This window comes from Lachnoanaerobaculum gingivalis (assembly GCF_003862475.1).
GTDB classification, from domain to species: Bacteria; Bacillota; Clostridia; order Lachnospirales; family Lachnospiraceae; genus Lachnoanaerobaculum; species Lachnoanaerobaculum gingivalis.
This window is the reverse complement of the sequence record NZ_RRCO01000002.1, coordinates 230,687-562,500: the sequence shown is the minus strand read 5'-3', so window position 1 is coordinate 562,500 and position 331,814 is coordinate 230,687. Positions and strand designations below refer to the sequence as shown.

Sequence of the window (331,814 nt, the reverse complement as noted above, 5' to 3'; positions counted from 1 at the left end):
CAGCAGTAAGATGGGCACTCTGACGAGACAGCCGGAGATAATCCGGAGGAAGGTGGGGATGACGTCAAATCATCATGCCCTTTATGATTTGGGCTACACACGTGCTACAATGGCGTAAACAAAGTGAAGCAAAGCCGCGAGGTCAAGCAAATCACAAAAATAACGTCTCAGTTCGGATTGTAGTCTGCAACTCGACTATATGAAGCTGGAATCGCTAGTAATCGCAGATCAGAATGCTGCGGTGAATACGTTCCCGGGTCTTGTACACACCGCCCGTCACACCATGGGAGTCATCAATGCCCGAAGTCAGTGACCTAACCCACACTGGTAAACATAAAGCTGGGATAAGAATACGAGGGAATAAGCCGTAAGGCTTATGAGTGAGTATTCTTATATGATATAAAGAATAGCAGTAGTTATGTTTAGCAGTGTGGGAAGGAGCTGCCGAAGGCAGGGAGGATAACTGGGGTGAAGTCGTAACAAGGTAGCCGTATCGGAAGGTGCGGCTGGATCACCTCCTTTCTAAGGATAAAAGTAGGGGTTGTGAGTACTGTTTAGTTTTACATTATCAAGGGTAAAACTAAAAACATAACATTATTGGTGTCGATGCGTCTAGGGGACACACCCGTTCCCATTCCGAACACGATGGTTAAGACCTAGTCGGCCGATGGTACTATACTGGAGACGGTATGGGAGAGTAGGTGGATGCCAATTTATGGGGGTGTAGCTCAGTTGGGAGAGCACCTGCCTTGCAAGCAGGGGGTCAAGAGTTCGAATCTCTCCATCTCCACTGTTAAAGCAAATGCTTTAACTACAAATGTACCTTGAAAACTGCATACCAAACGAGAAATTATATAAATATTTTATAATTAGACATCCGAGGTATCAATTACATAATGTAGTTGATATTTAATAACAAAAATAAATTTTTAAACATAGTGTATGATACACGCTAGTGTCATACAAAACACTAAATCTAAATGATTTAAGAGGTTAAACATAAAGAGCGTAGGGTGGATGCCTAGGCACTGACAGCCGAAGAAAGACGTGACAAGCTGCGAAAAGCTGCGGGGAGAAGCACATATTCAGTGATCCGCAGATGTCTGAATGGGGAAACCCACTTGGAAGAACTCCAAGTATCTGTACGCCAATACATAACGTACAGAGGGGAACCCGGTGAACTGAAACATCTAAGTAGCCGGAGGAAAAGAAAACAACAGTGATTGCGAAAGTAGCGGCGAGCGAAATCGTAAGAGCCCAAACCGTGGTGCGTGCACTGCGGGGTAGAGGACTGCAACACGAGTAAGATATATTACCTGAACCGTTTTGGAAAAGCGGGCCAAAGAGCGTGAGAGCCGTGTAAGGGAAAATATATTGAATCCAGCAGTATCCGGAGTACCACGAGACACGAGAAACCTTGTGGGAAGCAGGGGGGACCACCCCCCAAGGCTAAATACTAGTCAGTGACCGATAGCGTATAGTACTGTGAAGGAAAGGTGAAAAGAACCCCGGGAGGGGAGTGAAAAAGAACCTGAAACCCTATGTTTACAAACTGTGGAACACCGAAAGGTGAACCGCGTACTTTTTGTAGAACGGTCCGGCGAGTTACATGTACAGGCGAGGTTAAGTATTAAAGATACGGAGCCGAAGGGAAACCAAGTCTTAATAGGGCGAGTTTAGTCAGTATGTGTAGACCCGAAACCGGGTGATCTATCCATGTCCAGGTTGAAGTTCGCGTAAAAGTGAATGGAGGACCGAACGCACATCCGTTGAAAAGGGTGGCGATGAGGTGTGGATAGGGGAGAAATTCCAATCGAACCCGGAGATAGCTGGTTCTCCTCGAAATAGTTTTAGGACTAGCCTCGTTATTAGTCTACCGGAGGTAGAGCACTGAATTTTTGCGGGGGCGTCAAAGCCTACCAAGAGATATCAAACTCCGAATGCCGGCTAGATGATTGACGGGAGTCAGACTACACGAGATAAGTTGGGTAGTCAAAAGGGAAAGAGCCCAGACCTACGGCTAAGGTCCCAAAGTGTGTGTTAAGTGGAAAAGGATGTGGGATTTCGAAGACAGCTAGGATGTTGGCTTAGAAGCAGCCATACATTAAAAGAGTGCGTAACAGCTCACTAGTCGAGAGGTCCTGCGCCGAAAATGTCCGGGGCTAAACACAACACCGAAGCCTAGGAATGTATATTATACATTGGTAGAGGAGCATTCTTAGATGCGTAGAAGCCATACCGGAAGGAGTGGTGGAGTAATAAGAAGAGAGAATGCCGGAATGAGTAGCGAGAAAGAGGTGAGAATCCTCTTGGCCGAATATCTAAGGTTTCCTGAGTAAAGCTGATCTACTCAGGGTAAGTCGGGGCCTAAGGCAAGGTCGAAAGACGTAGTCGATGGATAACAGGTACAGATTCCTGTACTACATATAATCAGAACTGTGGGGACACGGAGACTAAAAACCGAACCCGGGAGGACAAAAACCGGGGCAAGCGAAGTACCTGTATGGGAGGAAAAACCACCATGCAAGGGGAAAACGTGATGCGTACCGAAGTTTAGTAGGGAAGTCGGTTAGGGAGCCGTCAAGAAAAGCCGCTATTGTGTTATATGTACCCGTACCGCAAACCGACACAGGTAGATGAGGAGAGAATCCTAAGGCCGGCGGGAGAAGCATTGTTAAGGAACTCGGCAAAATGACCCCGTAACTTCGGGAGAAGGGGTGCCACTAGAAATAGTGGTCGCAGAAAAAAGGCTCAAGCAACTGTTTAGCAAAAACACAGGTCTATGCGAAACCGCAAGGTGAAGTATATGGGCTGACGCCTGCCCGGTGCCGGAAGGTTAAGAGGAGAAGTCAGGAAACGAAGCTTTGAATTGAAGCCCCGGTAAACGGCGGCCGTAACTATAACGGTCCTAAGGTAGCGAAATTCCTTGTCGGGTAAGTTCCGACCCGCACGAAAGGCGTAATGATTTGAGCGCTGTCTCAACAATGCACCCGGTGAAATTGAAGTACCAGTGAAGATGCTGGTTACCCGCGCCAGGACGGAAAGACCCCATGGAGCTTTACTCCAGTTTGGTACTGGGATTCGGTAATACTCGTACAGGATAGGTGGGAGACGTAGAAGCATGGACGCCAGTTTATGCAGAGTCGCCGTTGGGATACCACCCCTGTATTGCTGGATTTCTAACCTGCGGCCGTAATCCGGCCGGGGGACAATGCCAGACGGGGAGTTTGACTGGGGCGGTCGCCTCCGAAAGAGTATCGGAGGCGCTCGAAGGTTCCCTCAGAATGGTCGGAAACCATTCAAAGAGTGCAAAGGCAGAAGGGAGCTTGACTGCGACACCGACGGGTGGAGCAGGTACGAAAGTAGGACTTAGTGATCCGGTGGCATAAAGTGGGATTGCCATCGCTCAACGGATAAAAGCTACCCTGGGGATAACAGGCTTATCACTCCCAAGAGTTCACATCGACGGAGTGGTTTGGCACCTCGATGTCGGCTCATCGCATCCTGGGGCTGTAGCAGGTCCCAAGGGTTGGGCTGTTCGCCCATTAAAGCGGTACGCGAGCTGGGTTCAGAACGTCGTGAGACAGTTCGGTCCCTATCCGGCGTGGGCGTAAGATATTTGAGAGGAGCCGTCCTTAGTACGAGAGGACCGGGACGGACTGACCGCTGGTGTACCTGTTGGAGAGTAACTCCATGGCAGGGTAGCTATGTCGGGACGGGATAAACGCTGAAGGCATCTAAGCGTGAAGCCCCCCTCAAGATGGGATATCTCATGTGAAAACAGTAAGACCCCTTGAAGACTACGAGGTAGATAGGGCCAAGATGTAAGTACAGTAATGTATTAAGTTGATGGTTACTAATAGGTCGAGGGTTTAACCAAAAGATAGGAAAATTTATGTATATAATCGGAATTTGGTAGGCAGTTTTGAAGGTGCATTTTCTTCTTAACGAAAACAAACGAAGTGCAGTTTGAGTTTTAGAAGAAAAGTACTTGCATAATCAGTGATTATCTGATATAATACACGAGTATTTGCCCTGATAGCTCAGTAGGTAGAGCATGCGGCTGTTAACCGCAGTGTCACAGGTTCGAGCCCTGTTCGGGGCGCTTGTTTAGGCAACTAGACACGGCGACATAGCCAAGCGGTAAGGCGTGGGTCTGCAACACCCTGATCACCAGTTCAAATCTGGTTGTCGCCTTGATTAGAAAATCTAATCCTATGCGGGAATGCTGGAATTGGCAGACAGGCAAGACTAAGGATCTTGTGTCTGTATAGACGTGAGGGTTCAAGTCCCTTTTCCCGCACTTAAAGAACAACTACGGTTGTTCTTTTTTTGTAACACTTTTTTAACAGATTTATAACGATAAACGTAATCAAAAGTTTAAAATATTGTAATAAATATACTAGTGTAAAGTAATTGTTCAATCTTACAAATTTTGGTATAATTTAAACACTCTAAAATAAAGCAAGGAGTGCTCATGAAAAGGAAAATTCTAACATTGGCATCCGCTCTAACCCTTGTTTCATTATGTAGTTTCAACGCCTATGCAGATATGGATTTGGAGACAAGTAATGCAGTCTCCGGTATGGCCGTAGCCTTAAACAATTATAAGGCAAGCTCTATATCTCCACAGACGGCTCTTGGTGAGTCATTAAAAGAAGCAACCACCAATACTATAGAGATAACGGGAGCTGACGATGCACGAACAAAACTTGTAAATGATACGGTAAAATATGAAGCGCCGTCAATACAAGACAAACTCAAAGAGGATATCATAAAAGATGATATCGTTGTAGCCAATCGAAAAAAAGACACGGTTGTTCATTCAAGCGCAAAAGAGACCGGTGAGGCTGTAGGAAGTATTTCATACAGTTCGGTTGCGACAGTTGTAGGAACTGAGGTGAATGAAAGCGGAGAGTGGTTAAAAATCAACTCCGGAAGTGTTGAAGGTTATGTAAAGGCTTCAGAAGTGGCTACAGGAGAAAAAGCCAAAAAATTGGCGAAAGATGCAATCGTCACATATGCAACTGTTGTAGACATTGATAATGTAAGACTTAGAACAACACCTAATATAACTTCAAATACCCTCACTATGCTTGGAGGCGGAGAGAAGTTTGTAGTCGTAGGACAGGATAACAACTTTGTAAAGGTTCAGGTAGATGACGATCTTACAGGGTATGTTTATAAGGACTTTATAAAGACGGACATATCTTATAAAACAGCCAAGACCACACAAGAGAGTACTATTGAGGCTCTTGAAAAGGCTAAGCTTGAAACGGAAGCTAAAGAGGCTATGGATATTTATCAAAATCTGGTAGATGCGGACGGCGATAAAACTGTAGCGGCAAATAAAGACACAGTAGTTGCAGATACTACAAAAGCCAAAGAGACAAAGAAGTCTACAGAGGCGACCGAGAAGACAACTTCAGAAAAAACAGGCACTGAACCTAAGACCATAAAATCTCCGGCAGCCGAAAAAAGAGAAACACCTGCAAGTAAAGAGGTGAATATCAATGTTCCGGATACAATAAAAGGAACAACAAAGGCTAATGAAGAAAAATCGGAGGCTCCAAAAGAGACGACAAAACAGCCTGAAACAACGCTAAAGCCTACATCAAAGCCTACGGAAGATGCCACAAAGCAGTCAACTAAGGCGGAAACAAATGCTGATACGGTTGAAGCTACAAAAAATTCCGAGGAGAAAAAAGTTTCGGAAACTATAAAGGCGATAGAAGATACTAAAAAAGAAACGGAATCGTCTAAAGTCACCATAGAAACTGTTAAAGAGCCTGAGGCAACAAGTATTCCGGAAACAACCAAGCAAACTGAAACGGTTCAGGAAAAGATAGATGCCGTACAGGCACCGGGAACTATCAGTGCTGTAGAAGATACAACAAAGCAGACTGAGGCTACAACGGTAGCTGAGGCGCCACAGACTAAGCCTGCAGAATCCAAGGTTGAAATCACTACGCAAGCTACAACTGCGGCAGGATATGGACCGGGTGGAAATACTGAAAAGCCTAAGGAAACAGAGACCAAGGCAAAGACGGTTCAGAAAGAAAGCTCAGTCGTAACAGGTGAGAACGGTGGACCGGGAGTAAGTAAATCAAAGGCTACCACAACCGCTACAACGGAAAGCACAAAGGCGGCAGTCAAGGAAAATGCTTCAAGATCCGCAATAGTTGCTTATGCTAAGCAGTATGTGGGAAATCCATATGTTTATGGCGGTACATCTTTGACAAACGGTGCAGACTGCTCAGGATTTGTTATGAGAGTTTATGAACAATTCGGAATCAGTACCGGAAGAAATACAAGACAGCAGGCTAATAACGGAAGAGAAATAAGTTTATCCGAAGTTCAGCCGGGAGATCTGCTCTTTTACGGAAGCGGCGGAGAGATAAGCCATGTAGGTATATATATGGGCGACGGAAAGATAGTTCATGCTGCAAATAAGAATCTTGGAATTACAATAGGAAGAAGTGATTACAGAACTCCTATAAAAGCGGTTACATTCCTAAGATAGATTTTATAAAAAAGTTGGGTTGCGATTATTTTGCCCGACTTTTTTATATATTGGATGTAAAAATTATTTGGCATTGATTATAAAAAGTATTATAATGTCATGTAGTAATAAGAAACGGGAGAGGAAAATGAAAAAAAGATTTATATTGTTAGGTGCTGTTTTAGCATTAACTCTAAGTGCATGCGTTTCTAAGAAAACGGAAACAGGCTCCTCACAGGAGAGCAAAGCAACAACAAATATTGATACTACAGGATTTCTTGTAACTTCAATTAATGCGGATATTCAGACTGCAGATCCGCATAAGACATCAAAGGATTATATGGTACCTTTAAATATCTTTGACAGATTGGTAGAAGCAAAGATAAAGAGCGACGGTTCAAGTGAGCTTGTACCTTCATTGGCAAAGAGTTGGGACATATCTGAGGACGGAAAAGTTTACACTTTGCATTTACAGGAAGGTGTAAAATATTCAAACGGTGCCGATTTTAAAGCTGACGATGTGGTGTATTCACTAACAAGAATTCTGGGAGTTACAGGTGCTGTAAACGGTGACTTTGTAAGCCAGATTGAAGGTGCTGATAAAGTTATGGACGGAAGCAGTAAAGAACTTACAGGTGTAAAAGCTTTGGACGATTATACTGTAGAAATCACTTTATCTGAGCCTTATTCGGGATTTTTAGCTTGCCTGTCATCATCACCTGTATGTATGCTTGATAAGGAGACTACAGAGGCTGCAGGCGACAAGTTCGGTATCGATCCTTCAGTAACTGTAGGAACAGGCGCATTCAAGATGGCGGAGTGGACAGTGAATGATTCTATTGTACTTACAAAGAATGACATATATTGGGGTGGAGATGTATCTCTTCCCGGCGTCCTTATAAGAGTTATACCTGATTCCGAAACAAGGAATATGATGTTCAAGAACGGTGAGCTTGATATACTTGATTTTGATTACATGCTTGACTATATTGATACATATAAGAAAGAGATGCCTGATGTACTTTACCATACTCCAAGAGTAGGTATTACATACTTTACATTCAATGAGAATACTGAGCCTTTAAACAATGTAAATGTGAGAAAAGCAATTTCTATGGCAATCAATCGTCAGGAAATCATTGATTCATTACTTGGCGGTGTAGCAACAATTGAAAACGGTATTTTCCCAAGAGGACTTATAGGATATAATTCTTCATTACCTGAACTTAAGTATGATCCGGACGGAGCGAAAGCTTTACTTGCAGAGGCAGGTTATCCGAACGGATTTGATATGGAGATTTCAGTTGATTCATCATCATCAGATACTACAAAGACTATACTTGAAGTAATATCATCACAGCTAAGTGAAGTCGGTATAAATGCAGAGATAAAGAATTATGACGAGTCTACATGGCTTGCAACAAGAAAAGACGGAACACTCGGCTCATTTATGTCAACATGGACTGCAGATTACAATGACCCTGACAACTTTATTTACACATTCTTCGGAAATGAGAATAATACAAAGCAAAGATCATTGAATTATCCTGACAAGGCTGTAATGGACAGAGTAAGTGCGGCAAGAACTATAGTAAACAATGAGGAGAGATTATCAGAGTATAATGATCTTGAAAAGAAAATTGTTACAGAGGATTTTGCATGGTTACCTATGTTCTCAAAAGAACACTATTATGGTGTAAGCAAGAATATCGAGGGATTTGAGCCTAACTGGGCAGGAATTTCAGATATGAGATTTGTAGGCTTTTCAAAAAAATAGCTATAGCGCTTAAAATAGATAATTGGTATAATGGAGCGAGATATCGCTCCATTTTTAATTTTATGACGGAGCTTTTTGGAGGCAGTTTTGTTGAAAAATATATTAAAAAGAATTTTGATTTCCATACCTGTTTTGATAGGCGTGGTTTTGATAATATTTATAATGTTAAGAGTAGTACCGGGAGACCCTGTAACCACAATGCTTGGTGAACATGTAAATCAGGTTGTAATAGATAAGATAAGTAAAGAGATGGGACTTGATAAACCGCTGTATATGCAATTCTTTACATATATTTCACATGCTGTAAGAGGAGATTTCGGGACAAGCTACAGACTGAACAGGAATGTTACAGGTATAATACTTGATGCATTTCCGAATACGGTAAGACTTGCAGTATGTGCAGCAATAGTTTCATGGATAGTCGGCATTTTAAGCGGAATATTTGCGGCAGTAAATAAAAATAATATTTTAGACAGGTTGTTTATGGGCACTGCACTTCTTGGTGTATCTATGCCTGTATTTATGATAGCGCTGGTATTGCAATATCTTTTTGCCTACAAGCTGAAAATATTTCCTGTATCGGGATATGAGACAGCGGCTTCAATGGTATTACCTTCTATAGTGCTTGGATGGAATTCCGCCGGAAGTATCGCAAGAATGACAAGATCAAATATTTTGGAAGTAATGCAGGAGGACTATATCAGAACTGCCAGAGCCAAGGGACTTTTGGAATTTGCGGTTATGAAATCACATGCTTTAAAGAATGCCATGCTTCCTGTTGTTACAATGATGGCACTCCAGATATCATCAATGCTTTCAGGTGCGGTTATTACCGAGAATATTTTCGGTATACCGGGAATAGGCAGACTTGCAGTAAATGCAATAGAGACCAGAGATATGCCACTTTTACAGGGAACGGTTATATTTACTACGATACTGGTTATATTAGGAAATTTGATAGCGGATTCATTGTACTCTATTCTAGATCCGAGAATTAGAAAGGAGATATAGAAAGAGTGGTGAAGAAAAACGATAATATGAGTAAAAATATTGATAGAAAGTCAGTTGCTGACACGGAAATTCTAATGGAAGAGCGCTTTATTGAAAAGCTGAACACTGTAATTAAACAAAACAAGTTGGCATTCTTTTCTCTTATAGTTATTTTTATAATTATACTTTGCGCCATATTCGCAAATGTGATATGCGCATACGGACCTAATGCGCAGAGTTTAAAGGACAGACTTTTGGCACCTTCATTTGCACATCCTCTCGGTACAGATGAACTTGGAAGAGATACATTGACGAGAGTTATTTACGGAGCAAGAATATCACTTACCATAGGACTTTTACCGACATTTATTTCAATGACAATAGGTACAATACTTGGACTTATTGCAGGTTACTTCGGCGGAAAGATAGATTTTGCGATAATGAGACTTGCAGATATAATGCTGGCATTTCCGTCACTTTTACTTGCGATGGTTGTAATGTATACAATGGGCGGGGGACTTATAAATATATTTATAGCATTATCTTTGGTAAACTGGGCATCCACATCCAGAGTAATACGTTCAGAAACATTGTCACTTTCAAAAAAAGAATATGTTGAGGCTGCAAAAAGCATGGGTGTAAGTAATGCAATAATTATTTTCAGACATATATTACCGAACTGTATACCTACATTGGTGGTATTATTTACCTTAAGTATACCTTCAGCCATACTTTCGGAGAGTTCTTTAAGCTTCCTTGGCGTGGGTGCACAGCCACCTACAGCAAGCTGGGGACTTATGGTCGTGAGTGCAAAAAAATATCTGTTTACACAGCCTGTACTTGTATTGGCACCGGCTATGGCTATAATGATTGTAGTTTTAGCATTCAATTTTTTAGGTGATGGACTAAGAGATATATTAGATCCATATCTTAAGGAGCAGTAATATGGACAATATTTTGACTATAAGAGATTTAAAAGTTGCTTTTCAAGTAAAGGGTAAGCTTGCCTATGCACTTGACGGCATAAATATAGATATACCTAAAGGCAAGATAGTTGGAATAGTAGGTGAAAGCGGATGCGGAAAGTCTATGACTGCCATGAGCATTATGGGACTTATAAAAAATCCCGGAAAAATAGTAGGAGGAAGTATAGACTTTTGCAGCACTGAACTTACAAAAATAAGTGTTAGAGATTATGCAAAAATCAGAGGAAAGGATATTTCCATGATCTTTCAGGAGCCGATGACATCGCTTAATCCTGTTGTAAAAGTGGGAAAGCAGGTAATGGAAGCCATTATTTTGCATGAAAAGATTTCAAAAGAAGAAGCAAAGATGCGTGTCATTGAAATATTTAATGAGGTCGGAATTCCGGAAGCGGAAAAAAGATTTAACTCATACCCTCATGAACTTTCAGGCGGTCTAAGGCAGAGAGTAATGATAGGTATGGCAATGATATGTAAACCTAAACTTTTAATTGCCGATGAGCCTACGACAGCTTTGGATGTTACCATAGAAGCACAGATTTTAAAGCTGATGAAAAAACTGTGTGAATCTGTCGGAACATCAATTATAATGATCACCCACAATATGGGAGTTGTTGCCGAAATATGTGACTATGTATATGTAATGTATGCAGGCAGAGTGGTGGAGTCAACTCTGACAAAAACGCTTTTTAATGAGACTGCACATCCATATACAAACGGACTTTTAAAGTCAATTCCCACTATCGGAAAAAAGCAGGACAGATTGTATACTATAAAGGGAAATGTACCGAATATCTTAAATTTGCCGGAGGGATGCAGATTTGTAGACAGATGTGATTATGCACAGGATATCTGTTTTTCTTCAAGACCGGCAGACGAGTACATAAAGGATAATCATATGGTTTCATGTTTCCTATATAAAAGGATAGAAGATGAAAAATGTAGTATTAAGTTTAAAAAACATAGTTAAGGAATTTCCTACATCAAAGAAAAATAAAAAAGTACATGCAATAAGTAATGTCAGTCTTGATATATATGAGAATGAGACCTTGGCTTTGGTTGGCGAGAGTGGATGTGGAAAATCAACTCTCGGTAAATGTGCTATAGGACTTATAAGTCCAAACAGCGGTAAGAGTATATTTCTTAATGAAAATATTTATGAAAAAAAGGGCGAAGAATTAAAACAGATTAAGAAAAATCTTCAAATAATTTTTCAAGATCCGTATGCTTCTTTAAACCCAAGAATGACTGTAGGCGAGATTATTGCAGAGCCTATTATCACACATAATAAGGGAATGAAAAAAGAAGATATAAAGTTAAAAGTCCTTGATTTAATGGAAGATGTAGGTATCAGAAAGGAATACTATAACAGATATCCGCATCAGTTTTCAGGAGGCCAGAGACAAAGGATCGGAATTGCCAGAGCAATAGCCCTAAATCCTAAGCTTATAGTATGTGACGAGCCTGTATCTGCGTTGGATGTATCAATACAGTCACAGGTTTTAAACTTACTTAAGGATTTACAGGAGAAGAGAAAAGCATCGTATCTATTTATATCACATGATTTATCCGTGGTAAATTTTATTGCCGACAGGGTTTGTGTAATGTTTTTGGGTAAAATATGTGAAATCGGGAATACTGATGATATTTTTGAAAATCCTCTACATCCATATACAAAGCTTTTACTTGATGCCATTCCAAGTATTGAAAATGCAGGAAGGCAAAAGGAAATGCTTAAGGGGGAAATACCAAGTCCTATAGATGTTCCAAGCGGTTGCAGATTTCATACCAGATGCCCGTATTGCATGGAAGTTTGCAGAACGGATGAGCCTGTTTTGAGCGAAAAAAACGGCAGAAGTGTAGCCTGTCATAGGGTAAAATAAGTTTTGTGAGATAGTTTAATGGAAGAAAGTATAAAAAACAATAAAAATAACATTATAAAAAATGATATAAAAAGATTTGTCGTTATATCTTTAGCGGCTATTTTGATGGCCGTTAATATCAAGACCTTTGTAAGAACCGGAGATTTATTCCCGGGAGGTGCGACAGGTATTACTTTGCTTATTACCAGATCTGCACGAATATTTTTTAATGTGCAATTGCCATATACACTGGTAAATATTATATTAAATGCGATACCTGTATATATAGGTTTCAGATTTATAGGAAAGAAATTTACACTTTTTTCCTGCTGGGTTATATTGCTGGCAGGATTTTTGGTAGATATTATTCCGGGATATGTAATAACGGAGGATATATTGCTTATAACAATTTTCGGAGGAATTATAAACGGCCTTGTTATAAGTATTTGTCTTCTTATGAATGCCACTACAGGAGGAACCGACTTTATTTCCATTTACTTATCTGAAAAAAAGGGAATGGATGCATTTAATATCATCCTTGTAGGAAATGCGGTAGTACTTTTGATTGCAGGACTTTTATTCGGCTGGGACAGAGCGCTGTATTCGATTATTTTTCAATACGTTACCACAACTGTTATACATGTATTGTACAGAAAGTACCAACAGATTACACTGTTCATTGTTACAGATCATCCAAATGAAGTCTGTGAGATAATTTCAAAAATCAGCCACCATGGTGCCACAACATGGAAGGGAGAAGGACATTACAATCATTGTGAGAGAACGCTTGTATACTCAATAGTATCAAGTGCCGAGGCTGATAAAGTGGTAAAGGCAATCAAAGAAATAGATAAGGCCGCATTTATAAATCTTATAAAGACACAACAGCTCCTTGGAAGATTTTACAGAAGAAGAGCGGATTAGAAAAAATAGTTATTTAAAAGCGGTCAAATTCTTATAAGTAGAGGAATTTGGCCGCTTTTTGTATTTAAGAAAGAGGTATAGAAATGAAATTGTTAGATGCCGGCAGTATATATAAAGGATTTGAATATCCGAAAGAATTTTTGAAAATTGTACATTTAGGTTTGACGGATTTTGATTTTTGGTATTTGATGGATTATGAGCATGCTGCCTGTAGAATAAAGGGACTGCAAGAAAGATATCCTGAGAGAAAGTTGGTTCCCTTTGCAAGAAGAGATGACAATGATGATATAGTTTGCTTTGATATCGACAAAGGCGGAAGGGTACAAAAAATCCACGATTTTGCAAGTTCAGGATGGGAACAGAGAAAGGATTATGAAAGCTTTTGGGACTGGTTTAGAGAAGCTATAGATGAGATGATAGAAGAAGGGGAATATGATGAAATATGAAGAATTAAGCAAGGAAGTTTGGTTAAATAATATAGTTAAAGTTTAATAGTTATATTAATTGACACTAATGTATTATTTGTGGTATAAAATTGATTAAATAAAAAAAATAGAAAAAGATGGGTGAATAGGATGAAAAACAGAATATTTTGTAAAAGTCTTGTTGCAGGTATTGTTTCTTTCAGCTTAATGCTGGGGCATATTCTGCCGACCTTTGGGGCGGTACAGGATAAGGAATCGGTAAGAAAATACTATTACTATCAAGATGTACTTAGAGATGCGAAGAGCAAAGTATCTAAGGTGGCAAAAAAAGATACAACTCATGAAAAAATACCAAGTGAGTTGGCAGAAGAGTATACCGATGAGTATGGTGCCGTTACTAAGGATACTTATGATGAAGCCGGGAATCTGATTAGGAGAAATGTTAACGGTAAAGATGTTGTACAGTTTTCATATGATAGTGCCGGTAATATAACGAGTATCAAGGACGTACTCGGGTTTGAAACAAAGTATGAGTATGATGAGAGCAATAGGCTTATTGTCAATATAGATGCATTGGGGAATAAGACAAATTATACTTATGATGGTGAAAATCTATCAAAAGTTATATTGCCGGATAATAGTGAAACAAGCTATAAGTATGACTCACAGGGTAGAGTTATTACTCAAACAGAAGCTAACGGTCTTATTACAAATATACAATATGATGAAGCCGGAAATATCATAAGACTTTATGATAATAAGGATTTAGATGAAAACTATACTTATGACAGTGCTAATAATCTACTGACGGAAACAAACAGCTTGGGAGAAAAGACAAGCTATACATATGATTCAGAGGGTAGAGTAACAAAGATAGACTATGCAGATAAAACTTCTGAGAGTTTTTCATATGATGAAGCAGGTAATCTGATAAAAAGTGTAGATATATATGGAGTGGGTACAGAATACACTTATGACACATCAGGTAATCTGATAAAAGAAGCAAGCGGAGAAGATGTCATTGAGTATACATACGATAATGCCGGCAATCTGTTGACTGAAAAAGAAGCTGACGGAAGTAAGAGTGAGTATAAGTATGATGCTAAAGGGAATATAGTAGAAACAAAGGACGCACTGGGTAATATACAAAAGTTTTCATATGACATCAATGACAATCTGATATTGTATGTGGATGGTAAAAATCAGCCGATAGTATATAGATATGATGCACTTGGACAAAATACGGAAATAGTATATCCTGACGGCAGTAGTGAAAAGTATAAGTATGATGCACTTGGAAATATAATTGAATTTATAGATATAGACGGCAGTAAAACAACATACACTTACGATTCACTAAGTAGATTGGTAGAAAAGAAAGATACGTTGGGAAACTATGAAAAATACAGCTATGATACTCTTGGTGATATAACTTCTATTACAGATAATAAAGGTAATGAAAAAAAGTACTCCTATGACTTGTATGGACAGCTTACAGAGGAGAGTGACCAAAGCGGAAAAAGATATACATACACCTATGATAAAATAGGTCAGGTGATTTCAGAAAGCATTGATGGTGAAGATTTCTCATATACTTATGACACTTTTGGAAATACTTTAGAAGAGAAGAGCAGCAGCGGATATAATGCACAGTATAAGTATGATAAACTTGGTCAGCTGATAGAAGAAAATAACAGCACCGGAGAAGCCAACAGCTATAATTACAACAATGTAGGAAACTTAATAAATGAGGTATATAAGAATATAAATACCGGAGCATCTGAAAATATTTCATATACACTTGATAATAAGAGTCAAGTAACAGGTATGAAAACAGATGCGGATGATATCAGGTTATATTATAATGCCAAGGGGCAGATAACACAAAAAGACAGTAAAGCAGGGAGTGAAAAATTCTCATATGATGCTAACGGCAATCTTACAAAAATAACCGGAGGAGGCAAAGAGGATACCAATTTTACATATAGTGTAAGAAATCGTCTGCTTTCTATAAACCCTAATAAGAAACAAGAAAATAATGATATACAAAAAGAGCTTATAGAGACCAAGCTTGGAGATATTTTCTACAAATCTGATGATAATGGAATAGTAGAGTACAGTGACGGAAATTCACATACCACATATTTAAAAAGAGATAGTCAGGGGCGAGTGGTAGAGAGAAAAAATCCAAGTGGTGATGTGGAGTATTATGAATATGGCAACAGTGATACTCCAATCAAGATAGTAAAGGCTGACGGAAAGCAATTAACTTATGAGCTTGACAGTGAGGGCAGAATACTATCTCAAAGTGAAGTGTCAGATGGTGAAAGTAAGAAACTTTTAGAATACCGCTATGATGAGAATGGGAATATATCAGAAGCTACAGGGAATACCGGAACTTCTACCTACAAGTATGATAACAGTGGAAATATTTTAAATTATACAGATATATTCGGAAAGACAATAAATTATACTTATGATGAAAGAGGAAATTTAAGTAAGCTTGAAGTAGCCGGTGAGCCGCCAACTGTATATACATATGACAGTGAAGATAGAATTATATCTGTAATATACGGTGATAATAAAACTGTCAGCTATGAGTATGTGGAAAATACTACAATTACACATCTGCCGGATAACAAGACTATCGTAGAAAAATATAATGATAGCGGTGAATTAGTAGAAAAGACATATACTGATGATGCAGGAAATATCATATATAAGATCTCATTGGAGTATGACGGTGAAGACAGAATATCTAAAAGATATGTTGTGTTGAGTAAGGATAATAAGGAATCTAATACTAAAGAAAGTGCATTAACAGATCAGGATACGCTGACAGCCACAAGTGAGAATGTATTATCAGTGGAGGATACTGTATCAGATAATTCAGGTAATAATACAGATTTTATAAAGTTAGAATACCGATACAGTTATACTGATAATTCACAGCTAAAAAGTGAGAGTATCACAGGTGATATAGGTACAAAAGATATAAGCTATACATATGATAATGCAGGCAATAGAACAAGTGAAACCATAAAAACAGGTGATAAAGAAGAAGTAACTACATTTACATATGATGAAAGCAACAGGCTTATAAAAAAACAATCACCTAAGAAAACTACCATATATTCTTATGATAAAAACGGCAATCGTATATCAGCTACAAGTGATGGAGAGAAGTTTAGCTACACATATGATATCAATGATAACTTGACAGGAATAAAGAAAAATAATGTAACAATATTTGAAGCAATCTATGATGCAATGGGAGAGCGAGTTCTTACCAAAGAACTGAATTCCGACGGTACCTTGGAAAGTAAATACAGATTAAATGATGTAAGCTTTGAAGATACACAGGTGCTATCTGTTTATAATGACAGTTCAAAATCGAATTTAATATACGGAAATGAAAGGACAGTTGAACTTTCAACCGGTACTGAGAGTATATTTATAACAGATGAAAAAGAAAGTGTATTAGGTAGAATCGGAGAAGAAAATGTATTCTATACACCATTTGGAGATAATGAAGATACAAATTTTATTGATACTCAAAAAGCTTTAATAACCGGCTTTGGATTTGATGGAGAATGGAAAGATAGTACAGGATTATATTATCTAAGAGCCAGATATTATGATCCGAATGCAGGGGTGTTCTTATCAGAAGACAGTGTAAGTGGAGATATAGAGTCAGCGATCAGCTTAAACGGGTACAGCTTTGTAGAAAATGACCCTGTCAATTATACCGACCCAAGCGGAAATACAAGAAACAGGGGAAAATCCACAGGCAGAGGTAATGGTGCAAATGGAAAGCAAGTAAGCAAAAAGACAACCACAAGTGCTAAGGGAAAAGCTTCAAATAAATCCAAATCTCCAAAGCTGAAGATGCCGAAAATATCGCCAAAGACAAAAGCACAATCAAAGAGACAGGCTAAACCAAATAATTCAGGCAGAAGATTAGGTAAGCAAAATATAAGACAAAGTACAAACCTGTCAAGAAGCTTTGGAAGAAGAACTGCCAACAGCTATTCTAAAAACCATTCAAAGAATGTTAACGCAAATGCAAGTAGGTCAGGGAGAAATACCGCCAACAGATTTGCATCAAGTATACGACCAAGACCTGTGGTTGCTAAGGGTGTAAATGAAAAGTCAAGAAAAAGTTATAGGAGTAATATAAATATAACGATACCGCCTACAATAATTAACCCTAATGCCGATACAGCAAAGGCTAAAAAGGCTTTTCAAGATATAAACAAGAATAATGATGACTTTGCAAAAAGGGCAAAGAAAGATCCGATACTTTATTTTTATACAGCTTATGGAGCAATAGATTCCTTAAATACAAATACAAAAAACCTTAAAGCACTTGTAGAAGCAGGGGTTATAAAATTACCGAACATAGGTATACACTATGATAATCTAAGGAATATCGTTATAAGGGAGACTACAAAAGCAGGAAATTCTGTATATGCTGCAAAGATACCTATAATATCAAATGGACTAGGAAGATTCCTAGGAGCTACAAATATGCCGAAGAATGCCGGCTTAATGTCTACAATAGGGGCATACTATAGAGGAGTGTATATAAAGGGACTTTTCGGTACTGCAGACGGTATTTATAGTACAGTGGTACATCCTATAAAAACTGTAGAGGGATTAACAGATATAATAGTGAACCCCGGGATGTTAGTGAAAGCTGTAAAAAACTATACAAACGAAAAGATAATTCATGGAAGTAGTGAGGATAGAGCAGAGCTTTTAGGACATGTAGTATTTGAAATAGGCTTGGCTGCAGTTACAAATGGTTTTGCGAAATCCGGACAAGGGGCTAAAAAAGCAATTGGATCATCAAAAGTCGCTGATATAGCAGATGATGTTGGTGATATATCAAATGGATCAAAAATCTCATCAAAAATATCCGGGATTGGAGATGAAATTGCGGGAGGTTCAAATATAAAGCAGCCGTCAAAGATAGTTTATTCATCTAAGGCTGCAGAAATTGGAGAACAAGCAGGTGATATAGCAGGTATTGATAAGAAAGTAAGTCTTATCAAACAACCATCAGAAATAGCTAAGCCAAATAAGGCACCTATAGAATTGCCGGGAAATAATAAGTCGCTGATAGAGATACCTGACTCTAAAAATCCTACGAAGCTTCCTGATATAACAGACCCACCAAAGATGCCTGAACCCCAAAAGCAGGTAGATAAAGCTGATAATATAGCCAAAGAAAAGCCTTTATCTAAAGAAGATGTAAAGCACGAGGATAAGAAGGAAGTACCAAATGCTATAGAAGGTGCTACAGCGGCAGGGAAACCGGGAACTACATTCTTAAGTACGAATGGTAATAAGACAAAGTATGAAAATAATTCAAAAACAGTATTCGAAATTGCTGAACAAAATAGTAAAAATATAAATAATTCTATACAATCAAGGCTATCTAATAAGAAGGAAATCGGAAAAATTCTTGAAGGAAAAGTTGCAGAGTATATAATGAATAATACAAGTGAAACTGTAAAAAAGATAGGCGCAAAAGTAAAGGCACTTTCAGGTAAAAAGCTCGAACCGAAAAAGATAGGAGCAGATATAGGAGACTTGGATATAATGACGGATAACTATCTTATAGAGGTAAAGAGCGATGTACAAAATGTGAGTTTTTCTCAGATGAAGAAGTATTTGGATATAAATAATCCTGAATACATTAATGTAGGGGATAAAAAGGTTATTTTATATATAGACAGTGGACTGGAGGGAGCAAGTGTAAAAGAACTTGAAGAGATAGAAAAGTCAAGAGAGCTTGGGGCTATAATAGTTACAGATTTAGAAGAATTAGGGAGGATATTAAGGTAATGGGAGCATCAGCGTCAATGTTTAGAAAAGGCAAATATGTAACAGAAAAAGACTTGGATATAATAATTGATATATTTACTGAAATGGGATTTTATTCAAGTAATAAAGTGGATATGAGTTCAGGTGAAAGAGTGTGTTTAAGTGTGAGTTTTTTTAATGATGAGTGGGTAAGAAAGTGGGATGAGGACGAACTTGATTCATTAGATGATAATGACCATATTATAATTTACTTCTTTCCTAATTTGGAAATAGAGCTCGGAGAATATATTCCAAGTATGGGAGAAGAAGTACCGTATTATCTTAACTTTGAAGATGTTTCAGGTAGAGGCAGATTATTACTGGAATTTTTGCATAGATATTTTAAATTGTTTCCGGAAGATGTATTTAGGCGAAGTCACTTTTATATAAAGGATGATATAGATAAGTTATATGCGAAGGTACCATGGAATGAGACTTGGATGTATGAGGATCCTAAAACATTCTAAATTATACTATTGATATTTTTTTAAGAGGAGCTGTGAGCTGTTTTATATCTAACAGCTCTTCTTCATTAAAATAATATTAATAGGGAAATAGTTGTAAGAAAGTGGTCACAAATTTCTGTACAAGTTGAAGATAGGCTGGAATAAAATTATTCCGAGGTAATAGGTGTTAGGGAGGATACTAAGATAATGGGGGTGCCAGCATCGTTATTTAGAAAAGGTGAATATCCAACAGAAAAAGACTTGGATATAATAATTGATATATTTACAAAGATGAAGTTTTATCCAAGTGGTAAAGAAAAAGATAAATTAATTACAGGCGAAAGTTTCAGTATCAGTTTTATCAATGATCATTGGAAAAGAAAATGGGATGATGACGATTATCAATGGGATTCGTTTGATTATAATGATAATATTATAATTTATTTTTATCCGAAGCCAAAAGAATCACTTGAATACTATATTCCAAGTATGGGAGAAACAGTGCCAAGTTATATTATTTTTGATGATATATCAGGTAGAGAAAGACTTTTGTTGGAATTTTTTCGTAGATATTTTAAGCTTTTTCCTGAGGATGTATTTATGGAGGAGTACTTTTATACAAAGGATGATATAGATAAGTTATATGCAAAACTACCTTGGAATGAATTATGGGCGTATGAGGATCCTAAAACATTCTAAATTATACTATTGATATTTTTTTAAGAGGAGCTGTTTTATATTTAACAGCTCTTCTTTACTAAAAAAGTTGATAAACTTATAGATTGGTTTAGAGAGGTTATAGACGAGATGATAGAGGAAGGGGAATACGATGAAATATGAAGAATTAAGTAAGGAAGTTTCATACGCACTTCGACATGCGCCGTGGGAGTATGAACTTGAAATGGATGAAGAAGGTTGGGTAAGTATTGAACAGCTTTTGAGTGCTCTAAATACAGAAGGTAAGTTTGGAAATATAACAAGGAATGATTTGGCTGTTATGATTGACAAGTCTGAAAAGAAAAGACATGAAATAAAGGCAGGAAAAATAAGAGCTATGTACGGGCATTCCATACCGATGCATATAGTAAAGGAAGAGAAGATTCCACCTGATAAATTATATCATGGTACTGCAAGGAGATTTATTGAGAGCATAAAAAAGAACGGACTTTTACCTATGAGCAGACAATATGTACACCTGTCAGCTGATATAGATACAGCGAAGAAAGTAGGGCTTAGGCGTGACAAGAGTCCATGTATATTGGAAATTGATTCTAAGAGAGCGTATGAGGACGGAGTGGCATTCTATCATGGAAATGAAAAAGTGTGGCTGGCAGACATAATACCGCCTTGCTATGTAAGGAAATTAAATTGATAAATAGATTTGAGTAGATAAAGGAGTTTTTTAAATAATGTTAGATACAGGTATATTAAGGAAAAAAGTAACAGCTAATAAAGAAGACATGGAAAAAGTCATAAACATTTTAATGTCAATAGGATATACACATTGTTCAATTAGTGACTCAAATGATTATTACAGTTTGTCTGCAAGTATACTTGAAGAGGATGATGAAAGTAATATAAGAAAAAGAGTTTACAATATGTACTTAAATATGTTCCTGGTGGAGAGAGATAGAGAAGGGGTGTATAAGTTTTTTTATCCAAGAGAAAATTGCTATTATTATGCATATATTTACTTTGATGACATTAAAGGAAGAGAATTGATAATATCGGAGTTTTTATATAGATATTTTAAACTCTTTCCTGAGGATATTTTCTTAAGTGCGTCAGGATATGTATATACAAAAGAAGACATTGAAAAAGTATACTCTAGTAAAGACTCAAATTGGATATATTACAGTCCGGATGCTTTGTAAAAAAGATCTCTTGTGGCAGCAGTATAAGAAGGGGATGTACATATGATATGTGAGGGAAGAATATTAGAAAAATTTGAGAGAAAAAGTATAACTGTTGATTGCAGGATGCTAAAGATACTTGATGCTATGAACTACCATAGAATAGTGACAATAGATAAAAGTGATGGTAGTCTTATACTGTTTAAGGAAGATAATGAATACGATTTTTTTGATGAAAAAGATCCTGCGCCAATTATTCAAATTTATGCTTATTTAGGTATAAAGGAGGTTTTCACAAGAAAATCAAGAAAAAATGAGCTTGTTACCTTTTTTCGCTTTCCGGATATGATTGGAAAAGAACTTATCATATTGGAAATAGTACACAGATATATGGAAGAATACCCAAATACCGCATTCTATGTTGATAACGGTTATACATTCAGAAAACATCATATTGATGCAATATATAAAATGCCTGAACCGGATGCGGAGTGGATTTATAAAAGCCCGGATACGTATATAAAAGGATAATGTAGATAAGTTATATGCTTAACAGGACTATTTTGTGGCAGCAGTATAAAAGGGAGAATTATATATGATATGTGAGGGAAGAATATTACAAAAATCTGAGGGCAGAAAAACATCTATCGGTGTCAGCATGTGGAAAATACTTGATGCTATGAACTACAATAGAAGATTGATGATAGGTAAAAGAGATTATGATATTATACTGTCTAAAGAAGACAGTGAATATGATTTTTTTGATAAAAAGGATCCTGCACCATTGATTCAGATTTATTCTTATGTAGATATAAAAGAGATTTTCATAAGAAAGTCAAGGAAACAGGGACTTGAGACCTTCTTTCGCTTTCCTGATATGATTGGAAAAGAACTGGTTATATTGGAAATAGTATACAGATATATGGAGGAATATCCAAATACCGCATTCTATGTTGATAACGGTTATACATTCAGGAAACATAATATTGATGCAATATATAATATGCCTGAGCCTGATGTAGGGTGGATTTACAAAAATCCTGATAAATATGATAAGAGTAAACACTAAAAAATAATTTTGGGAGGATATTAAGGTAATGGGAGCATCAGCGTCAATGTTTAGAAAAGGTAAATATGTAACAGAAAAAGACTTGGATATAATAATTGATATATTTACTGAAATGGGATTTTATTCAAGTAATAAGTTGAATATTACTTCAGGTGAAAGAGTATATTCAACTGTGAGTTTTTTTAATGATGAGTCGATAAGAAAGTGGGATGAGAACGAATTTGATTCATTAGATGATAATGACAATATTAGAATTTACTTCTTTCCTAATGTGGAAATAGAGCTTGGAGAATATATTCCAAGTATGGGAGAAGAAGTACCTGATTTTCTTTACTTTGAAGATATTTCAGGTAGAGGCAGATTATTACTGGAATTTTTGCATAGATATTTTAAATTGTTTCCGGAAGATGTATTTATGGAAATGCACTTTTATACAAAGGATGATATAGATAAGTTATATGCGAAGGTACCATGGAATGAGACTTGGATGTATGAGGATCCCGGTACATTTTAACAAATATTTTTGAAGAACTTGAGGAGATATTAAAGTGATGGCAACAGCAATGAGACTTTTAAGAAGTGAAATTCACCCTGATTATACAAGAATAGAAGAGATAATAAATATTTTTGTATCATTAGGTTATACAAGATTTAGTATGGATGATAAAATAGATGTTTATATATTAACAATAGCTATGCCGATTACTGATGATGAGTTAGTTAATTCAGAGAACCTTAAAAAGAGTACAATTATTTATATCGATTTAATAGAGAACGATGAGGAAATGTATTATTGTCCCAAAACTTGTAAAAAATATTACTCTTATTTATTTTTTGAAAATGTTAGCTCTAGAGAAATAATAATATTGGAATTTTTACATAGATATTTTGAACTTTATCCGGATGATATATTTTGGGACTGTGATAAGTTTTTTTCAAAGAAAAATAGCATAAAAATCTAGTTATCCGCATAAAAACTGGACTTATCACACTTTATCAAGGTCAAAACCACTCAATTTACTACTAATTTACTACTTATGAATGAGCTTTGATACGACGATTTATCCTTGAAAAGTGAAGATATAAAGATACTTCCAATAAAATTTGAATATTTAATAGGTAGACACTTCAAAAAATGAGGTGTCTATTTTTTTACCCGATTTTGAAAGGAAGTGAACTTATGAAAACAAAAAATCAAGAATCAAAAGGTCGTTCCCCACTCTTTAAGACCATCAAACATTCATTCAGCCAATAAAAAAGAAAGGATAGGTAAAAATATGGAACTTAAATTTGTGATTCCCAACATGGAAAAAACATTCGGCAATTTAGAATTTGCTGGCGAGGATAAAGTCGTTCAGCGAAGAATCAACGGACGGCTAACTGTCTTATCAAGAAGCTATAATCTCTATTCTGATGTTCAAAGAGCAGATGATATTGTGGTGGTGCTTCCTGCTGAAGCTGGCGAAAAACATTTCGGCTTTGAGGAACGTGTGAAGTTAGTCAATCCACGTATTACCGCAGAGGGCTACAAAATCGGCACTCGTGGTTTTACAAATTACCTTTTACATGCTGACGACATGATAAAAGAATAAAGAAAGAGAGGAAAAATGATGAGATTAGCAAATGGCATTGTATTAGATAAAGACACGACTTTTGGAGAATTGAAATTCTCTGCTCTACGTCGTGAAGTGAGAATCCAAAATGAAGACGGGTCGGTTTCAGATGAAATCAAGGAACGTACCTATGACTTAAAATCCAAAGGACAAGGACGCATGATTCAAGTAAGTATTCCTGCCAGCGTGCCTTTGAAAGAGTTTGATTATAACGCACGGGTGGAACTTATCAATCCCATTGCGGACACCGTTGCTACTGCCACCTATCAAGGAGCAGATGTTGACTGGTATATCAAGGCAGACGATATTGTGCTGACAAAGGATTCTAGTTCATTCAAAGCTCAACCACAAGCAAAGAAAGAACCGACACAAGACAAATAGTCGCTAGGTAGAAAGGAGACTTTTTCGCATGAAACAGCGTGGTAAAAGGATTCGCCCATCTGGTAAAGATTTAGTCTTTCATTTTACGATAGCGTCACTCCTGCCTGTTTTCCTGCTGGTTGTCGGACTGTTTCATGTGAAGACAATCCAGCAGATCAACTGGCAGGATTTTAACCTATCACAAGCAGATAAGATTGACATTCCCTATTTAATTATCAGTTTCAGTGTCGCAATTCTTATCTGCTTGCTGGTAGCGTTTGTATTCAAACGGGTTCGCTATGATACGGTTAAACAACTTTACCACCGTCAAAAACTGGCAAAGATGATACTTGAAAACAAGTGGTATGAATCTGAACAGGTCAAAACAGAGGGTTTCTTTAAAGATAGTGCTGGTCGTACAAAGGAAAAGATAACCTACTTCCCTAAAATGTATTATCGACTTAAAAATGGCTTGATACAGATACGGGTGGAAATCACGCTGGGAAAATATCAAGACCAACTCTTACACTTGGAAAAGAAATTAGAGAGTGGCTTGTACTGTGAGCTGACGGATAAAGAGTTAAAGGATTCCTATGTGGAATATACTTTGCTCTATGACACCATAGCCAGTCGTATTTCTATTGATGAAGTAGAAGCTAAAGATGGTAAACTTCGCTTAATGAAAAACGTATGGTGGGAATATGATAAGCTCCCTCATATGTTGATTGCTGGTGGTACAGGTGGCGGTAAAACTTACTTTATACTGACACTGATTGAAGCCTTGCTTCATACAGATTCAAAACTGTATATTCTTGACCCGAAAAATGCTGACCTTGCGGACTTAGGTTCTGTGATGGCAAATGTCTACTATAGAAAAGAAGACTTGCTTTCTTGCATTGAAACATTCTATGAAGAAATGATGAAACGTAGTGAGGAAATGAAGCAGATGAAGAACTATAAGACTGGCAAAAATTATGCTTACTTAGGTCTCCCGGCACACTTCTTAATCTTTGATGAATACGTCGCTTTCATGGAAATGCTGGGAACAAAAGAAAACACCGCAGTTATGAATAAGCTGAAACAGATTGTCATGTTAGGTCGTCAAGCTGGCTTCTTTCTAATACTGGCTTGTCAACGTCCAGACGCAAAATATTTAGGCGACGGAATCCGTGATCAGTTTAATTTCAGAGTGGCTTTAGGTCGTATGTCTGAAATGGGCTATGGCATGATGTTTGGCAGTGACGTACAAAAGGATTTCTTCTTAAAGCGAATCAAAGGTCGTGGCTATGTTGATGTAGGAACAAGTGTCATATCAGAGTTTTATACTCCCCTTGTACCAAAAGGATATGATTTCTTGGAGGAAATTAAAAAGTTATCCAACAGCAGACAGTCCACGCAGGCGACGTGCGAAGCGGAAGTCGCAGGTGTGGACTGATCTTGCTGGCTGGTGTGGCAATAGCCACGCCAGCACTTAACCCCCCGTATCTAACAGGGGGGTACAAATCGACAGGAAACAGTCAAAAAAACATTAGAAAATCCTTTGGTTACAAGGGATTTACAAAATTTCAGCGTATGTCAAATGGGCTTTAAAAGTTGACATACGCCTTTTTGATTGGAGGGATTTTTACTGAATGAACAAACTTGGTTACAGCATTTAAAAGAAAAACGCTTGGCTTATGGACTATCTCAAAACCGTTTAGCTGTTGCGACTGGTATTACAAGGCAGTATCTAAGCGATATTGAAACAGGAAAAGTCAAGCCATCAGAGGATTTACAGCAGTCCCTTTGGGAAGCTCTGGAACGCTTCAATCCCGACGCTCCCCTTGAAATGCTGTTTGATTATGTAAGGATTCGCTTTCCGACAACAGACGTACAGCAGGTGGTCGAAAACATCTTACAACTGAAACTGTCCTATTTTCTTCATGAGGACTATGGTTTCTATTCTTATTCAGAGCATTATGCTTTAGGCGACATATTCGTCCTTTGCTCCCATGAACTGGACAAAGGAGTTCTGGTGGAATTGAAAGGTCGTGGGTGCAGACAATTTGAAAGCTATCTTCTGGCACAACAAAGAAGCTGGTATGAGTTCTTTATGGACGTTTTGGTGGCTGGCGGTGTGATGAAACGCCTTGACCTTGCCATTAACGATAAGACAGGGATTTTGAATATCCCTGTACTCACTGAAAAGTGCCAACAGGAAGAATGTATCTCCGTCTTCCGCAGTTTTAAAAGCTATCGCAGTGGCGAACTGGTACGCAAAGAGGAAAAGGAATGTATGGGAAACACCCTCTATATCGGTTCATTACAAAGTGAAGTTTATTTCTGTATCTATGAAAAGGACTACGAGCAGTACAAGAAAAATGATATTCCCATTGAAGACGCAGAAGTAAAAAACCGTTTTGAGATTCGATTGAAAAATGAGCGTGCCTATTATGCAGTCCGTGATTTACTCGTCTATGACAATCCAGAGCATACCGCCTTTAAAATTATCAATCGGTATATCCGTTTTGTAGATAAAGACGATTCCAAACCTCGTTCTGATTGGAAACTGAATGAAGAATGGGCTTGGTTTATTGGGAACAATCGTGAACGATTAAAACTAACCACAAAACCAGAGCCTTACTCCTTCCAAAGGACGCTGAACTGGCTATCTCATCAAGTTGCCCCGACCTTAAAGGTTGCGATTAAACTTGATGAAATCAACCAGACGCAGGTTGTAAAAGACATTCTCGACCATGCGAAACTGACAGACCGACACAAGCAGATTTTGAAGCAACAGTCAGTAAAAGAACAGGACGTGATAACAACAAAAAAATAACTCAAATACAAATTCATTGAATATAGAGAGGAGAACATTTTTATGAATTTTGGACAAAACCTTTATAACTGGTTTCTATCAAACGCTCAATCACTGGTGCTTTTAGCAATCGTTGTGATTGGCTTGTATCTTGGCTTCAAGCGTGAGTTTAGCAAACTGATTGGCTTTTTAATTATTGCGATTATTGCGGTTGGCTTAGTCTTCAACGCTGCTGGAGTAAAAGACATTTTACTAGAGCTATTCAATCGCATTATTGGTGCTTAAATAAAACCGTTCTTTTGTGGAATATAAGTGGTTTTCTTATGTTCCGCAAAGGAATGGTACACCAAACGAAGTGCGGTAGGGATTTTTGAATCTCTACAAAGAAAGGACGTGAATATATGGACGATATGCAAGTCTATATTGCGAATTTAGGCAAATACAATGAGGGCGAATTGGTCGGTGCGTGGTTTACCTTTCCCATTGACTTTGAGGAAGTCAAAGAGAAAATCGGCTTGAATGATGAATATGAGGAATACGCCATTCATGACTACGAGTTACCCTTTACGGTTGACGAATACACTTCCATTGGCGAACTCAATCGACTATGGGAAATGGTATCGGAATTACCCGAAGAATTACAATCGGAGCTATCTGCTCTGCTCACTCATTTTTCAAGCATTGAAGAACTAAGCGAACATCAAGAGGATATTATCATTCATTCCGATTGTGATGATATGTATGACGTGGCACGCTACTACATTGAAGAAACGGGTGCTTTAGGCGAAGTACCAGCTAGTCTTCAAAACTATATTGATTATCAAGCCTATGGTCGGGATTTAGACCTTTCAGGAACGTTTATCTCAACCAATCATGGGATTTTTGAAATCGTCTATTAAATCTGTCGGTACATTACTACTGGCAGATTTTCTATTTTACGGGGTGGCTCAATCAGCTACCCCTATTTTTTATGAAAGGATTGATTACATGAAGAAAATACGAAGCTATACCAGTATCTGGTCTGTGGAAAAGGTACTGTATTCTATCAATGATTTTAGACTTCCGTTTCCCATAACCTTTACGCAAATGACATGGTTTGTCGTGTCACTCTTTGCAGTGATGATACTTGGCAACTTGCCCCCTCTTTCCATGATAGAGGGAGCATTTCTCAAATACTTTGGGATTCCTGTGGCTTTCACATGGTTTATGTCTACAAAAACTTTTGATGGTAAAAAGCCTTATGGATTTTTGAAGTCTGTCATTGCTTATGCACTGCGACCAAAGCTGACCTATGCAGGAAAAAAAGTAACGCTTGGCAGAAACCAGCCACAAGAAGCCATTACAGCAGTTAGGAGTGAATTTTATGGCATATCCAATTAAATACATTGAAAACAATCTCGTCTGGAATAAAGACGGGGAATGTTATGCTTACTATGAGCTTGTTCCTTACAATTACTCATTTCTAAGTCCAGAACAGAAAATACAAGTGCATGATTCTTTCAGACAGCTTATCGCACAAAATCGTGATGGCAAAATTCATGCTTTACAAATCAGTACAGAATCCAGCATACGTTCTGCACAAGAGCGTTCCAAAAATGAAGTCACTGGCAAGCTCAAAGCGGTTGCCTATGACAAAATCGACCAACAGACAGACGCTTTAATATCCATGATTGGCGAAAATCAAGTGAACTACCGTTTCTTTATCGGCTTTAAGTTGCTTCTCAACGATCAGGAGTTTTCTATGAAAAGTCTTACCGTTGAAGCAAAAAATGCTTTGTCTGATTTTGTCTATGATGTGAACCATAAGCTGATGGGCGATTTTGTTAGTATGAGTAATGATGAAATCCTGCGTTTTCAGAAGGTGGAAAAGCTCTTAGAAAATAAAATCTCTCGTCGTTTCAAAATCCGCAGGTTAGATAAGGACGACTTCGGCTATCTGATTGAACACCTTTACGGACAGACAGGCACTGCCTATGAAGAGTATGAGTACCATCTATCAAAGAAAAAGCTGGATAATGAAACGCTGATTAAATACTATGACTTGATTAAGCCTACTCGCTGTTTGGTGGAAGAAAAACAGCGATATTTGAAAATCCAGCAGGAAGATGAAACCGTCTATGTAGCTTACTTTACCATTAACAGCATTGTCGGAGAACTGGACTTCCCGTCCTCTGAAATCTTCTACTACCAGCAACAGCAATTTACATTCCCGATTGATACGTCAATGAATGTGGAAATTGTAGCGAATCGTAAAGCCCTATCTACTGTCCGCAATAAAAAGAAAGAACTGAAAGACTTGGATAACCACGCTTGGCAAAGTGATAATGAAACCAGCTCCAATGTGGCGGAAGCTCTGGAAAGTGTGAATGAGCTGGAAACCAATTTAGACCAAAGCAAGGAATCTATGTACAAGCTGTCTTATGTGGTAAGGGTATCAGCAAATGATCTTGACGAACTCAAACGTCGTTGTAATGAAGTGAAAGATTTTTATGACGATTTAAGCGTAAAACTGGTACGACCATTTGGGGATATGCTCGGCTTACATGAAGAATTTTTACCTGCCAGCAAGCGTTATATGAATGATTATATTCAATACGTGACCTCTGATTTCCTCGCTGGTTTAGGTTTTGGTGCTACTCAAATGCTGGGGGAAAATGAGGGGATTTATGTTGGCTACAGCTTAGATACTGGACGCAATGTCTATCTGAAACCTGCTCTTGCCAGTCAAGGGGTTAAGGGTTCAGTAACCAATGCGTTAGCGTCGGCTTTTGTTGGTTCGCTGGGTGGTGGTAAATCCTTTGCGAATAACCTTATCGTCTATTATGCGGTGCTTTATGGGGCACAAGCAGTGATTGTAGACCCAAAAGCAGAACGTGGCAGATGGAAAGAAACCTTGCCAGAGATTTCCCATGAAATCAATATCGTCACTCTGACTTCTGATGAGAAAAACAAAGGCTTACTTGACCCTTATGTGATTATGAAAAATCCCAAAGATTCTGAATCACTGGCTATTGATATTCTGACATTCCTTACGGGGATTTCCTCTCGTGATGGGGAACGCTTCCCAATCCTTAGAAAAGCCATTCGTGCAGTAACCAATAGTGAAGTACGAGGGTTGATGAAAGTGATTGAGGAATTACGGGTTGAGAATACGCCACTAAGTACCAGTATAGCCGACCATATCGAAAGTTTTACAGACTATGACTTTGCACATTTATTATTCAGTAATGGTTATGTGGAGCAGTCTATCAGCTTAGAAAAACAACTGAACATTATACAGGTTGCGGACTTGGTACTTCCCGACAAGGAAACTTCCTTTGAGGAATATACCACTATGGAGCTTTTATCCGTTGCTATGCTGATTGTCATTAGTACCTTTGCTTTAGACTTTATCCATACAGACCGAAGCATTTTCAAGATTGTAGATTTAGACGAAGCATGGAGCTTTTTACAGGTAGCACAAGGAAAAACACTATCTATGAAGCTGGTTCGGGCTGGTCGTGCTATGAACGCTGGGGTATATTTCGTGACCCAAAATACAGACGACCTCTTAGATGAAAAACTGAAAAATAACCTCGGCTTAAAATTTGCATTTCGTTCCACTGACCTTAACGAGATTAAAAAGACCTTAGCCTTTTTTGGTGTAGACCCAGAGGACGAAAACAATCAGAAGCGATTGCGTGATTTGGAAAACGGGCAATGCCTTATCAGTGATTTATATGGTCGTGTCGGTGTGATACAGTTCCACCCTGTATTTGAAGAACTGCTCCATGCCTTTGATACCAGACCACCTGTGCGAAAAGAGGTGTAAATGTGAAACCATCAATAGTAAACAGAATAAAATCAAACTGGACGCTGAAACGTCTAGGTAAAGTGGCAATGACAGTGGCTTTCACACTTGTGATTGCCATTTTTCTTTTAGCCATGCTGGGAACGGTGGTTCAAGCTGCGGGCTTGGTAGATGATACGGTCAATGTGGCAAATGAATACAGCCGATACCCACTTGAAAACTATCAACTGGATTTTTATGTGGATAATAGCTGGGGCTGGCTTCCGTGGAACTGGTCGGACGGGATTGGAAAACAGGTCATGTATGGACTATATGCCATTACCAATTTTATTTGGACAATCAGTTTGTATGTTTCCAATGCGACAGGTTACTTAGTACAGGAAGCCTATTCCTTAGACTTCATTTCCGCTACAGCAGATTCCATTGGTAAGAATATGCAGACCTTAGCTGGTGTGAGTGCAAACGGATTTTCAACAGAGGGTTTCTATGTTGGATTCCTCTTACTCTTGATTTTGGTTCTTGGGGTTTATGTTGCCTATACGGGACTGATAAAGAGAGAAACCACAAAGGCAATTCATGCCATTATGAATTTTGTGCTGGTGTTTATCCTATCGGCTTCCTTTATTGCCTACGCTCCCGACTACATTAAAAAAATCAATGACTTTTCATCAGACATCAGTAATGCCAGTTTATCACTTGGCACGAAGATTGTCATGCCCCATTCCGATAGTCAAGGCAAGGACAGCGTGGACTTAATCAGAGATAGCCTGTTTTCCATACAGGTTCAGCAACCGTGGCTACTGCTTCAATACAACAGTTCAGACATTGAAAGTATCGGTATTGACCGTGTGGAAAGCCTGCTCTCCACCAGCCCAGATTCCAACAATGGCGAAGACAGAGAAAAAATTGTTGCGGAAGAAATTGAAGACAGAAGCAATACCAATCTAACCATTACAAAGACCATTAACCGTTTAGGTACAGTCTTCTTCCTATTTGTCTTCAATATTGGGATTTCCATATTTGTATTCCTATTAACAGGAATCATGATTTTCTCGCAGGTACTTTTTATCATCTATGCTATGTTTCTGCCTGTGAGCTTTATTTTAAGCATGATTCCATCATTTGATGGTATGTCAAAACGAGCCATAACAAAGCTCTTTAATACCATTTTGACACGAGCTGGAATCACATTGATTATTACGACAGCATTTAGTATTTCAACCATGCTCTATACCTTATCGGCTGGTTATCCGTTCTTTTTGATTGCTTTTCTACAGATTGTGACCTTTGCAGGAATCTACTTCAAGCTGGGCGATTTAATGAGTATGTTTTCTCTACAGAGTAACGATTCTCAAAGTGTGGGAAGTCGTGTGATGAGAAAACCTCGTATGCTTATGCACGCTCACATGCACCGTCTACAGCGGAAACTTGGAAGTTCCATGACTACTCTAGGGGCTGGGTCTGCCATTGTTACAGGTAAAAAAGGACAGTCGGGTTCGGGGAGTTCTGCAAGGACACAAGCAGATCACTCCCGACCAGACGGAAAGGAAAAATCAACACTTGGAAAACGTATCGGTCAAACCATCGGTACAGTAGCTGATACCAAAGACAGAATGGTAGACACTGCTAGTGGTTTGAAAGAACAGGTTAAAGATTTGCCGACCAATGCAAGATATGCAGTATATCAAGGAAAATCCAAAGTAAAAGAGAATGTCCGTGATTTAACCAGTAGTATTTCTCAAACCAAAGCGGACAGAGCCAGTGGACGCAAGGAACAGCAGGAACAAAGGCGAAAAACCATTGCGAAGCGTCGCTCTGAAATGGAACAGGTCAAACAGAAAAAACAGCCTGCTTCTTCTGTTCATGAAAGACCGACTACAAGACAAGAACAATATCATGATGAACAGACCTCAAAACAGTCTAATATTCAGACTTCATATAAGGAATCTCAACAAGCCAAACAAGAGCGTCCAGCAGTTAAGTCCGATTTTTCAAGTCCAAAAGTGGAACGCCAAGGCAATACCGTTCAAGAAAAAACCGTTCAAAAGCCAGCAACTTCAACCACTACAGCAGATAGAACTTCACAACGTCCAATCACAAAAGAACGTCCGTCTACTGTTCAAAGAGTACCACTACAAAATACAAGAAGTAGACCACCAATCAAAACCGCCACCATTAAGAAAGTCGGTAAGAAACCATGAAGTTGAAAACTTTAGTGATTGGTGGTTCTGGATTATTCTTGATGGTCTTCTCACTGCTTCTGTTTGTTGCCATTTTATTTTCAGATGAACAGGACAGCGGAATTTCCAATATTCATTATGGAGGTGTGAATGTTTCCGCAGAAGTGCTGGCTCATAAGCCTATGGTAGAAAAATATGCCAAAGAATATGGCGTTGAAGAATATGTCAACATACTTCTTGCGATTATACAGGTGGAATCGGGCGGTACTGCGGAAGATGTTATGCAGTCCTCGGAATCCCTCGGTCTTCCACCTAATTCATTGAGTACAGAAGAATCCATTAAGCAAGGTGTGAAGTATTTCAGTGAATTATTAGCCAGTAGCGAAAGGCTCAGTGTAGATTTAGAATCGGTTATCCAGTCCTACAATTATGGTGGTGGTTTCTTAGGGTATGTGGCTAATCGTGGAAATAAATATACCTTTGAACTGGCTCAAAGTTTCTCAAAAGAGTATTCAGGTGGCGAAAAAGTGTCTTACCCCAATCCCATAGCCATACCTATCAATGGGGGCTGGCGATACAACTATGGCAATATGTTTTATGTGCAACTGGTAACGCAGTATCTTGTCACAACAGAGTTTGATGATGATACGGTACAAGCCATCATGGACGAAGCACTGAAATATGAGGGCTGGCGATACGTTTACGGTGGAGCTTCCCCGACTACTTCTTTTGATTGTAGCGGACTGACACAATGGACGTATGGAAAAGCTGGAATTAACTTACCACGAACCGCACAACAGCAATATGATGTGACCCAGCATATCCCACTATCGGAAGCACAAGCTGGCGATTTGGTTTTCTTTCATTCTACCTATAACGCTGGCTCTTATATTACTCATGTTGGGATATACCTTGGCAATAACCGTATGTTTCATGCAGGCGACCCAATCGGTTATGCCGACTTAACAAGCCCCTACTGGCAACAGCATTTAGTGGGAGCAGGACGAATCAAACAATGAGAAAGGAAGATTTAATGATGAAATTTAGAAAAAATCAGAATAAAGAAAAACAGATACCAAAGGAAAAGAAACCTCGTGTCTACTATAAGGTCAATCCTCATAAAAAGGTTGTGATTGCCTTGTGGGTACTTTTAGGGCTTAGTTTCAGCTTTGCGATATTCAAGCACTTTACAGCTATAGATACTCATACTATTCACGAAACAACTATCATAGAAAAGGAATACGTTGATACTCATCATGTAGAAAATTTTGTAGAGAACTTTGCGAAAGTCTACTATTCATGGGAGCAATCCGATAAGTCCATTGATAATCGAATGGAAAGTCTAAAAGGCTATCTGACAGATGAACTTCAAGCTCTCAATGTTGATACAGTACGCAAAGATATTCCTGTATCGTCTTCTGTAAGAGGATTTCAGATATGGACGGTAGAGCCAACTGGCGACAATGAGTTTAATGTAACCTACAGTGTAGACCAGCTCATTACAGAGGGAGAAAATACAAAGACCGTCCACTCTGCTTATATAGTGAGTGTCTATGTAGATGGTTCTGGAAATATGGTACTGGTTAAGAATCCGACCATTACCAACATACCTAAGAAATCAAGTTATAAACCAAAAGCCATTGAAAGTGAGGGGACGGTTGATTCCATTACAACCAATGAAATCAATGAGTTTTTAACGACGTTCTTCAAGCTCTATCCTACAGCGACAGCCAGTGAACTTTCCTACTATGTGAATGACGGGATATTAAAACCAATCGGAAAAGAGTACATCTTTCAAGAACTGGTAAATCCTATTCACAATCGTAAGGATAATCAAGTCACGGTATCGCTGACAGTGGAGTATATCGACCAGCAGACCAAAGCAACGCAGGTATCTCAATTTGATTTGGTACTTGAAAAGAACGGGAGTAATTGGAAGATTATAGAATAACAAATATTGGTACATTATTACAGCTATTTTGTAATCACGTACTCTCTTTGATAAAAAATTGGAGATTCCTTTACAAATATGCTCTTACGTGCTATTATTTAAGTATCTATTTAAAAGGAGTTAATAAATATGCGGCAAGGTATTCTTAAATAAACTGTCAATTTGATAGTGGGAACAAATAATTGGATGTCCTTTTTTAGGAGGGCTTAGTTTTTTGTACCCAGTTTAAGAATACCTTTATCATGTGATTCTAAAGTATCCGGAGAATATCTGTATGCTTTGTATGCCTATGGTTATGCATAAAAATCCCAGTGATAAGAGTATTTATCACTGGGATTTTTATGCCCTTTTGGGCTTTTGAATGGAGGAAAATCACATGAAAATTATTAATATTGGAGTTTTAGCTCATGTTGATGCGGGAAAAACTACCTTAACAGAAAGCTTATTATATAACAGTGGAGCGATTACAGAATTAGGAAGCGTGGACAGAGGTACAACGAAAACGGATAATACGCTTTTAGAACGTCAGAGAGGAATTACAATTCAGACGGCGATAACCTCTTTTCAGTGGAAAAATACTAAGATAAACATCATAGACACGCCAGGACATATGGATTTTTTAGCAGAAGTATATCGTTCATTATCAGTATTAGATGGGGCAATTCTACTGATTTCTGCAAAAGATGGCGTACAAGCACAAACTCGTATATTGTTTCATGCACTTAGGAAAATAGGTATTCCCACAATCTTTTTTATCAATAAGATTGACCAAAATGGAATTGATTTATCAACGGTTTATCAGGATATTAAAGAGAAACTTTCTGCGGAAATTGTAATCAAACAGAAGGTAGAACTGCATCCTAATATGCGTGTAATGAACTTTACCGAATCTGAACAATGGGATATGGTAATAGAAGGAAATGATTACCTTTTGGAGAAATATACGTCTGGGAAATTATTGGAAGCATTAGAACTCGAACAAGAGGAAAGCATAAGATTTCATAATTGTTCCCTGTTCCCTGTTTATCACGGAAGTGCAAAAAACAATATAGGGATTGATAACCTTATAGAAGTGATTACGAATAAATTTTATTCATCAACACATCGAGGTCAGTCTGAACTTTGCGGAAAAGTTTTCAAAATTGAGTATTCGGAAAAAAGACAGCGTCTTGCATATATACGTCTTTATAGTGGCGTACTGCATTTGCGAGATTCGGTTAGAATATCGGAAAAGGAAAAAATAAAAATTACAGAAATGTATACTTCAATAAATGGTGAATTATGTAAAATCGATAAGGCTTATTCCGGGGAAATTGTTATTTTGCAGAATGAGTTTTTGAAGTTAAATAGTGTTCTTGGAGATACAAAGCTATTGCCACAGAGAGAGAGAATTGAAAATCCCCTCCCTCTGCTGCAAACGACTGTTGAACCGAGCAAACCTCAACAAAGGGAAATGTTACTTGATGCACTTTTAGAAATCTCCGACAGTGACCCGCTTCTGCGATATTATGTGGATTCTGCGACACATGAAATCATACTTTCTTTCTTAGGGAAAGTACAAATGGAAGTGACTTGTGCTCTGCTGCAAGAAAAGTATCATGTGGAGATAGAAATAAAAGAGCCTACAGTCATTTATATGGAAAGACCGTTAAAAAAAGCAGAGTATACCATTCACATCGAAGTTCCACCGAATCCTTTCTGGGCTTCCATTGGTCTATCTGTAGCACCGCTTCCATTAGGGAGCGGAGTACAGTATGAGAGCTCGGTTTCTCTTGGATACTTAAATCAATCGTTTCAAAATGCAGTTATGGAGGGGATACGCTATGGCTGTGAACAAGGATTGTATGGTTGGAATGTGACGGACTGTAAAATCTGTTTTAAGTATGGCTTATACTATAGCCCTGTTAGTACCCCAGCAGATTTTCGGATGCTTGCTCCTATTGTATTGGAACAAGTCTTAAAAAAAGCTGGAACAGAATTGTTAGAGCCATATCTTAGTTTTAAAATTTATGCGCCACAGGAATATCTTTCACGAGCATACAACGATGCTCCTAAATATTGTGCGAACATCGTAGACACTCAATTGAAAAATAATGAGGTCATTCTTAGTGGAGAAATCCCTGCTCGGTGTATTCAAGAATATCGTAGTGATTTAACTTTCTTTACAAATGGACGTAGTGTTTGTTTAACAGAGTTAAAAGGGTACCATGTTACTACCGGTGAACCTGTTTGCCAGCCCCGTCGTCCAAATAGTCGGATAGATAAAGTACGATATATGTTCAATAAAATAACTTAGTGTATTTTATGTTGTTATATAAATATGGTTTCTTGTTAAATAAGATGAAATATTTTTTAATAAAGATTTGAATTAAAGTGTAAAGGAGGAGATAGTTATTATAAACTACAAGTGGATATTGTGTCCTGTATGTGGAAATAAAACACGATTAAAGATAAGGGAAGATACTGAATTAAAAAAATTCCCCCTCTATTGTCCGAAATGCAGACAAGAAAATTTAATTGAAATAAAGCAGTTCAAAGTAACTGTGATTACAGAGCCAGACGCAAAGACGCAGAGCCGATAAAATGAGATTAATACAATCTCATTTTATCGGCTCTTTCCGTTATGTATGGATTCTTTTAATTAGTCTTCGATGTTTCTTGCTTCGTTGATACCGCTGGCTAAAGATTCCATTAAGGATAGTTCTTTGTCTGTAAAGCTATCCATGTATTTCTCTATCTGTAATCGTCGGGTGCTTTTTACCAAGTTATTAGCAGGTAAGAAAAATTCATCAACGGAAACATGAAGTAACGATACAAGGTCATAAAGAACTTGTATGCTGGGGTGTTGCCCTTTATTTTCAATATTAGTTAAGTACCGTGGGTCAATTTCAATCAATGCTCCCACTTGTTCACGAGTTAAACCTCGTTTCAATCGAGCTTCTTTAATGGCTAAACCAAAGGCTCTAAAATCATATTTATCTTCTTTTTTACGCATAGTAGACCACCTCTATACATTTTATTGTTCCTACTGAATTAAAAACAGGTATAGAAAAACGTGTTATATGGTTTATAGGTTTATATTTAATAAAAAGCACTACTAAACGCCAATAAAAAAAACCGTTATATGGTAGTGCTATTTACGCTGTTAAAATATTGTATATTACTTCCAAATGGCGGTTTGTTGGAGGTCAACGTCGCCATGAAGTACATCATATACAATAAATTTCCTTACATTGGGTTCTTGTCAAAAAAAGTCGTCTATCTGCAATAGATAAGTACGTCCACCAATGTGGTTTTATAAATCATATAGATAGAATAACAGAAGCATGTAAACAGAGAAATAAATCTGTTTATATGCTTTTTTGGCTATTCAGAACTTTTTTACAAAGTTTATTTATCAGTAATGCAACAAATCCCCCTTTCACATTGGGACTAAGAGTGAAAGGAGATAAACGAGCAAGGCTCACTTCCTTTCCTAGACAGAAAGGGGGTGAGAAACATGAAACCATCTTCTTTTCAGACCACAATAGAAAATCAGTTTGACTATATCTGTAAACGTGCTATGGAAGACGAGCGAAAGAATTATATGCTTTATCTTTCAAGGATTGCAAAGCGTGAGGTGTCCTTTTCGGATGTTGGCGATTATCTTGTTAGCCAGTTTGCGACAACAGATAACTATTCAACTGACTTTCAGATTTTTACACTCAATGGGTTATCAGTAGGCGTTGAAAATGATTTGTTGAGTGAAGCATTACGTGAGTTGCCAGACAAGAAACGTGAAATTCTACTGCTGTTTTACTTTATGGACATGAGCGATTCAGAAATTGCAGACCTGTTGAAATTGAACCGTTCTACTGTCTATCGGCATAGAACCAGTGGACTAGCCTTAATTAAAAAGTTTATGGAGGAATTTGAAGAATGAAAACACAATATCCTATGATTCCCTTTCCTCTCATTGTAAAGGCAACAGATGGCGATACCGAAGCGATTAACCAGATTCTACATCATTACAGAGGGTACATAACGAAGCGTTCCCTACGACTTATGAAAGATGAATATGGCAATCAAAGTATGGTCGTTGATGAAGTCTTACGTGGAAGAATGGAAACCAGACTGATTACAAAGATTTTGTCATTTGAAATTAAGTAATATCCTCTCTCCTTTCGTGGAAGCGTGCTAAACCATTCCACGCTTCCCGAACAGGGAGGTTTGTTATTCCACCAAAGCATATTGAGCTTTCAATGTGTTTTGATAGGCTAACGAGCCATTGTTCTTTGAAAACTGAATAAAAGTAATCGAATACGTTTCGATAAGAAAAGAGCCAACGGAACTAACCGCCATGACCTATCTTATAAAGATAGCGAGCGATTCATGTTAGTGATCCGAGAAGCAATCTTTAGCAGGATTGCCTGCAACGACATTCTTATCGTGATAATGATACTCCCATACAGTCAATAGTCCGAGCGTGATAAAACCGTCGCAGGCAATGAGTATGGCTACATGAGAACCATGCAGGGGTGGAACTCCCGTGAGCTTTGCTAAAGCTGTTCGATTGCTGGTAAAACAACTTTTATGAAATCCAAATAAGTGATTTGGAAAGGAGGATTTTATGAAGCAGACTGACATTCCTATTTGGGAACGTTATACCCTAACCATTGAAGAAGCGTCAAAATATTTTCGTATTGGCGAAAACAAGCTACGACGCTTGGCAGAGGAAAATAAAAATGCAAATTGGCTGATTATGAATGGCAATCGTATTCAGATTAAACGAAAACAATTTGAAAAAATTATAGATACATTGGACGCAATCTAGCGTCGCCAAAGGGTCTTGTATATGATAAAATAGTATTAAGTCGTATCAAGGCTCTTTCCATAAAGGAAAGGAGCAAATGCCATGTCAGAAAAAAGACGTGACAATAAAGGTCGAATCTTAAAGACTGGAGAGAGCCAACGAAAAGACGGAAGATACTTATACAAATATATAGATTCATTTGGAGAACCGCAATTTGTTTACTCGTGGAAACTTGTGGCTACAGACCGAGTACCAGCAGGAAAGCGTGATTGTATCTCACTTAGAGAGAAAATCGCAGAGTTACAGAAAGACATTCATGATGGTATTGATGTTGTAGGAAAGAAAATGACACTCTGCCAGCTTTACGCAAAACAGAACGCTCAAAGACCAAAGGTTAGAAAAAACACTGAAACTGGACGCAAATATCTTATGGATATTTTGAAGAAAGACAAGTTAGGTGTAAGAAGTATTGACAGTATTAAGCCATCAGACGCTAAAGAATGGGCTATTAGAATGAGTGAAAATGGTTATGCTTATCAAACCATCAATAACTACAAACGTTCTTTAAAGGCTTCATTCTATATTGCTATACAAGATGATTGTGTTCGGAAGAATCCATTTGACTTTCAACTGAAAGCAGTTCTTGATGATGATACTGTCCCTAAGACCGTACTAACAGAAGAACAGGAAGAAAAACTGTTAGCCTTTGCAAAAGCTGATAAAACCTACAGCAAAAATTATGATGAAATTCTGATACTCTTAAAAACAGGTCTTCGTATTTCAGAGTTTGGTGGTTTGACACTTCCAGATTTAGATTTTGAGAATCGTCTTGTCAATATAGACCATCAGCTATTGAGAGATACTGAAATTGGGTACTACATTGAAACACCAAAGACCAAAAGTGGCGAACGTCAAGTTCCTATGGTTGAAGAAGCCTATCAAGCATTTAAGCGAGTGTTAGCGAATCGAAAGAATGATAAGCGTGTTGAGATTGATGGATATAGTGATTTCCTCTTTCTTAATAGAAAGAACTATCCAAAAGTGGCAAGTGATTACAACGGCATGATGAAAGGTCTTGTTAAGAAATACAATAAGTATAACGAGGATAAATTGCCACACATCACTCCACATAGTTTGCGACATACATTCTGTACCAACTATGCAAATGCAGGAATGAATCCAAAGGCATTACAGTACATTATGGGACATGCTAATATAGCCATGACGCTGAACTATTACGCACATGCAACATTCGATTCTGCAATGGCAGAAATGAAACGCTTGAATAAAGAGAAGCAACAGGAGCGTCTTGTTGCTTAGTAGTACAAATGAATTTACTACTTATTTACCACTTCTGACAGCTAAGACATGAGGAAATATGCAAAGAAACGTGAAGTATCTTCCTACAGTAAAAATACTCGAAAGCACATAGAATAAGGCTTTACGAGCATTTAAGAAAATATAAAAAGATAATTAGAAATTTATACTTTGTTTATACTAAAAAATACATAGATAAAATATATTCAAAAACTTATGATCCTAATTGGTTATATATTAGTCCGGATAGTTTTTAAGTTAGAGGGATCAGATAATGATATATGAGGGTAGGATATTAAATAAAGGCTGTATAGAGAAGAGATTTATTGCGTTTAAATTTGTAGATATATTGAGAGAACTTGGATATATTAAATATATAGTTCTTGAAAAGGAAACTACAGACCTAATATATATAAAGAAAGGAAACGATAAATTTTTTTTAAATAAGAATGATACTTCATCTTTATTAAACGTATATGCATACAAAGAATGTAAAGAGTTTCCGACTAAAAAAGCAGAGAGTGCAGGACTTGAAACTTTTTTCAGATTTACAGATATACTTGGCAGAGAGCTGGTTATACTTGAAATATTACATAAATATATGGAAAAGTATAGCGATTCTATATTTTATATAGATAATGGACTTTATTTTACAAAGCAAGATGTAGATAGAATTTATAATTTAAAAGAACCGGATGCAGAGTGGATTTATAAAAATCCTGATAAATATAAAAAGAAGAGTAAATAATAAAAATATTAATTTAGGGAGTACAGTAAGATAATGGGAGCATCGGCATCGCTGTTTAGAAAAGGTGAATATCCAACAGAAAAAGACTTGGATATAATAATTGATATATTTAGAAAGATGAAGTTTTATGCAGGTGGTAAAGATAAAGAAAAATTAAGTACAGGCGAAAGTTTCGGTATCAGTTTTATCAATGATCATTGGAGCAGAAAATGGGATGATGACGAGTATCAATGGGATTCACTGGATGATAATGATAACATTATAATTTATTTTTATCCGAAGCCAAAAGAATCACATGAATACTATATTCCAAGTATGGGAGAAATAGTGCCAAGTTATATTATTTTCGAGGATATATCAGGTAGAGAAAGACTTTTGTTGGAATTTTTTCGTAGATATTTTAAGCTTTTTCCTGAGGATGTATTTATGGAGGAGTACCTTTATACGAAGGATGATATAGATAAGTTATATGCAAAACTACCTTGGAATGAATTATGGGCGTATGAAGACCCTAAAACATTCTAAATTATACTATTGATGTTTTTAAGAGGAGCTGTTTTATATCTAACAGCTCTTCTTTACTAAAAAGTTGATAAACTTATAGATTGGTTTAGAGAAGCTATAGACAAGATGATAGAAGAAGGGGAATACATGGAAATGAAAAAGTATGGCCGGCAGACAAAATAACGCCTTGCTATATCAGGGAATTAAATTGATAAATAGATTTGAGGAGATAAAGGAGATTTTTTATAATGTGGCGCACAGGTATATTAAGAAAAAAAGTAACAGCTGATAAAGAAGACATGGAAAAAGTCATAAACATTTTAATGTCAATAGGATATACACATTGTTCGATTTATGACTCAAAGGATTATTACAGTTTGTCTGCAAGTATACTTGAAGAAGATGATGAAAGTAATATAAAAAAAAGAGTTTATTATCTGGATGTAAGTATGTTTCTGGTGGAGATAGATATAGAAGGGCGTTATAAGTTTTTTTATCCAAGAGAAAATTGCTATTATTATGCATATATTCACTTTGATGACATTAAAGGAAGAGAATTGATAATATCGGAGTTTTTATATAGATATTTTAAACTCTTTACTGAGGATATTTTCTTAAATGAGTCAGGATATGTTTATAGAAAAGAAGACATTGAAAAAGTATACTGTAATAAAGACTCAAATTGGATATATAGCAGTCCGGATGCTTTGTAAAAAAGCTCTCTTGTGGCAGCAGTATAAGAAGGGGATGTATATATGATATGTGAGGGAAGAATATTAGAAAAATTTGAGGAAAGAAATATATTTGTTGATGACAGGATGCAAGAAATACTTGATGCTATGAACTACCATAGAATAGTGAATATACGTAAAAGAGATTGTATTATTATACTGTCTAAGGAAGATAATGAATACGATTTTTTTGATGAAGAAGATCCCGCACCAATGATTCAAATTTATGCTTATGTAGGTATAAAGGAGCTTCCTGTATAATTTAAATGGTGGACGTTGAAAATTGAAAATACCTCAGAGTAAAATAAGACTACTGACTGGCAGGTTGGTAAATCTTATCAAACAGAGAGGTATCTACAATGAAGTCTAACACACAAAATACAAAAATTGAAGCAATTACAGAAACTACTTTGGTGCTCGGAATCGATGTCGGAAGTGAAACGCATTATGCAAGAGCTTTTGATTACCGAGGAATCGAGTATTCTAAGAAACCGTTTAAGTTTAGTAATGATGAGGCCGGATTCGTGATGTTTAAGGCATGGATTCTGGACATCAAAGAAAAGCATGGTAAGGACAAGGTGGTTCCGGGAATGGAGCCTACCGGCCACTACTGGTTCAATCTTGGTAAGTTCCTTCAGGACAACGAGATGAAGCCGGTTCTTGTGAATCCTCATCATGTAAAGAAATCAAAAGAACTCGACGATAACAATCCGACAAAGAACGATCGTAAAGATCCGAAAGTCATAGCAGGACTAGTTAGAGGGGGACGTTACATGATCCCATACCTGCCTGAGGGTGTTTATGCAGATCTTAGAACTGCATCTAACATGAGATTTCAGCTACAAGCGGAGCTTACAAGAATTCAGAATAGGATCAGTCGTTGGTTCAATATATATTTTCCTGAATACAAAACAGTGTACGGGCAGCCGGATGCTAAAAGCGGAATGCTGATTCTCAAGGTGGCGCCACTTCCGGAAGATATCCTGACGTTGGGTATCGATGGTGTGAACCAAATCTGGCGAGATGCGAAGGTGAGAGCAGTTGGGAAAGCGAGGGCAAAGACCCTGATAGAAGCTGCTGAGCACAGTGTTGGAAGCAAAGAAGGTGAAATATCTGCAAGGATGGAAATCCGTATGCTGCTGGAGGATTATGAGTCCGGAAATACTCGTCTTCAGGAAGTAGTAGCTCTGATTGAAGAGCTGGTAAAAAAGATTCCAATGGCTGAAAAGCTGTTGGAAATTAAGGGAGTAGGAATCAAGACGGTGTCGGGATTCCTGGCTGAAGTGGGCGATATAAGCCGCTTCAATAACCCCAAAGAACTGCAGAAACTTGCAGGTTTAGCATTGGTTGAGAATAGTTCGGGTAAACATAAGGGTGAGACAACAATAAGCAGACGAGGTCGAAAGAGACTAAGATATCTGCTCTTCGAGGTTGCAATGTCTCTTGTGTCAAAGAATCCGGAATTCAGGGAACTCCACTCATACTATACAACCAGAAAGCTGAATCCATTAAAGAAGATGCAGTCGCTGATGGCTGTGGCGGCAAAGCTGCTCCGTGTCTTCTTTGCAATGCTGACCAAGGGTGTGGACTATGATCCCAAAAAGCTGGTTGGTGATATAAAGAGACCGGCAGTATATCTGCAGGTAGCATAAGCGTACAATGTAATCAATACAGCGGCCGTCCTATGGGAGGTCACTAAACAAAGCAGAATGTAGCAGATAACGTCCACTGATCAAAGTGCTGGTACAGGAAGCGAGTCAGTAATCAACAATACAAAGAATGAGCCGGTAGTCGGCAGGAATTGTAACCATGGGGCATGACCCCGTAAAGGAGCATAGCTGACACCCTGGTTATGGGCAGGCAGGACGAAGGAAGTTAGGACCTCTGGAGACAGAGATGATCCTGGTGGATATAGGAGGTTAGCTGCCATAGAGGGATGGGTATACACAAGGCCAGTAAAGCGAAAAACAATGACGTTTTATTTCGTGTACCCTTTTACCGCTATTTCAGTACCAGATACACCGAAATGTTCATAACTCTGGCTTATTTACTGAGACAGACAAGGTCAAAAAACCTTGAATTTTCAACAAAAAATACTTGATTATATGAGGAGGTTTTCACAAGAAAATCAAGAAAAAATGAGCTTGTTACCTTCTTTCGCTTTCCGGATATGATTGGAATAGAACTTACCATATTGGAGATAGTACACAGATATATGGAAGAATACCCAAATAGCGCATTCTATGTTGATAACGGTTACACATTCAGAAAACATCATATTGACGCAATATATAATATGCTTGAGCCTGATGTAGGGTGGATTTATAAAAGCCCGGATATGTATAAAAAAGGATGATTCTGGTCAGGACAAACAGATAGTATTGGAGGAATGGATGTTGCGAAAAAAATAGCAAAAAATAAAGGAGGAGTTACATTAGAATCTACGATTGATGATACGAATATTGTAATGCCTGAATGGGATTTTAATGCTCCTTCAAGTGTAACAGCTTGGGAGGAAGCTTCGAATGTTTACGCAGAGCAAGTATCTGGTGAAATAAGAGCTGTAGTTGGTAGCGAACTAAGACCAGGAAATATTTGGGAAAATATCGAATTACCAAGATTGAAGGCCAATCCAAATGTTACTAAGATTACAACAATAGATCCTAAAACAGGGGTAGAAAAAATTATATTCGAGAGGTAGAAATGAAAATTACAGGAACAAGATCAACAATTACTTTTGATTTAGAGAATGGTTTCCTCTTAAAAGCACAAGGAGAATTGTTGATTAATAAAAAATTTGTTGTTTATAAAGATAGTATGACACATTGGGAACCCCCTCATGAAAATCTTCCGATAACTCCAAGAGAAATAGACAATATTATTAACATGGCTAAAAAAATGGAGAGCGATCAAACTATTCGATTGGACTTTATATAATTATGTTGAACTCTATATATTCTAAGTAAACCTGTGGCAATAGATATCCCTTATGATTCAATTAAGAATTTGAAAGTTACATGGGGAGAATTTACAATTAGAAAATTAGGAGGCAATTAAAATGAGTTTAACTAAAATAACTTGGGAGGAGTTTGATACCTTTGAAAAGATTGAATCACCAAAAGGATATGATTTTCGAACACATGAAGGAAAATACTACACTTTTGGTGAGTTTGGAGTAGCTTCAGTTCGTCGTATCTTTGAGATTAATCCTTCTGATTTTAACGAATATTTATTAGGTAGGAGAACGGCACGTGAAATTGATTTTAAAGCGGAGAACGATCGTTGGCCACCAACGGAAGAAGGAAAGAAAGCTAGTGAGAAACGATTCATAGAAGAGAGTCCTACATCATTAATTGATTTACCTGAAACTACAGAGTTATTTACTAAGGAAGAGCTTGAAAGATTAATTCCAATTGCTGAGCAAATGTGGATTGACTGGAGAGGCAAACTTCCAGATGATTATGTATCACCACTTAAGTAACAGATATATACAATGATACCAACGAGATCTTCACTCTTAAACGAGTGGTGAAGAGGATGGTAGATGATTTTGAAAAAGATAACCCAGGATTTTTTTATAATCCATCTAAGACGTTTATTGATTTGTACATGAAATCAGGCTTCTATATCGCAGAACTCGTTAAGCGATTATATAATAGCAAATGTCTGAAAAATACATTTCCAAATTTTGAAGAACGTTTAAAACGTATCCTAGAAAATCAAGTTTGTGGATTTGTGCCTTCACCATTTATCTATAATATTTCCACTAATTTTATCTTTGGAAATCTTTCTCGAGATATTAGTAGAAAGAACTTTGTTCTAGAAGATACCATCCCTGCGGCTAAAGAAGGGAAACTACAAAAATTGGTAGATAAATATTTTGAGTAGAAGAGTAATTGTTCATCAAGTATGTTTGTAAGTTCAGTACTGAAATCAGAGTCTCTGGTAGTGGTAGTAAAAGGCTTAATCCATTGGGCTTTAATACCCATTTCACGCATATATTTGCCTACAGTGCGCTCAGTAATAGTTTCACCTGACTTACGAAGTTCTTTGGTTATTTTAGGAGCACCATAGTTTTGTTTTGAAGCATCATAAATAAGCCGGATATTCTTCTTAATAGCTTCCTTCCTCTGAATAGCAGAAGATATTTTTCTATTAAGAAAAGAACGATATCCGGATCGAGACACACCCAAAAATTTAAGCATTCCGGAAGTAGAGACACGGTGCCCATTTACTTTAGCTGCCTCTACCTTTGCAGAAACCTCTGTATAGATAGCAATAGTTAACTTTTCCCCAGAATGCTTATGGCTTTTTTTAGTACATCAAGAGCATCCTGAGCATCACGTAGCTCACGTTTGAGGAGAGCTATTTCTTTTGCATCATCAGATTGATAGTTACCTGAGCCACGAACGGGAATGTCACCATCATTATTACGAAATTGACTTTCCCATTTGGCAAGTGTACTAACACCAATGCCAAGATTCTTGGCACATTCAACTTGAGTAAGATCCGGATGTTCATTTCGATAGTTGATAGCATCCAGCTTAAACTGTTTTGAGTGATGATTTCTTTTACTTGACATAATGAGTTCCTCCTAAGGTTTATTATATAACAAATAAGGAAATATCTCATTTTGTTTTGTACTAAATATATTCTAACACCAACATCATCTGAATGTGGATAAGCTAAGAGAAGAGGTAGCAAAAGGAGGACTTGTTTTAGACTGGATAAACGAAGTCATAGACAAAATCTATGTTTATGATAAGAATACGGTTGAGATTGTTTGGAGATTTGAGGAAGGTGATGAAAAAGATGGATAAAAAAGACGAGATGATGCTTGTAAATCATGAATCCCTTGTAAAAAAGATTTATATTATTAGGGGACAGAAAGTTATGCTTGATTTTGAACTGGCAGAGATTTATGGGTATGAAACAAAAGCTTTTAATCAGCAAGTAAAAAGGAATATTGAAAAATTTGATGAAGATTTTATGTTCCGATTAACTGACGAGGAAGTATCTGAACTTTCAAGGTCACAAAATGTGACCTTGAATAAGAGTGCAGGAAGAGGTAGTAATATTAAGTACAATCCTCATGCTTTTACCGAGCAGGGAATCTATATGCTGATGACAGTTCTCAAAGGAGAGCTTGCGGTCAAGCAGAGTAAAGCTCTTATTCGTACCTTTAAGAAGATGAAAGACTATATCGTAGAAAATCAAGGGTTGATTGGGAAAAGAGAGTTTTTACAGCATAGCGAAAAAGAGTATTTATATCGTCGGTAACTACATCGGAGTGAAAACCTTGGTCTTGTTAAAAGATGTCCCTTCATCGGTAGAGGTCATTATATTCAGTGATAACATCGGCAAAGGACTTCATACCCTTGAATATCAGGATTTTTGTAAGGAGTATCCGTTTAGAAAGATAACATTCCAAAAATCCTGTGGAGAGTTTCATGACAGATACATTATTATCGACTGGAATACCGAACATCAGAGAATCTATCATTGTGGAGCATCTTCCAAAGATGCAGGGCAAAGAATCACAAGCATAACGGAAGTGGTCAATCAGATGATTTATACAGACCTTATCAATAACCTATTGAAAAATCCGGTGTTGAAGTTAAGATAGAAGTGAAGCAGATTGGAAATTTAATAAAATGTATCCAATACTTGACACAAGGGCAGTAAAGAAAAAGATAAATTAAGTACAGGCGAAAGTTTTAGTATTAGTTTTATTAATGATCATTGGAAAAGAAAATGGGATGATGACGATTATCAATGGGATTCGTTTGATTATAATGATAATATTATAATTTATTTTTATCCGAAGCCAAAAGAATCACATGAATACTACATTCCAAGTATGGGAGAAACAGTGCCAAGTTATATTATTTTCGAGGATATATCAGGTAGAGAAAGACTTTTGTTGGAATTTTTTCGTAGATATTTTAAGCTTTTTTCTGAGGATGTATTTATGGAGGAGTACTTTTATACAAAGGATGATATAGATAAGTTATATGCAAAACTACCTTGGAATGAATTATGGGTATTTGAGGATCCTAAAACTTTTTAATTTATAAAAGGTATGAGAAAAAGAAAGTATTATGAATTTGAAAATTATTAATATCTGTACATTCGGTTATGATAGATTTGTTGATGCTGAAATGGAGGACAAAAATAAGATTATAGTACATTTTACGGAATATGATGAATATATAGATAACGACAAGAAATCTGAACGGAAGTTTGTTGGAAGTATAATAAAAGGTAAATTAAGAATAGATTTAGTAACAGGCTCTTATATTAAAAACGGTGAACTTATGTTTGAACAGCCACATAGACATTCCTCACATATAATAGCGACAGTAGAAGTAAAAAGAATTGTAGACGAATTTTCACTTTATGCCAAAACAAGTATATGTGATGAGGAAATATTGGTCGAGTTTGAAAGTAAAGTAAAATATGGTATTAATGATAGGATATACGTTGTCGGATCTTTGGAGTTTGATATCATATCTTAAATCAAAGAGTAAAGAGTAAATTATACTCTTGCAATTTATCTTCATTTATGCTATCCTAAGATGTACTTTGTAACGAGTCTACTTTATGTAACCGTTAAATTTTTAAAAGAGGTGAATTATGAAACAGGGAATACATCCAAATTATTATCAGGCAACAGTAACTTGCAACTGTGGTAACACATTTGTAACGGGTTCAACAAAGGAAGATATCCACGTAGAAATTTGTTCTAAGTGCCATTCTTTCTATACAGGTCAGCAGAAATCAGCTCAGGCACGTGGTCGTATCGAGCAGTTTAACCGTAGATATGGTGTTAAGGCTGAATAATAAGATAAAGAAATACTATTTATTAGGGGGAGTCAGGCAGGTGTCTGGCTCTTTTTAAATAGATTACGGAGTAAATATGAAATATTCAGGAATAGGTGGACAGGCTGTTATAGAAGGCATCATGATGAAAAACGGTGACAGATATTCTACAGCTGTAAGAAAGCCGGATAAAACAATTGCGGTAATGGAAGATAAATATGAGAGCTTAACTACAAGAATGCCGATATTGGGACTTCCGTTCCTTAGAGGTATATTTTCATTTATAGACTCATTGGTTTTGGGAATGAAAACACTGTCATATTCAGCAAGCTTTTTTGAAGATGATGAGGATTCAAAGCCTTCAAAGTTTGAAGAAAAGCTGATAGCAATTTTTGGAGATAAGCTGGATAAAGTGATAATGGGTGTTACGATGTTTATTTCAGTAATAGCATCCATAGCTATTTTTATGGTCCTGCCGATGCTTCTCAGTAATATTATTAAATTGAAAGTTGATAATTACTATGTAATTGCAATTTTTGAGGGAATAATAAGAATTGCAATATTTATCTTCTATATAAAAATGATATCAAGAATGGAAGATATTAAAAGAACATTTATGTACCATGGAGCGGAGCATAAATGTATAAACTGTATTGAACATGGTCTTGAGCTTAATGTGGAAAATGTTATGAAGAGCTCAAAAGAGCATAAGAGATGCGGTACAAGCTTTATTATCATTGTAATGATGATAAGTATACTTTTCTTTATGGTAATCAGAGTTGATACCATATGGCTTAGAGCGGTATCCAGAATTGTTCTTGTACCTGTTATAGCCGGAGTAAGCTATGAGTTTTTAAGAATTGCAGGAAGAAGTGATTTCTGGCTTGTAAATCTTATAAGTAAACCGGGACTTTGGATGCAGGGACTTACCACTAAAGAACCTACACCTGATATGGTTGAGGTAGCTATCGCGGCAGTTGAAAGGGTATTTGACTGGAGAGTGTACCTGGAGGAAAACTTCTGATATGAAATATATTGAAGTTTTTGATAAATATGTAAAGCTGTTGGAAGAAAAAAACTTCAAGGATGCGAAAAGTGATATACTCCTGCTTATATATGAGATATTCGATTTTGATTTTTCAAAATGGACGATGTATAAGTATGAAGAGATAGAGGATATATCAAAGCTTGATAGATTGAATGAATATGTGGAAAAAAGGCTTGGTCATATGCCTATACAGTATATTTTAAATAAGGCATATTTTTGCGGACTTCCACTCTATGTCAATGAGAATGTACTTATTCCGAGATTTGATACGGAAGTACTGGTTGAAGAAGTTTTAGCGCTTTCAAAAAAAGATAAGAGTAAAAGAATACTTGATATGTGTACCGGTTCGGGAGCTATAGCCATTGCATTAAAAAAGCTTGGAGGATTTGACAGAGTTGATGCTCTGGATATATCGGATAAGGCACTTGAAGTTGCAAAAAGAAATGCAAAAGAGCTGGATTTGGATATCAATTTTTTAAAGAGCGATATGTTTTCAAGCTTAACATCTGAAATTAAATATGATATCATAGTATCCAATCCGCCGTACATACAGAGCGATGTTGTAGATACTTTAGAAAATGAAGTAAAGGATTTTGAGCCTAGGCTTGCGCTTGACGGAGATGCTGACGGCATGAAATTTTATAAAATAATTGCCGAAAACTATGAGGACTATTTGGCAGACAACGGAGTAATGGCTCTTGAAATAGGCTATGATGAAGCGGATGATATAAGAGCTTTGTTTGAAGGCAAAAATGTAGTGATAAAAAAGGACCTGGCAAATTTAGACAGGGTAGCGATAATATACAGTTAAATAAAATAAATCATAAGAGGAAAAGATGTTTGATAATTTAGAAGATATAGTAGTACATTATGATGAAATCATGGCGGAGCTTGCAAGCGGCGATGTGGCAAATGATCAGAACAGATTCAGAAAGCTGATGAAGGAGCAATCGGATCTTGCACCATTAGTGGAAACTTACGGAGAATATAAAAAAGCAAAGCAATTACAGGTGGATGCACTTGAAATGCTTGAGATGAATGATGAAGAAATGAAGGAGATGGCAAAGGAAGAGCTTGCCGAGGGTAAGAGACTGGAAGAGGAACTTTCCGAAAAGTTAAAGATTTTGCTTTTGCCAAAAGATCCTAATGATGATAAGAATATAATGCTGGAAGTCAGAGCCGGAGCAGGCGGTGACGAGGCGGCATTGTTTGCTATGCAGCTGTATCGTATGTACACTCATTATGCGGAGTCCCAAAACTGGAAGGTCGAGATGATTGATGTTAATGAGAACGGTATAGGCGGATATAAAGAAGTAGTGGCAATGGTAAGCGGTAAGGGTGCTTATTCAAAGCTTAAGTATGAGTCGGGAGTTCACAGAGTACAAAGAGTACCTGAGACAGAGTCGGGCGGAAGAATTCATACTTCTACAGCATCTGTTGCGGTAATGCCTGAGGCTGAGGAAGTTGATGTACAGATTGATATGAATGATGTCAGAATAGACGTTATGAGAGCCAGCGGAAACGGTGGGCAGTGTGTCAATACTACAGACTCTGCAGTTCGTCTTACTCACTATCCTACAGGTATTGTTATCTACTCTCAGACAGAAAAGAGCCAGTTGCAAAACAAGGAAAAGGCATTTGCACTTCTTAGATCAAAGCTTTATGAGATAGAGCTTGAGAAAAAGCAAAGTGCGGAAGCGGCTGACAGAAGAAGCCAGATCGGTACAGGTGACAGATCTGAAAAAATCAGAACTTACAACTTCCCACAGGGAAGAGTAACAGATCACAGAATAAATCTTACCTTATATAAACTTGATAAGATAATGAATGGTGACATTCAGGAACTTATAGACGGCTGTATTGCGGCGGATCAGGCTGCAAAACTTGCCAAACTTAATGAACAATAGGAGGCTATCATGGAAATAAAGGATTTAGATTGGGGAAATATAGGTTTCAACTACAGAATTACTGATTACAGATATGTCAGCAATTTTAAAGACGGAAAATGGGATGATGGAGAGCTTCTGGCAGACTCAAATGTTACGATAAATGAGTCGGCAGGTATTTTACAGTATTGTCAGGAAGTTTTTGAAGGCTTAAAGGCATACAGAACAAAGGAAGGACATATAGTTACATTCAGACCTGATCTAAATGCAAAGAGAATGCATGATTCAGCTAAAAGACTTGAGATGCCGCCGTTTGATGAGGAGAGATTCCTTGAAGCGGTAGATAAGGTAGTACTTGCAAATGAAGCATGGGTACCTCCTTTCGGTTCGGGAGCAACACTTTATATAAGACCTTATATGTTTGCTTCATCACCTGTAATCGGAGTTAAGCCGGCTGCAGAGTATCAGTTCAGAATGTTTGTAACACCTGTAGGCCCTTATTTTAAGGGTGGTGCAAAGCCTATTACAATCACTGTAAGTGAATTTGACAGAGCAGCACCGAGAGGTACAGGACATATAAAGGCAGGACTTAATTATGCCATGAGTATTCATCCTCTTATGGAAGCTCACAGAAACGGATTTGATGAAAATATGTATCTGGATGCGGCTACAAGAACCTATGTCGAAGAGACAGGAGGCGCAAACTTTATCTTTATTACAAAAGATAATACTGTAGTTACACCTAAATCAAATTCAATATTGCCTTCAATTACAAGAAGATCACTTCTTTATGTTGCAGAGCATTATCTTGGACTTAAGACAGAGGAAAGACCGGTTGCATTTGATGAAATAAAGGAATTCAAAGAAGCGGGACTTTGCGGTACTGCAGCAGTTATTTCACCGGTAGGCAGAATATACAGAGGTGAAGAAGTAATAAGCTTACCTGCAGGTATGGAAGGTATGGGTGAGATTACAAAGAAACTTTATGATACACTTACCGGAATACAGATGGGTGAAATAGAAGCACCACAGGGATGGATCAGAAAAATAAAATAATGAAAAAGTTTAAAGTAAATATAAACAACGAAGTATTTGAATACGAAGAGAATACAAGTTACTTTGATATTGTAACGGAGCATAAGAAAAAGGCACTTTTAGTAAAGGTAGACTCTAAATTGCAGGAGCTGCATAAGACTTTAAAATCTGATATAAAACTTGAATTTATTACTTTAAGTGATGTTATCGGGCGTTCCACATATGAAAGAAGTGCCGTACTTATACTTTTAAAGTCTATTAAAGATATATATGGTGAGAATATAAAACCTATTGTGGAATTTTCCACCGGAAACGGACTGTTTATCAGAATGAACGGTGAATCTGAGTTTGATATTGATAAAATAGACGGCAGGATGAGAGAAATTGTCGATGAAAATATCAGAATAGAGAAGATGAGTGTTCATACCGATACTGCGATAAAGATGTTTCATGATGCAGGCTTTTTTGAAAAGGAAAAACTTTTTAAGTTCAGAAGAGTATCCAGAGTGAATATATATAAGCTTGAGGACTATATAGACTATAATTACGGTTATATTGTGTATTCAACAGGATTTGTAGATAAATTCAGCCTGACAAAATATAAGGACGGACTTGTTCTTATTATACCTAAGAAGGATAACCCTGAAGTGGTGGAAGAGTTTGTACCTGAAGAAAAAATATTTAATGAGCTTAACAATGCGAGCAAAAATGCCGAAGACATGGGAGTTGCCGATGTCGGTTCTCTAAATGAGATGATTGCAAACGGTATGACTAATGAAATGATCCTTATTTCTGAAGCATATATGGAAAAGAAGATTGGAGATATTGCGGATGATATTGTAAAAAGAGGCAATGTAAAACTTGTTATGATTGCAGGTCCGTCTTCATCAGGAAAGACTTCATTTTCACACAGACTCAGTATACAATTAAGATCTCACGGATTGAAACCTCATCCTCTTGAGGTGGACAATTACTTTAAGAACAGGGAAGATACACCGAGAGATGAACATGGTGAGCTTGACTTTGAATGTCTAGGTGCAATGGATATTGAAAAGTTTAATGAAGATATGTTGGCCCTTTTGAACGGGGAAGAAGTGGAGATTCCAAGCTTTAATTTCAAAATCGGGCAGAGAGAATACAATGGAAACTTCTTAAGACTTGGTAAGGATGATATTCTTGTTATAGAGGGTATACATTGTTTAAACGATGAACTTTCATACAGATTGCCTAAGGACAGCAGGTATAAGATATATATAAGTGCACTGACTCAATTAAATATAGACGAGCACAATCGTATACCTACTACAGACGGCAGATTACTCAGAAGAATGATAAGAGATGTCAGAAAGAGAGGCACTTCACCTACAAAGACAATTTCAATGTGGGATTCTGTAAGAAGAGGGGAAGAAAAGTATATATTCCCATATCAAAGCAGTGCGGATGCCACTTTCAATTCGGCTCTCAACTACGAGATTGCAGTTATAAAGCAATATGTTGAGCCGGTATTATTCAGTGTACAAAAAGACAGTAAGGAATATCCCGAGGCAAAGAGACTGTTAAAGTTCCTTGACTATTTCCTCGGTATACCGAGTGATAATGTACCTTCCAATTCTATTTTAAGAGAATTTATAGGTGGAAGCACATTTAATGTATAAGCCTTAATAATCTCCCGACATATCTTTAATAAAGTTATGTCGGAATTTTTTTATTGATAAAGTTGACTGCTTAATAACTTTTAAGTATAATTGATTTAAGGAGGGGGGAACTTGTACAATATATATTTTTATAAAGATAAAGATGGGAATGGATTATGAATAGTGCGATTGGGCAGAATGCTTTAGAATTTATAGATTCGCTTTTAACACCTGAAGAAATATTGGAAAGTGACTTAAGAGTTGCTTTGATAGGAGAACTTATTAAAACCAGACAAGAAAAGGGATTGAGTCAAAAGAAATTAGAAGAATTAAGTGGTGTAAAACAGCCTGTAATAGCAAGGATGGAAAAAGGACAAACAAGTCCACAACTTGATACAATATTAAAAGTCTTGGCACCATTGGGAAAAACACTTGCGATTGTACCATTAAATGGCAAATAAGAGTTGTGAAAAAGTCTTATTATATGGATATCTATAATTGAGTGCAGACTTTTGATAGAAATATGTATCTAATGGAGCATAGAAATCCATTTTAAATCAATAACGTCATTAAGAGATGCTTAACGTGCAAGATGTCAAAAGGGTAAAATATCATGTTTAGAGTATCGATACCTATTTCAACCATATCAGAAAATTTAAAAATGAACTTATTAAAGAGATAGAGCAGACAGAACAATAAATACTAGTAATATTTCTTCATTGATGTTATAATACTAAGTAGTTAGCAGAAGCTAACTAAATTGGAGGTTGTATTAAAGAACTAAGGGAAGAGCTTGTTTTTGTAATAAGCGAGCTGGGAGAAAGTAAAATATGAAGGAGTTTTTGAAACAGGAGATATTATGGGCGCTATTTATTCTAGTAGTGCAAATAATAGCCGGCTTTTTGGTTACGCATTTTATACTCCATACTACGTGGGACTTGAAAAGCACTATATCTGGTTATTCGTTTATAGTATTTTGGGGACTTTATTTAATCATTAAAATATGTATTGCAATTTTCAAGAGAGTTAAATCTCAAAAAGGTAGAAATATTTAGCTTGAATGATTATTTGTGAAAAGCATATTTTTATTAACAAACACTTTTGGATATGAGCAAGTGAATTAAAAAAAGGGGATGTCGGGAAGTAAAATCACTTATTTCCGAGCATCCCTTTATTCTTATTTAAATCTTGATACAAAGTTTTGGATTTTAAGTGTCGGTGAGAGGCTCTTACCTATTGAAACATCATGGTTATATGAGTTTATAATAGCGGCAAGATACTTTGTCATATCTGCTTCAAGATACCATGGCTTTGTAAGAAGTTCAGGGTTTCTGTAATGTACATTTGTAGTACAAACATAGTCTATAAGTCCAAGATTATGGAATTCATCAAACTTATCAAGACCGTTTGTGAAAAGTCCGAATGTAGCACAGATAATTATTCTCTTTGCATTTCTCTTTTTAAGCTCTTTTGCAGTATCAAGCATACTTTCACCGGAAGAAATCATATCATCCATGATAATGACATCCTTGCCGTCCACACTGCTTCCAAGGAATTCGTGAGCAACTATAGGATTTCTGCCGTCAATTACCTTTGAATAATCACGTCTCTTATAGAACATACCCATATCCACACCAAGGTTGTTTGCAAGATAAACCGCTCTGTTCATAGCACCTTCATCAGGGCTTATAATCATCATATCATCTTTGCTTACCTTCAAATCCGGTACATTTTCAAATAATGCCTTTACAAACTGATATGTAGGCATGAAATTGTCAAATCCTGTAAGAGGAATGGAGTTTTGTACTCTCGGGTCATGTGCATCAAAAGTGATAATATTGCTTACACCCATATCCGCAAGTTCAGCAAGTGCCAGAGCACAATCAAGAGATTCTCTCTTGGTCTTTTTATGCTGTCTGCTCTCGTATAAGAAAGGCATGATAACATTTACTCTTTTTGCATTGGCAATACTTGCGCTGATAATTCTTTTAAGATCCTGATAGTGATCGTCAGGTGACATATAGTTTGTAAAACCGTTCAGCTTATAGCTGAGAGAGTGGTTTAATACATCCACCATTACAAATATATCTGTACCACGAACTGATTCTTTTATTATTCCCTTGGCTTCACCGGAACCGAATCTGGGACAGGCAATATCAAGAAGATAATTATCACAGTCATAGCCTCTGTAATGCAAGTCCATTTTACTGTTCATAAGCTCAGTAGTATCATTTCTTCTGAACTCAACAATATAATCATTGACTTTCTTGGCAAAATCATAGCAGCTTTCAAGAGCGGCAATCTTTAGAGGCGCTATAGGCAATTGATCTCTAAAAACAAAATCGTTTGGCATTTCTTTCTCCTAGGTACTTAAGATTTGTAAGAGTTATAAAAAATAAACTATTACAAATATTATTATTCATTTACGAAGATACTATACACTATTAAAAATATGAAGTCAACAATATAACTTTCAATCTCTTGACTATAAAAATTTGATTTTTAAATAGAAATTGTTTAAAAACTAACAATGTTATGTATACAATTTATTTCAAAAATTGAAAGATTGATTTCTTGCTGAAAGACAGTATTTTTTAATGAATTTTCTTGTTATAATTCATCTATAAAATAATGATACTATAATTAGGAGGGAAATATATGAGAGTCATAGATGATTTAAATAAGGACTGGCTTTTCAAAAAGAATATTGAAGTCACCGACAAACTTATAATAGATGAGAGCTTTGATATGATCAATGTTCCCCATACCTATAACGGTTTTGACGGTCAGGACGGCGGAAATGACTATTATAAAGGTAAAGCAGTATATGTAAAGAAGCTTATCAGACCGCTTGTATCACCTGAGAGTGATTTTATCTTAAATTTTGAAGGCGTAAATTCTATAGCAAGAGTATATATTGACGGTGAGTTTGTACAGGAGCATAGAGGCGGATACTCAAGATTCAGAGTTAATATCACAAGATTTTTTGAGAAAAAAGACGCTCTTATGCTGGCTGTAGAAGTGGATAATGCCAATCATTCCGATGTATATCCTCAGATGGCTGATTTTACATTCTATGGCGGTATATACAGAAATGTAAGTCTTATATCGGTGCCTAAGACAAGATTTGATATAGAGTATTATGCTGGCAGTGGTGTTGCTGTTACTTCTAAGATTGAAGGAGAAGATGCAATAATTGACATTACCGCCTATGTAAAAGATCCAAACGAATCAGACATGGTAATGGTTGAAGTAAAAGATGGTGACAGCTATGAGGATGTAGGTTTTGTTGTTGCACCTGCAAAGAAGATAACAAAGCTGAGCCTGAAAATAGATGATGCCCATCTTTGGAACGGTGTAAAAGATCCATTCTTATATAAATTGAGTGTAAAGCTTGTAAGACATAATGAAGTACTTGACAATGTAGAGGTAAATCATGGTATCAGAGAATATTATATAGACCCGGACAAGGGATTTTTCTTAAATGGAAAGAGCCTACCTCTTAGAGGTGTGAGCAGACATCAGGACAGGCTTGGAAAGGGTAATGCACTTGCAGAGCTTGACCATTTTGACGATTATGACTTGATAATGGACGTAGGTGCCAACAGTGTAAGGCTGGCACATTATCAGCAGGATGATTATTTCTATGAGCTTTGTGACAGATATGGACTTGTAGTATGGGCTGAGATTCCTTTTATATCGAGAATGAATAAGAATCCAAAAGCACATGAGAATGCTATGGAGCAGATGAAAGAGCTTATTTATCAAAACTATAATCATAGCAGTATATGCTTTTGGGGAATTTCAAACGAAATAACGATTGCGGGAGATATTCCGGGACTTACAGATAATTTAAGAGAGCTGGATGAGCTTGTAAAGAGTATTGATAAAACAAGACTTACAACAATGGCTCAGGTGTCAATGCTTCCTATGGATTCTGATCACAATCAGATCACAGATATACTTGCATACAATCTATACTTTGGATGGTATGGCGGACAGTATACAGATAACGAAGTATGGTTTGATAAGTTTAGAGCCATGCATCCAAACAGAGCTGTAGGACTTTCAGAGTATGGTTGTGAGGGTATTATAAGTTGGCATTCAAATACACCTGCCTGCAAGGATTATACAGAGGAGTATCAGGCTGAGTATCATGAGCATATGGCAAAACTTCTTGCTGAAAGACCTGAGATATGGGGCTCATATGTTTGGAATATGTTTGACTTTGGCTGTGATATGAGAGATGAAGGCGGTGTTAAGGGTAGAAACAACAAAGGTCTTGTAACGATAGACAGAAAAATAAAGAAAGACGCTTTCTATGTATATAAGGCATATTGGTCAGATGAGGAATTTGTTCACATCGCAAGTAAGAGATTTGCAATCAGAAGTGACGAAAAGATAAATATAAAAATCTATTCAAATATGGAAAAGGTAAAGTTGTTTGTAAACGGTACGGACCTTGGCGAAAAGAAAGGTGGAAAGATTTTTATATTTGAGAATGTAAGTCTTGATATGGGAGCAAATTATATAAAGGCTGTAGGCATAAGTGATGATGAGGAAATAGCTGACAGAACCACATTTATCAGAGAAGAGAAACCTTTTGCCGGATATATAAGACCTACGGATGAAGAAGAAGAGAGCGGCGTTAAGAACCGGTTTGATGATATAGACAAGGAAAGTTTTGATGTAAAAAAGCTTGAGTTTAATCCTGAATACTTCAGTATAAAAGATACAGTGGAAGATGTAATCAGAAATGATAAAGCGGGAGATATATTAGTATCTATTGTAAATCAATTCGGCTCAATGAAGGTTAAAAAGAGTATGCTTGGAATAATGGGTGGCATGCTTGTAGAAGAAATGTCTTCATTCTTCAGCTCTGATAAGGCGGATCCTGAAAAGGTGCTTGCACTTATAAATAAGAATTTGCAGGAAATTAAGAAATAAGATATTAAGTAAAATTATGATTATTTAAAAGATAATCCATTTAAAAGCCTCAAACCGGGGCTTTTTTTATTTGCATTATATTCGAATGAAGTGTTGGTTTTATAGCTGTAGATTAATAAGCTTATTAAGGACGCATAAGTGAATATTATAATGTTTTTATAGAAGTAAAAAAAATATTGACACGTTTCAATTTAAACGTTATAATAAAATTACTAAAAAGAGAACCTTGATTTTATAGGAGGAAAATTATGAGAAAAGTGTTGGCAGCTGCATTATCGGTAGCAATGGGAATGTCACTGGTAGCTTGTGGTGGTGGATCATCTAAGCCTGCAGAGGAGACTACAAAGTCTGCAGAATCCGTTGCAGATAATGCAAAGAGTGGTGATGCAAATCTAAGTGCAGACATTGAGTATTGGTCAAGTTGGAGTGAAACTGAAGCTCAGGCAGATGCATTAAGGGAAGCAGCAGATGAATTTATGAAGGCTAATCCGGGTGTCAAAATTAATTTTACATTTAACGGTCGTGATAACAGAAACCTGGTTGGCTCAGCAGTATCAGCAGGAACAAAGGTTACAATGATGGATGCTAATGCTGATAATATTAAATCAATGTGGTCAGAATTGACATTGGATCTTACACCATATTTTGAAGAGTCATACGAATCAACCGGTGGAGAGAAATATGTTGATAAAATTATGCCAAGTATGTCGGGGTTGTCTGCTAAGCTTTTTGATGGAAAGTATTCATATTTTCCTTACGCACCGCAGGCATTTATGATTTTTTGCAATAAAAACATATTTGATGATTGCGGGATAACAAAATATCCTGAAACCTGGACAGAATTTATGGATGCTTGCGAAAAAATCAAAGCAAAAGGATATACTCCGGTTACTACAGACAGCAATTATGCTACAAGCTGGGTTGGATATTATATGAGCCGCTTAATGGGTAATGATGAGGTCACAAAATTGAGCAATGATCCGTCAGCATGGAGTAATCCGAAGGTGTTAGAGGCGGCTAAAGCTATTGAGGATATGGCAAAGAAGGGATACTTTGATCCGGTTATAGAAACCAATACATATCCGAATGCACAGCAAAGTATGGTTATAAATGAAAAAATAGCAATGTACATCAATGGAACATGGCTTCCTAACGAAGTAAAAGAGTCAACACCGGATGATTTCAAATGGGGTTCTTTCGCATTTCCAACTGTGGAAGGCGGAGTTGATGATCAGACATCAGGATGCTACAGCAGCTATGGAATAGCAATTAATAAGGATGCAACAGAGGAAGAAGCTAAGGCGGCAGCAGCTTTTGGAGTTTATGTAACTACAGCATTCGATCAGAAGTTTTCTGATATGGCAAATGCTATTCCTGTCGGTGTTGACGGTGTATGGCCGGATAGTTTAAAAGATGCACAACAGGTTATGTCAAAGTATACAAACAGATATCCGTCACAGACGGCGCTTATCTTAAATGGTAACAGTAAGCAGATTATTGCAGATGCTTGTTTAAAGCTGATGGGTGGAAGTATCACCGCAGAAGAATTTGTTGAAATGGCATCTAAGTTCTAGTATATATCAGTGATAAAATCATTGCTAAAATGTAAAGGCATCTTGCCTTTACATTTTTTCATAAGGAGGATTTTATGAAACAGACGAAAAGGTCGATTATTACGTTTATGCTACCGGCTGTAGTACTTATGGTAGTTATATTTTTATATCCGACATTAAGAACTATTGCCATGAGTTTGTTTAAGGTAAAGAGTGTAACTACTCCGCTAATGGACTGGAAATTTGTCGGTTTTGGAAATTTTTTTAAGTTATTTAAAACACCTTTATTTGTTAGATCCATGGTAAATATTCTAAAAATATGGATTTACAACGGTATTGCTACAATGGTTTTATCTATGTTGTTTGCACTGGCTTTCACAAAGGATATTCGATTCAAAAAGTTTTTTAGAACTATAGTTTACCTTCCAAATGTAATTGCAGCTATTGCAGTAGGTTATATGTGGTTACTTTACGTATACAATAGCAGATTTGGACTTCTTACAACTATGTTTGCAAGACTTGGATTAAAAGCTTTAGCAGATTATCAATGGCTAAATTCAGATCATATGTTTTTCTCAATGTGTATTGCAAATGTATTCGGTAATGTAGGATACTTTATGATGATGTTCATAGCAGGAATTGAAAAGATACCACAAGATTACTTTGAAGCGGCATCATTAGAGGGAATCACAGGATTTCAACGCTTTAGACATATTATTTTCCCTTTGACAAAAGGTGTTTTGAGGACTGCAATAGTATTGTGGACAACAAGAACTATGGGATTTTTTGCCTTATCACAAGTTTTCTCAGGTGTAAATACATATACACCTATGCTATTTACATATCAGACTTTGTTTGGAACGGAAGTAGCCTCAGAGTCGGTAAATGCAGGAATGGCCGCCGCTGCGGCAGTGCTAATGACAGTTATCGTAGTTATTGTGTCAATGATTCTAAATCATGCAATTAAAGATGATAACTATGAGATGTAGGAGGTGAAGTGATGAAGAACAATAAAAGAAAGTCCGATTTCAGATGGAGAAAAGAAGTTACTTTATTACCTAGTTACATTATTGGAATTATTTGGGCATTTTTTACAATATTTATGATTGGCTGGATTATTGCAGCTTCACTGTCATCAACAAAAGAGGTATTTACGGGTAATGTATTATCTACAGGATTACATTTTGAAAATTATACTAAAGCTTTCTTTAGAAATAAGGCATTGATGAATCTTTTAAATTCAGTGATTTATACAGTACCTTCATGTTTTCTCACTATTATAGTGAGCGCACCTGCAGCATATTGCCTTACCAGATTTAAGTTTAAATTTAACGGTTTGATTAAAAAGAGTATTATTACAGCTCTTGGAATTCCCGGTATTATGATTGTTATGCCGCTATTTTCAATTGTCAGTACATTAAAATTGAGTGGAACACATTTGACTTTGATCTTTATATATACGGCAACTTCAGTACCATACACAACTTTCTTTCTAATGGCATTTTTCCAGGGGATATCTGATGTGTATGAAGAAGCGGCGGCAATAGACGGATGTGGTCCGATACAATGCTTTTGGAGAATCATGTTTCCGTTGGCACAACCTGCTATTATGACAGTAACAATTTTTAACTTTATAAGCAGATGGAATGAATATTTTATGGCATTGATTTTTGCCAATAAATCTGAACTTCGCCCTGTAGGTGTAGGTCTTTATCAGACTGTACAATCAATGATGCAATCAGGTGATTGGGCCGGAATGTTTGCATCTGTAGTAATTGTATTTATGCCAACTGTAATTATATACCTATTCCTTTCCGATAAAATTGTGGCGGGGGTGACATCAGGTGGTGTTAAGGGTTAATTTAATAATAATTGAGGTGGCAAAATGCATTATAGTAATGTGAAATTTGGGATTTTTACTGATTTACATCTGGATATTATGCATGATGGAAGAATACGACTGGATACATTCATAGAACAAATGAAGAAAGAAGATGTTGACTTTATCATTCAACTGGGAGATTTTTGTTACCCGGAGGATACAAGTAAATGCCTATGTTCAGAAAAGAATATGCCTATAAATCTTAAAAATGCGATGAGAGTACCGGTTGATGTACCGAAAATTGAACTCTTGGAGAAATTTAATAAATTTTACAAACCACATTATCATGTACTTGGAAATCATGAGTTTGATTTTTGCTCAAAGGAACAGGCGATGAAGCTCTATGGAATGGATAAGAGATATTACTCTTTCATATGTAAAGGTTGGAAATTCTTAGTGCTTGATGGTAATAATTTTAAAACGAAGACCGGAGAACTTAAAGATTATTATTATGGGGATTATTTTGATTCTGATGATTTACCATATATTGATTCTGAACAAATGGAATGGATTGAAAAAGAACTGTTGGAATCTGATATGCCTAAAATAATATTTTCACATCAACCTCTAAATGAAGGCCCCAGAGGTATAAAAAATGCTGATGAACTTTCAAATTTATTCATAAAGGCAAATAGAAGCGGTAAAAAAGTTAGACTTTGTATAAACGGACATACACATGTAGATAGATTGGAATGTGATAAAGGAGTGTATTACTATACTCTAAACAGTATGTCAAATCATTGGATCGGAACAAAGTTTGCAAAACATAGATTTTCAGATGAAATAGAAGAGGCTTTTCCAAATCTTCAATATACATTTCCATATAAGAGCCCGTTGTATGCAATAGTAGAATTAAATAGTAAAGGGGCTTATATTAAAGGAAAATCGGGAGAGTTTATAAAGCCAAGTCCGTTGGATATGGGGTGTGATGAAGATTTGAGTGCATCTATACAAGATAGAGAAATCTTATGGTGATTTATATAAAAATTTTATTATAGGAAAATAAGGAGATAAAATGGAATTAAAATTCACCGGAATAGGAGCGGCATATTATCCGGTACTGGGAAGTAATTGTGCATTTTTTGAGCATGATAACTGTCTATACTTAATAGACTGTGGAGAGAGTACTTTTAGAGCTATGTTTTCACGTAATGAAATATATGATTATGATAATATAGTTGTACTGCTTACACACCTTCATGCTGATCATATCGGTAGTCTGGGATCTTTTCTTTCTTTTTGTAAAAATGTACTTGATAAAAAAGTATTATTGGCAGCTGAGGAAGATACCATTGTAAATATATTGGATCAAAGTGGAGTTCACACTGATAAATATAATTTCACAAAAGACTTCAAAGAATGCGAAGCGGACGGATTATCTATTTATGTGAAGAGAGAAAGCCATGCTACAGATATGTTATGTTGCGGATTTATTTTTGAATGTAATGGAGAAAAGATATACTACAGTGGTGATACAAGCAATGTTCCGTCTGATATTTTAAACGCCTTTCTATCAAGAGAAATAAAGACTATGTATCAAGAATGTACATTCCTAGATACAGACAGTACATCACATTTTTCTCTTAAGAAATTATGTGAGATTATTCCGTATGAAGAAAGACAACGTGTTTATTGCATGCATTTAGGAGATGATATTGAAGATGATATTGTTAAAGCAGGATTTCGTGTTCCGAAGATAGTATAAATTGGAATGCCGGAGGTAAGTTAGAATGAAAAATACACTTCATTTATACAATAATGATAATGTACAGATTGTGGCTCATCGTGGAGCGGCAGGTTCCAATATTCCTTGTAATACAATACCTGCATTTGATATCGCTCTAAAAGGCGGTGCTTCAATTTTAGAGATGGATCTTTTTAAAAGTACTGATGGTAAAATATTTATTTTTCATACAGGTAAAGAACCGTATCAACTTAATAAAAACATTGATCTTACAAAACTGGACAGTGAAGAGATAAAAAAACTTCGCCTTATCAATGTTGATTTTAATCCTACACAATGGGGAATAAATTCTTTTGACGATATATTAGAGCATTTTAAGGGACGTTGTATTTTAAATCTTGATCGCATTGGGGATTGTATCCCCGATGTCATAAAAGTAGTTGAAAGACATAACATGAGAGATCAGGTTTTACTTAAGCATGCCCCGATTCCAAGTGTTTTAAAGATAATTGAAGATGTGGCACCTGATTATATGTTTATGCCGATATATATGGAAGAAGATAATGCTTCAGAAATAATTGAAAAAATGAATATAAATTATATCGGTGCTGAACTTGTGTTTAAAACAGAAGAGTCCCCTGTGATACAACCTGAATATATAGAGAGTATGAAGAAGAGGGGCAAGACTTTATGGGGGAATGCAGTATTATACAATTATAAAGTACCTCTTTCAGCCGGGCATACGGATGATGTCTCAATGATTGATGATCTGGATAAAGGATGGGGGTGGTTAGTTGACCATGGCTTTGATATAATTCAAACTGATTGGACATATCAATGCTGTAAGTATTTAAAGGATAGAGGAATAAACCATTAATACTTACAAATCAGATTGGAGTATAGAAAATGGCAACTATAAAAGATATAGCCAAGGTGGCAAAAGTATCGCAGGCAACCGTTTCAAATGTTTTAAACGGGAAAGATAATGTAAGCAGTGATAAAATACGTAGAGTAATGAAAGCAGTTGAGGATATGGGCTATGTTATAAATGAAAAGGCTCAAAACCTCAGAAAGGGTACTGCAAAGATTTTAGCAGTTGTAGTTCCAAATTTATATGATAAAACATACATAGATTTTTTTTCCAGTTTTAAAGATTATGCGGAAAGAAAAGAATATACAGTAGATTTATACATTACAAATGACGATGATGATTATGAGAGGAAGCAGATTCAGAAAATAAAATCCAGAATGACGGAGGGAGTAGCTGTTTTTACATCTATATCAGATGGAAGTGAGGCTTACTATGAAGCAGGATTTTCAAATGAAGATGTTGTTTTTATATCTAATAAACAGCCATATAATTGTAAGTTTATCGGATATGATAATATAGAGGCCGGAAAAGAAATCGCAAAAAAAATATTGCAAGGCAATTATGAAAAAGTCGCTCTTTTAACAGGACCTCTTACATATTCAGGGAAAATGGACTTTCGTAATTCATTTTTAGAGAGTATTGTAAAATCAGATAAGATCTCAGAAGTATATGAGAGAGTTACTACTGAGCAGTGCAAATATCAGAATGTAGTGAGAGTTTTTACTCATATGCAACCTGATGCAGTCGTTACTGACAGTATATCATTGGCTCAAACAGTAAAAAGTGTATATCAAAACTTCTATAGAAATAGGCCGGTAGATATCGTTTCACTTTCTCCTGTATATACTATTCCTGAAAGAGATATTATTAGATATGAAATAGACTATAGAAAAATGGGTATAGATGCCGCTTCATATCTAATAAACCGTAACTGGGAAAATAGAAATGAACTGATTATAGAATCAAAAGGATTTTCAGATTGGCCAAAAATAAATTCAAAAAATGAAGAAAATGTATTGAATATTTTATCTATTGCAAGCCCTACTACACGAGCACTTAAGACAGTGGTAAATTTGTATGAATTTAATACCGGAATAAAGATACGAATAACAGAATCAGACTATGAAAGTATGTATAAACTGGTAAAAAACCGAGGGGCGGAACTTCCATATGATATAGTTCGTATGGATAAGGATTGGTTTCCGGTTTTAGCTAAATCGGTATTTGAGCCACTTACAAATATAGAATCCAATATCGGTAACAGCTTAGACGGTTTTTTGCCTAATGCATTAAAAAATTATTCTTATCTTGATGGTGATATTTATGCATTACCGGGAACACCAAGTATTCAATTACTGTTTTATAGAAAGGATTTGTTTGAAGATACAAGATTAAAAAGATTATATTATGAGATGTACAAGAAATCATTAGAGGTTCCAAAGACCTTTGAAGAGTATAATCGTATTGCGTATTTTTTTACAAATGAATTTAACAATGAATCTCCGATTAAGTATGGTTGTAGCTTTACATCAGGAGAACACGGAACTGTCGGTGTTGAATTTTTGATGCGATATTTTAGTCATTCAAAAAGATTATTTGATGAAAATGGAAATATTCTTTTAAATACTGAGGCAGCAAGAGATGCATTAAGAGAAACTAAAGACTCTTGGAATTGTTCCTCAAAAATAGAGCACAATTGGTGGACAGATTCAGCTCAGGAGTTTGCGGAAGGTGATACGGCAATGGGTATTTATATGATAAACCATGTTAGTGGATTTGTCGGACCCGACTCAAAGATTAGAGGGAAAATAGGGTGGTCTATTGTACCCGGAGATAATCCTATGCTTGGTGGTAGTGTTCTTGGTATTTCTAAATATTCAAAAAATAAGGATATTGCTTTAGACTTTTTGAAATGGATTAGTCGAGATGATATAGGTACAGCTACTGTATTACTTGGCGGTATGTCTGCAAAAAAAACGGCATATGATGATGCTGAAGTAAATGATGCTTATCCATGGCTTGATTATGCAAAAAAATGTTTTAAAAATGCTCAGACCAACTACTATCCTATAGTAGATGGAGATAATATTGGATTAAAAGAGTTGCAGAATTTACTAGGTGTGGCAATAAAAAAAGGTATAATGGAGCATTTAGATATTGATGAAATACTTGAAACTGCTATGACCGATTATGAAAATTTGAAAAAGAAAAAACTTTAATATGCAGAGGGAGGCTTTAAATGTCTGATTTTCCTTATAAATCAAGTAAATATAGATATACAGCAATAAGATTTATTAAAAGTAAAAAAGGTATATTTGGAATACCGAAGATTAATATAAGTGCAGATTTTGAATGTGAGATTACAAAAGAAAACGGTTTATATTATGAAACAGATGGAGAAATTGTAATTTATATAAAGCATTTTATCTTAAAGGATGCTTGCTTGATTTCTATAGACGTAGAAGACAGTGAAGAATATGAAATAAAGTATATATTATGTGAAGGCAAATATATAGCATTTGATCACAGTAATAACGAATATATATTTCAAATTGAAATTAGTGGACTTCTTGGTCCGACTAGAACATTATATGCACATAGTATTTTAAGAGAAGACGGCATTACTCTTAGAGTTGAAGAGAACGATATTGGAAGGTGTGCGGGAAAATATGATAAAGATACATATCCGCAAACTCAAATCGATGCTTCGGTTCACTATACATTTGCGGCAAGAGAAGTCTTAAGGCATATGGGTATAGGAAAATATTTACATGATAATAATCTCGGATACATATTGCTTCTTGGATTTGAAACTTGTAATGAGTTACACCCTGATTATCCACCGCATTGGCATTTGATATTCAGATGGCCATATTTTTGTGGCTCACAGGCACCTCATATATACATTGATAAAGAAGGCAAGATGGAGTCGAATGTAACTTATATTGACGGCATAAGTGGAGTATGCAGAAAGTATCAGACTTTAGAATGGTGCAAGATGGTTGATATGTACGGTGCGGATGTAATTGCTTTTAGACTGGTAGAAGATGGAGGTATGGAGCTTACTTCTCCCGGTGGAAATACCTATAAAATTGCCCCTTATAGTATGGAAGACGGTGTAAAAGTATATTGTGATGAAAGGTATATTGGTAATATTACCGTAAAAAATGACACTGATAACGGACAGATTAAGTTATTATGGAATAACAGCGATTGTATTCAAGATTCTTATAAAGAGATTATCGAATATGATCAATATACGGGAAACATCAAAAAAGTTGAATGTGTCGATAGTATATAAATATAAGGAGATGCTAAATGGAAAAATATGTAATTAATGATAGTATTTTTTTATTTCAGCTTATATGTGCCGGACTTTGTGGTACAGCTTTAGGAGTGGAACGACAGAGCAGAATGAAGTCTGCCGGAGTAAGAACACATTTCATAGTATCCGTAGCATCTGCGCTTATGATGATTGTATCAAAATACGGTTTTTTAGATGTTATCTCGATTGAAGGTGCAAGTGTAGATATATCCAGAGTTGCAGCAGGAATTATATCAGGCATAGGCATACTTGGAGGAGGATTGATTTTCATCAGCAAACAAGGGCTTGTTCGAGGTATGACAACAGCTGCCGGAATATGGATGACAGTAGGCATTGGTATGGCTATAGGTGCAAGAATGTATGTACTGGGTTTTGAAGGTACAATTCTTATACTTCTTATGCAGTGCTTATTCCATAGAAAACTCGAAATACTAAAAGATCCGTTAAGAGCAAAGGTAATGTTTTCAATTGGAGACAGAAAAGAAGATGTAGAAACAGTAGTTCATAAGCTTGAGGCTATGGGTATTGAAGTAAGTATGATAAAGGTTGAAAGAAAGGGAGATAAAAACTTTCAAATGAAATGTGAAACTGTACTTCCAAGAAATATGGAAAGAGGCAATTTTACAAAAAGAATTGTGGGAATAGAAAATTTGTTGTCATATGAGGTTTAGAAACAAAAATCTTTAATGATGTAATAGATGTTATAGGATAACAGAAAATGAAAAAATAAGATGTGTCAAGCATAAATGATTATGTCCCAAAAAAATTAATTTATAAGCCCCATAAAAGGGGCTTTTATCATGCACTTTTTATGTCTTCTTCAATTCTGTGTGGCTGTGAGTGTACGAATTTATAAAAGGCACCTAATCTCCAAGGATGGTTCATTGGTGGAATATAAGGTTTTCTAGGCTCGGGTTGTTTGTAATCAGCATCCAAGTCCTTAGATTTATGCTCATGGGGCGGTATTTCTTCCAGAGCGTAAATATCTTTGTCATTTACGCACGCAAACAGAGACCTATCAAATGCTTTGATAAGCATAACCTTGGTACCTTTTCGGTAATGGGTCTGCATTCCTTTATTATCTACCATCTTATAAAATTTCTTCTCGAATTGAATCGCATGTCCGGCATCAACAGTTCTCTCGGTTAAAACCGCCAAAGTAAGATTTATTTTTTCTTTAGACGGTTGCTTTTCAAAGACAGATTTGATACCATTACATGGAAGTGAGAACTTCTCATTGAATTCTTTTATGTAGTGGTAAAGGAATTCATTGGCATTATTGATGTCGGTTACGCCTGCGAGTCTAAACTCAATAGGCAGGCGTGACTGTAAGGTTTGATTCAATCGTTCTATGCGTCCTTTAGCTTGTGGTATGCTGCTTGATTCAAGTTGTATACCAAGTTGCTTGCAGGCGTAAGCGAACTGTGTATAGGTGTCTTTGTCGTCAGATAAGGCACCTTTTTTCTTGTAGGTAAATACAGTTCGTTTATCAGTAAGAAACTTATAGGGAATACCATAATCAGTAAGAATCTGTTCAAACACATGGTAGTAGCCGTTAAGAGTCTCTTGAGTATCAAACCATGCACCCGTAACAACACCTGAGGCATCATCAATGGCCAAATGTAGATGCCATATCTGTCCGGGCACCCATTCATAAGGTGTAGCATCCATTTGAAGCAATTCGCCGAAATAAGCACATCTTGGACGACGACTGTGAGCATCTTCAACTGCTACTAAGTTAGCCTGTATCTGTGATAATTCTTTTTTTGATGTTGCAGCTTGCTTCTTGGCTCTGAGAGCCTGCTTAATGCGTCTACGTTTAGCTTTTGTAGCCTTTGGAGATAGAATGTACTCTGACTCCAAAATACTCATTACAGAGGAAGAAGAGATGCTTATACCCTCATGCTTTTTAAGAAGCTCCGTATAGTGTTCAAAGTTAGCCTTGTAGTATTTAGTTCTGTATAGATCAATAACCTGACTTCTGACATCAGGACGTATAGTGGTGGCAGGCTTCTTACCTCTGTTACCATGGATAAAGAATGCCTTACCATCTTTAATATAACCTTGTATCATACGGTTTATATGCCTCTTGGTGCATCCTAGGATAAGAGCATCTCTATCCTTATTAGCTGTATCCGGGTGATCTACCAGCCCTTTAATAACCTCATATTTTCTTTGTTCATTCATTGATAAAATAACCTTTCTGATAAGTCAGTCCCTCCTAGTGTTAGAATATACAAAATACTATTCTACCATAAGTGGGACATTTTTATTTGTGGTATACCAGGACTTTATCATTTATGGCTTATAGATAACAGAAAATGAAAAAATAAGATGTTGAAATCTAAAATTTAATATGTTAGACTGAAAGAGGCAAATGAAGTTAAGATATGTAGTCGGATAGTGCTACAATAAGAAAGCCACGAGCTCGTATCTCGTGGCTTTTTCCGTTATAGTAGTAGATGTCATTTGCTATTTACAAATGAATGGAGTAAAATGAATTTTCATATAATAAAAAGCATTGCTAAAGGGTCTATTGCTGAAGAACTGGAAATAGAGCCTGGAGATAAGCTTATATCTATCGACGGCAATGAAATAAAAGATGTATTGGATTACAGATATTATATAAATGCTGAAGAGTTCACCATGGTGATTGAAAAGGCAAACGGTGAAGAGTGGGAGCTGGATATTGAAAATGACTATGAAGATATAGGACTTGAGTTTGAAGAGGGACTTATGAGTGATTATAAATCCTGCACAAACAACTGTATATTCTGCTTTATAGACCAGATGCCGGAGGGAATGAGAGAGACACTTTATTTTAAAGATGATGATTCCAGGCTTTCTTTTTTACAGGGTAATTATGTAACACTCACAAATATGAAGGATGCGGATATTGACAGAATAATAAGATTTAATCTGGCACCTATCAATATATCTGTACATACCACAAATCCCGAACTCAGAAAAAAGATGCTTCACAATCGCTTTGCCGGAGAGTCACTTAAGTATATAGATAAACTTTATGAGAAAAATGTACCTATGAACGGACAGGTGGTTATGTGTCCGGGGTATAATGACGGTGAAGAGTTAAAGCGCACATTAAATGATTTATTAAAATACGCACCTACAATGGAGAGTGTATCTGTGGTACCTGTAGGTATTACAAAATTTAGAGAAGATTTGCCAAGGCTGACGCTTGTCAATAAAGCAAAAGCAATTGAAACTATAGAGATAATAGAGGATATTCAAAGAAAGGCTATGGAAAAATGCAATATGCATTTTGCACAGGCCAGTGATGAGTTTTATCTGATTGCAGAAAGAGAGATGCCAAAGGAAGAAACCTATGACGGATATATTCAGCTTGAAAACGGTGTAGGAATGCTTAGACTTCTGAGTGAGGAAGTACAAGATGCGATAGAAACCTTGCAAATAGATAAAGAGGATATTAGAAAAGAAGAAGTTATAAGTATTGCAACAGCTATTTTGCCAGCACATTCCATGAAGGAGCTTGTAAAAAAGGTTGAGGAAAGATTTCCTTCAAAGAAGATTAATTTCTATACAATAAGAAATAATTTCTTTGGAGAAAGAATAACTGTAGCCGGGCTTTTGACCGGAGTTGATATAATAAATCAGCTAAGGGGTAAGGAGCTTGGTGACAGATTATTATTGTCGGTAAATATGTTTAGAAGTGGAGAAGAGGTATTACTGGATGATTTGACCAGAAGTGATATTGAAAGAGAGCTGAATATCAAAACAGTTATTGTAGGTCAGTCAGGTTATGATCTGGTAAATGCTATTATTTCTGATAAATATATAGAAGAAAATGCCTATAAGGCATATGAAAAAGGAGTTAATAATGAGTAAACCTGTAGTTGCCATTATAGGCAGGCCGAATGTAGGAAAGTCTACATTGTTTAACGCCATAGCAGGGGAGCCTATTTCGATAGTAAAGGATACCCCGGGAGTGACAAGAGACAGAATATATGCCGATTGTACATGGCTAAATATGAATTTTACACTTATAGATACAGGAGGTATAGAGCCGGACAGCAGCGATATTATACTTTCACAGATGAGAGAACAGGCTGAGATAGCTATAGAGACAGCTGATGTTATAGTCTTTATTACTGATGTACGTCAAGGACTGGTGGATTCTGATTCCAAAGTTTGTGATATGCTAAGAAAATCAAGAAAGCCGGTTGTACTTGCCGTAAATAAGGTTGACTCAATGGCTAAATTTGGAAATGATGTATATGAGTTTTATAATCTTGGAATAGGAGATCCTATACCGGTATCAGCCGCATCAAGACTTGGAATAGGTGATTTACTTGAGGCTGTAGCGGCACATTTTAAGAATGTGAACACTGAAGATGATGAGGATGATGACAGACCGAGAATTGCCATAGTCGGAAAGCCAAATGTAGGTAAATCATCTATTATAAACAGGCTTACAGGTCAAAACAGAGTTATTGTATCTGATATTGCAGGTACTACAAGAGATGCTATAGATACTGTGGTTGTAAATAATAAACAGGAGTATGTTTTTATTGATACTGCAGGTCTTAGAAGAAAATCAAAGGTAAAAGAGGATATTGAAAGATATTCTATAATCAGAACCGTAACAGCTGTAGACAGAGCGGATGTTGTAATACTTGTCATTGATGCCAATGAGGGTGTTACAGAACAGGATGCAAAGATTGCAGGTATTGCACATGACAAGGGTAAGGGCATTATTGTTGCTGTAAATAAATGGGATCTTATTGAAAAGGATAATAAGACTATTTATGAGTACACAAATGATATAAAGAGAATACTTTCTTTTATGCCGTATGCGGAGTTTGTATTTATATCTGCATTAAGCGGTCAGAGACTTCAAAAGCTCTTTGAGATGATAGATATTGTCAGAGAGAATCAGACTCTCAGAATACAGACAGGTGTTTTAAATGAGATAATCTCAGAAGCTACGGTAATGCAGCAGCCGCCGTCAGATAAGGGTAAGAGACTTAAGATATTCTATGCCACACAGGTAGCGGTAAAGCCTCCTACATTTGTTATTTTCGTTAATATAAAACAACTTATGCATTTCTCATATCAAAGATATTTGGAGAATAAGATTAGAGAGGCCTTTGGATTTAAGGGTACATCTATAAGATTTATTATCAGAGAAAGAGGAGAGGATGCCAAATAATGCTTAGAATTCTTCTTTTAATAATAGGTTATGCTATCGGAAATATAGAGACCGGATATATATTCGGAAAACTCAATAAGATGGATATAAGAAATTACGGTTCGGGAAATGCCGGTGCAACAAATACTCTTAGAGTACTTGGTCCAAAGGCAGGACTTATAGTTTTTTTAGGAGATTTTTGTAAATCTTTGATACCATGTTTGGTAGTAAGATTTATTTTCAGGGATAATGTAAGCCTCAGCTATGTATATATGCTTTATATAGGGCTTGGTGTGGTACTTGGTCACAACTTCCCGTTCTATCTAGGATTTAAGGGCGGAAAGGGAGTTGCTTCAACAGCAGGTATAATAATGGCTCTTGATTATAGAATTGCTTTTGTTTGTCTGGCTGTATTTATCTTGATAGTTGCTGTAACAAGATATGTATCACTTGCATCTATGGTTGTAATGATTATTTTTATCGGTATGTCACATATGTTCGTAAAGACTGATTATGGTTTTACAGACGGAAGCTCAACGATGGAGTTTAGGCTTTTGGTGGTGATTATAGGATTTTTATCAATATTTATGCATAGGGCAAATATAAAGAGACTTTTAAACGGTACTGAGAATAAAATAGGGAAAAAGGTGTGAAAATGAATATTTCAGTTATTGGTTCAGGTACTTGGGGTATGGCACTTGCAAGACTCCTATTTGATAACGGGCATAGTATAAAGGTATGGTCCGCAATTGAAAGCGAGATAAAGGAACTTAGAGAAAAACGTACACATAAAAATCTTCCGGGTGTTGTATTTGATGAAGCTATCAGATTTGAAACGGATTTGGAAGTTGCCATGGAAGGCTCCAAGATTTGTGTGCTTTCAGTACCTTCAATTTTTACAAGAAGTACTGCAAAAAGAATGGCACCGTTTTATGAAGAAGGACAAATTATTGTAAATGTTGCAAAGGGTATTGAAGAAAATACTCTTGAAATACTTACAGAGCAGATTTTGGATGAAATAAAGAATGCAAATGTTGCGGTACTCTCAGGCCCGAGTCATGCGGAAGAGGTGGTAAGACTTCTGCCTACTACATGTGTAGCCGGAGCCAATGATTTAAAGACTGCCGAGCTGATTCAGTCGGTATTTATGAGTCCGGTATTCAGAGTATATACTTCTACAGATATGCTTGGTATTGAGCTTGGCGGTTCGCTAAAAAATGTTATAGCTTTGGCGGCAGGTATCTCAGACGGACTTGGCTATGGGGACAATGCCAAGGCTGCTCTTATTACCAGAGGAATTGTTGAAATAAGCAGACTCGGTACAGCTATGGGAGCAAGAATAGAGACATTTTACGGTCTTTCGGGTATCGGTGATTTGATAGTTACCTGTGCAAGTAAGCACAGCAGAAACAGAAAAGCCGGTATGCTCATGGGACAGGGAATGACTATGGAAGAAGCTATGAAAGAAGTGGCAATGGTGGTGGAAGGTGTATATTCTGCCAAAGCCGCCAAGGCTTTGGCAGATAAATACAATATCTGTATGCCTATTGTTGATGAGGTAAATGCCGTACTTTTTGAAAATAAGGATCCTAAGCAGGCGGTGGATGCACTGATGCTTAGAGACAGGATATCGGAGAGTATCACGGGGATGTAAGATGAATAAAAATATAGATTACATGGCAACCAACTCGCTTGAGGATATAAAATCCTACCTTGGTATGGATTTAACAGGACTAAGTGAAGAAGCTGTTCAAAAAAACAGGGAGAAGTATGGAGCAAATAAGGTAAAAAAGGAAAAGAAAAAGTCACTTGCAAAAAAGCTTGAGGAAGCTTTTATAAATCCTTTTACAGTCGTACTTATTTGTTTAGCTGTTGTATCTACAGTAACGGATATTATATTTCCGATACTGCATATGTTCGGAAATACAAAAAAGGATTTTAACCCTATTACCGTAATTATTATTTTAACAATGGTATTTGTGTCAGGTGTACTCAGGTTTATTCAGGAGGGCAGAAGCGGTGATGCCGCAGAGAAGCTGCTTGCTATGATTAAAACTACATGTACCGTGACAAGAAAGAATAAAAATCATATAGAAATTCCTTTGGATGAAGCTGTAGTAGGTGATATAGTTTATCTTTCGGCAGGAGACATGATTCCTGCCGATGTAAGGATAATAGAGGCAAAGGACCTTTTTGTCAGTCAATCAAGCTTAAGCGGTGAGAGCGAACCTATAGAAAAGCTTGCCACGGTCTGTGAAAAGAAGGACAATATCACAGAATATACAAATATAGCTTTTATGGGAAGCAGTGTTATATCGGGAAGTGCCACTGCAGTTGTTATAGCGGTAGGAGACAATACGCTTTTCGGATCAATGACTTTGGCAATATCCGGTGAGTCTGTGGAAACAAACTTTACAAAGGGAGTTAATGCTGTTTCATGGGTGCTTATCAGGTTTATGCTTGTAATGGTACCCTTAGTCTTTGTTATCAACGGAGTAACAAAGGGAAATTGGATATCGGCATTTTTATTTGCCATATCGGTTGCAGTAGGATTGACACCTGAAATGCTTCCTATGATTGTAACAAGTTGCCTTGCAAAAGGTGCTGTATCAATGAGTAAAAAGAAGACTATTGTAAAGAATCTGAATTCTATACAAAACTTCGGAGCTATGGATATACTGTGTACAGACAAAACAGGAACATTGACTCAGGACAGAGTAGTACTTGAGTATCATTTGAATATAAAGGGAGATGAGGATTCAAGAGTACTCAGATACGGATATCTTAACAGCTATTTTCAGACAGGTTATAAGAATCTTATGGACCTTGCCATAATTCAAAAGACTGAGGAAGAAGAGGAAAAAGACTCACAACTTCTTGATTTATCGGAAAACTATAAAAAAATCGATGAGATACCTTTTGACTTTAATAGAAGAAGATTAACTACAGTAGTACAAAATAATGCAGGTACTATAAAAATGGTTACAAAGGGAGCATTTGAAGAAATGCTTTCTATATGTTCTTTTGTGGAATACAACGGAAACGTTCAGCCTATAACAAATGACTTCAGACAAAGAATTCTGGAAACAGCAGATATACTTAATGAAAAAGGATTCAGAGTGCTTGCAATTGCCAGAAAAGATATAAAAAAGCAAAGTTGTAATGTTGAAGATGAATCTGAAATGATTCTTATGGGATATCTGGCATTTCTTGATCCGCCTAAGGAGTCGGCCGCAAATGCCATAAAAGCACTGAAAGAACATGGTGTCAGAACGAAAATCCTTACAGGTGATAATGAAAAAGTTACAAAAACAATATGTAAGCAGGTCGGTCTTGAGGTAAGAAACATGCTGCTTGGCAGTGATATTGAAAAGATGGACGATGAAGAACTTAAGAAAACGGCAGAGATAACAGATGTATTTGCCAAGCTTACTCCAAGCCAGAAATCAAGAGTGGTATCGGTACTTAGAGAAATCGGACATACTGTAGGCTTTATGGGTGACGGAATAAATGACGCGGCGGCAATGAAGGCTGCTGATATCGGAATTTCTGTGGATACGGCTGTGGATGTGGCAAAGGAGTCTGCAGATATTATACTTCTTGAAAAGGATCTTATGGTTTTAGAGTCCGGAATCATAGAGGGACGAAAGACATTTGCAAACATGATAAAGTACATTAAGATGACGGCATCATCAAACTTCGGAAATATGTTCTCGGTTTTGGGTGCCAGTGCACTTTTGCCTTTCTTGCCTATGGAAAGTATGCATCTTATTTTGTTGAATTTGATTTATGACTCATGTTGCAGTGCTATTCCATGGGATAATGTTGATGAAGAATTTATTAAGTTACCGAAAAAATGGGACGCTTCAAGTATAGGTAAATTCATGGTATGGATAGGGCCTACAAGCTCAATCTTTGACTTTGCGACATTTGCATTTATGTATTTTGTTTTCTGTCCGCATTTTGTAAGCCATGGAGTAACATATAATAATCTTGCAAGTCATTTTACCGGTGATGAACTTAATATGATAAGAGCCTCTTATGTTGCAATGTTTCAGGCAGGATGGTTTGTAGAGTCTATGTGGAGTCAGTCATTGGTTATACATATGATTCGTACAATGAAGTTGCCTTTTATACAAAGTCGAGCCTCCACACAGCTTACATTACTGAATTTCTTCGGAATAATTTTTATTACAATTATTCCGTTTACACTGCTTGGAAAAGTACTGGGATTTTCATCATTGCCTTTATCATTCTTTTTATTCCTTTTACCATGTGTATTGGTATACATGATACTTGTAACAGCAGTAAAAAAGGCTTATATTCACTATCACAAAGAGTGGTTGTAACAGTGAACAAAGCCCTTATAAATTATTTTTGTTGTAGATCCGCCCTTGGTGTAGCTACCATTGACCAGTTGGAATGGTAGATAACAAAGCCGGGAGCGGCACCTGCAACTTTTTTTATGTTTTTCTTTTGTATGTAGTCAACTTCAACCTTCTCGGAATCTTTTGCCTTTGAATAGAAGGCAGCCAGTGCGGCGGCTTCTTCATATGCTCTGTCAGGCAAATCTTCTTCATTGTTTGCTTTTAAAATGACATGTGAACCCGGTATTCCCTTGGCATGAAACCACCAGTCATTTCCGGTAGCGACTTTAAAGGTAAGCTCCTCATTCTGATAATTATTTTTACCCACATATATATCATAACCGTCAGTCGAAATATAGTGATATGGATGAGATGTACTCTTTTTTTGTTTACCCGAAGAATGTTTTTTAATATATCCGAAGTCCACAAGCTCCTGACGAATCTGAGAAAGACTCTCATCATCACTTGAAACGTCAAGTGCAGTCTGTATGGAGAGTAAATGCTCAATATCATTTTTTGTATTTAAAATCTCTTCGCTGAGTGCCTTTGTAGTTCTGCTAAGTTTTGCATATTTATCATAATATTTCTTTGCATTTTCTTTTGCGGATTTGTTCTTATCAAGAGGTATGGTTATTTCCTTATTATCATCATAGAAGTTCTCTGTGGTAAAGGAACTCTCTCCTCCTTTAAGGCTGTACCCGTAAGTATTTAAAAGGTCTCCGTATACTCTGTAAATATCCTTTTTATCAGCATCTTGAAGTTGCTTTTCCTGTAAATCATACTTTTTACTTGCTCTTTCAAGTGCGGTATTTACAATACGGCGCAGATCCGAACTCTTTTGCCTGTTAAGTACAAAGGCTTCTCTGGAAGAGTAGAAATCATATAACATCTTGCTTACAGAATCATAGGATTCTTTTTTATATTCCTCACTGTTATACGAGAAAAGTTCAACAGAAGAAAACTCAAGAGCTTCTTCTTTTCTGTATACAATATTAGGTGAGAAGTTGTGAGAACTTATATCTTCAAGTAAATTCTTTATTGTATGAAAAAGATGAGTATACTCAAGTTCACTAAGAGATGTTGAAGGAGCTTGAGAGGAAAGGGAAGCTCTTAAAACTATTTCCTCAGCTATAAGCGGACTGATACCTGCAAAGTTCATATATATTGACTTTGACAGGGCATACTCCTTTGATTTTAAAATCTCTGTAAACTCCTCAAGTTCCGTATTTAATAAATCTTTTTTCTTTAATTCATCAGGCAGGAAATATTCCCTTCCCGGAAGTACTTCTCTTAAAGAACTCATATTTGCGGAGATTCGCTTGATAGAATCAATTATTTTATTATTTTCATCGGTAAATATTATGTTTGAGTGCTTTCCCATTATCTCCACATACATTTTTTTGTGACTGATATCGCCAAGTTCATTTAAATGCTCAAGTTCAAAACATAATATTCTTTCCAGGTCCATTTGGAATATATCGGTTATTTTTGCCGTTCCAATGTATTTTCTAAGAAGCATTAAAAATGCCGGAGCAACTTTGGGAGCGGGTTTATTTACATCCGTAAGGTATACAAGTGGAAGTGAAGCACTTGCAGATACCAAAAGTCTATAAGTTTTTGCATTATTTTTAACTGTAAAAATAAGTTCGTTTTCTTCAGGCATGGAAATTTTTGAAATTCTGCCGCCTACAAGCTTTGTATTTAGTTCATATGATAAATTTGATATTACTATGCCGTCAAAAGCCATTTTATTACCTCTATCCTAAACTTAAATCTTAATAGTAATTTTAAAAATACATTATACCACAGTATATCTATATATACTGCATTATTTAGAGAAATAAATGAAACTAAAATTTATAGATATTATGTTTTAATAATAATTATGCAACAAAATATTGAATGTAATTTTCATCACTTTGTTAAAAACTTGAACAAAGTTATTTTAGGATATTACAGAATTTATACTGATGTAGAAATATTGCATGTATTAATAAAAAACACAAAATTCCTTTATTATTTATATGCACTATGATAGAATAACAAACATAATGGATGAAAAAATACACATATCAATATATATTCTTATTTATTATTGTCTGAAAATATAAGCGAAATGCCAAATAAGTCTGTACTAAGAGTTTGAAAGCTCTTTTTTTACATCTTTGGGTTAGGTTATACTTACTAATTTAAGTAATTATCATCAATGCATAAATTTACAGAAAATAATTTGGAAACGAATATCAAATTGATTGTCTTTAGAAAGGAGGCATTAAAAGTATAGTTTACTAAGATTATTTTTCATTCCATATAATATTAGATGTTACTACACTTATACTAGAGGGGGTACTTATTTTGTGAAAAGAACATTCAATAGAATAGCTACATTGATGTTTGCTTCTACATTAGCATTTGTGAATACATTTCCAAGCCAAGGGGATGTTACAAAGGGGAAGTGGGAATTATCAGGTGATACCTGGAAATTTTATAATGAAAAGAATGAAGTCCATAAGGGCTGGGTTGAAACTTCTTCAGGATGGTATTATCTTGATCCTGAAACGGGAGATATGAAGACCGGATGGCAAAATATAAATGGAGTAGATTATTATTTTGACTCTGACAAGGATGGTGTATCCGGACATATGCATACCGGATGGTATAAAAATCCGGAAGGCAAATGGTATTTTTTCAATCCTGATCCTGCAACAGGTGGAGGAATGCTTACCGGATGGCAGTGGGTAGACGGATATTGCTATTATTTTGATCCTACACCGGGAAAAGATGGTGGCGGAATGGTTGTCGGTAAGACCACACCTGACGGATTTAAAATTAATGAAAACGGTCAATGGACTGATGACTCAGGGAAAGTACAGTATATTGCAGGAAAGGGGTTCTCAACAAGTAACTCCGGAACTACCGGAGGCGGTTCCAATACTTCTACCGATACATCAAAAGCTTCCAAATCAAGAAGAGAAAAATCATCAGGACAGAGACGAAGCCATGGTGGAAGCGGTTCGGGCGGATCATCAGGAGGAGCAGGGCAGTCAAGCAATCCAAATGAGAAGCCGAAAACACCTGAAAATAAGGAAGAGAGTAAGCCAAGCGAAAAGCCGAAGGCACCTGAAAATAAGGAAGAGAGTAAGCCAAGCGAGAAGCCGAAATCACCTGAAAATAAGGAAGAAAGCAAGCCAAGCGAGAAGCCAAAGGCACCTGAAAATAAGGAAGAAAGCAAGCCAAGCGAAAAGCCAAAGGCACCTGAAAATAAGGAAGAGAGTAAGCCAAGCGAGAGCAAAAATGCTCTTACAGACGGTGAATGGTATGGAACAGCTACCTGGAGCAGATATAAGCTTCAAAGAGGTTCAAATATAGTTAAGGTTACTATAAAGGACGGAAAAATCGAGAAGGTAGATTCGGTAGTATATACAGATGATGATAAGATAGCGGGAAGCTATGAAAGAAAGAGAGATTACCTTCTTGAGAAATTTAAGGGACTTGAAAATGTTGACGGAATCAAAAAGCAGCTAAGTGAGAGAAAGGGCGAGATTTTTGATGCAGTCAGCGGAGCAACAGAAACAGCACAGGGACATGTAAGTGCGGTTGAGAATGCCCTTGAGAGATCAAAGAAGTTTAAAAAAGACCAAAAAGTTCAAAGAATTGACTATATTGAGTTTAAAACAAGACCTGACAGTGTTGCAACAGGTCAGAGCCTTGATCTTTCAAAAACAGTGCTTAAGCTTCATTTAAAGGGTGGAGAGGTAAAGGAGATAACACCTGCAGAGTTTGAAGAGTATGGAATAGTTACCGATCCTCTACATGGAAGCGCATTGCCGTCATTGCTTGAGTTTGTGCATGTACATTTTAAGAATGCGGATTCTCTTATAGATATACAAAGTGAGATTCAGGTAAGAAAGAAGCTTGGTAAAAAATATCCTGATAAGATAGTTATCTCATATGAGAGCGGAGAAACAAAGGATATTACATTAAGTAAGGATGAGTATCGCTATACAGTTGAAGCTAAGGGAAAGATAAAAGAAATGACAATCTACTCCGGAGAAGAGGAGCTTGGAAAGGCAAAGTATGACAGAGATCTTTCACAGTGGCGCTTCAATATGAAAGAGATAGCTCATCCGGGATATGATGCATGGGGATATGATGTATATGCGGTAATAGTGGATGTATCAAAAGATACCTCGGAGATAGCATCATTTGCGCTTGAGACAAAGCTTATAAAGAAAAACTACTATGTAGGAGACAGCCTTGAAATCGGAGGACTTGAGATAAATGCCGTTACAAAGAACGGAAACAATAAGGCATATGTAGGCTGGGAAGCATGTAAGACAGGAGGATTCACCTCAGATCCTGATAACGGATATGTATTTACAAGTGCTGATATAGGTGAGAAAACAATCACTATCAAAAAGAGCATAGGCGGACAGACTGTAGAAAAGACATTTACGGTAAATGTATCCGATCCAAAGAAACAGGCACCTGCAAAGATTGAGCTTTATGCGGGCGAAAAGAAGCTTACAACAGTAAATGTAGACTTTAATAAATTTAGAGAGGCTCAAGGTTATTTAAAGATATTTAATGTTGAGATACCTAAAGAGTATGAAAATTGGACTAAGGATACCTTCAGCGTAAAAGCCTATAATGAGGACGGAGTATTACTTGAGAGCAAGGTAGGAAAGAAATACAGCGTACTTACAGTGGACTTTGCCAACTACAGAGCATTCCATGAAAGCGGAGGTTATGTATGGCTAGGCTTTAAGTTTGTGGAAACAGCTGCAAGCCAAAGCGAATATGTGGACGGTGAATGGTATGGAACAGCTACATGGAGCAGATATAAGCTTCAAAGAGGTTCAAATATAGTTAAGGTTACTATAAAGGACGGAAAAATCGAGAAGGTGGATTCGGTAGTATATACAGATGATGATAAGATAGCGGGAAGCTATGAAAGAAAGAGAGATTACCTTCTTGAGAAATTTAAGGGACTTGAAAATGTTGACGGAATCAAAAAGCAGCTAAGTGAGAGAAAAGGAGAGATTTTTGATGCGGTCAGCGGAGCAACAGAAACAGCACAGGGACATGTAAGTGCGGTTGAGAATGCCCTTGAGAGATCAAAGAAGTTTAAAAAAGATCAAAAAGTTCAAAGAATTGACTATATTGAGTTTAAAACAAGACCTGACAGTGTTGCAACAGGTCAGAGCCTTGATCTTTCAAAAACAGTGCTTAAGCTTCATTTAAAGGGTGGAGAGGTAAAAGAGATAACACCTGCAGAGTTTGAAGAGTATGGAATAGTTACCGATCCTCTACATGGAAGCGCATTGCCGTCATTGCTTGAGTTTGTGCATGTACATTTTAAGAATGCGGATTCTCTGATAGATATACAAAGTGAGATTCAGGTAAGAAAGAAGCTTGGTAAAAAATATCCTGATAAGATAGTTATCTCATATGAGAGCGGAGAAACAAAGGATATTACATTAAGTAAGGATGAATATCGCTATACAGTTGAGGCTAAGGGAAAGATAAAAGAAATGACAATCTACTCCGGAGAAGAGGAGCTTGGAAAGGCAAAGTATGACAGAGATCTTTCACAGTGGCGCTTCAATATGAAAGAGATAGCTCATCCGGGATATGATGCATGGGGATATGATGTATATGCGGTAATAGTGGATGTATCAAAGGATACCTCGGAGATAGCATCATTTGCGCTTGAGACAAAGCTTATAAAGAAAAACTACTATGTAGGAGACAGCCTTGAAATCGGAGGGCTTGAGATAAATGCCGTAACAAAGAACGGAAACAATAAGGCATTTGTAGGCTGGGAAGCATGTAAGACAGGAGGATTCACCTCAGATCCTGATAACGGATATGTATTTACAAGTGCTGATATAGGTGAGAAAACAATCACTATCAAAAAGAGCATAGGCGGACAGACTGTAGAAAAGACATTTACGGTAAATGTATCCGATCCAAAGAAACAGGCACCTGCAAAGATTGAGCTTTATGCGGGCGATAAGAAGCTTACAACGGTAAATGTAGACTTTAATAAGTTTAGAGAAGCGCAGGGGTATTTAAAGATATTTAATGTTGAGATACCTAAAGAGTATGAGAACTGGAATAAGGATACCTTCACTGTAAAAGCCTATAATGAGGACGGAGTACTGCTTGGAACAAAGGTAGGAAAGAAATACAGTGTACTTACAGTGGACTTTGCCAACTACAGAGCATTCCATGAAAGCGGAGGCTATGTATGGATAGGCTTTAAGTTTGTGGAAACACCACAGAAAGAGCAGGTATTACCGGCTGCAGTTGAATTATATGATAAGCAGGAACTTATTTACAATAAAACAGGCATTACAAAGCAGGAGTTTGAAGGAAGTAATGCACATTTAGTGCTGGATGTCACAATACCTAAAAAGTATGAGAATAAATGGAATGAAGATACATTTACAGTAAAAGTACTTGATTCAAATGGCATACAGCTTAATTACAGCCTTACAAAGAGCGACAATATTTTAAATATCAAACTTGTAGATTATCACAGCCCGCAGTTTGGAAACGGAAGTATAGGACTCAGGTTTAAATACGAAGGTGGTGAAAGTGAAGCCGAAACTATAAAGACTGCAAAGGGAGAGGCTCAGATGGAGACTTTCTTCTATAAGGCAAAAGTTTTGGTAACATATAATGAAAAAACCGGGAAAATTATAAAAGTTGAAGATGACGGTACAGATCCTGGAAATACCCATAACAGAGTTTTCTGGAATATGTCGCTTGGAATGTTTGATAAACTTGTAGGTAAAACAAAGGACAGCGTGGATACCGTTGATGCTGTTACAGGGGCAACACTTTCATCAAATGCTATTAAAAATGCCGTAAAGGACGCATTCCCTAAGCCACCCGTATCCGAAGAAACCAATATGGATAAATTGGATCTGGTAGTGGACGGAGAGACACATACTTATTATTACAAAAAGTATGATCCTAAAAATACGAATATGACATTTATTGTAAATGGCAAGGATGTAACCAATAAGGCTAATCTGGTAAGGAACCCATATGTACCTAAGGTATACTACTATGTAGAGGATGATCAAAAACTTACAGGAAATCTATACGGTACTGCTGATTTCCCATATTCATACTTCTATTTAAGAGAGCTTTTAGCTATAAGAAGCGCACCTACATTCGGAGGTGATCCTACAATAGGTCAGGAGCCTACTCCATTGCAGACGATGAGCTTTGGGGGAAGATATGATTCGGTAAGTTCTTCAAATATAGAAAATTATGGCAAATTTGCCACAGCGGCTTACACTGATAAGACTAAGACAGGATATAAAATTAAAGGGGTTAAAACACCGGTTCAGGTAGATGCCGATTTGTATGCAAAGGTAAAACTTTTGGCGGCAGTAGGTGCGGAAAATCATACAGCACTTATTCCGGCAATTACAAGCATGACTGCTCCGGATTCCGTTACCGGAATAAGCAGAGAAGTTACAAAAACAGAATTACCTACTTATAAGGTTATTAATTATGATTCTACAATCTCCGAAATGAAAGCAAGTGAGAATACTCCTGAAATAAATGCCAACCCTTCAGATGTAAGAGTTTCACTCACAGATCAAAGTGAGTATGGAAATTATCAAATCAACCTTGAAGGTTTGCCTGAAGAAATAAAGGCTGATAAGAATGTACTCGGTGTAACATTTGAGGCAGGAAGCAGTAAGAGAAATGCTAAAGTTTTCGGATTGTCACATGTTGACAATATTATCGCTGACGGTGAGCTGGCATTCTCAGTGGAGATGGGCAAATATGGCGGTAATTTAGCACATAAGCGTTTTGCTTCATTACCGGGTGATAAGATTTACAAAATTACATATTTACTAAGTGATCACAAGAAGTTTGAGATAGACGGATTGGAATTATATATTCCTAAGAGACTTCGCAGCAGTCATATACCTGCTATTGCATCAAAAACAGAGTTTAGTGCGGAAAATGGGGCAGATGTAACATTTGATATGAGAAAGATGCCTTATGAGGGATATGAGATTGGTGATCTATACTTCGGTTCAAAAGATAATACTAAGAAACTTGTTGAAGGAAGCGATTATATATTTGATAAAACAAATGAAACTCTTTCAATAAAGAGCACAGAAAACACAGGTATGGGAGAGTATACAGTTATCTTAAAAGATGCAAATAAGAAAGACGGATACTGCTCCACAAGCTTTAAGTTTGAACTTGGTGAAGCTAAAGAAAAAGAAGAAGGACAGGACAATATAGTAAAAGATGTTGTAGAGAATGTTACAATGTTCGGATACTATGCAAGCCTCAGAGTGACCTTCAATAAAAAGACCAGAGTTATCGTAAGCGTAGAGGACAATGAAACAAGCCCGGGAGCTAATGCCGGCTTCTGGTCAAATGCATTAAGAATGTTGCCTAATTTTGCAGGAAAGAAGGCATCTGAAATTGATTCGGTAGACAGTATAAGCGGTGCAACAGTATCATCAGTTGCTATAAAAAAGGCTGTTAAAAAAGCATTTGCTGACCAAAGCGGCTTTAGAATGGCAAATAAAGATATGGCGGCACAGCAGAGACTTGCTACAGACAGTAATGCCACAAAGCCTGTAGAACATCAAAAAAATGATGCAGAAAATGATAGGGAAGACTTAACAATTTCTCCAAATCATGCAGGAAGAAAAGGCATTATGAAAAATAAAATCTTGGGACTATATGATCCTAAAAAACTGATTGTTAAATAGTAAATATTTACTTTCAAAAAGGCGATGCTTTATATGGGCATCGCTTTTTTATTAGTTTATCATTACAATATTTTACCATTACAATATGGACATTGAGTTTTAACAATGATTGTGATATTATAAAAACAGTTTTGTCTATAAAAATAGAAGGCATTGCCTAAGAATAAGTGAGGTGTATTATGGCTGTTTTTTTATCATCATTTATAGGAAGTTTAATTAAGGCTATCATTTTTGGAATATTAGCTTTTATAGGTATAAAGCTGGGCAAAAAAGCAAGAGATATGAGAAAAGGAAAATAACAGATATATGAGTAACAAAAATTTTAACAGTGAAAACGGGGTAAACAAAATAAGGAAGAAATTCCTTGATTTTTTTGAGAGTAAGGGTCATTTGGTAATGAAGAGCTTCTCTTTGGTTCCTCACAATGATAATTCACTATTACTGATAAATTCAGGTATGGCACCGCTTAAGCCATATTTTACAGGTCAGGAGATACCGCCAAGAAGAAGAGTATGTACATGTCAGAAATGTATTCGTACAGGAGATATTGAGAATGTAGGAAAGACAGCAAGACATGGTACATTCTTTGAAATGCTTGGAAACTTCTCGTTTGGAGATTATTTTAAGCATGAGGCTATCGCATGGACATGGGAATTTTTAACAGAGGTGGCAGGTCTTGATGTAAACAGACTTTATCCTTCAGTATATTTAGAGGATGATGAAGCATTTGAGATTTGGAATAAAGAGATAGGTATTCCGGCTGATAGAATATTTAAGTTCGGAAAAGAAGACAACTTTTGGGAGCATGGAGAGGGGCCTTGTGGACCTTGTTCGGAAGTATATTATGACAGAGGTGAAAAGTACGGTTGCGGTAAGGAAAGCTGTACTGTAGGTTGTGACTGTGACAGATATATGGAAGTATGGAATAATGTATTCTCACAGTTTAACTCGGACGGTAAGGGCAATTACACAGAGCTTATCCAAAAGAATATAGATACAGGTATGGGACTTGAAAGACTTGCGGTAGCGCTTCAGGATGTAGAGTCCATATTTGAGGTTGATACTATAAAGAATCTTCTTGACAGAGTTGCAGACTTGGCAAAAACTTCATACAAAGAAGATGCAAAAAAGGATATATCACTCCGTCTTATTACAGACCATATAAGATCATGCACATTTATGATCTCTGACGGTATTATGCCAAGTAATGAAGGTAGAGGATATGTACTCAGAAGACTTTTAAGAAGAGCTGCAAGACATGGAAGAATGCTTGGAATAAAGGATACTTTCTTAGCTTCACTTGCAAATACAGCAATAGAGCTTTCAAAGGACGGTTATCCTGAGCTTGAAGAAAAGAAGGAGATGATCCTTAAGGTTCTTACTGAGGAAGAGAACAAGTTTGATAAGACAATAGACCAGGGACTTTCAATCCTTGCAGAGATAGAAGAGAACCTCACAAAGAGCGGTGAAAAGGTGATCTCAGGTGAGGATGCATTCAGACTGTATGATACATACGGTTTCCCTCTTGACCTTACAAAAGAGATAATTGAAGAAAAGGGATTCAGTGTAGATGAGGCAGGCTTTAATAAGGCTATGGAGGCTCAGAGAAATCAGGCAAGAGCAGCAAGAAAAGCTACAAACTATATGGGAGCCGATGTTACTATATATCAGTCACTTGATCCGAAGCTTACTACAGTGTTTGAAGGCTATGACAGCCTTCTTGATACAGGTAAGATAACCGCACTTACTACAGAGGATGAAATAGTTGAGGCTATTGCAGAGGGTGATCATGGAACAATTATTCTTGATAAGACTTCATTCTATGCTACCATGGGTGGTCAGAATGCGGATATCGGTGTGATAAAGAAAGATGATGCCGTATTTAATGTAGTGGATGTTATCAAGCTTGCAGGTGATAAGATAGGTCATGTAGGATTTGTAAGTCAGGGAATGTTTAGGCTTGGAGATAAGGTAGAAACTGTTGTAGATTCTGAGAACAGAAAGAAAACAGCGGCAAACCACTCTGCAACTCACCTTTTACATAAGGCACTCAGAGAGGTGCTTGGAAACCATGTCGAGCAGGCAGGAAGCTATGTGGCTGCAGACAGACTTAGATTTGACTTTACACATTTTAAGAGCCTTTCAAGAGAAGAGATTGCAGAGGTAGAGGCACTTGTAAATTTAGAGATAAATAAAGCTCTTCCGGTAGTTACAGATATAATGAATGTGGAAGATGCTAAAAAGAGCGGTGCTATGGCACTCTTCGGTGAAAAATATCAGGGCGATGTAAGAGTTGTAAGCATGGGAGATTTCTCAAAGGAGCTTTGCGGAGGTACTCATGTACATAACACATCGGATATCAAGCTTTTCAAGATTCTTTCAGAAAACGGTATTGCTGCAGGTGTAAGAAGAATAGAAGCTCTTACAGGTGACGGCGTTATAGAATTCTATCAGGATATAGAAAACAGAATGCAAAAGGTTGCTGAGCTTTTAAAAACAGGTGAATCTGAACTTATTACAAAGGCTGAGAACTTACTTGATGAGATGAAAGCCCTTAAGTCTGAGAATGAGAAGCTTAAAGCAAAACTTGCAAGTGAAGCACTGGGATACAGCACCGAAAATATTGAAATCATAAACGGCATCAAGTTTATTGCAATGCAGGTAAGCGGTGTTGAAATGAATGAGCTTAGAAATCTTGGTGACAAGCTTAAGAATGATGTTGATGAGGGTATGGTTGTACTTGCATCAGATGTTGACGGTAAGGTAAATCTTTTATGTATGGCAGGTGATAATGCACTTAAAGCAGGAGCGCATGCCGGAAATATCATCAAAGCAATTGCTACACTTGTAGGTGGCGGCGGCGGTGGTAGACCGAATATCGCTCAGGCAGGAGGAAAGAATCCTGCAGGTATCAAGGATGCGCTTGATAAGGCAAAGGAAGAGTTTAAATCACAGTTAGCATAGGGGGACGGCAATATGCGTATTATATGTGCAAAAGATTATAAAGAAATGAGTGAAATGGCGGCAGACATAATAGGTGCACAGGTACTTTTAAAACCTGATGCCGTACTTGGACTTGCAACAGGTTCAACGCCTATAGGGACATATGAAGAATTGGTAAGAAGATATGAGGCAGGCAGACTTGATTTTGGTAAAATCAAAACTGTAAATCTTGATGAGTACAGAGGGCTGACAAGGGATAATGATCAAAGCTATTATTATTTTATGCATTCACATCTTTTCGATCATATAAATATAAATAAAAATAATACAAATGTACCTGACGGTATGGAGCCCGATGCACTTAAGGCAGGTCAGGACTATGAAAATATTATAAAAAATTACGGTGGAATAGATCTACAGCTTCTTGGACTTGGCAATAACGGACATATCGGTTTTAATGAGCCGGGTGATGAATTTATTGACAAGACTCATGTGGTAGATTTGACAGAGAGTACAATAGAGGCCAATAAGAGATTCTTTGCAAGTGTAGATGATGTCCCTAAGCAGGCATATACTATGGGTATCGGAAGTATTATGAGAGCAAAGCGTGTACTTATGGTAGTAAACGGTAAGGGAAAGGCTGAAATTGTAAAAGAAGCATTCTTTGGGCCTATTACACCTAAGGTACCTGCATCTATATTGCAGTTACATAATGATTTTATTCTGATAGGAGATGTGGAGGCTTTGTCATGCTTATAAAAAATGCGATAGTGTTTGATCCGGACAGAGTGTTCAGAAACAGAGAGATACATATCTCAGGAGAGAAGTTTTCAGAAAGCTCATTCATGAACCTCGGGTTTACACAGGAAGATGACAGGAAGCAGGTGGATGCTACAGGACTTTATGCCATACCGGGACTTGTAGATATACATTTCCACGGATGCATGGGTGATGATTTTTGTGATGCAAAGGAAGATACAATAAAGAATATAGCGGAATACGAGGCTAAAGTAGGTGTGACAAGTATTTGTCCTGCCACCATGACTATTTCTAAAGATGAACTTAAAGAAATTATGAAAAAAGCTGCCGCGTATGACGGTGATACAGGTGCTAAGCTTGTGGGTATAAATATGGAAGGACCTTTTATAAGTGAGGCAAAAAAAGGTGCTCAGTCATCAAAGTATATATTAAATACGGATGTGGATTTCTTTAATGAATTAAATGAGTTGTCAGGAAATCTTATTAAGCTTGTAGATATCGCTCCTGAGGGTGAGGGTGCTATGGATTTCATAGCAGGTGTAAAGGATAAAGTTGTAGTATCTATTGCACATACTATGGCAAATTATGATATAGCGGTAAAGGCATTTGAAGAGGGAGCATCTCATGTTACTCATCTTTACAATGCTATGCCACCTTTTACACATAGAGAACCGGGAGTAATCGGTGCCGCTATTGACAATGATAGGGTATGTGTAGAGCTTATCTGTGACGGTATACATATTCATCCGGCTGTAGTGAGAGCTACATTTAAGATGTTTGGAGATGAGAGAGTTATACTTATAAGTGACAGTATGAGAGCATGCGGACTTAGTGACGGTGAGTATACACTTGGAGGACAGAAGGTATTTGTTACCGGAAGGAAGGCAGTACTTGATGACGGAACTATAGCAGGTTCTGTTACAAATCTTTTTGAATGTATGAAGAGAGCGGTACAGGATATGCATATCAGACTTGAGGATGCTATAGCAGCCGCTACTATAAATCCGGCAAAACAAATCGGCATATATGATAAAGTAGGAAGTATTGAAGACGGAAAATACGCTGATTTGGTTTTAATGGACAAGTCATTAAATATAAAAGCTGTTTATGTACATGGCAAGGAAATATATAGTGAATTATAAATTGTGTGAGGCGAGGTGAAAACTTCGCCTTTTTGAATATTATTATCAGATTACATATAAAATTGATAACTTTATTCAGTTATTTTAAATAAAGTGTTATATTGAAATAATATATTATTTGAATTACATAAGTTTAGATAAGTAAATAATATGAATTATAATATAAAAAAGTTGTACATTTATTCAAATTGTGCTAAAATTCAAGTGTGAGCTTTATTGAAAATACGTTGTTTTCTAAGGGGAGGTTTTCTTGAATGAGTGTACAATTATTGGATAAGACTAGAAAGATTAACAAGTTATTACACAATAATAATTCACAGAAAGTAGTATTTAATGATATATGTGATGTATTATCAGAAATACTCGAGGCAAATAGTCTTGTTATTAGTAAAAAGGGAAAGGTATTAGGAGTTGGAACACATAATGGTACATCTGAGATCAAAGAGCTGATTGCTGATAAAGTAGGCGGCTTTATAGATGAAATGCTGAATGAAAGACTGCTCTCAATATTGTCCACAAAAGAAAATGTTAATCTTGCAACACTGGGGTTTGACGAGAAAAATGTCAATAGATTTCAGGCTATTATAAGCCCGATTGATATTGCAGGTTCAAGACTTGGTACTGTATTCATTTACAAAGAGGAGAATGGCTTTGATATAGATGACATAATATTAAGTGAGTACGGTACAACAGTAGTAGGACTTGAAATGATGAGAAGTGTAAATGAGGAGAATGCAGAGGAGAACAGAAAGATTGCAATTGTAAAATCCGCAATATCAACACTTAGCTTTTCAGAACTGGAAGCTATAATACATATCTTCGATGAATTAAACGGAAATGAGGGTGTGCTTGTAGCAAGTAAGATAGCTGACAGAGTAGGAATTACCAGATCGGTGATAGTAAATGCACTAAGAAAATTTGAAAGTGCAGGAGTAATAGAAAGCAGGTCATCCGGCATGAAGGGTACTTACATCAAAGTAATAAATGATGTGGTATTTGCAGAGCTGGAAGAGGTAAAGAAGGATCAGGGTATCAAATAAAGTTAACATACTAAGGACCGGCAAAGCCGGTTCTTTTTTTATAAAAACTATAGTAGATACAGATTATATGTTAATGATATAGTAGAGTAGATATGTGTGAGGTAAATGTTTATGAAATATGATGAACTTGATTTTTTTGAATTTTTTGAAAGTGAGCCTTCCTATCTTTTTGAAAAAGAAGCCGGTATTTGCAGGTATTCATATGAAAAAGATAATCTTAAAATAATGGCGTTTTTATCATGCTATGAGGACTATATGAGTATAGATATTTCATATAAAAAGAGTACAGTTTACAGCGGTGAGATAACAAATATAGAAGAAATAAAGAAGTTTGATACAGATATACTTAAAGTAGTAACAGATAAAAATTGGATATTTCTAAAAAAATGGCCATGTATCGGGGTTAGTTTTGAGGAAAGGTTAGAATAGAAATTATATAATAAATCTAAAGGGAGTATAAAATGCTGAAGATAGGTGAAAAGTACTGTTTTGAAGATGATTTAAGTGACAGACAGAGTTGCCTTTTGTTTGATAAAGAAGACGGCTCATGGTCCGTAGATATAGTTTTTAAAGAGGGCGATTTTAGAGGTGAAATCATAGCACCGTCTATTTGTATAAACAGTATAGATTCAAACAAAAGTAGTGTAAAAGATCTTGTAGGAGAAACTTTTAGTGTAAATACATTAGAAGAGTGCGATGAGAGAGAAGATACATTTTATATTTATGAATCGGAACCTATGATTTTTTATAAGCTTGAAATTGTAGAAATTAAAGATGATAATGCACATATAAAATGTTGTGGAATATTAATAGTAGACGGATACGAAGAGCCATATGAAGAGGAGAACTTTGAAATTGACAGTGTATTGCCGGTTATAGAATCTGTTAATGATTGGAAAAAGTTTGGATTATAATATTTTTGAGGTACTGTAATGAATAATATTAATTTTAATCTTCCCCAAATGTATGAAAAGTTTTTAATGGAAATAAAAGGAAGTGACGGATTTTCAATAGAAAATACAGGTGTGATACTTTATGAAGAAGAAGATTTGCCGGAAAGAAATCTGACATATGAAGTTTTCGAATATGAGCCTGAATTTTTTATGGTAGGTCAAGATGGAGATTTGGCTTTCTTCATAAAAAAGGACTCGGACGATACCATATATAAAAATGATTTAGGAGCACTTGGATCATCTGAAATGGAAGAGGTATCTAAAGATATATATGAGTTTATAGAGTATGTAAAAAGACATTATAACATGCTCTGATTATAGAAAGGTAGAAATTATTAATGAACGAATTTCTAAAAGAATATATAAATTTAAAAGAAAACTTCATAAAACAAAATGAGAGTAGTGAAAGTGTATCGGCACTATATGAATTTGCAGACAGATTGTCAAAGCATACGGAAAAAGAAGCCATAGAAGTGCTGGTAGATGTCTATCAACAGCTCTATATGATGGAGAGTGCATATAAACTGTATGAGAATATATATGATAAAACGGACAGAAAACAGATTAAAAAGTTCTTGGGGTTAAAAGATTTAAATGAGAGCCATGGTGACAGATTTGCAATACCAAGGCCGCTAAATAAAAAGGAAAGGCTAAAAAGGGAAGAACGTAAAAAATTATTGCCAAAATTCCGATATCATCCGGATCCTTTGGAGACAGGTTCATTTATAGAAGGTGAAGCAAAGGTATGCCCTTGCTGCGGTAAAGAAAGTAACACCTACTATGCAAAAAGACCATATGCTGTAGATGATGTGGATTATCTTTGCCCTGTATGTATTTCAAACGGAGAAGCCGCAAAGAAATATGATGCCGATTTTATTCAGGATGTTGATGATGACTTTGAACCTGATAGGGAAAAGATGGATGAGCTGTTCCACAGAACACCGGGGTATTTAAGTTGGCAGGGTGAATATTGGCTTTATTGTTGTAATGATTACTGTGCATTTCTTGGTAGTGTAGGTACAAAAGAATTAAAGGAAATGGGAATTGCAGATGAAGTCTTTGAAGAGTACAATAAACGAAAAGAGTTTGATGATATAGAAGAATATCTGGTAAAAGACGGATCTGTTTGCGGATACTTATTCAGATGTTTACACTGTAAAAAATATCATCTTTATGTGGATGCGGACTGATATTTTTGATCGTGAAATTAGAGCGTATTTAATACCATATAAGGAATAGTCAAAATGGAAAATTTAGAAATTTTTGAAAAAGCTTGTAAATATTTTTCTGACAATATATTTGAGTTTAAGGAAACACTGTCTGAAAAGATACCGATACTAAAGGATAAGGATTGGGAATTTGATAAGGGCAGTACAAAAGTATTTAAGGCTGATGAAAAAGGAAGAAAGAAAAGATGCAAATGTAGTATCGGATATCGTATTAAAATAGAGCTTACAGAAGCCGATGCAGAAACTGTATGGGATAATTTTAATACATTTTTTGAAAAAACATATACTGCAGATATTGAAAAAATTTCAAATAATGAAGAACTGGGAAGATATGAGTTTATTGCAAAAAATACTTTAGGTGATGAAATCAGATGCAGCATCTATCTTGCAAATGAATGGAATATAGCTCAGATTTTTATTTTAGGATATGTTTCCGGAAGATATAAAAAAAGTGATTTAGAATAGGAGTATGGAATGAAATATATTAATTGCGGTAATATGCGAAGCGGACTTGAAGCATTATATTTTCTTGACAATGCCTTGACTGACCCTTCGGAGGAATACCTTAGAATAATAACAAAAGAAGAAAGTGAAACAGATTTAAGATATCTTATAGATAACGGCTCCGGCGATACCCTCTATGTTATTTTTACAGAAGATATAGTCTTAATAAAGGGATTTGCACATGAAAGCAGCCTCAGTCAATTTGCTAAGGAAAAGTTTGATAGAAGTATTATTGAAAAGATATATGAAGGCGTCGATGAAAAATACAGAAAACTTTTTGCTGACCGGGAAATAGACGAAACAACATTTTTTATTTGGTATGATGGAAAATTTCATCAAAACAAGCTTGCAGATGATGACGGAAGCAACTGGATGATAGGATATATATGTGAAACATATGAGGATTTCAAAGAATTTGTCTCGGATTATTACGAAATGGATTTTGATGAAAAATTGCTTGAAAAGTTATATACTGACGGTGAGCTTAGTGAGAATAAATTATCACAACTTATAGGGGGTTAACCTTAATGGAACTCATAGATTATATGAGAAAAAGAAACCAAATGACTAAGAACGAATGGGAAAGTTCTTTTGAAACAGAGGAGCAGGAAATTCTCGTACTTAGACATGAGGGAGATATAACAAGCAAGAGAAACGGATTTTGGGAAGTAGCGGTTTGCTGCCTAGCTTATAAGAGTTTGAAAACAGGAGAGCTTTATAAAGAAGAGTGCTGTTTTGTATTTGCAGCAAGCGAGGAAGAGTATGACAACCGCTTGATACCGGAATTTGATGAGGAAACAATTTATCATTTGAAGGTACGTAAGAAGTTGCCTGAGGAATTACCTAAGATTATGATAAAAAGACTTGATTTTCTTCTTGTGGATGTAATAGAAAAAGATGTAAAAAATCCGGAGCTTGAAGAAATCCTAACTGAGTACAAAAAGCCGATAATCATAGAGGATGATATACTAGGTGAACTAATATATAATAAAACTGTAAACAGCTTTGAAGGGGAAATTTTTTGGCTTGATAAAAATATTGATATTTCCTTGGATGTTGATAAAGACAATAAATCGGGAATCACAAAGGCAAGGAAAGCTATAAAAGAAATGTTCGGTGACAGTAAAAGATGGGATACTGATATGAGAACATTTGCAGCCGTAAAGCTACTGGATCTTGCAAGAGATTGGTGTGAATCTGAGGAAGAAGCTGCAAAAATTACAGAAGAAAGTTTTGCAAAGAGAATTACTATAGAGTCGATTTCTATGACATCGGGAGGTTTATTTAGTGCATATTTTAATGACAATGATATTTTTGCAGGACATTGTATTATTGTGAACGGAAGCTTGAAAAAGGGTATTCAGTATACAAGAATGGGCGGTTGAGAGGATATTTTAACATATATGATAAGAGAAATTAATATATCAGATGCAGAAGAAATACAAAAAATATGTAAAGTTGCCTTGGGTTATGATGTTGATATAAGCACAGTAAGGAATCAGATAAATAAATTATCTTGCGATAATAAACATCATATTATTGCGGTATATGAAGATGATAATATACATAAAGTTATAGGATTTGTTCACGCCCAAGTATATGAAAGTGTGTATAGTGATCCAGGTCTTAATATATTGGGTTTGGCTGTTGATCCACAATTTCAGGGCAGGGGAGTCGGCAAAAAATTAATGTTCTGTATTGAAAAATATGCTGTGGATAATAATATGGCTTTTATTAGATTGAATTCAGCAAATTATCGTTTGGAAGCACATAAATTTTATGAGAATATAGGATATACATCGGATAAACTACAAAAAAGATTTATAAAAATATTTTAATTTTAAGGAGAGAAAAATGGGACTTAGAGCAAACTATCAATATTTAAGTGACGAAGAGTTGGAAACACTTAAAAATTTAGACAATGAGGAAGATATTTTTGAAAAGGTGGAAGATTGGAATGAGGAGGCTGAAATACTTCTTGATATAGATAAGAACTGGGATCTTCTTCACTATATGCTGACAGGAGTAAGTGCGTCAGATCCTATATGGGAAGATCCTCTCAGTGAAGCTGTAGTAGGTGTGACTTCTATAGAAAAAATAGAAGATTTTATAGCTTATATTGAAAAGGATAGAGTTTCCGATATATTAAAAGTACTTGAGGATTTTGATATGGAAAGTGCCTTAGAAAGCTTTAGCATGGAAGAAGGTAAAGAAGCAGAGCTTTATCCAGATATTTGGGACTATGATGATGAAGAAGAAGAAATAAAAGAAGATCTTCTTGATTGTTTTGAAAGGATGAAAGATTTTTATAAGGAAGTGTTGGAGGCGGACGGAAATGTCTTGGTTACAATCTATTAAGGATTTGAGATATTTATTGTTTTTTCTTGTACCTGTGGGAATATATCTGATGGTTATCAGCATTAAAAAGATAACCGCATTTGCCAAGGCTAAGATGATATATGAAATTCCTGTCAGTTCCATAGACGGAAGCTTTACACTTGAGGATGGCGGTAAATATGATATATGGCTTTCAGGAAAAAAGTATTCAGTATCTCCTATATATAATTTAGATATTAAACTTAAAAATAATGCTACAGGAAAGTCTGTAATATTATATCCTGATTTTTTTAGAACTACAGCAAACAGTTTTAAGGATGCCAGAATCAAACTGTATACATTTAGTGTGGAGAGCGGAAGTTATAATATCTCATTAACGGACAGTGTAGAAGAAAGAGAAAATATTATAAATAACAGGGGTATTGATTATAAAAAGTTCTCCATACAGATTCGAGAAAATGTTCAGGGGCTAACCATATTCTTGGGTGTTTTGGGTATTATACTGGGATTTATGGCTATTGATGTGGGATTGGTATTCCCTCTTTTATATAAATTTTAAGGTTTTTGATTTTTTAAGGAGAGAGTATGCAAATAAAAGTCTATATGGGCAGGAGCAGTATGTGCATGGGAGATGATGTTAATGCACCTAATCCTGATACATTTATTTTGCCGGACACATTGGCAGAGTTTGTAAGTATTGTAGATCTTAAGTTACCGTTTTATTACTGGGATTGCTATTTGGGAAAATATATAAAGACTGATTCACCTGATTCAGGGCTTGAGGACGGAATATTGGTTTGGAAAATAGAATCCGGAGAGAGAGCACCGATAGTTGCAAGGTGTTATGATGAAAATGGAAAGGTTATAATAAAGCATGATGATAACTGGCATGAAGAGATTGTAAACTATCCATATTTATATTTTTATAAGAAGGACTAGCATGGAGACAGGTAAGGCTTATATTGTCAGAAAGAATATTTTTAACTTTAAGGTCGGTCAGATATTGACTCTAACAAGATACGGCTACCAAGCTTACTTTGGTGAATATAATTTTGTGTTTACAGATTTGGAAAATAAAAATATTTGTGTGGTTTTAAGAGGCGATGATGAAGAGGATATAAAAATATATCATCATTTAAATGAATATTTTGAGGAGTCGGATGATAACACGAATTTATAGTTTGGAGGAAATATATGGATTTTATAATAGCCGAAGAATGTGTACCTGTAAGTGTAGGTTGTTACGGAGCAACAGTTGCTTATTTTGGAAGTGAGATTGAATTAAACTATGAAACGGAGCCACCGATGGGGGATTTTATTTTTTCGGCTAAGCTTCCCCTATTAGATAAAGAACTTCCATTTTGGATGTATGGAAGAAATCTTGTGTTTTTAGACGCATATTATGTGATTGTAGAGAGTGTTAAAAAGAAAACTTGGGATCCTATAACGAACATAATCGTTGATATTCACACAGGAAAATATGCAAGTCTTAATCATTGGTATACCGATATATCAGTGGAGGATGAAGTTGTACTTAAAAACAGGTATGACAAAAGTGTACTTACATTAAAGAGCGTGGACGGATTGGAATGGACACAATTATAGTTATAAGGGGCGATTTTCGCCCCTTATTTTAAAAATCTCTTGTAATGTTTTTCAGCCATTTATAGCTCTTATAATGCTTATATACAAATGGAATTTTTACAAACTCATCAGTACAAATAAGGAAGTATACCCACGTTGGAGGAAGTTTAAGAACGAAGGCGGATATAAAGCCAAGTGGAACCGAATAGCACCACATATCTATTATATCACAGAAAAATCCCCATTTGGAATCTCCACCTGACCTGAATACACCACAAATCATTGCAGTATTGAATGCCTGACCTACTATATAATACATATTTATAAAAAGCATTATACTAAGATAACTCTGTGCAGTAGGAGTTAAATCAGCCATAGTGAAAAATACAGGTCGTAACAGAAAAATAACTATTCCACCTACAACTGCAGACATACTTGTTATTTTAACAAAGTGTGAAGAATCGGACTTTATAGTATCGGTATTTCCGGAACCTATTGATTTTCCAAGGATGATTGCACCTGCATCAGCTATACCGAAACAAGCCACAGTACCAAGGTTTCTTGCTACTACAACCACTGCATTTGCCGCCACTATATCACTGTCAAGATGTCCCATTATAACAGAGTACATGGAAAAAGCCACACCCCAAACTATCTCATTTCCGAAGGCGGGAAGAGAATATTTCATAAAATCAAAAAACAATATTTTATTTACTTCCAAAACATTCTTTATATGGAAATGAATGGCTTTCGGTATAAAATTATCTATAACACATATTGTAAACTCAATTCCTCTTGCAATTACGGTTGCCAGTGCAACACCAAGTATTCCAAGCTTTGGTGCGCCGAAGAGACCGAAAATAAAAACTGCATTAAAGATAATATTTAAGATCAGTGCAACGGCATTTGTAACAGTCGAGAAATGGACTCTTTCTATACTTCTCATAGCACACAGGTATACTTGAGAAAAACTCATAAAAAGGTATGAGAAACTTACCATTCTAAGATAAGGTATACCTGCTGTTATTAAGTTGACATCATTTGTAAAAATTCCCATCAAAACATGTGGAAAAAAGAATGCCATAATAAAAAACATACTTGATATAAATATGGATAGCTGCATACCTATCCCCATTATATGTTCGATTGTCTTTGTATCCTTTTTTCCCCAGTATTGTGCGGCAAGCATTATGACACCGGATGAAATACCTGTATATACAAGGTTTAATATAAACATAACCTGGTTTGCCAGTGATCCGGCTGAAAGCGCGTCTTGTCCTACAAAGCCAAGCATTATTACGTCAGCTGAATTTACAGCGGTTGTAACAATATTTTGTAAAACTATCGGTACGGCAAGCCTTAAAATATCTTTATTAAAAGATGAGCTGCCTTTTGTAGCGGTGTACATAATAATCCTCCATACGTTAAAACTCTAATACACGGCAAATAATGCACAGGTGTACTAAGAGTGTGATTTTACCATTATAGGTGCAGTGCAGATACAAGTCAAATAATAAAATCAAGTTAAGACTCAATTTACAAAATATTCATCTTGATATGATATAATAAAAATTTATTAAGTATAATTTGTTTTATAAATATATAAAAATTTGAGGAAAGCTATGGAATTAAAAAGAATTCAAATTTTTTCAGGAGCACAGTTAAAATATATAGCATTCATTTCAATGCTTATTGATCATGTAAATAATGCGCTTATAACACCGATGCTGGATGGCAGCGGATTTTTATTGTATTTGTCAAATATATTTTCGATATTGGGAAGAATTGCTTTCCCTATTTTTGTGTTTTTTATAGTGGAGGGATTTTTTAAAACAAAAAGCAGGAAGAAATATCTGCTTACATTGATAGTATTCGGTATAATATCGGAAGTGCCTTTTGATATGTTTACATCAAAAACATTCTTCAATCCGTATTGGAATAATATGATGTTTACTCTGGCTTTATGCCTTATAACTATATGGATAATCGATGCTTTAAAAAAGAAGATTAAGAGTAAAGCCTTATGGTATACAGTTTCAATTATAATAGTTATATTTTCAGGACTGTCGGCAATGGGACTTAGCCTTGACTATGATTACCACGCAGTAGTAGCGGCTTACATCTTTTATATTTTTTACGATAAGCCTCTGATTGGAGCAGGATTAGGTTATCTTTCAATTATAAAGGAGATATACTCTGTTTTCGGGTTTGGCCTTACTTTAACTTATAACGGAAAAAGAGGTAAACAATATAAGTGGATTAATTATCTTTTTTATCCGGTACACATACTTATTTTGGGTATTTTACGTTTTTATTTAAATATCTAAATCCTATTGACAAACACACATCACTAATGTAGAATATGTACTTGCAATGTGTGTGTAGCTCAGCTGGATAGAGCACTTGGCTACGGACCAAGGTGTCGGGAGTTCGAATCTTCTCACGCACGTTATTAGAACCTCAGCAACCTTGCTGAGGTTTTTGTTTTATTAAGAGTAAGTAAAAGGAAAATATGGGAATAGTAAAAGCAACAAAGCTTATATTTGATTATATAACCAGAGATGAAGAAGATAATGTAGAAGAAGTAAAAAGAGCTATCAATAATTTAAATATTGATATAACTCAAGGTGATTTTGTAGCTGTTTTGGGACATAACGGCTCGGGAAAATCTACATTTGCAAAACATTTAAACGGTATATTATTACCTACAGAAGGTACTGTATTTATCTCGGATTTGGATACGGCAAATGATGAAACACTTCTTGATTTGAGAAAGATGGTAGGAATGGTATTCCAAAACCCTGACAATCAGATTATAGGAAATGTGGTAGAGGAGGATGTGGCATTCGGGCCTGAAAATATCGGTATTCCGACAGATGATATGTGGAAGAGAGTGGATGCCGCATTGGAAGCTGTAGGTATGACTGCTTACAGATATAAATCTCCAAACAAACTTTCAGGCGGACAAAAGCAAAGAGTGGCTATAGCAGGCATTATGGCGATGAAGCCCAAATGCATTGTGCTTGATGAGCCTACAGCGATGCTTGATCCGAACGGAAGAAAAGAAGTTATAAAGACGGTTCTTGAATTAAATAAAAAAGAAAATATCACGGTAATATTAATTACTCACTATATGGAAGAGGTTATAGAAGCCGACAGAGTTATAGTTATGGATGAGGGTAAGATAGTAATGGACGGAACACCGAAAGAGGTTTTCTCACATGTGGAGGAATTAAAGAAACTCAGATTGGATGTACCAAGTACTACAGAGCTTGCATTTGAGCTTAAACAATCAGGGCTTAATTTACCTGACGGCATACTTACATTGGATGAGCTTGTAGACAGCCTTTTACCGATATTAAAATAAACACATTTGGAGATAATAATGCAAGATAGTGTGCAAATAGAAGCAAAGAAATTAAACTTTATATATGGAGAGGGTACTGCCTTTGAACAGTATGCAATAAAGGATGTATCATTTTCCATCAAAAAAGGAGAGTTTGTAGGTATTATCGGACATACAGGCTCCGGAAAATCCACTTTGATACAGCATTTGAACGGGCTGATAAAGGCAACTTCAGGTGAACTTTATTTTAACGGTGAAAATATATATGCAGCTAAGTATGATATGAAACTTTTAAGGCAGAAGGTGGGTTTGGTTTTCCAATATCCCGAACATCAGCTTTTTGAGGTGGATGTACTTTCAGATGTTGAATTCGGTCCAAGAAATCAAAAGTTACCGGAAGAAGTGGTGAAAGAAAGGGCAAAGGAAAGTCTTGCTCTGGTAGGGCTTGATGAAAGCTATTATAAAAAATCGCCTTTTGAACTTTCCGGAGGACAAAAAAGAAGAGTAGCAATAGCCGGAGTTTTGGCTATGAATCCGGAAGTACTTATATTGGATGAGCCTACAGCAGGGCTTGATCCGAAGGGAAGAGATGAACTTTTTGACGAAATCATTGAATTGAAAAAATCAAGGGATATGACAGTCATTTTAGTTTCTCACAGCATGGAAGACGTAGCAAAGTATGTTGACAGATTGCTTGTTATGAATGCCGGTGAGCTTGTTTTGGACGGCACACCTAAGGACGTTTTCAAGAAGTATAAATATCTTGAGAGCATAGGACTTAGTGCGCCCGGAATAACTTATATAGTGGAAAGACTTAAAAAAGAAAGTATAGACCTGGGAGACGATATTACCACAATAGAAGAAGCCAGGGATGCGATACTTAAATATATTAAGAGGAAGGATAAAAATGCTTAGAGATATTACATTGGGACAGTATTACCCAATAGATTCTGTAATACATAGACTTGACCCAAGAACCAAGCTTTTTGGAACGATGATTTTTATTATTTCTCTGTTTATAGCAAACTCATGGCCGGGATACACTTTGGCAACACTATTTTTGGTGGTTGCTATTTCGCTTTCAAAGGTACCGGTAAAATTTATGGTAAAGGGGCTGAAAGCTGTCCTTATACTGTTGATTATCAGTGTCAGTTTTAATCTGTTTTTGACTGACGGAGAAGTAGTATTCAAACTATGGATAATTAAGATAACAAAAGAAGGTATCAGAGTTTCAATATTCATGGGACTGAGATTGATTTTCCTTATAGTGGGATCGTCTGTAATGACCTTGACTACGACTCCGAATGCACTTACAGACGGTCTTGAAAAAAGTATGGGCTTTTTGAAAGTTATAAAGATACCGGTACATGAGATATCAATGATGATGTCAATTGCACTTAGATTTATCCCCATATTGATAGAGGAAACAGATAAAATAATGAAGGCTCAGATGGCAAGAGGTGCCGATTTTGAGTCGGGAAATATAATACAAAAAGCAAGGGCAATGGTACCTCTGCTTGTACCGCTTTTTATTTCAGCAATGAGAAGAGCTACAGATTTGGCTATGGCGATGGAAGCCAGATGTTATCACGGCGGTGAGGGTAGAACCAAGCTAAAACCTTTAAAATATAAGAAGATTGATATAATTGCATATTTATATTATTTGATATATATGCTTATATGTATTGCTTTGGTTTTTGTGTTTAGGAAGTAGGGTAATGAGAAGAATAAGACTTATAGTATCCTATGACGGTACGAATTACTGCGGCTGGCAAAAGCAGCCTAACGGAATAACTATAGAAGAAGTATTAAATAATACTATTTCAAAATTGACAGGTGAAGAAATAGAGATAATAGGTGCCTCCAGAACGGACTCCGGAGTCCATGCCTACAGAAATGTAGCTGTATTTGATACGAATGCAAGAATGGCGGCAGATAAGTTTGCATTTGCCATAAATCAAAGACTTCCGGATGATATAAGGATACAATATTCCGATGAGGTGGAAGCAGGCTGGCATCCGAGAAAGAACGACTGTATAAAAACTTATACATATAGAATATTAAATCGAAAGATCGATATACCTACAGAAAGACTTTATGCACATTTTTGCTATTTCAATCTGGATGTTGATAAGATGAGAGAAGCAAGCGGGTACTTTATCGGCACACATGATTTTACAAGTTTTTGCTCGCAAAAATCTCAGGCGTCATCACCTGTAAGAACTATATTTTCTCTAGAAGTATTACAGGATGAAGATATGATTACTGTTGTGATAAGAGGTGACGGTTTCCTCTACAATATGATTCGTATTATAGCAGGTACTCTGATAAAGGTAGGCATGGGAGTTTATCCTCCAAGTCATATTTTGGAGATAATGAAAGCAAAAAACAGAAAACTTGCAGGACAGACAATGCCTGCAAAGGGACTTACTTTAGTTGAAATTGAATATATTTAAGCAGGATGCGAGGTGATCGCATCCTTTTTTATTAAGAATATTGTATGGGGATGTATATTATCTATTTTAGTTTATAAAACACAGGTAAATATAAGAAGACAATATAGTTTAATTTTTAGTGTAAAATAATTGATAATAATAGGAATTATTATTAGTTAAAACGACGAAATTACAAAATACTATTGTGTATACAATTATTTTATGTTAAATATAATAGTAACAGGTTAGGGGAACCTATTGTTTACCTTTAGGATATAGTTTTTCCTATACTGATTTAGTACAAAAATATTTTATTTATATGAGGAGGCAATTATGTCATTAATTAACAAGGAAGTTGGAGAGTTTAGTGTACAGGGATTTCATAAGGGAGATTTCGTTGAGGTATCTAAGAAGGATATCTTAGGAAAGTGGAGTGTATTTTTCTTCTATCCTGCAGATTTCACATTTGTATGTCCTACAGAGTTAGAGGATTTACAGAAGAACTATAAGGAGTTCGCAGAGGCTGGATGTGAGATTTATTCAGTTTCAACAGATACACATTTCACACATAAGGCATGGCATGATCATTCAGAGCGTATCTCAAAGATTGAGTATCCGATGCTTGCAGATCCTACACATGTACTTTCAAGAGATTTCGAAGTATATATCGAGGAGAACGGTTTGGCAGAGAGAGGTTCTTTCATCATCAATCCTGACGGAAAGATCGTTTCTTATGAAGTAAATGCAGGCGGAGTAGGAAGAAATGCAGAAGAGCTTTTAAGAAAACTTCGTGCTTGCCAGTTCGTTCATGAGCATGGTGATCAGGTTTGTCCTGCTAAGTGGCAGCCGGGTGCTGAGACATTAAAGCCAAGTCTTGATCTTGTAGGTCAGTTATAATATTAGGGGACATTATGAGCAAAAACATGTATGATGCAGTCATTGTGGGCGGCGGTCCTGCAGGTTTGACAGCTGCTATTTACTTAGCCAGAGCATATTATCGTGTACTTGTTATAGAAAAAGAAAAATTTGGCGGTCAGATAACTCTGACCGCTGAAGTTGTAAATTATCCGGGTATAGAGCATATCTCAGGAGCTAAACTTGGAGAGCAGATGAGAAAGCAGGCGGAAAACTTCGGTGCCGAATTCTTACTTGCTACGGTTGACTCTATTGATATGGACGGCGATATTAAGAAGGTCCATACATCAAAGGGAGATATTGAGTGCTTCGGAGTAATACTTGCTACAGGTGCATCACCTAGAATGATAGGATTTGAAGGTGAGGCAAAGTTCAAAGGCCATGGAGTTGCATATTGTGCAACATGTGACGGAGAATTCTTTAAAGGTAAGGAAGTTTTTGTCGTAGGCGGAGGTTTTGCTGCGGCTGAAGAAAGCGTATTCTTAACAAAGTATGCAAGACATGTAACTATCCTTATAAGAGAGCCTGACTTTACTTGTGCAAAGACAACAGCACAACATGCCTATGATAATGAAAAAATTACCGTACTTACACATACCGAGGTGGTGAAAGTTGAAGGTAATGATGTTTTGGAGAGAATTGTTTATAAGAACAATGAAACAGGTAAAGAGGAAGTCTTTGAAGATAAGGAAGGTTTCGGTGTATTCGTATTTGCAGGGTATGAGCCGGCAACATCTTTGGTAAAGGACTTCGGAATACTTGATGAAAGAGGATATGTAATTACAGATGCCTCAAAGAAAACTGCAATTGACGGATTATATGCGGCCGGAGATGTTTGTATAAAGCCGCTCAGACAAGTTGTAACAACAGTCGGAGATGCAGGTATAGCAGCAACAGAACTTGAAAAGTATATTTCTGTAATGCATAAAAAGACAGGTATTAAGCCTGTAGTCCCTATAAGGCAATCAGGTGCAGGAAAGGGAAGCTTGCCTAAAGAAGAAGTCAAGGAAGAAGGATTATTTTCATCCGATATGCTTGCACAGTTAAATACTGTGTTCGGCAAGATGGAAAAAGATATTTTACTTAAGGTATATGTGAAGGATGATGATGTATCAAAAGAACTTCTTTCATATATGACAGAGCTTGGTAAACTTACAGATAAGATTTCTGTTGAAGAGGTGCATGATGAAGTGAAAGCCCCTGTTGTAGAAATATATAGAGATGGAGAATACAGCGGTTTAGCCTTCCACGGTGTTCCGGGAGGACATGAATTTACTTCATTTATTCTTGGTATATACAATGTATCAGGTCCGGGGCAGGGCTTAAGTGATGATATAAGAGAGAAGATACTTGGAATAAAGGATAAAGTGTCATTTAAAATTTTAGTATCACTCAGTTGTACGATGTGTCCGGATCTTGTTGTAGCGGTACAAAGAATTGCTTCATTAAATCCGAATATTGATGCGCAAGTTTATGATATAAATCATTTCGGGGACCTCAGAGAGAAGTATCATGTAATGAGTGTGCCATGTCTGGTAATGAATGAAGATAAGGTTTTCTTCGGTAAGAAGAGTATAGAAGAAGTTCTTGAGTATATAAACAATTAAATATTAAAACTATGGAATTCAGTAGGCTGAACCGTGTTATAAAAGTGAGGTTTTGTAACGGTTCAGCCTTGCTTTTTATATGGAAAAAATGATAAAATATTGAATGTTTGACAACGTAAATTGTAATATATTTTATGTTCGAAGTTGTGGCTTATAAATATAGTTTTTAAGCTTTTCAGGTCAAAATGAGGAGAAAAATAATGAAACTCAATCAAAGAAGTATTTTAGAAAATGCAGCAGCATGGGAAAAACTCGGATACTCTCTACCAAAGTATGACAGAGAGCAGGTAAAAAAGAATACACTTGCAAATCCGAACTGGATACATTTCGGTGCCGGAAACATTTTCAGAGCATTCCAGGCAAATGTTTTAAACAATCTTTTAAATGAAAAGAAAACCGATATAGGTCTTGTTGTTGCTGAAGGTTTTGATTATGAAATAATAGATAAGGCATTCAAGTCATTTGATAATCTTACAATATATGTGAAACTTTGCTGTAACGGAACGGTTGAGAAGAATATTGTAGGATCTGTCGTAGAGTCTTTAAGAGTGGATCTGGAAAATGCGGACTATGAAACTTTAAAGGAGTTATTCAGAAAGCCTTCACTTCAAATGGTGAGTTTTACAATAACCGAAAAAGGTTATGCAGTAGTTGACGGAAACGGAAACACTCCTGCAGGCATAGAGGCGGACTTTAAAGCAGGACCTGGGAAAGCTACAAGCTACCTGGGTAAGGTTTGTGCCATGCTTTATGAGAGATTTAAGGCAGGGGCCCTTCCTGTAGCTATGGTAAGTATGGATAACTGCTCACATAACGGTGATAAGCTTAAGGCGGCCGTGGTGGCATTTGCAAGGAACTGGGTTGACAATGGTGTTTGTGATTCCGGATTCTTGGGATATGTGAATGATGTGAGTAAGGTAAGTTTCCCATGGTCTATGATTGATAAAATAACACCGAGACCTGCCGACTCTGTAATGGATATGCTGGTTAAAGACGGTATAGAGGATGTAGACTTTGTAAAGACAAGCAAGAACACATTTGTAGCACCTTTTGTAAATGCGGAAGAGGCTGAATATCTTGTAATAGAGGACAGCTTCCCAAACGGCAGACCTAAGCTTGAAGAAGGTGGAGTAATGTTTACAAAGCGTGAAGTTGTAGACATGGTGGAAAGAATGAAGGTGTGTACCTGCCTTAATCCTCTTCATACGGCACTTGCAATATACGGTTGTATATTGGGATATGAAAAAATCAGCGATGAGATGAAAGATGGCGAGCTTACAAAACTTATAAAGACAATAGGATATAAAGAAGGTCTTCCTGTAGTTACAGATCCGGGAATTATTAATCCTAAAGATTTCATAGATACCGTAGTGGAAGTAAGACTCCCAAATCCGTTTATGCCTGATACACCGCAAAGAATTGCCTGTGATACATCACAAAAGCTTGCAATAAGATTCGGTGAGACAATAAAGGCATATGAAAAGAACGAAAACTTAAAAGTATCGGACCTTAAGCTTATACCTCTTGTATTTGCAGGATGGGCAAGATATCTGATGGGAATAGATGACAATTTAAATAAATTTGAGCTCAGTCCGGATCCTTTACTTGAAAAGGTAGTTCCGATGGTGGCAGATATTAAGATAGGTGATACTGATGTACATTCAAGACTGGAAAAGCTCTTTAGCGATGCTTCCATATTCGGAGTAAACTTATATGAGGTAGGGCTTGGTGAGTTATCTGAGAAATATTTTGTTGAACTTATAGCAGGAAATGGAGCTGTAAGAGAGACGTTGAAGAAATATGTGAGATAATATCGGTAACTTTAGTTACTTTTATTGTATAGATATTATAGAAGGAGAAAACTATGCAAATGACTTGGCGCTGGTACGGAGAAGGAAATGATTCCGTTACCTTAAAGCAAATCAAGCAGATTCCGGGTGTAGAGGGCATCGTTTGGGCATTGCATAATAAGGCTGCAGGAGAAGTTTGGGAAGTGGCCGAAATCGAAGAGGTAAGAAAGCAACTAATGCCTTATGGTTTCAATATGGATGTTGTTGAGTCGGTAAATGTTCATGATGATATAAAGATAGGTTTACCAAGTAGAGATGCACTTATAGAGAACTATAAAACAACTCTAAAAAATCTTGCAAAATTTGGCGTAAAAGTTGTATGTTACAATTTTATGCCTGTATTTGACTGGACCAGAACTGATTTACATCATGAGTTGCCTGACGGTTCAAATGCACTTTTTTATGAGAAGAAAGTTATAAGAGAAGACCCTATTGAGATGGCAAAATATATCATAGAAGGGTCAAAAGGATACACAATGCCGGGTTGGGAACCTGAGAGACTTGAGCATTTGAAGGAGCTTTTTGAGGCATATAAGCCTGTTACCAAAGAAAAACTTTGGGAAAACTTAAAGTATTTCTTGGAGGCAATAATGCCTACTTGTGAGGAATGTAATATCAAGATGGCTATTCACCAGGATGATCCGCCATGGGATATTTTCGGACTTCCAAGACTTTTGGTTGATGAAGCCGCAATTGACAAGTTCTTAAAACTTGTAGATAATCCTTATTCAGGACTTACACTTTGTTCAGGCTCACTTGGTGCAAATGAGAAAAACAGAGTTGCAAATATAGTAAGAAAACACTGTGACAGAATCTACTTCGCACATATAAGAAATGTAAAACATTATGAGGGAGGTGATTTCTCTGAAGTTTCACATAGAGATTGTGACGGAGATGTAGGTATCTTAGATATAATCAAGGCATATCATGACTGTGGATATACAGGATATATTCGTCCTGACCATGGAAGACATATCTGGGATGAGAAGTGTAGACCGGGATACGGTCTGTATGACAGAGCACTTGGTGTAATGTATATTCTTGGTGTATGGGATGCACTTGAAAAATTCGATAAGAAATAAAAATTTTTAAAATAAATTAATTAACATACGTTAAGTAATTGTATCGATTAATATATGTGTTTCATAGATTACATTTAATTATGTAAGAAAGTTGTAATTTTTTAGAAAGGTAATTTACATTGCATTATTTGTTGAATGGTGCTATTATCCTAAATGTTTCGTTAAGGAATATTAAATTAATTTGATATATGGAGGGATATATGAAACGTTTAATAGCGACACTTACATTAGGATTAGGTTTAACATTTGGAGCAGTTTTCGCAGCTAATGCAGCTCCATCAACAATTATTATACCGTCAAGAAGTACTGTTACAACACCGGCAACGCCATCAACAGCAACTTCTTCAACAGCTACAGCATCAGTAGCAACACCTTCAAGTTCAGGAAGAGGAAGAGGCGGTTCTTCATCATCAGGTGGTTCAGGTTCAAGTAACAGAAGAAGCAGCTCAGTATCAACTTTAAGCTCTTCAGCAGGTACATGGGTGAAGGATGCTCATGGCTGGTGGTTAAACTATGGTGCAGGAAATTATGCAAAGAATACTTGGGTATTCAAGGATTCTAAATGGTATTATTTCAATGCAGACGGTTATATGTATACTTCATGGTTACATATCAATAACAACTGGTACTACTTACATGACGACGGACATATGAACATCGGTTGGTTACTCACAGAGAATACACATCTTTGGTACTATTTCGATGCCAACGGTGCTATGTGGTACAATGCAACAACTCCTGACGGTTACTATGTAAATAACGACGGAGTTTATGTAGCAAAATAATTTAAGAAAAAGAATTAAGCAGATAGGTTGGAGCCTATCTGCTTTTTTATAGTATTTCTAAAGTCAATATAAGAAATACACAAACTTTACACTTGAAGCACACATTTTGAACATATCTTTAGTGGATAATACAGAGCATAAACAAAAACCCCATTTTAGAAACGAGGTAAAATATGAAGAAGAATAAAAAGAAAATGTGTGCTTGGCTTATAACCATGGTACTTGGACTAGCAATAGTAGGTTGCTCAAATAACAAGACGACAACTACTACAGAGAGAATAACACAGCAGACTGAGACTACAGCAACAAATACTTCAAATACAACAACAGTAGGTGAATATTCAGATGAAGATCTTAATACTTCATACTCAGATTCAGATACAAAGATTGAACTCAGTGCAGGAAGTGCAAATATCACAGGTGAAGGTGCTACATTTGAAGATGGAAATATTAAAATAACAAAAGCAGGTACATATGTTCTTAGCGGAGATTTTGACGGACAGATAATAACTGAAGTAGGTGATGAGGATGTAGTACACTTGGTATTCAACGGTGTTAATATTACAAATACCACATCGTCAGCTATCAATGCAGCTACAGGAAAGAAAGTTGTAATCACACTTGTAGACGGTACAACAAATACATTAACGGACGGAACAAGCTATGAGTATGCAGACGGTGAAGATGAGCCTGATGCAACACTCTTTGTTAAAAATAATCTAACTATTAATGGAAACGGAAGTCTAAATATTGATTCAAATTATGCGGCAGCTATAAAGTCCAAAGATAATCTTATTATACTTGGTGGTAATATTACTATCGATTCAGTAGATAAGGCAATAAAGGGTAAGGATTCTGTTACTATTGAAAATGCAAATATAACTATAAATGCGGAAGATGACGGAATTACAACAGATGGTGTGTTGGTAATAAACAGCGGAAATATTAATATAGAGAAAGCCGGAGAAGGTCTTGAGGCTGTTACCATTGATATTAACGGTGGAAATATTGATATTGTTGCAGCAGATGACGGTCTGAATGCAAGAGGTCTTATAGATGACAGTGCCACAGACGCAGAGAAGGAAGCGTATGGAGAGGAAAACCAGGCTGATACATACTTAAAGATTACAGGTGGTGTTGTGAATGTAGATGCAGGGGCAGACGGTATTGATTCAAACGGTCAGGTATATATTGAAGGAGGAACTGTATATATATCAGGAGCTACTTCAGGTCCGGACGTTGCACTTGATTACAACGGCGATGCTACTATTAAAGGCGGTACGTTTGTAAGTACAGGTGTTCAGGAGATGTCGCAGACATTTTCAAGCAATTCAACACAGAACTTTATAACCGCTTACTATTCAAGTACTCTTGAAGCAGGAACGGAGATAAAGGTAACCGATAAGAGCGGTAACATTGTAGTGAGCTATACAGCTGCTAAGTCCTTCAGTTTTGCAATTATATCTTCAGATAAGTTAACTACCGGAGAAACATATACAGTAACTACAGGAGATAATAGTGATGAGGTAACTATAACAGCGGGAGGAAATACTATCGGCGAAAGGACCGCCAGAGGCATGGGAGGTCAAGGAGGTATGGCTGCCACTGACGGAAACGGCGGTCCGGGTGGAAATCCTCCTACAGGAGAGCCACCACAAAAGCCTACCGATGCAAACGGTAATTAGCTTGAAATACCGCAGTCACCAAGCAGTGACTCATCACAGACAGAAAAAAATTAAAAAATATATTTGATAAATGCATATAAAATGATAAACTTAGATAGAGGGTTGTTTGCCCTCTATTTTTTGATTTGAGGAGATTTATGCAGATATACATGGCACCTATGGAAGGTGTAACAAATTATGTTTTCAGAAAGGTATATATAAAGCATTTTAGCGGAGTGGACAAATTCTTTACACCTTTCATTACACCACATATGAAAAAAGGGTTTTCCAAATCCGAATTGATGGAATTAAATAAAGAGTACAATAAGGGACAATATTTGATACCGCAAATACTTACAAACAGTGCAGAAGATTTTTTAAAGCTTGCAGATGAAATAGAGGAGATGGGTTATAGTGAATTCAATATAAACCTTGGTTGTCCTTCAGGCACTGTAACATCAAAGGGTCGTGGCTCAGGTTTTTTACAGGACCATGAAGCGTTAGACAGATTCTTTTATGAAATATTTGAGAAGAAAGATAATATAACAATTTCTGTAAAAACAAGAATAGGTTTTTCGGATTATGGAGAGTGGGATGATTTACTAAAAGTATATGAAAAATATGATTTTAATGAAATAATAATTCATCCGAGACTACGAAGTGATTTTTATAAAAATAATATACACTTGCCTTCATTTGCAGAGGCCTGTAATACTTTTAAACAGAATATTATATATAACGGTGATATAAAGACATTAGACGATGTCAATGCTTTTAAAACAAAAATATTTGATGAGAAAGTTACAGGAATTATGATTGGAAGAGGTTTGGTAAGAAATCCTCTACTAGCCGAGTCCATAAAGGAAAACAGAGAAACTGTCTGCATTAAAAGAACGATAGAATTTTTGGATGATATAGTTGAAGAGTATATGTCTTTGAATTTTGGAGAAAGAAATACGCTGTTTAAACTTAAGGAAATTTGGGGAATGATAATAGGTGATGATGACAGATATGCAAGAATACTGAAAAAGATAAGAAAATCCGGTGGACTGAAAGAATATAAAACGGCTATAAATGAATTGTATTAAAGTAAAGCCGGAATTCAAGATAAAATTATTTATGAATAAGAATAATGTTATAAAAAAGTAAGAAAATTTAGAATATAAATTTGTTGCGGAATAATGAAAATTACTATATACTTTAAAAAGTATTGATAAAAATTTAATGCGTTTTATCACTACAAGAAACCGTTTTAGGAGGCAAAATTATGGGTGTATTGCAGTTCTTTGTTAATTGTTTTTCGTTTATTCTCTACGTACTTGCAGTTGTAGGAATGTTCAAGGTCTTTGAGAAGATGAATATTGAAGGATGGAAATCAATTATTCCATTTTATAATGATTATCTTTACGCAGGAAAGACATGGGATCAGAAGTATATTATTTACTTATGGTGTGCATTCATTCTTTCAAGAATAGTAGCATTGATAGCAGAAATTGGTGGATTTATCGGTTTCCTATTCGGTCTGGTAAGCTTTGCATTCTTTGTACTCTTCATTGTTGCAAGAGCAAGATTCTGCTATTGGAAAGCAAAAGCTTTCGGATATGATGTAGGATTTGCAGTAGGCTTATTCTTTGCACCGTTCGTGTTTGAGATTATTCTCGGTTTCGGTGATGCACAGTATCAGGGAAATGTGTTCGCAGAGAGCGGATCACAGTATTAAAGTTAAATATTTACTACTATATATAAAAGAGGGTTATATCCCTCTTTTTTTATTTATATTTTACACATAAAAGTATATAAAAACTTTGAATTAGGTATCAAAACACTTAAATATATAGACTAATAATTAAAATATAATATATGCAAATTCATAATAAACAATGCAAAAAAGAAAAAGAGTTCTTTGTAAAAATATATATTTTTAATCTAACTATTGAATAAAATTTTACAAAAATAGTAAAATATAGATTATATTATATCAATTTAGATATTACTTGACTATAATTATTTTTGTATATATAATAAATTTAAGTACAATTTTCACATATTTATATAAGGAGGATTTGAAATATGGGTAAAAGAAAGTTGTTAGAAGGCATACGAGTCATTGAATATGCGAATTTTGTTGCAGCACCTATAAGTGGCAGAGTTTTAGCAGATTGGGGTGCAGAAGTAATAAAAATTGAACCTGCATTTGGAGATATGACTAGAGCCGTAGGAATGCAATGGAATTTTCCCACCGGAGAAGATGAATGTCCACTATTTGAGATGGAAAACTCCGGAAAGAAGGGTATTGTAGTTGACACAGGAACACCTGAGGGAGTAGAGATAATATTTAAATTACTCGAATCTGCTGATATTTTCTTGACGAATACTAGAGAAAAAGCTTTGGTTAAAAGTGGCTTAGACTATGAAAGTGTTCACAAGAGACTTCCACATGTTATATATGCTCATTTGTTGGGATATGGTGAAAAAGGTCCTGCAAAGGATAATCCGGCATTTGATTATACAGCATATTTTGCGAGAGGTGGAGTAGCAGCAAGTCTTATGGAGAAAGATACATCTCCATGTAATTCAGCGGCAGCATTAGGTGATCATTATGCCGGAATGAACCTCACAGCAGGTATACTGGCTGCTCTGTATAATAAAGGCCAGACAGGAGAAGGCGAAAAAGTAACAGTATCTTTATTCCATACAGCCGTATTTGGATTAGGATTATATGTTAATGCGGCACAGTATGGATATAATATGCCGATAACACGTAAGAATCCTCCAAATCCACTTAATACTACATATAAGTGTTCTGATGGAAATTGGTTGCAATTGGCGTTTTTCCAATACGACAAGTGGTTCCCGGGATTTTGCGATATAGTAATAGAACGTCCTGATTTAAAGGGTTCTAAATATAGCACAATGAAAAGCGTTGTAAATTATATTGAAGAATTTGTAGACATGATGGAAGTTGAATTTGCAAAACGTCCTATAAATGAATGGTGTGAGAGATTACAAAAAGCAGGTATTCCATTTGAAAAGTTACAAACCCCTGTTGATATTGCAAATGATATGCAGTGCTGGGATAATGACTTCTTAATTAAAATAAAATACAGAAATGGAAATGAAAGAACTATGTTCACAAATCCTGTACAATTCCCAAAGAGAGAAAAGGAAGAGTACAAGCTTTCACCTTTACTTGGAGAACATACAGTAGAAGTATTAAAAGAAGCAGGATACAGTGATGATGAGCTTAACAAACTCAGAGAAAACAAAGTTATAAATTAATCATAATTAATGAGGTAGAAAAGTGTATACAATGGGATTGGATTTCGGATCTACTGCGTCAAAGGGAGTTGTGCTAAAGGATGGTAAAGAAATCGTTTGTACGGCAATTATTACCTCAGGCACAGGTACCAGTGGACCGGAACGTGTAAAGGAAAAATTGTTAAAAGAAAGTAATCTTTTAGAAAGTGATATGGAGGCTGTTGTTGTAACCGGTTATGGAAGGATGACATATCAGGGAGCAAAAAAGCAGATTAGTGAGTTAAGTTGTCATGCTAAAGGAGTACATTTTCTTGTTCCGGATGTGGGAACAGTTATTGATATTGGCGGACAGGATATAAAAGCACTTTTATTGGATAAAAATGGAAATTTATCTAATTTTGTCATGAATGATAAATGTGCGGCAGGTACAGGCAGATTCTTAGATGTTATGGCAGGAGTATTGGAAACAGAGGTTTCAATGTTGGGTGAAATTTCAATGATGTCAAAAGCTCCTGTTAATATAAGTAGTACATGTACAGTATTTGCAGAGTCGGAAGTTATTTCACATTTGTCTGCAGGTGTTAATAAAGAAGATATAATAGCCGGAATCCATATTTCTGTAGCAGGTAGAGTGGCAGCACTTGCAAAAAGAGTTGGTATAAAGGATAAAGTTGTCATGGTTGGTGGAGTGGCAAAAAACATAGGTGTCGTGAAGGCTATGGAAGATGCACTTGGAAAGAATATAGAAGTTCCTAAACTCGCTCAGTTGACAGGAGCTTTAGGTGCAGCTCTTTTTGCATTCGAAGCATTGAATAAGTGATTATAAGTAAAGGAGGAAAAATGGCAGAAGAAAATAAAATCACTGCGATGAAGATGATTAACGGTCTTTTAGCCAAGTCTTACAAAGAGGCATGGGAGGCTAAAGAAAAAGGAATTCCGGTAGGTTGGTCTACATCTGTATTTCCGCAGGAAATTGTAGAGTGTTTTGGATTACCTTTATTATATCCGGAAAACCAGGCGGCCGGTGTTGCAGCCAAAAAGGAATCATTGTCATTACAGGAAAAGGCTGAATCAAGAGGATATTCTATTGATTTATGTGCATATGCAAGAACAAATTTCGGATTACTTGAAAACGGAGGATCTGAAAATCTTAATATGCCGAAGCCGGATTTTGTGTGTTGTTGTAATAATATTTGTAATGAAGTTATAAAATGGTATGAGAGTCTTGCAAGAGAACTTAATATACCTTTAATAATGATTGATGCAGCATATAATAATTCGGGTGAAGTTAGTCAGAGTCGTATTGACTATTTTGTAGAGCAATTTAAAGAAGCTGCAAATCAATTGGAAAAAATTTCAGGAAAGAAGTTCGATCCTAAAAAATTAGAAGAGGTTATGGCTATTTCATCCGAAAACGGAAAGTTGTGGAAAGAGTCAATGTCATTATCAAAAGATGTATATCCTGCTCCAATGAACGGCTTCGACTTATTTTCATATATGGCAGTTATAGTTTGTTATAGAGGAAAGAAAGAAACTACAGAGGCCTTTAAGCTACTTATTTCTGAACTTAAAGAACATATAAAAAATGGTACAACTTCTAACAGATGTGAAGAAAAGTACAGAATAATGATGGAAGGAATACCTTGTTGGCCATATATCGGATACAAGATGAAGTCTTTTGGAAAATATGGCGTAAACATGACAGGAAGCGTTTATCCTCATGCATGGGCTTTAGTATATGAGAAGAATGATCTTGACGGATTAGCAAGAGCATACTGTAGTATGTTCAATAATGTTGATTTGAATAAGATGACAGATTACAGAGTAAACGCTCTTAAAGACGGAAACTGTGAGGGAGTATTCTACCACATGAATCGTAGCTGTAAGCTCATGAGCTTTATACAATATCAAATGGCTAGAGAAGTACATGAAAAAACAGGTTTACCATATGCTTCATTTGATGGAGATCAAGCCGATCCGAGAGCTTTTTCAGACGCACAATTTGAGACCAGACTTCAAGGCTTAGTAGAAGTTATGGAACATCAAAAAGAAAATGGAGGTAAGGCAGATGACAACAATTGATAAATTAATAAGTGAATTGGAACATATTGCTGAAAATCCAAGATATGCGGTTGCTGATTATTTGAGTAAAACAGGAAGTAAGGTGGTTGGAGTTGCACCTGTATATACACCTGAAGAGTTGGTCCATGCAGCAGGAATGTTGCCGGTAGGAATTTGGGGTGGACAAAATGTTACATTAGATCTTGCAAAACAATATTTTCCTGCATTCTGCAATTCTGTAGTTTTTACTTGTATGGAATTAGCATTAAAAGGCACCTATAATCAATTGTCCGCAGCTATTATTCCGGGTATGGATGATACATTGATATGTTTGGGACAAAACTGGAAAGCAGCTATTAAGGATATTCCTTTTATTACACTTGTATACCCACAGAATAGAAAATTATCTGCAGGTGTAAAGTACCTTGTTTCTGAACTTGAGAACGTGAAAAAAGAATTAGAGAAAGTTTGTGGAAAAGAAATATCTGAGGAAGCTATTTTTAACAGTATAGATATTTACAATGAACATAGAAAGACTATGAGAGAGTTTGTTGAGTTGGCAGCAATACATCCTAATTCTATAAATAATGTACAAAGAAGCCATATAATAAAGTCAGCTTATTTTATGTTAAAGGAAGAACATACACAAAAGGTAAAACTCATCAATGATGAGTTGAAAAAATTACCTGAAGAAAAGTATGAAGGTCATAAGATAGTAACAACAGGATTTATTCTGGATTCCAAAGAAATCCTTGAAATTATGGAGTCTAATGCGTTAAGGATTGTTGGTGATGATATTGCTCATGAGACAAGACAGTTCAGAACCGATGTACCAAGAAAAGAAAATGCACTCTTAAGCATAGCAACACAGTGGTCAGAAATAGAAGGATGCTCTTTTGCATATGATCCTTTTAGAATTAGAGGAAAGATGGTTGCAAAGCTTGCAAAGGACAGAGGTGCGGAAGGTGTTGTATTTGCACTTTTAAAATTCTGTGATACAGAAGAGTATGACGCTCCTATTTTGTTGGATGATATTCATGATGCAGGATTAAAGGCTGTTACAATTGAAATTGATCAGGAGTCAGGTAGTATTGAACAAATAAGGACAAGATTACAGACATTTGCTGAAATGCTTTAAAAAAGCGGGGGTAATATGATTTTAAAAAAAGAACACGAATTGCTAAGAAAAACTATCAGAGATTTTGTAGAAAGAGAGATGTCTACTTATCCTGATGAGGTTGATAAAACCGGAAAAATACCGGAGGAAGTTATTGATAAACTGGTAAAGTATAAGTTTATTTCATCAATAATTCCAAAGGAATATGGTGGTGCAGGAGCGGATTATGTTTCTTATGCCATAATTATGGAAGAAATCAGTAGGAGATGTGCGTCTACCGGAACATATATCACAGCCGGATCATCTCTTGTTGCACTTCCTTTGGTAAACTTTGGAACACCTGAACAAAAAGAAAAGTATTTACGACCACTTGCAGAAGGAAAATACGTTGGAAGTTTTGGATTAACAGAACCGGGAGCAGGATCAGATGCAGGAGCAGGACAGACAATTGCTATTGATAAGGGTGAATATTATGAATTAAGCGGAAGAAAATGTTTTATAACTAACGCCCCTATTTGTGATTTTGCAATAATTTCCGCAATGACGGATAAAAGTAAGGGAACTAAGGGAATAAGTACTTTTATAGTTGAATCTAAATGGGATGGCTTTTCAGTCGGTGCGCATGAAGATAAGATGGGAATTCGTGGTACAGAAACTTCAGATATTATATTAGATAAAGTAAAGGTGCCTAAGTCTAATTTGCTTGGAGGAGAAGGCCGTGGTTTTAAGATAATGCTGAATACATTGGATTACGGACGAATTGGAGTCGCAGCACAGGCTCTTGGAGTTGCACAAGGAGCATTGGATGAAGCGATAAAATACACTCAAGAAAGAATTCAGTTTAATAGACCTTTAGCAAAATTCCAAAATACACAGTTTACTATTGCAGATATGGCTACAAAGGTTCAGGCCGCAAGATTGCTTGTGTATGATGCAGCTATGAAAAAAGATAGTGGCGGAGTACCAGGACTTGAGTCAGCTATGGCAAAATATTATGCAGCAGAAACAGCAAACGAGGTTGCATATAAAGCACTACAACTCCATGGAGGATACGGATATATCAAGGATTATCCTATTGAGAGAATATATAGAGATGCAAGGATTTTGTCAATTTATGAAGGAACATCACAGGTACAACAAATGGTTATTGCAGGCCATGTGATAAAAAAGTAATAAAATAACAAGCTTATAGTTTATTTTAATTAACATGGAGGATTTATTTTGAGAATTATAGTATGTGCAAAACAGGTACCTGATACTACAGAAGTGCGTATAGATCCTAAGACAAATACGCTTATAAGAGACGGTGTACCTAGTATTTTAAACCCGGATGATGCAAACGCCTTAGAGGCGGCATTAACAATAAAAGATAAGTTACCGGATACAATAGTAAGTGTTATTTCTATGGGACCACCACAGGCTGAAAACATGCTCAGAGAGTGCTTGGCTATGGGTGCGGATGAAGCATATTTGATTTCAGACAGAGCATTCGGCGGATCGGATACATGGGCTACATCAAATGCATTGGCATCAGCATGTCGCAAGTTGAAAGATTATGATTTTATATTTGGTGGAAGACAGGCAATAGATGGAGATACAGCTCAAGTAGGGCCGCAGACAGCAGAAAAACTTGGAATTCCACAGATAACATATGTGCAGGATATTGTATTAAATGACGATAATACTGTAACAGTACAAAGACAGTTGGAAGATGGGTATGAAGTAATAAAGGTGAAGTCACCGGCGATGTTGACTGCTGTTAAAGAATTAAACAGTCCGAGATACATGAGTGTTGATAGAATATTTGAAGCTATGAAGATGGATATAACACGTTGGAATATTGACGATTTGGATGTATCACCAACAGATGTAGGTCTTAAGGCTTCTCCTACAAGAGTATATAAGTCCTTTACTCCACCGGCTAAGGGAAATTCTGTTATGCTTGAAGGAAGCGTAAAAGATATGGTTGAACAATTGGCTATCAAGTTTAAACATCATCACATTATCTGATAGGAGGAAGGCATGGATAACAGAGATATAAAATCATTTAAAGGAGTGTGGGTATTTGCCGAACAGCGTCAGGGGGTACTTACACCTGTAGTTATTGAACTTTTGGGAGAAGGAAAGAAACTGGCAAGTAAGATTGGCGTTGAGCTATGTGCATTTCTTTCAGGAGATAATGTTGATGATTTGATACCTGAGCTTATACAGCATGGAGCTGATAAAGTATATTATGTAAATAACAAGTTATTACATAATTATACAACAGATGGTTATGCAAAGGTGTTGGAAAAGGCAGTAGAAGAATATAAGCCTGAGATAATTCTTATTGGAGCAACCCATATAGGTAGAGATTTGGCGCCAAGAATTGCTTCAAAACTTAATACAGGACTTACTGCAGATTGTACAAAGCTTGAAATAGATGAAGAAGATGGAAAGCTTCTGCAGACAAGACCTGCATTTGGTGGTAATTTGATGGCAACTATTATTTGTCCTGAAACAAGACCTCAAATGTGTACAGTTCGTCCGGGAGTTATGGATAAAGCTATAAAAGATACATCAAGAACAGGAGATATTATTGACTTAAAGGTTGATTTATCCGGGGAAGATATAAGAACGGAAGTATTAGATATAATAAAAATAAAAAAGGATATGATTCCTTTAACTGATGCGGATATTATAGTATCAGGTGGAATGGGAATAAAGAATGCGGACGGCTTCAAACTATTAAAGGAACTAGCAGATATTTTAGGAGGCACTATAGGTGCTTCAAGAGCTACAGTTGACGCCGGATGGATTGACAGATCTAGACAAGTTGGACAAACAGGAACAACTGTACGTCCGAAAGTATATATTGCATGTGGTATTTCAGGTGCTATACAGCATTTGGCCGGTATGCAAGATTCGGGAATTATTGTTGCTATTAATACAAATCCTAATGCACCTATATTTGATGTAGCTGATTATGGTATTGTGGGAGATATATACGAAGTAGTTCCACAACTAATAGAGCTTTTAAAGGATGGTGCTCGTTTAGAAGAATTACTTAATAAAGGTTAAGGAGGAAGTATATGGATAAGAATACTTCTCAAAAATCAGCTTTAGGGGCGATGTTTTCAGTTGCTGCAGTTTGGTTTGGTACACATGTAGGTGGAGGATTTGCAACAGGTAATCAAACTGTACAGTATTTTGTAAAGTATAGATTTACAGCCCTGTTTATGCCGGCATTGGTAATAATACTTTTGGGATGGTGCTATTATAATGGTGCAGTAATGGCTAAGAATCACAAAGCTTTCCGTTATGATGAATTGGCACATCATTTGTATGCTCCATTTTCATCTGCAGGTAAATTGTTTTTTGACATTGCTTTCTTCGTATTGGTTGTAGTAGGTGCCGGTATTGCAATTGCAGGTGGAGGAAAGTTGTTTGCAAGCCTTTGGGGATTGAACTTTTACATCGGTTGTATAATAACAGGAGCTATTTTCTTTGTTCTGACTATATTTGGAGCAGGGCTTGTTAGAAAGGCATCCACCATTATAACAATTATGATTTTGGTTTGCCTTATTGCACTATTGATCCCGGGATTATCACTTGGACAGGCAGGAATAAGTGAAGTTGCTGCAACAAAGCATGTAGAAGGATCATTAGGAACTGCAATATGGAACGGATTGTTGTATGCCGGATTCCAAAGCTTGGTAGTTGCATCTATCATCAGTACATCTCAGCTTCTTGATACAACAAAAAAATGCATGGGATTTGCTATAATCGGAACTGTTATAAATGGTCTTATGACAGCACTTTGTGCAATAATGATATTAGGAAATATGAATGCGCTCACACAACTTGAAGATGGTATGAGTCTTCCGATTTTCAATATAGCTAAATTTATAAATGCACCAATTTTGTTATATGCATATTCAGTTATATTGTTCTGCGCCTTTGTATCAACAGGTGTAGGAGTAGTCTTTGGCCTTGTAACAAGATTTGAGAAAGTTGGATTTAAATCATTAAATATCGAGCAAAGAAGAATAATTATATCACTCATTTCAATTGTAATAGCTACATTGTTATCATTTGCAGGACTTACAAAGCTTATAGCTGTAGGTTATGGATGGATTGGTAGAGTTTGTGTATTTTTGCTTGTAATTCCTTTGGCAGTTGTGGCTCCTATAAAGAACGCAAAGTTTAAAAAGGAACACCCTGAAGTGGAATAAAATTTATAACTTAGGTTTATTATATAAGAGATATGGTAAACCTAAGTTTTTTTATAATTAAAAGTTATTTGGATATGAATAGTAAAATTTATCTTATTACTTTTGATAAGGTTGTGGTTATAAATTGTATGATGTTGAATAAATAATGTAAAACAAATACAATTAAGAATATAAAAAATATATAGGAGAAATGACAATATATGAGTGACAATCAAAAATTATCTTCACTGACTACGGAGCAAACAGAATTTAAGCGTGAAATCGGTGTGTTTGGTGGAATAAGCATTATTGGTGGTATCATGATTGGCTCAGGTATATTTTATCTTGGGTCATATGTATTACAAAGAACGGGAATGAATAGTGGATTAGCATTGATTTGTTGGATACTTGCAGGTATTGTATCTTTAGTAGCAGGACTATGCTATGCGGAGCTTGGAACTGCAATGCCAAAAGCCGGTGGAAGAGTAATATATCTTAATGAGGCTTTTCATCCCGTAGTTGGATTTATGGCAGGTTTTACCGATTGGTTACTTGGTGGACCGGGTTCTATTGCTGCAGTTGCTATTGCTCTTATGAATGTTGCAAAATCTTTCTTTCATATTAGTGATTTCGGTATAAAGGTTGCAGCTATTATACTTATTGTTGGCGCTACCATCTATAATTTAGTTGGTGTTAAAGTTGCCTCTGCCGTACAAAGCCTTTCAATGGTGGCAAAACTTGTGCCTATTGCAATGGTTATGTTTGTTGCATTATTTGTTGGAAAAGTAAGTCCGGATCTTTCGCTTGGATCGGCAAGTACTTATGCAATAGAACATAATACAAATGTTATATCAATGTTAGCTATTGCAATTGTAGCTGCACTTTGGGCATATGAGGGGTGGAGTAATCTAAATACTGTTGCTGAAGAGATAAAAAATCCCAAAAAAAATTTACCATTGGCGATCATTATAGGGATAGGTGGAGTGACTGTTTTATATGCATTATTTAATTTTGCAATTATGAAAGTATTGCCACATGAAAAGATTGTAGAAATGATAAATAATGATGATTTGTATCTTGGAACAGCAGTTGCAAAAACAGTTTTAGGAAATGCAGGTGGAATAATTGTTTCAATAGGAATGATATTCGCCATGTTTGGTACCATGAATGGAATGGTTCTTGCACAACCTAGAATGTATTATGCAATGGCAGAAGAAGGGCATTTTTTCAAGAGTTTTAAAAAACTTCATCCAAAGTATAAAGTCCCAACTGTACCAATTATTGTTCAATGTATTTTCTCTGTAGTATTAGTATTACTTAGAAATTTGGATCAGTTGACAAATCTTGTGGTAATAAGTGGAATGATATTTAATGTGTTGGTTATACTGGCACTTCCTATATTGAGACACAAGTATCCCGATATAGATAGACCTTACAAAGTGTGGTTGTATCCTATATCTGTTATTGTGGTTGCATTGGTATTCGTAGGGCTTTTGATTCAAGGTATTATAGAAGATCCAATAAACGGTTCATTGGGGCTTTTAGTTCCTGCAGCAGGTGCTGTTGTTTACTTTGTTTTTGATAAAAGAATAAAGAGTGAGGCGAAGTAATATGAGAAAATTACTGTTTAATGCAAAGGTTTATGTTGAAAAAGGTAAGTTTGCAGAAGCTGTTCTGGTAGAAAATGATAAAATTGTTGCTGTGGGTAGTAATGATGAGATTAAAAAAATTTTAGATGATAAGCAAAAGATAGAAGTAATTGATTGCAAGGGGAAAACTCTTATTCCGGGGTTGAATGACTCACATTTACATTTTATGCAATTTGGGGAGACAAGAAATCAAGCTATGATAGAGAGTGTTACTTCAATAGATGAAATGATTGAAATTTGTAAAGAATTTGCAAGTTCACACCCGAATTATGTGAAAGAAGGGCTTCATGCTATAGGTTGGAATCAAGATAATTTTATAGAAAGTAATAGATTACCTGATAAAAATGATTTAGATAAGATAAGCACTGAATTCCCTGTTGTTTTAGAGAGAGTATGTGGTCATATAATATCTACTAATTCAAAACTTTTAGAAATATTAGATATAGAAAATAATAAGGACCTGTTTAAAGATGGAGACTTTCTTGTAGGAGAGGATGGAAAGCCTAACGGCATTTTTACAGGGAACGGTTGCAATATTGCAAAACGCTTGATTCCTGATTTTTCATTGGAAGAACGTAGAAAAATCTTGATTGAAACTATGGAATATGCAGTAGCACATGGACTTACAAGTGTGCAGAGTAATGATGTTGGAACAACATTTATGGATGGACCGGGCGCTTTTAAACTTTTTCATGATATATATGATAAAGGAGAAGGGCTGCTTAGATATAGGCATCAAGTATGTTTTAACAATGTAGAAGACTTTAAAGAGTACTTAGAAAATGGTGAATATGTACATGGGGTTTACCCAAAAGATTCTTGGCTGACTCTTGGACCTTTAAAATTGTTTAAAGATGGAAGTCTTGGTGCCAGAACGGCTTTTATGACAGATGGATATGTGGGTAGACCTAATGACCATGGACTTGAATGGATTAGTGTTGAGGATATGGATAGGTACTGCAAGTTAGCTAAAGAAAAAGGACTTCAAGTTGTCGCTCATGTTATTGGTGACGAGGCTGTAAAACGTACAATTGATAGTTATGAAAAAGCATTTGTGGATGGTGAAAATAAATTAAGACATGCTTTGATACATTGTCAAATTACAAGTGGTGAGTTAATAGATAGAATCGCTAAACTCAATATACTTGTTTTTGCACAGCCCATATTCTTGGATTACGATATGAAGATTGCTGATAAACTTGTAGGCTCTAAGCTTGCCTCAACTTCATATGCATTTGGAAGTCTAGCCAGAAAAGGAGCACATGTGGCATATGGCACAGATTGTCCTGTAGAAGATTGTAATCCGTTTCCCAATATATATATGGCCGTAACCAGAAAGGATAAAAATGGAAATCCTAAGGAAGGTTATTATCCTAATGAATGTGTCGATGTTGAAACTGCTATTGATGCTTATACATTAGAAAGTGCATACGGAGAGTTTATGGAAGATGTTAAAGGACGTATAAAACCTGGATTTTTGGCGGATATGGTGCTACTGGACAAAGATATTTTTACTGTAGAACATGATGATATAAAAAATATATTGCCTGTATTGACTATGGTCGGTGGTAAAGTTGTATATAAGAAAAATTGAGAAAATATACAGTTTGTCGTGAAATGCCGGAGACACTAAGTTTTATAAGTAACTATAAAACTTCTTATTGGAGCCGTTTAATAAATTAGCAAGATAAAGCATGCCGAAGCTTATCAAGATAAATTCTCAAATTCGTGTTTTATTGGTATATTATCAATAAAAGAATACACATATATTTATATAAGTTCCATATAAGAAAAAATATTATGAGGACAATATTCACAAAGTTATAAAGGAGATATTGACATAAAATTAGTTGCTATTTATAATTGAGTTATTAAAAGATTGTTGAAGAGACTATGAATATATCGGTGGTATTTGATATATTTAAATATTGATATAAAGATATTTTATCTTTATATATAAAGGGCTATCATAAATTCTACAGGAAAGACTTGATTTGAATGACTTATAATGAATCCTGCAGCATATGATAGCCTTTATTTTATGTCCATCCGCCATCCAGAGTGATTATTTGTCCGGTAAGATATTTGGATGTTGCAATTTTGTAGACGAACTCGGCGACCTCATCAGCTTCGCCGCCTCTTCCAAGCGGTATTTCATCAAATATAGTGTTTAATTCATCACTATCAAAATGTTTATTCATTTCAGTATTAATAAATCCCGGAGAAACTGCATTTACTAAAATATTGCTTGGTGCAAGTTCTTTTGCCAGTGCTTTTGTAAAACTGTTTAGACCGCCCTTAGATGCTGAATATGCCACTTCCATAGATGCACCTACATTTCCCCAAACGGATGAAATGTTTATAATATGCCCTTTTTGTTTCTTTAGCATATAAGGAATTATATGCTTTGACATTAAAAAAGCGGATGTGAGATTGGTATTGATTACATTGTTCCACTCATCTATTGACATATCCTGTATCAAGCCGATAAAGGATATACCTGCGTTATTTACCAGTATGTCTACAGATCCTATTTCTTTTGTTGAGGATGATATAAAATCTATTACGGCATTTTCGTTTGTGATATCACAAATGTCTGTATAACATTTTACACCTGTATTTTCAATTGTTTTCTTTGTTTCTGCAAGTCCTTCGGCATCTGTTTTTGCACATCCGATTATATTATATTTATGTTTTGCAAACTCTATTGCAACGGCTCTGCCGATACCGCCGGAAGCACCTGTTATAAGTACATTCATAGTTTTCCTCTTTTTGTGTATTATATTTTATATTAAGGTAAAGAAAAAGATATAATTGAAGTGAATAATGCAGTTCATACCTGAAAAACTGTATTCTATACCTTTTATATAGATTATATAGAAATTCGTGTATAATGGCAATTGTTAGAGAAAGCAGATGTTAAAGAGTGATATAGGAGTTTCATCCAGGTCTTGAGTGAATTTGTTTGGAGTATATAGGAGATTACGATTACAGTAAAAAGCTATCATTTAGATAGCTTTTTTACGTTAAAAATTAAAACAGATAAATAAACTGCAGTTTATACCTCAAAAACCGCAGTTTATACTTTTTTTATAAAAAATCTATATTTACTGCTATAATCATAATTGTCAAAGCCAAGAAATGTTTGAGGAGTCAAACTTTTCATAATATCAATGTTTTATTTTAGAGTGATTGTTACAGTGATATAGTAAAGGCTAAGTGATATTTTGGAGTGTTTTAAGGGTGATTGTAGAGTGTGTTATATAGTTAGAGTGATATAACATAGTTAGAGTGATTTTTAGAGTGATATACCGACGCAAAGATTAGAGTTTTTTAGAGTGATATTAAAATGTTAGAGTAAAATAAAAGGCATGGTGATGCAAGGCGCCATGCCTTTTATTTTTAAACAGTATCTTTTTATTACAAATGTCCTATAGTAACAAATGTGGAAGATGAAACGGTTGCCATATATCACTTTTATGTGATTTTATGACAACCGTTTTTATCATTTAACTCAAGTTCTTTTTCTCTTTTTCGTATATCAAGCTCATCGTCTACCAGATCCTGAAGAGATATATTGTCCACTACATTGTTTATGGCATCTTCAACTTTTTTGAAAAGGTTCTGTGTTACACAAAAGTCTGAATGCACGCAGTAACCGTTGCCGTCAAGACAGTCAACCGGAGAGAGTGAGCCCTCTGTAAGTCTAAGTATTTCGCCAACTGTATATTCTTCTACAGGTTTAATGAGTAAATATCCGCCTTGAGCACCACGAATACTTTTTACAAGCTTAGCCTTTGAAAGAATGGAAACTATCTGCTCCAAGTATTTTTCGGAAATTCCATAGGATTTGGAAACCTGATTTATTTTTGTAGGTGTATCGGAGTTTATTGCAAACTCGACCATCATTTTTAAAGCGTATCTACCTCTAGTAGAAATTTTCATTTGATTCCTCTTTTCTATATAATCTGATGATTTATTTAAGCTGAAAGCTTTTGAAGTTTGAGCGAAATCATCAGTTTAATTTAATTTAATACCTAGTGCATAACTAGGAATTGATACTATCATATCAAATATGAAAATAAATGTAAACTAAGTATGGTGATATTATTATAAATATGTGGTATAATGAAGACTTTAAGAGAGTCTATAAATTTACATATATTATGTTTTACGATAGAAAGGGCAAAGATGGAGAAGAACAGTCGATTTTTTGATAATGCCGAAGCTATATTTAACGGTATGAATACTTTTCTTACAACAAAGACTGTAGTGGGAGAGCCTATTGTTGTAGGTGATACTACAATAATACCATTGGTGGATGTAAGTTGCGGAATGGCAACGGGGACGTTTGAAGAAACCTCAAAGTCAAAGGGGGGTGGCGGAATGAGTGCCAAGATAACACCAAGTGCAATGCTTATTATTCAAGACGGAAGAACAAAGGTTGTGAATATAAAAAATCAGGATGCATTCACTAAAATCCTTGATATGATTCCTGAGCTTATAAATAAGGTTACAAATAAGTCTGATGTAGATAAGGATGCTACAAAGCAGGCAGAGACAATATTAAATGAAAGTGAAAGTAAATATATTGATTGACAATCACTATATTTTTAGTGTATACTAGATAGGTATGCCGCTCAATGTTGGTTTCAAGCCTGTTTCAGGCACCAATTTTGGCGAGTAATGATAATAGGAGGTATCCTTATGTACGCAATTATTGCTACAGGTGGTAAGCAGTATAAGGTTTCTGAAGGAGATATCATTAGAGTAGAGAAACTTGGAAAAGCAGACGGTGAGGCTGTTACATTTGATCAGGTTCTTGCACTAAACGATGGAGAACTTAAAGTTGGAACACCTACTGTAACAGGAGCAAGTGTCAGTGCATCTGTTCTTAAAGAGGGCAAGGCTAAGAAGGTTATTGTATACAAGTACAAGCCTAAAAAAGGTCACCACAAGAAGAACGGCCACAGACAGCAGTTTACAGAAGTTAAGATTGAAAAGATTAATGCATAATCTTTATGATTGATGTTATTGCATTTGCCAAAGACGGCAAATACACCGGTTTGAAAGTTTCAGGACATGCAAACTTTGATGAAGAAGGCAAGGATATAGTATGCGCGGCGGTTTCGGTGCTTACACTGAATTTGGCGAATTCTATTGAACATTTTTGTGATGACGATTTTACGGTCGATTCTGATGACGGCTTCTTTTCTTTGACTTTGCATGATAGAAGTGAAAAATCGGGACTATTACTGGATTCATGTATTCTTGGTCTTATGGATATAGGAGAAGAGTACGGAGATTTTATCAAGATTAATTTACAGGAGGTCAAGTAAATGTTAAAAATGAACCTTCAGCTTTTCGCTCATAAAAAGGGAGTTGGATCTACAAAGAACGGTCGTGACTCTGAGTCAAAAAGACTTGGTGCTAAGAGAGCAGACGGACAGTTTGTTTTAGCTGGAAATATACTATATAGACAGAGAGGTACAAAGATTCATCCAGGACTTAATGTAGGTCGTGGTGGTGATGATACTTTGTTCGCTACAGTTGATGGTGTAGTTCGTTTTGAAAGAAAGGGCAGAGACAAAAAGCAGGTTTCTGTTTACCCAAGAGCTATTGCTGAATAAGAGTTGAGACGGGAGGCTTCATACAGATGTATGAGGCCTTCTTTAATACAAAGAGGTATTTATGTTTGCTGATAGTGCAAAAATTTTTATAAAGTCCGGTAAGGGCGGAGACGGTCATGTAAGCTTTAGAAGAGAGCTTTTTGTGGCTGCCGGCGGTCCTGACGGTGGTGACGGTGGAAAAGGCGGAGATATCATTTTTGAAGTAGATGAAGGTTTGAACACGCTCACCGATTTTAGAATGAAGAGAAAATATGTGGCAGGAGACGGTGAACCGGGTGGTAAGAGAAAATGCCATGGTGCGGATGCCAAGAGTCTGACGCTTAAGGTACCCGAAGGTACTGTAATAAAAGACTTTGAAACCGGCAAGGTTATTGCCGATATGTCAGGCGAAAATAAAAGAGAGGTAATCCTTAGAGGCGGTAAAGGTGGATTCGGAAATATGAATTTTGCTACCGCAACTATGCAGGTACCTAAGTTTGCAAAGCCGGGGCAGCCCGGAAAAGAGATGTTTGTTCTCTTGGAGTTAAAGGTTATAGCTGATGTAGGTCTTGTAGGATTCCCTAATGTAGGTAAGTCTACACTTCTCTCAAGAGTAAGTAATGCAAAGCCTAAGATTGCTAATTACCACTTTACAACACTTGATCCACACCTTGGTGTAGTGGATGTAAAGGGTGCGGGAGGTTTTGTTATGGCGGATATTCCGGGACTTATAGAGGGTGCCAGTGAAGGTGTGGGCCTTGGACATGATTTCCTCAGGCATATTGAAAGAACCAAGGTACTTGTACATGTGGTGGATGCGGCTTCTACTGAAGGCAGAGATCCTGTAGAGGATATAAAAACCATCATGAATGAGCTGAAGAGTTATGATGAGAGTCTGCTTGAAAGACCGCAGCTCATTGCCGCAAATAAAATAGATGCAATCTATGACGAAGAAAACAGTCAAATAGAGAGAATAAAGGAGGCTTTCCCTGATATTAAAGTATTTCCTATATCAGGAGTAAGCGGTAAGGGTATACAGGAGCTTCTCTATGAACTGGTAAATATTTTAAGTACAATCGACAGAACTGTTAAAGTTTTTGAGAAAGAGTTTGAAGTAGATTATTCAAGCGATAAGAATCTTCCGTTTACAGTTGAAATCGATGAGGACGGAGTGTTCGTGGTAGAAGGTCCAAGAATTGAGAAGATGCTTGGATATACAAACCTTGATTCTGAAAAGGGATTTGATTTCTTCCAGAAATTCTTAAAGACATCAGGTGTTTTGGAAAAACTGGAAGAGGCAGGAATAGTTGATGGAAATACTGTTCGTATGTATGGCCATGAGTTTGACTATTATAAGTAAATAGGAGAAAAATGAATAGTAGACAAAGAGCATATTTAAAGGGACTGGCTATGAACCTTGACCCTATAATGCAAATAGGTAAAGCTTCTCTTACAGAGGAGAATGTTGCAGCTGTTGCAGAGGCTATGGAGCCCAGAGAGTTAATAAAGATATCTGTTTTGAAAAACTGTGCCGACGATCCTAAGATAATTGCAGCAGAAATTGCAAAGCTTACAAGAAGTGAAGTGGTACAGGTTATAGGAAAGAAGATAGTGCTTTATAAACAGGCTGATGAGCCTAAGAACAGAAAGATAAACCTTCCGAAATAATATGAAGAAGATTGGTATTCTTGGCGGTACATTCGATCCGATACATTCGGGACATTTGATATTGGCAGAGGAAGCAAAAGAGTTATGTAATCTTGATGAAGTATGGTTTATGCCTGCAAAGACGCCTCCACATAAGCTCGGAAAAAAGATCAGTGAATTTTCGCGGAGAAAATCCATGATTGAATTGGCGATACAGGGGCATAGCGGACTTTGCTGTTCAGATTTTGAAAATACTTTAGAAGGTAATTCCTACACTTTTAATACTCTGGAAAAACTTCAGGGTAAGTATATTGATGACGAGTTTTACTTTATTATGGGGGCGGATTCTTTTTATGAGATTGAGACTTGGAAAAATCCTGATATCATATTGAAGATAGTAAAATTGATAGTGGCATCAAGGGATTACAGCAATGAAAATCTTACTTTGAAAAAGCATTTTGAGTATCTGAAAAGTAAATATGAAATTAAAGGTATTTACTTTTTGGATACTATGGATATTGATATTTCTTCAACTCGGATAAGGGAATTGGCCGGAGGCGGAGAAAGTATTTCAAAGTATGTTCCTGAGAGTGTTTGCAGATATATAGAAGAGAATAAATTATATGTTTGATTTTAGTCGAGAAAATATAGACCTTATAAAGGCTGATGTGAAGGAAAAATTGCCGAAAAAAAGATATGAGCATACTCTTGGTGTGGCTTATACATCGGCTGCCTTGGCTATGCGTTATGGAGAGGATATTGTAAAGGCGGAACTTGCAGGTATTTTGCATGATGTTGCAAAGGGAGAGAAGGTTTCGAAGCTTAAAGATGATATGGATGGGTTTGTTGATCCTTATACCGATAAATCTTATGTTGCTTTGGTGTCAGATAAAGCGCCGCAAATCCTTCATGCAATATATGCACCTTTTTTGGCAAGGAAAAACTATAATATAGAAGATAAAGATATCTTGTCGGCAATAAGATGGCATACAACAGGCAAAAAAGATATGAGTATGTTGGAAAAAATTGTATTTGTTGCAGACTATATAGAGCCTAACAGAAAACAATTACCTGGTCTTGATGAGATAAGAAAACTGGCATTTGAGGATATAACAAAAGCGATAGGAAGAATTGCAAATTCAACCATTGAGTATTTGAGCAGTCAGGATATGTATATAGATAAATTTACATATGAATTGAGAGATGAAGAGGTGTAGATGGAAATAAAAGAAATTGTAAAAAAGATTTATAATATAATTGATGACAAAAAAGGCGAAGATATCAAGGTTATTGATATAACAAAAGTAAGTTCTGTAGCGGACTATTTTATAATAGCCAGTGCAAATAATGTAAATCAGGTTCAGGCTATATCTGATGAAATCGATTTTATTTTGGGTAGAGAAGGAATTGTTCCGCATGCTATAGAAGGAAATAAGAATGCAACATGGATGTTGATTGATTACAGGGATATTGTTGTTCATATTTTCCTTAGAGAAGACAGAGCTTTCTATGATCTTGACAGAATCTGGAGAGACGGAATAGAAGTGGAAATGTAAACAAAGCTGCCTTTTGGCAGCTTTGTTTAAGCTCGCGATCGGACTCGAACCGACGACCTACTCATTACGAATGAGTTGCACTACCAACTGTGCTACACAAGCATGTATATGAATAAAGGAAGAGTTTCACTCTTCCTTTAATGACCAATCCGGGAATCGAACCCGGGTTTGCGCCGTGAGAGGGCGCCGTCTTAGCCGCTTGACCAATTGGCCCTATAACGGGATATTTACTTTTTGATGACCAATCCGGGAATCGAACCCGGGTTTGCGCCGTGAGAGGGCGCCGTCTTAGCCGCTTGACCAATTGGCCTTATAAATCGAGGTGACAAGATTCGAACTTGCGACCTCAGCGTCCCGAACGCTGCACTCCACCAAACTGAGCCACACCTCGAGATTTAAAGCAGGGGAAGAGGGGCTCGAACCCCCATTTACGGTTTTGGAGACCGTTGCTCTACCATTGAACTATTCCCCTCTGTAAGGTACTTTGATACTATACCAGTTAAGCTTAAATCTGTCAACTAAAAGTTTTTATTTTTCAAAAAAAATTTGATTGAAATTTTTCGGATTCGTATTATAATCAAAGTAAATATTTGAAGGGGTGCTGATACGGCTGAGAGAGGTTTTTACCTTAACCCATAACCTGATCCGGGTAATGCCGGCGTAGGAAAAAAAGACTGCCGTAGAGCAGTCTTTTTTTGGAGGTAAATATGAATGCGAGTGTAGCTATACAGACATTACCTGAAGTATATGACAATGAAGAAATAGTGAGAATTGTAGACGAGGTAATAGCATATATAAAGAGCACAGGTTTAAAATATTATGTCGGTCCTTTTGAAACTACCATTGAGGGTGATTATGACAAACTTATGGATATAGTAAAGGAATGTCAACATGTGGCTATAAGGGCAGGTGCACCGGGTGTAATGGCTTATATTAAAGTAAGCTTCAGACCTGACGGAGACTTGCTTACAATAGACAGAAAGGTGACAAAGCACCATACAGATGAAAAATAAAAGAGACAGTATATACCCGATCGGATTTGGTGTTTTATTTTTGCTAATATGGCAGATGCTTTGCAGCCTACAGGTAATACCGGCATATCTTATGCCTTCGCCGGCACAGATAGTAAGGGCGTTGACAGGAGACTTTTCATTGCTTATGTATCATCTTTTATATACATTGCTTGAAAGTATGCTTGGACTGACAGCAGGAGTGATACTGGGGCTTTTATTTGCATTGTTGATGGACAGATTTTCAAAACTTTATAAAACATTTTATCCGATTATTATTATCAGCCAAACAATTCCTACAATAGCTATAGCACCGCTTTTGGTATTATGGTTCGGATATGATCTTTTGCCTAAAATTATACTGATAGTACTTGTGACTTTTTTTCCTATTACAATAGGTGTACTTGAAAGTTTTAAAAGTACGGACAAAGATGAGATAAACCTCTTAAAATCAATGGGCGCAAGTGAATTTGATATTTATAAATTTATAAAGCTGCCTTCATCCATGGGAAAGTTTTTTGCAGCTTTGAAAATTTCAGCATCATACTCGGTGGTAGGAGGCGTGATATCGGAATGGCTTGGAGGATTTAGAGGGCTTGGCGTCTATATGACAAGGGTAAGAAAGGCATATGCCTTTGATAAGATGTTTGCAGTGATAATTATTATATCAATATTAAGTTTATTATTATTAAAGGCAGTGGATATTTTACAGAAAATATCCATGCCATGGGAGGAGAAACATGAAAAAAGTAATTAAGAATTTATTTGTTGCATTAAGCGTAGGTGCTTTGGCTTTGGGAAGTACTGCCTGCGGGAGTAAAAAACCTACGGAAACCGGCAGTAAAAAGCTGACTTTGGTACTTGATTGGACGCCGAATACCAATCATACAGGATTTTATGTTGCAATGGAAAAGGGATATTATAAGGATGCGGGAATTGAGCTTGAAATAGTTCAGCCACCTGAGGACGGTGCGGAAGTACTTGTTGCAAGTGGAAAGGCAAACTTCGGAGTATCCTTTCAGGATACTATGGCAGGAGCACTTTCAGGAGACAATGCGCTTCCTATAAAGGCGGTTGCAGCTATAACACAGCACAATACTTCAGGAATAATGTCAAGAAAAGATGACGGAATTACATCACCTAAGGGACTTGAAGGTAAAAATTATGCGACATGGGATATGCCGATAGAAAAAGCTATATTAAAAAATGTAGTTGAAAAGGATGGGGGAGATTTCAGTAAGGTAAATCTTATACCTTCAACGGTTACTGATGAGGTATCTGCACTTAGCAGCAAACAGGTAGACGCTATTTGGGTATATTATGGATGGGCAGGTATTGCAGCCAATGTCAAAGGCTTTGAATTTGATTATTTTGCTTTCAAAGATATCAATCCTACATTTGACTATTATACACCTGTAATTTTCACAAATGATGATATGATAAAAAATGATAAGGATACGGTTAAGAGCTTTCTTGAGGCTACAAAAAAAGGATACGAGTTTGCTGCAGGAAATCCGAAGGAGTCTGCGGAAATACTGTTAAAGTATGCACCTGAAATAGATAAGAATCTTGCAATGGCATCTCAAGAGTATTTATCAGCTCAATACATCGACGAAGGTACACCATGGGGATATATTGATGCCGACAGATGGGGAGAATTTTACAAATGGCTTAATGATAACAATCTTTTAGAAAACCCTATATATGAGGGAGCGGGACTTGATAATGAATTTATCACAAAATAGTGAGGTTATTTTAGAAGTAAGGAATGTAAGCTTCGGATATGATGAAAGGGATATTATTTCAAATATAAATCTTGAGCTGAGGGATAATGAACTGATTTCACTTCTTGGAGTAAGCGGAAGCGGAAAGAGTACTTTATTTAATATAATAGCAGGGCTCTTAAAGCCCGATGTAGGAAATGTAATATACAGAGGAGAGGACATTACAGGCAAGTCCGGACTTATAAGCTATTCATTTCAAAAAGATCTTCTGCTGCCTTATATGACAATAGAAGAGAATGTGGCACTTCCTCTTTTTATAAAAAAACAAAAGAAATCGAATGCATTGGTAAAGGCAAATGAGATGTTAAAAGAGTTTAAGCTGGATGCCTATGCAAAGAAATACCCCAAAGAACTCTCAGGAGGTATGAGACAAAGAATCGCACTTATAAGAACATATCTTTTTTCAAAAGATGTCTCTTTACTCGATGAGCCTTTTTCTGCGCTGGATGCCATTACCAAGGATGAGATGCATGACTGGTATATGAATATGAGAAGAAAATATAATACTTCGACTATATTTATAACCCATGATGTGGACGAGGCTATACTTCTGTCTGACAGAATATATATTCTTGGAGACGGAGGTATAAAAGCCGAGATTAAAATAGAAACTTCTGTAAGAGATAATTCTTTTAAGCTCACAAAAGAGTTTTTGGAATATAAGAAGTCTGTAATAGACTGCCTTGAAAGCACCGGTATATAATAGCAAACACCCCGAACAAATAAATTGTCGGGGTGTATTTTTTTATACTTTTTTTAATTCATAAAGATTCATAACTTCAAATGTTTCAAAGTTCGGAATGGCGGCAAATGAACAGTCAAGATATGTTTTAGAGTCTTTTGCGTCCATACTGAAAATATAATTGAAACCTGATTCAAAGAGATAGTCAGGTGACAGTTCACTGCTTGGACCGTATATTCCTTTTATTTTTGCATTGGTGCAGGCACTTAATATATCAAGATAAGAGTTATTTACAAGAGTGGAACCGGACATAATAATTATATCGAGATCTTTAAGCACTTCTTTGTAGTTTAGAGCATCTTCTCCAAGATGGAAATGAATATTTTGGGGATAAACTTCCGTACTGTCCTTTGATATATGATAGCTTAGAATCTGTTTTTCAGGCAGTAGATCAAAGGCGTGAAATTCACTACATTTGTTAAGGAAAAATCTGATATAAACACCATATCCTATAAGCCCTACCTTCATATCTTTTACATCATACTTGAAATTAAGACCTTCGCTACGTTCAATACCTCTGTCTTTTAAAAGCTTGACAGTGTTTAAAGGCTTACTCATCAAATTACTGAGTACAACAAGCAAAGTGCGAAGTGTATCATCTTCTTTAAGCAAAAGCTCAATTATACATTGATCCAAAGGTTTGCCTATAAGTTCTCTTATAACAGCTTCATATTCATTTATAGGCTTTTCTTTTCCTATTCTAAGTGCAAAACTTATTTTTTTGTTATTATCAATAGCCATTGCCCATTTGAAACCGAAAACAAATTCTTCCAAATTTGCTATAGGTATATTATATTTCTTATACAGAGCGAGATTAAGCTCCAGTATTCTTTTAATATCCTCCATAATTCTCCTTTATTAAAATACACCGACATTAAAGAGTGTACAATTTACCGTTACAAAATAATTATAAGACAAAGTATATTGCTTGTAAAGAGACTTGTATAATATCTTTAAGCTGATAAGTGTTAATTTTATAATATTAAATTAGCATAAATGACATAATTTAAAACCTTGTATAGGACAATTAGCTATGATAGAATAAGTTATGTACTTTTGTATATAAATTGTTTTTATAAAGCAGGTATATACTTTAGTATAATCTTTCAATAAAACAAAATTATCGGGGGATTCTATATGAGTGAATTGACCGGAGAGTGGAAAGAAGTACTTAGTGGAGAGTTTAGAAAACCATACTACAGGAGTTTGTACGAATTTGTGAAAGAGGAGTACAGTACACATACGGTATTTCCACCGGCAGATAAGATATTTGAGGCCTTGCATCTTACACCTTTATCAAATATTAAAGTAGTGATTTTGGGACAGGACCCTTATCATGGAGAGAATCAGGCACATGGTTTATCTTTCTCAGTGCCTAAGTCACAAAAGAAAATTCCACCTTCTCTTATAAATATATATAAAGAGCTTCATGATGACGTAGGTACATATGTACCTAATAACGGGAATTTGTTAAAATGGGCTAATCAGGGAGTACTTTTACTTAATACCATACTTACAGTAAGAGCGCATAAAGCTTTTTCACATCAGGGAAAGGGATGGGAGAATTTTACGGATGCGATAATAAATATTATAAATGATACCGACAGACCTATTGTGTTTATGCTATGGGGAAGTGCCGCAATATCAAAGGCAAAAATGTTAAATAACCCTAAGCACCTGGTATTAAAGACCGTGCATCCAAGTCCGCTTTCTGCATATAGAGGCTTTTTCGGATGTAAGCATTTTTCAAAAGCAAATGAATTTTTGATAAAAAATAATATATCGCCTATCGATTGGCAGATAGAGAATATTTAGAAGATAAATATGGAAAGGATTAGTATGAATATACTGGAGATACTCAAGGTCATAATTATCGGTATTGTAGAGGGTATAACTGAATGGCTGCCTATAAGTTCCACAGGTCATATGATTTTAATTGATGAAATTATAAGACTTAATGCAAGCGCCGAGTTCAAATCAATGTTTATGGTGGTTATACAGCTTGGTGCCATTTTGGCGGTTGTAGTTTTATATTTTAAAAAGCTGAATCCGTTTAGCAGGGGTAAAAGTTCAAAGATGAGAAGACTTACTATCGAACTGTGGAAGAAGATTATTATTGCATGTTTGCCGGCCGCTATGTTGGGATTTTTAATTGATGATTGGCTGGATGCACATCTCTATAACGGATTTGTGGTATCTATGGCGCTGATTATATATGGTATTTTATTTATTATGATAGAAAATTCCAATAAGAAGAGAGTGGACAGCATCAGAAGCGTTCATGCAATAGATTATCAGACAGCTTTATTTATCGGATTCTTTCAGGTGCTTGCACTTATACCGGGAACATCAAGGTCGGGTGCGACTATTATAGGCGGTATGATTTTAGGAGCTTCAAGAGCTGTATCGGCTGAGTTTTCTTTCTTCTTAAGCATACCGATAATGTTCGGTGCAAGCCTTTTGAAATTGGTTAAATTCGGTTTTCACTATACTGCAGCGGAAGTCGTATATCTTTTACTTGGAATGGTAGTTGCATTTTTGGTATCTGTTTTCTCTATAAGTTTCTTATTGAACTGGATAAAGAAAAATGATTTTAAATTCTTCGGTTACTACAGAATCGGTCTTGGACTTGTAGTGCTTGTATGGTATTTTGTATCATCTTTGATGGGATAAATTTCAGGCATATATTTATAATGTGTTTTTCATTATAAATATATGCCTTTTACTTTGACAATCTGTTAAAAAAGCATTATCATAAAGAAATTGTATGCAAACAGATAGGAGGATTATGCTTAGACTGGTTAGATATTTAAAAGATTATAAAGTAGAGTCTGTTCTTGCACCATTATTTAAATTTTTGGAGGCGGCTTTTGAACTTTTGGTACCGCTTGTTATAGCAAAGATTATTGATATCGGAATAGGAAATAAAGATTCGGATTATATCATAAAGATGGGAATCCTACTTGTGACATTAGCTGTAATAGGGCTTACATCAGCAATAGTTGCACAGTATTTCAGTGCAAAGGCTGCAACCGGCTTCGGAACAAAGCTTAGAGATGATTTGTTTGCTCATATTTTAAAGTTTTCACATGCCGAGACTGATATACTTGGAAGAGAAACTCTTGTTACAAGAATTACAAATGACAGTGACCAGGTACAAAACGGTGTAAACAGATTTTTCAGACTGGTTCTTAGGTCACCATTTATAGTTGCAGGTGCATTTATAATGTCTTTTAATATAGATGCCAAGATGTCATTGATTGCATTTGTTGTAATATTAATATTATCAATAATTGTTGCGCTCATAATGTCCAAGAGCATAGGCCTCTATAGAAATGTTCAAAGAAAACTTGATAAGGTACTTGGAAAAACAGGAGAAAATCTTACAGGTATCAGAGTGATTCGTGCCTTTTCAAAAGAAAAAAGTGAAATAAGTGAGTATGATACTGCTACAGAGGATCTGTACAAAGATCAAGTAAGAGTAGGAAATATATCCGCACTTTTAAACCCTCTTACATATGTTGTAGTTAACTTAGGAATAGTAGCAATACTTCAGGCAGGAGGAATACAGGTAAATATAGGTAATCTTACTACCGGTCAGGTAGTGGCTCTTATAAATTACATGTCACAGATCCTTGTTGAGCTTGTAAAGTTTGCAAATCTTATAATACTTTTAGCAAAGGCCAGCGCCTGTGCAAAGAGAATAAATGAAATATTTGATATTAAATCGTCGATAAAAGGCGGTAACAGTGAGCTTGTCTTAAATGATTTTGAAGGAGATATAATAACTTTTGAAAATGTGGGTTTTGCATATCCCAAGTCAAAAGAAGAGGCTATTTCAGATATAACATTCTCAGTAAGAAAGGGAGAAACTATAGGTATCATCGGTGGTACAGGTTCAGGAAAGAGCTCTCTTATAAATTTGATTCCAAGATTTTATGATATAAGCAGAGGTAGTATAAAAATTGCGGGTAGAGATATAAAGGAATACACTTTAGAGTCTATAAGAAAGAATGTGGCTTTGGTTGAGCAAAAGTCAAGGCTGTTTAGAGGAAATATAAGAAACAATCTGCTTTGGGGAGATGAGAGTGCAACTGATGAAGAATTGTATAAAGCCGCAGATATCGCTCAGGCTACAGATGTAATCAATTCCAAAGAAGGTAAACTTGATTCTGAGGTTGCAATGTATGGAAATAATTTTTCCGGAGGCCAAAAACAGAGGCTTTCCATTGCAAGAAGTCTTGTGAAAAGAGCCGGAATACTTATACTTGACGATTCATCTTCAGCGCTTGACTATGCTACTGACTCAAGGCTTAGAAAGGCAATAAGAGAGATTGGAAACATTACCACTCTTATAGTCAGCCAAAGAATAGTCTCAATAAAAAGTGCCGACAGAATAATTGTACTGGATGACGGAAAAATTGTGGGAATAGGCACTCATGAGGAACTTTTGGAGAATAATCCTATTTACAAGGAAATATACAGTTCACAGATAATGACTGAGGAGGATTAAAATGAAGAAAAATAAAAATACTTTAAAAAGAATTTTAAACCTGCTTCATCCATACAGATTCAGGATGTTTGTCAGTCTGATACTTGCTGTGGTTATTGTACTTACAACTTTATATTTACCGATACTTACAGGTAGAGCTGTGGATACAATTGTTTCAAAGGGAAATGTAGACTTTGAAAAGCTCATAAAAGTGATTTTATTGATGATTATTATGATGTGTATTACAGCTATAGCACAATGGTGTATGACTGCAATAAATAACGGAGTCGCATATCATATGGTAAGGGATATCAGAAATCGGGCATTTGCAAAGATAATGAAACTGCCTATATCATATGTGGATTCTACAAGTCATGGTGAGATAATAAACAGAGTTATAAATGATGTGGATCAGTTTTCTGAAGGACTTTTGATGGGATTCGCTCAGTTCTTTACAGGAATACTGACTATTATACTTACTATTATCATACTGTTTACAATAAATGTATATGTTACATTGGTAGTTCTACTTGTTACACCGATTGCAATGCTTGTTGCAGGACTTATTGCTAAGAATACTTACAAACACTTTAAGGCCCAATCGGAAAGAAGAGCAAGGATGACCGGTATAGTGGATGAGATGATTGCAGGTCTTGGAACTGTGAAGAACTTCAACATGGAAAATCAGATAGAAAACGAGTTTAAAGAATCTGATGAGGCACTTAGGGTTGCAAGTCAAAATGCGATATTTATTTCAGCTATAGCATTCCCGTCCACAAGATTTGTAAACTCTTTAGTATATGCAGGTGTTGCCATTTCAGGAGCATTGCTTGCAATTACCGGAAAAATGAGTGTGGGACAACTCACTTCAGTACTCAGTTATGCAACTCAGTATACAAAGCCTTTTAATGAGATATCGGGAGTTGTTACTGAACTGCAAAATTCATTTGCATGTGCTGCGAGGGTATTTGCACTTATAGATGAAGAAGAGATACTTCCGGATAAGGATGTAAATAATAAGATTGAGAATGTAGACGGAAATGTGGAATTATCACATGTTTACTTCTCTTATGATAAATCAAAGAAGCTTATAGAAAATTTGAATTTGGATGTAAAAGCCGGACAGAGAATTGCAATAGTGGGACCGACAGGTAGCGGAAAGTCCACTATAATAAATCTTTTGATGCGTTTTTATGATATAGACAGCGGCTCTATTAAGATAGAGGGCAAGAATATAAATGATATTACAAGAAAATCCATCAGAGAAAACTTCGGTATGGTTTTGCAGGAGACATGGTTAAAGAATGCGTCAATAAGAGATAATATTGCATTCGGAAAACCTGATGCTACATTTGAAGAGATAGAGGCGGCAGCTAAGGAAGCCTATGCCGACAGCTTTATAAAAAGATTACCTGACGGATATGATACAATAGTAACCGAAGGCGGTGAAAATCTTTCGGCAGGACAAAGACAGCTTCTATGTATTGCAAGAATAATGCTTGTATTGCCACCTATGCTTATACTTGATGAGGCTACCTCAAGTATAGATACAATGACTGAAGCAAGAATAAGTAAGGCATTTGATAAGATGATGACAGGTAGAACAAGTTTTGTAGTTGCTCACAGACTTTCAACCATCAAAAATGCCGATATGATACTGGTACTTAAAGACGGCCATATTATAGAACAGGGAAATCATAATGAGCTTATGGAGATGAAGGGCTTCTATTATGAATTAAATAATGCAGTTTAAAATTAGAAAGAGGAATATATGAGAAAATTGGCACTAAGCGATGATATACTGCTTAGCGTAGACAAGCCGGCAAGATATATCGGCGGTGAGTTAAATTCAAGAGATAAAAGATTAGAAGATGTTGATATCAGATTTGTTATGTGTTTTCCTGATGTCTATGAAATAGGAATGAGTCATATAGGAATGCAGATCATATATGATATGCTCAATAAAAGAGAAGACATATTCTGTGAGAGATTATTTTCTCCATGGGTAGACCTTGATAAGATACTTAGAGAAAAGAATATTCCGCTATTTTCTTTGGAAAGTCAGGAAAATGTAAAGGATGCCGATATTTTAGGTATTACATTACAGTATGAGATGTGCTATACAAATATTTTGCAGATTTTAGAGCTTTCACAGATTCCGATGTATTCAAAAGACAGAGGAGAGGAATACCCTATAGTAATAGGTGGTGGTCCATGTTCTTATAATCCGGAGCCTTTGGCACCTTTCTTTGACATATTCTACATAGGTGAGGGTGAAGTTGTTTATGACAAGTTGCTTGACCTTTATAAGGAATGCAAAAAGAATAATCTTTCAAAACATGAGTTTTTAAGAAAAGCGGCAAAACTTGAAGGTATGTATGTACCTGAGTTCTATGAAGTGAGCTATAAGGAAGACGGTACTATAGCTTCATTTACACCTAAGTATGAAGATGTTCCAAGTGTTGTACATAGAGTAGTTGTTCAAAATATGGATACTGTATCATATCTTTCAAAGCCTGTAGTTCCTTTTATTAAGGTTACACAAGACAGAGTGGTACTTGAGATAATGAGAGGATGTATCAGAGGATGCAGATTCTGTCAGGCGGGAAATGTATACAGACCTCAAAGAGAACATTCACTTGAATATCTTATAAATTATGCAAAAACAATGCTTGATATTACCGGAGCGGAAGAGATTTCACTCAGTTCACTAAGTTCAAGTGATTACAGTCAGCTTGATAAACTTCTTGATTTCCTTTTGGAATACACAAAGGATAGAGGGATAAACATATCTCTGCCTTCTTTACGTATTGATGCGTTTTCACTGGATGTAATGAGCAAGGTCCAGGATGTAAAAAAGAGTTCTTTGACATTTGCACCTGAAGCCGGAACACAAAGACTAAGGGATGTAATAAATAAGGGAATTACAGAGGAAGATATATTAAGCGGCTCAATGGAGGCATTTAAAGGTGGCTGGAATAAGGTAAAACTTTATTTTATGCTTGGACTTCCTACAGAGACTGAGGAGGATATTAAAGGTATACCTTTGCTTTGTGAAAAAATAGCTGAAAATTATTACTCTATTCCAAAGGATCAAAGAATCGGTAAGGTATCTATTACCGCAAGTTCATCATTCTTTGTGCCGAAGCCTTTTACACCTTTCCAGTGGGCAAAGATGGAAACCGAAGAAGAGTATCTTAGAAGAGCGCATCTTGTAAAGGATACTTTCAGAGAACAGCTTAATCAAAAGAGTATGAAGTATCAGTACCATGATGCGGAGGTAACATTGCTTGAGGGACTTATGGCCAGAGGTGACAGAAAAATTGCGGATGTCATAGTTAATGCTTATAAAAACGGTGCAATGTATGATTCATGGTCGGATCAGTTCAATATGGAATATTGGCTTAAGGCATACGAGCAAACCGGTATAGATCCCGGCTTTTATACATTAAGGCAAAGAGATTTGGATGAGATATTCCCTTGGGATTTTATAGATTCCGGAGTTACAAAGGAATTTCTTATCAGAGAGTGGAAAACAGCGCATGAAGATAAGATCTCACCAAACTGCAGACAGCAGTGCTTAGGTTGCGGTGCAAGAAAATATAATGGAGGTGTTTGCTTTGAAGGTAAGAATTAAGTTTGAAAAAACCGAGCAAATGCGTTTTATAGGCCATTTGGATATAATGAGATATTTTCAAAAAGCTATGAGAAGGGCAGATATTCCTATAAAATACAGTGAAGGATTTTCACCTCATCAGATAATGTCATTTGGCGCTCCTCTGAGTATGGGAGTATCGGGGCTTGGTGAATATATGGATATAGAGTTAAAGGAAGGGAGTCATATTTCATCTAAAGAAGCAATAAAAAGACTTAATGAGATGATGTGCACCGGAATGAAGGTTACTAAGTTTTTACAGATTCCCGATAATTCCAAACCTGCTATGGCTTTGATGGATACAGCCGATTTTAAGGCTGAATTTAAAACTGAAGTAAATGAATCAGAAATTAATGCCGCTATAGAGAAGCTCATGTCCAAAGAGTCTATATTACTGACAAAGGTATCAAAAAAGAAAAAGAAAAATCAGTACGGCAAGTTTGTAGAGGTGGAGACAACTTCAGTTGTGGATATAAAGCCTTTTATATATAAGCTTGAAGCCATAAAAAACGGTGTATACATGCATCTCTCACAGGGAAGTACAAATAATATAAAGCCTGCGGCCGTTATGGAATTTTTATATGAAGAAGGATTAGCTGCAGCTAAAAAGAATGAATATTATTTATACAGATTAGATATGTATACAGATGAAGGAAAGGCCCTTGATGAGTATGGGTGTGAAATTATCTAAGCTTTTAATTACAAGTTATAAGAATAAAAATTTTGTAATATCATATGATGATAATAGGGCAAATGAGATAGAGTATATCGAGGATACATCTTTACTTGGCAGTATTCATATAGGAAAAGTGAAAAAAATAGCTCAAAATATAAATGCCGCCTTTGTTGAGATTGAGTACAATTTAAAACGTCAAATGGTATATTTTGATATGGCTGAACTTAAGCATCTTATATTTGCCGATGAAAAAGAGCATACGGTTTTACACGAGGGTGATGATATTGTAATAAAGATTTCAAAGCTTCCTATTAAAAATAAGCTGCCGGGTACTACTGCAAATCTTTCGGATTGTGAAGTGCTTGATCAAATTCTTGAAAAGAAAAACTATATAAAGGCACCTGCAATGCTTTATGTCGGCTCTAAAGACTATATAGATATCGTTAAAGACAGATTAAAATATGCCGAGTTCGATATAGTAACGGATATCAAGGATATATACGAAGGAATAGTTGAATTTTTTAAAGAAGAGCGCGAAGATCTGCTTGGCAGAGTCAGATTCTATGAAGATAATATGATAAGTCTAAATAAGCTTTATTCCATAGATACTCTTTTTAGCGATTCATTAAGCAAAAAGGTGTGGTTAAAGGATGGAGGCTATCTTTATATAGAATCCACTGAAGCTCTTACAGTGGTTGATGTAAATACCGGAAAAAACGTCAGAAAAAAAGAAGCCGGAATAATTAAATTAAATACAAATATTGAAGCAATAAAAGAGACTGCAAGGCAGCTGAGACTTAGAAATATTTCGGGTATTATAATTATAGATTTAATAAATACCACGGATAAATCGGAAATAGATTTGATATATCATACGATGAAAGAACATCTTAAAGAGGACAGATTAAATACAGTGGCAATAGACATAACAAAGTTATGCCTATTTGAGATAACCAGAAGAAAAAGAAAGCCGAGTCTTGAAGAAGTTATGAAATTATAAATATATACCCGTTCTATAAAACATAGGATGGGTATATTTTATATTTTGTAGAATATAATTCAATATTATTATATAATAATTTTAAGTTGACGAAAAATATTTTGTGTAGTTATAATAGAGTTAGGCTCTAATAACTTACATGCTCAGTTGTTTGATTAAAAAGGGGAAAATATGAAACTGGAATTTATAGGCGCAGATCACGAGGTTACAGGAAGTTGCCATTATGTTGAAGTCGGGGAGAAAAAGTTTTTAGTGGATTATGGTATGGAGCAGGGAATAAATGTGTATGAAAATGCACCTCTGCCTGTCTCACCTGCAGAAATTGACTATCTTTTTGTTACACATGCTCATATCGACCATACAGGTATGATTCCACAGCTTGTAGCAAGAGGCTTTAAGGGAGAAATATATTCATCAAATGCCACACTGGAGCTTTGCACCATAATGCTTCGAGACTGTGCGCATATACAGGCTGAAGAGATAAAGTGGAAAAACAGAAAAGCTGAAAGAGCCGGCAGACAAAAGGAAGCAGCGGTATATGAACTTTCAGATGTTGAAGCAAGTATTAAACTCTTTAGAGGTGTTGAATATAATAAAAAAATAGATATTGATGAAAATATCAGTATCAGATTTATAGATGCAGGACATATTCTGGGTTCAGCATCAATAGAAGTTTGGCTTAAAGAAGGAAATGAGAACAGAAAAATAGTATTTTCAGGTGATATCGGTAATTTCAATAAGCCATTGATCAGAGATCCGGAGTATATAAAGGATGCCGACTATGTTTTGATGGAATCAACCTACGGTGACAGATATCATGAGGAAGGCGCAGATCATGTGTCGGATCTGGCAAGAATTCTTGAAGAAACATTTGAAAGAGGTGGAAATGTTGTAATACCTGCATTTGCAGTCGGAAGAACACAGGAACTGCTTTATTTTATGAGGCAGATAAAGCAGAATAATCTTGTAAAAAATCTTCCGAACTTTCCTGTATATGTAGACAGTCCTCTGGCAATAGAGGCGACCAATGTATTTAAAGATAACTTGCTTGAATGTTATGATGAGGAAACTAAGGCGCTTGTTGAAAACGGAATAAACCCGATTGCTTTTCCAAATCTTAAGATGACGGTAAGCTCTGATGAGTCGATGGCTATAAATATTGACAAATCACCAAAAGTTATAATATCAGCTTCCGGAATGTGTGATGCAGGAAGAATCAGACATCATTTGAAGCATAATTTATGGAGAAGTGAATGCAGCGTAGTATTTGCAGGATATCAGGCTTTTGGAACTTTGGGAAGAACTCTTCAGGACAATGTTTCAGAGGTCAGACTGTTTGGAGAAAATATTTCTGTAAATGCGCATATTGAAACTTTAAAGAGTATAAGTTCACATGCCGATAAAAACGGACTTATAAAATGGGTAACATCTTTTGAAGAAAAGCCGAAGGAAGTATTTATAGTACATGGTGATGATAAAGTATGCGAAAGCTTTTCAAATGAACTTAAGAGTAAATACGGAATAAATTCATCCGCACCTTTTTCAGGCTCTGTTTTTGATTTGATAAGCGGAGAGTGGATAAAGCAGACCAAGGGAGTTGCCGTTGCAGTTAAGGAAGTAAAGGAGCCGGAAAGCAGCGTTTACTTAAGACTTCTTGGAGCAGGTGAGAGACTCTTAAAAATTATAAAAGAAAATAAACACGGAGCCAACAAGGATTTGGCTAAATTTGCAGATCAGATAAATGATCTGGCAAAAAAATGGGAAATTTAGTAGGAGTATATTTTGAAACAATTTAATAAAAAAAATATAATAGCTGTTGCAATAGTATTGTTTGTGCTACTGATAATTGCAATTTTAGGGAAACATACAAATCACAAGTCGATAGCCAATAATTTTGATTTTTCTATAGATAAGAACAAAAATAACGAGCCTTTGACAGATACAACATTTGCTCTTGATACATTTATCACTGTATCCATATATAATGGAGGAGATGAGAATGTATTAAAAGAGTCAATGCAGTTTATAAGAAACTATGAGAATATCTTTTCGGCAACAAGCGAATCTGCGGAATTGTATAAATTAAACCATAGAGAAAAAGGTACTATGAGTGTGGAAGTAAGTGATGAACTTGCTTATCTTATAGATAAGGCATTGTATTACAGTAAAATCTCACATGGTGCGTTTGATATTACCACAGAACCTTTAAAAGAACTCTGGGATTTTAATGCAGAGGAGCCGGAGCTTCCGAGTGATGAAAGTATTAAGGAAGCATTGCCGAAAGTAGATTATAATAAGGTAAGTGTGGAAGGAAATACAGTAAAGTTTACTTCAGATGATACAAGAATAGATCTAGGTGCTATTGCAAAGGGATATATAGCGGATAAGACAAAGGAATATCTTCTGAGTAAGGGTGTTGACAGTGCTATTATAAATCTTGGAGGCAATGTTTTATGCATAGGTAAAAAGCCGAATGGAGACAACTTTACAATAGGGCTTCAAAAACCTTATGCAGACAGAAATGAAACAGTAGCATTACTTACGGTAGATGATGAATCGGTTGTTTCATCAGGTGTTTATGAGAGACATTTTGTTATAGACGGTAAAAACTATCATCATATTCTGGATCCGAAAACAGGTTATCCGTATGATAACGGGCTTGTGGAAGTAAGTATACTGACAAAATCATCAACAGAAGCGGATGCTCTTTCAACTACGTGCTTTTCACTGGGGGTGGAAGAGGGTGTAAAGCTTCTTGACAGTATACCTGATACATATGGTTACTTTATCCTTTCGGATTACTCCATAGTTTATTCTGAAGGTGCAAAAGAGCATCTTGTGCAACCATAAATTTTTGTAAAGATATTTTAATATGTATTCCTGAAAATTTTTGATATAATAGTATAGGTTTACAAATCAGGATTTGTAATATATATGACACTATGTATTTGACTTTGATAGTCAAAGAGTATATAGTAGTTTCAAGACAAATAAAATTTTTGGAGATAAAAATGGAGAAAAGAGAAGTACTTGCAAGTATTCCAAAGGCAGTAAATCTATATTTAATTCAGTCGGATTTTACCAGGCTGCCATTTGTTTATTGTGATGATGAGAGTTTTGATGATGTGGCGTTTTTATTTGATGAAAAAGAAAATGCTTTGAAGAAATCGGCAGAGTTGGCAGCCAATAAGCAGAAGAATACTGTATTGGAACTTAATCAGGAGGGTATTTTGAGAGCCTTCACACATATGGCAATAGCCGGTGTGAATGCTGTTAAGTACAATTATCAGGGTAATGAATTTATAATTCAGCTTGACGAAATAGTGAAACTCTCGGATTTTAGCGAGTTACCACCTGAAAAAAGACCTGTAGAGAACAGATCGTTACAGCTTACAATGCTTTATTTCGGACAGGAGATAAGAGCAAACCTTGATAATCCGAATACACCTGAGATTCGTGAATTGGAAGAGGAGATGCTTGTAAATATTTTAAAGGCAAGATTCCTTGTACCGGTTAGAGAGACACAGGTAGACGGGGAAACACAGATGCAGATGCTTATGTTAAAGATAAGTGATAACGGCGGAAATATGATACCTATATTTACAGACAATATAGAGTTTGATAAAATGCCGGGTGATGCAAATGTAAAGAAGATTGTTGTAGAGGCAAAGAATCTTATCAACTTCCCTATGACACCTGAATGTGACGGATTCCTTATAAATCCTATGGGTGTAAGTATTCCTTTGAATGCCACTATATTAAATAATCTCAGAAATATGGAGATAACACCTGCAAACAAAGAATAAAAATAAAGTGTGAAAAGTGATTATTCATTTTTCACACTTTTTTTATAGATATATTATCTGTCCTTCATTTTAATATAGTTTTCGTGCTCTTTAACAGCCATATAAGCAGGTCTTATAATCTTATCTGTATTAATCAGTTCTTCGATTCTGTGAGCACTCCATCCGACTATTCTGGAACAGGCAAATATCGGGGTATAAAGTTCGGTAGGTAAATCAAGCATTCCGTAAACGAAACCGCTGTAGAAGTCAATATTTGCACTTACACCTTTATATATATGTCTTTCAGCTCCTATTACTTTTGGTGCAAGTCTTTCAACTGCACTATAGAGTTTGAAATCATTATTTTTATGTTTTGCATTTGCAAGCTGTTCAACATATTTTTTGAAAATGTTGGCACGTGGATCTGAAAGCGAATATACAGCATGCCCCATACCATATATTAATCCGGATTTATCAAAGGCCTCTTTTCTTAAAAGCTTTAAAAGATAAGCTTTTATTTCATCGTCATCACTTATATCCTTTATATTTCTCCTCATATCTTTAAACATTTCAACAACTTTTATATTGGCTCCACCATGTTTTGGGCCTTTCAAAGAACCTAGAGCTGCCGCTATAGCCGAATAAGTATCTGTACCTGAGGAAGTGACCACATGAGTTGTAAAAGTAGAATTGTTACCACCACCATGTTCCATATGTAAGACCATGGCAAGGTCAAGCACTTTGGCTTCAAGATCCAAGTATTTCTTATCCTCTCTAAGCATAAGTAAAATATTCTCAGCAGTAGATAATTCGTTAGAAGGACGATGAATATACATACTTTTATCTCTTATATAGTGATTATAGGCATGATAACCATATACGCACATCATAGGGAAGGTAGCTATAAGATTGATACACTGGCGTAATACATTTGGAAGAGAGATATCATCAGCCTTTGAGTCATAGGCATACAATGTAAGTACCGATCTTGAAAGCGTGTTCATCATATCCTTACTTGGTGCTTTCATAATGATATCTCTTGTAAAGTTTTTAGGCAGAGATCTCTGCTCGCCAAGTAAACGATTGAAATCTTTAAGCTCATTTGAAGTAGGCAGATTGCCGAAAAGCATTAGATACGCGACTTCCTCAAATCCAAATCTGTTTTCCTTTAAAAATCCGTCTGTCAGTTCGTGTATATCAATGCCCTGGTATCTAAGTTCACCGTCACAAGGTATCTTCTCACCGTTTTCCCTTTTAAATGAGGTTATCTCGGAAATGCGGGTAAGTCCGGCTCTTACACCTTCACCTTGAAGATTGCGCAAGCCCCTTTGCACATCAAATTCTTTATACAAGGATTGGTTTATAGTTAAATTTGTAAGGCATTTTGAGGTCAGATCCTCTATTTCTTTTGTAATCTTTTGGTTGTAGCTCATATATTCCTCCTTTAAAAAATTATACATGTACAAAGTTACTTATATTTATTAATTATATAGTTATAATAATTATACATTATTTTATAACATAGTTTAATTAAGAAATTATGTATAGTTATTGAATAAATAATGACTATGGGTGATGTAACATAAGATAAAGTGGATTAATCTACACATTTAATTATTATTATGCATTTAAATATAGAAAAACATATGAAAAAAATCAGATGTTATAAATTTTTTTCTGTTTATATTATTGAAAAAAATTCAATAAAAAGAGTAAAAATATTCTCTGTAAAATAATCGTAAGTAATATTAAAATAAGCTTACAAATAAACGAACAAACCTAAGGGAGGAAAAACAATGAAATTGTTCAAAAAAGTTTTAGCAGTATCAGTAGCATCTGTGTGTGCTCTTTCATTAGCAGCATGTGGAGGTGGAAGCAAGCCGGCAGAGACAACTGCAGCAGCTACAGAGTCAAAGGAAGAAAGCAAGGCGGCTGAGAGTGTTTCAGAGGCTGTTGCATCTACAGGTAAGGATGTAAAGGATATCAAAGTAGGTATCTCAATTTATAAGTTTGATGATAACTTCATGACATTATATCGTAACGAGCTTGTTAGATATCTTACAGAGGAAGTTGGTATTCCAAAAGAGAACGTAGTAGTTCAGGACGGTAAGAACGATCAGGCAGAGCAGACAAACCAGATCAACAACTTTATCGCAACTAAGGTTGACGTTATGATTCTTAACCTTGTTCAGTCATCTTCAGCTCCAACAGTTACAGATCTTGCTAAGGAAGCAGGAATCCCTGTAGTGTACATCAACCGTGAGCCTGATGAGACAGAGGAGTCAAGATGGGCAGCAGACGGTATCAGCGCAACATATGTAGGTGCGGATGCTCGTCAGTCAGGAACATTCCAGGGTGAGGAAATCGCAGAACTTGAGAATAAGGGTGACATCAACGGTGACGGAACAGTTAAGTACATCATGATCCAGGGCGATCCTGAGAATATTGACGCACAGTACAGAACAGAGTATTCAGTTAAGGCTCTTACAGAGAAGAGCGGATTAAAGGCTGAGCAGCTCTTAATTCAGAGAGGTGACTGGGATCAGGCTAAGGGACAGCAGATTGCACAGGATGCTCTTACACAGTATGGAAACGACATCGAAGTTATCTTCTGTAACAATGACGCTATGGCACTTGGTGCACTTCAGGCTATCAATGCTGCAGGAAGAAAAGTTGGTGAAGATATCTATATCGTAGGTGTTGATGCGCTTGCAGAGGCAGTTCAGGATGTATCAGAAGGCAAGATGACAGGTACAGTATTTAACGATTTCATAAGCCAGGCACAGGCAGCAGCAAAGGCAGCTGTATCATTTGCAGGCGGTGAGAAGGTGGATACAAAGATTCCTGTAGACTATGTAAAGGTTACAAAGGATAACGCAGCAGAGATCTTAGAGCTTGTAAAATAATCAAAAATTAACTTAAGTAAACATCTTTCGGGTGTGCCGGTGCACACCCGATTTTTGAAAGGAGCAATGGATGTCAGAGTACAGATTGGAAATGAAAGGGGTCTCTAAAAGTTTCCCCGGTGTAAAAGCACTGGACAATATCCATCTTAATGTCAGACCGGGCAGCGTACATGCTCTTATGGGTGAAAACGGAGCAGGCAAGTCTACACTTATGAAATGTCTGTTTGGAATATATACAATGGATACCGGTGAGGTCTATGTAGATGGAGAAAAAATGAATATATTAAACCCTGATGATGCACTTCATAAGGGATTGGCAATGGTTCATCAGGAGTTACAGCCTGTACCTGCAAGATCTATTGCTGAAAATATGTTTTTGGGCAGATATCCTACAATAAATATAGGCCCTCTAAAAGTAATAGACCATAAGAAGATGGAAAATGAAGCTACTAAATGGCTTAAAGAAGTAAAACTTAATGTAAATCCCAATGCATTATTGCAGACATTATCTATATCACAGATGCAGTCTGTAGAAATAGCAAAAGCTGTTTCAATGGGAGCAAAGATCATCATATTGGATGAGCCTACATCATCACTTACTGAAAATGAAGTAAGCGGATTATTTAAAATAATAAGAGAATTAAAAGAAAAAGGCGTATCTCTTATATATATCTCACATAAGATGGCGGAGATAAGAGAGATTGCCGATGATATCACCATAATGAGAGACGGAACCTATGTGGGTACATGGGAAGTAAAAGACATCAGTGACGGTGAAATCATAAGACAAATGGTTGGTAGAGAACTTTCAAATATCTATCCGCCAAAAGATAACGTAGAAAAAGGTGAAGTTATACTTAAGGTCGATGGCCTTACAAGTATACATGAAAATATATTCAGAAACTGCTCATTTGAACTTAGAAAAGGTGAGATACTCGGATTTGGCGGACTTGTGGGTGCAGGTAGAAGTGAACTTATGGAAGCTATATTTGGACTTAGAAGTGTAAAATCCGGAAAAGTATACATGAAGGGTAAAGAGCAGAATATAGCAAGACCAAGAGATGCTATAAAAGACGGACTTGGAATGATTACAGAGGACAGAAGAGGTACAGGAATTCTCGGATGCCTTTCAATAGCCGACAATGTTGCTATTTCTTCACTCAATAATTATCTTGTGGCAGGTATTGCATTGGATGACGGTAAAATTAAACAGGTCGTAGATGAAAATGTAAGCAAGCTAAGTATAAAGACTCCAAGTAATAAGACATTGATTCAGTCTTTGTCAGGAGGTAATCAGCAAAAGGTTATTATAGCAAGATGGCTTGCAAACAATCCGGATGTGCTGATAATGGATGAGCCTACAAGAGGAATTGACGTAGGTGCGAAATATGAAATATACCAGATAATGATAAACCTGGCAAAGCAGGGAAAGGGCATCATAATGATTTCTTCCGAGATGCCTGAACTTATTGGAATGTCTGACAGAATAATCGTTATGTGCAATGGTGAGATCACCGGTGAAGTATCAAAAGACGATGCTACACAGGAGAGTATCATGGCATTGGCTACTAAATTTTAGGAGGAATACTTATGAATACAAAATCTTTAGATATAAAGAAGTTGTTACTGGATAACGGTATCATAATAGTTTTACTTTTGCTTGTACTGTTTACAGGTATAATGAAGGACAATTTCTTTTCAGCAAGTAACTTAAGAAATGTTTTGGTAAATGTGGCACCAAGAGTAATTATTGCCTTCGGTGTATCAGCCTGTCTTATAACAAAGGGTACTGATCTTTCAGCAGGTCGTCTGGTAGGCCTTTCGGCTTGTGTAGCAGGTACACTTTTACAGAATAAAGACTATGCAAATAAAATGTTTCCAAACCTTGGTGACATGAATATCCTTGTAGTACTTTTAATAGCTATAGCTATTTGTGCTGTATTTGGATGTATCAACGGTATTGTTATAGCTCATTTGAACGTTCCTGCATTCATCGGAACACTGGGAATGCAGCTTATAGTATATGGTGTATGTCTTGTTTATACAAAGGCTGAGCCAATCGGTGGATACAGAACGGCATATACAACAGTTGCTACAGGAAACTTCTTAAAGATTCCGTATCTTTTCATTTATGCACTTGTTATCGGACTCATTATGTGGTTTGTTTTCAATAAAACAAGACATGGTAAGTATATGTATGCAATCGGTGGAAATGAGGCGGCAGCAGAGGTTTCAGGTGTTAATGTAAAGAAGGCAAAAATATTAATTTATACATCGGCAGCAGTACTTTATGCAATCGCAGGTTTTCTTTTGGGAGCAAAATCAGGCGGTTCATCTGTAAACATGGGTGCTTCATACGAACTTGAGGCAATCGCAGCATGTACCATAGGCGGTGTATCTGTAAACGGAGGTATCGGTAGAATATCAGGTTGTGTAATCGGTGTTTTGGTTTTTGAGTTATTGAAATCTTCAATGCAGTTCCTCGGAATCAAGCCGGACTTCCAGTTTATAGTACAGGGTGTTATCATCGTTGTTGCTATTGCACTTGATATCAGAAAGTATATACAGAAGAAGTAATTGATTAAATATAAAAACTATTGACACCTCTTATATGTACGCTATAATGTACATATAGGAGGTGCTTTTATGATTAATACAAATATAACAAATTTTAGAAAAGAAATTTTTGGACTATTGGAGCAAACTATAAAATATAATGAGCCGATAAATGTAAACACTAAGGACGGAAATGCTGTAATTATAAGTGAAGAAGACTATAACGGATTGATGGAAACATTATACTTGTCATCAATTCCGGGTATGAAAGAAAAAATTGTTGAAGGATTGAAGACTCCCTTAGAGGATTGTATACCGGAAGATCAGGTGGAGTGGTAATGTACTCTATTGTTTACACTAAAAAAGCGGTAGGTGATATTGCTAATTTAAAGTCTGCAAAACTTGATAATAAGGCGAAGATTTTGATAGAGCTGATAAGAAATGATCCATATAAAACTCCACCTTCGTATGAGAAATTACAAGGAAATTTGAAAGGGGCTTATTCACGTAGGATAAACATAAAGCATAGGCTTGTTTACGAAGTTTATGAGGAAGATAAAATTATTAAAATTATTAGTTTATGGAGTCATTATGATTTTTAATTAGTCTACTTTTATAAAGTGTATTTATATTGAATAAAATAATGACAATATATTTATATTATTTAGATTTTTTGAAAGCTGTGATTTGTAGTATACCGAGTTCCCTACAAGAAAAATTATAAATAAAAAGGTTCAAGGAAATATTTTTATAATGTTTTGTGCCTTGAGCAAAGCGAAAGGCATGGAAATAAGTATGGACATAAATCCGGTTGATAAAAAGAATGAAATATGTAAATTATTAGATGACTTAGAAGCTGAATATGAAATTCATGCTTTTGGTGAAATGAATAAAGAGTATGAATATTTAGAAGAAGGTAATATCTGCATAACTGTACTTAACCCTACTTGTCAGTATAAATTATATATAGATTTAGAGTATTACGGTGAGTTTACATTGAGCTATTATAGGTGGCATTCGCATTATTTTCCGGATGATATGGATTATGAAGTGTTTTACAATGATTTGACGGCTATACTAAATAATACTAAATGTACCGAAAATGTAAGTAGCAAAAAAAGATGGATATATAATACTTTAAAGGAGATAAAAGATACTGAATCTTACAATTTTAAAGTTGCTGAAAGTCTTCCGGGTGAATTTGTTAAGGAGTTAAAGAAAGTCGGAGGAAGTGTAGAGTTGTTCTTTTGGGATTGTAATAAGAATATAACAATAGATATATAGATATAAAAACATAAGAAAGCCACCGATGATATACTGCATTGATGGCTTTTTGTATACAGGGACTTATTTTAAATTAAAAAAATAGCATTCTTTAAAATTCTCTTCATAATATTTTTCAAGCTCAGACATAAATTTGCTCTGAGATATATGATTTTGTACAGTCATATAGGGCTGGTCTGTTAGCGGCAGTTCTATTTTATCTATGTTCTTTCGGTATGATTGTATATCTATTCCCATTTTTTGTTTAAATATCCTATTTAAGTATCTGCTGTCTGAAAAGCCTGCCTCACAGCAAATATCGCTTATCCTTAAATTGGTCTTGTTTAGAAGCGAAAATGCATGGTCAAATCTTATATTATTTAAATATTCAGTAAATGTAGTGCCGGTCATTTTCTTTATAAAGTGAGATATATAATAGGTAGATAGGGACTCGAGATTTGCAATATCTTCCAAAGTTATATTCTCAGAATGATGTTCAGACATGTAATCGGTTATTCTTTGCAAACGCTTACCCTTGGAGCGACTTTGTTTTGTACTCTGTTCATCGATGAAAGGATCGGCTATTTTACTGAGCTTATAAATCAAGTCAAGAGCCTTTGCACCGGCTCCGAGCTCAGTAAAAGCGATTTCACTGGCATAACACATAGCACATTCAAATATTGTTGTATACAAATCAGAATTCTTTTCGTCATACACTATATGATTTTTCTTATATATAATATCAGGTCCTATATTTTTATACAGTGCATGATTTATCAAAAATATAACTATCTTATTATGATGTTTATTGCTGTAGAAAGAGTGTGGCTGATATCTGTTTACTATGTAGATATCATTTTTATTCAGCTTGAAAACCTCATTGTCAATAACAAGGTCTATATTACCTTCCAGTATCATACCTATTTCAAGATCCGAATGACAGTGCACACTTCTTGAAAGTATCTCAATCATAAGCATAGCAAGGGAGTTTGTTTTTGTATGTCTTATTATCTCATATTCGGTTTTATTAGTTTTTATTGAGTTCAAGTCCATAGCATACATTCCTTTATATAAATAGAATAAATTGGGTCATAAAATGGTTAAAAAATAGACGAATAAATGTATAATTGGCATCTATTTTATTTTCAAATTCAGTATATTCTATAATATATTATATTTCAATACAGGAATAGCAATATTAACATCTATTAATAACAAGATTACCGACATTTGGCCTAATATATCAGTTATTATAATAAACAAATGGAAAGTCGTTTATAAACTATATAGCAATAATATCCTTATTATTGCAAATTTGAAAGGAGAAGTATTTATGAAAGAATTTTTTCCAAGCATTTCACCTATTAAATTTGAAGGAAGTGAGAGCAAAAATCCGCTAAGCTTCAAATACTATGATGCCAAAAGAGTGATAATGGGCAAGACAATGGAAGAACATTTATCATTTGCTATGGCATGGTGGCATAATCTTTGTGCAAGCGGTGTGGATATGTTCGGACAGGGTACTGCCGATAAAGGTTTTGGTGAAAAGCAGGGAACAATGGAGCATGCAAAGGCAAAAGTTGATGCAGGTATTGAATTTATGCAAAAGCTTGGTATCAAATATTATTGCTTCCATGATACAGATATCGTACCTGAAGATCAGGAAGACATAAATGTTACAAATGCACGTTTGGATGAAATAACAGATTATATCCTTGAAAAGACAAAGGGAACAGATATTAAATGCCTTTGGACAACCTGCAATATGTTCAGTAATCCAAGGTTTATGAACGGTGCGGGAAGTTCAAACAGTGCGGACGTTTTCTGCTTTGCAGCCGCACAGGCTAAGAAAGGTCTTGAAAATGCTGTAAAGCTTGGAGCAAAGGGATTTGTATTTTGGGGCGGACGTGAAGGATATGAGACTCTTTTAAATACAGATATGAAACTTGAAGAAGAGAATATTGCTACATTATTTACAATGTGCAGAGATTATGGACGCAGCATAGGATTTAAGGGTGATTTCTATATCGAGCCGAAGCCGAAGGAGCCAATGAAACATCAGTATGATTTTGATGCGGCAACAGCAATAGGATTCTTGAGAAAATATGGACTTGATAAGGACTTTAAGATGAATATTGAGGCAAATCATGCTACATTGGCAGGACATACATTCCAGCATGAACTCAGAGTATCTGCAATTAACGGTATGCTAGGCTCTGTAGATGCAAACCAGGGTGATACATTGCTTGGTTGGGATACAGATCAGTTCCCTACAAATGTATATGATACCACTCTTGCTATGTATGAAATATTAAAGGCAGGCGGTTTAAGCGGAGGATTAAACTTTGATTCAAAGAACCGTAGACCAAGTAATACAGCTGAAGATATGTTCTATGGATTTATTGCAGGTATGGACACATTTGCACTGGGACTTATCAAAGCCGCACAAATAATTGAAGATGGTAGAATAGATGAGTTTATTAAGGAAAGATATTCAAGCTATAACTCAGGAATCGGTGAGAAGATAAGAAACAGATCTGTGACATTGGTAGAATGTGCTGAATATGCATTAAAGATGAAAAAGCCTGAGTTACCTGAGTCAGGAAGACAGGAATATTTGGAGACTATAGTAAATAATATATTTTTTAATTCAAAATTATAAAAACACCTGATTGGGGACGTTAAAATCGGGTTTATATAAGGAGGATAATATGAAAATGAAGAAATTATGTGCGTTTGTAGCAGCCGGTATGTTAGCTTTATCACTGGTGGCATGTACCGATGGAAATGAGCCTGCAAAGACAGCAACAGAGCAGACACAGGCGGAGAGTACAAAGGCGGAAGGAAGCTCTGAGAATACAGATTCAAAGGGTGGGAAAATAGGTATATCAATGCCTACTAAGTCTCTGGAGAGATGGAACCGTGACGGTTCTTACCTTGAAAAAGAGTTTGAAAAAGCAGGCTATGAGGTTTCGCTTACATACTCTGACAACAAAATCGATCAACAGGTAAAGGATATCGAGGGTCTTATTGCTGATAAGGTTAATTTATTGGTAGTTGCCGCAATAGACGGTGAGTCACTTGCACAGGTTCTTGCCGAGGCAAAGAGCCAAAACATTCCGGTTATTGCATATGACAGACTTATAATGAACACAGATGCAATATCATACTATGTTTCATTTGATAACTATACTGTAGGTAAACTGCAGGGTGAATTTGTGGCACAAAAACTTGACCTTGCAAACGCAGGTGATAAGAAGTTTAATATTGAGTTTACAGGTGGAGATCCTGCCGACAATAATGCAAAGTTTTTCTTTAACGGTGCAATGGATGTTATAAAGCCATATATTGAAAAAGGAACAGTTGTAGTTCCTTCAGGACAGACAACATTTGAGCAGGTCGGTACTGCACAGTGGGATACGTCAAAGGCATTATCAAGATTCCAGAATATTCTCGGATCATATTATTCAGACGGTACACAGCTTGATGCGGCTGTATGTTCAAATGACTCTACAGCTTTAGGTGTAACACAGGCTATTCAGTCAGATTATGCAGGAAGTAATGAGATAATAATTACAGGTCAGGACGGAGATGAGGCAAACCTTGCAAATATCATTGACGGAAAGCAAACAATGACAGTTTATAAGGCTGTTGCAAACGAGGCAGTTGCTACACTTAACCTTGGTGAGGCTATATTAAATAATGAAAAACCTGATGCATCACTTATTGAAAAATCAGGCTGGAGCTTTGATTGTACATATGATACATCATCATATGACAATGGAGCGGCTGTAATACCTTCATACCTTTTGGTTCCTGTTACCGTAACAAAGGACAATATCCAAAAGGAACTTGTTGATACAGGATATTACACAATGGGAAGTGATGGTTATCCACATCCTGTACAGTAAATTACCGCAGGCTCCGGGGAATCTTTGCGGAATATTATCGTAGATAACGATATAAGACTATAATATTGCCTTATATGGCGGAAAGGCGGATGTATTGAAAGATTATATTTTAGAAATGAAAAATATTACAAAGGAATACCCCGGAGTAAAAGCTTTAAATAATGTAAATCTGAAGATTGAAAGAGCAAGTATTCATGCATTGGTAGGAGAGAATGGAGCCGGAAAATCCACTCTGATGAATATTCTCTCCGGAACCATTGCACATAATGAGTATACAGGTCAGATTCTCTACAACAATAATGAATGTAAATTTCAAAAGATACATGACAGTGAAAAGCTTGGTATAGTGATAATACATCAGGAATTGGCTCTTATACCCGAGCTTACAATTGCTGAAAATATGTTTCTTGGAAATGAAAGAAAAAACAGATTCGGTGTGATAGATTGGAATGAGACTTTTCATCAGGCCGACACAGCAATGAAAGCTGTAGGCTTAAATGAAAATACACAATCTCTTATAAAGGATATCGGAACAGGAAAACAGCAACTTGTAGAGATAGCCAAAGCTATATCAAAAGATGTAAAGCTTTTAATTCTTGATGAGCCGACATCTTCACTCAATGATGAGGATTCAAGAATGCTTCTTGATATGCTGATACGTTTTAAAAAAGAAAAAGGAATTACATCAATTATTATTACACATAAATTGCAGGAAGTTGCATATGTGGCTGATGAAATAACAGTAATAAGAGATGGAATGACAATTGAAACTATTGATAACTCGGATCATCTTATAAATGAAGAACGCATTATAAAAGGTATGGTTGGACGTGAGCTTGAGGACAGATTTCCGGCAAGAGAACATGTAATAAGTGATGAAATAATGTTTGAAGCAAGAGATTGGTCTGTATATCATCCGATATACACTGAAAAATGTGTTGTAAATAATATAAGCTTTCATGTTAAAAAAGGTGAAGTAGTAGGTTTTTCAGGATTACAGGGTGCAGGAAGAACGGAACTTGCCAAATCACTTTTTGGAAAGAGCTATGGCAGTCGTATTTCGGGTCGTGAATTTATTGCAGGTAAAGAGGTCTTTCTCAACAGTTCAAGGGAGGCAATTGTTAACGGTCTGGCATATGTGACAGAGGATAGAAAAACTGACGGATTGATACTTTCTGAAACAATTGCAAGAAATACAACTCTCGCAAGAATGGAAAAAATTGCGGATAAAAGAGGTGTTGTAGATGTTTCAAAGGAAAACATGGTTGCAAAAGATTATGTAAAAGCAATGAAAACTAAAACGCCTTCTGTTTTACAAAAGGTTGGAAATCTTTCAGGCGGTAATCAGCAAAAAGTTCTTTTATCAAAGTGGATGTTTGCGGGACCTGAAGTTTTATTCCTTGATGAGCCTACCAGAGGAATAGATGTCGGTGCAAAATATGAGATCTATTCCATTATCAATGATATGGTAAGACAGGGTAAGTCGGTTGTAATGATTTCATCAGATCTTACAGAGCTTTTAGGTATGTGCGATAGAATTTATGTTATGAACGAAGGTAAGATAACCGGAGAGTTTAGTGCCGAGGAAGCTACACAGGAAAAAATAATGAGTACGATCCTAAAATCCGATCGTGCTGCAGTTAATTAGGAGGTAAAAATGAATGCAAATAAATTTGTAAAAAAATATACAATGGTACTTGCTTTGCTTGTAGTTTTTGTATTCTTTACATATCTTACAGGTGGTAGACTTCTCCTTGCACAGAATATTTCGAATCTATTGTTACAGAATGCATATGTTCTTATAATGGCCTGCGGTATGCTTTTATGTATACTTACCGGCGGTAATGTCGATCTGTCTATAGGATCCACATTATGTCTGTCTGCCGCACTCTCAGCCAAATTGCTAAGCATGGGAATAAGCCCTTTTGTTGCTATATTGGCTTCAATTGCAGTTGCATGTGTTATAGGTGTATGGCAGGGATGGCTTATAGGGTATATTCATATTCCGCCTTTTATCTGTACACTTGCAGGTATGTTCCTTTTTAGAGGTATTGCAAGAGTTATTTTGGATTCAAAGACTGTTCCTATAATGGACAAGAAATTCCTAAGTCTGTTTACATCATATATCCAAATTCCTGGACTTGATGTAAATCAGCGAGTTATTTCATCAATGGTTGTGGGAATAATAGTTGCTGTAATAATAACAGCCTATACCTTTATTGCAGAGAGAAAAAAGGTAAAAAAAGGCTATGAAACAAGCGGGTTTGGTCTTACCGCAGCAAGAGTTTGTATATTTGACCTTGTAATACTATTCTATGCATATAAGCTTATGAGCTACAAGGGTATTCCTATAATGCTTATTTGGATCTTGATTGTAGTTGCCATATTTGCATTTATTACAAGCTCAACAGTATTCGGAAGATATTTCTATGCTGTGGGCGGTAATGAAAAGGCTACCAGGCTTTCAGGTATAGATCCTAGAAGAGTATATTTTTGGGCATATTTTCTTATGAGCCTTTTGGCAGGACTTTCAGGACTTTTAGTAGTGGCCCGTATAGGTTCAGTAGACGGAAATATGGGTAGTTCATATGAGATGGATGCTATTGCATCATGTTTCATAGGTGGAGCATCCGCTTATGGTGGTTCAGGAACCGTACAGGGAATAATGATCGGTGCAATACTCCTGGGTGTAATAAATCAGGGTATGTCAATACTTGGACTTCCGGATCAGTATCAATACATCGTAAAAGGTGCTGTTCTTTTGGGCGCTGTAGTATTTGATGTAGTATCAAATCATAAAACAGGAAAATCATAAAATATATTGGGCTATTATACAGTTTTGTATGTAGCCCGTATTAGTATGTGTAAATTTGGAAAGGGGGATTAGGTGTTTGACAATATAGTTTCCAGAAAAAATACAAATTGTGCTAAATGGGATGAAATAATAGCAGATTGCGGAGTGGATGATTTGATTCCTCTTACAGTTGCCGACATGGATTACAGAGTAGCACCTGAAATTATGACAGCTGTTATAGAAGCTGCAAATCATGGAATATACGGATATACAAATGTAAGTGATAAATATATAGAACTGTCAAAAAAATGGGCAAAAAATAATTACGGCTTTAATCCTGAAAATGAGTGGATAGTTTATTGTCCCAGAATAATTCAGGCAATATCTTTGATAATACAAAACTATACAAAAAAAGATGATAAAGTTTTGGTATTTACACCACTTTATGATCCTATTCAAAATGCCGTACGCATCAATGACAGAGAATTGGTAGAATGTTCATTGAGCTTAAAAGACGGACATTATGATATAGACTTCAAGGATTTTGAAGATAAGATAAAGAGTGGAGTAAAAATATTTATTACAGTATCACCTCATAATCCTGTGGGGAGAGTGTGGACTGAAGATGAAATAAAACAGACTGTGGAAATATGTAAGCGCCACAATGTACTTATAATATCCGATGAAACACATGCCGACTTTATTTGGAAGGGAAAATTCATATCTTATGCATCTTATTATGATATGTATGAGAATATAATAATAGGATTATCAACATCAAAGAATTTTAATATTGCAGGACTTGAGGCCAGCAATATAATTATAAAAAACGAAAAATTGAGAAACTTCTTTAAAAAACTGCTTAGACAGGGCGGAATACATAATCCGAGTTATTTTTGTATACCGGCTGTTATAGCAGCTTATGAATACGGTGAAGAATGGCTTAATATTGCAAAAGAAAAGATAAAAGAGAACATGGATATCATAAAGAGCTTCTTTGAAAATGATATGAAGGGCTTTAAGGTAATTGATTCCGAAGGAACTTTCCTGTCATGGGTTGATTACAGAGCATTAAATATTACAGAAGATAAATTTAAAGAGCTTATGATAGAAAAGGCTCATATAGCATTTTCACTTGGTAGCGGATATGGGGAGGACGGAAGAGGATTTTTCAGAGTAAATGCCGCTTTACCTAAAAAATTACTGGAAGAAGCTTTATTAAGATTTAAAAACAATATAAATTGGGAGAATTTTTATGAGTAAGACAAAAAGAAAACCTACAGTACTTCAAGCATTGTTCCCTATACTTGCAATGCTTATAATTCTGGGAGTTGGAATTGCATTTTTATCATTGCCTGCTGAGCCTTTGATTGTTTTGGCGGCCGTGGTATCAGGTATACAGGCGATATTCCTTGGATATTCATATGATGATATAATGAATGAGATAGCAACCAAAATCTCAAAGGTTTGGGGAGCATTGTTAATTCTTATAATCGTTGGATTTATGATAGGTTCATGGATGCTTGGCGGTACTATACCTATGCTTATTTATTATGGACTAAAGCTGATAAGCCCTAAATATCTTGCACTTACAGCATTTATACTCACAGCTATAGTATCTGTTCTTACCGGTACATCATGGGGTTCAGCAGGAACTATAGGTGTAGCATTTATGGGTGTAGCTATAGGAATGGATGCTAACCTCGCATTGGTTGCAGGTGCAGTGGTTTCAGGAGCATATTTTGGGGACAAGCTTTCACCTCTTTCAGATACTACAAACCTTTCATCTGCAGTTTGTGGAGTGGATCTTTATGAGCATGTATACAATCAGATGTGGACAACGGGAAGTGCAGCAGTTTTATCTGTAATATTCTACTTTATAATGGGACAGGTAGGTGCAGGAAAAAATGTTGTTGTACCTGAAACCATAAATATACTTACGGGTACACTTGATCAAATGTTTAACTGGAATATTTTGTTGCTTGTTCCTCTTGTAATAGTACTTGTAGGGTCGATTACAAAGAAACCTACGATTCCTGTTATGCTTTTGGCATCAGCTATTGCTCTTATAAATGCTGCAGTATTTCAAGGTGCAGATTTAAAGAGTATTGTTGATGTTACATTAAACGGATTTAATGTAGAGATGATTGGAATGACTAAGGATGAGGTTGCACCGGAGCTTATAAGACTTCTTCACAGAGGCGGAATGATGTCGATGATGAATACACTTCTCATTGCAGTTTGTGCTATTTCTTTTGCAGGTACTATGAGTGTAACAGGTGCATTGGAAGTTGTAATTTCAAAGATGCTTGAAAAGATCAACTCAACATTTAAACTTGTTGCTTCCACAATAGTTACATGCCTTATAATTACAGGTGTTACAAGTAACGGGCAGGTATCTATTTTGATGCCCGGAGAAGCTTTTAAGGATGCTTATATTAAGATGGGCTTGCATCCGAAGGTATTATCAAGAACACTTGAGGATTCTGTTACATGTACGGAATGTCTGATTCCATGGACAGCAGCAGGTGCCTATATGGCAAGTACACTTGGTGTAGATACATTACATTATTTGCCATATGCAATATTGAATTATTCGGGTATGATTTTTGCACTTGTATTGGCACTTACAGGAATCGGAATCACGAGATTAGATAAGAATAAATAGTTTACATATATAAATAATCTAAAAAGGTCGTACAGTTATATAGTGTCCGACCTTTTGCTATTTTTCCCTCCTCTCTTTTAATTTTACACAATATTTGATATAATCAATAATTATAGAAAATAAGGAGGCTTTTATGGCTGATACGATTAATATAAAAGATAATTACGAAGAAGAGACAAATGAAAACGTAAGACTTGGTGAAGTAAAGATTGCCGATGAAGTTGTTGCCGTTATTGCAGGTATTGCCGCTACAGAAGTAGAAGGTGTAGACTCAATGGCAGGAAATCCTACTAAAGAAATAGTAGGTAAACTTTCAGGAAGTAAGACTGCAAAGAGTATGAGAGGGGTTAAGGTAGAGGTAAATGATGATAAGGTTTGTGTTGATCTTGCAATCAATGTAAGTTACAACTACAATATTCCTGAAGTAAGTGAGAAAGTACAGGAGAGAGTTAAGAATGCTATTGAAAATATGACAGGACTTACAGTGCTTGAAGTTAATATTAAGATAGCATATGTTGTAGCAAACTAATGAGACCCTTTTCAAGTACTTACATAAGAAAGATAGCAACTGTTGGAATGCTGACGGCTTTGGCAATGGTACTTGGTTTTGTTGAAACATTGATACCTATAAATTTAGGTATACCCGGCATGAAGTTAGGCCTTGCAAATCTGATTGTGATTATTGCTTTTTATTTGTTTGATATAAAAACAGGAGTAATAGTTTCACTACTTAGAATTGTCTTGATAGCTATGACTTTTGGAAATATTTCAATGATGTTTTATTCTATATCAGGAGCCACACTAAGTTTACTTTGTATGATTTTGGCAAAACAAATCAAAGGTTTTTCCATGGTTGGTATAAGTATCATTGGGGGTATAATGCACAATGTCGGACAGATAATCTGTGCGGCTTTTGTGGTAAGAACAAACGGAGTATTCACATACCTGCCTTTACTTATGATTGCAGGTGTGGTAAGTGGTATGCTTATAGGAATAGCGGCATCACTTGTTATAGTCAGAGTAAAACCGTATATACACAAATAGCTTATTATAAGCAGATGTAAAGCATTCATAATTTAAATATATTATTAAACAAAGTTATGTTGCAAGTTTGATTTTATAATCAGGCTTGCTTTTTAGAGATTTTAGAATGGAGATAAAATGGCAAATACAAAGATTGATGTAGTATCAGGTTTTTTAGGTGCAGGAAAAACCACTTTTATAAAGAGACTTGTTGAAGGAAATAAGGACAAGGGTAAAACAATAATAATAGAAAATGAGTTCGGTGAAATAGGTATAGACGGAGGATTTTTAAAGAATTCAGGTATTGAAATCAGAGAGATGAACTCAGGATGCATTTGTTGTTCTTTGGCAGGAGATTTTGAGGCATCTTTAAGAGAGCTCTTATCAACTTATGAGCCGAATAGAGTTATTATAGAGCCGAGTGGCGTAGGCAAGCTTTCAGATGTATTGAAGGCTGTTTCGGATGTTGAAAAAGATTTGCCTGTAGAGTCAAATTCTGCCGTAACGGTTGTTGATGTTAAAAAGTGCAAGATGTATATGAAGAATTTTGGTGAGTTCTTTAACAACCAGATTCAGTTTGCAAATACTATAATCTTATCAAGAACAGATTTGGTAGATAACACTAAAATTGAGGAAGCCGTTGCACTTATAAAAAATGTAAATCCTGAAGCTACAATAGTTACAACACCTCTTGATAAGTTAAGCAATGAAAAGATAGAAGAACTCTTATCAAGTCCTGTTGATTTAAAGAGCGAATTGCTTGAGGAAATGGCAAGAGAGCATGAACATCACCACGAGCACGACCATCACCATGAACATGATGAACACCATCATGAGCATGACGAACACTGCGGATGCCATGAGCATGAACATGAGCACGAGCACGAACATCATCATGATCACGAGCATGACGAGCACTGCGGATGCCATGAGCATGAACATGAGCATAATCACGAGCACGAACATCATCATGATCACGAGCATGACGAGCACTGCGGATGCCATGAGCATGAACATGAGCATAATCACGAACACGAACATCACCATGATCATTGCGGATGCGGGCATGACCATCATGATCACCATCATGCAGATGATGTGTTTGACAGTTGGGGAATGGAGCAAGTACCTGCAATAAGCGAGGAGAAGCTAAAGGATATACTTGAGAGCTTTGCGGATGAAGAAAAATTCGGTGCTGTTCTCAGAGCTAAGGGAATGTTAAAGGACGCAAACAGTGATGATTGGTTCTATTTTGACTTGGTTCCGGGAGAGAGCGACATCAGAAGAGGTGATGCGGAGTATACAGGTAAGGTATGTGTTATCGGAGCAGGATTAAAGACTGAAGAAATAGAAAAGTGTTTTAGAGCTTAAAGCTTATTGATTGGAGAAGTTATGGAAAGATTACCTATTTTTGTCATCAATGGTTTTTTAGAAGCCGGTAAAACACAGTTTATGAAATTTACAATGCAGCAGGAGTATTTTCAGACTGACGGTAATACATTATTGATTGTATGTGAAGAGGGTGAAGAGGAATATGATAAAGATTTATTGGAGTCCACTCACACAACCTTAAAGTACATAGATGATATATCGGATTTTACAAAAGAAAAGATGATAGAGTTTACCAAAGAGGTGAATCCTGAAAGAATTCTTATAGAGTGGAACGGACTATGGGAACAGGACAAGATACAAATACCTGATATCTGGTATGTTAATCAGATGATTACCATATATGATACATCTATATTGGATCTCTATATAAAGAACAAGGACCTGAAGGCATACATGGGTAAGATGCTTAAGGATTCCGAGCTTGTTATATGCAATAGAGCGGATGATATTGATGAGGAAATTTTAAGCACATATCATCTTCAAATAAAGGCCATGGCACCTAATGCGGAAATTATTTTTGAAGGAGAAGAGGGAGAGATTACAGGAGATTTCAGCATAAATCTTCCATATGATCTTGAAGCTTCAAAACTTATTATCAAACCTGAGGAATATGGTATTTTCTATGTTGATGCTATGGACAGAACTGAAAAATATGACGGAAAAGAAGTTGAGTTTGTTGCTCAGGTGGTGAGACCTGACGGAATCGGTGATGATATATTGATTCCCGGAAGAAGAGCAATGACATGTTGTGAGGCCGACATTCAGTTTTTGGGTTTTGTATGTCACTATAAGGGTGCAAAGAATTTTAAAAACAAGGACTGGGTAAAGGTAAAGGGCAAAATAAAGTATGAAATGAGCCCTCAATATCGCGCTAAAGGACCTGTAATATATGCAAATGATATTTTACTTACAGGACCTATAGACGGATTAGTACAGTTTTAGGAGAATTATGTCTGATTTAGAATTACTGGAAGAAGCAAAAAAGGCAAGAAAGATGGCCTATGTTCCATATTCAAAATATAAAGTAGGTGCTGCACTTATGACCAAATCTGGAAAGATTATACATGGTTGTAATATAGAGAATGCGGCATATACTCCGTGTAATTGTGCGGAGAGAACAGCTTTTTTTAAAGCGGTATCTGAAGGAATATATGATTTTTGTAAGATAGCCGTTGTCGGAGGCTTTGAAGACAAAGATGCGGATGCTTTATGTACTCCATGTGGAGTTTGCAGACAGGTCATGCAGGAGTTTTGTAACCCTAAGAAATTTGAAATCGTAATGTCTGACGGTGCAAAGATAAAAACTATGAAATTGGAAGAATTGCTACCATTCGGATTTGGACCTGATAATCTAAAATGACAGTTAAAATGTACATATAAAAAACAGATATAGGAAGGTTTGATGAAGAAAACATTATTAAATAAATTTATTCTGGTAACGACAATGGGTACGATACTTGTCACAGGTGTCGGAAGAAATATTTTTATAAAAGATATCAATGCATTTACTACAAAGAAGGGTAGTGTAGATGTAAGTGTACTTAATGTAAGATCAAATGCCGGTACAGGAAATAATACTATTGCCACACTTGAAAGAGATACAAGTGTTACAGTACTTGATGAAGTCAACAGTGACGGAATGTATTGGTATAAAATAAGCTTTAACACCGGTTCAGGTGACAAAGAAGGCTATGTGGCAAAGAATTATATAAAAACGGAAAGTACTGCAAAGTATACAACCGATAAGAATTTCGAGTCTGAGATAGCAGGTTTTCCGGAGAGCTATAAGAACAGGCTAAGAGCCTTACATGCCGAATATCCAAACTGGAAATTTGTTGTACAAAATGTAGATATTTCATGGGATGAAGTAATAAGAAATGAATCGGTAGTAGGAGTTAATCTTGTAAAAAAGGATGCAAAGTCGTCTTGGAAATCAACTGCGAGAGGTGCGTATAACTGGAGTAACGGCACATGGCCCGGATTTGATTCAAATGAATGGGTTGCCGCAAGTGAAAGTATTATAAGATATTATATGGATCCAAGGAACTTTTTGGATTCAACCAATATATTTCAGTTTTTAAACCATGGATATACTACAGGTGAACAGACCGAAGAAGGTGTTGAGAAGATGCTTAAAGGTACTTTCATGGAAAGTACATCAAGTGTCAAGAGTACTGCACCGTCTGCAACAGCGGCACCGACAACTACAGCTACAACAGCGGAAACTACAACAGCAGCAACTTCTACAACACAAGCAAAGACTTCCGGAACGAATAAGAACAGTACAGTTAGTTACTCAAGTGTAAAGGCTCCGGAAAGTGTACAAAGTGCTGAAAGTAAAGTATATTCGACCAATACAAACGGTCCTGTGGCAGATTCTAATGAAAACGCAGAACTTGTAGGTCCGGGTGTAGAAAATGTAACTCTTGCAACAACAGCGAAAGAAGAACTTCCGACGGTAGAAGATAAAGATAACGGTCCGGGATATACAGAACCTGCACCTGCGCCGGTTTTTGAATCAACTACGGAGTTTAATGATACGGAGCATGGACCGGGAGTGGTAAACAGTGACAGTATTAAAGAGAGTGTAAGCGCTTCAAACAGTACATATGCATCAACTGCAGCAAGTTCAGTCACTGAAAATGCAAATACACTTTCAAACGGTACTACATATGTTGATATGATTATGGATGCTGCCAAAAGTTCCGGTGTTAATCCCTATGTTATAGCCGCAATGCTTATACAGGAACAGGGAGTTAAAGGTACATCAGGGCTTATAAGCGGAGCAACAGGTGTTTATAATTTCTTCAATATAGAGGCTTATCAGTCGGGAAACCAGAGCGCAACAAGCAGAGGGCTGGCGTGGGCAGGAAGCGGAAATACATACCTTCGTCCATGGAATACAAAGGCTAAAGCAATAATAGGCGGCGCCATGTTCTATGGAAGCACTTATTCAAAAGCAGGACAGAATACATTCTACTTAAAGAAATTTAACGTTCTTGGTGAAAACAAATATAAACATCAATATATGACAAATATTGAAGGTGCAAAGAATGAGGGAGCTATGCTCTCGAGAGCATATTCGGAAGAGGATAAAAAGGGAGTTTTCACATTCCATATACCTGTCTATAGAGATATGCCTGAAGTACCTGAGGCAATGCCGACAGGAGACGGTAGTCCGAATAACAGGTTATCTTCACTAAGTATAAGCGGATATAATATTACACCAAGCTTTAGTAGTGACAATTATTCTTATAAGGTTGAATTGCCGTCAAATGTAAATAATGTTAATATTAAAGCAAATGTAGCCGATGCAAGTGCAACTGTATCAGGAATCGGTGATATTGAACTGAACTCTTCAAACTCCACAGTTGACATAATTGTTACAGCTCAAAACGGAACTAAAGAGAAGTACAGCATAAATATAAAGAGAGGAAATTAATACTGTATCTACATTTTATGTAGGGTTAATGTCAGAGGATCAAGATGAAATATTTAAAAAAGCATAATATAAATATCGTCATACCTTCATTTATACTTACATTGATATTTTCAGTTGTAATAGCTTTTAATGCTTTTGCTATGGGTATCAGTATAAGCTTTGCAGATGTCAATGCAACAGTGGGTGATGAAGTAAATTTGGTAATGAGTTTATCGTCAACAGACGGAAACATTGACAGCGCAAATATAATGCTAAGTTATGATGACAGCATTTTGGATTTTGTCGGAGGAACAAATGCACAGGGTGGGGCAGGAAGTATAAAAGTCACATCCAATACAGGAAGCAGCAGTAACAATCAAAACTATTCCTTGAAATTTAAAGCCAAGACAGCCGGGGAAACCACAGTTGTTGTAAGTACATGGGAAGTATATGATACAAACTCAAAAATGGCTACAATGCAGTCTCAAGGCAGCGGTAGAATAAAGATAAAATCTGCAGATCAGACTACTGCAGAAGAGTCTACTGTAGAAAAGAATAAGGAAGCGGCAACTACTGTTGCGGTAGATAAAAAGGATGCAATGCTTTCTTCTTTGAAAGTCAGTCCGGGTAAGCTTTCACCTGATTTCAGCAGTACTGTGAAAAATTATGACATGAATGTAGCAGGAAATATATCCAACATTGCGGTAAACGCAAAGGCAAGACAGGACGGAGCAAAAGTAGTTATAACGGGAAATGATAATCTTGTAGTCGGAGTGAATGCTATTAATGTAAAGGTAACATCTCCTGACGGTTCAGCCGTAGAAAGTTATATTATAAATGTAAATAAAAGTGCGGTAAAAAAAGAGGAAACATCAGAGTCTTCTTCTGAAACTTCAGCAGAAGAAGTTAAGGAAGAAACGCAGAGCAGTGCGGACGTTCCTGATTTGGTTTCCACAGATAACGGACTTACCTTAGGAGGAATTGATTATCAGGTATCGGATTCATTTGATAAAAATATTCTGCCGGAAGGTTTTGAAGAGTCTACATTCACATATAAAGGTAGAGATGTTAAGGCTGGAAAGATGAAGGGGCAGGATGTGTATATACTTTATCTTGTAGGCAATGACGGATCCGGAGATTTTTATATTTATGATGACGCTGCAGATACATGGGCTGTATATACGCAACTTACCACAAATACTAAGAGTATCACTATAATGCCTATTGATAAAGGTGTAGAGGTACCTAAGGGATTTATTGAAAGCATAATAAATATAAACGGTAAAAAGATTCGAGGATGGATTTGGGGCAGTGACAATGAAAAGAGATATTGTGTTGTTTATGCCATGAATTCAGAAGGCAAGAAAGACTTCTACAGATATGATATGGAGGAGCACACAATACAAAGGTACTTTGCCGATCCTAATGTAGATACAGGAGTATCAACCGAAGAATATAATGCACTTGAAAAGAAATACGAGAAGAGTAATGAGTGGGTAAGAAATTTGATTGCACTTGCAGTTATATTGATTATCTTTATAATAATTTTACTTTTGTCAAGGGCTTCAAATAAAAAGAAGGCTGCAAAGGCGGCACCAAAGCCTACAAAAAAGAAAAACAAGAGCAACATTACTTCAAAAGTGGATTTGATACCTGAAGAAGAGATGAATGATGAAACAACTCTTGAATATATGCCTTTAAGTAAGAAGAAGGAAGAAGAGCCTGTAAAGTCGGAGGATGAATCGGACGATTTTGATGTAATAGATCTCTCAAACGGTGAAGTTGTAGAAGAAAAGGATTTTGAAGAAGTAGAAGAGCTTAAAAGCGATTCTGATGATGAAGATGATGATTTTGAAGATTTAGATATTTAAAAAATAACCACCCGATAAGTCGGGTGGTATTTTTATGGATTATAATTTAAAATTTCTTTTTCTTACCGTATTTCGGCTCGGCAGTAAGTCCTATTCCAAGTTTGTTTAGAGTCTTTATATCCGCTTCTGAAAGCATTACAGAAGAATGCATTTGTAAACCTTTAAGTTTCGGTATGGCATTTAAAGCTTTTCTCGCATTTTCATCTGTAGCCGCTGAAATAGAGAGAGCTATAAGAGCTTCATCTGTATGAAGCCTCGGATTGTTAGCGCCAAGATATGTAGTTTTTAATTCCTGCACAGGTGCAATAACTGTAGGTGAAATAAGTTTTATATCATCATCCACACCACTAAGGGCTTTTAATGCATTCAAAATAAGTGCGGCACTTGCACCAAGAAGTTCGGAAGTCTTACCTGTAATGAGTTCTCCGGTTTCAAGTTCAATAGCTGCTGCAGGGGTATTTGTGGCTTCAGCTTTTAAAAGTGCTGCAGAAACAGCTTTTCTATCATTAATACTTGTTTTTGCCTGCTGCATTATAAGCTCAAGTTTATAAACTTCATCAGCTTTGCATTCTCCTTTAACAAATCTGGCAAGAGAATTATAGTATCTTCTTATGATTTCCTGTTTACTTGCCTCTCTGCACACCTCATCATCAATAATACAGTTACCGGCCATATTTACTCCCATATCTGTAGGAGATTTATATGGGCATTCTCCAAATATTCCCTCAAAAATTGCCATCAAAACAGGATATATCTCTATATCTCTATTGTAGTTTACAGTGGTTTTTCCATATGCTTCCAAATGGAAAGGATCAATCATATTTACATCGTTTAAGTCTGCTGTAGCGGCCTCGTAGGCAAGGTTTACAGGGTGCTTTAACGGCAAATTCCAAATAGGGAATGTCTCAAACTTTGCATATCCTGCTTTTATTCCTCTTTTATTCTCATGGTAGAGCTGAGAAAGACATGTAGCCATCTTTCCGGATCCCGGTCCCGGAGCGGTAACTATTACAAGAGGTCTTGAAGTGGCGATATAATCATTTTTTCCATAACCATCTTCACTGACAATATGTGCCACATTGCTTGGATACCCGTCAATCAAATAAAGTTTGTATACTTTTATACCGAGATTTTCAAGCCTTTCCTTAAACTTGTCCGCACTCTTTTGTCCTGAATACTGTGTAATACATACACTGCCTACAAACAGCCCTTTTCTGCGAAATTCATCTATAAGTCTGATTACATCGGCATCATAGGTAATACCATGATCTTCTCTAATCTTGTTTTTTTCAATATCCGATGCAGAGATTGAAATAATTATTTCGGCCTGATCTTTTAGTTGAAGAAGCATTCTAAGCTTTGAATCAGGTTCAAAGCCCGGAAGTACTCTGGATGCATGGTAATCATCAAAGAGCTTTCCGCCAAATTCAAGATAAAGTTTATCACCAAAACTTGCTATTCTTTCTCTTATATGCTCAGATTGTGTTTTTAAATACATCTGATTATCGAAACCGATTTTCATAATACGCCTTCCTTCTTTAGTATTGAACTATTATATAAAATCAAAATAGAATTATATCACTTTTTAAAACCGTATTAAAGGGGAAACAACATAGTTTAGTAATTAAATTAATTTTCAAATATTTGAACACGATTATAATATTTTTTCATTTATTATTAAAAAAGAAATCTGCAAACTTATATATTATAAGTGTAATTAAAGTGATATACTAAAGCGACTAAAAAAGAAAGCAGGTTTTTATATGAAAAAGCAATTTTTAATGACAGTTATGGGTGCAGCTATTGTTTTGGCGGCATGTGGAAGTAAAGGAACAAGCAAAAATGAAGACACTACAGTGACGATAGAACACAATGAACAAAGCGTTGAAGAGGGTTCAGGTAATGAAAGTGTGGCAGATGAGCCAAGCACAGCTGTAAGTAATGCGGATATAAAATTAAAGTATTCAAATCTTGTAGATGAAGAGACAAGAGAAAGAGTAAAAAATGCTCTAAAGAACTCAGGTCTTAGTGACGAAAAGATAAAGAACTTTTTTGATGCTGTAGATGAGTATAATAATGCAGTAGGCAGCAAGAATCTGGTTCAGAGTATGACAACCATAGATGCCGCTTTCCCTACATTCGATCAGGACAAGCTTATAGATGCATGGCTTGCAAAGGGAGGATATGTAGGCAGAAACTGTAGAATTACATCATATTCTTTGATGGGAGATTTTATAAAAGTCGGAAATCCTACACCGGGTGATACAACAATGCTTTTTAACGATTTTGATTCCATAAAAGACAAAAATATTTTTGAAGGTGAGGATAAGAAAAAATTTGATACATTATTTTCGTATATTGATGTAACAAATACACATGATACAAATGTTTTGTCGGATGAAATAGTAAAATCATGGGAAGATAAGCAGATTTCGTTTAACAATGATAAGATGCATATGATTTCAGTATTTATGACCATGGACGACGGCATGAATAAGGTACAGGAGTTTATAGGGCATACAGGTATTTTGGTAGAAGACGGTGATAAATATCTCTTTATTGAGAAGCTGGCATTTGAGTTACCGTATCAGGTAGAAGAATTTGACAATTTACAGGATGTAAATGATTATCTGATGGGATACTACGACAATGAAGCTGATGGACTGACTGCAAAGCCTGTTATTTTTGAAGACGGAAAAGTAATGAATGAGTACAGAGTCTTAAAATAGTACTTGCATTTTCGCTTATTTTTGGTTGAATTATATTCCTGTCTTTGACAGCTAAAAGGTCTGAACCCCGCATATATCAAGGGTTTCAGACCTTTTTTAATTCACAAAAGTGTAGCTAGGACTACCTACTTTTTTTGCTTTCCCGAAAGACTTTCTTCATACTCAAATCGGTTAAGATTTCATAATCGGTACGAAATCCAAATGCTTCATGAAGTGCATCTGTTATAGCTGTTCTTGTGTAAGTGGGTAGATATCCTAACTTTTCTCCCGGACGATACATCATCATAGAGCGTAATACGTTAATAATCTCATCGCATGTATATTGTTCGCCAAGTTTTTTCTCAAGTATCCTAAAGACTACCAATGAAGCAAAACAAGTTATAAAATGTGCCTTTATGCGATCCTCTCTTTGAAGATAAATAGGGCGTGCACTGAACTCGGTTTTCATGATTCTGAAACATTCTTCAATTTCCCATCTCTTCTTGTTTATATGAACGATTTCTTCCGCCCCGGTTGTCTCCAGATTAGTACAAACGGCATAGAAGCCGTCATATTTTTCTTCTTCAGCTATGAGGTTCGAATCTATATAAGGGATTTCTCTGTCACAGACTTCTCCTGAAGATGTCATTGCTTCAGTAGCAATAAAACGGCGTGGATCATTTTGATTTTTTTGATTTCTTTTATATTCCCCTTTTTCAATAAGCTTATTAGCACGGTCAATCCGGTTTTGCCTGATTTTTTGGTGATATTTTTTGTACTTTAAGGAGAATGATACAATAAGATGTTGCTCTAACGCTTTATCACCTTCTTTGACCTTTTTATTGGATAAATCTTCTTTAATCCATCTTTCCTTATAAAAGACTTTATTATAGTCTGTTTGTTCATCTAGGTTATTCAGATTAAATAATCCTGCTTCACCTTGTACTGACCATCCTACAGGGTCTAGGGCAAACTCCTTTAAATATTTTGGGAGTTGTTTTATAGATTGTGTTGTTATAAAACTTCTCATTCTTTCACCAAATAAAGTTTTGTCGTTAAACTTTCTATTGGCATTTGAAGAAAGACCTGCGTCTGTACAGATAATAATACTATCAACACCATAATCATCGATTACCTTTTGTTCAAGAGGCTTTAGTGTTGGCTGCTCATTCTTATTTCCGGGGAAAATATCAAAAGCAAGAGGAATACCGTCATGATCCATAAACATTCCCATTCCGACAATAGGTAGTGGTTGATGTTGTTTTGATTTTCCATATTTCCTAAGTTCGTCTTCCTGCTCGATTTCAAAGTAATAGTTTGTGCAATCATAGTAAAGAATGTCATTCCTGCGAGGAAGTATTCTTTGGCTATTTTTATAAAGTTCAGATTGAATAAAGTCACTTTCTTTAGATAAAACAGAAAGTGAACGATATATATCATGTAAATTAAAGGTTGGCTGTTCAACAAACATTTTGGAAGAACGATTTGATGCCAACTTAGAAGATGGATAAAGAATACGAGTAAAAATTAGTCGAGATAAAATATCGTTCAAATCATATTCAAAGCTATACTTTTTTGAAATTTTAGAACAGATTTTATCCAGCTTAAGTGAATAGTAAATACTCTGAAGAAATAGATATCCACAGTTAAACAAATGTTTTTCATCAGGCTTCAGGAGTTTTGAAGGAGAACATTTTATCAATATCTCTTTTTGTTCCTCATATTCCTTGCGATTAAGTTCATCAACATATTCCTTAGCCCAAACGTAAGGGTCTTTTCCATTGGCTCTAGTCTTAACCATATCAAGATTTCCAAGTTTTTCAATAGTAACTGTAGTGACAGAACCATTAGATTTGCGTATGGATTTCTGAACATAAAATGTAGCAGAGTTTTTTGATTTACTTACAGTAAGCTTCATAGTATTCCACCTCCATGCTCATATTATACCATATAACTATAAATAGCTACAAAAAAATAACATAAAATTTGACAAAAAATAAGACTGAAATCCGGTCTTTATAAGGGCTTGAGGTTTATAAAGGGAGTAGTTAGCTGTCAAACTCCCGAATCGAGCTACGGCGGAGATGATGGCGAGGGAGTTTTTTTGGTATGAGAGTTAATTGTAATGGCTATTTTTTGTTAGATATTGTATAATATAAACAAATATCAGTATATAAAATGATATCTGTAATTGTATATATGGAGTTAAGGAGGGATTTCTATGATTGATATAACACAATATTTGCAAGGAATATATGAAGATTTGCAAAGTTATGTTGATAATGATGTATGCTTATGTAAATTTAAAGAATTAAATTTTGAAGCAGGAGCACTTCCTGATTATACAGATATAAATATTCAGCAGTTAACTTATTAAGATATGCATTTGCTTATGCATTTGAATATAGTGGAATGTATCTGGATGTATTATCTCAGATGGATGATGCTAATCATATTTCGGTAACATCGGTGGGATGCGGATCGATGATAGATTATTGGTCATTGATACATACATTAGAAATGAAGAGTAAGATGGATTGTAGTATAAGATATGTTGGAATAGATATAATTGACTGGAACTACAAAATTCCCCAAAGGCAAAATGATGAAGTACATTATTTAATTGGAAATGCAGCTGATATTTTCACAAATAATAGTCAATTTATCTCCGATGTGTATTTTTTTCCAAAGTCAATTAGCGAGTTCACTGATAGTGAACCGAATGCTATGGCAAATAGCTTTTCGTCAAAGAAGATACAAAAAAATAGGTTTTTTGTTTGTATATCTCTTAGGGAAGATCAAGGGAGTATGGATAGAGATATGCAAAAAACAAAATGCTTAATTGAAGCAATAAGTAAAAATGGTTTCTATACCAAATGGCCATATAATCAATATACATATTATGATTGCAATGATGGCATTGTATCATTAGATAATGATTTTAAGTATCCGCAAGGTGCATTAAAGTTTGTGACAAATCTAAATATGGAATGTGTGAATTATAAGATTCAAGAAATGAATTGTCAATCTGATTGTCAGAAATATTTAAGCAGATGGCCTATTTTAAGAGTAAAGCATATTAGATATCAAGTAATTATGTTTGAAAGGATGAGCTAGATGATATTAAGTGTGAGTAGAAGAACAGATATTCCTAATTATTATTCGGAATGGTTCTATAATAGAATAAAAGAGGGATTTCTATATGTTCGTAATCCGATGAATGCTCATCAGATAAGCGAAATAAAAATAACTCCAGATATTGTAGATTGTATTGTGTTTTGGACAAAGAACCCTTTGCCAATGATGAAAAGATTAGATGAGATAAAAGACTATAGTTATTATTTTCAATTTACATTAACTGGGTATGGAAATGATGTTGAGGTAAATTTACCTAATAAAAAAACTACCATGATTACAATATTTCAAGAGTTGTCTGATAAAATAGGTAAGCAAAGAGTTGTTTGGAGATATGATCCTATATTCTTTTCGGATAAATATACGAAAGAATATCACATAAAAGCATTTAAGAGTATTGCAGAGGCATTAAGCGGATATACAGAAAAATGTGTGATTAGCTTTGTGGATATTTATCCTAAGAATAAGAAAAATATGGATTGGCTGTTAAGTCATGAATTAAGCGATTATGAGTTGAGAGAATTTGCTAAGGAATTAAGCAAGATAGCAGCAGATAATAATATAAAGCTTGGAAGTTGCGCAGAAAAAATAGACTTAGATGAATGTGGTATAGTTCATAATTCCTGCATAGATAGAGAATTGATTGAAAAGATTATTGGATGCAAATTAAATGTCGAAAAAGATAAGAATCAGCGTATAGAATGTGGATGTGTTGAAAGTGTTGAAATAGGTACTTATAATACATGTAAAAATGGATGTGCATATTGTTATGCAAACTATAGTTCGAAAAGTGTAGAAACAAATGCTGCTGAATATGATCCTTTATCGCCACTTCTATGTGGTCAAGTCCAAGAAGATGACAAAATTACTATCAGAAAAGTTGGTTCATTAAAAGAAACACAGCTAAGCATTTTTGATATGTGAATGTATAATTACATCATGTATTTGTTGGATTATAATTGGCTCCATTTTGGCTCTAAAAATATTAGACGAGGTACACAAAAATGCGAAATAAGATGAAGATGAAGAATAAACCTGAATTATTCACGGCATAATATTTAAGTTAATTACCGTGCTATAAATCTTTAAACTTAAGCAATGACGCTATAACTGACTTAATACACCTAAAAATGGGCAGACTTCCCCTAGGTAAGGTTTACAAGTAGTTATCAAGCTGTCAAGGTTCATTATTAGTTGTTATTCAAGCTGTATACATAGCTTGCTGATATTGGATAGGGTCTTATAGAACTCATCCTTATATGGGCAACTGCTACACAGCTTGAATGTTGTATACCTTGCTGTACGAATTACTCTTGCAGCAATCTTTAGTAGTTTTAGATGGACAGTATCAATACGTTGTTTTCTCATATTTGTAGATAACGCCAATCGTCTAAACCAATTGAATATGTTATAAGCAAGTGCATGTATTTGAAGCCTGTTGGCATTTACAATTCTTGTATGACTGCTGACAGAAGCAAAATCAAAACCTGTTTTACTTTCCTTTATGAAGTTTTCCATCAATCCTCTTTTACAATAGAACTTGATTAGATATTCAGGGGATGACTCCATGTTTGTAACAATGAATGTATACATGTAAGTCATTTGGTTTTCAGGTTTTTCAACTTTACAGACAACACGTCTTTTATGAGGCCAAGGACCTGCCTGATACATGAATTCACCATAAACTACAGCATAATCTACTTTGTTGTTTTTTGTGATTTCATCAAGTTCATCTACAAGATATAATGCCTTATCACGAAGTATAGCATTTTCTTTCAAACGAATTACATAGCCGGTACCGTTTTCTTCACACTGTTTATAAAACTTAGTGTTGCAAAGCCACTATCTCCACGAAGGAGAAGTTTAATTTCCGGAAAATCTTCAAGATATTCATAAAGTATAGGCTGCAGAAAGTCCACAACTCCTGTGCTTGAATACTGAGTCCCATCGCGAAGCTGAATTTTAATCAAATCTGTAAGCGTCAATTCAAGTACGCCTCCCCATAAATACACTTCCACTATAAAATAATCTTATACTAAATATGTGGAGGTGCCTATGGCTAAATATCCTAAAGAAGAAAAAGAGCAATTTATTGAGGAGTTTAAAAATAGTGGATTAAGTATCGCAAGCTGGGCTAGGAAGAATGGATTACCTATTTCAACAGTCACAAGATGGGTGAGTAAACATGATAAGAAATCAAAGCACTCTAAGGATGTTGAATTTATTGAAATCAAGACAACACAATCCGGCAAGACCCTAAAGATGGAGATAGGTGCTGTCAACATCGTAGTGGATAGATATACTGATCTTGAACTACTTGCAAAGGTGATCAAGGTGGTGAATGAAATAAATGTTTAACTATGACAATTATCGTGTAATTATTTCTTGTGGTGCCACTGATATGAGGAAAAATATAAACGGATTAGCTGAAATTGTTTATAGCAATTTCAACCTTGATCCAAGAGATAAGGTAATATTTGCTTTTTGTAATAATGCAAGGGATAGGATAAAGCTTCTTGTATGGGAAGATAATGGATTTTGGATTCATTTTAAAAGAATTGAAAAAGGACATGTGGTTTGGCCGTCACAAAGTGATACAGAAATCACTATGGATTTATTAATAGACGACTTGAAAAATATAATCATGGCACCGGGAATAAAACAAAAAATTAAGCGTAGTGAAGTCTTCAAAAAGTGTTGATTTTGCTGGATTCATCATAGATTTTATAGTATAATCCTGTCTTTGACAGCTAAAAGGTCTGAATCCCGCACATATCAAGGGTTTCAGACCTTTTTTAATTCATAAAAGTGTAGCTAGGACTACCTACTTTTTTTGCTTTCCCGAAAGACTTTCTTCATACTCAAATCGGTTAAGATTTCATAATCGGTACGAAATCCAAATGCTTCATGAAGTGCATCTGTTATAGCTGTTCTTGTGTAAGTGGGTAGATATCCTAACTTTTCTCCCGGACGATACATCATCATAGAGCGTAATACGTTAATAATCTCATCGCATGTATATTGTTCGCCAAGTTTTTTCTCAAGTATCCTAAAGACTACCAATGAAGCAAAACAAGTTATGAAATGTGCCTTTATGCGATCCTCTCTTTGAAGATAAATAGGGCGTGCACTGAACTCGGTTTTCATGATTCTGAAACATTCTTCGATTTCCCATCTCTTCTTGTTTATACGAACGATTTCTTCCGCCCCGGTTGTCTCCAGATTAGTACAAACGGCGTAGAAGCCGTCATATTTTTCTTCTTCAGCTATGAGGTTCGAATCTATATAAGGGATTTCTCTGTCACAGACTTCTCCTGAAGATGTCATTGCTTCAGTAGCAATAAAACGGCGTGGATCATTTTGGTTTTTTTGATTTCTTTTATATTCCCCTTTTTCAATAAGCTTATTAGCACGGTCAATCCGGTTTTGCCTGATTTTTTGGTGATATTTTTTGTACTTTAAGGAGAATGATACAATAAGATGTTGCTCTAACGCTTTATCACCTTCTTTGACCTTTTTATTGGATAAATCTTCTTTAATCCATCTTTCCTTATAAAAGACTTTATTATAGTCTGTTTGTTCATCTAGGTTATTCAGATTAAATAATCCTGCTTCACCTTGTACTGACCATCCTACAGGGTCTAGGGCAAACTCCTTTAAATATTTTGGGAGTTGTTTTATAGATTGTGTTGTTATAAAACTTCTCATTCTTTCACCAAATAAAGTTTTGTCGTTAAACTTTCTATTGGCATTTGAAGAAAGACCTGCGTCTGTACAGATAATAATACTATCAACACCATAATCATCGATTACCTTTTGTTCAAGAGGCTTTAGTGTTGGCTGCTCATTCTTATTTCCGGGGAAAATATCAAAAGCAAGAGGAATACCGTCATGATCCATAAACATTCCCATTCCGACAATAGGTAGTGGTTGATGTTGTTTTGATTTTCCATATTTCCTAAGTTCGTCTTCCTGCTCGATTTCAAAGTAATAGTTTGTGCAATCATAGTAAAGAATGTCATTCCTGCGAGGAAGTATCCTTTGGCTATTTTTATAAAGTTCAGATTGAATAAAGTCACTTTCTTTAGATAAAACAGAAAGTGAACGATATATATCATGTAAATTAAAGGTTGGCTGTTCAATAAACATTTTGGAAGAACGATTTGATGCCAACTTAGAAGATGGATAAAGGATATGAGTAAAAATTAGTCGAGATAAAATATCGTTCAAATCATATTCAAAGCTATACTTCTTTGAAATTTTAGAACAGATTTTATCCAGCTTAAGTGAATAGTAAATACTCTGAAGAAATAGATATCCACAGTTAAACAAATGTTTTTCATCAGGCTTCAGGAGTTTTGAAGGAGAACATTTTATCAATATCTCTTTTTGTTCCTCATATTCCTTACGATTAAGTTCATCAACATATTCCTTAGCCCAAACGTAAGGGTCTTTTCCATTAGCTCTAGTCTTAACCATATCAAGATTTCCAAGTTTTTCAATAGTAACTGTAGTGACAGAACCATTGGATTTGCGTATAGATTTCTGAACATAAAATGTAGCAGAGTTTTTTGATTTACTTACAGTAAGCTTCATAGCATTCCACCTCCATGCTCATATTATAACATATAACTATAAATAGCTACAAAAAAAATAACATAAAATTTGACAAAAAAATAAGACTGAAATCCAGTCTTTATAAGGGGTTGAGGTTTATAAAGGGAGTAGTTAGCTGTCAAACTCCCGTTTTAAAATAATGCTTGCATTTTTTGATTATTTTTGATTGAATTATATTATCAAAAACAGGAAAGAAGTATTATGGCAGAGAGAGTTAATATATTAAAAATAGATTATGAAATGAATCGTACAGACTGGACTGAGGTAGTATCGGCAGTATTTGGTGGTATGCTCCGCGTACAGGAAGCTATTGAGATGTATGTAGCTAAAGGACAGGCTTGGAATGTTGATTTTCATACAAAGAAAATCAACATCGGTAAGAGCACATATCCGATACAATACATAGGAAGTGAAGCAATCGAATCAAATGACTGGCTTTGGGGCTGGGAGAATATAAACGGATTTGATGAGAGCTTACTTGAACTTGTTGGAGAAGCAAGAGAATTTGGAGAAAAGGTAGGCTTTGCAGCCTTAACAAATCCAAATTTGCCTTTAACAGAGAAAGTTACCGGATATATACTTTCAATGATTTCATGTGGCATAAGTGAAAAGAATTACGGATATTATCCATGCAAACATCCGGGCGGTATTGCATTTGTGGCACTTTACGATTTACCTGAGAAGTTCTTTGCACCTGTAGATACAAAGCTATTTATCAAAACTATAATGAGTGCGATTAGTAATTATGAGCTGGATCATAAAATTTTAGTAGAAGGTTTCCTTGCATGGAACGGTACAGATTATCATTGGGAAAACAATAATATTTATGCTAAATTTGCAGAAAATGACGGACAACTCCTGATAAGATTTGAGGATATCGGAGATAAAAAAAGAATACAGTCAATCGACGGATTGAAATAGAGATAAGGACTCCAAAAATGGGAGTCCTTTTTCTTTATAGATGCTTTACACTCTGTCTTCTTAAGAGCTGATAAGGCATTTTAAATGCACTCCCTTTGAAAGAATTTGAAGAGAAGTATTCCAGCAAAAGTTGGGCAGATTTTACTCCTGTATCAAAAGTGGCATGACGTATTGTAGTAAGTGACGGTCTGATAGCAGTTGCCAGATTACTGTCGTCTACACCTGTAACTGAAATATGCCCCGGTACTTGTATATTATTATCATACATAAAATCTATGGCTCCTACAGCAATATTGTCACAGGCACAAAGAACTGCGGTAGGAAGTATAGATGCTTTTTCATATATTTGATTCATTCCTGTATAGCCGTCTTCTATGGTAAAGGAATCCTGAAGGCTTATTAGGTCTTGGGAAGTATTTAAAGAACATTCCCTAATACCTTTCATATACCCATCATATCTTTTCTTTCCGGCTGATAAATCATGAAGCGGTCCTCCAATAAATGCGATATTACGATGTCCCATATTATAAAGAAAATGCACCATGTCACAAATTGCCTGCTGATTATCCATATTTACAGAACTGACAGGGATTTTTAGCTCAAAATCCGGAATATCCTGACATACATATATTACAGGCTTATTGTTTCTATGTATCCACATCATATGTTCTTTAGGTATATGAACATTTGCCATAATAATACCTTCAACTTGCTTATTTTTTAAGACATCCAAAAAATGTATTTCTTTATCAAGTTCACCATTAGTCTCACATATTACAGTATTATAACCAAGAGGTGTAACAACACTGTTAATACCCTGTAATATTCTGCCGAAAACATTATTAGATATGTCAGGAAAAAGAACACCGATTAATTTATTTGATTTACGATTTTCTTTTTTTAATGCCGGACTGGGTGAATAACCAAGTTCTCTTATTACTTCCATAACTTTGTTTTTTGTAGCAACAGATACAGTATTACTTTGATTTATAACTCTTGAAACCGTTGAAATTGATACACCGGCTGCATTTGCAACATCATTAATATTAACCATATAAGACCTCCTTTATGAAAATGATTATGAAAAGACAAGAGTATATCTTGAAAAACCATGAAAACAATAGCATATTTGCATGAAAAATGCAAGAAAACATATACTTGCATAATCATTTATAAAAACTTTGGAGCATTTGCGAATAGGATATTTATATAAAATAGTTTAGTATAAAAACAAGATTTTAAAAGCATTCATAAAAAATACTTATACTAGATAAGAGGTTATATATGAAAAATTTTTTTTATAAACCGAAAGACGGTTGGGTTGGAGATACTATTCCATTTGCACATGATGGTAAATTTTATATTTATTATCTTCATGATGAAAGAAAAGGAAACACACAGGATGAGTATGGATATCGTACAAGCTGGAATCTGTTGATAACAAAAGACGGGGTTAATATAAAAGATTGTAAGGTTGTATTACCTGTTGGTGAGTATGACGATGCGGACTATGCCTGTTATACAGGGTCTGTAATAGAAGGCAATGACGGCAATTTTCATATGTTTTATACCGCACAAAATAATTATAATCCCAAATATCATAGGGACGGAAAACCTTTACAATATGTTGCACATGCAATAAGTAAGGATCTTATAAATTGGGAAAAACTGCCTGAGCTTACATTCGGCGCTGATGAAAGGATATACGAGCCTTTTGACTGGCGTGATCCTTTTGTTTTTTATAATGAAGAAGAAAAATGCTTTGATATGCTTTTAGCTGCAAGATTGCGTGGAGCAAGTGAAAAGAACGGAGGATGTGTAGGCTTATGCAGATCTTATGATTTACTTCACTGGGAGGCAAAAGAGCCGTTTTACAATCCGGAATCTTATATGACACATGAATGTCCGGATTTGTTTAAACTTGGTAACAAATGGTATCTTGTGTATTCAACCTTTTCAGAAAAATTTGTAACACATTATAGGATGTCTGATAAGCTGAGCGGACCGTGGACCTCTCCTATAGAAGATACTTTTGACGGAAGAGCGTTTTATGCTGCAAAAACAGCACAGGTTGGTGATAAAAGAATGGCGTTTGCTTGGGTGCCTACTAAGCGTGGTGAAAGTGATTTCGGACAGTATGAATGGGGAGGAAATTTTATCGCACATGAAATTAATCAAACAACTGATAATAAGCTTACTGTAAAACCTGCAGAAGGATTGATCAATATGTTTAATAAGGAATCCGTAAATAAAAAAATAAATAAAGTTGAAATAGAAAATTATGAGGGGGAGAAGTCATATGTAATCGATGGAATGAAAGATACATGTATGATAGAAGCGGTAATAGAATTCGGTGAAGGAGTTAGATCTTTCGGAATAGGTTTGAGACAGGATTCAGCTCTTGCAAACGGGTATTATCTTAGATTTGAGCCGTTTTATAACAGGATTGTGGCGGATATGTGGCCAAGACGTATACGTGGCGTAAATCAATGGTATGTTGACGGTGATAAGCCCTTTATGGTGGAACTTGAAAGACCTTTTGATTATAAAAGTTTAAAGGATAATAAAGTACATATAAGGGTTGTGGCAGATGGAAGTATAATATGTCTTTATGTGAACGATATTACTGCTCTGACAATGAGAGCCTATAATCTGAACAGAACAAATTGGGGATTTTTTGTAAAAGATGGAAGTATCAGAGTTTCTGATATTCATATGTATGAAGTTTAAAAGGAGATTAGTATGTACAAGAAGATAGGAACAATATGCCTTATAGCAGGAATGGTATTAATGGGTTGCGGAAATAAAGCACAAACTGCCGCAAATTCTACAGAGGCTGAAAACACAGACGGTAATGTAAGAGAGATTCATTATTTCTCTTCAAGGTCCGCATCAGATGATACAATGGTAACATTGCAGGAGATAACGGATAAATATAATGAGCAGGGTGGGAATATAAAGCTTGTTATTGACAGTAATGCAGACAGAACATCGTATGATCAAAAACTTAGAACGATGATTGCAGGCGGGCAGATGCCGGATATGTTTGATCTTGATGCTACACCATATGCTACAGAACTTGGAGAACAGGGAATGCTCACAGATATGGATGCCTTTCTTGATGAAATAGGTGAAAAAGACAGCTATATTCCATTGGCATTAAACTATGGAAGAACTTCTGACGGTAAATTGTATACATTACCTTTAGAGCTTTCAACAGAAATGATTTGGTACAATGTCGATATGTTTAAAGATGCCGGAATTGAAGCACCAAAAACATTGGATGAGCTTTTAGAAGACTGCAAGGTTTTAAAAGAAAAAGGGTATACTGCATTTGGAATCGGTGGAGGAGACGGATGGCCTTTACTTCGCCTTCTTGCAACATATCCGTTCAGAATGACAGGAAATGAGTATTTAAACAAACTATCTTTAGGAGAAGCTAAGATGTCTGATGAACCTGGCATTAAGGCGGCAACTTTTATGTCTGAAATAGGACAGTATTTCCAACCGGGATTTTCAACGACCGATGTAGCTACAGGATTAAATTTATTTCTTAGTGGAAAGAGCGCAATGTATCCTACAGGTACTTGGGAGTTAAATTATTTTACAGATAAGAACAGACCGGAAGGATTGAATGTGGATTATTTTTATATGCCTACAATAAAGGACGGAAAAACAAATGCAAATGACTACTGGGCGTTTGGTGGAATAGGTTTGGCAGTTAATCCTAAGTCTTTTGATGATCAGTACAAAGATTATCTGACATTTATAGTTAAAAACTACAGTCCTGCATATTTTGCACATGAGCATTTGGCACCACAGAAAGTGGATATGAGCGATAGCAGCGGCTTTGATCCATTGTTTTTAAAGGTAATGGAAGATACAAATAATATAGGATCAACTGCGGCAAGACCTTGGGATGTAGTATTGAATGAAGACGTAATAGCAACAATAAATGATAATCTGCCGGGACTTTGTATGGGTGAAGAAACAACCGATGACTTTATAAAGGCAGTGGATGAAGCCTTGGAGGCAAATAAATAGAATTTTATGAAAATTTTGAGAGATAAGAAAGCGATTGCTGTATTTTTGCTACCTGCTTTTATTGTCTATTCTGTTATAGTTATGGTTCCTATACTCGTTTCAATTTATTACAGCTGTTTAGATTGGAACGGTATAGGGAAAAAGAGTTTTGTAGGTTTTAATAACTACATAAAACTTTTCGGAGACAGTGTATTCAGACAGGCATTCGGAAACAATATAATATATATACTTATTGTAATGGTATTTCAGCTCGGATTCGGTTTTAGCATTGCAGTTTTACTTACATATCTAAAAAAAGGAAGAGGATTCATACAAACTGTATATTACATACCTTCTGTTATTACGGTTATTGCAATTTCACAATTGTTTACAGGATTTTATTCGTATGAGCCTTTGGGTTTATTCAATATCTTCAGAAGAATGCTTTGTATGGAGCCTATTGCTTTTTTAAGTGAATATAAAACTGTTTTATGGGCGGTTGCTTCTGTGGAAGGCTGGCAATATATAGGTATTTATATGATCATTTTCTATTCTGCATTGGTTTCGGTGTCACCTGATATATTGGAAGCGGCAAGAATAGACGGAGCTACAGAATTGCAGATTCTGGTAAAAATCAGAATACCGGCTATAGCAAATGTAATTATGCTTTCATGTATATTGAGTCTGGTGGGTGCGCTTAGAGGTTTTGCGGCACCTATGAATATGACTAAAGGAGGTCCGAATCACAGATCTGAAATACTTGCGACATATATGTATAAAAAAGCTTTTACCAGCAGAGACTACGGATATGGAAGCGCAATTGCTGTAATAATTGTAATACTCAGTATTATTGGAGTTTTATTAATCAGTAAATATATGGATGGCGAAAAAGAATAGGAGTATATATGAAAAGAAATATCAGAAAAATAATATATTGGTCTGTTATGATTCTGTTCCTTATAATTCAGGGCTATCCTGTTATATGGCTTATCGTAGCCGGGTTTAGACCGAATATAGAGTTATTGACAGAACCGTTCAGCTTTCCAAAGAGATTTACTTTAGAGAACTTTATTAAAATATTCACTGAAAGCAATATAATAACCTATATAAAAAACAGTGCTATAATTTCTGTAGTATCATTGGTATTTATTGTATTAATCAGTTCAATGGCATCATTTGCTATTGCCAAGATGAAATTTACGGGAAGGAAGAAGATATACCGATATTTTCTTATAGGCCTTACAATTCCATATGCAGTTACATTGATACCCTTATTTACAATGTTTGTAAAAATTGGACTTATAAATACAAGAATAAGTGTCATATTGCCTCTGTTGGCATTTCAATTACCTGTATCGATAATGTTGTTTGTAAATTTTTATTCATTTATTCCTGATGAAATTATAGAGGCTGCGGTAATTGACGGAGCAAGTATCTACGGTATTTATACAAAAGTAATCATACCGTTGTCTTTAAATACAATAATGACGGTGCTTGCTATGAATTTTATAACTGTGTGGAATGACTATACATTCAGTCTTGTATTTATAAACAGTACAGAACTGAAAACGATATCTATAGGTCTTGCTGACTTTATAGGGCCAAGAGGGTTAAAAGACTGGGGGGCAACCTATGCGGCTATCACGATGTCTGTATTACCTACATTGGTTATATATTTTTCATTAAATAAAAAGATGACAGCCGGAATGACGTTGGGGGCAGTAAAGTCATGAGTATGAAGCAAAATATTTTCAGGCCGAAATATCATTTTGCCTTAAAAAGAGGCTGGATAAATGATCCGAACGGTCTTGTGTGGTTTCAGGGTAAATATCATATGTACTTCCAATGTAATCCATACAGCAATAACTGGGATAAAATGCATTGGGGTCATGCCGTGAGTCCTGATTTAATACATTGGGAAGAGTGTAAGCCTGTTCTTATTCCGAATGAGTTATATGAGGATTATGACAGAGGTGGATGCTTTTCAGGCTCTGTAGTTGTTAATGAAGATAAAATATATGCTTTTTATACGGCTGTTTCATTGGTTGATGGTGAAGTTTGTCAAAGACAATGCATGGCATATTCTTTTGACGGTTATAATTTTATAAAATATGAGAAAAATCCCATTATTGAATCTATTGGAAAAGACTTTAGAGACCCTAAAGTAATATTTCATGATGGAGCATGGCAAATGGTGATTGGAGGATCCGACAAAAATGCGTCGGATCTTGAAAGCCATGGGAGAATATATCTTTTTTATTCTAAGAATTTGTTTGAATGGATCTATAGTGGAATATTGTATGAGGCAAAAGCCGGTGAAGGGACAATGTTTGAATGTCCGGATATATTTGAAATAGATGGAAAGTGGGTTATAACAGCATCACCTATGAATCGTACCGATTTTCTACCTACTGTATATATGGTTGGAAATATTAATTTTAAAAATTGTATTTTCTTTCATGAATATAGTGGGACATTGGATTTTGGTCCTCACTATTACGCATCTCAAACATATAAGGATAAGTATGGACAAATTATTTCGATGGCGTGGCTTGGAGGTTGGGAATGGATGCCGTGGATCAATGACCATGGCCCATCAGAAGAAAGCGGATATCGCGGAATAATGTCATATCCAAGACTGATTGATATGGAAGAAAATGTTTTGAAAATGCCACCTTACAGTAATGACTTTGAACTTAAAAATGACTTTGAATACAGCCAGAAGAGTAAAAGAAGTGACAAAAATACATATAATATATTGGATAATATGTGTGAAAGGATTTATATATCCGGTACAATATCAAGAGATAAAAACAGCACAGAATTAGAGCTTGAATTTTTTGACATTGAAGAGCAAAAAATAATAATAAAACTTGATTTTCTCTTTGGTAATATAATTACAGATTTTACTGAAGCTGATGAGTATATACGAAGCGGAATAAGGATATATAAAGCAGATATACAAAATGAAACTGATATAGATTTCAGTATAATAAAAGACGGAAATGTTCTGGAAGTCTATTTGCTTGGAGGTAAGTACAACTTTACATCCATGATTTATCCACATAAGGGAAAAATCGGTATTGGAATAAGATTAAAAGATACCTTTATCAGGTATAGAAAAATAAATATTGAATGATAATAAAACAGACGTGTGAAATAGTAATAAAATTTCCCACGTCTAACATATTTAATTGGTTTAGACGACCCTCATTACCTGCAAATATGAGAAAACAACGCATTGATACTGTCCGTCTAAAACTGCTAAAGATTGCTGCAAAAGTAATTCATTCAGCAAGGTATATAACATTCAAGCTGTGTAGCAGCTGCCCATTTTTAGGTGTATTAAGTCAGTTATAGCGTCATATATTAAACTTAAAGATTAATAGCATGGTACTTAATTTAAATATTGCACCGTGAATAATTCAGTTTAATTTAATATATTTAATCCTTTCAAGAATTGATTTTTTAACCGTGTCTGTCAAATATACGGAGTTTAAATTTTTTTTCGTGTATGCCAGATAGCTATCTTTTGTCATATCAATTAAAATAGCGGTGAAAAATCTCTCCCAACTGAAACACTCCTTGGATTCTATATAATCTGCCGGCCTCTCCAATATACTATATAGCATGGAGTTTTTCACAACACCGGATAATAATACTAACCATTCAAATGACTCCGGTAAATAAATTGCTATTTCTTTTTTATCCCTTATTAACTCTGTTACTCTATGCATTTCCGAACCAAATGCTGCACCATCTACTATTACAAGAATGTTTTCATTGTCATTTGAATTCAAATACTGAAAGATATTTGATTTACCGTTTAAACTTTCACATTTTATATGTGAGTCATTACATATACTTTTAAAAAACTGATACCCTGAATTGCTGTCTTCCGTTAAAACAGTATCAGGATGTATAGATTCTTTATATATATCAGAGCCATATATCCTGTAAAACTCATTAAATTTTTGCTCCAACTTTCCATACTTTCCTGAAGTCTTAATACCATATATCTCTTCTACACTATAAGGTAGAGTAGGTAAGGATTCCCTGGTCACAATAACATAATAATTATCTGTAGTTTGAATAAACTTGGAAAACTCAATTGTTTTAATGAATTCATTTCCTTCGTCGATAAATACAATACTATTTGAAACAGCTGCCAGCTGTTCCTTCCAAAGTGTACCGTCAAGTACAAAACACTTTTTATCACATACCAGATCAACAGATGCTCCGGAAGTATTGTTCACAGCTTCCCTAATCATATCAACTAAAGTAGTTTTACCGGTTGCGCTGTTCCCTTGAATGATTGTTATATTTCTACGTATCACAAAGTCATATTTTAGACGCTTTGTAGATACAACAACTCTGTGCGTTCCTTTCATAATATCACGTCTTTTCTATAAAAATTCACCGGCTATACTTACAAGTTCCATTCTTGTATGTACTATTTGGTTAGTGTTCATTATCAATATTTCAAATCCTTCTTTACCAAAGTCCATCAAATGATGTAAGTTAATTATTCTATCTTCTTTTTCCGCAATCTTTAAAAACCATTTAGCACAATTATCACCACAAGTAGAAGCATTAAATATCTTATCTTTTTCAAATTTGACCAAGATTAGCGTCTTTACACCACCTGATAAACCTGTTGGAGGTATTTTACCTAAGACAGGACTGTCTATAACTCCACTGTCTAAGACAATTGACTTATCTACATCATAAATCATATCCATTACAAACGGATCCACTATCCAATCATCTTCATAATCATACTTAAAATAAGATGCCGTATTGTAAATAGAATCTTTCATATCTCCATAAAAAATTTTCAGCATAATCAACCTTTCAATTATCAAATAATTCTGAAACTAATTTTAGTATACAAATTATAGCGTCGAAATACAATATTTAAAATTTAAAAAGAACTGTCATCTACAATTCAATGTGATATAATAAAAATCAATACTAACGAAAATAAAAGAAGGTAAAATAAATGGGTATGACAATCAAAGAAAAGCTAAAAGAAGCTGAAAAATATATCTGTGAGAACTTTGAGGAATTGGGAATAGATGATCCTATAGAAGAAGGGTACTTTGAAGAGTATGAACAAATAGGTGGCGCAAGTGAAGTGGAGTTTGAAGATTTTGAAAAAACTTTCGGAATAAAATTGCCTGAGGATTTTAAAGAGCTTTATTCATACAAAAACGGTAGCGGATATTTTGAATTGTTACAATGTGATATAGAGGGTAGAGAAATCAATTTTACATTATTCAGTCTTGAAGAGATGAAAAAGGTAAAGAGCTATTTTCAAGACAGAGATGCTCTTTTAACAGATTATCCTGACTATTTTACCGATGAAGTTATAGAACAAATGAGAGACAGCAGAATAAAGCCATATCTTTTCCATAAAGATTGGTTTGCCTTTGCGACATACCTTAATTGCGGATATCTTATGCTTGACTTTGATCCGGATAAGGAAGGAAAAGTCGGACAGGTTATTTTCTATATACATGATCCGGATGAGATAATCTATACCGCATCAAGTGTAGAGGAACTTATAGATAATGTATGGGTATTTTTAAAAGAAAATTTTGATTAAAAAGAGGGTGATATAATGAGAGAGAATCCAAGACCGGGAGAGTTCTACAGACATTTTAAAAATAAGCTTTATCAGATAATTGCTGTTGCCACACATTCTGAAAGTAAGGAACAACTTGTAATATATCAGGCCCTTTACGGAGATTTCGGAGTATATGCAAGACCTCTTGATATGTTCTTAAGTGAAGTTGACAGAGAAAAATATCCCGATATAGAACAAAAATATCGATTTGAAAAGTTGGAAAATATATCTGAAGCATCTAAAAAAATTACAGATAGAAATAGTGAAATTAATATAGAAATAAATAAAAAAACACATCAGGAAGAAAGTAAAGATGAGCAAAAAAATTTCTTTATAGACTTTCTGGATGCGGATGATTATTATACAAAAAAGAAAATACTCTTAGCCAACAAGGAAAATATAACAGATAAGCAGTTGGATGCTATATTTGATATTTACGGATTAAAGAGAAACGGTATTGATAAGACAATAGATATTGCAGATTTTATTGCATATCTTGATATGCAAATACATTTTGAGGGAAAAAGATTAAGGTAACAGATGGCATTTGTAATAGAAGATGAATTAAAGAAGTTGCCACGTCAGCCGGGTGTTTATATAATGCATGACAAAAAAGATGATATTATATATGTCGGCAAGGCTATTTCGTTAAAAAACAGAGTAAGGCAATATTTTCAATCAAGTAAGGATAAGAGTCCTAAGATAAAACAAATGGTCTCAAAGATTGAAAGATTTGAATATATTGTAACCGATTCCGAGCTGGAGGCATTGGTACTTGAGAATAATCTGATAAAAGAACATAGACCAAGGTATAATACAATGCTTAGGGATGATAAAACCTATCCCTATATAAAACTTACAGTAAAAGAGGAATACCCCAGACTGCAGATGGTAAGGCAGATAAAGAAGGACAAAAACAGATATTTCGGTCCTTTTTCAAGCGGAAATGCAGTACGAGATACAATAAATCTTTTAAACAGAGTGTATAAGCTAAGGACTTGCAGTAGAAATCTCCCAAAGGATATAGGAGCGGAGCGTCCATGTCTTGACTATTTTATACATCAGTGTGATGCTCCATGCCAAAATTATATATCAAAAGATGAATATAATAAAAATGCTGCCGAAGCACTTAAATTTTTGAGTGGTGATTTTGACCCTATTATAAATAAAATAAGAACCGAGATGGAAAGGCTTTCAGCCGAACTTAAATTTGAAGATGCGGCAAAACAAAGAGATTTATTAAACTCCGTACTTCATATTACACAAAAACAGAAAATCACTTCAGATGATTCAAAAGACAGGGATATTATTGCAATGGCAAGAGATGAGAGGGATGCTGTTGTACAGGTGTTCTTTATCAGGGAGGGAAAGATGGTTGGTAGAGAACATCATTATATACAAGTTGCAATGGATGATGAAAAAGTTGATATACTGGAGAGTTTTATAAAACAGTTCTATGCGGGAACTCCTTTTGTACCAAGCCAAATAATGTCACAGTATGAATTAAAGGATGAAAACCTCATTTCGGAATGGCTTTCTGCTAAAAGAGGTTCAAAGGTAAATATAATTGTTCCAAAGAAAGGCTCAAAGGAAAAACTGGTAGAACTTGCAAAGAAAAATGCTGAAATCGTTCTCACCAAAGACAGGGAAAAGCTTCAAAGACAGGAAGCAAGAAGTGTGGGAGCTGTAAAGGAAATTGAAGAACTTTTATCATTGCCTAATTTAAAAAGAATGGAAGCCTATGATATTTCCAATATTTCAGGTGTTCAATCTGTAGGTTCTATGGTGGTTTATGAGAACGGAATGCCTAAAAAAAGTGATTACAGAAAATTCAAAATAAAAACAGTAATAGGTCCAAACGACTATGCTTCGATGAAGGAAGTTCTTACGAGGAGATTTGATCGCGGTGTTGATGAAAAAGATACCGGATTTAATAAACTGCCTGATATAATTCTTATGGACGGTGGAAGAGGTCAGGTAAACATCTGTTTGCAGGTTTTGGAAGAATTTGGACTTAATATTCCGGTATGCGGAATGGTAAAGGATGATAATCACAGGACCAGAGGGCTGTATTACAACAATGTTGAAATTCCTATAGATACTCATTCTCAAGGATTTTTGCTTATAACTAGAATACAGGATGAAGCGCACAGATTTGCTATAGAGTATCACAGAAGTCTAAGATCTAAAACTCAGGTAAAGTCGATACTTGATGATATAGAAGGAATAGGAGTTGTAAGGCGAAAAGCACTAATGAAGCATTTTAAAGAAATTGAAAATATTAAAAATGCAAGTCTTGAGGAACTTATGTCAGTGGAAGGAATGAATAAAAAGGCCGCTACTGCAGTATGTAATTTTTTTCAAATTAAAAAAGATTAATAGGTTGGACTTAAAAGTTTGACACCACTAATATATGAAAAGAGGAGAATTTATGTTAAGACATATCGTAATGTGGAAGTTTAATGAGGGTGTGGAAAAGCAAAGTATAGGTGAAGAGATAAAAAGCAGTCTGATTGATTTATGTAAAAGTATGGATGAAGTAATCATGGCGGATATTGTTTATAATGTTTTACCTACGAGTACACATGATATTATTTTGATATTGGATGTAAAGGATGAGGATGCTCTTAATAAGTATGCAACATCAAAAGAACATGTGGCAATTGTTGAAAACTTGATTAAACCTAATACAAATTCAAGAGTAGCGATTGACATTTTATCCTAGAGTGATATACTTTTGGTAATTAAATATTATTAACTTGGGAGCTTATATATAGGCTGAGAGGGAAGTGTGACTTTCGACCGATTACCTGATTTGGATAATGCCAACGTAGGGAAATGTTTTTTACTTTCTTTTCAGGAGATACAGGTTCTTGTATCTCATTTTTTATTGCAAAAATTCTAACTGAATATATGATCCTATAAGTTTTATAGTTTAAGAATATATTTTAGGAGGATTACTATGAAAGAAAGTGGCAGGTATTCTGCTTTATTCCATTATGAAAACAAATACTCTTACACAATTTAATAGAAAATAGCAAAGATAGGAGATAAAAAATATGTTAAAAGAAATGCTTGAAAATGTCAAAAGTAAATCACCTCTGGTACATAATATAACAAATTATGTTACTGTAAATGACTGTGCCAATATACTTCTTGCATGCGGTGCCAGCCCTATAATGGCTGACGAGTTGGATGAAGTTGAAGAGATAACATCAATATGTTCAGGACTTAATATAAATATAGGTACATTAAATAAAAGAACTATTCCTTCAATGATTGCTGCAGGTAAAAAGGCAAACGAATTGAATCATCCAATAGTACTTGATCCTGTAGGAGCCGGAGCATCCGGATTAAGAACGGAGACTGCAAAAACACTGCTTGAAAAGGTGAAATTCAGCGTAGTACGTGGAAATTTATCAGAGATAAAATGTCTTGCCGTAGGAATAGGTAATACAAGGGGAGTTGATTCCGTTGATTTTATCAATGAAAAAAATATTGATACTGTGGTTGAGTTCGCAAAGGATTTCGCATTGAAAAACTCCTGTGTAACAGTTATAACATCTGCCGTTGATATAATTACGGACGGTAAAATAGCATATTGTGTATATAACGGTGACAGTATAATGAGTAAAATTACAGGAAGCGGATGTCAGCTTTCAGCTATGATGGCGGCATATATAAGTGCAAATCCTGACAATATTTTAGAAGCCGCTTTTGCCTGTGTTTGTGCAATGGGATTATGTGGAGAAACAGCAAAAAAACGTATGTCAGATAAAGACGGTAACAGCAGCTATAGAAATTATTTGATAGATGCAGTCTACAATCTCACTCCTGCTGAACTTGAAAAAGGAGCAAGATATGAGATTAGATAAGAAATATATGCAACTTTATGCTGTCACCGACAGAACATGGACAGGGAATAAAACTTTATATGAGCAGGTAAATGAAGCTCTTGAAAGCGGTGTAACCTGTGTGCAGCTTAGAGAAAAAAGTTTGGATGAAGGAAGCTTTATAGAGGAAGCAAAAAAAATATCGCAGCTGTGTAAACAGTATAATATTCCATTTATTGTAAACGACAATCTAAACGTGGCAATTGCCACCAATGCAGACGGAATACATATAGGGCAAGATGATATGGAACTTAAAGATGTCCGTAAGATTGTCGGAGAAGATATGATAATAGGGGTTTCCGTACATACGGTAGAGGAGGCTGTCTTGGCAGAGAGAAACGGTGCAGATTATATAGGGATAGGTGCGGTATTTGAAACTTCTACCAAAAATGATGTAGGTATTGTCTCATATGAAACATTAAAATCTATATGTGAAGCTGTAAGTATACCTAAGGTGGCAATAGGAGGAATAAATTCACAAAATATATTAAAGCTTAAGGGAAGTAAAATAGATGGAGTTGCAGTAGTCTCTGCGATATTCGGAGCTGCTGATATAAAAAAAGCGACAAAGGAACTTTACAATTTGTCAAATGATTTAATTAAGGGGACATGATATGAAAAAAGTATTAACAATAGCCGGAAGTGATTGTAGTGGTGGAGCAGGTATACAGGCGGATATAAAGACAATGACTGCAAACAATGTATATGCAATGAGTGCCATAACCGCACTTACAGCACAGAATACTACAGGGGTAACAGGAATAGTAAATATTGCTCCTGAATTTGTAAAGAGTCAGCTTGAGATGATTTTTGAAGATATTTTTCCTGATGCTATAAAAATAGGAATGGTATCTTCGCCGGAAATAGTGGAAGCTATTGAATACGAGCTTGTAAAATATAAGTCGAAAAATATAGTACTTGACCCGGTAATGGTAGCTACAAGCGGATCTAATTTAGTTGAAAACAGTGCAATAAAAATAATGCAGGAAAAGCTTTTTCCATTGGCAAAGTTAATAACTCCAAATATACCTGAAGCAGAGGTTCTTTCAGGTATAAAAATAAAAGATGAAAAGGACATGGAAAGAGCTGCCAAAATAATATATGAAAATCATGGTTGTGCGGTACTGTTAAAAGGGGGACACAGTATAAATGATGCCAATGATTTATTGTATGAGAATGGGAAAGCAAAGTGGTTTTTTGGAAAACGTATAGATAATAAAAATACTCACGGTACCGGATGTACTCTTTCATCAGCAATAGCATCAAATCTTGCAAAGGGTTATACAACGGAAGAATCCGTACAAAGGGCAAAGAACTATATATCCGATGCCCTACTTGCAATGCTTGATATAGGAAAGGGTAGCGGCCCTCTAAATCATTCATTTAATATAAACGGAGAGTATGCAAAGGAGGCGGATAATGAATAAGAAAACATCAGTATTTGAAAACAGTCTGATCTGGTTTGGAGCGGCTGTTTCTATAGCGGAAATTTTGACAGGTACATATTTTGCATCATTAGGATTTCTTAACGGAATGCTTGCAATAGTTTTAGGGCATATTATAGGATGTATCTTACTGTTTTTGGCCGGAATAATAGGAGCTAAGACTGAAAAAAGTGCAATGGATACTGTTAAGTTAAGCTTTGGGGGAAAGGGAAGTATTTTCTTTGCCATACTGAATATTATGCAGCTGGTAGGATGGACCGGTATAATGATTTATGATGGAGCCTTGGCTACACAGGGAATAATGGCTGTGGGACATATCATATGGTGTCTTGTTATAGGCGGACTGATACTGGTTTGGATACTTATAGGTGTAAAAAACCTTGGCAAGGTAAATATAATAGCTATGTCAGCCTTGTTCATTATGACTATAATACTTAGCTTTATTATTTTTAGAGGTGGAATAGCTTTTGGCAGCGGTGACAGAAGTATGAGCTTCGGTGCAGCTCTTGAATTATCGGTTGCAATGCCGCTTTCCTGGCTTCCGCTTATAAGTGATTATACAAAAGAAGCCAAGGAACCTGTGAAGGCAACTGCAGCAAGTACTGTAACATATGGTCTTGTCAGTGTTTGGATGTATGTTATAGGAATGAGTGCCGCATTATTTACAATGGAGTCTGATATAGCACAGATTTTATTAAAGGCAGGACTTGGTATAATGGGACTTTTTATAGTTGTGCTTTCTACTGTAACCACTACATTTTTGGATGTGTATTCCGCAGGAGTATCTACAGAGTCTATATTTGCAAATATATCATCAAAGTGGATTGCTGTAGCTGTTACAATAATAGGAACTCTGGGAGCAATAATATTACCTATGGATGATATTACAGGATTTTTATATCTTATAGGTTCAGTTTTTGCCCCAATGATAGCAATACAAATATCGGATTTCTTTATATTAAAAATAAGACATGATGAAAAATGTTTTTCGGTGATAAATATTATCATATGGATAATAGGATTTATAATATATAGGCTATTAATAAAGCTGGATACTCCAATTGGAAGTACAGTACCAAGTATGATAATCACAATATGCATTTCTATTATAGTAAATAAAATATTTATAAAAAGAAAAGTAGTTTAATAAAAAGCTTGTATAAGAGCATAAATACTGTATAAATATCAGAACAATTCCTAGTAAAAAGCTAGGAATTGTTTTTTATTGAAAACATGAGAAAAAATTAACAAATATCGCTTGAATAATAAATTTAATGGTGATATTATCAGGACATAAGAGAGTTAGCAAAACCTAACTACTTTGTTTATTTTAAAAGGAGGTACTTATGTGCTGGGATGGTTTTAAGGGAAGAAAATGGCGTGACGATATAGATGTACGTGATTTTATACAAAATAATTATACAATATACGATGGAGACGAGAGTTTTTTGGAAGGTCCTACAGAAGCTACAAACAAGCTTTGGGGTGAACTTTCAAGACTTCAGAAAGAGGAAAGAGCTAAAGGCGGAGTTCTTGATATGGAGACTGAAGTTGTTTCAACTATTAGAGCCTATGGACCGGGATATATAAACGAAGATATGAAAGATCTTGAAAAGGTTGTGGGACTTCAAACAGATAAACCTCTAAAAAGAGCTTTTATGCCTTTTGGTGGAATAAAGATGGCTGAGCAGGCTGCAAGTACCTACGGCTATCAGACCAATGAGAAGTTCCACAAGATTTTTACAGAATATCACAGGACTCATAATCAGGCTGTATTCGAGGCTTATACACCTGAAATGCATGCGGCAAGGCATAATAAAATAATTACAGGACTTCCTGATACATACGGTAGGGGAAGAATTGTAGGAGATTACAGAAGAGTTGCACTCTATGGAATAGACTTTCTTATAGAAAAGAAACAGGAAGATTTGGAAAATTGTGGCGACGGTACAATGTTTGATGAAATAATCCGTCAAAGAGATGAACTTGGAATGCAGATAGAGGCTCTTAAACAGATAAAGGAAATGGCTGCAGCATATGGATTCGATATTTCAAAACCTGCAAAGGATGCAAGAGAGGCTGTACAGTGGTTATACTTCGGATACCTTGCGGCTATAAAGACACAAAACGGTGCGGCAATGAGTGTAGGACGAATTTCAACATTTCTTGATATTTATATTGAAAGAGATTTAAAGGCAGGAAAACTGACAGAAATCGAAGCACAGGAGTTGATAGACCACCTTGTAATGAAATTCAGAATGGTAAAATTTGCCAGAATACCTTCTTACAATCAGCTCTTTTCAGGCGATCCGGTTTGGGCTACCCTTGAGATGGCGGGACTTGGTATGGACGGAAGGTCGATGGTTACAAAGTCCGATTTCAGGTTCTTGCATACACTTGAGAATATGGGACCTTCACCGGAGCCGAACCTTACCGTACTTTATTCAAGCAGGCTTCCAAAGGCGTTTAAAGAGTATTCATCTGCTGTTTCTATAAGAACAAGTTCTGTACAATATGAAAATGATGATGTAATGCGTCCGGTATGGGGTGATGATTATTCTATATGCTGTTGTGTATCAGCTACGGAAACAGGAAAGGAAATGCAGTTCTTCGGAGCAAGAGCAAATCTTGCAAAATGCCTTCTTTATGCTATAAACGGAGGTGTGGATGCAAAGTCAAAAGAGCAGGTCGGACCGGCTTACAGACCTATAACATCTGAATACCTTGATTATGATGAGGTAATGGAGAAATATGATGTAATGATGGACTGGTTGGCAGGACTTTATGTAAATACACTGAATTTGATTCAATATATGCATGATAAGTATTATTATGAGGCTGCAGAGATGGCACTTATAGATACTGATGTCAGAAGAACATTTGCAACAGGTATTGCAGGATTTTCACATGTAGTAGATTCACTCTGTGCAATAAAATATGCAAAGGTAAAGACTGTTCGTGATGAAAACGGAATTGTGGTTGACTATGAGACAACAGGTGATTTTCCAAGATACGGAAATGATGATGACAGAGCAGATGATATTGCGGTATGGCTTTTAAAGACTTTCCTAAAAAAGGTTAAGAAAAGACATACATACAGAAATTCAGAAGCAACAACATCCATCCTTACAATTACTTCAAATGTAGTATACGGTAAGGCGACAGGAAGTATGCCTGACGGAAGAAAAGCCGGAGAGCCTCTGGCACCGGGAGCAAATCCAAGCTACGGCGCAGAAAAAAACGGACTTTTGGCTTCACTTAATTCACTTACAAAGCTTCCATATGAGTATGCACTTGACGGTATTTCAAATACTCAGACTATTAATCCGTCAGCACTCGGACATGGTGAGGATGAGCAAAAGAAGAACCTCACTCAGGTAATGGACGGATATTTTGATCAGGGTGCACATCACTTAAATGTAAATGTTTTCGGTACGGAAAAGCTTATAGATGCTATGGAACATCCTGAGAAGGAAGAGTATGCAAACTTCACAATAAGAGTTTCAGGATATGCTGTTAAGTTTATAGACCTTACAAGAGAACAGCAGCTGGATGTTATTGCCAGAACATGCCATGACAGGCTGTAATATTCATTCGTTTGAGACATTCGGACTTGTGGACGGTCCGGGAGTAAGATTTGTTGTATTTGTACAAGGCTGTCCGATGAGGTGTCAGTTTTGTCACAATCCGGACACATGGTCTACAAAAGAAAATCAGATATTTAGTGCCAAGGAAGTATTTGAAAAGGCAATAAGATATAAGCCGTATTGGAAAGACAACGGAGGGATTACCGTAAGTGGCGGAGAACCGTTATTACAGATAGATTTTGTGACGGAGCTTTTTAAATTGTGCAAAGAAAACGGTGTAAATACCTGTCTTGATACCGCCGGAGGAGTGTTCAGTAAAGAATCAAAGTTTTTTGAAAAGTTTAAAATCTTGATGCAATATACGGACCTTATTATGCTTGATATAAAAGAAATAAATAATACAAGACATGAAATTATAACAGGCATGAAAAACGATCATATACTTGAAATGGCAAAAACAATGGATGAAATGGGAAAAAGAATGTGGATTCGTCATGTTTTGGTACCTGAAAGAAGTGATTATGATGAGGATCTTATTAAGCTTAGAGAATTTATTTCTTCGTTAAAAAATGTGGAGAAGGTGGAAGTATTACCATATCATACATTGGGAAGACATAAATGGGATAATCTGGGAATTGAATATAAGCTTGAAGGTATAGATCCTCCTACAAAGGAAAGAGTAGATAATGCCAACAGGATACTTTCCGGTAATATTTAAAAAATAATCAAGAAACTAAAAAAGCAGCTTTCCGTATTGTTACGGATTGCCGCTTTTTTGGCTTATACAAACTTTTGACGTTGTTTTTCTTTCAATAAGCTTTGCATGAAGTAAAAAAGTACTGATTGGTATATTGTTTAAAAGACTTGAAAGGGCAAAGAATCCGCTTTTGCCAAGCTCTGTTCTGTCCTGTCTGACAGTAGTAAGTGGCGGTGATGTGTAGGCCGCCATAGGCAAATCATCAAATCCGATAATACTTATATCTTCAGGCACTTTGTAGCCAAGCTGTCGGCACTGAGTTATCGATGCAGCTGCAATATTATCATGGCTACAGATTATCGCTGTCATTCCGGCTTCTAAAAATCTTGGAAGATGCTTTTCTATACATTCGGACAGATAGTAGGAACAGCCTATGTTCTCAGCTGTCGTTTTGTAGCCATGACTACGCATAGCATGTAAAAAAGCCGCATGTCTCATTTGAAGTACATATGATCCAAGTGAACCGCTAAGATAAGCTATTTTTTTATGCCCGAGATTTGTAAGATGATTAAGAATCAGCTCCATTCCTTCATTATTGTCAATGCCTACGTAGGCTGTAGACGGATTTCCCGTAACATAGTTGTCAAAAAGCACTGCAGGAGTATGGCTGTTTTTAAAATCATTGATCCAAGGATTATTAAGTGAAAATCCAAGTACAAATGAACCTGTATAATCATGTTCAAGCATAAATATATCATATGACGTATTTTTTTGAAAATCGGTATCAACAGGTACTGTTTCCACTTCAAAGCCTGCAGGCTCTGCAAGCTGGCGAAAACCTATGATAATATCATAAGCAAAGTGATGTGATTCCAAGTATTCTATATTTTCTTTTTCTATTAGAATACATATTTTTTTAACCGGCTTTTTATATCGCCTCAACTTTGTATAATCCAATGCAACTGCAGTTTCAAGAACTTGTTTACGTAAAGTTTCGCTAACATCAGGTGCATCATTTAATGCCTTTGACACAGTACTCTTGGAAATGCCTAATTTATCGGCAATATCCTGTATTGTGGTCATAGTTTAATATCCTTTCATATAAAAGAAAATCATTTTTATATTATTATATAGAATAAAATGTTAAAAAGCAACAAAGAACAAAATATGGTATTTTTCAAGAATTTTGGAAACAAAACGAAAATTTTAGAATACTGTATACAGTATTATTTCCATGTTTTAAAAACATAAAGAAAATATGAAAATTTATTGACTGGGAATTAAAAAAGATATATATTTACATTAACGAAACAATGCGAAAATTTAATCAGGAGGTAGTAAGATTATGGTAGGAAGTCTTAAAAGATTTCTAACAGGAATCATGGCTTTGACTCTGGGAGTGGGGCTGACTGCATGTGCCGGCAGTAAAGGATCCGGCACAGCCGAGAAAGTCAGACTGATGGTTTGGTCACCGTCTGAAGATCAGTCAAAAGACAGTGGTGAGTGGCTTCAAACAATGTGTAAAAATTTTGCGAATGAACATCCCGAATGGGATATCACATTTGTATATGGAGTTGCGGATGAAGCGACTGCTGCAGATCAGGTATCACAGGATCCGGAAGCGAGCGCCGACGTATTTATGTATGCAAACGATAAAATAAGTAATCTTATCGATGCAAAGGCAATAGCAAAGTTTGGAGGCAAGTATAAGGAGGCTATTGAATCGACCAACTCAAAAGAGCTTCTGGATTCACTTACTGTAAATAATGAGCTTTACGGTGTACCCTTTACAACAAATACCTGGTATATGTTTTATGACAAGTCTGTATTTTCAGATGATGACATAAAAAACCTTGATACAATGTTAAAGAAAGGTATCGTGTCTTTCCCGCTTGCCAATTCCTGGTATCTGCCTGCATTTTATCTTGGAAACGGATGTACCTTGTTCGGAAATGATAACGATGAATCAAAGGGTGTTGACTTTGGCGGGGAAAAGGCTGTAGATGCTACAAATTATGTTATAGACCTTGCAGCCAATTCTAATTTCAAAATTGATGCTGACGGTTCGGCACTTGCAGGGCTTCGTGACGGCAGTGTAAATGCAATGTTTACAGGTTCATGGGATGCAAATGCAATTAAGGAAGCACTTGGAGAAAATATGGGTGCCGCTTCACTTCCCACATTTAGCATTAAAGGTGAGGAAAAGCAGATGCTTGCATATGCAGGTTCAAAGGCAATCGGAGTAAATTCACACAGTGAGCATATGGAACAGGCGGTTGCACTTGCAGTATACCTTGGAGGTATGGAAGCACAAAAAGCACACTATGAGTTGAGAAATGTTATACCTTGTAATACGGAACTTTTAAAGGATCCTGAGATAGCATCTGATGCACTTGTTTTGGCACAAAACAATACCTTTAACAATACTTCAATTCTTCAGCCTTTCGTATCGGCTATGAGTAATTGTTGGAGTCCTGTTGAAAATATGGGCAAGGCAATCAGAAATAAGAGCGTGACACATGCTAATGCCAAAGAGCAGACAGAAGCAATGAATGCGGCAATGAACAGTAACGGATTAAATTAAGGGGTAAATGTTATGGGTTTATTAAAAAAAAGAGTTAATGAATTTCCGACGCCATACACTTGCACCAATGCAATAAAAGAGGGCGGATTGTCAACAAAACTTTCCATGATCCTGATGGGATTTGGAAATATAGTAAACGGACAGGTTATAAAAGGTCTTATATATCTTCTGATAGAGATTGCATATCTTGTCTTTATGTTTGTAAACGGAATAGGATTTATAGCAGGACTTCGTACACTTGGAAGTGTAGAACAACAGGAAGTATGGGATGAGGCTAAGCAGATTTATACCTACACCAAGGGTGATCAGTCTATTCTTATATTACTTTACGGTGTTGCCGCAATTTTAATTACCGTTCTTATGATAGTTATTTGGAGAGGTACATTAAAGAGCGCATACAAGGCTGAATGTCTTCGTAAAGAAGGTAAACATGTAAACAACTTTGTAGAAGATTTGAAAACACTTTTAAATGAAAATTTATATCGTCTGTTTATGACACCGCCTACAGCATTTGTATTTATATTTACAATACTTCCTTTAGTATTTATGATCTGTATGGCATTTACAAATTACAGCCGTATAGATAATCATTTAATGCTTTTTGATTGGGTGGGACTTGATAATTTCAAGACATTGTTTGATTCAAAAAGTATCCTTGGAAGTACATTTTGGTCAGTGCTTGCATGGACAGTTATCTGGGCGTTTTTTGCAACATTCAGTAACTATATTTTCGGTATGATCTTATCGCTTCTTATTAACAGAAAGGGAACGAGAGCAAAGGGATTTTGGAGATTTTGCTTTGTACTTTCATGTGCAGTACCTATGTTCGTATCACTTCTTATAATGCGTACAATGTTGCAGCCTGAAGGTGCTGTAAATGTACTTCTTAGAAACCTTGGACTTATAGCAAGTGATAAAAGTCTTCCTTTCTTTACCAATCCGACATGGGCAAGAGTTACCGTTATCATAATAAATATCTGGGTAGGTGTACCTTATACATTACTTCAGCTTACAGGTGTATTACAAAATATTCCTGAAGATCTTTATGAGGCGGCAAGAGTTGACGGAGCAAATGCGATACAGACATTTACCAAGATTACATTACCGTACATGCTCTATGTTACAACACCTTATTTGATAGTTACATTTACAGGTAATATAAACAACTTCAATGTTATATACCTCTTGTCGGGAGGAGACCCTGTTACAGACCTCTCTTCAACAGCAGGTAAGACAGACCTTTTGGTTACATGGCTTTATAAATTGACAATTGACAAGCAGTATTACAATATCGGTGCGGTTATCGGTATTATGACCTTTGTTATTTTGGCAATAGGTGCACTGTTTACATACAGAAACAGTAAATCATATAAGGAAGAGGGAGGATTCTAATTATGGCAAATCAATTTCAGTCTGCAAAGAAAAAGAGAATGATAAATAATACTGTTGTACATATCATTCTTGCCATATTGGCCGTTATTTGGCTTTTCCCGATATTTTGGGTAATACTTACAAGCTTCAGAGCGGAAAAGGGATCTTATGTATCAACCTTCCTACCGAAGGCTTTTACACTTGACAACTATGCTAAGTTGTTCAGTGATACAACTATTTTGAACTTCCCGCAGATGTTTATGAATACATTGTTTATAGCTGTATGTTCATGTATATTGTCGGCATTTTACGTACTTGCAGTTTCATACTGCCTTTCAAGAATAAAGTTTAAACTTAGAAAGCCCTATATGAATATGGCAATGGTACTCGGACTCTTCCCGGGATTCATGTCAATGATTGCCGTATACTTTATATTAAAGGCAATGGGACTTACTGAAGGAAATTTGATTAAGCTGGCACTTATTTTATGTTACTCAGGAGGTGCAGGGCTTGGATTCCAGATTGCAAAGGGATTTTTTGATACAATTCCTGCAGCGATAGATGAGGCGGCACTTTTGGACGGATGTACCAGATGGCAGATTTTTTATAAGATTACTTTACCGCTTAGTAAACCTATTATTGTATATACTGTTTTAACATCATTTATGGGACCATGGCTTGACTTTATTTTTGCTAGAGTTATATGTAGAGCAAACTCTGACCAGTATACAATTGCTATCGGACTTTGGAAGATGCTTGAAAAAGAATATATCGACAGCTGGTACACAAGCTTTGCTGCCGGCGCAGTTCTTATTTCTATTCCGATTGCACTCTTATTCTTATTCATGCAGAAATACTATGTAGACGGTTTATCAGGTGCTGTTAAGGGATAGTAATGGAAAATATAATTGAACTTAAAAAATATTACTCTTCAAAGGAGTTTCTTGAAAACTACATTTATGAAGGAAACGACCTCGGCGTGGAATGTAATGAAAACGGGACCACATTTAAACTGTGGTCACCGGGTGCAGAGAGTGTAGTACTAAACCTTTATGAAGCAGGAGACGGCTGTAAGGCTTATGAGCAGATTCCTATGGAAAAAGCTGATAAGGGAGTATGGTGCTTTCACTCTTACAAAGATCTTCATAAAGTGTACTATGACTATTTGATAAAAAGAGACTCTAAAGAAGTTTTAACTGCCGACCCGTATGCAAAAGCAGCCGGAGTCAACGGTATCAGAAGTATGGCGGTAAACTTAAAAAAAACCGATCCTAAGGGATGGGAAAATGATAAGGCGCCACAAAAGGATAAAGAAAGAGTTGTGTATGAGCTTCATGTAAAAGAATTTTCCTTTTCTGTGTCGGGCGGTTTCCCTCCGGAGTATCGCCAGAAGTATAAAGCTTTTACCTGTAAGCACACAACGTTAAATAATGACGGTATTCATCCTACAGGACTTGATTATCTGAAAGAACTCGGTGTTACGCATATTCAAATAATGCCGATGTATGATTACGGTTCTGTGGATGAAACAAAAGACTATGAGTTCAACTGGGGATATGACCCGGTCAACTACAATGTACCTGAAGGTTCATATGCCACAGATGCATTTCATGGAGAGGTTCGTATCACTGAAATGAAGGAGATGATACAATCAATTCATGAAGCCGGATTTGGAGTAATTATGGATGTGGTATACAATCATACTTACTCACTTGATTCATGGTTTCAAAGAACTCTGCCTTGGTATTTTTACAGAGTATTTAGTGACGGTAAGGTATCTGACGGTTCCGCCTGCGGAAATGATGTGGCAAGTGAAAGAGTCATGTGTTCAAAATATATTTTGGAGTCTGTACTTTACTGGGCAAGGGAATATCATATTGACGGATTTCGCTTTGATTTGATGGGACTTCTTGATACCGATTTGATGAACAATATCAGAAAAGAACTTGATATCATATACGGTAAGGGCGAAAAGATAATCTATGGTGAGCCTTGGTCTGCAACAGATACCGCAATAGAGTATAATAAAAAACTTGCAAACAAAGACAATATAGCTCTTTTAGATGAAAACATAGGAGTATTTTGTGACAACACCAGAGATGCTATAAAAGGTTCGGCTCTCAGAATAAGAGAAGCAGGATTTATAAACGGCGGCAAGGATAAAGAGGATTATATACTTGCAAGTGTAAGTGCATGGTGTGATCCTAAATACAATAAAGAGTTTAAAGGTGTGAAAGCACCGTCACAGATAGTCACATATGTTTCGGCACATGACAATCAGACACTTTGGGATAAATTGGATTATACAACCACAGAAGAAGAGGCAATGAGATTAAACAAGCTGGCAGCAGCAATTTATATGACTTGTCAGGGTACTTTGTTTTTCTTATCGGGTGAGGAGTTCGGCAGAACAAAGGCCGGACATGATAACACCTACAATATGCCTATTTCTGTAAACAGGCTTAACTGGAAACTTGCATGGAAAAATAAGGAACTTGTAGATTACTATAAAGGTCTGATTGCACTTAGAAAACAAATTTCAGGGCTTTGCGATAAATCCGAAAACAGCTATAAACATATCACCGATATGTGGAAAGAAAGCCGAGTAGTCGGATTCACCGTAAATAATGATAAGAATTCTTTGTGGAGTCAGGTTAAAGTAATTTATAATGCTTCAAAAAAAGACATTGAAGCCAAGCTTTTAGGCGGAGACTTTGAATTACTTTGTGACGGAAATGACAGTATGCTTTGGAAAAAGAATATAAGTGTCAAGGCTCCTATAAAGGTTGGAAAACAAAGTGTATTAATACTTGGTAAGAAAAGAATAGAGGAGATATAATGGAATTTACCGGTGTATACCATAGGACATCAGAACAAATGAGCTATCCTATAGATGAGGACAGACTCATTATAAATTTAAAAACAGGATATGATGTGAAGCAGGTCTTTATCCACTATGGTGACCCGTTCGAAGCCGGAATACTTGGTGGAAACGAGAAGTGGACAGGAAAAAGAGAAGAGATAGTCTATAAAAAACGATTGTCAAATCAGTTATGGTGGACTACAACTTTACTTCCGATATATAAAAGGTGTAAGTATTTCTTTGAACTGCATACGAATGACAGTGTCTGGTATTACTTTGAAGACGGATTTTTAACTGAGGAACAGTTCCATATGGACGGCAGAATGCTGCAATGCTTCATTATACCATGGATGAATCCTTCCGATATAAACATTACTCCTACATGGGTAAATGACACCATATGGTATCAGATATTTCCCGACAGATTTTGTAACGGTACTCCACAAAATAATACAGAGGATATCATGCCTTGGAGAGATCATGGAAGTGTTACCAATTATGAGAAATTCGGCGGGAATCTGGAAGGAATCAGAAGCAAACTTAATTACCTGCAAAACCTTGGAATAACAGGTATTTATCTGAATCCTATAATGGAGGCCGAATCAAATCATAAGTATGATACAACCGATTACACAAAAATTGATTCTTCTTTTGGAGACATTGATATAATGAAATCACTCTGTAAAGAGGCGCATGACAAGGGTATTCGTATTATGGTGGATGCGGTGTTTAATCATTGCGGAAGAAAATTTGAGCCTTGGCTTGATGTAATTGAAAAAGGTAAATCCTCAAAGTATGCGGACTGGTTTATGGTGGAAAACTGGGAAGACATTGCAAAAAGAGGAGATACGAGGGATAAAAGGTATTATACTTTCGCTTTTACAGACGGTATGCCGAAACTGAACACCAACAATAATGAGGTTATAGACTATTTTTGCAAAATCTGTGAAGCTTGGATAAGAGAATTTGACATAGACGGTATTCGTTTTGATGTGGGCAATGAGGTGTCACACAGGTTTTTAAAAAAGATAAGAGAACATCTAAAGACAATAAAGCCTGATATATATCTGCTTGGAGAAATCTGGCATGATGCAATACAGTGGCTTCAGGGAGATGAATACGATTCTGTGATGAATTATCCTCTGCTAAGCGGAATTCATGACTTTTTCCTTGATAAGACAATGAAAAAGCATGAGTTTGAGTATATGGTAAACCGCTGTTATACAATGTATATGCAACAGAGTAACAATGTATTATTCAATCTGCTTGATTCACATGATACCGAAAGACTTATGAACCGATTCCACGATTTGGATAAGTTCTATCAACAGCTTGCAATTCTTTTTACACTTCCGGGAAGTCCATGTATTTATTACGGTACGGAGATAGCAATGGAGGGGGCTCATGATCCGGATTGCAGGAGATGTATGCCATGGAGTGAGATTGACAGTAGCGAAAATGTAGAAAAAATTTCTACTATGAAAAGTCTTATAATGTTAAGGCACAATGAGAAAATGTGTAGAAGTCCGTATTTCCACTTTCCGGATAATTATGAAAATGAAAGATGTGTGGAATATATCAAAATTGATGAAGACGGAAACAGTATGGAAGTTTTAATAAACGCTTCAAATAATCCGATCAAAATAAATTCTGGGAAAGAAATTTTATTTTCACGAAAGTTTGACGGAGAAGTACTTGGAGCAAACGGAACTCTAATCCGTAGGATTTAAAAAAAGGAGAAAAAGATATGTCATTAGAAGAGATTTTAAAGAACAAGCTTGGTAAGGAAATTTCATCAGCTTCAGATGCGGAAATTTATACAGCACTCTTGAACATTACAAAAGAGAAGATGGAAGGCATGGAGCATAATACAGGAAACAGAAAGCTGTACTATATTTCAGCAGAGTTCCTTATCGGAAAGCTTCTCTCAAACAATCTGATAAACCTTGGAATGTTTGATGAAGTAAGAGAGATACTTGCTAAGAACGGCCATAGTATAACAGCGGTTGAAGAGGTTGAGCCTGAGCCTTCTCTTGGAAACGGTGGTCTTGGACGTTTGGCGGCATGCTTCCTTGACTCTATCGCAACACTTGGATTAAACGGTGACGGTGTAGGATTAAATTATCATGACGGACTTTTCTTGCAAAAGTTTGTAGACAACAAGCAGTACGAGGAAAAGAACCCATGGATTACCGACAACAGCTGGCTTACAAGAACGGATGTAAGTTTTGAAGTTCCTTTCAAAGATTTTACTTTAAAATCAACAATGCATGATATAGATGTTCCGGGATATCATCAGAGCAAATGTAATAAATTACATCTTTTTGATATCGACAGTGTGGATGAGTCTATTATCAGAGACGGAATAAACTTTGATAAACACGATATCGGAAAGAACCTTACATTGTTCTTATATCCGGATGACAGTGATGAGGCAGGACATTTACTTAGAATTTATCAGCAGTACTTTATGGTAAGCAATGCGGCACAGTTAATTATAAGAGAGGCTGAAAGTAGAGGTGTAGATCTTTACAGACTTCATGAACATGTATGCATTCAGATTAATGATACTCACCCTACTATGGTTATTCCTGAACTTATCCGTATATTGACACAGCAAAAGGGCTTCAACATGGATACAGCTATTGATGTTGTAAGAAAGACCTGTGCTTACACCAATCATACAATACTTGCCGAAGCACTTGAGAAGTGGCCAATCAGCTATTTGGAGAAGGTAGTTCCACAGTTATTGCCTATTATTTATGAGCTTGATGCAAGAATAAGAAGAGAGTTTAGTGATGAAAGAGTGTATATCATAGACAATCAGAACCGTGTACATATGGCACATATTGATATTCACTTCGGATATGCGGTAAACGGTGTTGCAGCTCTTCATACAGAGATTTTGAAAAACTCGGAGCTTAGGCCTTTCTATGATATCTATCCTGAGAAGTTTAATAACAAGACAAATGGTATTACATTCCGTAGATGGCTTGTTCATTGCAATCATGAGCTTTCAGAGTATTTAAATGAGCTTATCGGGCCTGAGTATATGGATAATGCCGAAAATCTTGAAAAGCTTCTTGCTTACAAGGACGATGAGAAGGTGTTAAAGAAGCTTAGAGAAATCAAAAAGGATGCTAAGATCGAGCTTAAGAAGTACTTAAAGCATACTCAGAACATTGATATTGATGAGAACTCGGTATTTGATATTCAGATAAAGCGTCTGCATGAGTATAAGAGACAGCAGATGAATGCTCTCTATGCTATTTACAAGTATAAAGAGATCAAGAAAGGAAATTTACCGAAGCGTCCGATAACTATGATCTTCGGAGCAAAGGCCGCACCTGCATATACTATTGCAAAGGACATCATTCATTTGATTTTGTGCCTGCAGCAGTTGGTAGAGAACGATCCGTCTGTAAGTCCATATCTTAAGATAGTTATGGTGGAAAACTACAATGTTACAAAGGCTGAAAAGCTTATCCCTGCTTGTGATATCTCAGAGCAGATCTCACTTGCATCAAAGGAAGCTTCCGGAACAGGAAATATGAAGTTTATGTTAAACGGTGCTGTAACACTTGGTACGGAAGACGGTGCCAATGTAGAGATTCATGAGCTTGTAGGTGATGACAATATCTATATCTTCGGTAAGAAGTCGGAAGATGTAATAAAGCTTTATGAAACAGGTTCATACTGTTCTGCAGATATCTATAACAACGACCCTGAGGTAGAGGAGTTGGTGGACTTTATTATCAGCAAAGAACTTATCCGTATCGGAGATCCGATGAATCTGTGCAGACTTTATAAGGAAATTGTAAATAAAGACTGGTTTATGGCACTCCTTGATGTAAAGGATTATATAAAGACAAAAGAGCAGATGTTAAATGACTATGAGGATGAGTTAGCTTGGTCAAAGAAGGCACTTGTAAATATAGCAAAAGCAGGATTCTTCTCATCAGACAGAACCATTGCAGAATACAATAATGATATCTGGCATTTATAAGGAGAATTTAATGAAAAAAACAGGAATTTTAATGCCGGTTTCAGCTCTCCCTTCCACCACAGGTGTAGGAGAGCTTGGCCGGGCTTCCTATCAGTGGATTGATATAATGAAGGAGAATGGCGTAAAGATTTGGCAAATTTTACCGCTAAATCCCGTAGGATACGGAAACTCTCCTTATCAACCATATTCTTCATGTGCAGGTGACGAGATTTATATCAGTCTTGACTTGCTTTTTGAAGCAGGATTACTTGATAAGAAACCTGATAAATTTAGAGAAAATGCCAAAAGAGTTGATTATACGGCAGTAAGAGCTTTTAAAGAGAGCTACCTAAGAGAAGCTTTTGAAAAGTTTAAGGCCAAAGACGGACAAAATGATCCTGCGTATAAAGACTTTATTTCACAGGAGTGGGTATATACCTATGGTGTATTTCGTGCTCTAAAGCTTGAAAACAACGGCGATTGTTGGAATGATTGGAAGCCTGAGTACAAGAATTGGTCAGGAGATAAAAGTGCTCTTTCAAAAAATGTAGAAAAAGAAGCCGAATACCAATGCTTTCTTCAGTATATTTTCTATACTCAGTGGATGGATGTAAAGAAATATGCTAATGAAGCAGGCATTGAAGTCATGGGCGATGTGCCGTTTTATGTCGGACTTGATTCTGTAGACGTATGGTCAGGTAAAGATAATTTCTTACTTGATACTGACGGAAGACCTATATTTATTGCAGGAGTTCCGCCTGATTATTTCAGTGCTACAGGCCAGAGATGGGGAAATCCTATCTATGACTGGGACTATTTAAAGAAAAATAAATATAAGTTCTGGGTAGACAGAATAGGATATAGTAATAAGTTATTTGATATTATTCGTATCGACCACTTCCGTGCATTTGATACTTTCTGGAAGATTCCGGCTTCATGTCCTACAGCTATTGACGGAGAGTGGATAGAAGCACCGGGCTATGAAGTAATAGATACCCTAAATAAGGAACTTCCGGGTGTAAATCTTGTAGCAGAAGATTTGGGAGAATTGCGTCCTGAGGTATTGGAGCTAAAGGATCACTATCACTTAAAGGGCATGAGAATACTTTTATTCTCTATCGATACAAAAGGGAAATATGCAAGGGATATATCAAATGATATAGAGAATGTTATTTTCTATACAGGAACTCACGACAATGATACTTTGATGCAGTGGTATGACGGATTAACAGTTGCTGCAAAGAGAAAGGTTAGAGAGTTTTTAAAGAAACAGGGTATAAAAGCAGGCAATATAAAGGACAGACTTTTGACCTATGTGTTAAAGAGTAAGGCTGAGTATGCCATTATACCTTTGGCAGATATTATAGGACTTGGTAAAGAAGGTCATATCAATACACCGGGAACAGTCGGAAGCCCGAACTGGGAATGGCATATGGTAGACTTCAAAAAGGCAAAGGAAGAACTGGGAAGATATAAAAATTTGATAATGAACAGATAATAGAAAGTGTCAAGACTCTTTGAAGTAAAAGGGTTTTGACACTTTTTTTGATTAAAAAAATAAAATAAATGTAATATGAAATTAAAATCGTATGATATAATCCTGTCTTTGACAGTTTCAAAAGTTAAAATACCCTTGAAATCCAGTGTTTTACCGGCTTTCAGGGCATTTTTATTTCGTTTTGAAACTTAAAAAATAGTATTTTATTTTCCTTTACTTTGTTTTTGTATTGTCCTCATTTGACTTTTTGTTATAAATTCAAAATCTGTATTAAAATGACAAATCTCATGTAGTTTATCTGTGAGCTCTGTTCGTTTATATAGAGGTATAAGAGAACGAGATGTTTTCCATAGATATCTTGACAAATATCGAATTTTGATTTATTATTAAATATAAATTCAGTATTGGAATGGAAAGAGGTGTGCTATGGCACAAGTATTAAAAGAAGAAGTTAGAAGTAGAATACTCGAAGCAGCAGAAAAAGTATTTTATAAAAAGGATTATAGAGGTGCCAAATTAACAGAAATTGCAAAAGAAGCAGATATTCCTGTGGCACTAATTTATACCTATTTCAAAAATAAGGAAGTTTTGTTTGATGCAGTAGTAAGTTCAGTTTATATAAATTTCGAGTCAGCCTTTGATGAGGAAGAGTCTTTGGAAAAAGGTTCCGCTTCTGAAAGGTTTGATGAAGTTGGAGAAAACTATATTAATGAACTTTTAAAAGAGCGTAAAAAGTTAATTATTTTAATGGATAAAAGCTCAGGAACGAAACATACAGAAGCAAAATACAAACTTATTTCACAAATGCAGGTTCATATTGAAGTAAGTTTAAAAAGACAATCAAAAGAGGAATATGATCCAATGCTTGCCCATATTTTAGCCAGTAACTTTACAGAAGGGCTTCTTGAAATAGCAAGGCACTATCAAAGTGAAAAGTGGGCAAAAGATATGCTAAAACTTATTGCGAGGTGTTATTACAAGGGAGTGGAATCCTTATAATCAGCACTAAAAAATAGACTTTGTGTAATCAGCAAAGTCTTACTTTAAACCTTAATATTGAATTATAATTCAATATTATTCAATTTTGAAAAGGAGAGTTGTTCATGCCGGAAAAAGAATTAAGAAAAAAAGTGATTGGGAAAAACGGCTTAGCTGGTTCACTTCTTGCTTTAAAAATAGTATTTGATTTGATACCACAAATCTTACTTGTATATTTGATTAGTTCCTTAATTACAAACAATATTAGCGAAGATAATTTGAAATATATCTTCTTAGGAATCTTTACTTCATTTGTATTAAAGGGAGTGTTTTACTATTTTGCGACAAAGGTTGCTCATGAGAAAGCATACGAGAAATTGACAGAACTTAGGTTAGATATTATCGGTCATCTAAAAAAACTAAGTTTAGGATTTTTCAAAAAACATAATACCGGAGAGCTTACCAACATCGTTCAACATGATGTAGAACAAGTGGAAGTATACCTTGCCCATGGTCTTCCTGAAATAATGTCAGTTACACTTCTACCTACCATTATTTTTGTAGCTATGATTTTTGTAGATTGGCGTCTTGCTCTTGGAATGATTGCCGGAGTTCCACTCATGTATTTGGTAAAAGTTCTTTCACAGAAAACAATGGATAAAAACTTTTCGATTTACTTTAACCATGAAAACAAGATGAGACAAGAATTGATGGAGTATGTAAAAAATATTTCTGTGATTAAGGCTTTTGCTAAAGAAGAGGAAATTAGTGAAAGAACATTAAAAACGGCAAGAGAATATATTTACTGGGTTAAAAAGAGCATGGGAGCAATTACAATTCCAATGGGACTTATTGACATATTTATGGAAATTGGAGTGGTAATTGTCATGATTTTGGGAAGTATCTTTCTTTATTATGGGAATATTACAACTCCTAATTTTATTCTTGCAATAATTTTATCGTCTGCTTTTACTGCATCTATAAGTAAGACAGCTACATTGCAACATTTTTCTATTGTGTTTAGGGAGGCATTAAAGGCGATTGGAAAAGTTTTAACAGTTCCGCTTCCAAACAAAAAGACAGAACAAGGTTTAGAATTTGGAAACATAGAATTTAAAGATGTGAATTTTGCATACGGAAAAGATTGCTTTGAGCTAAAAAATATCAATTTAACTTTTAAGAAAAATAGCTTGAATGCCTTTGTAGGTGCAAGCGGTTGTGGGAAAAGTACCGTATCTAATTTGCTTATGGGATTTTGGGATGCAGATGAAGGACAAATACTGATAAATGGGAAAGACATAAAAGAATATAGCCAAGAAAATATCTCAATGTTGATTGGTAGTGTGCAACAGGAGGTTATCCTTTTTGATTTAAGCATTTTTGAAAATATAGCAATCGGAAAACTAAATGCAACAAAAGAAGAAGTCATAGAAGCTGCTAAAAAAGCAAGATGCCATGACTTTATTTCAGCATTGCCAAATGGATATGAAACACGAGTAGGTGAAATGGGAGTTAAGTTATCCGGTGGAGAAAAACAAAGAATCTCCATAGCAAGAATGATACTTAAAAATGCACCGATTTTAATATTAGATGAGGCAATGGCAGCTGTTGATAGTGAAAATGAAAGACTAATCGGTGAAGCGATTGATGATTTAAGTAAGAATAAAACCATTATTACAATTGCTCATCATCTAAATACGATTAGAGATTCAGACCAAATTATAGTTATGGATAAGGGTGCTGTTCTTGATGCAGGAAGCCATGAAGAGCTGATGAAAAGATGTGAGTTCTATAAGGATATGGTTGAAGCACAGAACAAGGTAGATAGATGGAATTTGAAAGACGGAGGTGGTAACAGAAAATGTTTAGAGAAATGTTAAAACTACTTACAAAAACCGGGAAGAGAGATTTGATTATATCAAGTGTATTCTTTGCCCTTTATGGACTAAGCTCCATAGCCATGATTGTTATCGTATTTTCTATACTGTTTCAGATATTTGATGGGACGAGTTTAGCAAGCCTATATAAATATTTTATTGCGATTGGATTACTTGTAGTCTTCAAAGGTATTTGTAATATGGTCGCAGATATGAAAAAGCATAGTGCAGGTTTTGATATTGTTCAGCAAATCAGAGAACGCATGATTATCAAATTAAAGAAATTCAGTTTGGGATTTTATACCAATGAACGACTTGGGGAAATAAATACAATTTTACACAAAGATGTTGATAATATGTCCCTTGTTGTAGGACATATGTGGTCAAGAATGTTTGGTGATTTTTTGATAGGTGCAGTCGTATTTGTTGGTCTTGCAAATATGGATATAAAGTTGGCACTGATAATGGCAGTATCCGTTCCGATTGCACTTGCCTTTCTATATATGACAATTAAGCAATCTGAAAAAATAGAAAATCAGAACAACTTAAGCCTTCTTGATATGGTTAGCCTATTTGTTGAATATGTGAGAGGAATACCTGTATTAAAGAGTTTTGGGGAGAATAAGAGCTTGGACAATGAGCTTATGAATAAGACAAAGAAGTTTGGAGAAACAAGTAAATCAGCTTCAAGATTTAAGGCAAAACAATTATCTATATTTGGGTTTTTACTGGATATTGGATATTTGGTTCTTTTAACCTCTGGAACAATATTTGTTGTAAAGGGAAATCTTGATGTACTTAATTTTATTATCTTTGTGGTAATTTCAAAAGAGTTTTATAAGCCATTCGCTTCTATGGAACAACACTATATGTACTATGTTTCGGCGGTAGATAGTTACGAAAGACTTTCAAGAATTTTATATGCAGATGTAATACCGGATAAAGTAGATGGGATTGTTCCTAAAGATAATGATATAGCTTTTGAGACCATTGGTTTTTCCTATGAAAAAGATGAGTTCAAAATGGAAAATTTGAGCTTTTCTGTTGCTGAAAAAACAATGACAGCCTTAGTTGGAGAATCAGGTAGTGGAAAGACTACTATAACTAACTTGCTTTTAAGATTTTATGATGTGCATAAAGGGAAAATTACACTCGGAGGAATTGATATAAGGGATATTCCTTATGATGAGCTTTTAGATCGTATCAGTATTGTCATGCAGAATGTTCAACTGTTTGATAACACGATTGAAGAAAATATCAGAGTAGGTAAAAAAGGAGCTACAAAAGAAGAAATCATCAAAGCTGCAAAGAAAGCAAGAATCCATGATTTTATTATGAGTTTGCCAGAAGGTTATGAAACGGATATTGGCGAAAACGGCGGAATATTGTCAGGTGGACAAAGACAAAGAATATCTATTGCAAGAGCCTTTCTGAAAAATGCACCGATTTTAATTCTTGATGAAATGACAAGTAATGTTGATCCTGTAAATGAATCTTTGATACAAGATGCTATTACAGAACTTGCAAAGAATAGAACTGTACTTGTAGTGGCTCATCATTTAAAAACAATTCAAAAAGCTGACCAAATTCTCGTATTTCAAAAAGGAAATTTACTTGAAAAAGGAAAGCATGGCGAACTTCTTGCGAAAAATGGTTACTACGCAAAATTATGGAAAGCTCAGTACGGGGTATAACCATGATTTTGTTAAAAGATGTTTCTTATGAGTGGGAAGATGGACGAACTGCTTTAAAAAATATCAATCTTGAAATTAAAAAAGGTGAATTTGTTTTAATTTCAGGGAAAAGTGGAAGTGGTAAAAGCACTCTTGGAAGTGTGATGAACGGTCTTATTCCACATTATTACAAAGGCAAAATGCAAGGAGAAGCCTTTGCCTCCGGAAAAGATATAAGTAAATTATCGCTTCATGAAATAGGGCGTATTGTAGGTACTGTATTTCAAGATCCAAGAAGTCAGTTTTTCACGACAACGACAGATGAAGAAATAGCTTTTGGGCTTCAAACTATCTGCAAATCAAGAGATGAAATCAAACAGAGGGTAGATGAAGTATATGCAGAACTGGATACCCCGGAACTGAAAGGAAAATCTGTTTTTGAATTATCAAGTGGGCAGAAACAAAAGATAGCTATTGCAAGCATCTATGCAATGAATCCCAAAATTTTAATTTTAGATGAGCCTTCAGCAAATTTGGATATGAAAGCAACATTTGACCTATTTTTAATTTTGGAGAAATTAAAGAAAAAAGGAACAACGGTTGTTCTAATTGAACATCGTTTGTACTATGTAAAGTCTTTATTTGACCGTTTTCTTTTGATGAAAGATGGAGAAATTGCACAGGACTTGAGTCGTGAAGAAGTTATTTCTCTTAACCAAGAGTTTTGGGATGAGAATGGACTAAGAACTCTTGAATTAGAAGAATACAGGATAAGCGAAAAGAAAGATTCATATCAATTAAATGATGAAAGTATCAGTGGAAAAGGCTTGAAATTTTGTTACCCAAGTACAACTAAGGTTGGAAATAAGCAAAACCAGTACATCTTAAATCATCTTGATTTCAATATGGAGTGCGGAAAAGCCATTGGTCTTATCGGCTTAAATGGTACCGGAAAGACTACATTTGCAAGAGTGATTTCAGGACTTGAGAAGATAAAAGAGGGGAAAATATGGACGGAAAAAGATAAAGAGTTGAATCATAAAGATTTAATGGATATGTCATATTTTGTCTTTCAAGATTCAGACTATCAGTTGTTTTCGGAAAGTGTAATTAATGAAATGCTGCTTGGTATTTCAAATAAAGCTAAAAAAGAAAATACCCAAAAGGCAAAGTCTATTTTGAATGTTCTTGGCTTAGATAAATACATTGATAAGCATCCGTTTGCTTTATCAAGAGGAGAAAAACAAAGACTGACAATAGCTTGTGGAATGATGAAACAGGCAAAAGTTTTTATTTATGATGAACCAACATCGGGTTGTGATAAGGACTCAATGCTTTCAGTTGCAAAACTGATTGAAGAACAATTAAAAAATGGGACAACAGTTTTGGTGATAAGTCATGATTTTGAGTTTTTAGCAAACACGGTGAGTGAGGTTGCGGTAATGGAAGATGGAAAAATAGAAAAAGTTTTGAATATGAGTGAAAGTAATAAATTTCTCATATTAGACAAGATGAGAGGAGGTAGAGAGCTTGATAGATAGAAAAACAGTCGATCCGAGAATAAAACTTACTCTACTTCCAATTGCCTCCTTTACGAGCTTTTTTATAAGCGATACGATTCTACTTTTCGGACTGGTTGTCTTTGTCTTTTTTCTATATGTATATAGCAGTATGTGGAAAAGAGCATTACGCTTTATTTTGTTTTTTGTGATTTTATACTGCATAGAGTTAGGGCTTGGAAAGTTCCGGGAAGCAAGCATTGTATTTGCAATATATATGTTTATTTACTTTGCGTCAAGAATGACCTTAATTGCTATGTTTGGTGGATATATAACAAAGACTACAAGTGTAAGTGAAATGCTGGAAGCGTTAAATAGAATGAAAGTACCAAGGAGCATTGGCATACCTTTTAGTGTTTTGCTTAGGTTTGTACCAACTATAAAAATAGAATTTAAGGCTTTAAAAGAGAATATGAAGATTCGAGGAATCATAACAAGCAGATTTTTCCCGTTGCTACATCCAATTAAATATATTGAATATACGCTTGTTCCACTTTTAATGAGAATGATTAAGATTTCAGATGAACTGTCAGCTTCAGCACTCATTAGAGGACTTGATAGTGATGAAAACAGGGTTACATTAACAGAATTGCGGTTTAGAACAACGGATTTATTGATTGGACTATTAGGGGCTTTGATGATTGCTCTTGTGATAGTAATACAGAAAATTTATTAGGAGACTTTTATGAAAAACAAATTAAATGGTCGTGATTTTATTACAATCGGAATCTTTAATGCAATTGGAATTGTCATATACATGGCAGCCAGCTTTGCAATGGCAACAACAGTTATAGGAGGATTTATTGCTTCAGGAGTTAGTTTCATGGTAGCTGCTACCGTTTATATCCTTATGGCTGTGAAGGTTAAAAAGAAAGGAGTATTTACAATATCAGGAACGCTTCTTGGTTTAATTGCGTTGTCAGGAGGACATCTGCCTCATGCAGTCTTTGCTGTAATCGGTGGAATTATATGTGATTTGATTATAGGAAATTATGAGAGCAAGGGACGAATGATTATTGGATATGGAACATTTGCATTAGCAGATTTTTTAGGAACAGTAATTCCTGTGATTTTGTTCGGAACAGCTTCTTTTGTGGAAAGAGCATCAAAATGGAAAATGAGTGAAGCGAGGATAAATGAAGCACTATCTTATTTCAAAGTTTCGTGGGCAGTAGGTTTTGGACTTGCCACTTTTGTTCTTGCTTGCGTAGGAGCATTTGTTGCAACAAGGATACTTAAAAAGCATTTTGAAAAAGCAGGAGTGATTTGAATCAATTTTCATCTGAAGAAGTTTTTCTTTATCAGTGTGATAACGGAATAATGCAGAATTATTGGTCTTAAATGATTTACTGAAAAGTTTATCAATGCCAAGTTTACTTACGAAATCTTTTATAAGAAGTAAGTCTGCATCGGAAGATAAATCGCCTCCATTGAAATTAATTTTAATTTTCCTATTGCTTTCAAGTGATAAGGTGTTTACAATACTCATAAAGGGCTCCTTCGTGTGATTTTATTGATTTTTAGCACCTTAATTTACCCACAAATGGACGCTCTTTTTTTATTCACTTAATAGGTGAGAGCAGTATTTTGTTAAAATATAGTAATTGTATGGCTTTCAGTCACTTTCATGGTGTTACCATGAATAATCTAGGTTAAAGATATATTGACTAATGACAATTGGGAAAACGCACTGATCGTCATTTTTATGAGAGTATTGTGTATAATAACTGATAATAGGTGAGAAAAATGAACATAAGATCTTTTCATAATCCGGATGAACAAAATGGGTATTTAAGTAACCGGCATCTTTCAGACTTTAAAATAGATTCGATACGGTTTTCATCAATGGAACAGTATATGATGTATAAAAAGGCTATTATCTTTGAAGATACGGAAATTGCAAAGAAAATTTTAAAAACTAAGGATGTTTCAGGAATAAAGGCACTTGGAAGGCAGGTTTCAAATTATAATGATACATATTAGAACGGAGTAAGGCGGATTATTGTATACAAGGGTTTGCTTGCAAAGTTTGCTCAGAATGATGATTTAAAGAAAAGACTTCTTAATACAGGTAATGATATACTTGCGGAATGTGCTGTACAGGATAAAATCCGGGGAATAGGACTTTCAATGAAAGATACAAACAGATGTGATATGGCAAAGTGGAGAGGTGAAATATGTATATTACAAAATATTGGGGAGATTTTATCGGCGGTTCTGATGACAGCCTGAGTCTTGTTGAGTTTTTGGATGACCTGAATAAAGAAGAAATTACTCTTAAAGAAATATTTACAGGTATAGGACTTGATAGGCAGAATATGGATTTTAGGCAAACAGTCGAGAATCTCGGGGTTATTAATTCGACCGGTCTTGAAATGGACTTTTATTATGCGATAGATGTTGTTACAGACCTTGCAGCTATTTTGTTGGAATGTAAAATTAGCGGACATGTAAATCTTAGAGAGTTGGATGACAATGAAGATGCCAAAAATCGATGTATACGAGTTGTAGCCACAGAAGAAGAATATACGGGTATAAAAGCTGCTTTGGAAGACTTTGTAAAAGATCCGAAGTCATATGATTTATATGAAATGATAGGTGATGATATCATAGAGATGGCGGAAATTGTAAAAAAACTTAGAAAAGATCTGCTGCAATATGAGCTATAATATGTTTTGGAGATTGCTATGAGCATTAAATTTACAAAAGGTATCGATAAAGACAATATTTTACTTTTATGTAAGTGGTCAAATGAAAGAGGAGCGATATTTCAAGAGCAATGGATGGGATCTGAAGTTTCATTTCCGTTAACTTATGAAAAAATAGAAAAGCTTGACAACAAATTTTCTATCTTTAATGAAGAAGAGTTTATAGGAATGATACAAGAGGTGAAAATCGAAAAAGATAATATTCATATAGGTAGATTTGTATTAAATCATATAAAAACAGGAGCCGGTCTTGGAACAAAGGCATTGAAAGAATTTATAGATTTTATCTTTAAAGATGAGAATATTCGAAGTATCTCCTTAACTGTATTTGACTTTAATAAAAGTGCAAGGAGAGTATATGATAAGCTGGGTTTTGAAATTTATGAAGTGATTGAAACACAAAAGCTGAAGTATATTATGAAAAAGTTCAGATAATTAGAGGAACTTATCAAAGATAAGATGGAGGCAGTAACGCAAGTATTTAAAAGATAGCAAATTTCAGTTTGTATAAACAGGAAATTTATAAATTAAAATTTACGGAGATAAAATTGAAAGGTATAGATGTTATATACAAGCAGCATATCTTAACACTCACAAGATTTTGGGGTGACAACAGATTATGTTTGTTTGCGAAAAATCCAAGTCAAATTAATATTCCAAAAATGGAATTTGTGGGTGGATACCCTAATGAATGGTGTATTTTTATTGATAATCTTACTGAAGATGAAAAGGCTGAGATTAAAGATATCAATGGAAGACATATCAGCTTACAGGAAATAGGCATTTAAATCCCGGAGTTGCAAATATTGTAAAATTACAATTCACAATATTTGTAAAACTACATACTGAAAAAGTCGGAATGAGTAGTCATTTTAAATAATGAGAAAGTCACAGAACCGGAATGCCAGATTCCTGTTTTGTGACTATTTTTAACTCATATTTATTTTGATGCCTATATAACCTCAGCCAGTTTCTCCGCAAAGGTTACAGCATATTTTATATTTCTTGCCGCTTTTTCTATAATCCATGAGCGAATACCATATTTGTCTTTTGGTTCTGAAAAAAGACGCTTGTTATTATAAGCTGCAATATAGATGCGAGATTCATTGCTGTATAGGGAAAGTCCACAGTCAGAAGTATTGTTGTTAAACAACTCGATAACAGCAGGGGTTAAGAACATTCTTGCTGATTGTTCGTCAGTACAGTAGATGTTGTAGTGATTGTTTTGCCATATATCATCTACATCTATTTTCTTTCCGCCTGACATGGCGCTAAGATAGCCTCCTTGGGTTTTGATATTAAGGAAATGTTTTGTAGGAACAATTCGCAAATTCCCTTTTAAAGAGTGAATATTCTTTATCGAATAGGCTTGTCCGATAAAATTGGTAATATCATCAATATATTCTCTTTCTTTTTTTTTTCATGGTGATATCTTCTTGGTATAGTGTGTGCATATAAATCCACTATTTCAAGATCCTTTTCATTGTTAAGCTTAAGTATTCCGGATTGGATATAGTATTTTGAGGCGGGAACTACCTCTTCTACATTGTTTGGAGAAATATCATGTTCTATGTCAATTTTTGCTGAAGGATAAATGATTTGCAGGATTGGTACAAGAATTTCACTCTCGTAAAGTCTACGCAGTTTGTCTTTTTGATTCGATTCCCAACCCGGACCGATAAATGCAAAAATCAATACACTTAGGATTTGAAGCACTAAAAGGAATAGAATCAGCCTGGCAATGAACATCATAAGTTTATCCACAAAAATACTGTCCGAAAGGAGACCCATATCTTTTAATAAGAATAGACCGCCACCGACAATAAAGCTAAAAAATAGCAGAATAATATTTCGAACAAAATAATTTTTAACCTTTTGACTACAATTGACAGTATTTTTGACAGCTCTCCAACTACGCTTAAATCGTGATGTTTTCCATAGATTATTTAGTTTATTTGTTTCTTCAGCGGTTAAATTTATTTCCACGATTGTCTCCCTTCTTTTTATAAAATAATTTAAGCTTTTTCAAGACCTTATACCGGGACAAGAAGACTATTTTCTGATTTTTTAAGTATAACATAACTGAGCTATAATTTGTAATAGTACTATTATTGTATGGACTATTATTTTTGAAAATAATACCTGTTGTGGTATATTTAAAATTGTAAACAACAATATATAATAGAATAATGTATAATAATTATAAGACATTGCAGATTCAAGATAAGTAGACAGTAGCATTAAAAAGGTCTACTGCTACAGATTCACTCAGGAGTAAATCATGAATAAAAACTTTAACAAATTTATATACGACAGGCACAGAAATATTATTTTCAGCCTTCAAAACAGCAGGGTAAAGGAAATTAAATTCCATAATAAAATACTTACGCTAAAGCCCGATATATTATTTAGATATATCGACAATGAAGAAAAAGAATATACAGGTGAAGTCTTTTTTAAAGATTGCGATTTGGACCTATGCAGTGTATTGATTTTTAATAAAACATTAGGTAAAGGTCGCTTCATGGGAAAGTCTGTCACTTTAGAGGAATTTATGGATAGTTATAAAGATTCAGAATTTGAAATTATTACAGAAGGATATTTTGCAAATTCAACTACTTACTCAGGATGGCTTTGGAAGGATGGGAAGAATCCGGTATCAGCCATTATGTATATTTGGAACAGTGGAAATATGGAGTATTGTGTTGATGATGAAGACATACTTTGAGTATAGACAATATAAGGTAAATATAATATCCCATCTTCAACAGTTTGGGAATAGAAAAGTGGCTTGAAACCCTGTATTTACAAGGCTTTAGCCACTTTTTTAAGTATCTAAAAAATGTTGTATGGAAAGTTCAAGTTGAAATCTTTTTTATTTTTTTATTTAAATCTTTTGGCTGATAGTATTTCTTGTCCAATTCAAGATTAAAGATAGCATTTAATGACGTTAGTACTTGTGAATTATCATATGTTGACATATAGCATACATCTTCTAAATTAGCTACCTGCATGTTATTCAAAGTTTCTATAACATTCTCTACAGTGAAATGCGTTCCATACATATCCAGCTTCTTTTCCAGAATCCTATATATTAAAAGAGCTGTGTAACAGACCATAAAGTGTGCTACTATTCGCTCTCTATTTTGATGAAATACAGGTCTGGCTGAAAAATTGGTTTTCATTATTCTAAAGCAATCTTCTATCTTGTATCTGTTTGAGCTAATTTCTAAGATATACTTAGCTGAATCTTCAAGATTTGTTGCCACTGCATAGAATCCATCATACTTTTCTTCTTCATTTATGGCTTCTTGGTTAAGTTCGTAGGTATCTACAGCTTTTTCACCGGAGGATGTTGATGTGGTTCGTTTTATAAAACGAGTTATATCATTTGCCCCTTTTTTATAGGTTTCGGGGTCCAGCTTAGTAAGGAGCTTCTTAGCCCTTTCTATCTGGCGATTTCGTATAAATCTTTGATATTCCATCATTTTTCTTGAGAATGAGACAATGATTTTTTGTGGAACTACGGCCTTTGACTTAACTTTCTTAATAGTACCATTCTTACATGCCTTTTCTTCATAAAGTCCAAGGTCAAATGCCTTATCAGCAGGGATTATCTTGTATATCCTATCATCGTACAGTTCTGCATTAACTTTATCAAACCTATCAAAATCTTTCATTTGCTGAATAGTTGCAGGTTTATCATTAGATAATAGGCGATAATCAATATCACTAAAAATAGCTTCTTTTAACGTATTAGAAAGCATCTTTATGGATTGAGTAACAATAAAAGCTCTGCCACCCATAGAATTAAAATTTCTGATATTTAAAGACCCAAGACCGGCATCAGCACAATAAATAAACTTTTTGCCCTTAAACATAGTTATTAGCTTTTGTTCTAAAGGAATAGCAGTAGTTTGCTCATTATCAGAACCGGAAGTAATGCACATAGATAGTGGTATACCGTCTTTGTCCATAAATAGTCCCATTTGTACAATAGGATTTGGTCTATGTTCTTTACTCACACCATATTTTCGTAGACCTTTAGTCACTTCACCGGTTACAGGATCAATATAATCTTCGTCATTTGATTCTATTTCAAAGTAATAGTTTGAGCAGTCAAAAAAACATACCGAGGTATCTCTCTTTATTAATTTCGTACTTGCATCATATAGATGAGAAATATACTCATCATAATGATCATACATAATGTCAAGTGTACGAAGAATGTGTTCGTAACCAAATGTGGGTTGCTCATAAAAGCTAACAAGATTCTGATGAGTACCTAGCTTGGAGTCAGGATTAAGTATACGAGAATAAGTGAGGAATCTATTTACCAGATTTGGGTCAAACTGTATTCTAGTATCTTTTATTATATTTTTGAAGAAGGCTCCAATCTTGAGATCATGGTAAATTTGCTGAAGGAAAAAATATCCTATGTTTAAAAGTTTAGACTTAGATACTAAATCATCTTGATAGGTGATTTTTTCATTAAAGTCAAACTTAAAATCTAAAGCTACCGATTTATTGTTTTTTAACTCCTCATTATATCTTTTGACCTCATCAAGAGCGTAAGCCAGAGGGTCAGCGGTAGTTTTTAGAAGTTCGGAATGTTTTCCTATGCGAACCACATTTTTAGTAGTAGTCTTTTTTCCGTTTCGGATTCCTCTTTGAATAAAATAAGTAGGATCCTTCGATTTTTTGTCATACCAAAGTTTCATACTTCATTATATCATATAATACAACAAAATACAACAATAAAATAAAAGAAATTTGACACAGAAAACCCTTTATTTATAAGGCTTTAGAGGCTGTTTGCATGTAACAAACTGTTGAAGACCCGATATTTTGCAAATTCAACTACTTACTCAGGATGGCTTTGGAAGGATGGGAAGAATCCGGTATCAGCCATTATGTATATTTGGAACAGTGGAAATATGGAGTATTGTGTTGATGATGAAGACATACTTTGAGTATAGACAATATAAGGTAAATATAATATAATTATTTTATAAAAGGGAGTGAAGCAATGTATTCATTTGAATGGGATGATAATAAAAACATTATAAATAAAGCAAAACATGGTGTCGGTTTTGAAGAGGCGAAAACAGTATTCTATGATGAAGAGGCACTGGTGGAATATGATGACCTACATTCTGATGTTGAAGAAAGATTTCGTATTCTAGGATGTAGTAGTATAGGAAATATTTTAGTTGTTGTTCATTGTATTCGAAAAGAGTCTATTATAAGAATAATATCTTCAAGAAAAGCGACTTCAAATGAAAGAAAAAACTATGAGAGGGAGTATTTTATCATGAGTGAATCTATGAGAGATGAATTTCTTGAAAAGGAGTTTGATTTTAGTAAAGCTATAAAAAATCCATACATTAAAGAACTTAAGAAGCAGGTAACTATAAAGATATCGCCAACGGTTATAGACTATTTTAAAGAAGAAGCTGTAGAAACAGGTATTCCGTATCAAACCTTGATTAATCTATATTTGACGGAGTGCGTGAGAGAGAAGAAGAAACTTGATATCAGTTGGAAATAATTATTTAATTTTAAGTATTTCAATTGTATAAAATCAGGTGTATAATAAACTAAAATTATAAATGAAAGGAAGTAAAGCTTATGAAAGCTAATTATGATATAGTTGTTATCGGTTTCGGTAAGGCAGGTAAGACACTTGCCGCAAAGTTCAGTAAATCCGGTAAGAGTGTTGCTTTAGTGGAGAAAGATAAAAATATGTATGGAGGTACCTGCATTAATGTAGGTTGTATTCCTTCAAAGCGTCTTATAACGGATGCATCAAAATCTCCAAACGGAGAGTTTGAAAAAAAAGCACAGCATTACAAGGAGGCGGTTGCTGAAAAGAAGAAACTTACAGCAGCTCTTAATAAGGCTAATTATGATAAGGTAGCAAGCACAGGTGCTGACATCATCGACGGAACGGCATCATTTAAGGACAATCACCATATAGTTGTTTCAACTAAAGACGGAAACATAGAAATAGAAGCTGATAAGTTTATTATCAATACCGGTTCTGTTACTGTAATACCGAAGATTGAAGGAGCCGACAGTAAAGGTGTATATACATCGGAGTCTATTATGAATCTTGAGGAATTACCAAAAAGACTTACTATTGTAGGTGGTGGTTATATCGGACTTGAGTTTGCTTCTATGTATGCTGATTTTGGTAGTAAGGTAACTGTAGTTCAGGACGGCGATGTATTCTTGCCTAGAGAAGATGAGGATATTGCAAAAGCTATACATGAAGTACTGGAAGCGAAAGCTGTAGAGATAGTTACCGGTGCAAAGGTAACTAAGGCCGAAGAAGGTAAATTATATTATGAGGTAGCAGGAGAGACAAAGACTTTGGACTCTGATGCAATTTTACTTGCTGTAGGTCGTAGACCGAATACTGACGGTCTTGGATGTGAGAATGCAGGAGTTAAGCTCAATGATAGAGGTGGCGTAGTGACGGATGAGCATTTGAAGACAAGTGCAGATAATATCTGGGCAGCAGGTGATGTTTGCGGTAAGCTTCAGTTTACATATATTTCACTTGATGACAGCAGAATCATTTGGGATGAAATTACGGGAGAGGATAAGAGAACTACTGAAAACAGAGGGGCTTTCTCTTATTCGGTATTTATAAATCCACCGTTCTCAAGGGTCGGAATGAGTGAAAAAGATGCAAAGGCGGCAGGCATGGAATACAAAGTTTTAAGCCTTAGTGCCAATGCTATTCCAAAGGCTAAGGTTTTAAGAAAGACAGACGGTTTGTTAAAGGCTTTGGTTAAAGCAGACGGAACTATTCTGGGTGCAGAACTTTTCTGTGAAGAGTCATATGAAATGATTAACTTTATAAAGCTTGCAATGGATCATGGTATCAAAGCAAAGGATATAGCAAACTTTATATTTACACATCCTACGATGTCTGAGAGTCTAAACGACTTATTTGCAATGTAATATACTAAAACGGTATCAAGTAGACAATTTTGTTACTTGCTACCGTTTTTTATTTATAAATCTTGATTTTAATAAAATATTATGATAACCTTTAACAAGTACATAGATTTTATGCTTTGCATAGGAAGTCGGGTGAAAATCCCGCACAGGGACGCTACTGTAATAATTAACAGACTCGTTTTACCACTGTTTTATAAATGGGAAGGTTGGGTCTTCTAATAAAATTTATTAGAATTTAAGTCAGGATACATCTATGTATATCTGCTTATTTTTATAAGCAAAGACCGGTTTTACGATCCCAAAAGCCTTTATTTATGATGATTTATTATTTTAGGACACCATTTTACATGTTTTAGGACTTTTTATGTTTGCTTGTATTTTGATTTTCTAAAAATGTGGTTAATTTATTAATATTAGCTGCTTGCAAGGGATCAACAGGTTTATTTAGAGCGGAACCTGTTATACCTTGTAGGCAGTTATTTTTTTGAGGAAATTTATATGGCACATCAACATGGCGGATATTTCTCAATAGATTTATATGCTTTTAAGTCTAAGCTTAAAAGTATCAATCCGGAGTTTAAACTTATATCTGCTTTATTAACTCTTATTTTAACAATAATATTTAACAATATTTTTGTATCTGTATATGTACTTTTTTTAATGTTTTTTATAAGTGTAAATATTGGAGGGATGGATTTTAAAGAATATATTTCCATTCTTCTTACACCTCTTAGCTTCATCGTCTTGGCAAGTATAGGAATAGCTTTGGGGATTTCAGCTGAATATATGGGAGAATTTCATATAAAGGTCGGTTTTTTCTATATTTATACTTCAAAGGATCAATTGATTGAAACTGCCAAGCTGATTATTAAAGTTTTAGCATGTGTAAGTGTTATGCAAGGATTGATTCTTTCAACCATGCCATATGAAATAATTAATGCTCTAAGAAAGCTTCATGTTCCAAAGCTTATAATTGAACTTATGAATCTTATATACAGATTTATTTTTATACTTATTGAAAGCTATTCCAATATGAAAAACTCCGCAATGTCCAGGATGGGATATCATAATTTTAAGACCTCAATCTCTACATTCGGAAATATAGCAAGTAATATTTTGGTAGTATCGTTAAAAAAGGCCAATGCTTACTACACCGCAATGGAAGCCAGATGCTTTGACGGTGATTTGAATTTTCTTGAAGATAAGAAGATTTTGAATAAAAATCATATTTTATTTGTTTTTATAAGCATTTTATTTATGTTTGTTATATGGCTTTTTACATTAGGATTCAATATTTAACAGAATATATCAGAATTGGGGAATATTATATGAATAAAGTTATTTTAAGGGCCGAAAACCTCCACTATTCATACACAGGAGAACATGAGGTTTTAAAAGGTGTTTCTTTAGATGTATATGAAGGTGAAAGACTTGCAATTCTTGGAGCCAACGGGTCGGGAAAGTCTACTTTCTTTTTAAATATAAACGGTGTTTTGAAACCTGAAAGCGGTGCACTGTATTACAGAGATAAGCTTATAAATAAATCTTTGGTAAAAGAGCTTAGAAAAAATGTGGGAATTGTTTTTCAAGATGCCGATAATCAAATAATTGCCTCAACTGTAAGAGCTGAGGTAAGCTTTGGACCTATGAATCTTGGCTTAAGCAGGAATGAAGTGGAAAAAAGAGTTAACAATTCTTTGAATTATATGGATATTTTGCATCTTATAGACAGGCCGCCACATTATTTAAGCGGCGGTGAGAAAAAAAGAGTAAGCATAGCGGATATTATAGCAATGGATTCTGAAATAATAATATTTGATGAACCTACAGCTTCGCTTGATCCGCAAAATATATCTATTTTTGAAGGAGTCTTGGACAAATTAAGTGGAGACGGCAAAACTTTGGTGATTTCAACTCATGATTTGGAGTTTGCTTTTCGATGGGCGGACAGAATAGTAGTATTTTGTGACGGAAATATAATTGCCGATTCGGATCCTGTCAGAGTACTCAGTGATGAAGCGGTTTTAAGAAAAGCTAATCTTAAAAAGCCTATACTTTTGGAAGTTTTTGAATCACTTGTAGAAAACAAGGTTCTAAAGTCAGGTGATAAACCTGCAAGAAATATAGATGAGTTTAAAAAGTTGTTTATTCCTCAAGTTTAAAGCTTGAGTAAATAAAAAATATTTTTAGGAGGATTTCATGAGAAAACAAGAGAAAATTTTAATGACATTGGCAATAATGTTTGCGTTCAGTTTTGCACTGCCGTTTACAGCCAATGCCATGCACATTATGGAGGGGTATTTACCTGTAGGACATGTAATAGCCTGGAGCCTTATTTCGTTGCCGTTTTTAATTGCAGGTTATATGTCAATTAAAAAGACGGTGGCTAAGGACAGGAAGGCAATTACACTTTTGGCAATGTCGGGTGCGTTTGTATTTGTACTTTCATCACTTAAGATTCCTTCAGTAACGGGATCTTGCTCACATATGACAGGTACAGGTCTTGCGGCTATTTTATTCAGACCAAGTGCTGTAAGTATACTTGGTATTATAGTACTTATATTCCAGGCACTGCTTTTGGCACATGGCGGCTTTACTACACTTGGCGCAAATACTTTTTCAATGGCAATTGCCGGACCTTTTGTATCATTTATAGTTTATAAGATTTGTAAAAAAACTAAGGTAAATGACAATGTTTCTATTTTTCTTGCCGCATTTATAGGAGATTTGCTTACCTATGTTGTTACAGCATTCCAGCTTGCATTTGCTTATCCTATGAAAGACGGTGGAGTTATGGCTTCTGCGGGTAAGTTCTTGTTGGTATTTGCGCCTACACAGGTACCGCTTGCGATAATAGAAGGTATGCTTACAGTTATTATAGTAATCGGACTTAAGACATATGCACAACCGGAGCTTAAGGAAATCGGATTTATTGAAGGAGGTAATAATTAATGTCAAAGAATAAGAAAATTGTTATAAGTTTGCTTGTAATAGTTGTATTGATGGCTGTTGTACCTTTGTTTATGTTAAAGAATGCCGAGTTCGGAGGTTCTGATGATGCCGGAAGTGAAGTTGTATCGGAGATACAGGGCGGAGAATATGAGCCTTGGTTTAATCCTATTATAGAAACGGCACTGGGAAAGGAGCTTCCGGGTGAGGTTGAAAGCCTTCTTTTCTGTGTTCAGACAGGTATAGGTGTAGGAATAATTGCATTTTATATGGGAAGGCTTGTGGAAAGGAAAAAGCAAGAAGATAAAAGAAAAGAATGATACGGATAACAGAAAGATTTGAAAAAGTTCTTGCAATTTTTAAAAAAAGTATTATTATATATACAGCAAATGACATAGTTCGTTGTGAATGAGTTACATATTTAGGATAGAATGCTCAAAGTGGAGTCTTGGAGTAGTTCTATCCTTTTTCGTTACGATCTATGTATATTAAAGCAATAAAGAAAGGATTTGCCCGGTTGATTAATTTAGCTGATGGCTGGTGAGAAAATGATAAGAATTGGTATTTTGGGATATGGTAACCTTGGAAGAGGAATTGAGTGTGCTATCAAACATACAAAGGACATGAAGCTTGTCGCAGTATTTACAAGAAGGGACCCTTCAACTGTAAAGATTCTTACATCTGATGCTAAAGTTGAAAATATTGAAAATGTTTTGGAGTACAAAGATGATATTGATGTAATGATACTTTGCGGAGGAAGTGCTACAGATTTGCCGAAGCAAACTCCTGAGTATGCGAAGTATTTTAATGTTGTTGACAGCTTTGATACTCATGCAAATATTCCTGAGCATTTTGAGAAGGTTGATGATGCGGCAAAGGCAAGTCATCACTTCGGACTTATATCTGCAGGATGGGATCCGGGTATGTTTTCATTAAACAGAGTTTATGCAAATGCGGTACTTCCTACAGGTGCAGATTATACTTTCTGGGGAAAAGGAGTAAGTCAGGGACATTCAGATGCTATAAGAAGAATTGAAGGTGTTGTTGATGCAAGACAGTATACAGTTCCGGTTGAAGCCGCACTTGAAGCTGTAAGAAGCGGAAGCAATCCTGAACTTACTACAAGACAGAAGCATACAAGAGAATGCTATGTAGTTGCAAAGGAAGGTGCGGATAAGGCAAGGATTGAAAATGAAATAAATACAATGCCGAATTATTTCGCAGATTATGATACAACCGTACACTTTATTTCTATGGAAGAAATGAAGAAAAATCATTCAAAACTTCCACATGGAGGATTTGTTATAAGAACAGGTAAGACAGGTTGGGATAATGAGAACAATCATGTGATTGAGTACAGTTTAAAACTTGATTCAAATCCTGAGTTCACAGCTTCCGTAATTGTTGCATATTCAAGAGCTGTATATCGTATGCGTAAAGAAGGTAAAATAGGAGCTCATACAGTATTTGATGTTCCACCTGCATATCTTCTTGATATGTCTGCTGAAGAAATGAGAGCACATTTATTATAAAAACATATAGATAAAAAGGGCTGTTTTTCAGCTCTTTTTTTATTGTGAAAAACACTGTTGAAAGATATTTACTGTAATGTGGTTAAGTTTAAATAGTTATATGGTATGTGGTATAAATACATTAATATAATAATATGCAAAGGTATTTTTCATTGCGGGTAGCTGTTTTGTGGCTGCTGAATATGGTTGTTTTCGGAGCTCAATCCCTTGGATTTGTCGGTATATATTTTGTGATAAGCTTAGTCGGGCAGTGCATAGGTGCATGGTTTAAAGATAAAAATAGTGTTTTACTTTAAATTTTCTTTTTTATTATAAAAAATATAAGACTGAGTAAAATAATCCTAGATTATTCATTGTTAACTCCATGAAAGTGGCTGAAAGCCACATAATTACTATATTTTAACAAAATATTGCTTTCACTTATTAAGTGAAGAAAAAAAGAGCGTCCATTTGTGGTAAAATTAAGGTGCTTAAACTCAAAAAAAATACACAAAGGAGCCCTTTATGAGTATTGTAAACACCTTATCACTTGAAAGCAATAGAAAAATTAAAATTAATTTCGATGGAGGAGATTTATCCTCTGATGCAGGCTTACTTCTTATAAAAGAATTCGTAAGTAAACTTGGCATTGATAAACTTTTCAGTCAATCATTTAAGACCAATGATTCTGCATTATTCCGTTATCACACTGATAAAGAAAATCTTCTTCAGATGATATATATGATCATTGCAGGTTATTTTGAAGATGACGCTTCAGATGAACTTACAAATGATCCTGTGTTTAAAGCAGTGCTAAATAAAGACACTTTAGCATCACAACCAACCATTTCAAGATTTCATAATCGAATGGATGAGGATTCGCTGAATCAGTTCCTTTCAATAAATCAAATTCTTCGAAAGAAAGTTTATAGCATTCAGATGCCGGAAGCTATCATTTTAGATTTGGACTCAACACTCCTTAATGCCTATGGCAAACAGGAAGGTAGAGCATTTAACTTCCACTATCAAAGTAACGGTTACCATCCACTTGTTTGCTATGATGGAATCACAGGAGATTTGATTAAAATTCAGCTTCGCGATGGGACTAAGTATTCAAGCACAGGAGTTGTGGAATTTCTTCAGCCTATACTTGATGAATATCTTGAAGATTTTCCGGAAATTAAACTTCTCCTTCGTGGAGATAGTGGCTTTGCAACACCCGGTTTATATAAACAGTGTGAAGAAAACGGCACCGGCTATGTAATTCGTTTGAAAGAGAATGCTATACTTCGTGATAAAGCATCATATCTTGTAGATGAACTTGATGAAATCACAAAAAACAACAAAGTAGATTATGCTGTAGTTTATGGTGAATTCATGTATCAGGCAGGTCCTTGGCCTTATGAAAGACGTGTTGTCTGTAAAGTTGAAAAACCTGAAAACCAAATTACTTACATGTATACATTCATTGTTACAAACATGGAATCATCCCCTGAATATCTTATCAAGTTCTATTGCAAAAGAGGCTTGATGGAAAACTTCATAAAGGAAAGTAAAACAGGTTTTGACTTTGCTTCTGTCAGCAGTCATACAAGAATTGTAAATGCCAACAGGCTTCAAATACATGCACTTGCTTATAACATATTTAATTGGTTTAGACGATTGGCGTTATCTGCAAATATGAGAAAACAACGCATTGATACTGTCCGTCTAAAACTGCTAAAGATTGCTGCAAAAGTAATTCGTTCAGCAAGGTATATAACATTCAAGCTGTGTAGCAGTTGCCCATATAAGGATGAGTTCTATGATACTCTATCAAATATCAGCAAGCTATGTATACAGCTTGAATAACAACTAATAATGAACCTTGACAGCTTGATAACTACTTGTAAACTCTACCTAGGGGAAGTCTGCCCATTTTTAGGTGTATCAAGTCAGTTATAGCGTCATGGATTAGGTTTAAAGATTTATAGCACGGTAATTAACTTAAATATCGTACCGTGAATAATGCAGGATAATTATAATGCCTATAAGAAAATTCAAATGGACTTTTCTTTTATCGGTATCATGGGTTTTATTGACAATACTATTTACTTCAGCTTGAGTGGAGATGACGGACTCTTTAGTTTCAACTATCTTAGACTCTGAGTTTGCAAAGCTTCCGTTATGAATGTATTCTGCCATTCTCTCAGCCATATTGGAATCGTCTTTAATAATTAGAGTATCGATTTCGATACCGTTCACCTCAAGTATCCAAGGAGAAATACCACCTTTAATATCATAGGATACCAAGTAGAGTTTGCCAATCTTTAAACTATCTTTATAATTAATGTCAGATAAAACCGCATCCTCACTGTTTTCACTAAAATTTCCTTTTATGCTTGTCTTTTGAATAAAGGTAAAATTTGCATCGTCTTTGGCTTTCAATTCCCCGATATATACTGTGGCGGTGGGAGAGCTTAAAAGCCCCTCGGGAATATCACCTGCATAAATATTTATCGGCATAGCTGTAAAAATAAACAATAAAAATAAGAAAAATAATTTACGATAAATAATATCAGTCACCCCTTTCAAAATAATGTTGTAAAGATATTATACTATATATAAGCCTATGTGAGAATACAACATCTTTTATAAGATTTTTTCATTGACATTGCCTGCCTGTTTTGGTATTATTTTGGAGTAGTAACGCCTATACATGAGATTTGGATACTCCAACCTTACCTTATGTATACGGTAAGATTTTTTAAAGGAGAAATAATATGATTACAAAAGAGAAAAAGACAGCTATCATGGAAGAGTATGCAAGAAAAGCAGGCGATACAGGTTCACCTGAGGTTCAGATAGCAGTTCTTACAGCAAGAATCACTGAGTTAACAGAGCATTTAAAGGCAAATCCTAAGGATCATCACTCAAGAAGAGGCCTTTTAAAGATGGTTGGTAAGAGAAGAAATCTTTTACAGTATCTTAAGAATAAGGATCTTGAGGGTTATCGTGCACTTATAGAGAAGCTTGGACTTAGAAAATAATAAAAGTCTTTGGTGGAGAGTTTTTCTCCACCTTTTTTATAATTAATAATATGGCTTGTGGCCGAAGCTAGTGATAAGCACTAAAGTTTTGCTTTAGTTTTTATCACTAGTTCATAATTTTATGTTTCAAGAAGATATCTTCTCGAATATCGGCAAGCCAAAAGGAGATTAAATGAGTAAGGAATTTAAAAGTTATTCAATGGAACTCGCAGGTCGTACTCTCAGAGTTGATATCGGTAGAGTGGCTGCACAGGCAAATGGTGCCGCATTTATGCACTATGGTGATACAACGGTTTTATCTACAGCTACAGCATCAGATAAACCAAGAGACGGTATTGATTTCTTCCCTCTTTCAGTAGAATATGAGGAGAAGATGTATGCAGTAGGTAAAATGCCGGGCGGATTTAATAAGAGAGAAGGAAAGGCGAGTGAGAATGCTATACTTACATCCAGAGTTATAGACAGACCAATGAGACCGCTTTTCCCTAAGGATTATAGAAATGATGTTACATTGAACAATCTTGTAATGTCGGTAGATCCTGATTGTTCACCTGAGCTTACAGCCATGCTTGGTTCTGCAATAGCAACAGCTATTTCAGATATACCTTTTGACGGACCATGTGCTACTACACAGATCGGTATGGTAGGCGGTTTCTTTGTGGTAAACCCTAATGAAGAGCAGATGGCCGTATCAGATCTTAAGCTTACAGTAGCATCTACAAGAGATAAGGTAATAATGATCGAGGCGGGTGCAAATGAGATACCTGATGAGAAGATGATCGAGGCTATATATAAGGCCGACTCTGTAAATAAGGAGATTATTGCATTTATCGATAAGATTGTAGCGGAAGTAGGTAAGGAAAAGCATGCTTATACAGCATTTGTTATTCCTGAGGAGCTTACAGCAGCTATTAAGGAAATTGTGCCTCCACAGGAGATGGAAGTAGCGGTTTTCACAGATGAAAAGCAGGTTAGAGAAGAAAATATAAAGGCAATCACACAAAGACTTGAAGAGGCTTTCGCAGACAAGGAAGAGTGGTTACCTCTACTTGGTGAGGCTATTTATCAATATCAGAAAAAGACTGTAAGAAAGATGATTCTTAAGGATCAGAAAAGACCTGACGGTAGAGCTATGAATCAGATTCGTAAACTTGCGGCTGAGACGGATATTATTCCGAGAGTACACGGTTCAGCTATGTTTACAAGAGGACAGACTCAGATATGTAATATTGTTACACTTGCACCTTTGGCAGAGGCACAAAAGATTGACGGACTTAATCTTTTGGAAACTACAAAGAGATATATTCATCAGTACAATTTCCCTTCATATTCAGTAGGCGAGACAAGACCTTCAAGAGGTCCGGGAAGAAGAGAGATAGGACATGGTGCATTGGCTGAGCGTGCACTTATTCCTGTACTACCCACTCCTGAGGAGTTCCCATATGCTATAAGATCCGTGTCCGAAACTTTTGAGTCAAACGGTTCTACTTCTATGGCATCCACATGTTCTTCATGTATGGCGCTTATGGCTGCCGGAGTTCCGATAAAGAAGATGGTAGCAGGAATCTCATGCGGACTTGTAACAGGTGATTCTGATGATGACTATGTTCTTCTTACAGACATTCAGGGACTTGAGGATTTCTTCGGAGATATGGACTTTAAGGTAACAGGAACCGATTCGGGTATTACAGCTATTCAGATGGATATCAAGATTCATGGACTTACAAAGGACATTGTAAAGGGCGCTATTGCAAGATGTCATGAAGCAAGAGATTTCATCATGGATACATGTATGAAGCCATGTATATCAGAGCCTAGAAAAGAACTCAGTCCGTATGCACCTAAGATTTCACAGATTCAGATTAATCCTTCTAAAATCGGTGATGTTGTAGGTAAGCAGGGTAAGACTATCAATAAGATTATTGAGGATACAGGAGTAAAAATCGACATAAGCGAAGAAGGACTTGTTTCTGTTGCAGGTACCGATCAGGCTATGATCAATAAAGCTATTGATATAATCAGAGGAATAACAATAGAAATTGAAACCGGAATGATTATGAGAGGTACAGTTGTTCGTATACTCGAGTTCGGTGCTTTTGTAGAGCTTGCACCGGGTAAGGACGGTATGGTTCATATATCAAAGCTTTCAGATAAGAGAGTGGAGAAAGTTGAAGATGTTGTGAAAATAGGAGATGAGGTTACTGTTAAGGTAGTTAAGGTTGATCCTATAAAGGGTAGAATCGATCTTTCTATGAAGACTTCAGATCTTGAGTAAAAGTAATTTTTTGCAGAGAAAGGTGGGACTATGGAAGAGAATGTAAAAGAAGTATTATTTGATCTTGTGTCAAGAAAACAGTTCCGACAATTAAAAGATGAGCTCTGCGAGATGAATGAGTTTGATATTGCATCCTTCTTAGAGGAGCTTGATTCTGACAAGCAGATCATTATTTTCAGAATGCTCCCTAAAGAGCTTGCAAGTGATGTGTTCGCTTGTTTAGAAGTAGAGACTCAGGAACATATAATAAACAGTATTACAGATAAAGAGTTGTCATATATTATTGAAGAATTATATGTTGATGACGCTGTAGATATGCTTGAGGAGCTCCCGGCAACGGTTGTAAAGAGAGTTTTACAAAATGCCGCTCCCAGTACAAGGTTACAGATAAATGAATTCCTTAAGTATCCTGAAAATTCCGCAGGATCTATAATGACTGCAGAGTATATTGGTTTAAAGAAGAATATGACCGTGCAGGAGGCCTTTGCCTATATCAGAAAGCATGGTTATGACAAGGAAACCATATATACCTGCTATGTAATGGATGCCAAGCGAATGCTTGAAGGAGTTGTTACGGTTAAGGATCTTTTAATGAATGACTATGAAGTCAAAATTGAAGATATAATGGATACAAATGTTATTAAAGCCGTAACTACAGACGATAAAGAAGAGATTGCGGATTTATTCAATAAATACGATTTGTTATCTTTGCCGGTTGTTGACCATGAAAACAGACTTGTAGGTATTGTTACAATTGACGATGCTGTGGATGTTATGGAAGAAGAGGCGACAGAGGACTTTGAGAAGATGGCGGCTATGCTTCCGTCTGAGAAGCCTTATCTAAAAACAAGTGTATTGGAACTTGCAAAGAACAGAATCACATGGCTGTTGGTACTTATGATAAGTTCAATGCTTACAGGTGGAATACTTACAAGGTATGAGGATGCATTCCAGGTAATGCCTTTGCTTGTTTCATTTGTACCTATGCTTACAGATACAGGCGGTAATGCAGGTTCACAGTCATCTACCATGATTATCCGAGGTATGACTATTGGTGAAGTTGCAAGTTCGGATATATTTAAAGTTATTTGGAAAGAGGCAAGGGTATCCGTTATTGTCGGTTTGATACTTGGTCTTGTAAACTTTGTAAGATTGGTTATTCAGTATCCGGGACAGCCGCTTGTAGCACTTACAGTAGTTTTGGCATTGTTTGCCACTGTTTTTGTAGCAAAGGTTATAGGTGGAATACTTCCGATACTTGCAAAAAGATTGAAGCTTGACCCTGCTATTATGGCGGCTCCGCTTATTACAACAATAGTTGATGCGGTATCTTTGGTTATTTACTTCCAAATAGCTGTAGAGCTTTTACATATCAAATAAATATGAATATTTTCTTAGGGCTGAACATGAAAAGTTTAGCCTTTTTTCATTCTTTATACACTTATTTATGCTAAACTATATATAAAAGATAAAAGGACTTTACTTGATGAATATATATGGTGACTATGAAAAATACCTTGAGTTGATTTTGGAAACATTATCAAAAGAGGTGTATAAATTGAATGATGAGTATAAGAATAAAACGGGATACAAACTCTTTGAGCATTTTATTTCAAGGATAAAGACAAATGAAAGTATGATTGAAAAATGTAAGAGAAGAGAGTTTGAACCTACAACATATAATGCTTTAAAGGAGATAAAAGATGCCATAGGTGTAAGGATAGTATGTGGATTCGTGGATGATATATATGCTTTGGCAGGTATGTTTAAAAAGATGCCTAATATTAATGTGGTTGAAGAAAAGGACTATATTCTTAATGTGAAGCCTAACGGATACCGCTCTTATCATATGATACTTGAAATTATTACAAATTTTCCCGATTGTGAGGGAAATGAAAACGGAAAGTATTATATAGAGGTTCAGTTAAGAACTATAGCTATGGATTCGTGGGCATCACTTGAGCATCAAATGAAGTATAAGAAATATATAAGAAATCATGAAAGAATCACAAAGGAGCTTAAAAGATGTGCGGACGAGTTGGCATCCTGTGATTTAAATATGCAAACTATAAAGAATTTGATTGAGGAGTCGGACAATAATGAGAATATTATTAGCTGAAGATGAAATAGCGCTTTCAAGAGCATATGCCACAGCACTGGAAATGCAGGGATATGAAGTGAAACAGGCATTTGACGGAGAAAGAGCGCTTGAACTTGCAAATAGTGAAATATTTGATATGATAATTCTTGATATAATGATGCCGAAAAGATCCGGGTTGGAAGTTTTAAAAGAGCTTAGAGCATCAGGTAATACCACTTATGTTATTATGCTTACAGCAATGAGTGAAGTAGACGACAAGATTTCAGGACTTGATATGGGTGCGGATGAATATCTTACAAAGCCTATTTTATTAAAAGAACTTGTAGCCAGAATTCGTTCTTTGGAAAGAAGAATTGATACAAGTTTCAATGAAAATGTACTTACATTCGGAAGTGTTAAGTTAAATGTTGCGGAGCAGGAGCTTTCAGCAAAGAATTCTATTATTCTTGCGGGTAAGGAAACAAAACTTATGGAAGTCCTTATGAAAAATAAGAATAAAAAGTTGTCAACCGAGTATATATACAATCATGTATGGTCAAAGGATGATGAATGTGATGCCGGTTATGTATGGATTTATATATCATATTTAAAGCAAAAGCTGAAAGCAATCAATGCCAATATTGAAATAATGGGAGAAGAAAATCGTGAGTTTGAATTAGTTGAGGTGTGATTTGTTTAGGAGACTTCGTATACAATTTATTGTAGTTGCTACCGTTGCAGTCGTTGTAATGCTTATTACAATAATCGGTATTTTGAATGCATCAAAATATGCAACAAGTGAAAACAGAATAAATAAGATATTGGATTTATTATCTGATAATAACGGAGTCCTTCCGGATGAAGATATTGTAGAGAAAATTCTCGGCAGAAAAACTAATTCAGATATTATAATTCAATACAGATATTTCAGTGCTCAGGTGGACAGCAGTAATAAAGTAATTACTATGAATACCGAGCATATTGCAAATTTATCCGATACAGATGTGGTCTTTTATGTAAAGAAAATCCTTTCGGGCGGTAAAATATATGGAAGCTTCACTACAACGGACGGGCAAAAGTTTGCATATAAGTTTAATGTTAATGAGACGGATAACAGTAAGCTTATAGTGGTTTTGGATATTACAAGATATTCCGAAGACAGAGCGGATTTGATAGAGACATCGGTTTTTATTTTCTTTTCAAATCTTGTTTTCTTTATAATAATATTTGTTATATTCTCGGGTAAGGTAATGATGCCTTTTATGGAAAACTATAGAAATCAGAGGGCATTTATCACAAATGCAGGGCATGAGCTAAAAACACCCATAGCTATCATATCGGCAAATAATGAGCTTTGCGAGATGCTTTATGGTGAAAATGAATGGACTCAGAGCACCAAAGATCAGATACAGCGTCTGACTGAACTTATAAACAGACTTGTAGTATTGGCAAGATTCGAGGAGCAGTCAAATGTTGTTGCGGTAAATATTAATTTTTCAAATATTGTTGAAAAATCTTCAAAGTCTTTTAAATCGCTTGCAATAAAGGGAGGAAAAAACTTTGAATCGGATATACAAAAAGATATATTTATATCCGGAGATGAAGGTGCATTGTATGAGCTTATAAACATACTTATAGATAATGCAAATAAGTACTGTGATGAAGGTGGGACTATAGGCGTTAGGTTATCACAGCATGGTATTACATTTAAAAAGGCGAAACTGGTTATATATAATACCTATAAAGAAGGAAAAAATATAGACTATTCAAAGTTTTTTGAAAGGTTTTACAGAGAAGATAAGTCACATAACAGCAGTGTTTCAGGGTATGGTGTGGGACTTTCCATTGCAAGAAATATTATAAACAGGCACAAGGGTAAGATCCATGTCACATATAAGAATGACTTCATTTATTTTAATGTATATTTTAATATGGTGGCAAATATTGAAGAAAAATAAATTTTCCTATTGACAAGCATTGCTTTATTTGGTATCCTAGGCAAGGTAAAATGACCGTAGACAGTAGGTGCCGTATGGCTTAAAGTAATACCTACCGAGGAAGTGACTAAGTACGTTGATGTATTCTCACTCTCTGTCTGCATGTCAGAGAGTTTTTTAGATTTACACTTATTGCTTTTACGGGTTTTACTGAAACTATAAAGGAGGTTAGAAATGGCAAAAATCGAATTAAAACAGCCTATAGTTAAGGAAATTGCTGAGCTTTTAGATGGCGCACAGGCAGCTGTAGTAGTTGACTACCGTGGTCTTACTGCCGATCAGGATACAAAGCTTCGTAAGGAACTTAGAGAAGCAGGTGTAACTTATAAAGTTTATAAGAACACAATGATTCGTTTGGCAGCAAAGGGAACTCCGTTTGAGACTCTTGACAGCTCACTTGAGGGACCTACAGCAATTGCAGTTTCAAAAGAAGATGCAACTGCACCTGCCAGAATATTACACAATTTCTCTAAGACTGCTCCAAAGCTTGAGTTAAAGGCAGGAGTAGTAGACGGTGTAACATATGACCAGGATGGAATCAAGCTTATAGCTACAATACCATCAAGAGACGAGTTGATTGGAAAGCTCCTTGGAAGCATTCAGTCACCAATTACAAACTTCGCTCGTGTGCTTAATCAGATCGCTGAAAGCAAAGAAGCGTAAATAAAACAAATAATGGAGGATTATTAAATGGCAAAGTTAACAACTGCAGAGTTTATCGATGCAATTAAGGAATTATCAGTTCTTGAATTAAATGAGCTTGTAAAGGCTTGTGAGGAAGAGTTTGGCGTTTCAGCAGCAGCCGGCGTTGTAGTAGCAGCAGCAGGTGCAGGTGCGGCAGCAGCTGAGGAGAAGACAGAGTTTGACGTAGAGCTTACAGCAGCAGGTGACCAGAAGGTTAAGGTTATCAAGGTTGTTCGTGAGGTTACAGGACTTGGACTTAAGGAAGCAAAGGATCTCGTCGACGGAGCACCTAAGGTTCTTAAGGCAGAAGTTTCTAAGGACGAGGCTGAGGGTATCAAGAAGCAGCTTGAAGAAGTTGGAGCACAGGTTACTCTTAAGTAATTTAATTAAACTTTTCGGAGGTGATTGCGAAAGCAGTCACCTTTTTTAGTACCTTTTTTTATATATATTTCCATCAAAATCCTTTATATGATATAATATATCCCGATATAAGTATTTTAGAAAGGGATATATTTATATGATAATGTTAAAAAATGTTAGATTATTAGATCCTTGTACAAGGACTGATGATATAAGAGATATACTCATATCAGAGGGAAGAATTACAAAGATAGATAAAGATTTATACCTGGATGCAACTCTTATGGCAAGAGCAAACGGAGAAAGGCTTAAGGTATATGATTGTACGGGACTTTGTGCAGCACCGGGATTTGTAGATGTACATGTTCATTTAAGAGAACCGGGATTTGAATATAAAGAAGATATAGCAAGTGGAGCAAGAGCTGCTGCTAAGGGCGGTTTTACTACAATCGTTGCAATGGCAAATACAAAGCCTGCAATCGACAGTCCTGAACTTATATTTGAAGTGATGAAAAAAGGTAGAAATACACCGATAAATGTCAAAACCTGTGCCTGCATCACAAAGGGTATGAAGGGTGAAGAGCTTGCAGATTTAAAGGAACTTAGAGAGGCCGGTGCTGTGGGCTTTACAGATGACGGAAGACCTTTACTTGATGAAAATCTGGCACGAGAAGCTATGAAGCTTGCACGAAATATTAAAATGCCGCTTTCGTTCCATGAAGAGGATCCGAAGTTTATCAAAGAAAACGGAATCAATCATGGTTCATCATCCGATGAGTTACATATTTACGGATCGGACAGACAGGCTGAGATTTCAATGGTCGAAAGGGACTGCAGACTTGCAAGAGAAACCGGTGCAACTATAAGTATACAGCATATCAGTGCAAAGGAAAGCGTAGAGCTTGTCAGAAAGGCAAAAAAGGCAGGACTTCGTGTATTTGCCGAGGCTACCCCACATCATTTCACACTTACAGATAAGGATGTAATAAAATACGGTACACTTGCAAAGATGAATCCACCATTGAGAGAAGAAGCAGACAGACTTGCAATAATTGAAGGACTAAAGGACGGTTCAATAGATATCATTGCCACAGATCATGCACCTCACAGTATTGAAGAGAAAAATAAGGACTTTGTTGATGCACCAAGCGGTATAATCGGGCTTGAAACCAGCTTTTCTCTTGGATATATGTATCTTGTTAAACCGGGACATCTTACTTTAATGGAGCTTATGAACAGAATGAGCTATCAACCTGCAAGGCTTTACAATATGGACAGAGGAGTATTGCGAGAGGATGAAATTGCAGACATTGTAGTATTTGATATAAATAAAGAATGGAAATATGATAAGAGTGAGAGCAAATCAAGTAACTCACCATGGCTTGGAGATACATTACAGGGTAAGATAGTATATACTATTTGTGAAGGAAATGTAGTGTATGAGAATGTTGATTAGAAACATTAATTAAGGAGAGAAAATGAAAGACAATAATTGTGCTTACTGTGTACAGGGAGATTCACTTGATAAATTCGGATATCCTGTAGGACAGATGGAGAGCGGATATTTATATATATTTAAAGAGCAGTCAAAGATGGGCAGAGTAATACTTGCTTATAAAGATCATGTAAGTGAAATAGTAGATATTTCCGATGAAGAAAGAAATCAGTTCTTTGCAGATGTAAACAAAATCGCAAAGGTAGTACACAAGGTTTTTGCACCAAGCAAAGTAAATTATGGAATGTATGGAGATACAGGCTGCCACTTACATATGCATATAGTTCCAAAATATGAGGGAGGAGATGAATGGGGTTCCACATTTACTATGAATCCTGATAAGAAGTATTTGAAAGAAAGCGACTATGAGGAGATGGCTAAGATCTTAAGAAGAGATTTAAATATAGAAAAATAAATATTGATACAACGAGAAACAGCAGCCTCGCGGCTGCTGTTTCCCTGTTAGAGTGATATAGGAGTGCATAATGCACATTTTGTAGTGAGAGGTCAACGCAAGAAAACTCTCAACTACAGAGAATATAATAACATAATAGGAGTATATATGCAATAGGAAAAAAGTTAATAAATTATGAACTTTAGTAACGATAAGCACATAAATACAAATATTATAGCAGAAATTTTATGCAATTCAACTTGACTTAATACAATTTGAAAGTAATATTCAGCTTTTAGTATGAAGTGTGTCGAATAAGGGTATATCCATTCAAACTATAAAATATTGTTTTTCATATAGTATTGTGTTATACTATCACTATAACATTTATAACTTACTTAAATAGCAAGCCTATATTCTTATCAATATAGGATGCCTAAAACATAAATTAGACAAATTTTTATATTATATTGGAGTGTGGGTATGGATGTAATAATAGATTTTCATAGTGAAGAAGCTATATATGTACAACTTTGTAATCAAATAATATTTGGAATTGCAACAAACAAATACCACGAAGGAGACATTTTACCTTCTGTAAGACAATTGGCCGAAGAAATAGGTATCAATATGCATACGGTAAACAAGGCTTATGCTACATTAAAAAGAGAAGGCTTTGTACAGCTTGACAGAAGAAAGGGTGCAGTCATAAAAGTGGATGCCGACAAACTGCGGGTACTTGATAATATGCGAAAAGAGTTCGGAGTAGTTGTGGCAAGGGGAATATGCAACGGTGTTACGAGGAGAGAAGCGCATGAACTGATAGATGAACTTTATAATGAGTTTGAAGTACAAGAATTTGAGGAGATGTAATAACAAAGATGTTATGTGAAAAATGTAAAATTAGAGAAGCAAATGTCTTTTACACTGAAATAATAGACGGAGATCAAAAAAATGAACATCATTTATGTTCTAAATGTGCCGGAGAGATAGATCAATATTCAAGCCTTTTTGATAAAGACTTCAGTTTTTCAAAGCTGCTTTCAGGAATACTGGGTGATGTATTTGCAAAGGAAGAGAACAGTGAATATAGACAGATTGTATGTCCGACATGTAATACGAGCTATGATGATTTTATTAAAAACTCAATGTTCGGATGTAAAGACTGCTTTGAAGTTTTTAATCTTTTGATAAATGACAATATAAAGCAAATTCATGGAAATGATACTCATGTAGGTAAAATTCCTAAGAACTATCATAAAAACGACAAGATACTTCCAAAATCAATAGTTACAGACAGTATTGATAATATCTTCAATAATGAGGACAAAAAAATTGAAAACTTGAAACATAAACTTGAAGATGCGATTAAAAAAGAGGATTTTGCACAGGCGGCTATACTTAGAGACAAAATAAAGACTATCAAAGAGGACAATGAAGATGTGGTATGATAATGTATCTTTGAATACAGATTATAATTATATAAGTAGTAGAATAAGACTTGCAAGAAACTTTGACAATGCATTGTTTCCGGGTAAACTCTCAGATACAGAAGCAAAAAAACTTATTGATAATACCATAGGAGAATTGTCAAATATATCTACAGACTTAGGGATACATACAAATGCCGATATACTTGACAGAATTTCAGAAATAGAAAGAATGTCAATGTATGACAGAAAAGTTTTGAATTTGACATTGGCAAAGAAAAAGACACCTACAGGTATTATATTAAATGATAATGAAGATATAAGCATTGTAATAAACGGTGATGATCATATAAGATTACAAACACTTTCGGTAGGTATATCTTTATACGAACTACTTGAAAAGGCAAACAGAATCGATGATTATATAAATGAGCATTTTGAGTATGCATTTAATGAAAAGTACGGGTATTTGACAACTTATCCGACAAATATCGGTACAGGGATGCGTGCTGCAATAGTACTTCATTTGCCTGCATCCACACAGAGTAAAGGCTTTTCAAAACTGATTTCAAGTGTAGGAAGATTTGGAGTGGCTATAAAGGGCTTACATGGTGAAGGCAGAGAAAATCATGGTGCATTGTTTGAAATAAGTAACCCTAAAACTCTGGGGATTTCGGAAAGAGAAATCTTAGACACTGTAATAAAGGTGGCAAATCAACTAAATGCAAATGAAAGGAAACTCAGGGAATCACTAATCATTGAAAAAAGGCTTGAGAAGCAGGATGAAGCATATAAATCATTTGGTGTTTTAAAATATGCAAGAAAGCTTTCTTTAAAGGACTCACTAAGCTTTTTAAGTTCACTTATGGCAGGCAGTGCCGACGGATTGATTGAGCTGACTACATCAAGTAAGTTATATTCAATGATGATAGGTGCTCAGTCATCAAATCTTTTGAAGATGGCAGGAAGACCTTTAAGTGAAGATGAAATAGATGAAATAAGAGCAAAATATATAAGGGACAATATAGGAGAATTACTATAGAAAGGGAAATAAATGGCTGAAAGATATACATCTCAAGCAAAGGAGGCGATTAAGTATGCCGAAACGGCTGCTAAAGAATTATCGCAAAATTATGTCGGCACCGAACATCTCCTTCTTGGTCTGGTACAAGAAGGAAGCGGTGTTGCAGCTAAGATACTTGAGAAAAACGGAATAACGGAAGAAAAAATATTAAATTTAATAGATCAACTTATAGTTTCAAATTATAATGTGGCGATAGAAAGCAGACAAAATTATTCACCGCTTGCAATCGGTGTATTACAAAATGCATACAGAGAAGCCACAAGATATAAATCCGCACTTATAGGTACGGAACATATTTTGATTGCAATAATAAAGGACAGTGCATGTATCGCTCATAAGCTCCTTTTGACAATGAATATAAATATTCAAAAACTATATATGGAGATTTTATCTGCAATGGGTGAAGAGACTGAGCGAAAAGAAAACTATGAGAAGACGAGCAATAAGTCAAATTCACTTGCAACTCCTACACTTGATAAATATTCCAGAGATCTTACGGAATTTGCAAGAATAGGAAAGCTTGATCCGGTTATAGGAAGAGATAATGAGACAAATAGGGTTATGCAGATTTTATCAAGAAGAACCAAGAACAATCCTGTGCTTATAGGTGAGCCGGGAGTCGGTAAGACTGCAGTAGTTGAAGGACTGGCATCACGTATCATATCAAAGGAAGTGCCTGATACATTGCTTGATAAAAGACTTGTGACACTTGATCTTCCTGCTATGATTGCAGGTTCAAAATATCGTGGTGAATTTGAAGAAAGAATAAAGAAAGTAATAAATGAAGTTGTAAGTGCCGGAAATGTATTACTTTTCCTTGATGAGCTCCATACTATTATCGGTGCAGGAGGTGCCGAAGGGGCGGTGGATGCCTCAAATATTTTAAAGCCTTTACTTGCCAGAGGTGAGCTGCAGCTTATAGGTGCAACCACAATAGATGAGTACAGAAAGCATATAGAAAAGGACTCCGCACTGGAGAGAAGATTCCAACCTATAATAGTTGAAGAGCCTTCTTTGGAAGATGCGACCAAGATACTACTGGGTCTTAAGCATAAGTATGAAGAACATCATGCGGTATCTATTACAGACAAAGCAATAGAGAGTGCCGTAAAGTTGTCAAAGAGATATATCTCAGACAGATTTTTGCCGGATAAGGCAATAGATCTTGTAGACGAGGCGGCTTCCAAGACAAGAATCAGCAATTATATGGAGCCTGAAAAGATTAAAGAAATAAAGGCTGAAATTGAAAAGATGGAAAAAGAAAAAGAGGATGCCGTAAGTGCCGAAGAGTTTGAGAGAGCCGGAGAGATAAAAGAAAAGCAGGAAAAACTTAGAGAAAAGCAAAATAAACTGCGTGATAAATGGATTGAAGACAAGAGAAATAAAAAGCTTGTTGTAGATGAGGATGAGATTGCGGATGTAGTAGCACTCTGGACAAAAATCCCTGTAAAGAAAATTACGGAAAATGATTCTCAAAGACTTAATAATCTTGAGAAGGTTTTACATGACAGGGTTGTCGGACAGGAAGAAGCGGTTAATGCGGTAGCAAGAGCCATAAGAAGAGGTAGAGTAGGTCTTAAAGATCCAAAAAGACCTATAGGTTCATTTTTATTTCTAGGACCTACAGGTGTCGGTAAGACTGAACTTTCAAAAGCGCTTGCATACAGCATGTTCGGATCTGAAAGTGCACTTATTCGTGTAGATATGAGTGAGTACATGGAAAAGCATTCGGTTTCAAAGATGGTAGGATCACCTCCGGGATATGTAGGATATGATGAGGGAGGACAGCTCTCCGAGAAGGTGAGAAGAAATCCATATTCTGTAATACTCTTTGATGAGATTGAAAAGGCTCATCCGGATGTATTCAATATACTTTTACAGGTGCTTGATGACGGACATATTACAGATTCAAGCGGAAGAATTGTTGATTTTAAGAATACGGTTATTATTCTTACTTCAAATGCCGGTGCGCAGAGAATAGTTGAGCCGAAACATCTTGGTTTTGCTTCAAGTACTGATGATGAAAAAGACTATTCAGCAATGAAGAGTAATGTTATGGATGAAGTAAAGCAAATGTTTAAACCTGAGTTTTTAAACAGAATTGATGAAACAATTGTATTCCATCAGCTTACACGTGATAACTTAAAGGAGATTTTAGATATTTTACTTAAGGAGATCAATAACAGACTCTCTGAGCAGATGCAAATGAATCTGAAACTTACTGATAAGGCTAAGGAATTCCTGATTGACAAGGGATATGACAAAAAATACGGTGCAAGACCGTTAAAGAGAGCTTTGCAAAACGAGATAGAGGATAAGATGGCTGAGCAGATACTTCTTGGAAATGTAAAGCAGGGAGACTCTCTTAAGGTGGATTGCAAGGGTGAGGACAAAGACAGAGAACTTATATTTAAACCTATTGTTAAAAAAACCAAAGTAAAAGAGCTTGTAACACAATAATTTTAGAGCCGACTGATATTTGTATAACATTTATCAGTCGGCTTTTTTATTTTTAATAAAAATATAAAAAATTTAAAAATAAAAAGATAAATATACAAAATATATGCTATGATAGAATATACATAGAATATTATCGTATTATTAAAGGTGAGTGTGATGGCTGAGAAAATAATAGAGGTAAAAGAGCTTTATAAGTTCTATAAAGCAGGAGAAAACATAGTACATGCTTTGGACGGTTTGGACTTTACTATAAACAAAGGAGAGTTCGTGGCGATAGTAGGTCCGTCCGGTTCCGGAAAATCCACACTACTTAATATGCTGGCAGGGCTGGAGAAACCGACTAAGGGTGAAATAATAATCGCCGGAACTCACCTTGAAAAGCTTAAAGAAAATCAACTGGTGGCATTCAGGCGAAACAATGTAGGCTTTATTTTTCAATCATATAATCTGTTACCGACTATGAATGCGCTTGATAATGTGGCTTTACCGCTGGTATTCAGAGGTGTTGATGTAAAGAAAAGGGTTGAAACGGCTAAGAAATATCTGACTTTGGTAGGACTGCAAAAGCAGATATATCAAAACGGAAATGCGATGAGTGGAGGTCAGCAACAAAGAGTCGGCATAGCAAGAGCACTTGCCATGCAGCCGAAAATCATATTTGCAGATGAGCCTACAGGTAACCTGGATACAAAGACTACGGCAGAAGTACTTGAACTGATGAAGCAGATTGTAAAAGAGGAGAATCAGACTCTTATTATGGTAACACATGATAATGATATAGCTAAGGTTGCTGACAGACAAATCAGAATTGTAGATGGAAAGGCGGTATAGTTAAGATGAATGGCGTAAAGAAAGTTTTGGGAATTTTTATGATTCTTTTAATGGTCATTTTCCCACAGATGGAATCATTTGCAAAGTTAAGAAATATAGAAAGCAATAATGTATTTCATCAGGATAAGATACCTGTCGGAAAAACAGGTAAAATGATGAGTGTGACATTTTATGTTGAGACGGGTTCAGACTATGCCGATGCGTGGGCGGGTATAGCCTATGATGATGAAGAAGATGAAAACATCGAATTTCCTTTTGAACTTACATCCGAAACTACAGACAGAAAGCATGTAGGAAAAATAAGTAAGGGTAAGAAAAAAAGTATCACTATTTCAGCAAGAGTAAGAAGAGATATTCCGGAAGGTTACTACGGTATTCCGGTTTATCTGGCAGATGACAAAGAAGGTGGAAGAGGAATACAGGAATATATAAATGTTTATATTCAAAAATCAGCCACAACCGACAGCAGTGAATCTGAAGCTGTAAAGGATGTGGAGTTTACTTTGGGTGAAGGACAGTCTACACCTAGGGGCAAGTATCCTGATGTGTTAAACTTCGGTCTCAATCTTGCAAATACGGGTAAGCTTACAGCCTTTGATGTTACGGCTCATATGGTAATGGATAAGGACAGTACGGTTTTTCCGTTTGAAATAAATGATGCCAACTATGACAGACATTTTGATAAGATTGAGAGCGGAGGAGTTACAAGCCTCGATTACAGTTTTGCAATACAAAAAAATACTTATACAGGTTATTATCCGATAAAACTTGAAATTACATATCGTGACTCTACCGAAGGTGAAATAAAAAAGACTGAAGAGCAATTCTTTGTACATATACAAAATAAAGATAAGGATGAAACTACTACTTCTCCGGGAGAATTTAATCCGAATGACAGAACAAAGGCAAGAATAGTAGTTGACAGTTACAGAACAGAGCCGAAGGATGTATATGCCGGAGAAACTTTTGATTTGATTATTGTAATGAAGAATGCTTCTGCAAGTGTAGCCGCCAGCAATATTTTATTCACTTTGGAATCGGAGAAGGCAAATGACAGCGCGGTATTCAGTATGGAGGAGGGATCAAGCTCTCATGCAGTGAATTCTCTACCTGCAAATCAAACTACGGAGCTCAGACTTAAGATGAGTGCAAGGGCTGGTGTGGATCAAAGGTCATATTCCATTACAATAAATGAGCAGTATGATTCACCTGAGTATAAAAATGCAACAGATAAGGTCAGTGTAGATATACCTGTAAGACAGGTAGCAAGGATGAATATCGGAAGCTTTGAAATCAACCCTGACAGTATAAGCGTCGGTGATGATGCGAATATTACATTTCAGATAAATAATACCGGAAAGGTAGTTCTTTATAATCTTATGGCAAAGTTTAACGCGGATTCAATAAAGGAAAATGAAGCCTATATAGGAAATGTAAAGCCCGGTGAGAGCGGAAATGTGGATGTAAATTTGACAGGTAAAGCCGTAACTGCAGATGACGGTAAGATAAACCTTACTATAAGCTATGAAGATGAAAACGGAAATATTACAGAGGAGACAAGAGATTTTATCCTGAATGTAAATGAAGAGGCGGAAACTGATATTGATATAACAGATCAGCCGATGCCTGAAGAAGAAAACAAGGGATTTAATCCTCTACTTGTTATTATCGGAGGAGGTTTATCGTCTGTTATTATAGCAAGTGCTGTTATATTGAAGAAAAGAAAAGCAAAAAAGGAGCAGATGTAAATGAAACTGCTTGATTTACTTAAATTAAGTATTTCAAATCTGAAAAGAAGAAAGCTTAGAACTGTACTTACCGTACTGGGGGTACTTATAGGTACGGCTTCCGTTGTAACTATGCTCTCGCTTGGTATCGGACTTGATGAATTAAATAAAGAGAGCATAGCGCAGTCGGGATCACTAAAAGCTATAGATGTTACTGTTCCGTACAACAGACAAGATGATTCATCAAATAAAAAGACGGAACCTTTGCGTATAAAGGATGATACTATTGAAACATTTTCAAAAATAGAGCATGTTGAGGGAGTATCTCCGGTACTGTCAACTTATGTAATTATAATGCAGGGGCCATATATACAAAACACTCAAATAAACGGAGTAAATGAAGAATATATGGCTGAAATAAAACTTGAGAGCGGTCATATTCCTACAGATAAGAAAAATCTTGAATTTGTATATGGAAATTTTGTTATTAAAGATTTTCAGAATCCTAAAAAGCCGAATGAATCATTTTACGAGACAAATAAGCTTCCGAATGTGGACTACAACAAGCCCATGTTTGTTATCTTTGACACTGAAAGCTATGAGAAGGCAAATGCCGGAGGAGAGAATGCACCGAAGCCGCCAAAGAAGTATATCATAGATACTGCAGGTGTGGTAAAGGGAGGCGCTTTAATGGATGATTATGACAGTTACAATAATTTCAGCTTCGGAATATATTGTAATATAGACGCTCTTAAAGTCATGCTTAAGAAAGTCTATAAAAACAAACCCATTCCGGGTCAACCTACAACAAAAAAAGGCAAGCCTTTAAAGTATATGGTATATGATTCTGCAAAGATATATGTGGATGATATGAAAAATGTTTTGACAGTTCAGAAGCAAATCACAGATATGGGTTTTCAAGCCGAGTCACAGATGGAGTGGATTGAACAAAGTAAAGCCTCTACAAATATGATTCAGATGGTACTTGGAGGTATAGGTGCAGTTTCATTGTTTGTTGCCTCTATAGGTATTGCAAATACTATGATGATGAGTATATATGAAAGAACCAAAGAAATCGGAATTATGAAGGTTTTAGGCTGTGATATGAATCGAATAAGAGATATGTTCCTTATAGAATCAGGTGCTATCGGACTTATCGGAGGCTTGACCGGAGTTATTTTTAGTTTTATTATTTCAATTGTAATCAATGCTCTTGGAGTAGCGGTGGCTGTTTCCGGAGTAGACGGAAATATATCAAGAATACCGCCATGGCTTGTAATATCCGCAATTATTTTTGCAGTTATTATAGGTATGCTGGCAGGCTTTTTCCCCTCTTTAAGAGCAATGAAGTTAAGTCCGCTAACTGCACTTAGAAACGATTAGGAGGTTTTATGTTTGAGTATCTGTCAAAATTAGAGTACCCTGGTAGAGGAATTATACTTGGAAAGTCTGACGACGATAAGAATGCCGTTTTCGCCTACTTTATCATGGGGAGAAGTGTAAATTCAAGAAACAGAATATTTGATGTGCATGGTGATGATATAAGGACAAAGGCTTTTGATGAAAGCCGGCTCAGTGATCCGTCTTTAATTATCTATTCTCCTGTAAGAGTATTCGGAGATAATGTAATAGTAACAAACGGTGATCAAACGGATACGGTTTATGAATATTTAAAGTCCGGTAAAAGCTTTGAAGATGCACTGTATACAAGAACTTTTGAACCTGATGCACCGAATTTTACACCGAGAATATCAGGACTTATTGAACTCAAAGACAGACTTAAACTTAAACTTTCTATATTAAAAAGTGATGAAGGTGATGAAAATCAGACTTTAAGATTTTTCTATGATTATGACAATGTAAAAGCAGGCGAGGGATTTTTAATCCACACCTATAAAGAAAATACGGATCCTCTAAAAAGTTTTGAAGGTGAACCGAAAAAGATACAGATAACCGGAGATATAGATGAATTCAGTGACAAACTTTGGTACTCTCTTGATTCAGAAAATAAAATATCTTTGGCAGTCAGGTATATAAATTTGAAAACCGCTGAATATGTACAGGTTATAAAAAATAAGTTGGAGGGTATGTAATGAAAGAGTTGATTTTAAAGTATGGCTGTAACCCTAATCAAAAACCGGCAAAAATTTTTATGAAAAACGGTGAGGAACTTCCAATAAAAGTACTTAGCGGAAATCCGGGTTATATAAATTTATTGGATGCCTTAAACGGGTGGCAACTGGTTTCAGAACTGAAAAGAGTAAGCTCTTTACCTTGTGCAACAAGTTTTAAACATGTATCACCTGCAGGTGCGGCAATAGGACTTCCGCTTGATGATGTTTTAAAGAAAATATATTGGGTGGAGGATGAAAAACTTTCACCTCTCGCCTGTGCATATGCAAGAGCCAGAGGAGCGGACAGAATGTCATCATTCGGTGATTTTATAGCCCTCAGTGATATTTGTGATAAAGAAACCGCTTTACTTATAAAGAGAGAAGTATCTGACGGCGTTATAGCACCGGGATACAGTGATGAAGCACTTGAAATACTTCAGTCAAAGAAAAACGGAAAATATAATGTTATTCAAATAGATGAAAACTATATTCCTGAGAAATCGGAAAAGAAGCAGGTCTTCGGCATTACATTTGAACAGGGACATAATGATTTGGATATAAACATGAGTCTGCTTGAAAATATTGTGACTGAAAACAAAGATTTGCCTGAGAGTGCAAAACTTGATCTGCTTATATCTTTAATAATTTTAAAGTATACTCAGTCAAATTCCGTTTGCTATGTAAAAGACGGACAGGCGATAGGTATAGGAGCCGGACAGCAGTCAAGAATACATTGTACAAGACTTGCCGGAAATAAGGCGGACAACTGGTTTTTAAGGCAGGCTGAATGTGTGCTTAATCTTCCTTTTAAAGAAGGAATAAAAAGAGCGGACAGAGATAATGCTATTGATGTTTATATAGGAGATAACAGTGTAGAGGAACTTTTAACCTACGGAATGTGGGAGCACATCTTTACACAAAAACCAGGTGAATTTACAAGAGAAGAAAAAAAAGATTGGTTAAAGAATCTAAAGGGTGTAAGCCTTGGTTCGGATGCATTCTTCCCATTCAGTGATAATATTGAAAGGGCCAAAAGAAGCGGTGTGGAATTTATAGCCCAACCCGGTGGTTCTTTAAGAGATGATGCGGTTATAGAATGTTGTAATAAATACAAAATCACCATGGCATTCACAGGTATTAGGCTTTTCCATCATTAAGCATATTATTGAAAAAATTTGTTGATTTAATATATATTTTATTATAAAATTTAAATAATCAATAGGTTTATAACAGTTTTTATTGATATTCCTGATATTATGGAGGGGTTATGGCAATATTAGTTACCGGTGGTGCCGGTTATATCGGAAGTCATACCTGTGTTGAATTGTTGAATGCAGGTTATGAAGTGGTTGTAGTAGACAATTTGGTAAATTCTTCAAAGGAATCACTTAAGAGAGTTGAAGAGATTACCGGAAAGTCTTTACGTTTCTATGAGGTTGATTTGTTGAACCGAAAGACTCTTACAAATGTATTTAAAGAAAATAATATAGATGCAGTTATACATTTTGCAGGATTAAAGGCGGTTGGAGAGTCTGTATATAAGCCGCTTGAGTATTATCACAATAATATTACGGGAACTCTTATTTTATGTGAAGTAATGAGAGAGTTCGGAGTGGAAAAGATAGTATTTTCATCCAGTGCCACAGTATACGGAGATCCGAAAGTAGTTCCTATTACAGAGGATGCACCTCTTGGTGTTATAACAAATCCATATGGAAGAACAAAGGGAATGCTTGAACAAATCCTTACAGATTTACATACTGCAAATGAAAAGTTCTCAGTAATGCTTTTAAGATATTTCAATCCGATAGGAGCACATGAGTCAGGTAGAATCGGTGAAAATCCGAAGGGTATTCCAAACAATCTCTTACCTTATATTACACAGGTTGCTGTAGGCAAACTTGTATGCCTTGGAGTATTCGGAAATGACTACGATACTAAGGACGGTACTTGTGTAAGAGACTACATCCATGTTGTCGATCTTGCAAAGGGACATGTTAAGGCTCTTGAAAAGATGATGAGAGATCCGGGAAAGGTGGATATCTACAATCTTGGAACAGGTATCGGATACAGTGTACTTGATGTAATAAATGCATTTGAGAAAGTAAATGATTTAAAGATCAATTATGTATTCAAAGACAGAAGAGCCGGAGATGTACCTGCATGTTATGCAGATCCTTCACTTGCACTTAAAGAGCTTGGCTGGAAGGCTGAGAAAAATATTGAAGATATGTGCAGAGACTCTTTCAGATGGCAAAAAGCAAATCCGAACGGATTTGAAGAGGAGAACTCTGATATAGTAGTCAGAAAAGACGGTTCAGTTATTAAAAAATAAATATTTTATCTGCCTTACGGAGTTTTCCGTAAGGCGGTTTATAAAGGAGATTATGCTTAGTAAAATACATACAGCAGGTCTTTTAGGTATTAATGCATTTCATGTCTGCTGCGAAACCGATATTGGTGACGGTCTACCGGGAATTATTCTAATAGGTTCTCTATCCGGTGAAGTCAAAGAGGCTGCAGACAGAGTAAAGACCGCAATAAAAAATTCTAAATATTCTTTCTATCCCAGAAAAATCGTTATAAATCTTTCCCCCGCAGAAATTAAAAAAGAAGGTTGTGGCTATGATTTACCTATTGCCATATCAATACTTGAGGCACTTGGAACTGTAAAATCAAATATATTAAACAAATCTCTCTTTGTAGGTGAGCTTTCACTCAGCGGTGAATTACTTCCTATAAGAGGCATACTTCCGATTGTTATGTTTGCAAAAGAAAACGGCTTTGAAAATGTATTCCTTCCATATGATAATCTGGCGGAGGCAAATATAGTTACAGGCATTAAAAATTTCGGAATAAAAAATTTAAAAGATCTTATTGAAATTCTAAACGGTGAAAAAACCTATTCGGAAAATATTCAAATACAAATCCCGGAGACAAAAGAATACAGTGATTTTTCAGATGTAAACGGACAGATATTATTAAAAAGAGCCGTACAGATTGCTGTTGCAGGAAGGCATAACATATTGTTTATAGGACCTGCAGGTACAGGAAAAAGTATGATTGCAAAAAGAATACCGGGAATAATGCCTAATATGAGTGATGAAGAGGCTTTGGAAGTTTCAAAGATATACAGCGTATGCGGACTTCTTAACTCAAACGAGCCCGTATTAAAGATAAGACCTTACAGGGATCCTCATCACAGTGTTTCTCCACAGGCACTCTCAGGAGGCGGCAGGATACCTAAGCCAGGTGAAATTTCCTTGGCACATAAGGGAGTGTTATTTTTAGATGAGCTGGCTGAGTTTAAGACAAATACTATAGAGGTGCTCAGGCAGCCTATGGAAAATAAAACAGTTAGAATTGCAAGAGTAAATGCAAGTATTGAATACCCTGCCGATTTTATGCTGGTGGCCGCTACAAATCCCTGTAAATGCGGATACTATCCTGACAGAAGTAAATGCAGTTGTAATGAGGCGCAAGTAAGAAAATATCTGTCAAGAATATCAAAACCTTTACTTGACAGGATAGATATTACAGTTGAAACTTCTTTGATAAGGTATGAGGAACTTAAGGGTGATTTTAAAAATATCAGCAGTGAGGAAATAAAAAATTATATTGAAAAAGTAAGGCAGATACAGTTAAACAGATATAAAGATTATGGATTTTCTTATAATTCTGAAATTCCGGCAGGTCTTATAAATAAATTTTGTAATTTAAAAAAGAGTGATGATATTTTCCTTTCTGATTTATATGAGATGAAAAAGATGAGTGTAAGGGGACTTCATAAAATATTAAAAGTTGCAAGAACAGTTGCAGATTTTAATGAGCATAAAGAAATTGAGCATGATGATATATGCGAGGCAATATCATATCGCTCTTTAGAAGATAAATATTGGTAAGGAGGAAATATGCAGATAAATAATATTTCGGACAGAGAAGCAATGTTTTTTCTTTCAAGTTTACCTGAACTGGGCTATGCTTCAAAGCGTGCTGTATATGAGAATATAAAGCCTTTGTACAGTATTTTTGAAATGAACTTTGAAAATTTAAAAATGAAAGTAAAACTAAGTGAAAAGCAAATTAAGGCTGTTTTAGGATTAAAAAATAAACTAAATGAACTACATGAAAAATATCTGTCTTTGGATGAAAGAAAAATTAAATTTATACTTCCTTTTGAAGATGACTATCCAAAAAAGCTTTTGGACTTGAGAGATTATCCTTTCGGCATATTTGTAAAAGGTGATATTCCAAGGCAGAAAAAGAGTGTGGCAATAGTGGGCAGTAGAGGTGCAAGTGAATATGGACTTGGAATGGCAAAGTTCATCGCACAGGAATTGGCGGCAAATGATGTGGATATAATAAGCGGTATGGCACTTGGAGTTGACAGCATGGCACATGAAGGTGCTGTTATTTCTAAAGGAAAAACCTATGCAGTACTTGGCACAGGAGTAAATGTATGTTATCCTGACAGCAATTTTACTCTATACAATAAGTTATGTGTTGAAGGCTTTGGAGGTGTTATATCTGAATTTCCTTTGGGGACAAATCCCTTAAAGTTTAATTTTCCTATTAGAAATCGTATTATTTCAGGATTGGCGGATATTACTGTAGTAATTGAAGCGAGATTGAAGTCAGGTTCGCTTATTACAGCCACACATGCCATAGAACAGGGCAGAGAAGTATTTGCACTTCCCGGCAGAATAACGGATTGTATGAGTCTTGGATGTAATAAATTAATCTCTGACGGTGCCGGTATTATAACCTCACCTACGGATATTTTGGAAGCACTTGATCTTAATGTTGATAAAAAAATTCAAGTATATAATGAAAAAAACGCTAATATACTTGCAAAGAATGATAAAAAGGTTTATAGTTGCCTTGATTTAAAACCGAAATATATAGATGACATAATCAAAGAAAGCGCTTTAGATATCTCTCAAGTGCTTAGCTCACTTTTATTACTTGAATTGGAAGGTTTTATCGTACAAGTATCATCAAATTATTATTGTAAGAGATTAAGTTAGTAAGGGGTTAAAATGGCTGGAAGTTTAGTGATAGTGGAGTCGCCTGCAAAGGTAAAGACTATTAAAAAATATTTGGGTTCGGGGTATGAAGTTACGGCTTCAAACGGGCATGTGCGAGATTTGCCGAAATCCACAATGGGTATTGATGTTGAAAATGACTTTGAACCGAAATATATTACCATAAGAGGCAAGGGCGAGTTACTTGCTAAACTGAAAAAAGACGTTAAAAAAGCTGATAAAATATATCTTGCAACTGACCCTGACCGTGAAGGTGAGGCAATCAGTTGGCATCTGTCAAAGGCTTTAAAGCTTGAAGACAGTGAAAAGAAGGTGTATCGTATCAGTTTTAATGAGATTACAAAAAATGCTATAAAAGAGGCTATCAAGCATCCGAGAAATCTGGATATGAATCTTGTGGATGCGCAACAGGCAAGAAGAGTATTGGATAGAATAGTGGGTTATTCTATCAGTCCATTGCTCTGGGCAAAGGTAAAAAGAGGATTGTCTGCAGGTAGAGTGCAGTCTGTAGCTCTTCGAATGATATGTGACAGAGAAGCACAGATAGATGAGTTTATTCCGGAAGAGTATTGGACTCTTGAAGCCGAGCTTTTGACCGAACACTCAAAAAAGACTGTAAATGCTAAATTCTATGGTAAAAAGAGTAAGCTTGCCATAAACAATAAAGCAGAGATGGATAAAATATTAAAGGCATTAAAAGGTGCTTCGTATATAGTTTCGGAGATAAATGAGGGCGAAAGAGTAAAGAAAGCTCCTATTCCGTTTACTACATCCACATTGCAACAGGAAGCCAGTAAAAAGCTGAATTATTCAACACAAAAAACAATGAGGCTTGCGCAGCAATTATATGAAGGTGTGGAAGTAAAAGGTAAGGGAACAATTGCTCTTATTACATATTTGCGTACAGATTCAACCAGAATAGCTGCCGAGGCCGATGCGGCAGCAAGAGAGTTTGTAGATAAAAGCTACGGATCTGAATATGTTTCAAAAAATGTTGTTACAAAGACAAATAATAATAATGTTCAGGATGCACACGAGGCGATTAGACCTACAGATGTTAATCTTACTCCGGCAATGGTTAAAGAATCTTTGCCAAGAGAGCTTTTCAGATTGTATCAGCTGATATGGAAGAGATTTGTTGCCAGCAGAATGGAAAATGCAAAGTATAAGACTACTTCAGTGAAACTTAATGCAGGGGATTACATCTTTACAATGTCAGGCTCAAAAATAGTTTTTGACGGATTTATGAGTGTGTATACTGATGACGATGATGAAGAAAAGGTTAGTCCGGATGCTATTATAGGAAAGCTTAAGGTAGGAGATGAGCTCAAACTTGAAAAACTTTTGGATGTACAGCATTTTACACAACCACCTGCACATTTTACGGAAGCAAGTCTTGTAAAGGCGTTGGAAGAGCAGGGAATAGGGCGTCCGTCAACATATGCACCTACTATCACTACAATTCTTGCAAGACACTATATTGTAAAAGAACAGAAAAATCTCTATGTTACCGAGCTTGGACAGATTGTAAATTCTATGATGGTTAACTATTTCGGAAGTATAGTGGATAAGGAGTTTACAGCAAATCTTGAGCAACTACTGGATTCTGTAGGTGACGGAAGTGTAAACTGGAAGACTGTAGTATCAAACTTTTATCCGGATTTGGAGTCAGCGGTTGAGCAGGCTTCAAAAGAACTTGAAAATGTAAAGATTGCCGATGAAGTTACAGATGTGATATGTGAAAACTGTGGAAGAAATATGGTTATAAAATACGGTCCACACGGAAAGTTTTTAGCATGTCCGGGATTCCCTGAATGTAAGAATACAAAGCCGTATCTTGAAAAGATAGGAGTTAAATGTCCTAAATGTGATGGTGAAGTGGTAATAAGGAAGACTAAGAAGGGCAGAATATACTATGGCTGCAGCAACGCACCTGAATGTGATTTTATGTCATGGAATAAGCCTTCTTCAATCGCCTGTCCAAAATGCGGTTCATATATGGTTGAAAAAGGAAATAAGCTTCTTTGTATGAATGAAGAATGCGGATATTCTGAGAATAAACCCAAAGAAGAATAAAAAGAATAAATAAAAAATCCTGCGAAGCGTGTACTTTCACAGGATTTTTTGTTATTCCTTATCATCCTCTTTTTTATCAAGATTTCGTATTTGTTTTATTATTACCAGATATGCATATATTATTACCGGCATTACAATATCTATAAATAAGAACACAAAAAGTAATCTGATATTATCTGAGAATATTGCAACAAAAACAGTTGAGATTAAACTGAATATAAGTAAAAGTAAGATTATTATCGCAAAAAACTTTTTCATTTTCATATTAATTTTCCTCCAAACTTAAAGTCAGTTCTTCCCACTCATTCATAAGCTTTTCAAGTTTTTCTTCCAAAGCTGTTTTTTCTTTTTGTAATTCCATAAGCTTGCCTACATTTGAGGAAATCTCAGGATTGGCAAATTCTTCATCAATAAGCGAAAGTTTTTCTTCAATCTTTTCTATTTCTTTTTCACATTTGTTCAATGCATTTGAGATTTTTTTCTTTTGAGCCTGTGCAGTCTTATTTTCAATCCACTCCTGCTTGGAATCAGAAATTTCTGCAGGTTTTTCTTCTATATTATTATTTGAAAGATTGGCGGCACCTTCTACAGCCTCTCTTTTTTCAATATAATAATCATAATTTCCTATATAGTTAAGCAATCTGTTGCCGGTAAGGTCAAGAATTCTTGTTGCGGTTTTGTTGATAAAGTATCTGTCATGTGATACATAGCAAATAGTACCGGGGAAACTGTTTAAGGCACTTTCAAGGACATCCTTACTGAGAATATCCAAATGGTTTGTAGGCTCATCCAAAAGAAGGAAATTTGCTTTTGATAACATTAGCTTTACCAAAGACACTCTACCTCTTTCTCCACCGGATAAATCACCGATTTTTTTAAATACATCCTCACCTGTAAAAAGAAATGCCGCAAGTATATTTCTTATTTGAGTATTGCTCATATCAGGGTAAGTATCTGATATTTCATCAAACAAAGTCTTATCCATATGAAGTACCTGATGTTCCTGATCATAGTATGCAATGAAAACATTTGACCCGTAGATTACTTCACCTGCATCCGGAGATAAAAGTCCGTTTATAATTTTTAGTAGAGTAGTCTTTCCGGTACCGTTATCACCTATAATAGCAACTCTTTCTCCTCTTTTGATTTCAAAGTTTATATCTGAAAACAGATGCTTTTCATCAAAGCTCTTTGCCAGATCATGCACTGTAAGTACATCCTTACCGCTTTCTTTTGAAATATCCAATGAGAGTTTCATATTTTCTATATGGGTCACCGGAGCTTCAACTCTATCTATCTTTTCAAGTTGTTTTTGACGGCTCTCGGCTCTTTTTATCGACTTTTCTCTGTTGAATTGCTTAAGCTTTGTAATAACTGCTTCCTGATGTTTTATTTCCTGTTGCTGATTCAAATATTCCTTCACTTTGGCATCTAAAAGCATCTTCTTTTTTGCCGAGAAGTCTGAATAATTTCCGGAATACATCTGAACTTCGGAGTTTTCTATATCTATAACCTTACTTACTATCTTATCAAGAAAATATCTGTCATGTGAAACTATAATAACAGCACCCTTATAGTTTAAGAGATATGATTCAAGCCATTCTATACTGTGAAGATCCAAATGGTTTGTAGGCTCATCAAGTAATATAATATCCGGTTCCTCTAAAAGTAACTTCGCAAGGAAAACTCTTGTTTTTTGACCTCCTGACAATGTATTTATCTTTCTTTCAAAGTCATTTTCATCAAATCCAAGTCCTTTTAAAATACCGATGACTTTACTTTTTGCAGCATACCCGTCCATCAGCTCATAGCTATGTGTCAGTGCTGTATATGAAGAATATAATGCTTCAAGCGCCTCGCCTGAGAGGTGTTGCATCTGTTCCTGCATCTCCAACATTCTTTTTTCCATGTTAAGGATATGTTCTATAACTGTATATAATTCATCTATAATACTTAGAGTAGAATCAACATTATTTATCTGTCTTAGATATCCGAGTTTTGCATCCTTTGCAAGTATAACATTACCGCTGTCGGCATGTTCCTCACCTGTAAGTATTTTTAGCAGTGTGGTTTTTCCGGCACCGTTTACACCTACAATGGCAACTTTTTCATGTTCATTGACTAAAAAATTTGCATCTTTTATTATCTCATTGCTTCCGAAAGACTTTGAGATATTTGTAGCATTTAAAATCAAAATTTGCCTCCTTAGTCATATAATCCACATAAGTATAGCTTAAATACATGCTCAAATGCAAGACAATTCATGATACAAATGAAGCCTTTATATACTCAAAAACTTAATAGAATATATAAAATTCACCATATATATCTGTATTGACATTTATATTAATAGATAATATACTAATTGTAGAATTCTTAACAAAGAGAATTGCTGAGAATAATTTATAAATTAATATTTAGAACGGAATAAATATGGAAGAAAGAAAAATATCCAGAGCGGTCATTTCAAGACTGCCAAGATACTATAGATACTTAGGTGAGCTGTCGGAAGAGGGTGTCGAGAGAATATCCTCAAAAGAACTTAGTGAGAGAATGAAGGTTACAGCTTCTCAAATCAGACAGGATTTAAACAACTTTGGAGGTTTCGGACAGCAGGGATACGGATACAATGTAAGATATCTGTATAATGAGATTGCAAAAATCTTGGGAATAGACCGTCAGCATAATATTATAATAATAGGTGCAGGTCACTTGGGACAGGCTATTGCAAATTATGCTAACTTTGAGAGAAGAGGTTTTTTAATCAAAGGAATGTTTGATGTAGATCCTAATCTTTTCGGAAAAACAATTAGAGGTGCAAGAGTTTATTCGCTTGATAACCTCGAAAAGTTTGTATCTGAAAATGATATACAGATAGCTGCACTTACAATACCAAAGACCAGAGCAATGGAAGTTGCGGACAGACTTATAAAGTCTGGCATAAAGGCAATTTGGAATTTTGCACACACAGATTTGGTTGTACCTGATGATGTGGTGGTTGAGAATGTGCATCTTTCAGAATCTCTTATGAGACTTTCATATAGAGTGAGTAATATTGATGCCGTTCCTTTTGAAGGAAAGTATGATTAGAGGAATCGGCACTGATATAGTCGAAATAGACAGAATATCAAATGCAATTAAAAAGGATTTTTTTTTAAAGAAGGCTTTCAATGATAGTGAGATAGATATGGCCGGATGCAGAAACAAAGACAGCTTTCTTGCCGGAAATTTTGCTACAAAGGAAGCCTTTGTAAAAGCATTGGGAACAGGTTTCAGAGGTGTTGAACTTAAGGACTTGGCTGTACTCAGAGACGAACTTGGAAAGCCTTTTATAAAAATTTGTAATAATTTAAACAGGCATTTACAAGGAATTGATGAGAATAAAATCCATGTGTCCATAAGCAATACCGACTCATTGGCAATTGCAATGGTAGTAATAGAAACAGACTGATAGGTGGAGATGGGGATATGAGAATTCTTGATGAAACTGCATTAAAATACATACCTGAAAGAATTAAGAATGCAAATAAAGGCAGCTATGGACATGTTCTGGTTATTGCCGGAAGTAACGGAATGAGCGGTGCCGCATTTTTGAGTGCAATGGCGGCATATCGTTCAGGAGCAGGTTTGGTTAGAATACTTACAGTAAGTAAAAATCGTACGATTTTGCAAACACTTTTACCTGAAGCAATAATAACAACTTATGATGAGAGAGAAGCATATGAGAATAAGGAATGCTTTATAAATAAGATTAAGTCATGTCTTGACTGGTCAAGCGTAGTGGTACTTGGACCGGGACTTTCTACTGATTATTATGCTAAAATTATTGTAGAATATGTTTTGGCAGAATGTTATGTACCGATGATAATAGATGCTGATGCTTTGAATATTATTGCCGCTGATACTACACTTACAAAGTATTATACTGACAATATCATCATAACACCTCATATAGGAGAGATGTCCAGACTGATAGATGTATCTATAGATGATATATTATCGGATCCGGTAAAGTATGCAGAGGAATATGCAAATAAATACGGTATTACAGTAGTTTTGAAATCTCATCAAAGTGTTATCGCCGCAAAGGAGGATACATTTATAAATGAATCCGGAAGTGCCGCCATGGCAAAGGCCGGAAGCGGAGATGTTCTATGCGGTATAATTGCAGGCATGTTTTGTCTGGGTATAGACGATGATATGGCTGTGGCACTTGGAGTTTTCATACACGGTATGGCCGGCAGTGTTGCCGGTAAAAAATATGGAGAGCACAGTATTTTGGCAAGAGAAATTATAGATAATATAGGTGAAGTGCTGAATAGAAGGAAGAGAAATGGACTCATATAGACGTGCTTATGCGAAAGTTGATCTGGACGCAATAAAGCATAATTTAACAGTTACAAAAAAAGCTTTAAAAGAAAATATGAAACTGGCGGCAATTGTAAAGGCTGACGGTTATGGACATGGAAGTGTTCCGGTATCATTATATATAAAAGATATTGTGGACTTTTTCTGTGTGGCTACACTTGAAGAAGGTGTTAATCTTAGATACCATGGTATTACAAATCCTATTTTGATACTGGCATGCATTCCAAGAAACAGCTACAAAGAATCAATAGTATTTGATATAAGGGAATCGGTTTTTACTCTGGATCAGGCAAAAAAAATAAATGATGAAGCCGGAGAACTTGGGAAAAAGATTTCTATTCATATCGCAATAGATACAGGTATGAACAGAATCGGTTTTAAGCCTACAAAAGAGAGTGCAGACATTATAAAAGAAATAAGTGAAATGGAAAATATCGATATTGAAGGCATTTTCACACATTTTCACAGTGCTGATGAAAGTGATCTTACGTCTGCAAAAGAACAGGAGAGTTTATTCAGACAATTTTTGGATTTACTAAAGAGTATGGGTATTAAACCTGCTATAGTACATGCTTCAAATTCAGCAGCTATAGTAAACGGTATCGGTACAGACTTTGATATGGTGCGCTTGGGAATTACAATGTATGGTGTTGCACCTTCAAATGAAGTGAATTTAACGAACTTCAATTACAAACCTGCATTAAGTATTTATTCCACAATCACATATATTAAAAGAATAAAAGCAGGTGAATCTGTAAGTTACGGCGCCACTTTTAAAGCTGAAAAAGATATGGACATTGCTACAATTTCCTTCGGATATGCAGACGGCTATCCCAGAGATTTGAGTAATAAAGGATATGTATTGATTAATGGTGTAAAATGTAATCTTATCGGCAGAATATGCATGGATCAGACAATAGTAGATGTCAGCGATGTTCCAAATGTTAATATAGGAGATATGGTAGTTATTTTAGGAAAAAGTGCGGGAAACAGTATAACTGTAGACGAGCTCACAAAAGATTCAAACACTTTTTCCTATGAATTTATCTGCGGTATTAATAAAAGAGTACCGAGACTTTACTATTCGAATGGTGAATATGTTGGTAAAAAGGACTATATAAGAGATTTATACACCATGATATAGTCTTTAAAAGTTTTATATATAAGATAAGTAGGAGTTTTTCATGGACGATGCTCATTCGGCATTATTAATTATAATTTGTGTAATTGTATTATTTATTAATTTTTCAATTCATTCGTTTAATTCAGCTATAAATGAGCTGAACAGTTCGGATATTGATGAGGATAAAAACGGGGAAAGACTGAAGTTTCATATAGAAAATATCGGTAAAGTACTTTACTGTATGTATATAATAAATGTTCTTTCCGGAATATTTTTCGGATGGATTTTTGTCAGATCGTTTTCATCCGGTATAAAATCAATATTGTCAAATATTTTACCTTTGTCGGTATCAACAGTTTTTTCTACATTTATTGTGTTATTATTGTTTTGTATATTCTTTGTTGTGTTCGGTATATCAATACCGAACAAACTTGCAAGAAAAGCACCTAAAAAAAGCGTTTATACATTTATGAACATTTCAAGTGTTTTGATTTTACTTTTTTCGCCGGTTATTTATATTGTTGACAGTATTTCATATGTTATTTTGAAAGTGTTAGGACTTGACATAAAGGCACAGCCGGAAACTGTAAGTGAAGAAGATATTGTGAGTATGGTAAATGAAGGACATGAGCAGGGTATCTTTGAAGGTTCTGAAGCTGAAATGATTACAAATATCTTTGAGCTTAATGACAAGCAGGCAAGAGATGTTATGACTCACAGAAAAAATGTTGTATTCATAAACGGTGAAGACAGCTTACAGACTGTAATTGATTTTATGCTTACTTCAGGTATCAATTCCAGGTATCCGGTATATGATGATAATATAGACAGCATAATGGGTATTTTAAATATGAAGGATGCGCTTATATGTGAGAATACGTCAGATTATCAAAATACTTCAATTAAGGATATACCTAATATTTTGAGACCGATTACATTTGTTCCGGAAAATAAAAATCTTGTTACTTTGTTCAAGGATATGCAATCTCAGAAAAATCATATGGTAATTGTAGTGGATGAATATGGACAGACCTCAGGTATAGTTACTATGGAAGATATACTTGAAGAGATTGTAGGAAATATAATGGATGAATACGATGAAGATGAGGAGCTTATAAAAGAGCTTTCTGACGGTTCATTTATAATGAAGGGAATGACTCCGCTGTCTGATATAGAAGATATTTTGAATATAAAATTTGATGAAGAGGAGTTGGAGAATTTTGATACTATAAATGGTCTTATGATATCCAGACTGGACAGGATACCGGAGGATAATGAGAAATTCGATATTATAATGTATGGCCACGAGTTTAAGGCATTACATGTATTAAACAGAATGATCAATACCATTAAAGTAACAAAATCACAAGAGGATGAAGAGCTTAACGAAGAATAAATTGTTTCTACCTTTAAAGATGTTTGAGGACAGGGAATACATCAGAAGAGTATTATATATAGCACTTCCGGTATCGTTCCAAACATTTTTAAAAATGATAGTAAATTTTGTAGACACTGTAATGATAGGAAAGTTGGGGGAGACTGCCATTGCAGGTGTAGGGTTGGCAAATAAATATTTCTTTGTTTTTATATTGTTGATATTCGGAATAGAAAGTGGTACCGGAGTATTGGCATCACAATACTGGGGGAACAATGATATAAAAAACATAAGAAAAGTACTTGGAATAGGACTGTTATTATCAATTACCGGCAGTATTATTTTTTCATCCGTAGCATTTATTATGCCGGATAAATTGATGATGATATTTACAGAATCTGATAATGCGATTACTATAGGTGCCGCTTATCTGGGAGTTGTATGTATTTCATATCCGTTTACTGCGGCAACCGATATATATGTATCTATAATGCGCGCGGTAGGAGAAGTAAAGGTACCGGTTATATCAAGTATTTTTGCAATTATAGTTAATATTATATTGAATTATATTTTGATATTCGGTAAATTCGGCATGCCTGTACTTGGAGTTGTAGGCGCAGCTGTTGCTACAGTAGCGGCAAGAATATTTGAGTTTTTATTGACAATTATACTTATATCAATAAAGAAATCACCTATCATATGTTCCATAGCAAAGTTAAATCCGTTTTCAAGAGAGTTGATATCACAGTTTGGGAAAACGGCATTACCTGTAATAATCAATGAATTTTTCTGGGGAGTAGGAACAACACTTTTTTCTGTAGCATATGGAAGAATGGGAGATGCCGCTATAGCTTCGATAACCATTTCAACTGCATTACAGGATTTGCTCGTAGTATCTTTTCAGGGAATTGCCATAGCAACAGTAATTATACTTGGAAATGAGATGGGTGCTAATAATCTTAAAAAAGCTAAACTATATGGCTCATATTCTTATGTTTTAACTTTTTTAGTAGGAGTTTTTGCATCAATACTTATTATGATACTCAGGATACCTTTTGTATCACTCTATAAGGTATCCGATAATGTAATAGCAAATGTAAAGTTATGCCTTATGGTGTTTGCTTTTTTCTTTCCGTTTAAGGCGATTGCTACTGTAAATATTGTAGGAATACTTAGAAGCGGAGGAGATACATTGGCATGTCTTTTCTTAGATTTATCTGCAGTTTGGCTTATAGGTGTACCCATGGCATTTGTTGGAGGATTATATTTTAAATTTCCAATTTATACAGTTTATGCAATGGTACTTTCATCTGAAGTTTATAAAACATTGGTAGGATACATCAGATACAAACAGGGGAAATGGCTTAAAAACCTTGCCATAGAATTGACAGCAAATTAATTTCAGTATAAAATAGTTTTTTGGATTAGTAAATAAAGGAGATATTATGTCAGGACATTCAAAATTTGCAAATATTAAACATAAAAAAGAGAAAAACGATGCGGCGAAGGGTAAAATCTTTACTGTAATCGGAAGAGAGATAGCAGTAGCGGTAAAAGAGGGTGGACCGGATCCAAACAATAACTCAAGACTTAGAGATGTTATTGCAAAGGCAAAGGCAAACAATGTACCAAATGATACAATTGAAAGAGGTATTAAAAAAGCTGCCGGTGATGTAAACTCTGTAAACTATGAGCAAAACACTTATGAGGGATATGGTCCTAACGGTGTTGCAATTATTGTTGAGACATTGACAGATAATAAAAACAGAACTGCAGCCAATGTAAGAGCCGCTTTTACAAAGGGTGGCGGAAATATCGGAACACCGGGCTGTGTATCATTTATGTTCGATAAAAGAGGACAGATCCTTATAGATAAGGAAGAATGTGATATGGATGCGGATGAGCTTATGATGGCCGCACTTGACCTTGGTGCGGAGGATTTCAATGACGAGGAAGACAGCTACGAAATCCTTACAGACCCTGAGAATTTCTCAGCAGTCAGAGAAGGACTTGAAAAGCTTGGTATACCAATGGCTGATGCCGAAGTTACCATGATTCCTCAAAACTGGGTTACACTTTCAGATGAAGAAGATATTAAGAAGATGAACCGTATCTTGGATCTTCTGGATGCAGAAGATGATGTACAAAATGTATATCATAGCTGGGATGAGTAATATGACATTACCAAAGGATCCGGTGATGTTATTATCACTTATAAATACAAAGCTTAGAGATTATAATTCATCATTGGATGATTTTTGTAAAGAGTATAATTTGGATAAAGAGTATATTACAGAAAAGCTTTCAATGATTGATTATCATTACAATGAAGAAAGAAATCAATTTATATAATTCTATTTGTTAATATTTTATATTGCTTATATTATAATTATAAAGTAGTATTTAAATAGTTAGTAATTGCTAATTGTTTAAATACTATTTTTATTTGAAGGAGGATAAGAATGATAGTTTGTCAGGTGAAAGAAATCTTAAAAAAGTATAGTATATTTATTGTTGCCATACTTAATTTGTTAATGTTTATTATAACTTGTATAGTATTTTATTGGTCCGGATATATGCGTGATCAATATAATATAATGAACGATGGAGAATACATTGAGACTTTTTATTTAATTTGTATTGTTATAAGTGAGATATTTGTATTTTCTTTAATATATTTTTTAAGACAATATAAATTGGGAATATATAAAGTATTTTATTTATTGTATATAGTTTTACTTATATTGTTTGTATCTAAAACTGTAAATTGCATTATATACTATAACAATTATATAGTAGGTAAGTACATATAAATAACTATTCGCAAAACTCAAGTTTAACGAATAGTTAATACAATAAAATATAGAGAGTTAAATACCTGTAACTCTCTATATTACTTTAATGATTTAGAGCCTATAACTCTCTATTATCATCAAATATATGCTATTACATACTATTTTGCCAATTGCAATAAAACTGCATTTATTATAGCTGCACATACATTGCTTCCGCCCTTATTACCGTCACATATTATTGCAGGTATATTACTTTGTTTTACAAGTTCCTTGGCTTCTATTACATTTACAAAGCCTACAGGCGCTGCAATTATAAAATCAGGCTTATATTTATCTAACAGTTCATTGATTCTTATAAGGGCTGTCGGTGCATTTCCTACAGCAAACACTATAGGAATTTTTTTTCCTGTTAAAGCTTCCTTTTCTTTATGCATCTGATATGCCAGATCTATTGCCGCATTTGCTCTTGTTGTTTCATTTTTCTTTGCAAACTCAATGGTTTTTTCATCAGCTATAAGGCATAATGGCTCAATACCGAATTTTCCGGTCAATATACGCTTATTTATACCGCTAAGTGCCATATTCGTATCTGTAAATATCATTGCATCAGATTGTATACAATCCTTTAATGTCTGCAATGCATTATTTTGAAAAATAACATTATATTGATAATCAAAATCCGCTGTGGTATGTATTGTTCTTTTTACAACCAAAAGTTCGTCTTCTGTATAGAATTTTAATCTGTTTTCATCCATTTTTGAAGTTAGGATCTCAAAACTTTTCTTTTCTATATCTTCAGGTTTTATTTCTAACATAAAACTCCTTTTCACTGTTTATTTTTCAGATTTAACAAGTATATCCATTATCGCATCTATATCTAAGGATTCCTCGATCAAATCTGCAAGTAAATCATATTGTGACTCTTTGTAGGTGTTAAAATCATTGATTTTAGTATCAGATGTAACTTTTTTGGAATTCTTCTTGGATAATCCTCTGATAATTGCATCTACAAAATTGTCATTTTCAAATATACCATGTATATAGGTACCCATTATATTCTTATTTACAAAACCGCCGTTATCGGTGATATCTGACTTTGTAAAAGGTATTTCATTGTGCGATATTGTACTTCCCATATGTATTTCATATCCGATTATACCTGAATCGTACAAAGTATCTATAAAATCCGGATAATTTATTATTTCGGTCTCGGTTTGCCTTGTGGTCTTATTTTTAGAAAATACAGTGCTGAAGTGTAAAAGTTTCAAACCTATTTCACTTCCGCCTTCTTCCACACCATATTTATCTATAAGATCATTTCCAAGCATTTGAAATCCGCCACAAATTCCAATCAGATTCTTCATTTCAAGATTATCGTGATTAAATCCCATACTCTTCAACCATCTAAGATCGTATAAGGTATTTTTTGTACCCGGAATTATGATAAGGTCTGCATCTTCCATCTCCTTTGGAGAGGTAATATATTTCATTACAATTTCTTTTCTTCTGCTAAGAGGATTAAAATCTGTAAAATTTGAAATATGAGGCAGTTTAATAACAGCAATATTTATCTTATTCGTATCAAATATTACATTTTCGGTATCCAGTCTTTCAGATAGAGAATCCTCATCATCTATATCTATTTTTCTCATCGGAATAACACCTAAAACAGGTATATTTGCATCTATCTTTTTAAAATGTTCGTCAAGCATTTCAAATCCCGGCGTAAGCAGATTCTTATCACCTCTGAACTTATTAATCACTATACCTTTTATCCTGTTTTTAGCATCATCATCCATCAAAGCTACTGTACCGTAAATAGAGGCAAATACACCACCTCTGTCTATATCAGCTACCAACAGCACGGGAGAATTTACAAGCTTTGCAAGTCCCATATTTACTATATCATTTTCGTTCAGATTTATCTCGGCAGGTGAACCTGCACCTTCAATAACTATGATATCATATTCTTCACAAAGCTTATTATATGCTTCGAGAATATATGGTATAAATGCACGTTTATTCTTATAATAATCCGAAGCGCTCATATTGGAATGCACCTTACCGTTTAATATAACCTGACTTCCTGTATTTGATGTGGGCTTTAAAAGAATCGGATTCATTTCCACTGTAGGACTGATTCCTGCCGCTTCGGCCTGCATTACCTGGGCCCTTCCCATTTCCATTCCTTCTTTTGTTATATAGGAATTCAGAGCCATATTTTGTGATTTAAAAGGTGCTACTTTAAATCCTTTTCTTTTTAATACTCTGCAAAGTCCGGCGACCAAGAAACTTTTACCGGAGTTTGACATAGTACCTTGAACCATTATAACTTTTGCCATATATTACCTCCCGATAAGTTTTCTTATTGTGTCTACCAATATCTTATTCTCAGAGTTTGTTTTGACAGCAACTCTAAAATAGCTATCATCCATTTCTATAAAGTCTGAACAGTCTCTGACTATAATACCTGACTCAAGCAAATCTCTTGAGAGATTATTTTTATATCTGCAAAGAAGAAAATTAGCTCTTGACGGAAAGATCTCTATTCCAATCGAATTGAGTTTTTTTTCTAAAATACTCTTTTCACTTTGTATTTTTAAAATAATCCGGCTCATATCCTGTTTTAGAGAAAACTTTGCGGCTTCAAGAGCCAAAGTATTTATATCCCATGCAGGAGTGAGTCTGTTTAATTCTTTTATTAAACCCTTACTCTCAGTTAAAAGATAACCGAATCTAAGTCCGGGGAAAGCAAAAAGCTTTGTAAGGGATCTTAGTACAGCCATGTTTTTATATTTTGAAAGCATCGATATTTGTGAATACTTATCTCCATTTTCTACAAATTCTAAAAAGCATTCATCAAGTAAAACAAATATATTTTTTGCTTCACAAAATTCAAGTAATATTTGCAACAAATCATCTTCTATCAAATATCCGGTTGGGTTATTTGGATTTGTAAGTACTAAAATATCCGTATTATCTGATAATGTATTAAATATACTGTTACTTATATTAAGTTTTTCCATATTGTAATAGGTAATATTACCCGATACAGCTTCAGCCGCCAATCTGTAAGACTCAAAGCTCGGTACAGGTATGCAGATATCAGACTTCTTATCAAAGGCTTGAAAAAGTCTAAATATAATACTGTTTGCACCATTTCCAAGATAAATATTCTCTTCACTTACATTATGCTTTTTACCTATCAAAGCCTTTATTTCGGAGTAATCCTGATTTGGATAATTATCTAAAATATCTATTGAGTCTTTTAAAACTTTTTTTAACTCCGGATCAAGGCCGTAGGGATTTATACTTGCAGAAAAATCTATATATTTTTTTCCTGTTTTTGCAAACTCTAAAAGCCTACCACCGTGCATCTTTTGCCTCTCTGTACTCATGGCTGAAATGCTTGTCATAAAGCTTACTGAGTTCAAATTCATCGGCTAAGAATCTTCCTACATAAACAAGAGCTGTTTTATTAATATCTGCATTCTTAACTTCCACGGCAATATTTTCAAGAGTTGACATTATTATCTTTTGATCAGGCCAACTTGCCTTATATACTACTGCCGCAGGTGTATCCTTTGGATATGAGGTCATAAGTTTATTTGCCAGCTCTTCAATACTTGCAATACTTAAAAATATTGCCATACTGGCCTGTATTTTTGCAAGATTTTCAATGCTCTCAGCCTCAGGCACAGGTGTCCTTCCTGCCATTCTTGTAAGTATCATAGTTTGTGTAATACCGGGCAAAGTAAACTCACGTTTCAGTGCAGCAGCACCTGCAAAAACAGAGCTTACACCGGGAACAACTTCATATTCTATTCCTTTTTTATCAAGAGCCACCATTTGTTCCCTAATAGCCCCATACATAGCAGGATCACCTGTATGAACTCTGGCTACACTTAGTCCTTTATCATATGAGTCAAATATGATCTCCAGCACATCATCAAGACTGAGTGATGCTGAATTTATCAATTTTGCCCCTTCTTTAATATCTGTAAATAATTCCTTATTAACAAGAGAACCCGTATAAATAATAATATCTGAATTATCTATTATTCTCTTTCCCTTAATTGTCAAAAGCTCAGGATCTCCTGCGCCCGCACCTATAAAATAAAGCATGCTATGCCCCCAATTATCAAATTTATTATCAGTAAAACCATATAAGAAAGATATGTAATATTATTTAATATTACAATATCATCTGCACTTACATGTTCATTGCCGTCACCGATACTTCTTTTTTTTACTAATTTACCGAAATAATATGCATCACCAAGCAGTTTAGTATTAAAAAAACCGGCAATTACACTTTCAGTTTGTCCTGCATTAGGACTTGAATGAATATATCTGTATTTAAAAAATGCATGTACTGAATTTCTAAATATTTGAGTATTATTTTTAACTGATGATACAAAAAATATAACTATTAAAAGTATAAAAGCGGAAAATCTTGCCGGTAAAAAATTAACTACATCATCAAGTTTGGCCGCCGCTTTACCTATATAAAAATATTTTTCATCCTTATAGCCGATCATTGAATCCATTGTATTTACAGCCTTGTACACAACAGGAAGCACAAAAATCAGCCATGAAAATTTCATATCGGAGCATATAGCAACCACAGCACCTAATGTGGCATAAAACCATGGAGCAACAATTCCGTCCGACATATTTTCTGCCACTGTCTCTATAACCGCTTTAGTTATCTGTTCAAAATCAAGACAGTCTGTATCTCTTCCTACTATCATGGAAAGAAACTTCCTCGACTCATCTATATTACCTGATCTTATTGCATGATAGACCTTCATACTCTCATATCTCAAAGATGCCTTGGCAAATATTTGAAAGAATAAAAAGCACTCTAATAAAAAGCCTAAATAGAAATTTATTCTATAAATAACTATATCAATAAAATATGCCAAAAACCCCCAAAACAGTATATTAAAGAGAACAATAAGAAATCCGGCAAATAATAAAGCGGATTTCGACTTGAATTTTTTTCTGAAAAACTTCTCAAGTACTGAAATGCTGCTTCCAATAAATCTAACTATATGTGGCAATTCATGAAAATCTCTAATAAAGAAATCCGCTATAAAACCGGAAATAAATGCCAAATAATGAATCATTTTTATTTAAGGTGCAAGTGCCAGTACCAAAACTACAACCAGCTCGGCCAGTTGCAGAAAATACCCTGCCAGATCACCTGTAATACCCCCAAACTCTTCAAAAGATTTCACTCTGTAATACATAAAAACTAAAAATACGGAAATTGCACATAATAATCCGTAATTAATATTTATTATTATCATGGCTACACTTCCAAGTAAAATAAATCCTATCAATACCGTTCTGTTGGTATATATCAGACTTTTATCAGCAAACTCAAATGCAAGTCCGCTACCCCTGGCATTTTTAAAAACTATTAAAGAAAGCGCACTATATGCTCTGATAAGCATATATGAAACAGCCAATATATATATTCTTATGAATCCTTGAAATGTAAGCAAGGATGCAAAATATAATAATATATATACCAACCCTCCTATTATGGCAAATGCACCTGAGTTGGAATCCTTTAAAATATTCAGCTTCTTTTGTTTATCCTGATTTGATCCAAGAGCATCCATAGTGTCTAAAAATCCATCCATATGAATACCGCCTGTATACAAAATAGGTAAGACCGTAAGTACAGCTGCAATCAGAATAGGATTTACATTAAGTTTATTTAAAAATATAGAAAATGCGATCAAAAAAACCCCCTCTACAATACCTACAACAGGTAAAAATAAAAGGCAGTATTTCATATTTTCTTTTTCCCAGTTAAAATTCCTAACAGGAATTTTAGAATACATGGCAAAGGTAATTGCCATTGATTTGAATAAATTACTCATATTAACTTTTTATCATAGGGTAGACCGTAGACTACCTCTATTACCCTATCTGCTACCTCAATTATTTTAGTATGCAAAGAATAAAGACAATCAATAAAGATGTCCAGCTCTTTGCTTTGATTTCTTTCGGTAGAAAATATATCATTTCCTACAATAAAAACAGAATTACACCTATCTTTAAGAGTAATTATATCAGAAAAAATCTCTTCTGTAATCTCTTTAAAGTTATTTTTAAGTCCAGCTTCATTAAAAAGATTATTGGATAAAAGATTAGTCAAATCTTCAAGTAAAATATTATCATCCTCATCTATATTCAAATCTTTTATATGCCTCGGTTCCTCAATAGTAAAAAATCCTTTTCCTTCTCTTTGTAAAAGGTGCTTCTCTACTCTTTTGCCTGCATATTCACCGGTATTTTCCATTGTAGCAAGATATATCTTTTTATTAAATTCCCTTGATATCAGTTCCTCGGCATATTCAGATTTTCCGCTTGATACACCTCCATAAATATAAGTTATCATACAAATCTCTTATACTCTTCTATCTTAATATCCGAAAATGAAGCATTCTTTGTATAAATCTGTGATATAAGATCAAGAAGAGGAAAAAGCATGGCGCAACCGCTTCCCTCACCTAGAGCCAAAGAAGCATCAATTACAGGTTTTAATTCAAGAATATCAAATATAGCATTTGCTACAGGCTCACGGCTTAGATGTGATGCTATCATATATTCTTTGCAAAGCGGATTTAAATAATAAGCCAAAAGAGCTGAAACCTCAGAAATCACGCCATCTATTACAACAGGTATTTTGTATATAGCGCCTCCTACAAATATCCCTGTAAGAGCGGCTATATCAAGTCCACCGATAGATGAAAGCAGATCAATTGTAGCCAATACTCTTGTATCTACACTTTCTGAATTAATGGAATCAATAAAAGTCTTATCTCTAAAGCCATATTTATTTATTCCGGCTTCTATTATCTCCATTTTTCTTTGCAGCTTAATATCATTTAGTCCCGCACCACGACCTGTAACATTTGCAACGGGTAGGTTTAAAAGGGCTGATGACAGAGCCGATGAAGTGGTAGTATTTCCTATACCCATTTCACCTGTGCCTATAATATTTATACCTTTATTTTTGAGGTTTTCAACTATTTCTATACCGGAAAGTACTGCTCTTAAACTTATATCTATAGGCATTGCTTTTTCTTTTACAAAATTATTGGTACCATGCATAAGTTTATGATTTATAACACCCATCGAATAGATATCGGTATCAAAGCTGTCAATACCCATATCTATCACCATTAAATCGGAAGCGCAAGATCTGCATAAAACTGATATGCTTGAAGTTCCAAGAACCATACTCTTTGCCACGGCTAAAGTTACTTCCTTACCTGACTGTGATATACCTTCCTCCACCACTCCGTTGTCGGCACACATAACAGTAATACATTTTTTATCAATAACCGGAATTTCACTTTCAGATATAGCTGAAAGTTTTTGAAATATCCTTTCAAATTCTCCCAGACTGTCAAGCGGCTTTGCAATGGAATCCCAATGCTTTTTAGCTAATTGTTTGTATTGTGTTGAAGTATTTGTAATGCCCGATGACAAAAATTTTAATTTATCCATCAGTTCATTTTGTATTTCAGTCAAAACCGGTAGTCTATACATTGCTTTTCCTCTCTAAATATTCTATCAAGTTTTCTATCAGAAATTCATAGCCACGCAAATATATATGCGGAAATCCGGCAAATATATTTTTATATGCATTTATACAATCCCATTCTTTGCTCTTATTTGCTTTTAGGGCATGAGCATATTCACCATTATTTGTAGAATCAAAGTAGTGGAATTCATGGCTTCGTATCTTTTGATTCTTTTTCATAAGTACACTGTCAGATTTTGCTTCTATTTCTATATAACCGAATCTCACAAGCTTTTTAGTTTTAAATGCTTTGCCGTCTATAAGTCCTACACCTCTAAAGCTTTCACCGTTATTATCTTCAAAATTTTTATGAAGATAAATAAAACCTCCGCATTCGGCGATAATCGGTATATCTTTTGCCTTTGCTATACTTTCAAGCATTGAGAAATTTGATGAGAGCTCATTTGTGTAAAGCTCAGGATAACCTCCTGAAAGCCATATGGCTGAGATGTTTTTGGGAAGATTCTTATCATGTAAGGGACTGAATTTCACTATTTCAAAACCATATTCTTCTAATACCTTTATATTTTCATTATAAGTAAATGAAAATGCCTCATCAAATGCAAATGCAAGACGGTACTTTGACATTATATTATTCAGTGTAACATCCTTTGCTTTATATGACGGTATATTACAGTCAATATTTAAAGTAAACTTTTCAAACAGCTTAAAATCTAATGTTTTAGAAAGCTCATCAGAGAGTTTATCAACTATTTTAAATATATCCTTTCCAGGCTCATTTAGTCCCAGATGTCTGCTCTCCATATGATAATTTTCATTATAATACAAAAATCCCATTAGAGTTAGATCCGACTCGCTTAATCTCTCACGAATCACACTTATATCATAATCAATCGGTACTTTATTTACTATTACAGTCTTTACACGATGAGAAAACTTTTTAAGGTATTCACCTACAGTATCAATCTCATCTATATCTACTACAAGAATAGCATCTATCCCTATTTCCTCAGATACAATACAGGCACTGCATCTTTTTCCTTCTCCATATACCCCGTCAAACAGTCCCATGGCACCTTCTATAATGGCCATATCACCTGTAAAGTTCCTAAAAAAGAGATTTTTAAGTTCACCGGGTCTATATTCCGGTTCCAAAAAGAAAGGATCTAGATTTGTAGAAGGACTTCCTGCAATCTTTTCATGATACATTGTATCTATGTAGTCAGGTCCTGTTTTATATATGGAAACAGTTTTTCCCTTTCTTTTAAATATATTTATAAGCCCCAATGTGATCAATGTTTTACCGCTTCCGGACTTCATTGCAGAAACCATAAAGGCTTTTTTATCTTTTGGTAATATCATAAGTTTAACTTCTCAAATACTGAATGTACTCTTTTATCATTTCCTCGAGTTTATCTCTGTTTTCAACTAAATGCGGATAAAAGCCTGTTACTCCATAGGAGATCATATTGGATAGTCCTGAAAATCTGTAGGCTGTTTCAGAAGATTTATTTCTACTTTGTATTGCACTTTCAATTTTATCCACATAGGATACTGATTCTAAAGTCTGTCTACCGGCAATCCTTGTATAAAACTTCCAGGTACTTTCTTCAGTATCTTCTTTGGTTCGAGGTACTGAATATACTTTTTTCATATTGGCAACGATCTCATCTTTTTTAGATATCTCACCCTCTGATTCATAAATATATGCCTGTAATCCCCATATAGATAAAATCCATGTCCAAATATTAAAATCAATCTTTTCAGGTATATCTATATTTACAAGATTATATATATTTAAGATCTCATCTTTATAATCATAAATATATAACCAAAAAGCAAGATCATGTAGATTTGTCATGTCTTTGCTTCTTGTCAGAGCAAAACTATTTGCTAGTTTTTTAGATAATTTAACAATATTTTTTTCTTTGTATTTTAAGCTAAGTTCATCAAAATTCATCTTCATTATTCCAATCATAATCTTCTTCATTAAAGTCATCCTCAAGGAAACCTTCAATAATTCTCTCACTATGACTTCCGTCAGCTTTTGTTTCTAACAGTGCCCAGTTTAAATCATCATCTTCCGACCTTGGATTTCCTTCTTCAAGAAAAGAATAAAACTTTGATATAACAGCTTTTGTATAAATCTTTAAAAATCTTTCAGCTTCACTTTCACTGAAGCAATCATTAAATCTGTCAAGTAACTCTTTATCATCTTCATAAAATTCATCAGCCAACTCGAGATTTCCTTCAATATCTCTTACTATCTTTTGCATTTCCTTAAATACCGACATCCTGGCAAATTGTGGAATATTTTCTGTAACTTCACTGTATGCGGCAGGTATATTATTTCTAAAACCTGCATTATTCATCTTTACTACAAGGTCAAGTATTGCCTTCTGTTTTTCTTTGTCCAAAGATGAAATATTGGATAAATAGAATTCTTTAGCTCTATTATCTAATTTTTCGCTTTTAATAATCTTTTTCAATTCTTCTAATGTGTCCATAAAGACCTCCGATATGTTTATATAAATACTTTATCACATCTTTTTTATAAGTAAAGCAAACCTTTACAGTAAATATATTCTTATATAAAAAAGCCGTCACATATTGTGACAGCCTTTTAGCATCATATTCTATCATTCTTTACTGTAAACAATATACATTACAACTCCTATAAAGAGCATACCGCCTATTATATTACCGATAGTTACAGGAAGTTCATTTGTAAGTAAAAAGTTTTTCCAATTCAATGTTGCAATTTTTTCAGCAGTTATTCCATACTTGGTCATAGCAACTTCCACATATTTACTGTTGCCTGCAGCAAATATACCTGCAGGAATATAGAACATATTTGCAACACAGTGCTCAAACCCGCCTGTTACAAAAGTCATAATAGGCAAAAAGCTTGCCAATACTTTTCCTGATATGTCTTTAGACAGACCGGCCATAACAACTCCAAGACATACAAAGAAGTTACATAATATACCTGATATAAGTGCTGAACTGAAAGGTATATTTGCCTTTGACAATGCAAGTTTTATTGTAAATGCACCCATAAGACCGTCGCTGTATTTGAACTGACCGCTGAAAGCTACCAGTATTGCAAATAAAATTCCACCTATAAGATTAGAGATGAATACAACAATTAGCACTCTAATCATATCGGAAACCTTATATTTTCCCTTTAAAACACCGATTATCATAAGACAGGCACCTGTAAAAAGTTCTCCGCCAAATAACACCATCATTACAAAACCTATAGGGAATACCAACCCTGCTACAAGTCTTGCAATTCCTGTATTTGAAATATCGTGTATAGCTACACTGCTTGCCATTGCTCCTGCTCCGATAAGCATACCTGCAAGGATACCCAATAAAATCATTTTGTGTAGCGGACGTTTAACTTTGCCTTCACCGGCCTCTATGAGATTTTGTGTAACCTCAGCTGTAGTATTTGAAAAATTCATAAATACATTTCTCTCCTATTCCTGTTAAAAAAATAACCTTATATATTTTACAAAAAATAGAATATATGTCAAGGTAAAATGAATTTGCTTTACTTAATACCCCAAACTATAGTAACATTATCACTGACTTTAATATCTTCAGGTTCTATATCTACATTATATCTTGCTTTATCCTTAAGTTCACTTTTATGTAAGAAATTTGGATTGCTTCTCATTGGAATAACTTCAAAATTAATATCCAGCCATGAGTAGTCTATACTTATAATGTCTAATAATTCAACTCCTGCAGCTTTAGATAAAATTTCCGCTTTTTCTCTTGCATCTGTGACGGCATTTGCAAGTAATATATTTTTAGATTTTTCAGGTTCATTTAGAAAAAAAGTAAATCTAAATTCAGGTTGTAATGAAGTGCAATCCGCTAATAGATTAAGAATATCTCCAAGTCTTTTTTTATCATTTGGAAATTCAACCTTTAGTGTATGTCGATATCTATAACCTAAAAATCTTGTTTTCCACTCATCATCATTGTCTTTGTATTATTCTCTTTCTATGTCCACATTAAAATCTATTGTTTTTATATCTTCCGCTTCAAAGTGTTCTTTTTTCAATAAGCTTTTTAAAGCTATTGTGTCCTCGGCAGATACTTTAAGAGCTTCTGAATATTCATACTTTACTCCTGTAAGTTCTATTGTAACTCTTGTCATATCAGGCTTGACTTTAAGATTACCATTTCCTGTAACTCTAATTGTTCTACTACTCATACTCTTCCTCTTTATTTTACATTTTAATTACTCCAATAAACACCATATTCTGTGCCATCATCATATTATAAGGTCCCACTTCTTTTGACTTTGACACATTAATGGCTGTAATTTCGGTATCATAGCCTTTTTCCTTTGCAATTTTTACAATATCCGTTATCTGCGCAATGGTTTCCATGGTTATAGCTGAAATTACAATTGTATGGTTCTTTTTTGATGTAAATATCATTTCAATTATACTGCTAAGCTCACCGCCGCTACCGCCGATAAATATCTTATCCGCATCAAGTATATTATCCAGTCCATCAGGTGCTTTGGCATGTATCAGCTCTATATTTTCAGCGCTGAAATTATGTATATTCTTTTTTATAAGCTCTACAGCAAGAGGATTTTTCTCTATGGCATAGACTTTTCCCTCATAGGCAAGTCTTGCCATTTCAATACTTACTGAACCGCTACCGGCACCGATATCGTAGCATATACTATCTGGACGAATATCAAGTTTGCTCATAATAACAGCTCGAACTTCTGATTTTGTTATCGGCACTTTATCCCTTGCAAATACTTCATCAGAAAGTCCAAAGCCGATGGATTTATCAGCATCAGGATTTGATATGATCATACAGTTTAAATCGGATATCTCCATATCAAGTAAATCAGATGCTTTAGCCGTCGTGATTCTTTCATTTTCATATGATAGATTTTCCCCAAGTGTAATATCAAGATCAAAAAAACCAAAAGAAATAAGCTTTCTACATATTTCTTTTACCCCTTCAGCTTTCGAAGTGATTATAAAGGTATATTCATTTGAGTCAATATTGTGATACAAAAGTTCTTCCCTACCATGAAATGATAATATCTTCACCTTTGAAATATCAGTATTTGTTTTTGCACATAAATAACTTAAGCTGGATATTCCGGGATATGTATTTATAACACAATTTTTAAAAGCTTTTTCATCTTGTATTGCGACATTTAGTCTTTCAACCAGCTTAATACTCCCACTAAAAAGTGAAATATCTCCACTAAATACTATGGCTATTTCGTTACCCATATTTTCTTTTATAATTTCCAGAATTTTCTCTGTATTATATTCTATAAAAAAAATCTTATCCGGAAAGTCTTCCTTTACACTTTCCACTATTCTTTTTGCACCTATAATTACACCGGATCTGTCTATTGCATCAATAGCTGACTTTGTCAAAAGATCAGGATTTCCCAGTCCTATTCCGACAAGATTTATATTTCTGGCTTTTACCATACTTATACCTACTCATTATATATTTTCTCTAAATTTAATTTACACTCTTCTACAGATATACCTGTGATCTCAGTTTTCGGCATAATAATCACAGGGATACAAGCTGTATTTTTTGCAGCCTCAATCTTCTCATCAAAGCCACCGCTTCTTCCGGATAATTTACTTACAAGATATTTGCAATCAAATTCCTTTATAACAGCTTCATTTAAATTTTTTGAAAAAGGTCCCTGCATTGCTATAATATTTCTTGACGGTATACCGGCAGATATACAGGCATTGATAGAGTCTATACTTGGCAATACTCTTGGAAATAAACGATTTGAAAGTTCACTGAATTGGGCAATTTCCTTACTGCCTGTTGTAAGTAAGATATTTCCCTCTGTATTTAAAAGATAATCAACCGCTTCTTTGTTACTTGAAAATTCAAGTACATCATTTAAAATCACATCCATAGAATCTCTTTTTATCTTAAAAAATGTAATACTTTTGTCCAAGACCTTTATTGCAGCTTCAATATTTTTTGATATCTCATATGCATATGGATGTGTGGAATCTATAATACAGGATATATTATTTTCCTCTATAAGTGCAGCTATTTCTTCTATGTTCAGTCTCTTATTGCTCACCGTAACAGTTTCAAATTCCGGAAGCACTTCTTTTCCATACTCTGTTGCTACACAAAGTATAGTCGATATTTTAAGTTTATCACAAAAAGCGGCCAGTTCTCTTCCTTCTGTAGTACCTCCAAAAATAAGTACCTTACTCATTGGAATATCCTCTTGGTGTAACAAGTTTGCCGTCTATAACCTTTGTCATTGAGTTTCCTATAAATACGGTTTCAAACATTCCTACCTGTACGTCTTTTAATTCAGAAAGAGTGTATACAGTATAACCTTCACCATCTCTTCCTATATTCTTTGCTATAGCACATGGTATTTCTTCGCTCTTATATTTTAATAATATTTCACATGCTTTTTTTAGATAATCCACTCTCTTTTTACTTCCGGGATTATATATTGAAATACAAAAATCTCCTATTGCGGCACATTCAAGTCTTTTTTCTATCTTCTCCCATGGTGTTAAAAGATCGCTTAAACTTATTACAGCAAAATCATGTATCAAAGGTGCACCTATAATGGCTGCACCTGAAAGAGCTGCTGTGACTCCGGCTACAGTCTTTACATTCACATCTTTATAGTCAGGTGCTATACCGAGCATAAGTCCTGTGAGTCCGTATACACCGGCATCCCCTGAGCAAACCATTGCTACAGTCTTTCCTTTATCTGCCTCTTCAAATGCCATTACACATCTTTCATATTCCTTTGTCATAGGTGTGGAAAGACATTCCTTATCAGGCCATATTTCCTTTATAAGATCTGTATATACCGTATAGCCTATAACTATATCGCTCTCTTCTATTTTCTTTATGGCTTCAACGGTCATCTGATCATATTTACCCGGTCCCATACCTATTATATAAATTTGTTTCATTTCAAACCTCTTACTATAATTATTGTAAAATATCCGCTTGTTTCAGGAAGATTTTTTGCTCCGACAAATAATCTTTCATTTGTCATACCGCAATTTTCCACCATATAAATATCATAATCAAACTTTTCTTTCTTGATATATGAAGCCAGTTTCTCATAGCTTCTTCCAGATTTCATAAATACCAAAGTACCTTTAAGTTTAAATGCCTCTTCAAACGAGTATGATGAAGGAATTACATGAAGCTCTTCATCAGCCAATGTAAGTGGAATACCAAGTGTCGCCGCACCGGCACTAAATGAAGTAATTCCCGGTATAGTAATTACTTCTATCCCTTCTTCTTTCAGTCTTTGTGCAATATATGAATAAGTCGCATATACTCCCGGATCTCCAAGTGTCAGAAGTGCTACATCTCCTTCTTTTAAAAGTTCTTTTATCTCATTGGTGATTTTTGAATGTGCTTGCTCCAATACATCGGAATCCTTTGTCATAGGAAAATCTATGCATAATTTTTCTTTTTCATTTATCTCCGGAAGTATTTGCTTTACAATGTTAAAAGCAATGGAAGTATCATCGCTTTTTCCGGGATAACATATTGTTTTGGATTTTTTTATAGCATTTAACGCCTTTATTGTCATAAGCTCCGGATCTCCCGGACCTACTCCGACACCATATAATTTATTCATTATTTTCTCCTGTATCTATAATCATTATATTATCACTGAATACAATAATTCTGATTGCTAAATTATTTTTAAATTCTTCGATATTTGCATATCTGTTTTTATGATAAAATATCTCAGCCTTAAATGCACGGTTATATGCATAGTAAAGCATCTGATTTGCAAGTATATTAAAGCAATTATCAAAGTTATTATCTTTTATTATATTTACAGCACCTGTAGTGGTCTTTTGTTCGAATATATTTGAAATAACCTGAATCGGTAATTGTATATTTTCCTTTATACAAAGTTTCAGTACTGATGATACAAGCAATTCAAGTCTGGAATCCGAATCATTTGAGTGTGTATTCATTATTCCGCCTGACAGCTTTATAAGCTTACCCAAGTCTCCACATAGTACAATTTCTCTTGCATCATTTGAGATTGAATAATCAATACTTTCACCTATAAAATTGCTTATGATAGCGACTGTAGTGCTGTTTATATTAAAATTTTTTTCTAAGAATTTTGCACCTATATTTCCCGGTGCCAAATATACGCGTCTTTCTTTTGAATTATTTAATCTGAATTTTATATCAGCTTCTATTGTTTCTAAAAGAGCTGTTTTACTCATAGGCAGTACCAGTCCTGAGGTACCGAGTATTGAGATTCCACCTATAATTCCAAGTCTTTCATTAAAGGTCTTTTTTGCTATCTCCACTCCGTTTTCCACCATAACAGTTATATTAACTGTTCCTTTAAATCCGGCTTCTTTTAATATACGTGAAAGATTGTCAATCATCATTTGTCTTGGCACCGGGTTTATAGCCGCCTCACCTTTTGGCAGAGCCAGTCCGTCTTTTGTAAATATTCCGACGCCTTCACCCGCAAAAAAATTAAATTCAAGATCATTTTCTTTTTTTATAAATTCAAGCTTTGCACTGATTAAAATTCCGTCAGTAACATCAGGGTCATCACCGGCATTCTTTTTTACACCACAGATAAAAAAATTATTTTGTTCTTTGTAATATTCTATAGGAATACTTAGAGTAATCCCTGCCGGTAACTCAACATCAACAATATCCTTTTTATCATCCAGATACATATATGCAGCAGCTATTGCCGCAGCAGTTGCTGTAGTTCCTGTGGTAAAGCCATACCTCTGAGTATGGCCGTTTTTTATATTAAATTCATCAATTGTCATATTTACGCCTTTGGTATCTTGAATGAAAATTCGACACCGTCAAGTATATTTCTTACAGCAACAGTACCGTTATGAGCTTCTACTATCGCCTTCACTATAGAGAGTCCTATACCGCTTCCTCCGTATGCTCTGGAATGAGCCTTATCCACCTTAAAGAACTTTTCCCAAATATTGTTTAAATCTTTTTCAGGAATAGGATTACCTGTATTATAAACACTAAAAGTTATATTTTCTCCATCATCGGAAACATTTATTTTTATTTCTCCTGAGTCACGTACATGATGAATAGAATTACTGATATAGTTTGTAACTACCTCTTCTATCTTAAATTCATCAGCATTAAGAAATATTTCTTTGTCGGAATCAAATTCAATATTTACATTCTTTTCACCTATAAGTATTGATATTGAACCCAGCACGGACTCAATGAGAGAAGTCAGATTAAAGTTCTCCTTATGTAAAATACTGTTTCCTGACTCAAGCGAAGAAAGTGTAAGTAATTGTTTTACCATTTTATTCATCTTTTCACTTTCATCAAGTATGACTTCGGTATAGTATTTTCTGCTCTCTTCGTCTTCACAAAGACCTTCATTCAGGCCTTCAGCATAGCCTTGAATAAGTGCAATAGGTGTCTTAAGCTCATGAGAAACATTGGCAATAAAGTCTTTTCTCATCTCATCAATAGCTTCTTTTCTCTTAATGTCTTCTTTTAACAGTTCATTAGCTTCCTGTAATTCGTAAATAGCTTTTTCAAGTCTGTCGGACATATAATTCATATTTTGTCCAAGCGTCTGTATCTCATCACTTCTATTGCCTGCATATTTGGCAGTAAAATCAAGCTTACCCATTTTATTTGATATATCAGCCAGCTCAAGTATCGGATTTGTAATCATTTTGGCAATAATAAATGTAAGTATGACAGTTATAATAAATCCTATAATTGCCATATATATAAGGAATCTGTTTGAAATACTTACACTTTCCTTTAAACTTGCAACAGGAGTAGACATAATAACTATCGTTTGATTATCACTGCAGTATCCGAATCCTTCTATAAAAGAAGTTTTTTGCATTGTTTGATGTAGTATTATTGTGTAATTTCCATTGCTGTACAATATATTTTGTTTTTGATTTCCAATAAATCCGTCTTGTATTCTACTTATAAGTCCGTCGCCTTCTCTTGCAGATGAGTATATTGCTTTATTTGTAAGGGAATCTACCAAAGCAATTGTTATATTATATTTATTTGAGTAATCCATAATAATATTTTTGAGACTTTCATTAATGACAGATTCCTTACTACTTTCATCAATTATAGGCTGACCCAAGGAGCCGATTTTCATTACCTCATTATCTATTTTTAGGTATGCCTTTTTTATTTCGCTTACCTTTTCATTTTGATAAAACCATCTCAATCCGAAATTATTTAAAATCCCTATGGACAGCAATAATAATGATATAATTAAAAGTATTATCAAAGTGATTTTCATACGCAGTGAATGGCTGAATTTTTGTATCATATATACCTCACTATGGATTGGCCTTGGAAGAAAGTTCCACTATAAAATCCGACTTACCGATGGACTTTCCAAAATTCTCCTTACAATAGCAAATAAAAAGTTTATGTCTTGCTCTTGTCATTGCAACATAAAACATTCTTCTCTCTTCCTCTATCTCATCCGCACCTTTAGCCTTTTTATAAGGTACGCTCCCCTCATTTACATCAATAATATAGACAATATCAAATTCCAGTCCTTTAGAGGAATGAAAGGTCATGAGCCTTACACCGGTGTCCTCTTCATTTGACTTTTTCCTTGCCTCTATCAGCTCCTCCTTATAATCTTCCATATGAACAAACCAGTCATTGAAAGTGTTAAATTCAGATGCACTGTTTTCAAGATCCCCTAAAACAGTATAGCATTCATCACTTTCTACACCGTTCATATCACAGTATTCTTCTATGTACTCATCATATCCGACAACATTTCTTATATATCTTAGAGCCGTTGCAGGCTTTAAATTCTTTATTGTTCTTAAATGTTCTCTAAGCTCTATGATTCTTTTTATCATATAACTTTTATCATCATAATAATCAAAGAGAGTTTCAATATTTGCCTTTGATGATACAAGAGAATCCCTGCTTATATATCTGTTCGGCTTATTTGAGATGCGAAGCAGGTCATTTTTATTTCCCATATCGGTAGCCAGTTTTATGTAGGATATAATGTCCTTCGCTACCCAATGCTCAAAAAGGTTTGGAATAGAATCTCTTATGGTAAATGGAATATTATTCTTCATCATTCTCTCAATTAAAAGTCTGGGAGAAAGGTTTGTACGATAAAGCACAGCGATATTGTTTATATCCTGACCTGATTTTATGTATTCTTTTACATCTTTTACTATTGTATTTACCTCTGCAAAAGGATTTTTAAATTCAATAACCGATACCGGTGCTCCGCTTCCGTTATTTGCCTTAAATGTCTTTGGAAATCTCTTACTGTTAAACGATATAAGTTTGGTTGAAGCATCCACTATTTGAGTAGTGGATCTGAAATTTATATCCAAAAAAACTTTTGAAACATTTCTAAAATCTCGCTCAAATCCAAGCATTATTTCAGGCCTTGCACCTCTGAATCTATAAATAGACTGGTCGTCATCCCCTACAACAGTAATATTTTGCTCCTTACCCGCCATGAGTTTTATGATATTATATTGCAAAAAATTTATATCTTGAAACTCATCCACCAAAATATATTGATATCTTTCCTGTACAGCTTTTAAAATATCTTTTCTTTCACTTAAAAGTTCATATGTAAGTAAAAGCATATCCTCAAAATCAAGCTTATTTCTTGACTCAAGTTCGGCTTCATACTCTCTGTATAATTTTTTGAAAGTATCACTTGCAATACTGTTTGAATAGTAATTTTTTATATTTATATTGTCCTGCTTAATAAGAGCAATTTCATTTAAAAGATTTCCGGAAAGTGTATTGATATCTTCATTCACTATTTCATTTTTCTTTATCAACTCTTTTATAAGAGTATATCTTAATTCATCCGATGCAATCTGTTCCGCACTGAATCCGTAAGCTGTTTTTAGTATACTGAAAAATACAGAATGAAATGTTCCAAAGGTAACATAGCTTTTACCGTAAAGCTTTTCAAATCTGTCTCTCATTTCTTTGGCTGCAGCTCTTGAAAATGTGACAACCAAAATATGGGCCGGGTTTATACCCGACCCCTTTATAAGATATTTTATTCTATGTGTGATCACAAAGGTTTTTCCGGAGCCGGGTCCTGCCAATACCATCAAGGGACCTGCCCCATGTTCTATGGCTTTCTTTTGATTACTGCTGTAATTTATCAATTCCAATCTTAATCCTTCTTATTGATTCATCTTTTCCAAGAACTTCCATTATCTCGGTAGCACCTGCAGGAGTCATTTGCTTTCCTGAAAGCGCTGTTCTGATAGGCCACATAATAAATCCTGTCTTATACTCATGTTCCTTACCGAATTCCTGCAAAACAGCAAACAGATTATCATTTGTGTAATCGTCTGTATTTTCAAGCAGTGGCAATACTTCATTCAAAAGAGCCAATGAATTCTCAGAATTTGTCTTCATCTTCTTATGAGTATACATTTCGATATCATATTCAGGTAATTCCTCAAAGAAATCAATATGTGAAGCAATTTGAGGCAATACTTCTATTCTTGTCTTTACCATATTTGATATTTTCTTTAAATCAAGCGGCTTTTTAATAACCTGTTTGATATATGGCTCTGATAATTTGAAGAATTCCTCTTCACTCATATTCTTTAGATACTCGCCATTCATCCATGAAAGCTTAACCATATCAAAAACTGCAGGTGATTTTGAGATATGCTTATAGTCAAAGGCCTTTACAAGCTCTTCCAATGAAAATATTTCCTTATCATCTTCAGGTGACCATCCAAGTAATGCTACAAAGTTTACTATGGCCTCCGATACATAGCCCTGCTCAATAAGGTCCTCAAATGAAGAATGTCCGCTTCTCTTTGAAAGCTTCTTATGCTCTTCATTTGTTATAAGTGGGCAATGTACATATGTAGGCACTTCCCAGCCGAATGCTTCATATAATCTGTTGTACTTAGGTGATGATGAGAGATACTCATTTCCTCTTACAACATGTGTGATTCCCATAAGATGATCATCCACAACATTGGCAAAATTATAAGTAGGATAGCCGTCAGATTTTATAAGCACCATATCATCAAGCTCTGAGTTATCTACTGTAATATCGCCATAAATATCATCATGGAATGATGTTGTACCTGTAGTTGGATTATTTTGACGTATTACATATGGCATACCGTTTTCAAGATTTTTCTTAATCTCTTCCTCAGACAGTGAAAGACAGTGCTTGTCATATTTCATGATTTCCTCACCATTTACACTTGATCTGAGTGAATTCAGTCTTTCAGGAGTACAGAAACAATAGTATGCCTGTTTACTTTCTATAAGCTTTTTAGCATACTCAAGATAAAGTCCCTGCTTTTGTCTCTCACTTTGTACATATGGACCGCAACCGCCATCCTTATCAGGACCTTCATCATGAATAAGTCCTGTTTCTGCAAGTGTTCTGTAGATAATTTCTGTAGCACCTTCCACATATCTTTCCTGATCTGTGTCTTCTATTCTAAGCAGGAAATCTCCACCCTCATGTTTTGCAATCAAGTATGCATACAATGCCGTTCTAAGATTTCCTACATGCATTCTTCCGGTAGGACTTGGTGCATATCTTGTCCTTATCTTTGTCATAAATGCTCCTTATCTATACTTATATAATTATTATTTATGGTGTTATCTCAAACTTATAGCCCATGCCCCATATTGTCTTTATATAATCACCTCGCTCACCCATCTTGGCACGAAGTTTTTTTACATGTGTATCAATGGTTCTGGCATCTCCGAAATAATCGTAATTCCATACTGAATTAAGAATCTTTTCTCTGGATAATGCAATCCCTTTATTTTCAATAAAGTATGTCAAAAGCTCATATTCTTTAAAACTTAAGTCAACAGGCTTTTCATCTATAAAAACACTGCGGGCAACCTTATCTATTTCAATAGCACCTGCAACCAGTTTTTCTTCTGATTCGCCCATAGTTCTTCTTAGTACCGCCTCTACTCTGGCTACAAGTATCTTAGGAGAGAACGGCTTTGTGATATATTCATCAACGCCAAGCTTATAGCCTTTAAGCTCGTCTCTTTCTTCACTTCTTGCAGTCAACATCATAACAGGTACCTTGGAATACTGTCTTATAACTTCCAATGTCTCAAAGCCGTCAAGTTTGGGCATCATTACATCTAAAAGGATTAGTTTTATATCCTTATTGGAATCAAAGATTTTAAGAGCTTCCTCACCGTCCTCGGCTTCCAAAACTATAAACCCCTTTATAATAAGAAAATCTTTTACAAGTTTTCTCATTCTGGCTTCATCATCAACCACCAGTATCTTTACATCTTCCATATAATCCCCACAACAGCATAAATATTAGTTTACTGTTCGCTCTTTATTATAAGTCCCAGTTCCTTAAGCTGTGCATCATCCACTCTGTCAGGAGCGTTTGTCATAAGGTCTGAAGCATCCTTTACCTTAGGGAATGCAATAACATCTCTTATAGAGTCAGCCTCAACCATAAGCATTACAACTCTGTCAAGACCATATGCAAGTCCTGCATGTGGCGGTACACCATACTTAAATGCATCAAGAAGATAACCGAATCTCTCCTGTGCAACCTCTTTTGAAAGGCCAAGCACATCAAACATCTTTGCCTGAACATCACCCTGATGAATTCTTACAGAGCCTCCACCTATTTCAGTTCCGTTAAGTACAATATCATATGCCTTTGCTCTTACTCTGCCCGGATCCGAGTCAATATACTGCCAATCCTCATCCATAGGTGCAGTAAACGGATGGTGCATTGCCTTAAATCTGTTTTCCTCCTCTGACCACTCAAGAAGCGGGAATTCTGTAACCCAAAGGAATCTGTAATCATCCTTCTTTAAAAGACCAAGCTGGCTTGCAAGCTCAACTCTTAGAGCACCGAGAGTATCCCAAACAACTTTATTTGTGTCGGCAGCAAAGAAGAGCATATCTCCCGGCTTTGCATCCATAGCTGCCTTAAGTCCCTCTATCTCAGCCTCAGTCATAAACTTCGCAAATGAAGACTTGATATTTCCGTCAGCCTCGATCGCCATATATGCAAGTCCCTTTGCTCTATAGCTCTTAACAAACTCTACAAGAGCATCTATTTTCTTTCTTGGCATACCTGCCTGCCCTGTAGCATTGATACCTCTTACACTGCCTCCTGCTGCCAAAGCATTCTTAAATACTGCAAATTCAGAGTTTGCAACAACACTTGAAACATCCTTTAATTCCATACCGAATCTAAGGTCGGGCTTATCAGAACCGAATCGATCCATTGCCTCCTGCCATGTCATTCTTTGTATCGGAAGCTTTACATCAACATTAAGTACATCCTTGAAAAGTCTCTGTAAAAGTCTCTCATTAACATCCAAAACATCATCCACATCTACAAATGAGAGCTCCATATCTATCTGAGTAAACTCAGGCTGACGATCTGCTCTAAGGTCCTCATCTCTGTAGCATCTTGCAAGCTGGAAATATCTGTCATATCCCGATACCATCAAAAGCTGCTTAAAAAGCTGTGGTGACTGTGGAAGCGCATAAAAACTTCCGGGATATACACGGCTTGGTACAAGATAGTCTCTGGCTCCCTCAGGTGAACTCTTTATAAGTGTAGGTGTTTCAATCTCTAAAAATCCGTTCTCAGCAAGGAAGTTTCTTGTAGTGGTAGCCACCTTGCTTCTTACCATAAGATTTCTTTGAAGATCAGGTCTTCTAAGATCAAGGAATCTGTACTTTAATCTAAGTTCTTCCTTTGTCTTTGAATCTTCCTCAATATGGAACGGAGGAGTCTCAGACTCTGAAAGTATTCTAAGCCCTGTTGCTCTTACCTCAAGTTCTCCTGTCTCAAGTGATTCATTAAAAGCTCCGCTTCTTTTTTTAAGAAGTCCTGTAACAGCAATGCAAAACTCCTGCTTAAGCTTCATTGCCTTATTAAATACTTCGCTTCCGCATTCATCCTCTTCAAAAATAATCTGTAAGATACCTGAACGGTCTCTCAAATCACAAAATATGATTCCACCTTTGTTACGGTTCTTTTGAACCCAACCCATTACTGTAACTTCACTCTCAAGCGGTGCATTGACCACCTCTGCACATCTGTGACTTCTCTTTAAGCCAAGCATTGATTCTGCCATTTTTATCTCCTAACTATTTTAAAGCTTCTCTATAAAATTCTTTAAATTCAATATATCCTTGTTTTTCAAGCCCCTCTTTTTGGAACTTCTTATTCTTATTCATCTTGGAAACCAAAACAATATTTCCGGCCTCTCTTAAAGTTGCAGCCTCTTTTAATATAGATGTTAAAACATTTGAATCTATATTTTTCTCATAGAGGAATGCGATTTTTTTACTTTCATCAGGAATCTTAAATTCAGAATCCATAAGTATGGTAATGATTCTTTCAAATCCGATGGAAAAACCACATGCAGGAGTATCACTTCCTGTAAACTTTCCTATCATTTTGTCATATCTTCCGCCACCGGCTACCGAACCTGAGAATCCTTCCATACTTACTTCAAAAATAGTTCCTGTATAATATCCCATACCACGAACTAAAGTGGGATCAAATTCCAGTGAAAAATCGTTTTCCTTTACATCAAGCACTGTATTCATTATCTCAGATAAGCCCTCTAAAACTCCCTCTTCAATAAATCCTGCCAGACTATCCTTTAAAGAAGTAAGAGCCTTTGTATCATTTGATAAGCCGTCAAAAAGATTTAGATATTTCTCACACTTTTCTTCGCCGTCAAGCTCTGTCAATTCTTTTCTGACTCCGTCAAGTCCTATTTTATCCATCTTATCAAGGATAATAAATACATTACTTATATTATCTTCAGAGTAACCTGCATAACGAGCCATTGCCAGAAGAATTCTTCTGTCATTTATTCTTACTGTAAATTTCTTTCCCTTTGCAATCTCACTAAGTGCCTTGGTAGTTGCAAGTATCAGCTCTATTTCTGCAAGATTTGAAGCCTCACCAAGGATGTCTATATCACATTGTGTAAACTGTCTGAATCTACCTTTTTGTGGTCTGTCAGCTCTATATACATTACCTATTTGCAATGCTTTAAACGGATTTGGAAGACTTGCCTGATTATTTGAATAGTATCTGGCAAGCGGCAATGTAAGATCATATCTGAGTCCTGCATCTACCAGGTCATTCTCATCCTTAACATTATCAAGTTTTAATTTTTCACCTCTTTTTAAAACCTTAAAAATAAGCTTTTCATTGTCACCACCCTGCTTACTTAAAAGATTTTCAATATGTTCCATAGCAGGAGTCTCTATTGATGTAAAGCCGAAGCTTCCATAGGTCTTTTTTATTATATTTATCAAATAGTCCCTGATAATCATCTCCTCAGGGAGAATGTCCTTCATTCCGGTGACACCTTTTTTAATCAATGCCATGCATACTTTCCTTTCTCATTATCATTTCATCAAGTCTTTCTATATAAAGCTTCGGATCCTTTACTGTTTCGATTCTCTCTATTCTTCCGTCTCCAAATACTATCTTACTTGATGTACCTGCTCCACAGGCTATGATAGTCTGTTTTTCTTCCATAATCAATATATTGTAAAGACATTCTTTACCAAGTTTTGAAAATCCAATATTTTCAAGATTTCCTGCCATATTTTTTTGCCTATACAAGTAATAAGGCTCCAATCCCAAATCGGTACATGTATCGGTTGCTGTATTTATCATTGATAAAATCAGATCATTGTCCATAATCTCTCTTTTATTTTCTGTATTTAATCTGGCTGCTCTCTTTAGTGCAAGAGAATGTATGGTAATAGATTCAGGAGCAAAAGATCTCACCTTGGTAAAGCTGTCAGAAACATCTTCCAAAGTCTCACCGTTTAATCCGATTATAAAATCCATATTTATATTCTCAAAACCCACCTCTCTTGCCAGCTGATAGCTTTCATAGATATCTTCTATAGTATGATGTCTGCCGATAAGATCCAAAGTTTTTTGTTGCATTGTTTGTGGATTTATTGATATTCTGTCAACTCCTGCAGTCTTTAGGTCCTCAAGTTTTTCTCTTGTTATACTGTCAGGTCTTCCTGCCTCTACCGTTAATTCTAAAAGGTTTGAAAGATCAAAATTTTTCTTTACAACATTTAAAATTTTTGACAGTTGATATCCTTCAAGCGAAGTAGGCGTTCCTCCGCCCATGTAAATAGTTTGAAGCTTTTTGCCTTTATACATCTTTGATACTGCTAAAAGCTCTTTGCAAAGTGCTTCTACATATGTATCGGTATCTTTCTTCCACTGTGTAATAGAATAAGATGTAAAAGAACAGTATAAACATCTTGTAGGGCAAAAAGGTATACCTATATAAAGACTGTAACCGTTCTTATAATCAATTTTCTTTAATATATTGAATTCATTTTTTGCCGTATCGGTACAAAGTTTAATTCTTTTATCACTTACAAGATATACTTCCTTTAAATGTTTTTTTATATCTTCTAAAGACATATCATTTTCAAGCATTTCCATTACTATCTTTGTAGGTCTTATTCCGGTGAGAGTTCCCCAAGGAAGTTCCTTATTACCAAGCTTTAAAAGATTTGTGTATATATTTCTTTTTAAATCATTTTTTGTATCAAACTTGGTTTCTCTAAGCGGTGAACTAAACTCGAGTAGATTACCTTCATCTTTTATTTTGATATGATAATTTGTCTCATCCTTTGATAAAAGCAGTGAAAGAGATACATCTTCATTTGTGTAAATATATTTTTCATCCGGATAAAAAGCCATCAAAAGCTCTCTGATATCCTGCTCGAAGGTCATATCTTCCAATAGTAATGAAATCATCTGTCTATCCCATGCTTTTCTACATAGATTGCAACAGGATTATATTTCTTTTCATGTCCTACTGTAGTCATATCCATATGCCCCGGCAATATATTTACATCTTCCGGCAAAGTAAGTACCTTATCATATATAGATCTGATTATAGCAGGATTATCTCCTCCGTAAAGATCCGTTCTTCCACAGTCCTCTCTAAAAACCGTATCACCTGAGAATAAAATCTTTTCAGATTCTATATAATAACAACCTGATCCCTTTGTATGTCCCGGTGTGGCAATAAATTTTATATCTTCATCAAGCAAACGAATAACATCACCGTCATTCAGCAAGAAATCCGCCTTAGTAACATATCCATGTCCTATAAATGATCTTCCGCCTGATTTATAACTGTCACCAAGCATCTCATCATCATTTTTGGATATATATACTTTTAGATGATATTTCTCCACCAAATCATTTACCGCCATTATATGATCAAAATGTCCATGTGTAAGAAGTATTGCACTTGGTTTTAGCTTATTCTCATCTATAACTTTGATAATAGCCTTTGCTTCTGCAGAAGGATCCACTATCAAACATTCCAAAGTTTCTTTATTGTATGTAACATACACATTGGTCTGCACCGGACCGAGTGTAAGCACATATATTCCTAATTTATCCATCAGCCTGTAGCCCTTTCAATATCTATTACTCCGGTAATCTGTCTTAGTTTACCGATTAAAGAGTTCAACTCTTCTCTTCCCTTTATATCAAACACAAGATTTATGGTTGAGATATCCTGCTTGTTTGTACGGGCATTCACATTGTTGATTGTAATGTTGTTTTCACTGTAAATTCTTATAATATCGAATATAAGTCCCTGACGATTGTGAGCAAATATCTGCAATTCTGTTTGATACTTTTCTTCAAGTTTTGCATCTTCAAACTCCTGCCACTCGGCAGGTATAAGTCTTGTCCTGTCATCAGAAGGAAGGTTCATCACATTTATACAGTCTGTTCTGTGTATTGAAACACCTCTGCCCCTTGTGATAAAGCCAACTATCTCATCACCGGGAACAGGATTACAGCATTTTGAAAATCTGACCGCTATATCCTCTATACCCTTTACGGTAATACCGTTTTTTGATTTCTTATGTACAGCTGTATTATTATCACTTAGGCTTTCCAAAAGAGCCGACTCTGAAATTTCTTTCTTTGCAATCTTCTTTTGTTCTTCAATCATCTTATTGATGACCTGACCTTCTTTTAAGCCACCATGACCTAAAGATGCCAAAATTGAATCCCAGTCCTTGATTGCATAGCGCTTCATTACCTTCTCTTGGAATTGAGGCTTGTTTATCTCATTCCAGTTTATACCCTTAGCCTTGCAATATTTTTCTAAAAGATCTTTGCCTCTTAGTATATTGTCTTCTTTAAGCTCAGTCTTAAACCATTGTTGTATCTTAGACTTGGCCTGATTTGACTTGACTATGTTTAACCAATCTCTACTTGGTCCTTTCGAGTTTTGAGAGGTTATGATTTCGACTCTGTCGCCGCTCTTTAATTCATAGTCGATATTTACAAGGCGACCATTAACTCTTGCACCGACCATCTTATTTCCGACCGCTGAATGTATCGAATAAGCAAAGTCTATAGGGTTTGAACCTGCAGGTAGATTCTTAACGTCACCATTCGGTGTAAAGCAATATACACTGTCCGAGAAAAGGTCTAAGTCACTCTTTATAACCTTTAAAAATTCCGCATTGTCAGAGGTATCCTTTTGCCACTCAAGTATTTGTCTGAGCCAATTCATTTTGGCATCCTCTGAACCTTGGGCAGATGTACCGCTTCCGCTCTCTTTATATTTCCAGTGAGCGGCAATACCGAACTCTGCAGTTTTGTGCATCTCAAAAGTTCTTATCTGTACCTCAAACGGTTGTCCCGTATCGGATATCAACGTGGTATGAAGCGACTGATACATGTTCGGTTTCGGCATTGCTATATAGTCTTTAAATCTTCCGGGTATAGGCTTATAAATCTCATGTGCCGTACCCAGAGCCAGATAACATGCGGCCACATCCTCAACAATAATTCTAATGGCAAAAACATCATAGATCTGATCCAGAGTCTTATTTTGATTTACCATCTTTTTATATATTGAGAATAAATGCTTAACTCTTCCGCTTATCTGATATTTCATTCCTGTATCCGATAAATGCTCATTGAACTTCTTTATTATCTCATCAACAAATTGCTGTCTCTGCTCTTTTCTGAATGCCAGTTTTTCTGAAAGATCATAGTAAACATCAGGATGCAGATACTTTAATGATAAATCATCAAGCTCTACCTTTATCTTTGAAATACCCAGTCTTTGTGCAATAGGAGAATATATGTCCATAGTCTCCCTTGCCTTTTCCTTTTGCTTCTCAGGCTTCATATATTGCAGTGTACGCATATTGTGAAGTCTGTCAGCAAGTTTTATAAGAATAACCCTGATATCCTTTGCCATAGCCAAAAACATTTTTCTAAGGTTTTCAGCCTGCATCTCTATTTTATCATTCTTTAATGAAAGCTGTGTAAGCTTTGTAACACCGTCTACAAGATTTGCTACATCAATACCGAATATATCGGCCAGCTCATCAAATGATATGACTGTATCTTCTATTACATCATGTAAAAGGCCTGCCGCTATAGTCTCTTTATCAAGCTCAAGCTCGGCAAGAATTATAGCAACACAAATAGGGTGAATTATATACGGTTCACCCGACTTTCTCTTTTGATCATTATGTGCTTTTTTTGCCAATTCATAAGCTTTTGCTATCATAGTGATATCATCTGAAGGATGATAATGTAATATGATATCAACAAGTTTTTTATATAAGCTTTCCGGTGATGTAAAATCTGCCGGCTTATCAATTTGAGTTTCTATATTTTCATCTAGAAAGTTAAACTTATCCTCTTTCATCAAAATCCTCATTATCAGGTTAAAATATTGCAAAGCTATAGTTTGGGTTATATATGTCTAAGCTTTTATTATACGAATATAATGTGAAAAAAGCAAGAAAACCTAAGAAAAAACCGGCACATTAGTGCCGGTAAAAGTCTATTTTGCTGTATTTACTTCTCTAAATGAATTGCTCTGCTTTAGTATTGGTGAAAACTTCTTATAAAGAGCAATTGTAAGCACTGAAATCATACAACCCTTTAGTAAATTTAAAGGTGCAACTATCATAAGTGCAAATGTTTGAATGCTTGTTACTGCAGGGTTTATTGCACTTCCCATTCCTACAAGTGCACCGAGATCCATTCCATACATCTGTGCAAACTTAGGTAAAAGATACAATGCATTGAAAAGTGAGCCGAATACTGTCATTGTAAGTGTTCCCGCTATACTTCCAAGTAAAGCTCCTTTTCTTGTTTTGTTGAATATATAAATAATACTTGAAGGAAGTATCAAAGATGCTCCTACACAGAAGTTTGCAAGCTCACCTACAAATGCTGTAGTGGTGGATCTGAACATTACTTTTAAAAGTATCTTTATAAACTCTGTAAGTATTCCGGCAACCGGACCGAAAGCAAAGGTTACTATCATTACAGGTAATTCGGAAAAGTCAAGTTTGTAAAATGTAGGAGCAAAGGGTACAGGGAACTCAAACATCATGAGTATTGTACTTATAGCACCGAATAAACCTACCATTGCAATCTTTTGAGTTGTAATAATCGGACCGGTATAACCCGATTTCCTGTTTGCTATCTTCTCAAAAAGATATGCGACTACAAATGTAGCAAATACGATTCCTAAGAATTCTGCTACAAAAACCAAATTTTCAACTACTGTTTTTAACATAACTACCTCCATAGCTTATGCTTCGGAGTGGTTTTCTACAATTCAAAAACCCCTATATTATCTATAGGGGGTATAAGAAAATGAATCTGAAAACACTCTTCTCTCATCCAGACTATACTGTCGGTTTTGGAATTTCACCAAATCAACTGCTCATGCAGGTCGCAGACTATACTGCCGGTGGGGAATCACACCCCGCCCCGAAGAAATATTTATTTTGTTAGTTTAATTCTAAGACTTTTTATACAAAATGTCAATAGTATTATATACTCTTTACAGACATAGTATTATATACTCTTTACAGGCATTCCGTTAACTTCCACATCATCTTCTATAGGCACAAGGATATACTCGGGAGTTTGACAGCTAACTACTCCCTTTATAAACCTCAACCCCTTATAAAGACTGGATTTCAGTCTTATTTTTTTGTCAATTCTTATGTTATTTTTTGTAGCTATTTATAGTTAAATATGGTATAATATGAGCATGGAGGTGGAATGCTATGAAGCTTACTGTAAGTAAATCAAAAAACTCTGCTACATTTTATGTTCAGAAATCTATACGCAAATCCAATGGTTCTGTCACTACAGTTACTATTGAAAAACTTGGAAATCTTGATATGGTTAGGACTAGAGCTAATGGAAAAGACCCTTACGTTTGGGCTAAGGAATATGTTGATGAACTTAATCGTAAGGAATATGAGGAACAAAAAGAGATATTGATAAAATGTTCTCCTTCAAAACTCCTGAAGCCTGATGAAAAACATTTGTTTAACTGTGGATATCTATTTCTTCAGAGTATTTACTATTCACTTAAGCTGGATAAAATCTGTTCTAAAATTTCAAAGAAGTATAGCTTTGAATATGATTTGAACGATATTTTATCTCGACTAATTTTTACTCGTATCCTTTATCCATCTTCTAAGTTGGCATCAAATCGTTCTTCCAAAATGTTTATTGAACAGCCAACCTTTAATTTACATGATATATATCGTTCACTTTCTGTTTTATCTAAAGAAAGTGACTTTATTCAATCTGAACTTTATAAAAATAGCCAAAGGATACTTCCTCGCAGGAATGACATTCTTTACTATGATTGCACAAACTATTACTTTGAAATCGAGCAGGAAGACGAACTTAGGAAATATGGAAAATCAAAACAACATCAACCACTACCTATTGTCGGAATGGGAATGTTTATGGATCATGACGGTATTCCTCTTGCTTTTGATATTTTCCCCGGAAATAAGAATGAGCAGCCAACACTAAAGCCTCTTGAACAAAAGGTAATCGATGATTATGGTGTTGATAGTATTATTATCTGTACAGACGCAGGTCTTTCTTCAAATGCCAATAGAAAGTTTAACGACAAAACTTTATTTGGTGAAAGAATGAGAAGTTTTATAACAACACAATCTATAAAACAACTTCCAAAATATTTAAAGGAGTTTGCCCTAGACCCTGAAGGCTGGTCAGTACAAGGTGAAACAGGATTATTTAATCTGAATAACCTAGATGAACAAACAGACTATAATAAAGTCTTTTATAAGGAAAGATGGATTAAAGAAGATTTATCCAATAAAAAGGTCAAAGAAGGTGATAAAGCGTTAGAGCAACATCTTATTGTATCATTCTCCTTAAAGTACAAAAAATATCACCAAAAAATCAGGCAAAACCAGATTGACCGTGCTAATAAGCTTATTGAAAAAGGGGAATATAAAAGAAATCAAAAAAACCAAAATGATCCACGCCGTTTTATTGCTACTGAAGCAGTGACATCTTCAGGAGAAGTCTGTGACAGAGAAATCCCTTATATAGATTCGAACCTCATAGCTGAAGAAGAAAAATATGACGGCTTCTACGCCGTTTGTACTAATCTGGAGACAACCGGAGCCGAAGAAATCGTTCGTATAAACAAGAAGAGATGGGAAATTGAAGAATGTTTCAGAATCATGAAAACCGAGTTCAGTGCACGCCCTATTTATCTTCAAAGAGAAGATCGCATAAAGGCACATTTCATAACTTGTTTTGCTTCATTGGTAGTCTTTAGGATACTTGAGAAAAAACTTGGCGAACAATATACATGCGATGAGATTATTAACGTATTACGCTCTATGATGATGTATCGTCCGGGAGAAAAGTTAGGATATCTACCCACTTACACAAGAACAGCTATAACAGATGCACTTCATGAAGCATTTGGATTTCGTACCGATTATGAAATCTTAACCGATTTGAGTATGAAGAAAGTCTTTCGAGACAGCAAAAAAAGTAGGTAGTCCTAGCTACACTTTTGTGAATTAAAAAAGGTCTGAAACCCTTGATATATACGGGGTTCAGACCTTTTAGCTGTCAAAGACAGGTTTATACAAAATGTCAATAGTATTATATACTCTTTACAGACATAGTATTATATACTCTTTACAGGCATTCCGTTAACTTCCACATCATCTTCTATAGGCACAAGGATATACTTTCTGCCGTCTATGATTCTTGTCTCAAGCTTTTCAATAGAATCCGTGTCGGTTTTTACAGTAATACCCGGTGTTTTAACTTCAAATTTCTTTGTATCTATTACATTATCGGCCAAAACCTCAATATCGGCATCTTTACTTTTCTCATATGATTCCACTGCTTCATCAGATACACCGCTCTTTGAAATAAGCTTTACCATATCATTTTTTGTAAGTACCAAAGGCTCGGGGTTATCAGAGTTTTCTGCAATCAAATCAAGCATATTTGAGCTTAAAGAGGACATAACAGGCATTGTAAGCTCATCTCTTAAAATATCATAAAGCACAGCTTCAAAAGTTTCTTTTTGCATAACTGATGACATAGGAGGCTCTACACCTATTATTTCGTTTATAAAACTCTCATTAAGTGCATCATTTTTCTTACTGAAGTATAATGCCGCATGTATATCTGTAGTTCTGTCTGTAAATGCAGGGAATAAAAATCCATGCATCGGCATACCTACTATCCAATCTCTTACTCTGTTTGCAATTACACCTTCATTTGCAAAATAACTGAGCGCCGGCTTTGAAAGGCTTACAGGGCAAATACTGCAAAGCAACGCATGATAAACTTCATTTGAAGCATCATCCATTGCAATCTTATCGCTTGCCTTACCCGGGATATCATACATAATATCAATAAGTATTATGTAATAATTTTCCGCATGCTCATAGGATTCTATTACTTTTCTGAAAAACTCATCTAAAAGCAGTTCATCATCAAGTCTGCTCTCCCTTAGCTTCATTAAAAATGCATGTGGGCTGTCTTCACCTTCATCATCCAAAGAAAAGTCCAAGGTAAGTAATGACTTTCCAATTGCCCCGGATAAGGTCTTTCTGAATATTTCCTCATATTTGAAAGCATCCTCCTCGGGTAATGAATAGAAAGCATCCTTATTCATAAATTTTATATTCTTTTCAGCATCAACATAGCAACCGGCATACTTTGTGATAACATTAGTATCCCTGTTAAACTGCTTTTTGATCTCATTTATTTCTTCTCTAATCATCTAATTCACCACTTTCCTGCTTCAATTGCTCCAGATAAATTAAATCTTTTTTTGAAAGATTGGCATTCTCAAGTAAATCAGGTCTGTTAAAATAAGTTCTCTTTATAGACTCTTTTCTTCGCCACTCTTCTATATTTTTGTGATGTCCTGAAAGAAGCATATCAGGTACCCTAAGTCCCTCATATTCTACAGGTCTTGTATACTGAGGATATTCCAGTAAATTATCTTCAAATGACTCAAAATCCGCACTTTCATTATTGGTAAGCACACCGTCTACCATCCTTGCTATTGCATCCATCATTACAAGCGCCGGAAGCTCACCACCTGTAAGTACATAATCTCCTATCGAATAACACTGCGCATTTGTAAGTTCAAGTGCTCTCTCGTCCACACCCTCATAATGACCGCAAAGAAAGACTATTTCATCAAGTTTAGCAAGTTCTTTGGCATCATTTTGATCAAATACCTTGCCCTGAGGTGAAAGATATATAAGCTTAGCTCTTTTATTTAGTCTGTCACAGATACTCTCATATGCTTTATGAATAGGCTCTGCCTGCATTACCATACCTGCACCGCCACCATATGGATAGTCATCCACTCTTCTATGTTTATCAAGTGTATAATCACGTATATTTATGGCTTCCATTGATATAAAATCATTTTTTATGGCTCTACCAACTATACTTGTGTTCATACACATTTCTATCATTTCAGGAAATAATGTTAAACAAAAAAACTTCATATCTATAAATCCAAAAGTCCGTCCAAAACATGGACTTTAATTTTTTCTTCCTCAAGATCCACATCCAGTATACATTGGCTGATATATGGGAATAATACCTTCTTTTCTCCCATGTCCACTTCCATTACATGATTTGCCCCTGTGGGGAATACATCTGTAACTTTACCAAGCAGTGTACCATCTTCATCAACTACATTAAGACCTATAAGATCTGCAATATAGTTTTCATTCTTTTTTAAAGGTGTGGCATTTTCTCTGTTTACAAACAAATCGGTATTCCTAAGTGCCTGTATTTCTTCAGGAGTGTTAAACTGCTTAAACTTTACAAGCGCCATATTTTTTTGAAATCTGACAGTTTCAATATCAAGTGCAGTCTCTACTCCCTTAATATTTGCATATACTTTCTTTATTTTCTTCAGTCTGTTTTGGTCATCAGATGTAGGATATACCTTTGCCTCACCCTTTATTCCATGAGAGCTTGTGATTACTCCCACTCTAAATCTATCAATCATTTTATTCTCTTTCAAAACTTACTTAATATAGTCTTTAAATAGCAATAAAGCCACTACAAATGTAGCAGCTTGTTTTGTTATTTTATTTCTAATACTACCTTTTTTTCAGCTCTTATAGATGCTGATTTTATGATAGAACGGATAGCTTTTGCTATCTTTCCTGACTTACCTATAACCTTGCCCATATCAGCTTCGGCTACAGACAATGTACAGATAGTAGTATCACCATCGATTGTCTCTTCAACTTTTACTTGAGCCGGGTCATCTACCAAAGCTTTTGCTATAACCTCAATGACTTCTTTCATAATCAGTCCTTATTATACTAATCCGGCACTCTTTAAAAGCTTAGCAACTCTGTCAGTTGGCTGTGCACCGTTAGCAAGCCACTTCTTTGTGTTCTCCTCATCAAACTTGATTACGCTTGGCTCAACTGTTGGATCATAGTAACCAACCTCGTCGATAAATCTACCGTCTCTTGGTGAACGAGCATCAGCAACAACTACTCTATAGAAAGGTGCCTTCTTCTGTCCCATTCTCTTTAATCTCATCTTAACTGCCATTTTATTATCCTCCTAATAGCTATAAAAATCTATATATGATCAATTCTAATTATTTAGAATAAAATCCGTTAAAAACCTAATTTTCCTCCGAAGAGTCCGCCAAGGGCTCCTCTCTTTTTACCATTCTTCATCATACCCGGGAATTGCTTCATCATCTTTTTCATCTGTTCAAATTGCTTTACAAGTCTGTTGACATCAGCAATATTTACACCTGAACCCTTTGCAATTCTGTTTTTTCTTGAAGGGTTCAAAAGACTTGGATCAAGCCTTTCTTTTTCAGACATACTCTGAATAATAGCTTTTATTTTTATCATCTGACTGTCATCAACCTCAGGTAATGCAGCCTTACCACCGATTCCCGGTAACATGCTGAGTATACTTGCCATACCACCCATCTTCTCAAGCTGTTCCAGCTGATCAAGGAAATCGTTGAAATCAAAATCCGCTTTGGCAATCTTTTGTGAGAGCTTCTTAGCTTTCTCACTATCCATATCCATCTCGGCCTTTTCAATAAGAGAAAGGATATCTCCCATACCGAGAATTCTGCTTGCCATTCTGTCAGGATAAAACTGCTCCAAATCAGAGAGTTTTTCTCCCATACCTACATAAAGTATCGGCTTACCTGTAACGGCACGTACTGAAAGAGCCGCACCACCTCTGGTATCACCGTCAAGCTTTGTAAGTATTACTCCTGTAATATCAAGCTTTTCATTGAAGGTCTCGGCTACATTTACCGCATCCTGACCTGTCATGGCATCAACCACCAAAATGATATCGTCAACATTTACAGTTTCTTTTATCTCTATCAACTCATCCATCATATCTTCATCGATATGCAGACGACCTGCAGTATCAAGAAATATAATGTTGTGATGATTCTCCTTGGCAAACTCCACAGCTCTTTTAGCAATCTCTGCAGGTTTGTGATCGGTTCCCACCTCAAAGACAGGCACATCCACCTTTTCACCATTTCTTTTTAACTGCTCTATGGCGGCAGGTCTGTAGATATCACATCCTACAAGAAGTGGAGAATTTCCCTTTTTCTTTAATTTTGCGGCAAGCTTTGCGGTAGTTGTTGTTTTACCTGCACCCTGAAGACCTGCCATCATTATAATAGTTATTTCTCCTGACGGTTTAATCTTTATTTCTGTAGTCTCACTACCCATCAAAGAAACCATCTCATCATTAACTATTTTAATAACCTGCTGAGCCGGTGTAAGTGAATTGAGTACATCAGTACCTGTTGCCTTCTCCTGAATACTCTTTATAAAATCTTTTACAACCTTAAAACTTACATCAGCCTCAAGAAGTGCCAGCCTTACTTCTTTTAATCCGGTTCTTACATCATCCTCAGTAAGTCTGCCCTTGCCACGAAGATTTTTGAAAACATTTTGAAGTTTTTCGGATAAGCTTTCAAAAGCCATTCAAACCTCCTATACATCCAGTATCTTGAATGAAAGCTCTTCTATCTTTGATATAAGTTCTTCATTCTTTGTGTCCTGATATATCTTAACAATCCTTTGTATCTCTTTTACATAAGATTTTGTTTCATCAAACTTTTTTATCAAACCAAGCTTTTCCTCATAAGAAATCAGAGATTTATTGCATCTTTTTATAAGATCGCTCACACCCTGTCTACTTATTCCCTCATTTTCAGCAATCTCACTTAGTGAGAGATCATTGAAAACCACATCCTCATAAATTCTTTGCTGATGCTCTGTTAAAAGCTTTCCATAGAAATCATAAAGAATCCCTTGATTGATATATTTCTCTATATCATTATTTTCCATACTGAGAGATTATAACAATATAAAAAGAAGCTGTCAAGTGTTTTTACTTGACAGCTTGAAAAAGTTGGATCGAATTATTGGTCCGGATCATTTAGTTCAATTTCTTTCCAAAGTTCCTCTATTGGACGTGTTTTTAAAGTCCCTGCCTCTTTTTCCGCCTCATACTCTTCAAATATTTGGGTATCATATTCATATTTATCAAACTTAACACTTACATTATTTCCATCAAGTATATAGTCTACAAAAATATACATATCATCCCATCTATTATCCGCCCATATTTCTTTATCTTTTCTACCTAAATAAAGAGCTTCAAATTCATCTACCTGATCAAATGGAACCAGCCATCCGCCTAAATCACATACTTCAATATCTTCAAGGTCTAAATCTCTTCCTTCACCTGTTTCAGAAAAGAAAACTCCTCCGAGTTTTCTTGCCTCCTCTTCTATAATGGCAAAATATTTTTCAAATTTAGCTCCTTCATTTGTTCTCAATCCTCTCATAGGTTACTTCCTCATAAAAAATATAATATCGTTTGATTTGATATTTATTTACTAACCGGTTACCTTATAAACTTCACTCAAGAAAACTTTTTCGTCTGATATACATTTTTCCAATATACCGACTTTTTTTAATCCGACTGCAATTGCAACAGATCTGGCCTGGCAGTTGATAGATTTATTCGGATTGAATTCAATACCTTTACTTTATTTAAATTTCTCCTGTATTATAACCATAGCTCATAAAAACACACTAAATATATGTGTTAGTGGTTTTATAAAGAATCTTTAGAAGTTTTTCTTAAAAGATTTTATATTTTTACGGTAGTAATATATTGTTTTATTTTTTATATCTGAAATTTCAATAAATTGTAATTTAATCTTTTTATCCATTCTGATAAAGATTTTTTTTATGTCTTCTAAATTTTTATCCAAGCTTGTTATTGTATTTAAAACAACTTCACCCTTGACCACCTTGTCTAAAATTTTAAACAAATGAATCATGTCATTATCATATTTATCCAAATATTTAATATAGTAAAATATATCTTCAATTAGATCATAATATAGCTTCTTATATTTTTTTTCATTCAATTTATCATTTACAAAAAAAACACTCTTTAATACTTTTCTTTTAAAATTGTATATTTTCTCAATTCGATCCTTTTGTTCAATATTGCTACACTCAATATAGTCTTTTTCGTTACACAAAAAATAATCATCTAGTTTCCCATATATATATACTTTTTTATTATTTTTAGTTTTTGCATAAAAATACGCCAAAGCTTGCCTTCTTGAAATGTTTGAATTTATTTTCTTATGTAAATACATAAAATTTAAAATAAAAAAAAGCAATGTAATTATACAAGAAATTATAAAAATTCCTTTAATTATATCATTTAGATTCTCTGTTTTTTTAATATAATAATAATAAATTGAACTAGGAATTTGAATCATTACTATAATCAAGCATATATTACCAAATATTTTTATGAAAATAACATCTTCTTCATCGTGTACAATAGCTACAAATACAGATACTGCATAAAAACTATAAATAAGGCTAGACAAAATGGTGTATATGATACTATCAAATGAGCATATACCTCCCAAAATAAAAATTGGAATAAGAGCTATAATAAGCATTATAAAATATACTATAATAAGAAGTATTTTAGCAAAAGCAGATAATAAAAAATTACAATTTTTTGTTTTTTCTTTATAAAAATAATATGGAGCCCTCAAAAACTTATACGGAAATCTTTTGAAAAAATATGTGAATACAATGAACATAAGTAAAAAAAAAGTTCCAGATAAAATATAAGTAGATAAAACATCATTGTAATTTAAATTTGGAATTAACTGAATAGATGCTATAAACAAACCCAAAAATAAGCCAAATAAAGTAGTAATAATAGTAATTATAGCAGGCTTTAATATCATATATCGATCTTTTTCGCTAACATCTTTAAAAGTATATTTAGTATGGTCTTCTAAACCAATGCTTCTAATAATATAAAATAGAGAAAAAATAGATGCTAAAACAGCCCCGATAGAAACTATAAATGACAACATCTTATTCCAATCATCTACTACATCAAAAATAGACTTACTTGAATCAACCAAGGAAAATATTATAACCATAGTAATCACTCCTCTCTCCATATAATCAAGTGTTTTTTTAATAAATTCAATACTTTTTGATACCTGTCATTGAATAGAACTAAGGTTATGGAGTGATCTTTACCTCATACAGGGCAGATATATAGTAATAATGGGTGCACCAAATAAAACGTCATCACTATTCGTTCTAAATGGCCTCGATGTGTACCCATCCCTATATGGCAGCTCACCTCTCATGTCCAACAGGATTATCCTCCTTACGGTGGGTCCTCACTTCCTTCGTTCTGCCTGTCCATAACCAGGGTGCCAGCTTAGCTATTCATCAGGGTCATGCCCTTTGGAGAAAATTCCTGCCGGCTACCAGCTCATTCTTTGTACTTTCATCACTGATCCAAACACTACGATTACAGCACCTTTCGGTGGACGCTTCCTATAATCATTATGGTTGTTCTTTATTGCTCGGTTATGCAGCCTTTAACTGCTCTCCCGGACGTCGAATATCTTTCAACATCTTTGATGCATCATAACTGATTCCCTTGGTAAGGATCACATGGAATACTCTTATCAGCTTACATGCTACTGCTATCAGCGACTGCATCTTTTTCAATGGATTCTTTTCCCTGGTAGTATAATATCTGTGGATTTCTTTGAATTCTTCATTCTTTCCCACCACCGATATCGCTGCCTCAAAAAGTAGATATCTGAGACGCTTGCGTCCTCTTTTGCTTATCTTTGTTTTTCCGTCGTGCTTACCGGAACTATCTGCCACCAGTTCCAATCCTGCAAGTTTCTGAAGTTCTTTCGTGCTATCAAAGCGCGTGATATCACCAACTTCTGCTATGAAACCAGCTACGGTTGTTATTCCTATACCTTTTATTTCAAGCAGCTTATCCGCATACCTGACCTGTTGGCACAGTTCTTTGATCAGGTCATTGACCCGTTCAAGGCGTTTTGTCTGGAGTTCATAATCCTCTATCAGATCCTGTATCTCCATCCGAGCTTCTGTAAGACCTGCTTTTAATCCTATGCTTTTCATGGCTGCATTCAGGATCAGCATAGCCTTCTTATGCCCATTTCCTCGGAGTTTAGCGTCTTTCCATATCTTTATGATACCTTCCACTCCTAGTCTTACTATCTCCTCAAGAGTTGGTGCCTGCTTTAACACCAGCAGCCCTCCCTTGGCATCTATGTGTGTATAAATCCCCTTATATTCCGGGAAATACACTGCAACCCACTTCTGCAGACGGTTCTTCGCCCTTGTCTGTTCTTCTACAAGCACAAACCGGCGGTTTGACGCATTCCGCAGTTCTGCATATACACCTGTCGGCATATATGAATAAAAATATCGTCCATCCCTTACAAGCCCTGCAATAACACGAGGATCTTTTCTGTCATTTTTAGATGGACTATTGTCATCTAATTCTTTGGTCTTATGCACATGGTGCGGATTTACCATCACAAACTTTATGTTCTTTTCACCCATGAACTGCCCAAGATCAAACCAGTAGTGACCGGTTGGCTCTATTCCTACCAGTGCATCTTTAAGTTCATTTTTCTGCATCAGTTCCACAACCGAATTGTAAAAGCTGTTGAATCCCTCCATAGAGTTTGAAAACGCTACAGGCTTTCTGGTAAGTTCTATGCCTCTCCAGTTAAAAGCTCTGAAATAATGCTTTTCACTGCCAACATCAATGCCGACAATCATTGTTGTTTCTTTTACTTGTTCAATCTTCTTATTTTGTGTAGAATTCATTTGTAGATACCTTCCTTATTCCGCTCATTTGCTAACTGGCCGGTCAGCAATGACAGTTTAACTTAGGTATCTATTTTTGTAAAATCATTTACTTTCTACACTTTGAATTATACAGGAAGCTATTTAAATTAATATTAATCCTAGATTATTCATTGTTAACTCCATGAAAGTGGCTGAAAGCCACATAATTACTATATTTTAACAAAATATTGCTTTCACTTATTAAGTGAAGAAAAAAAGAGCGTCCATTTGTGGTAAAATTAAGGTGCTTAAACTCAAAAAAAATACACAAAGGAGCCCTTTATGAGTATTGTAAACACCTTATCACTTGAAAGCAATAGAAAAATTAAAATTAATTTCGATGGAGGAGATTTATCCTCTGATGCAGGCTTACTTCTTATAAAAGAATTCGTAAGTAAACTTGGCATTGATAAACTTTTCAGTCAATCATTTAAGACCAATGATTCTGCATTATTCCGTTATCACACTGATAAAGAAAATCTTCTTCAGATGATATATATGATCATTGCAGGTTATTTTGAAGATGACGCTTCAGATGAACTTACAAATGATCCTGTGTTTAAAGCAGTGCTAAATAAAGACACTTTAGCATCACAACCAACCATTTCAAGATTTCATAATCGAATGGATGAGGATTCGCTGAATCAGTTCCTTTCAATAAATCAAATTCTTCGAAAGAAAGTTTATAGCATTCAGATGCCGGAAGCTATCATTTTAGATTTGGACTCAACACTCCTTAATGCCTATGGCAAACAGGAAGGTAGAGCATTTAACTTCCACTATCAAAGTAACGGTTACCATCCACTTGTTTGCTATGATGGAATCACAGGAGATTTGATTAAAATTCAGCTTCGCGATGGGACTAAGTATTCAAGCACAGGAGTTGTGGAATTTCTTCAGCCTATACTTGATGAATATCTTGAAGATTTTCCGGAAATTAAACTTCTCCTTCGTGGAGATAGTGGCTTTGCAACACCCGGTTTATATAAACAGTGTGAAGAAAACGGCACCGGCTATGTAATTCGTTTGAAAGAGAATGCTATACTTCGTGATAAAGCATCATATCTTGTAGATGAACTTGATGAAATCACAAAAAACAACAAAGTAGATTATGCTGTAGTTTATGGTGAATTCATGTATCAGGCAGGTCCTTGGCCTTATGAAAGACGTGTTGTCTGTAAAGTTGAAAAACCTGAAAACCAAATTACTTACATGTATACATTCATTGTTACAAACATGGAATCATCCCCTGAATATCTTATCAAGTTCTATTGCAAAAGAGGCTTGATGGAAAACTTCATAAAGGAAAGTAAAACAGGTTTTGACTTTGCTTCTGTCAGCAGTCATACAAGAATTGTAAATGCCAACAGGCTTCAAATACATGCACTTGCTTATAACATATTTAATTGGTTTAGACGATTGGCGTTATCTGCAAATATGAGAAAACAACGCATTGATACTGTCCGTCTAAAACTGCTAAAGATTGCTGCAAAAGTAATTCGTTCAGCAAGGTATATAACATTCAAGCTGTGTAGCAGTTGCCCATATAAGGATGAGTTCTATGATACTCTATCAAATATCAGCAAGCTATGTATACAGCTTGAATAACAACTAATAATGAACCTTGACAGCTTGATAACTACTTGTAAACTCTACCTAGGGGAAGTCTGCCCATTTTTAGGTGTATCAAGTCAGTTATAGCGTCATGGATTAGGTTTAAAGATTTATAGCACGGTAATTAACTTAAATATCGTACCGTGAATAATGCAGGTTAATTTTATTTATACTAACATATACAAAATAAGTTGTAAATATATTAATAATATCGTAAGAAACATTGCGCTAAATAGATACATAAAATATTTTATATCGTAACAAATAAGTATTGTTTACAATAGTAGATCCTATATAGTGTTTAGTATGTATATTTTGACACATACACACATCTAATTAAAGTGTTTGTGAGAAATATAAAATTTCTATATATTAATTACCCATAAATAATAAGATGAAATCCAAGTATACATTCTGATATAAAATGCATTATTAAAAAATGAACTACTTTTCTTTGATTGCATCTTCAGTCATTATAATCTTGTGTATCGGTTTCTTCTCTCTTTTTGCTATAATAAAAAGTCTTCTATGATTTTTATATTTTGTCATAGAAGACCTTTGGCTTAATAGCTATTTACAGAAAAAGCTTAACATATTGGTTCGGTTTCTTTAAAGAACTTTTTTAATTAAATCTTAAATAACTATAAATAAATCACTCCACCAAATTGCCCTTTTTATCAACATAAAAATAAATCACTTTATTAGTAGTCCTTGTACTACCACATTTAGGGCATTGATTTCTATCCTTTAAATTACTTGCTATATAGATACTATTTCCTAAATTTCCCAAACTAGAAAGACCCGCAGCTGCTAAAGAGAAATTTTCTATATCATCCATCAAACTAACATAATAAATATTACCACATGCCTTACAGGTAAATTCTGTTTATTGCATTTTTTTACAATTTTTATATTTACGTTTTTCTTCTGCATCATATTTTATCTTATCAATATAGCCTTTTATCTTATCACCGTATCCTTTTATTTGTTCTATTTCTCTTGAATTTGCTTCAAGTTTTCCTTGTATGTGTAAATCAAGTCTTTCTTGTGCTTCAGGATGAGTCTTTACATATTTTTTTAACAGGTTAGTATTTGTATGAATTCCAACAGAAAAAATTATTATATCCAAGTTCAGCCGCACATTCCTTACAAATGTACTTCAAACCCACTCTACCGGTAACCTCATAAAATTCTTTTTTATTATCTGTTATCTTTCCACATGTTAAACATTCCATACTACATTTCTCCTTAATTAAAATGACTTTAGAAATAACTCTAGAACAAATTATTCTTTAACGTAATTAGTTCATCTATATTTTTACCCCATCAAATCAAAAAACGATATCTGATTGCTCTCAGGCAGATCTCCCAGTAAGTTCAAGCTGTCAAGAAGTTCGCATGTACTCTTTCCGACCTTTGCTCTGGACATAAAATCATCTTTTGAAATGAAAGGTCCTGCCTTTGTGGCATTGACTATTGATGTGGCGGCAGTTTCGCCAAGTCCTTCAATACTTGAAAGCGAAGGCATTATCTTGCCGTCATCCATTATCTGAAACTTTGTAGGATGCACTTTGAAAAGATCAATCTTTGCAAACTCAAAACCTCTTGCATACATCTCCTGTGCTATTCTCATATCTCGAAGAGTATCCGCATATTTGGCTGTGGTATCCGGATTTTTCTTATATTGAGCAATATTAAACTCAAGCTTATCCTTTCCCATACACATAAGAGAATAGTTAAATCCTGTAGCTCTTATAGTAAAGTATGCCGTATAATATGCCAATGGATAAAATATCTTACAGTAAGCAATTCTCCATGCCATCATAACATATGCGGCAGCATGAGCTTTAGGAAACATATACTTTATTTTCTTACAGGACCAGATATACCAGTCAGGCACACCCTTTTCCTCCATATGTTCGACCCATTCATCTGTAAGTCCCTTACCCTTTCTTACACTCTCCATTATCTTAAAGGATTCACCTTCATCAAGTCCCTGTTCTATAAGATAAATCATGATATCATCTCTGGTACAGATAGCTGTTCTTATGGTTGCCTTACCTTCAAGTATCAAAGTCTGTGCATTTCCAAGCCAAACATCGGTACCATGTGCAAGTCCGGCAATTCTTACAAGGTCTGAAAGTCCCTGAGGTTTTGTATCAATTAACATTTGCATAGCAAAATCGGTACCAAACTCAGGTACTCCTAAAGCACCCAGCGGACAGTCAAGTATATCTTTCGGCTCAATTCCAAGGGCCGAGGTGTTTTGGAAAAGACTCATTGTCTCTTTTGAATCCAGTGGAATATCTTTTACCGGGTCAATACCTGTAAGATCTTGAAGCATTCTTATCATTGTAGGATCCTGATGTCCAAGTATATCAAGTTTTAGAAGATTGTGATCGATAGCGTGATAATCAAAATGTGTGGTAATAGTCTTTGTGGTCATATCATTTGCAGGTCTTTGTACCGGTGTAAATGTATATATCTCTTCACCATGAGGAAGCACTATGATACCTCCCGGGTGCTGACCCGTAGTTCTTCTTACACCTTCACAGCCTACAGCCAGTCTGTTTATCTCACATTTTCTTTTACTCTCATTTTTATCATCAAAATAATGCTTTACATAACCGTATGCCGTCTTATTTGCCAGAGTACCTACTGTTCCGGCTCTGTAAGTATAACCCTTACCAAATATCACCTCGGTATACTCATGGGCATTTGGCTGATATTCTCCTGAGAAGTTCAAGTCTATATCAGGCTCTTTATCTCCTTTAAATCCAAGGAAAGTCTCAAATGGAATATCAAAACCGTCTTTTTTAAGTTTCTTACCACATTTTGGACAAATCTTATCAGGCATATCACAACCTGCCATACCTGCAAACGCTTTTACTTCAGGTGAGTCAAAGTCAACATATTTACAGTCACAGTAATAATGTGCCGGAAGTGGATTAACTTCAGTTATTCCCGAAGTATATGCGGCAAAAGAAGAACCTACAGATCCTCTTGAGCCTACAAGATAACCGTCCTCATTGCTCTTTTCCACCAGCTTTTTTGCAATAATGTACATAACCGCAAACCCGTTTGAGATAATAGAATTCAGCTCTTTTTTCAGTCTGTCCTCAACTATTTTTGGTAATACTTCACCATACTGCTCATGTGCTTTCTTATAGCAGGCATTGGTCAAATCTTCATCCGAATTTTCTATAACAGGCGGACATTTATCAGGTCTTACCGGTGATATCACCTCCACCATATCTGAAATCATTCTTGTGTTTGTAACAACCACTTCATAAGCTTTCTCACTGCCAAGATACTCAAACTCATCAAGCATTTCTCTCGTTGTACGAAGATATAGTGGCGGCTGTGTATCCGCATCCTTATATCCCTTTCCATAGAATATAATCCTTCTGTATATCTCATCCTCAGGATTTAAAAAATGCACATCACAGGTGGCAACTACAGGCTTTTCATATACATTTCCAAGCTCAATAATCCTTCTGTTTATATCCTGCAAGTCTTCTATGGAATGAATATCATTTTGCTCATCTTCCAAAAGGAACATATTGTTGCCTATAGGTTGAATCTCCAGGTAATCATAGAATGATACAATTCTGTTTAATTCATCATCTGTAGCATCATCTAAAATAGCCTTATAAACCTCTCCCTGTTCGCAGGCACTTCCTATAATAAGCCCCTCTCTCATCTTTGCTAAAATAGATTTCGGGATTCTGGGTCTTTTATTAAAGAAATCAATATGCGATAATGAAATTAATTTATAAAGATTTATTCTTCCGATATCATTTTTTGCAAGTATTATTACATGATTGTATTTGGTTTTCTTTACGATATCCGCATTGGTCTCACCTAAGCTTGCCACCTCCGATAATTTGGACAATCCTCTGCTTTTAAGTCTTTTTATAAATTCCACCCAGATCTGTGCTGTTGCTTCGGCATCATTTACAGCTCTGTGGTGACCTTCCAAAGATATATTTAAAGCTTTACATACCGTATCCAGCTTAAATCTGTTAAGATCCGGCAAAAGAAGTCTTGCCATTGCAACAGTATCTATTATTGAAGGATTATACTCTCTGTTTATTCTCTTTGCATTCTCACGTATAAATCCCGTATCAAAACCCGCATTATGTGCGACTATAATATAATCCTCACAAAAATCCAAAAACTCAGGAAGTATATCTTCGATAACAGGTGCATTCATTACCATTGCATCACTGATATGTGTAAGTTCTTCTATCTTAAAAGGAATAGGTCTTCTTGGATTTACAAATGTTGAGAACCTGTCTACAATCTCTCCTTTTACGACCTTAACCGCACCTATCTCAGTGATTGCATCGTTTTTGGCAGAGAATCCTGTGGTCTCTATATCAAATACTATAAAACCGTCATCCAAAGTCTTATCCATAGGATTGGTTACAAGTTCCTTTAAATCATCTACCAGATAACCCTCTACACCGTATATTATCTTAGGTGGATTCTTCACATGGCTGGCTTCTGTAAAACCTTGAATATTTCCATGATCTGTAATTGCAATTGCATCCATTCCCCAGTTTTTAGCCTGATTTATTATATCTGAAGCTGAAGAAACACCGTCAAAATCGCTCATTTTCGTATGGCAATGAAGCTCAACTCTTTTTACAGGCTCATTGTCCATTCTGATATTCTCTTCAAACTTCTCACATTTTTTTATTCCCTTTATAGATGAAATTGTAAGCTCACTGTCAAATTTATCAATCAGAGCCATACCGTTTACTTTTATGTAATTTCCTTTGACTATGTTTGTCTTAACCGAATCCAACTGCTCGCCACGAACAAACATCTTTACATAAATGGAATCGCTGAAGTCTGTAATTGCAAAAATATAAAGTGTGGAATCACTTCTTTCAAGATATCTGCTTTCAACTTCTATGATCTTTCCTCTGACAGTTACTTCTCCAATCTCTCCGATAAGGTCTGATAGTTTTATAAAATTGTCATCAAAATCTCTTCCATAAATAACATCCGGATTATCCGACTTTTGCTTTGTATACTTAGGAGTATATCCTTTTTTATCAAAGCCCTTATTTCCAAACTTTTTACCTGTATCCTTTTTGGGATTTGAATTAGCTGCTATCTCATTTGATTTTGCGGATTCATTATTTTCACCGCCTTCCCATGCCGCATTTGCACTTCCGGTAACAAAATCACTGTTATCGCTTTTCTTTGTAACGGTTCGCTCGGCATACTCTATTTCTTCATTTCTTTCTTTTCTTGCAACAAACTTATGCCTTACCGTACAAAGTATTCCACATCTTTCATTAAAGATTTTTTCAAGTATTCTTACAAGCTCATCAATTACACTTTCATTTAAAGGATTTTTCTCAACCGTCATGTCCATGTATGAACCGTCAAATGTAATGCAGGCATTGTTTAAAATAACATACTGGGATATCTTATAGTTTTTTATTTCCAGAAGTATGCTGTCTCTATAGGTCTCAAAAAGATTTTGGGCAGTATATTGACTTGACAGTTTGAACTTTTCAAATATTTTAATTTTAACATTCTTTTTTGGAAACATCTTATCCTTTATAAGCTTTTCCAAATCAAGAATTGTTTTCTTCTCTATTATTCTCTCGGCAATGATATTTATCTTTATCAAAGACATATCATTGCTTGCACTCACTTTTTCCACAAAAACAAAGTTTAAAAGTTCGTCAATATGACCCGAACATTCTAAACTTTGAAAAACGTCTTTGAATTTTTTTAACATTCTATGCCTCTTTTGACAATATATCAAGTTCCTCTTTAAGAGCTGCTAAAAGTTCATTCTCAGGCAATTTCTTTACCACCTTGCCCTTCTTTATTAAAAGTCCCTCGCCTATTCCGCCGGCAATTCCTATGTCGGCTTCCTTAGCTTCTCCCGGTCCGTTTACCACACATCCCATTACTGCAACCTTTATATTAAGATCATAACCTTCTACAAGCTTTTCAACCTTACCTGCCAGACTTATAAGATCAATATTTGTTCTGCCGCATGTAGGGCAGGATACAACCTCTATACCGCCTTTTCTAAGTCCAAGATTATTTAATATAAGCTTTGCGGCAAAAATTTCTTCTATAGGATCACCGGTAAGAGATACTCTGATAGTATCACCTATACCCTGATATAATATAATACCAAGTCCGAGTGATGACTTTATCATACCCCTTTTTACCGTGCCGGACTCTGTTATACCTATATGAAGCGGATAATCTGTTCTTTCGGAAATCAGTTCATGTGCCTTTACACACATCATCACATCTGAAGATTTAATACTTATAACAAGATTATTATAGTCCATATCTTCTATAATTTTCACCTTATCAAGTGCAGACTCAACAATACCTTCAGCTGTAACACCGCCATATTTTTCAATAAGATTTTTCTCCAAAGAGCCTGAGTTTACACCGACTCTAATGGGAAGATTTCTTTCTTTACAAGCATCCACTACAGCCTTTATTCTTTCACTGCTTCCGATATTTCCGGGATTAATCCTTATCTTATCACAACCTGACTTTATAGCCTCAAGTGCCAGTCTGTAATCAAAATGAATATCGGCAACAAGCGGTATATGTATTTGCTTTTTGATCTCTGCGATTGCTTTTGCAGCCTCTGAATTCGGCACTGCAACTCTTATTATGTCACAACCTGCATCCTCAAGTCTTAAAATCTGATCTACAGTTGCTTTGACATCCTCAGTCTTTGTATTACACATCGACTGTATAAGAATAGGCATATCACCGCCTATATATTTATCTCCTATTTGTACTAATCTTGTTTTCTTTCTCATTATTTACTCCTATAATGCAAGCATTATATAATTTTTCTTATATCATTAAACATTACAAAAACCATCAAAAGCATCAAGAGAGCAAAACCTGCAAAATGAATATATCCTTCCACTTTTCTGTTTAAAGGTCGTCTAAATATCGCCTCAAGGAATAAAAAGATAAGTCTTCCGCCGTCAAGTGCCGGTAGTGGAAGTAAATTCATTACTCCGAGGTTTGCACTTAAAAGTAACACCATCTGTGACAATGAAAGCAGTACAACAAATATTCCATATGGTTTTGATTCATTCACCGTAGTTCCTATCATATTTACAATACCTACAGGTCCGCTTATCTCGCTTGCTTTTGCTCTGCCTCTTAGCAGATAGATAAGTGAATCAACAGTCATTGAAATAGTATATTTTACTTCCAATACTGAATACTTAAGTATTGAGAGCGGGTTATTCAGCTTTTCATATCCGGAGCTTTTTATACCTATCATATATTGAGAGTATTCCTCATTATACATAGGTGTAACTGTTATTGTTTGTTTTTCATTATTTCTTTTTACCGTAAGTGTAATAGCTTTACCCTGATTCATAAACAGGTATGTGGAAACACTTCTGTAAAAGAAAATTTCTCTTCCGTTAATTTTTTCTATCTCATCGCCTACCATAAGTCCTGAGCTCTCAGCCGGAAGGCCTGATACAAATCCGCTTATCACAGGTTTATCCACGCCCACATTTGCAACTATAAATATGGCAACTAAAAATGCCAAAATAAAGTTAAAAATAGGTCCTGCCGCAATAGTGGCAATTCTTCCCAAAAGCGGTGCGCTGTTAAAGCTTCCCGGTGCGTCTTCATCCTCATCTTCTCCATACATAGCGCAGGAACCGCCAAGCGGTAAGAGCTTCAGTGAGTACCTGGTTTCTTTCCCCTTTACAGAGAAAATTCTGGGTCCCATTCCTACAGAAAACTCTACAACTTTTACTCCTGAGAGTTTGGCAAATAGAAAATGTCCAAACTCATGTATTAATACTATTATTCCAAAAATAATTAATGCAATAACTATATTCAAATTTTTATCCTTTCCAAATACTCTTCGGTCCACTGTTTCAATGATAGGATATCCTCAAGAGACGGATTTTCCTTGAACTGATGATTTTCTATGGCAAGACCTATAAGACGCGGTATATCTGTAAATCCAATCTTTTTATTTAAGAATTTATCTACAGCCCATTCATTGGCGGCATTTAAAACTGTAGGTGCACTTCCACCCTTTTTGCCTGCCGATATAGCCATCTTAAGTCCTTCAAATACATCCAAATCAGGTTTTAAAAAGTTCAAAGTTGACAGTTTTGAAAAGTCCACTCTTTCCTCAGATATATATCTTCTCTCAGGATAAAAAATAGCATAGGAAATAGGCAGCTTCATATCAGGTGTACCAAGCTGTGCTATAATCCCGTTATCTTTAAACTCTACCATAGAATGAATGATGGATTCTTTTTGTATGACAACCTCAATATCATCAATATCCACATCAAATAAATGCGACGCCTCTATTATCTCCAATCCCTTGTTTATCATTGTAGCAGAATCGATGGTGATTTTTTTTCCCATACTCCAGTTCGGATGCTTTAGAGCATCTTCTAGAGTAACATTTTCTAATTCTTTCTTACTAAAACCTCTAAAAGGCCCGCCTGAAGCGGTAAGTAAGATCTTCTTGATAGGATTATTCTTATCAAGACATTGAAAAATAGCACTGTGCTCAGAGTCAACAGGATATATATTTATACCCATATCCTTTGCAAGCGGCATAATAATATGCCCCGCGCAAACAAGTGTCTCCTTATTTGCAAGTGCAATATCCTTCTTCGCTTTTATTGCCGCAATAGTAGGCTCTATACCTATCATACCTACAACAGCTGTTACCACTATATCGGCAGCACAAACAGAGGCAACCTCTATCAGTCCGTCCATACCGAAGCACACTTTTACATCCAAATCCTTTACTTTATCTGAAAGAATTTTTGCGTCAGCTTCCTCCCATATGGCAACCACCTTAGGCTTGAACTCTCGTATCTGTTTTTCCAATAAATCTATATTTTTATGTGCTGAAAGTGCCACCACTTCCACGTCATTATTTATTCTAACTATATCAAGTGTTTGTGTTCCTATGGATCCTGTGGATCCCAAAATAGATATTTTTTTCATTTATTTATCCCAAAAAATATATTGCAAAAAAGATCGCAGGAGCGGTAAATATCATACTGTCAAATCTGTCAAGTATGCCACCATGTCCCGGAATCAAATTTCCATAGTCTTTTATATTATGATTTCTCTTTATAGCTGAAGCAAGCGCATCACCAACCTGTGATATTACAGAACCTATAGCGCATGAAGCGGCACAGGTAAATACCGGTGATAAGGTACTTATAAAATGTCCCGACAATATAGCGCCGAATATTCCTCCTATAAGAGCGGCTCCCAAAACTCCGCCTATACTACCTTCTACAGACTTTTTAGGGCTTAGTACGGGAGCTATTTTATGCTTACCAAAAAGTGAACCTACCGCATATGCACATGTATCCGAGCCCCAACTGGATATAAGTATTAACCATGCCAGATAGTGTCCGTCATCAAATGTTCTGGTATTGTAAACATATGAAAACAGTATCGGAATATACATTACTCCCATAAATATAAGTGATATCTCCTCGGTCTTATACTTAGGAAATGTGAATACATATATTGCAAAAATAACCAGAAGAAATGCTATCACCGAAAAGAATATATATTGATTTAATTTAAAATAAATCAAACAATAATATATCAGTGAGTACGCATATCCAAGATATGCAATATTTTTCTTATCAAGGCCCAAAGCTCTGTAAAACTCAAATAAACCTATTACGGAAATTAATGCGGATAATATTATAAGCGGTAAATTACCTATATAAAAAGCCAAGATAGCCACTATCAAAAGTCCTATTCCGCTTATCAGTCTGGTAAAAAACATTAACGACCTCCAAATCTCCTCTGTCTTTTGCTATAGCTCTCCACAGCCTTCAAAAGCTCATCCTTATCAAAATCCGGCCACAAAGTATCTGTAATATAAAACTCACTGTATGCTATCTGCCAAAGTAAAAAGTTTGAAACTCTAAGCTCACCGCTTGTACGAATAAGCAAATCCGGATCCGGTAAATTCTTTGTATCTAAATATGAGGAAATAAGCTCCTCATTTATATTCTCTTTTGAAATAACTCCGGCGGCGGCATCATCCACTATATGTTCTATAGCTCTTTTTATCTCATCTCTTCCACCATAATTTATAGCAAATGCAAAAGTCATACCTGTGTTTTTACTTGTTGCATCCACAAGCTTTTGAATTCCTTTTCTAATATCCGGATCGAATCTGCTCTCATCGCCGATCATAACAGCTTTTACATTGTTTTTATTTGCAACATCAATAAGCTTCACCATGTAAAATCTGAGAAGCTTCATCAAAGCACTTACTTC

At 35.5% G+C, this 331,814-nt stretch carries 300 protein-coding genes, 10 tRNA genes, 3 rRNA genes, 10 pseudogenes, 4 riboswitches and 1 other annotated feature (2 of these 328 running past the window's edge); of the genes and pseudogenes, 244 read left to right on the top strand and 79 right to left on the bottom strand.

The genetic code is table 11. The features are described 5' to 3' along the window. The 38 genes from EHV10_RS06895 to EHV10_RS06700 all read left to right on the top strand — a co-directional run. Window positions 1-522, top strand: a 16S ribosomal RNA gene (locus EHV10_RS06895); it begins 1,119 nt to the left of the window's first position. A 74-nt stretch (window positions 523-596) separates the two neighbouring features. Further along, window positions 597-714: ribosomal RNA gene (gene rrf / locus EHV10_RS06890) — 5S ribosomal RNA — on the top strand. Window positions 715-717: 3 nt separating this feature from the next. Continuing rightward, window positions 718-790, top strand: a tRNA-Ala gene (locus EHV10_RS06885). 201 nt (window positions 791-991) lie between these two features. After that, a 23S ribosomal RNA gene (locus EHV10_RS06880) occupies window positions 992-3,880 on the top strand. The 16S, 23S and 5S rRNA genes sit together here with 4 tRNA genes alongside, the layout of an rRNA operon. 152 nt (window positions 3,881-4,032) lie before the next feature. Beyond that, window positions 4,033-4,105: transfer RNA gene (locus EHV10_RS06875), tRNA-Asn, on the top strand. Window positions 4,106-4,126: 21 nt separating this feature from the next. Continuing rightward, window positions 4,127-4,197 (top strand) — tRNA-Cys (locus tag EHV10_RS06870). Between the two features lie 22 nt (window positions 4,198-4,219). Then, a tRNA-Leu gene (locus EHV10_RS06865) sits at window positions 4,220-4,303 on the top strand. Between the two features lie 174 nt (window positions 4,304-4,477). Then, the gene (locus tag EHV10_RS06860) at window positions 4,478-6,523 is read left to right on the top strand and encodes a C40 family peptidase (RefSeq protein ID WP_128673998.1); all 2,046 of its coding nucleotides are present in this window, start codon (window positions 4,478-4,480) and stop codon (window positions 6,521-6,523) included. A gap of 127 nt (window positions 6,524-6,650) precedes the next feature. Further along, window positions 6,651-8,279 (top strand): ABC transporter substrate-binding protein, encoded by a 1,629-nt coding sequence (locus tag EHV10_RS06855; RefSeq protein ID WP_128673997.1) that lies wholly within the window; start codon window positions 6,651-6,653, stop codon window positions 8,277-8,279. Between the two features lie 87 nt (window positions 8,280-8,366). Then, window positions 8,367-9,290, top strand: coding sequence for an ABC transporter permease (locus EHV10_RS06850; protein ID WP_128673996.1), 924 nt, complete (start codon window positions 8,367-8,369; stop codon window positions 9,288-9,290). 5 nt (window positions 9,291-9,295) lie between these two features. Next, complete coding sequence (locus EHV10_RS06845) at window positions 9,296-10,213, top strand: ABC transporter permease (protein ID WP_243116087.1); 918 nt, start codon at window positions 9,296-9,298, stop codon at window positions 10,211-10,213. 1 nt (window position 10,214) lies between these two features. Then, entirely contained in the window at window positions 10,215-11,222 is a 1,008-nt protein-coding gene (locus EHV10_RS06840) for an ABC transporter ATP-binding protein (protein ID WP_128673995.1), read from the top strand. Further along, the gene (locus tag EHV10_RS06835) at window positions 11,185-12,135 is read left to right on the top strand and encodes an ABC transporter ATP-binding protein (RefSeq protein ID WP_128673994.1); all 951 of its coding nucleotides are present in this window, start codon (window positions 11,185-11,187) and stop codon (window positions 12,133-12,135) included. Before EHV10_RS06840 ends, EHV10_RS06835 begins: the two co-directional genes overlap by 38 nt. Window positions 12,136-12,153: 18 nt before the next feature. Beyond that, window positions 12,154-13,038, top strand: coding sequence for a YitT family protein (locus EHV10_RS06830; protein ID WP_128673993.1), 885 nt, complete (start codon window positions 12,154-12,156; stop codon window positions 13,036-13,038). A gap of 83 nt (window positions 13,039-13,121) precedes the next feature. Further along, a complete protein-coding gene (locus EHV10_RS06825) occupies window positions 13,122-13,484 on the top strand; it encodes an SMI1/KNR4 family protein (protein ID WP_128673992.1) in 363 nt (120 codons plus the stop codon). 129 nt (window positions 13,485-13,613) lie between these two features. After that, a complete protein-coding gene (locus EHV10_RS06820; RefSeq protein ID WP_128673991.1) occupies window positions 13,614-19,316 on the top strand; it encodes an RHS repeat-associated core domain-containing protein in 5,703 nt (1,900 codons plus the stop codon). Further along, window positions 19,316-19,801 carry a hypothetical protein gene (locus tag EHV10_RS06815; protein ID WP_128673990.1) on the top strand — a complete coding sequence of 162 codons (486 nt, stop codon included), beginning with the start codon at window positions 19,316-19,318 and terminating at the stop codon, window positions 19,799-19,801. The genes EHV10_RS06820 and EHV10_RS06815 overlap by 1 nt, the downstream gene beginning before the upstream one ends. A 186-nt stretch (window positions 19,802-19,987) precedes the next feature. Beyond that, entirely contained in the window at window positions 19,988-20,479 is a 492-nt protein-coding gene (locus EHV10_RS06810) for a hypothetical protein (RefSeq protein WP_128673989.1), read from the top strand. 130 nt (window positions 20,480-20,609) lie between these two features. Then, the gene (locus tag EHV10_RS06805; protein ID WP_128673988.1) at window positions 20,610-21,152 is read left to right on the top strand and encodes an RNA 2'-phosphotransferase; all 543 of its coding nucleotides are present in this window, start codon (window positions 20,610-20,612) and stop codon (window positions 21,150-21,152) included. Window positions 21,153-21,189: 37 nt separating this feature from the next. Next, window positions 21,190-21,654: a hypothetical protein gene (locus tag EHV10_RS06800; RefSeq protein ID WP_128673987.1), complete on the top strand. Its 465-nt coding sequence runs from the start codon at window positions 21,190-21,192 to the stop codon at window positions 21,652-21,654. A 42-nt stretch (window positions 21,655-21,696) separates the two neighbouring features. Then, the gene (locus EHV10_RS06795) at window positions 21,697-22,164 is read left to right on the top strand and encodes a hypothetical protein (RefSeq protein ID WP_009447091.1); all 468 of its coding nucleotides are present in this window, start codon (window positions 21,697-21,699) and stop codon (window positions 22,162-22,164) included. Window positions 22,165-22,228: 64 nt separating this feature from the next. After that, the gene (locus EHV10_RS06790) at window positions 22,229-22,702 is read left to right on the top strand and encodes a hypothetical protein (RefSeq protein ID WP_128673986.1); all 474 of its coding nucleotides are present in this window, start codon (window positions 22,229-22,231) and stop codon (window positions 22,700-22,702) included. A 28-nt stretch (window positions 22,703-22,730) separates the two neighbouring features. Further along, a complete protein-coding gene (locus EHV10_RS06785) occupies window positions 22,731-23,216 on the top strand; it encodes a hypothetical protein (RefSeq protein ID WP_128673985.1) in 486 nt (161 codons plus the stop codon). Between the two features lie 37 nt (window positions 23,217-23,253). Beyond that, the gene (locus tag EHV10_RS06780) at window positions 23,254-23,664 is read left to right on the top strand and encodes a hypothetical protein (protein ID WP_128673984.1); all 411 of its coding nucleotides are present in this window, start codon (window positions 23,254-23,256) and stop codon (window positions 23,662-23,664) included. A gap of 315 nt (window positions 23,665-23,979) precedes the next feature. Beyond that, window positions 23,980-24,294: a YdcP family protein gene (locus EHV10_RS06770; RefSeq protein WP_000420682.1), complete on the top strand. Its 315-nt coding sequence runs from the start codon at window positions 23,980-23,982 to the stop codon at window positions 24,292-24,294. An 18-nt stretch (window positions 24,295-24,312) separates the two neighbouring features. Then, entirely contained in the window at window positions 24,313-24,696 is a 384-nt protein-coding gene (locus EHV10_RS06765; RefSeq protein WP_001234286.1) for a YdcP family protein, read from the top strand. Between the two features lie 28 nt (window positions 24,697-24,724). Next, a complete protein-coding gene (locus EHV10_RS06760) occupies window positions 24,725-26,110 on the top strand; it encodes an FtsK/SpoIIIE domain-containing protein (protein WP_000813488.1) in 1,386 nt (461 codons plus the stop codon). A gap of 177 nt (window positions 26,111-26,287) precedes the next feature. Further along, window positions 26,288-27,493 carry a MobT family relaxase gene (gene mobT / locus EHV10_RS06750; protein WP_000398284.1) on the top strand — a complete coding sequence of 402 codons (1,206 nt, stop codon included), beginning with the start codon at window positions 26,288-26,290 and terminating at the stop codon, window positions 27,491-27,493. A gap of 42 nt (window positions 27,494-27,535) precedes the next feature. Next, complete coding sequence (locus EHV10_RS06745; protein ID WP_001009056.1) at window positions 27,536-27,757, top strand: hypothetical protein; 222 nt, start codon at window positions 27,536-27,538, stop codon at window positions 27,755-27,757. A gap of 116 nt (window positions 27,758-27,873) precedes the next feature. Further along, window positions 27,874-28,371, top strand: coding sequence for an antirestriction protein ArdA (locus EHV10_RS06740; protein ID WP_000342539.1), 498 nt, complete (start codon window positions 27,874-27,876; stop codon window positions 28,369-28,371). An 88-nt stretch (window positions 28,372-28,459) separates the two neighbouring features. Then, entirely contained in the window at window positions 28,460-28,852 is a 393-nt protein-coding gene (locus tag EHV10_RS06735) for a conjugal transfer protein (RefSeq protein WP_000723888.1), read from the top strand. Then, window positions 28,836-31,283 carry a conjugal transfer ATPase TcpF gene (gene tcpF / locus EHV10_RS06730; protein ID WP_128673983.1) on the top strand — a complete coding sequence of 816 codons (2,448 nt, stop codon included), beginning with the start codon at window positions 28,836-28,838 and terminating at the stop codon, window positions 31,281-31,283. The genes EHV10_RS06735 and tcpF overlap by 17 nt, the downstream gene beginning before the upstream one ends. A 2-nt stretch (window positions 31,284-31,285) precedes the next feature. After that, window positions 31,286-33,463, top strand: a complete 2,178-nt coding sequence (locus tag EHV10_RS06725) for a CD3337/EF1877 family mobilome membrane protein (protein ID WP_128673982.1) — start codon at window positions 31,286-31,288, stop codon at window positions 33,461-33,463. Beyond that, the gene (locus EHV10_RS06720; protein ID WP_000769868.1) at window positions 33,460-34,461 is read left to right on the top strand and encodes a bifunctional lytic transglycosylase/C40 family peptidase; all 1,002 of its coding nucleotides are present in this window, start codon (window positions 33,460-33,462) and stop codon (window positions 34,459-34,461) included. The genes EHV10_RS06725 and EHV10_RS06720 overlap by 4 nt, the downstream gene beginning before the upstream one ends. A gap of 14 nt (window positions 34,462-34,475) precedes the next feature. After that, window positions 34,476-35,393 (top strand): conjugal transfer protein, encoded by a 918-nt coding sequence (locus EHV10_RS06715; protein ID WP_000975335.1) that lies wholly within the window; start codon window positions 34,476-34,478, stop codon window positions 35,391-35,393. 274 nt (window positions 35,394-35,667) lie between these two features. Further along, window positions 35,668-35,754, top strand: coding sequence for a tetracycline resistance determinant leader peptide (locus EHV10_RS06710; protein ID WP_012386611.1), 87 nt, complete (start codon window positions 35,668-35,670; stop codon window positions 35,752-35,754). A gap of 15 nt (window positions 35,755-35,769) precedes the next feature. Next, on the top strand, window positions 35,770-37,689 hold the full coding sequence (gene tet(M), locus EHV10_RS06705; RefSeq protein ID WP_002414694.1) for a tetracycline resistance ribosomal protection protein Tet(M): 1,920 nt from the start codon (window positions 35,770-35,772) through the stop codon (window positions 37,687-37,689). A 97-nt stretch (window positions 37,690-37,786) separates the two neighbouring features. Then, a complete protein-coding gene (locus EHV10_RS06700; protein ID WP_012962334.1) occupies window positions 37,787-37,975 on the top strand; it encodes a cysteine-rich KTR domain-containing protein in 189 nt (62 codons plus the stop codon). Between the two features lie 59 nt (window positions 37,976-38,034). Here the strand turns inward: EHV10_RS06700 and EHV10_RS06695 are convergent, their stop codons facing one another. Then, window positions 38,035-38,388, bottom strand: coding sequence for a helix-turn-helix transcriptional regulator (locus tag EHV10_RS06695; protein WP_001227347.1), 354 nt, complete (start codon window positions 38,386-38,388; stop codon window positions 38,035-38,037). A 504-nt stretch (window positions 38,389-38,892) separates the two neighbouring features. Here EHV10_RS06695 and EHV10_RS06685 point away from each other — a divergent pair. The 14 genes and pseudogenes from EHV10_RS06685 to EHV10_RS06615 all read left to right on the top strand — a co-directional run bounded on the left by EHV10_RS06685 (window position 38,893) and on the right by EHV10_RS06615 (window position 47,373). Further along, complete coding sequence (locus EHV10_RS06685) at window positions 38,893-39,315, top strand: sigma-70 family RNA polymerase sigma factor (RefSeq protein ID WP_000804885.1); 423 nt, start codon at window positions 38,893-38,895, stop codon at window positions 39,313-39,315. Next, a complete protein-coding gene (locus tag EHV10_RS06680) occupies window positions 39,312-39,542 on the top strand; it encodes a helix-turn-helix domain-containing protein (RefSeq protein WP_000857133.1) in 231 nt (76 codons plus the stop codon). The genes EHV10_RS06685 and EHV10_RS06680 overlap by 4 nt, the downstream gene beginning before the upstream one ends. A 460-nt stretch (window positions 39,543-40,002) precedes the next feature. Continuing rightward, entirely contained in the window at window positions 40,003-40,206 is a 204-nt protein-coding gene (locus tag EHV10_RS06670; protein WP_000814511.1) for an excisionase, read from the top strand. Window positions 40,207-40,287: 81 nt separating this feature from the next. Beyond that, window positions 40,288-41,505, top strand: a complete 1,218-nt coding sequence (locus EHV10_RS06665; RefSeq protein WP_001291561.1) for a tyrosine-type recombinase/integrase — start codon at window positions 40,288-40,290, stop codon at window positions 41,503-41,505. A gap of 271 nt (window positions 41,506-41,776) precedes the next feature. Continuing rightward, window positions 41,777-42,250, top strand: coding sequence for a hypothetical protein (locus EHV10_RS06660; RefSeq protein ID WP_128673981.1), 474 nt, complete (start codon window positions 41,777-41,779; stop codon window positions 42,248-42,250). 33 nt (window positions 42,251-42,283) lie between these two features. Then, the gene (locus EHV10_RS06655) at window positions 42,284-42,775 is read left to right on the top strand and encodes a hypothetical protein (protein WP_128673980.1); all 492 of its coding nucleotides are present in this window, start codon (window positions 42,284-42,286) and stop codon (window positions 42,773-42,775) included. 227 nt (window positions 42,776-43,002) lie between these two features. Next, window positions 43,003-43,467, top strand: a complete 465-nt coding sequence (locus tag EHV10_RS06650) for a hypothetical protein (protein ID WP_128673979.1) — start codon at window positions 43,003-43,005, stop codon at window positions 43,465-43,467. Window positions 43,468-43,509: 42 nt separating this feature from the next. Then, window positions 43,510-43,737, top strand: a pseudogene (locus tag EHV10_RS06645) (hypothetical protein); the annotation flags it as partial. Between the two features lie 107 nt (window positions 43,738-43,844). Beyond that, a complete protein-coding gene (locus EHV10_RS06640; protein ID WP_128672989.1) occupies window positions 43,845-45,137 on the top strand; it encodes an IS110 family RNA-guided transposase in 1,293 nt (430 codons plus the stop codon). Between the two features lie 455 nt (window positions 45,138-45,592). Beyond that, window positions 45,593-45,841, top strand: a pseudogene (locus tag EHV10_RS15390) (hypothetical protein); the annotation flags it as partial. Window positions 45,842-45,874: 33 nt separating this feature from the next. Continuing rightward, window positions 45,875-46,186: a hypothetical protein gene (locus EHV10_RS06630; protein WP_007592494.1), complete on the top strand. Its 312-nt coding sequence runs from the start codon at window positions 45,875-45,877 to the stop codon at window positions 46,184-46,186. Window positions 46,187-46,188: 2 nt separating this feature from the next. Next, window positions 46,189-46,422: an Imm74 family immunity protein gene (locus EHV10_RS06625; RefSeq protein ID WP_007592492.1), complete on the top strand. Its 234-nt coding sequence runs from the start codon at window positions 46,189-46,191 to the stop codon at window positions 46,420-46,422. Window positions 46,423-46,543: 121 nt separating this feature from the next. Continuing rightward, window positions 46,544-46,966, top strand: coding sequence for a hypothetical protein (locus tag EHV10_RS06620; protein ID WP_128673978.1), 423 nt, complete (start codon window positions 46,544-46,546; stop codon window positions 46,964-46,966). Window positions 46,967-47,022: 56 nt separating this feature from the next. Further along, window positions 47,023-47,373 (top strand): hypothetical protein, encoded by a 351-nt coding sequence (locus EHV10_RS06615; protein ID WP_009221250.1) that lies wholly within the window; start codon window positions 47,023-47,025, stop codon window positions 47,371-47,373. 83 nt (window positions 47,374-47,456) lie between these two features. On the opposite strand, the pseudogene EHV10_RS15385 reads toward EHV10_RS06615, so the two are convergent. Together EHV10_RS15385 and EHV10_RS06605 are read right to left on the bottom strand one after the other, a co-directional pair. Then, a pseudogene (locus EHV10_RS15385) lies at window positions 47,457-47,690 on the bottom strand (IS3 family transposase); the annotation flags it as partial. Between the two features lie 77 nt (window positions 47,691-47,767). Next, window positions 47,768-48,067 (bottom strand): transposase, encoded by a 300-nt coding sequence (locus EHV10_RS06605; protein WP_060930492.1) that lies wholly within the window; start codon window positions 48,065-48,067, stop codon window positions 47,768-47,770. 94 nt (window positions 48,068-48,161) lie between these two features. On the opposite strand from EHV10_RS06605, the gene EHV10_RS14525 reads away from it, so the two are divergent. The 11 genes and pseudogenes from EHV10_RS14525 (at window position 48,162) to EHV10_RS06555 (ending at window position 56,371) form a co-directional block, all read left to right on the top strand. After that, window positions 48,162-48,305 (top strand): hypothetical protein, encoded by a 144-nt coding sequence (locus EHV10_RS14525; RefSeq protein ID WP_158609907.1) that lies wholly within the window; start codon window positions 48,162-48,164, stop codon window positions 48,303-48,305. Then, a pseudogene (locus tag EHV10_RS06600) lies at window positions 48,298-49,111 on the top strand (ORF6N domain-containing protein). The gene EHV10_RS14525 and the pseudogene EHV10_RS06600 overlap by 8 nt, the downstream one beginning before the upstream one ends. Before the next feature lie 45 nt (window positions 49,112-49,156). Beyond that, a pseudogene (locus tag EHV10_RS15380) lies at window positions 49,157-49,555 on the top strand (hypothetical protein); the annotation flags it as partial. A gap of 31 nt (window positions 49,556-49,586) precedes the next feature. Then, the gene (locus EHV10_RS06590; protein WP_128673977.1) at window positions 49,587-50,003 is read left to right on the top strand and encodes a hypothetical protein; all 417 of its coding nucleotides are present in this window, start codon (window positions 49,587-49,589) and stop codon (window positions 50,001-50,003) included. Window positions 50,004-50,121: 118 nt separating this feature from the next. Next, the gene (gene rpmE, locus EHV10_RS06585; RefSeq protein ID WP_007592480.1) at window positions 50,122-50,328 is read left to right on the top strand and encodes a 50S ribosomal protein L31; all 207 of its coding nucleotides are present in this window, start codon (window positions 50,122-50,124) and stop codon (window positions 50,326-50,328) included. Window positions 50,329-50,404: 76 nt separating this feature from the next. Further along, window positions 50,405-51,331: a DUF1385 domain-containing protein gene (locus EHV10_RS06580; protein ID WP_128673976.1), complete on the top strand. Its 927-nt coding sequence runs from the start codon at window positions 50,405-50,407 to the stop codon at window positions 51,329-51,331. A 1-nt stretch (window position 51,332) separates the two neighbouring features. After that, entirely contained in the window at window positions 51,333-52,166 is an 834-nt protein-coding gene (gene prmC / locus EHV10_RS06575; RefSeq protein ID WP_128673975.1) for a peptide chain release factor N(5)-glutamine methyltransferase, read from the top strand. A gap of 25 nt (window positions 52,167-52,191) precedes the next feature. Next, on the top strand, window positions 52,192-53,262 hold the full coding sequence (gene prfA / locus EHV10_RS06570) for a peptide chain release factor 1 (RefSeq protein ID WP_034211643.1): 1,071 nt from the start codon (window positions 52,192-52,194) through the stop codon (window positions 53,260-53,262). A gap of 9 nt (window positions 53,263-53,271) precedes the next feature. Continuing rightward, window positions 53,272-54,297 carry a branched-chain amino acid aminotransferase gene (locus tag EHV10_RS06565; protein ID WP_128673974.1) on the top strand — a complete coding sequence of 342 codons (1,026 nt, stop codon included), beginning with the start codon at window positions 53,272-53,274 and terminating at the stop codon, window positions 54,295-54,297. Next, window positions 54,276-55,931, top strand: coding sequence for a nucleoside kinase (locus tag EHV10_RS06560; protein WP_243116085.1), 1,656 nt, complete (start codon window positions 54,276-54,278; stop codon window positions 55,929-55,931). Before EHV10_RS06565 ends, EHV10_RS06560 begins: the two co-directional genes overlap by 22 nt. 155 nt (window positions 55,932-56,086) lie before the next feature. Then, window positions 56,087-56,371, top strand: a complete 285-nt coding sequence (locus EHV10_RS06555) for a helix-turn-helix domain-containing protein (RefSeq protein ID WP_128673973.1) — start codon at window positions 56,087-56,089, stop codon at window positions 56,369-56,371. Between the two features lie 716 nt (window positions 56,372-57,087). Here EHV10_RS06555 and EHV10_RS06545 read toward each other — a convergent pair. Beyond that, window positions 57,088-58,263 (bottom strand): ribose-phosphate pyrophosphokinase, encoded by a 1,176-nt coding sequence (locus EHV10_RS06545; protein WP_128673971.1) that lies wholly within the window; start codon window positions 58,261-58,263, stop codon window positions 57,088-57,090. Between the two features lie 305 nt (window positions 58,264-58,568). Here EHV10_RS06545 and EHV10_RS06540 point away from each other — a divergent pair, with 305 nt between their 5' ends. From EHV10_RS06540 to EHV10_RS06495, 10 genes are all read left to right on the top strand, one after another. Then, the gene (locus tag EHV10_RS06540) at window positions 58,569-60,857 is read left to right on the top strand and encodes a glycoside hydrolase family 2 protein (protein WP_128673970.1); all 2,289 of its coding nucleotides are present in this window, start codon (window positions 58,569-58,571) and stop codon (window positions 60,855-60,857) included. Between the two features lie 248 nt (window positions 60,858-61,105). After that, on the top strand, window positions 61,106-62,431 hold the full coding sequence (locus tag EHV10_RS06535; protein WP_128673969.1) for an ABC transporter substrate-binding protein: 1,326 nt from the start codon (window positions 61,106-61,108) through the stop codon (window positions 62,429-62,431). Window positions 62,432-62,505: 74 nt separating this feature from the next. Then, a complete protein-coding gene (locus EHV10_RS06530; protein WP_128673968.1) occupies window positions 62,506-63,399 on the top strand; it encodes a carbohydrate ABC transporter permease in 894 nt (297 codons plus the stop codon). Window positions 63,400-63,410: 11 nt separating this feature from the next. Next, entirely contained in the window at window positions 63,411-64,271 is an 861-nt protein-coding gene (locus tag EHV10_RS06525) for a carbohydrate ABC transporter permease (RefSeq protein ID WP_128673967.1), read from the top strand. Window positions 64,272-64,295: 24 nt separating this feature from the next. Further along, window positions 64,296-65,267 carry a metallophosphoesterase family protein gene (locus tag EHV10_RS06520; RefSeq protein ID WP_128673966.1) on the top strand — a complete coding sequence of 324 codons (972 nt, stop codon included), beginning with the start codon at window positions 64,296-64,298 and terminating at the stop codon, window positions 65,265-65,267. A gap of 40 nt (window positions 65,268-65,307) precedes the next feature. Next, window positions 65,308-65,997 carry an MBL fold metallo-hydrolase gene (locus tag EHV10_RS06515; RefSeq protein WP_128673965.1) on the top strand — a complete coding sequence of 230 codons (690 nt, stop codon included), beginning with the start codon at window positions 65,308-65,310 and terminating at the stop codon, window positions 65,995-65,997. Between the two features lie 25 nt (window positions 65,998-66,022). Next, on the top strand, window positions 66,023-66,853 hold the full coding sequence (locus EHV10_RS06510; protein WP_128673964.1) for a glycerophosphodiester phosphodiesterase family protein: 831 nt from the start codon (window positions 66,023-66,025) through the stop codon (window positions 66,851-66,853). A gap of 29 nt (window positions 66,854-66,882) precedes the next feature. Then, entirely contained in the window at window positions 66,883-69,066 is a 2,184-nt protein-coding gene (locus EHV10_RS06505; RefSeq protein WP_128673963.1) for an extracellular solute-binding protein, read from the top strand. Window positions 69,067-69,086: 20 nt separating this feature from the next. Then, on the top strand, window positions 69,087-70,148 hold the full coding sequence (locus EHV10_RS06500; RefSeq protein ID WP_128673962.1) for a hypothetical protein: 1,062 nt from the start codon (window positions 69,087-69,089) through the stop codon (window positions 70,146-70,148). A 17-nt stretch (window positions 70,149-70,165) separates the two neighbouring features. Continuing rightward, window positions 70,166-70,843 carry an MgtC/SapB family protein gene (locus EHV10_RS06495; RefSeq protein WP_128673961.1) on the top strand — a complete coding sequence of 226 codons (678 nt, stop codon included), beginning with the start codon at window positions 70,166-70,168 and terminating at the stop codon, window positions 70,841-70,843. Window positions 70,844-70,970: 127 nt separating this feature from the next. Here EHV10_RS06495 and EHV10_RS06490 read toward each other — a convergent pair whose 3' ends face one another. Then, the gene (locus EHV10_RS06490; protein WP_128673960.1) at window positions 70,971-72,359 is read right to left on the bottom strand and encodes an ISNCY family transposase; all 1,389 of its coding nucleotides are present in this window, start codon (window positions 72,357-72,359) and stop codon (window positions 70,971-70,973) included. A gap of 309 nt (window positions 72,360-72,668) precedes the next feature. Here EHV10_RS06490 and EHV10_RS06485 point away from each other — a divergent pair, with 309 nt between their 5' ends. Genes EHV10_RS06485 through mgtA form a run of 5 tightly spaced genes read left to right on the top strand, consistent with a single transcriptional unit; the run spans window position 72,669 to window position 79,691 of the window. Further along, the gene (locus EHV10_RS06485) at window positions 72,669-74,039 is read left to right on the top strand and encodes a DUF512 domain-containing protein (RefSeq protein WP_128673959.1); all 1,371 of its coding nucleotides are present in this window, start codon (window positions 72,669-72,671) and stop codon (window positions 74,037-74,039) included. Continuing rightward, window positions 74,032-75,363 (top strand): ribosome biogenesis GTPase Der, encoded by a 1,332-nt coding sequence (gene der / locus EHV10_RS06480; protein WP_128673958.1) that lies wholly within the window; start codon window positions 74,032-74,034, stop codon window positions 75,361-75,363. The genes EHV10_RS06485 and der overlap by 8 nt, the downstream gene beginning before the upstream one ends. After that, window positions 75,363-75,995, top strand: a complete 633-nt coding sequence (plsY, locus tag EHV10_RS06475; RefSeq protein ID WP_128673957.1) for a glycerol-3-phosphate 1-O-acyltransferase PlsY — start codon at window positions 75,363-75,365, stop codon at window positions 75,993-75,995. The genes der and plsY overlap by 1 nt, the downstream gene beginning before the upstream one ends. A 2-nt stretch (window positions 75,996-75,997) precedes the next feature. Further along, window positions 75,998-76,996, top strand: coding sequence for an NAD(P)H-dependent glycerol-3-phosphate dehydrogenase (locus tag EHV10_RS06470; RefSeq protein ID WP_128673956.1), 999 nt, complete (start codon window positions 75,998-76,000; stop codon window positions 76,994-76,996). A gap of 1 nt (window position 76,997) precedes the next feature. After that, window positions 76,998-79,691 (top strand): magnesium-translocating P-type ATPase, encoded by a 2,694-nt coding sequence (gene mgtA, locus EHV10_RS06465; protein WP_128673955.1) that lies wholly within the window; start codon window positions 76,998-77,000, stop codon window positions 79,689-79,691. A gap of 22 nt (window positions 79,692-79,713) precedes the next feature. Here mgtA and EHV10_RS06460 read toward each other — a convergent pair whose 3' ends face one another. Beyond that, window positions 79,714-81,456, bottom strand: a complete 1,743-nt coding sequence (locus EHV10_RS06460) for an Rqc2 family fibronectin-binding protein (protein ID WP_128673954.1) — start codon at window positions 81,454-81,456, stop codon at window positions 79,714-79,716. A 610-nt stretch (window positions 81,457-82,066) separates the two neighbouring features. Here EHV10_RS06460 and EHV10_RS14925 point away from each other — a divergent pair. From EHV10_RS14925 to EHV10_RS06365, 18 genes are all read left to right on the top strand, one after another. Continuing rightward, on the top strand, window positions 82,067-88,471 hold the full coding sequence (locus EHV10_RS14925; protein ID WP_243116084.1) for an FMN-binding protein: 6,405 nt from the start codon (window positions 82,067-82,069) through the stop codon (window positions 88,469-88,471). Window positions 88,472-88,777: 306 nt separating this feature from the next. Continuing rightward, window positions 88,778-91,435 carry an alanine--tRNA ligase gene (gene alaS, locus EHV10_RS06445; protein WP_128673953.1) on the top strand — a complete coding sequence of 886 codons (2,658 nt, stop codon included), beginning with the start codon at window positions 88,778-88,780 and terminating at the stop codon, window positions 91,433-91,435. Between the two features lie 12 nt (window positions 91,436-91,447). After that, window positions 91,448-92,173, top strand: coding sequence for a glucosamine-6-phosphate deaminase (gene nagB / locus EHV10_RS06440; protein WP_128673952.1), 726 nt, complete (start codon window positions 91,448-91,450; stop codon window positions 92,171-92,173). Next, on the top strand, window positions 92,164-93,315 hold the full coding sequence (gene nagA / locus EHV10_RS06435) for an N-acetylglucosamine-6-phosphate deacetylase (protein ID WP_128673951.1): 1,152 nt from the start codon (window positions 92,164-92,166) through the stop codon (window positions 93,313-93,315). Before nagB ends, nagA begins: the two co-directional genes overlap by 10 nt. A gap of 254 nt (window positions 93,316-93,569) precedes the next feature. Continuing rightward, the gene (gene codY, locus EHV10_RS06430; RefSeq protein WP_128673950.1) at window positions 93,570-94,355 is read left to right on the top strand and encodes a GTP-sensing pleiotropic transcriptional regulator CodY; all 786 of its coding nucleotides are present in this window, start codon (window positions 93,570-93,572) and stop codon (window positions 94,353-94,355) included. Between the two features lie 111 nt (window positions 94,356-94,466). After that, a complete protein-coding gene (locus EHV10_RS06425; RefSeq protein ID WP_128673949.1) occupies window positions 94,467-94,784 on the top strand; it encodes a hypothetical protein in 318 nt (105 codons plus the stop codon). Window positions 94,785-94,816: 32 nt separating this feature from the next. Next, entirely contained in the window at window positions 94,817-95,269 is a 453-nt protein-coding gene (locus EHV10_RS06420) for a hypothetical protein (protein WP_128673948.1), read from the top strand. 18 nt (window positions 95,270-95,287) lie between these two features. Beyond that, window positions 95,288-95,623, top strand: a complete 336-nt coding sequence (locus EHV10_RS06415; protein ID WP_128673947.1) for a hypothetical protein — start codon at window positions 95,288-95,290, stop codon at window positions 95,621-95,623. A gap of 23 nt (window positions 95,624-95,646) precedes the next feature. Next, entirely contained in the window at window positions 95,647-96,498 is an 852-nt protein-coding gene (locus EHV10_RS06410; protein ID WP_128673946.1) for a CbrC family protein, read from the top strand. 54 nt (window positions 96,499-96,552) lie between these two features. Next, window positions 96,553-97,002 carry a hypothetical protein gene (locus EHV10_RS06405; RefSeq protein ID WP_128673945.1) on the top strand — a complete coding sequence of 150 codons (450 nt, stop codon included), beginning with the start codon at window positions 96,553-96,555 and terminating at the stop codon, window positions 97,000-97,002. Between the two features lie 9 nt (window positions 97,003-97,011). Continuing rightward, window positions 97,012-97,563, top strand: coding sequence for a hypothetical protein (locus tag EHV10_RS06400; protein WP_128673944.1), 552 nt, complete (start codon window positions 97,012-97,014; stop codon window positions 97,561-97,563). Between the two features lie 5 nt (window positions 97,564-97,568). Next, complete coding sequence (locus EHV10_RS06395) at window positions 97,569-98,426, top strand: DUF2262 domain-containing protein (protein WP_128673943.1); 858 nt, start codon at window positions 97,569-97,571, stop codon at window positions 98,424-98,426. A gap of 18 nt (window positions 98,427-98,444) precedes the next feature. Continuing rightward, on the top strand, window positions 98,445-98,879 hold the full coding sequence (locus tag EHV10_RS06390) for a GNAT family N-acetyltransferase (RefSeq protein ID WP_128673942.1): 435 nt from the start codon (window positions 98,445-98,447) through the stop codon (window positions 98,877-98,879). Between the two features lie 16 nt (window positions 98,880-98,895). Continuing rightward, window positions 98,896-99,399, top strand: coding sequence for a YfbM family protein (locus EHV10_RS06385; protein WP_128673941.1), 504 nt, complete (start codon window positions 98,896-98,898; stop codon window positions 99,397-99,399). Continuing rightward, window positions 99,377-99,937: a hypothetical protein gene (locus EHV10_RS06380; RefSeq protein ID WP_128673940.1), complete on the top strand. Its 561-nt coding sequence runs from the start codon at window positions 99,377-99,379 to the stop codon at window positions 99,935-99,937. The genes EHV10_RS06385 and EHV10_RS06380 overlap by 23 nt, the downstream gene beginning before the upstream one ends. A gap of 26 nt (window positions 99,938-99,963) precedes the next feature. Further along, window positions 99,964-100,317, top strand: coding sequence for a hypothetical protein (locus EHV10_RS06375; protein WP_128673939.1), 354 nt, complete (start codon window positions 99,964-99,966; stop codon window positions 100,315-100,317). A gap of 1 nt (window position 100,318) precedes the next feature. Then, window positions 100,319-100,558, top strand: a complete 240-nt coding sequence (locus EHV10_RS06370; RefSeq protein ID WP_128673938.1) for a phosphohydrolase — start codon at window positions 100,319-100,321, stop codon at window positions 100,556-100,558. A 14-nt stretch (window positions 100,559-100,572) separates the two neighbouring features. After that, window positions 100,573-100,983 carry a hypothetical protein gene (locus EHV10_RS06365; RefSeq protein WP_128673937.1) on the top strand — a complete coding sequence of 137 codons (411 nt, stop codon included), beginning with the start codon at window positions 100,573-100,575 and terminating at the stop codon, window positions 100,981-100,983. A gap of 28 nt (window positions 100,984-101,011) precedes the next feature. Here the strand turns inward: EHV10_RS06365 and EHV10_RS06360 are convergent, their stop codons facing one another. After that, a complete protein-coding gene (locus tag EHV10_RS06360; protein ID WP_128673936.1) occupies window positions 101,012-102,370 on the bottom strand; it encodes an MATE family efflux transporter in 1,359 nt (452 codons plus the stop codon). Window positions 102,371-102,584: 214 nt separating this feature from the next. Between EHV10_RS06360 and EHV10_RS06355 the strand changes: the two genes are divergently transcribed. The 24 genes from EHV10_RS06355 to EHV10_RS06240 all read left to right on the top strand — a co-directional run bounded on the left by EHV10_RS06355 (window position 102,585) and on the right by EHV10_RS06240 (window position 128,518). After that, window positions 102,585-103,289 carry a TraX family protein gene (locus EHV10_RS06355; RefSeq protein ID WP_128673935.1) on the top strand — a complete coding sequence of 235 codons (705 nt, stop codon included), beginning with the start codon at window positions 102,585-102,587 and terminating at the stop codon, window positions 103,287-103,289. Between the two features lie 48 nt (window positions 103,290-103,337). Beyond that, a tRNA-Arg gene (locus EHV10_RS06350) sits at window positions 103,338-103,411 on the top strand. A 63-nt stretch (window positions 103,412-103,474) separates the two neighbouring features. Continuing rightward, the gene (locus EHV10_RS06345; RefSeq protein WP_128673934.1) at window positions 103,475-104,329 is read left to right on the top strand and encodes an energy-coupling factor transporter ATPase; all 855 of its coding nucleotides are present in this window, start codon (window positions 103,475-103,477) and stop codon (window positions 104,327-104,329) included. Between the two features lie 18 nt (window positions 104,330-104,347). Then, entirely contained in the window at window positions 104,348-105,223 is an 876-nt protein-coding gene (locus EHV10_RS06340; RefSeq protein ID WP_128673933.1) for an energy-coupling factor transporter ATPase, read from the top strand. After that, on the top strand, window positions 105,216-106,022 hold the full coding sequence (locus tag EHV10_RS06335; protein WP_128673932.1) for an energy-coupling factor transporter transmembrane component T family protein: 807 nt from the start codon (window positions 105,216-105,218) through the stop codon (window positions 106,020-106,022). Before EHV10_RS06340 ends, EHV10_RS06335 begins: the two co-directional genes overlap by 8 nt. 4 nt (window positions 106,023-106,026) lie before the next feature. Further along, entirely contained in the window at window positions 106,027-106,764 is a 738-nt protein-coding gene (gene truA, locus EHV10_RS06330) for a tRNA pseudouridine(38-40) synthase TruA (protein ID WP_128673931.1), read from the top strand. A 312-nt stretch (window positions 106,765-107,076) separates the two neighbouring features. Further along, on the top strand, window positions 107,077-107,640 hold the full coding sequence (ahpC, locus tag EHV10_RS06325; protein WP_009663512.1) for an alkyl hydroperoxide reductase subunit C: 564 nt from the start codon (window positions 107,077-107,079) through the stop codon (window positions 107,638-107,640). Window positions 107,641-107,654: 14 nt separating this feature from the next. Further along, window positions 107,655-109,265 carry an FAD-dependent oxidoreductase gene (locus tag EHV10_RS06320; protein ID WP_128673930.1) on the top strand — a complete coding sequence of 537 codons (1,611 nt, stop codon included), beginning with the start codon at window positions 107,655-107,657 and terminating at the stop codon, window positions 109,263-109,265. A 200-nt stretch (window positions 109,266-109,465) separates the two neighbouring features. After that, window positions 109,466-111,076, top strand: coding sequence for a mannitol dehydrogenase family protein (locus EHV10_RS06315; protein ID WP_128673929.1), 1,611 nt, complete (start codon window positions 109,466-109,468; stop codon window positions 111,074-111,076). A gap of 53 nt (window positions 111,077-111,129) precedes the next feature. Next, window positions 111,130-112,197 (top strand): mannonate dehydratase, encoded by a 1,068-nt coding sequence (gene uxuA / locus EHV10_RS06310; RefSeq protein ID WP_128673928.1) that lies wholly within the window; start codon window positions 111,130-111,132, stop codon window positions 112,195-112,197. A gap of 200 nt (window positions 112,198-112,397) precedes the next feature. Beyond that, window positions 112,398-112,982, top strand: coding sequence for a cell wall-binding protein (locus tag EHV10_RS06305; protein WP_128673927.1), 585 nt, complete (start codon window positions 112,398-112,400; stop codon window positions 112,980-112,982). A gap of 173 nt (window positions 112,983-113,155) precedes the next feature. Further along, the gene (locus EHV10_RS06300; RefSeq protein ID WP_128673926.1) at window positions 113,156-114,667 is read left to right on the top strand and encodes a carbohydrate-binding domain-containing protein; all 1,512 of its coding nucleotides are present in this window, start codon (window positions 113,156-113,158) and stop codon (window positions 114,665-114,667) included. 137 nt (window positions 114,668-114,804) lie between these two features. After that, window positions 114,805-115,734: a tRNA dihydrouridine synthase gene (locus EHV10_RS06295; RefSeq protein WP_128673925.1), complete on the top strand. Its 930-nt coding sequence runs from the start codon at window positions 114,805-114,807 to the stop codon at window positions 115,732-115,734. A 179-nt stretch (window positions 115,735-115,913) separates the two neighbouring features. Next, the gene (locus EHV10_RS06290; RefSeq protein WP_128673924.1) at window positions 115,914-116,366 is read left to right on the top strand and encodes a DUF5684 domain-containing protein; all 453 of its coding nucleotides are present in this window, start codon (window positions 115,914-115,916) and stop codon (window positions 116,364-116,366) included. Window positions 116,367-116,716: 350 nt separating this feature from the next. After that, a complete protein-coding gene (locus EHV10_RS06285) occupies window positions 116,717-117,925 on the top strand; it encodes a CaiB/BaiF CoA transferase family protein (protein WP_128673923.1) in 1,209 nt (402 codons plus the stop codon). 22 nt (window positions 117,926-117,947) lie between these two features. Further along, complete coding sequence (locus EHV10_RS06280) at window positions 117,948-118,724, top strand: acyl-CoA dehydratase activase (RefSeq protein WP_207667132.1); 777 nt, start codon at window positions 117,948-117,950, stop codon at window positions 118,722-118,724. Between the two features lie 20 nt (window positions 118,725-118,744). Further along, window positions 118,745-119,986 carry a (R)-2-hydroxyisocaproyl-CoA dehydratase subunit alpha gene (gene hadB / locus EHV10_RS06275; RefSeq protein ID WP_009663532.1) on the top strand — a complete coding sequence of 414 codons (1,242 nt, stop codon included), beginning with the start codon at window positions 118,745-118,747 and terminating at the stop codon, window positions 119,984-119,986. Further along, a complete protein-coding gene (locus EHV10_RS06270; RefSeq protein WP_128673922.1) occupies window positions 119,973-121,103 on the top strand; it encodes a 2-hydroxyacyl-CoA dehydratase subunit D in 1,131 nt (376 codons plus the stop codon). The genes hadB and EHV10_RS06270 overlap by 14 nt, the downstream gene beginning before the upstream one ends. Window positions 121,104-121,118: 15 nt before the next feature. Next, window positions 121,119-122,255, top strand: coding sequence for a putative isocaproyl-CoA dehydrogenase AcdB (acdB, locus tag EHV10_RS06265; RefSeq protein WP_060930109.1), 1,137 nt, complete (start codon window positions 121,119-121,121; stop codon window positions 122,253-122,255). A 48-nt stretch (window positions 122,256-122,303) separates the two neighbouring features. Continuing rightward, entirely contained in the window at window positions 122,304-123,092 is a 789-nt protein-coding gene (etfB, locus tag EHV10_RS06260; protein WP_128673921.1) for an electron transfer flavoprotein subunit beta, read from the top strand. A gap of 12 nt (window positions 123,093-123,104) precedes the next feature. Then, window positions 123,105-124,142: an electron transfer flavoprotein subunit alpha/FixB family protein gene (locus EHV10_RS06255; protein WP_128673920.1), complete on the top strand. Its 1,038-nt coding sequence runs from the start codon at window positions 123,105-123,107 to the stop codon at window positions 124,140-124,142. Between the two features lie 11 nt (window positions 124,143-124,153). Next, a complete protein-coding gene (locus EHV10_RS06250) occupies window positions 124,154-125,296 on the top strand; it encodes a YkvI family membrane protein (RefSeq protein ID WP_060930107.1) in 1,143 nt (380 codons plus the stop codon). 200 nt (window positions 125,297-125,496) lie between these two features. Then, window positions 125,497-126,885 (top strand): APC family permease, encoded by a 1,389-nt coding sequence (locus tag EHV10_RS06245; protein WP_128673919.1) that lies wholly within the window; start codon window positions 125,497-125,499, stop codon window positions 126,883-126,885. A 1-nt stretch (window position 126,886) separates the two neighbouring features. Further along, window positions 126,887-128,518, top strand: a complete 1,632-nt coding sequence (locus tag EHV10_RS06240; RefSeq protein WP_128673918.1) for an amidohydrolase — start codon at window positions 126,887-126,889, stop codon at window positions 128,516-128,518. A 445-nt stretch (window positions 128,519-128,963) separates the two neighbouring features. Here EHV10_RS06240 and ymfI read toward each other — a convergent pair whose 3' ends face one another. After that, complete coding sequence (ymfI, locus tag EHV10_RS06235; RefSeq protein ID WP_128673917.1) at window positions 128,964-129,683, bottom strand: elongation factor P 5-aminopentanone reductase; 720 nt, start codon at window positions 129,681-129,683, stop codon at window positions 128,964-128,966. Window positions 129,684-130,401: 718 nt separating this feature from the next. Beyond that, window positions 130,402-130,869 (bottom strand): RrF2 family transcriptional regulator, encoded by a 468-nt coding sequence (locus tag EHV10_RS06230; protein WP_128673916.1) that lies wholly within the window; start codon window positions 130,867-130,869, stop codon window positions 130,402-130,404. Between the two features lie 246 nt (window positions 130,870-131,115). Here EHV10_RS06230 and EHV10_RS06225 point away from each other — a divergent pair, with 246 nt between their 5' ends. The 9 genes from EHV10_RS06225 to rsfS all read left to right on the top strand — a co-directional run bounded on the left by EHV10_RS06225 (window position 131,116) and on the right by rsfS (window position 135,736). Then, the gene (locus tag EHV10_RS06225) at window positions 131,116-131,523 is read left to right on the top strand and encodes a GerW family sporulation protein (RefSeq protein ID WP_034213615.1); all 408 of its coding nucleotides are present in this window, start codon (window positions 131,116-131,118) and stop codon (window positions 131,521-131,523) included. A 108-nt stretch (window positions 131,524-131,631) separates the two neighbouring features. Next, complete coding sequence (gene rplU, locus EHV10_RS06220; protein WP_007592302.1) at window positions 131,632-131,940, top strand: 50S ribosomal protein L21; 309 nt, start codon at window positions 131,632-131,634, stop codon at window positions 131,938-131,940. 5 nt (window positions 131,941-131,945) lie between these two features. Then, window positions 131,946-132,263, top strand: a complete 318-nt coding sequence (locus EHV10_RS06215) for a ribosomal-processing cysteine protease Prp (protein ID WP_128673914.1) — start codon at window positions 131,946-131,948, stop codon at window positions 132,261-132,263. Then, window positions 132,264-132,554, top strand: a complete 291-nt coding sequence (rpmA, locus tag EHV10_RS06210) for a 50S ribosomal protein L27 (protein ID WP_007592297.1) — start codon at window positions 132,264-132,266, stop codon at window positions 132,552-132,554. Between the two features lie 61 nt (window positions 132,555-132,615). Next, the gene (gene obgE, locus EHV10_RS06205) at window positions 132,616-133,893 is read left to right on the top strand and encodes a GTPase ObgE (RefSeq protein WP_128673913.1); all 1,278 of its coding nucleotides are present in this window, start codon (window positions 132,616-132,618) and stop codon (window positions 133,891-133,893) included. An 11-nt stretch (window positions 133,894-133,904) separates the two neighbouring features. Further along, window positions 133,905-134,201, top strand: coding sequence for a ribosome assembly RNA-binding protein YhbY (gene yhbY, locus EHV10_RS06200; RefSeq protein ID WP_128673912.1), 297 nt, complete (start codon window positions 133,905-133,907; stop codon window positions 134,199-134,201). Window position 134,202: 1 nt separating this feature from the next. Then, the gene (gene nadD / locus EHV10_RS06195) at window positions 134,203-134,811 is read left to right on the top strand and encodes a nicotinate-nucleotide adenylyltransferase (RefSeq protein WP_128673911.1); all 609 of its coding nucleotides are present in this window, start codon (window positions 134,203-134,205) and stop codon (window positions 134,809-134,811) included. After that, window positions 134,804-135,397: a bis(5'-nucleosyl)-tetraphosphatase (symmetrical) YqeK gene (gene yqeK, locus EHV10_RS06190; protein WP_128673910.1), complete on the top strand. Its 594-nt coding sequence runs from the start codon at window positions 134,804-134,806 to the stop codon at window positions 135,395-135,397. Before nadD ends, yqeK begins: the two co-directional genes overlap by 8 nt. After that, the gene (gene rsfS / locus EHV10_RS06185; RefSeq protein WP_128673909.1) at window positions 135,398-135,736 is read left to right on the top strand and encodes a ribosome silencing factor; all 339 of its coding nucleotides are present in this window, start codon (window positions 135,398-135,400) and stop codon (window positions 135,734-135,736) included. It abuts the gene before it with no gap. A 29-nt stretch (window positions 135,737-135,765) separates the two neighbouring features. Here rsfS and EHV10_RS06180 read toward each other — a convergent pair. From EHV10_RS06180 to EHV10_RS06160, 5 genes are all read right to left on the bottom strand, one after another. Then, window positions 135,766-135,838, bottom strand: a tRNA-Thr gene (locus EHV10_RS06180). Between the two features lie 39 nt (window positions 135,839-135,877). Beyond that, window positions 135,878-135,949: transfer RNA gene (locus tag EHV10_RS06175), tRNA-Glu, on the bottom strand. A gap of 25 nt (window positions 135,950-135,974) precedes the next feature. Next, window positions 135,975-136,046, bottom strand: a tRNA-Glu gene (locus tag EHV10_RS06170). A 7-nt stretch (window positions 136,047-136,053) separates the two neighbouring features. Then, window positions 136,054-136,127 (bottom strand) — tRNA-Pro (locus EHV10_RS06165). A gap of 10 nt (window positions 136,128-136,137) precedes the next feature. Then, a tRNA-Trp gene (locus EHV10_RS06160) sits at window positions 136,138-136,208 on the bottom strand. A gap of 112 nt (window positions 136,209-136,320) precedes the next feature. Next, a riboswitch (TPP riboswitch) is annotated at window positions 136,321-136,420 on the top strand. 23 nt (window positions 136,421-136,443) lie between these two features. Here EHV10_RS06160 and EHV10_RS06155 point away from each other — a divergent pair. The 4 genes from EHV10_RS06155 to EHV10_RS06140 are packed head-to-tail and all read left to right on the top strand — an operon-like array spanning window position 136,444 to window position 139,233. Beyond that, window positions 136,444-136,749 carry a thiamine-binding protein gene (locus tag EHV10_RS06155; protein ID WP_128673908.1) on the top strand — a complete coding sequence of 102 codons (306 nt, stop codon included), beginning with the start codon at window positions 136,444-136,446 and terminating at the stop codon, window positions 136,747-136,749. After that, window positions 136,739-137,503: an ABC transporter permease gene (locus EHV10_RS06150; RefSeq protein WP_128673907.1), complete on the top strand. Its 765-nt coding sequence runs from the start codon at window positions 136,739-136,741 to the stop codon at window positions 137,501-137,503. Before EHV10_RS06155 ends, EHV10_RS06150 begins: the two co-directional genes overlap by 11 nt. Further along, window positions 137,487-138,491, top strand: coding sequence for an ABC transporter substrate-binding protein (locus tag EHV10_RS06145; RefSeq protein WP_128673906.1), 1,005 nt, complete (start codon window positions 137,487-137,489; stop codon window positions 138,489-138,491). Before EHV10_RS06150 ends, EHV10_RS06145 begins: the two co-directional genes overlap by 17 nt. Next, entirely contained in the window at window positions 138,472-139,233 is a 762-nt protein-coding gene (locus EHV10_RS06140; protein WP_128673905.1) for an ABC transporter ATP-binding protein, read from the top strand. Before EHV10_RS06145 ends, EHV10_RS06140 begins: the two co-directional genes overlap by 20 nt. Before the next feature lie 42 nt (window positions 139,234-139,275). Here EHV10_RS06140 and EHV10_RS06135 read toward each other — a convergent pair whose 3' ends face one another. Then, complete coding sequence (locus tag EHV10_RS06135; RefSeq protein WP_128673904.1) at window positions 139,276-140,118, bottom strand: Rossmann-like domain-containing protein; 843 nt, start codon at window positions 140,116-140,118, stop codon at window positions 139,276-139,278. Window positions 140,119-140,409: 291 nt separating this feature from the next. Here EHV10_RS06135 and ung point away from each other — a divergent pair, with 291 nt between their 5' ends. The 10 genes from ung to EHV10_RS06085 all read left to right on the top strand — a co-directional run bounded on the left by ung (window position 140,410) and on the right by EHV10_RS06085 (window position 152,901). Next, window positions 140,410-141,087, top strand: coding sequence for a uracil-DNA glycosylase (gene ung, locus EHV10_RS06130; protein WP_128673903.1), 678 nt, complete (start codon window positions 140,410-140,412; stop codon window positions 141,085-141,087). A gap of 24 nt (window positions 141,088-141,111) precedes the next feature. Next, the gene (locus tag EHV10_RS06125; RefSeq protein ID WP_128674012.1) at window positions 141,112-141,945 is read left to right on the top strand and encodes an undecaprenyl-diphosphate phosphatase; all 834 of its coding nucleotides are present in this window, start codon (window positions 141,112-141,114) and stop codon (window positions 141,943-141,945) included. Window positions 141,946-142,060: 115 nt separating this feature from the next. Beyond that, the gene (locus tag EHV10_RS06120) at window positions 142,061-143,785 is read left to right on the top strand and encodes an ABC transporter ATP-binding protein (protein ID WP_128673902.1); all 1,725 of its coding nucleotides are present in this window, start codon (window positions 142,061-142,063) and stop codon (window positions 143,783-143,785) included. A 1-nt stretch (window position 143,786) separates the two neighbouring features. Further along, window positions 143,787-145,517 carry an ABC transporter ATP-binding protein gene (locus EHV10_RS06115; protein ID WP_128673901.1) on the top strand — a complete coding sequence of 577 codons (1,731 nt, stop codon included), beginning with the start codon at window positions 143,787-143,789 and terminating at the stop codon, window positions 145,515-145,517. Between the two features lie 18 nt (window positions 145,518-145,535). Next, a complete protein-coding gene (locus tag EHV10_RS06110; protein ID WP_128673900.1) occupies window positions 145,536-147,401 on the top strand; it encodes a TIGR03960 family B12-binding radical SAM protein in 1,866 nt (621 codons plus the stop codon). Next, complete coding sequence (locus EHV10_RS06105) at window positions 147,385-148,110, top strand: TIGR03936 family radical SAM-associated protein (protein ID WP_330508481.1); 726 nt, start codon at window positions 147,385-147,387, stop codon at window positions 148,108-148,110. Before EHV10_RS06110 ends, EHV10_RS06105 begins: the two co-directional genes overlap by 17 nt. After that, the gene (locus tag EHV10_RS06100) at window positions 148,085-149,095 is read left to right on the top strand and encodes a ribonuclease E/G (RefSeq protein WP_128673899.1); all 1,011 of its coding nucleotides are present in this window, start codon (window positions 148,085-148,087) and stop codon (window positions 149,093-149,095) included. Before EHV10_RS06105 ends, EHV10_RS06100 begins: the two co-directional genes overlap by 26 nt. 171 nt (window positions 149,096-149,266) lie before the next feature. Further along, window positions 149,267-150,865: an MBL fold metallo-hydrolase RNA specificity domain-containing protein gene (locus EHV10_RS06095; RefSeq protein WP_128673898.1), complete on the top strand. Its 1,599-nt coding sequence runs from the start codon at window positions 149,267-149,269 to the stop codon at window positions 150,863-150,865. A gap of 12 nt (window positions 150,866-150,877) precedes the next feature. Then, window positions 150,878-151,945, top strand: a complete 1,068-nt coding sequence (locus EHV10_RS06090) for an FAD:protein FMN transferase (RefSeq protein ID WP_128673897.1) — start codon at window positions 150,878-150,880, stop codon at window positions 151,943-151,945. A 161-nt stretch (window positions 151,946-152,106) separates the two neighbouring features. Beyond that, window positions 152,107-152,901, top strand: coding sequence for an SseB family protein (locus tag EHV10_RS06085; protein WP_128673896.1), 795 nt, complete (start codon window positions 152,107-152,109; stop codon window positions 152,899-152,901). A 53-nt stretch (window positions 152,902-152,954) separates the two neighbouring features. Here EHV10_RS06085 and EHV10_RS06080 read toward each other — a convergent pair whose 3' ends face one another. Then, window positions 152,955-154,313 (bottom strand): citrate/2-methylcitrate synthase, encoded by a 1,359-nt coding sequence (locus EHV10_RS06080; protein ID WP_128673895.1) that lies wholly within the window; start codon window positions 154,311-154,313, stop codon window positions 152,955-152,957. A gap of 363 nt (window positions 154,314-154,676) precedes the next feature. Here EHV10_RS06080 and EHV10_RS06075 point away from each other — a divergent pair, with 363 nt between their 5' ends. From EHV10_RS06075 to EHV10_RS06050, 6 genes are all read left to right on the top strand, one after another. Further along, complete coding sequence (locus tag EHV10_RS06075) at window positions 154,677-155,786, top strand: galactose ABC transporter substrate-binding protein (RefSeq protein WP_128673894.1); 1,110 nt, start codon at window positions 154,677-154,679, stop codon at window positions 155,784-155,786. A gap of 70 nt (window positions 155,787-155,856) precedes the next feature. Next, the gene (locus tag EHV10_RS06070; protein WP_128673893.1) at window positions 155,857-157,365 is read left to right on the top strand and encodes a sugar ABC transporter ATP-binding protein; all 1,509 of its coding nucleotides are present in this window, start codon (window positions 155,857-155,859) and stop codon (window positions 157,363-157,365) included. An 11-nt stretch (window positions 157,366-157,376) separates the two neighbouring features. Next, window positions 157,377-158,363 (top strand): galactose/methyl galactoside ABC transporter permease MglC, encoded by a 987-nt coding sequence (locus EHV10_RS06065; RefSeq protein ID WP_128673892.1) that lies wholly within the window; start codon window positions 157,377-157,379, stop codon window positions 158,361-158,363. Between the two features lie 69 nt (window positions 158,364-158,432). Beyond that, entirely contained in the window at window positions 158,433-158,681 is a 249-nt protein-coding gene (locus tag EHV10_RS06060; protein ID WP_009663508.1) for a type II toxin-antitoxin system Phd/YefM family antitoxin, read from the top strand. Further along, entirely contained in the window at window positions 158,681-158,944 is a 264-nt protein-coding gene (locus tag EHV10_RS06055) for a Txe/YoeB family addiction module toxin (RefSeq protein ID WP_009663421.1), read from the top strand. The genes EHV10_RS06060 and EHV10_RS06055 overlap by 1 nt, the downstream gene beginning before the upstream one ends. Before the next feature lie 193 nt (window positions 158,945-159,137). After that, window positions 159,138-159,626 (top strand): hypothetical protein, encoded by a 489-nt coding sequence (locus tag EHV10_RS06050; RefSeq protein ID WP_128673891.1) that lies wholly within the window; start codon window positions 159,138-159,140, stop codon window positions 159,624-159,626. Window positions 159,627-159,689: 63 nt separating this feature from the next. Here the strand turns inward: EHV10_RS06050 and EHV10_RS06045 are convergent, their stop codons facing one another. Next, window positions 159,690-160,658, bottom strand: coding sequence for an AraC family transcriptional regulator (locus EHV10_RS06045; RefSeq protein WP_128673890.1), 969 nt, complete (start codon window positions 160,656-160,658; stop codon window positions 159,690-159,692). Window positions 160,659-160,938: 280 nt separating this feature from the next. Here EHV10_RS06045 and xylA point away from each other — a divergent pair, with 280 nt between their 5' ends. From xylA to EHV10_RS05980, 13 genes are all read left to right on the top strand, one after another. Further along, a complete protein-coding gene (gene xylA / locus EHV10_RS06040) occupies window positions 160,939-162,267 on the top strand; it encodes a xylose isomerase (RefSeq protein WP_128673889.1) in 1,329 nt (442 codons plus the stop codon). 49 nt (window positions 162,268-162,316) lie between these two features. After that, window positions 162,317-163,516, top strand: a complete 1,200-nt coding sequence (locus EHV10_RS06035) for a substrate-binding domain-containing protein (protein WP_128673888.1) — start codon at window positions 162,317-162,319, stop codon at window positions 163,514-163,516. 94 nt (window positions 163,517-163,610) lie between these two features. Then, the gene (locus tag EHV10_RS06030) at window positions 163,611-165,164 is read left to right on the top strand and encodes a sugar ABC transporter ATP-binding protein (protein WP_128673887.1); all 1,554 of its coding nucleotides are present in this window, start codon (window positions 163,611-163,613) and stop codon (window positions 165,162-165,164) included. Window positions 165,165-165,173: 9 nt separating this feature from the next. Next, entirely contained in the window at window positions 165,174-166,331 is a 1,158-nt protein-coding gene (locus EHV10_RS06025) for a sugar ABC transporter permease (protein WP_128673886.1), read from the top strand. A 72-nt stretch (window positions 166,332-166,403) separates the two neighbouring features. Beyond that, the gene (locus EHV10_RS06020; RefSeq protein WP_128673885.1) at window positions 166,404-167,573 is read left to right on the top strand and encodes a MalY/PatB family protein; all 1,170 of its coding nucleotides are present in this window, start codon (window positions 166,404-166,406) and stop codon (window positions 167,571-167,573) included. Next, the gene (gene nhaC / locus EHV10_RS06015; RefSeq protein ID WP_128673884.1) at window positions 167,566-168,978 is read left to right on the top strand and encodes a Na+/H+ antiporter NhaC; all 1,413 of its coding nucleotides are present in this window, start codon (window positions 167,566-167,568) and stop codon (window positions 168,976-168,978) included. Before EHV10_RS06020 ends, nhaC begins: the two co-directional genes overlap by 8 nt. 133 nt (window positions 168,979-169,111) lie before the next feature. Further along, the gene (locus tag EHV10_RS06010; RefSeq protein WP_128673883.1) at window positions 169,112-169,507 is read left to right on the top strand and encodes an Asp23/Gls24 family envelope stress response protein; all 396 of its coding nucleotides are present in this window, start codon (window positions 169,112-169,114) and stop codon (window positions 169,505-169,507) included. Beyond that, complete coding sequence (locus tag EHV10_RS06005; protein ID WP_128673882.1) at window positions 169,507-170,022, top strand: Gx transporter family protein; 516 nt, start codon at window positions 169,507-169,509, stop codon at window positions 170,020-170,022. The genes EHV10_RS06010 and EHV10_RS06005 overlap by 1 nt, the downstream gene beginning before the upstream one ends. A 117-nt stretch (window positions 170,023-170,139) precedes the next feature. After that, window positions 170,140-171,372, top strand: a complete 1,233-nt coding sequence (locus EHV10_RS06000; protein WP_128673881.1) for a CobW family GTP-binding protein — start codon at window positions 170,140-170,142, stop codon at window positions 171,370-171,372. 21 nt (window positions 171,373-171,393) lie between these two features. After that, a complete protein-coding gene (locus EHV10_RS05995; protein ID WP_128673880.1) occupies window positions 171,394-172,335 on the top strand; it encodes a TIGR03943 family putative permease subunit in 942 nt (313 codons plus the stop codon). Window positions 172,336-172,342: 7 nt separating this feature from the next. Further along, window positions 172,343-172,753 carry a cytidine deaminase gene (gene cdd / locus EHV10_RS05990; protein ID WP_128673879.1) on the top strand — a complete coding sequence of 137 codons (411 nt, stop codon included), beginning with the start codon at window positions 172,343-172,345 and terminating at the stop codon, window positions 172,751-172,753. Between the two features lie 42 nt (window positions 172,754-172,795). Continuing rightward, the gene (locus tag EHV10_RS05985) at window positions 172,796-174,835 is read left to right on the top strand and encodes an SH3 domain-containing protein (protein WP_128673878.1); all 2,040 of its coding nucleotides are present in this window, start codon (window positions 172,796-172,798) and stop codon (window positions 174,833-174,835) included. Window positions 174,836-174,879: 44 nt separating this feature from the next. Beyond that, window positions 174,880-176,685, top strand: a complete 1,806-nt coding sequence (locus EHV10_RS05980; protein WP_128673877.1) for a cadherin-like beta sandwich domain-containing protein — start codon at window positions 174,880-174,882, stop codon at window positions 176,683-176,685. A gap of 46 nt (window positions 176,686-176,731) precedes the next feature. Here EHV10_RS05980 and EHV10_RS05975 read toward each other — a convergent pair whose 3' ends face one another. Next, the gene (locus EHV10_RS05975; protein WP_128673876.1) at window positions 176,732-178,207 is read right to left on the bottom strand and encodes a DUF1846 domain-containing protein; all 1,476 of its coding nucleotides are present in this window, start codon (window positions 178,205-178,207) and stop codon (window positions 176,732-176,734) included. Between the two features lie 241 nt (window positions 178,208-178,448). Here EHV10_RS05975 and EHV10_RS05970 point away from each other — a divergent pair, with 241 nt between their 5' ends. Beyond that, the gene (locus tag EHV10_RS05970; RefSeq protein ID WP_128673875.1) at window positions 178,449-179,414 is read left to right on the top strand and encodes a DUF4300 family protein; all 966 of its coding nucleotides are present in this window, start codon (window positions 178,449-178,451) and stop codon (window positions 179,412-179,414) included. A gap of 121 nt (window positions 179,415-179,535) precedes the next feature. Here the strand turns inward: EHV10_RS05970 and EHV10_RS05965 are convergent, their stop codons facing one another. After that, window positions 179,536-181,311: an IS1634 family transposase gene (locus tag EHV10_RS05965; protein WP_128673874.1), complete on the bottom strand. Its 1,776-nt coding sequence runs from the start codon at window positions 181,309-181,311 to the stop codon at window positions 179,536-179,538. Between the two features lie 303 nt (window positions 181,312-181,614). Between EHV10_RS05965 and EHV10_RS14520 the strand changes: the two genes are divergently transcribed. The 3 genes from EHV10_RS14520 to EHV10_RS05955 all read left to right on the top strand — a co-directional run bounded on the left by EHV10_RS14520 (window position 181,615) and on the right by EHV10_RS05955 (window position 183,452). Next, window positions 181,615-181,770, top strand: a complete 156-nt coding sequence (locus tag EHV10_RS14520) for a hypothetical protein (protein ID WP_158609906.1) — start codon at window positions 181,615-181,617, stop codon at window positions 181,768-181,770. A 107-nt stretch (window positions 181,771-181,877) separates the two neighbouring features. After that, the gene (locus tag EHV10_RS05960) at window positions 181,878-182,510 is read left to right on the top strand and encodes a hypothetical protein (protein WP_207667130.1); all 633 of its coding nucleotides are present in this window, start codon (window positions 181,878-181,880) and stop codon (window positions 182,508-182,510) included. Further along, a complete protein-coding gene (locus EHV10_RS05955) occupies window positions 182,511-183,452 on the top strand; it encodes a DUF1848 domain-containing protein (protein WP_128673872.1) in 942 nt (313 codons plus the stop codon). A 273-nt stretch (window positions 183,453-183,725) separates the two neighbouring features. On the opposite strand, the pseudogene EHV10_RS05950 reads toward EHV10_RS05955, so the two are convergent. After that, window positions 183,726-184,501, bottom strand: a pseudogene (locus EHV10_RS05950) (IS1380 family transposase); the annotation flags it as partial. A gap of 82 nt (window positions 184,502-184,583) precedes the next feature. Between EHV10_RS05950 and tnpA the strand changes: the two are divergent. Beyond that, window positions 184,584-184,886, top strand: coding sequence for an IS66 family insertion sequence element accessory protein TnpA (tnpA, locus tag EHV10_RS05945; RefSeq protein WP_128673871.1), 303 nt, complete (start codon window positions 184,584-184,586; stop codon window positions 184,884-184,886). Beyond that, window positions 184,879-185,229: an IS66 family insertion sequence element accessory protein TnpB gene (gene tnpB, locus EHV10_RS05940; RefSeq protein WP_128673870.1), complete on the top strand. Its 351-nt coding sequence runs from the start codon at window positions 184,879-184,881 to the stop codon at window positions 185,227-185,229. The genes tnpA and tnpB overlap by 8 nt, the downstream gene beginning before the upstream one ends. A 119-nt stretch (window positions 185,230-185,348) precedes the next feature. On the opposite strand, the gene EHV10_RS05935 is transcribed toward tnpB, so the two are convergent. Beyond that, complete coding sequence (locus EHV10_RS05935) at window positions 185,349-187,124, bottom strand: IS1634 family transposase (RefSeq protein WP_128673869.1); 1,776 nt, start codon at window positions 187,122-187,124, stop codon at window positions 185,349-185,351. Window positions 187,125-187,346: 222 nt separating this feature from the next. On the opposite strand from EHV10_RS05935, the gene EHV10_RS05930 reads away from it, so the two are divergent. Beyond that, window positions 187,347-188,066 (top strand): DUF6882 domain-containing protein, encoded by a 720-nt coding sequence (locus tag EHV10_RS05930; RefSeq protein ID WP_128673868.1) that lies wholly within the window; start codon window positions 187,347-187,349, stop codon window positions 188,064-188,066. Window positions 188,067-188,100: 34 nt separating this feature from the next. Here EHV10_RS05930 and EHV10_RS05925 read toward each other — a convergent pair whose 3' ends face one another. Beyond that, on the bottom strand, window positions 188,101-189,120 hold the full coding sequence (locus EHV10_RS05925; RefSeq protein ID WP_128673867.1) for a LacI family DNA-binding transcriptional regulator: 1,020 nt from the start codon (window positions 189,118-189,120) through the stop codon (window positions 188,101-188,103). Window positions 189,121-189,350: 230 nt separating this feature from the next. Between EHV10_RS05925 and EHV10_RS05920 the strand changes: the two genes are divergently transcribed. From EHV10_RS05920 to EHV10_RS05895, 6 genes and pseudogenes are all read left to right on the top strand, one after another. Next, window positions 189,351-190,796, top strand: coding sequence for a glycoside hydrolase family 32 protein (locus tag EHV10_RS05920; RefSeq protein ID WP_128673866.1), 1,446 nt, complete (start codon window positions 189,351-189,353; stop codon window positions 190,794-190,796). A gap of 12 nt (window positions 190,797-190,808) precedes the next feature. Next, window positions 190,809-192,110, top strand: a complete 1,302-nt coding sequence (locus EHV10_RS05915; RefSeq protein WP_128673865.1) for an ABC transporter substrate-binding protein — start codon at window positions 190,809-190,811, stop codon at window positions 192,108-192,110. A 6-nt stretch (window positions 192,111-192,116) separates the two neighbouring features. Then, on the top strand, window positions 192,117-192,986 hold the full coding sequence (locus tag EHV10_RS05910) for a carbohydrate ABC transporter permease (protein WP_128673864.1): 870 nt from the start codon (window positions 192,117-192,119) through the stop codon (window positions 192,984-192,986). An 8-nt stretch (window positions 192,987-192,994) separates the two neighbouring features. Continuing rightward, window positions 192,995-193,822, top strand: a complete 828-nt coding sequence (locus EHV10_RS05905; RefSeq protein WP_128673863.1) for a carbohydrate ABC transporter permease — start codon at window positions 192,995-192,997, stop codon at window positions 193,820-193,822. Further along, window positions 193,819-195,228 (top strand): glycoside hydrolase family 32 protein, encoded by a 1,410-nt coding sequence (locus EHV10_RS05900; protein ID WP_128673862.1) that lies wholly within the window; start codon window positions 193,819-193,821, stop codon window positions 195,226-195,228. Before EHV10_RS05905 ends, EHV10_RS05900 begins: the two co-directional genes overlap by 4 nt. Before the next feature lie 44 nt (window positions 195,229-195,272). Further along, a pseudogene (locus tag EHV10_RS05895) lies at window positions 195,273-195,449 on the top strand (transposase); the annotation flags it as partial. A gap of 65 nt (window positions 195,450-195,514) precedes the next feature. On the opposite strand, the gene EHV10_RS05890 reads toward EHV10_RS05895, so the two are convergent. Together EHV10_RS05890 and EHV10_RS05885 are read right to left on the bottom strand one after the other, a co-directional pair. Then, on the bottom strand, window positions 195,515-196,480 hold the full coding sequence (locus tag EHV10_RS05890; RefSeq protein WP_128673861.1) for a translation initiation factor 2: 966 nt from the start codon (window positions 196,478-196,480) through the stop codon (window positions 195,515-195,517). 15 nt (window positions 196,481-196,495) lie between these two features. Next, entirely contained in the window at window positions 196,496-196,933 is a 438-nt protein-coding gene (locus tag EHV10_RS05885) for a DUF4869 domain-containing protein (protein ID WP_128673860.1), read from the bottom strand. Window positions 196,934-197,091: 158 nt separating this feature from the next. Between EHV10_RS05885 and EHV10_RS05880 the strand changes: the two genes are divergently transcribed. The 10 genes from EHV10_RS05880 to pflA all read left to right on the top strand — a co-directional run bounded on the left by EHV10_RS05880 (window position 197,092) and on the right by pflA (window position 207,361). Continuing rightward, the gene (locus EHV10_RS05880) at window positions 197,092-197,697 is read left to right on the top strand and encodes an SMI1/KNR4 family protein (RefSeq protein WP_330508478.1); all 606 of its coding nucleotides are present in this window, start codon (window positions 197,092-197,094) and stop codon (window positions 197,695-197,697) included. Between the two features lie 15 nt (window positions 197,698-197,712). After that, entirely contained in the window at window positions 197,713-198,255 is a 543-nt protein-coding gene (locus EHV10_RS05875; RefSeq protein WP_128673859.1) for a DUF1653 domain-containing protein, read from the top strand. Window positions 198,256-198,258: 3 nt separating this feature from the next. Then, a complete protein-coding gene (gene uvrC, locus EHV10_RS05870) occupies window positions 198,259-200,097 on the top strand; it encodes an excinuclease ABC subunit UvrC (RefSeq protein WP_128673858.1) in 1,839 nt (612 codons plus the stop codon). A gap of 52 nt (window positions 200,098-200,149) precedes the next feature. Beyond that, window positions 200,150-200,443, top strand: a complete 294-nt coding sequence (locus tag EHV10_RS05865; protein WP_128673857.1) for a Dabb family protein — start codon at window positions 200,150-200,152, stop codon at window positions 200,441-200,443. Between the two features lie 24 nt (window positions 200,444-200,467). Further along, a riboswitch (TPP riboswitch) is annotated at window positions 200,468-200,572 on the top strand. Window positions 200,573-200,777: 205 nt separating this feature from the next. Next, window positions 200,778-201,593 (top strand): hydroxyethylthiazole kinase, encoded by an 816-nt coding sequence (gene thiM / locus EHV10_RS05860; protein ID WP_128673856.1) that lies wholly within the window; start codon window positions 200,778-200,780, stop codon window positions 201,591-201,593. Next, the gene (gene thiE, locus EHV10_RS05855; RefSeq protein ID WP_128673855.1) at window positions 201,580-202,224 is read left to right on the top strand and encodes a thiamine phosphate synthase; all 645 of its coding nucleotides are present in this window, start codon (window positions 201,580-201,582) and stop codon (window positions 202,222-202,224) included. The genes thiM and thiE overlap by 14 nt, the downstream gene beginning before the upstream one ends. Before the next feature lies 1 nt (window position 202,225). Then, window positions 202,226-203,038 (top strand): bifunctional hydroxymethylpyrimidine kinase/phosphomethylpyrimidine kinase, encoded by an 813-nt coding sequence (thiD, locus tag EHV10_RS05850; RefSeq protein WP_128673854.1) that lies wholly within the window; start codon window positions 202,226-202,228, stop codon window positions 203,036-203,038. Then, the gene (gene cytX / locus EHV10_RS05845) at window positions 203,031-204,203 is read left to right on the top strand and encodes a putative hydroxymethylpyrimidine transporter CytX (RefSeq protein WP_128673853.1); all 1,173 of its coding nucleotides are present in this window, start codon (window positions 203,031-203,033) and stop codon (window positions 204,201-204,203) included. The genes thiD and cytX overlap by 8 nt, the downstream gene beginning before the upstream one ends. Before the next feature lie 199 nt (window positions 204,204-204,402). Beyond that, a complete protein-coding gene (gene pflB / locus EHV10_RS05840; protein ID WP_128673852.1) occupies window positions 204,403-206,643 on the top strand; it encodes a formate C-acetyltransferase in 2,241 nt (746 codons plus the stop codon). After that, a complete protein-coding gene (gene pflA, locus EHV10_RS05835; RefSeq protein WP_243116083.1) occupies window positions 206,609-207,361 on the top strand; it encodes a pyruvate formate-lyase-activating protein in 753 nt (250 codons plus the stop codon). Before pflB ends, pflA begins: the two co-directional genes overlap by 35 nt. 39 nt (window positions 207,362-207,400) lie before the next feature. Here pflA and EHV10_RS05830 read toward each other — a convergent pair whose 3' ends face one another. Beyond that, window positions 207,401-208,423: a LacI family DNA-binding transcriptional regulator gene (locus EHV10_RS05830; protein WP_128673851.1), complete on the bottom strand. Its 1,023-nt coding sequence runs from the start codon at window positions 208,421-208,423 to the stop codon at window positions 207,401-207,403. Window positions 208,424-208,685: 262 nt separating this feature from the next. Between EHV10_RS05830 and EHV10_RS05825 the strand changes: the two genes are divergently transcribed. The 13 genes from EHV10_RS05825 to EHV10_RS05765 all read left to right on the top strand — a co-directional run bounded on the left by EHV10_RS05825 (window position 208,686) and on the right by EHV10_RS05765 (window position 226,998). Beyond that, a complete protein-coding gene (locus EHV10_RS05825) occupies window positions 208,686-209,924 on the top strand; it encodes an extracellular solute-binding protein (RefSeq protein ID WP_128673850.1) in 1,239 nt (412 codons plus the stop codon). Between the two features lie 12 nt (window positions 209,925-209,936). Beyond that, window positions 209,937-211,316: a carbohydrate ABC transporter permease gene (locus tag EHV10_RS05820; protein WP_128673849.1), complete on the top strand. Its 1,380-nt coding sequence runs from the start codon at window positions 209,937-209,939 to the stop codon at window positions 211,314-211,316. A gap of 2 nt (window positions 211,317-211,318) precedes the next feature. Further along, window positions 211,319-212,188: a sugar ABC transporter permease gene (locus EHV10_RS05815; protein WP_128673848.1), complete on the top strand. Its 870-nt coding sequence runs from the start codon at window positions 211,319-211,321 to the stop codon at window positions 212,186-212,188. A gap of 2 nt (window positions 212,189-212,190) precedes the next feature. Next, window positions 212,191-214,134: a type I pullulanase gene (pulA, locus tag EHV10_RS05810; protein WP_128673847.1), complete on the top strand. Its 1,944-nt coding sequence runs from the start codon at window positions 212,191-212,193 to the stop codon at window positions 214,132-214,134. Next, a complete protein-coding gene (locus EHV10_RS05805) occupies window positions 214,134-215,888 on the top strand; it encodes a glycoside hydrolase family 13 protein (RefSeq protein WP_128673846.1) in 1,755 nt (584 codons plus the stop codon). Before pulA ends, EHV10_RS05805 begins: the two co-directional genes overlap by 1 nt. A gap of 17 nt (window positions 215,889-215,905) precedes the next feature. After that, entirely contained in the window at window positions 215,906-218,164 is a 2,259-nt protein-coding gene (locus EHV10_RS05800; RefSeq protein ID WP_128673845.1) for a glycogen/starch/alpha-glucan phosphorylase, read from the top strand. A 10-nt stretch (window positions 218,165-218,174) separates the two neighbouring features. Beyond that, the gene (gene malQ / locus EHV10_RS05795; protein WP_128673844.1) at window positions 218,175-219,641 is read left to right on the top strand and encodes a 4-alpha-glucanotransferase; all 1,467 of its coding nucleotides are present in this window, start codon (window positions 218,175-218,177) and stop codon (window positions 219,639-219,641) included. Window positions 219,642-220,067: 426 nt separating this feature from the next. Further along, window positions 220,068-220,640 (top strand): TetR/AcrR family transcriptional regulator, encoded by a 573-nt coding sequence (locus EHV10_RS05790; protein ID WP_128673843.1) that lies wholly within the window; start codon window positions 220,068-220,070, stop codon window positions 220,638-220,640. Window positions 220,641-220,744: 104 nt separating this feature from the next. Next, the gene (locus EHV10_RS05785) at window positions 220,745-222,499 is read left to right on the top strand and encodes an ABC transporter ATP-binding protein (RefSeq protein WP_128673842.1); all 1,755 of its coding nucleotides are present in this window, start codon (window positions 220,745-220,747) and stop codon (window positions 222,497-222,499) included. After that, complete coding sequence (locus tag EHV10_RS05780; RefSeq protein WP_128673841.1) at window positions 222,481-224,190, top strand: ABC transporter ATP-binding protein; 1,710 nt, start codon at window positions 222,481-222,483, stop codon at window positions 224,188-224,190. The genes EHV10_RS05785 and EHV10_RS05780 overlap by 19 nt, the downstream gene beginning before the upstream one ends. A gap of 2 nt (window positions 224,191-224,192) precedes the next feature. Continuing rightward, window positions 224,193-225,710: an ABC transporter ATP-binding protein gene (locus EHV10_RS05775; RefSeq protein WP_128673840.1), complete on the top strand. Its 1,518-nt coding sequence runs from the start codon at window positions 224,193-224,195 to the stop codon at window positions 225,708-225,710. Continuing rightward, window positions 225,700-226,404, top strand: a complete 705-nt coding sequence (locus tag EHV10_RS05770) for an energy-coupling factor transporter transmembrane component T (protein ID WP_128673839.1) — start codon at window positions 225,700-225,702, stop codon at window positions 226,402-226,404. Before EHV10_RS05775 ends, EHV10_RS05770 begins: the two co-directional genes overlap by 11 nt. 9 nt (window positions 226,405-226,413) lie before the next feature. Further along, complete coding sequence (locus EHV10_RS05765) at window positions 226,414-226,998, top strand: MptD family putative ECF transporter S component (protein ID WP_128673838.1); 585 nt, start codon at window positions 226,414-226,416, stop codon at window positions 226,996-226,998. A gap of 9 nt (window positions 226,999-227,007) precedes the next feature. Here the strand turns inward: EHV10_RS05765 and EHV10_RS05760 are convergent. Continuing rightward, a pseudogene (locus tag EHV10_RS05760) lies at window positions 227,008-227,217 on the bottom strand (transposase); the annotation flags it as partial. A gap of 257 nt (window positions 227,218-227,474) precedes the next feature. On the opposite strand from EHV10_RS05760, the pseudogene EHV10_RS05755 reads away from it, so the two are divergent. The 4 genes and pseudogenes from EHV10_RS05755 (at window position 227,475) to EHV10_RS05740 (ending at window position 229,224) form a co-directional block, all read left to right on the top strand. Beyond that, window positions 227,475-227,960, top strand: a pseudogene (locus EHV10_RS05755) (NADAR family protein). Beyond that, complete coding sequence (locus EHV10_RS05750) at window positions 227,906-228,397, top strand: imm68 putative immunity domain-containing protein (RefSeq protein ID WP_128673837.1); 492 nt, start codon at window positions 227,906-227,908, stop codon at window positions 228,395-228,397. Before EHV10_RS05755 ends, EHV10_RS05750 begins: the two are co-directional and overlap by 55 nt. Window positions 228,398-228,415: 18 nt before the next feature. Further along, window positions 228,416-228,871, top strand: coding sequence for a GNAT family N-acetyltransferase (locus EHV10_RS05745; RefSeq protein WP_128673836.1), 456 nt, complete (start codon window positions 228,416-228,418; stop codon window positions 228,869-228,871). A gap of 113 nt (window positions 228,872-228,984) precedes the next feature. Continuing rightward, the gene (locus tag EHV10_RS05740; protein WP_128673835.1) at window positions 228,985-229,224 is read left to right on the top strand and encodes a hypothetical protein; all 240 of its coding nucleotides are present in this window, start codon (window positions 228,985-228,987) and stop codon (window positions 229,222-229,224) included. A gap of 164 nt (window positions 229,225-229,388) precedes the next feature. Here EHV10_RS05740 and EHV10_RS14920 read toward each other — a convergent pair whose 3' ends face one another. Continuing rightward, a complete protein-coding gene (locus EHV10_RS14920; RefSeq protein ID WP_243116082.1) occupies window positions 229,389-229,766 on the bottom strand; it encodes a DUF3137 domain-containing protein in 378 nt (125 codons plus the stop codon). Between the two features lie 26 nt (window positions 229,767-229,792). Beyond that, the gene (locus EHV10_RS14915) at window positions 229,793-230,422 is read right to left on the bottom strand and encodes a DUF2207 domain-containing protein (protein ID WP_243116081.1); all 630 of its coding nucleotides are present in this window, start codon (window positions 230,420-230,422) and stop codon (window positions 229,793-229,795) included. A 295-nt stretch (window positions 230,423-230,717) separates the two neighbouring features. Between EHV10_RS14915 and EHV10_RS05730 the strand changes: the two genes are divergently transcribed. Next, window positions 230,718-231,164 carry a hypothetical protein gene (locus EHV10_RS05730; protein WP_128673834.1) on the top strand — a complete coding sequence of 149 codons (447 nt, stop codon included), beginning with the start codon at window positions 230,718-230,720 and terminating at the stop codon, window positions 231,162-231,164. A gap of 130 nt (window positions 231,165-231,294) precedes the next feature. Here the strand turns inward: EHV10_RS05730 and EHV10_RS05725 are convergent, their stop codons facing one another. Continuing rightward, on the bottom strand, window positions 231,295-233,157 hold the full coding sequence (locus tag EHV10_RS05725) for an IS1634 family transposase (RefSeq protein ID WP_128673213.1): 1,863 nt from the start codon (window positions 233,155-233,157) through the stop codon (window positions 231,295-231,297). A gap of 308 nt (window positions 233,158-233,465) precedes the next feature. On the opposite strand from EHV10_RS05725, the gene EHV10_RS15210 reads away from it, so the two are divergent. From EHV10_RS15210 to EHV10_RS05685, 8 genes are all read left to right on the top strand, one after another. After that, window positions 233,466-233,987: a BrnT family toxin gene (locus tag EHV10_RS15210; RefSeq protein WP_128673833.1), complete on the top strand. Its 522-nt coding sequence runs from the start codon at window positions 233,466-233,468 to the stop codon at window positions 233,985-233,987. 80 nt (window positions 233,988-234,067) lie between these two features. Then, window positions 234,068-235,408 (top strand): FAD-dependent oxidoreductase, encoded by a 1,341-nt coding sequence (locus EHV10_RS05715; protein ID WP_128673832.1) that lies wholly within the window; start codon window positions 234,068-234,070, stop codon window positions 235,406-235,408. Window positions 235,409-235,494: 86 nt separating this feature from the next. Beyond that, a riboswitch (cobalamin riboswitch) is annotated at window positions 235,495-235,678 on the top strand. A 228-nt stretch (window positions 235,679-235,906) separates the two neighbouring features. Next, window positions 235,907-236,707, top strand: coding sequence for a cobalt ECF transporter T component CbiQ (gene cbiQ, locus EHV10_RS05710; protein ID WP_128673831.1), 801 nt, complete (start codon window positions 235,907-235,909; stop codon window positions 236,705-236,707). Window positions 236,708-236,736: 29 nt separating this feature from the next. Beyond that, on the top strand, window positions 236,737-237,570 hold the full coding sequence (locus EHV10_RS05705; protein WP_128673830.1) for an energy-coupling factor ABC transporter ATP-binding protein: 834 nt from the start codon (window positions 236,737-236,739) through the stop codon (window positions 237,568-237,570). Window positions 237,571-237,607: 37 nt separating this feature from the next. Beyond that, window positions 237,608-238,360 (top strand): energy-coupling factor ABC transporter permease, encoded by a 753-nt coding sequence (locus tag EHV10_RS05700; protein WP_128673829.1) that lies wholly within the window; start codon window positions 237,608-237,610, stop codon window positions 238,358-238,360. Then, window positions 238,360-238,677 (top strand): energy-coupling factor ABC transporter substrate-binding protein, encoded by a 318-nt coding sequence (locus EHV10_RS05695; protein WP_128673828.1) that lies wholly within the window; start codon window positions 238,360-238,362, stop codon window positions 238,675-238,677. Before EHV10_RS05700 ends, EHV10_RS05695 begins: the two co-directional genes overlap by 1 nt. A 228-nt stretch (window positions 238,678-238,905) precedes the next feature. Next, a complete protein-coding gene (locus EHV10_RS05690) occupies window positions 238,906-239,889 on the top strand; it encodes a diaminopimelate dehydrogenase (RefSeq protein ID WP_128673827.1) in 984 nt (327 codons plus the stop codon). Window positions 239,890-240,393: 504 nt separating this feature from the next. Beyond that, the gene (locus EHV10_RS05685; protein WP_128672997.1) at window positions 240,394-241,719 is read left to right on the top strand and encodes an IS1380 family transposase; all 1,326 of its coding nucleotides are present in this window, start codon (window positions 240,394-240,396) and stop codon (window positions 241,717-241,719) included. Window positions 241,720-241,854: 135 nt separating this feature from the next. Here the strand turns inward: EHV10_RS05685 and EHV10_RS05680 are convergent, their stop codons facing one another. After that, window positions 241,855-242,433, bottom strand: coding sequence for a hypothetical protein (locus tag EHV10_RS05680; RefSeq protein ID WP_128673826.1), 579 nt, complete (start codon window positions 242,431-242,433; stop codon window positions 241,855-241,857). 197 nt (window positions 242,434-242,630) lie between these two features. On the opposite strand from EHV10_RS05680, the gene rpsO reads away from it, so the two are divergent. The 23 genes from rpsO to topA all read left to right on the top strand — a co-directional run bounded on the left by rpsO (window position 242,631) and on the right by topA (window position 268,949). Continuing rightward, window positions 242,631-242,897 (top strand): 30S ribosomal protein S15, encoded by a 267-nt coding sequence (rpsO, locus tag EHV10_RS05675; protein WP_009444716.1) that lies wholly within the window; start codon window positions 242,631-242,633, stop codon window positions 242,895-242,897. A 172-nt stretch (window positions 242,898-243,069) separates the two neighbouring features. Beyond that, window positions 243,070-245,172: a polyribonucleotide nucleotidyltransferase gene (locus tag EHV10_RS05670; RefSeq protein WP_128673825.1), complete on the top strand. Its 2,103-nt coding sequence runs from the start codon at window positions 243,070-243,072 to the stop codon at window positions 245,170-245,172. Window positions 245,173-245,202: 30 nt separating this feature from the next. Then, window positions 245,203-246,552 (top strand): magnesium transporter, encoded by a 1,350-nt coding sequence (gene mgtE / locus EHV10_RS05665; protein WP_128673824.1) that lies wholly within the window; start codon window positions 245,203-245,205, stop codon window positions 246,550-246,552. Window positions 246,553-246,658: 106 nt separating this feature from the next. Continuing rightward, window positions 246,659-247,291, top strand: coding sequence for a GTP pyrophosphokinase (locus EHV10_RS05660; RefSeq protein WP_128673823.1), 633 nt, complete (start codon window positions 246,659-246,661; stop codon window positions 247,289-247,291). Beyond that, window positions 247,272-247,943 carry a response regulator transcription factor gene (locus EHV10_RS05655; RefSeq protein ID WP_128673822.1) on the top strand — a complete coding sequence of 224 codons (672 nt, stop codon included), beginning with the start codon at window positions 247,272-247,274 and terminating at the stop codon, window positions 247,941-247,943. The genes EHV10_RS05660 and EHV10_RS05655 overlap by 20 nt, the downstream gene beginning before the upstream one ends. Before the next feature lies 1 nt (window position 247,944). Continuing rightward, window positions 247,945-249,210: a sensor histidine kinase gene (locus tag EHV10_RS05650; protein ID WP_128673821.1), complete on the top strand. Its 1,266-nt coding sequence runs from the start codon at window positions 247,945-247,947 to the stop codon at window positions 249,208-249,210. Window positions 249,211-249,246: 36 nt separating this feature from the next. Further along, window positions 249,247-249,378: a sequence feature (ribosomal protein L10 leader region), on the top strand. Window positions 249,379-249,423: 45 nt separating this feature from the next. Further along, window positions 249,424-249,912, top strand: a complete 489-nt coding sequence (rplJ, locus tag EHV10_RS05645) for a 50S ribosomal protein L10 (protein ID WP_128673820.1) — start codon at window positions 249,424-249,426, stop codon at window positions 249,910-249,912. A 27-nt stretch (window positions 249,913-249,939) separates the two neighbouring features. Then, window positions 249,940-250,314 carry a 50S ribosomal protein L7/L12 gene (rplL, locus tag EHV10_RS05640; RefSeq protein ID WP_128673819.1) on the top strand — a complete coding sequence of 125 codons (375 nt, stop codon included), beginning with the start codon at window positions 249,940-249,942 and terminating at the stop codon, window positions 250,312-250,314. A 136-nt stretch (window positions 250,315-250,450) separates the two neighbouring features. After that, the gene (locus EHV10_RS05635) at window positions 250,451-251,749 is read left to right on the top strand and encodes a dihydroorotase (RefSeq protein ID WP_128673818.1); all 1,299 of its coding nucleotides are present in this window, start codon (window positions 250,451-250,453) and stop codon (window positions 251,747-251,749) included. A gap of 22 nt (window positions 251,750-251,771) precedes the next feature. Further along, entirely contained in the window at window positions 251,772-252,203 is a 432-nt protein-coding gene (locus tag EHV10_RS05630) for an HIT family protein (RefSeq protein WP_128673817.1), read from the top strand. 462 nt (window positions 252,204-252,665) lie between these two features. Then, on the top strand, window positions 252,666-253,055 hold the full coding sequence (locus tag EHV10_RS05625; RefSeq protein ID WP_007592050.1) for a GntR family transcriptional regulator: 390 nt from the start codon (window positions 252,666-252,668) through the stop codon (window positions 253,053-253,055). Window positions 253,056-253,063: 8 nt separating this feature from the next. Further along, the gene (locus tag EHV10_RS05620) at window positions 253,064-253,633 is read left to right on the top strand and encodes a UvrB/UvrC motif-containing protein (protein ID WP_128673816.1); all 570 of its coding nucleotides are present in this window, start codon (window positions 253,064-253,066) and stop codon (window positions 253,631-253,633) included. Further along, a complete protein-coding gene (locus tag EHV10_RS05615) occupies window positions 253,623-254,654 on the top strand; it encodes an ATP--guanido phosphotransferase (RefSeq protein WP_128674008.1) in 1,032 nt (343 codons plus the stop codon). The genes EHV10_RS05620 and EHV10_RS05615 overlap by 11 nt, the downstream gene beginning before the upstream one ends. Before the next feature lie 12 nt (window positions 254,655-254,666). Continuing rightward, window positions 254,667-257,156, top strand: coding sequence for an ATP-dependent Clp protease ATP-binding subunit (locus EHV10_RS05610; protein ID WP_128673815.1), 2,490 nt, complete (start codon window positions 254,667-254,669; stop codon window positions 257,154-257,156). Window positions 257,157-257,312: 156 nt separating this feature from the next. After that, window positions 257,313-257,987 carry an ABC transporter ATP-binding protein gene (locus EHV10_RS05605; protein ID WP_207667129.1) on the top strand — a complete coding sequence of 225 codons (675 nt, stop codon included), beginning with the start codon at window positions 257,313-257,315 and terminating at the stop codon, window positions 257,985-257,987. Between the two features lie 5 nt (window positions 257,988-257,992). Continuing rightward, window positions 257,993-259,735 carry a COG1361 S-layer family protein gene (locus EHV10_RS05600; protein WP_128673813.1) on the top strand — a complete coding sequence of 581 codons (1,743 nt, stop codon included), beginning with the start codon at window positions 257,993-257,995 and terminating at the stop codon, window positions 259,733-259,735. Further along, complete coding sequence (locus EHV10_RS05595; RefSeq protein WP_128673812.1) at window positions 259,736-261,097, top strand: ABC transporter permease; 1,362 nt, start codon at window positions 259,736-259,738, stop codon at window positions 261,095-261,097. Window positions 261,098-261,105: 8 nt separating this feature from the next. Continuing rightward, window positions 261,106-261,807 (top strand): IMP cyclohydrolase, encoded by a 702-nt coding sequence (locus EHV10_RS05590; RefSeq protein ID WP_128673811.1) that lies wholly within the window; start codon window positions 261,106-261,108, stop codon window positions 261,805-261,807. Continuing rightward, entirely contained in the window at window positions 261,807-262,985 is a 1,179-nt protein-coding gene (locus EHV10_RS05585; RefSeq protein WP_128673810.1) for a phosphoribosylaminoimidazolecarboxamide formyltransferase, read from the top strand. The genes EHV10_RS05590 and EHV10_RS05585 overlap by 1 nt, the downstream gene beginning before the upstream one ends. Before the next feature lie 110 nt (window positions 262,986-263,095). Further along, window positions 263,096-264,163 carry a UDP-glucose 4-epimerase GalE gene (galE, locus tag EHV10_RS05580; RefSeq protein WP_128673809.1) on the top strand — a complete coding sequence of 356 codons (1,068 nt, stop codon included), beginning with the start codon at window positions 263,096-263,098 and terminating at the stop codon, window positions 264,161-264,163. Between the two features lie 52 nt (window positions 264,164-264,215). Continuing rightward, a complete protein-coding gene (locus EHV10_RS05575; RefSeq protein WP_128673808.1) occupies window positions 264,216-265,730 on the top strand; it encodes a YifB family Mg chelatase-like AAA ATPase in 1,515 nt (504 codons plus the stop codon). 9 nt (window positions 265,731-265,739) lie between these two features. Next, window positions 265,740-266,855 carry a DNA-processing protein DprA gene (dprA, locus tag EHV10_RS05570; protein ID WP_128673807.1) on the top strand — a complete coding sequence of 372 codons (1,116 nt, stop codon included), beginning with the start codon at window positions 265,740-265,742 and terminating at the stop codon, window positions 266,853-266,855. 12 nt (window positions 266,856-266,867) lie between these two features. Continuing rightward, window positions 266,868-268,949, top strand: a complete 2,082-nt coding sequence (gene topA, locus EHV10_RS05565) for a type I DNA topoisomerase (RefSeq protein ID WP_128673806.1) — start codon at window positions 266,868-266,870, stop codon at window positions 268,947-268,949. Window positions 268,950-269,000: 51 nt separating this feature from the next. Here the strand turns inward: topA and EHV10_RS05560 are convergent, their stop codons facing one another. Beyond that, window positions 269,001-269,213, bottom strand: coding sequence for a cell division protein DIVIC (locus tag EHV10_RS05560; RefSeq protein WP_207667128.1), 213 nt, complete (start codon window positions 269,211-269,213; stop codon window positions 269,001-269,003). Window position 269,214: 1 nt separating this feature from the next. Then, on the bottom strand, window positions 269,215-271,143 hold the full coding sequence (gene abc-f, locus EHV10_RS05555) for a ribosomal protection-like ABC-F family protein (RefSeq protein WP_128673805.1): 1,929 nt from the start codon (window positions 271,141-271,143) through the stop codon (window positions 269,215-269,217). A 239-nt stretch (window positions 271,144-271,382) separates the two neighbouring features. Between abc-f and EHV10_RS05550 the strand changes: the two genes are divergently transcribed. The 8 genes from EHV10_RS05550 to EHV10_RS05515 are packed head-to-tail and all read left to right on the top strand — an operon-like array spanning window position 271,383 to window position 278,167. Further along, entirely contained in the window at window positions 271,383-272,039 is a 657-nt protein-coding gene (locus tag EHV10_RS05550; RefSeq protein ID WP_128673804.1) for a redox-sensing transcriptional repressor Rex, read from the top strand. Next, on the top strand, window positions 272,032-272,400 hold the full coding sequence (gene acpS, locus EHV10_RS05545) for a holo-ACP synthase (RefSeq protein ID WP_128673803.1): 369 nt from the start codon (window positions 272,032-272,034) through the stop codon (window positions 272,398-272,400). The genes EHV10_RS05550 and acpS overlap by 8 nt, the downstream gene beginning before the upstream one ends. 17 nt (window positions 272,401-272,417) lie before the next feature. Beyond that, window positions 272,418-273,296, top strand: a complete 879-nt coding sequence (locus tag EHV10_RS05540; RefSeq protein WP_128673802.1) for an NAD(P)H-hydrate dehydratase — start codon at window positions 272,418-272,420, stop codon at window positions 273,294-273,296. After that, window positions 273,283-274,461 carry an alanine racemase gene (gene alr, locus EHV10_RS05535; protein WP_128673801.1) on the top strand — a complete coding sequence of 393 codons (1,179 nt, stop codon included), beginning with the start codon at window positions 273,283-273,285 and terminating at the stop codon, window positions 274,459-274,461. The genes EHV10_RS05540 and alr overlap by 14 nt, the downstream gene beginning before the upstream one ends. A gap of 40 nt (window positions 274,462-274,501) precedes the next feature. Then, window positions 274,502-275,836, top strand: coding sequence for a hemolysin family protein (locus EHV10_RS05530; RefSeq protein ID WP_128673800.1), 1,335 nt, complete (start codon window positions 274,502-274,504; stop codon window positions 275,834-275,836). 19 nt (window positions 275,837-275,855) lie between these two features. Further along, the gene (locus tag EHV10_RS05525) at window positions 275,856-277,214 is read left to right on the top strand and encodes an MATE family efflux transporter (RefSeq protein WP_128674006.1); all 1,359 of its coding nucleotides are present in this window, start codon (window positions 275,856-275,858) and stop codon (window positions 277,212-277,214) included. A gap of 46 nt (window positions 277,215-277,260) precedes the next feature. Continuing rightward, window positions 277,261-277,989 carry a YebC/PmpR family DNA-binding transcriptional regulator gene (locus tag EHV10_RS05520; RefSeq protein ID WP_128673799.1) on the top strand — a complete coding sequence of 243 codons (729 nt, stop codon included), beginning with the start codon at window positions 277,261-277,263 and terminating at the stop codon, window positions 277,987-277,989. A gap of 1 nt (window position 277,990) precedes the next feature. After that, window positions 277,991-278,167, top strand: coding sequence for a DUF4250 domain-containing protein (locus EHV10_RS05515; RefSeq protein WP_128673798.1), 177 nt, complete (start codon window positions 277,991-277,993; stop codon window positions 278,165-278,167). Between the two features lie 601 nt (window positions 278,168-278,768). On the opposite strand, the gene EHV10_RS05505 is transcribed toward EHV10_RS05515, so the two are convergent. From EHV10_RS05505 to EHV10_RS05365, 28 genes and pseudogenes are all read right to left on the bottom strand, one after another. Next, window positions 278,769-279,425: a precorrin-8X methylmutase gene (locus EHV10_RS05505; protein ID WP_128673796.1), complete on the bottom strand. Its 657-nt coding sequence runs from the start codon at window positions 279,423-279,425 to the stop codon at window positions 278,769-278,771. A gap of 18 nt (window positions 279,426-279,443) precedes the next feature. Beyond that, a complete protein-coding gene (locus tag EHV10_RS05500; protein ID WP_128673795.1) occupies window positions 279,444-280,952 on the bottom strand; it encodes a cobyric acid synthase in 1,509 nt (502 codons plus the stop codon). Window positions 280,953-280,955: 3 nt separating this feature from the next. Further along, the gene (locus tag EHV10_RS05495; protein WP_330508473.1) at window positions 280,956-282,050 is read right to left on the bottom strand and encodes a pyridoxal phosphate-dependent aminotransferase; all 1,095 of its coding nucleotides are present in this window, start codon (window positions 282,048-282,050) and stop codon (window positions 280,956-280,958) included. Beyond that, the gene (gene cobM / locus EHV10_RS05490; RefSeq protein WP_128673794.1) at window positions 281,974-282,735 is read right to left on the bottom strand and encodes a precorrin-4 C(11)-methyltransferase; all 762 of its coding nucleotides are present in this window, start codon (window positions 282,733-282,735) and stop codon (window positions 281,974-281,976) included. Before cobM ends, EHV10_RS05495 begins: the two co-directional genes overlap by 77 nt. After that, window positions 282,720-283,730, bottom strand: a complete 1,011-nt coding sequence (gene cbiB / locus EHV10_RS05485; protein ID WP_243116078.1) for an adenosylcobinamide-phosphate synthase CbiB — start codon at window positions 283,728-283,730, stop codon at window positions 282,720-282,722. The genes cobM and cbiB overlap by 16 nt, the downstream gene beginning before the upstream one ends. Before the next feature lie 18 nt (window positions 283,731-283,748). Beyond that, window positions 283,749-284,507, bottom strand: a complete 759-nt coding sequence (locus EHV10_RS05480; protein WP_007591984.1) for an adenosylcobinamide-GDP ribazoletransferase — start codon at window positions 284,505-284,507, stop codon at window positions 283,749-283,751. Next, window positions 284,504-285,028, bottom strand: coding sequence for a bifunctional adenosylcobinamide kinase/adenosylcobinamide-phosphate guanylyltransferase (locus tag EHV10_RS05475; RefSeq protein WP_128673792.1), 525 nt, complete (start codon window positions 285,026-285,028; stop codon window positions 284,504-284,506). Before EHV10_RS05475 ends, EHV10_RS05480 begins: the two co-directional genes overlap by 4 nt. Continuing rightward, the gene (locus tag EHV10_RS05470; RefSeq protein ID WP_128673791.1) at window positions 285,025-286,185 is read right to left on the bottom strand and encodes a nicotinate-nucleotide--dimethylbenzimidazole phosphoribosyltransferase; all 1,161 of its coding nucleotides are present in this window, start codon (window positions 286,183-286,185) and stop codon (window positions 285,025-285,027) included. Before EHV10_RS05470 ends, EHV10_RS05475 begins: the two co-directional genes overlap by 4 nt. Beyond that, on the bottom strand, window positions 286,178-287,542 hold the full coding sequence (locus EHV10_RS05465; RefSeq protein ID WP_128673790.1) for a cobyrinate a,c-diamide synthase: 1,365 nt from the start codon (window positions 287,540-287,542) through the stop codon (window positions 286,178-286,180). The genes EHV10_RS05470 and EHV10_RS05465 overlap by 8 nt, the downstream gene beginning before the upstream one ends. A gap of 4 nt (window positions 287,543-287,546) precedes the next feature. Next, entirely contained in the window at window positions 287,547-288,170 is a 624-nt protein-coding gene (locus EHV10_RS05460; protein ID WP_243116077.1) for a DUF6707 family protein, read from the bottom strand. Further along, window positions 288,130-288,687: a peroxidase gene (locus tag EHV10_RS05455; RefSeq protein WP_128673789.1), complete on the bottom strand. Its 558-nt coding sequence runs from the start codon at window positions 288,685-288,687 to the stop codon at window positions 288,130-288,132. Before EHV10_RS05455 ends, EHV10_RS05460 begins: the two co-directional genes overlap by 41 nt. A gap of 132 nt (window positions 288,688-288,819) precedes the next feature. After that, window positions 288,820-289,650, bottom strand: coding sequence for a formate/nitrite transporter family protein (locus tag EHV10_RS05450; protein WP_128673788.1), 831 nt, complete (start codon window positions 289,648-289,650; stop codon window positions 288,820-288,822). Between the two features lie 89 nt (window positions 289,651-289,739). Then, a pseudogene (locus EHV10_RS14510) lies at window positions 289,740-290,411 on the bottom strand (SIMPL domain-containing protein). A gap of 16 nt (window positions 290,412-290,427) precedes the next feature. Beyond that, on the bottom strand, window positions 290,428-291,672 hold the full coding sequence (cbiE, locus tag EHV10_RS05435; protein ID WP_128673785.1) for a precorrin-6y C5,15-methyltransferase (decarboxylating) subunit CbiE: 1,245 nt from the start codon (window positions 291,670-291,672) through the stop codon (window positions 290,428-290,430). An 8-nt stretch (window positions 291,673-291,680) separates the two neighbouring features. Next, window positions 291,681-292,439 (bottom strand): precorrin-6A reductase, encoded by a 759-nt coding sequence (gene cobK, locus EHV10_RS05430; protein WP_128673784.1) that lies wholly within the window; start codon window positions 292,437-292,439, stop codon window positions 291,681-291,683. Continuing rightward, window positions 292,432-293,163 carry a precorrin-3B C(17)-methyltransferase gene (gene cobJ / locus EHV10_RS05425; RefSeq protein WP_128673783.1) on the bottom strand — a complete coding sequence of 244 codons (732 nt, stop codon included), beginning with the start codon at window positions 293,161-293,163 and terminating at the stop codon, window positions 292,432-292,434. The genes cobK and cobJ overlap by 8 nt, the downstream gene beginning before the upstream one ends. After that, window positions 293,160-293,846: a precorrin-2 C(20)-methyltransferase gene (cobI, locus tag EHV10_RS05420; RefSeq protein ID WP_128673782.1), complete on the bottom strand. Its 687-nt coding sequence runs from the start codon at window positions 293,844-293,846 to the stop codon at window positions 293,160-293,162. Before cobI ends, cobJ begins: the two co-directional genes overlap by 4 nt. Beyond that, on the bottom strand, window positions 293,839-295,026 hold the full coding sequence (cbiD, locus tag EHV10_RS05415) for a cobalt-precorrin-5B (C(1))-methyltransferase CbiD (RefSeq protein ID WP_128673781.1): 1,188 nt from the start codon (window positions 295,024-295,026) through the stop codon (window positions 293,839-293,841). Before cbiD ends, cobI begins: the two co-directional genes overlap by 8 nt. Window positions 295,027-295,028: 2 nt before the next feature. After that, on the bottom strand, window positions 295,029-296,546 hold the full coding sequence (locus EHV10_RS05410; RefSeq protein WP_128673780.1) for a sensor histidine kinase: 1,518 nt from the start codon (window positions 296,544-296,546) through the stop codon (window positions 295,029-295,031). A gap of 10 nt (window positions 296,547-296,556) precedes the next feature. Then, window positions 296,557-298,398, bottom strand: coding sequence for an ATP-dependent helicase (locus EHV10_RS05405; protein ID WP_128673779.1), 1,842 nt, complete (start codon window positions 298,396-298,398; stop codon window positions 296,557-296,559). Beyond that, window positions 298,373-299,824 carry a glutamate--tRNA ligase gene (gltX, locus tag EHV10_RS05400; protein ID WP_128673778.1) on the bottom strand — a complete coding sequence of 484 codons (1,452 nt, stop codon included), beginning with the start codon at window positions 299,822-299,824 and terminating at the stop codon, window positions 298,373-298,375. Before gltX ends, EHV10_RS05405 begins: the two co-directional genes overlap by 26 nt. A gap of 34 nt (window positions 299,825-299,858) precedes the next feature. Then, the gene (locus tag EHV10_RS05395) at window positions 299,859-300,536 is read right to left on the bottom strand and encodes a response regulator transcription factor (RefSeq protein ID WP_128673777.1); all 678 of its coding nucleotides are present in this window, start codon (window positions 300,534-300,536) and stop codon (window positions 299,859-299,861) included. A gap of 29 nt (window positions 300,537-300,565) precedes the next feature. Further along, the gene (gene aspS, locus EHV10_RS05390; protein ID WP_128673776.1) at window positions 300,566-302,353 is read right to left on the bottom strand and encodes an aspartate--tRNA ligase; all 1,788 of its coding nucleotides are present in this window, start codon (window positions 302,351-302,353) and stop codon (window positions 300,566-300,568) included. A gap of 13 nt (window positions 302,354-302,366) precedes the next feature. Then, complete coding sequence (gene hisS, locus EHV10_RS05385) at window positions 302,367-303,626, bottom strand: histidine--tRNA ligase (RefSeq protein ID WP_128673775.1); 1,260 nt, start codon at window positions 303,624-303,626, stop codon at window positions 302,367-302,369. Next, complete coding sequence (hemZ, locus tag EHV10_RS05380; RefSeq protein ID WP_128673774.1) at window positions 303,613-305,037, bottom strand: coproporphyrinogen dehydrogenase HemZ; 1,425 nt, start codon at window positions 305,035-305,037, stop codon at window positions 303,613-303,615. Before hemZ ends, hisS begins: the two co-directional genes overlap by 14 nt. Continuing rightward, on the bottom strand, window positions 305,034-305,696 hold the full coding sequence (locus EHV10_RS05375) for an MBL fold metallo-hydrolase (protein WP_128673773.1): 663 nt from the start codon (window positions 305,694-305,696) through the stop codon (window positions 305,034-305,036). The genes hemZ and EHV10_RS05375 overlap by 4 nt, the downstream gene beginning before the upstream one ends. After that, entirely contained in the window at window positions 305,696-307,978 is a 2,283-nt protein-coding gene (locus EHV10_RS05370) for a RelA/SpoT family protein (RefSeq protein WP_128673772.1), read from the bottom strand. The genes EHV10_RS05375 and EHV10_RS05370 overlap by 1 nt, the downstream gene beginning before the upstream one ends. Before the next feature lie 138 nt (window positions 307,979-308,116). Beyond that, the gene (locus tag EHV10_RS05365) at window positions 308,117-308,860 is read right to left on the bottom strand and encodes an ECF transporter S component (protein WP_128673771.1); all 744 of its coding nucleotides are present in this window, start codon (window positions 308,858-308,860) and stop codon (window positions 308,117-308,119) included. Between the two features lie 91 nt (window positions 308,861-308,951). Further along, a riboswitch (FMN riboswitch) is annotated at window positions 308,952-309,069 on the bottom strand. Between the two features lie 290 nt (window positions 309,070-309,359). Here EHV10_RS05365 and EHV10_RS05360 point away from each other — a divergent pair. Beyond that, window positions 309,360-311,135 carry an IS1634 family transposase gene (locus EHV10_RS05360; protein ID WP_128673770.1) on the top strand — a complete coding sequence of 592 codons (1,776 nt, stop codon included), beginning with the start codon at window positions 309,360-309,362 and terminating at the stop codon, window positions 311,133-311,135. Window positions 311,136-311,266: 131 nt separating this feature from the next. On the opposite strand, the gene EHV10_RS05355 is transcribed toward EHV10_RS05360, so the two are convergent. The 11 genes from EHV10_RS05355 to EHV10_RS05310 form a co-directional block, all read right to left on the bottom strand. Then, window positions 311,267-312,379, bottom strand: a complete 1,113-nt coding sequence (locus tag EHV10_RS05355) for a DUF4317 domain-containing protein (protein ID WP_128673769.1) — start codon at window positions 312,377-312,379, stop codon at window positions 311,267-311,269. Beyond that, entirely contained in the window at window positions 312,372-313,121 is a 750-nt protein-coding gene (trmD, locus tag EHV10_RS05350) for a tRNA (guanosine(37)-N1)-methyltransferase TrmD (protein WP_128673768.1), read from the bottom strand. The genes EHV10_RS05355 and trmD overlap by 8 nt, the downstream gene beginning before the upstream one ends. A 2-nt stretch (window positions 313,122-313,123) precedes the next feature. After that, window positions 313,124-313,633: a ribosome maturation factor RimM gene (gene rimM, locus EHV10_RS05345; protein WP_128673767.1), complete on the bottom strand. Its 510-nt coding sequence runs from the start codon at window positions 313,631-313,633 to the stop codon at window positions 313,124-313,126. A 77-nt stretch (window positions 313,634-313,710) separates the two neighbouring features. Beyond that, complete coding sequence (locus tag EHV10_RS05340) at window positions 313,711-313,938, bottom strand: KH domain-containing protein (RefSeq protein WP_009218659.1); 228 nt, start codon at window positions 313,936-313,938, stop codon at window positions 313,711-313,713. Between the two features lie 12 nt (window positions 313,939-313,950). Beyond that, on the bottom strand, window positions 313,951-314,193 hold the full coding sequence (gene rpsP / locus EHV10_RS05335; protein ID WP_007591924.1) for a 30S ribosomal protein S16: 243 nt from the start codon (window positions 314,191-314,193) through the stop codon (window positions 313,951-313,953). A 68-nt stretch (window positions 314,194-314,261) separates the two neighbouring features. Further along, a complete protein-coding gene (gene ffh, locus EHV10_RS05330; RefSeq protein WP_128673766.1) occupies window positions 314,262-315,617 on the bottom strand; it encodes a signal recognition particle protein in 1,356 nt (451 codons plus the stop codon). Window positions 315,618-315,626: 9 nt separating this feature from the next. Further along, window positions 315,627-315,968: a YlxM family DNA-binding protein gene (ylxM, locus tag EHV10_RS05325; protein WP_334295162.1), complete on the bottom strand. Its 342-nt coding sequence runs from the start codon at window positions 315,966-315,968 to the stop codon at window positions 315,627-315,629. Window positions 315,969-316,057: 89 nt separating this feature from the next. Beyond that, window positions 316,058-316,486: a DUF6290 family protein gene (locus EHV10_RS05320; RefSeq protein WP_128673764.1), complete on the bottom strand. Its 429-nt coding sequence runs from the start codon at window positions 316,484-316,486 to the stop codon at window positions 316,058-316,060. Between the two features lie 51 nt (window positions 316,487-316,537). Further along, a complete protein-coding gene (locus EHV10_RS15515) occupies window positions 316,538-316,681 on the bottom strand; it encodes a DarT1-associated NADAR antitoxin family protein (protein ID WP_408610085.1) in 144 nt (47 codons plus the stop codon). Window positions 316,682-316,771: 90 nt separating this feature from the next. Beyond that, the gene (locus EHV10_RS05315; protein ID WP_128673763.1) at window positions 316,772-318,127 is read right to left on the bottom strand and encodes a hypothetical protein; all 1,356 of its coding nucleotides are present in this window, start codon (window positions 318,125-318,127) and stop codon (window positions 316,772-316,774) included. Window positions 318,128-318,569: 442 nt separating this feature from the next. Next, on the bottom strand, window positions 318,570-319,859 hold the full coding sequence (locus EHV10_RS05310) for an IS110 family RNA-guided transposase (RefSeq protein WP_128673762.1): 1,290 nt from the start codon (window positions 319,857-319,859) through the stop codon (window positions 318,570-318,572). A gap of 303 nt (window positions 319,860-320,162) precedes the next feature. On the opposite strand from EHV10_RS05310, the gene EHV10_RS05305 reads away from it, so the two are divergent. Then, on the top strand, window positions 320,163-321,488 hold the full coding sequence (locus tag EHV10_RS05305) for an IS1380 family transposase (protein ID WP_128672997.1): 1,326 nt from the start codon (window positions 320,163-320,165) through the stop codon (window positions 321,486-321,488). An 892-nt stretch (window positions 321,489-322,380) separates the two neighbouring features. Here the strand turns inward: EHV10_RS05305 and EHV10_RS05300 are convergent. From EHV10_RS05300 to EHV10_RS05270, 8 genes are all read right to left on the bottom strand, one after another. Beyond that, window positions 322,381-322,623, bottom strand: coding sequence for a hypothetical protein (locus EHV10_RS05300; RefSeq protein ID WP_128673761.1), 243 nt, complete (start codon window positions 322,621-322,623; stop codon window positions 322,381-322,383). Further along, window positions 322,580-322,729 carry a hypothetical protein gene (locus EHV10_RS14505; protein ID WP_158609904.1) on the bottom strand — a complete coding sequence of 50 codons (150 nt, stop codon included), beginning with the start codon at window positions 322,727-322,729 and terminating at the stop codon, window positions 322,580-322,582. The genes EHV10_RS05300 and EHV10_RS14505 overlap by 44 nt, the downstream gene beginning before the upstream one ends. Before the next feature lie 83 nt (window positions 322,730-322,812). Further along, complete coding sequence (locus tag EHV10_RS05295) at window positions 322,813-327,258, bottom strand: PolC-type DNA polymerase III (protein ID WP_128673760.1); 4,446 nt, start codon at window positions 327,256-327,258, stop codon at window positions 322,813-322,815. 1 nt (window position 327,259) lies between these two features. Then, on the bottom strand, window positions 327,260-328,318 hold the full coding sequence (gene ispG / locus EHV10_RS05290; protein WP_128673759.1) for a flavodoxin-dependent (E)-4-hydroxy-3-methylbut-2-enyl-diphosphate synthase: 1,059 nt from the start codon (window positions 328,316-328,318) through the stop codon (window positions 327,260-327,262). 23 nt (window positions 328,319-328,341) lie between these two features. Continuing rightward, window positions 328,342-329,373 (bottom strand): RIP metalloprotease RseP, encoded by a 1,032-nt coding sequence (gene rseP / locus EHV10_RS05285; protein WP_128673758.1) that lies wholly within the window; start codon window positions 329,371-329,373, stop codon window positions 328,342-328,344. Beyond that, on the bottom strand, window positions 329,370-330,509 hold the full coding sequence (gene dxr, locus EHV10_RS05280) for a 1-deoxy-D-xylulose-5-phosphate reductoisomerase (protein WP_128673757.1): 1,140 nt from the start codon (window positions 330,507-330,509) through the stop codon (window positions 329,370-329,372). Before dxr ends, rseP begins: the two co-directional genes overlap by 4 nt. Before the next feature lie 4 nt (window positions 330,510-330,513). Continuing rightward, window positions 330,514-331,314, bottom strand: coding sequence for a phosphatidate cytidylyltransferase (locus EHV10_RS05275; RefSeq protein ID WP_128673756.1), 801 nt, complete (start codon window positions 331,312-331,314; stop codon window positions 330,514-330,516). Further along, window positions 331,314-331,814 carry the 3' portion of an isoprenyl transferase gene (locus EHV10_RS05270; RefSeq protein WP_128673755.1) on the bottom strand. Its footprint extends 207 nt past the window's final position, so the window shows 501 of its 708 coding nt (coding positions 208-708); its start codon lies off the right edge, out of view; it ends in the stop codon at window positions 331,314-331,316. Before EHV10_RS05270 ends, EHV10_RS05275 begins: the two co-directional genes overlap by 1 nt.

Coding starts and splice junctions, on each gene's coding strand:
- EHV10_RS06860 (WP_128673998.1), top strand. CDS start 4,478: ATGAAAAGGAAAATTCTAACATTGGCATCCGCTCTAACCCTTGTTTCA.
- EHV10_RS06855 (WP_128673997.1), top strand. CDS start 6,651: ATGAAAAAAAGATTTATATTGTTAGGTGCTGTTTTAGCATTAACTCTA.
- EHV10_RS06840 (WP_128673995.1), top strand. CDS start 10,215: ATGGACAATATTTTGACTATAAGAGATTTAAAAGTTGCTTTTCAAGTA.
- EHV10_RS06835 (WP_128673994.1), top strand. CDS start 11,185: ATGAAAAATGTAGTATTAAGTTTAAAAAACATAGTTAAGGAATTTCCT.
- EHV10_RS06830 (WP_128673993.1), top strand. CDS start 12,154: ATGGAAGAAAGTATAAAAAACAATAAAAATAACATTATAAAAAATGAT.
- EHV10_RS06825 (WP_128673992.1), top strand. CDS start 13,122: ATGAAATTGTTAGATGCCGGCAGTATATATAAAGGATTTGAATATCCG.
- EHV10_RS06820 (WP_128673991.1), top strand. CDS start 13,614: ATGAAAAACAGAATATTTTGTAAAAGTCTTGTTGCAGGTATTGTTTCT.
- EHV10_RS06815 (WP_128673990.1), top strand. CDS start 19,316: ATGGGAGCATCAGCGTCAATGTTTAGAAAAGGCAAATATGTAACAGAA.
- EHV10_RS06810 (WP_128673989.1), top strand. CDS start 19,988: ATGGGGGTGCCAGCATCGTTATTTAGAAAAGGTGAATATCCAACAGAA.
- EHV10_RS06805 (WP_128673988.1), top strand. CDS start 20,610: ATGAAATATGAAGAATTAAGTAAGGAAGTTTCATACGCACTTCGACAT.
- EHV10_RS06800 (WP_128673987.1), top strand. CDS start 21,190: ATGTTAGATACAGGTATATTAAGGAAAAAAGTAACAGCTAATAAAGAA.
- EHV10_RS06795 (WP_009447091.1), top strand. CDS start 21,697: ATGATATGTGAGGGAAGAATATTAGAAAAATTTGAGAGAAAAAGTATA.
- EHV10_RS06790 (WP_128673986.1), top strand. CDS start 22,229: ATGATATGTGAGGGAAGAATATTACAAAAATCTGAGGGCAGAAAAACA.
- EHV10_RS06785 (WP_128673985.1), top strand. CDS start 22,731: ATGGGAGCATCAGCGTCAATGTTTAGAAAAGGTAAATATGTAACAGAA.
- EHV10_RS06780 (WP_128673984.1), top strand. CDS start 23,254: ATGGCAACAGCAATGAGACTTTTAAGAAGTGAAATTCACCCTGATTAT.
- EHV10_RS06770 (WP_000420682.1), top strand. CDS start 23,980: ATGGAACTTAAATTTGTGATTCCCAACATGGAAAAAACATTCGGCAAT.
- EHV10_RS06765 (WP_001234286.1), top strand. CDS start 24,313: ATGAGATTAGCAAATGGCATTGTATTAGATAAAGACACGACTTTTGGA.
- EHV10_RS06760 (WP_000813488.1), top strand. CDS start 24,725: ATGAAACAGCGTGGTAAAAGGATTCGCCCATCTGGTAAAGATTTAGTC.
- EHV10_RS06745 (WP_001009056.1), top strand. CDS start 27,536: ATGAATTTTGGACAAAACCTTTATAACTGGTTTCTATCAAACGCTCAA.
- EHV10_RS06740 (WP_000342539.1), top strand. CDS start 27,874: ATGGACGATATGCAAGTCTATATTGCGAATTTAGGCAAATACAATGAG.
- EHV10_RS06735 (WP_000723888.1), top strand. CDS start 28,460: ATGAAGAAAATACGAAGCTATACCAGTATCTGGTCTGTGGAAAAGGTA.
- tcpF (WP_128673983.1), top strand. CDS start 28,836: ATGGCATATCCAATTAAATACATTGAAAACAATCTCGTCTGGAATAAA.
- EHV10_RS06720 (WP_000769868.1), top strand. CDS start 33,460: ATGAAGTTGAAAACTTTAGTGATTGGTGGTTCTGGATTATTCTTGATG.
- EHV10_RS06715 (WP_000975335.1), top strand. CDS start 34,476: ATGATGAAATTTAGAAAAAATCAGAATAAAGAAAAACAGATACCAAAG.
- EHV10_RS06710 (WP_012386611.1), top strand. CDS start 35,668: ATGCTTTGTATGCCTATGGTTATGCATAAAAATCCCAGTGATAAGAGT.
- EHV10_RS06695 (WP_001227347.1), bottom strand. CDS start 38,388: ATGCGTAAAAAAGAAGATAAATATGATTTTAGAGCCTTTGGTTTAGCC.
- EHV10_RS06685 (WP_000804885.1), top strand. CDS start 38,893: ATGAAACCATCTTCTTTTCAGACCACAATAGAAAATCAGTTTGACTAT.
- EHV10_RS06680 (WP_000857133.1), top strand. CDS start 39,312: ATGAAAACACAATATCCTATGATTCCCTTTCCTCTCATTGTAAAGGCA.
- EHV10_RS06670 (WP_000814511.1), top strand. CDS start 40,003: ATGAAGCAGACTGACATTCCTATTTGGGAACGTTATACCCTAACCATT.
- EHV10_RS06665 (WP_001291561.1), top strand. CDS start 40,288: ATGTCAGAAAAAAGACGTGACAATAAAGGTCGAATCTTAAAGACTGGA.
- EHV10_RS06660 (WP_128673981.1), top strand. CDS start 41,777: ATGATATATGAGGGTAGGATATTAAATAAAGGCTGTATAGAGAAGAGA.
- EHV10_RS06655 (WP_128673980.1), top strand. CDS start 42,284: ATGGGAGCATCGGCATCGCTGTTTAGAAAAGGTGAATATCCAACAGAA.
- EHV10_RS06650 (WP_128673979.1), top strand. CDS start 43,003: ATGTGGCGCACAGGTATATTAAGAAAAAAAGTAACAGCTGATAAAGAA.
- EHV10_RS06640 (WP_128672989.1), top strand. CDS start 43,845: ATGAAGTCTAACACACAAAATACAAAAATTGAAGCAATTACAGAAACT.
- EHV10_RS06630 (WP_007592494.1), top strand. CDS start 45,875: ATGGATGTTGCGAAAAAAATAGCAAAAAATAAAGGAGGAGTTACATTA.
- EHV10_RS06625 (WP_007592492.1), top strand. CDS start 46,189: ATGAAAATTACAGGAACAAGATCAACAATTACTTTTGATTTAGAGAAT.
- EHV10_RS06620 (WP_128673978.1), top strand. CDS start 46,544: ATGAGTTTAACTAAAATAACTTGGGAGGAGTTTGATACCTTTGAAAAG.
- EHV10_RS06615 (WP_009221250.1), top strand. CDS start 47,023: ATGGTAGATGATTTTGAAAAAGATAACCCAGGATTTTTTTATAATCCA.
- EHV10_RS06605 (WP_060930492.1), bottom strand. CDS start 48,067: ATGTCAAGTAAAAGAAATCATCACTCAAAACAGTTTAAGCTGGATGCT.
- EHV10_RS06590 (WP_128673977.1), top strand. CDS start 49,587: ATGAATTTGAAAATTATTAATATCTGTACATTCGGTTATGATAGATTT.
- rpmE (WP_007592480.1), top strand. CDS start 50,122: ATGAAACAGGGAATACATCCAAATTATTATCAGGCAACAGTAACTTGC.
- EHV10_RS06580 (WP_128673976.1), top strand. CDS start 50,405: ATGAAATATTCAGGAATAGGTGGACAGGCTGTTATAGAAGGCATCATG.
- prmC (WP_128673975.1), top strand. CDS start 51,333: ATGAAATATATTGAAGTTTTTGATAAATATGTAAAGCTGTTGGAAGAA.
- prfA (WP_034211643.1), top strand. CDS start 52,192: ATGTTTGATAATTTAGAAGATATAGTAGTACATTATGATGAAATCATG.
- EHV10_RS06565 (WP_128673974.1), top strand. CDS start 53,272: ATGGAAATAAAGGATTTAGATTGGGGAAATATAGGTTTCAACTACAGA.
- EHV10_RS06560 (WP_243116085.1), top strand. CDS start 54,276: ATGGATCAGAAAAATAAAATAATGAAAAAGTTTAAAGTAAATATAAAC.
- EHV10_RS06555 (WP_128673973.1), top strand. CDS start 56,087: ATGAATAGTGCGATTGGGCAGAATGCTTTAGAATTTATAGATTCGCTT.
- EHV10_RS06545 (WP_128673971.1), bottom strand. CDS start 58,263: ATGCCAAACGATTTTGTTTTTAGAGATCAATTGCCTATAGCGCCTCTA.
- EHV10_RS06540 (WP_128673970.1), top strand. CDS start 58,569: ATGAGAGTCATAGATGATTTAAATAAGGACTGGCTTTTCAAAAAGAAT.
- EHV10_RS06535 (WP_128673969.1), top strand. CDS start 61,106: ATGAGAAAAGTGTTGGCAGCTGCATTATCGGTAGCAATGGGAATGTCA.
- EHV10_RS06530 (WP_128673968.1), top strand. CDS start 62,506: ATGAAACAGACGAAAAGGTCGATTATTACGTTTATGCTACCGGCTGTA.
- EHV10_RS06525 (WP_128673967.1), top strand. CDS start 63,411: ATGAAGAACAATAAAAGAAAGTCCGATTTCAGATGGAGAAAAGAAGTT.
- EHV10_RS06520 (WP_128673966.1), top strand. CDS start 64,296: ATGCATTATAGTAATGTGAAATTTGGGATTTTTACTGATTTACATCTG.
- EHV10_RS06515 (WP_128673965.1), top strand. CDS start 65,308: ATGGAATTAAAATTCACCGGAATAGGAGCGGCATATTATCCGGTACTG.
- EHV10_RS06510 (WP_128673964.1), top strand. CDS start 66,023: ATGAAAAATACACTTCATTTATACAATAATGATAATGTACAGATTGTG.
- EHV10_RS06505 (WP_128673963.1), top strand. CDS start 66,883: ATGGCAACTATAAAAGATATAGCCAAGGTGGCAAAAGTATCGCAGGCA.
- EHV10_RS06500 (WP_128673962.1), top strand. CDS start 69,087: ATGTCTGATTTTCCTTATAAATCAAGTAAATATAGATATACAGCAATA.
- EHV10_RS06495 (WP_128673961.1), top strand. CDS start 70,166: ATGGAAAAATATGTAATTAATGATAGTATTTTTTTATTTCAGCTTATA.
- EHV10_RS06490 (WP_128673960.1), bottom strand. CDS start 72,359: ATGAATGAACAAAGAAAATATGAGGTTATTAAAGGGCTGGTAGATCAC.
- EHV10_RS06485 (WP_128673959.1), top strand. CDS start 72,669: ATGAATTTTCATATAATAAAAAGCATTGCTAAAGGGTCTATTGCTGAA.
- der (WP_128673958.1), top strand. CDS start 74,032: ATGAGTAAACCTGTAGTTGCCATTATAGGCAGGCCGAATGTAGGAAAG.
- plsY (WP_128673957.1), top strand. CDS start 75,363: ATGCTTAGAATTCTTCTTTTAATAATAGGTTATGCTATCGGAAATATA.
- EHV10_RS06470 (WP_128673956.1), top strand. CDS start 75,998: ATGAATATTTCAGTTATTGGTTCAGGTACTTGGGGTATGGCACTTGCA.
- mgtA (WP_128673955.1), top strand. CDS start 76,998: ATGAATAAAAATATAGATTACATGGCAACCAACTCGCTTGAGGATATA.
- EHV10_RS06460 (WP_128673954.1), bottom strand. CDS start 81,456: ATGGCTTTTGACGGCATAGTAATATCAAATTTATCATATGAACTAAAT.
- alaS (WP_128673953.1), top strand. CDS start 88,778: ATGAGTAACAAAAATTTTAACAGTGAAAACGGGGTAAACAAAATAAGG.
- nagB (WP_128673952.1), top strand. CDS start 91,448: ATGCGTATTATATGTGCAAAAGATTATAAAGAAATGAGTGAAATGGCG.
- nagA (WP_128673951.1), top strand. CDS start 92,164: ATGCTTATAAAAAATGCGATAGTGTTTGATCCGGACAGAGTGTTCAGA.
- codY (WP_128673950.1), top strand. CDS start 93,570: ATGAGTGTACAATTATTGGATAAGACTAGAAAGATTAACAAGTTATTA.
- EHV10_RS06425 (WP_128673949.1), top strand. CDS start 94,467: ATGAAATATGATGAACTTGATTTTTTTGAATTTTTTGAAAGTGAGCCT.
- EHV10_RS06420 (WP_128673948.1), top strand. CDS start 94,817: ATGCTGAAGATAGGTGAAAAGTACTGTTTTGAAGATGATTTAAGTGAC.
- EHV10_RS06415 (WP_128673947.1), top strand. CDS start 95,288: ATGAATAATATTAATTTTAATCTTCCCCAAATGTATGAAAAGTTTTTA.
- EHV10_RS06410 (WP_128673946.1), top strand. CDS start 95,647: ATGAACGAATTTCTAAAAGAATATATAAATTTAAAAGAAAACTTCATA.
- EHV10_RS06405 (WP_128673945.1), top strand. CDS start 96,553: ATGGAAAATTTAGAAATTTTTGAAAAAGCTTGTAAATATTTTTCTGAC.
- EHV10_RS06400 (WP_128673944.1), top strand. CDS start 97,012: ATGAAATATATTAATTGCGGTAATATGCGAAGCGGACTTGAAGCATTA.
- EHV10_RS06395 (WP_128673943.1), top strand. CDS start 97,569: ATGGAACTCATAGATTATATGAGAAAAAGAAACCAAATGACTAAGAAC.
- EHV10_RS06390 (WP_128673942.1), top strand. CDS start 98,445: ATGATAAGAGAAATTAATATATCAGATGCAGAAGAAATACAAAAAATA.
- EHV10_RS06385 (WP_128673941.1), top strand. CDS start 98,896: ATGGGACTTAGAGCAAACTATCAATATTTAAGTGACGAAGAGTTGGAA.
- EHV10_RS06380 (WP_128673940.1), top strand. CDS start 99,377: ATGTCTTGGTTACAATCTATTAAGGATTTGAGATATTTATTGTTTTTT.
- EHV10_RS06375 (WP_128673939.1), top strand. CDS start 99,964: ATGCAAATAAAAGTCTATATGGGCAGGAGCAGTATGTGCATGGGAGAT.
- EHV10_RS06370 (WP_128673938.1), top strand. CDS start 100,319: ATGGAGACAGGTAAGGCTTATATTGTCAGAAAGAATATTTTTAACTTT.
- EHV10_RS06365 (WP_128673937.1), top strand. CDS start 100,573: ATGGATTTTATAATAGCCGAAGAATGTGTACCTGTAAGTGTAGGTTGT.
- EHV10_RS06360 (WP_128673936.1), bottom strand. CDS start 102,370: ATGTACACCGCTACAAAAGGCAGCTCATCTTTTAATAAAGATATTTTA.
- EHV10_RS06355 (WP_128673935.1), top strand. CDS start 102,585: ATGGAATTAAAAAGAATTCAAATTTTTTCAGGAGCACAGTTAAAATAT.
- EHV10_RS06345 (WP_128673934.1), top strand. CDS start 103,475: ATGGGAATAGTAAAAGCAACAAAGCTTATATTTGATTATATAACCAGA.
- EHV10_RS06340 (WP_128673933.1), top strand. CDS start 104,348: ATGCAAGATAGTGTGCAAATAGAAGCAAAGAAATTAAACTTTATATAT.
- EHV10_RS06335 (WP_128673932.1), top strand. CDS start 105,216: ATGCTTAGAGATATTACATTGGGACAGTATTACCCAATAGATTCTGTA.
- truA (WP_128673931.1), top strand. CDS start 106,027: ATGAGAAGAATAAGACTTATAGTATCCTATGACGGTACGAATTACTGC.
- ahpC (WP_009663512.1), top strand. CDS start 107,077: ATGTCATTAATTAACAAGGAAGTTGGAGAGTTTAGTGTACAGGGATTT.
- EHV10_RS06320 (WP_128673930.1), top strand. CDS start 107,655: ATGAGCAAAAACATGTATGATGCAGTCATTGTGGGCGGCGGTCCTGCA.
- EHV10_RS06315 (WP_128673929.1), top strand. CDS start 109,466: ATGAAACTCAATCAAAGAAGTATTTTAGAAAATGCAGCAGCATGGGAA.
- uxuA (WP_128673928.1), top strand. CDS start 111,130: ATGCAAATGACTTGGCGCTGGTACGGAGAAGGAAATGATTCCGTTACC.
- EHV10_RS06305 (WP_128673927.1), top strand. CDS start 112,398: ATGAAACGTTTAATAGCGACACTTACATTAGGATTAGGTTTAACATTT.
- EHV10_RS06300 (WP_128673926.1), top strand. CDS start 113,156: ATGAAGAAGAATAAAAAGAAAATGTGTGCTTGGCTTATAACCATGGTA.
- EHV10_RS06295 (WP_128673925.1), top strand. CDS start 114,805: ATGCAGATATACATGGCACCTATGGAAGGTGTAACAAATTATGTTTTC.
- EHV10_RS06290 (WP_128673924.1), top strand. CDS start 115,914: ATGGGTGTATTGCAGTTCTTTGTTAATTGTTTTTCGTTTATTCTCTAC.
- EHV10_RS06285 (WP_128673923.1), top strand. CDS start 116,717: ATGGGTAAAAGAAAGTTGTTAGAAGGCATACGAGTCATTGAATATGCG.
- hadB (WP_009663532.1), top strand. CDS start 118,745: ATGGCAGAAGAAAATAAAATCACTGCGATGAAGATGATTAACGGTCTT.
- EHV10_RS06270 (WP_128673922.1), top strand. CDS start 119,973: ATGACAACAATTGATAAATTAATAAGTGAATTGGAACATATTGCTGAA.
- acdB (WP_060930109.1), top strand. CDS start 121,119: ATGATTTTAAAAAAAGAACACGAATTGCTAAGAAAAACTATCAGAGAT.
- EHV10_RS06255 (WP_128673920.1), top strand. CDS start 123,105: ATGGATAACAGAGATATAAAATCATTTAAAGGAGTGTGGGTATTTGCC.
- EHV10_RS06250 (WP_060930107.1), top strand. CDS start 124,154: ATGGATAAGAATACTTCTCAAAAATCAGCTTTAGGGGCGATGTTTTCA.
- EHV10_RS06245 (WP_128673919.1), top strand. CDS start 125,497: ATGAGTGACAATCAAAAATTATCTTCACTGACTACGGAGCAAACAGAA.
- EHV10_RS06240 (WP_128673918.1), top strand. CDS start 126,887: ATGAGAAAATTACTGTTTAATGCAAAGGTTTATGTTGAAAAAGGTAAG.
- ymfI (WP_128673917.1), bottom strand. CDS start 129,683: ATGAATGTACTTATAACAGGTGCTTCCGGCGGTATCGGCAGAGCCGTT.
- EHV10_RS06230 (WP_128673916.1), bottom strand. CDS start 130,869: ATGAAAATTTCTACTAGAGGTAGATACGCTTTAAAAATGATGGTCGAG.
- EHV10_RS06225 (WP_034213615.1), top strand. CDS start 131,116: ATGGAGAAGAACAGTCGATTTTTTGATAATGCCGAAGCTATATTTAAC.
- rplU (WP_007592302.1), top strand. CDS start 131,632: ATGTACGCAATTATTGCTACAGGTGGTAAGCAGTATAAGGTTTCTGAA.
- EHV10_RS06215 (WP_128673914.1), top strand. CDS start 131,946: ATGATTGATGTTATTGCATTTGCCAAAGACGGCAAATACACCGGTTTG.
- rpmA (WP_007592297.1), top strand. CDS start 132,264: ATGTTAAAAATGAACCTTCAGCTTTTCGCTCATAAAAAGGGAGTTGGA.
- obgE (WP_128673913.1), top strand. CDS start 132,616: ATGTTTGCTGATAGTGCAAAAATTTTTATAAAGTCCGGTAAGGGCGGA.
- yhbY (WP_128673912.1), top strand. CDS start 133,905: ATGAATAGTAGACAAAGAGCATATTTAAAGGGACTGGCTATGAACCTT.
- nadD (WP_128673911.1), top strand. CDS start 134,203: ATGAAGAAGATTGGTATTCTTGGCGGTACATTCGATCCGATACATTCG.
- yqeK (WP_128673910.1), top strand. CDS start 134,804: ATGTTTGATTTTAGTCGAGAAAATATAGACCTTATAAAGGCTGATGTG.
- rsfS (WP_128673909.1), top strand. CDS start 135,398: ATGGAAATAAAAGAAATTGTAAAAAAGATTTATAATATAATTGATGAC.
- EHV10_RS06155 (WP_128673908.1), top strand. CDS start 136,444: ATGAATGCGAGTGTAGCTATACAGACATTACCTGAAGTATATGACAAT.
- EHV10_RS06150 (WP_128673907.1), top strand. CDS start 136,739: ATGAAAAATAAAAGAGACAGTATATACCCGATCGGATTTGGTGTTTTA.
- EHV10_RS06145 (WP_128673906.1), top strand. CDS start 137,487: ATGAAAAAAGTAATTAAGAATTTATTTGTTGCATTAAGCGTAGGTGCT.
- EHV10_RS06140 (WP_128673905.1), top strand. CDS start 138,472: ATGAATTTATCACAAAATAGTGAGGTTATTTTAGAAGTAAGGAATGTA.
- EHV10_RS06135 (WP_128673904.1), bottom strand. CDS start 140,118: ATGGAGGATATTAAAAGAATACTGGAGCTTAATCTCGCTCTGTATAAG.
- ung (WP_128673903.1), top strand. CDS start 140,410: ATGAGTGAATTGACCGGAGAGTGGAAAGAAGTACTTAGTGGAGAGTTT.
- EHV10_RS06125 (WP_128674012.1), top strand. CDS start 141,112: ATGAATATACTGGAGATACTCAAGGTCATAATTATCGGTATTGTAGAG.
- EHV10_RS06120 (WP_128673902.1), top strand. CDS start 142,061: ATGCTTAGACTGGTTAGATATTTAAAAGATTATAAAGTAGAGTCTGTT.
- EHV10_RS06115 (WP_128673901.1), top strand. CDS start 143,787: ATGAAGAAAAATAAAAATACTTTAAAAAGAATTTTAAACCTGCTTCAT.
- EHV10_RS06110 (WP_128673900.1), top strand. CDS start 145,536: ATGAGAAAATTGGCACTAAGCGATGATATACTGCTTAGCGTAGACAAG.
- EHV10_RS06100 (WP_128673899.1), top strand. CDS start 148,085: ATGAGTATGGGTGTGAAATTATCTAAGCTTTTAATTACAAGTTATAAG.
- EHV10_RS06095 (WP_128673898.1), top strand. CDS start 149,267: ATGAAACTGGAATTTATAGGCGCAGATCACGAGGTTACAGGAAGTTGC.
- EHV10_RS06085 (WP_128673896.1), top strand. CDS start 152,107: ATGGAGAAAAGAGAAGTACTTGCAAGTATTCCAAAGGCAGTAAATCTA.
- EHV10_RS06080 (WP_128673895.1), bottom strand. CDS start 154,313: ATGAGCTACAACCAAAAGATTACAAAAGAAATAGAGGATCTGACCTCA.
- EHV10_RS06075 (WP_128673894.1), top strand. CDS start 154,677: ATGAAATTGTTCAAAAAAGTTTTAGCAGTATCAGTAGCATCTGTGTGT.
- EHV10_RS06070 (WP_128673893.1), top strand. CDS start 155,857: ATGTCAGAGTACAGATTGGAAATGAAAGGGGTCTCTAAAAGTTTCCCC.
- EHV10_RS06065 (WP_128673892.1), top strand. CDS start 157,377: ATGAATACAAAATCTTTAGATATAAAGAAGTTGTTACTGGATAACGGT.
- EHV10_RS06060 (WP_009663508.1), top strand. CDS start 158,433: ATGATTAATACAAATATAACAAATTTTAGAAAAGAAATTTTTGGACTA.
- EHV10_RS06055 (WP_009663421.1), top strand. CDS start 158,681: ATGTACTCTATTGTTTACACTAAAAAAGCGGTAGGTGATATTGCTAAT.
- EHV10_RS06050 (WP_128673891.1), top strand. CDS start 159,138: ATGGACATAAATCCGGTTGATAAAAAGAATGAAATATGTAAATTATTA.
- EHV10_RS06045 (WP_128673890.1), bottom strand. CDS start 160,658: ATGGACTTGAACTCAATAAAAACTAATAAAACCGAATATGAGATAATA.
- xylA (WP_128673889.1), top strand. CDS start 160,939: ATGAAAGAATTTTTTCCAAGCATTTCACCTATTAAATTTGAAGGAAGT.
- EHV10_RS06035 (WP_128673888.1), top strand. CDS start 162,317: ATGAAAATGAAGAAATTATGTGCGTTTGTAGCAGCCGGTATGTTAGCT.
- EHV10_RS06025 (WP_128673886.1), top strand. CDS start 165,174: ATGAATGCAAATAAATTTGTAAAAAAATATACAATGGTACTTGCTTTG.
- nhaC (WP_128673884.1), top strand. CDS start 167,566: ATGAGTAAGACAAAAAGAAAACCTACAGTACTTCAAGCATTGTTCCCT.
- EHV10_RS06010 (WP_128673883.1), top strand. CDS start 169,112: ATGGCTGATACGATTAATATAAAAGATAATTACGAAGAAGAGACAAAT.
- EHV10_RS06005 (WP_128673882.1), top strand. CDS start 169,507: ATGAGACCCTTTTCAAGTACTTACATAAGAAAGATAGCAACTGTTGGA.
- EHV10_RS06000 (WP_128673881.1), top strand. CDS start 170,140: ATGGCAAATACAAAGATTGATGTAGTATCAGGTTTTTTAGGTGCAGGA.
- EHV10_RS05995 (WP_128673880.1), top strand. CDS start 171,394: ATGGAAAGATTACCTATTTTTGTCATCAATGGTTTTTTAGAAGCCGGT.
- cdd (WP_128673879.1), top strand. CDS start 172,343: ATGTCTGATTTAGAATTACTGGAAGAAGCAAAAAAGGCAAGAAAGATG.
- EHV10_RS05985 (WP_128673878.1), top strand. CDS start 172,796: ATGAAGAAAACATTATTAAATAAATTTATTCTGGTAACGACAATGGGT.
- EHV10_RS05980 (WP_128673877.1), top strand. CDS start 174,880: ATGAAATATTTAAAAAAGCATAATATAAATATCGTCATACCTTCATTT.
- EHV10_RS05975 (WP_128673876.1), bottom strand. CDS start 178,207: ATGAAAATCGGTTTCGATAATCAGATGTATTTAAAAACACAATCTGAG.
- EHV10_RS05970 (WP_128673875.1), top strand. CDS start 178,449: ATGAAAAAGCAATTTTTAATGACAGTTATGGGTGCAGCTATTGTTTTG.
- EHV10_RS05965 (WP_128673874.1), bottom strand. CDS start 181,311: ATGAAGCTTACTGTAAGTAAATCAAAAAACTCTGCTACATTTTATGTT.
- EHV10_RS14520 (WP_158609906.1), top strand. CDS start 181,615: ATGATTGATATAACACAATATTTGCAAGGAATATATGAAGATTTGCAA.
- EHV10_RS05960 (WP_207667130.1), top strand. CDS start 181,878: ATGATAGATTATTGGTCATTGATACATACATTAGAAATGAAGAGTAAG.
- EHV10_RS05955 (WP_128673872.1), top strand. CDS start 182,511: ATGATATTAAGTGTGAGTAGAAGAACAGATATTCCTAATTATTATTCG.
- tnpA (WP_128673871.1), top strand. CDS start 184,584: ATGGCTAAATATCCTAAAGAAGAAAAAGAGCAATTTATTGAGGAGTTT.
- tnpB (WP_128673870.1), top strand. CDS start 184,879: ATGTTTAACTATGACAATTATCGTGTAATTATTTCTTGTGGTGCCACT.
- EHV10_RS05935 (WP_128673869.1), bottom strand. CDS start 187,124: ATGAAGCTTACTGTAAGTAAATCAAAAAACTCTGCTACATTTTATGTT.
- EHV10_RS05930 (WP_128673868.1), top strand. CDS start 187,347: ATGGCAGAGAGAGTTAATATATTAAAAATAGATTATGAAATGAATCGT.
- EHV10_RS05925 (WP_128673867.1), bottom strand. CDS start 189,120: ATGGTTAATATTAATGATGTTGCAAATGCAGCCGGTGTATCAATTTCA.
- EHV10_RS05920 (WP_128673866.1), top strand. CDS start 189,351: ATGAAAAATTTTTTTTATAAACCGAAAGACGGTTGGGTTGGAGATACT.
- EHV10_RS05915 (WP_128673865.1), top strand. CDS start 190,809: ATGTACAAGAAGATAGGAACAATATGCCTTATAGCAGGAATGGTATTA.
- EHV10_RS05910 (WP_128673864.1), top strand. CDS start 192,117: ATGAAAATTTTGAGAGATAAGAAAGCGATTGCTGTATTTTTGCTACCT.
- EHV10_RS05905 (WP_128673863.1), top strand. CDS start 192,995: ATGAAAAGAAATATCAGAAAAATAATATATTGGTCTGTTATGATTCTG.
- EHV10_RS05900 (WP_128673862.1), top strand. CDS start 193,819: ATGAGTATGAAGCAAAATATTTTCAGGCCGAAATATCATTTTGCCTTA.
- EHV10_RS05890 (WP_128673861.1), bottom strand. CDS start 196,480: ATGAAAGGAACGCACAGAGTTGTTGTATCTACAAAGCGTCTAAAATAT.
- EHV10_RS05885 (WP_128673860.1), bottom strand. CDS start 196,933: ATGCTGAAAATTTTTTATGGAGATATGAAAGATTCTATTTACAATACG.
- EHV10_RS05880 (WP_330508478.1), top strand. CDS start 197,092: ATGGGTATGACAATCAAAGAAAAGCTAAAAGAAGCTGAAAAATATATC.
- EHV10_RS05875 (WP_128673859.1), top strand. CDS start 197,713: ATGAGAGAGAATCCAAGACCGGGAGAGTTCTACAGACATTTTAAAAAT.
- uvrC (WP_128673858.1), top strand. CDS start 198,259: ATGGCATTTGTAATAGAAGATGAATTAAAGAAGTTGCCACGTCAGCCG.
- EHV10_RS05865 (WP_128673857.1), top strand. CDS start 200,150: ATGTTAAGACATATCGTAATGTGGAAGTTTAATGAGGGTGTGGAAAAG.
- thiM (WP_128673856.1), top strand. CDS start 200,778: ATGTTAAAAGAAATGCTTGAAAATGTCAAAAGTAAATCACCTCTGGTA.
- thiE (WP_128673855.1), top strand. CDS start 201,580: ATGAGATTAGATAAGAAATATATGCAACTTTATGCTGTCACCGACAGA.
- thiD (WP_128673854.1), top strand. CDS start 202,226: ATGAAAAAAGTATTAACAATAGCCGGAAGTGATTGTAGTGGTGGAGCA.
- cytX (WP_128673853.1), top strand. CDS start 203,031: ATGAATAAGAAAACATCAGTATTTGAAAACAGTCTGATCTGGTTTGGA.
- pflB (WP_128673852.1), top strand. CDS start 204,403: ATGTGCTGGGATGGTTTTAAGGGAAGAAAATGGCGTGACGATATAGAT.
- pflA (WP_243116083.1), top strand. CDS start 206,609: ATGTTATTGCCAGAACATGCCATGACAGGCTGTAATATTCATTCGTTT.
- EHV10_RS05830 (WP_128673851.1), bottom strand. CDS start 208,423: ATGACCACAATACAGGATATTGCCGATAAATTAGGCATTTCCAAGAGT.
- EHV10_RS05825 (WP_128673850.1), top strand. CDS start 208,686: ATGGTAGGAAGTCTTAAAAGATTTCTAACAGGAATCATGGCTTTGACT.
- EHV10_RS05820 (WP_128673849.1), top strand. CDS start 209,937: ATGGGTTTATTAAAAAAAAGAGTTAATGAATTTCCGACGCCATACACT.
- EHV10_RS05815 (WP_128673848.1), top strand. CDS start 211,319: ATGGCAAATCAATTTCAGTCTGCAAAGAAAAAGAGAATGATAAATAAT.
- pulA (WP_128673847.1), top strand. CDS start 212,191: ATGGAAAATATAATTGAACTTAAAAAATATTACTCTTCAAAGGAGTTT.
- EHV10_RS05805 (WP_128673846.1), top strand. CDS start 214,134: ATGGAATTTACCGGTGTATACCATAGGACATCAGAACAAATGAGCTAT.
- EHV10_RS05800 (WP_128673845.1), top strand. CDS start 215,906: ATGTCATTAGAAGAGATTTTAAAGAACAAGCTTGGTAAGGAAATTTCA.
- malQ (WP_128673844.1), top strand. CDS start 218,175: ATGAAAAAAACAGGAATTTTAATGCCGGTTTCAGCTCTCCCTTCCACC.
- EHV10_RS05790 (WP_128673843.1), top strand. CDS start 220,068: ATGGCACAAGTATTAAAAGAAGAAGTTAGAAGTAGAATACTCGAAGCA.
- EHV10_RS05785 (WP_128673842.1), top strand. CDS start 220,745: ATGCCGGAAAAAGAATTAAGAAAAAAAGTGATTGGGAAAAACGGCTTA.
- EHV10_RS05780 (WP_128673841.1), top strand. CDS start 222,481: ATGTTTAGAGAAATGTTAAAACTACTTACAAAAACCGGGAAGAGAGAT.
- EHV10_RS05775 (WP_128673840.1), top strand. CDS start 224,193: ATGATTTTGTTAAAAGATGTTTCTTATGAGTGGGAAGATGGACGAACT.
- EHV10_RS05765 (WP_128673838.1), top strand. CDS start 226,414: ATGAAAAACAAATTAAATGGTCGTGATTTTATTACAATCGGAATCTTT.
- EHV10_RS05750 (WP_128673837.1), top strand. CDS start 227,906: ATGTATATTACAAAATATTGGGGAGATTTTATCGGCGGTTCTGATGAC.
- EHV10_RS05745 (WP_128673836.1), top strand. CDS start 228,416: ATGAGCATTAAATTTACAAAAGGTATCGATAAAGACAATATTTTACTT.
- EHV10_RS05730 (WP_128673834.1), top strand. CDS start 230,718: ATGAATAAAAACTTTAACAAATTTATATACGACAGGCACAGAAATATT.
- EHV10_RS05725 (WP_128673213.1), bottom strand. CDS start 233,157: ATGAAACTTTGGTATGACAAAAAATCGAAGGATCCTACTTATTTTATT.
- EHV10_RS15210 (WP_128673833.1), top strand. CDS start 233,466: ATGTATTCATTTGAATGGGATGATAATAAAAACATTATAAATAAAGCA.
- EHV10_RS05715 (WP_128673832.1), top strand. CDS start 234,068: ATGAAAGCTAATTATGATATAGTTGTTATCGGTTTCGGTAAGGCAGGT.
- cbiQ (WP_128673831.1), top strand. CDS start 235,907: ATGGCACATCAACATGGCGGATATTTCTCAATAGATTTATATGCTTTT.
- EHV10_RS05705 (WP_128673830.1), top strand. CDS start 236,737: ATGAATAAAGTTATTTTAAGGGCCGAAAACCTCCACTATTCATACACA.
- EHV10_RS05700 (WP_128673829.1), top strand. CDS start 237,608: ATGAGAAAACAAGAGAAAATTTTAATGACATTGGCAATAATGTTTGCG.
- EHV10_RS05695 (WP_128673828.1), top strand. CDS start 238,360: ATGTCAAAGAATAAGAAAATTGTTATAAGTTTGCTTGTAATAGTTGTA.
- EHV10_RS05690 (WP_128673827.1), top strand. CDS start 238,906: ATGATAAGAATTGGTATTTTGGGATATGGTAACCTTGGAAGAGGAATT.
- EHV10_RS05685 (WP_128672997.1), top strand. CDS start 240,394: ATGAGTATTGTAAACACCTTATCACTTGAAAGCAATAGAAAAATTAAA.
- rpsO (WP_009444716.1), top strand. CDS start 242,631: ATGATTACAAAAGAGAAAAAGACAGCTATCATGGAAGAGTATGCAAGA.
- EHV10_RS05670 (WP_128673825.1), top strand. CDS start 243,070: ATGAGTAAGGAATTTAAAAGTTATTCAATGGAACTCGCAGGTCGTACT.
- mgtE (WP_128673824.1), top strand. CDS start 245,203: ATGGAAGAGAATGTAAAAGAAGTATTATTTGATCTTGTGTCAAGAAAA.
- EHV10_RS05660 (WP_128673823.1), top strand. CDS start 246,659: ATGAATATATATGGTGACTATGAAAAATACCTTGAGTTGATTTTGGAA.
- EHV10_RS05655 (WP_128673822.1), top strand. CDS start 247,272: ATGAGAATATTATTAGCTGAAGATGAAATAGCGCTTTCAAGAGCATAT.
- rplJ (WP_128673820.1), top strand. CDS start 249,424: ATGGCAAAAATCGAATTAAAACAGCCTATAGTTAAGGAAATTGCTGAG.
- rplL (WP_128673819.1), top strand. CDS start 249,940: ATGGCAAAGTTAACAACTGCAGAGTTTATCGATGCAATTAAGGAATTA.
- EHV10_RS05635 (WP_128673818.1), top strand. CDS start 250,451: ATGATAATGTTAAAAAATGTTAGATTATTAGATCCTTGTACAAGGACT.
- EHV10_RS05630 (WP_128673817.1), top strand. CDS start 251,772: ATGAAAGACAATAATTGTGCTTACTGTGTACAGGGAGATTCACTTGAT.
- EHV10_RS05625 (WP_007592050.1), top strand. CDS start 252,666: ATGGATGTAATAATAGATTTTCATAGTGAAGAAGCTATATATGTACAA.
- EHV10_RS05620 (WP_128673816.1), top strand. CDS start 253,064: ATGTTATGTGAAAAATGTAAAATTAGAGAAGCAAATGTCTTTTACACT.
- EHV10_RS05615 (WP_128674008.1), top strand. CDS start 253,623: ATGTGGTATGATAATGTATCTTTGAATACAGATTATAATTATATAAGT.
- EHV10_RS05610 (WP_128673815.1), top strand. CDS start 254,667: ATGGCTGAAAGATATACATCTCAAGCAAAGGAGGCGATTAAGTATGCC.
- EHV10_RS05605 (WP_207667129.1), top strand. CDS start 257,313: ATGGCTGAGAAAATAATAGAGGTAAAAGAGCTTTATAAGTTCTATAAA.
- EHV10_RS05600 (WP_128673813.1), top strand. CDS start 257,993: ATGAATGGCGTAAAGAAAGTTTTGGGAATTTTTATGATTCTTTTAATG.
- EHV10_RS05595 (WP_128673812.1), top strand. CDS start 259,736: ATGAAACTGCTTGATTTACTTAAATTAAGTATTTCAAATCTGAAAAGA.
- EHV10_RS05590 (WP_128673811.1), top strand. CDS start 261,106: ATGTTTGAGTATCTGTCAAAATTAGAGTACCCTGGTAGAGGAATTATA.
- EHV10_RS05585 (WP_128673810.1), top strand. CDS start 261,807: ATGAAAGAGTTGATTTTAAAGTATGGCTGTAACCCTAATCAAAAACCG.
- galE (WP_128673809.1), top strand. CDS start 263,096: ATGGCAATATTAGTTACCGGTGGTGCCGGTTATATCGGAAGTCATACC.
- EHV10_RS05575 (WP_128673808.1), top strand. CDS start 264,216: ATGCTTAGTAAAATACATACAGCAGGTCTTTTAGGTATTAATGCATTT.
- dprA (WP_128673807.1), top strand. CDS start 265,740: ATGCAGATAAATAATATTTCGGACAGAGAAGCAATGTTTTTTCTTTCA.
- topA (WP_128673806.1), top strand. CDS start 266,868: ATGGCTGGAAGTTTAGTGATAGTGGAGTCGCCTGCAAAGGTAAAGACT.
- EHV10_RS05560 (WP_207667128.1), bottom strand. CDS start 269,213: ATGAAAATGAAAAAGTTTTTTGCGATAATAATCTTACTTTTACTTATA.
- EHV10_RS05550 (WP_128673804.1), top strand. CDS start 271,383: ATGGAAGAAAGAAAAATATCCAGAGCGGTCATTTCAAGACTGCCAAGA.
- acpS (WP_128673803.1), top strand. CDS start 272,032: ATGATTAGAGGAATCGGCACTGATATAGTCGAAATAGACAGAATATCA.
- EHV10_RS05540 (WP_128673802.1), top strand. CDS start 272,418: ATGAGAATTCTTGATGAAACTGCATTAAAATACATACCTGAAAGAATT.
- alr (WP_128673801.1), top strand. CDS start 273,283: ATGGACTCATATAGACGTGCTTATGCGAAAGTTGATCTGGACGCAATA.
- EHV10_RS05530 (WP_128673800.1), top strand. CDS start 274,502: ATGGACGATGCTCATTCGGCATTATTAATTATAATTTGTGTAATTGTA.
- EHV10_RS05525 (WP_128674006.1), top strand. CDS start 275,856: ATGTTTGAGGACAGGGAATACATCAGAAGAGTATTATATATAGCACTT.
- EHV10_RS05520 (WP_128673799.1), top strand. CDS start 277,261: ATGTCAGGACATTCAAAATTTGCAAATATTAAACATAAAAAAGAGAAA.
- EHV10_RS05515 (WP_128673798.1), top strand. CDS start 277,991: ATGACATTACCAAAGGATCCGGTGATGTTATTATCACTTATAAATACA.
- EHV10_RS05505 (WP_128673796.1), bottom strand. CDS start 279,425: ATGTTAGAAATAAAACCTGAAGATATAGAAAAGAAAAGTTTTGAGATC.
- EHV10_RS05500 (WP_128673795.1), bottom strand. CDS start 280,952: ATGGCAAAAGTTATAATGGTTCAAGGTACTATGTCAAACTCCGGTAAA.
- EHV10_RS05495 (WP_330508473.1), bottom strand. CDS start 282,050: ATGAATTTGAACTCAGTAAGCTTTATGACAAGCATTTCAGCCATGAGT.
- cobM (WP_128673794.1), bottom strand. CDS start 282,735: ATGCTTTATTTTATAGGTGCGGGCGCAGGAGATCCTGAGCTTTTGACA.
- EHV10_RS05480 (WP_007591984.1), bottom strand. CDS start 284,507: ATGAGTAATTTATTCAAATCAATGGCAATTACCTTTGCCATGTATTCT.
- EHV10_RS05475 (WP_128673792.1), bottom strand. CDS start 285,028: ATGATAACTTATATTTATGGAGGTGTATCAAGCGGAAAATCTGAATAT.
- EHV10_RS05470 (WP_128673791.1), bottom strand. CDS start 286,185: ATGTATAGACTACCGGTTTTGACTGAAATACAAAATGAACTGATGGAT.
- EHV10_RS05465 (WP_128673790.1), bottom strand. CDS start 287,542: ATGATATTACCAAAAGATAAAAAAGCCTTTATGGTTTCTGCAATGAAG.
- EHV10_RS05460 (WP_243116077.1), bottom strand. CDS start 288,170: ATGAAGAAGATTATGATTGGAATAATGAAGATGAATTTTGATGAACTT.
- EHV10_RS05455 (WP_128673789.1), bottom strand. CDS start 288,687: ATGGACACATTAGAAGAATTGAAAAAGATTATTAAAAGCGAAAAATTA.
- EHV10_RS05450 (WP_128673788.1), bottom strand. CDS start 289,650: ATGAATTTTTCAAATACTACAGCTGAGGTTACACAAAATCTCATAGAG.
- cbiE (WP_128673785.1), bottom strand. CDS start 291,672: ATGGTAAAAGCCAGAAATATAAATCTTGTCGGAATAGGACTGGGAAAT.
- cobK (WP_128673784.1), bottom strand. CDS start 292,439: ATGAGTAAGGTACTTATTTTTGGAGGTACTACAGAAGGAAGAGAACTG.
- cobJ (WP_128673783.1), bottom strand. CDS start 293,163: ATGAAACAAATTTATATAATAGGTATGGGACCGGGTAAATATGATCAG.
- cobI (WP_128673782.1), bottom strand. CDS start 293,846: ATGAATAAATTATATGGTGTCGGAGTAGGTCCGGGAGATCCGGAGCTT.
- cbiD (WP_128673781.1), bottom strand. CDS start 295,026: ATGACAATTGATGAATTTAATATAAAAAACGGCCATACTCAGAGGTAT.
- EHV10_RS05410 (WP_128673780.1), bottom strand. CDS start 296,546: ATGATACAAAAATTCAGCCATTCACTGCGTATGAAAATCACTTTGATA.
- gltX (WP_128673778.1), bottom strand. CDS start 299,824: ATGACAAAGATAAGGACAAGATATGCACCAAGTCCTACCGGAAGAATG.
- EHV10_RS05395 (WP_128673777.1), bottom strand. CDS start 300,536: ATGGAAGATGTAAAGATACTGGTGGTTGATGATGAAGCCAGAATGAGA.
- aspS (WP_128673776.1), bottom strand. CDS start 302,353: ATGGCAGAATCAATGCTTGGCTTAAAGAGAAGTCACAGATGTGCAGAG.
- hisS (WP_128673775.1), bottom strand. CDS start 303,626: ATGGCATTGATTAAAAAAGGTGTCACCGGAATGAAGGACATTCTCCCT.
- hemZ (WP_128673774.1), bottom strand. CDS start 305,037: ATGATTTCATTACTATTGGAAGATATGACCTTCGAGCAGGATATCAGA.
- EHV10_RS05375 (WP_128673773.1), bottom strand. CDS start 305,696: ATGGATAAATTAGGAATATATGTGCTTACACTCGGTCCGGTGCAGACC.
- EHV10_RS05370 (WP_128673772.1), bottom strand. CDS start 307,978: ATGAAAGAGGATAAGTTTAACTTTCTAGATGAAAATATAGAAACTCAA.
- EHV10_RS05365 (WP_128673771.1), bottom strand. CDS start 308,860: ATGTTAAAAACAGTAGTTGAAAATTTGGTTTTTGTAGCAGAATTCTTA.
- EHV10_RS05360 (WP_128673770.1), top strand. CDS start 309,360: ATGAAGCTTACTGTAAGTAAATCAAAAAACTCTGCTACATTTTATGTT.
- EHV10_RS05355 (WP_128673769.1), bottom strand. CDS start 312,379: ATGATTAGAGAAGAAATAAATGAGATCAAAAAGCAGTTTAACAGGGAT.
- trmD (WP_128673768.1), bottom strand. CDS start 313,121: ATGAAGTTTTTTTGTTTAACATTATTTCCTGAAATGATAGAAATGTGT.
- rimM (WP_128673767.1), bottom strand. CDS start 313,633: ATGATTGATAGATTTAGAGTGGGAGTAATCACAAGCTCTCATGGAATA.
- EHV10_RS05340 (WP_009218659.1), bottom strand. CDS start 313,938: ATGAAAGAAGTCATTGAGGTTATAGCAAAAGCTTTGGTAGATGACCCG.
- rpsP (WP_007591924.1), bottom strand. CDS start 314,193: ATGGCAGTTAAGATGAGATTAAAGAGAATGGGACAGAAGAAGGCACCT.
- ffh (WP_128673766.1), bottom strand. CDS start 315,617: ATGGCTTTTGAAAGCTTATCCGAAAAACTTCAAAATGTTTTCAAAAAT.
- EHV10_RS05320 (WP_128673764.1), bottom strand. CDS start 316,486: ATGAGAGGATTGAGAACAAATGAAGGAGCTAAATTTGAAAAATATTTT.
- EHV10_RS05315 (WP_128673763.1), bottom strand. CDS start 318,127: ATGGTTATAATATTTTCCTTGGTTGATTCAAGTAAGTCTATTTTTGAT.
- EHV10_RS05310 (WP_128673762.1), bottom strand. CDS start 319,859: ATGAATTCTACACAAAATAAGAAGATTGAACAAGTAAAAGAAACAACA.
- EHV10_RS05305 (WP_128672997.1), top strand. CDS start 320,163: ATGAGTATTGTAAACACCTTATCACTTGAAAGCAATAGAAAAATTAAA.
- EHV10_RS14505 (WP_158609904.1), bottom strand. CDS start 322,729: ATGGAATGTTTAACATGTGGAAAGATAACAGATAATAAAAAAGAATTT.
- EHV10_RS05295 (WP_128673760.1), bottom strand. CDS start 327,258: ATGTTAAAAAAATTCAAAGACGTTTTTCAAAGTTTAGAATGTTCGGGT.
- ispG (WP_128673759.1), bottom strand. CDS start 328,318: ATGAGAAAGAAAACAAGATTAGTACAAATAGGAGATAAATATATAGGC.
- dxr (WP_128673757.1), bottom strand. CDS start 330,509: ATGAAAAAAATATCTATTTTGGGATCCACAGGATCCATAGGAACACAA.
- EHV10_RS05275 (WP_128673756.1), bottom strand. CDS start 331,314: ATGTTTTTTACCAGACTGATAAGCGGAATAGGACTTTTGATAGTGGCT.